This window comes from Neobacillus nitrireducens (assembly GCF_030915405.1).
In the GTDB taxonomy this organism is placed as follows: domain Bacteria; phylum Bacillota; class Bacilli; order Bacillales; family Cytobacillaceae; genus Neobacillus.
Map to the genome: position 1 here is coordinate 4706374 of NZ_CP133262.1, position 446683 is coordinate 5153056.

The 446683-nt window shown below is 37.9% G+C and carries 466 protein-coding genes, 2 tRNA genes, 1 other RNA gene, 7 pseudogenes, 2 riboswitches and 1 other annotated feature (1 of these 479 cut by a window edge); of the genes and pseudogenes, 370 read left to right on the forward strand and 106 right to left on the reverse strand.

Going from position 1 to position 446683, the window contains the following annotated elements; genetic code table 11:
- The 4 genes from recN to RCG22_RS22985 form a co-directional block, all read left to right on the forward strand.
- On the forward strand, positions 1–717 hold the final stretch of the coding sequence (gene recN, locus RCG22_RS22970) for a DNA repair protein RecN (RefSeq protein WP_308104847.1). The gene continues 993 nt to the left of window position 1, outside the view; the window shows 717 of its 1710 coding nt (coding positions 994–1710); the start codon falls outside the window, past its left edge; its stop codon occupies positions 715–717.
- A gap of 180 nt (positions 718–897) precedes the next feature.
- The gene (gene spoIVB / locus RCG22_RS22975; RefSeq protein WP_308104848.1) at positions 898–2187 is read left to right on the forward strand and encodes a SpoIVB peptidase; all 1290 of its coding nucleotides are present in this window, start codon (positions 898–900) and stop codon (positions 2185–2187) included.
- Between the two features lie 287 nt (positions 2188–2474).
- The gene (gene spo0A / locus RCG22_RS22980) at positions 2475–3266 is read left to right on the forward strand and encodes a sporulation transcription factor Spo0A (RefSeq protein ID WP_098261743.1); all 792 of its coding nucleotides are present in this window, start codon (positions 2475–2477) and stop codon (positions 3264–3266) included.
- Positions 3267–3423: 157 nt separating this feature from the next.
- Positions 3424–4404 (forward strand): tyrosine-type recombinase/integrase, encoded by a 981-nt coding sequence (locus RCG22_RS22985; RefSeq protein ID WP_308104849.1) that lies wholly within the window; start codon positions 3424–3426, stop codon positions 4402–4404.
- Positions 4405–4468: 64 nt separating this feature from the next.
- Here RCG22_RS22985 and RCG22_RS22990 read toward each other — a convergent pair whose 3' ends face one another.
- Both RCG22_RS22990 and RCG22_RS22995 read right to left on the reverse strand, forming a co-directional pair.
- Positions 4469–4855 carry a toll/interleukin-1 receptor domain-containing protein gene (locus RCG22_RS22990; protein ID WP_308104851.1) on the reverse strand — a complete coding sequence of 129 codons (387 nt, stop codon included), beginning with the start codon at positions 4853–4855 and terminating at the stop codon, positions 4469–4471.
- A gap of 7 nt (positions 4856–4862) precedes the next feature.
- A complete protein-coding gene (locus RCG22_RS22995) occupies positions 4863–5489 on the reverse strand; it encodes a hypothetical protein (protein ID WP_308104853.1) in 627 nt (208 codons plus the stop codon).
- Positions 5490–6110: 621 nt separating this feature from the next.
- On the opposite strand from RCG22_RS22995, the gene RCG22_RS23000 reads away from it, so the two are divergent.
- The 10 genes and pseudogenes from RCG22_RS23000 to RCG22_RS23045 form a co-directional block, all read left to right on the forward strand.
- Positions 6111–7307 (forward strand): hypothetical protein, encoded by a 1197-nt coding sequence (locus RCG22_RS23000; protein WP_308104854.1) that lies wholly within the window; start codon positions 6111–6113, stop codon positions 7305–7307.
- 376 nt (positions 7308–7683) lie between these two features.
- Positions 7684–8124: a hypothetical protein gene (locus RCG22_RS23005; RefSeq protein WP_308104855.1), complete on the forward strand. Its 441-nt coding sequence runs from the start codon at positions 7684–7686 to the stop codon at positions 8122–8124.
- Between the two features lie 474 nt (positions 8125–8598).
- Entirely contained in the window at positions 8599–8820 is a 222-nt protein-coding gene (locus tag RCG22_RS23010; RefSeq protein ID WP_308104856.1) for a hypothetical protein, read from the forward strand.
- A gap of 138 nt (positions 8821–8958) precedes the next feature.
- Complete coding sequence (locus tag RCG22_RS23015; protein WP_308104858.1) at positions 8959–9720, forward strand: HNH endonuclease signature motif containing protein; 762 nt, start codon at positions 8959–8961, stop codon at positions 9718–9720.
- A 278-nt stretch (positions 9721–9998) separates the two neighbouring features.
- Complete coding sequence (locus RCG22_RS23020; protein ID WP_308104859.1) at positions 9999–10625, forward strand: recombinase family protein; 627 nt, start codon at positions 9999–10001, stop codon at positions 10623–10625.
- Between the two features lie 491 nt (positions 10626–11116).
- A pseudogene (locus tag RCG22_RS23025) lies at positions 11117–11716 on the forward strand (DUF5105 domain-containing protein); the annotation flags it as partial.
- Positions 11708–12232, forward strand: a complete 525-nt coding sequence (locus RCG22_RS23030; RefSeq protein ID WP_308107228.1) for a DUF5067 domain-containing protein — start codon at positions 11708–11710, stop codon at positions 12230–12232. The pseudogene RCG22_RS23025 and the gene RCG22_RS23030, both read left to right, overlap by 9 nt.
- Before the next feature lie 1121 nt (positions 12233–13353).
- The gene (locus RCG22_RS23035) at positions 13354–13608 is read left to right on the forward strand and encodes a hypothetical protein (RefSeq protein ID WP_308104860.1); all 255 of its coding nucleotides are present in this window, start codon (positions 13354–13356) and stop codon (positions 13606–13608) included.
- Positions 13609–13947: 339 nt separating this feature from the next.
- Positions 13948–14280 carry a hypothetical protein gene (locus RCG22_RS23040; RefSeq protein WP_308104861.1) on the forward strand — a complete coding sequence of 111 codons (333 nt, stop codon included), beginning with the start codon at positions 13948–13950 and terminating at the stop codon, positions 14278–14280.
- Between the two features lie 130 nt (positions 14281–14410).
- Positions 14411–14572 (forward strand): annotated as a pseudogene (locus tag RCG22_RS23045) (sporulation initiation factor Spo0A C-terminal domain-containing protein); the annotation flags it as partial.
- A 94-nt stretch (positions 14573–14666) separates the two neighbouring features.
- Here RCG22_RS23045 and RCG22_RS23050 read toward each other — a convergent pair.
- Positions 14667–14807, reverse strand: a complete 141-nt coding sequence (locus RCG22_RS23050; protein WP_066257459.1) for a YycC family protein — start codon at positions 14805–14807, stop codon at positions 14667–14669.
- 39 nt (positions 14808–14846) lie between these two features.
- On the opposite strand from RCG22_RS23050, the gene RCG22_RS23055 reads away from it, so the two are divergent.
- Positions 14847–15575, forward strand: a complete 729-nt coding sequence (locus RCG22_RS23055) for a glycerophosphodiester phosphodiesterase (RefSeq protein WP_308104862.1) — start codon at positions 14847–14849, stop codon at positions 15573–15575.
- A gap of 10 nt (positions 15576–15585) precedes the next feature.
- Here RCG22_RS23055 and RCG22_RS23060 read toward each other — a convergent pair whose 3' ends face one another.
- On the reverse strand, positions 15586–15825 hold the full coding sequence (locus tag RCG22_RS23060; protein ID WP_098261741.1) for a DUF2627 domain-containing protein: 240 nt from the start codon (positions 15823–15825) through the stop codon (positions 15586–15588).
- 184 nt (positions 15826–16009) lie between these two features.
- Between RCG22_RS23060 and RCG22_RS23065 the strand changes: the two genes are divergently transcribed.
- The 18 genes from RCG22_RS23065 to RCG22_RS23150 all read left to right on the forward strand — a co-directional run bounded on the left by RCG22_RS23065 (position 16010) and on the right by RCG22_RS23150 (position 38059).
- Positions 16010–18085 carry a sigma 54-interacting transcriptional regulator gene (locus RCG22_RS23065; RefSeq protein WP_308104864.1) on the forward strand — a complete coding sequence of 692 codons (2076 nt, stop codon included), beginning with the start codon at positions 16010–16012 and terminating at the stop codon, positions 18083–18085.
- Positions 18086–18217: 132 nt separating this feature from the next.
- The gene (gene yqiS / locus RCG22_RS23070; RefSeq protein WP_308107229.1) at positions 18218–19120 is read left to right on the forward strand and encodes a phosphate butyryltransferase; all 903 of its coding nucleotides are present in this window, start codon (positions 18218–18220) and stop codon (positions 19118–19120) included.
- A gap of 28 nt (positions 19121–19148) precedes the next feature.
- Positions 19149–20252: a branched-chain amino acid dehydrogenase gene (gene bcd / locus RCG22_RS23075; RefSeq protein ID WP_066257451.1), complete on the forward strand. Its 1104-nt coding sequence runs from the start codon at positions 19149–19151 to the stop codon at positions 20250–20252.
- Between the two features lie 84 nt (positions 20253–20336).
- Positions 20337–21455: a butyrate kinase gene (buk, locus tag RCG22_RS23080; protein ID WP_374049403.1), complete on the forward strand. Its 1119-nt coding sequence runs from the start codon at positions 20337–20339 to the stop codon at positions 21453–21455.
- Between the two features lie 21 nt (positions 21456–21476).
- Positions 21477–22898, forward strand: coding sequence for a dihydrolipoyl dehydrogenase (lpdA, locus tag RCG22_RS23085; protein ID WP_308104866.1), 1422 nt, complete (start codon positions 21477–21479; stop codon positions 22896–22898).
- Between the two features lie 38 nt (positions 22899–22936).
- Positions 22937–23932: a thiamine pyrophosphate-dependent dehydrogenase E1 component subunit alpha gene (locus RCG22_RS23090; protein ID WP_308104867.1), complete on the forward strand. Its 996-nt coding sequence runs from the start codon at positions 22937–22939 to the stop codon at positions 23930–23932.
- 12 nt (positions 23933–23944) lie between these two features.
- Positions 23945–24928, forward strand: a complete 984-nt coding sequence (locus RCG22_RS23095; RefSeq protein ID WP_098261735.1) for an alpha-ketoacid dehydrogenase subunit beta — start codon at positions 23945–23947, stop codon at positions 24926–24928.
- Positions 24929–24946: 18 nt separating this feature from the next.
- Positions 24947–26245 carry a dihydrolipoamide acetyltransferase family protein gene (locus RCG22_RS23100; RefSeq protein WP_308104868.1) on the forward strand — a complete coding sequence of 433 codons (1299 nt, stop codon included), beginning with the start codon at positions 24947–24949 and terminating at the stop codon, positions 26243–26245.
- 127 nt (positions 26246–26372) lie between these two features.
- Positions 26373–28271 carry a methylmalonyl-CoA mutase family protein gene (locus RCG22_RS23105; protein ID WP_308104870.1) on the forward strand — a complete coding sequence of 633 codons (1899 nt, stop codon included), beginning with the start codon at positions 26373–26375 and terminating at the stop codon, positions 28269–28271.
- 37 nt (positions 28272–28308) lie between these two features.
- On the forward strand, positions 28309–30450 hold the full coding sequence (gene scpA, locus RCG22_RS23110; protein WP_308107230.1) for a methylmalonyl-CoA mutase: 2142 nt from the start codon (positions 28309–28311) through the stop codon (positions 30448–30450).
- Positions 30450–31565, forward strand: a complete 1116-nt coding sequence (meaB, locus tag RCG22_RS23115; RefSeq protein WP_308104871.1) for a methylmalonyl Co-A mutase-associated GTPase MeaB — start codon at positions 30450–30452, stop codon at positions 31563–31565. Before scpA ends, meaB begins: the two co-directional genes overlap by 1 nt.
- A 110-nt stretch (positions 31566–31675) precedes the next feature.
- Complete coding sequence (locus RCG22_RS23120) at positions 31676–32113, forward strand: BrxA/BrxB family bacilliredoxin (protein WP_098261730.1); 438 nt, start codon at positions 31676–31678, stop codon at positions 32111–32113.
- 557 nt (positions 32114–32670) lie between these two features.
- Entirely contained in the window at positions 32671–33945 is a 1275-nt protein-coding gene (gene ltrA, locus RCG22_RS23125; protein WP_308104873.1) for a group II intron reverse transcriptase/maturase, read from the forward strand.
- A gap of 280 nt (positions 33946–34225) precedes the next feature.
- Positions 34226–35008 carry a transporter substrate-binding domain-containing protein gene (locus RCG22_RS23130; RefSeq protein WP_308104874.1) on the forward strand — a complete coding sequence of 261 codons (783 nt, stop codon included), beginning with the start codon at positions 34226–34228 and terminating at the stop codon, positions 35006–35008.
- A gap of 79 nt (positions 35009–35087) precedes the next feature.
- On the forward strand, positions 35088–35747 hold the full coding sequence (locus RCG22_RS23135) for an amino acid ABC transporter permease (protein WP_066257431.1): 660 nt from the start codon (positions 35088–35090) through the stop codon (positions 35745–35747).
- On the forward strand, positions 35740–36462 hold the full coding sequence (locus RCG22_RS23140; protein ID WP_098261728.1) for an amino acid ABC transporter ATP-binding protein: 723 nt from the start codon (positions 35740–35742) through the stop codon (positions 36460–36462). The genes RCG22_RS23135 and RCG22_RS23140 overlap by 8 nt, the downstream gene beginning before the upstream one ends.
- A 65-nt stretch (positions 36463–36527) precedes the next feature.
- Positions 36528–37523: an aromatic acid exporter family protein gene (locus tag RCG22_RS23145; protein WP_308104876.1), complete on the forward strand. Its 996-nt coding sequence runs from the start codon at positions 36528–36530 to the stop codon at positions 37521–37523.
- A gap of 23 nt (positions 37524–37546) precedes the next feature.
- Positions 37547–38059: a L,D-transpeptidase gene (locus RCG22_RS23150; protein ID WP_098261726.1), complete on the forward strand. Its 513-nt coding sequence runs from the start codon at positions 37547–37549 to the stop codon at positions 38057–38059.
- 48 nt (positions 38060–38107) lie between these two features.
- On the opposite strand, the gene prli42 is transcribed toward RCG22_RS23150, so the two are convergent.
- Positions 38108–38224 (reverse strand): stressosome-associated protein Prli42, encoded by a 117-nt coding sequence (gene prli42, locus RCG22_RS23155; RefSeq protein WP_308104880.1) that lies wholly within the window; start codon positions 38222–38224, stop codon positions 38108–38110.
- Positions 38225–38365: 141 nt separating this feature from the next.
- Here prli42 and mce point away from each other — a divergent pair, with 141 nt between their 5' ends.
- The 4 genes from mce (at position 38366) to RCG22_RS23175 (ending at position 42904) form a co-directional block, all read left to right on the forward strand.
- Positions 38366–38797: a methylmalonyl-CoA epimerase gene (mce, locus tag RCG22_RS23160; protein WP_308104881.1), complete on the forward strand. Its 432-nt coding sequence runs from the start codon at positions 38366–38368 to the stop codon at positions 38795–38797.
- Entirely contained in the window at positions 38781–40331 is a 1551-nt protein-coding gene (locus RCG22_RS23165; protein WP_308104882.1) for an acyl-CoA carboxylase subunit beta, read from the forward strand. Before mce ends, RCG22_RS23165 begins: the two co-directional genes overlap by 17 nt.
- Positions 40332–40425: 94 nt before the next feature.
- The gene (locus tag RCG22_RS23170; RefSeq protein ID WP_308104883.1) at positions 40426–41547 is read left to right on the forward strand and encodes a tripeptidase T; all 1122 of its coding nucleotides are present in this window, start codon (positions 40426–40428) and stop codon (positions 41545–41547) included.
- Between the two features lie 79 nt (positions 41548–41626).
- The gene (locus RCG22_RS23175; protein WP_308104884.1) at positions 41627–42904 is read left to right on the forward strand and encodes a DNA polymerase IV; all 1278 of its coding nucleotides are present in this window, start codon (positions 41627–41629) and stop codon (positions 42902–42904) included.
- Positions 42905–42948: 44 nt separating this feature from the next.
- Here RCG22_RS23175 and zwf read toward each other — a convergent pair whose 3' ends face one another.
- Complete coding sequence (gene zwf / locus RCG22_RS23180) at positions 42949–44418, reverse strand: glucose-6-phosphate dehydrogenase (RefSeq protein WP_308107231.1); 1470 nt, start codon at positions 44416–44418, stop codon at positions 42949–42951.
- Positions 44419–44687: 269 nt separating this feature from the next.
- Here zwf and rnz point away from each other — a divergent pair, with 269 nt between their 5' ends.
- Positions 44688–45611: a ribonuclease Z gene (gene rnz / locus RCG22_RS23185; RefSeq protein ID WP_308104885.1), complete on the forward strand. Its 924-nt coding sequence runs from the start codon at positions 44688–44690 to the stop codon at positions 45609–45611.
- Positions 45612–45689: 78 nt separating this feature from the next.
- On the opposite strand, the gene RCG22_RS23190 is transcribed toward rnz, so the two are convergent.
- Together RCG22_RS23190 and proC are read right to left on the reverse strand one after the other, a co-directional pair.
- On the reverse strand, positions 45690–46829 hold the full coding sequence (locus RCG22_RS23190) for a glycosyltransferase family 2 protein (RefSeq protein WP_308104886.1): 1140 nt from the start codon (positions 46827–46829) through the stop codon (positions 45690–45692).
- A 60-nt stretch (positions 46830–46889) separates the two neighbouring features.
- Positions 46890–47734, reverse strand: a pseudogene (gene proC / locus RCG22_RS23195) (pyrroline-5-carboxylate reductase).
- A gap of 485 nt (positions 47735–48219) precedes the next feature.
- Here proC and RCG22_RS23200 point away from each other — a divergent pair.
- The 6 genes from RCG22_RS23200 to RCG22_RS23225 all read left to right on the forward strand — a co-directional run bounded on the left by RCG22_RS23200 (position 48220) and on the right by RCG22_RS23225 (position 53812).
- A complete protein-coding gene (locus RCG22_RS23200; protein ID WP_308104887.1) occupies positions 48220–49182 on the forward strand; it encodes an MBL fold metallo-hydrolase in 963 nt (320 codons plus the stop codon).
- Positions 49183–49215: 33 nt separating this feature from the next.
- Positions 49216–50013: an SDR family NAD(P)-dependent oxidoreductase gene (locus tag RCG22_RS23205; protein ID WP_308104888.1), complete on the forward strand. Its 798-nt coding sequence runs from the start codon at positions 49216–49218 to the stop codon at positions 50011–50013.
- Positions 50014–50075: 62 nt separating this feature from the next.
- Positions 50076–50318: a hypothetical protein gene (locus RCG22_RS23210; RefSeq protein ID WP_308104889.1), complete on the forward strand. Its 243-nt coding sequence runs from the start codon at positions 50076–50078 to the stop codon at positions 50316–50318.
- A gap of 562 nt (positions 50319–50880) precedes the next feature.
- Complete coding sequence (locus tag RCG22_RS23215; RefSeq protein ID WP_308104890.1) at positions 50881–51054, forward strand: aspartyl-phosphate phosphatase Spo0E family protein; 174 nt, start codon at positions 50881–50883, stop codon at positions 51052–51054.
- A 119-nt stretch (positions 51055–51173) separates the two neighbouring features.
- Positions 51174–52370 (forward strand): beta-ketoacyl-[acyl-carrier-protein] synthase family protein, encoded by a 1197-nt coding sequence (locus RCG22_RS23220; RefSeq protein WP_308104891.1) that lies wholly within the window; start codon positions 51174–51176, stop codon positions 52368–52370.
- Positions 52371–52384: 14 nt separating this feature from the next.
- A complete protein-coding gene (locus RCG22_RS23225) occupies positions 52385–53812 on the forward strand; it encodes an ATP-binding protein (protein ID WP_308104892.1) in 1428 nt (475 codons plus the stop codon).
- Positions 53813–53893: 81 nt separating this feature from the next.
- Here RCG22_RS23225 and RCG22_RS23230 read toward each other — a convergent pair whose 3' ends face one another.
- Positions 53894–54121 carry a YqzH family protein gene (locus RCG22_RS23230; RefSeq protein WP_308104893.1) on the reverse strand — a complete coding sequence of 76 codons (228 nt, stop codon included), beginning with the start codon at positions 54119–54121 and terminating at the stop codon, positions 53894–53896.
- Positions 54122–54241: 120 nt separating this feature from the next.
- Between RCG22_RS23230 and RCG22_RS23235 the strand changes: the two genes are divergently transcribed.
- The 3 genes from RCG22_RS23235 (at position 54242) to RCG22_RS23245 (ending at position 56264) form a co-directional block, all read left to right on the forward strand.
- Positions 54242–55501, forward strand: coding sequence for a Y-family DNA polymerase (locus RCG22_RS23235; protein ID WP_308104894.1), 1260 nt, complete (start codon positions 54242–54244; stop codon positions 55499–55501).
- A 14-nt stretch (positions 55502–55515) separates the two neighbouring features.
- Positions 55516–55851, forward strand: a complete 336-nt coding sequence (locus RCG22_RS23240; RefSeq protein ID WP_308104896.1) for a YolD-like family protein — start codon at positions 55516–55518, stop codon at positions 55849–55851.
- A gap of 80 nt (positions 55852–55931) precedes the next feature.
- The gene (locus RCG22_RS23245) at positions 55932–56264 is read left to right on the forward strand and encodes an iron-sulfur cluster biosynthesis family protein (RefSeq protein WP_098261710.1); all 333 of its coding nucleotides are present in this window, start codon (positions 55932–55934) and stop codon (positions 56262–56264) included.
- A 21-nt stretch (positions 56265–56285) separates the two neighbouring features.
- On the opposite strand, the gene RCG22_RS23250 is transcribed toward RCG22_RS23245, so the two are convergent.
- Together RCG22_RS23250 and RCG22_RS23255 are read right to left on the reverse strand one after the other, a co-directional pair.
- A complete protein-coding gene (locus RCG22_RS23250) occupies positions 56286–57206 on the reverse strand; it encodes an alpha/beta hydrolase (RefSeq protein WP_308107232.1) in 921 nt (306 codons plus the stop codon).
- 131 nt (positions 57207–57337) lie between these two features.
- Positions 57338–57478 (reverse strand): hypothetical protein, encoded by a 141-nt coding sequence (locus RCG22_RS23255; RefSeq protein WP_176525532.1) that lies wholly within the window; start codon positions 57476–57478, stop codon positions 57338–57340.
- A 235-nt stretch (positions 57479–57713) separates the two neighbouring features.
- Here RCG22_RS23255 and RCG22_RS23260 point away from each other — a divergent pair, with 235 nt between their 5' ends.
- From RCG22_RS23260 to RCG22_RS23270, 3 genes are all read left to right on the forward strand, one after another.
- Positions 57714–58403, forward strand: a complete 690-nt coding sequence (locus RCG22_RS23260; protein ID WP_308104897.1) for a CoA transferase subunit A — start codon at positions 57714–57716, stop codon at positions 58401–58403.
- Positions 58404–58427: 24 nt separating this feature from the next.
- Positions 58428–59099, forward strand: a complete 672-nt coding sequence (locus RCG22_RS23265; protein ID WP_308104898.1) for a 3-oxoacid CoA-transferase subunit B — start codon at positions 58428–58430, stop codon at positions 59097–59099.
- Positions 59100–59214: 115 nt separating this feature from the next.
- Entirely contained in the window at positions 59215–59469 is a 255-nt protein-coding gene (locus tag RCG22_RS23270) for a YqkE family protein (RefSeq protein ID WP_308104899.1), read from the forward strand.
- Between the two features lie 37 nt (positions 59470–59506).
- Here the strand turns inward: RCG22_RS23270 and RCG22_RS23275 are convergent, their stop codons facing one another.
- Together RCG22_RS23275 and mciZ are read right to left on the reverse strand one after the other, a co-directional pair.
- Entirely contained in the window at positions 59507–60418 is a 912-nt protein-coding gene (locus RCG22_RS23275) for an aldo/keto reductase (RefSeq protein ID WP_308104900.1), read from the reverse strand.
- A gap of 62 nt (positions 60419–60480) precedes the next feature.
- Complete coding sequence (gene mciZ, locus RCG22_RS23280) at positions 60481–60612, reverse strand: Z-ring formation inhibitor MciZ (protein ID WP_098261705.1); 132 nt, start codon at positions 60610–60612, stop codon at positions 60481–60483.
- Positions 60613–60681: 69 nt separating this feature from the next.
- Between mciZ and RCG22_RS23285 the strand changes: the two genes are divergently transcribed.
- From RCG22_RS23285 to lysA, 18 genes are all read left to right on the forward strand, one after another.
- Positions 60682–61236, forward strand: a complete 555-nt coding sequence (locus RCG22_RS23285; protein WP_098261704.1) for an NUDIX hydrolase — start codon at positions 60682–60684, stop codon at positions 61234–61236.
- Positions 61233–62396, forward strand: a complete 1164-nt coding sequence (locus tag RCG22_RS23290) for an endonuclease Q family protein (RefSeq protein ID WP_098261703.1) — start codon at positions 61233–61235, stop codon at positions 62394–62396. Before RCG22_RS23285 ends, RCG22_RS23290 begins: the two co-directional genes overlap by 4 nt.
- Before the next feature lie 127 nt (positions 62397–62523).
- Positions 62524–63171 carry a stage II sporulation protein M gene (gene spoIIM / locus RCG22_RS23295; protein WP_098261702.1) on the forward strand — a complete coding sequence of 216 codons (648 nt, stop codon included), beginning with the start codon at positions 62524–62526 and terminating at the stop codon, positions 63169–63171.
- Positions 63172–63288: 117 nt separating this feature from the next.
- Positions 63289–63753, forward strand: a complete 465-nt coding sequence (gene fur / locus RCG22_RS23300) for a ferric iron uptake transcriptional regulator (protein WP_066257383.1) — start codon at positions 63289–63291, stop codon at positions 63751–63753.
- 146 nt (positions 63754–63899) lie between these two features.
- Positions 63900–64124 (forward strand): YqzK family protein, encoded by a 225-nt coding sequence (locus tag RCG22_RS23305; RefSeq protein WP_308104901.1) that lies wholly within the window; start codon positions 63900–63902, stop codon positions 64122–64124.
- 5 nt (positions 64125–64129) lie between these two features.
- Positions 64130–65017: a site-specific tyrosine recombinase XerD gene (gene xerD / locus RCG22_RS23310; protein ID WP_308104902.1), complete on the forward strand. Its 888-nt coding sequence runs from the start codon at positions 64130–64132 to the stop codon at positions 65015–65017.
- A 223-nt stretch (positions 65018–65240) separates the two neighbouring features.
- Positions 65241–66437: a phosphopentomutase gene (gene deoB, locus RCG22_RS23315; protein WP_308104904.1), complete on the forward strand. Its 1197-nt coding sequence runs from the start codon at positions 65241–65243 to the stop codon at positions 66435–66437.
- Positions 66438–66439: 2 nt separating this feature from the next.
- A complete protein-coding gene (locus RCG22_RS23320; RefSeq protein WP_308104905.1) occupies positions 66440–67258 on the forward strand; it encodes a purine-nucleoside phosphorylase in 819 nt (272 codons plus the stop codon).
- 12 nt (positions 67259–67270) lie between these two features.
- Complete coding sequence (locus RCG22_RS23325) at positions 67271–68575, forward strand: pyrimidine-nucleoside phosphorylase (RefSeq protein WP_308107233.1); 1305 nt, start codon at positions 67271–67273, stop codon at positions 68573–68575.
- A gap of 145 nt (positions 68576–68720) precedes the next feature.
- On the forward strand, positions 68721–69911 hold the full coding sequence (locus RCG22_RS23330; protein WP_308104906.1) for a D-alanyl-D-alanine carboxypeptidase family protein: 1191 nt from the start codon (positions 68721–68723) through the stop codon (positions 69909–69911).
- A gap of 210 nt (positions 69912–70121) precedes the next feature.
- Complete coding sequence (spoIIAA, locus tag RCG22_RS23335) at positions 70122–70472, forward strand: anti-sigma F factor antagonist (RefSeq protein WP_098261695.1); 351 nt, start codon at positions 70122–70124, stop codon at positions 70470–70472.
- Positions 70473–70913: an anti-sigma F factor gene (gene spoIIAB, locus RCG22_RS23340; RefSeq protein WP_066257365.1), complete on the forward strand. Its 441-nt coding sequence runs from the start codon at positions 70473–70475 to the stop codon at positions 70911–70913.
- 12 nt (positions 70914–70925) lie between these two features.
- Entirely contained in the window at positions 70926–71684 is a 759-nt protein-coding gene (sigF, locus tag RCG22_RS23345) for an RNA polymerase sporulation sigma factor SigF (protein ID WP_098261694.1), read from the forward strand.
- A 109-nt stretch (positions 71685–71793) separates the two neighbouring features.
- On the forward strand, positions 71794–72414 hold the full coding sequence (locus RCG22_RS23350; protein WP_098261762.1) for a stage V sporulation protein AA: 621 nt from the start codon (positions 71794–71796) through the stop codon (positions 72412–72414).
- On the forward strand, positions 72404–72826 hold the full coding sequence (locus tag RCG22_RS23355) for a stage V sporulation protein AB (protein WP_098261693.1): 423 nt from the start codon (positions 72404–72406) through the stop codon (positions 72824–72826). Before RCG22_RS23350 ends, RCG22_RS23355 begins: the two co-directional genes overlap by 11 nt.
- 73 nt (positions 72827–72899) lie before the next feature.
- The gene (gene spoVAEA, locus RCG22_RS23360) at positions 72900–73475 is read left to right on the forward strand and encodes a stage V sporulation protein SpoVABEA (RefSeq protein ID WP_098261692.1); all 576 of its coding nucleotides are present in this window, start codon (positions 72900–72902) and stop codon (positions 73473–73475) included.
- The gene (locus RCG22_RS23365) at positions 73462–74952 is read left to right on the forward strand and encodes a spore germination protein (RefSeq protein ID WP_308104907.1); all 1491 of its coding nucleotides are present in this window, start codon (positions 73462–73464) and stop codon (positions 74950–74952) included. The genes spoVAEA and RCG22_RS23365 overlap by 14 nt, the downstream gene beginning before the upstream one ends.
- A 156-nt stretch (positions 74953–75108) precedes the next feature.
- Positions 75109–76413 (forward strand): diaminopimelate decarboxylase, encoded by a 1305-nt coding sequence (lysA, locus tag RCG22_RS23370; RefSeq protein ID WP_308104908.1) that lies wholly within the window; start codon positions 75109–75111, stop codon positions 76411–76413.
- 205 nt (positions 76414–76618) lie between these two features.
- On the opposite strand, the gene RCG22_RS23375 is transcribed toward lysA, so the two are convergent.
- Complete coding sequence (locus RCG22_RS23375) at positions 76619–77482, reverse strand: DUF1002 domain-containing protein (protein WP_308104909.1); 864 nt, start codon at positions 77480–77482, stop codon at positions 76619–76621.
- 494 nt (positions 77483–77976) lie between these two features.
- Between RCG22_RS23375 and RCG22_RS23380 the strand changes: the two genes are divergently transcribed.
- The gene (locus RCG22_RS23380) at positions 77977–78327 is read left to right on the forward strand and encodes a GNAT family N-acetyltransferase (protein WP_066257341.1); all 351 of its coding nucleotides are present in this window, start codon (positions 77977–77979) and stop codon (positions 78325–78327) included.
- A gap of 28 nt (positions 78328–78355) precedes the next feature.
- On the opposite strand, the gene RCG22_RS23385 is transcribed toward RCG22_RS23380, so the two are convergent.
- The gene (locus RCG22_RS23385; RefSeq protein ID WP_308104910.1) at positions 78356–78877 is read right to left on the reverse strand and encodes a DUF309 domain-containing protein; all 522 of its coding nucleotides are present in this window, start codon (positions 78875–78877) and stop codon (positions 78356–78358) included.
- Positions 78878–79052: 175 nt separating this feature from the next.
- Complete coding sequence (locus RCG22_RS23390; protein ID WP_066363308.1) at positions 79053–79142, reverse strand: YjcZ family sporulation protein; 90 nt, start codon at positions 79140–79142, stop codon at positions 79053–79055.
- Between the two features lie 208 nt (positions 79143–79350).
- On the opposite strand from RCG22_RS23390, the gene RCG22_RS23395 reads away from it, so the two are divergent.
- From RCG22_RS23395 to RCG22_RS23480, 18 genes and pseudogenes are all read left to right on the forward strand, one after another.
- Positions 79351–80121, forward strand: coding sequence for a segregation/condensation protein A (locus RCG22_RS23395; RefSeq protein ID WP_308104911.1), 771 nt, complete (start codon positions 79351–79353; stop codon positions 80119–80121).
- A complete protein-coding gene (gene scpB / locus RCG22_RS23400) occupies positions 80108–80695 on the forward strand; it encodes an SMC-Scp complex subunit ScpB (protein ID WP_098261685.1) in 588 nt (195 codons plus the stop codon). Before RCG22_RS23395 ends, scpB begins: the two co-directional genes overlap by 14 nt.
- Positions 80696–80813: 118 nt before the next feature.
- Entirely contained in the window at positions 80814–81233 is a 420-nt protein-coding gene (locus tag RCG22_RS23405) for a hypothetical protein (protein ID WP_066257326.1), read from the forward strand.
- Between the two features lie 35 nt (positions 81234–81268).
- The gene (locus RCG22_RS23410; protein WP_308104912.1) at positions 81269–81757 is read left to right on the forward strand and encodes a YpuI family protein; all 489 of its coding nucleotides are present in this window, start codon (positions 81269–81271) and stop codon (positions 81755–81757) included.
- A gap of 117 nt (positions 81758–81874) precedes the next feature.
- Positions 81875–82764, forward strand: a pseudogene (locus RCG22_RS23415) (superoxide dismutase).
- Between the two features lie 162 nt (positions 82765–82926).
- Positions 82927–84072: a D-alanyl-D-alanine carboxypeptidase family protein gene (locus tag RCG22_RS23420; protein ID WP_308104913.1), complete on the forward strand. Its 1146-nt coding sequence runs from the start codon at positions 82927–82929 to the stop codon at positions 84070–84072.
- On the forward strand, positions 84065–84652 hold the full coding sequence (locus RCG22_RS23425; RefSeq protein WP_066257319.1) for a nucleoside recognition domain-containing protein: 588 nt from the start codon (positions 84065–84067) through the stop codon (positions 84650–84652). The genes RCG22_RS23420 and RCG22_RS23425 overlap by 8 nt, the downstream gene beginning before the upstream one ends.
- A gap of 6 nt (positions 84653–84658) precedes the next feature.
- Complete coding sequence (locus RCG22_RS23430) at positions 84659–85195, forward strand: spore maturation protein (RefSeq protein WP_098261682.1); 537 nt, start codon at positions 84659–84661, stop codon at positions 85193–85195.
- A 218-nt stretch (positions 85196–85413) separates the two neighbouring features.
- On the forward strand, positions 85414–86151 hold the full coding sequence (rluB, locus tag RCG22_RS23435) for a 23S rRNA pseudouridine(2605) synthase RluB (RefSeq protein ID WP_308104914.1): 738 nt from the start codon (positions 85414–85416) through the stop codon (positions 86149–86151).
- Positions 86152–86248: 97 nt separating this feature from the next.
- Positions 86249–86773, forward strand: coding sequence for a thiol-disulfide oxidoreductase ResA (resA, locus tag RCG22_RS23440; protein ID WP_308104915.1), 525 nt, complete (start codon positions 86249–86251; stop codon positions 86771–86773).
- A 20-nt stretch (positions 86774–86793) separates the two neighbouring features.
- Positions 86794–88428, forward strand: coding sequence for a cytochrome c biogenesis protein ResB (gene resB, locus RCG22_RS23445; protein ID WP_308104916.1), 1635 nt, complete (start codon positions 86794–86796; stop codon positions 88426–88428).
- Complete coding sequence (gene ccsB / locus RCG22_RS23450; RefSeq protein WP_098261678.1) at positions 88429–89613, forward strand: c-type cytochrome biogenesis protein CcsB; 1185 nt, start codon at positions 88429–88431, stop codon at positions 89611–89613.
- Positions 89614–89801: 188 nt separating this feature from the next.
- On the forward strand, positions 89802–90518 hold the full coding sequence (locus RCG22_RS23455; RefSeq protein ID WP_098261677.1) for a response regulator transcription factor: 717 nt from the start codon (positions 89802–89804) through the stop codon (positions 90516–90518).
- Complete coding sequence (locus RCG22_RS23460; protein ID WP_098261676.1) at positions 90515–92293, forward strand: ATP-binding protein; 1779 nt, start codon at positions 90515–90517, stop codon at positions 92291–92293. Before RCG22_RS23455 ends, RCG22_RS23460 begins: the two co-directional genes overlap by 4 nt.
- 411 nt (positions 92294–92704) lie before the next feature.
- On the forward strand, positions 92705–93256 hold the full coding sequence (gene sigX / locus RCG22_RS23465; protein WP_308104917.1) for an RNA polymerase sigma factor SigX: 552 nt from the start codon (positions 92705–92707) through the stop codon (positions 93254–93256).
- Positions 93231–94400, forward strand: coding sequence for a hypothetical protein (locus RCG22_RS23470; RefSeq protein ID WP_308104918.1), 1170 nt, complete (start codon positions 93231–93233; stop codon positions 94398–94400). The genes sigX and RCG22_RS23470 overlap by 26 nt, the downstream gene beginning before the upstream one ends.
- Positions 94401–94564: 164 nt before the next feature.
- Positions 94565–95320 (forward strand): peptidoglycan DD-metalloendopeptidase family protein, encoded by a 756-nt coding sequence (locus RCG22_RS23475; protein WP_308104919.1) that lies wholly within the window; start codon positions 94565–94567, stop codon positions 95318–95320.
- A 145-nt stretch (positions 95321–95465) separates the two neighbouring features.
- A riboswitch (FMN riboswitch) is annotated at positions 95466–95599 on the forward strand.
- A 164-nt stretch (positions 95600–95763) separates the two neighbouring features.
- Positions 95764–96348, forward strand: coding sequence for an ECF transporter S component (locus RCG22_RS23480; protein ID WP_308104920.1), 585 nt, complete (start codon positions 95764–95766; stop codon positions 96346–96348).
- Between the two features lie 110 nt (positions 96349–96458).
- Here the strand turns inward: RCG22_RS23480 and RCG22_RS23485 are convergent, their stop codons facing one another.
- Positions 96459–96707, reverse strand: a complete 249-nt coding sequence (locus RCG22_RS23485) for a ferredoxin (protein ID WP_066060880.1) — start codon at positions 96705–96707, stop codon at positions 96459–96461.
- 259 nt (positions 96708–96966) lie between these two features.
- Between RCG22_RS23485 and RCG22_RS23490 the strand changes: the two genes are divergently transcribed.
- The 5 genes from RCG22_RS23490 to RCG22_RS23510 all read left to right on the forward strand — a co-directional run bounded on the left by RCG22_RS23490 (position 96967) and on the right by RCG22_RS23510 (position 101386).
- Complete coding sequence (locus RCG22_RS23490; RefSeq protein ID WP_308104921.1) at positions 96967–98004, forward strand: YpbB family protein; 1038 nt, start codon at positions 96967–96969, stop codon at positions 98002–98004.
- Positions 98004–99518, forward strand: a complete 1515-nt coding sequence (locus RCG22_RS23495; RefSeq protein WP_308104922.1) for a RecQ family ATP-dependent DNA helicase — start codon at positions 98004–98006, stop codon at positions 99516–99518. The genes RCG22_RS23490 and RCG22_RS23495 overlap by 1 nt, the downstream gene beginning before the upstream one ends.
- A complete protein-coding gene (locus tag RCG22_RS23500) occupies positions 99515–100120 on the forward strand; it encodes a CPBP family intramembrane glutamic endopeptidase (protein ID WP_308104923.1) in 606 nt (201 codons plus the stop codon). Before RCG22_RS23495 ends, RCG22_RS23500 begins: the two co-directional genes overlap by 4 nt.
- Positions 100117–100839 carry a LysM peptidoglycan-binding domain-containing protein gene (locus RCG22_RS23505; protein WP_308104924.1) on the forward strand — a complete coding sequence of 241 codons (723 nt, stop codon included), beginning with the start codon at positions 100117–100119 and terminating at the stop codon, positions 100837–100839. The genes RCG22_RS23500 and RCG22_RS23505 overlap by 4 nt, the downstream gene beginning before the upstream one ends.
- 91 nt (positions 100840–100930) lie before the next feature.
- Positions 100931–101386, forward strand: coding sequence for a YpbF family protein (locus RCG22_RS23510; RefSeq protein WP_308104925.1), 456 nt, complete (start codon positions 100931–100933; stop codon positions 101384–101386).
- A 31-nt stretch (positions 101387–101417) separates the two neighbouring features.
- Here RCG22_RS23510 and cotJC read toward each other — a convergent pair whose 3' ends face one another.
- The 3 genes from cotJC to RCG22_RS23525 are packed head-to-tail and all read right to left on the reverse strand — an operon-like array spanning position 101418 to position 102495.
- The gene (gene cotJC, locus RCG22_RS23515) at positions 101418–101987 is read right to left on the reverse strand and encodes a spore coat protein CotJC (RefSeq protein ID WP_308104926.1); all 570 of its coding nucleotides are present in this window, start codon (positions 101985–101987) and stop codon (positions 101418–101420) included.
- Between the two features lie 20 nt (positions 101988–102007).
- Positions 102008–102268, reverse strand: a complete 261-nt coding sequence (locus RCG22_RS23520; protein WP_098261666.1) for a spore coat protein CotJB — start codon at positions 102266–102268, stop codon at positions 102008–102010.
- The gene (locus tag RCG22_RS23525) at positions 102265–102495 is read right to left on the reverse strand and encodes a spore coat associated protein CotJA (protein ID WP_098261665.1); all 231 of its coding nucleotides are present in this window, start codon (positions 102493–102495) and stop codon (positions 102265–102267) included. The genes RCG22_RS23520 and RCG22_RS23525 overlap by 4 nt, the downstream gene beginning before the upstream one ends.
- 147 nt (positions 102496–102642) lie before the next feature.
- Here RCG22_RS23525 and RCG22_RS23530 point away from each other — a divergent pair, with 147 nt between their 5' ends.
- The 15 genes from RCG22_RS23530 to fni all read left to right on the forward strand — a co-directional run bounded on the left by RCG22_RS23530 (position 102643) and on the right by fni (position 115888).
- Positions 102643–103278, forward strand: a complete 636-nt coding sequence (locus RCG22_RS23530; protein WP_098261664.1) for a CBS domain-containing protein — start codon at positions 102643–102645, stop codon at positions 103276–103278.
- A 55-nt stretch (positions 103279–103333) separates the two neighbouring features.
- Positions 103334–103702 carry a hypothetical protein gene (locus RCG22_RS23535; RefSeq protein WP_308104927.1) on the forward strand — a complete coding sequence of 123 codons (369 nt, stop codon included), beginning with the start codon at positions 103334–103336 and terminating at the stop codon, positions 103700–103702.
- 24 nt (positions 103703–103726) lie between these two features.
- Positions 103727–104503, forward strand: coding sequence for a metallophosphoesterase (locus RCG22_RS23540; RefSeq protein ID WP_308104928.1), 777 nt, complete (start codon positions 103727–103729; stop codon positions 104501–104503).
- Between the two features lie 81 nt (positions 104504–104584).
- Positions 104585–105166: a genetic competence negative regulator gene (locus tag RCG22_RS23545; RefSeq protein WP_098261661.1), complete on the forward strand. Its 582-nt coding sequence runs from the start codon at positions 104585–104587 to the stop codon at positions 105164–105166.
- A 239-nt stretch (positions 105167–105405) separates the two neighbouring features.
- Positions 105406–106683 carry a Glu/Leu/Phe/Val family dehydrogenase gene (locus RCG22_RS23550; RefSeq protein ID WP_098261660.1) on the forward strand — a complete coding sequence of 426 codons (1278 nt, stop codon included), beginning with the start codon at positions 105406–105408 and terminating at the stop codon, positions 106681–106683.
- Between the two features lie 100 nt (positions 106684–106783).
- Positions 106784–107764, forward strand: a complete 981-nt coding sequence (locus RCG22_RS23555) for a YpdA family putative bacillithiol disulfide reductase (protein WP_308104929.1) — start codon at positions 106784–106786, stop codon at positions 107762–107764.
- Complete coding sequence (locus RCG22_RS23560; RefSeq protein WP_308104930.1) at positions 107764–108720, forward strand: asparaginase; 957 nt, start codon at positions 107764–107766, stop codon at positions 108718–108720. Before RCG22_RS23555 ends, RCG22_RS23560 begins: the two co-directional genes overlap by 1 nt.
- 109 nt (positions 108721–108829) lie before the next feature.
- Positions 108830–109519, forward strand: coding sequence for a glutamic-type intramembrane protease PrsW (gene prsW, locus RCG22_RS23565; protein WP_308104931.1), 690 nt, complete (start codon positions 108830–108832; stop codon positions 109517–109519).
- 102 nt (positions 109520–109621) lie between these two features.
- A complete protein-coding gene (gene sleB, locus RCG22_RS23570; RefSeq protein ID WP_308104932.1) occupies positions 109622–110479 on the forward strand; it encodes a spore cortex-lytic enzyme in 858 nt (285 codons plus the stop codon).
- A gap of 14 nt (positions 110480–110493) precedes the next feature.
- Positions 110494–111843, forward strand: a complete 1350-nt coding sequence (gene ypeB, locus RCG22_RS23575) for a germination protein YpeB (protein ID WP_308104933.1) — start codon at positions 110494–110496, stop codon at positions 111841–111843.
- A gap of 81 nt (positions 111844–111924) precedes the next feature.
- Positions 111925–112104 (forward strand): YpfB family protein, encoded by a 180-nt coding sequence (locus RCG22_RS23580; RefSeq protein WP_098261654.1) that lies wholly within the window; start codon positions 111925–111927, stop codon positions 112102–112104.
- Between the two features lie 153 nt (positions 112105–112257).
- Positions 112258–112932 (forward strand): (d)CMP kinase, encoded by a 675-nt coding sequence (gene cmk / locus RCG22_RS23585; protein ID WP_308104934.1) that lies wholly within the window; start codon positions 112258–112260, stop codon positions 112930–112932.
- A 2-nt stretch (positions 112933–112934) separates the two neighbouring features.
- Positions 112935–113516 (forward strand): lysophospholipid acyltransferase family protein, encoded by a 582-nt coding sequence (locus RCG22_RS23590; RefSeq protein ID WP_308104935.1) that lies wholly within the window; start codon positions 112935–112937, stop codon positions 113514–113516.
- 162 nt (positions 113517–113678) lie between these two features.
- A complete protein-coding gene (gene rpsA / locus RCG22_RS23595) occupies positions 113679–114818 on the forward strand; it encodes a 30S ribosomal protein S1 (RefSeq protein WP_308104936.1) in 1140 nt (379 codons plus the stop codon).
- Between the two features lie 11 nt (positions 114819–114829).
- On the forward strand, positions 114830–115888 hold the full coding sequence (gene fni / locus RCG22_RS23600) for a type 2 isopentenyl-diphosphate Delta-isomerase (protein ID WP_308104937.1): 1059 nt from the start codon (positions 114830–114832) through the stop codon (positions 115886–115888).
- Positions 115889–115920: 32 nt separating this feature from the next.
- Here the strand turns inward: fni and RCG22_RS23605 are convergent, their stop codons facing one another.
- Entirely contained in the window at positions 115921–116061 is a 141-nt protein-coding gene (locus RCG22_RS23605) for a YpzI family protein (protein ID WP_308104938.1), read from the reverse strand.
- A gap of 108 nt (positions 116062–116169) precedes the next feature.
- On the opposite strand from RCG22_RS23605, the gene RCG22_RS23610 reads away from it, so the two are divergent.
- The 28 genes from RCG22_RS23610 to ypjB all read left to right on the forward strand — a co-directional run bounded on the left by RCG22_RS23610 (position 116170) and on the right by ypjB (position 141105).
- Positions 116170–116778: a YphA family membrane protein gene (locus tag RCG22_RS23610; protein WP_308104939.1), complete on the forward strand. Its 609-nt coding sequence runs from the start codon at positions 116170–116172 to the stop codon at positions 116776–116778.
- A 220-nt stretch (positions 116779–116998) separates the two neighbouring features.
- Complete coding sequence (gene der, locus RCG22_RS23615; protein WP_098261647.1) at positions 116999–118309, forward strand: ribosome biogenesis GTPase Der; 1311 nt, start codon at positions 116999–117001, stop codon at positions 118307–118309.
- 86 nt (positions 118310–118395) lie between these two features.
- Positions 118396–119388: an NAD(P)H-dependent glycerol-3-phosphate dehydrogenase gene (locus tag RCG22_RS23620; protein WP_308107234.1), complete on the forward strand. Its 993-nt coding sequence runs from the start codon at positions 118396–118398 to the stop codon at positions 119386–119388.
- A gap of 307 nt (positions 119389–119695) precedes the next feature.
- On the forward strand, positions 119696–119881 hold the full coding sequence (locus RCG22_RS23625; protein ID WP_066257226.1) for a DUF2768 domain-containing protein: 186 nt from the start codon (positions 119696–119698) through the stop codon (positions 119879–119881).
- 34 nt (positions 119882–119915) lie between these two features.
- Positions 119916–120626: a hypothetical protein gene (locus RCG22_RS23630; RefSeq protein ID WP_308104940.1), complete on the forward strand. Its 711-nt coding sequence runs from the start codon at positions 119916–119918 to the stop codon at positions 120624–120626.
- Between the two features lie 274 nt (positions 120627–120900).
- Positions 120901–122379, forward strand: a complete 1479-nt coding sequence (gene spoIVA, locus RCG22_RS23635; protein WP_098261644.1) for a stage IV sporulation protein A — start codon at positions 120901–120903, stop codon at positions 122377–122379.
- A gap of 394 nt (positions 122380–122773) precedes the next feature.
- Positions 122774–123046: a non-specific DNA-binding protein Hbs gene (gene hbs / locus RCG22_RS23640; protein WP_024030636.1), complete on the forward strand. Its 273-nt coding sequence runs from the start codon at positions 122774–122776 to the stop codon at positions 123044–123046.
- 154 nt (positions 123047–123200) lie between these two features.
- Positions 123201–123767, forward strand: coding sequence for a GTP cyclohydrolase I FolE (gene folE, locus RCG22_RS23645; protein WP_066257211.1), 567 nt, complete (start codon positions 123201–123203; stop codon positions 123765–123767).
- 32 nt (positions 123768–123799) lie between these two features.
- Positions 123800–124036 (forward strand): trp RNA-binding attenuation protein MtrB, encoded by a 237-nt coding sequence (gene mtrB, locus RCG22_RS23650; RefSeq protein WP_066257208.1) that lies wholly within the window; start codon positions 123800–123802, stop codon positions 124034–124036.
- Positions 124037–124249: 213 nt separating this feature from the next.
- Positions 124250–125071, forward strand: a complete 822-nt coding sequence (locus RCG22_RS23655; RefSeq protein ID WP_308104941.1) for a heptaprenyl diphosphate synthase component 1 — start codon at positions 124250–124252, stop codon at positions 125069–125071.
- 7 nt (positions 125072–125078) lie between these two features.
- Positions 125079–125783, forward strand: coding sequence for a demethylmenaquinone methyltransferase (locus tag RCG22_RS23660; RefSeq protein ID WP_098261643.1), 705 nt, complete (start codon positions 125079–125081; stop codon positions 125781–125783).
- A gap of 43 nt (positions 125784–125826) precedes the next feature.
- Complete coding sequence (gene hepT, locus RCG22_RS23665; protein WP_308104942.1) at positions 125827–126789, forward strand: heptaprenyl diphosphate synthase component II; 963 nt, start codon at positions 125827–125829, stop codon at positions 126787–126789.
- A gap of 96 nt (positions 126790–126885) precedes the next feature.
- Entirely contained in the window at positions 126886–127332 is a 447-nt protein-coding gene (gene ndk, locus RCG22_RS23670; RefSeq protein WP_308104943.1) for a nucleoside-diphosphate kinase, read from the forward strand.
- Between the two features lie 166 nt (positions 127333–127498).
- Positions 127499–128671 (forward strand): chorismate synthase, encoded by a 1173-nt coding sequence (aroC, locus tag RCG22_RS23675; RefSeq protein ID WP_308107235.1) that lies wholly within the window; start codon positions 127499–127501, stop codon positions 128669–128671.
- Entirely contained in the window at positions 128671–129741 is a 1071-nt protein-coding gene (gene aroB / locus RCG22_RS23680) for a 3-dehydroquinate synthase (protein ID WP_098261640.1), read from the forward strand. Before aroC ends, aroB begins: the two co-directional genes overlap by 1 nt.
- 15 nt (positions 129742–129756) lie before the next feature.
- Entirely contained in the window at positions 129757–130128 is a 372-nt protein-coding gene (gene aroH, locus RCG22_RS23685; protein WP_308104944.1) for a chorismate mutase, read from the forward strand.
- Between the two features lie 59 nt (positions 130129–130187).
- Positions 130188–131276, forward strand: coding sequence for a histidinol-phosphate transaminase (gene hisC, locus RCG22_RS23690; protein WP_308104945.1), 1089 nt, complete (start codon positions 130188–130190; stop codon positions 131274–131276).
- 37 nt (positions 131277–131313) lie between these two features.
- On the forward strand, positions 131314–132420 hold the full coding sequence (locus tag RCG22_RS23695) for a prephenate dehydrogenase (protein ID WP_308104946.1): 1107 nt from the start codon (positions 131314–131316) through the stop codon (positions 132418–132420).
- Between the two features lie 27 nt (positions 132421–132447).
- Positions 132448–133737 carry a 3-phosphoshikimate 1-carboxyvinyltransferase gene (gene aroA, locus RCG22_RS23700; protein ID WP_308104947.1) on the forward strand — a complete coding sequence of 430 codons (1290 nt, stop codon included), beginning with the start codon at positions 132448–132450 and terminating at the stop codon, positions 133735–133737.
- Between the two features lie 133 nt (positions 133738–133870).
- Positions 133871–134773 (forward strand): hypothetical protein, encoded by a 903-nt coding sequence (locus RCG22_RS23705; protein WP_308104948.1) that lies wholly within the window; start codon positions 133871–133873, stop codon positions 134771–134773.
- A gap of 21 nt (positions 134774–134794) precedes the next feature.
- Positions 134795–136060 (forward strand): tetratricopeptide repeat protein, encoded by a 1266-nt coding sequence (locus tag RCG22_RS23710; RefSeq protein WP_098261634.1) that lies wholly within the window; start codon positions 134795–134797, stop codon positions 136058–136060.
- Positions 136061–136092: 32 nt separating this feature from the next.
- Positions 136093–136659, forward strand: a complete 567-nt coding sequence (locus RCG22_RS23715) for a ReoY family proteolytic degradation factor (RefSeq protein WP_308104949.1) — start codon at positions 136093–136095, stop codon at positions 136657–136659.
- A 281-nt stretch (positions 136660–136940) separates the two neighbouring features.
- A complete protein-coding gene (locus RCG22_RS23720; protein WP_308104950.1) occupies positions 136941–137405 on the forward strand; it encodes a YpiF family protein in 465 nt (154 codons plus the stop codon).
- Positions 137406–137545: 140 nt separating this feature from the next.
- Positions 137546–138052, forward strand: a complete 507-nt coding sequence (locus RCG22_RS23725; RefSeq protein ID WP_098261631.1) for a QcrA and Rieske domain-containing protein — start codon at positions 137546–137548, stop codon at positions 138050–138052.
- A 2-nt stretch (positions 138053–138054) separates the two neighbouring features.
- Positions 138055–138729 (forward strand): menaquinol-cytochrome c reductase cytochrome b subunit, encoded by a 675-nt coding sequence (gene qcrB, locus RCG22_RS23730; RefSeq protein WP_098261630.1) that lies wholly within the window; start codon positions 138055–138057, stop codon positions 138727–138729.
- A 64-nt stretch (positions 138730–138793) separates the two neighbouring features.
- Positions 138794–139567 (forward strand): menaquinol-cytochrome c reductase cytochrome b/c subunit, encoded by a 774-nt coding sequence (locus RCG22_RS23735; protein ID WP_308104951.1) that lies wholly within the window; start codon positions 138794–138796, stop codon positions 139565–139567.
- Positions 139568–139650: 83 nt separating this feature from the next.
- Positions 139651–140244, forward strand: coding sequence for a lipoprotein heptaprenylglyceryl N-acetyltransferase LhaT (lhaT, locus tag RCG22_RS23740; RefSeq protein ID WP_308104952.1), 594 nt, complete (start codon positions 139651–139653; stop codon positions 140242–140244).
- A 66-nt stretch (positions 140245–140310) separates the two neighbouring features.
- Positions 140311–141105, forward strand: coding sequence for a sporulation protein YpjB (gene ypjB / locus RCG22_RS23745; RefSeq protein ID WP_308104953.1), 795 nt, complete (start codon positions 140311–140313; stop codon positions 141103–141105).
- Between the two features lie 41 nt (positions 141106–141146).
- Here the strand turns inward: ypjB and RCG22_RS23750 are convergent.
- Positions 141147–142018 (reverse strand): annotated as a pseudogene (locus RCG22_RS23750) (YitT family protein).
- Positions 142019–142213: 195 nt separating this feature from the next.
- Between RCG22_RS23750 and RCG22_RS23755 the strand changes: the two are divergent.
- From RCG22_RS23755 to RCG22_RS23840, 18 genes are all read left to right on the forward strand, one after another.
- Positions 142214–142558: a nucleotide pyrophosphohydrolase gene (locus tag RCG22_RS23755; protein WP_308104954.1), complete on the forward strand. Its 345-nt coding sequence runs from the start codon at positions 142214–142216 to the stop codon at positions 142556–142558.
- Positions 142559–142563: 5 nt separating this feature from the next.
- On the forward strand, positions 142564–143367 hold the full coding sequence (gene dapB / locus RCG22_RS23760) for a 4-hydroxy-tetrahydrodipicolinate reductase (RefSeq protein ID WP_308104955.1): 804 nt from the start codon (positions 142564–142566) through the stop codon (positions 143365–143367).
- An 11-nt stretch (positions 143368–143378) separates the two neighbouring features.
- Positions 143379–143795, forward strand: a complete 417-nt coding sequence (gene mgsA, locus RCG22_RS23765; RefSeq protein WP_308104956.1) for a methylglyoxal synthase — start codon at positions 143379–143381, stop codon at positions 143793–143795.
- Positions 143788–144498, forward strand: a complete 711-nt coding sequence (gene bshB1, locus RCG22_RS23770; RefSeq protein WP_308104957.1) for a bacillithiol biosynthesis deacetylase BshB1 — start codon at positions 143788–143790, stop codon at positions 144496–144498. Before mgsA ends, bshB1 begins: the two co-directional genes overlap by 8 nt.
- Positions 144499–144500: 2 nt before the next feature.
- Positions 144501–145628 carry an N-acetyl-alpha-D-glucosaminyl L-malate synthase BshA gene (gene bshA, locus RCG22_RS23775; RefSeq protein ID WP_308104958.1) on the forward strand — a complete coding sequence of 376 codons (1128 nt, stop codon included), beginning with the start codon at positions 144501–144503 and terminating at the stop codon, positions 145626–145628.
- Positions 145629–145638: 10 nt separating this feature from the next.
- Positions 145639–146838 carry a CCA tRNA nucleotidyltransferase gene (locus tag RCG22_RS23780; RefSeq protein WP_308104959.1) on the forward strand — a complete coding sequence of 400 codons (1200 nt, stop codon included), beginning with the start codon at positions 145639–145641 and terminating at the stop codon, positions 146836–146838.
- Entirely contained in the window at positions 146823–147803 is a 981-nt protein-coding gene (locus tag RCG22_RS23785) for a biotin--[acetyl-CoA-carboxylase] ligase (RefSeq protein WP_308104960.1), read from the forward strand. The genes RCG22_RS23780 and RCG22_RS23785 overlap by 16 nt, the downstream gene beginning before the upstream one ends.
- A gap of 239 nt (positions 147804–148042) precedes the next feature.
- The gene (gene panB / locus RCG22_RS23790; RefSeq protein WP_308104961.1) at positions 148043–148879 is read left to right on the forward strand and encodes a 3-methyl-2-oxobutanoate hydroxymethyltransferase; all 837 of its coding nucleotides are present in this window, start codon (positions 148043–148045) and stop codon (positions 148877–148879) included.
- Entirely contained in the window at positions 148876–149724 is an 849-nt protein-coding gene (panC, locus tag RCG22_RS23795; RefSeq protein WP_308104962.1) for a pantoate--beta-alanine ligase, read from the forward strand. Before panB ends, panC begins: the two co-directional genes overlap by 4 nt.
- A 29-nt stretch (positions 149725–149753) precedes the next feature.
- Positions 149754–150137: an aspartate 1-decarboxylase gene (gene panD / locus RCG22_RS23800; RefSeq protein ID WP_066257130.1), complete on the forward strand. Its 384-nt coding sequence runs from the start codon at positions 149754–149756 to the stop codon at positions 150135–150137.
- Between the two features lie 166 nt (positions 150138–150303).
- Complete coding sequence (gene dinG, locus RCG22_RS23805; protein ID WP_308104963.1) at positions 150304–153111, forward strand: ATP-dependent DNA helicase DinG; 2808 nt, start codon at positions 150304–150306, stop codon at positions 153109–153111.
- A gap of 90 nt (positions 153112–153201) precedes the next feature.
- A complete protein-coding gene (locus tag RCG22_RS23810) occupies positions 153202–154050 on the forward strand; it encodes a ComEC/Rec2 family competence protein (protein ID WP_308104964.1) in 849 nt (282 codons plus the stop codon).
- A 117-nt stretch (positions 154051–154167) separates the two neighbouring features.
- Complete coding sequence (locus RCG22_RS23815) at positions 154168–154338, forward strand: YpmA family protein (RefSeq protein ID WP_066257118.1); 171 nt, start codon at positions 154168–154170, stop codon at positions 154336–154338.
- Positions 154339–154353: 15 nt separating this feature from the next.
- Positions 154354–154827 carry a cell wall elongation regulator TseB-like domain-containing protein gene (locus tag RCG22_RS23820; RefSeq protein ID WP_308104965.1) on the forward strand — a complete coding sequence of 158 codons (474 nt, stop codon included), beginning with the start codon at positions 154354–154356 and terminating at the stop codon, positions 154825–154827.
- Between the two features lie 32 nt (positions 154828–154859).
- Positions 154860–156056 (forward strand): pyridoxal phosphate-dependent aminotransferase, encoded by a 1197-nt coding sequence (locus tag RCG22_RS23825; RefSeq protein WP_308107236.1) that lies wholly within the window; start codon positions 154860–154862, stop codon positions 156054–156056.
- A gap of 117 nt (positions 156057–156173) precedes the next feature.
- Positions 156174–156875 carry a DnaD domain-containing protein gene (locus RCG22_RS23830; RefSeq protein WP_308104966.1) on the forward strand — a complete coding sequence of 234 codons (702 nt, stop codon included), beginning with the start codon at positions 156174–156176 and terminating at the stop codon, positions 156873–156875.
- Between the two features lie 60 nt (positions 156876–156935).
- Positions 156936–157598 carry an endonuclease III gene (nth, locus tag RCG22_RS23835; protein WP_308104967.1) on the forward strand — a complete coding sequence of 221 codons (663 nt, stop codon included), beginning with the start codon at positions 156936–156938 and terminating at the stop codon, positions 157596–157598.
- A complete protein-coding gene (locus tag RCG22_RS23840; RefSeq protein ID WP_308104968.1) occupies positions 157591–157947 on the forward strand; it encodes a YpoC family protein in 357 nt (118 codons plus the stop codon). Before nth ends, RCG22_RS23840 begins: the two co-directional genes overlap by 8 nt.
- A gap of 46 nt (positions 157948–157993) precedes the next feature.
- Here RCG22_RS23840 and RCG22_RS23845 read toward each other — a convergent pair whose 3' ends face one another.
- Both RCG22_RS23845 and recU read right to left on the reverse strand, forming a co-directional pair.
- Complete coding sequence (locus RCG22_RS23845; protein ID WP_308104969.1) at positions 157994–160570, reverse strand: transglycosylase domain-containing protein; 2577 nt, start codon at positions 160568–160570, stop codon at positions 157994–157996.
- A gap of 29 nt (positions 160571–160599) precedes the next feature.
- The gene (gene recU, locus RCG22_RS23850; RefSeq protein WP_308104970.1) at positions 160600–161208 is read right to left on the reverse strand and encodes a Holliday junction resolvase RecU; all 609 of its coding nucleotides are present in this window, start codon (positions 161206–161208) and stop codon (positions 160600–160602) included.
- Between the two features lie 196 nt (positions 161209–161404).
- Between recU and RCG22_RS23855 the strand changes: the two genes are divergently transcribed.
- The 3 genes from RCG22_RS23855 (at position 161405) to RCG22_RS23865 (ending at position 163653) form a co-directional block, all read left to right on the forward strand.
- A complete protein-coding gene (locus tag RCG22_RS23855; protein WP_308104971.1) occupies positions 161405–162382 on the forward strand; it encodes a DUF2515 family protein in 978 nt (325 codons plus the stop codon).
- A gap of 554 nt (positions 162383–162936) precedes the next feature.
- Entirely contained in the window at positions 162937–163212 is a 276-nt protein-coding gene (locus tag RCG22_RS23860; RefSeq protein ID WP_098261608.1) for a hypothetical protein, read from the forward strand.
- Positions 163213–163293: 81 nt separating this feature from the next.
- Entirely contained in the window at positions 163294–163653 is a 360-nt protein-coding gene (locus RCG22_RS23865; RefSeq protein WP_308104972.1) for a DUF1798 family protein, read from the forward strand.
- A 33-nt stretch (positions 163654–163686) separates the two neighbouring features.
- On the opposite strand, the gene yppF is transcribed toward RCG22_RS23865, so the two are convergent.
- A complete protein-coding gene (yppF, locus tag RCG22_RS23870) occupies positions 163687–163896 on the reverse strand; it encodes a YppF family protein (RefSeq protein ID WP_098261606.1) in 210 nt (69 codons plus the stop codon).
- A 189-nt stretch (positions 163897–164085) separates the two neighbouring features.
- Between yppF and RCG22_RS23875 the strand changes: the two genes are divergently transcribed.
- A complete protein-coding gene (locus RCG22_RS23875; RefSeq protein WP_308104973.1) occupies positions 164086–164649 on the forward strand; it encodes a YppG family protein in 564 nt (187 codons plus the stop codon).
- 54 nt (positions 164650–164703) lie between these two features.
- Here the strand turns inward: RCG22_RS23875 and RCG22_RS23880 are convergent, their stop codons facing one another.
- On the reverse strand, positions 164704–165186 hold the full coding sequence (locus RCG22_RS23880) for an Hsp20/alpha crystallin family protein (protein WP_098261605.1): 483 nt from the start codon (positions 165184–165186) through the stop codon (positions 164704–164706).
- A gap of 190 nt (positions 165187–165376) precedes the next feature.
- On the opposite strand from RCG22_RS23880, the gene hcp reads away from it, so the two are divergent.
- Positions 165377–166675 (forward strand): hydroxylamine reductase, encoded by a 1299-nt coding sequence (gene hcp / locus RCG22_RS23885; RefSeq protein ID WP_098261604.1) that lies wholly within the window; start codon positions 165377–165379, stop codon positions 166673–166675.
- A gap of 244 nt (positions 166676–166919) precedes the next feature.
- Here hcp and RCG22_RS23890 read toward each other — a convergent pair whose 3' ends face one another.
- Positions 166920–167618, reverse strand: a complete 699-nt coding sequence (locus RCG22_RS23890; protein WP_098261603.1) for a Crp/Fnr family transcriptional regulator — start codon at positions 167616–167618, stop codon at positions 166920–166922.
- Between the two features lie 210 nt (positions 167619–167828).
- On the opposite strand from RCG22_RS23890, the pseudogene RCG22_RS23895 reads away from it, so the two are divergent.
- From RCG22_RS23895 to RCG22_RS23935, 8 genes and pseudogenes are all read left to right on the forward strand, one after another.
- Positions 167829–170106 (forward strand): annotated as a pseudogene (locus RCG22_RS23895) (DEAD/DEAH box helicase).
- A 16-nt stretch (positions 170107–170122) separates the two neighbouring features.
- Positions 170123–171376 carry a ribonuclease H-like domain-containing protein gene (locus tag RCG22_RS23900; RefSeq protein WP_308104974.1) on the forward strand — a complete coding sequence of 418 codons (1254 nt, stop codon included), beginning with the start codon at positions 170123–170125 and terminating at the stop codon, positions 171374–171376.
- A 387-nt stretch (positions 171377–171763) separates the two neighbouring features.
- Positions 171764–172207: a CotD family spore coat protein gene (locus RCG22_RS23910; RefSeq protein WP_308104975.1), complete on the forward strand. Its 444-nt coding sequence runs from the start codon at positions 171764–171766 to the stop codon at positions 172205–172207.
- Between the two features lie 131 nt (positions 172208–172338).
- Complete coding sequence (locus RCG22_RS23915; protein ID WP_308104976.1) at positions 172339–172896, forward strand: SLOG family protein; 558 nt, start codon at positions 172339–172341, stop codon at positions 172894–172896.
- Between the two features lie 146 nt (positions 172897–173042).
- Positions 173043–173345, forward strand: a complete 303-nt coding sequence (gene gpsB / locus RCG22_RS23920) for a cell division regulator GpsB (RefSeq protein ID WP_066257064.1) — start codon at positions 173043–173045, stop codon at positions 173343–173345.
- Positions 173346–173424: 79 nt separating this feature from the next.
- Positions 173425–173828: RNase P RNA component class B (rnpB, locus tag RCG22_RS23925), an RNA gene on the forward strand.
- Between the two features lie 178 nt (positions 173829–174006).
- The gene (locus tag RCG22_RS23930; protein ID WP_308104977.1) at positions 174007–175164 is read left to right on the forward strand and encodes a THUMP domain-containing class I SAM-dependent RNA methyltransferase; all 1158 of its coding nucleotides are present in this window, start codon (positions 174007–174009) and stop codon (positions 175162–175164) included.
- Positions 175165–175220: 56 nt separating this feature from the next.
- Positions 175221–177143, forward strand: a complete 1923-nt coding sequence (locus tag RCG22_RS23935; RefSeq protein ID WP_308104978.1) for an ATP-dependent DNA helicase — start codon at positions 175221–175223, stop codon at positions 177141–177143.
- Positions 177144–177195: 52 nt separating this feature from the next.
- On the opposite strand, the gene RCG22_RS23940 is transcribed toward RCG22_RS23935, so the two are convergent.
- From RCG22_RS23940 to RCG22_RS23960, 5 genes are read right to left on the reverse strand one after another with little or no spacing between them, the layout of a single operon-like run.
- Positions 177196–177495, reverse strand: coding sequence for a metal-sulfur cluster assembly factor (locus RCG22_RS23940; RefSeq protein WP_308107237.1), 300 nt, complete (start codon positions 177493–177495; stop codon positions 177196–177198).
- A 13-nt stretch (positions 177496–177508) separates the two neighbouring features.
- Entirely contained in the window at positions 177509–178753 is a 1245-nt protein-coding gene (locus RCG22_RS23945) for a hypothetical protein (RefSeq protein WP_308104979.1), read from the reverse strand.
- Between the two features lie 14 nt (positions 178754–178767).
- Positions 178768–178974 (reverse strand): DUF2249 domain-containing protein, encoded by a 207-nt coding sequence (locus RCG22_RS23950; RefSeq protein WP_098263384.1) that lies wholly within the window; start codon positions 178972–178974, stop codon positions 178768–178770.
- A gap of 21 nt (positions 178975–178995) precedes the next feature.
- Positions 178996–179229, reverse strand: coding sequence for a DUF2249 domain-containing protein (locus RCG22_RS23955; protein ID WP_098263385.1), 234 nt, complete (start codon positions 179227–179229; stop codon positions 178996–178998).
- A 44-nt stretch (positions 179230–179273) separates the two neighbouring features.
- The gene (locus RCG22_RS23960; protein WP_098263386.1) at positions 179274–179966 is read right to left on the reverse strand and encodes a Crp/Fnr family transcriptional regulator; all 693 of its coding nucleotides are present in this window, start codon (positions 179964–179966) and stop codon (positions 179274–179276) included.
- Positions 179967–180189: 223 nt separating this feature from the next.
- Between RCG22_RS23960 and RCG22_RS23965 the strand changes: the two genes are divergently transcribed.
- Positions 180190–182553 carry a nitric-oxide reductase large subunit gene (locus RCG22_RS23965; RefSeq protein WP_308104980.1) on the forward strand — a complete coding sequence of 788 codons (2364 nt, stop codon included), beginning with the start codon at positions 180190–180192 and terminating at the stop codon, positions 182551–182553.
- Positions 182554–182573: 20 nt separating this feature from the next.
- On the opposite strand, the gene RCG22_RS23970 is transcribed toward RCG22_RS23965, so the two are convergent.
- Complete coding sequence (locus RCG22_RS23970; RefSeq protein ID WP_308104981.1) at positions 182574–182720, reverse strand: hypothetical protein; 147 nt, start codon at positions 182718–182720, stop codon at positions 182574–182576.
- Between the two features lie 117 nt (positions 182721–182837).
- Between RCG22_RS23970 and RCG22_RS23975 the strand changes: the two genes are divergently transcribed.
- Positions 182838–183071 (forward strand): DUF2249 domain-containing protein, encoded by a 234-nt coding sequence (locus RCG22_RS23975; protein ID WP_066257041.1) that lies wholly within the window; start codon positions 182838–182840, stop codon positions 183069–183071.
- A gap of 191 nt (positions 183072–183262) precedes the next feature.
- Complete coding sequence (locus tag RCG22_RS23980) at positions 183263–184765, forward strand: carboxypeptidase M32 (RefSeq protein ID WP_374049405.1); 1503 nt, start codon at positions 183263–183265, stop codon at positions 184763–184765.
- 80 nt (positions 184766–184845) lie between these two features.
- On the opposite strand, the gene RCG22_RS23985 is transcribed toward RCG22_RS23980, so the two are convergent.
- From RCG22_RS23985 to RCG22_RS23995, 3 genes are read right to left on the reverse strand one after another with little or no spacing between them, the layout of a single operon-like run.
- On the reverse strand, positions 184846–186513 hold the full coding sequence (locus RCG22_RS23985) for a b(o/a)3-type cytochrome-c oxidase subunit 1 (protein WP_098263389.1): 1668 nt from the start codon (positions 186511–186513) through the stop codon (positions 184846–184848).
- The gene (locus RCG22_RS23990; RefSeq protein ID WP_308104982.1) at positions 186513–186989 is read right to left on the reverse strand and encodes a cytochrome c oxidase subunit II; all 477 of its coding nucleotides are present in this window, start codon (positions 186987–186989) and stop codon (positions 186513–186515) included. The genes RCG22_RS23985 and RCG22_RS23990 overlap by 1 nt, the downstream gene beginning before the upstream one ends.
- A gap of 21 nt (positions 186990–187010) precedes the next feature.
- Positions 187011–187160: a cytochrome c oxidase subunit 2A gene (locus RCG22_RS23995; RefSeq protein ID WP_098263391.1), complete on the reverse strand. Its 150-nt coding sequence runs from the start codon at positions 187158–187160 to the stop codon at positions 187011–187013.
- Between the two features lie 708 nt (positions 187161–187868).
- Here RCG22_RS23995 and RCG22_RS24000 point away from each other — a divergent pair.
- The 9 genes from RCG22_RS24000 (at position 187869) to RCG22_RS24040 (ending at position 199246) form a co-directional block, all read left to right on the forward strand.
- Positions 187869–188957 carry a type III polyketide synthase gene (locus RCG22_RS24000; protein WP_308104983.1) on the forward strand — a complete coding sequence of 363 codons (1089 nt, stop codon included), beginning with the start codon at positions 187869–187871 and terminating at the stop codon, positions 188955–188957.
- Between the two features lie 4 nt (positions 188958–188961).
- The gene (locus RCG22_RS24005) at positions 188962–189537 is read left to right on the forward strand and encodes an isoprenylcysteine carboxyl methyltransferase family protein (RefSeq protein WP_308104984.1); all 576 of its coding nucleotides are present in this window, start codon (positions 188962–188964) and stop codon (positions 189535–189537) included.
- A gap of 56 nt (positions 189538–189593) precedes the next feature.
- A complete protein-coding gene (locus RCG22_RS24010) occupies positions 189594–189719 on the forward strand; it encodes a hypothetical protein (RefSeq protein ID WP_308104985.1) in 126 nt (41 codons plus the stop codon).
- Positions 189720–189873: 154 nt separating this feature from the next.
- Positions 189874–193530 carry a dynamin family protein gene (locus tag RCG22_RS24015; protein ID WP_308104986.1) on the forward strand — a complete coding sequence of 1219 codons (3657 nt, stop codon included), beginning with the start codon at positions 189874–189876 and terminating at the stop codon, positions 193528–193530.
- 30 nt (positions 193531–193560) lie between these two features.
- Positions 193561–194388: a sulfurtransferase gene (locus RCG22_RS24020; RefSeq protein ID WP_308104987.1), complete on the forward strand. Its 828-nt coding sequence runs from the start codon at positions 193561–193563 to the stop codon at positions 194386–194388.
- Between the two features lie 71 nt (positions 194389–194459).
- Positions 194460–195353: a 5'-3' exonuclease gene (locus RCG22_RS24025; RefSeq protein WP_308104988.1), complete on the forward strand. Its 894-nt coding sequence runs from the start codon at positions 194460–194462 to the stop codon at positions 195351–195353.
- Positions 195354–195498: 145 nt separating this feature from the next.
- Positions 195499–196209, forward strand: coding sequence for a serine/threonine-protein kinase (locus tag RCG22_RS24030; RefSeq protein WP_308107239.1), 711 nt, complete (start codon positions 195499–195501; stop codon positions 196207–196209).
- Positions 196210–196277: 68 nt separating this feature from the next.
- Complete coding sequence (locus RCG22_RS24035; protein WP_308104989.1) at positions 196278–196853, forward strand: protein kinase family protein; 576 nt, start codon at positions 196278–196280, stop codon at positions 196851–196853.
- 59 nt (positions 196854–196912) lie between these two features.
- Positions 196913–199246, forward strand: coding sequence for a YheC/YheD family endospore coat-associated protein (locus tag RCG22_RS24040; RefSeq protein ID WP_308104990.1), 2334 nt, complete (start codon positions 196913–196915; stop codon positions 199244–199246).
- Positions 199247–199286: 40 nt separating this feature from the next.
- Here the strand turns inward: RCG22_RS24040 and RCG22_RS24045 are convergent, their stop codons facing one another.
- Complete coding sequence (locus tag RCG22_RS24045) at positions 199287–200459, reverse strand: glycosyltransferase family 4 protein (RefSeq protein ID WP_308104991.1); 1173 nt, start codon at positions 200457–200459, stop codon at positions 199287–199289.
- Between the two features lie 171 nt (positions 200460–200630).
- On the opposite strand from RCG22_RS24045, the gene RCG22_RS24050 reads away from it, so the two are divergent.
- Genes RCG22_RS24050 through RCG22_RS24060 form a run of 3 tightly spaced genes read left to right on the forward strand, consistent with a single transcriptional unit; the run spans position 200631 to position 204006 of the window.
- On the forward strand, positions 200631–201716 hold the full coding sequence (locus RCG22_RS24050; RefSeq protein WP_308104992.1) for a YheC/YheD family protein: 1086 nt from the start codon (positions 200631–200633) through the stop codon (positions 201714–201716).
- A gap of 24 nt (positions 201717–201740) precedes the next feature.
- Positions 201741–202967 (forward strand): ATP-grasp domain-containing protein, encoded by a 1227-nt coding sequence (locus tag RCG22_RS24055; RefSeq protein ID WP_308104993.1) that lies wholly within the window; start codon positions 201741–201743, stop codon positions 202965–202967.
- A gap of 13 nt (positions 202968–202980) precedes the next feature.
- Positions 202981–204006 carry a YheC/YheD family endospore coat-associated protein gene (locus RCG22_RS24060; RefSeq protein ID WP_308104994.1) on the forward strand — a complete coding sequence of 342 codons (1026 nt, stop codon included), beginning with the start codon at positions 202981–202983 and terminating at the stop codon, positions 204004–204006.
- A gap of 44 nt (positions 204007–204050) precedes the next feature.
- On the opposite strand, the gene sspL is transcribed toward RCG22_RS24060, so the two are convergent.
- Positions 204051–204188 carry a small, acid-soluble spore protein L gene (gene sspL, locus RCG22_RS24065; protein ID WP_098263404.1) on the reverse strand — a complete coding sequence of 46 codons (138 nt, stop codon included), beginning with the start codon at positions 204186–204188 and terminating at the stop codon, positions 204051–204053.
- 85 nt (positions 204189–204273) lie between these two features.
- On the opposite strand from sspL, the gene RCG22_RS24070 reads away from it, so the two are divergent.
- Complete coding sequence (locus tag RCG22_RS24070) at positions 204274–204765, forward strand: divergent PAP2 family protein (RefSeq protein WP_098263405.1); 492 nt, start codon at positions 204274–204276, stop codon at positions 204763–204765.
- A gap of 41 nt (positions 204766–204806) precedes the next feature.
- Positions 204807–205076, forward strand: a complete 270-nt coding sequence (locus RCG22_RS24075) for a DUF6123 family protein (protein ID WP_066256997.1) — start codon at positions 204807–204809, stop codon at positions 205074–205076.
- A gap of 35 nt (positions 205077–205111) precedes the next feature.
- On the opposite strand, the gene RCG22_RS24080 is transcribed toward RCG22_RS24075, so the two are convergent.
- Both RCG22_RS24080 and RCG22_RS24085 read right to left on the reverse strand, forming a co-directional pair.
- Positions 205112–206041, reverse strand: coding sequence for a DMT family transporter (locus RCG22_RS24080; protein WP_098263406.1), 930 nt, complete (start codon positions 206039–206041; stop codon positions 205112–205114).
- Positions 206042–206047: 6 nt separating this feature from the next.
- Positions 206048–206455, reverse strand: coding sequence for a reverse transcriptase-like protein (locus RCG22_RS24085; protein ID WP_166252828.1), 408 nt, complete (start codon positions 206453–206455; stop codon positions 206048–206050).
- A gap of 201 nt (positions 206456–206656) precedes the next feature.
- Between RCG22_RS24085 and RCG22_RS24090 the strand changes: the two genes are divergently transcribed.
- Positions 206657–207313 carry a ribonuclease H family protein gene (locus RCG22_RS24090; RefSeq protein WP_308104995.1) on the forward strand — a complete coding sequence of 219 codons (657 nt, stop codon included), beginning with the start codon at positions 206657–206659 and terminating at the stop codon, positions 207311–207313.
- Between the two features lie 20 nt (positions 207314–207333).
- The gene (locus tag RCG22_RS24095; RefSeq protein ID WP_098263409.1) at positions 207334–207519 is read left to right on the forward strand and encodes a zinc-finger domain-containing protein; all 186 of its coding nucleotides are present in this window, start codon (positions 207334–207336) and stop codon (positions 207517–207519) included.
- 50 nt (positions 207520–207569) lie between these two features.
- Here RCG22_RS24095 and cspD read toward each other — a convergent pair whose 3' ends face one another.
- Positions 207570–207770, reverse strand: coding sequence for a cold-shock protein CspD (gene cspD, locus RCG22_RS24100; protein WP_026563856.1), 201 nt, complete (start codon positions 207768–207770; stop codon positions 207570–207572).
- A gap of 277 nt (positions 207771–208047) precedes the next feature.
- On the opposite strand from cspD, the gene RCG22_RS24105 reads away from it, so the two are divergent.
- From RCG22_RS24105 to mntR, 7 genes are all read left to right on the forward strand, one after another.
- Positions 208048–208326 (forward strand): hypothetical protein, encoded by a 279-nt coding sequence (locus tag RCG22_RS24105; protein WP_308104996.1) that lies wholly within the window; start codon positions 208048–208050, stop codon positions 208324–208326.
- Between the two features lie 257 nt (positions 208327–208583).
- Positions 208584–209990 (forward strand): cytochrome ubiquinol oxidase subunit I, encoded by a 1407-nt coding sequence (locus RCG22_RS24110; protein WP_308104997.1) that lies wholly within the window; start codon positions 208584–208586, stop codon positions 209988–209990.
- A 1-nt stretch (position 209991) separates the two neighbouring features.
- On the forward strand, positions 209992–211005 hold the full coding sequence (gene cydB / locus RCG22_RS24115) for a cytochrome d ubiquinol oxidase subunit II (protein WP_308104998.1): 1014 nt from the start codon (positions 209992–209994) through the stop codon (positions 211003–211005).
- Positions 211005–212720, forward strand: coding sequence for a thiol reductant ABC exporter subunit CydD (cydD, locus tag RCG22_RS24120; RefSeq protein WP_308104999.1), 1716 nt, complete (start codon positions 211005–211007; stop codon positions 212718–212720). Before cydB ends, cydD begins: the two co-directional genes overlap by 1 nt.
- Positions 212721–214454: a thiol reductant ABC exporter subunit CydC gene (gene cydC / locus RCG22_RS24125; RefSeq protein WP_308105000.1), complete on the forward strand. Its 1734-nt coding sequence runs from the start codon at positions 212721–212723 to the stop codon at positions 214452–214454.
- 106 nt (positions 214455–214560) lie between these two features.
- Complete coding sequence (locus tag RCG22_RS24130; protein ID WP_308105001.1) at positions 214561–216729, forward strand: DNA topoisomerase III; 2169 nt, start codon at positions 214561–214563, stop codon at positions 216727–216729.
- A gap of 89 nt (positions 216730–216818) precedes the next feature.
- Complete coding sequence (mntR, locus tag RCG22_RS24135; RefSeq protein ID WP_066256973.1) at positions 216819–217238, forward strand: transcriptional regulator MntR; 420 nt, start codon at positions 216819–216821, stop codon at positions 217236–217238.
- A gap of 37 nt (positions 217239–217275) precedes the next feature.
- On the opposite strand, the gene RCG22_RS25475 is transcribed toward mntR, so the two are convergent.
- Together RCG22_RS25475 and metA are read right to left on the reverse strand one after the other, a co-directional pair.
- Entirely contained in the window at positions 217276–217497 is a 222-nt protein-coding gene (locus RCG22_RS25475; protein ID WP_374049487.1) for a DUF3892 domain-containing protein, read from the reverse strand.
- 108 nt (positions 217498–217605) lie between these two features.
- Complete coding sequence (metA, locus tag RCG22_RS24140) at positions 217606–218514, reverse strand: homoserine O-acetyltransferase MetA (RefSeq protein ID WP_098263416.1); 909 nt, start codon at positions 218512–218514, stop codon at positions 217606–217608.
- 225 nt (positions 218515–218739) lie between these two features.
- Between metA and RCG22_RS24145 the strand changes: the two genes are divergently transcribed.
- From RCG22_RS24145 to RCG22_RS24215, 15 genes are all read left to right on the forward strand, one after another.
- Positions 218740–220443 carry a formate--tetrahydrofolate ligase gene (locus RCG22_RS24145; protein WP_374049406.1) on the forward strand — a complete coding sequence of 568 codons (1704 nt, stop codon included), beginning with the start codon at positions 218740–218742 and terminating at the stop codon, positions 220441–220443.
- A gap of 16 nt (positions 220444–220459) precedes the next feature.
- Complete coding sequence (locus RCG22_RS24150; RefSeq protein ID WP_308105003.1) at positions 220460–220978, forward strand: hypothetical protein; 519 nt, start codon at positions 220460–220462, stop codon at positions 220976–220978.
- A 128-nt stretch (positions 220979–221106) separates the two neighbouring features.
- Positions 221107–221955 carry a DegV family protein gene (locus tag RCG22_RS24155; RefSeq protein ID WP_308105004.1) on the forward strand — a complete coding sequence of 283 codons (849 nt, stop codon included), beginning with the start codon at positions 221107–221109 and terminating at the stop codon, positions 221953–221955.
- A gap of 90 nt (positions 221956–222045) precedes the next feature.
- Positions 222046–222693 carry an HD domain-containing protein gene (locus tag RCG22_RS24160; protein ID WP_308107240.1) on the forward strand — a complete coding sequence of 216 codons (648 nt, stop codon included), beginning with the start codon at positions 222046–222048 and terminating at the stop codon, positions 222691–222693.
- Entirely contained in the window at positions 222690–224579 is a 1890-nt protein-coding gene (locus tag RCG22_RS24165) for an ABC-F family ATP-binding cassette domain-containing protein (protein WP_308105005.1), read from the forward strand. The genes RCG22_RS24160 and RCG22_RS24165 overlap by 4 nt, the downstream gene beginning before the upstream one ends.
- Positions 224580–224693: 114 nt before the next feature.
- Positions 224694–226019 carry an IS3 family transposase gene (locus tag RCG22_RS24170; protein ID WP_308103844.1) on the forward strand — a complete coding sequence of 442 codons (1326 nt, stop codon included), beginning with the start codon at positions 224694–224696 and terminating at the stop codon, positions 226017–226019.
- 136 nt (positions 226020–226155) lie between these two features.
- A complete protein-coding gene (locus RCG22_RS24175) occupies positions 226156–227289 on the forward strand; it encodes a conserved virulence factor C family protein (protein WP_308105006.1) in 1134 nt (377 codons plus the stop codon).
- Between the two features lie 63 nt (positions 227290–227352).
- Entirely contained in the window at positions 227353–227787 is a 435-nt protein-coding gene (locus tag RCG22_RS24180) for a BrxA/BrxB family bacilliredoxin (RefSeq protein ID WP_098263422.1), read from the forward strand.
- Positions 227788–227931: 144 nt separating this feature from the next.
- Entirely contained in the window at positions 227932–228525 is a 594-nt protein-coding gene (locus tag RCG22_RS24185; protein WP_308105007.1) for a YpjP family protein, read from the forward strand.
- 107 nt (positions 228526–228632) lie between these two features.
- Entirely contained in the window at positions 228633–229214 is a 582-nt protein-coding gene (locus RCG22_RS24190; protein ID WP_098263424.1) for a TerD family protein, read from the forward strand.
- Between the two features lie 149 nt (positions 229215–229363).
- Positions 229364–230143 carry a TerC family protein gene (locus RCG22_RS24195; RefSeq protein WP_098263425.1) on the forward strand — a complete coding sequence of 260 codons (780 nt, stop codon included), beginning with the start codon at positions 229364–229366 and terminating at the stop codon, positions 230141–230143.
- A 76-nt stretch (positions 230144–230219) separates the two neighbouring features.
- Positions 230220–231407 (forward strand): HpcH/HpaI aldolase/citrate lyase family protein, encoded by a 1188-nt coding sequence (locus tag RCG22_RS24200; protein ID WP_308105008.1) that lies wholly within the window; start codon positions 230220–230222, stop codon positions 231405–231407.
- Positions 231358–232734: a phosphoribosyltransferase family protein gene (locus RCG22_RS24205; protein ID WP_308105009.1), complete on the forward strand. Its 1377-nt coding sequence runs from the start codon at positions 231358–231360 to the stop codon at positions 232732–232734. Before RCG22_RS24200 ends, RCG22_RS24205 begins: the two co-directional genes overlap by 50 nt.
- Positions 232727–233836: a cysteine protease StiP family protein gene (locus RCG22_RS24210; protein WP_308105010.1), complete on the forward strand. Its 1110-nt coding sequence runs from the start codon at positions 232727–232729 to the stop codon at positions 233834–233836. Before RCG22_RS24205 ends, RCG22_RS24210 begins: the two co-directional genes overlap by 8 nt.
- Positions 233833–234633 (forward strand): HAD family hydrolase, encoded by an 801-nt coding sequence (locus RCG22_RS24215; protein ID WP_308105011.1) that lies wholly within the window; start codon positions 233833–233835, stop codon positions 234631–234633. The genes RCG22_RS24210 and RCG22_RS24215 overlap by 4 nt, the downstream gene beginning before the upstream one ends.
- On the opposite strand, the gene RCG22_RS24220 is transcribed toward RCG22_RS24215, so the two are convergent.
- The gene (locus RCG22_RS24220) at positions 234623–234847 is read right to left on the reverse strand and encodes a hypothetical protein (protein ID WP_308105012.1); all 225 of its coding nucleotides are present in this window, start codon (positions 234845–234847) and stop codon (positions 234623–234625) included. The genes RCG22_RS24215 and RCG22_RS24220 overlap by 11 nt on opposite strands.
- A gap of 237 nt (positions 234848–235084) precedes the next feature.
- On the opposite strand from RCG22_RS24220, the gene RCG22_RS24225 reads away from it, so the two are divergent.
- From RCG22_RS24225 to RCG22_RS24360, 28 genes are all read left to right on the forward strand, one after another.
- Positions 235085–236722, forward strand: a complete 1638-nt coding sequence (locus tag RCG22_RS24225; protein ID WP_308105013.1) for a YceG family protein — start codon at positions 235085–235087, stop codon at positions 236720–236722.
- Between the two features lie 3 nt (positions 236723–236725).
- Positions 236726–237829 carry a toxic anion resistance protein gene (locus RCG22_RS24230; RefSeq protein ID WP_308105014.1) on the forward strand — a complete coding sequence of 368 codons (1104 nt, stop codon included), beginning with the start codon at positions 236726–236728 and terminating at the stop codon, positions 237827–237829.
- Between the two features lie 40 nt (positions 237830–237869).
- Complete coding sequence (locus tag RCG22_RS24235) at positions 237870–238481, forward strand: TerD family protein (RefSeq protein WP_098263431.1); 612 nt, start codon at positions 237870–237872, stop codon at positions 238479–238481.
- A gap of 33 nt (positions 238482–238514) precedes the next feature.
- Positions 238515–239093 (forward strand): TerD family protein, encoded by a 579-nt coding sequence (locus tag RCG22_RS24240; RefSeq protein ID WP_098263432.1) that lies wholly within the window; start codon positions 238515–238517, stop codon positions 239091–239093.
- Between the two features lie 139 nt (positions 239094–239232).
- On the forward strand, positions 239233–239934 hold the full coding sequence (locus RCG22_RS24245) for an anthrax toxin lethal factor-related metalloendopeptidase (protein WP_308105015.1): 702 nt from the start codon (positions 239233–239235) through the stop codon (positions 239932–239934).
- A 57-nt stretch (positions 239935–239991) separates the two neighbouring features.
- Entirely contained in the window at positions 239992–240786 is a 795-nt protein-coding gene (locus tag RCG22_RS24250; RefSeq protein WP_308105016.1) for a thymidylate synthase, read from the forward strand.
- Positions 240783–241268: a dihydrofolate reductase gene (locus RCG22_RS24255; protein ID WP_308105017.1), complete on the forward strand. Its 486-nt coding sequence runs from the start codon at positions 240783–240785 to the stop codon at positions 241266–241268. The genes RCG22_RS24250 and RCG22_RS24255 overlap by 4 nt, the downstream gene beginning before the upstream one ends.
- A 294-nt stretch (positions 241269–241562) precedes the next feature.
- Positions 241563–241757, forward strand: coding sequence for a twin-arginine translocase TatA/TatE family subunit (locus tag RCG22_RS24260; RefSeq protein WP_066256906.1), 195 nt, complete (start codon positions 241563–241565; stop codon positions 241755–241757).
- A 171-nt stretch (positions 241758–241928) separates the two neighbouring features.
- Complete coding sequence (gene tatC, locus RCG22_RS24265) at positions 241929–242672, forward strand: twin-arginine translocase subunit TatC (protein WP_098263436.1); 744 nt, start codon at positions 241929–241931, stop codon at positions 242670–242672.
- Between the two features lie 224 nt (positions 242673–242896).
- The gene (locus RCG22_RS24270; protein WP_308105018.1) at positions 242897–243973 is read left to right on the forward strand and encodes a hydrogenase small subunit; all 1077 of its coding nucleotides are present in this window, start codon (positions 242897–242899) and stop codon (positions 243971–243973) included.
- A complete protein-coding gene (locus RCG22_RS24275) occupies positions 243970–245691 on the forward strand; it encodes a nickel-dependent hydrogenase large subunit (protein ID WP_308105019.1) in 1722 nt (573 codons plus the stop codon). Before RCG22_RS24270 ends, RCG22_RS24275 begins: the two co-directional genes overlap by 4 nt.
- Before the next feature lie 11 nt (positions 245692–245702).
- Positions 245703–246497, forward strand: a complete 795-nt coding sequence (cybH, locus tag RCG22_RS24280; protein WP_308105020.1) for a Ni/Fe-hydrogenase, b-type cytochrome subunit — start codon at positions 245703–245705, stop codon at positions 246495–246497.
- Positions 246490–246975 carry a HyaD/HybD family hydrogenase maturation endopeptidase gene (locus RCG22_RS24285; RefSeq protein WP_098263440.1) on the forward strand — a complete coding sequence of 162 codons (486 nt, stop codon included), beginning with the start codon at positions 246490–246492 and terminating at the stop codon, positions 246973–246975. The genes cybH and RCG22_RS24285 overlap by 8 nt, the downstream gene beginning before the upstream one ends.
- Positions 246972–247415: a hypothetical protein gene (locus RCG22_RS24290; protein ID WP_098263441.1), complete on the forward strand. Its 444-nt coding sequence runs from the start codon at positions 246972–246974 to the stop codon at positions 247413–247415. Before RCG22_RS24285 ends, RCG22_RS24290 begins: the two co-directional genes overlap by 4 nt.
- A complete protein-coding gene (locus tag RCG22_RS24295; protein WP_308105021.1) occupies positions 247408–247767 on the forward strand; it encodes a hydrogenase maturation nickel metallochaperone HypA/HybF in 360 nt (119 codons plus the stop codon). Before RCG22_RS24290 ends, RCG22_RS24295 begins: the two co-directional genes overlap by 8 nt.
- Entirely contained in the window at positions 247764–248423 is a 660-nt protein-coding gene (gene hypB, locus RCG22_RS24300; RefSeq protein WP_166251625.1) for a hydrogenase nickel incorporation protein HypB, read from the forward strand. Before RCG22_RS24295 ends, hypB begins: the two co-directional genes overlap by 4 nt.
- A complete protein-coding gene (gene hypF / locus RCG22_RS24305) occupies positions 248408–250717 on the forward strand; it encodes a carbamoyltransferase HypF (RefSeq protein WP_308105022.1) in 2310 nt (769 codons plus the stop codon). Before hypB ends, hypF begins: the two co-directional genes overlap by 16 nt.
- Entirely contained in the window at positions 250690–250926 is a 237-nt protein-coding gene (locus RCG22_RS24310; RefSeq protein ID WP_098263445.1) for a HypC/HybG/HupF family hydrogenase formation chaperone, read from the forward strand. Before hypF ends, RCG22_RS24310 begins: the two co-directional genes overlap by 28 nt.
- The gene (gene hypD, locus RCG22_RS24315) at positions 250898–252010 is read left to right on the forward strand and encodes a hydrogenase formation protein HypD (RefSeq protein ID WP_308105023.1); all 1113 of its coding nucleotides are present in this window, start codon (positions 250898–250900) and stop codon (positions 252008–252010) included. The genes RCG22_RS24310 and hypD overlap by 29 nt, the downstream gene beginning before the upstream one ends.
- Positions 252010–253011, forward strand: coding sequence for a hydrogenase expression/formation protein HypE (gene hypE / locus RCG22_RS24320; RefSeq protein ID WP_308105024.1), 1002 nt, complete (start codon positions 252010–252012; stop codon positions 253009–253011). Before hypD ends, hypE begins: the two co-directional genes overlap by 1 nt.
- 124 nt (positions 253012–253135) lie before the next feature.
- The gene (locus RCG22_RS24325; protein ID WP_308105025.1) at positions 253136–253387 is read left to right on the forward strand and encodes a DUF2535 family protein; all 252 of its coding nucleotides are present in this window, start codon (positions 253136–253138) and stop codon (positions 253385–253387) included.
- 137 nt (positions 253388–253524) lie between these two features.
- Positions 253525–254367: a DegV family protein gene (locus RCG22_RS24330; protein ID WP_308105026.1), complete on the forward strand. Its 843-nt coding sequence runs from the start codon at positions 253525–253527 to the stop codon at positions 254365–254367.
- Positions 254368–254490: 123 nt separating this feature from the next.
- Positions 254491–256008 carry a spore germination protein gene (locus tag RCG22_RS24335; RefSeq protein WP_308105027.1) on the forward strand — a complete coding sequence of 506 codons (1518 nt, stop codon included), beginning with the start codon at positions 254491–254493 and terminating at the stop codon, positions 256006–256008.
- Positions 256009–256019: 11 nt separating this feature from the next.
- On the forward strand, positions 256020–257141 hold the full coding sequence (locus RCG22_RS24340; protein ID WP_308105028.1) for a GerAB/ArcD/ProY family transporter: 1122 nt from the start codon (positions 256020–256022) through the stop codon (positions 257139–257141).
- Complete coding sequence (locus tag RCG22_RS24345; RefSeq protein ID WP_308105029.1) at positions 257125–258291, forward strand: Ger(x)C family spore germination protein; 1167 nt, start codon at positions 257125–257127, stop codon at positions 258289–258291. The genes RCG22_RS24340 and RCG22_RS24345 overlap by 17 nt, the downstream gene beginning before the upstream one ends.
- 80 nt (positions 258292–258371) lie before the next feature.
- Positions 258372–258950: an SCO family protein gene (locus RCG22_RS24350; protein ID WP_308105030.1), complete on the forward strand. Its 579-nt coding sequence runs from the start codon at positions 258372–258374 to the stop codon at positions 258948–258950.
- A 107-nt stretch (positions 258951–259057) separates the two neighbouring features.
- Complete coding sequence (locus RCG22_RS24355; protein WP_308105031.1) at positions 259058–259882, forward strand: SGNH/GDSL hydrolase family protein; 825 nt, start codon at positions 259058–259060, stop codon at positions 259880–259882.
- Positions 259883–260461 (forward strand): YpmS family protein, encoded by a 579-nt coding sequence (locus RCG22_RS24360; protein WP_308105032.1) that lies wholly within the window; start codon positions 259883–259885, stop codon positions 260459–260461.
- A 26-nt stretch (positions 260462–260487) separates the two neighbouring features.
- Here the strand turns inward: RCG22_RS24360 and RCG22_RS24365 are convergent, their stop codons facing one another.
- Positions 260488–261240 (reverse strand): DUF4397 domain-containing protein, encoded by a 753-nt coding sequence (locus tag RCG22_RS24365; RefSeq protein WP_308105033.1) that lies wholly within the window; start codon positions 261238–261240, stop codon positions 260488–260490.
- A gap of 207 nt (positions 261241–261447) precedes the next feature.
- On the opposite strand from RCG22_RS24365, the gene msrA reads away from it, so the two are divergent.
- Entirely contained in the window at positions 261448–261936 is a 489-nt protein-coding gene (msrA, locus tag RCG22_RS24370) for a peptide-methionine (S)-S-oxide reductase MsrA (RefSeq protein ID WP_308107241.1), read from the forward strand.
- Positions 261929–262369 (forward strand): peptide-methionine (R)-S-oxide reductase MsrB, encoded by a 441-nt coding sequence (gene msrB, locus RCG22_RS24375; protein WP_308105034.1) that lies wholly within the window; start codon positions 261929–261931, stop codon positions 262367–262369. Before msrA ends, msrB begins: the two co-directional genes overlap by 8 nt.
- 20 nt (positions 262370–262389) lie before the next feature.
- On the opposite strand, the gene RCG22_RS24380 is transcribed toward msrB, so the two are convergent.
- Positions 262390–262980 (reverse strand): DUF502 domain-containing protein, encoded by a 591-nt coding sequence (locus RCG22_RS24380; RefSeq protein ID WP_308107242.1) that lies wholly within the window; start codon positions 262978–262980, stop codon positions 262390–262392.
- A 196-nt stretch (positions 262981–263176) separates the two neighbouring features.
- Between RCG22_RS24380 and RCG22_RS25480 the strand changes: the two genes are divergently transcribed.
- Positions 263177–263251 carry a YjcZ family sporulation protein gene (locus tag RCG22_RS25480; protein ID WP_374049488.1) on the forward strand — a complete coding sequence of 25 codons (75 nt, stop codon included), beginning with the start codon at positions 263177–263179 and terminating at the stop codon, positions 263249–263251.
- A gap of 84 nt (positions 263252–263335) precedes the next feature.
- Here the strand turns inward: RCG22_RS25480 and RCG22_RS24390 are convergent, their stop codons facing one another.
- Positions 263336–264697, reverse strand: coding sequence for a TrkH family potassium uptake protein (locus RCG22_RS24390; protein ID WP_308105036.1), 1362 nt, complete (start codon positions 264695–264697; stop codon positions 263336–263338).
- A gap of 181 nt (positions 264698–264878) precedes the next feature.
- Here RCG22_RS24390 and RCG22_RS24395 point away from each other — a divergent pair, with 181 nt between their 5' ends.
- From RCG22_RS24395 to RCG22_RS24440, 10 genes are all read left to right on the forward strand, one after another.
- Positions 264879–266225: an aspartate aminotransferase family protein gene (locus RCG22_RS24395; RefSeq protein ID WP_308105037.1), complete on the forward strand. Its 1347-nt coding sequence runs from the start codon at positions 264879–264881 to the stop codon at positions 266223–266225.
- Positions 266226–266230: 5 nt separating this feature from the next.
- On the forward strand, positions 266231–266923 hold the full coding sequence (locus RCG22_RS24400; RefSeq protein ID WP_308105038.1) for a CoA transferase subunit A: 693 nt from the start codon (positions 266231–266233) through the stop codon (positions 266921–266923).
- Positions 266908–267573 (forward strand): 3-oxoacid CoA-transferase subunit B, encoded by a 666-nt coding sequence (locus tag RCG22_RS24405; protein WP_308105039.1) that lies wholly within the window; start codon positions 266908–266910, stop codon positions 267571–267573. Before RCG22_RS24400 ends, RCG22_RS24405 begins: the two co-directional genes overlap by 16 nt.
- 45 nt (positions 267574–267618) lie before the next feature.
- Positions 267619–268872, forward strand: coding sequence for a peptidase (locus tag RCG22_RS24410; RefSeq protein ID WP_308107243.1), 1254 nt, complete (start codon positions 267619–267621; stop codon positions 268870–268872).
- Positions 268873–269022: 150 nt separating this feature from the next.
- The gene (gene ablB, locus RCG22_RS24415) at positions 269023–269877 is read left to right on the forward strand and encodes a putative beta-lysine N-acetyltransferase (protein ID WP_308105040.1); all 855 of its coding nucleotides are present in this window, start codon (positions 269023–269025) and stop codon (positions 269875–269877) included.
- Positions 269878–269942: 65 nt separating this feature from the next.
- Positions 269943–271343, forward strand: a complete 1401-nt coding sequence (locus tag RCG22_RS24420; protein WP_308105041.1) for a sigma-54 interaction domain-containing protein — start codon at positions 269943–269945, stop codon at positions 271341–271343.
- 142 nt (positions 271344–271485) lie between these two features.
- Positions 271486–272925 (forward strand): lysine 2,3-aminomutase, encoded by a 1440-nt coding sequence (kamA, locus tag RCG22_RS24425; protein WP_308105042.1) that lies wholly within the window; start codon positions 271486–271488, stop codon positions 272923–272925.
- Between the two features lie 11 nt (positions 272926–272936).
- Positions 272937–273221: a YokU family protein gene (locus tag RCG22_RS24430; RefSeq protein ID WP_098262096.1), complete on the forward strand. Its 285-nt coding sequence runs from the start codon at positions 272937–272939 to the stop codon at positions 273219–273221.
- 136 nt (positions 273222–273357) lie between these two features.
- A complete protein-coding gene (locus RCG22_RS24435) occupies positions 273358–273582 on the forward strand; it encodes a YozE family protein (RefSeq protein WP_308107244.1) in 225 nt (74 codons plus the stop codon).
- A gap of 123 nt (positions 273583–273705) precedes the next feature.
- Positions 273706–274401 carry a hypothetical protein gene (locus tag RCG22_RS24440; RefSeq protein ID WP_308105043.1) on the forward strand — a complete coding sequence of 232 codons (696 nt, stop codon included), beginning with the start codon at positions 273706–273708 and terminating at the stop codon, positions 274399–274401.
- Positions 274402–274407: 6 nt separating this feature from the next.
- Here RCG22_RS24440 and RCG22_RS24445 read toward each other — a convergent pair whose 3' ends face one another.
- Entirely contained in the window at positions 274408–274575 is a 168-nt protein-coding gene (locus RCG22_RS24445; protein ID WP_176525552.1) for a hypothetical protein, read from the reverse strand.
- 192 nt (positions 274576–274767) lie between these two features.
- Between RCG22_RS24445 and RCG22_RS24450 the strand changes: the two genes are divergently transcribed.
- The 4 genes from RCG22_RS24450 (at position 274768) to RCG22_RS24465 (ending at position 277326) form a co-directional block, all read left to right on the forward strand.
- The gene (locus RCG22_RS24450) at positions 274768–274941 is read left to right on the forward strand and encodes a YozD family protein (protein ID WP_066256754.1); all 174 of its coding nucleotides are present in this window, start codon (positions 274768–274770) and stop codon (positions 274939–274941) included.
- Positions 274942–275323: 382 nt separating this feature from the next.
- On the forward strand, positions 275324–276121 hold the full coding sequence (locus RCG22_RS24455; protein ID WP_308105044.1) for a serine/threonine protein kinase: 798 nt from the start codon (positions 275324–275326) through the stop codon (positions 276119–276121).
- An 11-nt stretch (positions 276122–276132) separates the two neighbouring features.
- Positions 276133–276903: a sporulation protein gene (locus RCG22_RS24460; RefSeq protein ID WP_308105045.1), complete on the forward strand. Its 771-nt coding sequence runs from the start codon at positions 276133–276135 to the stop codon at positions 276901–276903.
- A 111-nt stretch (positions 276904–277014) separates the two neighbouring features.
- On the forward strand, positions 277015–277326 hold the full coding sequence (locus tag RCG22_RS24465) for a YodL domain-containing protein (RefSeq protein ID WP_308105046.1): 312 nt from the start codon (positions 277015–277017) through the stop codon (positions 277324–277326).
- A 159-nt stretch (positions 277327–277485) separates the two neighbouring features.
- Here RCG22_RS24465 and RCG22_RS24470 read toward each other — a convergent pair whose 3' ends face one another.
- Entirely contained in the window at positions 277486–277614 is a 129-nt protein-coding gene (locus RCG22_RS24470) for a hypothetical protein (protein WP_098262090.1), read from the reverse strand.
- Between the two features lie 151 nt (positions 277615–277765).
- Here RCG22_RS24470 and deoD point away from each other — a divergent pair, with 151 nt between their 5' ends.
- From deoD to RCG22_RS24500, 6 genes are all read left to right on the forward strand, one after another.
- Positions 277766–278470 (forward strand): purine-nucleoside phosphorylase, encoded by a 705-nt coding sequence (gene deoD, locus RCG22_RS24475; protein ID WP_098262089.1) that lies wholly within the window; start codon positions 277766–277768, stop codon positions 278468–278470.
- A gap of 222 nt (positions 278471–278692) precedes the next feature.
- The gene (locus RCG22_RS24480) at positions 278693–280885 is read left to right on the forward strand and encodes a heavy metal translocating P-type ATPase (RefSeq protein WP_308105047.1); all 2193 of its coding nucleotides are present in this window, start codon (positions 278693–278695) and stop codon (positions 280883–280885) included.
- A gap of 25 nt (positions 280886–280910) precedes the next feature.
- On the forward strand, positions 280911–281117 hold the full coding sequence (locus RCG22_RS24485) for a copper ion binding protein (protein ID WP_098262088.1): 207 nt from the start codon (positions 280911–280913) through the stop codon (positions 281115–281117).
- Between the two features lie 138 nt (positions 281118–281255).
- Positions 281256–282749 carry a lmo1851 family serine protease gene (locus RCG22_RS24490; RefSeq protein ID WP_489685540.1) on the forward strand — a complete coding sequence of 498 codons (1494 nt, stop codon included), beginning with the start codon at positions 281256–281258 and terminating at the stop codon, positions 282747–282749.
- A gap of 79 nt (positions 282750–282828) precedes the next feature.
- Positions 282829–283743 carry a CobW family GTP-binding protein gene (locus tag RCG22_RS24495; protein ID WP_308105049.1) on the forward strand — a complete coding sequence of 305 codons (915 nt, stop codon included), beginning with the start codon at positions 282829–282831 and terminating at the stop codon, positions 283741–283743.
- Positions 283744–283828: 85 nt separating this feature from the next.
- Entirely contained in the window at positions 283829–284650 is an 822-nt protein-coding gene (locus tag RCG22_RS24500) for a hypothetical protein (protein ID WP_308105050.1), read from the forward strand.
- Positions 284651–284707: 57 nt separating this feature from the next.
- Here RCG22_RS24500 and RCG22_RS24505 read toward each other — a convergent pair whose 3' ends face one another.
- Positions 284708–284953: a DNA alkylation repair protein gene (locus tag RCG22_RS24505; RefSeq protein WP_308105051.1), complete on the reverse strand. Its 246-nt coding sequence runs from the start codon at positions 284951–284953 to the stop codon at positions 284708–284710.
- A 159-nt stretch (positions 284954–285112) separates the two neighbouring features.
- Here RCG22_RS24505 and RCG22_RS24510 point away from each other — a divergent pair, with 159 nt between their 5' ends.
- Positions 285113–285391 carry a hypothetical protein gene (locus tag RCG22_RS24510; RefSeq protein WP_308105052.1) on the forward strand — a complete coding sequence of 93 codons (279 nt, stop codon included), beginning with the start codon at positions 285113–285115 and terminating at the stop codon, positions 285389–285391.
- Positions 285392–285443: 52 nt separating this feature from the next.
- Positions 285444–285863, forward strand: a complete 420-nt coding sequence (locus tag RCG22_RS24515; protein WP_308105053.1) for a FixH family protein — start codon at positions 285444–285446, stop codon at positions 285861–285863.
- A 59-nt stretch (positions 285864–285922) separates the two neighbouring features.
- On the opposite strand, the gene RCG22_RS24520 is transcribed toward RCG22_RS24515, so the two are convergent.
- Positions 285923–286351, reverse strand: a complete 429-nt coding sequence (locus RCG22_RS24520; RefSeq protein WP_308105054.1) for an Hsp20/alpha crystallin family protein — start codon at positions 286349–286351, stop codon at positions 285923–285925.
- Between the two features lie 231 nt (positions 286352–286582).
- Here RCG22_RS24520 and RCG22_RS24525 point away from each other — a divergent pair, with 231 nt between their 5' ends.
- Complete coding sequence (locus RCG22_RS24525; RefSeq protein ID WP_308105055.1) at positions 286583–287344, forward strand: SDR family oxidoreductase; 762 nt, start codon at positions 286583–286585, stop codon at positions 287342–287344.
- A gap of 91 nt (positions 287345–287435) precedes the next feature.
- Positions 287436–287594 carry a hypothetical protein gene (locus RCG22_RS24530; RefSeq protein WP_166251735.1) on the forward strand — a complete coding sequence of 53 codons (159 nt, stop codon included), beginning with the start codon at positions 287436–287438 and terminating at the stop codon, positions 287592–287594.
- A gap of 60 nt (positions 287595–287654) precedes the next feature.
- Here RCG22_RS24530 and RCG22_RS24535 read toward each other — a convergent pair whose 3' ends face one another.
- Both RCG22_RS24535 and RCG22_RS24540 read right to left on the reverse strand, forming a co-directional pair.
- Positions 287655–288215, reverse strand: coding sequence for a GNAT family N-acetyltransferase (locus tag RCG22_RS24535; protein WP_098262081.1), 561 nt, complete (start codon positions 288213–288215; stop codon positions 287655–287657).
- Between the two features lie 305 nt (positions 288216–288520).
- The gene (locus RCG22_RS24540; RefSeq protein ID WP_308105056.1) at positions 288521–289648 is read right to left on the reverse strand and encodes an amidohydrolase; all 1128 of its coding nucleotides are present in this window, start codon (positions 289646–289648) and stop codon (positions 288521–288523) included.
- 169 nt (positions 289649–289817) lie between these two features.
- On the opposite strand from RCG22_RS24540, the gene RCG22_RS24545 reads away from it, so the two are divergent.
- The 7 genes from RCG22_RS24545 to dapF all read left to right on the forward strand — a co-directional run bounded on the left by RCG22_RS24545 (position 289818) and on the right by dapF (position 295040).
- Positions 289818–290141, forward strand: a complete 324-nt coding sequence (locus RCG22_RS24545; protein ID WP_308105057.1) for a DUF4870 domain-containing protein — start codon at positions 289818–289820, stop codon at positions 290139–290141.
- Positions 290142–290251: 110 nt separating this feature from the next.
- Complete coding sequence (locus tag RCG22_RS24550) at positions 290252–290449, forward strand: PLD nuclease N-terminal domain-containing protein (RefSeq protein ID WP_308105058.1); 198 nt, start codon at positions 290252–290254, stop codon at positions 290447–290449.
- Positions 290449–291357, forward strand: a complete 909-nt coding sequence (locus tag RCG22_RS24555; RefSeq protein WP_308105059.1) for an ABC transporter ATP-binding protein — start codon at positions 290449–290451, stop codon at positions 291355–291357. The genes RCG22_RS24550 and RCG22_RS24555 overlap by 1 nt, the downstream gene beginning before the upstream one ends.
- Positions 291354–292133, forward strand: coding sequence for an ABC transporter permease (locus RCG22_RS24560; protein WP_308105060.1), 780 nt, complete (start codon positions 291354–291356; stop codon positions 292131–292133). The genes RCG22_RS24555 and RCG22_RS24560 overlap by 4 nt, the downstream gene beginning before the upstream one ends.
- 90 nt (positions 292134–292223) lie before the next feature.
- A complete protein-coding gene (locus tag RCG22_RS24565; RefSeq protein WP_308105061.1) occupies positions 292224–293078 on the forward strand; it encodes a patatin-like phospholipase family protein in 855 nt (284 codons plus the stop codon).
- Between the two features lie 113 nt (positions 293079–293191).
- Complete coding sequence (locus RCG22_RS24570) at positions 293192–293977, forward strand: hypothetical protein (RefSeq protein WP_308105062.1); 786 nt, start codon at positions 293192–293194, stop codon at positions 293975–293977.
- A gap of 79 nt (positions 293978–294056) precedes the next feature.
- Positions 294057–295040, forward strand: coding sequence for a diaminopimelate epimerase (gene dapF / locus RCG22_RS24575; protein ID WP_308105063.1), 984 nt, complete (start codon positions 294057–294059; stop codon positions 295038–295040).
- Between the two features lie 7 nt (positions 295041–295047).
- On the opposite strand, the gene RCG22_RS24580 is transcribed toward dapF, so the two are convergent.
- A complete protein-coding gene (locus RCG22_RS24580; RefSeq protein ID WP_308107245.1) occupies positions 295048–296889 on the reverse strand; it encodes a DNA ligase D in 1842 nt (613 codons plus the stop codon).
- A 131-nt stretch (positions 296890–297020) separates the two neighbouring features.
- On the opposite strand from RCG22_RS24580, the gene ku reads away from it, so the two are divergent.
- The 4 genes from ku to RCG22_RS24600 all read left to right on the forward strand — a co-directional run bounded on the left by ku (position 297021) and on the right by RCG22_RS24600 (position 299775).
- A complete protein-coding gene (ku, locus tag RCG22_RS24585) occupies positions 297021–297851 on the forward strand; it encodes a non-homologous end joining protein Ku (RefSeq protein WP_308105064.1) in 831 nt (276 codons plus the stop codon).
- A 116-nt stretch (positions 297852–297967) separates the two neighbouring features.
- Positions 297968–298930: a nucleoside hydrolase gene (locus RCG22_RS24590; RefSeq protein ID WP_308105065.1), complete on the forward strand. Its 963-nt coding sequence runs from the start codon at positions 297968–297970 to the stop codon at positions 298928–298930.
- 251 nt (positions 298931–299181) lie between these two features.
- Positions 299182–299382 carry a cold-shock protein gene (locus RCG22_RS24595; RefSeq protein ID WP_066256683.1) on the forward strand — a complete coding sequence of 67 codons (201 nt, stop codon included), beginning with the start codon at positions 299182–299184 and terminating at the stop codon, positions 299380–299382.
- A 189-nt stretch (positions 299383–299571) separates the two neighbouring features.
- Positions 299572–299775: a cold-shock protein gene (locus RCG22_RS24600; RefSeq protein ID WP_174523423.1), complete on the forward strand. Its 204-nt coding sequence runs from the start codon at positions 299572–299574 to the stop codon at positions 299773–299775.
- Positions 299776–299876: 101 nt separating this feature from the next.
- Here RCG22_RS24600 and RCG22_RS24605 read toward each other — a convergent pair whose 3' ends face one another.
- Complete coding sequence (locus RCG22_RS24605) at positions 299877–300170, reverse strand: DUF6509 family protein (RefSeq protein WP_098262127.1); 294 nt, start codon at positions 300168–300170, stop codon at positions 299877–299879.
- A gap of 274 nt (positions 300171–300444) precedes the next feature.
- Between RCG22_RS24605 and RCG22_RS24610 the strand changes: the two genes are divergently transcribed.
- The 4 genes from RCG22_RS24610 to RCG22_RS24625 all read left to right on the forward strand — a co-directional run bounded on the left by RCG22_RS24610 (position 300445) and on the right by RCG22_RS24625 (position 305085).
- On the forward strand, positions 300445–301116 hold the full coding sequence (locus RCG22_RS24610) for a TorD/DmsD family molecular chaperone (protein ID WP_098262070.1): 672 nt from the start codon (positions 300445–300447) through the stop codon (positions 301114–301116).
- On the forward strand, positions 301106–303499 hold the full coding sequence (locus RCG22_RS24615; RefSeq protein WP_308105066.1) for a DMSO/selenate family reductase complex A subunit: 2394 nt from the start codon (positions 301106–301108) through the stop codon (positions 303497–303499). The genes RCG22_RS24610 and RCG22_RS24615 overlap by 11 nt, the downstream gene beginning before the upstream one ends.
- Before the next feature lie 12 nt (positions 303500–303511).
- Positions 303512–304099, forward strand: coding sequence for a DMSO/selenate family reductase complex B subunit (locus RCG22_RS24620; protein WP_308105067.1), 588 nt, complete (start codon positions 303512–303514; stop codon positions 304097–304099).
- Positions 304100–304179: 80 nt separating this feature from the next.
- Positions 304180–305085: a 4Fe-4S dicluster domain-containing protein gene (locus RCG22_RS24625; protein ID WP_308105068.1), complete on the forward strand. Its 906-nt coding sequence runs from the start codon at positions 304180–304182 to the stop codon at positions 305083–305085.
- An 87-nt stretch (positions 305086–305172) separates the two neighbouring features.
- Here the strand turns inward: RCG22_RS24625 and RCG22_RS24630 are convergent.
- Together RCG22_RS24630 and RCG22_RS24635 are read right to left on the reverse strand one after the other, a co-directional pair.
- Positions 305173–305261, reverse strand: a tRNA-Ser gene (locus RCG22_RS24630).
- 11 nt (positions 305262–305272) lie between these two features.
- Positions 305273–305346, reverse strand: a tRNA-Gly gene (locus RCG22_RS24635).
- 198 nt (positions 305347–305544) lie between these two features.
- On the opposite strand from RCG22_RS24635, the gene RCG22_RS24640 reads away from it, so the two are divergent.
- Genes RCG22_RS24640 through RCG22_RS24650 form a run of 3 tightly spaced genes read left to right on the forward strand, consistent with a single transcriptional unit; the run spans position 305545 to position 309088 of the window.
- Positions 305545–306297, forward strand: a complete 753-nt coding sequence (locus RCG22_RS24640; protein ID WP_308105069.1) for a DeoR/GlpR family DNA-binding transcription regulator — start codon at positions 305545–305547, stop codon at positions 306295–306297.
- On the forward strand, positions 306294–307208 hold the full coding sequence (pfkB, locus tag RCG22_RS24645; RefSeq protein WP_308105070.1) for a 1-phosphofructokinase: 915 nt from the start codon (positions 306294–306296) through the stop codon (positions 307206–307208). The genes RCG22_RS24640 and pfkB overlap by 4 nt, the downstream gene beginning before the upstream one ends.
- Positions 307209–307225: 17 nt before the next feature.
- On the forward strand, positions 307226–309088 hold the full coding sequence (locus tag RCG22_RS24650; protein WP_308105071.1) for a PTS fructose transporter subunit IIABC: 1863 nt from the start codon (positions 307226–307228) through the stop codon (positions 309086–309088).
- A 29-nt stretch (positions 309089–309117) separates the two neighbouring features.
- Here the strand turns inward: RCG22_RS24650 and bcbE are convergent, their stop codons facing one another.
- Positions 309118–310404, reverse strand: coding sequence for a bacillibactin exporter BcbE (gene bcbE / locus RCG22_RS24655; RefSeq protein WP_308105072.1), 1287 nt, complete (start codon positions 310402–310404; stop codon positions 309118–309120).
- Between the two features lie 217 nt (positions 310405–310621).
- Positions 310622–310873: a binding site (T-box leader), on the forward strand.
- Between the two features lie 60 nt (positions 310874–310933).
- Here bcbE and trpE point away from each other — a divergent pair.
- The 9 genes from trpE to mnmH all read left to right on the forward strand — a co-directional run bounded on the left by trpE (position 310934) and on the right by mnmH (position 319367).
- Positions 310934–312322, forward strand: coding sequence for an anthranilate synthase component I (gene trpE / locus RCG22_RS24660; protein WP_308105073.1), 1389 nt, complete (start codon positions 310934–310936; stop codon positions 312320–312322).
- Entirely contained in the window at positions 312319–312930 is a 612-nt protein-coding gene (locus tag RCG22_RS24665) for an anthranilate synthase component II (protein WP_098262062.1), read from the forward strand. The genes trpE and RCG22_RS24665 overlap by 4 nt, the downstream gene beginning before the upstream one ends.
- Positions 312902–313930: an anthranilate phosphoribosyltransferase gene (gene trpD, locus RCG22_RS24670; protein ID WP_098262061.1), complete on the forward strand. Its 1029-nt coding sequence runs from the start codon at positions 312902–312904 to the stop codon at positions 313928–313930. Before RCG22_RS24665 ends, trpD begins: the two co-directional genes overlap by 29 nt.
- Complete coding sequence (trpC, locus tag RCG22_RS24675) at positions 313931–314722, forward strand: indole-3-glycerol phosphate synthase TrpC (protein WP_308105074.1); 792 nt, start codon at positions 313931–313933, stop codon at positions 314720–314722. It begins immediately after the preceding gene.
- Positions 314719–315336: a phosphoribosylanthranilate isomerase gene (locus tag RCG22_RS24680; protein ID WP_308105075.1), complete on the forward strand. Its 618-nt coding sequence runs from the start codon at positions 314719–314721 to the stop codon at positions 315334–315336. The genes trpC and RCG22_RS24680 overlap by 4 nt, the downstream gene beginning before the upstream one ends.
- 5 nt (positions 315337–315341) lie before the next feature.
- A complete protein-coding gene (gene trpB / locus RCG22_RS24685) occupies positions 315342–316541 on the forward strand; it encodes a tryptophan synthase subunit beta (protein WP_308105076.1) in 1200 nt (399 codons plus the stop codon).
- Between the two features lie 3 nt (positions 316542–316544).
- The gene (trpA, locus tag RCG22_RS24690) at positions 316545–317330 is read left to right on the forward strand and encodes a tryptophan synthase subunit alpha (RefSeq protein WP_308105077.1); all 786 of its coding nucleotides are present in this window, start codon (positions 316545–316547) and stop codon (positions 317328–317330) included.
- A gap of 166 nt (positions 317331–317496) precedes the next feature.
- The gene (locus tag RCG22_RS24695; RefSeq protein ID WP_308105078.1) at positions 317497–318072 is read left to right on the forward strand and encodes a hypothetical protein; all 576 of its coding nucleotides are present in this window, start codon (positions 317497–317499) and stop codon (positions 318070–318072) included.
- Between the two features lie 203 nt (positions 318073–318275).
- The gene (gene mnmH / locus RCG22_RS24700) at positions 318276–319367 is read left to right on the forward strand and encodes a tRNA 2-selenouridine(34) synthase MnmH (protein WP_308105079.1); all 1092 of its coding nucleotides are present in this window, start codon (positions 318276–318278) and stop codon (positions 319365–319367) included.
- Between the two features lie 47 nt (positions 319368–319414).
- Here mnmH and sda read toward each other — a convergent pair whose 3' ends face one another.
- Positions 319415–319549, reverse strand: a complete 135-nt coding sequence (gene sda, locus RCG22_RS24705; RefSeq protein WP_098262054.1) for a sporulation histidine kinase inhibitor Sda — start codon at positions 319547–319549, stop codon at positions 319415–319417.
- 229 nt (positions 319550–319778) lie between these two features.
- Between sda and RCG22_RS24710 the strand changes: the two genes are divergently transcribed.
- The 4 genes from RCG22_RS24710 to RCG22_RS24725 all read left to right on the forward strand — a co-directional run bounded on the left by RCG22_RS24710 (position 319779) and on the right by RCG22_RS24725 (position 321458).
- Positions 319779–319982 (forward strand): DUF6501 family protein, encoded by a 204-nt coding sequence (locus RCG22_RS24710; protein ID WP_066256629.1) that lies wholly within the window; start codon positions 319779–319781, stop codon positions 319980–319982.
- A 61-nt stretch (positions 319983–320043) separates the two neighbouring features.
- A complete protein-coding gene (locus tag RCG22_RS24715; RefSeq protein ID WP_308105080.1) occupies positions 320044–320634 on the forward strand; it encodes a GNAT family N-acetyltransferase in 591 nt (196 codons plus the stop codon).
- A gap of 81 nt (positions 320635–320715) precedes the next feature.
- On the forward strand, positions 320716–321108 hold the full coding sequence (crcB, locus tag RCG22_RS24720) for a fluoride efflux transporter CrcB (protein ID WP_308105081.1): 393 nt from the start codon (positions 320716–320718) through the stop codon (positions 321106–321108).
- The gene (locus RCG22_RS24725; RefSeq protein WP_308105082.1) at positions 321105–321458 is read left to right on the forward strand and encodes a fluoride efflux transporter FluC; all 354 of its coding nucleotides are present in this window, start codon (positions 321105–321107) and stop codon (positions 321456–321458) included. The genes crcB and RCG22_RS24725 overlap by 4 nt, the downstream gene beginning before the upstream one ends.
- 39 nt (positions 321459–321497) lie before the next feature.
- On the opposite strand, the gene yidC is transcribed toward RCG22_RS24725, so the two are convergent.
- The 5 genes from yidC to RCG22_RS24750 all read right to left on the reverse strand — a co-directional run bounded on the left by yidC (position 321498) and on the right by RCG22_RS24750 (position 326602).
- Positions 321498–322292 carry a membrane protein insertase YidC gene (gene yidC / locus RCG22_RS24730; protein ID WP_308105083.1) on the reverse strand — a complete coding sequence of 265 codons (795 nt, stop codon included), beginning with the start codon at positions 322290–322292 and terminating at the stop codon, positions 321498–321500.
- Between the two features lie 28 nt (positions 322293–322320).
- A complete protein-coding gene (locus tag RCG22_RS24735; protein ID WP_098262048.1) occupies positions 322321–322614 on the reverse strand; it encodes a hypothetical protein in 294 nt (97 codons plus the stop codon).
- 171 nt (positions 322615–322785) lie between these two features.
- Positions 322786–323535: a pyruvate formate-lyase-activating protein gene (gene pflA, locus RCG22_RS24740; RefSeq protein WP_098262047.1), complete on the reverse strand. Its 750-nt coding sequence runs from the start codon at positions 323533–323535 to the stop codon at positions 322786–322788.
- 57 nt (positions 323536–323592) lie between these two features.
- A complete protein-coding gene (gene pflB, locus RCG22_RS24745; protein ID WP_308107246.1) occupies positions 323593–325818 on the reverse strand; it encodes a formate C-acetyltransferase in 2226 nt (741 codons plus the stop codon).
- A 334-nt stretch (positions 325819–326152) separates the two neighbouring features.
- Positions 326153–326602, reverse strand: coding sequence for a cupredoxin domain-containing protein (locus RCG22_RS24750; RefSeq protein WP_308105084.1), 450 nt, complete (start codon positions 326600–326602; stop codon positions 326153–326155).
- 314 nt (positions 326603–326916) lie between these two features.
- On the opposite strand from RCG22_RS24750, the gene mprF reads away from it, so the two are divergent.
- Together mprF and RCG22_RS24760 are read left to right on the forward strand one after the other, a co-directional pair.
- Positions 326917–329445 (forward strand): bifunctional lysylphosphatidylglycerol flippase/synthetase MprF, encoded by a 2529-nt coding sequence (mprF, locus tag RCG22_RS24755; RefSeq protein ID WP_308105085.1) that lies wholly within the window; start codon positions 326917–326919, stop codon positions 329443–329445.
- A gap of 132 nt (positions 329446–329577) precedes the next feature.
- Positions 329578–330735, forward strand: a complete 1158-nt coding sequence (locus RCG22_RS24760; protein ID WP_308105086.1) for a D-alanyl-D-alanine carboxypeptidase family protein — start codon at positions 329578–329580, stop codon at positions 330733–330735.
- Positions 330736–330878: 143 nt separating this feature from the next.
- Here the strand turns inward: RCG22_RS24760 and RCG22_RS24765 are convergent, their stop codons facing one another.
- Entirely contained in the window at positions 330879–331121 is a 243-nt protein-coding gene (locus RCG22_RS24765; RefSeq protein WP_308105087.1) for a YkuS family protein, read from the reverse strand.
- A gap of 100 nt (positions 331122–331221) precedes the next feature.
- On the opposite strand from RCG22_RS24765, the gene RCG22_RS24770 reads away from it, so the two are divergent.
- Positions 331222–331353, forward strand: a complete 132-nt coding sequence (locus RCG22_RS24770; protein WP_098262041.1) for a YuzL family protein — start codon at positions 331222–331224, stop codon at positions 331351–331353.
- A 42-nt stretch (positions 331354–331395) separates the two neighbouring features.
- On the opposite strand, the pseudogene RCG22_RS24775 reads toward RCG22_RS24770, so the two are convergent.
- Together RCG22_RS24775 and RCG22_RS24780 are read right to left on the reverse strand one after the other, a co-directional pair.
- Positions 331396–333015: pseudogene (locus RCG22_RS24775) on the reverse strand (ABC-F family ATP-binding cassette domain-containing protein).
- 378 nt (positions 333016–333393) lie between these two features.
- Positions 333394–333996, reverse strand: coding sequence for an SCO family protein (locus RCG22_RS24780; RefSeq protein WP_308105088.1), 603 nt, complete (start codon positions 333994–333996; stop codon positions 333394–333396).
- 540 nt (positions 333997–334536) lie between these two features.
- Between RCG22_RS24780 and RCG22_RS24785 the strand changes: the two genes are divergently transcribed.
- Positions 334537–336471, forward strand: a complete 1935-nt coding sequence (locus RCG22_RS24785; protein ID WP_308105089.1) for an endonuclease MutS2 — start codon at positions 334537–334539, stop codon at positions 336469–336471.
- Between the two features lie 37 nt (positions 336472–336508).
- Here RCG22_RS24785 and RCG22_RS24790 read toward each other — a convergent pair whose 3' ends face one another.
- Positions 336509–336661 (reverse strand): hypothetical protein, encoded by a 153-nt coding sequence (locus RCG22_RS24790; RefSeq protein ID WP_308107257.1) that lies wholly within the window; start codon positions 336659–336661, stop codon positions 336509–336511.
- A gap of 33 nt (positions 336662–336694) precedes the next feature.
- Between RCG22_RS24790 and RCG22_RS24795 the strand changes: the two genes are divergently transcribed.
- Positions 336695–336913, forward strand: a complete 219-nt coding sequence (locus RCG22_RS24795; RefSeq protein ID WP_286137962.1) for a cold-inducible protein YdjO-related protein — start codon at positions 336695–336697, stop codon at positions 336911–336913.
- Positions 336914–336961: 48 nt separating this feature from the next.
- Here RCG22_RS24795 and RCG22_RS24800 read toward each other — a convergent pair whose 3' ends face one another.
- The 3 genes from RCG22_RS24800 to yhfH form a co-directional block, all read right to left on the reverse strand.
- Positions 336962–337210, reverse strand: coding sequence for a transcriptional regulator SplA domain-containing protein (locus tag RCG22_RS24800; RefSeq protein ID WP_098262035.1), 249 nt, complete (start codon positions 337208–337210; stop codon positions 336962–336964).
- A 20-nt stretch (positions 337211–337230) separates the two neighbouring features.
- Positions 337231–337395, reverse strand: a complete 165-nt coding sequence (locus tag RCG22_RS24805; protein ID WP_098262034.1) for a hypothetical protein — start codon at positions 337393–337395, stop codon at positions 337231–337233.
- A 145-nt stretch (positions 337396–337540) separates the two neighbouring features.
- A complete protein-coding gene (gene yhfH, locus RCG22_RS24810; protein WP_082797285.1) occupies positions 337541–337675 on the reverse strand; it encodes a protein YhfH in 135 nt (44 codons plus the stop codon).
- A 298-nt stretch (positions 337676–337973) separates the two neighbouring features.
- Between yhfH and RCG22_RS24815 the strand changes: the two genes are divergently transcribed.
- Together RCG22_RS24815 and fdhF are read left to right on the forward strand one after the other, a co-directional pair.
- Positions 337974–340130, forward strand: coding sequence for a PAS domain S-box protein (locus RCG22_RS24815; RefSeq protein WP_308105090.1), 2157 nt, complete (start codon positions 337974–337976; stop codon positions 340128–340130).
- Positions 340131–340276: 146 nt separating this feature from the next.
- Positions 340277–342337 carry a formate dehydrogenase subunit alpha gene (gene fdhF / locus RCG22_RS24820; protein WP_374049407.1) on the forward strand — a complete coding sequence of 687 codons (2061 nt, stop codon included), beginning with the start codon at positions 340277–340279 and terminating at the stop codon, positions 342335–342337.
- Between the two features lie 126 nt (positions 342338–342463).
- Here fdhF and RCG22_RS24830 read toward each other — a convergent pair whose 3' ends face one another.
- The gene (locus RCG22_RS24830) at positions 342464–343765 is read right to left on the reverse strand and encodes a NarK family nitrate/nitrite MFS transporter (protein ID WP_308105091.1); all 1302 of its coding nucleotides are present in this window, start codon (positions 343763–343765) and stop codon (positions 342464–342466) included.
- A gap of 231 nt (positions 343766–343996) precedes the next feature.
- Complete coding sequence (locus RCG22_RS24835; RefSeq protein WP_308105092.1) at positions 343997–345493, reverse strand: nitrate/nitrite transporter; 1497 nt, start codon at positions 345491–345493, stop codon at positions 343997–343999.
- Between the two features lie 313 nt (positions 345494–345806).
- Here RCG22_RS24835 and RCG22_RS24840 point away from each other — a divergent pair, with 313 nt between their 5' ends.
- Together RCG22_RS24840 and RCG22_RS24845 are read left to right on the forward strand one after the other, a co-directional pair.
- The gene (locus RCG22_RS24840; protein WP_374049408.1) at positions 345807–347162 is read left to right on the forward strand and encodes a TrkH family potassium uptake protein; all 1356 of its coding nucleotides are present in this window, start codon (positions 345807–345809) and stop codon (positions 347160–347162) included.
- Positions 347163–347196: 34 nt separating this feature from the next.
- Positions 347197–348345 carry an acyl-CoA dehydrogenase family protein gene (locus tag RCG22_RS24845; RefSeq protein WP_308105093.1) on the forward strand — a complete coding sequence of 383 codons (1149 nt, stop codon included), beginning with the start codon at positions 347197–347199 and terminating at the stop codon, positions 348343–348345.
- A 41-nt stretch (positions 348346–348386) separates the two neighbouring features.
- Here RCG22_RS24845 and RCG22_RS24850 read toward each other — a convergent pair whose 3' ends face one another.
- Together RCG22_RS24850 and RCG22_RS24855 are read right to left on the reverse strand one after the other, a co-directional pair.
- On the reverse strand, positions 348387–348566 hold the full coding sequence (locus RCG22_RS24850) for an H-type small acid-soluble spore protein (RefSeq protein WP_098262026.1): 180 nt from the start codon (positions 348564–348566) through the stop codon (positions 348387–348389).
- Positions 348567–348666: 100 nt separating this feature from the next.
- A complete protein-coding gene (locus tag RCG22_RS24855) occupies positions 348667–348849 on the reverse strand; it encodes a hypothetical protein (RefSeq protein ID WP_098262025.1) in 183 nt (60 codons plus the stop codon).
- A 455-nt stretch (positions 348850–349304) separates the two neighbouring features.
- On the opposite strand from RCG22_RS24855, the gene ltaS reads away from it, so the two are divergent.
- From ltaS to RCG22_RS24870, 3 genes are all read left to right on the forward strand, one after another.
- On the forward strand, positions 349305–351254 hold the full coding sequence (gene ltaS / locus RCG22_RS24860) for a lipoteichoic acid synthase (protein ID WP_098262024.1): 1950 nt from the start codon (positions 349305–349307) through the stop codon (positions 351252–351254).
- A gap of 307 nt (positions 351255–351561) precedes the next feature.
- Positions 351562–352467 (forward strand): thermonuclease family protein, encoded by a 906-nt coding sequence (locus RCG22_RS24865; RefSeq protein WP_308105094.1) that lies wholly within the window; start codon positions 351562–351564, stop codon positions 352465–352467.
- A gap of 128 nt (positions 352468–352595) precedes the next feature.
- A complete protein-coding gene (locus RCG22_RS24870) occupies positions 352596–353108 on the forward strand; it encodes an HD domain-containing protein (protein WP_308105095.1) in 513 nt (170 codons plus the stop codon).
- Positions 353109–353161: 53 nt separating this feature from the next.
- On the opposite strand, the gene RCG22_RS24875 is transcribed toward RCG22_RS24870, so the two are convergent.
- On the reverse strand, positions 353162–353638 hold the full coding sequence (locus RCG22_RS24875) for a hypothetical protein (protein WP_098262021.1): 477 nt from the start codon (positions 353636–353638) through the stop codon (positions 353162–353164).
- Between the two features lie 203 nt (positions 353639–353841).
- On the opposite strand from RCG22_RS24875, the gene RCG22_RS24880 reads away from it, so the two are divergent.
- Complete coding sequence (locus tag RCG22_RS24880) at positions 353842–357249, forward strand: DUF4956 domain-containing protein (protein WP_308105096.1); 3408 nt, start codon at positions 353842–353844, stop codon at positions 357247–357249.
- A gap of 212 nt (positions 357250–357461) precedes the next feature.
- Entirely contained in the window at positions 357462–358643 is a 1182-nt protein-coding gene (locus RCG22_RS24885; RefSeq protein ID WP_308105097.1) for a cation:proton antiporter, read from the forward strand.
- Positions 358644–358684: 41 nt separating this feature from the next.
- Here RCG22_RS24885 and RCG22_RS24890 read toward each other — a convergent pair whose 3' ends face one another.
- A complete protein-coding gene (locus tag RCG22_RS24890) occupies positions 358685–360151 on the reverse strand; it encodes a cbb3-type cytochrome c oxidase subunit I (protein ID WP_308105098.1) in 1467 nt (488 codons plus the stop codon).
- 1 nt (position 360152) lies between these two features.
- The gene (locus tag RCG22_RS24895) at positions 360153–360689 is read right to left on the reverse strand and encodes a cupredoxin domain-containing protein (protein ID WP_098262017.1); all 537 of its coding nucleotides are present in this window, start codon (positions 360687–360689) and stop codon (positions 360153–360155) included.
- Positions 360690–360932: 243 nt separating this feature from the next.
- Between RCG22_RS24895 and RCG22_RS24900 the strand changes: the two genes are divergently transcribed.
- The 10 genes from RCG22_RS24900 to RCG22_RS24945 all read left to right on the forward strand — a co-directional run bounded on the left by RCG22_RS24900 (position 360933) and on the right by RCG22_RS24945 (position 370667).
- Positions 360933–361061: a hypothetical protein gene (locus tag RCG22_RS24900; RefSeq protein ID WP_278251549.1), complete on the forward strand. Its 129-nt coding sequence runs from the start codon at positions 360933–360935 to the stop codon at positions 361059–361061.
- A gap of 245 nt (positions 361062–361306) precedes the next feature.
- Entirely contained in the window at positions 361307–362302 is a 996-nt protein-coding gene (locus RCG22_RS24905) for an ABC transporter substrate-binding protein (RefSeq protein WP_308105099.1), read from the forward strand.
- Between the two features lie 122 nt (positions 362303–362424).
- On the forward strand, positions 362425–363456 hold the full coding sequence (locus RCG22_RS24910; RefSeq protein ID WP_308105100.1) for an ABC transporter permease: 1032 nt from the start codon (positions 362425–362427) through the stop codon (positions 363454–363456).
- Positions 363431–364225: an ABC transporter ATP-binding protein gene (locus RCG22_RS24915; protein ID WP_308105101.1), complete on the forward strand. Its 795-nt coding sequence runs from the start codon at positions 363431–363433 to the stop codon at positions 364223–364225. Before RCG22_RS24910 ends, RCG22_RS24915 begins: the two co-directional genes overlap by 26 nt.
- Positions 364226–364476: 251 nt before the next feature.
- Positions 364477–365592, forward strand: a complete 1116-nt coding sequence (hppD, locus tag RCG22_RS24920) for a 4-hydroxyphenylpyruvate dioxygenase (RefSeq protein WP_308105102.1) — start codon at positions 364477–364479, stop codon at positions 365590–365592.
- Between the two features lie 106 nt (positions 365593–365698).
- Complete coding sequence (locus tag RCG22_RS24925; protein ID WP_308105103.1) at positions 365699–366319, forward strand: flavin reductase family protein; 621 nt, start codon at positions 365699–365701, stop codon at positions 366317–366319.
- A 5-nt stretch (positions 366320–366324) separates the two neighbouring features.
- A complete protein-coding gene (locus RCG22_RS24930; RefSeq protein WP_308105104.1) occupies positions 366325–367254 on the forward strand; it encodes a fumarylacetoacetate hydrolase family protein in 930 nt (309 codons plus the stop codon).
- Between the two features lie 4 nt (positions 367255–367258).
- Positions 367259–368422 (forward strand): homogentisate 1,2-dioxygenase, encoded by a 1164-nt coding sequence (locus RCG22_RS24935; RefSeq protein ID WP_308107249.1) that lies wholly within the window; start codon positions 367259–367261, stop codon positions 368420–368422.
- A gap of 112 nt (positions 368423–368534) precedes the next feature.
- The gene (locus RCG22_RS24940; RefSeq protein ID WP_308107250.1) at positions 368535–369149 is read left to right on the forward strand and encodes an NUDIX hydrolase; all 615 of its coding nucleotides are present in this window, start codon (positions 368535–368537) and stop codon (positions 369147–369149) included.
- 156 nt (positions 369150–369305) lie between these two features.
- Positions 369306–370667 (forward strand): aspartate kinase, encoded by a 1362-nt coding sequence (locus RCG22_RS24945; RefSeq protein ID WP_308105105.1) that lies wholly within the window; start codon positions 369306–369308, stop codon positions 370665–370667.
- A gap of 34 nt (positions 370668–370701) precedes the next feature.
- Here the strand turns inward: RCG22_RS24945 and RCG22_RS24950 are convergent, their stop codons facing one another.
- Both RCG22_RS24950 and RCG22_RS24955 read right to left on the reverse strand, forming a co-directional pair.
- Positions 370702–371283, reverse strand: coding sequence for a DUF2238 domain-containing protein (locus RCG22_RS24950; protein WP_308105106.1), 582 nt, complete (start codon positions 371281–371283; stop codon positions 370702–370704).
- A gap of 14 nt (positions 371284–371297) precedes the next feature.
- Positions 371298–371864, reverse strand: coding sequence for a DUF2238 domain-containing protein (locus tag RCG22_RS24955; RefSeq protein ID WP_308105107.1), 567 nt, complete (start codon positions 371862–371864; stop codon positions 371298–371300).
- A 187-nt stretch (positions 371865–372051) separates the two neighbouring features.
- Between RCG22_RS24955 and RCG22_RS24960 the strand changes: the two genes are divergently transcribed.
- The gene (locus tag RCG22_RS24960) at positions 372052–372669 is read left to right on the forward strand and encodes a GntR family transcriptional regulator (RefSeq protein ID WP_308105108.1); all 618 of its coding nucleotides are present in this window, start codon (positions 372052–372054) and stop codon (positions 372667–372669) included.
- 64 nt (positions 372670–372733) lie between these two features.
- On the opposite strand, the gene RCG22_RS24965 is transcribed toward RCG22_RS24960, so the two are convergent.
- Both RCG22_RS24965 and RCG22_RS24970 read right to left on the reverse strand, forming a co-directional pair.
- Positions 372734–374290 (reverse strand): ABC transporter permease/substrate-binding protein, encoded by a 1557-nt coding sequence (locus RCG22_RS24965; RefSeq protein ID WP_308105109.1) that lies wholly within the window; start codon positions 374288–374290, stop codon positions 372734–372736.
- Positions 374290–375414: an ABC transporter ATP-binding protein gene (locus RCG22_RS24970; protein ID WP_308105110.1), complete on the reverse strand. Its 1125-nt coding sequence runs from the start codon at positions 375412–375414 to the stop codon at positions 374290–374292. Before RCG22_RS24970 ends, RCG22_RS24965 begins: the two co-directional genes overlap by 1 nt.
- A 167-nt stretch (positions 375415–375581) precedes the next feature.
- Here RCG22_RS24970 and RCG22_RS24975 point away from each other — a divergent pair, with 167 nt between their 5' ends.
- From RCG22_RS24975 to RCG22_RS24990, 4 genes are all read left to right on the forward strand, one after another.
- The gene (locus RCG22_RS24975) at positions 375582–376259 is read left to right on the forward strand and encodes a response regulator transcription factor (protein WP_308105111.1); all 678 of its coding nucleotides are present in this window, start codon (positions 375582–375584) and stop codon (positions 376257–376259) included.
- Positions 376256–377641 (forward strand): HAMP domain-containing sensor histidine kinase, encoded by a 1386-nt coding sequence (locus RCG22_RS24980; protein ID WP_308105112.1) that lies wholly within the window; start codon positions 376256–376258, stop codon positions 377639–377641. The genes RCG22_RS24975 and RCG22_RS24980 overlap by 4 nt, the downstream gene beginning before the upstream one ends.
- 151 nt (positions 377642–377792) lie before the next feature.
- On the forward strand, positions 377793–378476 hold the full coding sequence (locus RCG22_RS24985) for a M50 family metallopeptidase (RefSeq protein ID WP_308105113.1): 684 nt from the start codon (positions 377793–377795) through the stop codon (positions 378474–378476).
- A gap of 78 nt (positions 378477–378554) precedes the next feature.
- The gene (locus tag RCG22_RS24990; protein ID WP_308105114.1) at positions 378555–379040 is read left to right on the forward strand and encodes a nitroreductase family protein; all 486 of its coding nucleotides are present in this window, start codon (positions 378555–378557) and stop codon (positions 379038–379040) included.
- 56 nt (positions 379041–379096) lie between these two features.
- On the opposite strand, the gene RCG22_RS24995 is transcribed toward RCG22_RS24990, so the two are convergent.
- Positions 379097–380068, reverse strand: coding sequence for an NAD(P)H-dependent flavin oxidoreductase (locus tag RCG22_RS24995; protein WP_176525546.1), 972 nt, complete (start codon positions 380066–380068; stop codon positions 379097–379099).
- 207 nt (positions 380069–380275) lie between these two features.
- Between RCG22_RS24995 and RCG22_RS25000 the strand changes: the two genes are divergently transcribed.
- On the forward strand, positions 380276–381520 hold the full coding sequence (locus tag RCG22_RS25000; RefSeq protein ID WP_489685541.1) for a DHH family phosphoesterase: 1245 nt from the start codon (positions 380276–380278) through the stop codon (positions 381518–381520).
- 293 nt (positions 381521–381813) lie between these two features.
- Positions 381814–382803: an acyltransferase family protein gene (locus RCG22_RS25005; RefSeq protein WP_308105116.1), complete on the forward strand. Its 990-nt coding sequence runs from the start codon at positions 381814–381816 to the stop codon at positions 382801–382803.
- An 86-nt stretch (positions 382804–382889) separates the two neighbouring features.
- Here RCG22_RS25005 and RCG22_RS25010 read toward each other — a convergent pair whose 3' ends face one another.
- Together RCG22_RS25010 and RCG22_RS25015 are read right to left on the reverse strand one after the other, a co-directional pair.
- Positions 382890–383411, reverse strand: a complete 522-nt coding sequence (locus RCG22_RS25010) for a MerR family transcriptional regulator (protein WP_308105117.1) — start codon at positions 383409–383411, stop codon at positions 382890–382892.
- A gap of 101 nt (positions 383412–383512) precedes the next feature.
- Positions 383513–384475 carry a MerR family transcriptional regulator gene (locus RCG22_RS25015; protein ID WP_308105118.1) on the reverse strand — a complete coding sequence of 321 codons (963 nt, stop codon included), beginning with the start codon at positions 384473–384475 and terminating at the stop codon, positions 383513–383515.
- A gap of 243 nt (positions 384476–384718) precedes the next feature.
- Between RCG22_RS25015 and RCG22_RS25020 the strand changes: the two genes are divergently transcribed.
- Positions 384719–385555, forward strand: coding sequence for a DMT family transporter (locus tag RCG22_RS25020; RefSeq protein ID WP_098261996.1), 837 nt, complete (start codon positions 384719–384721; stop codon positions 385553–385555).
- An 84-nt stretch (positions 385556–385639) separates the two neighbouring features.
- Here RCG22_RS25020 and RCG22_RS25025 read toward each other — a convergent pair whose 3' ends face one another.
- Positions 385640–386428 (reverse strand): HAD family hydrolase, encoded by a 789-nt coding sequence (locus RCG22_RS25025; RefSeq protein ID WP_308105119.1) that lies wholly within the window; start codon positions 386426–386428, stop codon positions 385640–385642.
- A 231-nt stretch (positions 386429–386659) separates the two neighbouring features.
- Here RCG22_RS25025 and RCG22_RS25030 point away from each other — a divergent pair, with 231 nt between their 5' ends.
- The 5 genes from RCG22_RS25030 (at position 386660) to RCG22_RS25050 (ending at position 391236) form a co-directional block, all read left to right on the forward strand.
- On the forward strand, positions 386660–387388 hold the full coding sequence (locus tag RCG22_RS25030) for a polysaccharide deacetylase family protein (RefSeq protein ID WP_308105120.1): 729 nt from the start codon (positions 386660–386662) through the stop codon (positions 387386–387388).
- Positions 387389–387497: 109 nt separating this feature from the next.
- Entirely contained in the window at positions 387498–387845 is a 348-nt protein-coding gene (locus RCG22_RS25035) for a hypothetical protein (RefSeq protein WP_066256469.1), read from the forward strand.
- A gap of 141 nt (positions 387846–387986) precedes the next feature.
- A complete protein-coding gene (locus RCG22_RS25040) occupies positions 387987–389489 on the forward strand; it encodes an aminotransferase class V-fold PLP-dependent enzyme (RefSeq protein WP_308105121.1) in 1503 nt (500 codons plus the stop codon).
- Between the two features lie 100 nt (positions 389490–389589).
- The gene (locus tag RCG22_RS25045; protein ID WP_308105122.1) at positions 389590–390078 is read left to right on the forward strand and encodes a L,D-transpeptidase family protein; all 489 of its coding nucleotides are present in this window, start codon (positions 389590–389592) and stop codon (positions 390076–390078) included.
- Positions 390079–390294: 216 nt separating this feature from the next.
- The gene (locus RCG22_RS25050; RefSeq protein ID WP_308105123.1) at positions 390295–391236 is read left to right on the forward strand and encodes an ATP-grasp domain-containing protein; all 942 of its coding nucleotides are present in this window, start codon (positions 390295–390297) and stop codon (positions 391234–391236) included.
- A 77-nt stretch (positions 391237–391313) separates the two neighbouring features.
- Here RCG22_RS25050 and RCG22_RS25055 read toward each other — a convergent pair whose 3' ends face one another.
- Positions 391314–391847 (reverse strand): YceI family protein, encoded by a 534-nt coding sequence (locus RCG22_RS25055; protein ID WP_308105124.1) that lies wholly within the window; start codon positions 391845–391847, stop codon positions 391314–391316.
- A gap of 362 nt (positions 391848–392209) precedes the next feature.
- Here RCG22_RS25055 and helD point away from each other — a divergent pair, with 362 nt between their 5' ends.
- The gene (gene helD, locus RCG22_RS25060) at positions 392210–394546 is read left to right on the forward strand and encodes an RNA polymerase recycling motor HelD (protein ID WP_308105125.1); all 2337 of its coding nucleotides are present in this window, start codon (positions 392210–392212) and stop codon (positions 394544–394546) included.
- Between the two features lie 100 nt (positions 394547–394646).
- On the opposite strand, the gene RCG22_RS25065 is transcribed toward helD, so the two are convergent.
- Positions 394647–394781, reverse strand: coding sequence for a BA3454 family stress response protein (locus RCG22_RS25065; RefSeq protein WP_066256449.1), 135 nt, complete (start codon positions 394779–394781; stop codon positions 394647–394649).
- 181 nt (positions 394782–394962) lie between these two features.
- Here RCG22_RS25065 and RCG22_RS25070 point away from each other — a divergent pair, with 181 nt between their 5' ends.
- Positions 394963–395424 (forward strand): GNAT family N-acetyltransferase, encoded by a 462-nt coding sequence (locus tag RCG22_RS25070; RefSeq protein WP_098261988.1) that lies wholly within the window; start codon positions 394963–394965, stop codon positions 395422–395424.
- A gap of 19 nt (positions 395425–395443) precedes the next feature.
- On the opposite strand, the gene RCG22_RS25075 is transcribed toward RCG22_RS25070, so the two are convergent.
- The gene (locus RCG22_RS25075; protein ID WP_066256444.1) at positions 395444–395674 is read right to left on the reverse strand and encodes a hypothetical protein; all 231 of its coding nucleotides are present in this window, start codon (positions 395672–395674) and stop codon (positions 395444–395446) included.
- A gap of 202 nt (positions 395675–395876) precedes the next feature.
- Between RCG22_RS25075 and RCG22_RS25080 the strand changes: the two genes are divergently transcribed.
- A complete protein-coding gene (locus tag RCG22_RS25080) occupies positions 395877–396758 on the forward strand; it encodes an alpha/beta hydrolase (protein ID WP_308105126.1) in 882 nt (293 codons plus the stop codon).
- Between the two features lie 173 nt (positions 396759–396931).
- Positions 396932–398323, forward strand: a complete 1392-nt coding sequence (gene asnS, locus RCG22_RS25085) for an asparagine--tRNA ligase (protein ID WP_308105127.1) — start codon at positions 396932–396934, stop codon at positions 398321–398323.
- A gap of 54 nt (positions 398324–398377) precedes the next feature.
- Here the strand turns inward: asnS and RCG22_RS25090 are convergent, their stop codons facing one another.
- A complete protein-coding gene (locus RCG22_RS25090; protein ID WP_166252002.1) occupies positions 398378–398551 on the reverse strand; it encodes a hypothetical protein in 174 nt (57 codons plus the stop codon).
- 124 nt (positions 398552–398675) lie between these two features.
- Between RCG22_RS25090 and RCG22_RS25095 the strand changes: the two genes are divergently transcribed.
- A complete protein-coding gene (locus tag RCG22_RS25095; RefSeq protein WP_066256434.1) occupies positions 398676–398900 on the forward strand; it encodes a helix-turn-helix domain-containing protein in 225 nt (74 codons plus the stop codon).
- A 90-nt stretch (positions 398901–398990) separates the two neighbouring features.
- Here RCG22_RS25095 and RCG22_RS25100 read toward each other — a convergent pair whose 3' ends face one another.
- Positions 398991–400472 (reverse strand): amino acid permease, encoded by a 1482-nt coding sequence (locus RCG22_RS25100; RefSeq protein ID WP_308105128.1) that lies wholly within the window; start codon positions 400470–400472, stop codon positions 398991–398993.
- A 102-nt stretch (positions 400473–400574) separates the two neighbouring features.
- Positions 400575–400766, reverse strand: a riboswitch (Lysine riboswitch).
- 226 nt (positions 400767–400992) lie between these two features.
- On the opposite strand from RCG22_RS25100, the gene RCG22_RS25105 reads away from it, so the two are divergent.
- Positions 400993–401805: a YitT family protein gene (locus RCG22_RS25105; protein ID WP_308105129.1), complete on the forward strand. Its 813-nt coding sequence runs from the start codon at positions 400993–400995 to the stop codon at positions 401803–401805.
- Between the two features lie 61 nt (positions 401806–401866).
- Here the strand turns inward: RCG22_RS25105 and RCG22_RS25110 are convergent, their stop codons facing one another.
- Positions 401867–402226: a winged helix-turn-helix transcriptional regulator gene (locus tag RCG22_RS25110; RefSeq protein ID WP_308105130.1), complete on the reverse strand. Its 360-nt coding sequence runs from the start codon at positions 402224–402226 to the stop codon at positions 401867–401869.
- 135 nt (positions 402227–402361) lie between these two features.
- Between RCG22_RS25110 and RCG22_RS25115 the strand changes: the two genes are divergently transcribed.
- Positions 402362–402994, forward strand: coding sequence for a nitroreductase family protein (locus RCG22_RS25115; protein WP_308105131.1), 633 nt, complete (start codon positions 402362–402364; stop codon positions 402992–402994).
- Between the two features lie 44 nt (positions 402995–403038).
- On the opposite strand, the gene RCG22_RS25120 is transcribed toward RCG22_RS25115, so the two are convergent.
- Positions 403039–403653 (reverse strand): PH domain-containing protein, encoded by a 615-nt coding sequence (locus RCG22_RS25120; protein WP_308105132.1) that lies wholly within the window; start codon positions 403651–403653, stop codon positions 403039–403041.
- 236 nt (positions 403654–403889) lie between these two features.
- Between RCG22_RS25120 and RCG22_RS25125 the strand changes: the two genes are divergently transcribed.
- Positions 403890–404879: a DMT family transporter gene (locus RCG22_RS25125; protein ID WP_308105133.1), complete on the forward strand. Its 990-nt coding sequence runs from the start codon at positions 403890–403892 to the stop codon at positions 404877–404879.
- A gap of 48 nt (positions 404880–404927) precedes the next feature.
- On the opposite strand, the gene RCG22_RS25130 is transcribed toward RCG22_RS25125, so the two are convergent.
- The 4 genes from RCG22_RS25130 to RCG22_RS25145 all read right to left on the reverse strand — a co-directional run bounded on the left by RCG22_RS25130 (position 404928) and on the right by RCG22_RS25145 (position 407691).
- On the reverse strand, positions 404928–405788 hold the full coding sequence (locus RCG22_RS25130) for a DUF421 domain-containing protein (RefSeq protein WP_098261980.1): 861 nt from the start codon (positions 405786–405788) through the stop codon (positions 404928–404930).
- Positions 405789–405808: 20 nt separating this feature from the next.
- Positions 405809–406015, reverse strand: coding sequence for a DUF1657 domain-containing protein (locus RCG22_RS25135; protein ID WP_098261979.1), 207 nt, complete (start codon positions 406013–406015; stop codon positions 405809–405811).
- 75 nt (positions 406016–406090) lie between these two features.
- On the reverse strand, positions 406091–406294 hold the full coding sequence (locus RCG22_RS25140) for a DUF1657 domain-containing protein (protein ID WP_098261978.1): 204 nt from the start codon (positions 406292–406294) through the stop codon (positions 406091–406093).
- A 143-nt stretch (positions 406295–406437) separates the two neighbouring features.
- Positions 406438–407691: an erythromycin esterase family protein gene (locus RCG22_RS25145; protein WP_308105134.1), complete on the reverse strand. Its 1254-nt coding sequence runs from the start codon at positions 407689–407691 to the stop codon at positions 406438–406440.
- Positions 407692–408742: 1051 nt separating this feature from the next.
- Here RCG22_RS25145 and RCG22_RS25150 point away from each other — a divergent pair.
- Positions 408743–409612, forward strand: a complete 870-nt coding sequence (locus RCG22_RS25150) for a YitT family protein (protein WP_308107251.1) — start codon at positions 408743–408745, stop codon at positions 409610–409612.
- A gap of 281 nt (positions 409613–409893) precedes the next feature.
- Here RCG22_RS25150 and RCG22_RS25155 read toward each other — a convergent pair whose 3' ends face one another.
- Both RCG22_RS25155 and RCG22_RS25160 read right to left on the reverse strand, forming a co-directional pair.
- Positions 409894–410145 carry a sigma-G-dependent sporulation-specific acid-soluble spore protein CsgA gene (locus tag RCG22_RS25155; protein ID WP_308105135.1) on the reverse strand — a complete coding sequence of 84 codons (252 nt, stop codon included), beginning with the start codon at positions 410143–410145 and terminating at the stop codon, positions 409894–409896.
- A 94-nt stretch (positions 410146–410239) separates the two neighbouring features.
- The gene (locus RCG22_RS25160) at positions 410240–410953 is read right to left on the reverse strand and encodes a class I SAM-dependent methyltransferase (protein WP_308105136.1); all 714 of its coding nucleotides are present in this window, start codon (positions 410951–410953) and stop codon (positions 410240–410242) included.
- Positions 410954–411151: 198 nt separating this feature from the next.
- On the opposite strand from RCG22_RS25160, the gene RCG22_RS25165 reads away from it, so the two are divergent.
- Positions 411152–411418, forward strand: coding sequence for a hypothetical protein (locus RCG22_RS25165; protein WP_308105137.1), 267 nt, complete (start codon positions 411152–411154; stop codon positions 411416–411418).
- A gap of 31 nt (positions 411419–411449) precedes the next feature.
- On the opposite strand, the gene RCG22_RS25170 is transcribed toward RCG22_RS25165, so the two are convergent.
- Positions 411450–412334 (reverse strand): VanW family protein, encoded by an 885-nt coding sequence (locus RCG22_RS25170; RefSeq protein WP_308105138.1) that lies wholly within the window; start codon positions 412332–412334, stop codon positions 411450–411452.
- 180 nt (positions 412335–412514) lie between these two features.
- Between RCG22_RS25170 and RCG22_RS25175 the strand changes: the two genes are divergently transcribed.
- The 23 genes from RCG22_RS25175 to RCG22_RS25285 all read left to right on the forward strand — a co-directional run bounded on the left by RCG22_RS25175 (position 412515) and on the right by RCG22_RS25285 (position 435499).
- A complete protein-coding gene (locus tag RCG22_RS25175) occupies positions 412515–413060 on the forward strand; it encodes a helix-turn-helix domain-containing protein (protein ID WP_308105139.1) in 546 nt (181 codons plus the stop codon).
- A gap of 11 nt (positions 413061–413071) precedes the next feature.
- Entirely contained in the window at positions 413072–414049 is a 978-nt protein-coding gene (locus RCG22_RS25180; RefSeq protein WP_308105140.1) for an alpha/beta hydrolase, read from the forward strand.
- Between the two features lie 952 nt (positions 414050–415001).
- On the forward strand, positions 415002–415199 hold the full coding sequence (locus RCG22_RS25185; protein WP_066256390.1) for a hypothetical protein: 198 nt from the start codon (positions 415002–415004) through the stop codon (positions 415197–415199).
- Between the two features lie 168 nt (positions 415200–415367).
- Positions 415368–416576, forward strand: a complete 1209-nt coding sequence (locus RCG22_RS25190; protein ID WP_308105141.1) for an acyl-CoA dehydrogenase family protein — start codon at positions 415368–415370, stop codon at positions 416574–416576.
- Positions 416577–416608: 32 nt separating this feature from the next.
- The gene (locus RCG22_RS25195) at positions 416609–417361 is read left to right on the forward strand and encodes an SDR family NAD(P)-dependent oxidoreductase (RefSeq protein WP_308105142.1); all 753 of its coding nucleotides are present in this window, start codon (positions 416609–416611) and stop codon (positions 417359–417361) included.
- 60 nt (positions 417362–417421) lie between these two features.
- Positions 417422–419035 carry a long-chain-fatty-acid--CoA ligase gene (locus tag RCG22_RS25200; RefSeq protein ID WP_308105143.1) on the forward strand — a complete coding sequence of 538 codons (1614 nt, stop codon included), beginning with the start codon at positions 417422–417424 and terminating at the stop codon, positions 419033–419035.
- 131 nt (positions 419036–419166) lie between these two features.
- The gene (locus RCG22_RS25205) at positions 419167–419733 is read left to right on the forward strand and encodes a TetR/AcrR family transcriptional regulator (protein WP_308105144.1); all 567 of its coding nucleotides are present in this window, start codon (positions 419167–419169) and stop codon (positions 419731–419733) included.
- A gap of 117 nt (positions 419734–419850) precedes the next feature.
- On the forward strand, positions 419851–420915 hold the full coding sequence (locus RCG22_RS25210) for a phosphotransferase family protein (RefSeq protein WP_308105145.1): 1065 nt from the start codon (positions 419851–419853) through the stop codon (positions 420913–420915).
- 17 nt (positions 420916–420932) lie between these two features.
- Positions 420933–421670, forward strand: coding sequence for a 2-phosphosulfolactate phosphatase (locus RCG22_RS25215; RefSeq protein ID WP_308105146.1), 738 nt, complete (start codon positions 420933–420935; stop codon positions 421668–421670).
- 15 nt (positions 421671–421685) lie between these two features.
- The gene (locus tag RCG22_RS25220; RefSeq protein WP_308105147.1) at positions 421686–422456 is read left to right on the forward strand and encodes an SDR family NAD(P)-dependent oxidoreductase; all 771 of its coding nucleotides are present in this window, start codon (positions 421686–421688) and stop codon (positions 422454–422456) included.
- A gap of 48 nt (positions 422457–422504) precedes the next feature.
- Entirely contained in the window at positions 422505–423284 is a 780-nt protein-coding gene (locus RCG22_RS25225) for an enoyl-CoA hydratase/isomerase family protein (RefSeq protein ID WP_308105148.1), read from the forward strand.
- Between the two features lie 13 nt (positions 423285–423297).
- Positions 423298–424272 carry a quinone oxidoreductase family protein gene (locus RCG22_RS25230; RefSeq protein ID WP_308107252.1) on the forward strand — a complete coding sequence of 325 codons (975 nt, stop codon included), beginning with the start codon at positions 423298–423300 and terminating at the stop codon, positions 424270–424272.
- 217 nt (positions 424273–424489) lie between these two features.
- A complete protein-coding gene (locus RCG22_RS25235) occupies positions 424490–425191 on the forward strand; it encodes a response regulator transcription factor (protein ID WP_308105149.1) in 702 nt (233 codons plus the stop codon).
- The gene (locus RCG22_RS25240) at positions 425163–426581 is read left to right on the forward strand and encodes an ATP-binding protein (RefSeq protein ID WP_308107253.1); all 1419 of its coding nucleotides are present in this window, start codon (positions 425163–425165) and stop codon (positions 426579–426581) included. The genes RCG22_RS25235 and RCG22_RS25240 overlap by 29 nt, the downstream gene beginning before the upstream one ends.
- 195 nt (positions 426582–426776) lie before the next feature.
- The gene (locus RCG22_RS25245; RefSeq protein WP_308105150.1) at positions 426777–428216 is read left to right on the forward strand and encodes a S1C family serine protease; all 1440 of its coding nucleotides are present in this window, start codon (positions 426777–426779) and stop codon (positions 428214–428216) included.
- A complete protein-coding gene (locus RCG22_RS25250; RefSeq protein WP_308107254.1) occupies positions 428213–428479 on the forward strand; it encodes a peptidylprolyl isomerase in 267 nt (88 codons plus the stop codon). Before RCG22_RS25245 ends, RCG22_RS25250 begins: the two co-directional genes overlap by 4 nt.
- 15 nt (positions 428480–428494) lie before the next feature.
- Complete coding sequence (locus RCG22_RS25255) at positions 428495–428914, forward strand: hypothetical protein (protein WP_308105151.1); 420 nt, start codon at positions 428495–428497, stop codon at positions 428912–428914.
- Between the two features lie 224 nt (positions 428915–429138).
- Entirely contained in the window at positions 429139–429273 is a 135-nt protein-coding gene (locus RCG22_RS25260) for an RAxF-45 family protein (RefSeq protein WP_278251623.1), read from the forward strand.
- A 162-nt stretch (positions 429274–429435) separates the two neighbouring features.
- On the forward strand, positions 429436–431310 hold the full coding sequence (gene abc-f, locus RCG22_RS25265; protein WP_308105152.1) for a ribosomal protection-like ABC-F family protein: 1875 nt from the start codon (positions 429436–429438) through the stop codon (positions 431308–431310).
- 151 nt (positions 431311–431461) lie between these two features.
- Positions 431462–432787 (forward strand): Na+/H+ antiporter NhaC family protein, encoded by a 1326-nt coding sequence (locus RCG22_RS25270; protein ID WP_308105153.1) that lies wholly within the window; start codon positions 431462–431464, stop codon positions 432785–432787.
- A 110-nt stretch (positions 432788–432897) separates the two neighbouring features.
- Positions 432898–433482 (forward strand): YitT family protein, encoded by a 585-nt coding sequence (locus RCG22_RS25275; RefSeq protein WP_308105154.1) that lies wholly within the window; start codon positions 432898–432900, stop codon positions 433480–433482.
- A gap of 108 nt (positions 433483–433590) precedes the next feature.
- Positions 433591–434268, forward strand: a complete 678-nt coding sequence (locus RCG22_RS25280; RefSeq protein ID WP_308105155.1) for a response regulator transcription factor — start codon at positions 433591–433593, stop codon at positions 434266–434268.
- Entirely contained in the window at positions 434261–435499 is a 1239-nt protein-coding gene (locus tag RCG22_RS25285) for a sensor histidine kinase (RefSeq protein ID WP_308105156.1), read from the forward strand. The genes RCG22_RS25280 and RCG22_RS25285 overlap by 8 nt, the downstream gene beginning before the upstream one ends.
- A gap of 26 nt (positions 435500–435525) precedes the next feature.
- Here RCG22_RS25285 and RCG22_RS25290 read toward each other — a convergent pair whose 3' ends face one another.
- From RCG22_RS25290 to RCG22_RS25305, 4 genes are read right to left on the reverse strand one after another with little or no spacing between them, the layout of a single operon-like run.
- Positions 435526–436089 (reverse strand): ferric reductase-like transmembrane domain-containing protein, encoded by a 564-nt coding sequence (locus RCG22_RS25290; protein WP_308105157.1) that lies wholly within the window; start codon positions 436087–436089, stop codon positions 435526–435528.
- Complete coding sequence (locus RCG22_RS25295) at positions 436086–437033, reverse strand: FAD:protein FMN transferase (RefSeq protein ID WP_308105158.1); 948 nt, start codon at positions 437031–437033, stop codon at positions 436086–436088. Before RCG22_RS25295 ends, RCG22_RS25290 begins: the two co-directional genes overlap by 4 nt.
- On the reverse strand, positions 437008–437259 hold the full coding sequence (locus RCG22_RS25300; RefSeq protein WP_308105159.1) for a hypothetical protein: 252 nt from the start codon (positions 437257–437259) through the stop codon (positions 437008–437010). The genes RCG22_RS25295 and RCG22_RS25300 overlap by 26 nt, the downstream gene beginning before the upstream one ends.
- 15 nt (positions 437260–437274) lie before the next feature.
- The gene (locus tag RCG22_RS25305; protein WP_308105160.1) at positions 437275–437892 is read right to left on the reverse strand and encodes a copper amine oxidase N-terminal domain-containing protein; all 618 of its coding nucleotides are present in this window, start codon (positions 437890–437892) and stop codon (positions 437275–437277) included.
- A gap of 142 nt (positions 437893–438034) precedes the next feature.
- Between RCG22_RS25305 and RCG22_RS25310 the strand changes: the two genes are divergently transcribed.
- Entirely contained in the window at positions 438035–438541 is a 507-nt protein-coding gene (locus tag RCG22_RS25310; RefSeq protein WP_308105161.1) for a mismatch-specific DNA-glycosylase, read from the forward strand.
- Positions 438542–438587: 46 nt separating this feature from the next.
- Here RCG22_RS25310 and shc read toward each other — a convergent pair whose 3' ends face one another.
- The gene (shc, locus tag RCG22_RS25315; protein WP_308105162.1) at positions 438588–440453 is read right to left on the reverse strand and encodes a squalene--hopene cyclase; all 1866 of its coding nucleotides are present in this window, start codon (positions 440451–440453) and stop codon (positions 438588–438590) included.
- Between the two features lie 90 nt (positions 440454–440543).
- Here shc and RCG22_RS25320 point away from each other — a divergent pair, with 90 nt between their 5' ends.
- From RCG22_RS25320 to RCG22_RS25350, 6 genes are all read left to right on the forward strand, one after another.
- Positions 440544–441665, forward strand: a complete 1122-nt coding sequence (locus RCG22_RS25320) for a DUF2515 domain-containing protein (protein ID WP_374049489.1) — start codon at positions 440544–440546, stop codon at positions 441663–441665.
- Positions 441592–442044 (forward strand): CBO0543 family protein, encoded by a 453-nt coding sequence (locus tag RCG22_RS25325; RefSeq protein WP_308105164.1) that lies wholly within the window; start codon positions 441592–441594, stop codon positions 442042–442044. Before RCG22_RS25320 ends, RCG22_RS25325 begins: the two co-directional genes overlap by 74 nt.
- Positions 442045–442286: 242 nt before the next feature.
- The gene (locus RCG22_RS25330) at positions 442287–442727 is read left to right on the forward strand and encodes a peptidylprolyl isomerase (RefSeq protein ID WP_166260344.1); all 441 of its coding nucleotides are present in this window, start codon (positions 442287–442289) and stop codon (positions 442725–442727) included.
- 96 nt (positions 442728–442823) lie between these two features.
- Positions 442824–443432 (forward strand): divergent polysaccharide deacetylase family protein, encoded by a 609-nt coding sequence (locus tag RCG22_RS25335; protein WP_308105165.1) that lies wholly within the window; start codon positions 442824–442826, stop codon positions 443430–443432.
- 880 nt (positions 443433–444312) lie between these two features.
- Positions 444313–445065 (forward strand): exodeoxyribonuclease III, encoded by a 753-nt coding sequence (locus tag RCG22_RS25345; protein WP_308105167.1) that lies wholly within the window; start codon positions 444313–444315, stop codon positions 445063–445065.
- Positions 445066–445173: 108 nt separating this feature from the next.
- Positions 445174–445944: a class I SAM-dependent methyltransferase gene (locus RCG22_RS25350; RefSeq protein WP_308105168.1), complete on the forward strand. Its 771-nt coding sequence runs from the start codon at positions 445174–445176 to the stop codon at positions 445942–445944.
- Between the two features lie 55 nt (positions 445945–445999).
- Here the strand turns inward: RCG22_RS25350 and RCG22_RS25355 are convergent, their stop codons facing one another.
- Complete coding sequence (locus RCG22_RS25355; RefSeq protein WP_166260332.1) at positions 446000–446137, reverse strand: hypothetical protein; 138 nt, start codon at positions 446135–446137, stop codon at positions 446000–446002.
- Positions 446138–446683: the final 546 nt, after the last annotated feature.

Here is a 446683-nt window from a genome sequence, read left to right on the forward strand (position 1 = left end):
GAAGAAGAAATTGAAACATTACAAAATAAAGAAACTCATATAGGGGAATTAGAAAAAGAATTAACTTCTATAAAAAAGGACTTAGTTCTCGAAGCGAAGCAGTTAACTGAAATTCGTCTGAAATGGGCTGAAAAACTTACAAAGTTAATACATAAAGAACTTAAAGAATTGTATATGGCGAAAACTGTTTTTGAAATAAGATTTGAATCAAATTCACAGCAATTTGCAAAAAACGGTGTCGACCATGTTGCTTTCTATATTTCAACAAACCCCGGTGAACCATTGAAACCCTTATCAAAGGTTGCATCTGGAGGGGAATTATCAAGAATTATGCTGGCATTAAAAAGTATTTTTTCTAAACATCAGGGAGTTACATCCATTATTTTTGATGAGGTCGATACTGGTGTTAGCGGCAGGGTTGCTCAGTCCATTGCGGAAAAAATATATAAAGTGGCTGCCGGATCACAGGTCTTGTGTATTTCACATTTACCTCAGGTAGCAGCAATGGCTGATACGCACTTATTCATTTCAAAGATTATAAAAGGGGGAAGAACGAAAACTTCTGTTACTCCCTTACAGATGGATGAAAAGATTAACGAAATAGGCCGGATGATATCTGGGACAGAAATAACTGACCTAACTAAAAAACATGCGGAAGAATTATTATATTTAGCTGTAGAAAACAAAAAAAGTGCAAGTGCCTTGACAAGGCAATAAAGTGGGATAAATTGCTTTTAAAAAGGCTAAAATTTCTATATTTTTAATAAAAATTGTAATGCTATCCATTTTGGGTAGCTTTTTTATGTAGAACGAAGTTATAAATGATTGTCAAGGAGGCAAAATTAAAGATGTAGCCATTTTTCAATGTAATGAAAAGAAGCGAGGAGAGTGAAGAATTTGAAGTTAGAAATAATTAGAAAGATTATTGGTGGAATTCTCCTTGTTTCATTAATTAGCCTAATATTTTTTCAGCCTATACAGCAATACCTTGCAATACCTAAGACGATTACAGTTTTTGAAGGACAAGACTATAGTTTTCAAAAGGCTGCACCGGTATCAGCCGTTTTGGGTTCTCACCATTCAAATATCACACTCAATCAAGAATCACATACGGTTTCAATGAAGGCATCTGAAAATGGCAAAAGTGAAATGCTGTTAGAATTTGCAGGGATTCCGATAAAAAAGGTCGATGTGCATGTCTTAAAGGATTTTAGGGTTATTCCAGGCGGTCAGTCAATCGGTGTAAAATTAAACACTGTGGGCGTTTTGGTTGTAGGTCACCATTTAATCAATACGATATCGGGAAAAAAGTCCCCAGGTGAAATTGCAGGAATAAAAATTGGGGATATTATCACAGAAATTAACGGTAATAAAATTGAAAAAATGACAGATGTAGCACCCTTTGTGCAAGCTGCCGGACAAGAGGGTAAACCTCTTGATATGGTTATTAGCCGAGAGAGTGGAAAAATTACAACAAAATTAACCCCCTTAAAAGACAAAGGGGAAAACATTTATAAGCTTGGTTTGTATATTAGAGATTCTGCAGCAGGAATTGGGACAATGACCTTTGTCCATCCACAATCTAAAAAATATGGTGCCCTAGGGCATGTAATTTCAGACATGGATACAAAACAACCAATTGTTGTTGAAGACGGACAAATTGTTCGGTCTACCGTAACTTCGATTGAAAAGGGAAGTAATGGAGACCCTGGTGAAAAACTTGCCCGCTTTTCTTCGGATCGTGAAATTGTTGGCAATATCCAAAAGAACAGCCCTTTTGGAATTTTTGGTGAAATGGCAAAAGAATTAAAAAATGGTGTTATGGATAAACCGCTTCCTATCGCATTATCACATCAAGTAAAAGAAGGACCAGCAAAGATTTTAACGGTTGTTAATGATGACCGTGTCGAAGAATTTGATATTGAAATTGTTAGCACAATCCCGCAAAAGTTTCCAGCAACCAAAGGCATGGTAATAAAAGTAACCGACCCTAAGCTCCTGAAAAAAACAGGAGGTATTGTTCAGGGGATGAGCGGTAGCCCAATTATCCAAGATGGAAAACTAATTGGAGCTGTTACACATGTTTTTGTTAATGATCCAACCTCAGGATATGGGGTACACATTGAATGGATGTTAAATGAAGCTGGAATTAACATATATGAAATGCCAAAAAATAAAGCAAGTTAGGACCATTTGGAAGCAAAATAGGAAATTTCCCTATTTTGCTTTTTATTTAAACATTTTTCGACAAAATAATCCCTCATTTTGGAAATAACGCGGTTTACGTCGAATAGGTGAGAAAAACAAAGAAAAGTTGAGATTTTATCACTATTTTAAGAAATATTAAAAAAATGAGAGGAATTTTTGTTGCATTGTCGAATTTCTAATTTAGAATAGAATTAAGAGATTAAAACTGATAAGAAATGTAAGTTTTGAAATAGAGCTTATGATTTAAACCTGAGGAGGAACTCGAAGTGAAGAAAATTAAAGTTTGTGTAGTTGATGACAATCGGGAACTAGTTGGATTATTAGAGGACTTTATTTCGTCCCAAGATGATATGGAAGTTGTTGGTATTGCTCATAATGGACAAGAGTGTCTAGAAATGTTATCAACAACAGACCCTGACGTTTTGGTTTTGGATATAATAATGCCACATCTCGATGGTTTGGCTGTACTTGAGCGCCTCCGTGATCTAAAAAAAGGAGTACTTCCTAATGTTATTATGCTAACTGCTTTTGGCCAGGAAGATGTGACAAAGAAAGCCGTTGAACTTGGTGCATCCTACTTTATTTTGAAACCATTTGATATGGAGAATCTAGGAAGCCATATTCGACAAGTTAGCGGAAATAGCAATACATTTACACGAAAATCAACATCAACTTCATATCGTTCTCAATCAGAGCAAAAACCGAAAAATTTGGATGCAAGCATCACGAGCATCATTCATGAAATTGGTGTCCCGGCACATATTAAAGGATACCTCTATTTACGGGAAGCGATCTCCATGGTTTATAATGATATCGAACTTCTAGGGTCAATTACGAAAGTGTTGTATCCAGATATCGCTAAGAAATATAATACTACAGCGAGCCGTGTTGAACGAGCAATCCGTCATGCGATTGAGGTGGCCTGGAGTCGTGGAAACATTGATTCCATTTCAAGCCTTTTCGGATACACCGTTAGCATGTCCAAGGCAAAACCAACGAATTCAGAATTTATTGCCATGGTTGCTGATAAACTTCGTCTTGAACACAAGGCATCTTGAAAAGAATAATAATGAGGGTTTTGGTTAAATGCTAAACCAACCGATTTTTCAAAAAACAACTTTTTATTCGGATTCAAGCCAATAAACTTTTACCATCTCACCCAATAAATCATTTGATTTGTTGGGTTTTGTTTTTGTTGGATGGGGAGGTTATTAAATGAAATTAACGGAATTAGAATTTCATCTTGAGGACTTTTTATTAGCATGTCAAAGTAAAAATTTGTCATCTAAAACATTATCATCGTATGAGCAATCTTTAAAGCTGTTTCTGGTCTACTTGAAAGCTGAGCATGGGGTAGAAGATGTTCAACGTGTAAAGGCAGGTCATATACGTCAATACGTAGCTTATGTTCAAGAGAGAGGGAAATACACCGTAGTTAATCGAGAAGCATCAAAAACTATTAATCATCCCCAAAATCGTAGTGATTTCAAAAAGACAGTTTCTAATGGAACGATTAACAATTACATTCGAAATATTAAGGTTTTTTTCAATTGGTTACAGCAAGAGGGTGAACTACATAAAAATCCAGTGGAGAATATTCCTCAAATTAAAACAGAACGTAGACAAAAGGCTGGAATAAGCGAAGAAGAGTTTAATCGATTGCTTTCACAGTTCGATTACACAAAGTTTCATGGGTATCGAAATAAAGTAATTACTATGCTTCTTCAAGATACAGGCATGCGAATTTCCGAATGCTTGGCATTAGATGTTGATTCCATTGATTTTAAACATCGAATGATTTTAGTCACCAAGACAAAAGGAAGAAAAGAAAGGTACGTCTACTTTTCTCAAGTAATGGCACGAGAACTAAAACATTACTTGAAATTTAAAGACAGATACACAGAAACTACTTTGCTCTTCCCAACAACAAGAAACACGATTCTTACTATCCACTCCTTTGAAAAACAACTTAAACAAGCAGGAGAACAGATTGGACTTAATATACATCCACATCAAATACGGAATAACTTTGCAAGGCATTATTTACTGAATGGAGGAGATTTATATACGTTGAGTAGAATATTAGGTCATAGCTCTGTAACAGTCACAGAACAGTCTTATATGGATTTAACAAGAGAAGAAATAGCAAGGAAGTATCAACAACATAGTCCTTTATCAAAATGGAAATTAAAGTAATGTTTATCAATCAATACAAAAAAGAAACGGATACCCCGTTTCTTTTTTTAGGATAAAAATCATTTTAATTAATTAAGTTTTGTTGTATTTCTTTTAGTGTTTTTAAGAACTCTATGTTTTCCTTTTTATGTTGATTACCAATATCATACTGAATTATATTTTTCTCCAAGTCAAAAAAATAAATTTTGTTTTTATCCAAAGTTTTTTTAGCAGTTTGCATTTCAAATTCAACCCAATGTGAATCATGAGTTGAAGAGGAAAAAACTAGAACAAAATAATTCGATTGAGTTATCGCTTTCAATATTTGGAAATGTAAATCTCCAGTCAAATCTAAATTTTCTACATCTATCCACGGTTTATAATTGTAGGACTTTAACAAGTTAGCTAAACCTCGTGCTTCTTTTGCGTTTTTCCAAGAATAACTGATAAACACAGACTTATTATTATTCATTATCCCTTTAGCTCCTGAACGTAGAATTTGGTGTGGAATTTGGAATATTTTCAATTTCTGCATTTCTACCTGCTTCTCTAATTTTTTGTATTTCTTCAAAAAAACGAATCCTTCGTTTTTCATCTTTATCTCCAAAGGATTCTGGATAGGCTATCATTCGACGTACAAGGTCATAAACTTGTGATTCAAATAACCTGAATTTTTTATAGTTGTCTTGGATTTTAAAAGTTGAATGAATACCTAATAGTACAGCAGAAAGTAATGAAGCAACTTTAACCAATAGCATAGCATAGTTATTTTGTTGTACATACCCTAATAAAAAAGGAATTGTAAAAGGGATTATTGTAACCCATGAAATAATATAATAATGTAACCATTTATAAGTCCAAGCTTTTTTTTGCCAATTTTTTAATACTCCATTTAGACTTTTATATTCTGTTTCTAACCATTCCTTTAATTCATCTCCAATTACTGGAGTATTTTCAAATATTTTTTTTTCCTCTTTTTGTTGCCCTGCACTCCTTATGGGAAAACTGGGTTTACACTTTTTTCGGAAAATATAAGCAGATACTAGTATTAAGATTAAAAATAATAAAAATATATCTCCCCAAAAATCTCTCAACATATTCATCATTTCATACACCTACATTCCTATTTGTCACACTATTATAAACAATTTTTAATAAATGGTAAATATAACTAAAACTTTAATAGAAAACATTTAAAAATAGAATTAAAAACCGCTCTAAAGACATAATTTCAATTAGGTTTAAAGGGAAAAGACCAATTGAGTTAATGTCCTCAAATGAGCGGTTTTTCTAAATATCTATTTAACCAAAAAAGTCAATAGGTATGTAAGAGGTTTTTTGACTTTTTTTGTATTTTGTGGTATAATATAATGTATAGTCAGTTTAGTGACTATAAAACCACATAACATTAACAATTAAATAGGTTACATAAACACCAAACAAACACAAAATTTTCCCTTTTATAGTAGGGTTATTTTGTGTTTTTTTTTGTTTTGACAATGAGAATGATCGAAAGGAGATGAAAAAAACAAGTAACTTTAATCGAGCCGTTTTGGTACTTTTTCGGCTAGGCTTTGGAAAACGATAGTTTTCCAAAGGATGGTGGTAAAAAGTACAAGATAAATATTCATCTCTAAAGTAAAGGTAATCACCTACAATAATAAAAAAATCTTATTACGAGTAATTACCTTTACCTAAAGAAATACTTTAAAAGGAATGCAGAAAGAATGGACATAATTATTTTGACAAAAAAAGAAGCAGTTGAATTATATGGGTCGGAGGATTGCAAGAAGCACTTTGCAAAATATAAGAAATTCACTAACAAGGATTTAGAAATTTCATTAATAAATGAAATGAAAAGATATTATCATGCTGTAAAAGTCATCAAACCTGAAAAGGGTCGTGGATTTGTATATGAACTTAGCGGTAAAAAGGATGAAGTAACACCCAAAGAGGATGGCAGAATCAACAATGGTGCATGGCGTATTCCTTATACCAAAAACATGGATATTATGGTGGTATCAGTTTTAGAGCAGGGTTTAGAAATTGAAATAGCACAATCTCTTTCTAAGTGGGCAGTTGTTTTCGGGTCAATTACTCCTGCGGAGTATGAGTTATTACAATCAAGATACAACGAGTATATGAAGTCACAGCACCTACAAGATTTGAAAGATAACAAAATTATCCTTGAGGGCGAGGATAGAATACTAGATGACTTTACATATATTGTAAAAGAAAACATTAATCAATTAGCTGGTACTCTAAACAGGATGAAAAAATTGGAAATTATTGAATATTATCCAGTCTACAAAGGTCATTTGAAGGATACAAATGAAACAATCAACTTACATGAAGATACAGTCAAACAAATACTAACACTAAGAAGAAACTTAATGGAGCAGTATGATGTAGGTGATTGGTATTTAAACACATTTAAAAACTCACCAAGAACTAAAGCATATAATGAAGCTTGGAGTGCTGGACTTGCACAGGTAAAAGATGAAAAAGGTGACGTATTAGGATTGGATTATTACTATGTGGTTTACGCAATCATCTTAAAGGCAAGAAAGAAAAAGATTATTCGATACCTTGAGAAATACAACAAGGAAGCTATAGAAAGATTTAAACATAATAACGAATTATTTTTGACTGAAAATAAAGCTTGCTACCATAAGGAACGTCGCTATTATGTTGTTAAGGAAGCACAAGAAAAAGAAAATAAATTCTTGAGTAAGCAAACAAAGATATGTGCCTTAGATGAAAACCTCCAAGAGGTCTATGGTGCAGAAACACTAACAAAAACGTATTATAATCAAAGAGAAAATTTCACATTTGATGAAGGATATTACGCATTATACTTTGACAGAATGTATGCGGAACGTATTCAAAAGCTTCAAGAATTTTATGGTCACACCTTTAAATAAATACAAATCGAACAAGGAGCATTTATAGGGTTTTGGAATTTTTGATTAACCTTATATACAAACACAAAAACATATATAATGCTAATCAAGCATTTCAACGTAAAAACATAAGATAGACTAAAACCCCATCCTGTATGGGGTTTTCTATATAAAAGTGAAGTTTTATCCATTGGAGATGACCGTAATAATAATGTGTTCCAACCCCCCACAATAATACTAAATATTTAATACGTGTGAATTAGCAAAAAACAGGTCTATTGACATGTTTTTCACGTGTGAGAAAAAGTATGTTTATCAGTAAAATAAACCCATTTCAGCTAAATTCATGGTATATTAAATCCATAAAGAATATTCTGAAAAATAGGAGGATATATACATGAGGAAATTGGCGAGTTTGGGTTTAATGTTTTTATTATTGATTTTAGGAGCTTGCTCCAATAACACAAATAGTGATGCACTAGAAGGAGCACCAGAATACATAAAGGAAACATGGAAGTATTTTAATGCAATGAGCAAAGTGACAGATGCTGTAGGAGATGGTGAAAATGTTGAGGTTGCGTATGATAAATATTTTCCGAACGAAGATGAAGTAATTTCCTATATTGATTCTGCTACAGCTGAATCTGAGGAAGAGCAATTAGTTATTGATAACATTCACTTGATGCACCTAAGTGTATCAACAATGTATATTGCAGACTTTAACAGTTCTCTGGGAGGAGACCCTGCTGATATTGACCAATTTGTATATGAACTACAAGTCCCTAGACATGAACTTGGGAAAATATACAAAAAGTATGGTCTAGAATATAAAAAATAATTAAAAAGTTATTTGAGCCATATTCCAATATAGGAGTTGGCTTTTTGTTTGATATTTACCGATAGAGTACACTTTAACTGTAATGAACAAGTGTAAAGGAAACCTAGACGTATCAAGGGTATCGAGACTTCTATTTATTACCTTTTGAACGTTATTATATATTTTAGCTAGGCAAAATAAAATAAGGTATTAATCTATCTAAATGGTGAGTTTCTACACGAAGAAGTGTTCTGCTCCTACACCCTTGTTAAAAACTATTGACGTATGCAAGCTACCTAGAACAACCTTATTTAACATGGTTTTATCGTGTGAATGACCGTGAACGAGAGAAAATAAATCTCATCCTAAGTATTTCAAAATAAGAAATATTTATATAATTTTCTAGCATTTACCTATTCAACTAGTATAATTAAGTAGAATAGGTAATTTTATGGATACTTTCTAATTATACCCGTGGTCAGGAGGTGAAAATCGATGAGTAAGACAAATTCTGTAGAAATTAAATGTACAAATCCAAAGTGTGGCGTATGGTTTCAATCTCCTATAGGTTTTGGTGACATGGGTTCTTTTGATACTTCTATGTTGATAGGAAATACAGTCCAATGTCCGAATTGCAACACAATGACAGGATGTAATAAAGAAAACATGAGAGTTAAGTCTAATGATGGTGGTTTTCGAGGAAATGACACTTTCTAAAAGGTACTTAAAAAGGCGAAAATCCTAAAGATTTTCGCTTTTTATTTTCTTGTACAATAGACTAAAAGGTTCTTCGAAATGAAGTAACCACGTAATCCATAAAAGGTATGTAAAACAATCAATAGAGGAGGATTAATAATGAATGTTAAACAGGATGAAAGAAACATAAAAGCTGATATAAAGCGTGCAGTTAGAACAGAAGCTCATTTTGGTTGTGCTGTATGTGGTAATCCTATTATTGAATATCATCATATTCTCCCATATCACAAGGTTCTATGCCACGAAATACATAATCTAATTGCAGTATGCCCAACGCATCATTACAAGGCTGATAGAGGAATGATTTCAAAAGAGCAATTATATGGCTTAAAGAAAAAACCTTTTAATAGTGTTAAAGAGAATATCAAAGATGATTTTTTCCTTGGAAGCTATGATAAGCTTGAATTTAAGGTTGGGGCATTAAGTTTTATAAGAACTCCTAATATATTTGTAGTTGATGATTTTCCTCTTATATCGATTACAAGAGATGAATCAAACAATGCGATTATGAATGCTAAATTCTTTGATAACCGTTCGAACTTAGTGGCTGAAATTCAAAACAATGAGTGGATTACTTATTTTAACGAAGACCAAGTATGGGATATACAATATAGTGGTGGAAAATTAAAAGTTAATTCTAAAGAAAGAAAGATATTTTTAGAGTTATATGCAAATCCAGAAAAGAATTATGTAGAATTGAAATCTAATTTGTTTTATAAAGGTCATTTCTTCAATATCCAACCTTCTAAACTTACTGTTGGAATTGAACGACCTAAAGAACCTATGCAAATTATGATTATGAAAGGTGGAAAATTTACTGATTGTGGTAACGGAATAGTTTTATCTTCTTTTGCATTTTGATATTAACTAGTAGAATCAGACTAAATACAATTTTTCAAGTAATAAGGAATCATTTAACTAGGTAGGAGAGTAGCTATTGGGCTACTCTTTTTCAATTGAAACTAATTTAAGGATAATTTTGTTTATTAAGGTATACCTTTAAGGATAGAAAAAAAGATTGATATTTGTGGTTTATAAAGGTTATTGAAATATTTTAAAAACGTTTATAAATAATCATATGCTTTTACAAACACTTTGGTTATAATTGAATTATAGATAACCAAAGGGAGTGGATATTTATGAGTAATAAGACGTTTGCTTATTTGAGGGTTTCAAGCAAAGACCAGAATGAAGCAAGACAACTAAAAGAAATTTTAGATTTAGGTATCAATGAACGTGATATATTCATTGATAAGGAAAGCGGAAAAGACTTTAATAGACCGCAATACCAAGCGTTAAAGCAATGCTTACGTGAAGGTGATTTACTATATATTAAATCTATCGACCGCTTCGGTAGGAACTCAAAAGAGATAAAAAGAGAGTGGGAAGATATAACCCAAAACATTAAATCTGATATTAAAGTTTTAGATATGCCTTTACTTGATACTACGCAACACAAAGATACATTAGGAACGTTTGTGAGTGATTTGGTTTTACAAGTGCTGGCATTTGTGAGTGAGCGTGAACGTGATAACATTCTTCAACGGCAAGCTGAAGGAATAGCAGTTGCAAAAGTACAGGGAAAACATCTAGGAAGACCTAACTTAAATTTAGGTACAATAAGCAAACAACAACGTCAAATACTTGAGCAAAACTATCCGAGATGGAAAAACAAAGAGATTACTGGCGTTGAGTTTATGACCTTGTTAGAGCTAAAGAAGAACTCCTTCTATAAGATTATAGGAGAGTATGAGAATACATTGTAGGTACTTATTAAAGGGTCTGGGTTATTTCGTAATTACACGGTAGAAGGAGGATAATATATAACTTGAGCATTCACTAGATATGGTGTGGGCTTTTGATTTTAAATGGGGGGACACGGTTTCTACCAGTAACTATTAATACCAGTTCAAAACGGCTTATAGCAGAACAATCCGTCCAATATGATTCTTTTTTGCCAACATAGAATCAGATAAAAAAAGAAATTAAAGGTGTCCCAAACAGACTTTTTCCTTTATACCAATTACATAAAAACGGTTGAGATAGTTGAGTTAGAGTTGATGGTGCTTTTTCTACTTCAATTTATTATAGGAGAAGAAAGATTTGTTGTTTGTCGTCATACATTTCCATTTATTCACAAGAATATTAAAGGATTACGTAAATTTATGTCGAACCATATTATCATGAACAAAATAAAAGGAAATTTTTATTTTGCATCATAATAGAGAGAGTAAATCATAGATGGGGGAATTGTTTTATGAGTATTAGGAAAAAATTAACCTTAGGAATTATGTTAGCTGGAATATTAATAGGTATTTTAGCTGGATGTGGAGCGGAAAAGCCAACTGATGTAGTAAATGGCTACTTAACCTCAATTCAAAAAGGTGACTTTAAGAAAGCTGGAACTTACGTTAATGGTGGGACGGATAGTTTAAAAACAAATGGTGATAGCACAGTTGATGATAAGTTTACAACTTCAATGATAGAAGCAATTTCGAAAAACTATAAATATGAAAAACCAATAGAAGTTTCTGTTAGTGGTGATAAAGCTGTAGTTAAAGTAAAAATAACATCAGTGGATTTTGGTGATGCTATGACAGCAACAATGGCAGAAGTAATGCCATTAGCATTTGCTAGTGCATTTGAAGAGAAAACTCCTAAATCAGAAAAGGCATTTGAAAAATTAATGGAGAAAACAGCTTTAAAACACTTAAAAGCGGAAGATGTAACTATGGCAACACGAACAGTAAAATTTAATTTAAAAAAGAATAAAGATGGAGTTTTTAAGATTGTAAACAATGATAGTTTGACAGAATCAATTTATGCTAATTTTAGTCAGTTAAAAGACATGTTTGGTGAGAGTGAAGACGAAGTAAAGAAAACTGATTCTGAAACTTCAAATAATGAAGCAACTACAGAAAATACAAAAGAGAATGAAGAAAAGGCAACAAATAATAAAGATGTTTACTTTAAAGACAATGAAGCAAAATTAAATGATTTAAAAATTAAAATTACAGAAACTAAAGTTATTCAATCAGGAGAAACTGGAAATGAATATGGTGAAAAACCTGTATTTGCAATTTGGTATGAAACAACTAATTTAAGTGATAAAGATATTGACCCCATAACTGCATGGATGGTAGTATTTGAAGCGGTACAAGATAATAACCCTAATGCAGTAAATACACTTGAAGTTGGTGGACTCCCAGATAACCAATTTCTTGATAGCCAGTCAGAAACTATTAAAAAAGATGGTACTGTTCTAAATGCGGTAGCTTATGAATTAGATGATTTAGAAACGCCAGTAACATTAATTGCTACACAAGGTATTAGTGGAGATAAATTAGGTGAACAAAATTTTGATATAAAATAAAAGCATAAATATTGTTTAATTAACACTTACATCTTGTAAGTGTTTTTTTTATTGATTGAAAGAATAGGAAATTATAGATAAAGTAATAATTGAATGTTTAATAAGGTGACTCTATTGCAAAATCTGTCAATTGAGATATTTTCAAGTATTAGATGAAACGATAAGTACAATCAATAGATATGGCATTTGGGAAGAGGAAAATTAATCGGATTTTTCAATTATTAACGAATCCATGTCCGAGTAGTAGTTAATACATAGCTCGAACTAATAAAAAATGATATAATCTAACTAAGCAATACAATCACATATAAATAGGAAGTAATAAGCAAATAAACGTTGATTTAATCATCTTTTGGCTAAAATTCTATGTCTCGTACAGACCGTATTGCAAAAACAAGAGTATCCAAAGACCACTATTATGTGGTCTTTTTCATTGGTTTAAAAATCAACAATGAACTTTAACATAGACTTTTGTTAATGAAATATCAATGCTTTTAAATATATGAGGGGAGGGTGGTTTGCAGGAAATCACTTGGGTAGGTTTGAGTGACTGTTGGCAATACACTCTTAGCCCAAGGCTGTATCATATTTGACTGGGAAGTTACATTTACGTCCATATTGTCGTTAATTAAAAGTTAGTCAGTCTTGGTCGTTTCACTAAGTGATTGATTGAATTAGTCAGTAACAGAAACAGCACATAGACACCACTCTTGCGGTCGGTATGGCAATGTTTAAGATAGTTGGCTGAACTGCTAAAATGGAATGTGACATAATCTCAGAGCGTACCAGAGTAGGTCTGGAGAGTGCTAGAGCAAGAGGGAGAAGTGGAAAGACCTAAAAAGGACAATAAGCAAGTAGAGACAGCTTAGAAGCTATATGACACAGAACAGTACATAGTAAAAGAAATAGAAGACATGACAAGGTATCAAAGGCAACATTGTTTAGGGAGATAAAGAAACGCAATAGAAAAGAGAAGCAGTAGACACTCGCTAGGTTAGTGAGTGTCTCTTATTATGGGTGGAGGATAGTTTACAGTCTTCTCATAAACAATAGAACACAGGGATATACCTTGCCTGACACTTTGGGGAATATACGATAATAAAGATTAATTAAAGGTTTAAATGAAGGTGTTAAAGGCACTTGCTTATGCAGATGTCTTTTTATTTGCAATTGATTCTAATATGGCACTACTACCATGCCATTACACCTCAATTTGGAGGTACATATTTGAAAAAGGTGTGGCTAACACCATACAAGCAATGATTGCTTTACAAAAGGCTTCACTAATAGGATTCATGGGTCTATGCTTAACAATGGGTAGCAATATTTCACTAAATAATACCCCTATATCAAGGTTTTTCCCTGCCCAAATCTAGCAAAATGTCACTATCATGGCACTCTTGCTTCTTAAAAATAAGTTAGTATAAAAATATCAAATTAATTAATTATCTGATTGACCACAAAAATTTAAAAGAATTGCAGAGGTTGTTATATATTACTTTGTTGTTTCTATTAATTAGTGACACCTCAATAAATGGTGAAAAAATTTTTTCAGAAAATTTGCCTGTGGAACACTGTGGAACAAGAAGATGGGCTTGCACTTCTTTACAATTAAGGTATAGCCACAAATTTTTTCAAAATCCATATGACAAAATGAGAGGAAAAAAGATATTAGAATATGAAACATTATTAAATTAGGGCAGGGGTGAATGCACATGGACTTTAAATTAGACCATGCAGAGAAATTAGTAGAGAATCTAACTGAATTTATGGAGGTAATTATGAGGAATAGGGATAAAGCCTATCCCCTAGAGTATGCCTTACTTGATGGGCTATACAGCATCTTAAGAGATATGAGAGGGGAAGCAGTTGATTACCGGAATGCTTTAAAAGGTGATGTTGTCACAGATAATCCTATATGGACAGCACACTTAAGGGAATCAGTCTTATTATTGGATGCAATATTTGATAATTTAAATGATACCTCAATGGTCTTTTTCCCATATTACATTACAATTCATTCTGGTGTTAAGGCATTAGATTGGTAATCCTACAAAGATTTAACTTGAATTTTATTCCAAATATAAATATAATTAATGCAAGCCAACAAATATTTTATTAAAAACCAACAAATTCATATGAGATGATAAAGTTAATGAGGTTAAAATCCGAACATTTTCAATCCGTCATGCGATTGAAGTGGCCTGGAGCCGTGGAAACATTGATTCCATTTCAAGCCTTTTCGGTTACACTGTCAGCATGTCTAAGGCAAAACCGACCAATTCAGAATTTATTGCCATGGTTACTGATAAGCTTCGTCTTGAACATAAAGCCTCATGAAATGAATGATAAAAATTGTAAGCCTTCATCGTAAGAAATGAAGGCTTTTTCATTTCTATAAAACTAAAGGAACTTTTTTATTTTTAGGAATTTGTTAATTTTCCTTCTCTTTTTCCAATTCCATAAGTTTTTGGATGAGAATATGTTGGGGCATATGCATAAGCTGTTCTAACGGCACATTTAACTTTTTGGAAAGTTTTATTGCTGTTTCCGGTGATAACTGTAATGGTTTCATTAAAAAATTCCTCCAATTTTGTAGTTGGGAAGTGAAAATATGACTCAAATTTTTGCACACCGTGGCTACTCGGCTTCATTTGCAGAAAATACACTTGGTGCCTTTCTTGAAGCGGAAAAAGCCGGTGCAGACGGGGTAGAATTAGATGTTCAATTAACAAAAGACGGCGAATTAGTTGTCATTCATGATGAAAAAGTTGACCGAACAACAAACGGGAACGGGTTGGTAAAAGATTTTTTAGTTAAGGATCTTAGGAAATTGAATGCCAATAAAAAAAGTCCCAAAACGGAGCCAATACCTACTTTAACGGAAGTTTTTGAGTGGCTTACCTCCAATAAGTTATTATGTAATATTGAATTAAAAAACGCGCTTTTTCCCTATAAAGGTATGGAAGAAAAAGTAATACATCTTATTCGTAAATTTAATTTAATGGATCGGATTATTCTTTCCTCTTTTAATCACTATAGTGTAGTCTATTGTTATAGTCTGGCACCTGAAATTGAAACGGCCCCTCTCTTTATGGAAGGCATCTACATGCCTTGGATCTATTCCCAAGCCATTCGAGCAAAGGGGATACATCCTAGATACTCGACCATGCCCGATGATGTGATGATAAATACACTAAATAGCGGGATTGCTGTAAGGCCATATACTGTTAATAAAGAGGACGATATACATCGCCTTTTTAAGATAAATTGCACGGCAATTATTACTGATGACCCAATTAAGGCGTTAAAATTACGAAAGCAATATGAAAAGAGACCCTAGAGGCCTCTTTTTATTTTGTATTTTTAAACCTTTTTTGTACCTTGCTTCTTTTCCGATCTCGATGAAAAATAAATCCTGCCACAAAGCCTAGACCGCCAACAAAAAAGATGAATCCAGATAGAAATTGAAACAATAAGTTAGGGAATGGGGATTGCAAAATCCCGAATAACATATCACGCATTAATTTAATACCAACAGCAGCTAAAGCACCGGGAATCAATACGATGATTAGGGCAATAATTCGTTTCATACTTAATCCTTCCAATATCAAATTTTACTGTAATATCAGTCATATTTAGATTATATCTCATGAAAATATAATTACCTAGATATTATTTGTCAAGGATTGTGTTTTGGATATAAAATAGAATTGAAATAAGTTGCATATTTTTCTTAAGATAATATGAAAAAAATTTCTTAAAGGGGTAGAAAAAATGCAAAATGTCATGATTGTTGGTGCTGGAAAAGGTGGTACGGCAATCTTAAAGATCTTAAAAGAATCAGAGGTATTAAAGGTTGATGCGGTTATTGACCCGAACCTGAAAGCGCCAGGTATTTTATTAGCTCAAGAAGAAGGGATCAAAACAGGGGAAGACTGGTATCCTTTTTTAGCAGAACCAATTGATATCATCATTGAAGTAACAGGTAGTGACATTGTTTTTCAGAAGATAAGAGAAGCCAAAAATCAAAAGACTGTTCTAATTCCCGGAAGCGTGGCATTTCTAGTTTCTAAGATTATGCAAGAAAAAGAAGAACTAATCAAGAAGCATAAAAATGAATCCTACCAGCAGGAATTAATCTTTAATGCGGCTAATGATGGAATGATCGTAATTGATAAGGATGGAAAAGTCATTATATTCAATAAACGGGCACAAGAAATAATGGGTGTAAAGAGAGAGCAGGCGATTGGGAAATATGTTGTTGAAGTTATTCCAACCACAAGACTGCCTTTAATTCTAGAAACAAGAAGAATTGAAGCTAACCAAGAAATGGTTCTAGAAAATGATCGAAAAATTATAACAACCCGAATTCCAATTATAGAGGAAAATGGGACCTTGATTGGTGCTTTTGCTGTATTTAAAGATATTACTGAGGTTGTTAATCTTGCTGAAGAACTTACGGATTTAAAGGAAATTCAAACGATGCTGCAAGCGATTATCCATTCGAGTGATGATGCCATTTCTGTTGTGGATGAAACTGGTAGAGGGATTCTTATTAATCCGGCATACTCCCGTATTACCGGGCTTACCCACGATCAGATTATTGGCCAACCAGCCACAGCCGATATCTCTGAGGGTGAAAGTATGCATATGAAGGTGCTGCAAACCAGGAGAGCTGTACGTGGTGTACCGATGAGAGTGGGGCCAAACAAACGGGAAGTCATTGTAAATGTGGCTCCAATTATTGTAAAGGGGAAATTAAAAGGCAGTGTTGGTGTTATTCATGATATGTCCGAAATGAAATCACTGAACCGGGAATTGAACCGAGCCAGGGAATTGATTCGCAAGCTTGAAGCGAAATACACCTTTGAGGATATTATTGGTCAATCAGATGAAATGATGCTTGCAATCGAACAAGCTAAACTAGGAGCAAAAACACCTGCTACCGTCCTTCTTCGCGGGGAATCAGGAACAGGGAAGGAACTTTTTGCACATGCTATACATAATGCGAGTGACCGTAAATATAACAAATTTATCCGGGTCAATTGCGCAGCTATATCGGAAACATTATTGGAAAGTGAACTATTTGGATATGAGGAAGGCGCTTTTTCCGGAGCAATGAGAGGCGGAAAAAGAGGTTTTTTCGAAGAAGCTAATAATGGCAGTATCTTTCTGGACGAAATTGGTGAACTTCCAGTTAATACACAAGCAAAATTGCTTAGGGTTCTTCAGGAAAAAGAAATTGTCCGAGTCGGTGGGACAAAGCCAATTTCCATTAATGTTAGGATTATTGCGGCAACTAATGTCAATTTAGAAAAGGGTATTGCTAAAGGCTCCTTTCGGGAAGACTTATATTATCGTTTAAATCGTATGCCAATTCACATTCCACCGTTAAGGAAACGGAAAGAGGAGATTCCTCCTTTAAATGAAAGGCTTATACAAAAAATCAGCCAGGATTATGGAAGAAATGTAGAAGGAATTACCCCAGCTGCACTAAAACAAATAATGGATTATGACTGGCCAGGAAACGTACGGGAATTGGAAAATATTCTTGGCAGAGCGATCATTTTTATGAAGTATAATGAGACTCTTATTGATGTACAACACTTACCAGAATTAAAAAATAAACAAACCACAAGTGAGTCTTCCGTCAGCCAAAGTAATGTTTCCTTTGTGCTAGACCGTTCCTTATCAGATATGATGGATGAATTTGAAGGGGAAATAATCAAGCAGACACTTTTCAGATTAAAGGGAAATAAGACATTAACAGCAAAAACGCTGGGATTGTCCGTTAGGAATTTATATTATAAGCTTGAAAAATACAATATTGAAAAGAATAGCATGCAATAAATTTCATAGTGGGAAAAAAATTGCGTGTTATAAAATGGATAATAAAGCGTTTTCATAAGGATTTAGTTTGGCACGGGAATTGCATATTACATAGTGGGAGTTGCAGTAATAGGAGAAAGGGTTGATGACAACTTGTTGCTTGATTCACTAATTAACAAAGCAGCCCAAGGAAATTCAAGCACTGTGGCAGTTGCTGCTGCTGAAGATATAGAAGTTATTGAAGCTGTAATAGCTGCATTGGACCAAAATCTCGCCAAATTTATACTGTTTGGGGACGAAGAGAAAATCAATTCTATTATTGAATCAAAAAAGCAAAATATAAGCAGTGATTGTTTAAAAATTATCCACGCTCATTCGAATGCTGAAGCGGCAGAATTAGCTGTGAAGGCAGTTTTTAATAAAGAAGCGAGTGTCTTGATGAAAGGGAACATTTCAACCAATACTTTCTTAAAAGCTGTTTTGAATAAGGAGTATGGACTTAGAACTGGAAATGTTTTATCACATATTTCGGTATTTGAGATCCTTGGCTTCAATCGTTTTACGATTATAACTGACGCTGCCATGAATATTGCTCCCGATTTAGAACAAAAAGCACAAATTATAAGAAATGCGGTTTCCCTTGCGAGGTCAATCGGCATAGAAATACCTAAAGTGGCTCCCATTGCTGCAGTGGAAGTGGTTAATCCAGCTATGCAAGCTACGTTAGATGCAGCGGCATTAACTGTAATGAATAAGCGTGGACAAATCTTAGACTGTATTGTAGATGGACCGTTAGGCTTAGATAATGCCATATCAACTCTAGCTGCTGAACACAAAGGGATTCATAGTGAAGTGGCAGGAAATGCAGATATTTTATTAGTACCAACCATTGAAGTAGGCAATGCATTATATAAATCATTAATATATTTCGCAAATGCAAAAGTTGGGGCGGTAATTGCTGGGGCAAAAGCACCAATTGTGTTAACATCCAGGGCTGATACGGCTGAAAGTAAGCTTTATTCTCTTGCACTAGCGTTATGTTGTACAACAAAATAGATATTCACTATTCGAGGAGGAATTACCCATGGAAATTTTCAAGTACTTAGAACAATACGATTATGAACAAGTGGTATTTTGTCAGGATAAACAATCTGGATTAAAAGCAATTATTGCGATTCATGATACAACACTAGGCCCTGCGTTGGGTGGAACTCGTATGTGGACGTATGCCTCTGAAGAAGCAGCAATTGAGGATGCACTACGCCTTGCAAAAGGAATGACTTATAAGAATGCTGCGGCAGGATTAAATCTTGGCGGCGGTAAAACCGTAATCATCGGTGATCCGAGAAAAGATAAGAATGAAGCAATGTTCCGTGCCTTTGGCCGTTATATCCAAGGACTAAACGGTAGATATATTACAGCAGAAGATGTAGGAACAACGGTTGCAGATATGGATTTAATTCATGAAGAGACAGATTTCGTAACCGGGATTTCTCCAGCCTTTGGTTCTTCAGGAAATCCTTCCCCTGTAACTGCTTTCGGAGTTTACCGCGGAATGAAGGCGGCTGCGAAAGAAGCCTTTGGAACTGATTCACTTGAAGGAAAAGTTGTGGCAATTCAGGGTGTTGGAAATGTAGCCTATACGCTATGCGAATATTTGCATGAAGAAGGAGCTCAACTCATTGTAACTGACATTAATAAAGAGGCTGTAAACCGCGCGGTAGAAGCATTTGGTGCACTTGCGGTAGATCCTGATGAAATTTATGGTGTTGAATGTGATATCTATGCTCCATGTGCTCTTGGTGCAACAATCAATGATGAAACGATTCCGCAGCTAAAGGCAAAGGTTATTGCCGGTTCAGCTAACAATCAATTAAAAGACACTCGTCACGGTGATATCATCCACGAAATGGGAATTGTTTATGCACCAGATTATGTAATTAATGCGGGTGGAGTAATCAATGTTGCGGATGAACTCTATGGTTACAACCAAGAACGGGCAATGAAAAAAGTGGAACAACTTTATGGAACAATTGAAAAAATAATCGAAATTTCAAAACGTGATGGCATTCCAACATACGTCGCAGCAGACCGGATGGCAGAAGAAAGAATTGCAAGAATACGTAATTCACGTAGCCAATTCCTCCAAAATGGCCACCATATTCTTAGTCATAGAATATCAAGATAAGATAGGAACTTTTTTTCAAAAATAGACCTGCAGAGCGCTGAATGGGAATTCAGCGTCTTTGCTTTCATAAAGCGAATTTCCTAAATGGAGGTCAATGCGTTGCAAGATAATGAATATCGAATTCTCGTCATCAACCCTGGCTCGACATCCACTAAGATTGGAGTCTTTGATAATGATATTTCGATCTTTGAAAAGACAATCCGCCATGAGGCAGAAATAATTAATACTTTTACAAATATTATTGATCAATATGATTTTAGAAAAACCGTCATTTTGGAAATACTGGATCATGAAGGAATAAATATATCCAAACTCTCGGCTGTATGTGGACGCGGGGGGTTGCTCCGACCAATTGAAGGTGGGACCTATCCGGTTAATGGTGCGATGTTAAAGGATTTGCGGTCGGGTTTTGCCGGACAGCACGCTTCTAATTTAGGCGGAATCATTGCCTTCGAAATCGCATCTAGATTAAATATTCCCTCTTTTATCGTTGATCCAGTTGTAGTGGATGAGCTTGAACCACTTGCAAGAATTTCAGGATTTTCCTTAATTGAAAGGAAAAGTATCTTTCACGCCCTGAATCAAAAAGCAGTCGCAAGAAGGGTAGCAGAGGAATTAGGAAAGAAATACACCGACTTAAATTTAATTGTGACCCATATGGGTGGTGGGATTACTGTTGGTGTCCATCAGCATGGTAAAGTCATTGATGTTAATAACGGTCTTCATGGAGATGGGCCTTTTAGTCCTGAACGGGCTGGAACCGTCCCGGTAGGGGATTTAGTAGCACTTTGCTATTCTGGTGAATATTACCGGGAAGAAATAATGAAGATGCTAGTTGGTCAGGGTGGTCTTGTTGGTTATCTTGGAACCAATGATGCGGTAAAGGTAGAACAAAGAATAGCAGCTGGTGATGATGTGGCAAAGCTTGTGTATGAGGCAATGGCCTATCAAGTCGCAAAGGAAATCGGGGCTGCAAGTGCGGTATTATCAGGAAAAGTAGATGCAATTATTCTAACTGGCGGCCTTGCCTACGGGAAAGGATTCGTGAAATCAATCACCGAAAGAATAAATTGGATTGCAGACGTTATCGTTCAGCCGGGTGAAAACGAACTACAAGCGTTAGCTGAAGGCGCACTTCGAGTTTTACGTGGTGATGAAGAGGAGAAGGTTTATCCCGGGAAATTTAAAATAGCGAAAATTTAAGGTATATGGGGAGGAAAAAAAGTGGCAGAAGAATATGATTTAGTCATTCTTGGCGGGGGAACAGGTGGTTATGTAGCGGCTATTAGGGCCTCCCAGCTGGGATTAAAAACTGCAATTGTCGAAAAAGGAAAACTTGGCGGTACATGTCTGCATAAAGGATGTATTCCAAGTAAAGCGCTCCTTAGAAGTGCAGAGGTCTATTCTACAACCAAACATAGTAAAGATTTTGGAGTTATCACCAGTGATGTATCGGTTGATTTTCGTCTAGTACAGGATCGGAAAAATAAGATAATTGAACAGCTTCACAAAGGTGTCCAGCATTTAATGAAGCAAGGAAAAATCGATGTCTACGAAGGATTAGGCAGAATCCTGGGACCATCAATTTTTTCTCCTATGCCGGGTACAATCTCTGTTGAAATGAATAATGGGGAAGAAAACGAAATGCTCCTTCCGAAAAATGTAATTGTTGCGACAGGTTCCAGACCGAGGACACTTCCAGGGCTTGAAATTGATGGCGAATATGTAATGTCTTCTGATGAAGCCTTGCAACTTGACTCACTCCCTAGTTCCATTATTATTGTCGGCGGGGGCGTAATTGGGATTGAATGGGCATCTATGCTTTCTGACTTCGGGGTGGAAGTAACGGTTATTGAATATGCTGACCGTATAATTCCAACGGAAGATAAAGAAATCTCGAAAGAAATGCAGCGCTTGATGAAGAAAAAAGGAATTAAGCTTGTGACAAGTGCAAAAGTGCTTCCAGAAACGATTGTAAAGGACAATGGGGTTGGAATTTCTGCAGAAGTGAAGGGTGCTTTGAAGGAGTTTAAAGCAGAAAAACTTCTTGTTTCGGTTGGACGTCAAGCAAATGTAGAAGGAATTGGGCTTGAGAATACAGAAATACAAGTAGTGAAGGGGTTTATTGAAACAAATGAATTTTTCCAAACCAAAGAATCACATATTTACGCAATTGGTGATGTGATTGGTGGATTGCAACTTGCCCATGTTGCTTCACATGAAGGTATTGTAGCGGTTGAACATATCGCCGGGAAAGATCCTTCTCCGTTTGACTATCATTTGGTTTCTAGATGCATCTACAGTAACCCCGAAGTTTCAAGCGTCGGGATTACAGAAGATCAAGCACTTGAAAAAGGGCATCAAGTGAAAATTGGTAAGTTCTCTTTCCGTGCAATTGGAAAGGCGCTTGTTTTTGGAGAATCTGATGGATTTGTAAAAATTGTTGCTGATGAACAGACCAATGATATTCTAGGGGTACATATGATTGGTCCGCATGTAACAGATATGATTACAGAAGCAGGGCTTGCGATGGTATTAGATGCGACACCATGGGAAATTGCGCATACAATTCATCCGCACCCGACATTGTCAGAGGCAATTGGTGAGGCTGCACTTGCTGTGGATGGGAAAGCTATCCATTCTTAAATAATTTTTTTATGCGAACAAAAGGAGGTAAGAAATAAATGACAGAAAAGCGTCATGATGATTTAGGATTAAGCGACGGAAAAGTATTGGAAATGTATGAAACAATGCTTTTAGCCCGCCGAATTGATGAACGGATGTGGTTATTAAATCGTGCTGGTAAAATACCATTCGTTATTTCTTGTCAAGGTCAGGAAGCGGCACAAGTAGGAGCAGCATTTGCGCTTGATCGTGAGAAAGATTATGTTCTTCCATATTATCGTGATATGGGTGTCGTGTTGACTTTTGGGATGACTCCAAGGGAACTGATGCTTTCAGGATTTGCAAAAGCAGAAGACCCCAATTCAGGCAGTCGTCAAATGCCCGGGCATTTTGGTCAAAAGAAAAATCGAATTGTAACTGGTTCTTCACCAGTTACAACTCAAGTTCCCCATGCTGTCGGAATTGCCCTTGCTGGGAAGATGGAAAGAAAAGATCTTGTTACTTTTGTTACATTTGGTGAGGGGTCCTCTAACCAAGGTGATTTCCATGAAGGTGCAAACTTTGCAGGTGTCCATAAACTTCCGGTAATCTTCATGTGTGAAAATAATAAGTACGCCATTTCAGTGCCTATTGAAAAACAATTAGCGTGTGAAAAGGTATCTGACCGGGCAATCGGATATGGTATGCCAGGCTTCACTGTTAATGGGAACGACCCATTAGAAGTTTATAAAGTAGTGAAAGAGGCAGCGGAACGTGGCCGTCGAGGAGAAGGACCATCATTGATAGAAACCATTTCCTACCGTCTGACACCACACTCTTCTGACGATGACGACCGTTCCTACCGTGCTCCAGATGAGGTTGCAAAAGCAAAGACACAGGATCCGATCATAACTTTTGGTGCCTACTTAAAGGAAACGGGCGTTATGGATGACGGGTTGGAAAAGGAAATCAATGACCGTGTAATGAAGCTCGTAAACGAGGCCACTGACTATGCAGAGAACGCTCCATATTCTGCACCTGAAGACGCGCTGAAATATGTTTATGCGGACATGTAAGGGGGATGAAACATGGCGATAATTTCATATATTGATTCAATCACAATGGCTATGCGAGAAGAAATGGAACGAGATCCAAGGGTGTTTGTTCTTGGCGAAGATGTGGGCCTAAAAGGCGGTGTTTTTAAGGCGACGCAAGGATTGTACGAACAATTTGGAGAAGAGCGGGTGATTGATACTCCGCTTGCCGAATCAGCGATTGCGGGGGTAGGAATCGGTGCAGCGATGTATGGGATGCGACCGATTGCTGAAATGCAATTTGCCGACTTTATCATGCCGGCTATAAATCAAATTATCTCGGAAGCAGCAAAAATCCGCTATCGTTCCAATAACGACTGGAGTTGTCCTATGGTTATTCGCGCTCCTTACGGCGGCGGTGTCCATGGTGCACTCTACCATTCACAATCTGTTGAAGCTATATTTGCTAATCAGCCCGGATTGAAAATTGTAATGCCATCCACGCCATATGATGCGAAAGGACTGTTAAAAGCAGCCGTTCGTGACAATGACCCGGTATTATTTTTCGAACATAAACGTGCCTACCGATTAATTAAAGGTGAGGTTCCGACGGAGGATTACACTGTTCCAATCGGAAAGGCGGATGTTAAGCGAGAAGGCGATGATATTACCGTTATTACTTATGGTCTATGTATTCATTTTGCCCTTCAAGCGGCTGAAAAATTAGCGAAGGATGGAATTTCTGCGCATATTCTTGATTTGCGAACGGTCTATCCCCTTGATAAAGAAGCGATTATTGAGGCTGCTTCAAAAACTGGAAAAGTCCTACTTGTTACAGAGGATACAAAAGAAGGCAGCATTATTAGCGAAGTCGCTGCGATAATCGCTGAAAATTGCTTATTTGAGTTAGATGCACCAATTATGCGCTTAGCCGGGCCAGATGTACCAGCAATGCCATATTCTCCAACAATGGAAAAATTCTTTATGGTCAATCCGGATAAAGTTGAAAAAGCTATGCGCGAGCTGGCTGAGTACTAGGAAAAGGAGGGTGAAAAAGTGGTAATTGAACAAATCAAAATGCCTCAGTTAGGGGAAAGTGTCACCGAAGGTACGATTAGTAAATGGCTCGTATCGGTTGGTGATAAAGTAAACAAATACGACCCACTTGCAGAGGTAATGACAGATAAGGTGAATGCGGAAGTCCCATCCTCCTTTACGGGTGTAATTAAGGAGCTAATTGCAGAGGAAGGCGAAACCTTAGCAGTTGGTGAAATAGTTTGCACGATTGAAATGGAAGGTGGAACAGCCCAAGATGCACCTGCAGCAATAACAAGTGATGCCCTTTCAACAAATTGTACAGAAAATGCAGAACCGGTAGACCAAGGAAACAAGGCTCGATACTCACCTGCTGTTCTAAAAATTTCTCAAGAACATGGCATTGATTTAACAAAGGTGTCAGGCACCGGGGCTGGTGGACGGATTACCAGAAAAGATCTCTTGAAATTAATTGAATCAGGAACTATTCCGGTTGCAGGACAAATTGTAGAGGCTGCTATAGAACCAGTTGTTGTGCAGGCCCCAAAACAAGAAGCGGTCCAACCGGTTTCTACTTCAACAACCCCTGCACCTGCAGTTAATATCCCGGTTGCAGTTGGTGATATTGAAATCCCTGTGACAGGCATCCGCAAAGCGATTGCTGCGAATATGCTGCGGAGTAAACACGAAGCACCCCACGCCTGGACAATGATTGAAGTCGATGCTACTAATTTGGTGGAATATCGTAACTCTCTAAAAGACGATTTTAAGAAAAAGGAAGGCTTTAATTTAACTTTCTTTGCTTTCTTTGTTAAAGCCGTTGCACAAGCATTAAAGGAATACCCTCAAATCAATTCGATGTGGGCAGGAGATAAAATCATCCAAAAGAAGGATATCAATATTTCGATTGCGGTGGCAACAGATGATGCTCTTTATGTTCCTGTGATTAAACAAGCAGATGAAAAAACAATCAAGGGGATCGCTCGTGAAATCTCTGAACTTGCCGGGAAAGTGAGAACTGGTAAGCTAAAATCAGATGATATGCAAGGCGGAACCTTTACTGTAAACAACACAGGTTCTTTTGGATCAGTCCAATCAATGGGAATTATTAATTACCCTCAGGCAGCTATATTGCAAGTGGAGTCCATTGTTAAACGTCCAGTTGTCATGAATAATGGAATGATTGCTGTGCGAGACATCGTGAATTTATGTATGTCACTAGATCACAGAGTATTAGATGGGCTGGTTTGCGGCCGATTCCTGCAACGTGTGAAGGAAATCTTAGAAAATACTTCAAAATCAACTACTTCGATTTATTAACACATCACAACCGCTTCCAAACTTGGCAGCGGTTGTTTGTTTTTGATTGCTAGAATTGTATTTGTACCATAAAATAGTATTTAGTAGAATTATTCGAATTTTGTTTTAATTAGCACGAGAAAGGGGGATGAACAGTTTGGAAACAATTAAAAATCAGTCCTTTCCTTCATGTACCACACTTGAATGGAAAGCAAAAGCCGAACAATCATTAAAGGGAAAAACGGTTGAAACCTTACAAACTACTACATATGAAAACATTATTTTGAAACCGCTTTATACAGAGCAAGATGAGAGGCTAGTACCTGATTATCCGGGTGGTTCAGATTTTAGAAGAGGGATCTATCCGTTAGGTTACTTGACGAATGACTGGGTGGTCGCCCAACAGCTATCCTATGAAACGATGGAAGAGTTGCAGCAAAAACTCAATCAATCGTTTGATAAAGGCCAAACAGCAATCTCATTTAATGTCTCAAACAATTTGTTAATTACGGAAACAAATCTAGCAAAAGTGTTAGCTGAATCCTATCGCAAATACCCATTTTCTATTAACGCAAAAGGCCGGCAAATTTCTTTTCTAGCTGAATTAGAAAGAATAGTTGAACAAGATGGGGACTTTGACAAAGTCAATGGATATATTGGAGCTGACCCGGTTGCCGTGTTTGCTGTAGAAGGGTGTATTTCTGAGGAATTTATGAATGATTGGGTTAAGAACATTGTCCGTTCAATTGAGAAGTTTCCTAACTTGCGTACCATTCTAATTGATACTACTCCTTATCATCGTGGCGGGGCAAGCGCCGATCAAGAACTTGGTATCGCAATGGCCGAGGGATTATTTTACCTAGAGAACATTCAGGATGCGGGACTGGAACTCGATGAAATTTTTGAAAAAATGATTTTTCAATTCTCAATTGGCGGAAACTTTTTCATGGAGATCGCAAAATTACGTGCGGCACGAATCCTTTGGAATCGTATTAGCAATGTATACGGAGCTGCTGATGATAAGAGCAAGATGCATATTGCCGCTGAAACCTCATCATTCACCAAAACAATCAATGACCCGCATGTAAACCTTCTGCGTGCCGGTAATGAAGCTTTTGCGGCTGTGGTTGGGGGCATACAATACTTACATGTGAGTCCATTCGATGAGCTCACTGGGGCCACTTCAGTTTCGGAAAGAATTGCTAGAAATATTCAACTTCTTTTGAAGGAAGAAGCACATCTCAAAAAAGTCATTGACCCTGCAGGGGGTTCTTGGTATGTGGAAGAACTAACCAATAATTTGGCCGAAAAAGCATGGGCATTTTTTCAAGCAATTGAAGCCAATGGCGGCATTCTAGAAGTTTTAAAATCTAGTTGGCTGCAGCAAGAAATTGCTAAAGTTTATCAAAAAAAGAATCATGATGTTCAAACAAGAAAGAAAAGCATGGTTGGAACGAATGTCTACGCGAATCTGGATGAAATAATTACATATCAAAAAACACAAGCAAAAACTTCATATTTTACTCAAAAGAATTATTCATTTGTAAAAGTGGAGGCCATTCCGGACCTAAGATTGTCGATACCATTTGAAGAGTTGAGAAGTAAGGCTTCTTATCTCGAAGGGAAATTTGGCTCAAAGCCGACTGTAGGGATGATTTGTCTGGGTGGTTTAAAGCAGCATAAAGCAAGACTGGATTTTATGAAGGGGTTTCTTGCAGCAGGTGGTTTGAAAGCAGCCGAAAGTAAACCTATTTTGTCTATAGATCATGCCAGACAATTCGTTTTAGAACATCCAACGAAGTACTATTGCTTTTGTGGAACGGATGACCAGTACGAAATCATCGGATATGAGATTCTAACGGCGCTAAAAACTGAATTCCCTGAGCTGACTTTTTACTTAGCCGGCCTTCCAGAAAAAGAAAAACAAGAGCAATGGATAAAGGCAGGTATTAAAGAATTTATCCATATAAAAAACAATTGCTACGAAACGCTTACAGCAATCCTTAACGAGTTGGAGGTGAGTAAGGTTGAAGAAACAAACGCCTGATTTTCAAAATATCGCTTTATTTGATGAACAAAGATTTATGACCAAAGAAGAGTGGCAGCAAAAAGTACAGCAAGAAATAAATACTAACATTACAGATTTATTGTCCGAGACTAATGAACAAATCAAGTTAAAACCGCTTTATACAAAAGAAGATCGTGAAGAACTTGAGCATATCGGTAATCTTCCGGGGCTGCCTCCTTATACGAGAGGTCCTTATCCAACAATGTATGTGAACCGTCCGTGGACCGTTAGACAATATGCAGGCTTTTCGACGGCAGAGGAAAGCAATGCCTTTTATCGAAGAAATCTAGCGATGGGGCAAAAGGGATTATCGGTTGCCTTTGATTTAGCCACCCATCGTGGCTATGACTCCGATCATCCGCGTGTGGTTGGTGATGTCGGTAAAGCAGGGGTGGCCATTGATTCGATCCTTGATATGAAGACGTTGTTTGAGGGGATACCATTGGATCAAATGTCCGTTTCGATGACCATGAACGGGGCGGTTCTGCCAATTCTGGCTTTTTTCATCGTCACAGCTGAGGAACAAGGGGTAAGTAAGGAGAAACTCGCCGGTACGATTCAAAATGATATTTTAAAAGAATATATGGTCCGAAATACTTATATTTATCCTCCAGAAATGTCGATGAAAATAATAGCGGATATTTTTGAGTATACATCCAAATACATGCCAAAGTTTAATAGTATTAGTATTTCCGGTTATCACATGCAAGAGGCGGGAGCACCAGCAGATTTAGAACTGGCTTACACGCTTGCGGATGGCTTGGAATACGTACGGACGGGACTTATGGCTGGAATTGAAATCGACTCATTTGCGCCAAGATTGTCCTTTTTCTGGGCAATTGGGATGAATTACTTCATGGAAGTAGCAAAAATGCGTGCCGCTCGCTTAATCTGGGCAAAAATGATGAAATTTTTTCATCCAGCCAATGAAAAATCATTAGCGTTACGGACTCATTCGCAAACATCCGGTTGGAGTTTGACAGAGCAAGATCCGTTTAATAATGTCACCCGTACTTTGATAGAGGCACATGCTGCCGCGATGGGACATACTCAATCCCTGCATACAAACGCCTTGGATGAAGCCATTGCATTACCAACAGACTTTTCGGCACGGATTGCCCGGAACACGCAACTGTTTTTACAAGAGGAAACGGGGATTACCAATGTCATTGATCCGTGGGCAGGCTCATACTACGTTGAAAAGTTAACGGATGAATTGGTAAATAGAGCCTGGACACATATCGAAGAAATTGAAAGTCTCGGTGGGATGGCTAAGGCAATTGAAACCGGACTGCCAAAGATGAGAATTGAAGAAGCAGCTGCGAGAAGACAAGCACAAATTGATTCCGGGAAGGAAACGATTATCGGAGTGAATCGGTATCGATTAGAAAAGGAAGAAGCAATTGATATCTTAGATATTGATAATACAGCTGTACGGTTAAAACAAATTGAAAAATTAAATGCATTAAAAGCAGACCGAGATGACCAGAAAGTAAATGAAACGCTAACTGCATTAACGATAGCTGCAGAAACCGGTGAGCAGAACTTATTAGAATTGGCTGTCCAAGCAGCAAGAGCGAGAGCGACACTAGGAGAAATTTCCGATGCAATTGAACAGGTTGCGAGTCGACATAAAGCCGTGATTCGTTCGATTAGCGGCGTGTATAGTACCGCATTTAGCAACGAAGAAGAAATTGTTGAAGTGAAAAAAATGACTGATGAATTTCTGGAAAATGAAGGCAGAAGACCAAGAATACTGATTGCAAAAATGGGTCAGGATGGCCATGACCGCGGTGCCAAAGTAATTGCGACGGCTTTTGCTGACCTTGGGTTTGATGTGGATATTGGACCATTATTTCAAACACCTGAAGAAACTGCTTTGCAGGCGGTTGAAAATGATGTACATGTTATCGGCATCAGTTCGCTTGCGGCTGGACATAAAACACTTCTACCGCAATTAGTAGAGGAATTAAAAAGACTGGATCGAGAGGATATTTTAGTTGTCATTGGCGGCGTTATCCCCGCACAGGATTACCAATTTTTATTTGACCATGGTGCATCTGCCATCTTTGGACCGGGTACGATTATTCCAGTAGCGGCTCAGAAGGTAGTCAAGGAAATTTATAGCAAACTAGGCTATGAGGAAGTGGACCAATAATGGCCACTGATCACAAGCCGGAATGGAGCGACCCGAATAAACCAGATAAATGCTCCAGTGTTGTCCGAAAAGGTCTAGAGCATGATGACCAGAGCGCTTCTATTCAAAAAAATGTACGCTTTCAAAAACGTAGAACACTCGAACCAACTGTCGATGACCTCTATGATGGGGTGTTAAAGGGTGATAGGAGTCTATTAGCAAGGGCGATTACACTAGTAGAAAGTAATGCTGAACATCATTTTCAAAAAGCTCAGCAGCTTTTGCAGAAACTCTTGCCTAAGAGCGGTAATGCCATCCGAATTGGAATCACAGGTGTACCAGGTGCAGGGAAAAGTACATTTATCGAGACTTTTGGGATGTACCTATGCAGTTTAGGACATCGGGTAGCCGTATTAGCGATTGACCCAAGCTCTAGCCTTAGCGGCGGCAGTATCCTAGGTGACAAAACAAGGATGGAACAATTGTCAAGGAACCCAAGGGCCTTTATCCGCCCTTCACCTACAGCAGGAAAACTGGGCGGAGTTCATCGGAAAACGAGAGAAGCCATGTTAATTTGTGAGGCGGCTGGTTTTGATGTCATCTTAATCGAAACCGTCGGTGTGGGGCAAAGTGAAGTAATTATCAGAGATATGGTAGATTTCTTCATGCTGCTGGTCCTTACGGGTGCAGGGGATGAATTGCAGGGGATGAAAAAGGGGATTATCGAACTTGCGGATGCCATCCTTGTTCATAAGGCAGATGGAGCAAACAAACAGGCAGCAGAACAAACTAGAAAAGAGTATAACCGAATTCTTCACTTTCTCCATCCTGCAACTAAGGGCTGGGCAACAAAAGCCTATACCTGTTCATCTTTAACAAAAGAGGGGATAAGCGATGTTTGGAATGTGATTCAATCCTTTGAAGAAAACGGAAAAAAATCAGGGGTTCTAGACGAAAGAAGAAAGACTCAGGCTAAAGAATGGCTATATGCGATGATTACCGATCAGCTGCAATTTTATTTTTTTCATAACAATGGGGTAAAAAATGCGCTTCCAACCATAGAAAAAGAAGTAATTGCTGGTGAAAAAACGGTGGCTACTGCAGTAGATACTTTATTTACAATCTTTTTAGGATAGAGATAGGAACATGCCATTAAATTCTTCAATAGCAAATAAGATATTACATTTGGAAAAAACACATTTTAACTGTTATGATATAGTTATCTAGATTTTAAGGAGTGAATTTAATGAGCATGGATTTTAACTTTTTTATGAATGATGTTGTAAATCAGGCACGTCAAGAGATCGTGTCTGCCGGATATAAAGAGTTGAAAACACCTGGTGATGTTGAGGAAGCACTAGAGCAAAAAGGGACAACGTTGGTAATGATTAATTCTGTATGTGGTTGTGCCGGTGGCGTTGCACGTCCTGCAGCGGCCCATGCCCTTCATTATGATAAGCGTCCGGATCACCTTGTCACGGTTTTTGCTGGGCAGGATAAAGAGGCAACGGAAAAGGCAAGAAGTTATTTTACAGGATTTCCTCCATCTTCTCCTTCCTTTGCGTTATTGAAAGACGGAGAGATTATCACAATGGTCGAAAGACATCAAATTGAAGGCTATGACCCTGCAGCAGTGGTTGCGAAGCTCCAAAAAGAATTTGATGAATATTGTGAAGAAGTTTAAGTTAATAAGAAACCTGGCAAAAGGGCAACCTCTATAATGGAGGTTAGCCCTTTTTATTGTGTGCCAGGCATGGCAACTACCTAGGTGGTGAAAGTCCACTGTGGGGGTACACATCGACCAACCACTAAGGAAGCGCAAGGTACTTACCGTGAGGTAAGGGCTGAAGGAAGCGTGGAATAAAATCTTGGCTCGACGAACAGAAATCTGATACTAAGGCTTTATAAAGGGATGAGACTCCAATACAAGTCAAAGTCCAAAAGATGTGCGTAACTTTATAGAGTAAATCAGGCGAGTAAAAGAGGAAAGATAGTTGTCTTACCCTGGGAGGTCTTGCGGATGTACGGAAGTACAGTCGAAAAAGGTTAGCCGCAAGAAGTCAGCAGAAGCCATAGTAGTGAATTTAGTTCATGAAGGGCTGAACAATTTATAGTGTTTCAACACCACGAATGCGTAAGTGACGGACTCCGAATGTATTAATGGTGAAAGTATGAGCGTATCTCAAAGGCTAACCAAAATGGAGCTATTACTTACTACGTGAGAGGGAAGGAGAAACGAGTGTGGAACTTTTAGAACAGATTCTAAGTAATCATAATATGAACGAAGCCTACCTGCGTGTCTATAAAAATAAAGGTGCGAGCGGGGTCGATGGAGTAACAGTCGAAGAACTAAAGCAATATCTGAGAGAGAATAAGGATGAGCTACGTCAGCGCATCAGAACAAGAAAATACCAACCACAAGCTGCCTTAAGAGTGGAAATCCCAAAAGAAAATGGCAAGATGCGCAAGTTGGGAATACCAACAGTAGTGGATAGAGTAGTTCAACAAGCCATTCATCAAGTTCTCAGTCCGATATTTGAAAAGCAATTCAGCGAATTCAGTTACGGCTTTAGACCAAAAAGAAGCTGTGAGATGGCTATTATAAAAAGCTTGGAATTTCTGAACGATGGGCACGATTGGGTGGTAGACATTGACCTCGAAAGATTCTTCGATACAGTCCATCACGATAAACTCATGCGAATTATTGCCAACACAATAGATGATGGTAATGTCATCTCGTTAATCAGAAAATACTTAGTCAGTGGAGTCATGGTGAAAGGGAAATATGAAGAAACACCAGTCGGGACTCCGCAAGGAGGAAACCTTAGTCCGTTATTGAGTAACATTATGTTAAACGAACTCGATAAGGAACTAGAGAAAAGAGGACTACGATTCGTGAGATACGCTGACGACGCTCTTATCTTTGTAAAGAGTGAGACAGCAGCAAACAGAGTGATGAAATCAATCGTGAGATTTATAGAAGAAAAACTAGGATTAATAGTCAATGTGGAGAAGAGCAAAATCTCTCGCCCAAAAGAGTTAAAATTCTTAGGCTTTGGATATTATTACGATACAAAAAACAAGAGGTATCAAGTAAAACCCCATCCCATGTCAATACAGAAATTCCAAAGGAAGCTTCGAAAATTAACAAAGCGAAACTGGAGTGTTCCGCTAGACTTCCGAATTTTAAAACTGAAACAAGTCATACTTGGGTGGGTCAATTACTTTAGAATCTCAAATATGAAAAAAGCGTTGACTGAGATAGATAAGAAGCTTCGCTCCAGAATTAGAGTTATCATCTGGAAGCAATGGAAGGTATCGAAGAAACAAATCAAATCGCTTGTTCAATTAGGGATTCCTGAGGAAGAGGCGAAAGGATTAACTTTCTGTCGAAGAGGTTACCGATTCATCGGATTATCGAAAGTCGTTCAAAGAGCAATTTCGAACAAAAGACTAAAGCAGAGGGGACTTCCCTCCGCTTTAGAACATTATCTAAAAGTACACACTGTAATATAAATTGAACCGCCGTATACGGAACCGTACGTACGGTGGTGTGAGAGGGGCGAAAATAATTAATTATTTTCCCTCTACTCGATTGGAAAAAATTACTGCAAAAAAACATGAATGAATTTTTAAAAATATATTTGCATAATTATTAGTATGTGTTAAAATTCATTATGTTGAATAATTATTAGTAGAAATAACTATTAATCTTGTTAAAGGGCATGTAAATCAAGACTTTAAAGCAAATATTAATAATTATAATTTTCTGAAAGAACTATAGGAGGAAAGTAAAATGAAAAAGGGACTTATTTTATTTTTAACAATGATTTTGGCTGTAGGAGTTTTAGCGGCATGTGGTTCTAGTGATAAAGCGAACAAAAAAAGTGGAGATAAAAAGGTATTAGTGATGGCAACATCTGCCGACTACCCACCATTCGAATATGTTGATACAAAGAAAAGTGATGAAATTATCGGATTTGATGTGGATTTGGCAAAAGCAATCGCTTCAAAACTTGGATATAAGGTTCAAGTAAAGGATATGGATTTTGGCGGATTGGTACAATCGCTTAAATCAGGACAGGCAGACTTTGTATTAGCAGGAATGACACCAACTGAAAAAAGAAAGAAAAACGTTGATTTTAGTGATATTTATTATAGTGCTCAGCACATGATTGTTTCTAAAAAGGACAGCGGAATTGAAAAGGTTGAGGATTTAAAAGGGAAAACAGTTGGAGTTCAGCTAGGTTCTATTCAAGAAGGAAAAGCACAGGAAATTAATAAGCAAATTCCTATTAAAATTGAAAATCGTAACCGTATCCCAGACCTTATTCAAGAAATTAAATCAGGACGTTTTGATGCAGCTATTATTGAAGATACAGTAGCAAAGGGTTATTTTGAAAAAGAAAAGGAATTCAAAGGATTTACTCTTAGTGATAATCCAGAAGAAGCAGGTTCAGCCATCGCATTCCCTAAGAACAGTGATTTAACCGAAAAGTTCAACAATGAATTAAAGAACATGAAAGAAAACGGTGAATTACAAAAATTGATTGTTAAATGGTTTGGTGGGGAAAAGTAATGCAACATTACCTAGAGACGTTCACTCTGAACGTCTCTAAGATTTTTATTCTTATTCTTATAGAGAGGACGGATGATGAATGAACTTAGACTTTACTCAATTCATTCCCTCCATGCCATATATTTTAAAAGGTATTTTAGTTACCCTTCAGATTGTTATCTTAGCGGGGATATTGGGGTTTGTATTAGGGATTATCTTATCTTTATTTAAAATTAGTTCGATTAAAATTCTAAACTGGCTTGCTGACTTGTATACTTCGATTTTCCGGGGTACACCGCTTGTTTTACAGTTAATGCTGATTTATTATGGATCACCGCAGATTATTGGTTATCAAATCGAGCCATATACAGCTGCGATTTTATCATTTGCTCTTAATTCAGGGGCCTATATATCAGAGATTATCCGAGCAGGAATTCTTGCCGTTGATAAGGGACAGCAGGAAGCAGCAATGGCGTTAGGTGTTCCATACGGAAAAATGATGTGGGACATCATTCTTCCTCAGGCCCTGAAGAATATACTACCAGCCTTAATGAATGAATTTATCACACTGACAAAGGAATCAGCGATTGTTACAACAATCGGTGTTATGGATATTATGCGCCGTTCCTACCAGGTAGGGGCAGAAAATTACTCCTTTTTCGAACCGCTTTTAATTGCCGGATTAATTTATTACCTAATGGTTATCACGTTAACTTTCTTAGGAAAAGCGCTTGAGAGGAGAATGAGACGCAGTGATTAAGGTAGAGGATTTGCACAAAAATTATGGAAAGCTTGAAGTATTAAAAGGAATCTCGACTAACATAAAAGCAGGGGAAGTTGTCGCCATAATTGGACCTTCAGGCTCTGGAAAGTCGACCTTTCTACGCTGCATGAACGTTCTCGAGAACGCAACTAGCGGTAGAATCTGGGTAGGAGATCATGAGCTGACCGATAAAAAAACAAATATCATGAAGGTCCGCCAAAATGTAGGGATGGTCTTTCAACACTTTCATTTATTCCCTCATAAAACAGTCCTACAAAACCTTACCTATGCACCAATGAAGGTAAAAGGATTGTCTAAGGACCAGGCGGAGAAGATTGCCTATGAACTGTTAGAACAAGTGGGTCTGACGGAAAAAGCAGGTGAATATCCAACAAGGTTATCCGGAGGGCAAAAGCAACGGGTGGCGATTGCACGTGCCCTAGCGATGCAGCCCGAAGTGATGCTTTTTGATGAACCCACTTCCGCGCTAGACCCTGAAATGGTAAAAGAGGTGTTGGAGGTTATGAAATCACTTGCCCATACCGGAATGACCATGGCAATTGTAACGCATGAAATGGGGTTTGCTAGAGAGGTTGCAGACAGGGTCTTGTTCTTAGATGGTGGAGTGCTAGTAGAAGATGCCCCTCCAGAAGAATTTTTTACTAAGCCAAAGAGCCAGCGGGCACAAGATTTCTTGCAAAAAATGCTTTAATAAGGATATGCTAAAGATGGTCTTATCGATCATCTTTTTATTTTTTTCATTTTGGGGAGATTAATATGAAATTTCGCATCGGATACAGGACGATTAAAACAGCTGTTGGAACCGCCATTTCTATTTTAATTGCTCAGAAGCTTGGACTGGCTAATTTTGCTTCTGCAGGAATATTAACCATTTTATGTATTCAGGTTACGAAGCGAAGATCACTTAGAACAGCTTGGGATCGATTTTTAGCCTGTGTATTAGCGATGCCTTTTTCGGCTTTTTTTTTTGAAGGTATCTCCTACCACCCAATTGTTATCGGGGTTATGTTGTTTTTCTTTATACCAACACTCGTGATGATGAAGGCGATGGATGGAATTGTAACAAGCAGTGTTATTATTTTACATATCTACTTAGCAGAGAAAATAACTATGGCTATGTTTTATAATGAACTTGGAGTTATCACTATAGGTATAGGTGTGGCACTACTCATTAATCTTTATATGCCGAGCGTCGATAAAAAACTTAAAGACTACCAAAGTGAAATAGAGGCTAATTTTAAGATCATTTTCTGTGAAATGGTTCGTTATTTACGGACTGGAGCCAGTGATTGGGATGGAAAAGAGATTACAGTTAGTGCTCGTTTACTTGAAGAAGCGATAACACTTGCCCTTCAGGATGTCGAAAATCACCTTTTACGTGATGAGAATATTTATTTTCATTACTTTAATATGAGAGAAAAGCAGTTTGAAATTATTGAACGTGTTTTACCAATTATGACCTCAATTACTCATACAGTTAAGCAAGGGCATATGGTAGCGGAGTTTTTGGAAGAACTCTCTGAAAATATTCATCCAGGAAATACAGCTCATATTTATCTTAAAAAATTAAGAGAAATGAAAAAGGAATTTGTGGAAATGGATCTCCCGAAGACTAGAGAAGAATTTGAAACGCGGGCAGCTCTACTTCAACTAGTAAATGAAATGAACGAATATCTGATTATAAAAAGTTCATTTAAAGGTGTAAAAACTTTTTCAAAAGTGAATGAACAGAAAAAGATTGAAGCAAACTAGGGAAAAAAAGGCAGGTGGCTACTTTGATAAAAATCTTATCGCCAATCCTGATTACTTTTTTCCTTTCACCCCTTTGGCCATTAGGGCCAAATCCTATGCCGGGTGGCCCATTTGTTATTGTTAACAAAAGCAACAATGAAATGGCGTTTATTGATGAAAACAAAGTCCAAACGGTGGTAAGTGTAGGGACTGGTAAAACACAAGAATTAACCCCGGAAGGCCTTTTCACGATTACGGTAAAAGCAAAGGATCCTTATTTTCGGAAAGGGAATATTGCTGGTGGGGATCTGAAGAATCCTCTTGGGGCGAGATGGATAGGCTTTGATGCAAAAGGAACCGATGGTCGAACCTATGGCATCCATGGGACGAATCAGCCTGCATCCATAGGAAAATACGTCTCTCAAGGTTGTATTCGCACACAGAATGAGGTAGTTTCCTCACTTTATCCGTTCATTCCATTAGGAACAAAGGTATTAGTTATCTCTTCAAGTAAATCATTTGAGGCACTTGCCAAAGCTAGCGGCGCAATAAAATAGGGAAAGGGACTGTTCAATTGGAACAGTCCCTTTTTCATATATTTTTTATTATAGAAATGCACCAATTCCTATTAGGAGAGTTGAGGCAAGCATAGCGAATAACATTAACATAACTATAATTTTTCTCGTTTTCTTACTTTTCATTATGGGTACCTCCCTTAACATTTTGGAGCTTTATATCTATTGTACAAGGAAAAACAAAAATGAACAACGGAACAACAAAGTATTTTAGGAAGGATTTATGAACTTTTTCACGAATAAGTAAATTGTCGAATTAATTTTAATATTTAGAACAGAGGGGTAAGAATGATTAAAAAGGTCGACCATATTGGAATTGCTGTGAAGTCTATTGAGAAAACGCTTCCCTTTTATACGGATGTGTTAAAACTGCCATTGATAGGTATCGAAGAGGTTGGAACTCAAAAGGTAAGAGTGGCATTTTTACAGGCAGGGAGTACAAAACTTGAATTGCTAGAGCCTATCTCGGAGGAAAGTACAATTGCCAAATTTATCGAAAAACGCGGTGAGGGCATTCATCATGTGGCACTAGGTGTGGAATCGATTGAGGAAAGAATTAAAGAAATAAAAGAAAAAGGAGTTCGTATGATCGATGACCAGCCAAGAAGCGGCGCCGGTGGAGCAGATATCGCCTTCATGCATCCAAAATCGGCAGCTGGGGTTTTATTTGAGTTATGCGAGAAGAAGGGGGATGAAGGGGTAAATGATAGACATCTATGAAAAAATAAATGAATTGTATGATAAACGTCGCGAGGTTGAACTGGGTGGTGGTGATGAGCGAATTGATAAGCAGCATGAAAAGGGCAAATTGACTGCTAGAGAAAGAATCGAACTATTAGTAGACAAAGGCTCGTTTTTTGAATTGAATCCTTTCATTGAGCACCGGACCAATGATTTTGGTCTTGATGAACAAAAGGGCCCCGGGGATGGGGTTGTGACCGGTTTTGGGAAGGTAAACGGCCGTCCCGTCTATCTTTTTTCGCAGGATTTTACTGTTTTTGGCGGTGCATTAGGGGAAATGCATGCCAAGAAGATTGCTAATGTGATGGATTTAGCTGCGAAAAATGGAGCACCTTTTATTGGCCTAAATGATTCGGGCGGAGCGCGCATTCAAGAGGGCGTCGTTTCGTTAGATGGATACGGGCATATTTTTTACCGAAATGCCATTTATTCGGGTGTCATTCCGCAAATTTCGGTGATTTTAGGTCCGTGTGCAGGTGGAGCCGTCTATTCACCTGCTATTACTGATTTTGTGTTTATGGTTGAAAAAACGAGTCAAATGTTTATTACCGGACCTAAAGTCATCGAAACCGTGACAGGTGAGAAAATATCAGCTGAAGAATTGGGCGGTGCAAATGTCCATAGTTCAATCAGTGGAAATGCTCATTTTCATTCCGATTCAGAAGTTGAGGTATTACAAAACGTCCGCAGGCTATTGAGTTATCTTCCACAGAATAATGAAGAGAAGCCACCTAGAGTTGAGGTACAAGAGGACGAGGATTATCGACCAGATTTAATGGATGTGATTCCGTTCGATACGGTACGACCTTATGATGTCCGAAAGGTAATTGAGCATGTTGTTGACGAGGATTCTTTCATGGAAATTCATAGGGATTTTGCTAGAAATATAGTTGTTGGCTTTGCTCGGGTCAAAGGCGAATCAGTCGGCCTTGTCTGTAATCAGCCAAAAGTGATGGCAGGAGGATTGGATATCGATTCGTCTGATAAGGCGGCTCGATTTATCAGAACCTGTGATTCTTTTAATATCCCAATCATAACGTTTGAAGATGTTACTGGCTTCTTCCCGGGTGTTAAACAGGAACACGGGGGAATCATTCGCCACGGGGCTAAAATATTATTTGCCTATTCCGAGGCGACCGTGCCGAAGTTGACGGTTATTCTAAGAAAAGCTTATGGTGGTGCCTATGTGGCGTTAAACAGTAAGTCTATTGGTGCTGACTTGGTATTTGCCTGGCCCAATGCGGAAATAGCTGTTATGGGTCCCCAAGGGGCAGCTAATATCATTTTTGCTAAGGATATTAATAATAGCGAAAATCCTGAACTTACAAGGCAGCAAAAAATCGATGAATACCGTGAAAAGTTTGCCAATCCCTATGTGGCAGCAAGCAGAGGCATGGTTGATGATGTCATCGATCCACGAGAAACCAGAATGAAGATTGTTCAAGGATTAGAAATGCTTAGAAACAAAAAAGAGTCAAGACCATATAAAAAGCATGGAAATATCCCGCTGTAAATCAAAACCAATTAGCCAACTCCCTTTCATTTGATGATACATTTATTAAAAGGTATACTGATATAGTGAGTACATAATTGGAGGGTTCAATAGAATGGTTAATCAGGAGCGTCTTTTGAATGAATTTTTGGAACTTGTGCAAATTGACTCAGAAACGAAATTTGAAACAGAAATTGCAAAAGTATTAAAACAAAAATTTACTGAGCTTGGTCTCGAAGTTTTTGAAGATGATACGACCTCTGTGACAGGACATGGGGCAGGCAATTTAGTTTGTACATTAGCAGCAACTAAAGAGGGTGTGGACCCGATTTATTTTACTTGCCATATGGATACAGTTACACCAGCAAAGGGTGTAAAACCATCGATTAAAGATGGCTATGTGGTTACTGATGGCACGACGATTTTGGGGGCAGATGATAAAACAGGTATTTCTGTCATGCTAGAAACCATTCGTCAATTAAAAGAACAGAATCTTCCGCATGGTTTGATTCAATTTGTCATCACCGTTGGGGAAGAATCAGGTCTTGTCGGTGCAAAAGCGCTTGATCCTTCATTGATGAAAGCAAAATTTGGCTATGCCCTTGATAGCGATGGCTTAGTTGGTAACATAGTTGTAGCTGCGCCCACACAAGCAAAGGTAAAAACCGTTATTTATGGGAAAACAGCTCATGCTGGTGTAGCACCTGAAAAAGGGGTCTCTGCGATTACGACTGCAGCAAAATCGATTGCAAGGATGCCGTTAGGAAGAATTGACCACGAGACAACGGCAAACATTGGCCGCTTTGAAGGTGGTCAGGCAACCAATATCGTTTGTGACCGTGTCGATATTTTGGCGGAAGCACGTTCACTTATCCCTGAAAAGATGCAGGCTCAAGTCAGCAAAATGAAGGAAGCATTTGAAACGGTTGCAGCAGAAATGGGCGGCAGAGCCGAAGTGAATGTGGAAGTCATGTATCCTGGCTTTAAATTTGCTGAAGGAGATCATGTTGTGGAAGTCGCTCGCAAGGCTGCGGCAAAAATCGGTCGCAGCTGCGAATTGCAGCATAGCGGAGGCGGCAGTGATGCCAACGTATTTGCCGGCTTTAACATTCCAACAGTTAACCTTGCTGTCGGTTATGAAGAAATTCATACAACTAACGAACGGATGCCAGTAGAAGAATTGTACAAGCTAGCTGAAATGACACTTGCCATTATCGAAGAAGTGGCCAATCAATAATACTTTGTAAGGAGAACCTAACTGATGGTTCTCCTTTTTGATATAATTAGCGATGAAACTGTATTGAGGAAGTGCCGGCGTGAAGGAAATGTATCCTAAAAATGGAAAGGTTATTTTACATGTTGATATGAACAGCTTTTACGCATCGGTTGAAATGGCTTATGACCCTAAGCTTAAAGGTAAACCACTTGCGATTGCAGGAAATGTTGAGGAGCGAAGAGGAATCATAGTTACCTGCAGCTATGAGGCGAGAAAATTTGGTGTGAAAACCACGATGCCTCTGTGGGAAGCGAGAAAACTTTGTCCGCAGTTAGTCGTCATGAAGCCAAATTTTGAACGTTATCGTGCCGTTTCCCTTGCGATGTTTGAAATTCTTAGGCATTATACTGACCTTGTTGAGCCTGTTTCGATTGACGAAGGTTACTTAGATATAACGGAAAGCTTTGAATTCGGCAGTCCGATAGAAATTGCCGAAAGTATTCAAAAAAGGATTCATGAACAACTAGATATACCTTGCAGTATTGGGATCGCTCCAAATAAGTTTTTAGCAAAAACGGCATCAGACATGAAAAAGCCAATGGGGATTACCGTTCTTCGAAAGCGTGATATACCGAAAGTCCTTTGGCCCTTGAACACGAACGAAATGCATGGTGTTGGAAAAAAGACATCCGAAAAGTTAGCGTCTATTGGGATTCACACAATTGGTGATTTAGCAAATGGCAATGAACTTCAACTTAAAACGCTTCTTGGCATTAATGGAATTCGATTAAAAGAAAGAGCCAATGGGATGGATCATCGCCCTGTTGATCCGGAATCGATTGAAGAATTTAAAAGTATCGGCAATTCAACGACCCTGCCTAAGGACGTTAGTAATCAACTTGAACTTTTCCATGTGTTAGAATCACTAGCTGAAACGGTTTCTGTAAGGCTGAAGCGAAAGAAGGTCCTTGCGTCTACGCTCGGTATAACGATACGTTATAAAGATCGAAAGACGATTACGAGAAGTAAAAAACTTACTAACCCAATCGATCATAAAGAAGATCTTTCATCGTTTGCAAAGCAACTTTTTCTAAAATCATGGAATGGAGACCCGATACGATTGTTGGGAATCACAGGCACTGATTTAGTGGATTCTGACCATGCCTATAAACAGTTAGATTTATTTTCCTATGAAAAGGATGCGAAAAAAGAACCGTTACTAAATACGATTTCTAGTCTTCGTGAAAAGTACGGGAAGAGTATCATAGAAAATGCAGGGGCGCACCAAACGGACGGTTCTCAAAATATCGGAACAGGAACGAGCTTTAATAAAGATTTTCTCCGAACCTTTCCTAATAAAAATGAGGATCCAGATTAAAAAAGCACCACTTTGCTGTCAAAACAAAGTGGTGTTTTTGATATTTACTTACACATATCAACCTCTAAATCAGTTACAGGCCACCAGAAGTAGCCGTCTTTTTCTAACAGCTCATCCACTTTCTTAGGTCCCATCGTTCCAGATTGATAATTAGGGAAGTAGTCAGCCTTTGTGCTTTCCCAAACAGCCGAAATTTTATCTACAAAGCTCCACGAATAGGCGACTTCATCCCAATGGGTGAAATTCGTGGCATCACCGCGCATGCAATCTAAAAGGAGTTTTTCGTAACCTTCAGGTGTATTCATCGCATGGATGCCTGTATTGGCAAAGCTTAGTTTTACTTCTTGTGCATCCAAATGTCCACCCGCTTTCTTGGCGTTTAAATGTAGGGTAATTCCCTCCTCGGGTTGAATATGAATGACCAAGAGGTTCGGATTTAACATTTTTTCTGTTTGGTAATATAAATTCATCGGAATATCTTTAAATTGAATGACAATTTTAGTTGATTTTGTCGACATTCTTTTTCCAGTTCGAATGTAAAATGGCACACCAGCCCAACGGAAATTATCAATCATGATTTTACCAGCAACAAAGGTTTCAGTATTCGATTCTTTGTCCACCATTGTTTCCTCACGATAGGCGGGAACCTGGACATCCTCGATTGTGCCCTCACCGTACTGTCCGCGAACAAAATATTCATTTACCTGTTCACCCTCAACCGTTCGAAGAGCTCGAAATACACGAACCTTTTCAGAGCGGATTTCATCGGTAGTAAGGTTAATAGGCGGTTCCATCGCAAGCAATGCCACCATTTGCATCATATGGTTTTGCAGCATATCTCTAAGAGCTCCGCTTGTTTCATAATAACGGCCGCGTTCTTCCACCCCGAGGACCTCACTGGAGGTGATTTGAATGTTCGAGATATAGCGGTTATTCCAAAGCGGTTCAAAAATAGCATTGGCGAAACGGATTACCTCGATGTTTCGAACCATTTCTTTGCCCAAATAATGATCGATACGATATACTTCCTTTTCTTTAAATGCACTCCTGATTTGCTTATTTAGCTCGATTGCAGAGGCTAAGTCATGTCCAAATGGCTTCTCAATCACAAGTCGTTTATAGCCTTTTACATTTGTCAGTTTATCTGATTTTAGATGCAGAGCGATGGTTCCAAAAAATTCAGGGGCCATGGCGAGATAAAAAATGCGATTGCCTTCTAATTGATAATGTTCATCAATCTCATCTGCTAAATTTTTTAACCTGGCATATGAATTGGAATCAGAGACGTCATGTGATTGATAATAAAAATGGGAGACAAATTCATCAATCCTGTCTTTTTTTCCTAATGCAGATAAAACGGAATCTTTAACAGATTGTTGAAACTCTTCGGTAGAAAGGGATCTTCTTGCCACGCCAACAACCGCAAATTTATTTAATTTACCTTTCTCAAATAACCGGTATAAGGAAGGAAACAACTTCCGTTTTGCTAAATCACCAGTCGCACCAAAAATCATAATTAATGAAGTCACGTTTCTAGTTTGCGTCAAAGTAAAGACCCTCTTTCTAGTTATGTAATTTGTTGGTTCAATTAATATCGCATTCATTGATTTTATAGTATTCCGCTAGCCTTCGCAAAAATAAAACTCCAAATCACGATTATTTTTCATTTAATAGTCTGTGTTATTCACTTATTTCTTAAAGGTCCTCTAGGAGAAATTGATTTCTTTTTGTGCTATATTAACAATATTGGATAAAAGGAACGGATGGAGAGGAGCTATTATTAGTGGACATATTTTTCCTGGGAACAGGGGCAGGAATGCCGGCAAAACTTCGCAATGTAACGTCAATTGCACTGAAATTGTTAGAAGAGCGGGGAGCGGTTTGGTTATTTGATGCCGGGGAGGCTACCCAGCATCAAATTCTACATACATCGATAAAACCACGCCGGATTGAAAAAATCTTTATTACCCACCTTCATGGTGATCATATCTATGGCTTGCCTGGGTTATTATCAAGCCGTTCTTTTCAAGGCGGGGAATCTGAGGTAACGGTTTATGGCCCTAAGGGGATTAAAGACTATATTCATGTCAGCCTTTCATTAAGCCAGACCTATTTGAAATACCCGCTTGATGTCATTGAGATTGACGAGGGAATGATTTTTGAAGATGAGCAGTTTACGGTGGAAACCCTCAGACTTGATCATGGCATACCTTCGTATGGTTATCGAATCGTCGAAAAGAATCGACCTGGAACCTTACTTGCAGATAAGCTGAAGGAAGCGGGTGTACAACCGGGCCCTATTTTTAGAAAAATTAAAAATGGTGAAACCGTTACCCTTGAAGATGGCAGGACCATTGATCCGAATCAGTTTCTTGGTCCCGAACAAAAGGGGAGAATAGTCACGATATTAGGGGACACGCGGTACTGCGAAAATGCGATTTCATTGGCTGAAAATGCCGATCTTTTGGTTCATGAAGCGACTTTTTCAGCGGGTGAAGAAAGACTTGCCCACGACTATTTTCATTCGACCACGCATCAGGCGGCGGAAGTTGCAAAGAAGGCCGGTTGTAAGCAATTGTGTCTTACCCACATAAGTTCCCGTTATGACCGGAATGCTTGGCGAGAATTGGTAGCTGAAGCAAAGGAAGTATTTCCGAATACAGATATTGCCGAGGATTTTAAAGAAATAACCCTGCCACTAAAGTAATTTAAAAACGCACTTACCAAAAATAGGTAAGTGCGTTTGATATAAACAGGGAAACCTCAGCCCCAAAAAATCAAGCTATTACTCTTTTTCCCTTAGTTCACTTAAACGATAGGTGGTCCCCCTCCAAACAATTCCGCCGCGTTTAAAGGTAAGAAAACTTGCCCGTATGATCGAATAAATAAACAGCAAGGCAGTAATTGGAAAGACTAAAAACATCAAAGGGGAGAATAAGGTTAACTTTTTTATGACCACCACATAAAGTATTCCGCAAAGCACGATATTTCCGAAGCTTAAAAGAGCAACCATTTTGTTTCCTGAAAAAATCATTACAAAGGGCAGGACGTTGGTGATAAATACCCCTAGTACTGCAAAGATTATCATGCTGATTCGATAATGCAATCCGGCAAATGTGTTCTTCTCTAGACCGATGAAAGCTTCTTTTAAACTTCCATACCATTCCACTTCGATTAAATGCAGTGCAGTCACAATTCTTTGGTGGTAGCCGGCTTTTTTCATTTTCATCCCGAGCTGCAAATCATCGTCCGGACGCATTTTTATTTTCTCATGTGTTCCAAACGATTCATACGCCTCTTTCAATACCAGATTAAACGCACCAATCCCTGTGCCAATTTTTGATTTTGGATTATTTGCTAACCAAGGGCGTTTAAAGTAAGAAAAGCCAAACAGGAAAAAAGCAACAAATGTCTTTAACCAAAATACTTTCGCGCTTAGGTTTGGCGCCGCGGTTAGGTGGTCCAGCCGGTGTCTTTCAAAATAATGAAGTGCTTTTGCGAAGGCCTGTTGCTCATATTTTACATCGGCATCGGTAAACAACAGCCATTTACCTGATGCCTGAAGCGTGCCCCTATATAAGGCGTTATTCTTCCCAAGCCAGCCCTCTGGCAATTGTTCAATATGGATGACCCTTATTCGCGAGTCTTTTTTTGTTAATTCTTCCATGATGGTTCCAGTTGTGTCGGTTGACCGATCATTGACAAGAATCCATTCCACATTTTTGTAGGTTTGCTCCAACTGACTGAGGATACTTGCTGCTATTTGTTTTTCCTCATTACGGGCGGCAACAACTACCGATAATAGTGGTCCAAGTTCCAAGTCCTTTTCTTTTTCCAGTGGATCTATTTTTCGTAACCCAACCAATCCATCGAAAAGAAAAACAATCCAGACTAGAATTCCTAAAGAAAATAAGATGGTTAGCATGCCTGACACTTCCCTATTGCCTTTTTTACTAGTGTAATGTAATCAGGGCAAAAATCAAATTTAGGAAGGCTGTTCTGCAGTTTGAAGCTTGGAACTTAATTCAGCTCCCATTTTTTTTGATTGGGCAGTTGCTGCTTTAATGCACGAGATAAAGGCCTGCTGGACTCCGTGTTCTTCTAGAACTTTAATGCCAGCTTCGGTTGTTCCTCCCGGGCTTGTTACTTCTTTGCGCAGCTGTGTAGATGATTTGCTTGAGTTTTTCACCATCCTGCTGCCCCAAGCAGTGTTTGAACAATTAATTCACTGGCCATTTCCTTGTCCAGGCCCACTTCAACGGCACTTTTTTCCATGGCTTCGATTAGATAATAAATATAGGCGGGTCCACTCCCGGAGAGGCCCGTAACGGCATCCAACTGCTCTTCCTCCACAAATGAGGCCAAGCCAACTGTTCCAAATAGTTTTTTGATAGTTTCCAGCTGCTGCTCGGTCACGCGCTGATTTACGGCAACGGCAGTGGCCGATTTTGCAACTGCTGCCGAAGTGTTCGGCATCGACCGTACAATCGGAAGTGGAATTTTTGCCAATGTTTCAATCGTATTCATGGAGACCCCGGCTAAGACAGAGACGACGAGCATTTGTTCCGTTAAGTGTTCACGAATCGATTGGATGGCAGTCGCGACATCCTTTGGTTTCATAGCTAACATGACAATGTCAGCTTGATTAAATAGTTCATTCAGATTATAAGTCGTTTGAATTCCATACCTTGTTTCTAAGTTTGCTAATCTTTCTTGATTGGAATTGTTTGTAATCCAGATATTCTTTTTATCTATAAAACCATTTTCGAGAATTCCTGAAATGAATGCTTCAGCCATCGATCCTGCACCTATAATTGCGATTTTTTTCATGTATCTTCCTCCTCTTCTTTTTCCAGAAAAAACAAAAAGACCTCTCATCCGTAAAGGACGAAAGGTCTAGCTTCCGTGGTACCACCTTCATTTACCCTTGCTTAAATTTCAAGAAGGGTTTACTCGACTCCGATAACGCCGGACGTGCGTTAGGTTTTCCTAAGTGCTCCTAAGGTAGGTTCAATGATTAAGAGGGCGGTGAAGTCTTTCAGCCATCGAACTTCACTCTCTAGCGCCATTTCTCATTTACTGGTCTTATTCATCGCTTTAACGAATCAAATTTTACTAGTGATTATGCAAGATAAACAACCTATCTGTCAAGAGTTAAGTTTATTGAATTTTTTATTTTTTCTAAAAAGTTATGTAGAAATAATGACAATTGACTTAAAAATGAGTACACTTTAATTTATACAATAAATGTCACATATTGTTCATATCTATAAAATCGAATTCTTTATTTGAGAATAATGTAAGGGGATTTATAAATGACAGAATGGAAAGATGGAATTGCCAAGATTACGGTTCCGACTCCTTTTGCGGTCGGAGATGTCAATGTCTATTTGGTTAAAGGTGAGCGCTTAACACTCGTTGACGCGGGTGTAAAAACGGAACAGTCCTGGGAGTCGCTTAAGGAACAAATGGGGAAGTTAGGATTAAGCCCATCCGATATCGAGCAGGTGATCCTAACACATCATCACCCTGATCATGTTGGGATGCTGGACTTTTTTCCGGATTCCTTAGAAGTATATGGTCATCATTTGAATGAACGATGGATTTGTCAAACAGAAGGCTTTTTTCAAGTACAAGAAGAATTCTTCCGTGTCCACTTTCGAGAGTTTGGTCTGCCTGAGGAATATTTTCCGTTACTTTCTAAGTTAAGAAAAACATTGAAATATTCATGTAACCGCTCATTGACTGGACATCTTGTTGAGGGAATGAGACCTCTTGGGCTTAGTGAGTGGCAGGTCATTGAAACCCCAGGTCATGCCCAAAGCCAAATTGCCCTCTACCGGGAAAAGGATGGGGTTTTGATTGGCGGAGATTTAATCTTAGCTCATATTTCGCCGAATCCCTTGCTTGAGCCGCCTGCTCCCGGTGAAACTGAACGTCCGAAGCCGCAGTTGCAGCATAATGACTCCATGAAGAAGCTGCTATCGTATCCGATTCAATGTGTCTACACAGGTCATGGTGAGGAAGTCTACAAGTTAGCAGAGCTGATTGAAAAGCGGCTGACACGCCAATACGAACGAGCAATGACGGTCCATAGCTGGTTAAAAGAAGAAGAGCTGACCGTATTTGAAATTTGTAAACGACTGTTCCCGTCTGTTTATCAGCGCGAACTAATGCTGACCATTTCGGAAACAGTGGCACAACTTGACTATTTATCATCTATCGGGGAGATTAGTAGTAGGGATACTAAGCCCATGCTTTATCAAGCTAAATTATAGGCAGTGGCGGATCAACTCAGATGAGGTGTAGAAATGGTTAGGGAACAATTAAAAGGTAGGAATATCGTGATTACAGGTGCATCAGGAGGAATCGGCGCGGAAATCGCCAAGCTATGTGCATCAAGTGGTGCCCATCTTGTGCTCTTAGCACGGAGCATAGGGAAACTCGAGCAACTGCGAATGGATCTCCAGCAAAAGCATCAGGTGAAAGTGGATGTCTTTCAACTGGATGTATCTGATACAGCTCAGGTACAGGCGGTTTTTCAACAGATTTTTGATACCATCGGAGATATTGATATTCTTGTCAATAATGCCGGATTTGGAATTTTTAAGGAAGCTCATTTGGCGACAATGGATGAAATCAAGGGAATGTTTGATGTCAATGTTGTCGGGCTTATGGCCTGCACAAGCATGGTGCTGCCAAAAATGCGCGAAAGACGCTTCGGCCATATTATTAATATTGCTTCACAAGCTGGGAAAATTGCCACTCCTAAATCGAGTGTTTATTCAGCCTCGAAACATGCTGTGCTCGGATACACGAATTCACTGCGAATGGAGCTTTCCGATTATAATGTACAAGTGACTTCGGTGAACCCTGGGCCAATTGCCACTAACTTTTTCAATATTGCCGATGAAAAAGGCACCTATGTTAAAAATGTACAGAGATTTATGCTCCAGCCTGAGTATGTTGCCGAGAAGGTCGTCAACAGCATGCTGACGAAAACAAGGGAGATTAATCTTCCCCGCTGGATGAATATGGGAAGCGTTGTGTACGTCCTCTTCCCACGGCTGTTTGAGCGGATTGGCCGAAGAGCGTTTAATCAGAAATAAGCCATATGTTAAGCCTCTTTTTCAGGGGCTTTCTGTTTTAACCGCTAAAGAACGAATCTTTCTTGAAGTATGTAAAAAATAAATCAGATTTTGCATCTCGTCTTGCTTCCTTTTTTGACCATGTTACGGAGATATATACGTTTAGAGAGGGGAATGGAAGAACCCAAAGGGGATTTTTTAGAACTCTTGCTCTTCAGAATGGATTTAAATTAGACTGGACAAAAGCAGATGAGGAAGAAGTTGTTGTACATCTACAATTTTACCCTCAATTTGATATACCATTTATCTTGCAAAAATATATGTAGTCTTAATCTCCTTAGTTGAGTTACTAGTGATATATAAAATAGGCGGAGAATTTCCGGTTAAATTCAGAATGGAGCTCTTTTCGGAGGAAATAAGTGGATAATTTCCGGTTATGCAAAGAAAAATCCCTCATTTTTATGTTTTTCGAGTCAATAGGCGGAATCTCTCCGTCTATTTATGCCATCTTCAGCACTGTTTTCAAATTAAGGGGAATTTCTCCGCTTATTTGTCAAACCCTGTGCTTAACCTGCCTCTCATCTTAGTTCCGTTGCCTGTCACCACCCAGTTTATGTAGAATTTTGTCTAAATTGATAGAGTCAAAGTCGTCTAAAATAGGACGGTTTTGACTTTTTTTTTCATAAATGAAATAAACTAGACAAAGAGTGTTGGGAACATTGACGGAAACGGAAATACAACAACTTCAGATAAACCTATACAATGAGAGGTATTTTCATTTAATTACAACATCCCAAACATACTCTAATTATGTTAAAAAAAGTAAATACACTAGGTTGTTATGTTATTATAGTATAAGACTACCTACCATTTTTGGAGGATTATTAAATGGATGTATTAGCACTAGAACAGGAAATTAAGGACTTGCGTTCTGAATTATATAAAATAGGGGGAGCAACAAATAAATATTCGATGGGTGAAATATTAAAAGTTAGCCAAAAATTAGACGAGAAAATTTTTCTTTATCAAAAGGCAAAAATATCGTTTCCGTTATTTTATTAAAAAAATGAATTAGGGAACATTTTTCCAAATAAAATTACATATGACTATTTTACTGTTTTTAGTATAATAATAGAAAAATAAACAGATTAATAAATTTTTCTATTGGAAGGGTAATTTGAATGGAGAAAATAGTAGTAACTGGTTATGGGGTCAAATGTCCAAAATCAAATAATATTGAAGAATTATTATACAATTTAGAAAATGGGGTAAATTGTTTAGAAATCGTATCTAATCTGTCACCTAAAGGGGAGGAATCCCTTGTTGGAAGAATAAACGAAGCTTTACATGAATGTGAATCTGATAAACGCTTTAAACGATTTCCAAGGGTTACCCTTATGGGGATGGCGGCAGGCAAAGAGGCAATTGATCAAGCTAAATTGATTAATCTGAAAGATAAAAAAGTAGGGGTCTTCTTTGGCACTTCGTTAGGTTCTGTTGGTGAAAAAATTTATCAGGAGTCTATCATAAATGTTCATCATTCCAATTATCGAGAAATTCCTGTTACCTTTTCTCATTATGTAAATTATCATAGTATCACCTCAGCCATTGCCCATCATTTGGGAGCGAAAGGTATCACGAAAACGATTACTACCGGCTGTACGTCCAGTTTAGAAGCCATTCAGGACGCAATCGCATACTTAAAATGTGGTATGATTGATGTAGCGATAGTTGGTGGAACAGATAGCTTGATTGATAAAATGGCGACATATGGATTTGCCAAAACAAAATCAATTGCTTTGAATCAATCGTTACAAGAGGGGGCCGTTCCTTTTAGTGAAAACAGTAAGGGTTTTGCCATTTCGGAAGCCTCCGGGGTTGTCATTTTGGAAAGAGAGGAACATGCATTACAAAGATCTATTCCTATTTTGGGTGAAATTGAGAATGTGATCTCCAATAATGATGGTGTTTACTTATACTCTTTAGATGAAACTGGCGATCAAATGGTTAGTGCCTTGAAAGAAGTACTAAGGAATAGAAAACCTGACTATATTAATAGTCAGGCAGTAGGAATTCAAGTAAACGATAAAATCGAAAAGCGTTGCTCCGAGGAGCTATTCAACCATTCTGTTCCTTATACGTCCATTAAAAGCATGATTGGAAATCCTTATGGAGCTACTGGAATCCTACAAGTTATTACGTCCTTATTAAGTATTAATCATGGATTTATCCCTCCAACCATTCGAACAAACAAAAAGGGATTCGAAGAAATGAACATTGTGACGACAACCTTATTTCAAGAAATAAATGAGGTAGCGGTCACTACTCACGGTCATGGAGGGAATAATGCCTGTGCCTATATAAGGAAATATCAATAGAGTGGTGAAAAACTTTGATCATCGCATTTTTGATCGCTATTATTGGGATTATTCCCATCGTATTAGCGATTTGCGTATTAAAATTATATAAAGGTTCAGAATTAGCATTTGCTTTATTTCTTTATATGCTCTCCATCAGTTTTTGGCAATTAGACATTGCCGTTTTATATTTGAAAGATGTATTTTCAGAAGAATTAATCACTTGGCTTTTTAGGTTTTTTAGGATTGGGCCAACTTTTATGATTCCTCTTGTATTTTATTTAGCGTATGTTCTAATCAATAAACATACCACCAACATTAAAAATCAATCCTTTTATAAGTTTCAATTTTCTATTTTTAATCCTAAAGTGTTGTTTTATCTAGTCGTATGGAGCTTTTTTGTCTATCTAATAAATATGACAAGATTCGGAATCATCGGAGTGAAAGAGGTTAAAATTGATAATTCAGATCTTTATTTCTATTTTCCGGAATATGGACCGCTGCAATTATTGTACCTTTTTCATACTAGTAGTTTCTTAATTCTAATTATTTTTACTTTTATTATTTCTAGACAAATTCAAAACCTCTATTTAAAGAATTTTTTAGGAACCTTTTCTTATTGTAGCTTGTTACTATTTATTTTCGGTTTATTAAATTTTATCCCTGGGACAGGAGCATTATTTAGCAGTCTAGGGACCATCTTCTTTTCCGTTATTATTGTTTTTTCTTTTGTTAAACTGAATACGATGTTGACTGTAAACTATAATCGCTTAATGGAACGTCAGAAGAAACTAGATAATGCGGGTAGTCTTTCTGCTAGTTTAGTGCATGAAGTGAAAAATACTCTACAAATTATTACCGGCTATTCGAAATTATTAGGCGAATCACATTTGCCTTCAGAAGATAAAAAGATGACCGTAATGATTCAAAAAGCGGCTAATCAAATGGAAGATTTAATCAATAATTACACAAAATTATTAAAGTATAAATCCATTGATTATAAAATGGTGGATTTGAATGAAATCATTGAACAATCCATTGAAATATCAGTTGAGTTTTTGCGGAAAAATGCTGTAGAAGTTTTTTTTGACAAAAAATATTCAACATTAAAAACTTATGCCAACAACGTGTATTTAAAGCAAGTATTTGTTAATTTAATCAAAAATAGTTCAGAGGCTTTTCCGAAGGAAGGTTCCATAAGAATGATCGTAATTTCTACTGATATTCAAGCGGATAGAATTTTTATTAATATTATTGATACTGGAAAAGGAATACCTGCGGACCAGTGGAATAGTATTTTTGATCCTTTTATGACTTCTAAAAATGAGGGATTAGGTTTAGGATTACCATTTGTAAAAAACATCATTCTTGAACATCGAGGAGATATAAACGTCGTGGATAGCAGTTCAAAAGGTACTCATTTACAAATTATTTTACCCCAGTACTCTTTTAGTCACCTTTAACAATAGTATTAAATATAGCGTTTCTCCAGTAAATTTAGGTCCATTATATGACCGTACTGTCACTAGTGCGGTTTTTTGTTTTCATTCTGCTAAATACTCATAGACCGTATCATTCACTACCTCGTATAAATTCGTACCTGGTTCTTCTTTTTTCGTTTGGAGAATCTTCTCCACAAGTTCCTCCAAATCTCTATCACCTATAGGCGTGGAATTCCCCTTATAATACTGTTTAAAACAATTTTTTATCATCTTAACCACTAGTTTTTTATCCACAAAAATGCACCTCACCAACATTATACTATTTTTCATACGGGATCGATAAAGGAAAAGTCTCAAAAAATTTCCATTGAATACGAACGCATATTCGCTTATGATAATGAGTATAATAAAAAGGAACGAATGTTCGATATTCTGAATGTGAGGGAAACCATGGTGGATTACAGCGTACTGCCGCAAAATAAAATTTTATGTGTCGACATGAAGAGCTTCTATGCCAGTTGTTCGGCTGTTATGCGAGGCCTTGATCCAATGGAGTGTTATTTAGCGGTTGTCGGTCAAAAAGAGCGGCAGGGAAGTATTGTTCTAGCTGCTTCGCCGCGGATGAAAAAAGAATTTGGCATTAAAACGGGTTCGCGGATGTTTGAGATTCCAAAAGACCCTAGGATTCAAATTGTGGAGCCGAAAATGGCCACGTATTTGCGGATCGCCACCGAAATTTCTCGTGTCTTTAACCGCTATGTCCCCAAAGAAGCCATTCATGTCTATAGCGTCGATGAAAGCTTTATTAAAGTGGATGGTTCCATTCATTTGTGGGGGGATGCCCACACGATTGCCAAAAAAATAAGGGATGATATTGAGCGGGAGTTTCAACTGCCGTGTGCCGTTGGAATTGGTCCTAACATGTTACTGGCGAAGCTTTGTCTTGATCTTGATGCTAAGAAAATAGGAGTGGCTGAGTGGAAATATGAAGACGTTCAAACAAAGCTTTGGAATGTGTCACCGCTCAGGGAAATGTGGGGGATTGGCAGGCGTGTTGAAAAAACATTAAATGGAATGGGCATTTTTACTGTCGGGCAGCTAGCTCGCTATGATTTAGAAAAGCTCGAAAAGAAATTTGGCATCATGGGGAACCAGCTTTATCATCATGCCTGGGGGGTTGATCTTTCTGAGTTGGGTGCACCGCTTATCCAAGGGCAGATTAGCTTTGGAAAAAGTCAAATTCTTTTAAGGGACTATAAGGAGGAAGCGGAAATTAAGACGGTCATTTTAGAAATGTGTGAGGAAGTGGCAAGGCGGGCACGAACGCATCGAAAGGCAGGGAGAACAATCAGTCTCGGGGTCGGCTACAGCCAGGATGAATTTGGCGGCGGTTTTCATCGCTCAAGAACGATCGGGCAGCCAACCAATGTGACAATGGAGCTTTACCGTGTTTGTCTGGAATTATTTCATGAGCATTATACCGGAAAGACGGTCCGGCAAATTTCGATTGCCATCAGCAATATTGTTGATGACCTCGAGCTCCAGCTTGATCTTTTCGACATGGGTGCCTATAAAAGGCGCGAGCTTGGCTATGTAGTCGATACTCTGCGCAAACGCTTTGGCTCTAGTTCCTTGCTGCGTGCGGTTTCGTATACAGCTGCCGGAACGGCTAAGCACCGGGCCACGTTAGTTGGAGGACATAAAAGATAGGGGGGAAGAGCCGTATGATTCGCGACCGCGGAAGAATCAAATGGACATCGATGATGCTTCCTGAGCATGTGAAATTGCTCAGAGATTGGGTGAAGGAAGATCAGTACGAACAGAAACGAGAAATGGATGAACAGCAGTTGGAGCTCATGAACGAAACCTTATCTGAAGCGATTGAGTATGACCAGTACGTGACAATTACCCATTACCGGAATCGGAACTATGAAATCGTGATTGGTAAAATTCATTACTGGGATGAACTGACGCAAAGGCTTCATGTGATCGATCACTTTAAAGAGGTACACCGGATTCCAGTAGATGCCATTGCTGACATCCGGATGACGGAGACCTAAAGCTATGAGCAAAGTTGAATCAACCTCACGTAACATATGGTACAATCACCATATGCTAAACAGAGGGGAGCAATAAACACGTGGAGATTAATATAACTGAAGCAGCAACTGAAAAAATAAATGAAAGACTTAATAATCGAGACGGCTACTTAAAGCTAAAATACGATACAGACGACTGTGGCTGTGCCGTTAATGGGGTAGTGGCTTTGTGGTTTATACCAGAGTTAGAAACTGATGACATTGCAATCGAAACAAATGACCGGACGGTTTATGCCGAAAAATCAAAAATGGTCTTTTTCGATGAGCAAATGAAAATTGATTTTTCGCAAGCATCCAATTGCTTTCAACTAAAGAGTCCGCAGCAAATCTTAAATGGCCATATGAGTTTAATCATTAAAGAAAAAACAGACTGATCCATGACGGATAGTCTGTTTTTAGCTTGGCAATGGATGATCAACATATTTTTGTAAAAATTCATCAATCACTCGTTCATAATCGGCACGGTTTTCATTAAAGGACTGGGCATGGCGGCCGTTCGTTGCTAAAAAGAGCATTTTAGGCCCCTTTTTATGCTCAAATAAATCCTTTGTCATGGTAGGGAGAATAAAATCATCTTTTTGGCTGTGAATAAACAAAATCGGATGTTTGATATTTTCAATGACCGAAATCGGAGAAACATTTCGGATCGAATATTTGTCCCGAAGGCGTAAAAGGGCATCCCCAAGCGGTAGCAAAAGACCAGGGATAAGCTTGAAGTCTTTTTTAATCAAATAAGCAAGCTGCTCCTTAAAATCTGAAAACGGGCAATCGGCAATATAAAAATCTGCCCCATCCTCCAGGAGTCCAGCATATAACAGCATGGTAGCGGCACCCATCGATTCGCCATGAATCCCAAGTTCGAGCTCTGGTCCTTTTTCTTTTTTGAGCCAATCAACGACGGTCTTTAAATCAAATTTTTCATAATGACCAAAACTAGTTGTTTTACCGCCAGATTCCCCGTGACGACGATGGTCATAAATTAACGTATTAAACCCGCGCGCTAAAAACATATTCGCATATTTAATTGAATTAATTTTCGTTTCGGTTACTCCATGAGAAATAATAATATAGCGGTTGGTCTGGTGCGGTTCTACGAGATGGGCTTTAATCGTGTATCCAAAAGGTGAAGAAATATCAACCTCCCGTTTTGGGAGAGAATCAAATTCATCGGGATTATACCGGCCGGCTTCTTTTTCACGCCTTAAAATTAATTCCTCATCCTTCTTTTTCATATACATAAGACGGTTTGTAAAATACAAACCAAGAGATAACCAGAAAAACAACAAAACAAACAAAGTTCGAAATGTCTTCCTCACCATTGGCACCTCCCGTAAAATTTAATATAACATATGTAAAATAAGTACCAAGCGCCTATAAATTAACAGTTTTAATTGTAACACAAAGAAAACCGCTGACACCAATGAGCGGTTTCCGAGTTTTGAGAAATTTACTGCTGGGCGTTTTGTCGTTTCGTAGGGTGAATTGCTTTTTCGACTTCTTCAGCGGCAATAACCCGCTGACCTCCATCTGCTGTGTCTGCATAGTTTTTTCCCTTTTGACTGGAACCTTTATCACGTTTTTGGCTCAAAATAATTAGTCTCCTTTCAAGCTAGTCTCAAATAATAAGATGCATTAGAAGAGAACTGATTATTCACAGAAAGTAAATTTAGCATTCATTTACCAGCTGCGACAATCATACTTTCAGTGTAGTAGCGTTAATTTTTCAAAAACCAAGAATAATAGGAATTTTGGCAAAGCAAGAGGATTTTCTGCGTGATTACTAGAAATAGTAAAGGAAAAAGAGATGAAGGAGGGTAAGCAGGATGAAGAAAATTTGTACTTCCTTTCAGGATGCAGTTGCCGACATACAGGATGGAGCAACTTTAATGGTTGGTGGATTTGGATTGTGCGGCATTCCGGAAAACCTGATTCTTGCACTCGCTGAAAAAGGCGTGAAGGATTTAACGGTTATTTCGAATAACTGCGGAATTGATGAGTGGGGTTTAGGACTGCTATTAAATAATAAACAAATCAAAAAAATGATTGGCTCCTATGTCGGTGAAAATAAAGAGTTTGAAAGACAGGTTTTAACTGGTGAGCTCGAAGTAGAATTGACGCCTCAAGGTACGCTGGCAGAAAAAATTAGGGCTGGCGGCGCGGGAATTCCAGCGTTTTATACACCTGCAGGGGTAGGAACGCCGATTGCTGAGGGGAAGGAAACGAAAATTTTTAATGGGAGAGAATACCTCCTAGAAGAGGCGCTAACTGCCGACTTTAGTTTGGTTAGGGCGTGGAAAGGCGACAAAATGGGGAATCTCGTTTACCACAAAACAGCACGAAACTTCAACCCGATGATTGCAGCTGCTGGGAAAGTAACGATTGCTGAAGTGGAGACACTTTGTGAGATTGGCGAATTAGATGCTAATTTTATTCATACCCCTAGTATCTATGTACAAACAATGATCGAAGGAACACAGGAAAAACGAATTGAGAGATTAACAGTCAGAAAATAGTGTTGGGAGAAGGGAGAGAGCGCAATGGTGAATGAAATTGTCTCCGTTAGAGAGAGAATTGCGATAAGGGCTGAGAAGGAAATAGAAAACGGATTTTATGTAAATTTAGGCATAGGTATGCCAACTCTCGTAGCCAATTATATGTCAGCAAATAAACAGGTTGTCTTGCAATCTGAAAACGGTCTCCTTGGCATCGGCCCATATCCTGGTGCGGATGAGGTGGACCCAGATTTAATCAATGCAGGTAAAGAAACCGTTACGGCAATTAGTGGTGCAGCCTATTTCGATAGCGCGGAATCGTTTGCGATGATTCGCGGTGGACATGTCAATTTGGCCATCCTAGGTGGAATGGAAGTATCCGAAACAGGTGATTTAGCGAATTGGATGATCCCTGGAAAGATGATTAAAGGTATGGGTGGCGCGATGGATCTTGTCCATGGAGCCCAAAAAATAATTGTCATCATGGAACATGTCAATAAAAAAGGCGAGTCCAAAATATTGAAACAGTGCACGCTTCCTCTAACAGGCAAAGGGGTAGTCAATCGGATTATCACTGAGCGCGCAGTCATGGATGTAACGGAATCAGGGCTAAGGCTTGTGGAAGTTGCGAAAAGGTATACGGTTGAGGACGTTGTCAATTCAACCGAAGCCACATTGTCTGTGGACGACGAAAATGTAGTACTTGACGCTTATTAAATAAAACGAGTAAGAGCAGGCTGACTATGATTAAGCATAGCCTGCTTTTTTATATGGGCGATGCTTGGTGACATGGTATAATATAAGTGAAATTTTGATGATGGAGGTGTTTTGAATGAAAAGGCAATCTAAACAAAAAAATCAATCGAAACCCAAAAAAGATGAAGCAGCGGTCACGCTTGGCGATATGATTAATCCAAATTTATTCAAACAATTAAAAGAACAACAGGAGCAGCTGAAAGCAGCAGAAGAAAGAAAAAAAGAAGAAGAAGAAAAGATAAAGCGGGAAGAGCGAAGACTAAAAGAAAAAAACAAATCATTTGCAGAACTATTAAATGAGAGCGGCATGAACTGGAAGGAATTTAAATAAAACAATATAAAAAGGAGGGCGTACGAACGCTCTCCTTTTAACGATGTTCTTTATAAATGCCAGCCTTCGTTAACTCTCTAATTACTGAAACTTCTTTCTCAGACAGCGGTTGACTTCTGACAGCCTTCGCATTACTCCGAATTTGTTCAGGACTACTTGCACCAGCAACAACAGAGGCAACGGCAGGATTTACTAGATTATACTGAAGGGCTATTTCAGTAAAGGGACGTGAGGATGCTAATTTTTCCTTCAGTAATGGCAAGGCCTCATTTAACTCGTTGAAGCTGTAATCTTGAAAGCCTCTTTCAGATACCTTCTCAAGCATTTTTTCACTTAAAAGACCTTTTGCGAGAGGGCCTCGGGTCACAACGCTTACCCCATGTTCCTCTAGAAATGGTAATGCTTCTTCCTCAGGGCGGCGGTCTAAGATACTGTATTGCATCATTACTGATACGATACTAGACTTTTTAACATATTCCCTAATTACATTCGGGCGAATCGATGAAATGCCATAATAGCGAATATAACCTTCCGCTTTTAATTCTTCGAACGCTTCAATCGTTTCTTCAATAGGATCATTGATTGTCCCGCCGTGCAGCTGATAAAGATCGATATAGTCGGTACCCAGTCTGTTAAGACTCTGTTTAACTTCTTCTTTTATATAGGACTTCGAAGGGTCCCATGACCATCCCTTTTTATCTTGACTCCAGCGGTTTCCAACTTTGGTTGCAATAATGATGTGTTCACGGACTTCCTTCAATGCTGTCCCAACTATTTTTTCATTTTCACCAAAATCATATAAATCAGACGTATCAAAATAATTGATCCCTTCCTCAAGGGCGGCTTCAATTATTTTTCTGGCTGTTTTCTCCTCGGTACCAATGGACATACAACCAAGCCCTAATTCCGTTACAAACAAATCTGAATTTCCAAGTTTTCTTTTTTTCATAATATCACCCGTCCTTTTTTACAATATTAATAAAGATAAGGACAGACTACAATCGAAAGCTATTATTTTGAGTTTACCTTATTAACCCATTCGGAAACGGTGAGATGATCTTTGTTGTATTCTTTTAGTTTCTGTAGTACTTCCCAGCCTTTCCCAACAAGAATGATTCCTTTCTCATGAACGTACACCTTCATCCATACCCCTCCAAATAAAGTATGGTAAAATGTATGAGCAGATTATAGGAATAGAACAGGAGTGACCATATGAGCAATCTCGAAGAAAAAACGCTTCATAGTGAAGAAATTTTCTCAGGAAAAGTCATTAGTCTTCATTTACAGGAAGTTGAGCTTCCGAACGGGAAACAATCGCAACGGGAGATTGTAAAACATCCCGGGGCTGTTGCTATTTTAGCCATTACTGATGATAAAAAAGTCGTAATGGTCGAGCAATATCGGAAGGCACTAGAACGGACCATTGTTGAAATTCCCGCAGGAAAGCTGGAAAAAGGCGAAGAACCTGCACTTTGTGCCCGCCGTGAACTAGAGGAAGAGACAGGTTATGAGTGCGAGAGCCTTGAATGGCTCACTTCCTTCTACACATCACCGGGATTTGCTGATGAAATTGTTCATGTCTATGTTGCGACAGGACTTACAAAAAAAGAAAATGCAGCCGCACTTGATGAGGATGAGTTTGTCATTCTTAAGGAATTGACCCTTGAAGAAGCTATCCAATATGTAAAAGAACAAAGAATATATGATGCTAAGACGATATTTGCAGTTCAGTATTTACAATTACAAGAGGCGTTGAAAAATAAATGAATCGCTACTATGTAGATTTACATATACACATTGGACGGACATGGACAGGGAAGCCTGTAAAAATTACTGGTGCCAAGTCACTAACCTTTACGAATATCATTGAACATGCACGACATGAAAAGGGACTTAATATGGTTGGGATCATCGATAGCCATTCGCCTGAAGTCATCCTTGAAATGGAGAGTTTGGTTCAAAGTGGGGATCTGGTGGAACATCCGGATGGGGGCTTAGTGTTTGGAGATTTAACGGTTATTCCCGGTTCAGAGTTAGAGATTTATGATGAGCAATGCAATGGTCCTATCCATCTACTTATGTTTTTTCCAAACCTTTCTGTGATGAGGGAATTTTCCTCCTGGCTGTCCGGTCACTTGAAAAATATTCAATTAAGCTCACAAAGAATATATGTGACGGGTCTTACTTTGCAAAAGAAGGTCAAAGAGTTAGGTGGAATCTTCATTCCTGCCCATGTATTCACGCCCTTTAAAAGTTTATATGGAAAAGGAGTCAATCAATCACTAACAGAGGTATTAGACCCGGAATTGATTGATGCGATTGAACTTGGTTTAAGCTCCGATACGAATATGGCAGATCAAATAAAGGAATTACATGATTATACGTTTGTAACAAATTCTGATGCCCATTCTCTTGCGAAAATTGCGCGTGAATATCAGGTCATTGCGATGAAGGAACCAACATTTCTAGAATTGCAGAAAGCCTTAAAGAATGAGGATGGACGAAAAATTATCGCAAATTATGGTCTTGATCCATTGCTTGGTAAATATCATAAAACAGTTTGTGCCCAGTGTCATCATCCTGCCGCTGATGAGGATCAAATATGTACGCATTGCGGAAATAAGAAAATTATCAAAGGTGTAGCTGACAGAATCCTTGAACTGAAAACGGACGAACAAGGCCCTAAAGAGCGTCCGCCCTATATCCACCAAGTCCCACTTGAGTTTATCCCTGGTTTAGGGCCTCGCTTACTTGAGAAATTGGTGGATCACTTTGGCAGTGAAATGGCAATTTTGCACGATGTACCATATGAAGGGTTGAAAGAGGTTGTCCCGGAAAGAATCGCTGACCTTATCCTGAAAGCCAGGGAGGGTAAAGTAAATCTAGCAGCCGGCGGCGGTGGGAAATACGGAAAAATTTCTGATTAAAAAAATTGAATCCCGGTAGCTTATAGCTATCGGGATTTATTATGTAATCTATTAAATTTTGAGCATAGAATTACTAGACTGGCATACAATGTATTAACTGAACTGAGAAGAGTAGGGGGATACGCAAATGAAAAAACGATTGTACCAGTCCGATGCCGCTAGTTATTTCCGTGAGCATTCCTCAATTTTTTTGTTTATTGTCGTTTTATTTTTAATGGGAGTAATTTTTGGAGCAATTGTCGTAAACAGTATGAGCATTACTCAGAAGGAAGATTTATTCTATTATCTATCACAATTTTTTGGCCAAGTGTCGAGCGGCAGGGAAGGCGAAGACAATGATTTATTCTTACAAAGCTTTTTCCATAATAGTAAGTTTATTGGTCTTATGTGGATACTAGGGATTTCGATCATCGGTCTTCCCGTTATACTTATTCTATTATTTATTAAAGGAATGGTAGTTGGGTTTACCGTTGGTTTTCTAGTCAGTCAAATGGGCTGGCAGGGCTTTATGCTTGCCTTTGTTTCGATCTTGCCTCAGAATCTGATCATTATTCCTGTGTTCATCATGATGGCAGCATTATCAGTAATTTTCTCACTTCGAATGATCAAAAAGCAATTTATGAAAAAATATGCACAGCCTATACTTCCCTTTTTTAAGGGATACATTTTCACCTTGTTTGTAGCAGTAATATTTATAGTTGCTGCATCAGGAATAGAGGCATATCTCTCACCATGGTTAATGAAAACCGTCATAAGTTCAACTATTTTAAAGTAAATACCATATAATAATTATTATAAAAAATGTTTATTCTAGTTTATAATAATTTTATTTTGATTCTCAATTGTCATCTGTTATAATGAGAATTAACAGTGGCGAGGGAGGGGCTTCAGGATGGAAACTAGGATTGAAAGAATTAAGAAACAGTTGCATTCAGCAAGTTATAAATTAACACCTCAGCGTGAGGCAACCGTTCGAGTTTTATTAGAAAATGAAGAGGATCATTTAAGTGCGGAAGATGTATACCTCCTCGTAAAAGAAAAATCGCCTGAAATTGGTTTAGCAACAGTTTATCGAACGCTTGAATTATTAACAGAGTTAAAAATCGTGGATAAAATAAATTTTGGGGACGGGGTTTCCCGTTATGACCTTCGCCAGGAAGGTGCCGCCCATTTTCATCATCATCTTGTTTGTATTGAATGTGGTGCTGTTGATGAAATTCAAGAGGATTTACTTGAAGATGTTGAATCCGTTGTGGAACGCAAATGGAATTTTAAAATAAAAGATCATCGCCTCACTTTTCATGGGATTTGTTACCGATGCCAGGATAAAGACAAAGAGGTCGAAAAAGTAGATTAACCAACGAAAGCTCCTTGAAAGGGCTTTTTCTTTTTTTGATGTAAAGTTGATGAAACGGAACTTCCCTTTTAATACTAATCACTAGGTATAAAATTTGTCTATTTTGGCATACATTTTACTAGACGAAAGAAATTGGGGGAAGCGGGATGATTTCATTTATTAAAGCTGCACTAAAAACCTTAAAGGTTTTTATAATATTCACAGGATGCACGATTCTTTTCTATTATGGTATCATGTTGGTGAATGAAGAATATCAAAATTATCATCGCTATGACGAACCGGAAGGAGCTGCACTTAAAGTTTCAACGGCAGTGCATGAGGATTCTTCCTTGTTAGATCGGCTGATGTGGTTTTATTTAAATGGGGAGTAAATACGATGGACGAGCAATTAAAGGCTTTTTTGAATTATTTATTCATTGAAAAAGGTTCAGCCCAAAACACAATTATGGCGTATGAGCGAGATTTAAAAAGCTATCTTCATTATTTGAAAAATGTTGAATCCGTCCTTTCTTTAAATGATGTACAACGTGGACATATCGTACACTTTTTAAGATTTCTAAAAGAACAGGGGAAATCCTCGAAAACATTGGCACGGCATATCGCCTCTATCCGTGCATTTCATCAATTTTTATTAAGGGCCAAGGTAACAGGTCAAGACCCATCTGTTCAAATTGAGACACCCAGACTTGAAAGGTCACTTCCTAATGTTTTGAGTTTGCAAGAAGTAGAAACTCTGATGGAAACATCCAACCTAGAGGATCATTTTGGGATAAGAGACAAGGCCATGCTTGAACTGCTTTATGCTACAGGTATCCGTGTTAGTGAATTAATAGGACTTGAGATTGATAATGTCCAGTTAACGATGGGGTTTGTTCGTTGTAACGGAAATAAAGAACGAATTATACCGATCGGGCGAGCAGCAGCTGATGCTATAAAACAGTACCTGGATTATGGAAGACCTCGATTTATTTCCATGAAGCAAGAGGACAATGCTTTGTTTTTAAACCATCAAGGAAAGCGGTTGACACGCCAAGGATTTTGGAAAATATTAAAAAAACTTGCCAAAGAAGCCGGAATAGAAAAAGATCTTACACCACATACTCTTCGTCATTCATTTGCAACGCATTTGTTAGAGAATGGTGCTGATTTAAGAGCAGTCCAAGAAATGTTAGGTCATTCTGATATCTCAACAACACAAATCTATACACAAGTATCGAAAACAAAGATAAAAGACGTATATAGCAAATTCCACCCCAGAGCTTAATAGAATGTGAGTTTCGTATCTAAAAATATAATTGTCAAAAAGCTGCCTAAATATTGGCGGCTTTTTTCTTGTAATTTCTGAAACATTTAGTACAATATAGATGTCAGACTTCTGACGAATAGAATTATATTAAATTTCATAAACAAATATAATGAGGGCAACATATTTATGTGTAATTTTGTTATTTGCAAACGTTTTCTATGGATAAAGGAGGAAGAGTTAAATGGCTGCAAATATATATAAACGTATTTTTATAATCGTAATGGACTCGGTAGGCATAGGGGAAGCGCCGGATGCTGAAAAGTTTGGTGATAAAGGTGCGGATACTTTTGGACATATTGCGGAGCGAATGAACGGTCTTAACATGCCGAATATGGGCAAGTTGGGCTTAAGCAATATCCGTGAAATAAAAGGTATAGATAAAGCAGGGAAACCATTAGCATATTTTACAAAAATGATGGAGGCTTCCAACGGAAAGGATACCATGACAGGTCACTGGGAAATCATGGGTTTGAATATTCAAACCCCATTCCAAGTGTTTCCCAAAGGTTTCCCGGATGAACTTCTTTCTGAATTAGAAAAACGTACGGGCCGTAAAATTATCGGCAATAAACCAGCAAGCGGTACGGAAATCCTTGTGGAGTTAGGCGAAGAGCATATGAAGACCGGGGCATTGATTGTCTATACTTCTGCAGATTCGGTCCTTCAGATTGCTGCCCATGAAGAAATTATTCCTATTGAGGAGCAGTATAAAATCTGCAAGATTGCACGTGAATTGACGCTGGATGAGAAGTACATGGTGGGCCGTGTGATTGCGAGACCTTTCTTGGGAGAACCAGGAAATTTCAAGCGGACTTCTAACCGTCACGACTATGCATTAAAACCATTCGACCGTACCGTAATGAGTGAATTAAAAGATGCTGGGCTTGACGTAATTGCGATCGGGAAAATATCTGATATTTATGATGGAGAAGGCGTTACTCAATCACTTAGAACCGTTTCTAATATGGATGGTATGGATAAGTTAGTAGAAACATTGGATATGGATTTTACCGGCATTAGTTTTGTAAATCTAGTTGATTTTGATGCCTTATACGGCCATCGCCGTGACCCTGAAGGCTATGGAAAAGCACTCGAAGAATATGATGCACGCCTTCCGGAAGTGTTTGCAAAAATGAAAGAAGACGACCTATTAATAATTACAGCAGACCATGGGAATGACCCTATTGCACCAGGTACGGACCATACACGGGAATATGTACCATTACTTGTTTATTCAAAGAGCATGGGTGAAGGGAAAGAGCTCCCAATTAGAGAGACCTTTGCTGACCTTGGGGCAACTGTTGCTGAAAATTTCAATGTGAAACTGCCGAACTTTGGAAAAAGTTTTTTAAACGAATTAAATTCAAAAGGGGTATAAAAATGAATACTGAAAAAATTCAAAATGCAGCAGGATTCTTAAAACAAAAATATGCAACTACTCCCAAGATTGGACTTATTTTAGGATCTGGACTTGGTGTACTAGCGGATGAAATTGAGAATCCTGTTAAGATTCCATACAATGAAATACCTGACTTCCCAGTTTCTACGGTTGAAGGTCATGCAGGACAATTAGTATTTGGATTATTAAGCGGGGTAGAGGTTATTGCCATGCAGGGACGTTTCCATTTCTATGAAGGGTATAGTATGGAAAAAGTAACCTTTCCAGTTCGAGTCATGAAGGAACTAGGTGTTGACATTTTAATCGTTACGAATGCAGCTGGCGGCGTAAATGAAAGCTTTTCTGCGGGAGATTTAATGATAATATCTGATCACATTAATAATATGGGCACCAATCCATTAATCGGACCGAATGATTCCAATTTAGGTGTCCGCTTTCCAGATATGTCAGAGGCATATACGAAAGAATTACGTGCTGTTGCAAAAGAAATTGCCGATCGCTTAAATATCAGTGTCAAAGAGGGTATCTATTTCGGAAACCCTGGACCTGTTTATGAAACGCCTGCGGAAATACGAATGGTACGCACTTTGGGCGGAGATGCAGTCGGAATGTCGACTGTTCCAGAAGTAATCGTTGCCCGGCACAGTGGGATGAAGGTCCTTGGTATTTCTTGTATTTCGAACATGGCAGCAGGTATTCTTGACCAACCCCTTACCCATGATGAAGTTATTGAAACAACCGAAAGAGTGAAAGCTGACTTTCTTCAATATATAAAAGAAATCGTAAAAACAATTTCGTAAAGGGTGATTATGATGAGAATGGTTGACTTGATTGAGAAAAAAAGAGATGGGCAGGAACTATCCACCGAAGAAATTAATTTTATTATTAATGGATATACCGATGGGTCGATTCCAGATTATCAAGTTAGCGCCCTAACGATGGCAATCTTTTTTAAAGGGATGACTGAACAGGAAAGAGCCGATTTGACAATGGCGATGGTCAATTCAGGCGATCAAATTGATTTATCACAAATTGAAGGCATTAAAGTGGATAAACATTCTACTGGCGGTGTAGGTGATACAACTACACTTGTCCTTGGGCCACTTGTTGCTGCACTTGGGGTACCCGTAGCAAAAATGTCCGGACGCGGATTGGGTCACACCGGAGGAACAATTGATAAACTAGAAGCAGTAAAAGGCTTCCATGTTGAAATTGAAAATGAAGAATTTATTAAACTCGTTAATAAAAATAAGATTGCTGTTATTGGTCAGAGTGGAAATTTAACTCCTGCAGATAAGAAACTTTATGCATTACGTGATGTTACCGCAACTGTGGATAGCATTCCATTAATCGCAGGTTCTATCATGAGTAAAAAAATAGCTGCTGGTGCAGATGCCATCGTTCTTGATGTAAAAACCGGAGCAGGAGCATTCATGAAGACACTTGATGATTCTCGAGAGTTAGCAAAAGCTATGGTGAGAATCGGAAATAACGTTGGCAGAAGAACAATGGCGGTTATTTCTGACATGAGCCAGCCACTGGGGTTTGCAATCGGTAACGCCCTCGAAGTAAAAGAAGCAATTGATACATTAAAAGGGGAAGGTCCTGAAGACTTAACAGAACTTTGTTTAACCCTTGGCAGTCATATGGTTTACCTAGCAGAAAAGGCGGGCTCATTAGCAGAAGCACGCACCCTGTTAGAAGGTGTCATTAAGGACGGTTCAGCACTTGAAAAATTTAAAGTATTTTTAAGCTCGCAAGGCGGAGATGCATCCATTGTTGATGACCCTTCAAAAATGCCTCAAGCAAAATATACCTTTGAACTTGAAGCTAAAGAAGATGGCTATGTATCCGAAATTGTTGCAGATGAAGTTGGCACAGCCGCGATGATTCTTGGGGCTGGAAGAGCAACGAAGGAGTCTATTATTGATTTAGCAGTGGGACTTGTCTTAAGAAAGAAAATCGGTGACCAAGTTAAAAAAGGTGAATCGTTAGTAACGATTTACAGCAATTTCGAAAATGTAGAAGAAGTAAAAACAAAGCTTTATCATAATATTAAAATTTCACCAACAAAAATAGACGCACCGATACTCGTTCATGAAGAAATAACTGAATGATATTATTAAAAAGGGTGTCAGGCACCATGTGAATTTTTCCCATGGTGCCTGACACCCTATTTTTATTTTCTTTGGAAGGTAATTATTGTATAAAGTTATTAATTTTGGAAAAAATGGATGCTATAAAGAATGGAGGGTTATGCGAATGAAACGATTTGTCTCTTTGATAGTGACAATTTTTTTACTTACAAGTTTATGGGGTCCATCTGCTTTTGCGGCTGAAGAAAAAAAGAATGCTGACGAACAGAAGAATGCTGATATCGTCAACAATGTAAAATCCGCTATTTTAATTGAACGTGATACGGGGAAAGTACTCTATGAGAAAAACAGTAATGAAGAACTCCCCCCTGCAAGTATGACCAAAATAATGACGATGCTTTTAATTATGGAGGCAATTGATCAGGGTAAGCTTACTTGGAATGAAAAAGTCCGCGCAAGTGAGTATGCTGCCTCGATGGGCGGTTCACAAATTTTCCTTGAAGCTGGCGAAGAAATGACAACCAAGGAAATGTTAAGAGGAATTGCAATTGGTTCTGGAAATGATGCTTCTGTTGCAATGGCAGAAAGAATTGCAGGCTCAGAAGAAGCTTTTGTAGACATGATGAATGATAAGGTCAAAGAACTTGGATTAAAACATACATTTTTTAAAAATACGACAGGACTTCCGGTCAGCGGTCATTTTAGCACAGCAGGTGATATGGCTATTATGGCGAAAGAACTATTAAAATATGAAGACATTACGAAATTCACTGGTTTGTATGAAGCATACCTTCGTGAAAATACAGACAAAAAGTTCTGGCTTGTTAATACCAATAAGTTAGTGCGCTTTTACCCTGGGGTGGACGGACTTAAAACAGGCTTCACTACAGAAGCAAAGTATTGCTTAACAGCGACAGCTCAAAAGAATGGCATGCGGGTAATTGCAGTTGTATTTGGTGCGCCTACATCAAAGGAAAGAAATGCACAAGTAACAAAAATGCTCAATTATGCCTTTAATCAATATCAAACACATCCAATGTATAAACGAAACCAGACCATTGCGAAGGTGAGAATAAGCAAAGGACAGGAAAAGTCTGTGGAAGCTGTAACTAGTGAGCCAATTTCCTTACTGACAAAAAAAGGCGAAAAATCCGAGGATGTAAAACGAAAGGTAACGATCAAAAAAAATCTTAAAGCTCCCATTAAAAAAGGAGATAAGATAGGTACCATCAAGTTGATTAAGGGTGGAGAAGTTTTTCTGGAAAGTCCTATATTAGCAAATAAAAATGTAAAGGAAGCAGGCTGGTGGACCCTTTATAAGCGTTCATTCGGGATGTTTACAAAGGCCGGAAAATAAATAGAAGAGCGAAGTCCACTAGCCGTTGGGGGCTGGAGCTAGACAGTTATCGAAGTTCAAAGTAGGTAATTTATTATCTTTACCTGTGTCGAAACTACTAGATATGTCACTTCTTTTAGCGAATTACGACTAGTTTTGTAATTGGAGAAGGATATTACCACCCGTAAAGAGAATTGACTCACTATACCCAGATTAAGGAGGACGTGGATAGTGAGTCTTAATATTAATATGGAAACAAAACATGACGTTCTATGTATTCGTTTAAGCGGTGAGTTAGATCATCACACCGCGGATGAACTTCGCGAAAAAGCGATAACCGTTATTGAAAAAAATGATATTCGTCATATTGTCTTAAATCTGGAACATCTTGCGTTTATGGACAGTTCAGGCTTAGGAGTTATATTAGGCAGATACAAACAAATTAAACAGGTGCATGGTGAAATGGTCGTTTGTGCAATTTCCCCTGCAATACAAAGATTATTCGATATGTCCGGTTTATTTAAAATCATCAAAATGGAACCGACAGAAGAATTTGCATTGCAAAGATTGGGGGTGGCCTGAGTGAAGAATGAAATGAATCTTCAATTCAGTGCGTTAAGTCAAAATGAGTCCTTTGCCCGTGTAACTGTTGCAGCGTTTATTGCACAACTAGACCCTAATATGGATGAGCTGACCGAAATAAAAACTGTCGTTTCAGAAGCCGTGACTAACGCGATTATTCATGGTTATGAAAATGATCCCAATGGAATTGTCTATATTCAATTAATTATTGAAGATAGTCTAATTGATCTGACAATTAAAGATGTTGGAATTGGAATTGTAGATGTGGAAGAAGCTCGTCAGCCTTTATTTACAACAAAACCGGACCTAGAGCGTTCCGGTATGGGTTTTACTATCATGGAGAATTTCATGGATGAGGTAGAGGTTCATTCACAGCCAGGTCGAGGAACCGAGGTTAGATTACGAAAGCATTTACAAAACCGCAAAATGCTTTGCAATTAAGGAGACTTGCCAATGGATGTGGAGGTTAAGAACGATAAAGGTCAAACATACTTAAAGGACCATGAAGTAAAAGAGCTCATCAAAAAGAGCCAAGACGGGGACCAAGCATCAAGGGATTTAATCGTCGAAAAAAATATGCGTCTTGTCTGGTCTGTTGTTCAACGGTTTCTTAATCGGGGCTATGATCCGGATGACCTGTTCCAAATTGGTTGTATCGGACTATTAAAATCAGTTGATAAATTTGACCTTTCATATGATGTGAAGTTTTCGACTTATGCCGTCCCGATGATTATTGGTGAGATTCAGCGATTTATCCGTGATGATGGAACCGTTAAGGTTAGCCGCTCTTTGAAAGAAATGGGAAACAAAATCAGAAAAGCAAAGGACGATTTATCGAAAACGCTTGGAAGAATTCCAACCGTTAACGAAATATCAGCACATTTGGAGCTTACACCGGAGGATGTAATCCTTGCTCAAGAAGCAAGCAGGACACCATCTTCCATTCATGAAACCGTTTATGAAAATGACGGGGACCCGATTACATTACTTGATCAAATTGATGACGGTAATGATGGGAAATGGTTTGATAAAATCGCTTTAAAGGAAGCTATCCGTGAATTAGATGAACGTGAAAGACTCATTGTCTATTTAAGATATTATAAGGACCAAACACAATCTGAGGTTGCCCTTAGGCTTGGGATTTCCCAGGTCCAAGTATCACGACTTGAAAAAAAGATATTGCAGCAAATGAAAGGCCGTATGGATCTCTGATTCATACGGTTTTTTTTGTTGTATACTGGATTTTTTTGGATTTCATGAAAAAGTTGCTTATTACTCATACTATTTTTACGAGGAAATCTTTGTGTGGGAAGTGAATGTTTTGGAAGAAACAATATACATCCGCATGCGGAATCGTGTCCAATCTCCGCCTGAAGAAAAAGTATTGTTAAAAGATATTGCCCAAGTCATTGCCCCAGAAGAAGTTCTTTCACATTTACAAACTATGATGATTCATCAATTATTAGATGCGGAACAGAATATTGTCATCATAGATGTCATGAAAGTAATCTACTTAATAAAAAGAGAATTTGGAGAAATGGAAGTTCAGACCATTGGCCCAGCTCAAACCATTATTGAAGTTACTTATAAGAAAAAAGGAGTTTCCATTCCCTATTTTCTGTTAATATGGTTTCTCTTATTTTTTGGTTCAGCCATGGCAATAATGAATTTTCATGATGATGTAAGTATGCAAAGTGTCCAAGAAAAAATATACACCATCATAACAGGAAAAAAAGAAACAAAACCTTTACTTTTTCAAATCCCCTATTCTGTTGGACTAGGCTTGGGAATGATTCTATTTTTTAATCATTTTTTTAAGAAACGGATTAATGATGAACCCAGTCCTCTAGAGGTAGAAATGTTTAATTATCAAATGGATTTAGATAACTACGTAATTATTCATGAAAATAAAGAAAGTATGAAAAAAATCAGTGATGATTAGTATTTTAGCGATTATTTTTTTAGGTGTAGCAAGCGGACTGGCAGTAGGTTCTGGTTTTGTAGCTTTTCTTACCGTTCTCGGGGTTATCCCAAGACTAACACAGCTGAGCAAGACGATGAAAATGATTCAACAATATGAATGGGCCGTGGTTTTAGGTGCGCTAACCGGGGTAGGAGCGAGTCTTAGAGATCCTGTTTTACATATTCCTTCCTTTCCGCTAATTTTTTTAGGAATCACTGGTGGGATTTTTTATGGAATGCTGGCTGCCGCCCTTACAGAGGTATTAAATGTCTTCCCTATCCTTGCCAAAAGAATCCGATTAGATGGAGAAATTGCCATATTAATTATGGCGATTGTATTAGGGAAGATTTTCGGATCTATCTTCCAATGGGTTTACTTTGTCCATCATTAAAAACTATTGAAAACAGTCTAGCACCAGCGCTTAGCAGGGCGCTTACGCTTTTCTGATGAAAGGACATCACAGAATGAGCAATCGGAGGCGTGTTATTTTAATAACTGATGGTGATGAATATGCAAAGAGGGCTGTACAGCTTGTTGCTAAGGAAATTGGCGGCAGGTGTATTTCTAGTTCCCAAGGTAATCCGTCAACCTTAACTGGTCAGAAAATAGTCCAGTTAATAAAAAAAACTCCGCACGATCCTGTTCTAGTGATGTTTGATGATAGTGGAATAGTTGGAGAAGGTGCAGGTGAAAATGCTTTGAAATTTGTTGCCGGACATGAAGATATTGATGTCCTGGGCATCATTGCGGTTGCAGCAAAATCAAGGCATGAGGAATGGACAAGAGTGGATGTAAGCATCGATCGTGATGGGAATTTAACTCCATATGGTGTAGATAAATATGGTATACCTGAGCTTGAAATTGGAAGAATAAATGGTGACACCGTGTACTGTCTGGATGAATTGGAGGTCCCTATCATCGTAGGAATTGGCGATATTGGCAAAATGTCTAGACATGACTCCTACAAGAAGGGGTCCCCAATAACGAAAAAAGCAGTGGAGCTTATACTTGAAAGGAGTGGCTTCCATGTCAAGAAGTAATGAACATAAATGGCCAATCCCCGAATCAGTAAATGAAATTGAAAATTATATGAAACAACGGGTAGGTCTTGGGGTAAGCTTTGATTTTGGCGTTAGGAAATTAAAAATTCTCAAAAAAGACGTACATATCTACTTTGTAAACGGCTTATGTGATTCCCGCTTCGTAATTGAATTAATTGAAGAATTAGTTGAAATCAATGACCATGAAAAATTATCATCAGATTTCTTTAAGGTAATTGAAAATAGGCTAATTAATCAATCGGTTGAACAAGCAACCACACTTGATTACATTGTTGATAAGGTTTTGTCTGGATTAGTTGCTGTAGTAATGGAAGGGGAAAATACAGCTTTTGTCATTGATGTTAGAAGCTATCCAGGAAGGCAGCCTCAAGAACCCGATACAGAAAAGGTGGTTAGAGGGTCTCGTGATGGGTTTGTTGAAAATATTATTTTGAATACTGCCTTAACGAGGCGGCGAATTCGAGATGAACGTCTTCGCTTTGAAATGCTAAAGGTAGGAGAACGGTCCAAAGCAGATGTAGCTTTAGGCTATTTGGAAGATGTGGCAGATCCGGATATGATAAATATTATCCGCAAAGAAATTCAAGCTATTAAAACAGATGGAATTCCAATGGCCGATAAAACCATAGAAGAATTCATTCTAAAACAGGGCTGGAATCCCTTCCCGCTCGTAAGATATACGGAGCGTGCTGATATCGCTGCAACGCATATTCTGGAAGGGCATGTTGTAATTTATGTTGACACCTCCCCAAGTGTCATAATCACTCCTACGACATATTTCCACCATCTACAGCATGCAGAGGAATTTCGCGAATCTCCTGCAATGGGAACATTTTTGCGTTGGACGCGTTTTTTAGGCGTACTAACGTCTATTTTACTCCTCCCACTATGGATGCTATTCGTATTAGAACCATCCTTATTACCTGAAAGATTCTCCTTTATTGGACCAAATGAAACAACAAATATCCCGATTATTGTTCAGATTTTCTTGGCTGATTTTGGGATTGAGTTTTTACGGTTAGCCGCCATACATACACCTACACCACTATCGACAGCCATGGGTTTAATAGCTGCGGTATTAATTGGACAGATAGCGATTAGTGTTGGGCTGTTTGTTCCTGAGGTAATTTTGTATGTCGCGGTTGCAGGGATTGGCTCTTTTACAACTCCTAGTTATGAGTTAAGCGTTGCAAACAAAATTGGTCGATTGACATTGTTGATTTTTGTCTCGTTGTTTCATTTGCCAGGATTTGTGATTGGGACGACTGTGTTCTTCCTCTGCTTAGTAAAAATCCGTGCCCTAAATACACCATACCTATGGCCGTTTCTTCCATTTGAGCCAAAAGGATTTTTACAAATTATTGTGCGCCGAGCCATACCAGGTTCCGTACTCAGACCAAGTATTGTTCATCCAAGAAACCTTTACCGACAACCACCTAAAGCAAACGAGAAATAATTGCACTTTTCAAACAGGTATGCTAGAATATTTTAATTAAATAAAGGAATAAAGTGTAAAAATAGGCAGTTTCTTTTGGAGATTCTGTCTATTTATTATTATCATTAGGGATTGTACGCATAAACTAAAGTAAGTGATTGGGAGAGAGGGAAGGGAATGTATTTTTACGGGACAACAGGGGTAAATAAAAATGGGAATTTGGAAATTGGCGGAGTTGATTCTGTCCAGTTAACAAAAGAATTTGGAACTCCCCTTTATGTATATGACGTTGCATTAATGCGCGAGAGGGCCCGGTCCTTTAAGCAGGCATTTGAAGAACAAAATATTAAGGCTCAAGTTGCCTATGCGAGTAAAGCTTTTTCTACTATAGCGATGATTCAGCTTGCTGAGGAAGAGGGGTTGTCACTCGACGTAGTATCAGGTGGGGAATTATATACTGCATTGGTTGCAGGATTCCCGGTTGAGCGAATTCATTTTCATGGGAATAATAAAAGCAGAGAAGAATTAGAAATGGCTTTGGATCAGGAAATTGGTTGTATTGTTGTTGATAATTATTTTGAGCTTGAACTTTTGAAAACTATATCCATCGAAAAAAATGCCCATGTGAACATCTTGCTAAGGATCACTCCGGGTATTGAAGCCCATACGCATGATTACATTTTAACTGGGCAGGAAGATTCGAAGTTTGGGTTTGATCTTCAAAATGGACAAGCGGAAGAAGCGCTAAAAATGGCACTTGGAGTTGAAAACTTTGAGGTCCTTGGACTCCATTGCCATATTGGATCACAGATTTTTGAAACAACCGGATTTTTATTAGCGGCAAAAAAGATTGTTGAAAAAATGGAAGTATGGAAGCATAAGCTTTCCTTTGAAGCCAAAGTATTAAATTTAGGTGGGGGCTTTGGAATCCGCTATACAAAAGAGGATGAACCCTTACAACCCTCACAATATGTAAGTGAAATTATACGTGAGGTCAAAAAGTTAACTGAAACCAATTCATTAAAAATGCCGGAAATTTGGATAGAGCCTGGTCGCTCGCTTGTTGGTGATGCAGGAATTACCCTTTATAAAGTGGGTTCTTCCAAGGAAGTCCCTGGTGTTAGAAAGTATTTAGCAGTTGACGGTGGAATGAGTGATAATATTCGACCGGCCCTTTATCAGGCCAAGTATGAGGCTGTTCTAGCAAATAAGCCGTTAACGAAAGCAAATAAAACAGTCTCCATCGCAGGGAAATGCTGTGAATCTGGGGATATGTTAATTTGGGATTTACCGCTTCCGGAAACTGGAGAAGAAGATATACTTGCCGTTTTTTGCACGGGTGCCTACGGCTATTCTATGGCAAATAACTATAATCGAATACCGCGTCCAGCAGTTGTTTTTGTAGAAAACGGGACAGCTACTCTTGTAGTAAAAAGAGAAACTTTTGCAGATTTAATCCAGTATGACCTACCGTTGAAATAGAAAAAGATGCCGCTAAAAATAGCGGCATCTTTTTGTTAGGCTCTTTTCGTAAACTTTGTTGTTTTTGGAGCATAATACTGTTCACTTACTTAGTTCCTGGGCGATTTTCGCAAATGTTCTTACGAAAAGATGCCACGAAGTATCTAGTTATACGGGTTTATAAACTTATACGAAAAACAACAATCTATGCGAAAATAGCCTTTTGTTAAGAAAACAATGCTTTAATGGCATCAATGAGCCAGATGAAAAACTGTTTTAATTTTTCTAAAAATCCTTGCCCCTCTTCCGAGTGGAGAAATTTTGAAATACGATCTTTGGCTTTGTTTAGCTGGTCACTAACTTGGTTCCAATCAATATCTAAATCCTTAAGCTTATTAAAAAAGTCCATTAAACGTTTCATTTCTTCATCAGTAAGTGTAACATTTAATTCATTGGCGGCTTGTTCAATGATTTTTTGTAATTCTTGATCATTTTTTGGTTTATTCTTGGCAATCTCTTCTTTCACTTTAGCAATTAATGCTGCAGCATTTTTATTACCAATGGAATCACCTAGTTTAGCGGTTTCGACCATTTCCTGATTTGCGGCTTGTTTTACTTCTTCAGGAATTGTCTTATCTGCTGATATTTCATAGGCTTTTATAATGCCAGTTAGCGCAGCAGTTCCAGAAACCGTAATGGGGGCTGTAATATAAATCTTTGCATCCTTAACACCCGCTGTAATAAGGGCATTGACATACATCTCGTCCGTAACCCAGTTAATATTTTTGGTTTTGACGGAAATCCCAGATCCCTTAGGTTGAATCGTTATCGCAGAAGATGATATTGCCTTTGTACCGATAAGCGCTTTTGATACGTATTTCCCTAAATATTGATGTTCCTCCTGATTCGATACCGTTACTATTTGAACATCTTCAGGGGCACCCATTTCGGATAATAGTGTTTCCTTTTGACTAGTTGTTAAATTTTCACCAAGTGTAACAATCATATCACCTTCAGCCATGTCAGCAAAAGTGTGGACCGGATTGAAAATTAGCAAACTTAACAGTAAATAAATAAGAATTTTTTTCATAGTTTCCTCCTCGTCAACTCTAAAAGGTAGTGATGAATCGTTCATTTATATAATATAACCGATTCCACTAATAATAACGTAAATAACAACGTGGAAGTTTCATAGATAGTAAATCTTAACTGGGAAAATGCAAAATTTGTAAGCAGAATAGATTATTTTTGTAATTTAGTGTAGAATGGAGGTCGTGGACAACATCTTCAAAACTATTTTTGGAGGAAGCAATTTCATGAAGAGAAGTAACTGGATTTTGTTTAGTATTCTTATTGGTCTGTCCGCTTTATGGGGGATTATCTATTGGATTTTTATTGGACCACGACATTAAGAATAATTTTGATTGATGATTGGCCTTTTAATATGTATCATGATGATTAATGAAACATAATATCAGCCACTACATATAATGAATAATGTTTAATATTGATTTTCTTGGTAAAAATATACTATTGTTAAACCAAATAATTTCATCGGTTTATTTAATATAATGAGGGATCTAAATGTTAATTCGTTATAAAAAGACATTCGAAAAAATTGCCATGGGTTTATTGTCCTTTATGCCCAGCGAAAAAGATTTAAAAAAGCTCCAGCATACCATGAAGGAATATGAAACAGAAGAAGATTGGCACCTATTCCTCTGGAAAGAAGAAGATATCATTGGGCTTTTAGGTGTCCTAAATCACAATGATACCAATACTTTAGAAATCCTTCATATCTCCGTTAATCCTTCGCATCGTTTTCAAGGAATTGGTAAAAAAATGGTGAAGGCACTGACAGAAATGTATGCAGAAAAGGAAATTACGGCTAATGAAAATACGGCCGCTTTTATTGAAAAATGCGATCTTTGCTAGATTTACACTCAAAAGGCAGTGAATAAATTTATTCACTGCCTTTTCGCATCTTTAATGACTGGTTTCTTTCTTCAATGATGGGGGATCTGTCGCGTAATTTATGACGGTTAACTAGTAAATTATTAGTAAGATCACTCTCATTACCCCATGTAAAACCCTTTTGTTCACTTACTTTTTTTGCTGCTTCTAGTAAGGTTGAATTACTTAGCGGTAAAGAAATGCTTCTATATAATTCACCTTTTTGCAGTGCGGTAATCTGTCTATTTAATAAGTGATGGAAATCCACATGATGGATTCCGAGTTTTGTCAGGAAATCAGAATGTAATTCAAAAATCTTTATTGCTTTTATTAATGTTCGTCGAGCACCGCTAAAATTACTTCGACGATGATGGTAAGCAGATACAGATAATAAAATAAAACCGACCCAAATGGAATTTTTATTTTTGGGGTCTGTCTTTTTCCAGTAATCCTCAAGTAATTCATGACACTCGAAATAATCACGATCACCATGAAAATGGGCTAAAAAATCGATATACTCACTCGGGTACAAGCAATTCCCCCCCCTAATAAAATGTATAGTCTAGTTTATCATATTTGAAGGGGTCCCCTAAGAAAATAATCTTCAAAAAAAGCCCGTCATGATTGACGGGCAAAGTAGTTCTAAATAATATTGGCACCATATTGGACAGTTTTATGTGTATACCTGTACATATACCTAATGTTTATTAATATACCCAGGAAGCACCAACAATAATTAATAAGATAAATAGAACTACAATTAAAGCAAATCCGGATCCAAATCCGTGTTCAGACATATTCATTACCTCCTAAAAGATGTTTTGTTCTTTTCCTTGTCATCATATGTAGGATATTTGTCCATTGTTATGGGCAAACATCATGTTTTGGTAATATTCCCTCGCCAATTTGATTTTTTTATTGGATAACCTTATTTAATCCTCTATACTATTAATAGTCGAAGTAAATACTTAACGAACTTATTAATTAAAGAATTTTGGTGATATCGTGCCATATCAGGTGAAAATTGATGCATTTGAAGGACCGTTAGATTTGCTGCTCCATTTAATTAATGGGCTGGAAATTGATATATATGATATTCCTGTTGCCCAAATTACCGAGCAATACTTAATTTATATAAAGACGATGAATGAACTAAAGCTCGATGTTGCAAGCGAGTTTTTGGTTATGGCAGCCACATTGCTCGTAATCAAGAGTAAAATGCTTTTACCGAAGCATGCGGAACTTCTTGAAGAAAACGATACTGACATGATGTATGAAGAAGATCCAAGGGACGAACTTGTTGAGCGCCTCATTGAGTATCGAAAATATAAAGAAGCAGCTCATGACTTAAAAACCATGGAAGTAGAGCGCGGGCTAATGTTTACGAAGCCGCCAAGTGATCTTTCTGAGTTTGCGAAAGAGAAACAACCGGAAAAAGCGGAGCTAAATGTTTCTCTGTATGATATGCTGGCAGCTTTTCAAAAATTAATGCGACGAAAGAAACTTCAGCGCCCGATGGCGACAAGAATCACACGTCAGGAAATATCCATTGAAAAAAGAATGAATGAAATTATGGTTGAACTAAAGCAGCTTAAAGTTCAAATAAACTTTAATGATTTATTTCCTTATCCTGCTAAGGATCATATCGTGGTCACCTTTTTAGCTGTTTTGGAGCTTATAAAAAGAAAAGAGATTGACGCCCAGCAACAAGAGAATTTTGGAGACATTTATGTTAAAGCCGTACAGGAAGGGGCAGAAATGATTGGAAATCGTTAATTGGAGCAGTATTCTAGAGAGCCTGTTATTTGCTGCAGGGGATGAAGGGCTTTCACTGAAACAGGTTGCTGAGGTCCTAGAGGTAAATGAGCTAAAGGCAAGTGAAATCATTGAGGATCTAAAAAAAGAATATGAGCGAGACACCAAAAGGGGAATTATGATGGTCCAGCTTGCTGGTACCTATCAGTTAGCAACCAAGAAAGAAAATGCTGCATATCTCAAGAAACTAGTGGATTCCCCCCATACTTCCACCTTGTCACAGGCAGCATTAGAAACATTGGCAATCATTGCCTATAAGCAACCAATCACCCGTGCTGAAATCGAGGAAATCCGCGGGGTGAAAACAGAACGTCCGTTGCATACACTAATGGCAAAAGCATTAATTAAAGAGGTTGGCCGCGCCGAAGGTACTGGTAGAGCTTATTTATATGGGACAACGAAGGAGTTTCTTGACTACTTTGGTCTAAAAAGTATTGAAGAACTTCCACAGCTTCCAGACAAGGCAGATGATGAATTTATTCAAGAAGAAGCAGATCTATTTTTTGAGAAATTTTCAGAAACGATTAACTCTTAATTTTCCAATACTTGCTTGAATTTATGATAAAATAAATGTAAGTGGAATATTCAATTCTTTTTAACAAGTTTAAAATATTTACATGCAATATTGTCATTGGCCAAGGAGTGGAATTCATTTGTTAATTAAAGATTGTAAAGGCATTGAATTAGAAAAAGAAAAATCAAATACTTCTGAGGATTTTTTTAACAGGAGCGAAGTTACCTTTGTTGAAGATGGTGTAGAAAAAACACTTCATATTTTGTATGTTAGGTATTTTGATGAGATCCGTCACGAATTCACACCATACGAGCAAGATCCTATTTTTGTTCAGCAAGGACATGAGACGACTTTTAAAGACATTGTAGGACTTGTATGTCTCTTGAAAAATCCAGGCTTGCGCAGTCGAAAAAGGCTTTATATCAATTCAAAGCAGGAATTTGCTACTTATTTTCAAGATATCAATTATAATAAATTACCTGAAATCTTTCTTTCTCTTAACGAAAAGAAAGAATATGAGCTTCGTTCTCCGCTTGAGTTCATTTTACAGCCAAAATAGTAAAGTATACGAAGTAAAAATTTAGGGGGTAAACAATGGGCAATACATTGGTAAAAACACAATTAAATGATGTAAAGAATTTTTTAGGGGATTCTATCTTAAAGTTAGAGAATTTTTTAAATGAAGCAACAATTTCGCAATTGAATTTAGAAAATGAAGAGGACCTTCAGTATAATAAATTGATCTTTGCAAATTTACGGAAATTAGCGGTCTATAGTGAAGAAGGGTTGGATGCGTGCTCTGTTATTTTGCAAGGCAGCCCATTTCAAAAAGCAGCCGCAGAAAAAACTCTGTATAAAATTTATCATCAATGTATTGAAGAATTTTTCTCGCCTAAGAATGATGCTTGGTTCGAGGACAGCAGGTCCGCCTACACCGGTAGAAACTCAATAAAGTTTTATCGAAATGTAACTGATCCTATTGTACAGTTAGTCAAAAGTTTAGAAGGTGAGTTTCAAAGGATTAGAGAAGAACTTGAATTCTATGAAACAGATTACCGAACTAAAATGATTCAATCCAAATAAGAAATATTTTTGAAGACTGTCCTCATAGGGCAGTCTTTTATCGTGTTCTTAATTAACCGTATCCTTCATACCATCTAGGTAGGTTGTTATAATCTATTGTCAGGAAGAAGGGTAAGGATGGATCGTTTTAGTCAATATGTTAACGAATTGTTTGAATGGAATGAACAAATGAAACAGTTTCTTCAATCTGAAAAGGAGGGGGGAACTCTGAATTATGGGAACATCTTGATCATTTCACGGAGTTAATTGAAAGCACAGGCAGACAATTATCAAATGAAGAGCTGTTAAGCCTTCAAGCGAAGGCCGAGCATATTCATGAGCAAATGGAAAATTACTTTAAAAGAAAACAAGACAGTGGAGTTCTTGTGCCGTCAGAAAAAGTGGTTCCCCCTGGGGGCCATACACTCCCTGACCTCACTTTCCCCTATAATGCATTAGAACCATATATTTCAGAGGAAATCATGAAGCTTCATCATGATAAGCATCATCGATCATATGTGGATGGGTTAAATAAAGCAGAACTTAACCTAAAAAAAGCCAGGGAAACAAATGATTTTTCCTTAATAAAGCATTGGTCACGGGAGCTTGCCTTTCATGGTTCAGGACATTATCTTCATTCAATTTTTTGGAAAAACATGAGCCCGAATGGCGGTGGGGCCCCGCATGGTCTTTTAAAAGCTGGAATCGAGAATTACTTTGGGAGTTTTGTGGCGTTTAAAAAACAATTTTCTGAAGCCGCCAAGCAAGTCGAAGGAGTGGGATGGGCAATTTTGGTTTGGTCTCCACGGGCGCGGCATTTAGAGATACTGCAGTCTGAACGACATATGCTATTGACTCAGTGGGATACTATCCCGCTCCTGGTATTGGATGTTTGGGAGCATGCGTATTATTTACAGTATAAAAACAAAAGGCCGGAATATGTCGACAATTGGTGGAACATAGTCAATTGGCATGATGTTGAGATGCGGTATGAAAAAGCAACAGATATCAAATGGCCAGCCTATTAAAAAGTTAAGCAGACGACAAAATGTTGTCTGCTTTCGTTTTTCTATCTCAAATAGTCATAACGAGCCTTGTCCTGCATAAACTTGTACAAGAAAAACGAAAAGCAGAAGTGCCTTCCTTGGCATGGAAGCTAGATAACTATACAAGGGGACGAGGTTAATCTAATGAGAATGATATGGAAGCTAGTTATTTTTTCTCTCATAGTCTCAATATTCATTGCTAACATTCCTCAAAAGGTGGATGCTTCTGTTTCCGTAAGTGCAGCAAGTGCGGTGTTGATAGAGCAGAAATCAGGTCGAATCCTTTACGAGAAAGATGCTCATACCAAACGAAGGATTGCGAGTATAACTAAAATAATGACTGCGAAACTAGCAATTGAATCCGGGAAAATGAATCAATACGTAAAAGTAAGCGACCAAGCCACTCGTGCGGAAGGATCGTCCGTCTATTTAAAGCCCGGTGAAAAAATTAAGCTTAAGGACCTGGTTTATGGTTTGATGCTAAGGTCTGGAAATGATACGGCGGTAGCGATTGCCGAGTATGTTGGAGGCAGTGTAGAAGGGTTCGCCTACTTGATGAATTTAAAGGCAAAGGAAATCGGGATGTTAAATACCCACTTTTCCAATCCACATGGCTTAGATGACCATGAAAATCATTACTCAACTGCCTATGACATGGCAGTGTTAATGCGTTATGCCATGCAGGATAAAACCTTTAAGAAAATATCAGGCACGAAGGTATATAGAGCGCCAAACCCGACAGAAGATTGGGACCGTGTCTGGAAAAATAAAAACCGCTTACTTACAAAATATAAATATACAACCGGAGGGAAAACCGGTTTTACAAAACGAGCAAAAAGGACATTGGTAACAACTGCAACAAAAGGAGATATGAACCTTATAGCGGTAACCTTGGACGGACCAGACGATTGGAATGACCATATTTCCATGTATGAAAGTGGATTTAAAGGGTTTGATATGGCCGAAGTCCTCTCAAAAGGGAAAATTGAGGGTGTTACAAATAAGTATTATAAGAACCATTTATATGTTAAAAAAACAATTGTCTATCCCGTAACAAGCGAAGAAATGGATCTATTTTCTATTAAATATAAGTTGAACAAGCCAATCAAAAAGTTTGATAAGGATAAGAAAACTGACGAAGTTGTGGGTAAGGCAGCCGTTTACTTGGATGGAAGGGTAATCAAAGAAACCCCCATTTACTATCAGAATATGCCAGAACCTAATAAAGGGCTGCTGAATTCTGTAAGGGAAATTTTCCTTACGATTATTGGTGTAAAGTCCAATGGTTAATTATATCTGGGTGTTTATGACGGTTGTTGGATTTATCTTTGCATTAATTAATGGAACGATGGCTGAAGTGAATAAAGCCATTTTTGACGGGGCAAAAGAAGCGGTGACCCTCTGCATTGGACTCATTAGTGTCCTCGTCTTTTGGCTTGGCATGATGCGAATCGCAGAAGAGTCTGGCCTGTTAGAACGTTTGTCTAAACTATTTCGACCACTTGTCAAACGCTTATTTCCTGAAGTACCAGTAAATCATCCAGCCATGGGTTATATATTATCTAATATGATTTCAAACATGTTTGGTTTGGGAAATGCAGCCACTCCTCTTGGTATTAAAGCGATGGAGGAATTAAAAAAGTTAAATGGAGGTAAGGATTCAGCGAGCAGGTCCATGGTGACTTTTTTAGCAATTAATACGGCTAGTATTACTATAATTCCGACAACTGTCATCGCGATTAGAATGAATTATCATTCTGCTTCACCTACAGAGATTGTCGTTCCGACGATTATAGCAACCATTATCTCTGCGTTAGGTGCAATCATTATTGACCGTTATTTCTATTATCGCAGAAGCAGAAAAGGATGAAGAAACATGGAGCTGATCTCGGTTATATCGTTAACATTTATCCCTTTACTTATTGGGTTTATTCTATTATATGGCACCTTCAAGCACGTTCCGACCTATGAAAGCTTTGTTGAAGGCGGAAAAGAAGGAATTAAAATTGCATTCTCCATTATCCCCTTCCTTGTTGGAATGCTAGTGGCCATCTCTATATTTCGGGCATCCGGGGCACTAGATGCTTTAATGAATTGGATACGCCCAGTCATGAAATCTATTGGAGTACCCGCTGAAATTGTGCCATTATTGTTCATCAGACCGATATCTGGAAATGCTGCGCTGGGAATGACTAGTGATTTGATAGCTGTATATGGACCGGATTCATTTATTGGCCGCCTAGCATCTGTTTTACAAGGAAGTACTGACACGACTTTTTATGTGTTAACTGTCTATTTCGGTGCAGTAGGTATAAAAAAAATGGGGGATGCCCTAAAAGTAGGCCTCCTCGCCGATGTAGTTGGAATTATTGTGGCAATAGTAGTTGTTGCGATGATTTTTGGAACAAAATAATCTTAAAGTCATGAGCATGTTCATTTTGAACATGCTATTTTATATTCCAGTAATAATACCCGTTACTTTGAAAAGTGAAGTAATTGTGTCATAATTCATAAGGATAGGTTTCTGTGTTCGCTTCACTGGTAATAGGAAAATACTGTTACTCAGCAGGAAACAAGTAGCTAAATACAGCCATCTTATCTTTTTATACAGATAAATTCGAGGTGGAATGAATGGAAAGATTGCAAAAAGTAATCGCTCAAGCGGGCATTGCTTCAAGAAGAAAATCTGAGGAATTAATTAAAGAAGGGCGAGTAAAGGTTAATGGAAAGGTTGTTACAGAACTTGGTCTGAAGGTATCTTCATCTGATAGGGTGGAAGTGAATGGAATTCAGATTGAAAAAGAAGAACCTGTTTATTTCCTTTTATATAAACCAAGAGGAGTTATATCAAGTGTTAATGACGAGAAGGGTAGAAAAGTGGTTACTGATTACTTTCAACATTTTAAAGAAAGAATTTTTCCAGTTGGACGCCTTGATTATGATACATCAGGATTATTAGTATTAACGAATGATGGAGAATTTGCTAATTTACTCATGCATCCGAAAAGTGAAATTGACAAAGTGTATGTTGCAAAGGTTAAAGGAATACCATCAAAAGAAAATCTTAGGAAGCTAGAAAAAGGAATTCGTCTAGAAGACGGGAAAACAGCCCCGGCAAGAGTGAAATTGCTTTCTGCTGATAATAAAAAACAATCTGCGATTGTTGAAATTACCATCCATGAAGGTAGAAATCGTCAAGTTCGCAGAATGTTTGAAGCAATTGGTCATGATGTATTGAAATTAAAGCGTGAACGATATGCATTCTTAACACTGAATGGTTTAAAAACGGGCGATGCAAGAGAACTTACGCCACATGAAGTAAAGCAGCTTAGAGCATTGGGGATTGGAACTACGAAAAAAAATTCATAAAAATGTCACAATTAGTATTTTTCATTTCCACAGTACTTGTGTTGTAAAGTGCTATAATTAGACAAACTGTGTTGTGTGATCTACTGGAGGGGAATTAATGAAAAAACGGCGATTAGTTATTAGAACAATAATCCTACTTTTATTAGCGGCTGCCGTTGCTTATACGCTATATGCTAGTTTTACAAAAGATAATAAACAAAAAGTGACGGTTAATAGCATAGCACCTGATTTTGCACTGGTTGACATGCAGGGAAAAAAACATCGGCTTTCAGATTATCGAGGACAAGGGGTATTCTTGAATTTCTGGGGAACGTGGTGCCCGCCTTGTAAAAAGGAAATGCCTTATATTAATAATCAATATAATCAATACAAGGATAATGGGGTTCAAGTAGTGTCAGTTGATATACAAGAATCAGAAATTGCAGTCAATCAATTTGCAGAACGCCTCAAGCTAGACTTTCCGATTATGATTGATAAAGACAAAGAGGTCATGAATACCTATGGAATTGATTTGCTGCCAGCCACCTTTTTGATTGATAAAAATGGCAAGGTAGTAAAGTATTATACGGGTGAGTTAACAGAAGAAAAAATTAGGGAGTTTATGGAGAAAATAAAACCTTAAGGTTGTTGGGAGTTTTTTCAATGAAAGATGTTAAATGTGAATGCGGACATGTAAATCCACATGGAACCGTTTTATGTGAAGCATGCGGAAAGATTCTGGATGAGCAAAATAACCCTGCAGAGCTTCTTGACATGCGTTATGAAGGAAGTGCACGACGTTCACAAACGTACAATAAAACATTTATTGATAAAATATGGAACTTTTTTTCCTCCGTTAAAGTCGGCGTTTGGCTAATAATTATTACCTTAATTGCTTCCGCACTTGGAACAATTCTTCCGCAAGAAATGTATATTGACCTGCCGGCAGAAGTTTATTATGAGCAGGAATACGGGTGGGTTGGTAAACTCTATTACCAATTAGGCTTCAATAATTTATATAGCTCTTGGTGGTACTTATTATTAATTGCAATGATCGGTATATCCTTGGTCATTTGTAGTCTCGATCGGGTGGTGCCATTATATAAAGCCCTGAAGGCCCAACGGGTGACAAGACATGAAGGCTTTTTAAAACGTCAGCGTATTTTTGGCGTAAACGATAGTACGGATGAAAAGGATTTCATGGCAATTAAGAAGCATCTTAAGGAAAGACGCTATCAGGTTCGTGAAGAAAATGGGGATATTTTAGCTGAAAAAGGGCGTTTTTCTCGCTGGGGTCCATACGTAAACCATGTTGGCTTAATCATTTTTTTATTTGGCGGAATGCTCCGCTTTATTCCGGGGATGTATGTAAATGAAGATCTTTGGGTTCGGGAAGGTGAAACAGCTGTAGTGCCGGAAACAGATGGACAGTTCTATATTCAAAATAACAAATTCATTCTAGAGCATTACGATAAAAATAAAGATAAGACCTTTGAAAAAGCGATTAGTATGGCAGGGGAGGTTGTGAAAAACTACCAATCCAACGTTGTCTTATATAAGCGTGTTGGACAAAATCTCCCAGGTGAGAAACCCAAACTAAAGAAGATTGAAGATTATAAGGTCCGAGTTAATTTACCGCTCACATATGAAGGTTATTCCGTTTTCCAAGCTTCCTTCAGGAGTGAATTAAATAAGATGTCATTTGCATTGACAAATAAACAGACTAAAAAGTCAGTAGGCGAGCTTAAGGTTGACCTTAGAGATCCAAAGACGAAGTATGATCTAGGGAATGGATATTCTGTTGAAATTCTAAACTATTTTCCTGACTTTGAGTTTGCAGAGAATGGGGAGCCTACAACGAAATCTCGAGTCCCAAACAATCCTGCATTTGTCTTTAAAATGGTTTCTCCTGAAAAGCCAAAAGGAGAAACTAGTTTTGTTGCCATCAAGCAAACCATCGAGCCATTTGGGGATAATCAATATAAAATGGCATTTAAAGGAATTGAAACGAAAAATATATCAGGTTTTATTGTTCGTAAGGATTCAACATTATGGGCAATTATTTTGGGTGGAATCATATTTATGATTGGTGTCATCCAAGGAGCCTATTGGAACCATCGCCGAATTTGGATTCAAAATAAAAACGGACAAGTTTGGGTTGCGGCACATACAAACAAAAATTGGTATGGACTAAAAAAAGAAATTGAAACAGTATTAAAAGATACAAAACTTGTTATGCCAGATGATCAAGTTCAAACGGAAGATACAGATAAATCTAAAGAAAAGGAGAGTGTCTAGTTGGTTACAATAAGCAGTAATTTATTATTTATTTCTTTTATTCTATATTTAGTTGCAACCCTTTTTTACGGCGGGTCTATTAAATCAAAAAAGCATTCGAGTGCAAAGGAAGGAACCAATAGATGGGGAAAGATTGCTGTTCTGTTAACTATTATTGGTTTTGTTTCACAACTGGGTTACTTTATCACTAGATGGATTGCTGCTGGACACGCACCTGTTAGTAACATGTTTGAATTCACAACATTCTTCGGGATGGCCCTTGTAGGTGCATTTATCGTTATTTATTTTATATATCGTACAACCTTACTTGGACTATTTACAATGCCTGTGGCTCTATTGGTTATTGCTTATGCGAGTATGTTTCCAAAGGATATTACGCCATTAATACCGGCATTACAAAGTTATTGGTTACATATTCACGTAACTACTGCAGCTATTGGGGAGGCTATTCTATCGATAAGCTTTGCAGCAGGGCTTATTTATCTCGTAAAGGCAATTGATCAAACAAAATCCAGCAAACAAACATTTTGGCTTGAAATGGTAATGTTTGCATTAGTTGCTGTGCTAGGCTTTGTTACTGTTTCATCCATATTTTCAGGTATGGGTTACCATGAAAAATTTAATTGGATTGATAAACATGATAACGCCGCAGTTGCTGAATATACGATGCCTGCCCTTTCAGGACCGCATAAGGGAGAATTACTAACAAAGGACGGATTTAGGCCTATATTCGAGGTACCTGCCTTTATTAATGCAAAAAAATTAAATACCGTTATTTGGTCATTAATGGCGGGACTTGTTATTTATGGTTTAATTAGATTAATTTTACGAAAACGAATTGCTGCAGCACTAAAACCGATTGTTAAAAATATTAAATTAGACTTTGTTGACGAAATTAGCTATCGCTCGGTATTAATCGGTTTCCCAGTCTTTACTCTGGGTGCACTTATTTTCGCGATGATTTGGGCACAAATGGCTTGGTCACGATTTTGGGGATGGGACCCAAAAGAAGTTTGGGCATTAATCACATTTTTATTCTATGCAGCATTTTTACATCTTCGTCTTTCAAAAGGGTGGCATGGTGAAAAATCTGCTTGGTTAGCAGTAATTGGCTTTGTTATTATTATGTTTAACCTTGTGGCAGTCAATCTCGTTATTGCCGGACTCCATTCCTATGCTGGATAATCATTTGAAAATCGGATAAGGATATAATTTAATAACCTTCATTTACTAATAAGTGAAGGTTATTTATAAAATCTTCAAATGTAACAACAGTTGTCAAATTATTGACACTTTTAATAGGAGTAATTAGTACGAAAATATAGCATAAAACCAGCCCGTTTTGTAAAATAAACTCCATGGGGGGATTAATAATGGAAAAAGACGTGAAAATTTTAGTTGTGGATGATGAGGAAAGAATTCGCCGTTTATTAAAAATGTATTTAGAGCGTGAAGACTATACAATTGATGAAGCTGAAGATGGAACTGAGGCATTAGCTAAAGCATTTGCTAATGATTATGATGTTATTCTTCTTGACCTGATGATGCCAGGGAAAGATGGAATTGAGGTTTGTCGTGAATTAAGAGAAAAGAAGGCAACACCGGTCATCATGCTTACTGCTAAAGGGGAAGAAATTAATCGTGTCCAAGGCTTTGAAGTTGGCACCGATGATTATATTGTCAAACCATTTAGTCCGAGAGAGGTTGTCTTACGCGTCAAAGCCTTGTTAAGAAGGTCTTCACAAACAAGTTACCTGCAAACGGAAACGACAACCAAAGACGTCATTGTATTCCCGCACTTAACCATTGATAATGATGCACATAGGGTAACTGCTGACGGTAAAGAAGTAAGTTTAACACCAAAAGAATATGAATTGCTCTATTTCTTAGCGAAAGCACCGGATAAAGTATTTGACCGTGAACAATTACTTAAAGAAGTATGGCATTATGAATTTTTCGGCGATCTACGGACAGTTGATACACATGTAAAACGTCTTCGTGAAAAATTAAACAAGGTTTCCGAGCAAGCTGCCAGAATGATTGTTACAGTTTGGGGCGTAGGCTATAAATTTGAGGTTATTAATGAATGACGCTTTTAAGAAGTGTTGTTGGAAAGCTATGGTTAACGATCCTTTTACTAGTATCTTTTGTGCTTTTCATCTTAACCATTATGCTTCTCGAATTTTTCCAAAATCAAAATACGCTTGGGATGAAAAATGATTTAACCAATACAGCTGAGAAGATAGCAAACGTTTTAGAAGAGCATCCTAAAGAAAAATTGCCACTTGGACTAGAGATATCCTGGGAAATTATCGATAAAGTTAACAAAGTAGTTATTATTAAAAATGACAGAGAAATCTACTACTCTCCAAACACGGATATTTCAAATAGGTTATCTCTAACTGATATTCAAAAGGATCCCAAACTATCACAAGTATTTACTAAAGATTTATCCGTTGAAAAGGTTTCTACCCTTTCGTTTAATGATGGGAAAGACGGAGATAAGTATTCAATTATAGGTGTACCTTTACATCTTCCTGGGGAAGAAAAAAGTGCGGTTTTTATTTATCAATCAGTAGAAATAATGCAACAAACCACCCATGAAACAACAAAATTTATTTTACTTGTTGCAGGTGTTGCTATTATTCTTACGACTATTTTTGCCTTCTTTTTGTCCACAAGAATTGCAGCCCCTTTAAGAAAAATGAGAGAAGCAGCGTTTGAAGTGGCTAGAGGGAAATTCGATACTAAAGTCCCTATTCTTACCCATGATGAAATTGGTGAACTAGCAACGGCATTTAATCAGATGGGTAGACAGTTGAAGTTCAATATGAGTGCTCTTAGCCAAGAGAAAGAGCAATTATCGAGTATTTTAAGCAGTATGGCAGATGGAGTAATTACCTTTAATCGGGATGGGACAATTCTGATTACCAACCCTCCAGCTGACCGTTTTCTTCAGTACTGGTATTATGAAATGGGTGGAATTAGTACTGATTCCGAGGCCACACCACCAGAGGTAATGGATCTGTTTGAACAAGCTGTCGATACGGAAGCAGAACAAGTCGGTGAAATTTCATTCCAAGGCAGGCATTGGGTTATCCTGGTTAGTCCATTATATAGTAACCGGTTTATACGTGGTGCAGTTGCTGTTTTGCGGGATATGACTGAGGAACGACAGTTAGATAAAATGAGACAAGACTTTATTGCTAATGTCTCCCATGAGCTTAGAACACCTATATCGATGTTACAAGGCTATAGCGAGGCAATAGTAGACGATATCGCGGAATCACAGGAAGAGAAAAAGGAAATGGCAAAGGTCATCTATGATGAATCATTGCGAATGGGCCGGCTTGTCAATGAGTTGCTGGATTTAGCCCGTATGGAAGCAGGACATCTGCAATTAACAATGGAAGATGTTAATATTTCTTCATTTATTAATCGAATTATTCATAAGTTCCAGGGACTAGCTAAAGAAAATGAAATTCAATTGTATGCCGAAATAGAAAATGAAACCACCACTATTTCCTTCGATCCCGATCGAATCGAACAGGTACTCACCAATTTAATTGATAACGCCATCAGACATACACCAAAGGGTGGCTCTGTTAAATTAAGTGTGACTTCGGATGATAAGGGCATAATGATTAGAGTGAAGGATTCTGGTACTGGTATTCCCGATGAAGACTTACCTTTTGTCTTTGAAAGGTTTTATAAGGCGGATAAAGCTCGGACGAGAGGAAGAGCTGGAACAGGACTTGGACTAGCCATAGCTAAAAATATTATTGATGCACATCGTGGTCATATTTCTGTTCAGAGTAAACTAAATCACGGAACGACATTTTCCTTTTTACTGCCTCGAAAATAGTAATAAGAACAAGTATTTTGCCGATTGTTCTTGATTCACGAGGAACAACTTAAAGCGGAAGCGCCTTGCCCAGGGGCGACAGGCATAAGACGAGCCGGCGAGAAGGTTGTTCTTTAACCTTCTTGACGGATTGGCTTATGACCCGAGCCCCTAGGCGCTGCAGCTAGATATAACTAAAAGCGGAAGCGACCGTTTTGCGACGTATGGATTGGAACCGCTCCGCATGAGATAAAGGAAACACGAAGAGCGTAAGCGAAAACTCATCCATTAAGGATGAGTTTTTTACGTCATGATTTTGGGAAATATATTCCAATTTACACCTTCCTTTTTGTCACAAAAAAGTCTATATTTATAAGGTGAAACTTTTTATACATATAAATCGACTAATATTATGAACGGGGAGGGGAATTGATGGACTCCGTTTTCGATGAACTTTACCAAAAATATCATCATGACGTTTTTCAATTTCTATTTTATATGGTCAGAAACAAAGAACATGCGGAGGATCTTGTCCAAGAGGTCTATATTAGGGTCTATAAATCTTATCGTCGTTTCGAAGGGAAAAGCAGTGAGAAAACCTGGTTGTTTTCAATCGCAAGAAATGTAGCCATTGATTTCTTCCGAAAACAAAAAGGATGGAAAGAACGATTACTCGAAAAATTTGATTGGTCCACCGATCAGCTGAAAGATGGATATCCTATACCAGAAGAGATCACGGTCCAAAAGGAAGAAATCCGATGGGTTTATAACTGCCTTGAATATTGTACAATGGACCAACGTACGGTTATTATTCTACGATATATACAAGATTTATCGATTGCTGAAACAGCCCAAGCATTAGGATGGACAGAAAGTAAAGTGAAAACCACACAACACCGATCGTTAAAGGTCTTGAAGAAACATATGGAAATGTCATATGAAAAGGAGGGGGCGGCTAGTGAAAAAGTCAGAGTGGAGCGATAAGCAGCTCGAAGAATTATTAAGGCAAATGCCTAAGATACAAGATAATCGCAATCCTCGTGACATTTATCAAAATCTTAATATTAGAAAAAAGAAAATGAAACAATGGATGCTGCCTGGCCTCGCTACTGCATGTGCATTGCTTATTTTTTTCATCTTAGTTCCTAAATTAATGATTGGAAATCAGTATGCTGAGGAGAAGGCGAGTCAAAAAGATGCTTCAGCTGGGAAGGAAGTGCAAAACGCGGATGAAAATTCAAAGCTTGCAAAAGAAAGTGATAATTCACAAGCAAAAACATTTTCAGAAGCCGGGAATAATGAACTTTTAAAAACAGCCATCTATGATGAAGATGTGAACAGTGGAACAGTCTTAACTTATTGGATCCCGGATTCACAAGCGCAAATACTAGTTCCAGTATCCACTTTAGTTAATAATTCAACTGATAAATTATCGTTTACTTTATTTATTGAAAAAATGGTGGATTTACAGGAAGAGGCCTGGGGGTTAAGTGAATTTTATCCTCTAAATGCTACCCTGAAGCTTGATGAGAAAAACAAAAGTGTTTTGATTGATGTGCCGGCAAATCATAAGTATGGACAAGGCTCAACAACTGAAACCACTTTTATTAAAGTATTACAAAAAGATATTTCTTCAAATAGTCAAATGAAAAAGATACATTTTTCAACAAATGGTAAGCCTGGCATCGAATTAGGGAACTACGGAAGGCAAGAAGAAATCCAAGTTGTTAAAGAGAAGAATCATGCTTTCTTCTTTTATTATTCCGAAGGGAATGAAATTCCCTATTTAGTGCCATCAATTGACACGTATAAAGATATTCAAACAGCTTTGGAATCAATGAAGAATGATCAGCCTTTATTGGGATTAAAAAGTTCACTTTTACCAGCACTTCCGATTAAGGATGTTTCTACAAATGAAAAAACATTATATGTTACACTTAAGGATAATTCGACCTTGAGTGATAATCAACTAACCCTAAATGCGTATGAGTCTTTATTATTGACAGCAAAAGAATTTGGTTTAGACAAAGTAATAATTAAGAATTCATCCATTAAAAACATCGGGCCATTTGACCTATCAAAAGAAAATAAAGTCCCGTTGGCTCCAAACTTTCGAACGATTCAATAATGAATCCTAATCAACCCAATGAGGTTGATTTTTTTTTTATGAATAAAATATCCGTAATCTCCCAATTATAACAAGTATGCCTAAGCGTTCCTCCACAGGGAAAGTGTTCTAAACGTGAAACAATTTACATATGGTGTGGAGGAGGAAAAGAACAAAGGAGGTTAATGAAGAAAATGCGAGACTACATAAAAAGGGTTCTCATTGCCCTAATTATGGCGCTATGTGTCAGTTTATTATTTTTAGGTGGAAAGCATTCAGAAGCAAGTATGAAGGATGAGAAAGCGATTAAGGATGGGTGGATATGGCCTACAGACGGGATTATTTCTGATACATATGGAACAAGAATGGGGAAACATAAGGGAATTGATATCGCTGGAAAAATAAACACACCTGTTCTTGCTGTCGCTGATGGTCAAGTGGTGAAATCCTATTTTTCGAATACATACGGAAATGTAGTGTTTATTAAACATCCAAGTCATTTTGTTACTGTCTATGCTCACTTAAACAAACGAATAGTAATTGAGGGACAAATGATTAAGCAAGGAACTGTAATAGGAAATATGGGGAGAACTGGACAAGCTACCGGAACCCATCTTCATTTTGAAACGCACCAGCAAGTGTGGAGATATGATAAGAAATTTGCAATGGATCCTGAAAAGCTCCTAGGAAACGTTGATACAGGCTTTATGGTAAGGGGTGGAATTGCAGGAATCCAAAACGATGTATTAGAAGCCAGTACCCATGTAAAACAGCAGAACGAGGATCATTCAAGGACGGGCAAAAAACAATATATCGTCAAACAAGGTGATACATTGTACTCCATTTCGAGAAAAACAAATATGACGGTAACACGCATTAAAGAACTCAACGATCTGTCTTCAGACCTTATTAAACCTAAACAAATATTAACTATAAATTAAGATAATGAACTACCCGCAGATTCAGGATTCTGCGGGTTTGTTTATTGAAAAAATAATAAAAAAGTGTCAGTACTATTAAATACTAAATTCTTTGCTTAACAAATTATGCATACTGCAGTATAATTATATTTGTAATTAAATATCGATCTATCTTCGGGGCAGGGTGAAATTCCCGATCGGCGGTAATTGAGTAAAACTCATGAGCCCGCGAGCCGTAATTTGGCAGGATTTGGTGTGATTCCAAAGCCGACAGTATAGTCTGGATGGGAGAAGATGGAGGTTCTGCAGACGTTCAAAATTTCTAATGAAATGAACGTTTATTAAGCGTGCCTTTGTGAACTCCCTCAAGCTTATTTCTTGAGGGAGTTTTTATTTACATAGGTTTCGACTGTTGCTGAACCTCTCTTCCTAAACGCGATGGATCAAAAAGAGGAGAGAGGAAGATGAAGAAGATGAAGAAACAAAGAAAAATGAATGTCAGGGCTTATGTGTCAATTGGAATGCTGAGCAGTATTGCTTTTCTGCTTATGCTAATACAATTTCCATTGCCGCTATTCCCAAATTTCTTATTTGTCGATTTCAGCGACATACCGGCATTAATTGCTGCATTGATTTTTGGACCAATTGCAGGAGTATTAGTAGAACTTTTTAAAAATATCCTTAATTATATTCAGACAGGAAGCTTTACAGGAATCCCTGTTGGCCATATAGCCAATTTCGCTGCTGGAATTGTGTTTATCCTGCCCACATATTATATATATAATAGACTCAAAACTAGAAAAGGTATGACACTGGCGTTAATTTCTGGGACAGTAACGATGGCAGTTATAATGAGTATTCTAAATTACTTAATTATTTTACCTGCATATACCCTTCTAATGGGTTTTCCAGATATGCGTAATTTGGTTGTACCAGCCATCTTGCCTTTTAATATCCTAAAAGGTGTGATGATGTCTGCGATCTTTATGCTCCTGTTTATTCGGATGCAGGCATGGATTAATAAAAATACAACAATTAAAAGCGTCTAATAGAAAACAGCAGGGGGGAACCATTCCCTGCCGTTTTTTTATTGTTGAAATAAAAACCCCTCTCCTAAAATGGAGAGGGGCAGTAGCTTAAAGTTTATTTTACTTAACTATTATTCGAATTTAGTTGGATTTCCGTCAAAAGATTCGTCAGCTACCTTAATTGAATCAGTTGGGCAACCTTCAAATGCATCCATCATATCATCGATTAATACATCAGGAATTTCAACAATTCCTTCATTATCATCAAGTGTTACGAATGCGATACCTTCATCATCATAATCATAAATATCTGGTGCTGCTGCGCCGCAAGCCCCACATGCAATGCAAGTTTCCTTATCCACAATTGTGTACTTTGCCATGAAAAAAACCTCCCAGTAATATAAAAAAAATTATTCTAACACATTTTCCATTATCAAGATGAAAACGGATAACTCATATCTATTGTAAAACTGTATCGACAACTTTTCAATAGAAAAATGCCCTTATTCCTGATGTTAAATAGATGAATTTCTATTTCTTCCACATTTTCAAGCAACAATCCATTCTTATTCATGGTAGAATAAAGAAGAAAAATGGGTATTTTGTCGATAATGCGCGAAAAAGCGGTGGGGGACTCGGATGATGCAAATTGAATCCATTATTCTATATAGTATTAAACAATTAAAAAGTGAACGGACGATTTACTCTGTTTACCATTTATTGAATGGAAAAAAATCATCACAAACAATCCAAGATGCCCACCTATTCTCACTGAAAAAATTTTTTGGAATTTATGAACAGTTATCCAGAGAATCCTTTGATGAAATATATCAAGCTATGGTAGAAAAAAATTGGTTAATAAATAAAGGGGATCAACGATATAGTTTAACGACCTCTGGAATGACACTTCTAGAAAACAATCCATTACCCCAATATATAAATGGCTGGAACTTTCATCAAATAACCTCATTATTTTGGGAGAGATTGTCCCTGCTAATTCAAGTGGTATCCAATCTTGCTTTTTGTGAATCAAGATATATACCAATTCAAAAAAACATAGATGTCCATAACTGGTTAAAATCTACTTTAAAGGATATCACCGTACCTAGGCTGGAATTGGGTCCTGCTTTATATTCAGAGTTAAATGAATGTTTTAATACTGCGAAAGTTATTGACCCATCCTTATTAGTGTTTCGGTTAACTGGTTATCAGCAGATTGGATTAACCCCTTTACAAGTAGCTGCAAAGGTGAATTTAAATATTCACAATTATCAGGTTGAGTTTACGAATATTCTCCATTATTTGATACACAAAATAATGGAAGAAGAAAATCAGTTAAAGGTCTTACCTTATCTTATCGATGAATTAATACAGGATGATGAATTAACTCTTTCCTCACGGAAAACCCAGAAATTGTTACGTCAGGGACATTCCCCTGACATAATCGCGAAACTTAGACACTTAAAATTAAGTACAATAGAAGATCATCTTGTTGAATTGGCCTTAAATACTACTGATTTTTCCATTGATACCTTTGTGGATAGAGAATTACAGCATGAGATTTTGGAAGTTTCAAGGCAAAAGGCATCTAAACAGCTAAAAGTGATAAAAGAAAAAATAGGTGCTGCAACCTATTTTCAAATAAGGTTAGTACTGGCGAAACATGGTGATAAATAATGGAAATTGAAAAGGTTTTAAAAAAGCACTTTGGTTATCTTTCGTTTAAGACTGGACAAAAAGAGGTCATCACCTCCATACTTGCTGGTCACGACACATTGGCCATGCTCCCAACTGGGACAGGAAAATCATTGTGCTACCAACTTCCTGGGATTATTTTAGAAGGTCAGATATTAATAATTTCACCACTTCTGTCACTAATGCAGGATCAGGTGGAGCAATTTAAGAGATTTGGGGAAAAAAGAGTCATTGCGTTAAATTCCTTTCTTTCTGCAGAGGAAAGAAATAGGGCATTACATCATTTGAATCAATATAAATTTATATTTATATCACCCGAAATGATGAGAGTTCCCTATATTCTCCGCAAACTTCAGGAGCTTCCCATTGCGTTATTTGTGGTCGATGAAGCCCATTGTATTTCTCAGTGGGGCTTTGATTTTCGCCCTGATTATTCAAAACTTGGTGATATTCGAAAGAAACTTGGGAATCCATTAACGCTTGCTTTGACAGCAACTGCAACCAAAAAGGTCCGAGCTGATATTATTGCCTCACTGGATTTAGAGGAAATAGTAAAAATCGAATCAACCATTGACCGTCCTAATATCAGCTTTTATGTTAAAGAACTAAACGATTATCGCGATAAGCAGGAAAACATCCTTGAGTTAGTTGCCAACTTAAAAAAACCGGGAATTATTTATTTTTCTAGTAAAAAAACTGCTGAACAGATGGCAAGTCTACTAACAGAAAAAGGAATTTGTCAGGCGATGGCCTACCACGGCGGATTAGATCAAAATACAAGAATCCTGATTCAACAACAGTTTATCTATGGTCAATTAGATGTAATATGTGCTACCAGTGCGTTTGGCATGGGTATTAATAAAGAAAATATCCGTTTTATTATTCATTATCATATGCCAATGCAAATTGAATCTTATCTCCAGGAAATTGGCCGGGCAGGACGAGATGGCGACCCGAGTATTGCCATCCTTTTATATTCGCCAGGGGATGAACAGCTTCCAATCCAGCTTGCTGAGAATGAATTGCCATCAGAACAGCAAATCGACTGGTTGTTTAAGAAGATAACCGATGAACCGCTTTTCAAGAATGGAGATAGTAGTTTAGATATGAAACTAATGGAACTTGGGGGTTTTACTGAGATCCAATGGAGGATTATTGAGGACTTTGTTAAAAATTCATCGCTAGAAACTGCTAATCTTAAAGGGTTACAATGGACCATTAATCATTTTGTTAAGGAAAGATTGACTATTAAGAAAAATAATATTTATTCTATGAAAAAATGGGTTGAAACCAATTTTTGCAGACGTGAAAATATATTAAAATATTTTGATGAAGTAAAGACAATAGAGGTAAACCCTTGCTGCGATATCTGCGGTCTTCAATTAAATGATTATCAAGCGATTAATCATTTAACCGTTCCTTCAGCGAAAACAGATGAAAATAACTGGAATGATTATCTTTCGAAAATTCTAATCAATGGTGAGTTGAGGGAATGAAAAAAAAGTACTTTGAATTAATTAATAGTTTAACGGATAAAGATTTGCTTTTTCACCTTTACATGACACAGGTCATTCTCTGCGTGATTTCAATACTACTAGGGTTAATATTTTTTGACCATTTATCCTATTTAAATCATATTTCTTTGCAAGATTTCCAAATAATTACAATAGGTGTCCCTGTTGGAATAGCCGTGGTGTTAGCAGATATTCTCTTAATGAAATTGCTGCCTTCGTCTTATTATGATGATGGTGGTTTGAATGAAAGAATATTTAAAAAAAGAAATATATTTCATATTTTATTCATTGCCCTATTTGTTGCTTTTAGTGAAGAATTATTGTTTCGGGAAATCATTCAAACAAAATTAGGTCTAATTCTTGCAAGCATTATTTTTGCAATTATTCACTATCGATATCTTTTTAATTGGTTTTTGTTTGTCAATATTGTGGTTTTAAGTTTTTTTATTGGTTTAATATTCGAGTGGACTGGCAATTTAGCTGTAACAATTGCGATGCATTTTGTCATTGATTTTTTATTAGGAGTATATATAAAATTTAGACGTCCAATCAGAGAAGATGATCAGGGAGGGGTGGCGCCATGAATAATGAAGAACCATATAGAGACCAAGCAGATAGATTAAAACAGCGTATAGAAAAAATTAATGAAAAAGTCGATGACAAGGAAGATTTGCCTCCAAGGGAGCAAATTCATCGGCAAAAGAAGAAAAAAACTAAATGGAAGCTAAAGTATCCACTGATCCGCCTATTAGTTTTGTTTTTTATCCTCCTGCCTGTCATCATATTTAGTGTGATTTCATATCGTGACGGTGACAAAAAAATAAATGGGAGTGAAAAAGCATCAGAAGAATCAGTAGGGTTTGAAACAATTCATCTGGAAAAGTCGAAAGATGAGGAAAAAACCTTAGAAAACTCCACTGAAACGAACGATGCAATTCCTGAAACGAATGATTCGGAAGAACTAGTCAAAGAGTCTAGCGACGAAGTCTTGCAGACTGAAAAAACGGTGGAAGCCTCTGCTCATCCCGATAGTACAAATAGTACAAATGAAAACAAAACGAATTCTCAGGAAATTGACAGTAATAGCGAAAAAGAAAAAGCGTCTGAAACTAATGCAAAATCGGCAGAATCTGAAGAGACTAAAATTATTTCTTATAGGGTTAAACCAAATGAAAACTTATATAGGATTGCAATGACATATTTTCATTCCCCCAAGGGAATGGATATCATTATGAAGGCTAATCATCTAACAAGTAAACAAATTAATGCAGGGCAGGTTTTGAAAATACCAATAAATAATTAGCCGATTCCAAAAGGGATCGGTTTTTTTCTATGGAAAATCATATTAGCAGGGACAAGTTCATATGAATATAAGAGAAATGGAGGGTGATAAAATGGATTCTCCAATCCAATTACTTGAAAATACTGATCAAGCAACGAAACAAGCTCTTGAAAATGTTAGAAAAAGAAAAGAAAAATTTGACCGCTTTAAAAAGAGGCACATTCTCACGATTTGGGCAACCATTATTTTAGCAGCTAGTTTCCTGACCTACTTGTATATCACAGTTGCCAGCATTTATTCCTATTCCTTTGCCGCAATGTTTTCCGCGTTTGTTAATGACTCCAATAATTTAACATTGTTGGTTTTTTGTGTAGGAATGTACGGCACAATGAATTTAATGAAAGAAAAAAAGGATAAAGCTGAAAAGGAATATCATGAATTAAGACGCGAGATTGTCGACCGAAGTAAGGATTATTGGAAAAAAGAAGAGGAATGGAAAAATCGTCACCTAGTTTTTGAATTGATGAAAAAGTTGTATGATATTAACCTATACCATGAAAACAAATAAGAAGCAGACTACAACTGCTTCTTATTTGTTATTAGAAAATTGTCTGTTTGCCACGTTCGTCTTTTAATATTTCCACAGCCTCCCTGAAACGTTGAGAATGAATGATCTCCCGTTCACGTAAAAAGCGGAGACTATCATTAATATCAGGATCATCACTTAAGTTAATTAACCACTGGTAGGTTGCACGTGCCTTTTCTTCTGCGGCGATATCTTCATATAAATCTGCAATGGGGTCACCCTTTGCAGTAATATAAGTAGCTGTAAATGGAACTCCTGCAGCATTATGGTAGTATAATGCACTATCATGATCAGCATAATGTGCTGCCAGTCCAGCAGCTTTCATTTGCTCAGGAGTGGCATCTTTCGTTAATTTGTAGACCATCGTAGCAATCATTTCGAGGTGGGCGAATTCTTCTGTACCGATATCTGTAAGAAGGCCAATTACCTTATCGGGAATCGTATATCGTTGGTTTAAGTAACGGAGTGCAGCAGCAAGTTCTCCGTCGGCACCCCCATATTGCTCAATTAAATATTTTGCTAATGTTGGATTACAGGTACTGACTCGAACCGGGTACTGTAACTTTTTCTCATAAACCCACATTGAATGTTTACCTCCCTATATTAGACTTGCCACGGCCATGGGGCATCCTTCCAGTTCCATGGAAATCCAGAGTAGCTATTCCCGAATTGTTGCAAAGGACCAAATTGACTCTCAAACAACTTCTTAATGCGTTTTCTTTCTTTTACGTAATGATTAAATTGATTGATTGCCTCAAGGTCGTCTGGATGGGTATCTAAATATAAAGTGAGTTCTACTAACACAAAATCCACGGCTTGAAGCTGCTCCATAATTTGATAATATTCTTCAGGGACCTGTTTCATGTTGGCAGTCCCCCTTTTGCTTTCTCCAACGTATTGTACCAAGGATCATAAAAGTCTTTCCAGAGAGTGCCTGCTCTCAGTGCTTCCAGTGGTGTAAATTGAGGAAGATTAGGTGGTTGAAAGCCCATATATAAATGTGGCGGGGTAGAATATGTTTTTTCAAGAATTGGCGGACAAGGATCGAACGGACTGGCGTATGGATGATAGGTTTTGAAATGTGTATTCATTTTAGCCCTCCCTTTATTCAACATCATTTAATAATATGAAATTTTCAATTTTCTATGACTTATCCTTAAAATATAAAGGGTTTTATCCAAGCCATGTCGAAGTATACTAGTTAGTAAAGTAGGATTATTACTTAGAGGTGATGGGAATTGTTCGTAAAAAATATTATGATTCCAAAGCATGAATGTTTCACTGCACAGGAAAATACGACATTGAAAGAAGCATTGGAAAGTTTAGAAAAACATCAAATTGATGGACTACCAGTTTTAAATGGAGATAATTATGTTGGAGTTGCGACAAGATACTGCATTTTTGAAAGTTACTTTCAATCCGATAAACAAAAAGATGAGTATTTAACCTCAACTTTTGTAAAAGATATTGTTACACACCAAAATAAATTTTTAGAGGGTGGAGAATTATTTGAGAAAACCCTCCTTGATTTGAAGGATTTCCCATTATTAGCCGTTGTGGATTCTAACAAAAAGTTTCTTGGAGTAGTCACGCGCTCGGATGTAATTAGTTCCTTCGAAAGTGCATTCGGTGTTAACCGTCCCGGTGTTAGGATTGCCTTTACATCTGTTGAAACCGAAGGACGGATCGCCCGACTTTCTGAAATAGCCCATCAGTTCCATGAACATATTATTTCACTTGTTACTTTTGATGAAACAGATAAACTTGTCCGTAGAATTGTTATGAAGATTGAAAAGAAGAACAATATTGATAAATTTACAAAAAAGCTGGAAGAACATGGGTTCAGAATTTTAAGTATCGAAGAGGACCAATAAACTGAATAGGTAATATTTTTAAGCCCTCTCATACATTGTATGGGAGGGAATTTTTATGTATAAAAAAATATTCAAGTATTTGGCTATTTTTCTATGTGGCTATATCCTTATCAAATGGATCACGATTCCTCAACCATTTGTCCTTTCTGATTTCTTTATTGGACTTGTCATGAATCCATTAAAATTTTTTGCAGCTTCAGTGGTTTATTTTATTGGATTTCTCATTACAGGAAGAGTTATATGTGAGCTTTTCCATAGGACTAGAAAGAAGTGGCAGAAACGGGAGATATCAGGTGCAGCCCTTTTTTTTGAATATCTCTTTTTATTGATTATTTTTTTCCTGCTGTTTAATTTGGGATGGCAGCAAACCTTTGTCTTTTTTAGTTTAAGCCTTTTTTATGGTATGATTTCCATTGAACCTTAAGTTAAGAAATGGGGAAAAAGGATTATGGTTATTATTTTAATTGTCCTATTTATCGGTTGTGGATGCCTTCTTGTATATATGTTGCATGAGGCATTTTTAAATAATGTAATCGAACATGAGTTGTCTTTTTCAGACTTTCCTAAATCCCTGGGACGTGTTTCGGTCTTTTTTATTTCGGATGTTCACAGGAGGAAGATATCCGATAAAATTATTAACTCTGTTAAGGGGAAGGCAGATATAGTTGTAATTGGAGGGGATCTAACAGAAAAAGGTGTTCCTTTTGAAAGAGTTAAAAGAAACTTAATGAAACTAAAGCAAATTGGTCCTGTTTACTTTGTTTGGGGCAACAATGATTATGAAGTAGATTATCATAAATTAGATGCCATCCTGCTTGAGTTAGGTATTAAAGTGTTAGATAACACAGCAGTTACTTTTGAATCAGACCAAGGAGAAAAATTATCTTTGCTTGGTGTGGATGATTTAAATCAAGAACGAGATCGTCTAGATTTAGCCTTAATAGATGCAGAGGAGAAAAGTTTTAAAATTTTAGCAAGCCACTATCCCGATATCACAGATAAAATTCTCTCTAAACATGAAATCCGCTTAGTGTTAAGTGGTCATACACACGGAGGACAAATACATATTTTAGGATATAGTCCGAAGGAAAGAGGAGACCTAAAAAGATTAGATAATACAATTCTCCTTATTAGTAATGGCTACGGTACTACTACCATACCTTTAAGGTTAGGGGCACCTGCGGAATGTCACTTGATTACATTAGCTCCGAATTCTGAAATGTAAGGATAAATATAGACAATTCACCAACAAGACCCCAGGGCATACACTGAAAACAAGAGTTATGTCACGGCAGGGGGCAAAATCATGCGCTTAGAACGCTTAACGGCCAATAAAATAAAAATTTTTCTAACCTCTGATGATTTATTTGACAGGGGACTCTCCAAAGAAGATATTTGGAAAGACTCGATTAAATGGAATCAGCTTTTTCATGATATGCTAGAAGAGGCAAGTGAGGAATTTGATGTTGATATCCAAGGTTCTGTAGCGGTAGAGGTGTTCTCCCTCCAAGCTCAAGGGATGATATTGATCATTACCGTTGATGAAACAATTGATGATGAAGAAATTCTATATGATGGTTTTATTGAAATGCAAGTTAGGATGGAGGGCTTTGATGACCTCTTGTATGAGTTCGCTGAATTTGAGGATATAATCGGCCTTTCAAAAAGACTGTCCAATGTCAAAATTTTTGGCGGGAGCCTATATGCAATGCATAACCGCTACTACTTGTTAATGGAAAATTTAGAAGCTGAAAATAATATTAAAGCAGCTTGTGTTCTTTCTGAATTTGGTAATGCTTCTATTTTAAGTCCTTTCGTCTTAGCTGAGTATGGTAAACGAATAATCGAAACTAAAGCAGTAGAAACTATTCTACGATATTTCAAATAAAGGCCTATTTTTAAGCAAGGGAGCAAGCAAAGGGCTACCATCCCCCTTGCATACATTTATAGGTATAGAGATATACTATGTAGCCATTGCAATTTTTAGAAATCCTTTAAAAATGCAATTGGCGACGTTTACATAATGGTTCTAAGAGGTGTTTTTCTTCTTGCATAAATTGATTAAAGGTGTATACTTGTGTCTGAAAGCTGACAATAGTCGCAGCATTTTTTTAGGGAGGATTACAAATGGCAGCCGATAAAGATAATGAAAAGACTAATCAAGCGGAAAAGCATGATGTGTTGAAATCAACACAAACAGTTATACATAAGGCCCTTGAAAAGTTAGGTTATCCTGAAGAGGTTTATGAGCTTTTAAAAGAGCCATTACGTTTAATGACAGTTAAAATTCCAATTAGAATGGATGACGGTTCTATAAAAATATTTACTGGCTACCGTGCCCAGCATAATGATGCTGTGGGGCCTACAAAGGGTGGAATCCGTTTCCATCCAGGTGTGACAGAAACAGAGGTGAAAGCCCTTTCAATTTGGATGAGCTTAAAATGTGGTATCGTTGACCTTCCATATGGTGGTGGTAAAGGCGGTATTGTTTGCGACCCTCGTGATATGTCCTTTAGAGAGCTTGAGAGATTAAGCCGTGGATACGTACGAGCAATAAGTCAAATCGTTGGACCAACTAAAGACATTCCAGCCCCTGATGTGTTTACCAATTCACAAATTATGGCATGGATGATGGATGAATATAGCCGAATCGATGAATTTAATTCTCCCGGCTTTATTACAGGTAAACCACTTGTTTTAGGCGGGTCACATGGACGTGAATCTGCAACTGCAAAAGGAGTGACCATCTGTATCCAAGAGGCTGCAAAAAAGAAAGGTATTCAAATTGAGGGTGCAAGAGTCGTTATTCAAGGTTTTGGTAATGCCGGAAGCTTTTTAGCAAAATTCATGCACGATGCAGGTGCGAAAGTAATTGGAATTTCTGACGCATATGGTGCATTACATGATCCAAATGGTTTGGATATTGATTATCTCTTGGATAGACGTGATAGCTTTGGAACAGTTACAAAATTATTTAATAATACGATAACAAATAAGGAATTGCTTGAACTTGAATGTGATATTCTAGTTCCTGCTGCAATTGAAAATCAAATTACTGAAGAAAATGCTCATAACATCCGTGCGCTCATCGTTGTTGAGGCTGCAAATGGTCCAACTACATTAGAGGCGACAGAGATTTTAACAGAACGTGGAATTCTCCTTGTTCCAGATGTATTAGCATCTGCAGGCGGCGTAACGGTTTCTTATTTTGAATGGGTTCAAAATAACCAAGGTTATTACTGGTCTGAGGAAGAAGTAGAAGAAAAACTTGAAAAGGTAATGGTTAAATCGTTTAAAAATATTTATGACACGGCTCAGACACGCCGAGTCAATATGCGACTTGCTGCTTATATGGTTGGAGTTAGAAAAATGGCAGAAGCAAGCCGCTTTAGAGGCTGGATTTAATAAAATTAACCATTGAAACATAGTGAAAAAACTCCTATCATAGACGATAGGAGTTTTTTTGCATCAGGTTTAACTGATTGCTAGTTGGGAGTGTACTCATATGCAGATTGAAGATATTATTATTGTTGGCGGTGGACCATGTGGTTTAGCAGCAGCCATTGCCCTTCAGGCAAAAGGTAAAAAATCATTGATTATAGAAAAAGGAAATGTGGTGAATTCCATTTATCACTATCCAACACATCAAACATTTTTTAGTACTGCCGAAAAGTTGGAAATTGGTGAAGTTCCATTTATTACAGAAAATTATAAGCCTAAAAGAAATCAGGCCCTTGTTTATTATCGAGAAGTTGCCAAACGAAAACAATTACGAATTAATGCATTTGAAAAGGTTACTAGTGTTTCAAAAGCTGACGAATTGTTTGAGGTTTGCACCGATAAAAATACATATTATACCCGCTATGTAATCATTGCAACTGGCTATTATGATCATCCAAATTACATGAATGTGCCTGGTGAAAATCTATCAAAGGTATTCCACTATTTTAAAGAAGCCCATCCCTATTATGATAAGGATGTTTGTGTAATTGGCGGGAAGAATTCTAGTGTGGATGCGGCAATAGAACTTGTAAAAGCAGGCGCAAGGGTAACTGTGTTATATCGCGGTGATAAATATTCACCAAGCATAAAGCCGTGGATTCTTCCTGAATTTGAAGCCTTGGTCCGGACAGGAACCATTTTGATGGAATTTAATGCTACCTTAAAAGAAATAACAGAAAATCAGGTGGTATATAATAAAGACGGGATTGAAACAGAAATCAGCAATGATTTTGTTTTTGCAATGACTGGCTATCATCCAGATCATCAATTTTTAATTAACATGGGCGTGAAAATTGATGAGGAATCAGGTCGACCATACTTTAATCCGGAAACTTTGGAAACGAATGTTGAAGGGATTTATATTGCCGGTGTAATTGCGGCGGGGAATAACGCAAATGAAATATTTATTGAAAATGGAAGATTCCATGGTGAAGAAATAGCCAAATCAATCATCGAAAATGATGCAAAAAGGGTGACTAAATAATGAAAAAGGTTATTTTATTAACAACAGGTGGAACAATAGCCAGCAAGCCAAATAAAGAATCTGGAAAATTAGCCTCAGGCGCTTTAACGGGTGAAGAATTGGCTAGTATGTGTAATTTGCCGAAAGACATCGAAGTGGTCGTTGAATCTGTTTTTCAAAAAGCCAGTATTCATATTACCTTTGATGATTTACTATTATTAAAGGACAAGATTGATAATTATTTTAAGGATGAAGAAGTATCAGGAGTCGTTGTCACACATGGAACAGATACAATGGAAGAAACTTCTTATTTTCTTGACTTAACCATAAAAGACCCACGGCCGATTATCGTAACAGGTTCTCAGCGTTCTCCAGAGGAATTAGGGAGTGATGTGTTTATTAATTTACGTCATGCAATATATTGTGCTTGTTCAGGTGATTTAAGGGATGCTGGAGCTGTTGTCGTTTTTAATGAGCGGATTTTTGCAGCGAGATATGTTAAAAAAGAGCATGCTTCTAATATTCAGGGCTTTAATGCGTTTGGGTTTGGGTACCTGGGCATTATTGATAACGACCAAGTACATGTATTTCAGAAACCAATTAAAAGAGAATACTATGAATTGAAAACTTCTATACCTCAAGTCGAAATCATTAAATGCTATATTGGTGCAGATGGGAAATTTATTAAAGCTGCTCGGGAGGCAGGGATAGCAGGAATTATCCTTGAAGGTGTGGGGCGAGGTCAGGTAGCTCCTAAAATGATGTCAGAAATAGAAAAGACACTTGCCGCAGGAATTAAACTAGTTATCACGACTAGCGCAGAAGAGGGTTCTGTATACACAACCTATGATTATGAAGGAAGTGCCTTTGATCTTTTTAATAAAGGAGTTATTCTTGGTAGTGACAATGACTCTAAAAAGGCAAGAATTAAATTGGCTGTAGCTCTTGCAAGTAATTTGAAAGAAATTAAATTTTAACTGCAGGCCAATCGGTTGAAGTCCTTTGAACAAATGGAATGAATCTTTCATTTTCTTTATAGAGAATACATGTTACGATTAAGAAAATGGATTGGAAAAGAGGTTCTTCATGCTGGGAATATTATCAGCCGGTATTGCCCCCGGACTGGCTTTACTAAGCTATTTTTATTTAAAGGATGAATATGACTCAGAGCCAATATCCTTTGTACTTAGGACATTTATGTACGGTGCCCTTCTCGTGTTTCCAATCATGTTTATTCAGCATGTACTTGAAACAGAGCATATCGTTAAATCTGAACTTTTCAATGCATTCTTTAGTTCAGGTCTTTTTGAGGAGTTTTTTAAATGGTTTATTCTCTTTTATGTGGTCTATCAGCATGTAGAGTTTGATGAACCCTTTGATGGAATTGTCTACGGTGTAGCCGTTTCACTGGGCTTTGCTACAATTGAAAATATTTTTTATTTAATAGCGAATGGGATTGAACATGCGGTGACAAGGGCATTGTTACCTGTTTCAAGTCACGCCTTATTTGGTGTGATTATGGGCTTTTATATTGGAAAGGCAAAGTTTACGGAGGGAAATAAAGCTAAATGGGTTATCCTTTCCCTGCTTTTACCATTTATTCTCCATGGTTCCTACGACTTTATTTTAATTTCACAAGAAAATTGGCTCTTTATTATTTTTCCTTTTATGATTTTCCTTTGGTGGTTTGGATTAAGGCAAGTGAAGAAAGCTAAAATATTAAGCGCAAATCATATGAAAAAACAATATTCTGTCCAAAAAACTCTTCATTTATAAAGAAGGGTTTTTTTATTTATTCTCACTTACTTGGAATAAAAATACCAATAAAACAAAAAATAGGTTTACTGCAAAAAGATTTACATTGGGGGTTAATATTCCATGTTAAAGAAAAAAATCCTACTAAAACTTTTCATACTAATCTTTCTTGTGCTTGGGACATCATCTTTTTTTGAAGGCAAGGAGGTTCGAGCGTTCTCTAATCAGATTATCCAAAAAGGAGCTGTAGGCGATGACGTGATCGAATTACAATCCAGACTTCAATATATTGGCTTTTATAATGGGAAGATCGATGGGGTATTCGGATGGAGTACGTATTGGGCGCTAAGAAATTTTCAATCTGAATTTGGGCTGCCGATTGATGGATTAGCGGGATGGCCAACAAAATTAAAACTAGCTAAAGCAAGCAAGTACAATGAACAGTTTGTAAAAAAACAAATGAATGCCGGAAATGATTTTACACATTATGGCGGGGTAGATCAAAGTAAGCAAAGCACCCCAAATCCTGCAAACAAAGCACCAAAACAAAAGGCACCACAAAATAACACAGCACCCAAAAAAGCTGCACCTAAAAAGCCTACAGCTGCTAATACACCAAATGGTTTTTCACAAAATGATATCCAGTTGATGGCTAATGCTGTTTATGGAGAATCAAGAGGAGAGCCCTATACCGGTCAGGTAGCTGTTGCATCAGTTATTCTCAACAGAGTAAATAGTTCAACTTTTCCAAATACCGTTTCAGGAGTGATATTCGAGCCAGGTGCTTTCACCGCTGTAGCGGATGGGCAAATTTGGCTGACACCAAATGAAAATGCAAAAAAAGCGGTTATAGACGCTATCAATGGCTGGGATCCAACTGGTGAGGCTTTATACTATTTTAACCCGGATACTGCTACGAGCGGCTGGATATGGGGCAGACCACAAATAAAACGAATCGGGAAACATATTTTTTGCAAGTAGAGAGGTGAATAGAAATGATTAGAGGAATATTAATAGGAGTTCTCGCTATAGGTGTTGCGGGGACAGCTTATTGGGGTTACCAAGAGCATCAAGAAAAAAATGCAATTCTTTTAAATGCGGAAAATTCTTATCAACGCGCATTCCATGACCTTTCCTATCAAGTGGATTTATTACACGATAAGATTGGGACAACTCTTGCAATGAATTCAAGGCATTCCTTGTCTCCATCGTTAATAGAGGTGTGGAGAATCACTTCAGAAGCACACGGTGATGTTGGCCAACTACCATTAACATTATTGCCCTTTAACAAGACAGAAGAATTCTTAGCGAAAATTGGAAATTTCAGCTATCGAACCGCTGTTAGAGATTTGGACAAGGAACCATTGTCAAAAGACGAATATAACACATTAAAGGTACTTTATAAGCAATCTGGTGATATTCAGGATGACCTACGAAACGTACAGCATATGGTATTAAAAAATAACCTTCGCTGGATGGATGTAGAGCTTGCCTTAGCCTCTGGCAAGGAAACAACTGATAATACAATCATTGATGGTTTTAAATCAGTAGAAAAGACTGTAACAGGGTACGAAGAAACCGATATGGGTCCTACTTTTGTAAATATGCAAAAAAAGGATGAAAACTATCAAAAAATAAAAGGAAAAACCATTTCCAAACAAGAGGCAATCAACATAGCCAAAAGGTATATGAAGATTGATGGGAATTCAGAGGTTAAGGTTACTGAAAATGGAAAAGGATCCGACTATGGGTTTTATAGTGTATCGATAAAGAATAAGAAAACCAATGATGAAGCAAGTATGGACATTACCAAAAAAGTGGGCCATCCAATTTGGTTTATTCACCATCGAGATGTTAAAAAACAAGTTCTTAGTTTAAATGATGCCGATAATAAGGCAGCAACTTTCCTTAAAGAAACGGGCTTTAAAGATTTAGAGATTTTTGAAAGCACACAATATGACAATATCGGTGTTTTCAATTTTGTTTCGAAAATTAATGGTATTAGAATTTACCCAGAAGCGATTAAAGTTAAGGTTGCATTGGACAATGGGGATATTATTGGTGTATCCGCTGAGGAGTATTTAAAATCTTTTCAGACTAGAAAAATTGAGAAACCTTCCATTTCCGTAAAACAAGCTCAAGCAAAGGTTAATCCTAACTTTAAAGTAATGGAAAACCGACAGGCAATAATAATAAATGACTTGAACAAAGAAGTGCTATGCTACGAATTCCTTGGGACAATCGATAACGACACCTATCGTATTTTTATAAATGCAAAAAGTGGTGAAGAAGAAGAGGTTGAAAAATTAAAGAATGCTGAGGCTGTATATGAAGATGTGTTATAAGGAAAAGCATTTGCTTTTCCTTATATTTTTTTCAATAAACTCCAATAATAAATATATATATTGATTGATGGAGTGGATCGTATGAAAAAGGTAGAAAGAGTGTTAATTAAAGTTATTATCATACAGTTTATTTTTCTATTTTTTGCGCAATTATTTTTCCATCAACTCGATGTCTTTCCTCGAGTAAAACAATTGACAAAATATGAAGGTGTAAATGAAAATACATATACTGAAATTCTTGAGACCTTCCAGGGAAAATGAGAAAGCAGGCCTGCCTGCTTTCTTTTGATTAATAAACAAATGACTATTAATTTTCATTTTTATCCGGGTAAAAAAAGAGGCATTGATATATCTTGTGGTAAAATAAATAGTAGACAACATCTGAATCAATCATGATGGCATATAGGAGGATTTATGGAAAAAAAAATATCAATCGCAATAGACGGCCCTGCTGCAGCCGGTAAGAGTACAGTTGCAAAAATTGTGGCGGAAAAACTTTCTTATATTTATATCGATACAGGTGCGATGTACCGAGCGTTGACATATAAAGCAATTATGAATCAACTGAATTTAGAAGATGAAGGTATGTTATTAGAGACATTACTTTCAACAGTTATTCAATTGCAACCATCTGATAAAGGTCAGTTAGTATTCTTGGATGATCGAGATGTTACCAATGAAATTCGTTTTGCTGAAGTAACAAATTCGACTTCCTATGTTGCTAAACATCCGAAGGTCCGTGAAGAAATGGTCAGAAGACAACAAGCTTTTGCAACTGAAGGCGGAGTCGTAATGGATGGAAGAGATATTGGTACGCATGTACTACCAGGTGCAGAGGTAAAGGTATTTTTACTTGCTAGTGTCGAGGAAAGAGCGGAAAGACGTCATAATGAAAATATCCAAAAAGGATTTCCATCTGACTTAGAAAAGTTAAAAGAAGAAATTGCTCGTAGAGATAAAATCGACTCAGAGAGAGAAGTAGCACCATTGAAAAAAGCCGATGATGCAGTTGAAATCGATACAACCTCTTTAACCATTCAAGATGTTGTAGAAAAAATAATGGTGTTGGTGCATGAAAGGATTGGATAGGTGTGACGTTTTATGATTTTGCGAAATCAGTGGTTACGGGTGTATTTAAACCACTTTACAGGGTTGAAGCTACCGGATTAGAACATTTTCCTAAAGAAGGCGGAGTCCTTCTTTGTTCGAATCACATCCATAATTTTGATCCCATTATTGTTGGAATAATGGCACCGCGCCCTGTGCATTACATGGCAAAAGAAGAGATTTTTAGAGTACCTGTTTTGGGTAATATCGTTAGAAAATGTAATGCTTTTCCGGTGAAAAGGGGATTTAATGATCGGGAAGCACTTAGAACAGGCTTAAAGATTCTTAAGGATGGCCATGTTTTCGGTCTTTTTCCAGAGGGAACAAGGAGTAAGAACGGGGAATTAGGAAAGGGGCTTTCCGGGGCTGGTTTTTTTGCTCTAAGGTCAACCGCATCGGTCGTGCCCTGTGCAGTAATTGGCCCTTATAAAAGTTTCCGGAAATTAAAGGTGGTCTATGGACAACCAATTGATCTGGAAGAAATGAGAAAAGAGAAAGCTTCTGCAGAACAAGTGACTGAATTAATCATGTCAAAGATTGAAAAACTTATAATAGAACATCAATAGGTTCTGCTTGACAAAAAAGGCTATTTGTAAGAAGTTAGTGGAAAGAGTTTTTTTTGAAAATTCACTGCTTTTAGGTTTGTTGTATATGTTGTTGTATGCTGCGTGGCATCCACCAGTTCATATATAGAATTTTAGGAGTAAATGGATTAAGGAGGAATACATATGTCGGAAGAATTAAATCAAGTAGAAGTGAAAAGCTTTGAAATTGGGGATAAAGTAACCGGACAAGTTACGAAAGTAGAAGAAAAGCAGGTGCATGTGGCTATCCAAGGCAGCAAACTTGATGGGATTATCCCAATCAGTGAACTTTCAAGTCTGCATATTGAAAAAGCATCTGATGCCGTCCAAGATGGTGATGATCTAGAGTTAGAAGTTTTAAAAGTTGAGGAAGAAGCAATCATCCTCTCTAAGAGGAAAGTAGATGCAGAAAAAGCTTGGGAGAGTTTAGAAAAACAATTCCAAACGGGTGAAGTTTTTGAAGCAGAGGTTAAGGACGTTGTAAAAGGTGGTTTAGTGGTGGATCTCGGGGTTCGTGGTTTTGTACCGGCATCCCTTGTTGAAGCTCATTTTGTAGAAGATTTCAGTGATTATAAAGGTCGCTTCCTAACCTTTAAAATTGTTGAACTTGATAAGGAAAAGAATCGCTTAATTCTATCTCATCGAGCAGTTGTTGAACAAGAAAAAGGTAAACAAAAACAAAATCGTCTTAGTGCAGTCCAAGTTGGCCAAATCATCGATGGTACAGTACAAAGAATTACTGACTTTGGAGCTTTTGTGGATATTGGCGGCATCGACGGTCTTGTTCATATTTCCCAACTATCTTATGAGCATGTAGATAAGCCAGCAGATGTTGTTCACGAAGGACAGCAAGTACAGGTTAAAGTACTAAGTGTGGACCGTGATAATGAAAGAATTTCTTTATCAATTAAGGAAACACTTCCAGGACCATGGGCAAATATCTCCGAGAAAGCACCTAAGGGAAGCATCCTAAAAGGGAAAGTGAAAAGATTGGTTTCATATGGTGCGTTTGTTGAAGTATTTCCTGGTGTGGAAGGTCTTGTTCATATCTCTCAAATTGCACATAAGCATATTGGTACTCCACATGAAGTATTGAAAGAAGGACAGGAAGTTGATGTCAAAGTCCTTGAAGCAAATGAGTCGGACCAACGTTTATCCTTAAGCATTAAAGAACTTCTTGAAAAAGAGTATGAGGAAAACTATGATTATGAGCTCCCTGAAGAGTCAAAAGGCTTCCAGCTTGGAGAAGTTATTGGTGATAAATTAAAGAATCTAGGAAAATAATGGTGATTTAAGTGTCTAGATCTGAACGAAAATGGGACCACATTCGTTATGCCCTTGAAAATAGGCAAAATACTTCTTCGGCATTTGATGATATTAAATTTATTCACCAGGGATTACCGGATATTGGTGTATTTGATGTTGGATTAGACCATGAAATTGGCGGACTTTATTTAAGTTCGCCAATTTTTATCAATGCGATGACCGGTGGCGGCGGTGATAAAACATATCGTATCAATAAAGAATTGGCAATTGTTGCTAAAAGGACTGGCGTAGCAATGGCAGTTGGATCACAAATGTCTGCTTTAAAGGATAAAACACAAAAATATACCTACGAAATCGTCCGCAAAGAGAATCCCACCGGCGTTATTATTGCAAATTTAGGGAGCGAAGCATCATCAGAAGACGCAAAAGCTGCTATTGAGATGATTGAAGCGGATGCCCTGCAAATTCATTTAAATGTCATTCAGGAATTAACTATGCCTGAGGGAGACCGAAATTTTTCCGGTGCACTTAAAAGAATTGAATCCATTGTTAAAGAGACTGCAGTCCCGGTTATAGTGAAAGAAGTGGGTTTCGGGATGGCAAAGGAGACGGTTCATTCACTCAAATCAATTGGCGTTAAAGTTGTTGATGTGGGCGGCTCCGGGGGAACAAATTTTGCTCAAATTGAAAATAAGCGCAGGGAAAAAGCCCTATCATTTTTTAATCAATGGGGAATCCCAACAGGAATTTCAATTTTTGAAGCAGCGTCTGTTTCTAATAATCTTTCGGTCATTGGTTCGGGAGGAATTAGGTCAGCACATGACATCGCAAAAGGATTAGCGATAGGAGCAGATGCAATTGGACTGGCAGGCTATTTCTTGAAAATCCTTGTTAAAGAAGGGATCGAGGCTTTGCAAGCAGAAATCGAAACCCTTCACGAGGAATTAAAACTGATCATGACTGCTGTAGGAGCAAAAACCATTTCAGAATTAAAACATGCACCACTGGTTATATCCGGTGATACCTATCATTGGTTAAATCAAAGAGGGATAGATACGAAGAATTTTGCCCAGCGTTCCATCAAGTAAAAAAGCTCTCGCAACCGCGAGAGCTTTTTTACTTACCTTTTCCCGTCGTTTAATCCCCGTGCCTCTTCCGGGCTTGATAACTTAGTAGCACCAGGGTAGTGCAATGCTTGATCACGGTCTGACTCCACTTTTCTACTTTCACGTAACTTCTTTTCTTGTCGGTCTTTTCCCATTCTTACACACCTCCTCTTAATAAGATGAATCACAAAGGAAATATTATTCAAGGAAGTATGAAACTACATAAAGATTACCAATAATGAAAATAATAGGAGGTGTATGAAGTGGAAGGGGAAATTTTTTATTGGACCTGTTGGGCATTTTGGATTTATCTTACCTTTCTTTTAGAAAAACAAAATCCATATCGAATAAAACTGGCAGCTAGTGTGTTAATTGTATTAATTTTATCTAATATTCAAATTAAGGTCAGTGTATTTGAAATACAGGCAAGTGGATTATTTATTTTAGGCATTTCTTATTTATTCATAAGCCAGGAAAAACGGACAGCAATCATTTATTATTTTATTTGTGCAGTTATTATTTCAATCACCTATGTAACCTTCCATTTATTTGAAATTTTTGATCCTATTTGGATTATTTTTAAGAAGGAATGGATGATGGGAATAGTGTTGTGGTATTTAGCCATACTATTGCAAAAAACGTTAAAAGGGAGATTGCTGATCCTATTTGCTGGTGCGATGCAAGGAGAGATTTTATATGCCCTTATATTAAATAAATTCCAATTTCCCTATTTGATTGGGGCATACGCTTCCTTGGATGTTTGTTCGTTAACTGCACTTTTGCTTGTAGGGTGGAGTGCGTTAGAAAACGTCGGTACAGTTATGCAAAGTTATTTTCATTTCTTTGAAAAAGGAAAGCAAAAATCATCGTAAACTACAGTTCTTATTCAGCTTATCATTGCGGGAAAGGATTAACATTGATAAGATAATATAGTTAGGCCCTTCTAGATGACAGAAGGGTTTCTTTACTTAATAAGAACTTAAGGGAATTATCCCGCACGAACGGGATATAAGCTCCCATGAAGGAAGTTTCACTCTATGCTAACATACTAAATTGTATTTGATTATAGAAAAGAAAGGATGGCGATTGTAATTGGTTAAACCTGTTATTGCCATTGTAGGACGGCCCAACGTAGGAAAATCAACTATTTTTAATCGAATTGTCGGTGAACGTATTTCTATTGTTGAGGATATTCCCGGAGTTACAAGAGATCGAATTTATAGTTCAGGTGAGTGGTTAACACATGACTTTAATGTCATTGATACCGGTGGAATTGATATCGGTGATGAACCTTTTTTAGAGCAAATCCGCCAGCAAGCGGAAGTTGCGATTGATGAAGCTGATGTAATTATCTTCTTAACAAATGGTCGAGAAGGGGTAACAGCAGCTGATGAAGAAGTGGCTAAAATACTTTATAGGTCTAAAAAGCCTGTGGTATTAGCTGTTAATAAAATAGATAATCCTGAAATGCGTGATCAAATCTATGATTTCTATTCATTAGGATTCGGTGAGCCTATTCCTATTTCCGGAGCACATGGGCTAGGATTAGGTGACTTATTGGATGAAGCAGCAAGACATTTTCCTAAAACCAAACCAATTGAATATGGTGAAGATGTCGTAAAGTTTTCATTAATTGGGCGACCAAATGTTGGGAAATCCTCGTTAGTCAATGCGATATTAGGAGAAGAACGTGTAATCGTCAGTGATATTGCAGGTACAACACGAGATGCAGTCGATTCTCCCTATACATTTAATGGGGGGAAATATGTCATAATTGATACAGCAGGAATAAGGAAAAAGGGAAAAGTGTATGAGACTACGGAAAAATACAGTGTTCTCCGCGCCCTAAGAGCCATTGAACGGTCTGATGTTGTTCTTGTTGTTATTAACGCCGAAGAAGGAATCATTGAACAGGACAAAAAGATTGCCGGGTACGCACATGAAGCAGGCAGGGCGATTGTAATTGTTGTAAATAAATGGGACGCAATCGAAAAAGATGAGAAAACCATGAAGGAACTTGAACAGAAGATTAGGGAGCACTTCTTATTTCTTAGTTATGCACCCATTGTGTTTTTATCCGCAAAAACAAAAAAACGAATCCACACGCTTTTACCAATGATTAACACGGCTAGTGAAAACCACTCGTTGAGAGTTGAAACAAGCGTGCTTAATGATGTGATTATGGATGCGGTAGCAATGAACCCAACACCAACTGACAATGGTAGACGCTTAAAAATTTATTACACGACACAAGTGGCTGTTAAACCACCGACCTTTGTTGTGTTTGTTAATGAACCTGAATTATTGCACTTTTCTTATGAACGCTTCTTAGAGAACAGAATTAGAGATGCTTTTGGATTTGAAGGAACCCCTATCAAAATTTATGCAAGAGAAAGAAAATAAATATAAAGTAGGTGTGATTTAAATTGAACCAAACTAAAACAGCAATAGCCGTAATTGGAGCAGGTAGCTGGGGAACGGCATTGGCAATGGTGCTTGCAGACAATGGACATGAGGTCCGTCTGTGGAGCCACAATGAAGAGCAAGTGAAAGAAATTAATGAAAAGCACACAAATAAGAAATATTTACCTGAAATTATTCTTTCAGAGTTAATTGTTGGGTATGCTTCTTTAAGTGATACATTGACTGGTGTAGATACAATTATATTGGCAGTTCCAACCAAGGCAATACGTGAGGTAATTGGAAAAATTCGAGCCGTACAAATAGCTCCGATTACGATAGCACATGTAAGTAAAGGAATTGAACCTGATTCTTTAATGCGTATCTCTGAAATTATCAAAGAAGAAATGCCGAATGAATTGTTAAAGGATGTCGTGGTTCTTTCTGGCCCGAGTCATGCTGAAGAAGTAAGCCTTCGCCACCCAACGACGGTAACTGTTACTTCAGAAAATATGGATGCTGCCGGAAAAATTCAAGATTTATTTATTAATAACAATTTTCGAGTTTATACGAATTCCGATATCATCGGTGTTGAAATTGGCGGTGCATTAAAAAATATTATTGCGCTTGCAGCTGGAATAACAGATGGGCTTGGCTACGGGGATAATGCAAAAGCAGCCTTAATGACGCGAGGTTTAGCTGAAATAGCCCGTCTAGGTACGAAAATGGGGGCTAACCCATTAACGTTTTCTGGCCTAGCTGGAATCGGTGATTTAATCGTTACATGTACAAGCGTCCATTCAAGGAACTGGCGAGCAGGAAACCTATTAGGTAAAGGTAATACCCTTGAAGAGGTTTTGGATAACATGGGGATGGTTGTAGAGGGTGTGAGAACCACCAAAGCAGCTTATCAATTAGCTAAAAAGTATGATGTAAAGATGCCGATAACCTTTGCGCTTTATGATGTTTTATTTAATGGGAAGAGCGCAATAGATGCCGTCGATGTTTTAATGGCTCGTGGAAAAACGCATGAAATGGAAGATTTAGTTAATGTTCTAGATGAACGAAATATTGACGACTAAAAAATATTCAAAATAAAATCAAAACCAGCGATGGAGCCGTGTCTTGCGGAGGAATATTTTTATTAATAAATAGACATTCGGTGAGACCTATTGTGTGTAGATTGCATACAATGCAACGAAGCAACCTGGTAGTATGACACTGGAGTATGGGGTAATTAGTCTTTAAAGCTGAAGTAAAGAATTCGCCCCTCTTTACTTCAGTTTTTTTTTGGTGTATATAGGATGATGAACGTTTTTTAGTTTAAAATTTTTCTAGAAAAGTAATAGCTTGTGATATAATTAATTTTCGAAAAAGGGGGAGTTTAGTGTGTCGCCAGCTATGTTTAAAATGTGGGTATCGATTGCCGGCATGGGATTTATGTTCCTTGCCATCATGACAATTTATTTTAGCAGATATAAGTTAAAAGGAATCTTCCGTATTATTACCGCAATTATCGCTTACTTATTAATGATTGTTTCAGGACTAACGCTACTAATTGTTTTCTTAACATAATGGGGTTAAATACATAAATAAAAAAGGTGATTGAATGAAGTGGAATGTACTTGGTAGTTTTCTGGCATTAACTGCTATTTTACTTGCAGGATGCATGTATCCCGAAAAGGAATTAACAAAGAATCAAGTCCCTTATCAGGATCAAATCCAAGCTGTTCAAACAGCTGTAGATTCTTTTAGAGAGGATAATGGCGGGATCCTTCCGATAAAAACAAAAGAAGCTGAAACGCCCATTTATCAGAAGTATCCGATTGAATTTAAAAAAATTACGCCAAAATATATGGCTGAACCCCCCGGAAATGCATTTGAAAATGGGGGTATCTTTCAATATGTGCTCGTCGATGTTGAGACCAGACCTACTGTAAAATTGTTTGATTTAAGAATAACTGATACGATTCGTGATATTAAATTACGAATAAAGACAAAAGGGTATCCCCCTTATAAAAAACAACTAGCTAAAAATGTTTTTTCACTTGATTTTAAACAACTGGGGTTTGAAAAAGCCCCATATATTGTCAGTCCTTTTTCAAATCAAAATTTATCCTTTGTTATAACAGGCAGTGCAGAGGTATATGTTGATTATCGTCCCGACTTATATCAGAAACTTAAGGAGAAAAAGATTAAAATTAAGCCCGGCGAAGATATTCGTACCTATTTGGTTAATGAATCTATGTTTGTACCAGCCTACTCATTGCCATATACCTGGGATCCTAAGACCAATGAACCAGTTTTTTTAGAAGAATAAATAGTCATAACCCTTATCCTAAGAAATATATTGTAGGAGAAGGGTTTTTTTTTGCTATATCTATAAACGTTAAACATATATTGAAACCCTCCATAATACAAAATGTTCAGACACTACAGATACAAGCGAACCTATTGAATTTTTTAATAAGGGGGTAAAAAACTTTTAGAAAAGTGTCATAACATTATAGGACAACGTCATAAACATATACTGTCCAAAAATACCTAAAATGGATGTTTAATCCCACTTTACTCTATGATCGGGAGGGGATCACTTGGAAAAGGTTGATATTTTTAAAGATATTGCCGAAAGAACAGGCGGTGATATTTATTTAGGCGTAGTAGGAGCAGTTAGGACTGGGAAATCTACATTTATTAAAAAATTTATGGAGCTTGTGGTTTTACCGAATATAAACAGTGAAGCAGAGAGATCGCGGGCACTAGATGAACTTCCGCAAAGCGCAGCTGGAAAAACGATAATGACCACAGAACCGAAATTCGTGCCTAATCAAGCGGCAACGGTTCATGTCGATGACGGATTAAATGTCAATATCCGGCTAGTTGATTGTGTGGGTTACACTGTCCCTGGTGCTAAAGGATATGAAGATGAAAATGGGCCAAGAATGATTACGACCCCTTGGTATGAGGAGCCGATTCCTTTCCATGAAGCTGCGGAAATTGGCACAAGGAAAGTCATTCAGGAACATTCTACAATTGGTGTGGTAGTTACAACAGATGGAACAATCGGAGAGATTCCAAGAAGTAATTATATTGAGGCAGAAGAACGAGTGATTAACGAACTAAAGGAAGTTGGCAAACCGTTTATCATGGTTGTAAACAGTGCCCAGCCTTACCATCCAAGCACTGAAACGCTAAGGTCTAGTTTAGCAGAGAAATATGATATCCCGGTAATTGCGATGAGTGTTGAAAGTATGCGCGACAGTGATGTTTTGAATGTCCTGCGTGAAGCGCTTTATGAATTCCCGGTGCTTGAAGTTAATGTGAATTTGCCAAGCTGGGTAATGGTTCTTAGAGAAAACCATTGGCTGCGTGAAAGCTACCAAGAAGCTGTCAAGGAAACTGTAAAAGATATCAAGAGATTAAGAGATGTTGATCGAGTTGTCCAACATTTTAGTGAGTTTGAATTCATTGAAAGAGCAGGATTAGCAGGAATTGAAATGGGTTCAGGCGTTGCTGAGATTGATTTAATTGCCCCGGATGAATTGTATGATGATATTTTAAAAGAAATTGTTGGGGTAGAAATTCGTGGGAAAGATCATTTGCTCGAATTAATGCAAGATTTTGCCCATGCCAAAGCAGAGTATGATCACATTGCGGATGCCTTAAAAATGGTGAAACAAACAGGTTATGGAATTGCCTCTCCAACACTTTCTGATATGAGCCTAGAAGAGCCGGAAATTATTCGTCAAGGTGCCCGGTTTGGTGTAAGGCTGCGGGCCGTAGCTCCATCGATTCATATGATTAAAGTGGATGTTGAATCAGAATTCGCTCCAATTATTGGTACGGAAAAGCAAAGTGAGGAGCTAGTAAGATACTTAATGCAGGATTTTGAGGATGATCCGTTATCCATTTGGAACTCTGATATCTTCGGGCGTTCATTAAGCTCTATCGTCCGTGAAGGAATCCAAGCAAAGCTTTCCTTAATGCCGGAAAATGCAAGATATAAACTGAAAGAAACGTTAGAGAGAATTATCAACGAAGGCTCAGGCGGTTTAATTGCCATTATCCTATAGGCTATGGACTCCTTATCGGGGTCTTTTTTTTGTTGTTAATAGGAGTCATACCAATGGTTACTAAGCCCTTAGATGTGAGAAAGTACCAAAAAGGGTCAAATTAAGTAGAATTATGATGAACAAAAGAAAAGATTACCATTATTTCATGAAATCTTCTTGATATGCTGAATTGATTATGATAATCTTTTAACGTGATTACATTATAGCGTTTGAACCCTTATTTCATAAGGTTTTTTTCTAAAAAAATAGATTCTAGTTACCAATTTAGGTATTTATAGTTACTTTGGTAATAAAACCGCGCTATGACGTATAGAAATTAGAAAAATTGTTTAGAAATGTAGATAAGTAATCTTATTTGCGAATCTTGATAATTCTTTGGGAGGAGGTGAATGGCATGAACAAGACAGAACTTATTAATGCAGTTGCTGAAGCAAGCGAACTTTCAAAAAAGGACGCTACTAAAGCAGTTGATGCTGTTTTTGATGCGATTTTAGATGCTTTGAAAAATGGTGATAAAGTACAACTAATCGGTTTTGGAAACTTTGAAGTACGTGAGCGCGCAGCTCGTAAAGGTCGTAATCCTCAAACAGGTGAGGAAATCGAAATCGCTGCTAGCAAAGTTCCAGCTTTTAAACCAGGTAAAGCACTTAAAGATGCAGTAAAATAATTACATAAATTTATTGCTATAAGCGAGTGCTTAAGCAAAAAGGTCATGGCTTTAGTCCATGGCCTTTTTTCTACTTTTTTTGCTTGAACTAAAAAGATTGTGCTAATATGTATTTGTCATCTATTCTTGACAGAACATTAGGGGGAATCTAACTATGTCACAAGTGAATCGTGCCCAAATTGAAGAAGCGGTACGTTTAATATTAGAAGCAATCGGAGAAAACCCAAACCGTGAAGGCTTGCTTGATACACCTAAACGGGTAGCAAAAATGTATGAGGAAGTTTTTAGCGGATTAAACGAGGATCCGAAGAAGCATTTTGAAACAATATTTAGTGAAGATCACGAAGAATTAGTATTGGTTAAAGATATCCCGTTCTATTCCATGTGTGAACACCATCTCGTGCCTTTCTTTGGTAAAGCACATGTAGCGTATATTCCCAAAAATGGCCGGGTTACAGGTTTAAGCAAATTAGCACGAGCTGTAGAAGCAGTTGCAAAGAGACCACAACTCCAGGAACGGATTACATCAACGATTGCTGACAGTATGATGGAAAAGTTAGAGCCACACGGAGTGATGGTGGTGGTCGAGGCAGAACATATGTGTATGACCATGCGCGGTGTAAAAAAACCTGGCTCTAAAACCGTAACAACTGCAGTCCGCGGCGTTCTTGCTGATGATGCTATTTCTCGATCAGAGGTACTTTCTTTAATAAAATATTAGCCAATTTTTCTTAAAGCAACTGAGGTGATTAAATGGAAAAACGTAATACTGCAAATAGTGAATATATCGTAATAAAAGCAAATGATGATGGTGTCAGCGTGATCGGCTTAACTAGAGGATCAGATACAAAATTTCACCATTCAGAGAAGTTGGATAAAGGAGAAGTGCTAATTGCTCAATTTACTGAGCATACTTCTGCAATAAAAATCAGGGGAAACGCAAAAATTCTTACTCAACTTGGTGAAGTAGAAAGTGAATTGAAAAAATAAGTTTATCAGTTCCAACCACATTGTTTTCATCTTATTTCATATGAGCATTAGTGATTATTTTGTGAATTTCTGCCTAAAGAAAACCTTTTATGATATAATGGTGACTGCCTTGTTTTTAAAGAATGATTAGGATTTTCTTTATTAAAAGGTATGAATTTTACTATGCAAATAGGAAATAAGAATACATAAAGACATTACTTCGGGGAAGCAAGGGTGATTAAATTGCTGGACATTCGACAAAAATTCACAAATATTAGAGAGCAGGTCGAAAAAAGAGTTTGTGACCCATACTTGCTTAAATATATTGAAATTCCGATTATTGATGAAGATAAACTGCTTATTCTTGTCTCAATAATGGACCGCCTCGAATTGTCATACAGTGATATGCAGAACTACGCCTTATCAACGATGCTAATTCAAATCGCCCTTGATACTCATGAACATATATCAAATGCATCGGTAGAGGAAAAAAATCGACAATTAACTGTTCTAGCTGGTGATTATTTTAGTGGATTATATTATAAGCTTCTAGCAGATTCGGAAGAAATAAAGATGATCAAGGTACTTTCTAGAGGAATTAAAGAGGTTAATGAAAACAAAATTTCTGTCTATCAAAAAGAGATTCAAGAGATTGAAGAACTTATGACAAGGATTGGGCTCATTGAAAGTTCCTTACTTGCCCATCTCTCCGAATATTTCAAAGTAGATTTATGGAATGATTTTATAGGAAACCTGCTTTTATTTAAACGTTTACTCCATGAAAAGAGTCAATTTATACAAACAGGCAGTTCGGTTTTATTCGAGGCCCTGAAATCAATTATTTTCCCAATCAATAATAATAAAGTGATTGAGTTGTCAAAGGAACAGCAAAGTCACTTATTTCTGTGTTGCGACCAATATCTCGAAAGGTCAAAAAAGGTTATCGAAAAGGGGATAGTGCAGTTGCCCTATTTGAATGAATTACTTGAAAGTAGGATTCTTTCAATCTTAAGCCAATACCAGCCAAATGCAAAAACTTTTGTGGAAGAAGGGTAATAACAACATGCAGGAATCGAAAGAACAGCGAGTTCACCATGTGTTTGAAAAGATATCTGATAACTACGATAAAATGAATTCTGTTATCAGCTTTCAACAGCATATCAAGTGGCGAAAAGACACGATGAAAAAAATGAATGTACAGCCAGGTTCAAAAGCTCTCGATGTTTGCTGTGGTACTGCTGATTGGACAATCGCCTTAGCTGAGGCAGTCGGTCCAACAGGTGAAGTTACTGGGTTGGACTTTAGCCAAAATATGCTCAATGTTGGCATTGAAAAGGTTAAAGACCTAGGCTTAAACCAGGTTAAATTAATACATGGTAACGCCATGGAACTCCCTTTTCCAGATAATAGTTTTGATTATGTCACAATTGGCTTTGGTTTAAGGAATGTCCCGGATTATCTTCAAGTATTAAAAGAAATGCACCGTGTAGTAAAGCCGGGTGGAATCGCAGTATGTTTAGAAACATCACAACCTACACTTATTGGCTATAAACAGCTCTATTATTTTTATTTTCGTTTTATTATGCCGATGTTTGGTAAATTGCTTGCAAAGAGCTATCGTGAATATGCTTGGCTCCATGAGTCCGCTCGTGACTTTCCGGGAATGAGGGAGTTAGCTAAGATGTTTGAGCAAGCCGGCTTCAAAGATGTGAAATACAGGCCATACAGCGGCGGTGCTGCAGCTGTTCATATTGGTAAAAAGAACTAATTAATGGAACTTGAAGACAGGATGAAAAGCTGGGTGAATTCAAATGAAATTAAAAATGATGTATTCATTTTTAAATTCGGATATTAACTTGATAGAAAAAAAGTTAGAAGAGACAATAGAGGCAGATTCCCTTCTCCTAAGGAAAGCGTCTATGCATACATTACAAGCCGGCGGAAAAAGAATTCGTCCTGTATTTGTTTTGCTTGCAGGTAAATTTGGTAATTATGATATACATGTGATGAAGAATGTAGCCGTGGCACTTGAATTAATTCATATGGCCTCACTTGTCCATGATGATGTGATAGACGATGCTGATCTTCGCCGTGGTCAACCGACAGTGAAATCGAAATGGGATAACAAGATTGCTATGTACACCGGTGATTTTGTTTTTGCTCTTGCGATTGAATTGATGACTAATATCGGAAACCCGCTTGCCCATAAAATTTTAGCAAATACAATTGTTGAAGTTTCAGTAGGCGAAATCCAACAAATTAAAGATAAATACCGCTTTAATCAAAATCTTCGGGACTATCTGCGGAGAATTAAAAGAAAAACCGCCCTATTAATTGCCGTTAGCTGCCAATTAGGAGCGATAGCTGCAGATGTTGAAGAGTCCATTCATAAAAAACTTTATCGATTCGGTTATTACGTCGGCATGTCTTATCAAATAATTGATGATATTTTAGATTTTACTTCAACTGAGAAGGAACTAGGGAAGCCTGCGGGTGGAGATTTATTGCAGGGAAATGTAACCGCCCCAGCCCTTTATGCGATGGAAAATAATGTTATCCGGAAAGAAATTGAAAAGGTCCATGAGAAAATGGAACCTGCTGAAGTAACAAAGATTATTTCGTTAATTAAACAATCAGGAGCAATAGAAAAGTCATTCACACTGAGCGATCTTTATCTGCAAAAAGCTTTAGCGGAATTAAATGGGTTACCAGGGAATAAAGCAAAAAAGACACTCAATGATATTGCAAAAGTAATTGGAAGAAGAAAATTCTAAACAACTTGTTAAATATTCAAAAAAATGATAATATTTTTCATGAATTGATTCTAAACAATCAATATACATAATTATTAATTTTTAGGAGTGGAATTCATGGAAAAAACATTTTTAATGGTAAAGCCAGATGGAGTACAGCGTAACCTTATTGGTGAAATCGTTTCACGTTTTGAAAGAAAGGGCTTTCAATTGGTCGGGGCAAAATTAATGAACATTCAAAGCGAACTTGCTGAAGAACATTATGGTGAGCACAAGGAACGTCCATTCTTCGGTGAATTAGTCGATTTCATCACTTCTGGTCCAGTTTTTGCAATGGTCTGGCAAGGTGAGAATGTCATCGCTACTGCCCGTCAAATGATGGGTGCTACCAATCCAAAGGATGCAGCTTCAGGTACAATTCGCGGTGATTTCGGATTAACTGTTGGTAAAAATGTTATTCACGGCTCCGATTCACCTGCAAGTGCAGAACGTGAAATTGGCTTATTTTTTAAAGATTCTGGTGTGGTAGAGTACAACAAATTAGTTAACGAATGGATTTATTAATCCTACTAAAGCGAGGCACTTGTATAGCAATTATACAAGTGCCTTTTTATATTGTTATCAAAAATATAACTCTATTTTCTGAATAGTTATACTATGTTTATTTTGTTCAATATGGTATATTGATAAAAAAATTCTTTAATGAGTTGAAGGGGGAAAGAGTATGGGAATGAGATACCTAACAGCAGGAGAATCCCATGGACCGCAATTAACAACAATAGTAGAAGGTCTCCCTGCTGGAATGCCATTATTATTAGAAGATATAAATAATGAATTATCCAGAAGACAAAAAGGGTATGGACGCGGAAGAAGAATGCAAATTGAAAAGGATACAGCCCAAATCGTTTCGGGAGTCCGGCACGGTTACACACTTGGCTCTCCCATTGCGTTAGTCGTACATAACAATGACTGGAAGCACTGGACCAATATTATGGGAGCAGAGCCCCTAGAGGAAGGCCAGGAGGATGAGGTTAAACGTAAGGTAACTCGTGCTCGTCCAGGTCATGCTGATCTAAATGGAGCAATTAAATATGGGCACAGGGATATGAGAAACGTCCTTGAGCGCTCTTCTGCCCGCGAAACAACTGTAAGAGTCGCTGCAGGTGCTATTGCCAAGCAGCTTTTATCATTAGTAGGCGTTGAACTAGTTGCCCATGTCGTTGAAATAGGCGGAATTAAAGCGAATGTCGATCCCTCCATTTCTTTTGAAGCATTAAAAGACATGACAGAGAATTCGCCTGTTCGATGTGCTGACCCAACTGTGGAAGAGGATATGAAGGCTGCCATTGATGAAGCGAAGAAAAATGGGGATTCGATTGGCGGTGTTGTGGAAGTGATTGCCATGGGTATGCCTGTTGGTGTTGGTAGTTACGTTCACTATGATCGTAAATTGGATGGAAAATTAGCAGCCGCTATAATGAGCATAAATGCGTTTAAAGGGGTAGAAATCGGCATTGGATTTGAAGCTGCAAGGAAGCCGGGGAGCGAAGTTCATGATGAGATAGCCTGGGATCAGGAAAAAGGTTACTATCGCAAGAGCAATCGACTTGGTGGCTTTGAAGGTGGTATGACGACAGGTATGCCGATTGTTATCAGAGGTGTGATGAAACCAATTCCAACCTTATATAAACCTTTAATGAGCGTAGATATTGAGTCTAAAGAGCCTTTTGCTGCGAGCGTTGAACGCTCAGACAGTTGTGCTGTCCCTGCTGCTGCGGTGGTTGCCGAGCATGCGGTTGCTTGGGAACTAGCAAATGCTTTGATTGAACAATTTTACAGCGACCGTTTTGAGGCTTTTGCTGATGAAATAAAAAGGCAGAGAGAATATGCGAGGGAGTTTTAATGGAAACCATTCATATCCAAACAGAGTCAAAAAACTATAATGTCTTTGTGGGGGAGGGGGTACGTAAAGAACTGGGCACTTTTTTGGTCAATCATTTTTCGGGTCTAACCAGAATATTAATTATTACAGATGAAACAGTTGCTAAACTACATTTGGAAAAATTGTTGATAGAACTTAAATCATTTGACCCCGTAATCTTTACTGCTCCTAGTGGCGAAAAAGCAAAAACCTTTGAGGTTTATTATGCTGCTCTTTCAACTGCGCTTGAAAACCGACTGGATCGGAAATCTGTCATTCTCTCTTTTGGAGGTGGTGCGGTTGGGGATTTGTCAGGATTTGTCGCAGCCTCCTTCATGAGAGGGATACCATTTATACAAGTCCCAACAACCATTTTAGCTCATGATAGTGCCGTTGGCGGAAAGGTAGCAATTAATCATCCGCTTGGGAAAAATATGATCGGAGCTTTCCATCAACCTGAAGCAGTCTTTTATGATTTAGAATTCTTAAAAACACTTCCCGCACATGAAATTCGTTCGGGATTTGCTGAGGTTATTAAACATGCACTTATTGATGATTCCGATTTTTTTGATTGGCTGAAAAACAATGTGGAAGACCTTCAAACCTTACCAATGGAGCTGTTATCTGAGTCCTTAATAAGAGGGATAAAGGTCAAGGGGAAAATTGTTGGTCAGGATGAAAAAGAAACAGGAATTCGAGCATACTTGAACTTAGGACATACGTTAGGTCATGCCATTGAATCAGAAATGGGTTATGGTAACTTTACTCATGGTGAAGCAGTTATGATAGGTATGATATTTGCTTTAAAAGTTAGTAAACAATTACTTGGGCTTTCTTTCAATATAGAAGAATTTATCGATTGGATCGAAGGACTTGGGTATGAATCGAAAATACCTGACAATCTAGTTTATGAAAAGTTAATCAATAAAATGAAGCAGGATAAAAAATCTGTTCAACACTCGATTCGATTCGTATTACTAGAACAATTAGGGCTACCAATCCTAAAGGAAGTATCGGAACCAGTTTTATTAGACCAGTTAAATAGTTTTTAAAAGGGGGGCTTATTCTTGATTAGAGGGATGAGGGGAGCAATCACAGTTAATCAGAACACCGAGGAAGAAATTGTCACTGCCACAGAAGAACTGCTGAAAAAAATAATCGAAGAAAATCAGATTCAACCAGATTTAGTTGCCTCCGTTTTCATTTCGACAACCGAGGACATTAATGCGGTATTCCCAGCGAGAGCATTGCGTAAATTTGAGGGCTGGACCTACGTTCCCGTCATGTGTATGCAGGAAATACCTGTCCCTAATTCTTTAACCATGTGTGTTAGAATCATGATGCATGTAAATACTGCAAAGTCTCAAGATGAAATTAACCATGTATATTTAAAAGGGGCTCAGGTCCTTAGACCTGACCTCCGCAATAGTTTAACGTAATGTGAGATTCATTTTTGAATGAATGTTAGTCCAAGATTACAAGAATGGAGAGAATGAGCATGAGATGGAAAGAGCAGTTATTAACGCTGACTCCTTATCAACCAGGGAAATCAATAGAGGCAGTAAAGAAGCAATATAAACTTGACCAAATTGTTAAGCTGGCATCAAATGAAAATCCTTTTGGATGTTCAGAACAGGTGATGACGGCACTTCAATTGAATCAAACAAGTTTGGCTATTTATCCAGATGGATATGCCACTACTTTAAGAGAGACACTTGCCTCATTTTTACAGGTTGACGAGGAAGAATTAATTTTTGGAAATGGTTCAGATAATCTGATCCAAATTATTTCAAGGGCACTCTTACATCCAAATGCTAGTACAGTTATGGCAACGCCTTCCTTTTCACAGTATAAGCATAATGCTGTGATCGAAGGGGCAATTATAAAGGAAGTCCCGCTAATAAATGGAGATCATGATTTAGAAGCAATGTTTGCAGCTATTGATGAACAGACCAATGTTATTTGGCTCTGCAGCCCTAATAACCCTACAGGTACATATATATCAGAAAGTAAATTAATAGCATTTCTAGATAAAGTCCCATCAGATATTCTCGTTGTTTTGGATGAAGCCTACTATGAATATGTTGTCGCTGATGATTACTATGATTCGGTTAAAATAGCTTCAAAATATGAAAATTTAATTGTCTTAAGAACCTTTTCTAAAATATATGGTTTGGCTGCCTTAAGAATCGGATATGGGGTTGCCCATCGTACTATTATTAAAGCGCTGGAGCCTGCGAGGGAACCGTTTAATGTTAACTCATTAGGTCAATTAGCAGCGTCAGCGGCAATAAAGGATCAGAATTTTATCAATATCTGCAAAGAAAAAAATAGGCAGGGTCTTGAACAATTTTATGAATTTTGTCGCCAATATCAACTCGAGTTTTATCCATCTCAAACAAATTTTATATTAATTGATTGTAAAATTGATGGGGATCAGGTTTTCCAATCTTTATTGGAGAAAGGATATATCGTTCGCTCCGGAAAAGCGCTTGGTTTTCCTACAGCTGTAAGAATTACCGTAGGCTCCTTTGAACAAAATGAAGGTGTCCTAAAAGCATTAGGAGAATTTTTAGCACAAAAGTAAAACAGAGTGGTGCTTTGTTGTTTAGGGGGAGTTTTCAATGAAAGGCCGAGTTTTTGTAATTGGCTTAGGATTAATCGGCGGTTCTCTTGCCCTTTGTATTAAAAAGGAACATGAGGATGCTACTATTATTGGATTTGATATTAATAGTGAACAAGCAAGGCTTGCAAAGATGCTTGGAGTCATAGATGAAATAGCAGAAAATATCTACAGTGGTGCAATGGATGCTGATTTAATCATTATTTCTGCACCGGTGAATGAAACAGAGGAAATTATTCAGTTCCTTGCCACACTCCCTCTCAATCCAGAGGTAATCGTGACAGATACAGGCAGCACAAAAAGCAAAATTGTTGGAACTGCACATATCTTAAAGAATCGGGGAATTACCTTTATTGGCGGGCACCCAATGGCAGGTTCGCATAAAAGCGGTGTATCTGCAGCCAAGGAAATACTATTTGAAAATGCATTTTACCTGTTAACACCACAAGAACATATAGAAAATACAAAGGTAGAATTATTAATAACATGGTTAAAAGGGACCCATGCCAAGTTTTTAACGATTACTCCAAAAAATCATGACTATCTCACAGGGATTGTCAGCCACTTTCCTCATATCATCGCGGCTTCTATAGTACGCCAAACTGAAAAACTTGCAGAAGAAGAAAGCCTTATTCCACGTTTAGCAGCAGGCGGGTTTAGGGATATTACTAGGATTGCATCAAGCAGTCCTGTGATGTGGAAGGATATCCTCTTGCATAATCGTGAAATATTAATTGAATTACTAGATCAATGGCAAGAAGAAATGAATAAAGTTAAAACGATGCTTGAAAATGAAAATAGTTCTGCGATTTACAACTATTTTCAGCAGGCAAAACAATACCGTGATGGCTTACCGATGAAAGAAAAAGGTGCGATTCCGGCATTTTATGATTTATTTGTCGATATACCAGATTACCCAGGTGTGATTTCGGAAATTACCGGCTATTTAGCGAAGGAAGCTATTAGTATCACAAATATTCGAATTCTAGAAACACGTGAAGATATTATTGGAGTTTTAGTTATTAGTTTTCAAACAGAAGAGGATCGACAAAAAGCTGAACGATGTATTAGCACTTATTCCAATTATGCAACATCTATTGGTTCCTAAAATGATATGAATAAAAGGTGATTTTTAATGACGTCTTTAAATCTTAAAACTAACATAAAAGGTCTAAATGGTAAGATAACAATACCAGGGGATAAATCGATTTCGCATCGATCGGTTATGTTTGGTTCAATCGCACACGGTGAAACCAAGGTAACTAATTTCTTGCCTGGAGAGGATTGCTTAAGTACGATTTCATGCTTTCGAAAACTAGGTGTTACGATTGACGAAACTGATAATCAACTTCGCATTATCGGAAAAGGATTTGATGGATTAACAGAACCAACTGAAGTATTAGATGTTGGTAATTCAGGAACAACTATCCGTTTATTAATGGGGATACTTGCCGGAAGACCTTTTTTCTCATCACTTGTCGGCGATGAGTCCATCGGAAAAAGGCCAATGACAAGGGTAACGAACCCTTTAACTGAAATGGGTGCGCGAATAGATGGACGGAAAAATGGTTCCTTCACGCCTATTTCCCTCCGTGGTGGTGGCTTACAACCGATTAACTACCGTCTGCCAGTTGCTAGTGCGCAAGTAAAATCCGCTATTATCTTAGCGGGACTACAAGCAGAAGGACAAAGTACGATTATCGAGCCAGAAGAAACCCGTGACCATACAGAAAGAATGATTAGAAGATTTGGTGGGGAAATCCATAAGGATAACCAAAAGATAATTGTTAAGGGCGGTCAAAAACTAACGGGCACAACGATTCAGGTTCCCGGGGACATTTCATCTGCTGCGTTCTTCCTCGTAGCCGGAGCAATTATCCCAGAAAGTGAAATTGTCCTGAAGGATGTCGGGTTAAATCCTACAAGAACGGGAATTATCGATGTCATGAAAAAGATGGGTGCAAACTTAGAAATTATCCAAAACGATAAAGAATCATTTGAACCATCTGGTGAGCTCATCATCAAAACTTCAAAACTTAAAGGAACAGTTATTGAAGGAGATTTAATTCCAAAATTAATTGATGAAATTCCGATTATTGCCCTATTAGCAACCCAAGCTGAAGGTACAACCATAATTAAAGATGCTGAAGAATTAAAAGTAAAGGAAACCAATCGGATCGATACAGTTGTTCATGAGCTAAAAGAATTAGGTGCAAAAATCGAAGCAACTGAAGATGGAATGATCATATATGGAAAATCTGATTTAAGCGGGGGAACTGTTTCGAGTCATGGCGATCACCGAATAGGAATGATGCTGGCCATCGCGGCACTCCTATGTCAAAATGAAGCCAAACTAGAGAATCACGAAGCGATTTCAGTTTCCTACCCTAACTTCTTCGAACATTTAAACAGCCTCATTAAGTAAAGCTGCGTTTTAATGCAGCTTTTTTTATTTATTAACGATATAGATTTTGCCTAAATGTCATAATTTTTAGGGTTTATTCATAGCTTGTACAAAGGAAATAAAGTTTAACACGAAAGAAAAAAGGTGGTGGACGATGTATATCATTGAAAATGCCAATCTCCTTAAAGACAAGCAATTGAAAACATGTTCCCTATTAATTTCTAAGAACCGCATTGCTAAAATTGATTCTCATTTTAGTCATTATCAGCTGATAAAAATGAATGCAGGTCCATATATAATGACCCCGACATATGTCCTTTTTAACTCAACAATTCCACAAATGAAATCCTTTCAAGAACTAAAAAAATGTCTAATCAAGGAATTTTTGATGAAAGGATGTACCACCTTATTTACCTATGTAAATGTTTCCTACGAAAATGAATTAACTACAAAAATTACCGCATTAAAAACAGCTCTCTTTAGCAGTCCGATTGACTATTTGATTGGGGTAAGAATACCCATTCACTTGATAACCCAGTCGTTTATTAGGAAATGTAAGAAAGAAAAAATACCAGCTATTTTTGTGGATCTGCAAAACGTCCATGAATTGGAAAAAATACCATGGGGCTGGATAAGAGAAGCTATGTTTCCATTTAATAGTCCGTTAATTCCAATAAATTCTTCCGTTCAGAAGAAGGAAGTGAAGAGTGTTTTGTCGAAATGGAATAGTATCATGAAAAGAGAAAACATCCCGGCTCTTTATGAGGAAATTGAAGAAAACCTCCCATTGACTATTCCTGTATTAAATAAAATCGGCTTATACCCACAAAAAGCAAGTTTAATGAGTGGAACTGAGGTAAGTTATAATCTATACTCAAAAACAAATGAGATCATGAATATTGATGAATTGAATTTATTTCATTATCATAGTAATAGACTCATGGTGACCGTCCACAAGGGGACGGTGGTACGTGCAGGGGAAAACGTGATATTTAAACCTGGAAATGGAGAATTTGTTCGGGTGAGAACCCCCTCATTTTTTTCTCTGTCTATCTAGGAGAACGAGAGGTAAGTGTCAATGGAAAGAGTTAATAAAATTATTAACATGTTAGAAAATGGCCAACATAAGGAAGCCTTAAATGAATATAATGAGGTATTACAAAGCGGAAAGCCAGATGAAAAATTCCTGCTGGGCGAAGAACTGTATCAATACGGTTTTCTGGATGAGGCTAAAGCATTAATTGAAAATTTACTTGTGATATTTCCTGAGGAAGGTGAGCTCCTTGTTCTGCTAGGTGAAATATTAGTTGAGGCCGGGGAGGATGAAGAAGCGATACTTGTTCTTGAAAGGATCTCAGAACATGACGCAAACTTTGGCCAATCATTACTATTGTTAGCAGATTTATATCAGGTTCAGGGATTATATGAGGTTTGTGAACGGAAGCTTCTAAAGGCAAAGGAGTTATTGCCGGATGAAGTAATCATAGATTTTGCATTAGGTGAACTTTACAGTGAACAAGGTGAAATAACCAAGGCGTTAGATGCATATGAAAAGGTTTTAAAAGAAGTAAATGAAATAGCAGGAGTAAATATTGACCAACGGATTGCAGATCTCTTAAGTGCATCTGGAATGTTTGAGGAAGCCCTGGTCTATTACGATAAGGCAATAAATGAAAAACTAGAAATTAACACATTATTCGGATACGCATTTACAGCATTGCAGGCCGGGTATAATCGAACTGCCATAGAAAAGTTTATTGAATTAAAAGAGCTTGACCCTGAATATCATTCACTTTATTTACATCTTGCGCTAGCTTATGAACGGGAGGAAGAGCTTGAGAATAGTTTACTCACCATTCAAGAAGGCATAAAACAAGATGAATTTAATAAAGACTTATTTTACTTTGGCGGGAAAATTGCCATTAAATTAGGGAAAGTGGAGGAAGGAGAAAAGTATTTTCGTGAGGCACTTGCCCTTGATCCGGGATTTGCAGAAGCGGCACTAACATTAAATAAGCTCTTTTTTCTCCAAGAAAGATATGAGGATATCATTGAGTTAATTTCCGAGCTTGATATTAAGGAAGATGAAGAACCGCAGCTTTTATGGGATTCTGCACGTAGCTTTCAAAAGTTAGAGGAATTTTCTTACGCATTAGACAAATATGAAAGTGCATATACTTTTTTTAAGAAAAATGAAACTTTTTTAAATGATTACGGTTATTTTTTGATTGAAGAAGGAAAAACCGACCAAGCCGCCGAAATTTTTAAACAACTACTTATTGAAGATCCAACAAACGTCGAGTATTTGGATTTACTTGAACGTCTTACAGGGTTGAAAAATTAAAAAAGCTGATTCTGCAGAGGAGGGAAACTACCATGGCAACCCCTGTTTCTGTCAACGAGAAGAAGGACTTTATTCGCTGGTTTCTAAATCATTACCAATTAAAGAGAAGAGAATGTGTCTGGATCCTCAACTATCTAATGAGCCACGATCAACTAATGGAAAAGGTTCATTTTGTTGAGCAAGCACAGTATTGTCCGAGAGGTTTAATTATGTCTACACATTGCGTTGATAAAGTGCCATTTCGTTTTTATAAAGAAAATGTGATGACCACGGACGCAGAAAAGTCCTTTCATGATATTCGGTTAAATCGAGACGAGGATATTTTTATCCAATTAAACTTTCATGCTGCCAATCAAGCACACCAGTATGCTGCGGTTCTAGAAGAAAATTTATACGTTCCAAAACATTTGCAAGTGAATGAAAAAGATGGCATCGTTGCAGAACAATTGTTGCAGCACAGCATTGATCACTTTCAACGTGAAAAAATTCTTCAGTTGATTGATGAGGCATTAGATAAACAGGATCGAACAGAATTCCTAGCATTAACACAAAAATTAAATACACTGAAAACCTTTGAAGAAAAAGGAAGTTTGCGATAAGCAGCTTCCTTTTGTTTTTTTTAATAAATTTCGACTTTGAAAATTGTCCAGCTCCAGCCCCCTAGCGGCTAGTGTCCTTCGCTCTCCGCCCTACGATAAGTCAACATCGAATCGCTACGCTCTTCGTGTTTCCTTTATCTCAGTTGGAGCGCTCCAGGCCATACGCCGCTGAACAGGGCGCTTGCGCTTTTCTTTTTTTTTAAATATTCCTCTTTATCTTTTATTGTTTACGGAGAAAATGATATTATATTAGTAGTGAAATTAAAGGTTGGTGCAATGATATGAAGTGGACACCTCAAGATATTGAGACGTATTTAAATGCCAAAGAGTATGTAGACACTGCTGTGATTCCGTTATTTTCAGTTTCTATTGGGGAGGAAATGAAGCAGTCAGCGGCAGCAGCTGAGTTTATTAATTTGTTAACAGGGTATTTAGAGAGGCAATTTACGGGAAGATTATTACTATTCCCGCCATTTACATATCTAAATTCCAAAAATGGCGATAGAACCTTAAGTGATTTGAAAGATTGGGAAGCTAGCCTAGTAAAGGGGGAGATTCATCACATTTTTTACATAACTTCAGACATTGATTGGAGAGATCGTGAAAAAGAACTAAAAGGAACGTTAATTTGGCTTCCGGCTATTCCGCTTGAGCATATGAACGATTCTCAAAAAGTGGCGATTATTGATAGTCAAGTAAAGCAACTCCTTGGTCTGTTTACGCAAAAATGGCATGAAAATGTGTAAAACCGTCTAGAAATCATGTTTTTAAAATAGTATGATATTGACCTAACTTGAAGATTGATATATCATTGTTATGTCCTAGTTTTATATGTGTTTAATTTATGTCCGTTGGACTTAACTTCGTGAATAGAGGGGGGATAAGCATGAGTAAGCAACGCGTTTCAAGACGTCAATTTTTAAGCTATACATTAACAGGGGTAGGCGGATTCATGGCAGCCGGAATGTTAATGCCAATGGTACGTTTTGCAGTTGATCCTGTTTTAAAGGCTGAAGAAGGCGGTGATTTTGTTGCTACAAAGCAAAAGGTTGCTGATTTAACAAAAGATCCGGTTAAAGTTGATTTTACCTTTAAACAAAAGGATGCCTGGTATGAGTCAGAAGTAACGAATATTGCCTGGGTTTATAAGGATGATGCGGGTAAAATTGTAGCCCTTTCGCCTACTTGTAAACATTTAGGCTGTACGGTTAACTGGAATACTGACAAGGAACATCCGGGTCAATTCTTCTGTCCGTGCCATTATGGTCGCTACGAGAAAAATGGGCAGAACATTGCAGGAACACCACCATTAGCACCACTTGATGTATATCCATTCAAGGAAAAAGATGGTTATCTTTATCTTGGTAAAGCTAAACCACGGAAGGAGGCGTAACTATGTTAAACAAAATTTACGACTGGGTAGATGAACGTTTAGATATTACGCCTTTGTGGCGCGATATCGCAGACCATGAAGTACCTGAGCATGTTAATCCGGCGCATCACTTTTCAGCGTTTGTGTATTGCTTTGGAGGTCTTACATTCTTCGTAACTGTAATTCAAATTCTCTCAGGTATGTTTCTAACCATGTACTATGTACCTGATATTAAGAATGCTTGGGAATCTGTGTATTATCTTCAAAATGAAGTTGCATTTGGACAAATTGTACGTGGAATGCATCACTGGGGTGCAAGTTTAGTACTTGTTATGATGTTCTTACATACACTACGCGTCTTTTTCCAAGGTGCCTACAAAAAACCTCGTGAATTGAATTGGGTCGTCGGAGTTCTTATTTTCTTCGTTATGCTAGGTTTAGGTTTTACGGGATACTTATTACCATGGGATATGAAAGCGTTATTTGCAACAAAAGTAGGTCTACAGATTGCCGAAGCAACGCCATTTATTGGTACTCAGGTTAAAGTATTGCTAGCAGGACATGAACATATTGTTGGTGCACAAACATTAACCCGTTTCTTCGCAATCCATGTGTTCTTCCTACCAGGTGCATTGCTTGGTTTAATGGGAGCTCACTTCATAATGATCCGTAAACAAGGTATTTCCGGACCACTATAAAAAACGGCTTTATATAATAATCGAAGTTTTCTGCTAACTACGGAAAAAGGAGGGGGATTGTTCGATGCATCGCGGTAAAGGATTAAAGTTCGTTGGTGATTCACGTGTTTTAGCGCCTTCTGAACGAAAAAAAATGATTCCGAAAGATTACTCTGAATACCCTGGTAAAACAGAGGCGTTCTGGCCTAACTTCCTTTTGAAAGAATGGATGATAGGAGCTGTATTTCTTGTCGGCTTTTTATGTTTAACAGTTGCCCATCCGGCCCCGCTTGAAAGGATAGCGGACCCAACCGATACTGGGTACATTCCATTACCAGACTGGTATTTCTTATTTTTGTATCAATTATTGAAATACACTTACGCATCTGGTCCTTACACTGTAATCGGAGCAATGATCATACCAGGACTTGCTTTTGGAGGGTTATTATTAGCTCCGTTCCTGGATAATGGTCCGGAACGCCGTGCAATGAAGCGCCCGGTTGCAACTGGAGCTATGCTTTTGGCATTAGCAGCCACCGTATATTTAACTTATCAATCTGTTGCGACACATGACTGGGCAGCTGCTGAACGCCAAGGTAAAATTGTTGCGAAGGTAGATATTGATAAATCAAGTCCAGGCTATAAAATAGCTAGTGCCAATACATGTCTTACCTGTCATGGTGAAAACCTTTCAGGCGGTGCCGGTGCACCCGCACTAGTTGGTACAGGCCTAAAACCAGAGGAAATTGCTAAGATTGCCAAAGAGGGTAAAGGCGGTAAAATGCCAGCCGGAATCTTCAAAGGGACAGACGAAGAACTTAAAACACTATCTGAATTTATCTCAGGCCTTGGTAAGTAATAAACGAAATATTGAAAAGCTGACGGGGATCGTCAGCTTTTTTCTTCATGGAAAACTATTATGTTTATGAAAGGGGAGTATACGTGCGTTGGATTTATCCTCTCTTGGCTCATCGGTCAATTTTGATGCTGTTATTAGTTGTTAATATATTCGGAACCATCTATGGATACTATTGGTATGGTTGGCAGCTAAAGGAGACACCAGCTATTTTCCTTCCGTTTGTCCCTGACAGCCCAACAGCTAGTTTATTTTTTGTATTTGTGCTGATTGCCTTCCTATTGCGGAAAAATTGGCCTTTAATTGAGGCACTTGCTGTGGTAACACTTTTTAAATATGGAATTTGGGCAGTGGTAATGAACTTACTTGTCTATTTTGTCCAAGGAGAGCTAGATTCGGCTGGTTATATGTTAATCTTGTCCCATTTTGCCATGGCTGTTCAAGGTATTCTTTTTGCACCATTTTATCGATTTAAATGGTGGCACTTAATTGTAACAGCTATTTGGACATTACATAATGACGTAATTGATTATGTGTTTTTCATGTTGCCGAGCTATTCCATGCTAGATCGCTACACACCACAAATCGGCTATTTCACATTCTGGCTTTCGATTCTTTCCATTGGTATTGCCTATTATTTTTCAATTCGGCCTAATCGTTTCAAACTTGAAATAAAATAATCTTAGATGGTCTAACCTTGTCCATCCCTACATACATTTTATTAGTAATGAAAGGGGGGACAAGGATTGAAAAACAAATGGATATTTTTCTTTGCAATGATCATAATGCTAACTCCCATATCTGTTAATGCTGAACAACAATCGCCAATGGAGAAGCTTGATGATATCTCAGATGAAGCTCTCCAAATGGTAAAGTTTCATAGATATGATGATGCAAAAAGACTGCTGGATTATTTTACTGACCAGTTCACGAGCATTACCGGTAATGAACAGCCCTTAACAATGGATGAGGTGAGAATAATAAATACCTCCCATGATGAAGCAATGGAAGCAGCGGTTAGTTCCAACATGAAATATGAGGAACGAATAAATAAATTAGTCAAATTTCGCCTTGTCATTGATGCCATTGCAACAAATCATCAACCATTGTGGGTTGAAATGGAAGATCAAATTATGACGGCATTTCATCAAGCAAAAGATGCTGCCATTAAGGGTGATTCCGGTCATTTTCATTCAAATTTTAATTCCTTTTTATCCTTATATAATGTAATCTATCCTAGTATGAAAATTGATGTGTCCGTAGAAAATGTTCAAAAATTAGACGCACGGATTGATTTTATTAATGAATATCGTTCCCAAGTGGTAAATGATTCAAAAAGTCAACAGGAATTGGATAAACTTGATTCTGATTTAGCTAATCTATTCTCTAACATGGAGGAGGATGAGGCGGATCCAAACATTTGGTGGGTTATTATCTCGACGGGAAGTATAATCATTATGACCTTGTCCTACGTTGGCTGGAGAAAATATCAAGGTGATAAGAACTTGGAAAAAGACCGTTCAAGAGACAAAAAAGATTGAATAGAACAAAAAGAGCAATGTCCAATGCGGACATTGCTTCATTAGTCTATTAACGGCATTTTATTCTCATCCAATGTGAAACCTTCTCCATGGACGTCATGGACAATCGTGATAGAAACAAATGCATGGGGGTCTACTGAAGTTATGACATTTTTTAAACGGACAATTTCATTTTTAGCGACAACACAATATAAGACATCACGCTCACTTTTAGTGTATGAGCCATATCCTCTTAAGGCCGTTACTCCTCGGTCCATTTCTTCCATGATCTTAGTGGCAATTTGTTCGTTCCTTTCCGAAATGATCATCGCTCCACGTGCTGAATAAGCACCCTCTAAAATGAAGTCAATGACTCTCGCACCAATAAACACAGCTACTAGTGTATACATGGCCTGTTTATAATTTAAGTATGTAACCAAAGATAAGGCAATTACACACGCATCAAACATGAACATTGTTTTCCCCATATTCCAGCCTGCATATTTTTGAACAAGTCTGGCGATAATATCGACTCCTCCAGTTGTTCCTCCAAAGCGGAAGATCACTCCCAAACCAATCCCTGTAAGAACTCCGGCAAATAATGCGGCCAATGTTAAATCACTTTGTAGTGGCATATCAATTGAATAGCGTTGAAATATCCATAAAAAAATCGATACACCGACTGTTCCTATTATTGTATATAAAAAAGTATTTCGTCCTAATAATTTCCATCCAATAAAAAAAGAGGAATATTTAAAAATAAATTCGTATAGGATGGATCCCATTTGAACAAGAAATAAAATAGGAGTGCGATACCTGTAAATCCGCCTTCTGCCAGTTTGTTTTGCATATTAAAATTGACTAGGCCAAACGACATAATTGCGGCTCCTATTAGGATAAATAATATGTTTTTAACCTTAAGACCATGTAACATTAATAATCCCCCTCTACCATAAATTCTCTTATATGGCGGCTTTTATTATATCGAATTAAAAATGATAGAGCAATCAGTAGTTAAAAAGAGCAGGTTATTTGTGAAAATATTTGTAAATCATCGTTAATTTAGCTAACATAAACATTGGATAAAGATATGAATATAATGATCAGTCTGATTAATGAGGTGAAATCCATGTCCAAAGAAAAGACGATGAATGACCTTCAACATGAAGTGGATTTGTACATTAGTCAATTTAAAGAGGGTTATTTCAGTCCGCTGGCAATGCTTGCAAGACTTACAGAGGAACTAGGGGAATTTGCTCGAGAAATAAACCATTATTATGGAGAGAAACCCAAAAAAACTAGTGAAACTGAAAAAGCAATTGAGGAAGAACTTGGTGATCTTTTATTTGTTTTAATTTGTTTTGCAAACTCTTTAAATATCAGCTTAGAAGATGCACATGATTATGTAATGGAAAAATTTAAGACTAGGGACAAAAATCGTTGGACAAGAATTAATGATGAAAAAATGGAGTGAGGATTGTGGAACAAATTAAAATTATCATCGCTGGACCCCGTGGCCGAATGGGTAGTGAAGCTGTAAAATTGGTAACCAATCAGGATCATTTTGAACTTTCAGCTGTAGTCGATCATAAATATGATGGAATGATGCTTAGCGATTTGGAAGGCTTTCATTCAATACATAATGTACCTGTTTATTCAAATATCGAAACATGTCTGCAAAATGTTCATGCGGATGTACTAATTGACCTTACTACACCAGAAGTAGGCATGCACCATGCAAAAACTGCACTTGCCTACAATGTGCGTCCAGTAGTTGGAACCACTGGTTTTACCACAAGCGATTTAGAAGAATTAGAACGGATTTGTCAGGAAAAAAAACTAGGATGTATTATTGCACCTAATTTTGCTATTGGTGCGGTGTTAATGATGAAATTTTCACAAATGGCTGCGAAGTATTTTAACGATATCGAAATTATTGAATTGCATCACGATCAAAAACTGGATGCTCCTTCGGGGACAGCTGTAAAAACAGCTGAAATGATTTCAGCTGTTCGAGAGGAAAAAAACCAAGGACACCCAAATGAAAAAGAAACAATCCAAGGGGCGCGAGGGGCAAGGTTCAACGGCATGCATATTCACTCGGTTCGCTTACCCGGACTAGTCGCACATCAACAAGTGTTATTTGGTTCTGATGGTCAAACACTCACAATCAGGCATGATTCATATCATCGTGGCTCTTTTATGTCAGGTGTAAAAGTGGCAGTGGAGACTGTAATGACACAAAATACATTTGTTTATGGACTTGAAAATATCTTAGAATAGGGAGTAATTATATGAATATCGCTCTAATCGCTCATGATCAAAAGAAGAATGATTTGGTTCAGTTTGCGACTGCATATCAAAATATCTTTGCAAAGCACACATTATTCGCAACAGGAACAACCGGACAGAGAATAAGTGAAGCAACTGAACTCAGTATTACTCGTTTTCAATCTGGACCACTTGGCGGTGATCAGCAAATCGGTGCATTGATTGCCCAAAATCAAATGGATGCTGTTTTCTTCTTCCGTGACCCATTAACCTCACAGCCGCATGAACCAGATGTAACGGCATTGGTTAGATTATGTGATGTGTATTCCATTCCACTTGCTACAAATATGGGAACGGCAGAATTATTAATTAGAGGCTTAGAACTTGGACTTATTGAATGGAGAAATATAGTTAAAGAGAATGGTGGAATAAATGAATAATCAAAGCCTTCATGCCCTTGCATTCGGTGCCCATCCAGACGATGTCGAGATTGGCATGGCAGGAACGATAGCAAGGTTGACTTCAGAAGGGAAGCTGGTCGGTATCTGTGACCTAACAGATGCCGAGCTTTCTTCCAATGGAAATACTACCTTAAGAAAAGAGGAGGCCTTACAGGCTGCAGCAATACTTAAGGTCTCGATGAGAACATCACTGTCTTTACCAGATAGGGGATTATATCTTAAAGACCAATACATAAGAGAAATTGTTAAGGTTATTAGAACATACAAGCCTCGGATTGTGTTTGCGCCTTATTTTGAAGACCGCCATCCGGACCATGGGAATTGTGCTGTTTTAGTGGAGGAGGCAGTATTTTCTTCTGCGATAAGAAAATATGTCACAGAAGGAAATGAACCTGCCCACCGGGTTGAAAGAGTTTATTTTTATATGATTAATGGCTTTCATAAACCAGATTTCACCATTGATACCACTGGATATATGGAAAAAAAACTCCAAGCATTAAGGGCGTACAAGAGTCAATTTGAGCAAACGGAAGTCAGCATTAGCACCCCGCTTGTTAATGGGTATATTGAAACCGTTGAATCAAGGGAAAGAATGTTTGGCAAGCAAGTTGGTGTTACATTTGCTGAAGGGTTCAAAACGAAAGTTCCAATCCTTTTGGATCGTGATTTGATAGGAGAATAAACATGAGGAAACTTAAAATTGGAATTACCTGCTATCCGACAGTAGGTGGTTCAGGTGTGGTTGCGACGGAATTAGGGAAAATGCTGGCTGAAAAGGGACATGAAATACATTTCATCTCTTCAAGTATCCCTTTTCGATTAAATAAAATGTATCATAATATCTATTATCATCAGGTTGAAGTGAATCAATATTCCGTATTTCAGTACCCACCTTACGATATTGCTTTAGCAAGTAAAATGGCGGAAGTAGCGAATCGTGAAAAGTTAGATTTGCTTCATGTCCATTATGCGATTCCTCACGCTGTATGTGCAATATTAGCAAAGCAAATGTGCGAACGAGATATAAAAATCGTCACAACCTTACATGGTACAGACATAACCGTTTTAGGTTATGATCCATCTTTGACAGATGCAATTAAATTTGGGATTGAAAAATCAGATGCTGTTACAGCTGTATCCAAAGCACTAGTGGACCAGACATATGAATTGATCAATCCTGATAAACAAATCGAAACTGTTTATAACTTTATTGATGACCGAATTTATCAAAAAAGTGATGCACATGCATTAAGGGCAGAATTTGAAATCAAAGAAGATGAAAAAGTAATAATTCATGTTTCCAATTTCCGTCCGGTAAAACGGGTACAAGATGTAGTTAAATCTTTTGCAAAGATTGCATCTGTTATGCGGGCTAAATTACTATTGGTCGGTGATGGTCCAGAAATGACTATCATCTGCAAACTTGTAAGAAAGTTGGGGTTGGATAGTCAGGTTATTTTCCTTGGGAAACAAGAGAGTCTAGAGGAATTGTATTCTATCAGTGATTTAATGCTTCTATTATCGGAAAAAGAAAGCTTTGGTCTTGTTGCGTTAGAGGCGATGGCATGTGGAGTTCCATGTGTCGGTACGAATGTTGGCGGTTTGCCAGAGGTTATTAATCATGGAGTGAATGGATTTATTTGCGAAGTTGGAAATATTGAGGAAATTTCCAGTAAAGCCCTAGCTGTATTAAATGATAAGAATATTCATAAACAATTTTCCAATCATTCGATAGAGACAGCAAAAACAAAATTTAATGCTGAACAAATCGTTGAACAATATGAACAAATATATTTTAATTTACTGAATTAAGGTGAAGTAAATGATCGACCCATTTGTAGCTGCAAGTCCGGTATTAAAAAAGCTGGAGGATGCAGGTTTTGAAGCCTATTTTGTTGGTGGCTCCGTTAGAGATTTTCTGTTAAACAGAGAGATTAATGACGTTGATATTGCAACAAGTGCCACACCTGATGAGGTGAAACGGATTTTTCCAAAAACAGTTGATATTGGAATTGAACATGGAACTGTTCTGGTCCTTGTTAATAATGGAGAATATGAAATTACCACGTTTAGAACTGAATCAGAATATCAAGATTATCGAAGACCCAAAGAGGTTTCCTTTATCCGCAGCTTAAAAGAAGACTTACAACGTAGAGATTTTACGATGAATGCCATCGCTATGGATAGAAATAGAAAATTAATTGACCCATTTAATGGACATCAAGCGATACAAGAAAGAATCATTCAGACCGTGGGAAGTCCGAATGACCGGTTCCAAGAGGACGCCTTAAGAATGATGCGAGCAGTTAGGTTTGTAAGTCAACTCTCATTTCAAATTGAAAATGAAACAATTCAAGCATTAGCAAAGCTTGTCCATTTGCTTGATAACATTGCAGTAGAGAGAAAAAGAGCGGAGTTTGAAAAACTTCTCATTGGAAAAAATAAGAATAATGCGTTGAAGATTCTTCTTGATGCAAACATTCATTCTTTTTTACCCGACTTGAAGGAGCAAAGGCAGCAATTAGAGAAATTAATTAGCTTTAATAGTACGAATCTTAATAAAAATGAAATGTGGTCCCTATTAATTTATTGTCTAAATTTACAGCCAAAAGAGATCGAGTTATTTCTAAAAGAATGGCGGCTTGCACTGAAGGACATCCGGGAAATTCAACTAGTTGTCCATTTTCTTTCCAAAAGGCTTGAACAAGATTGGTCCATTTATGACCTATACAGTGCTGGTCGTGATCATATTCTTTCAACAGAAAAGCTTTACCAAATTATTAATGGAAACAACGAAGTAGAATCAATTGAACATTGGCTAAAGTTGTATGAAAACCTGCCGATAAAAGAACGTTCCGAAATGAATGTGACTGGAAATGATGTAATGGCCTGGTTCAATAAAAGAGGTGGTCCATGGCTTAAGGAGACGCTTTTAACCATTGAAGAAAATATCTTAGCCGGAAAACTAGAGAACGACATAGAAAAAATCAAGGAGTGGCTAATGAAGTGCAATCAGAAATAAGAAAAGAATTACTTGATGCCTTTACAACTGCGGGTGACGCCTTTTTGTCTGGGCAGCATTTAGCAGAAATCATTGGCTGCTCAAGGACAGCAGTCTGGAAGCATATAGAGGAATTGAGAAAGGAAGGCTTTGAATTAGAAGCAGTAAGAAACAAGGGTTATCGGATTTTAAAAACTCCTGAAAAGGTTACAGCTGATGAGGTAAGGCTTGGCTTAACAACTAACTTTATAGGGAGAAATATTCATTATGTAGAAAGTGTGGAGTCTACCCAAAAGATTGCCCATCACCATGCCTCAGAAAATGCCCCTGAAGGCACAGTTGTCATTGCCGAAGAGCAATTGTCAGGAAGGGGGAGAATGGCCCGTAAATGGCATTCACCTAAATATACCGGTATTTGGATGAGCATGATTTTACGACCGAACATCCCCCTAAGTAATGCCCCACAATTGACCTTGCTCGCAGCAGTTGCAATTGTACAGGCGATTGAAGAAATGACAGACCTTATCCCGGAAATAAAATGGCCCAATGATATTCTTATTAACGGAAGGAAAGTAACGGGAATATTAACGGAATTACAAGCTGAAGCGGACCGAATTCATTCAATTATTATTGGAATTGGTATAAATGTGAATCAGAAGAAAGAAGATTTCCCGCTTGAACTTCAAGAGATAGCCACTTCCCTTTTTATAGAAGAGGAGGGAAAACCACTTTCTAGAGCAGAGTTAATTAGGACTATTTTCAAAGAGTTTGAAAAATTATATACGCTGTATCTAGACCAAGGTTTTCTTCCGATAAAACTATTATGGGAAGGATACGCCAGCAGTATCGGCAAATACATAAAGGCTAGAACACTGAACAATACGATTGAAGGAAAAGCACTAGGAATAACCAATGATGGAGTCTTGCAGTTAGAGGATAGGACTGGAAGGATTCACCATATCTATTCTGCGGATATTGAAATTTAAAAGCTTGAACTTTTCGTGAAATTTGTTATAATTCATTCCAATGGGCAGTATCCACTGAGAACTGCACCTTTATGAAACTACAATTAAAAAGGTTTCTGCCTAGATCCGTAATGCGGACCGGGACAGAGGGATGAAGCATGTTAAAGAGTAACCGGGATCCTCTGCCTTCAGAAGGATCTTTTTTATTTGCTCTTCGATATATCTTTTTCCCCTCTCCCATATAAAAGGAGGGAAAGTTGATGATGCAAACAACAGATTTCTTGAAAATGAAGGAGAATAATGAAAAAATCGTCATGTTAACTGCGTATGATTACCCGTCAGCTAAACAGGCTGAAGAGGGGGGAGTTGACGTTATATTGGTGGGAGACTCACTTGGGATGGTAGTCCTAGGCTATGATTCAACGATACCCGTAACGCTTGACGATATGATCCATCATACAAAAGCTGTAAAACGTGGAGCAAAAGATACATTTATTCTCGCTGATATGCCATTTCTAACTTATCATTTGTCCGTTCGGGATACCTTATTAAACGCCGCAAGACTCATTCAAGAAACAGGAGCACATGCGGTTAAATTAGAAGGGGCAGATGATGTTATTGAAAAAGTTACCGCGCTTACTAGAGCCGGTATTCCTGTTTGTTCCCATTTAGGGTTAACCCCTCAATCAGTGGGTGTTTTGGGTGGGTATAAAGTACAGGGGAAAGATGTCCAGGCTGCAAGGAAATTGATTGAAGATGCTAAGAAATGTGAAGAGGCCGGTGCATTTGCACTTGTTCTTGAATGTGTCCCAAAACAACTGGCAGAGGAAGTAGCACAAACCATTTCCATTCCAGTTATCGGAATTGGGGCAGGGGTTGCGGTCGATGGGCAAGTTCTCGTCTATCATGATATTCTAGGCTATGGCGTTAATCGAGTACCAAAGTTCGTTAAACAATACCATGCTGTCAACCCATTTATGATTGAATCAATTCAAGCCTATGCAGCTGACGTTAAAAATAAACGGTTTCCTGAAGATAAACATTCATTCACAATGAAGGAACAGGAACTGAAAGAGCTTTATGGAGGTACGAAATGAAGGTTATCACAACCATTAAAGAAATGCAGACGATAATGAATAAACTGAAGTTACAAGAAAAGTCGATTGGTTTTGTACCAACGATGGGATTTCTGCATGAAGGTCATCTAACGCTATTAAATAAAGCACGCAAAGATAATGATATCGTTGTCCTAAGTATTTTCGTGAACCCATTACAGTTTGGGCCAAAAGAGGATTATGCGGAATATCCACGTGATTTTGAACGTGATTGTGCCTTGGCCGAAAGTGAAAGGGTTGATTTTCTTTTTCATCCATCGGTTGGGGAAATGTATCCAAACGAACCTTCAGTCAAAGTTACCGTCCAGGATCGAACAGATGTTTTATGCGGGAAATCCCGCCCTGGACATTTCGATGGTGTAGCAACAGTCATTACCAAACTCTTTAATATCATCATACCAACAAGAGCTTATTTCGGAAAAAAAGATGCCCAGCAGGTGGCGGTACTTGAGGGGTTAGTATCAGATTTTAATATTCCTGTAGAACTTATTTCAGTCGATATCGTTCGTGAAAACGACGGACTTGCTAAGAGTTCTCGGAATGTTAATCTTCTGCCTAAGGAAAGACATGAAGCATCTGTATTGTATCGTAGCCTTCAATCAGCAGAGACAGCTATTAAGCAAGGTGAACGAAATCCTGCCAATTTAATTGGCTTGATTAGTAACATGATTACCAATGAATCAACGGGGACAATTGATTATGTCCAAATTTACTCCTATCCACAATTAAAGCCATTGGAAAAATTAGAGGGTACATTTATTATTGCATTGGCTGTAAAATTTACGAAGGTACGATTAATAGACAATTACATTACGAATATAGATTGATAGAAAAAAGAGAACGGAGGAGAAATATAATGTTTCGCAACATGATGAACGGAAAAATCCATCGTGCAACTGTTACAGAGGCTAATCTAAACTATGTAGGCAGTATCACTATTGATGAAGACTTATTAGATGCAGTTGGAATGATTGCAAATGAAAAGGTGCAAATTGTGAACAATAACAATGGTGCACGGCTAGAGACTTACATTATTCCCGGCGAAAGAGGCAGTGGTGTCATCTGTTTAAATGGTGCAGCTGCCCGCCTGGTGCAAAAGGGTGATATCGTTATTATCATTTCCTATGCGCTTGTTGCTGAAGAAAAAGCAGCAACACATACACCCAAAGTAGCAATAATGGATGAAGACAATCGTATAAAAGAACTGATCAATAAAGAACCGGCCCTCACGATTATGTAATCCCCATTTCCGGGGATTTTTCTTTTTTAACGGGAGTTCTATATAATATACATAATAATAAGCGTAAACTTAATAGTAGAGTTGGCAGCTCTTATAAGTATATACTTTTTCTTTTAAAGATAATGTGATACCGTTTTAATGAACGAAGGTTTGGGGTGTTAATGAAATGATAAATAAATTCGTCGTAATTGATTTGGAAACAACGGGAAACCTTCCAAAAAAGGGTGACAAAATCATCCAATTTGGTGCTGTGGTCATTGAAGATGGAAAAATCACAGAAAAATTTTCGTCATTAATCAATCCAAATAAATCCATTCCTATATTTATTGAAGAATTGACCGGTTTAAATGATGACATGGTGAAGGAAGCGCCGCTATTTTCGGAAATAGCGGAAAAAGTTATGAATTTGCTGGATGGAGCTTATTTTGTTGCACATAATGTTTTATTTGACTTGTCGTTTCTTCAAGATGAATTAATCCAATCGGGTCATGAAGGTTTCTTTGGCCCTGTCCTTGATACGGTTGAAATGGCTAGAATACTTTATCCAACAGCAGATGGGTATAAATTATCCGATTTAGCAGAGAAAGAAAATCTTAATCATGATCGCCCGCACCAAGCGGATAGTGATGCACAGGTGACTGCTGAACTTTTTTTGATTCTACTAGATCGTTTGACATCATTACCATTAGTAACGCTAAAGCAGCTTTCTTATTTATCAGGTGGTCTTAAAAGTGACCTGCAACAATTCATTGATGACATACTGGTAAACAAAGAGGACACACTTGAACAATTAACGGAGTCCATCGAGATTTTTAAAGGAATTGCCCTAAAAAGGCCAGCTGAGCAGACAGGAACGACTAATTCGGGTAAAGAATACCAATTTCCAGCAAGTGAAGTTGAAAAAACCGGGTTGGTTAACCATGCTTTTGAAGCCTTTGAAATGAGGTCAGGTCAATTTACGATGATGGATACGGTGTATCAATCCTTTCAAACGGAAAGGCATACATTGATTGAAGCGGGAACAGGTGTCGGAAAATCACTTGGATACTTGCTTCCGATTGCCTATTTTTCAAAACAAAAGGGACTTCCCATTGTTGTAAGTACGCATACCATCCAATTACAAGAACAAATTCTAAAAAATGAAATCCCGCTCTTGGCTAAAATTCTTCCCTTTAATCTGACCACTGTTCTCTTAAAGGGAAGGAACCATTATATTAGTTTAGAAAAGTTCAGCCGAACGCTGTCAGATGATAATGATAATTACGATACAGGTTTAACCAAAATGCAAATTCTTATTTGGCTGATTGAAACTGAGACAGGTGATCGGGATGAATTGAACCTATCAAGTGGCGGGCAATTATTCTGGAATAAGATTAAGAACGAACCTGCTTTATTTTTGCAGAATCAAGTATGGCAGGAAAAAGATTTTTATTTGAATGCCAAAAGAAAAGCACAATCCGCCGATATAATTATTACCAATCATTCTTTGCTTTTAAGTGATATTAAAGGCGAAGGGACAATTTTGCCTGATTATTCTTTTGCGATTATTGACGAGGGGCATCAATTTGAAAAAGTGGCAAGTCAGTTTTTTGGCCATACATTAGATTATTTGTCTACCAGGCTCTTATTAAGTCAGTTTGGTGTTTATGAACAAAAACTGCTCTTTTATGACTTGGAGCGGCTTATCGCTTCAATACCAAAGAAAACGGAGATGGTACCACCACCACCAGTCACTAAGTTAAATCAACTGAATGTTGACCTTGCTTTTGAAACAGATGAATTTTTTCAATTGATTGCTCTATTTGCGAAATCTAAGCTTATTAATAAAAAAGGAATGAACCGTGCCAAAGTTCGCTTTTCTCTTCAAGATGAGGCAAAGGAAAAAAAGGCACTTGTCCATAGTGCAGAAAGGTTCGCCTTTTTACTAAAGGATTTTCATTCAGTCATTATTGAACGACTCGAATGGATTAAAAAAGAAAGTGATACGTTAACGCGTTCCCAAGAAAATAAAATGGAAGAGATTCAATCTTTTTTAAATGAACTGATAGAATTAAGAAACACAGTTATTTATTCCTTTATCAAACAAACAAGTGATGTAAAATGGATTGAAATAGATATTCGTTCAACGCAGAATGTGACTACCTTTATAGCTCAGCCAGCGTCAGTGGCCGACCAATTAAAGGAGCAATTTTTTCAACTCAAAAAAGCGGTAGTCCTTACGTCTGCTACTCTAACCGTGAATAAATCATTTGACTATATTATGAAGGAAATTGGGCTCGATCCTGTTTCAACGATACAACTAACCATTCCTTCTCCATTTCAATATAATCAGCAGGTTCAATTGTTAATCCCTGAAGATATACCGGAAATAAACACAGTTTCGTTAGAGGATTATGTTATTTCTATAACCGAACATATCATCACCATTGCAGAGGCAACCAAAGGAAGAATGCTTATCCTCTTTACTGCCTATGAGATGTTAAAGAAAACCTATGAACTAATTAAAGAAAGTGGTTTTTTGCATGACTATGCAATGATTGCTCAAGGGATAACCAGTGGGAGTCGAACAAGACTAACTAGGAATTTCCAAAGGTATGATAAGGCTTTATTGCTAGGGACAGGTAGTTTCTGGGAAGGGGTAGATATCCCTGGTGAGGATTTATCTTGCCTAGTTATTGTTAGGCTTCCATTTAGTCCGCCAGATGAACCGCTGACAGAGGCAAAGTGCCAATTAATCGAAAAACGCGGGGGTAATTCCTTTTCAGAATACTCACTCCCTGAAGCAGTCCTTAGATTTAAACAAGGATTTGGACGCCTCATTCGTACGGAAAATGACCGTGGGATTATTGTTGTCTTTGATAAAAGGATTGTAACGACCAAGTATGGCAAGGCCTTTTTGAAATCCATCCCTAATGTTCCTATAAAAAAAGGTAGAATGGATGATTTAGTTGAGATTATTGACTCTTGGTTATGATTCATGGTCATTAATTAATGGGAGCCGATGATTATTATACAGGATAATATTTGGTAAATTGCACATCCTATATATTATGGGAGGTGTGTCATGAGAACCTTACTATTATTATTGTCCATATTCATCCAATCCACTTTGTTGGTAGAGGCAGCAAAGCCAACTTCAAATATAGAAAACATTGACTTAAATATTCGGGATCATGAATTAGCTGTTACATTTTTAGGACTTACTGAAGGCGAAGCCACCCTTATTCAAGGTTCAAGTGGGGAGAATATCTTGGTAAATACCGGGGGTAAGGAAACAGATGCGGAATTGGAAGGCTGGCTAAACCTTTATGATGTAAAGGAAATATCAAAGCTAATTCTGACTAGTAACGAGCATGAGCTTTCTGAAAAGCTAATCAATAGGTTAATAACAAAGTTTAGCATTAAAGAAATTATTACTACTCGGGAGATATCTGCTCAATTATCTAAAAAACTAAACGTAACCAATAAACCTGCAGTTATCTCCTGGGAGCAGGGAACAAAGGAAAAGATTCTTCCTGAAGTCACTGTAGTGGTTCAATTTGTAGGAAATGAACCCAACGAAGGTATGGATTTTACATTGAATTTTTTTAATCACCGAATTTTCCTGATGACTTCATTCACGCAGCGTGCAGAGGAAACTCTTTTGAAGAAGAATTTGGAAAACATAAATGTATTTAAGATTCCTAATTATGCAGCGGAGGACTCTTTATCAGAGAAACTAATCCAGTATTTAAATCCGCAAATTTCGATTCTCTTTCCACCTGAAGCAGAGCAGCATGACCCAGATATACTCATTGACCTCCATGAAACATGGTCTGAAATCTATTCAACAAAAAAACATGGTACCGTAACTATTAAATTCACAGATTCTAACTATGAAGTCATAACAATCCCGATCGAAGAAGTGGAATAAGAAAAAATTAGAAAAATTAATATCATCACAGGCCCTCTTTTTACTTCTACCTGTTATAATAATGGATAAGATTTATCAAAAGTTATAAAGGAATAGGTAAACATTGGAGGAAATAGGATGGAAAGTAAAATTGAAGTTTTATCAACCGTAAAAATCCAGCATAGTCCGGATTTGTATAAAATTGTTGATTCCCTTAACCGGACACTGAAGCAAAAAGATCTTATGTTCGGACTTGCTCTGGATCAAGAAAATAAAAATACAGCGATTTTTACCATTTATCGTACATAAAGAAGTGATTGTTTAATGAAAAAGTGGATTATATTTTGCGTTTTATTTGTATTAGTGGTTATTGGTTTATTAACTAATGTATATTTCAAATCTATGAATCCAATTAACACGGCAGAGAAAAAAGCTGTCGCACTAGCCAACAAGGAAATATCTTTGAAGGAAATTGAGGATTTTCATATTTATAATGGCATAGAAACGGTTAATGTCATTGAGGGGAAAAGTACGAATGATGAAAAAATCATCGTATGGATTCCAGAAAAAAGTAAGCAAGTTTTCGTAAAAAAAGCAAAGGATGGCCTTTCAAAAGAAGAAGCTATTCAAAAACTTTTACAAGAAAAAAACCCTAAAAAGATTATTTCAGTGCGACTTGGCATGGAAAAAAATATCCCCTTGTGGGAAATTTATTATCGTTCTGACAATAATTTAATAAATTATTACTATGTTCACTTTGACACAGGTGAATGGCTAAAGAAAATTGAAAACCTATAAAAGAGAAGGAAATTGGAGGAATTGGCATGGTAGTGGAACTAGCAAATCGAGTGAAGGCACTTACACCTTCGACAACATTAGCAATTACTGCAAAAGCAAAGGAATTAAAGGAACAAGGGGAAGATGTGATTGGCTTAGGCGCTGGTGAACCTGACTTTAATACCCCGCAGCATATTTTAGATGCCGCGTTGCAATCAATGAATGAGGGGCATACGAAATATACACCTTCAGCGGGCTTACCTGCATTAAAAAAGGCGATTATTAAGAAATTTGAAACGGATCAAGAGTTATCCTATAAACTAAATGAGATCATTGTCGGAAATGGAGCTAAACACGTTCTTTATACATTATTTCAGGTTCTATTAAATGATGGCGATGAGGTTATCATTCCTACGCCTTATTGGGTCAGCTACCCAGAACAAGTCAAATTAGCAGGTGGCGTACCTGTTTATATCGAAGGATTAGAGCAGAATCAATTCAAAGTCACTCCGGATCAATTAAAAAGGGCCATCACAAAAAATACGAAGGCCGTCATCATTAATTCACCAAGTAATCCAACCGGTGTGTTATATACGGCAGATGAACTTTTTGCCATCGGAAAAGTTTGTCTTGAAGAGAATATCCTCATTGTTTCAGATGAAATATACGAAAAGCTTGTTTATGGAGAAAATAAACATATCTCGATTGCACAACTTTCTCCTGAACTTAAAGAGCAAACTATTGTGATCAATGGTGTCTCTAAATCACATTCAATGACAGGTTGGAGAATTGGGTATGCGGCTGGGAATAAAGTAATCATTGAGGCGATGACAAACCTCGCTAGCCATAGTACTTCTAATCCGACAACTACTGCCCAGTATGCAGCAATTGCTGCTTACAATGGCTCACAACAGCCTGTAGAAGATATGCGTCAGGCGTTTGAAGAAAGATTATCGATTATCTTTGATAAACTAGTTGCGATTCCAGGTATCACATGTGTGAAACCGCAAGGAGCCTTCTACCTTTATCCAAATGTAAAGAAAGCAGCAGAATTGACAGGGTATCATGATGTGGATGCTTTTGTTGAAGCTTTACTAGTAGATGCTAAAGTTGCTGTTATCCCTGGTTCGGGCTTTGGAACACCTGACAATATTCGGCTTTCCTATGCAACGTCTCTAGAATTATTGGAGAAAGCAGTAGAGAGAATCCATCAATTTGTTACATCCAAATCAAGCATAGTCAATAATTAAAGCGAAAAAAAGTCTGCCAATAACTTGCAGACTTTTTGCTTTTAGTTACCAAAGATGGATGCCTAAAACTCTTACTCCGGTTATTTGTTCGTGGTATACTAAACAGGAGGTGTCCGAATGATGAAAACAAACCTATTAGCATGGATTCAAGAAGGGAATATTACAATCCCAACATTATTATTTTCTGAATACCGCAATCTAAATTTAAATGAATATGAACTTGTTCTTTTATTAAATATACTGACCTTTTTAGAAAAGGGGCATGAATTCCCTACTCCAGATGAGTTATCGGCACGAATGACAATTACGATTTCGGAATGTAATGATATGCTTAGAAGGTTGATTCAAAGAGGGTTTATCGAAATTACCGATGAATATACAAACGAAGGCATTCGTTATGAAAAGTATACTGTCATTCCTTTATGGGAAAGACTTGTAGAACATTTCCTTAAAAATAATATAAATACTAAAGAAACTGATAAACAAGATGATGAAACAGACCTATATACTTGTTTTGAAAAGGAATTTGGCCGTCCGTTATCGCCATTTGAATGTGAGTCTCTGGCCATGTGGATGGATGATGATCATCACGATCCTATCATTATTAAAGCTGCTTTACGTGAAGCCGTAATGTCCGGAAAATTAAATTTCCGTTATATTGATAGAATTCTTTTTGATTGGAAGAAAAGCGGGATAAAAACGATAGAGCAAGCGAAAACTCACGGACTTAAATTCCGACAAAAGCAAACACCTAAAGGGAATGTGAAGGGTGAGACACACCAACCGACTGTTCCCTTTTACAATTGGTTGGAACAATAGTTTTAATAAACGAGAGTGTTATCTCTCGTTTTATTCATTTAATCGTAGTAGGTGAGAATTATGTTAAATAATACCCAAATCCGTTATTGCCTTGATCAGATGGGTAGGATGTTTCCAGAGGCCCACTGTGAATTAAATCATTCAAATCCATTTGAACTAATCATTGCTGTGGCCTTGTCTGCACAATGTACCGATGTGCTCGTAAATAAAGTAACCAAAACATTATTTGAAAAATACAAAACACCTAAGGATTATCTAGAGGTGACGCTTGAAGAATTACAAAGCGATATCCGTTCGATTGGTCTTTACCGAAATAAAGCTAAAAATATTCAAAGCCTTTGTCGGATGATTTTAGAAGAGTATAATGGGGAAATTCCAATGGATCGGGATGAGTTAACCAAACTGGCTGGTGTGGGCAGGAAAACTGCAAATGTCGTTGTGTCTGTTGCTTTTAATGTGCCAGCGATAGCAGTAGATACACATGTTGAAAGAGTAAGTAAGCGTCTAGGCATATGTCGATGGAAGGATTCCGTACTTGAAGTAGAAAAAACCTTAATGAGGAAGATTCCAAAAGACGAATGGTCAGTCACACATCATCGCTTAATTTTCTTTGGCCGTTATCATTGTAAAGCCCAAAATCCACAATGTCCAAGTTGCCCACTCTTAGAGATATGCAGGGAGGGCAAAAAGCGGATGAAAGGTCAGGTTTCCTCGAATGGATAATAAGGCAGACCAGATATCCAACCTTCTTAAGGAATGGGAAAATAGTAGAGACCAACTCGAAACATTATTCCGTGAACGTAAATATAAAAACGCAAAAGTGTTAATGGAAAAGGGTATTACATTGTTTATTCAGTTTTTGTCTTGGTCCAATGAAGTGCCGGTAGGACAGGGTGAACCTTTAACTTTTACCCAATATGAGTTTAAACCTGTAAATGTGGAAGAAAGGTTAGGTTTTGTCATCTCTAGACCCAATCTCTATCATTCCTATCGCCAACTATCTGAGTTAATGATTGAGCAAGAAAAGTTGTTTATGAAAAGGAATATATTAAAAAAAGCGTCGAAACCATAATGGTTCGACGCTTTTTTATATAGATTGGGCACTTTCGCTTTTCTTACTATGTCCCTGGGGTTACTGGAACTGCTCCTTCACCTGTCCCATTGTTGATGGGAGTCTCTGGAGTTGTAGTACCATCTCCAGTACCTGGATCGCTGCCAGTATTACCGCCATTTCCATTGTTGCCATTCCCGTTTCCGTTTCCGTTTCCATTGTTTCCATTTCCATTCCCATTCCCGTTACCAGGAGTAGTTTCATTACCAGGGGGAGTAGTGCCAGGGTTTTCTTCCTGGATTGGCAGTGGTATATCAATCGATCTTGTTGCGGGGGCACTTGTTCGATTGCCACTGATTGCAACAATAGTGAAGGTATACTTAGAACCCGGTACTGCAGGGATTGTTAATGATGTTCCAGATTGAGTATATTGCTTTTGACCAGAAGTGCTATCCACCGTTATTGTGAAAGTAACATTTGTTTTGTAATCCCATGTTAAGGTAATATTTTGATTTACTTCATCATATTTGGCATTCAGCTTTTTCGGTGTATTCAGTTTATCATACCTTTTTGAGACTCTATTAGGTGCATGACCTTTCACAGCATACTCGGTAACAATTTGGCTTCCCGGAGTGTATTGACTAGCTAATACCGGCGGCATCGAGCCTCTTTCAATCCGGACTCTTTGAACACTGTTTGGCATCTTAAAGTCAGGTGTATCGATATCCTTCGATACATAGGCCATTATGTTTTTAAATAACAATTGGGCTAAACGTTGATTATCTCCTACTGCGTTAATAGGGGTACTTCGATCTTTATAACCGGTCCAAATAGATGCGGTGTAATTGGTGGTATATCCGGTGAACCATGCATCAGGAACCGACCTGCTGCTTGGTATACCCCATTTTTGAATTTCTTCATCTGTATAATTTGTTGTTCCTGTCTTTCCGGCCATCGGAAGTCCGGGAACTTTCGCCCTTGTACCTGTACCGGGATATTCGAGGACACTCGTCATCATATCAGTAATCATAAAAGCGGTAGAGTCCTTCATTACTACCTTCGGTTCTGGTGCAGTGCTAATAAAGGTACCATCTCGCAACTTGATTTTCCTAATCGCATGTGGTTTGGTGTAAATACCCTTATTCCCAAAAGCACTATAGGCGCCTGCCATTTCAAGTGGGGAAACACCTGTTCTAAATCCGCCAATGGCGTAGGATTCAAAAATTTCTTTTAAAGGAATACCTAAATCCACAGCAAAGTTTTTGGCTTTATCCAGACCAACTTGCTGAAGAGTTTGAACGGCTGGTGAGTTTCGAGATAGTTGCAGAGCTGTTCTAATTGTCATAGCTCCCTTGTAGCTTTGGTCCCAGTTTCCAAATTTCTTCCCGGATGAATAGGTGATGGGTTTATCCTCTATCATTTCATAGGTTCCCCAATTTAAATATTCAATTGCAGGGGCATAATCGAGAACAGGTTTAATCGTTGATCCTGGTTGACGCTGTGTATCGATAGCATAATTAAACCCACGTTTAACTTTTTGGTTTCTTCCGCCTCCGATTGCACGGATTTCTCCTGTTTGTGTATCAAGGAGGGCAACCCCGGCTTGAAATTCATCATCCGGATAATCAATAATGTCTGATTTATTGAGAATGTCCTCTACATAGGTTTGTGCATCTGGATCTAAGGTTGTATGGATGGTTAATCCATCAGTAAAAATATCAAAATCAGATGTTTCCTTCACTTCATCTATAACAGCATCTACAAATGAATCAAAAGGTTTTTCATTTACAATCCGTTGTTTTTCATTCAAAACAGTTGATTTAACCGATACCTTTTTTGCTTTTTCCATCTCTTGTTTCGAAATAAAGCCGTGCTGCTCCATTAACGTTAAGACAATATTTCGTCTCTTTTCAGCTAAATCCGGATGATCGAAAGGATTATAATTATTTGGACTTTGCGGCATTCCGGCAATTTGGGCTGCTTCTGATAAAGTTAAATCTTTTAATTCTTTACCATAATAAATTTTTGCAGCGGTAGCAATCCCATGACTATTTTCAGAAACATACACCTTATTGACATACATTTCGAAAATTTGGTGCTTTGTATATTGCTGTTCAAGTTGATAGGAAAGCCATGCTTCTTCGACTTTTCGCTTTAACGTTTTTTCAGGAGTTAAAAATGAGTTTTTTACTACCTGTTGTGTGATGGTACTGGCACCTTCTGTACCAAGTCCGTGTTGGATGTTGGCTAACACAGCACCTCCCAATCGAATGGGGTCAATTCCATGATGCTTATAAAAACGATAATCTTCTGTTGCTAAAATCGCATTTTCAACAACCTGCGGTATATCTTTATAATTTACATATTCCCGATTAACGGCACCTACTTCAGTAATTAACTTGTCATCTTTATCTAAAATCTTCGATGGGATCGGATCTTTTAATAATTTCGGGTCAAGCACGGGAGCATCCTTTACTAAGTAGGCGAAAGTACCCACCCCGGCAAGAATTCCAATTATACCAAGGGCCATTAAAGCAAGAAAAATTTTCTTAACTAAACCACCGGATTTCTTCTTGGGTTTTGGGTTACCTTTGGATTGGAGTTTCTTCCGGCGCTCCTCTCTTGATTGGTACTGATCTGACATTGTAACATTCCTTCCTTTCGATCCTGCACTCAATAATGAAGCTTATCTATTATTTTAATATAGTCAATTCGCGGTTGAAAACCAAGTGGAATCAGATGCCCTTGTTGTTCCACTTCCTCTTTGGTAATTGATTTTCTGCCTCCATTAGTCATCCTTTCCCAAAATGTTAACAGGTGTTTTGCTTCAAGTAAAAAAACCTGCTCATATCTCGTAAAACGAAGGATGACAAAACAAATCCCTCCTTGATTCAACACTTCTTCCATATGCTGTATCTGGTGTTGATGGAAATTCTTTAATGGAAATGAGGTAGGGTTCTGTGTTTCTTTTGCCTCGAAATCAATATACTTTCCTTTATAGACTCCGTTATAATCCGTGGTGGAGGCTAGTTTAAAATACGCCTCTTTGATTACTGCAGCACTACGGTTTGGATAATCAACCTGGACGATTTGAACGGGCGTCGGTTTCTTATGAATAACCGCTACATTTCTCACACGGTAATATTCATTTGTTTCATTTAAATCTTCCTCAAGTGTCATCCCTCTATTACTATAAGAACCATTTTTTTTCTTTTTCATTTTATTTTCTGAATCAGGTTCTCTTGGTATGTACCTTTTTCCGTTTGGATAGTTAAAATTCATGCCTTACACCTCTCAAGCTCTTCCTTATCATATCAAATCTTTGTGAGAAAGGGGTGTATAAAATAGATTTGCATACACACTCTAATAACAATTGTACCTGGAATGCCTAATTTTAACATGATGCATTTGCCATAATTGAATACAACCTCTTTCATAGAATTAATAATCTATTAAAAAAATTTAAGGGAAGATGAACATGAATCATCTTACAATACAGGAACGAACAATCATTCGTCAAATTGCAGCTGAAACGAATAAAAAAAATGTTGATAACATCTCGAGGACAGAAGCGTACTTTTCTTTTTTTAAAAAAAATCCAGATATCATTTGGTCTTTCCTAGCAAGTATGGTTTCTAGAAATGGCGGATGGAATATGTGTGACCTCCAAGGGTCAATCTTCCCACAATTACTTTCAGATATGACGAGAAAGCAGCTTTTTCTTACCTATGAGCGGGCAAATTGGTTGATTTTTCATGATATCTTTCCCCAATTATTGGTCTATCAATATTCGACGAAATTAAATCGACAAATGTTTCATTTACTTCCTCATTTTCATGTGTCAACTTTTATTCAAAAAGAATGGGTTCGATATTGGAAAGAAAATGATAAGGATAGACTAACCACTTCTTTAATTATAAATGAACAAAACGTCATTCAAACTCCTATCATTGATCACCCTGTTTATAAGAAGAAAGTGTTCCAATCAAAGATTTTTTCTTTTCAAGATTGGCTTCACTTCAGTTGTGTGCTATTTCCGACCTGCGGAGGCGAAGTATATGGTGCCAGTGCAAATGGTTTCAAGTCACTTTCAAAAAGAATTAACTTAGGAAAAAGGCTTGCTAGCATCCTTTTTCATCCACGACTCTTTCCCTATTTTTATGAATTTGCTGAAAAAACACCGCATACAGGCTCAAGAAATGATTATGAACAATATTTTAGGACAAAAACAGGACAGAAAACACCGATTTTACGAGCAAGTTTTCCCGTAATAAAGCATAACCAACATGTTTATGAGGATTGGAGTAAGCATCGCAGGGTATCCCCTGTTTGGCTGCATTTACCCGCAAAACATCGTCAGCCTATTCACATTACTGATTGGTATTTTGCTAAATCAAATCAGCTTCAATTAATGCTCGCCCTGCAAAGGACCTTACAGTTAAAAAAGTGGAAATAAAAAAGCAAGGGAGTGTTACCCTTGCTTTTTGTGTGATAGTGTCTAGCTCCAGCGCCCAGCGGCTAGTGTACTTCGCTCTTCTTCCTACGATAAGTCAACATCGGATCGCTTCGCTCTCCGTGTTTCCTTTATCTCAGTCGAAGCGCTCCACAAGGAACGCTTCGTCAGCATATGCACCGCACGAAGAAAAAGCGTTAGCTTTTTCGAGGAGTCCATACGCCGCTAAACGGGCGCTTCCGCTTTTCTTATTCTGCAGGTCGGTTTTCACCGACAAGCTTTTTATCACCAAAGCCTGTCTTTTTTTCCGTATTTGATTGAACTGTTTGCTGCTTTTTGTTTTGTTTATTATTTTTTGTCATTAAAAAACACCTCCAATCATAGCTTGTGCGCATTTTTATTTTTTCATTCAGGCTATATTGATGTCGAAAACATAAGGGAAAAATGCCATTTTACCACTACCTTTGACGAATAGCTTCTAGTTTTGTCATGGTGGAAGGAAGCTAGTAAAAGAAAGAGAATTATACTTAGTAGAAAACGCTGGGAGGGGTCAATAGATGAATAAGCCATTGTCCGATAAGGAAACGTTGATTTCGATGCTGACTGAAATATATGTTCAGTTAGAGGATTTGGAAGTGGTGCTTGAAGCATCCTTCTCAGACCTGCGCAAAAATTTAGACAAGGATGAGCAGGCTAAATTAATTGTATCTAAACAAAAATTAAAGGGACTAGAAGAAAGTATCGATCTAGTTAACTCCATTTCTAATTTAGAAGTCGCCGGCTCCAATCCAAATCATCTGCCCAGAGCCTTACAGCTTGAAATGGGCTTTTAATTACCGTTAAAATAGAATAACGATTAAAGCAGCATGATAGTTTCATGCTGCTATTTATTTTTTTTCAGAAAGGGTTTTAAAATGATGTCTGATGAAATCGTCCAATTAACTGAAAAACTGTTAGCTTATAATGGCTTATTCATGAAGTACTTTCAAGAGGGTAGAGAGACGGGGGTCAAGCCTGACTTTCATGAAGTGATTAAACCTTTTGCCAATGAAGTAAAGGAAATCACTGAACAATGGAATCGGGCCATGAAGAAATGGCTTTCAGAAACAAATCATAAACATCTTCATCTGAAGCAAATCGAAACGACATCTGAACACATAAACCAGTTATCCATCCAATCCTTTTTCCCGGAAACTAGCAAAACAAGATTTTTAAATACGAATCGCACGGTAGATTATTTTCTCTTAGAAATTTTAAAAGAAGTAAAAAAATAGAAAAGAGATGCATTTGCATCTCTTTAATGTTTATTAAGAATGTTCGATGAGGGAGTTTTCATTTTCCATATCTGGAATTACCGCGCCCTGTTTTTCAAGTTCACGGACAAGAAGACGATATTCTTTAATAGTAATATCGTTATGAATATACGCTTTCTTAGCAAAATCCATTAATGCATTAACATCATCAGTAGTATATTCCCTGCTTTGAATAAATTTGCCTTTTAATTCGCGAATGTCCATCTCTATTTTCTCCTCCTTCATCCTTTTTTCTATCGTATCATGAAAAGAAAGGATTTCTAGTTTTTAAAATATTTAAACTTTAGACAAAATTCTTGTCTTTATGACATTGGGTATCTTCCCAATGGAATCACCTTTCCTTCATTCACTACATAAAGTGTAGTAGATAAATTGCGGAGGAGATGTTTGCCCATGTTTGGAAAGAAAAGACCGACGAATTACTTCAATAATGGATACCCGGGGCAAATGGTGCACCAAGGTCCAGTTGGTCAGTACAGGAATCAGCATCCTTATAATAGTAATCAACCAGTCCATTACCAAGGTCCACCTCAAAACTATGATTGGACCGCTTACCAACAACCAAATCAACAAATTCCTTATTATCCGCCAATGTACCAGCCATATGGGCAAAACTATCAACCTGGCTATGTTTCACAAAATACGCAATACACTAGCCAGCCATTTACGCAAAAGGATTCGCAATTCTTATTCCAGAATCCATTGCAGCCTCAAGATGAAATCGTTCAAAAACCACAATATATGCCAATGAATGGTTATCCGGTAATGAACCCTTACCCTAAGCAAAGTGCAATTCCTAAACAGCCAGGCGGAGTTCAAACATTTATGAATTCCTTCAAGTCCCAAGATGGGTCGGTGGATATTAATAAAATGGTGAACACAGCAGGCCAAATGATGAATGCCGTAAGTCAAGTTTCATCACTTGTAAAAGGCTTTGGTGGAATATTTAAAGTGTAATAAAAAAGACGGCTTATATACGAGCCGTCTTTTCATATGATGATGAAATGTAATTTAGTCTTCGATTTCAATCATGTTCCCCTTTTCCTGAGGAATTCGAACTTTTAATAAGCCATCCCGATAGGAAGCTTTCACATTCTTTTCAATAATTGTATGAGGCAGTGAAATGGTTCTGGATGATTTCTGTTGTAAATACTTTCTTCGGAAGATCTGATTTTGCTCATCTTCAGATGTTTCAAGTTCTCTATTTTCCACGGAAATTGTAAGATAATTACCCGAAATATTTAAATGGATTTGCTCCCTTTTAACCCCAGGCAGTTCAGCAGAGATAATATATTCGTTATCTGCCTCTATTGTGTCAACGTGGAAGTTTGCCCCCGGTGGAAAGGGACTTTTAAAAAAATCATCGATAGACTGCAGAAAGCCTTTAATTGGTCTTTCATTGAAAAAGTCGTTCATTATTCTTATTAATTCTCCAAAGGATTCTGATTTTTGCTTTTTAGAGTCATTCTTATCACTTGGTACCTTAGATGACATTAGGTTCCCCTCACTTTCCAATATTTCACTTGCTAGTATATGCTGACAAAATTAGGTAGGTGCCGCCATATTATTGCAACAAATTTTTGAACGAATTATTACAGTTTGTTTATAAGTGATATATATCACATTAAAAAATAGGAAGGATTTGTATACTCTAGCAGTAATTAATGGAAAGTGAGGAATATATATGTTTTGTTATCAATGTGAACAAACCCCTTCAGGCGGATGTAATGTTATTGGTGTATGCGGAAAGGATGAAACGATTGCCAGCTTACAAGATACGATTATTTTTGGGTTAAAAGGAATTGCAGCTTACCGGACACATGCCAATCAACTTGGTTACACTGATCCATTTGTTGATGCAACCACACATGAAGCTCTATACATGACATTAACCAATTCCAATTTTAATGTTCAGGAACATATTGATATGGCAATGAAAGTAGGTCAATCAGCGGTTAGGGTCATGGAAATTCTTGATGAAGCTCATACCAAGCGTTTAGGTATTCCAGAGCCAATCCGTGTCAGCCAAAACAAAATTGAAGGTAAATGTATTGTTGTTACAGGACACAACTTATTTGCTTTAGAGGAATTATTAAAGCAAACAGAAGGTAAAGGTATCAACATCTATACCCATTCTGAAATGCTTCCTGCGCACGGTTATCCAGCACTGAAGAAATATTCTCACCTAAAAGGGAATATTGGAAAAGCTTGGTACGACCAACGGCGTTTGTTTGAAGCATTCCCTGGGGCCATTCTTGCAACGACTAACTGTGTGATGCCGATTAAAGGAACCTACGCAGATAGAATGTTTACATATGAAGTAGCAGGACTTGAAAATGTTGAGAAAATTACCAATGATGATTTTACTCCACTGATTGAGAGAGCATTAGAGCTTCCTGAAGCAGCAATTGAATCTGAAGAAACGTTACTTACAGGGTTCCATCATGAGACGGTTCTAGGCTTAGCTCCTGAAGTAATTGATGCTGTCAAAGCTGGTAAAATCAAACGCTTCTTCGTGATTGCCGGCTGTGATGCACCTGGTCCTGGCGGGAATTATTACCGTGAACTGGCTACATCATTGCCACCAGAGACGGTTATCTTAACGACTTCATGTGGGAAATTCCGCTTTAATGATGTAGACTATGGTGTTGTGCCAGGAACGGATATTCCTAGGTATATTGATTTGGGTCAATGCAATAACTCAGGTTCAACTGTTAAAATTGCTCTAGCTCTGGCAGATGCATTTGGCTGTGAGGTAAATGAACTTCCTGTCAGCATAGTTTTATCTTGGTTTGAACAAAAAGCAGTGGCCATTTTGCTTGGACTGTTTAGCTTAGGAATCCAGGATATCCGCATTGGTCCAAAGCCGCCTGAATTTATTTCTGAAGGAGTATTACAGGTCCTTCAAGACACCTTTAATCTAAAATTGATAGGTACAGCAAAAGAAGATATGGAAGACATGCTTCAGCTTTCATTAAAATAAATAACAAAAGGCGAAAGCGCCCGTTTAGCTGCGTATGGGCTGGAGCGCTCCAACTGAGATAAAGGAAACACGGAGAGCGTTAGCGATTCGATGTTGACTTATCGTAGGGCGGAGAGCGAAGCCCACTAGCAGTTGGGTGCTGGAGCTGGATTCAGAAAACTATTTCAAGTTATCCACAATAAGTAATTTTCTAATTTCCTAATCAAACAAAAAAGCCGCAGCATCAATGTGCTGTGGCTTCTGTTTAGAATAAATTAATTTCTTCCATGAGAATTTCAACATCGACGATCATGTTTCCTTCATCATCTACTTCTATTAACTCATCTTTTTTCATTTTTGTCAGGGTTCTGCTAATTGTTTCTCTTGTTGTGCCGATCATATTAGCAAGGTCCTTGTTGGTGAATTCGGACTTCAATAGAATGGTCCCATCTTCTTGTTCTTTACCGTGCTTCTGAGCAAGCCGAATCAAAAGTTTGATGATTTGTTCATAGGTATTATTAAGAATTTGCTCTTCTAATCTGTTTTGTAAATCGACAATTTTTTCACCTAATACTTTAAACACCTTAATACATAGCTCAGGGTTTTCAATCAAAACGGTTTCAAATTTTGAAATTGGAATCGCAATGAGTGTTGAGGGCTCAAGTACTTCTGCATAGGCTGGGTAATCACCTTTTCTGAAAAAACCTACATGGGGAAACATTTCACCTTTTTTAGCAATCGCAACAATTTGTTCTTTGCCATTAATATCACTTTTGTAGATTTTAATTTTTCCATCATAAATAAAATAGACATTTTCAAGTGGGTCGCCTTGGAGAAACACATGACTCTGTTTTTTCCATTCCCTTGTAATCGCTATATCAGAAATCTTCGTTATTTCAAAATCATTTAATTCTCGAAAAAGGGTAAAAACAGAAAGTACCTTTTTTATCTCTTCAATTTTCATTCCATCACCTTCACAAATATATTCCGTTATTACCTATTGTAACAAAAATTTAAGCAATAGTTTATTGTTATTCATATGAATTGTATAAGTAACGGTTAAAATTATTTCACTTCAGGAGAAAAGTACCAGGTATTTCAAAAATAAAAATGTCATTTTTACTTTTGTTACGAACGTTCATTCGTTAAAATAGATGTAATGAGGTGATGAAGTATGAAGTTGAAAAAAAACTTGCAAGAAGTTTTGTCAGACTTAAAAATAAATGATCAATTTAAGGAAAATATCGTCACATGGCACACCATCGAAGAAAAACCGGCTGAAACCGTTCCGCTTCCTATGAACCTCCATCAGGTTTTAAGGAGCGCACTAGAAAGTAGGGGGATTGAACAACTATATACACATCAAAAATCGGCCTATGAAAAAATTATGGACGGGAAAAGTATCGTCGCCGTTACTCCGACAGCTTCAGGTAAAACCCTTTGCTACAATCTTCCGGTTTTGCAATCGATTTTAGCAAATTCAAGTACACGTGCTCTTTATATGTTTCCTACGAAAGCCCTCGCGCAAGACCAAAAGAGTGAAATCAACGAGATTATCCAAGCAGCAGGCGTGGATATTAACAGCTATACGTATGACGGGGACACACCGGCAAATATTCGACAAAGAGTGAGACAAGCGGGCCATGTGGTTATTACTAACCCCGATATGCTCCACTCAGCAATCCTGCCCCATCATACGAAATGGGTTTCTTTATTTGAAAACCTTAAATTTGTTGTCATCGATGAACTTCACACCTATCGGGGGGTGTTTGGCAGTCACGTGGCCAATGTGATCAGAAGGCTTAAACGTATTTGCAGGTATTATGGGAGTAACCCTGTATTTATTTGTACATCCGCTACGATTGCGAATCCACTTGAGCTGGCAGAAAATCTAACCGAAGAAAAAATGCATCTGATCGATAACAATGGGGCCCCTAGCGGGACAAAGCACTTTCTATTCTATAATCCACCTATTGTAAACAAACCATTAAATATTAGAAGAAGTGCGACACTAGAGGTTCGGAAAATCGCTGGGGAACTATTAAAAAATAAAATTCAAACCATCGTTTTTGCTAGAAGCAGAGTGAGGGTCGAAATCATTCTGACTTATTTACAAGAATTAGTGAAAAACCAATTGGGGGCAAAGTCGATAATGGGTTATCGGGGCGGGTATCTTCCAACCGAACGAAGGAAGATTGAAAAAGGGCTCCGTTCAGGTGAGATTTACGGTGTAGTCAGTACCAATGCTCTCGAACTAGGTGTTGATATTGGGCAACTTCAAGTATGTATCATGACAGGCTATCCTGGGACGATATCCAGCGCTTGGCAGCAGGCAGGAAGAGCTGGAAGAAGGCATGGAGAAGCCTTAGTCATTATGGTGGCAAGCTCCAGTCCTCTTGACCAATATATCATCCAGAATCCAGATTACTTTTTTAATAAAAGCCCGGAAACAGCAAGGATTAATCCTGATAATTTAATTATTTTAATCGACCATATGAAATGTGCTGCCTATGAACTCCCTTTTACAGCAGGCGAGCAATTTGGAAGTGTAGAAACAGAGGAACTGCTAGAATATTTAACCGAAGAACAAGTCCTTTACCGTAATGGTGAAAAGTGGTATTGGATGAATGATTCCTTTCCAGCTCATAACATTAGCTTACGGTCGGCATCACAGGAAAATGTAATCATCGTGGACCAAACAGATGTTGCGAATGTAAAAGTTATAGGGGAAATGGACCGCTTTTCTGCGATGACGCTCCTCCACGACGAAGCGATTTATTTACACCAAGGTACTCAATTCCAGGTAGAAAAGCTTGATTGGGATGAAAAGAAGGCGTTCGTTAGAGAAGTGGATGTAGACTACTTCACCGATGCAAATTTAGCGGTTCAATTAAAAGTCCTCGAAGTCGACAAGCTTCTATCGAAAGTGGATGCTGAGTTTGGTTATGGGGATGTTAGCGTAAGGGCGATGGCAACGATTTTTAAAAAAATTAAATTTGAGACACACGAAAATATTGGATCCGGCCCCATCCATTTGCCCGAAGAAGAGCTTCACACAAACGCTGGCCTGGATTTCTTTAAACCAGTCCATGTCAGAAATGGGCCATGAGCGACTCGAACAGGGGCTTGTCGGAACTGCGCATGCCCTAAACCATATCGCACCATTATTCGTAATGGCCGACCCTCAGGATATTCATGTTATTCCGCAAGTAAAGGCAGACCATAACGAAAAGCCAACCATTTTCTTTTATGATCGCTACCCAGGCGGGATTGGATTAAGCGAAAAAATATACAGCGGTATGTCAGAAGTATTTGATGAAACAAAGAAAATGATTACTCGCTGTCAATGTGAATCGGGATGCCCGTCATGTATTGGTACAGATACCATTAGTGAAACAGCAAAAAGGGACGCCTTAAAAATTATTGAAGCCTTTATAAAATCTTCAATGTAGAAAAGGAAGATAAAAGATGTCGTTAAAAAGTAAACTAAATCGTTTAAAACCACATCTTTCTGTTGGCAATCCATCTGAAAAAAATAGTACATTGCCTCCTCAGGAAGCGAGCATTGAGATTCCATTCAGGGAAAGATGGGAGCAAGAGAACGTTTTTCCATATTTTATCGACAAAGATTACTGTTTGATCAGAGAAGTGAAATATCCACTCTCCTATCAGCATGGACACTACTGTTTTCGTGACTTTTTAACCGCAGTCGATATTTGGAATCAACAGCCCGTTAACCATCCTTTATCAGCAGAAGGGCATCAAGCTGAAGAATTATTCTTTTTTGATACGGAAACAACTGGTCTTGGCGGTGGGGTGGGAAATACTATTTTTTTACTTGGCTATGCCAGCATTTCTGGTGATTCCCTTATTTTAAGACAACATATTTTACCGCACCCGGGAGCCGAGGTTCCGTTATACCAAAGCTTTCTAGAAAAGGTGAATTATAAAACGCTGGTTACCTACAACGGAAAATCGTTTGATTGGCCCCAGGTAAAAACTAGGCACACCTTAGTTCGAGAACATGTCCCAAAGCTGCCGCAATTTGGACATTTTGACTTATTTCATGCAGCAAGGAGGCTTTGGAAGCATAAATTAGAACGGTTAAAGTTGGCAATAGTTGAAAAAGAGGTCCTTGGGGTCGAAAGGGTTGATGATATCCCTGGCTTTTTGGCACCGATCATTTATTTTGAGTTTATTGATAGTAAACAGCCTGATGGTATGCTTGGTATTCTCAAACATAATGAAATTGATATTTTATCACTTATAACCTTGTATACTCATATAACCTTTCAACTATGTGGAACAGACAAAACTCAAACAAGACCCGAGTCCTATGAGGTAGGGCGCTGGTTTGCTGCTCTTGGAGAAAAAAATGAAGCAAAAAAATTTTTGACCAAGCTGGCCACGGGTAAGGATTTTACTTCCTATCAAGCAAAATATGCTCTGGCATTGCAGAATAAAAAGGATCTCAACTGGGAATGTGCACGGAATTTGTTTTCTGATGTGGTTGATTCTGGTGATAACCGGCTGATGTTAGAAGCATGCGTAGAACTTGCAAAAATACATGAACATAGGCTAAAGGATTATCCACTTGCGAAAGATTATTGTCAAAAGGCGATGATCATTGTATCCGAGATGGAAAACCCGCCTATTATGACAAATCAAAGCAGCTTAGAGCAACTTAAGTTACGTCTTAAAAGGTTAGATCGAAAATTATAAAAAGTGGGTCTGAAGTTTGTTTTTTGTAAAGTTCACTTTTTTGCCACAAATTGAGTGAAATTTAATTTAAAAAACCAGTATTTCCATATTGTTTATCATAGTTGAAAGAGGTAAAATTTGAATTTGGATTGAGGAAAAAAAACGACTATTTAAACATTTGGAGCTGGTAGTAATATGTATAAAGCGATTTTATTCTTATTTTTTATTGTCGTTTGTTTGACTGCAGTTATTTTTACGAGTTTAAAAGATAGCTTTTATTCTTTTTTATAAATGAAGAAGCATGGCATAAACGTGTAAAACTAAAAAAATAGGTGTTTTCATTAGTACAAGAGTAATCCCTTCAACATAGGCTGTAATGTAAACCAATAACTGAAGGGAGATTAATATATGTATCTTGGAACTAATTTTATGCCGCCAGTCATTCATCCGACTAAACAAATTGTGAATCATACGTTTTCAACAACGGTGGTTCCGCATATTCACCCTGTCCACACTACAACGGTGAATCACCATATGTATCAACATAAACATTACTGTCCACAAACAGCATCGTGTACTGAGGAGTGCTGCAACCAGCATATTGATTGTTGTAACACATGTGCACCAAACGTAATGCCAGTAGCAGCACCTGCTGCAAATGCACTACCAAATGCATTGCCAAATGCTATGCCTGGAATGGGTGGTCCAGGTTTCGGCCCAGGAGGCCCTGGTTTCGGCCCAGGAGGTCCAGGTTTCGGCCCAGGAGGTCCAGGTTTCGGTCCAGGAGGCCCAGGTTTCGGCCCAGGGGGTCCAGGGTTTGCACCGGGACCATTCATGGGTCCTAGACGTTAATTGAAATAATGTCTATTGCAGGGGCTTTTAGCCCTTGTTTTTTAATTGTTTTCTTTACTTATATGATATGCTTGTACTATTCAAATGTTTATCCATTTTAAAAAAAATTCTTGGCGAGGAGAACATTCTTTATGAAAGTTCTGACCATTTCAGGTTATAAACCTTTTGAATTAGGAATTTTTAAAAATGATCATCCCTCTGTATTATTTCTCAAAGCTGCTATAAAAAAATCACTGATTCCAATGTTAGACGAGGGTCTAGAGTGGGTGCTCATCAGCGGTCAATTAGGTGTAGAGCTCTGGGCTGCCGAAGTTGTATTTGAATTACAAACAGAATATCCAGATTTAAAACTTGCTGTTATCACGCCGTTTTTAGACCAGCAAGCTTCATGGAAGGAAAATAATCAGGAATGGTATGAGTCAGTCTTAGCACAAGCAGACTTCATTGATTCTGTTTCGAAAAAGGGCTATGAAAAACCTTGGCAATTTAGGCTAAAAAATCAATTTTTTATTGAAAAAAGTGAGGCACTCCTCCTTCTTTACGATCAGGAAAGGGATGGGAGCCCAAAATACCTATATGAAATGGCTCTTGAATACCAAAAAAAACATCCATTTCCCATTGAACTTATCACATTTTATGATTTACAAATGATTGTTGAGGAAGAACATATGAAACAGCAAGACTTTTAAACTTATTGGTCATTTTTTTAGATGGAAATCCATATATTGAAATGATTTATAAATTCTTACATTTAACGACACAAATGAAAATTGACAAAACTACATATTTTTGAAAAAATAATAGGTAGTGATTGGCGAATACCGAGGTGAATAGAATGCTATCAGATAAAGTGAAATTAACAGCTAAGGATATTTTAGAAAAAGAGTTTAAGACAGGTGTACGGGGTTATAAACAAGAAGATGTGGATAAGTTCTTGGATTTAATCATTAAAGATTATGGTACATTTCATCAAGAGGTTGAAGATCTTCAACAGGAAAATCTTCGTCTTCGAAAACAGCTTGAAGAAACATCAAAAAGACAACCAGCAGCACAACCTGCAGGGACAACAAATTTTGATATCTTGAAGCGGTTATCCAATCTTGAAAAACATGTTTTTGGCAACAAGCTCTACGATTAACAAGAAATAGGAAAATTTCCTGATAATAACCATTGAATTACCAGCGGTAAATACATATAATAGATTGTATTCATTAATAACGTTCGGGTAATCGCTGTAAGATGCATTTGTAATCTTGCAGAGGAAAGTCCATGCTCGCACGAGCTGAGATGCTCGTAGTGTTCGTGCCTAGTGAATTCATAAGCTAGGGCAGTTGGGGCTAGCATCCAACTGACGGCCGGGAAAATACCTAAGTCCTTTGGGATATGGTATGAATACCTATAAAAGTGCCACAGTGACGTAGCCTTTCCAGAAATGGAAAGGGTGGAACGGGTAAACCCCACGAGCGAGAAACCCAAATAATGGTAGGGGCACTTTCTCTGAGGAATTGAACAAGGAGAAGGACAGGTTCAAATTTGAACCTGTAGATAGATGATTACCACCTAAGTACGAGACACACCCGTGTCGTTTGTAGTACACTGGTACAGAACATGGCTTACAGGGCGTTATTAATGGGAATGTATGCTGGATTAAACGGCTCTCCTAATAAGGAGGGCTTTTTATTATTATAAATGTATATATTGCATTCGTTTCCAACTTTTTGTCAATAATGAAATCGAATGAAAGATTATTATATTAGTGAAAAACTTACATACAAATGAAATGAATTAAGGGTGGAAAAATGGGAAATTATCAATTAATAGCTACCGCGGCAATGGGGCTTGAAGCTTTAGTTGCCAAAGAAGTACGGTCATTAGGATATGACTGTGAAGTGGAAAATGGAAAGGTCATCTACACAGGGGATGAATATGCGATCGCTCGCAGTAATTTATGGCTTCGAACAGCAGACAGAATTAAAATCAAGGTCGGAGAATTTAAGGCATATACCTTTGATGAATTATTCGAAAAAACTAAGGCCCTCCCATGGGAAAAATTCTTACCTGAAGACGCAGAATTCCCTGTGGTTGGTAAATCTGTAAAGTCTACGCTCTTCAGTGTTTCTGATTGCCAGGCAATCGTAAAAAAAGCAGTTGTTGAAAGAATGAAACAACATTATAAGCGTAGTACCTGGTTTGAGGAAACTGGTGCTTTCTTTCGCATCGAAGTGGCACTTCTTAAAGACGTTGCTACGATAACCCTTGACACAAGTGGTCAGGGGCTGCATAAACGCGGTTATCGAGTCGATCAGGGGGAGGCACCCCTAAAAGAAACTCTTGCTGCTGCTCTTGTTCTGCTCACAAACTGGAAGGCAGACAGACCATTCATGGACCCTTTTTGCGGTTCGGGGACGATTCCTATTGAAGCAGCGATGATTGGGCAAAATATTGCTCCAGGCTTTAACCGGGAATTTGTATCTGAGCGATGGAATTGGATCCCATCAAAAGTATGGCAAGAGGCTAGAAATGAAGCAGAGGACTTAGCAAATTATGATCAACCATTAGATATTTTAGGAACAGATATCGACCATAGAATGGTGAAAATTGCCCAAGATAATGCTTTTGAGGCTGGCTTTGCGGACTTAATCCATTTCAAGCAAATGCAGGTTAGAGATATTTCTACAAACAAACAATACGGTGTCATTGTCGGGAACCCTCCATATGGAGAAAGACTCGGGGAGAAAAAAGAGATCGAAAATATGTATAAAGAAATGGGCCAAGCCTTCAATGCTCTTGATACATGGTCAAAATATATTCTGACTTCCCATGAGCAGTTTGAACAATTTTATGGACGGCCAGCTACCAAGAAGAGAAAGCTATTTAATGGTTTTATTCGTACAGACCTTTATCAATATTGGGGAAAGAGACCTCCTCGGCAAAATGAACAGATTCAAGAAAAATAAAAGGTTTAACAAATTTATTTTTGTGTAATACATGAAAGTTTTTTGGGGAGGCTACCATGCAAAAACGCATGCCATTTGAGATTGCAAAAACTGAATCCTTTTATGATAAATTAGGTGAATGGATTGGTGACTTATTTTATGATATTTTGCCAGATGCCGGATTTGAATTGAGGGATGAACAGATTTACATGGCTTTTCAACTTGAAAATGCCTATAAGGATAAAAAAGTAATGTTTGCTGAAGCCGGGGTTGGAACGGGGAAGACTATCGTTTATTTGCTTTATGCAATTATGTATGCACGCTATACAAATCGTCCAGCAGTTATTGCGTGTGCGGATGAGACCTTGATTGAGCAGTTGGTTAAAAAAGAGGGAGATATCGCAAAGTTAGAGAAAATTCTTGACCTGAATATCGATGTCCGTTTGGCAAAGTCGCGCGATCAATACCTGTGTCTAAAAAAGTTGGATACGACTAGGAACAATGATTTTTCTGATGAAATTTCAGATATTTATGAAAGCCTTCCTGATTTTGTTCATGCAGTTGGCTCTATGCAAACCTTTGAAAGGTATGGTGATAGAAGAGATTATCCATCTCTATCTGATGAAAAATGGAGCGAGGTTAATTGGGATGCAGTCCAGGATTGTTTTTCTTGTGAAAAGCGTCATCGCTGTGGTCTAACATTGCATCGTGATTATTATCGACATTCTGAGGATTTAATTATCTGTTCCCATGATTTCTATATGGAGCATATCTGGACAAAGGAATCCAGAAAGCGGGAAGGGCAGCTGCCGCTTTTACCTGAGCATTCTTCGGTTGTTTTTGATGAAGGACATCTCCTTGAATATGCAGCTCAAAAAGCGTTAAGCTATCGGTTTACTGATTATACATTGGAATCACTGCTCACGAGGTTAATGGAAAATGAAGTACGTGAAAAGACTTTGTATACGATTGATGAGGCATTATTAGATAATGAAGCATTTTTTGATGCAATATCCCAATTCTCCTCTCTTTCACTTGGTTCAGATAAACAAATGATTACGAAGCATCCTTTAGTATTAAAAACATGCAGAAAGTTACATTCAACCCTTCAACAACTAGAGGAAGAATTAGTGTTTGAAAGTGAACTATATGTTATTAATGAATACGACCTGAAAATTGTCGAAGAGTACTTGGAACAAATCACCTATTCCTTATCACTTTTTCTTCAGGAATTAAACGGAATTACCTGGTTCGAAGAAAAAGGGGGAGAACGCACATTAGTTATTATGCCTAGAATGGTCGAAGAAGTAATGAGGGAAGAAGTTTTTACGCAGAAAAAGCCGTTTATCTTCTCATCCGCAACGCTGGCTAATCAAAAGTCGTTCGACTATATTGCTACTAGTATTGGTGTAGATGACTACTTATCCTTTTCAGTGACGTCTCCATTTGATTATGATGATAAAATGGAGCTTTATATTCCAAAATTCAACAAAGAAGATATTGAAGGGAAATTGGACTATATCTTAGCGGAACTTCACAAATCAGAGGGACGTGCCTTAATTCTTTTAAATAATAAAGACGAACTTGCGCGACTAAAGAAAAAGCTTTCTGGAGTAATCCCATATCCGATTTATTTTGAAGGGGATGAAGAGATAAGTACGCTTGTTTCTAAATTCCAGAATGAAGAACATGCCATTCTTTGTTCACTTCATCTCTGGGAAGGACTTGATATACCGGGCAGATCACTTGAAAATGTCTTGATATTTTCACTTCCTTATCCACCGAATGATCCGGTCTTTACGGCCAAACGTGCCGGTGTTGATAACCCATTTACGGAGGTTGACCTGCCATATATGCTGCTCCGCTTACGTCAAGGAGTTGGCCGCTTAATCAGGAGTGAGAAGGATCAAGGAACGGTTCATATTTTAGTAGAAGAAGATATCGACGCAGATGTGTTACACATGATTAATGAGGTTTTGCCAACAAAAGCGAAAGAATAAAAATAAAGTATAAAAAAAGCGGAAGCACTAATTAAAGTGCCTCCGCTTTTTTCTATCTACCTAATAATCTTAATCCTTCGGGTGTCATTTTATCTGGTGACCATGCTGGTTCCCAGACGAGATTTACTTCAACCTTTCCGGTTTCCTCAATCCCTTCGACGCTATAACGAACCCCGCTGGTAATGCTGTCATGGAGTGGACAGCCTGGCGTTGTTAACGTCATGGTGATGGTAACATCATTTGATTCGGTTATCTCAATATTATAAATCAAGCCTAGGTCAACTACATTTATGTTTAATTCGGGATCATAAACACTTTTTAACGCAGATAGAATTTTTTCTTTAGTATTCATCATAAACACCTCACTATTTTTTTAAAACCTTTAGGATACTGATTGCAATAATAATAAAAACAATTGAAAGTACAAACTGACCGATATTAAAGAGAATAGCTACATGAAAAGTTAGAGCGCAATAGACGATCAGTACAGCGACGATAAATAAAGAAAATAACGTCGGAACAATTTTTTCATTCATCATTTCTTTCAATGAAGGAACCTTATTTTTCCCGATTTCCTTACTATATTTATAAGTCCACCAAAGGAATGGAACAATTTTATATAAATAACTAACAATGCTTAAGACAATCCAGAGTAATAAATAGACATAGATGAGTGGGCCGGCAAAATGGCCTACATCTTGATTCCATAACATGATAAAGGCAGCTAAATGAATTACATTTCCAAACCCAATCGCAACTAAAGCAAACCTAAATGGTTTATCAAGTGTCTTCTTCAATCTTTTTTTGATGATTATTTTAATATGCCAACTGAAAATAGAAAATCCAATCAAAAGTAATAAGAAACCAATTTTCAGAAGGATACTGTTATTCGTAAAAAAGGAAACAAGTGAGACGACAAGTCCGGAAAAATAAAACCCATAAACATATTTAGCTTGAACCATTGGAAAACCATGGGAAAGAGAAAACATCGGTACCATTTTATAGGAAAATCCAAAAATCAACAGTGTAAACCAGCCAGTAACTCCCATTAATAAATGTGCTTTAAAGATTGATTGATAATATTCACTGGCAAATCCTGTTTTTAAGCTATAAATTAATGTAATTCCCAAAGAAATCGTTACAAATAAACAAACAAGGGACGAACCGACAAAGGCTGTCATAATCGTTGGTTTAGCTTGCTTACTAAGCGTCATAAACATTTGTACTAAAAACATTAAGATTCCAAGTAAAGTTAGCACACCAGGGATGATTGCATTTTGCGGTGACCAATATAACATCACTGCAAATGAAGTAATTCCGACAGCAGTAACGAAAAACTGGATGAAGCCAAATCTCTCGTTCCAAATATTGGTTAGGAATGCAACGGGTACCAGCTGATACATGGCTCCCATTGCTGCCATCAATGCCCAGCCTAGGACTAATAAATGAGCTGAAGACCAGATAACAGGGATTCTAAAGGTCCCATCCGTCATCAATTGTCCATTAACTAAAAGTTGAATTTGCGAAAGTACCAAGGCAAATAGACTAAAAAATATAAAAGAAATCGGAAGCTTAATATTTGTTTCACTTCCCATAGTTTGAGGAAGCATGATTGTTCACCCTCTTACCGGAAGATTTCAATTTTAAAGCTTCCGTCATTTTGTTCTTCTGTACGCTGTTGATAGCCTAATTCCTCTAATTGCTCATAAAGGAACATGGGCCTTCGATCATTTATGATTGTTAATATCTCATTTTCACCCAGGGTTTCCAAAGCGGCTAAGGTTCGCATCATTGGCTGGGGCGGTTCTAAACCACGATTATCTAAGATCATGAATATTTCACCCTACTTTCTTTAGGCTTTCTTTGTAAATGTGACTTTCCAATGCTTGCTATCAATTTCTTCTTCTTCATGCGTGAAACCTTTTGCTTTTAATACCGCGAAAAGTGGTACTGGTTTAAAAGGGGCATGGAGGATAAATATATCATTATCCTTTACTTCCTTAATTGCCTCCATAATTTTTTGAAAAGGTTCAATTTTATTTTTTAAATCCTCGCGAACATCAAGTTCAATAATACGTTGTTCCATCGATGTTTCATCTCCTCTTATATTATTAGTTCAAGACCGATAAATTAATAAAATAATTCCTGTTGAAGCGCTTCTCGGTCTATTAAGTAAAAACCATTTTCATCCAATGTAACATAATCTTTCTTCTTTACATGATTGATCGTCCTGCTGACAGTTTCTCTCGAAGTACCAATCATATTCGCTAGTTCACGATTCGTGAACTGAGTGGTTAGCTTATAGCGCCTCCCAACTACTTCACCGTTAGATTTACAGAGCCTAATAAGCAGCAAAATTATTTGTTCAAAAGTATTATGGAGAACTTGTGCTTCTAATCTTCCTTGCAAATCTACTATTTTTTCTCCTAATACTTTAAATAACTTAATGCAAAGCTCTGGATAGGAAATAAGTATTTCTTCAAATTTATCTATGGGAATGACGATGATATGTGAATCTTCCATCACTTCCGCATGAGCGGGGAAATTCCCCTTTCGGAAAAATCCGGCGTGAGGAAACATTTCACCGGGTTCAAGCACGGATATGAGTTGCTCTTTCCCTGATTGGTCAGTTCTGCAAATCTTTATTTTTCCACTATGAATAAAGAAAACCCGGTCAAGTGGATCATCCTGCATAAAAATATACATCTTATGTTTATAAAAACGAGTTTGTGCAATCTTCACGATGGGCTCTAGTTCTTCTGCCGACAGTTCTTTGAAGATTGGGACAACAGATAATCTTTTTACAATGTCCTCTTGCTTCATTAACATCACCTTCGTATTAGTAATTCTGTTTGACTAAATTGTAGCAGTGTTTTCAATGTAATTATGTGACCTCCGTCATAGTTAATTAGTTTTTATGAAAATAATTCTCAGTCTGTGTAGGAGTGAGAAATATCACAGGAGTTTGATGAGTTGCTTCACTGTGTGAAGGTCTTATCAAAGTTACAATACGATTTGTGACAAAATATGAAAGGGTGAATTTGGCATGGAGATACAACGAGGGACACCAACAACAAAAGTGGTGAAGACAAATAAAAATGCAATGCTAAAATCTATATTAGTTATAACCATTTTACTTAGCTTCACCGTGTTACTAGTAGGCGGTTATTGGATCTTTAAGGAGCAGGCACCAAGACCTGTTGAGGTTACCAATGAAAAAGGTGACGTTTTATTTACAAAAGATACGATTATGGGCGGACAGGCAGTATTCCAAAAATACGGTTTAATGGATTACGGTACCGTTTTAGGTCACGGTTCTTATATGGGTCCCGATTATACAGCAGAATCTTTAAAGCTGTATACTGAAGGAATGCAGGATTATAAAGCGAATGATAAATTCGGAAAAGACTACGCTTCATTAAATGAAGATGAAAAATCAGTCATAAAAAATAAAGTAATCAAAGAAATGCGGAAGAACCGCTATGATTCAAATAGCGACACCATGAAGTTAACAAATGCCCAGGCGTTTGGACTTGAAAGAGTAAGAGAGTACTATAAAGAAATATTTACTAAAGGTGACGGTTGGGGATTAAAGGCAAACCTTATTAAAGAAAGTGACTTGCCTAAAACGGATCGAGCTTATGTTGCAACAGGCGACCAAATCACTCAAATATCCGATTTCTTTTTCTGGACTGCATGGCTTTCAAGTACAGTCCGTGAAGGTGATAAAATTACTTATACGAATAATTGGCCTTACTACGAAGACGCAGGGAATCATTTATCCTTTTCTGCTATTTGGTGGAGCGGTGCCAGCGTAACTCTATTTGTGTTAATGGTTGGAATTATCCTGTTTATTTTCTACCGCTACAACTTTGGAATGCAGGAAGCGTATAAAGAGGGTAAATTCCCACAAATTGATTTGCGGAAAATGCCAGTGACAAGTTCACAAGTGAAAACAGGGAAATACTTTGTGATTGTTGCTGCTTTATTCTTTGTACAGTGTATGTTTGGGGCTTTACTTGCTCACTATTATATCGAACCTGATAGTTTCTTCGGTATCAAATGGATTCATGATATTCTTCCATTCAATATTTCTAAAGGTTACCACCTACAGCTGGCTATCTTCTGGATCGCAACAGCATGGCTAGGAATGGGTATTTATGTAGCACCACTTGTTGGCGGTTATGAGCCTAAGAAACAAGGTTTATTAGTAGATATTTTATTCTGGGCTTTGGTTGTTCTTGTTGTTGGCAGTATGGTCGGTGAATGGCTTGGTGCGAACGGCTACTTAGGAAACAATTGGTTCTTATTTGGACATACAGGCTGGGAATATATTGAGCTTGGACGAATTTGGCAGCTTATTTTGATTGTAGGGATGCTCATCTGGCTGTTCATCGTTTATCGAGGAATTAAGGCAGGGCTTAAGCGAGAAACGGACAAGGGTGGATTGATCCATCTCTTATTCTACGCGGCCATTGCTGTACCTGCATTCTATATTTTTGCATTGTTTATTAACCCGGGTACTAGCTTTACCTTCGCTGATTACTGGCGTTGGTGGATTATCCATTTATGGGTAGAAGGTATTTTTGAAGTATTTGCAGTTGTTGTTATTGGTTTCTTATTGGTTCAACTCGGACTAGTAACGAAAAAATCAACAGTTAGACAACTTTACTTCCAATTGATCCTGCTCCTGGGCAGTGGCGTAATTGGAATCGGTCACCATTACTACTATAATGGTTCTGCTGAAGTTTGGTTAGCACTTGGAGCAGTGTTCTCAGCATTAGAAGTTATTCCATTAACTTTGTTAATCCTAGAAGCATATGAGCAATACAAAATGATGCGCGAGGGCGGAGTAAACTTCCCTTATAAAGGAACGTTCTGGTTCTTAATCTCGGTTGCTATCTGGAACTTGGTTGGCGCAGGTGTACTTGGTTTCTTAATCAACTTACCGGCAGTCAGCTATTTCGAACACGGACAATTCTTAACACCAGCACATGGTCATGGTTCAATGATGGGTGTATACGGAATGTTTGCAATTGCTGTTCTCCTATATACATTAAGAAATATTGTCAAACCAGAGGCATGGAATGATAAATGGCTTAAAGTTAGTTGTATCTTGTTAAACATTGGCCTTGCAGGAATGGTCTTCTTATCCTTACTTCCTGTCGGCATCATCCAAATTAAGGAAGCCTTCAATCATGGCTATGCCGCTTCTCGTTCAGCATCATTCTTGCAAAAGGATATTGTTGCAACATTATTAACATGGCGTGCGGTGCCTGACACCATTTTCTTAATTGGTGTAGTGATATTGTTGGTATTTTGTATTAAAGCAATCTTTAATTTACGGAAGCCAACACACCAAGAAGGTGAAAAACTTCCTGTAAAAGATTTATCGCTTGACGAAGATTAAAATGGATTAATCCGCAAAGGTCAACTTTGCGGATTTTCTTTATCCATTTTCTCATAGCATTCAAAACAATATATCTCCTTATCCTCAGTGTGAATTCCGTTAAAAAAGCCATCTAAGCAATAGATTTCTTTACCGCAGCATTTACAAGTTCCAATACGTTCCTTCATTTGTCATACCTCCTGTATTAATAAAATCATCTGATCGGTGTGATACTACTCACTAAGTTTTTGTCTATGTTTTCTTATAATAAAATAGAAGTTAACAAACTAATAGGAGTGATAATAATGCAAACTTACGCAAAAGTTATCAATGTACCAGATTTTCCACCACGTGAAAAACACCCTACAATATTTAACGGCTTTGATGGTTTAGCATCAGGTGAGACAATGATGATTGTAAATGACCATGATCCAAAACCACTTTTATATCAATTCATGATGGAAAGACCTGAACAATTTTCTTGGGAGTACCTTGAAGAAGGCCCGGAGACTTGGAAAGTAGCAATTAATAAAAAGTAAAATTTTATAGGTCATTTAACCGTCATCAACATTTTGTGTGTTTATTTTCCAATTAACTATCTCTTATCCCATTAAATACATTTTACAACAGAAATTCTTTCTGTTGTTTTTTTTATACACTAAAAAGGGGCATTACCTTCTTTTTAGAATAATATGTTAAAATTTAATTGGAATCGAGAGGGGGGATTGCATTGAAGTATGCACAATTAGAAAAAGAGTTTCTAGATTATGTAAAAAAGATGGCAGCCTACAATGAAGCACTTGGATTAGTATATTGGGATCTAAGAACAGGGGCACCGAAGCAGGGAGTTGAACAACGGTCAGAAGTAATTGGGTTGTTATCATCTGAAGTTTTTAAAATGTCTACTTCGGAGGAGATGGCCGCATACATAGCTTATTTATCAAAACAGTCACTCTCCGAAAAGACGAGGAAAATCCTTGAAGAATGTAAAAAAGAATATGAAAGAAATAAAAAAATCCCAGCAGAAGAATACAAGGAATTTGTCATTCTTCAGTCAAAGGCAGAGAGTGTTTGGGAGGAAGCAAAGGCAAGTTCGGATTTCGCCTTGTTTAGTCCATATCTAGAAAAACTTGTCGAGATGACAAAGAAGTTTGTTAGTTATTGGGGTCATAATGATAATAAATATGATGTGTTATTAGACATGTACGAACCCGGAATGACTATGAAGGTTTTAGATCAAGTATTTAGTGAATTAAGAGAAAAAATAGTTCCATTGGTTAAGCAAATTTCTGCCTCTCCACATAAACCAAAGACGGATTTTCTATTTGAAAAATTCCCAAAGGAAAATCAACGTGAATTTAGTTTGAAAATCCTCGGCAAAATGGGTTATAACTTCCAAGCTGGGAGGTTGGATGAAACTGTTCACCCTTTTGCAATCGGGTTAAACCCCGGCGATGTGCGCGTTACCACAAAGTATGATGAAAATGATTTCCGAACAGCAGTTTTTGGAACCATTCATGAAGGCGGTCATGCTTTATATGAACAAAATATTTCTAAAAGCCTGATTGGTACTCCGCTATGTTCAGGAACTTCTACAGGAATTCATGAATCTCAGTCGCTTTTTTATGAAAATATCCTTGGACGAAGTTTACCATTTTGGAAAAATAACTACGATCTTCTAAAGACATATGCAAATGGTCAATTTGAACAAGTTGACATTGAGGATTTCTATCAAGCGATTAATGAATCTAAACCATCATTTATTAGAATTGAAGCAGATGAGCTAACGTACCCGCTCCATGTTATTATCCGTTATGAAATTGAAAAAGGCTTATTTAATGATGAAATTGATGTGATGGAGTTACCGAAGATATGGAATGATAAGTACGAAGAGTACTTAGGCATTCGACCTGAAAATGATGCACAAGGAGTTCTTCAAGATGTCCATTGGGCAGGAGGAAGCTTTGGTTATTTCCCGTCTTATGCTTTAGGCTATATGTATGCAGCTCAATTTAAGCATAAAATGCTTGAAGCACTTCCGAATTTTGATCAATTAGTCGAGGAAGGGGACCTTTTACCGATAAAAGAATGGCTGACCGAAAATATTCACCAATTTGGAAAAATAAAAAAGCCGCTTGAAATCTTACACGATGTCACTGGTGAAGGCCTCAATCCGAAATATTTAATTGATTATCTATATGAGAAATATGGCAAGGTGTATAGGTTGAATTAAAGAGAAAAGATAAAAAAAGGGCTCCAATCTCAAAGATTGGAGCCTTTTAGCCTCTGAACAGGGCGCTTCCGCTTTTCCTATTACCATTTACTCCATGTCTGAAATCCTTTTGAGCCTGGAGGTGCATTTTGAATGATATCGATAAACGGTATGGTGTACGCAAAAAGAATGAGGGCTGCTGCAATTCCAAGCCATAATTTCCAGTTTTCAAATACCATTGGTGCCTTTTCCTCAAGATTCTCAGCTACCGCAACAGGGAATTCCTCTTCCCCCTTAGGTGCAAAGAAAGCAAGATTGATGAAGATGATAATAACAAGGATAATGCCTATGAATAGTATCGTCCCGCCCACCGCTTGAGCAATTTGATATGGAATCCATTCTGCTGCTTGCTTGGCTCCGCCATAGGTGGAGAAAGCAGAACGTCTTGGTCCGCCAAGCAGACCTTCGAAGTGCATTGCACCAGACATGAAGACCATCCCAATAAACCAAACCCAAGCTTGGATAATTCCTAATTTATTCATTGCTTTTGTTAATTTACGTCCGGTTAAATGTGGAACTAACCAATAAGAAATCCCAAAGAACGTTAACACTACTGATGTTGCGGCTGTTAAATGGAAGTGACCTGTTACCCAAATAGTATTATGAATTACTTGGTCCATTTGGTTAGATGCATTGATAATTCCGCCCGCACCGGCAGGGATAAATGATGCCATACCGATAAATGGAACGGTAAAACGAGCATCACCCCAAGGGAGAACTTTAAACCAGCCAAACAAACCAGTTGCTCCTTTTGAGCGTCCATATCTTTCAAATGTAGCAAACAAAGAGAAAGCCGTCATTAACGAAGGAATTATAACCATGAAGGTTAAAATAACCTGTAAGAACTTCCATGCAGGGTCAATCCCCGGTTCTGTTAATTGGTGGTGAAAACCTACCGGAATCGAGAAGAGAAGGAACAAAATAAAAGATAAACGTGCTAATGAATCAGAGAAAATTTTCCCACCGATAATTTTCGGGATAATCGCATACCAGCACATATATGCAGGTAATAACCAGAAATAAACTAATGGGTGCCCAAAATACCAGAATAGAGTACGGCTGACTAAAACATCAACTGTATCAACTAATCCAAGTGACCAAGGAAGTAATTGGAATAAAACGGTTGCAGCAACCCCAAGTGTCGCAATTATCCACATAACTGTATTAATAACAGCCATAAAGCTTAATAACGGACTTGGCTGACCAGGATTATTCTTCCTCCATTTTGCATAGGTCATAATTTGTGCGGCACCATCAATCCAACTGCCTACAATTACGAACGTTAGACCTAAGTAAAAAATCCAATGTGCCTTAAGTGGTGCATAAAAAGTGTAAAGAACCGATGCTTCTTTAAGTAAGACCATGGTTGCAGCCATTAAGGTACCGACTAACATGATCCAAAAGCCAATCCAGCCAGTGCGTCGGGCTGCGTTTGAATGACCGCCGGTTGTTCTGCTTACGGCAGCATACTGAAAACCCATAATAAAAAATGTGGTTAAAACTAATCCCATTAATACACCATGGACGGTTAAGATTTGGTAATAATCAATGCCCCATGGAAGCTCCCATTTTCCAGAACGGACAAGGGTTTGTAACAGCCCCATTAAACCGCCAAGTGCAAGAGCAGAGAAGGCCACAAAAAAGTGCGCCATTGATAGCTTAGCATCACGAGGGTCAACTTTTACTTTTGCTGCTGTAGAGTTAGCCATTATTTTACCACCTCAATCATCGAACTCATTAAATGGTGACCTGCACCACAATATTCATTACAAACAATTAAATATTCGCCTGTCTTATCAAATGTTGTCGTATATTCGCTGACATATCCAGGCTCAAGCATCATGTTTATATTTGTTCCAGCTACTTCAAAGCCGTGGACGACGTCTTTTGTTGTGGCAATAACTTTGACCTTCGCACCAACTGGTACTTCAACTTTTATTGGATTATACGAGAACGCTTGAGCTACATATACTAATTCATAGTCCCAATCTTTACCTTCAACCTTATGTAATCCTGGTTTATCAAATGGTTTTGTTTGATCGACTTTATCCACATTAATCGTAGTTAAACAACTTGGCGGCTTGTTACCAAGATAGAATGCGCTTACTCCTACAACCGTTAAAAATACGACCAAAGCACTAATTCCAAAAGTTAACCAAATCTTCTCGAACTTATGCATATGCATATTTCTTTCCCCCTTCAATCATTAAAAACGTTCAACAAACAGGTAATAGACACTTACCCAAGTGACAACAATAAAAGCTCCCAATAAGAAAACAGATGCTAATGTCCCTTTAAGAGAAGAGCTGTCTTCAATTTCTGTTTTTTGATTTGTTTTAAGTTCCGCTTTCGCCATCCCCCTGCACTCCCTTCAGAGTATTGTTAAATTAATTATTAGTTCTCTTTCATAATACAAAACAATTGTTAAGAAAAAATAACAAATTTAGTAGTTCACAAAATGTTCATTCCTCGGATATCTACTATGTTAATATTATAAAACTGATGCAACAGTGATTTATATCACAATCACCAGGGGATATTTGTGACTAAAATGTGAACTATCACACTTTACCTGTGATAAAAGTAATTGAATATTGCCTTACTCAAGAAAATGAACAACTTTTTAGAATTGTGTCACACTTTGAGAACCTCTAAATATGATAGTAATAAATTTATATTTTCCTTCAGAAAAGAGTGTGTTTTTGTGGAAAAATATTATTGTGATCGTTGCCGCCTTCTGTATAATGATGTAGAAATCTGTAAAATCTGTGGGGCATTAGTGAAGAATAAAATTAAAATTGAGGTTCAAAAACAACCAGATAAAAAATAAGACGAAAGAAGCATGTGATTGCTTCTGCTATGCTTTTTACTTCGAATTTTAAAAATGGAAATCATTAGCTAGTGAATGAAATTATTATCCATTATATAATTTAAGAGCACAGCAACAACCTTCAAAACGTTTGCTTCCCCTCAAGGGAAGCTTTTTTTTATGCCTTTTAACACTAACGAATAATTACCATTAATTTGGAAAAAGTAACCTTACATAGATTGAAGGAGCAAATACATGCCTACGATTATTTCTGTTGCTGAGGTTATACCGCCTTTTGAAGTGAACCAAAATCAAGCATCTGAATTTGCAAGAGAGCTTTTCGCTGATTCCTTTAAGGATATTGAAAGGCTTTTACGGGCTTTTCAAAATGGTCAAATTGAAAAAAGGCATTTCGTTAAAAATCTTGATTGGTTTAAAGAAGATCACACTTTTGAAGAAAAAAATTCAGCCTACATTGAAGCTGCGTGCACTTTAGGAAAAGAAGCTGTCGAGAAATGTTTACATAATACAGACTTTTTAAAAAGGAATATTCCCTATCAAGAAATAGATATGATTTTTTATATTTCAACCACCGGAATCGCCACTCCTAGTATAGAAGCAAGAATTATGAACCTCCTGCCGTTTAATTCGCACACAAAGAGGGTACCGATTTGGGGACTTGGCTGTGCAGGTGGTGCTGTTGGAATGTCGAGAGCCTATGAATATTGCCTGGCCTTTCCAAAAGCAAAGGTACTTGTCCTCTCAGTTGAACTCTGCAGCTTAACCTTTCAGCGCAATGATCTTTCCAAAAGTAATTTAATTGGTACTTCTTTGTTTGCCGATGGTGTAGCTTGTGCATTGGTTTGCGGTGATGAATCAAATATTGAAGATTTTAGGAATAAGGCGACGTCACCGTCCATCATAGCAACACAGTCCACGCTGATGCCGAACTCTTTAGATGTGATGGGCTGGGATATTAGGAGTACAGGTTTGTTTGTCGTATTTTCACGGGATATCCCCAAAATCATAGAGGATTGGTTAAAGCCGAATGTAAGTGAATTTTTAGAAGAACATCAAATCAATCTTGAAAAAATTGACTATTTTATTGCCCATCCGGGTGGGAAAAAAGTGATCGATGCCTATGTGAAATCATTAGAGATACCGGGTTCAATGACTGATGTTTCGCTTGAAGTGTTAAGACAGTTTGGCAATATGTCTTCCACAACGATATTTTATGTGCTGAAGCGTTACCTGGAGATGGATATTCCTCAGGATGCGATAGGACTTGGTACCGCGCTTGGACCAGGTTTTAGTTCAGAACTGCTTTTGTTTAGGTGGGTATAAAAAAATGACCAATATTTTCTCATTTCTGCTGTTAGTTGGATTCATTGTTATTCAGCGGTTATTTGAACTTAGAATTGCAAAAAGTAATGAAAAATGGATGAAGCAGCGAGGGGCCGTTGAATTTGGAGAAAAGCATTACCGCTATATGGTGATGATGCATTTGTTCTTCTTTCTCTTCTTAAGTTGTGAAAAGGTTTTTAGGAATCAGGGGCTTTCTCCTTTTTGGGGCATCCTAATTATTCTTTTTCTAGTTGCCCAGTTATTCAGGATTTGGGCAATTACCTCGCTTGGAAGGTTCTGGAATACAAAGATCATTGTGTTAAGAAATGCAAGTGTGATCAGAAAGGGACCTTACTGTTTTATCAAGCATCCTAATTATTTTGTTGTAGCGGTTGAACTGGCAGTTGTACCATTAATGTTCAACGCCTTTTTAACAGCAGGTTTATTTACACTATTAAATATCATAATGCTGATGATTCGGATCCCTGAGGAGGAAAAGGCGTTAAAGGAACTGACGGAATATGAAGGATCATTTAAAGATTGTAATCGGTTTCTTCCCAATATTGTTAAAAAAGTGTGACAATTTTTAGAGGTCTATTGAAAATGATTATCACCTATGTTAAACTTTGATTATCGATGAAAATCATTCTCAACGAGAGTCTGATAAGGAAGGTGTTACAATTGACTTTTGCTTTAGTTGGCGGAACGGTTATTATTTATGCATTTGTCATGAAGCACGTCTTAAAAAACGTTACACATTAAATGAATACTTTTTCGTGAGCCAGGGTCCTTCATCTTGGCTCTTTGTCGTTTTTGGGAGAAATTTGTTTATAGTAATAGCCGTGTCAAGATAGGAAAAGTTTGAATTATCGTATAAAATAAAAAATATTACAAAGTTGTTAAGGGGAATAAGTAAATGGTGAAAACAGCCGATCAGAAAGCAGACATCCAAACACTAAAAACAAAAATCGTTTCAATATATGAATTTCTATCCAAACAAGCGGATTATGATCATGCAGAAAAGGTTAAACAACTGGCAATAAAGCTGAAGGACAGAGAGTTTATGATTGCATTCTGCGGCCATTTCTCCGCAGGGAAATCGACAATGATTAATCAGCTCGTTGGAGAGAATTTACTTCCAGCTAGCCCAATTCCAACAAGTGCAAATTTAGTAAAGGTGAAGGCAGGAGAGGAATATGCAAAGGTCTTTTTCAAAAATGAGAAGCCGCGTATCTATTTAGCACCTTATAATTATGAAATTGTTAAGAATTATTGCAAAGATGGCGACCAAATTGAAGAAATTGAGATTAGTCATAGTGACACAGGGCTACCCGCCAATACGGTAATAATGGATACACCCGGAATTGATTCTGCTGATGACGCCCACCGAATAGCTACCGAATCGGCCCTTCATCTTGCCGATATCATTCTTTATGTCATGGATTATAATCATGTCCAAGCAGAGTTGAATTTTTTATTTACAAAGGAACTAACCCAAGCTGGAAAAGAAGTTTACTTAGTAATTAACCAAATTGATAAACATAATGAGGAAGAGTTAAGCTTCTTTGAGTTTCAAAGTAGTGTGGTGGATTCGTTTGCATCATGGGGAGTGAAACCGGCTCGGATTTTTTATACATCATTGAAGAATGAGGATCAACCTTTTAATGAATTCAAAGATCTTAAACAATTTATTGCCGAAAAATTGGAGTCAAAGGACCAATTATTAGTTCCATCCATTTTTCATTCCTTAAAAAAAATTACCCAAGATCATCTCGCTCATAGCAATAAGCAGGATGAGATTGAGCTAAGTCCCGTTCTTGAGATATTGAATGAGTTATCTGAGGAAGAAAGAAGAGAATTGTCCAATGCTTCTCGCGAACTGGAAGGGAACCTTACGACTTTAAAAGAGGGGCCAGCCGTAACTGAGAAGGAATTTGATCACCAAATTACCCAAATACTGAAAAATGCGTACCTAATGCCTTTTCAAACCAGAGAGTTAGCTGAGCGCTATTTGGAATCCTGCCAGCTGGAATACAAAGTGGGAATCTTATTTTCTAAGCAAAAGACGTTGGATGAGAAAAAGCTAAGGCTCGAAAGCTTCCATCAAGATATTCTTGATAAAACAAAATCTCAGCTGGAGTGGCATATACGCGAATTTTTGCTGCGCATTTTAAAGGAAACGGGTCTAAACGCGAGGGAATTACAAAGCTTGGCACAATCTTATTCCATCGATGTTCAGGCAAACCTTTTATCAGAAACAGTAAAGTCCGGTGCACGAGTATCGGGAGAATATGTTCTACATTACACAGAAGATGTGGCCAATGAAATTAAAAAAATTGCGCGACAAAACCTGGCGCTTTTTAAAGAAGAGTTCTTAGAAGCCTTAAGACAACAAACAGCACAATTAATAGAACAGTATGAACAGGATAAGACCAAAAACGGGAGATATATTGATGCCCTAACAGTGCTGACAAATTATCAAAATAAAGCTAAATTGAAAGAAACCAAGATTGAAGAGTTATTAGCAAAAGATGAAATCTTCCAAGAAGATCTTCATCATCTATTTAGCCAAGACGAAAAAGAGTATGAAGTGGTCAGGACACAGGAGAAAATGTCAGAGAACGGAAGAAGCATGAATAGGAACAGTTTAAAAATTGATGATGTCAATATGCCTTCGTTCAATGAACTTAAGCTTCCATCCTCAGGTGATCATTTAGAGCAAACCGTGGAACGGCTTCAAAAAACGTCATCTTTAATCCAAGACCTTCCGGGTTTTCGGAAGCTGTCTAAAGATCTAGTCGATAAAGCAGAAAGACTCGAAAATAAGGGCTTTACGGTGGCATTATTTGGTGCATTCAGTGCCGGTAAATCTTCATTTGCGAATGCGCTTATGGGTGCTAAGATTCTGCCTGTTTCACCAAATCCAACTACCGCTGCCATTAATAAAATTAAACCTGTTACGGAGACCCATCCGCATGGCACCGTGCTTGTTAAATTTAAGGAAGCAGCTGCGATGCTTGAGGATATTAATCGCTCATTGAGAGTGTTTGAACTTCAGGCAGAGGATTTTGAGGGGGCTGCCAAAAAAATAAACGAGCTAATCCTTCAAGATGGGCAGGATGGCGGTGTCTTGGAGAAGACACATTTTACATTCTTACAGGCATTCACTAGAGGATATCAAGCGTTTGGAAATTTATTAGGAACAATACTTGAAACTGACGTAAGTGAATTTACCGAATTCGTGGCAAATGAAGAAAAATCCTGTTACGTCGAATGGATTGAGCTCTACTATGATTGTGAGTTAACCAAAAAAGGGATCACACTTGTTGATACACCCGGAGCTGATTCAATCAATGCCCGCCATACAGGTGTTGCATTTGATTACATTAAAAATTCAGATGCATGTTTTTTTGTTACCTATTACAATCATGCCTTCTCGAAAGCCGACCGTGAATTTTTAATTCAGCTTGGACGGGTAAAGGAATCCTTTCAAATGGATAAATTGTTCTTTATTATTAACGCAATTGACCTTGCAGAGAATGAAGAGGAAAAGGATACAGTTCTTAATTATGTCGAGGAACAACTCGGCAAATATGGAATAAGAAATCCCCATCTATATCCTGTATCAAGTTTGCAAGCATTAAAAGAAAAGGTGACGCAAAATCCACATTCAGAATCGGGAATGGCTAACTTTGAGCAGGCCTTTTATCATTTTATTACCAATGAATTAACGGAAATGGCTATTTCTTCAGCTGAAAAGGAAATAACCCGTGTCTATGATTTAATTGATAAACTTATCAAAAGTTCACAGGAAGACCAATCGGTAAAAGAGAAAAAACGCGGTACGATTGAAAAACAAAAAGCAAGAATCTTAGTATTATTGCAAAGCCAAATGATGGACAGCATGCAAAACCTCCTGAATCAAGAGGCAGATGAATTGGTTTATTACATTAAACAAAGAGTTTTCCTGCGCTTTGGGGATTTCTTTAGGGAGTCATTTAATCCCGCCACACTAAAGGATGACGGGCGGAATTTGAAAAAAGTACTATTAGCGGCACTGGATGAATTTCTTGAAAGCCTGGGATTCGATTTTGCTCAGGAAATGAGAGCAACAACTGTCCGGCTCGAGCGATTTGCTGAAAAGCAATTGGCAGATTACCAATCAGTTCTGATCCGGAATTTACAAGAAATCAATCAAGACCTATCCTTTTCAGTCTTTGAAGTAAACCATCAACAATCAATCGAATTTCCTATTGCCTTTAAAGATATGAATAAACAGCTATTTACGAAAGCCCTATCATACTTTAAAAATCCAAAATCATTTTTTGAGAAAAATGAAAAGAAATTCATGAGTGATGAACTGTATCAAGTGCTTAATATACCCGTGGATGAATATTTAACGCATGAAGCTCAGCGTTTAAAAACACATTATTCAGATGAAATCGCAAAGGAATTCAACCGCTTACTAGAAGAAATGAATGAACAAGTGGATAATTTTTATTTAAGCCACCTCTCAGCCTTAGATGGAGGAATTTCCATTGAATATTTAAGAAATATACAAAAAAACTTGTAAGGTATTATTCAAGGACAAGGAGGAAGCTTCGTGAAGTTTGTTAAAGACAAGGAATGGCTAGTTAAATGCTTAAACGAGAGCAAGGTCAGGGTTGTCGATTGCCGATTTTCATTAGCTGAGCTGGAAAAAGGCAGTCAAGATTACATTAAGGGCCATCTTCCAGGCGCAGTTTTCTTTGATTTAGCAAGAGATTTGTCAAGTCCGATTCAAGTCCACGGCGGTCGGCATCCATTGCCATTGGTAGAGGACTTAATAAAAAAAATAGAAGCTGCAGGTATTGATGAAAACACTGTAGTTGTCGCCTATGACAACGGGGAAGGTGCGTATGCAGCCCGTTTATGGTGGCTGCTTCAGTACCTTGGTCATGACAATGTTTATGTACTTGATGGGGGATTTAATGGGTGGGCAGCAGCAAATTATCCAATAACCCAAGTTATTCCTTCATTTGATAAAACAGAATTCCACTACATCATTAAGCCAGAATTACTGGCAACCACAATAGAAGTAAAAGATATAGTTGAAAAAAAGTCAGAAGAGAAGATCTTAATCGATTCCAGAGAACCAAAAAGGTACCTGGGTTTAGAAGAACCGATTGATAAAAAAGCTGGGCATATTCCCGGTGCCATAAATAAACCCTGGATGGAAGGGTTTATTGAGAGTCGATATAAAAATGCAGAAAAACAGAAGCAAAGGTTTTCAGACATCGATCCGAATAAAGAGATTATTGTTTACTGTGGTTCAGGGGTTACCGCAACTCCTAATTACCTTGCATTAAAAGAAGCTGGTTATGAAAAAGTAAAACTCTATGTCGGGAGCTTCAGTGATTGGATATCCTATGAGGATCATAAAATAGAATAATCTTTCAGGCCAACTTATGTTATAATAGAAATCGTGTTGTTTTAAAACGACACAAAATAAGGAGGTCAAAAATGACGAATCAAAAGCCTTCACTTATGCTTGTTGATGGAATGGCCTTGCTATTTCGTGCATTCTACGCTACTGCAGTTACAGGACAATTTATGATAAATTCAAATGGAACACCGACAAATGGAATACATGGCTTTGTTAAGCATTTATTCACGGCGGTTTCTTCATTTAAACCCTCACACCTCGCCGTTTGTTGGGATATGGGCAGTAAGACCTTTCGTACGGAATTATTTTCGGATTATAAAGGCAATCGCGGTGAAGCACCGATCGAGCTGATCCCGCAATTTGATCTAGTCAAAGAAGTGGTCGCATCTTTTGATATTCCCAATATTGGATTAGCAGGCTATGAAGCAGATGATTGCATTGGAACGATTGCCAATCAATCGAAAGACTTTGCCCATGTGTCGATCCTGACGGGTGATCAGGATATGTTGCAACTGCTTGATGAAAGTATTTCTGTTATTTTATTAAAAAAGGGATATGGTAACTACTTGGTGCATACACCTGAGACCTTTTTTGAAGATAAAGGAATTACACCTAAACAAATGATTGATTTAAAAGCCCTCATGGGGGACACAAGCGATAATTATCCCGGCGTTAAAGGGATTGGGGAAAAGACAGCACTTAAGCTCCTACAGGAGTTTGAACATGTTGAAGGGATTATCTCTAATTTAGATCGATTGTCCAAGTCAAATAAGACTAAGATCGAGCAAGATTTAGAAATGCTCCATTTGTCGAGGCTGCTTGCTGAAATAAAATGCGATGTTCCCGTAAGTTGTACATTGGATGATGCTAGCCTGCGAATTGAAAAAGAAAAAGCAGTAAATAAGTTAATGGAATTAGAGCTCCGTGGATTGCAGAGGCTCCTGCCAATAGACGAAATGTTTGTTTCATAAAAAATGAGGTTGTCCACTTGAGACAACCTCATTTTTTATGGTTATACATACAAGAATTCTTGTCTCACTAATAATATGATATAAAAAAGCCAAGTTCACAAAGGGGGGAACTACATTCGAAAAGTATACACTGGATCACCAACCTATAGGGAAGGGTGCGACAAGCCTGGTCTTTTTTGGTCTGAATGAACAAAAAGAGCAGGTAGTAATAAAAAAGGTTGAAAGCAAAAAAGAAGCAGAACAAGAGAGCAATCTACTAAAAAGCATACCCATTCATAAACATATCATTACCTTTTTAGATTTTTTCGAGGAAGAACAAACAGGGTATATTGTATTAGAATATCACCCTGGTGGAAGACTTGGTTATTTTAAAAGAGGAATCATCCATGATCAACAATGTGCAGTTCAAATAACAATGAGTATCCTTCGAGGATTAAAGGTAATCCACCAACATGGCATTCTCCATTGTGATATTACTCCACATAACATTTTAATTTGTAATAATGACCCGAAAACAGTCAAAATCATTGATTTCGGTTCTTCCGTCCGTACAAATGACTCGGGTGAATATATAGGAAATCATCGAGGAGCAACAAGATGGTATCGACCACCGGAGCTTAAGAAACAAAATCAAATCTTTTCTGCCAACTTAACCTATTGTTCAGATTTATATAGTGCTGCATGTGTATGTTTGTACCTGTTAACAGGTTTTGCACCCATTCGAAAAATACAAGCGTGCAAACAGATTCCCAATCAGAAATTACAAAAAGTTATGAGGAAAGCAACAAGAAAGAATAAACTCAAACGTTTTCAATCGGCACAAGAGTTTATTGATGCACTCCTTCCATTTGTCTAATATGTAGATCTCCGGAAATGTTTTAACAAGGTACAAAATAAAAAATTCCAAAAAGGAGATAATGCCAGATGAATGATTTTACCCAAATTGTCGTTATGCCGGGGAAACCAGTTCAGGTTCAAATCAATCCAACCGACTATCCCCTGATTGGAAAAGGATTGCAAGGAGCGGTGTTTAAACTATCCGATGACCGCTGTGTGAAAATTTATTCAAAACAAATTTATTGCCTTCGAGAGAAGCGGGTATTACAACAAATTGGTGAAAAAACAGCCATTTTACCAGAGGTTTATGAAGTGGGAGAAAATTATATTCTTATGGAATACCTTACCGGGCCATCCTTGCAAGAATATCTTGAAAAATCAACGGGAATTTCCGCAGAGTTAACAATTGAAATTATTAATTTAATTAAAGAAATTAGAAGTTTACAGTTTATGAGAATTGATTTCTCCTTAAGACATGCGATCTATGATAAGAATGGAAAGTTGAAAATCATCGATCATGTTAATTCTTTTAAAATTCACAGGTCGTTTCCAAAACGACTTTTCAAAGACTTAAAACAATTAGGTCTATTAGCAACCTTTTTAGAGCATGTAAAAATTCAAGAACCAGACATCTATGAACAATGGAAAAAATCGTTGAAATAAAAGACTAACATCAACAAAAAAATAATAAATGACCTGAAATGATTGAGGGTGACAGAGAAATGGATGAAAAGTCTATTGGTATTATTTTACCAAAACGGCAATGGAATAGGCTTGCCCAAGAGGAATTAACCGAGGATGATGCCTTTGTTTTCCAATATGCTATAGCGGGCGAAGAGTTGAATTTGGATATACTATTTTTTAATATAGAAGAATTACAGGTAAACGAACGTAAGGGAAATGCAATGATGATTATAGATGAGGAGATAGTTTTACTGGGTTTCATCGAAATTCCTTCAGTAATCTATAATCCCTCAAATTATCATCAAAAGAAAAACAATCGGACAATCTTTGAACTTGCACAGCAAACAGGTATTACGCTTATTAATGAAAAGACTAATATTAAGAATAAGCATTTCCTGGATTTGATGGCAACACATCCTGCCTTAAAGGATGTAAATTTAGTTACTAGGAATCAACATCCGACATCCTTCAGTTTTTACATTTTAGGACAAAAACATTGTAACCATCAATGGGATACGCCGATCATTTATGCAAAGAAGGATGATGAAGTATTACCTTTTAAGGAAGCCTATTTGCTACTAACTAATCATCTTTTAATGCTAGAGGAAACGCAAGAATACCTTTTTGAAGTAAGTCACCAAATTTTAGAGATTCTCCATTATTATTATCCAAGAATCTATGAAATTGGTCTTCAGTTTGTGTGGATGGAAAATGGTGAAATTAGAATTAAGTCCACATGCCCTATCCTCACCCTAGTGAAAGACATAAGTTATAGCAATCAGAAAGTAGCTGGTACGATTCTTAAGTGGCCGATTGTGCTTGCCAAAGAAATCATGGACTTGAACAATGATGATCAAACCATGCATACGAATAGTTGGGAAACTGAAGCGAACGTTCAGGAAAGCAATCAAGAATTACTCCATGATAATATTACCCCGTTTGTCAAAAAATCAAGTCCCCATTTTGAGAATGTTTGGGTGAAATTTAAGGTTTTTCATGATAATGAAATGAAAATGAAATTACCTGACCGACTTACCGAGAATTGGAGGGAACAACCTGAAATTATAAAATTTGGGGTGAAAGAAGAGATCTGTCACTTTGACATTTACGAAGATGCAATCCCGCTAAGACATAATTCCTATCAAAATCCAGTGGAACTGTTTGTTTCTGACGCTTTGGTAAAACTTATGCATCTCCCTGTGGACCTAGTATATCAAATCCAATTTTTAGAGAGAAAGGCAATTATTGGTCCAACCATCGGCTTTCTGCTAGGTGAAAAAAATCATGTCTATAATTTAGATTATATGGAGAAATTCAATGACCGTTTTGCGGAATACCATCGTTATGGCGGAGTAACAATCGCCTTTTCAGCAAGTTCAGTCGATTGGGAAAAGAGAATTGCCTATGGGATGATCTATGACCCGGTAAAAAAACATTGGCGCTATGATTCTACCCCCATCCCCTCTACCATCTACCGCCGAAATTTCCATCAAAAGAAAGCTGATATTCGACAACTTGTGGAATTAACCGATAATCATTTATTTAATTCCTACCACTTTAAAAAGTCAGATCTTTATTTACTAAAAAACAACCCGGAACTTAAGCAGCACTTACCGGCAACTATCCTTTTAGATACCATGGAAGAATTAATCAACTTTGTAAAAGAAAATGGGAAGGTTATTTTAAAGCCAGTTAGCTTATCTAGAGGACGCGGAATTTTTATAGTAGAATTAGATTCTGAAACAGAAGGTTTTAGCTTATTTGATTATCGAAATATGACAAAGGTAGAGCACAGACTGAAGGATAAAGAAGATTTACAAGCACTGTTAGAGGAAATGGGGATTTTTGATCAAGAGTATTTATTTCAAACCTATATCCCGCTCCTAAAGATAAATAATCGATCCCTTGATGTCAGGGTTGTGATGCAGAAATATAACAAAAGGAAGTGGCAATGCTCCGGAATTGAATGCAGGGTTGCTCGAGAAGATGAAGAGTTAACCAATATTGCTCGGGGCGGAGAGGCGATGACATTGGAAACGGTCATCAAGAGTTCAACCCAAGGGCTAAACTTCTCGCTTGTTCACCGGAACATTTTAAACCTTTGCCAAAGGTTTTGCCGGATTATGGATCAAAAAAATGAACATTTCGCTGAATTTGGTATTGATATTGCTTTAGATGAACACGGCTTCCCGTGGATTTTAGAAGCAAATATATATCCCAGCTTCAAAGGCTTTAAGGCAATGGATTATGACACGTATTTAAAAATCCGGACCCAGCCGATGTTTTATGCGGTTCAAATCCAAGGGTTCCAAATTCTTGATGAAGATGCGTATGGGAATAAAATTCGGTTTCATGAAAGAGCATTTTTATAGTTAGGAATGTCCCTTTAGGAACTATTCTTAAAGGGACATTCTATTTTTTATCGATTACCATTTGGATATACAATTGAAGAATACGGTTAGAACTCTTCTCCCAAGTGAAATGCTCCATTACTCGTTCAACACTGTTAAGCCCTAACAATTTCACTTTTTTAGGATTGTTTAAGAGCTGAATGACACAATTGGATAGTTCCACTTCAATATTTTGTGAATTTATCAAATACCCCGTTCTCCCATGTTCAATAACTTCTGGCATTCCCCCCATTTTAGTTGCGATAACCGGAACACCACATGCCATTGCTTCTACATTCACTAATCCGAATGCTTCCTGTCCGATTGAAGGGACTAACACAATCTCTGCAGCCTCAAACCAATGGTGGATTTCCTCATGTGGGATAAACGATACAAACCGGACGTGTTCCGGAAAATTCTTTGCTAATTCAAATAATTTGTCAACATAGATGGTTCTTCTTCCAGAACCATAAAACGCACTACCGGCAATAACTAATAAGGTGTCAGGTACCGCTTGGATAATTGAAGGCATAGCCTGAAGTATCTTATGAATTCCCTTTATTTTTCTTAAACGTCCGACAAATAGAATGATTTTCCTACCTGCAAGGTTCATTTGTTTAATAAACTTTTCTTTATTATTTATCTGATTTAATGACCATTTCGATTGGAATTGAGTAGTATCCACTCCTAAATAATTGACAATGACTTTATTTGCATCACAATCTGTTAGTTTTATTAAATAATCTTTAAGAAAATGGCTGTTGACTATAATTTTATCAGCTTGATGGAGATTACTAATTAACGCTTCCTTTTCAATATGTGATTTAGAAATAAACATGGTCGAGTGCAGTGATAAGATAATCAGTGCATTTTGAAACTTGTGCCGAATGAGGGGAATATATTTTGGGCGATTTTCTATTTGGATGATATCGGGATTGAGTTTTGACAGTTTTGTTATGACTTTTGAGAGGTACCTTGTCCAATGTCGATAAATAATCCTGACATAAGAAATATTTCCTTGTTTATCAACGGAAGGGAGATCTTTTGTCTTTTTCCCAAAGACTGTGAATTGAATATCGTTTTGAAGAACGTTGGTTTGCATCTCTACAACTGTTTCAACGGAACTTGAACGAGATGATGGAATGGGGAAGGAACCAGGGGTTATGATGGCCACTTTTGGTTTTATTTTCAACATACAAAGCACCTCTTAAAGTAATGTAACTTAGTGTATTCGAATATTTTATGAATGTTTCAAAAAAATTGGAGTATTTATCTCCCCAAATCTATAACCCTTGCATTTAATAGTAAGAAGCGGTTTGTTGAGGTCACCTGAACGTAAACCCTATTTATAAGGCGGGGAAATAGCTTGAAACAGGAGTATATTGGAATTATCATCAGTTCGCAATTATATCAAGAAATTGTGAACGGTAAACAGTCACAAGTCTTGGCTTTCTATGAGGAAGCGGGTAAGATAAATAATCTCATTCCGGTTTATCTTCGGTTGGAGGATTTGCAGCCCGGTTTATCTGAGACAACGGGTTATGTGATGAATAGCAACGGTAAGTATCAGAAAAATACTATTCCTAAACCCTTCGTTATTCATAACAGAGGCTATCAATGTAGCTCAGCAGCCAAGAAACAGCTTAAAAGTTTACAAGCAGAAGGCATAATAATTTATAATGAATGGAATCAGTATGGGAAATACAAAATTCATAAGCTATTAGCGGAAAGTGAAGACTTAAGAACCCATCTCCCTGATACGGTTCAATTTAATCAAAGTAATATGTTCGAAATGATGGGGAAACACAGAGAATTAATAATCAAACCGAGCAGTGGTACATTTGGAAGACGTAACATGAAAGCAACACGCCTAAGCGACACAGAGTGGTTGTTAACCTATCCGCAAAAAGAAAGATGGCTGGAAGAAATCATCCTTGCAGACCGGTTACCATTGAAAATAGATTCTTTAGTAACAAGCGGGATTTATATTATCCAAGCGAGAATTCGACTTGCAGAATTTAATAATAATCCATTTGACCTTCGGGTATCCGTCCAACGAAATGGGAATGGAGCATGGCAAGTGACTGGGATGGTGGGGAAAGTAGCCAAAACAGGCAGTTTTGTTACAAATGTTGCTCGAGGTGGTATCTGTTTTGCCTTTGAAGATATTCTTAGAAACCTTCCCGACTTGGATGATAAACAAGTAGTGGCTGATGTGGAGGAATTATCCTTGAAGGTTGCCGGGCAACTGAGTAATCAAATTGAAAACTTAGCAGATATTGGACTTGATGTCGGGATTACAGGAGATGGTTTTCCCATGTTTATTGAATGTAATGCTCGAGATTTAAGGTTAACCTTTCGTCATGCATTAATGTTCGAAACATGGCGAGATACTTACATTACTCCAATAAGCTATGGGAAGTACTTATTAACTAAAATAATCAGCCAATAAAAAACACAGGGGAAGTAGGTAGATATGCAAACAATTATCTTTGTTGGAAGTAACAAATCAGGAACAAGCAGAGAAGCCCTCGGTACGTCAAAAACTATGGGTTATTATACAGTTCTATTAACCAACAGAAGAGAATTTGTCAAACAAATAGATGAATTTCCTGAAGTGGACCGGATGGTGTTTGTAGATAATTTATTTGAAAAGGAGATTGTCTTTTCAATCATCAAAAATCTCAAAGATGATCGAAAACAAATCTGTGCGGTTATTAGTTTCATAGATCCTTATGTTTCCTTTGCGGCACGAATCTCTGAAGAATTAGGACTTTTTCGTGTGTCCAAGGATGCTTTGGTAATCATGGAGGAGAAAACACGTTTTCGTGAACATCTTAAGACGCTGCCGGTATCACCGAAATTTACTATATTTCACGAAGAACAGATGTCTATTCAGCAATTTATTGAGGAAAATCAGCAGCATTTACCACTGATATTAAAGTATCCAGTATCCAACGGGTCAAAGGATGTCTTACTAGTTGAAACCATCTCGGAGCTAAAAGCAGGATTGGAATATTTAAATAAAAAATTCCCTTCCAGCCCCGTTTTAATTGAAGAATATTTGTTTGGAACACAATACTTAATTGAAGTCGTTGTTAAGGATGGGCAGATTTCGATGGTGGCAGTAATTGAACAGGAGGTATCAAATGGTGATCGGTTTATCATTACTGGGTATTGTTATCCAGCCCAACTAGATCAAAAGACTTTTGAGGACTTACAAAGCGCAGTTGAAAGTATTATTCAAGCGCTGAAATTGGAAAATGGAACATGTCATTTAGAAATGAGGCTCATTGATGGAAAGTGGAAGTTAATCGAAATTAATCCTCGTATGTCAGGGGGGGCAATGAATAAAATTATTCAAGAGGGAACCGGAATCAATTTAGTGAAAGAAACACTTAAACTCTACCTAGGGCAAGACCCGATCCTAGAAGCAACAAAAAAAACAAATGTTTATGCAAAATATCTTACTATTAATTCACGCGGCAGACTCATAAAAGTGACCGGCAAAAATAAAGCTTCAAATTATGATGGTGTTAAAGAGGTTTATGTAAAACCAAGAAAAGGTGCGATTTTAACAAAACCATATTCACTGGGTGATCGCTATGCCTATGTAATTGCAACTGCTGATACCCCTGACAAAGCGAAGGAGATTGCCCTGTCAGCATCAAAAGAAATCAAGTTTTATTTAGAGCCACTTTAAGGATGTGATGATTTTGAAGTCAATCGGCATGCTTCACAATCGAAAAAATCCGCAAGAAGTTAAAAAAGCATACCCTTTTGCTGCAGTTGCAAAAATGGAGGGAATTCCTTTTTTTTATTTTTCATTCAACAATGTTGATTTTAATCTTATGAAAATTAATGGCTGGGTCTATCAACAGGGGGAATGGGTACAAACAGTAATGGACTTTCCAACAGTCATCATTAACAGCTGCAACCCTAAGACGGAAAGGCAATCGGCTATTTTGAAAAAATTAAAGGAATATTCAATATTCACAAGTTATCCAGTTGGAAATAAGTTTAAAGTTTATAAAAAGCTACTGAAAGCGAACGAATTCTCTAGTTATTTGATTCCTTCCGTAAGATTAAGTAATCCAAAGGTGTTTAATTCTTTTCTTCAGCTGCATTCTTGTGTTGTTATAAAACCAGTATCTGGAAACCAAGGTAAAAAAATATTGTTTATCGAAAAACTTAATGACATGCAAACGTTCAAATTAACGGACGGTCCCAATGTTCAACTGTATAACACAAAGGAAATGGAAGTACTAATTGAACAGTTAGTCCTAGAGCAGAAATATTTGCTTCAGCCGTTTATTGAATGTAAAACAAAAGCCGGATTAACCTATGACTTTCGCTTACATGTTCAAAAAAATAGACAGGGTTTATGGGAAATCACATTGATTTATCCACGAATAAGCGGTAACGGTAAATTGATAAGCAATATTAGCAGCGGAGGGTACCGCGGCGACTTAGAACCTTTTCTTTTTGATGAATTTGGGGAAGATTCCGAACGAATAAAAACAGACTTGGAGAAATTTGCACTGACAATTTCAGCCCATTTAGACACATTATATGAACATTCCTTCGATGAACTTGGGATTGACGTTGGAATCGATTCGCAGCAAAGTTTCCGGCTATTTGAAGTGAACTGGAGACCGGGTTGTAAACACAGGGAATTTGAAGTGGCTAGGCGGCTAATTCCTTATTGTACCTACCTGGCTGATACTGCTCATAAAACATGAAACCGACTGTCACAATAGGGGCAGTCAGATTCATGTTTACGGGATTATTTTGTATTCTTTTTCTTAGCCGCATTTTCTAGTTTACTCTTTGGTTCTTCAGCGAACTCGGCATCTTGACCATATCCTTGAGGATTAACTCCAGGGGCTTTTACGCCTCGATTTGCTTGCCCTTTTTTACCCATCTACGTTCACCTCCCACTTTTTATAGTATTTCCATACAGAATAATAAAACTCGGACTTTCGAACAATAATGGCAGGGGTGATTTAATGAATAAAGGGATTTATTTAGCACTTCTCAGCATGGGACTAGCCCAAGGAATGAAAATTCCAATTCACTTTTATAAAAAAAAGGAATGGCGCCCAGAGCTGTTTTTTGGTACCGGAGGAATGCCCAGCTCGCATTCTGCCGGCGTTTCTACCTTAACAACATACATTGCGATGCAGAGAGGACTGCCAACCTTTGATTTTGCCCTTTCCCTCATCTATGGATTAATTGTCATGTATGATGCGCAAGGGGTTAGAAGGCAAACAGGCGAACTCACCTTAAAGGTAAATTCAATGAATGAATTAATTGAAAAAATTCATAAAGAGGAAAGTGTTGAATTTAAACAAGACTCACCAAAAAAGCTAAAAGAAATGTTAGGCCATCAGCCTGAAGAAGTTGTTGGAGGAGCCATTCTGGGTGTTTTAGTGGGGGTCATCGGTCACTTATGTACAAAAAAGAATAGAAAATTATCAAAATTTAAGATAAGATTCTAAAGGGATATTCACAGTTTTTTTGGGAGAGGGATGGCAAGTAAGTGGGTACAGTCGAAAATTATTTGCAACACTTGGAAGGAAAAGGATTTCAATTCCAAGAGGATGCAATTGGCTTTATTTTCTTTGGGAAACACTATACCAATGCTTCCGATGAAATGATTAATACTGCCATTGAGCTAACATTAAAAGCACAAAAAAGTTTTGATGGCAGTTTTTACGTCTCATTGCTGGAAACATTAATTTCGAATAAGATTAACACAAGGAAAGATGCGATTAGATTCGTGAAAGAAAAGGAACTATTAGTGATATAACCATGAAAAACTCCCTTTTGAGTAAGGGAGTTTTTTTAAGAGACCTTATCCTCTATGGATTTGTTTTTCCTTAGTAATGGGATTTTGGTTGCTGGCATCTCGGCAAAGATCATTCCCGCAAAAATGAGGCAGCAGCCAATTAGCGCACTATATGAAAGTCGTTCATTTGCCCAGTAATAACCTGTAATTGCTGCAAATACCGGCTCCATTGCAAAAATTAACGCCACACGTGTGGCTGATGTATATTTTTGGAAATTGGTTTGAATCATAAATGCCAGCGCTGTTGCAAATATACTTGTGATGATCAGGGCAATCAGAACATCTTGCTTAAGCAGAATCGCAGGATTAAAAGACTTTTCCCAATCTTCAAACAGGAACGAACAAAAAATTGATAAGACAGCAACAGTCGAAATTTGAATGACAGTTAATAGCAGAGTTGGATATTTATTACTAAACTTACCAGTGTAGATAATCTGCAGGGCGAAACTAATTGCACAAATGAAAACAAAGCCATCTCCTTGGTTTAATGAAGTGACATCTGTCATTGTAAGCAGGAATAAGCCGATGGTTGCCGTTAATACCCCCACCACTGCATTCTTGTTCGGAAACTGTTTTAATAACATCATTGAAAATATCGGAACAAGGACTACGTTTAAACCTGTAATAAAGCCAGCTTTGGAAGAAGTGGTATATAAAAGACCGATTGTTTGGGTGGCATAACCAAGAAAAAGCCAAAATCCGATAAATACTCCTGATAAAAGTAGCTTTATATCCAATTGTTTTAGCTGTTTTTTCTCAAATATCACAAGACAGAAAATTAATAATATCGCTGCAGCAAGAAAGCGAATGCTGTTAAACGAAAACGGTTCAAGAAAGTCTATCGCATTTTGAACTAATACAAAAGTAGTACCCCAGATGATTGTCACTAGGAGCAAACTTACATCAGCAACTAAAGGTTTTTTCATAAAGTATCATTGCTCCTCGGGGATATTTTTTCGAATACCTTGTCTAGCTAATTCATCGGCGGCTTTATTTTCAGCGCTTGGTATCCATTTCATAAAAAACAAAGTGAACTGTTTTGATAAGTGTAAGGCCTGTTCAAGTAATGGCGCGTATAACCTGTTTTTTACAAATTCTTTTTCGACCGCCCTGTTTACTAATTCGGAGTCTGTTCGGAAAGATAAGACACTATCCCGATATCCTTTTTCTAAACAAATCTCCAAAGCCTTAATAAATGCATGATATTCTGCTTCGTGATTTGACATGATTCCTAAGGGAATGGAATATTTTTCTGTAATGCCATTTCCTTTGATAAATATCCCTGCCCCGCTTGGCCCGGGATTACCGGCACTAGCCCCGTCAATATATACCTCAATCAATTCTTTATCCTCCATAAGCGTATTATTGAAAGTTTATCATATTTCTTTTAAGGCAGAAAATATTTATTCTTATAACTACTATGAAGAAGTGGGTATGATAAGAATATGGATTAGAATAGGGTAGAATGATGTGGGCATTTCTGCCGGATGGATTTTGTTTTGAAAAAGCCACCTGAATACTTTTACGAGAGGTTGAGGACATTGAAATATCGGTTAGAATGGATGTATAAATTAAAAAGTAATGAAAAGGTACAGTTTTCCTCTGAATGGGTCTCAGGTGAAACGGCTATACAAATTGGAGAAGAGCTTGAAATGACTGGGAAAGTATCAGATTTGTTTTTTTATGATGAAAAGGAAACATCCTGGGTCTTAAAAGAATTGAAAAAATTGCTGACCGAAATTGAAGAAGACCCACATGAAATAACCGTTTACTTTGATGGAGGATTTCAAAAGGAAACCAATCAGGCTGGTCTTGGAACGGTCATCTTTTTTAAACAAGGAAAGAAGAAATATCGGATCCGAGCCAATGAACGGATTGATGAATTGGAGACAAACAATGAAGCAGAATATGCTGCTTTTTATTATGCGTTAAATATTTTAGAAGATTTGGGAGTCCATCATTTATCATGTGAATTTAAGGGCGACTCACAAGTGGTGTTAAAACAACTAGAAGGGGAATGGCCATGCTATGAGGATACACTTAATAGCTGGCTTGACAGAATTGAAGGGAAAATAAAAACCCTTGGGCTAGTTCCCAAATATACGCCCATATCTAGAAAAGACAATAAAGAAGCAGATAAATTAGCGACACAAGCATTAGCGGGAAAAGAAATATTTGCAAAAACATTGATTCTCTAAGAAATGGGTGTGAGACCTTAGTGAAGGAATTAAACAGGAAGGAATTGCTGGGTCATGTCGAATCTTTAATGGTTCAATATTGTGAAGGCTGCTTTTTACACCAGCATTTGAAAAAAGAAGGCGGACGGAGGGCTGCACACCGGTTTTGCATTTCCAATTGTACAGTAGGAGAACAGCTTCAGGAGTACGGGAAAAGATTAAGTTGAACATATAAAAAGGCTGACGAAAACGTCAGCCCTAGATTGGCTATTTTAGATTAAAGTTTTACAACGTTAGCTGCTTGTGGCCCACGGTTTCCTTCAACGATTTCAAAAGAAACTTCTTGACCTTCTTCTAAAGATTTGAAACCTTCGCCAGTGATAGCACTGAAGTGTACGAATACATCGTCGCCGCCTTCTACTTCAATAAAACCAAAACCTTTTTCATTGTTAAACCATTTTACTTTACCGTTTTGCATGTACTTCTTCCTCCTAAGCCTTTTAAAGCTACCCTTAATGGTGCCAAAGAAAAATATTATCATGCAGCCATTTGCTATGCATATATAGTTACATGATTCTTTAAATATACAATATTGAAAATTTACAGTCAAGGAATGACATGCGCCTTTCGGTGAATAAATAATAGTTTCTATGAGAATATATTTTTGTCTGAATTTGTCAGGACAAATATCATGAAAAATACTTCTGCTTCATATCTTAAATTAAGCTAATTAATTTGCAGAAGGCGGGGATTGAATGTACCGATTTTCCATTGAAGGTGATGAATGGATACTGAGATTTTCACCGCAAGTTTATATGGATTCGGATGAAAAGCAGACGATATTATTCGCAATGCTCAAAATAGGAGAGAAACTTGATAATTATTCTCATGGAAGTGCCTTCATCATTTTTATAAAGGACATTGGTGCGATTGTATTCGATGTGGAGAGAATCCCATCCTTGATTTTAACAGTTTCGAATATTATCCCTGAGGATCATTGGTATTGTCAGGATTTTCCTTCCTTGAAGACTTAGATTAACCATTGTTATATTGGGGTGGTCATTAATTGACCATCCTTTTTTTGTTCAGTGGTATTTGTCACAAAACAGACAAAAAAATAAGGAGAATTCGTGACATTGTCTGCTATTATAAAAGTGAGTTCTATAAGAGTCATTCTAAAAAAATAATAATTATTAATATTACCACTGTGTTAAGGAATACTATGAAAGTTTTTTTCTTTAAGTTTGTGAAAAACTGAACATGTTAATAAAAATTTAGGAGGTAGTCAACTATGGATCCAGTGTTTTTAGCAAGATTTCAATTTGCTGCAACAACGATATTCCACTTTTTCTTCGTACCGCTTTCGATTGGTTTAGTGTTTATGGTGGCATTAATGGAAACATTGTACGTTGTTAAAAAGAAAGAGATTTACAAAAAGATGGCAAAGTTTTGGGGACATTTGTTTTTGATTAACTTTGCGGTTGGCGTCGTAACAGGGATTATACAGGAATTCCAATTTGGGATGAACTGGTCTGATTATTCGAGATTTGTCGGGGATGTTTTTGGTGCTCCGCTCGCGATTGAAGCATTACTAGCATTTTTCATGGAGTCAACCTTTATCGGGTTATGGATTTTTGGCTGGGATCGTTTACCGAAGAAAGTTCATTTAGCATGTATATGGCTTGTTTCTTTCGGAACGCTCTTGTCAGGTTTTTGGATTTTAATGGCCAACTCTTTTATGCAAGTACCAGTCGGGTTTGAGATCAATAATGGCCGGGCAGAAATGAATGACTTCCTAGCCCTAATTACCAACGGGCAATTATGGGTGGAATTCCCGCATGTCATTACAGGAGCGTTATGTACGGGGGCATTTTTCATTGCGGGTGTAAGTGCTGTGAATCTCCTTAAGAAAAGACACGTTGAGTTTTATCTAAAATCTATGAAAATTGCAATCATTATTGGCTTGATTGGAAGTATCGGAACTGCCTTAAGCGGACATACACAAGCACAATATCTGGTGAAAACACAGCCGATGAAAATGGCTGCTGCTGAGGGAATCTGGAAAGATACAGCGGATCCCGCCCCGTGGTCTGCCTTTGCAATAATAGATTCAAATAAACAAGAGAATAAGTTTGAAATAAACATTCCCTATGCTATGAGCTTCTTAGCCTATTCTAAATTTGAAGGCGGACTTAAAGGGATGGAGACACTGCAGAAAGAATATACCGTTAAATACGATTCGGTAGTAGGTGAAGGTACCAACTATATCCCGCCAGTTAAAACCACGTATTGGAGCTTTAGACTGATGATTGGCTTTGGTATGGGAATGATTTTATTATCATTAATGGGTGCTTACCTATGGAGAAAAGGCAGATTAGAGCGAAGTTCGCTATTCTTAAAGTTCCTTTTACCAGCTATTGCCTTTCCATTCTTAGCCAATACATTTGGCTGGGTGATGACAGAGGTTGGGCGTCAGCCATGGACTGTTTTCGGTCTAATGACAACTGCTGATTCCATTTCTCCCAATGTTTCAGGTGGAACGATTCTTTTTTCAATCATCATGTACCTGCTGTTATTTACAATCCTTGCCAGCGTCATGATTTACTTAATGGTTCATGAAATTAAAAAAGGTCCTGAAAACCTCCATGGAATTGATTCCAAGGTCACAACGGATCCATTTAATAAGGTAGGTGCTTAAGATGGAACTAAGCGAATTATGGTTTTTACTCATCGCAATCCTTTTTATTGGTTTCTTTTTCCTTGAAGGCTTTGATTTTGGAGTAGGTATGTCAACAAGATTGCTTGCCCGTAACCATATAGAACGGACCGTAATGGTCAATACAATTGGTCCGTTCTGGGATGCCAACGAAGTATGGCTGCTAACGGGCGGCGGTGCTATCTTTGCGGCTTTTCCAAATTGGTATGCCACCATGTTTAGCGGATATTACTTGCCGTTATTAGCTGTTTTGCTATGCTTAATTGGGCGGGGAGTTTCATTTGAATTCCGCCGAAAAGTCGATAATCCACGTTGGACGAATACTTGGGATTGGGTGATTTTCTTTGGCAGTTTATTACCTCCTTTCCTGCTTGGGGTCCTTTTTACAAGTATGTTAAGGGGAATGCCGATTCAAGCTGATATGAATATGAATGCTGGTTTTACAGATTTTATTAATATCTACTCACTTTGGGGCGGTTTAACCGTCACATTGTTATGCTTCTTACATGGCCTTAATTTTCTTGCTTTAAAAACGGTGGGTGACATTAGACAACGTGCTGCTGCATTGGCCAAAAAGGTAGTCTTATCGGTGCTAGGTGCTTTGGTGATTTTTGTGGTCCTATCTTGGGGAATGACAGACATATTTAAAGTTCGTCCGGTAATGGAGTCAGTACTTGTTGTATTAATTGTTCTCGCTTATGTATTGTCCTATTTCTTTATTAACAAAAAACGCGAAGGCTTAGCCTTTACCATGTCAGGACTTGGTTTGGCTTTTACGGTTTCAGCCATTTTCGCTGGGTTGTTCCCAAGAGTGATGATCAGTTCTATCAATAAAGCATTTGATTTAACCGTTTATAATGCTTCTAGCGGTCCATACTCTTTAAAAATTATGACGATTGTCGCGTTAACTATTCTACCATTTGTATTGGGTTATACTATTTGGAGTTACTATATTTTCCGGAAACGTGTAACGGATAAGGAGCAATTAACCTACTAATGGAAAAAGTTTTGTTCTCTTACAAGGGAGTCAAACCACTTCTCGTAAAACTAGCTATTTTAACTGCTATACAAGGAGTTATGATCATTACCCAGGCTTACTATTTGGCAGATGCAATCTCCTCGCTTTTTGCGGGGGGGTTGTTTCATACAGTCAAAAAAAAGTTGGTGATCTTTTTATTGGCGCTCATCATTCGCAAGATGGTAACGGTTTGGAAGAAAAAGCTAAGTTTCCATTTTTCGGCGCAAACAAGTGCTCAGTTTCGCAGGGAGCTGCTGAAAAAACTTTTTCAACTGGGTCCCCGTTTTGTTAGAGAAGAGGGATCAGGTCAGACGGTTACGCTTGTGATGGAAGGCGTGCAGAGATTTCGACGGTACCTTGAAATCATTTTTATAAAAATGGTCGATATGGCGATCATCCCTGCTGTTGTATGTTTGTTTATCTTTACAGAAAATATACGGTCCGCTGTTATTTTAGTGATAGCCCTTCCAATTCTGATTGTCTTTATGATTCTACTCGGCCTTGCAGCAAAAGGAAAAGCTAATCATCAGTATAAATCCTATCAATTACTTTCGAACCATTTTGTAGACTCCTTAAGAGGAATAGAAACTCTTAAATACCTAGGGTTAAGCAAGCAGCACATCGACAAAATTGCCTTAGTTAGCGAAAAATATCGCCGTGCTACGATGGGGACATTAAGGGTTGCTTTTTTATCCTCATTTGCCCTTGATTTTATTACGATGCTTTCAATCGCAACAGTTGCTGTTTTTCTTGGGATGGGATTAATAAATGGAGCAATGGAATTACACCCAGCTTTGACCATACTGATTTTGGCACCGGAATATTTTTTACCGATCAGAGAATTAGGTGCAGATTACCATGCAACCCTTGATGGAAAAAACGCAGGTAAAAACATTGAGGACATCCTTGCTCATGAATCACAGCCGCGAGCAAAAGAGACTATTCCAGTCTGGAATTCCAGCGCTCTCTTTGCTGTTAAAGGTGTAAATATCCAATATGACGTCAATGACCAAGCTGGCTTACAGGATATTAATCTATCAGTTTTCGGTGCAAAAAAAATTGGTATTATCGGGGCAAGTGGTGCAGGGAAATCAACTCTGATCGATATTTTAAGTGGATTTTTAGCACCTTCTTTAGGAGAGTTTCAAATTAGTAACATAACGGTTACCTCATTATCCCATTCCGGCTGGCAGAACCAAGTAACCTATATTCCACAGCATCCATATATTTTTAACGATACAATCCTTAATAATATTCGCTTTTATGGACCTGAAGCAACCGAGGAAGAAGTCCTGGTTGCTGCCAAGCAGGCAGGGTTACTTGAAGTGATTCAAGCGCTGCCGCAAGGAGTAGGGACGATAATAGGTGACGGAGGCAGGGCCTTAAGTGGAGGCCAAGAACAGCGAATTGCACTTGCTCGTGCTTTTTTAGTTAAACGATCTGTCTTAATGTTAGATGAGCCAACAGCCCATTTGGATATCGAAACAGAAGCTGAATTGAAGCGGACCATGCTGCGATTATTTGATGGAAAACTTGTCTTCTTTGCAACCCATCGCTTACATTGGATGTTGGAAATGGATGAAATTCTTGTGATTGACCAAGGAAGGATTGTCGAATCAGGTACACACGAACAATTAATGAAACAAAAGTCATCCTATTATCATCTTGTAAACGTTCAGAAAGGGGGAATCTAAGTGGGGAAGGAGAAATGGATTTATCCATATTTACTAAGGCTTCGTTGGCAGTTTTTACTTGCCGGCTTTCTAGGCACCATGACGATTCTCTTTGGGGCGGGCTTAATGTTTACCTCAGGTTATTTAATATCTAAAGCAGCGACCCAGCCGGAATCGATCTTAATGGTCTATGTGCCAATTGTTGGGGTTCGCACCTTTGGGATTGGCCGTGCAGCATTAAGTTATGTCGAAAGGCTGACAGGACACTCTATCATATTGAAAGTTCTTTCAGAAATGCGTGTAAGATTATATAAAATAATCGAACCTCAAGCTTTTTTCCTCCGTTCCCGGTTTCGAACAGGAGACGTTCTCGGTGTCCTTGCAGATGATATCGAGCATTTACAGGACTTTTACTTAAAAACTCTGTTTCCCTCCCTTGTTTCTATTATCATTTACGTGCTGATTATTATTTGTGCCGGTATGTTTTCTCTTCCATTCGCCCTGACACTCGCAGGTCTGATAGGATTGATTTTGTTTATTGGCCCTCTTTTTTCATTCCTATATACGAGAGCACTAAATGAGAAATTGAAGATAGGAAGACATCAGCTTTATTACCAATTCACGGATGCAGTTTTTGGAATTAGCGATTGGATTTTTAGTGGGAATCATTCCAGTTTCATCCGTCGGAATGAAAAACATGAACAGCAATTGATTTTGATGGAAGCACGGAAGCTTTCTTTTGTGAATTGGAGAGATGTTGCAAATCAAGTCGTACTTGGTACGATTGTTGTCGTGACAATTGCTTGGGCGAATGGACTAACAATGAGAGGGGAAATCCCGTCAACCCTAATCGCTGCATTTGGTCTTGTATTGTTGTCCTTGGTGGAATCGTTCTTGCCCATCGCAGGTGCCGTCAGTGAAACGCAGACATATCAGGATTCAATAAAACGTCTTGATAGCATCGAAAGCGATAGACTGCTAGGTATGAGTTCTGCTGTGGTTATCCCGGATACCCTCTCTACAGGACAGGTTACGCTAGAAATCAACAAGTTATCATTTGAATTTCATCCTAACGAGTCGCTTTTAAAAGATATTACGCTTAATGTAGAACAAGGTGAAAAAATTGCGATTATTGGGCGAAGCGGTTCAGGTAAATCGACCCTTTTAAATTTGATTCAGGGCGCACTTGCACCAACTAGTGGTGTAGTCCAAATAAATGGCTTAAATGCTAAGAACCTTGAACCCGTTATTCCAACCCTCATGTCAGTACTGAATCAAAAGGCTTATCTATTTAATACTTCAGTTCTAAATAATATCCGCTTGGGCCGTCCGGAGGCGAGTGATGAGGAGGTTTATCGAGTCGCTCGAATGGTCCAATTAGATGGATTAATAGAAAAATTACCTGAAGGTTATCAAACAAATATGCAGGAAACCGGACAGCGTTTCTCAGGAGGGGAACGGCAAAGAATTGCTCTGGCTAGGATACTCCTTCAAAATACTCCAGTTGTTATCCTTGATGAACCAACAGTTGGCCTAGATCCGATAACAGAAATAGCCCTGTTGAATACAATATTTACAACGTTAGAGGATAAAACAATAATTTGGGTGACACACCATTTGATGGGTGTTGAGAATATGGGTCGCATCATTTTTCTGGATCGAGGAAAAATTGCCATGGAAGGAAGTCATCAACAATTATTGGAAAGTGAAGAAAGATACAGGCGATTATATCGTCTCGATTGTCCATTGTTATAATATGTCCAGGGAATAACTGGATATTGATATTTATTTGTCTTTACGAACACTGGACTTAATGGGTAAAATGGATTTCGGGATGCTTTGTAAAAAGGGAGCAATCATAATGAAATTAATTATTGCCGAAAAGCCGGATCAAGGATCAACCTTAGCATCAATCTTTAAGCATAAAAAACAAAATGGTTTTATTGAAATTTTTGCAAATGATGTTTTTCCTCAGGGAGCCTATGTGACCTGGGCAATTGGTCATGTATGCCAACTAGTCTCGCCCGAAAAATACCAGCAGGGCTGGAAAAAATGGTCGTTAGATAATTTACCAATTATCCCTGAACAGTTTGAATACGAGGTAACGAAAGATAAGGCAAAACAATTTGCAGTCATAAAAAAGTTAGTTTCTGATCCTAATGTGAATGAAATAATTCATGCAGGTGATGCGGGACGCGAAGGTGAACTGATTATCCGCAATATTCTCAGGCTAACAAAATGTCACAAACCAATGAAAAGACTATGGATTTCATCGTTAACAGCAAACAGCATTCGAGAGGGTTTTAAGAAGCTGTTAGATGAGCAGGAAACGAGGAGCTTATTTTTCGAGGCATATACAAGGGCTTGTGCTGACTGGGTGGTTGGTATGAATGCTTCACGTTTGTATAGCTTACTTTTACAAAAACAAGGATTTTCCGATGTATTTTCAGTTGGAAGAGTACAAACTCCAACCTTAGCTCTTATTGTGAAAAGAGAACTAGAAATAGAGAATTTTAAATCCGAGCCCTTTTGGGAGGTTCTTGCACATTTTCTGATAAATGGGAAAAAATATACCGGGAAATGGCAGAATAATGGTGAAACAAGAGTAAATAAAAAAGAGCTAGCTGAAAAGGTTGCGGCTTTTTGTAAGGATAAACCTGCGGAAGTTAGTGAGGTTCTTTCAGAAAGAAAAGAATTCTATCCCCCACTTTTATATAATTTGTCTGCCCTCCAAGCGGAGGCAAATAAACGCTTTAAATTCTCTCCGAAGAAAACTCTGGATGTTATGCAAAAGCTCTATCAAAAGGGAAATGTCTCGTACCCACGTTCTGATTCACGGTACGTAACAAAAGAAGAAGCGAATACGTTCCCGGAAATCTTAAACAAGTTAAGCCATATCAAGGATTACGAAAGCTTTTTTCCATTACCTCTGTCTTCGATTTCAGAAAATAAACGCTACGTGAATGAAAAAAAGGTCACGGACCACTATGCGATTATTCCGACGGAACAAATCCCAAATGTAGAGCGACTCAGCCCTGATGAGAAAAGGATCTACGATTTAGTCGTAACAAGTTTGATTGCCGCACACTATAATAAGGCCATTGCTGAATATACAACTGTGACAACTATGGTCGATGGGAGGGCAGCATTTATCTCGAAAGGGAAGGTGCAAATTGAAGAAGGCTGGCGAAAAGTACTGAATCCAAAAGATAATGATGATGAGCCAGCCTTGCCAAAGTTATCAGAAGGTGAGCAGGGCCAAACAGATAAAGTGGAAGTCAAAGAAAGCAAAACACAACCGCCAAAACGCTATACCGAAGGACAATTGATTACGTTAATGAAAACGGCCGGTAAGCATATAGATGATAAGGAACTGGAAAAAATTCTGACAAAGACCGAGGGCCTTGGAACTGAAGCTACCAGAGCAGGCATCATTACAATGCTAAAGGACCGCCTATACATTGAGGTTAATAAGAATTTAGTTTATGCTACAGCCAAAGCCAAAATCCTGATTGAGGCCATCGGCAAAGAAATTTTAGCTTCACCGGAAATGACTGCAAAATGGGAGCAGAAACTAAAGGAAATATCAGACGGGTCCGCTGCACCAAAGCAGTTTATGGAGCAAACAAAGAAAATGGTTATTCACTTAATTTCTTCAAGTATGGGTCAAGCTACAACCTGGACTTTCTCAGAGGATATTCGCGAAAATTTTGCACCTAGGAAGCAAAAAGGAAGGAAGCAGACCGTTACAAAGCTTGGTCCTTGTAAAAAATGTGATGGGTCAGTAGTAGATAAGGGGAGTTTTTACGGTTGTTCAAATTACCAAAAGAATCACTGCAATTTCACCATTTCAAAGAAAATATTTGGTAAAAACATTACCCAAAAGAACATTAAGCTCCTTTTATCAGAAGGAAAAACAGAGCTGATTGAAGGATTCGTTAATAAAGAAAAAACCTTTAATGCACGGCTTTTTTTAGACGAAGCTGAAAAAAGGGTCAAATTTTTATGGGAAGAAAAAGCCGAAAAATAAAATTGTAATTTAGAAGTGATAAAGTACCTTGTTTACTATTTTTTTATATAGTAAACTTTTAGGTGAGTAATTTTTTTGGAGGGTATGGGATGCCAACACCAAGTATGGAAGATTATATTGAACAAATATATATTTTGATAGAAGAAAAAGGATACGCGCGGGTCTCAGATATTGCCGAAGCGCTGTCTGTACATCCCTCCTCAGTTACGAAAATGGTGCAGAAGCTTGATAAAGATGAATATTTAGTTTACGAAAAATATAGAGGGCTCGTGTTAACAGCCAAGGGTAAAAAGATTGGCAAGCGACTGGTCTTCAGACATGATTTACTTGAACAATTCCTAAAAATCATCGGTGTTAAAAATGAAAATATTTATAACGATGTCGAAGGGATTGAACACCATTTAAGTTGGGATTCAATTGATCGAATTGGTGACCTGGTTCAGTTTTTTGAAGAAGATCAAAAACGGATTGAGGCTCTAACCGAAATTCAAAAACAGAATGAAAATTAACCAAAAGGAAGCACCTGGCAGAAATTGCCGGGTGCTTTTAATATAAATCCGGGTATTGATCAAAAGATTGGTTACTTTCTGGAATTAATGATAATCTTCCATGTTCTTCCTCTACGGCTATTATCCCTTGAATTAGACCGTTTTCGGCTTCTTGGATTGCTTTTCGATAAGAGATGACTCTTCCATTAGAAGTGACAAAATTAATTATTTCCCCAAAATAATTACGGTGAAGTGCAACAATGGATTCGATGATAATTATCCCCCTCTAGAATATAAATTAAAATTTTTACCATGCTTTTACCTATATTCTTTCTTATTTTTTCAAATAATAAACAAAAAAGCATCGGAATTTACCCGATGCTTGGTATTAACCCCAAAAAAAAGGAGTTTCCTGGTAAACATAATAATTAAGCCAGTTTGAAAAGAATAAATGTCCATGAGAACGCCATCGATTTATTGGCGGTTGAGTCGGATCATTATTAGGGAAGTAGTTCTCCGGAATATGGATTTCAAGACCCCTATTCAAATCCCGTTCGTATTCCTGTGCAAGCGAATCTGATTCATATTCCAAATGTCCGGTAATCATGACATGCTTTCTGTCTCGTGAGGCAATTAATAATGCTCCTGCATCCTCAGAAGCAGCAAGCAATGTTAATTTAGGATTCTTTTTAATTGCTTCAATTGATACATCGGTATAGCGAGAATGAGGAGCATAAAATTGGTCATCAAACCCTCGCAGCAAAGTATCATTTGGTTCGAAAATACGATGAGCATAAATTCCGGAGCATTTTCGCTGTAATTCAAATTTACCAATCCCGTAATGATAGTTAAGTGCCGCCTGTGCCCCCCAGCAAATATGCAGGGTCGAGGTGACATTTTGATTAGCCCAGTCCATTATCTCGGTTAATTCCGACCAATATTTCACTTGATCAAATTCTAATAATTCGACAGGAGCACCAGTTATGATCATCCCATCAAATTTTAGGCTTTTCACTTGAGAAAAGGTGGTGTAAAACTGTTCAAGATGCTGTTTGCTCGTATGGGTTGATTCATACGAGTTCGTTTTTAGAAAATTAACATTTACTTGCAAAGGTGAGTTTCCCAGTAATCGTAAAATCTGTGTTTCAGCTTTCTCTTTTTCGGGCATCAAATTCAGAATGAGAATATTTAATGGTCTGATGTCTTGTGCAATGGCACGCTCATCGTCCATGATGAAAATATTCTCTGTTTCGAGTATTTCCCTTGCTGGAAGGAGTTTTGGAATGTTTATTGGCAAGTGACCATCCCCTTTTTAAGTTTAATTAGGTATTTTTCAAAATCCTTCATCCATTAAATATAACTACCTACAGCTGGAAGTCAATGAATATTTAAAATATTTGATAATTATATATTATAAACAGTATTATAAATTCAGAAAAGTTATTAATTTATTCATAATTATATATCGGAATGAAAGCGCTTGTTTGATACAATGAATCCGTAAGCCAATACTTAATGAGGAATGCGGGGGATAAAGGTGGTATTGAAAACAGCAGTGAAATCAGACATTGAAATTGCACAAGAATCAAAAATGAAACCAATTGTTGAGATCGCCGAAAAAATTGGTTTGGAAGAAGATGATCTAGAGCTCTTTGGTAAATATAAAGCGAAACTTTCAAATGAGGCTTTAGCTAAACTCAAAACAAAGGAAAGTGGGAAAATTATCCTTGTTACTTCAATTAATCCAACACCTGCAGGTGAAGGTAAATCAACTGTAACTGTTGGACTAGCCGATGCTTTTAACCGGATTGGTAAAAAAACAATGATCGCCCTAAGAGAGCCTTCACTTGGGCCAACTATGGGTATAAAGGGTGGGGCAACTGGCGGTGGATACTCGCAAGTCCTGCCAATGGAAGACATCAATTTACATTTTACCGGAGATCTGCATGCGATAACGACTGCAAATAATGCCCTGGCAGCATTAATCGATAATCATCTCCAACAAGGAAATGAACTTAACATCGATCAACGGAGAATTGTCTGGAAACGGGCTGTAGATTTAAATGATCGCGCATTAAGAAAAGTAATTATTGGACTTGGTGGTCCACTTCAAGGGGTTCCTAGGGAAGACGGCTTTGATATAACTGTTGCATCTGAGATTATGGCAGTTTTATGTTTAGCCACAGACCTAAAAGATTTAAAATTACGTTTATCACGGATGGTAGTCGCTTATAATTATCATAAGGAACCAGTTACCGTTGGTGATTTAGGGGTGGAAGGCGCATTAACGTTATTGTTAAAGGATGCGGTTAAACCAAACCTCGTGCAAACGATTGAACATACTCCTGCTCTAATTCATGGCGGGCCATTTGCAAATATTGCCCATGGATGTAATAGCGTCATCGCCACACAAGCTGCAGCTAAGTTAGCAGATTATGTGATCACTGAAGCCGGCTTTGGAGCGGACTTGGGAGCGGAAAAGTTTTTACATATTAAATCAAGAAGTGCGGGTATTAAACCGGAGGCAGTTGTTATCGTTGCGACGATTCGTGCGTTGAAAATGCATGGTGGAGTTCCGAAAAATGAATTAGCTAAAGAGAATATTTCGTCACTAATACTTGGTTTTGCTAATCTAAAAAAACACATTGAGACGATCAATAGCTTTGGATTACCAGTAGTTGTTGCAATTAACAAATTCATCACTGATTCAGAACTCGAAGTAAAAACATTACTCGATCTGTGTGAAAGAGAGAACGTTCCGGTGGCATTAACCGAAGTCTGGGAAAAAGGCGGAGCGGGTGGTATCGAGCTTGCTGAAACACTTTTAGCAGTCATTGACTCACGTGAAAATAATTTTAAATGCTTATACGACCTATCTGACACGATTGAACAGAAAGTTAGAACCATTGTTCAAAAGGTTTACGGCGGTAGGGATGTTGAATTTTCTTCGAAAGCTAAAAAACAATTAATTGATTTTGAAAAGTTTGGCTGGTCTCATTTGGCTGTATGCATGGCGAAATCCCAGTATTCTTTGTCTGATGATCCGGTCAAGCTTGGTAGACCTTCTGATTTCGTCGTGACGGTTAGGGAGTTTAAACCATCGATTGGGGCTGGATTTATTGTCGCATTAACTGGTGATGTAATGACCATGCCAGGTCTGCCGAAAAAACCTTCCGCCTTAAATATGGATGTGGATGAAGACGGGAATGCAATAGGGCTTTTCTAAAGAGGGAGTATCGTACATGTTTGATCCAACAGCCTTCGATAACATGAAAGTGGTGATTGAAGGGGCTCTTTACGATTTAGATATTATCGGGGAGATTATTATTACCGATCGAAACGATCTAATCAACATAGCGAAGATGTCTCGAAATTTTGATGTGTCGTTTCAATTACCTAATCGCAATGTTTCAGCTAAGTTAGAAATGAAAGCAAATCTAGTTAATCTGGCAGCCGAGCTTTTGCCGCCACTCCTATCAGAGCAGGAAGCAGGATGTCAACTGAGACTCCAGTTTTTATCTGAACCAAAGGTTCAAGAGATTGATTTTCAAAAGATTGAAACCATTCTCCTTGGTGTTTGGGGTTCGACCAGAAAAATTACTCAAACGGTTCAATATCATCCGCTTGAAATCGAAAGTAGACTTAATCATCAAATTACAATTGAATTTGACCGATTGATTCGCGAAGACCAAATGGATGATTTGATTGAAATGACTGAGTTTATCATGATAACACTAAAAAAACTTAACCTCGAATATTAGAGTCAAAAGAAAAACCAGCTTTTTATCAAGAGCTGGTTTTTCTTACGTCTTTTAAATATTTACAATATTCAAACTTTTAGGTACGATTGATTTATATGTTTAATTTTTAATAAGAAGGGGAGATGACGTTGGTCAAAACAGCTTGGGTCACGGATAGTACTGCCTATTTAGACGAAGAATTAAAAAATCATCCGGATTTATATACAATACCACTAACTATATTACTTGATGGTGAGGAATTTTCTGATGGAATCGACTTAACCTCTGCCCAATTATTTGAAAGATTAAAGCAGCTTAAAAATCCCCCAAAGACGTCCCAACCTTCGATTGGAGCTTTTCAGACCCTATACGAACAACTGTCTAAGGAGTACGACCAAGTGGTTGCAGTGCTTTTATCAGGAAAATTAAGCGGGACAGTTTCCTCGAGTGAACAAGCAGCGAAGTTGGTTGAGATTCCAGTTACCACCTTTGATTCGAATATCTTAACCTATCCAATGACGGCTTTGCTAAAAGAAGGAATTAGGCTGGTTGAAGAAGGAGCTGGTATTGAATCGGTAATTAATCGGCTTGATATCATTAAAAAAACGAATGAGACCTATGTTCTTGTCGGCAGTTTAGAACAGCTCCACCGCAGTGGCCGAATGTCAGGTCTAAAATTCTTTCTTGGCAGTATGCTGAACGTAAAACCAATTATTTCGATTGTTGATGGTGCGCTAAGTGTGAAAGAAAAAGCACGAAGTGAGAAAAAGGCAAAGGAAAAAATATTGGATTATTTACGATCCTCCTACGAGCAGTACCATTTTAAAGAAGTATATTTATTATATGGGTTGCACGAGGAACATGCAGCGAATTGGAAGGACGAATTAAGAAAGGAATTTCCTCAGCTAGAGATTATTTGTTGTCCATTAGGGGCGGTCATTGGTGTACATGCCGGTGAAAATACACTGGGCATCAGCTGGCATAATGGGTTGAAATAATAACAAAAAATAATCCCGAACATTCGGGGTTATTTTTTGTTTGTTATTCATGTTAAAATGACAAAGATGAAAGTAGGTGTGCTCAAAAAAATGAAGAATACGATAATTGAACAAACGGAAGTATTTGTCCAGAATGAATTAGGGGAGGATGCGACAGGTCATGATTGGTTCCATGTCGACCGCGTCCGACGGAATGCTTTACATATTTGCAAGGAAGAAAATGCAGGAGAGGCGTTCATTATTGAAATGGCTGCATTACTCCATGACATACCTGATGAAAAGCTGAATGAAAGTATCGAAAAAGGTGAAGAAAAACTTGAAACCTATTTACAAACTATTCCGCTAACAGATAATGATAAAAAACATATAAAACAAATTATCGCAACGATTTCCTATAAAGGTGGACAACACACAGAGCTATCGACTATTGAAGCTAAAATCGTCCAAGACGCAGATCGTTTAGATGCGATTGGAGCCATCGGAATTGCCCGGGTCTTTGCCTATGGCGGCAAAAAAGGCCACCCCATTTATGACCCCGGCATTCAGGTGCGAGATGCAATGAGCTTAGAGGAGTATCGAAACGGTAAATCCACAAGCATTCATCATTTTTATGAAAAGCTGCTTAAATTACAAGATTTACTAAATACAAAAGCTGCCCGAGAAATGGCAGTAAGCCGTCACCAAATGATGGAAACATTTTTAGAACAATTTTACCAAGAATGGGATGGACAAGAATGAAAATGCTCACAGGAGAAAATGTTTCGAAAACGTATGGGGAGAAACAGCTTTTTAACAATATCTCCTTTACAATTAAAGAAAAAGAACGTGTGGGATTAATCGGGATAAATGGGACGGGAAAATCATCCTTATTAAAAATTATTGCAAGTCTTGATACACCGGATGATGGGAAAATCATCACGAGCAAGGACTATTCGATTACCTTTTTAGATCAGCAGCCGGAATTAGACGTAGAAAAAACAGTGCTTGAACAAGTCTTCCACGGGGATGCTCCAATCTTAAAGCTCATGCGTGCCTATGAAAAAACGTTATTAGAGTTGAATCTTTCTCCTAATGACACCTTGGTACAAGAAGCTCTTTTCCAATTGCAAAAGCAAATGGATGCATTAAATGGTTGGGATGCCAGCACAAATGCAAAATCAATATTAATGAAATTAGGGATTGAGGATTTTTCAAAAAAAATCGGCGAATTATCCGGCGGGCAGAAAAAGCGTGTAGCCTTAGCGCAAGTTTTAATCGCCGAACCGGATTTACTTATTTTAGACGAGCCCACGAACCATCTCGATTTCGACTCAGTTAAATGGTTGGAAGAGTACCTAAGTAGATATAGTGGCTCTATTTTACTTGTCACACATGATCGGTATTTTTTAGACCGTGTCGCCAATCGAATGTTCGAACTCGATGGTGGGCTGCTATACAGTTATAAAGGCAATTATGCGGCCTTTTTAGAAGCAAAAGCCATTCGTGAAGAGAATGAAGCAGCGACCTTTGAAAAAAGAAAAAATCTTTTCCGTAGAGAGCTCGAGTGGATTAGACGTGGTGCAAAAGCTAGGTCAACCAAACAAAAGGCCAGGATTCAGCGATTTGATGAACTGGATGAAAAGGTTTCTAATGGGAAGTTGTCTTCTGAAAAGCTGGATATTTCGTTAAATGGCAGCCGGCTTGGAAAGCAAGTGTTTGAGTTAAAGGATGCTTCTAAGCGTTACGGGGCAAAAACGATCTTAAATCATTTTGATTTGCTCGTGAAGCCGGGGGACCGGATCGGCATTATCGGGAAAAATGGAACAGGAAAATCCACCTTGTTAAATATCCTCGCAAAACAAATCCCCCTTGATGAAGGTGAGTTTATCATGGGGCAAACCGTGAAAATTGCTTATTATACACAGGAAAGCGAAGATATGGATGAAAGTAAACGGATGATTGAATACATTAAAGAGACAGCCGAAATCGTCGAAACTTCAGATGGAAAGACAATCTCTGCGGCACAAATGCTTGAACGGTTTCTATTTCCTCCATTTACGCACGGTACGCCGATTCGAAAGCTCTCAGGCGGAGAAAAACGACGTTTATATTTGTTGAAAATATTGATGACCGCTCCAAATGTATTATTACTAGATGAGCCAACCAACGATCTCGATACCCAGACACTAACGGTTCTAGAAGATTATTTAGAAGATTTTCCGGGTGTGGTCATTACTGTTTCCCATGATCGCTATTTCTTAGATAAAGTGGCAGAGCAGCTTCTCGTGCTACAAGGAGAAGGTTACATAGATTCGTTCTTTGGGAATTACACGGAGTTTCTTGAAAAGGAATCAATCCTTGAAGCACAAAAAACAGCCACAGTTTCGGTTAAGCCAACGAAAGCCATTGAGAAAGAAAAAAAGAAAAAGATGACCTATCAAGAGAAAAAAGAGTGGGAATCAATTGACGAAGACATCGCGAAAACGGAGAACCGTCTTGAAGAAATAGGTGTCGAAATGGCGAAAACAGGCAGTGATTTTACGAAGGCCCAGGAATTAATGAAGCAGGAAACAGAATTAAACGAAAAGCTGGAATACTTAATTGAGCGCTGGTCGTATCTGGCAGAGCAGGCTGAAAAGGAATAAGAGTGCGTCCACTAATATGGTACCTAGAGATAGGACACTTGAAAAAGAGTGTTTCATCTCTAGGTATTTTTTTATATACTAAAATCTTAAGACATGGGGATTAGGGGAACGACTATGAGCAAAATTACATTTTCAACTAAAGAAATAAAAATACTTCAAAAGAACCCAAATGTACAACGGGTCAGCAGCTTATCAATTACATATACAGATGAATTTAAAAATAAATTTATAGATGAATACGGGGTAGGTAAACTCCCTAGACAAATCTTTGAGGAAAACGGCTTTGATATGAGCATTTTAGGTATGAAGCGGATCGAACAATCTGCATTTAGGTGGAAAAAAGCTTATGAAAAAAATGGGTTAATTGGACTCTCAGACGGACGGAAAACAACCCCAGGTAGGCCTTTAAAACGAGAACTGACTCAAGAAGAGATTATAGAGAGGCAGGAAGCACGAATTAAGTTGCTGGAAGGACAGGTGGAGCTGTTAAAAAAGCTAGAAATGACAGAAAGGAGGCTGCTAAAGAAAAGTCAAAACCTAGAGACGAGTAAGATATTCCAGCTGATTTATGAGACTATAGATCAAAATCAGTTTAAACAGATGACAAAGTATTTTTGTAAGCTTTTAGGGGTGTCTCGTTCTGGATATTACAGCTATCAAAAAGCAGCCGAAAGCCGATTTGAAAGAGAGCAAAAGGACTTAGAAGCGAAGGAAATAATAATGAAAGCGTTTAATCGACGCGGATATAAGAAGGGTTCACGTTCCATCAAAATGATATTGAATAATGAATACGACCATAAAATTAGCAGAAAAAAGATCCAAAGAATTATGAACAAGTATGAAATCATTTGCCCCCATAGAAAGGCAAATCCTTATAAAAAAATAGCAAAGGCAACTAAAGAACATCAGGTCGTTCCAAATAAATTAAACAGAGAATTTAAGCAAGGAATTCCAGGAAAGGTATTACTAACCGATATTACCTACTTACCATATAACGGGGATATGGCTTATTTGTCGGCCATAAAAGATGCCTCCACCAATGAACTTTTAGCATATCATGTTTCGGATCGCATCACGTTAGATATCGCAACAAAAACCATTGATAAATTAATGAAGAATAAGAAAATTAGTTTACATTCAGAGGCATTTATCCATTCGGATCAAGGAAGCCATTATACCAGCCCAAAATATCAGAATCTGTTGAAGAAAAATGGTTTAGGTCAATCTATGTCTAGGCGAGGCAATTGTTGGGATAATGCCCCAATGGAATCTTTCTTTGGTCATTTAAAGGATGAGGTAGACTATCAATCATGTAAAACATTAGACGAACTAAAGGCAAAAATAAATCATTACATGGTTTACTATAACAATTATCGTTATCAATGGAATTTAGAAAAGATGACCCCTATTCAATATAGGAATCATCTTTTAGTATCATAACTCTTTTTTTTCATGTGTCCTTGACACGGGTACCAGATTACACGGCGTACTCTTTTTTCTACAAGCAGATCCGGTGATTGAAATGTATCTAATATGATAAACTTGATAAAGAAATCATAAGAATTAGGTGATCTTGTTGAAAATTAAGGCAATTGAACCAACGCCAAGTCCAAATACCATGAAAATTAATTTAGATGAAGAACTTCCGATGGGGAAAAGCCATAATTATAAAAAAGAAACAGCTGCTGATGCACCTGCTGTTATTCAATCCATCCTTCAAATCGAAGGAATCAAAGGCGTTTACCATGTTGCAGATTTTCTTGCGGTTGAGCGGAATGCAAAATATGATTGGAAGGAATTATTACCTCGAGTTCGTGGGGCCTTTGGAGAAAAGGCGAATGAAGCTGTGAACATAGCAAAAATGGATGAGCATTTTGGGGAAATTAAAGTTGAAATCCAAATGTTTAAGAATATACCCCTTCAAGTCAAGCTTACCGATGGCACAAGCGAAAGACGATTTGGAATGCCGGAATACTTTTTAACGGCAAGAGAAATGGCTCAGCTTCCTGAAGATAACTATATCTTATTGCGAAAATGGAAAAATCAAGGCGTCCGCTATGGTGACTTTGACCAAATTGGCCAAGAAGTGGTCGATGAAATCATTGCTGCGTATTCACCGAAGCGATTAGAAGACTTAGTTTCAATCGCTCAATCGAGGGAGCCTAATCAAGAACTAAAACCACTTCGTCCCCGGAAAAGGGTAACAATAGATGCTTTTCAGAATCCTGATTGGCAGGTTCGCTATCAACTCCTCGAGCAAATGGATGATCCGGAACTAAACGATTTACCACTCCTTGAAAAAGCATTATCAGACGAAAAGGCATCGATTCGAAGACTTGCCACCGTATACCTCGGCATGGTCAAAGAGAAAAAGGTATTACCGCTTCTTTATAAGGCACTGAACGATAAAACGGTGACCGTTCGAAGAACCGCAGGAGATTGTTTATCTGATTTAGGATTTCCAGAAGCAGAAAATGAAATGATGAAAGCATTGCAGGATAAAAGCAAGCTTGTTCGCTGGCGGGCAGCAATGTATTTATATGAAGTTGGAGATGAAAAGGCACTACCCGCATTAAAGGCTGCTGAAAATGATGCGGAATTTGAAGTTCGATTGCAAATTAAAATGGCGATTGAAAGAATTGAGGGCGGCGAAGAAGCTAAAGGATCTGTCTGGAAGCAGATGACTGAAGCAAGAAAAGCGGGCGAATAAAATTGCAAAAAGCAAATAGATTAGTTATTCTAAAATGGATGAACCGAAACGGAGTGATTTAGATTGTCAAATGCGTATGATGAATATATGAAAAAAATGGTTTTACCGATGCGAGAAGAATTAGCAAGGGCTGGCTTCGAAGAGCTCTCGAATGCACAAGAGGTTGAACATTTTATTGAAAATGTGAGCGGAACAACACTGGTTGTCGTTAATTCCGTTTGCGGATGTGCTGCTGGTCTGGCTCGTCCTGCGGCAACTCAAGCTGTGCTAAATAGCGAGAAAAAGCCTAACCACCTCGTAACAGTTTTTGCGGGACAGGATAAAGAAGCCACAGCGAAAATGCGCGAATATTTTGAGGGGATTGAACCATCATCACCATCAATGGCATTATTAAAGGATAAAAAAGTCGTTCATTTCATTCCGAGACATGATATTGAAGGCATGCCAATGGAAGCAGTTATGCAAAATTTACTCGGGGCATTTGAAGCCCATTGCTAATTAGGATGTCAGCCGACATCCTTTTTTTAATTGGTAAGAGGACAGAAAATTTTCCATTTATACAAAAAAAGAAGTATAATATTTTTTATAATACCTATTTTTTGAACATATGAGAATAAAGAAAAGAATAAGGTGATCTAAAAAATGAACAATTGGCTTCGGAAAATACTATTTGTACTAGTATCTGTTTTAACCTTTGGTCTCGTAACCCCTACACAATTAATTAACACAGTTAACGCTGAGAATCTCGCTGATCGAGATGCCTTCGAAGCGCCTTCCACCGAAAGTACTTTCGGACAAACCAACACGTTTATTGAAGATTCGAAATTTGATAAAGAAAAATTTATTGGAGAATTAATAAAACAAGCTGAATTGCAATCCTATCAGAAATTTGGTACAAGAATTAAACCCGTCATCGAAAATGAATTCCGAGAGATTATTTTGCCAAATATTGAAAAGGCACTGGAGGAAGTGGCTGTCCAATTTCCTGAAGAAGATTTGAAGAATCTCACCATTTCAGAACAGCCTGGTGCGGGGCTTTCTGAAAAAATCTTTAATGTTAACAATCGCGTTTTCGGAAAGGATATCCTTCGTTTTCATGTTAGACGAGATAATCCACCGCAGGCAGGATATTGGTTTAATTTTCATTACCATACCTACCATGACCAATTCCAGAGCCATCATGAGTTAGGTTCGATTTATTGGGCAAAAAATACACCACCCAAGTGGATGAGTTAGTGTTGATTTGCTTATAGGCAGGAAAAATAATTATTATAATAAATAAATGAAACCTTTTTATCACAAACTCGTAAATAGACTATCACCTAAATTGGAGGAATGAAGAAATGGCAGTAAGTTTATCAAAAGGACAAAAAGTTGATTTAACAAAAACAAATCCCGGTTTGACAAATGTTGTGGTTGGACTTGGATGGGATACAAACAAATATGATGGTGGGAATGACTTTGATTTAGATTCTTCTGTATTCCTGCTGGGAGAGAATGGGAAAGTTACAAATGAAAGTGACTTTATTTTCTATAATAATCCACAAGGAGCAAATGGAGCCGTCGTACATACTGGAGACAATCGCACTGGTGCTGGTGATGGTGATGATGAAGGTGTAAAAGTAAGTCTTACCACTATACCTGCTAATATTCAGCGGATTGCATTTACTATTACAATTCATGAGGCAGACAGCAGAAGTCAAAACTTTGGTCAGGTTTCCAATGCTTATGCGCGAATTTACAATGAGGCAAATGGTGAGGAACTGATCCGTTATGATTTAGGTGAGGACTTCTCAATTGAAACGGCAATCGTTGTCGGTGAATTATATCGTCACAATGGTGAATGGAAATTTAGTGCCATCGGCAGTGGTTATCAAGGTGGATTAGCTGCACTTGCAACTGACTTTGGACTATCGATCGGTTAATATTTAATAATTAAGAGACCCAATCCATAATGGGTCTTTTTCAAAAATTTTGTTTTGTCAATCTGTCTAGCTGCAGCGCCTAGGGGCTCGAGGATATAAGCCCCTGAGAAAGGCACTTCCGCTTTTATATTCTAGGAGGAATTTTTTTAATGTCAGTTTTGAATCATATCTTGGACACATATGCACAATTTTTTGATTTGAATATGTGGGGTAAAATATTATCCGACCCAGTCAGCTGGGGACTTATTGGGACACTTATTATTTTGGAAGGATTACTTTCTGCTGATAATGCGCTTGTTTTAGCCGTTATGGTTAAACATTTGGAACCTAAAAAGCGTAAGAAAGCCTTGTTCTACGGTCTATTAGGCGCATATATATTCCGATTTATTGCGATTGGAATCGGTGTATACCTAATCAAGTTTTGGGTCATTAAAGCACTTGGGGCCGCGTATCTTGCCTGGTTAGCGATTAAGTATTTCATCGATAAGCGTAAAGGGGATACTGGTCACGATGAGGAAGAAACAGAAGGAATTAACCAAGGTGGTTTGCTTATACGTTTATTCGGTACCTTCTGGGGAACGGTAGCTGCAGTTGAATTAATGGATATTGCATTCTCGGTTGACAGTGTTCTTGCAGCATTTGGTGTCAGCAATCAGGTATGGATTTTATTTGTAGGCGGGATTCTTGGGGTATTAATGATGCGTGGTGTTGCCGGAGTATTTCTAACACTCATTGATAGGATTCCTGAGCTTGAAACCACTGCTTATATCTTAATCCTAATCATTGCTATTAAAATGGCACTTACGTTACCGTTATTCAATATCCATATTGAATCGTTGCATTTCTTTATTATTCTAGCTGTAACATTTGGGGCTACTTTTATTGTTCACTTCATGAATAAGAAAAAGGAAACCAGCAAAGAAAACTAAAAACTGTAGACGAAAATGGGGAGCTGACGAGAGTCCGTCTCCCCTATTTTTTACCTTTTAAGAGGAGAAATTGGTTATGGAATTTTTTACATACTTTTACGAAAATGATATTAAACGTTTCTTCTTTCAGAAACCACAGGCGTTTACTAAATATTCAAAGCGTGAGCTTCTATCTTATGGTTTAGGCGCCACACTTTATATGCCTGCTACACGCCCGAATATCCATCAGGAGATTCTCTCCAAGAAACATGAAGGGTTAACCTCCCTTGTTATCGACTTAGAAGATGCCGTAGGTGATAACGAGGTAACAGATGCGGAGGCATTGCTTATCAATGAATTATTAAAGTTGTATAGTGAATTAAATAGGGGCTTTTTGAGCTATATGGATCTACCGCTCATGTTTATTAGAATCCGGAACCTCGAGCAGTTTAAACGGGTAAGCGAACAATTAGGGGATGCTATCAGCCTGCTTACAGGGGTCGTACTTCCTAAATTCAACGTTGAAAATGGTGAAGAACTGTTAGTTGAGGTTCTCCGATTTCATACGGTTGAACATCCTTTTTATGCGATGCCGATTCTGGAGACAGCCAAGGTCATTCAAAAAGAAACCAGAATGGAAGAATTAATGGGTATAAAGAATCTTCTCGATCGCTATGAGGACATTATTTTAAATGTTCGAATTGGGGCCACGGATTTTTGTGGATTATATGGAATTCGTCGGAGTGCGGATACAACCGTTTATGATATCGCTGTTTTAAGAGATTGTATTTCTGATATAATCAATGTCTTTCAACGATTTGAAAGTGCCTATGTTGTCTCAGGCCCTGTTTGGGAGTATTTTTCAGCGAAAAAGAGAATGTTAAAGCCGCAACTTAGGCAAACACCATTCCGTGAACGGTACGGGGATGAAGGGTTGAAATGGAGAGCTAAATTAATTGATGAACATATGGATGGGTTAATTCAAGAAATCCTAATGGATATCGCAAACGGTTTAACAGGAAAAACGATTATTCACCCATCTCACATCAAAGTAGTTCAAGCTCTTAATGTTGTATCCTACGAGGAATTCATCGATGCTACCAATATCATAAAAGCTTCAACCGGAGAAATTGGTGTTATGAAAAGCAATTTTTCTAATAAAATGAACGAGATAAAACCTCACTTTTATTGGGCAAAGAAGACTATCTTAAAATCACAGCTGTACGGGGTGTTACATGAAGAATTTACAACCATTGACCTTATCAAAAAAGAAGTATACGTATAATATCCTTGACTCGATCGAAACGGAGATTGAAGTGTCTGAAAATCCGTATGACCTGCCGCTGGAAGATTTTTTTACAATGGCAGCAAGGATTAATAAGAAACGCTCGTTCCTGTTCGTAAGTAAGGTGCTTGGTAAACACCTTCCTATTAATCCTAATAAAGGGCTGCTGACTGGTGCCCTTCTTGGTGCGAGATATATTGAAACAGTTAAGGGGACTGAGTGTTTTGAAACTAAGAATCTATTAGCCATGTTTAGAAAAGGAGAATCATACCGGTCTAAGGCCTTTATCCCGGAAAATATTCGTCCTGTCGTGATAGGATTCGCTGAAACAGCAACTGCCCTTGGGCATGCTTTCTTTAACTGTTTTCAATCTGCAGAATACTTTCATACTACCAGGGAAGAACTCAAACAGGAAAAACCGGAGATTACTTTTGAAGAAGAGCATTCCCATGCGACATCCCATCGCTGTTATATTCCATTAGAAATGATCCAAAATGAACGAGAATTCATTCTCGTTGACGATGAAATGACAACGGGTAAAACTGCTTTAAATATTATCGAATCGATTCATGCTAAATTCCCGAGAGATGTTTATACCGTTATTTCCATTCTAGATTGGCGTTCAGAAGAAAATCTTCATCGTTTTAACTGTCTTGAACAGAAACTTGGGATTAAAATTAATGTGGTCAGTCTATTGGCGGGTACAGTACAGGTGAAGGAGCATGGTGAAATTGTTAATCGGCCAAACAACGTTGTATTCAACAAAAGAGTTGAGGCAGCAGTAGAACAAATCGATCTATCCTCTTTTTTTACCACTACTCCCTATTCAGTAAATAACCCGTTGAATAGCTATGCATTTATTAAAGAGACTGGCCGATTTGGACTGACTAGTTCAGAAAATATTAGTCTTCACCAAAAGGTTGAGGCAGCTGCGAATGTATTGATCCAAAAAAGGAACGGAAAAAGGACACTTTGCCTAGGCACGGGTGAGTTTATGTATCTACCTATGAAACTCACTGCCGAAATGGGTAGAGATGTTTTTTATCAATCAACTACTCGAAGTCCCATCTTTATCGAAGACGAAGTTGGTTACGGTGCAAGATATGGTGCGTCTTTCCCAAATCCAGAAGACCAAGACATAACACACTATTTTTATAATATCCCGCAAGGATACTACGATGAAATATTTATTTTTTTTGAGAGAAAAGTATTGTTAGAGAATATGCAGCCATTATTGGAAGAACTGGAAAAATTACAAATTAAGATGATTAGGCTCGTCTTTTTTTCTGAACACCGAGGTGATCAAATTGAAAACCACAATGAATAAGCCAGCAAATATCGGAAGCTATAAAGCGGAGGATGTTGAATTCCTTTTAAAGGATTTAAGCGCTATTAAGCTAGAAGATTCCACAGAAAATCGGGAATTAAAGGTTCAATCAGGGATTCATTACAGCGAATCTCTTCCCATAGAATACCAGCCTCCAAAGGCATATGTAGATTTATTTTGGGAAACTTTACAGGAACACAAACAAAAAGTAGCTTTATGTATTGGCATTGTCGCAGAACAAATCTATCAATTGAAGGGTGATAAGACCGTACTGGTCTCCCTGGCACGTGCTGGTACACCTGTGGGGATATTAATCAAAAGATATATCCATATGCACTACCATGTTTATTTGCCGCATTACAGTGTTTCAATCATTCGCGACAGAGGGATTGACGAAAATGCACTTCAATATATATTGAACCAGCATCCAGAGGCGGATATTCAATTTGTGGATGGCTGGACTGGAAAAGGGGCAATTTCACTTGAATTGACAAAAGCCTGCGATGATTATCACAAAAAATATGGGATTAAGCTTGATGATACATTAGCAGTCATCGCTGATCCTGGATATTGTACCACTCTGTTCGGAACCCGAGAGGATTTCTTAATCCCTAGTGCTTGCCTTAATTCAACCGTCTCAGGTCTGGTAAGCAGGACGGTTTTAAATCAACAATATATCGGTAAAGATGATTTCCATGGAGCAAAGTATTACCATGAGTTGATTCCGGTTGATGTTTCCAATGAATATATTAATTTGATTAGTAAGGAATTTGTACACATTGCCCGGGAATCAGCGAAGCTTGCGACAAAAAAGAACAACGAAAAAATAGAAACTGGATTCTTAGGGATGGAGGATGTCAAACGCATTCAAGCTGAATTTGCAATTGAAAGCACCCATTATATTAAACCGGGAGTCGGAGAAACAACAAGAGTTCTCCTTCGCAGGGTTCCGTGGAAGATTCTGATGCGCGACCCATCTAGTCCTTTTGTCAAACATATTCTTATGCTTGCAGAAGAAAAGGGTGTAGAGATTGTACCCTATCCAAATTTAAAGTATTTATGCTGCGGTTTAATCAAATCGGTTAAGGGGATTAACCAATGATTTTTGCATCCGACCTTGATCGTACCTTGGTTTATTCGAAACGGGCCATCGAAGAAATGGGAGAATTCGATAAAACAGCCCTTAGACCCGTAGAAAAAAAAGATAATGACTGGGTTGCTTTTATGACTGATCAATCTTTTCTTGCTTTAAAAGAGCTGTCTCAAGCATGTCTATTTGTGCCGGTTACTACGAGGACAACGGAGCAATTTAACCGTTTCTTCATCTTTAAGAAAGACATTCCGCTAAAATATGCGATTACTTCAAATGGGGCCAATATTATTTATGAAGGTGAAATGATGGAAGAGTGGTCATCACATATTTTTAATCGAATGAACGCGGAATCAGCTTCCCAAACAGAGCTGCTTGCTAATCTAAAAAGAGAAGGCTTTCAATTTGATGGGCAAATAAAGCAGGCAGAGAACTTATTTTTCTATTATATATTAAACAGTCTCCCACCTGCTCTAGACCGAAAAGCAATTAATGATGTGGCCGTTTCTTTTGGATGGAGAATCTCTTTACAAGGAAGGAAGCTATACTTTATCCCACGGGCAATTAGCAAAGGGGATGCACTTGAATTTATCTCTAAGCGAGAAGGAATCGAAGTCATTGCAGGTGCGGGGGACTCCGTTCTAGATTGGGACTTTCTAAAAAACTGTCAAAATCGATTTGTACCGGCCCATGGTGAGCTCGCTAGGGTGTCAGGCACCAGTAATTATACTCTTACAAATAATTACGGTGTGGGTGCAGGGGAAGAGATTATCCAACAGTTTTTACAGCTAATCCAGCTTAGGGTTTAATCTTCTTTTCTTTTCGGTTAAATATATAAAAATATACACAAGCAAATAAACTATAGCAGCCAAAAAAGAATAGAATTGATAGGGCTAGTGAAGGCAATGCTGAAGAAAGCAGCATGGTAAAGATGAAACTGAACACAAATAAGTCTAGATAAATAAATACATCGGAGACCATTACTTCCATCACCGTATTTAATTCATCCTGTATGTGTTCCATCCTTGGCCGCTTATATAAAAACCTCATTCGAGTCACCTACTTTAGTGTCAGTACTCAAATAGTATGTTAGGACAAGGGAAAAGGTGAAAAATGAGGAAATGGTGAAAATGGCGAAACATTTTTTAATGACATTCGTATAAACAAATGAACCAATTAATTAACTGTGATATGATGATATGGAAACCTTACATAATTTGCTAAAGAATTAAGCTTTCTTTTTTAAGGAAGGGATTATGAATGCATCTACCATTAAATCAGTTAATCGCCCATCCTGTATCCCTTACGTATGAAACCTGGTCCACGTTGCTGAAAAAAACGCTGCCAGAACGGCCCAATTATTCATTAGAAAATGGAGCAATCCATATTGGGCAAGTACTTGGGAAGTTCCTCGGGATCCCAATCGATACGGATAACTATTATAACCAGCTGTTTGATTATGTTAATAACTCTGAATGGAACCTTCAGTTGTTAAGTGAGGAATCACTTGATAAAACCATTAATAATACTCACTTTCAATCCATTCAAAAAGTCATCAATATTAATCGGGAACAAAAGTTGTCCATCAACCGCTTTACAGCTTTTTTAGATGGGGAACAGCTTTTGTTGAAATCAAAGGTGCCAGTTATCCATCGAAAGCTAAGAGAGGCGATGATCGCAACCCTAGAGTTGTACGCAAAACTTGAAAAAGACGGGCTAAATAACCATGAACTTAGAAGGGTTCTTGTTGATATTGTTAAATGGTCAATCAATCATTTACAACCCGTTTTGGAAAAGGCTGATCCACAAAAGGAAATGCCTAAATTTTTGTGGTACGGCGACTTTAAGAAAAGTCACCAATATTTCTTATTTTATTTAAGCAAACTCGCCTGTGATATTGTTATTTTCCATCCAGAAGGTAAGGATATTTTAGAGGGTATGGTTCATGAGCCAATCTTCTCTCATCAATTTCAAAATAAGCTGCCAGCAGAACCATTTCCAAAAGAAAAGCGCAGTCGAAAGGCTACCGTTGCCTATCGGGCCTCCAAGGAAATTGAAACGATTTTAAACCAAGAAGGTTCAGGTCTTTATAAGCCTTGGCAATTAAGGGATTATACGCCTTCCTCCATTACTTTAAAAACAACCTATGATGAACTATTTATTCTTGGGAAAGAAATAGCCATGGTTAGGCCAGATTTTGAAGTAGGGAACGGAGGAGTCAAAATCCCATCGATTTTTGCGAAGGTGCAGGGTGTTAGTAAGAATCGAAAAGAGTACTGGGACCGCTTGCAATCGCTCAGTGAATCAGAAAACAGTCTATTGATTCGCCGCTTGCCGATTACAATGACAAGCACAAGTGATTTTCGCTTTCATTATCGAAATGCTCTGGGGAAGGATGGCTTTATTAATCCAGCGATCATGATGCAAGCACATTACTGGCCCTATTCCTTTTTATCTTCAGGCTTACAAAAAGGAATCGCGAATGCAATTCGGAGAATGTGCGAAAAACCAGGTTTAAAGCTCCAACCGAGGGAAAGTATAGAAGATGTTAAAATGTATTTATTTACACAGGGATTATTTATGCCAAAGCCCATCATTCAATTGCTAGAGCGATTTGACTACTCACAATATGTACCGAAGTTAATCATTTTTAATAATGAATTATCGGGTATACTGTCACGGTCGGATGCAGCGTTAATCCTACTATTAAATCAATTTGGTATTGATATCATCTTGTATAATCCACCCGGCCATAATGATATTGAAAGTTACTTAGACGAACGCTTATTTGATACACATTGGCTTGAAGACGTTGTTTTTAATTTAGAATTTAAAGAGCCGTCTATTTTTAAAAAAGGGCTTTTTCAAGGAATCTTAAAAAATTTAAGGGGAGATTAACTAGTGAATCTTACGCCAAGTTCATCAAGCGGATTAACGCCAGCAGGTGCGGATGACATCCTGACAGATACAAAAGTCTCTGATATTAAACTTGCACTTCGCAAAGAACCAGAAATTCAGAATTTGGCACGAACCATTGATGAACGTGATCAAATTCAAGTTTTAGAGTTTGGAAAGGAACCAGCCGTTCAAATTTCTCGTTTTTCTGACCAAATATTAAATAACATGCGGACAACAAAAGTTGAGGATTCAGGTGAACTTCTAAAACAATTGGGTCGTATCATGGATAAATTTGATGCTAAGGACTTCCAAAAGACCTCAGGTGGATTTTTTGGAAAGCTTTTTAAAAAGGGTGAAAAGGTAGTCGAAAAGCTGTTTGGAAAGTATCAAACGATGGGCTCCGAAATTGATAAAGTATACATAGAAATATCGAAATATCAGCATGAAATGGTTGATTCAACAAATATGCTCGAGCAAATGTATGAGCAAAACTACCAATACTATTTAACGCTTGAAAAATATATTGTTGCCGGTGAAATAAAAGTAGAGGAACTAAAAAACAATCAACTTCCACAGCTTGAAGCCCGTTCCGCATCTGGTGACCAACTTGCCTCCATGCAATTAGATTCGCTGAAAAACGTCCTGGAGTTATTGGAACAGCGTATTTATGATTTAGAAATGGCCAAAATGGTCTCACTGCAAACAGCGCCTCAAATTCGGCTATTGCAAAGAGGGAATACAAAACTGATAGGAAAAATCAATTCAGCATTTGTGACCACCATCCCGATTTTTAAAAATGGTTTGATCCAAGCGATGGCGGCGAAAAGACAGAAGCTGGTTGCTGATTCAATGAGTGAGCTTGACCGCAGGACCAATGAAATGCTTCTTAAAAATGCGCAAAACATTTCGCAGCAAAGCACGGACATTGCTAGGCTCGCGGGTGGTCCAAGTATTAAAATCGAGACCATTGAAGAATCTTGGAACATTATTATCAAGGGCATGCAGGAAACAAGGGCTATTGAAGAAGAAAATAAACGGATGCGGATTGAAGGTACCAAACGTTTAGAGCAACTGCAGGATAACTTTAAAAAGTTGAAACAATCTTAATAATATTTTGATTTACTAAATTCTTATAGGGGTGATTGAATTGGCTATTAATTTACAAAAAGGTCAACGTGTTGATTTAACGAAGAGTAATCCGGGATTATCTAAAATCATGGTAGGTTTAGGCTGGGACCCAGTCCAAAGCGGAGGTGGCGGCGGCTTATTTGGTGGTTTATTCAGCGGCGGCGGTGCTGCCAATATCGACTGTGATGCATCTGTTATCATGCTTGGTGCAAATGATAAGCTTCAAAACAATAAGGACGTCGTTTACTTTGGAAACCTAAAAAGCTTGGATGGCAGTGTTCAACATTCAGGTGATAATTTAACAGGCGATGGAGACGGCGATGACGAGCAGGTAATCATCGATTTAAGCAGAGTACCTTCCCATATTCAAAAACTTGTTTTCGTAGTTAATATCTATGACTGCGTGAAGAGAAAGCAGCACTTTGGCATGATCAAGAATGCCTTTATCAGAGTCGTGAATCCAGGAAACAATCAAGAGCTGCTTCACTACAATTTAACGGATAATTACAGCGGGTTAACCTGTCTTGTGACAGGAGAAATTTATCGCCATGGTAATGAGTGGAAGTTTGCGGCAATTGGCAGCGGTACAAATGCAGCCAGCTTAAGTGAAGTTGTTCGGAGCTTTAGTTAAGTAAGAAATAAAGTTTAGATAGAGGTGATACGTTTGGGTATTAACTTAGCAAAGGGACAAAGAATCGATTTAACAAAAACGAACCCTGGGTTAACCAAGGCTATAATTGGCCTCGGCTGGGATACGAATCGTTATCATGGAGGAAATGACTTTGACCTGGATGCATCAGCGTTTTTAGCAGATGCAAATGGCAGAGTAACACAGGATTCTGACTTTATCTTTTATAATAATTTAGTCCACCCTTCAGGCTCCGTCGAACATACAGGTGATAACCGTACCGGCGAAGGTGACGGCGACGACGAGCAAATCAAGATTGACTTTAGTAAAGTGCCTTCTCACGTGCATCGGATTGCGATAACTGTGACCATTCATGATGCGGAAGCAAGGTTCCAGAATTTTGGTCAGGTTTCCAATGCCTTTGTTCGTTTAGTTGACGAGGACACGAATAATGAGGTTTTACGATTTGACCTGGGTGAAGATTTTTCTGTCGAGACTGCCGTGGTCATTTGTGAACTATACCGCCATAACGGTGATTGGAAATTCAACGCGATTGGCAGTGGGTTTGCTGGTGGATTAGCCGCGCTTTGCCGAAACTATGGTTTAGAAGTTTAAATAATTAAAATTGTGAAGCTGCCATATTTGGTAGCTTTTTTCCTTTATTCCCCACCTTTGGCTTAGGAATTCAAATTAAGCTGCCAAATTCCTATGCTATAATTCAATTAAGCTATTGAATGAATAGGGGGATGATGTGATGCGTAAATCGTTTATAGTGATAATATTCGCTGGTTTATTTCTATCATCCATAACGACCTCACAAGCTTCCAATGCGGAAATTTTGCTAGGAGATTATTCGAAAAACTCAATACTCTATCAATCTCTTCAAGTTGAGCATTCGTTCCCACTTTTAGAGCAAATCATTGTCTTGCCACGGCAGTTTTTTGATGAACATGAAGCGGCCGTGATGATTTCGAGAATTAATTCCTTACCGTATTCCCTTTTGGAAAAAATAAACAATCAAGGAATAAACCTGAAACTTTTTACAGGAAAACTCACTGATAATCCCACTGCTCGGAAATATGCAGGGCAGGTCCCAAGGGGGTATACCTCTAATGTAACATGGGATGATATTCCAGGGATGGGAGGGTCGAAGGTCGTCCTTGTTAAGATTGGTGCCAGTGAAAAAGGGGTAGGGCATGGTTCCGTCAATTTAGAATTGCATGAAATGGCGCATTCGATTGATCGCTATGTGTATGACGAAATCAGTGGTTCAAAGGATTTTTTACGTGCGTGGAAAAAGGAACATGAACAATTGTTTCCGGGAAACAGTTATTTCTTATTCCCGGAAGAATATTTTGCCGAGAGTTTCGCGATGTACTATTTGAATAATGGTACAAAAGAAATATTACGTAAGAAAGCTCCGGAGACATTCGATTTGATTAAACAGCTTCACTAATTCGTCCTTGATTGTTAAAATAGAGAAATATGAAATGCAGTTAGGAGAGTGTCCAAGTTGAAACAATATCTGGAGCTATGTAAGCATGTACTAGAAAATGGAACTGTGAAGGGTGACAGGACGGGGACTGGAACAATCAGCACCTTCGGTTATCAAATGAGATTTGATTTGGCGGAAGGATTTCCGCTGGTAACAACCAAAAAGTTGCACTTAAAATCAATTATTTATGAATTGCTCTGGTTTTTAAATGGAGATACGAATGTTCGGTATTTACAGGAGAACGGGGTCCGTATTTGGAATGAATGGGCAGATGAAAATGGGGAATTAGGACCTGTTTATGGTCATCAATGGCGCTCCTGGACAGGTGCAGACGGTAAAACTGTTGACCAAATCACGGAGTTAATTAGCCAGATAAAAACGAATCCAAACTCAAGAAGATTGCTTGTTAATGCTTGGAATGTCGCAGAGATTGATCACATGGCGTTGCCGCCCTGTCACTGTATGTTCCAATTCAATGTGGCAGACGGAAAGCTGTCATGCCAGCTTTACCAACGCTCAGCCGATGTGTTTCTTGGCGTCCCGTTTAACATCGCTTCTTATGCGCTTCTAACCATGATGATTGCACAAGTATGTGACCTTGAGCCAGGCGAATTTATCCACACTTTTGGTGATGTTCATATTTATCAGAACCATCTCGAACAAGTGAAACTGCAAATGAGTCGCGAAATACGGTCCTTACCAATCGTAAAAATTAACCCGCTTGTCAAAGATATCTACTCTTTTGAATATGAAGACTTTGCTCTGGAAGGGTATGACCCTCATCCGCATATTAAAGGAGTGGTTAGTGTATGATATCCTTTATTGTTGCGATGGACAAAAATAGAGTCATCGGGAAAAATAATCAATTGCCTTGGCGGTTGCCAGAAGATTTAAAATTTTTCAAGAGGGTTACGATGGGCCACCCTATCGCGATGGGAAGAAAAACTCATGAATCGATCGGGCGTGTCCTTCCCGGCAGAGAAAATATTGTCATCACTCGGCAAAAAGAATACCGAAGGGAGGATTGTACGGTAGTATACTCCGTTGAGGATTTTGTTCAGTACAGCGAAAAGCAAAGCGACGAAATCTTCGTTATTGGTGGGGCGGAAATATTTAATGAGACATTTGATTATGCGGACCGGCTTTATATCACGCTTATTCATGAGGAATTTGCAGGGGATACGTATTTTCCTGAATTTGATGTCAGCAATTGGGAATTGATATCTTGTGAAAAGGGAGTAAAGGATAATAAGAATCCGTACGATTATGAATTCAGAATTTATAATCGAAAATAGTAATACAAATTGATTTGGGTATTATAAAGTTCTAATTAAATTCAATAAAAGCATGTTGTTAAAATATTTTATAAATTATTTAAACTAAAATAATCATTGACTTCATTAGTGGTAATTGATAAATTGTCATTAGTAATGAATAATGTGGTAAGAAAATGCTAAATATCACTTTAAGGGTATTTTAAATAGATATTGTGAATTTACTATGAATTATCGCATATAACTAACTCAAAATGGATTTTCGGTACTATAATCATAGTAGAAATATACAACAATTGAAGGGGATGTAAATCCATGTTTTCTAATATCGGTGTACCCGGATTAATTTTAATCTTAACATTAGCTTTGATTATTTTTGGACCTAAGAAACTTCCGGAAATTGGTCGTGCTTTCGGACAAACATTAAAGGAATTTAAAAAATCTACACGTGAACTCACTGATGATGTTATGAAGGATATTGACGAAGAAAAGAAAAACTTGACTAAATAAGGTGTGAGATTTTGTATCTTACACCTTTTTCTTCTCTAATTTAACCTATAAGAACATGTAAAAAGATATTCATAATAATAACATGGCACAAATAATTTATAGTTATATTTATCTCTGAAAGCTATATACACGTGCACATCTTTAACCTTTTGAAATTGGCAGGGGAAGTACATGGATGATAAAGAATTAAATTTAGTTGATCATTTAGAGGAATTACGAAAACGAATTATTGTGACCGCACTTGCATTTGTAGCCTTTTTTATCGCCGGCTTTATATATGTAGATGATATCTATAAATGGTTTGTCGGGACTACGAAACTGATGGTGCTTGGACCAAGTGATATTATGTGGATTTATTTCATGCTGGCAACTGTTGTAGCCGTGGCGGGAACAATTCCTGTTCTAGCGTTACAAATTTGGTTGTTTGTCAGACCCGCACTGAGACCGATTGAAAGAAAAATAACGATTTCTTATGTTCCTGCATTATTTTTCTTGTTTATCATTGGGCTTGCCTTCGGATATTTTATTATCTTTCCAATGGTTCTAGACTTTTTGGTTAACATGGGTAAAGATATGTTTGTTACAAACTTCACTGCCGAACGATATTTTAGTTTTATCATGAATATGACCTTGCCATTCGGTGTCTTATTTGAACTTCCGGTGGTTGTTATGTTTTTAACTTCACTTGGGATTATCAATCCGTTTGTCCTTTCAAAAATTCGTAAATATGCGTACTTCGTTCTGATAATTATCGCAATCGTTATTACACCACCGGACTTTATGTCTGATTTTGTCGTAACCGTACCACTCTTGCTCCTTTATGAGATTAGTATTAATTTATCGAAGTTTGTCTATCGTAAGCGTTTGAAAAATCAGCAAGAAGATGAATTGGATGAGGAAGTAGCAGAGGCTTAATTAATAATGCATAGACCCTAAGGGATTAAATTCTCTTCGGGTCTTTTTTTATGCTCCTTTTTCGGGCATTTACAACTTAATTACTGATAAAAATGTATTAATACAGTTAAGGATAGTTTGTGTACATTCTTGAATAATCATGACTAAAGACCTGCCATTATAATACAATTTCCTTGTAATTAAATATATTTACTTATTTTCATGATAGGTGGAGGGGTTAGCGGATGAAGAAAAAGAAAACAGTATATGAAGCCGCAATCGATCACGGATTTAGCCGGCGTGACTTCCTGAAAATGTGTACAGCATTAGCTGCGACATTGGGGCTAGAGTTTACCCAGTCAGATCAAGTTGTTAAAGCCATGGAAACTAAAACGAGAGTTCCTGTTGTCTGGCTGCAATTTCAAGATTGCACGGGCTGCTCAGAATCGTTTATTCGATCATCACAACCAAAGACTGAAAGCGTTTTACTAGAAATGATTTCTCTGGAGTATTCTGAAGTATTATCTGCTGCTTCTGGTCATCAGGTAGAAGCTTCCATGAAACAAGTATTAAAGGATTATAAAGGGGAATATGTTCTTGCAGTGGAAGGCAGCATTCCTGAGGATGATTCCTTCCTAACCGTTGCTGGTCAATCAGCAAAAGAAACATTCCTAGAAATGGCTGCAGGCGCAAAAGCAATTATTGCATATGGTTCATGTTCGTCCTGGGGAGGAATTGCCGCAGCACATCCTAACCCAACGGGAGCGAAGCCAGTAACTAGCTTTGTAAAAGATACTCCAACCATCCTTGTGCCGGGCTGTCCGCCAATTTCTGAAGTAATGACAGGAGTGATAGCTCATATTATTACCTTTGGCAAATTACCGGAACTTGATCAATTTGGACGTCCGAAAGCTTTTTATCGCCATCGTATTCATGACAAATGTAACCGACGTGCTTATTTTGATGCTGGCCTGTTCGTAGAATCCTTTGATGATGAAGGAGCCAAACAAGGCTACTGTTTATATAAAGTCGGCTGTAAAGGCCCGACAACTTACAACTCTTGTGCAGAAATGCGCTGGAATGGAGGGGTTAGCTACCCGATTCAATCCGGTAATCCATGCTTCGGCTGTTCCGAAAAGGACTTCTGGGATAATGGTCCATTCTACACGAGAAGAGCCAAAATACCCGGCACGCAAACGACCATTAATCCTGACGCAGTTGGCTTAACGGCTATTGGCTTGACTACTGCAGGTATTGCCGTTCATGCAGCAGGGACGGTAATCAAGAGAAAGAGAGACGACAAACGGGGTGATGAGGAATGAGTGAACGTATAGTTGTTGACCCAATAACGAGAATCGAAGGTCACCTTCGAGTCGAAGTAGATGTGGATGAAAAAGGCGTTATTAAAGACGCATTTAGCTCAGGTACCGCAGTTCGCGGACTAGAATTGATTGTAAAAGACCGTGACCCGCGTGATGTTTGGGCGTATGTGCAAAGGATTTGCGGCGTTTGTACAACCGTACATGCCCTAGCATCGATTCGTTCTGTTGAAGATGCATTAAAAATAAAAATCCCTAGAAATGCCCATTTGATCCGAGACATTATGAATGAAGCTTTGTTTGTTCACGACCATGTGGTCCATTTTTATCACTTGCATGCATTAGACTGGGTTGATGTCGTTAGTGCGATTAGTGCCAATCCTGCCGAAACTTCAAGAATTGCACAGTCGATTTCAAGCTGGCCAAAATCATCTCCCGGTTACTTCACTGATGTACAAAACAAAGTAAAGAAATTAGTGCAAAGTGGTCAACTCGGCATTTTCGCAAATGGTTATTGGGGCCATAAAGCATATAAGCTTCCTCCAGAGGTGAACTTGTTAGCTGTGGCTCATTATCTGGAAGCACTGGATTGGCAAAAGGAAATTGTCAAAATTCATACCATTTTTGGCGGTAAAAACCCGCATCCGCATTATGTGGTCGGGGGAATGGCAACTCCACTTGATATTGACAGTGATAACGGCGTACATGCAGAACGGTTAATGCATGTATCACAACTGATCGACCAAGCGAAGGAATTTGTAAATCAAGTCTATATCCCGGATTTACTTGCGATTGGTTCATATTATAAGGATTGGACCTATGGAGGCGGCTTAAATAATTACCTCTGCTATGGAGATTTCTCTACAGGGGATATTTATGACACGAAGCTCTATCGGATGCCAAGAGGAATTATCTTAAATGGTAACTTGAAAGAAGTTTTAGACGTTGACCTTAAAGATCCTGAGCATGTTCAGGAGTTTATTGATCATTCTTGGTATACCTATGATGGTGATTCAGGCGGCAAAGGAAAACATCCATTTGATGGTGAAACTACTTTTAACTATACGGGTCCTAAAGCACCATTTAAACAATTGGATACCGATAAGGAGTATAGCTGGCTCAAAGCACCACGCTGGAAAGAGCATCCGATGGAAACAGGACCACTCGCCAGGATGATTGTCGGCTATGCAGCGGGAAAAGAAGAAATCGTAAATATCGTCGACGAAACATTGAAAAAGCTGGATTTACCTATTTCGGCCTTACAATCAGCTTTAGGAAGAACCGTCGCCCGCGGACTTGAAACGGTGTTAATTTCAGGATGGTTACGCAATGACATGGATGAATTATTAAAGAATGTGAAGAGCGGCGACCAAACCACTTTTGATCGTACAAAATGGGAACCAAATACATGGCCAGAACGTGCCAAAGGTGTCGGTTGGATGGAAGCACCGCGCGGAGCACTCGGACATTGGATTGATATTAAAGATGGTAAAACGCATAACTATCAAGCTGTGGTTCCATCAACATGGAATGCATCACCACGGGACCACAAAAATACGATTGGTGCTTATGAAGCTGCGCTTAAAGGGACTCCAATGTTAAATAAGGAGCAGCCGCTTGAAATTATGAGGATTATCCACTCGTTTGACCCATGTCTTGCATGTGCCGTACACTTAACAGATTTGGAAACGAATACGACGACTGAAATTCGTTTAGGTTAGGAGGGAGACATATGGCTGCGCCAAAATTACCGACTCAACCACCGGGTCCATTCCCTAATCTTCCGGGAATTAACAGCGAGAATTCTTTTCACACCGAGAGGCCGATTCAGTATAAACCAGTTAAAAATGAAGTAAGAATTTATGTTTGGGAGTTGCCTGTAAGGATTTTTCATTGGTTGAACATGTTCGCTATCATCCTGTTAATGGGGACAGGTGTGTATATTGGGAAACCATTTTCGGCTGCAATAATTCCAGAAGAAGCCTATTATTCCAATCTTATGGGCTGGATGAGATACATTCACTTTTTTGCCGCATTTCTTTTTACGATCAATCTCATCTTTCGTTTGTATTGGGTTTTTAAAGGAAACAAATTTGCGACCTCAAACCCATTAAGATGGCTTTTCTGGAAAGAAGTCTTTGAAACCGTCAAATTCTATTTATTTTTGAAAAACAAAAAACCTCATTATGTCGGCCATAACCCATTAGCACAGTTAAGTTATTGGATTTTTATCGGACTCGGCTCTTGGATTGTTATGTTGACAGGCTTCTATATGTATTTTGAGCCGCAACAAGAATCCTTCTGGGCAAAACTGTTTGTCTGGGTGCCATACCTGTTCGGGGGAGAAAGCTATACACTTCGCTCCTGGCATCATTTGGCTGCATGGGGTTTTATGCTATTCACACTTATTCATGTCTACATGGCTTTTCGTGATGATTATCTTGAACGGAATGGTTCTATCTCTTCCATGTTTTCAGGTTATAAAACAACAACGAGAAAATCTGTAGGTGAAAAAAACAATGAATAGACAAATAGACCAAAAGATTACCATTTTAGGAATTGGCAACACCCTCTTTTCAGATGAGGGTGTTGGCATTCACCTTTTGCCATTGTTGGAAGAGGCATTAAAAAACTATGATAATATCGAAATTATTGAAGGTTTGACTGATGGCATGAAATTATTGGGTCCTGTAGAGGATGCGGAAAACTTAATTATCATTGATGCCATCAATGCTGGGAAAGAACCGGGTACAATCATCACTTTAGTAGGCGACGAAATACCTGCCTATTTTGGGATTAAAATGTCTATTCATCAGCTTGGATTTCAAGAGGTTTTACTTGCTGCAAAGTTAAGAGAACGATATCCAAAACAAATTGTAATGTTCGGGATGCAGCCTACTTCCCTTCAAATGGGGATAGAGTTAACCGAAACAAATCAGAACAAACTTGGGGAGCTTGCCGAAACAGTCATCAATCAAGTAAAACGTTGGAGAGATGCATCATGAGACGGGGCGATTTTCTAAGGGAAATGGCCGGCAGTTTATTTCAAACGGTTAAGTCTGTCTATGAACCTTTTTTAAGTGAGGATTTGGAGAAGGTCGAAGTGGCAGCAGACCGTGCCCTTGGCATTACTTGGTTTCCTTTAGTGAAAGACAATGACGGGGCATCCGAACTAGAAATGAAATTTATCGGTGGAAAACCAGTTATAGTAACACGAAATGGTACGAACATGCAGGCAATGGACGGGGTGTGTCCTGTATGTTCGAATATTATTATTGTTACAACACTATATTCAACGGGGAAATGTTTGAATTGTCAAAAAGAATACAATTTTAAAACACATACAGGTGATTTACAGCTTGAATCTTACCCGATAAAAATTAAAGATGATACATGTTTAATCGGTTTTCAGAAGCACAGGAAACAGGGTGAAAAGCATGCATGAAATGGCGTTAATGGGAGATATCCTCCAGCTAGTCCATGAAGACGCAGCCGAAAAAGGATTGAACAAAATTGAAAAAGTAGAATTAATCGTTGGGGAAATCGCGAATGCCATGCCTGATGCGCTTCGCATGGCGTTTGCAATTTTTCGTGAGCAAAATCCGCATCTGTTCACAAACCAAGCGGAATTAGTCATTCATTTGGAAGCAGCAGAAGCAGAATGTATTCTATGTGGTGAAAAATACAGACCAGATCAAAAAATCGCCCTATGTCCAAATTGTAACGTCCCATCCGGGAAAGTGTTAACAGGAGAAACATTTCAAGTTTTGTCATACGAAGGGAGTCTTGAAAAATGAAGGTAACATTAAGAACTGATGTATTAACCAATAACAACAAGGCCGCTGATTTCAATCGGGAGCTCTTTGAAAGTACGAATACTTTGGTCGTTAATATAATGAGTTCTCCTGGTGCAGGCAAGACAACTTTGCTGGAAGAAACAGTTAGGGCATTAGCAAGAAAATATCGTATTGCTGTTATCGAGGGCGATTTGGCGACGGAAAGAGATGCAGACAGGATTCGGGCAATGGGGGCAAGGGCCGTACAAATAAATACCCATGGCGGCTGCCACCTTGATGCCAGAATGATTGCTGCTACTCTAGGAGAATTGGATCTAGATGAAATCGATTTATTGTTTATTGAAAATGTCGGCAATCTTGTCTGTCCATCGGGCTATGACCTAGGTCAGCATCATAAAGTGGCTGTTCTCAGTGTTCCAGAAGGAAATGATAAAATCCCTAAATATCCGCAAATGTTCATGCGGACGGAACTCGTCCTATTAAATAAAATCGATTTACTACCATACCTTGATTTTAGTGTGGAAGAAGCACGGAAGGACTTATCGGAAATCAATCCAGAATCCATGCTAATCCCGCTTTCCGCAAGAACACAGGAAGGGTTGCATGAGTGGTTCTCTTGGATTGAAGGGGCCTATGCAAAATGCGTACGGCAGTAAAGGTTGCTGTTCAGGGCAGGGTGCAAGGCGTTGGCTTCCGGCCGTTTGTCTTTCAACTAGCTGATAAATATCATCTCAACGGTACCGTGCAGAATAATATGGATGGTGTCAAAATTCATATTGAAGGAGAGTCTGCGGCTATTCAGTTATTTCTAGCAGACTTGAAAAACAAGGCACCGAGATTATCAAAAATCAATGAAATAGTTGTTAATGGAACCCAACCGGAGAACGCAGAAGACTTTACGATTATTGCAAGTGAGCGGAGCGGGACATCCATGCTTGTTATCCCCATCGACTCGGGGGTTTGTGAGGATTGTTTAAATGAAATGAATGATCCTAAGGATTTTCGCTATCAATACCCGTTTATCAATTGTACTCAGTGTGGTCCGCGCTACACGATTATCGAGGAATTACCATACGACCGGCCCTACACATCAATGAAGGAATTTCCGATGTGTGAGGATTGCCGGAAGGAATATGAGGATCCAACGAACAGGCGCCACCATGCTCAGCCAATCGCCTGCCCGAAATGTGGACCAAAACTACGATTGTTAGGGAATCATGGAGAAGAGATAGATACTGAGAATCCGCTAGTCGATACAATCAAGCTTATAAAAGAAGGATCCATTATCGCCATTAAGGGGCTAGGCGGCTACCACTTGTGCTGCGATGCTCGAAATGAGCGGGCTGTAGTCGAATTGAGGAGACGAAAAAAACGGCCGTTGCGGCCGCTTGCAATCATGGCTGCTTCGATTTCAGCGGTGGAGCAGCTTGCGGAAGTAGATAATGCAGAGTCTGAACTGTTGCGGAGTCCTGAAGCACCGATAGTCGTGCTGAAAAAGAGCTGCAAGTATGAGTTGGCACCAAGTGTGGCACCTAATATGGGGACAATTGGTGTCATGCTTCCTTATACACCGCATCATCATTTACTATTGGCTGACCCGGAGTTATCGTGCCTTGTGATGACTAGTGCGAATCCTTCCGGCTTGCCAATTGTATTCAAAGACGATGAGGCCATTCTCTACCTAGAGGGCATTGCTGATTATTTTTTGATTAATAACCGCGAGATTCTTCATCCAGTTGATGATTCGGTGGTTCAAATAAATGATGGGAAAGTTGATTTCTTCAGAAGGTCAAGGGGCTATGTCCCCGACCCGTTTACAACAACTAGTGATGTGACAGGAATAGTTGCCTTTGGTGGTCAGCAAAAAACAACGTTTACGATTGGACGAAATGAGCAAATTTTTGTCGGCCCCCATATTGGTGATTTGGAGAATATCGAAACGATTGGCCATTATCAGCATGAATTCGAACACCTATTGAGATGGATTGATACACCGAAGAAGATAGCAGTGATTGATGCCCATCCGGGCTATCAAGTTCACAAACTAGCCAATGAATATAAGTTTACGGATGTCATCGAGGTTCAACATCACCATGCCCATATGGCTGCATGCATCGCTGAACATCAACTTCCTGGTCAGGCATTTGGGATCATTTTAGATGGAACGGGGTATGGGCTTGACGGAAAAATCTGGGGATTTGAAATCCTCTATGGAGATGCTGTTGGGTTTGAACGCCTGGCCCATTTACACTATACTCCCCTTCCAGGAAGTGAAAAATGTATTCGTGAGCCTTGGCGAAATGCAGCTGCCATGCTGATTTCACTTCATGGTAGTAAAGGGGTAGAGCTTGCAAAAGCAGTTTTTACAGATAAAACCTCAGAGATTAATATTCTAGAAAAGATGATTGAAAGAAATATAAATACTGTTTACGCCGGGACATGCGGCCGACTGTTTGATGCGGTGAGTGCAATCTGTGGTGTGACAAAAATGTCCAGCTATGACGGGGAAGCGGCCATTCAGTTAGCTGAACTTGCTAATGAACAGATAATCTATCAACCATATCCCTTTGACTTAGAGGATAGCAATGTTTTAATAATTGTTTTTTCCAAAATGATAAAAGAAATATGCATGGATGTTCTTGCCGGTATCGACATCCGAACAATCAGCGGGCGCTTCCATGAAACCGTTGTGCAGGCAATTGTTGGCGTAATGGTGAGATTAGAAAAGAAAAACCTTGCGGTAAACAGTAATGTGGTTTTATCTGGTGGCAGCCTTCACAACAGGTATTTACGGAAGAGAATCCGGGCGGAATTATCGCAAAGAAATTTTCATGTCTATGTACCTGAAAAAGTCCCCTGTAATGATGGGGGATTATCATACGGCCAATTAGTTGTAGCCGCAGCAAAAAGGAGTGCTAACCAATGTGTGTTGGAGTACCAGCAAAAGTAGTCAAAAAAATGGAATACAGTGCAGTCGTTGATGTGATGGGTTCACAAACCACGGTAGGGATCATTTTTGTTCCTGAGGTCGAGCTTGGTGATTACGTGATTGTTCATGCCGGTCAGGCGATGAGTATTGTCGATGAAACCTATGCAAAACAAAGTGTGGAAGAATGGAGGAAGCTGGTCCATGCTCGAAATTCTGAAACAGTCCAATAACCCCGAAATTTGTAAACCACTAGTGGCGGCCGTGATTGAAAAAGCAAGAGAATTTCAAGGGAAATTTGGCCGGAGGCCGGCACTCATGGAGGTGTGCGGCTCACATACGATGTCGCTAGCACGCACCGGCGTGAAGCAATGCTTAAAGGACGATGTCCATTTGATTTCGGGACCGGGCTGCCCTGTCTGCGTGACCGACCAACGTTCGATTGACGCCATGATTGCTCTTGCTGAAGAAGAAAACCGGATTATCTGTACGTTTGGCGATATGATGAAGGTTCCAGGATCGAACAAAACCTTACTGGATTCTAAGATTGCCGGGAAAGATATCCGTGTCTTGTACGCACCGGTTGATGCGGTAAAGGTTGCCGAGGAGAATCCCGATAAGGAAGTAATCTTTCTTGGGATTGGTTTTGAAACAACGATTCCAATCTTGACACTGATGGTTGGGGAAGCGGAAAAACGCGGAATTCACAACTTTTCGATTTGGATGACGACCAAACTAGTGGAACCTGTACTTCGTTATTTATTAGATGCCGGTGAAGTGAATTTGGACGGCTTCTTACTTCCCGGACATGTATCGATTGTTTTAGGGGAGGATTCTTATCAGTATTTAGTCAATGAATATCATATTTCCGGTGTGATTACAGGCTTTGAAACAGCGGAATTACTAATGGGCATATATAAATCAATTGAGTTAGCACTAACAGGGCAGGCTGCAATTGTTAATAACCATCCTGCGATTGTCAGTAAAACCGGGAATCAAGTGATTCGCCAATGGATGGATAGATATTTAACCAAATGTGATGAGGCTTGGCGCGGCATTGGTGTGATTCCAAAGAGTGGACTAGACCTTAAACCGGAATTCGATCAGTATAATGCGAAAAAACGGTTTACCGTGGAAGTCGGGGAGCCAAGAAAAACGAAGTGCCGCTGTGGTGAGGTCATCCGTGGTTTGATTTCTCCGGATGAATGTCCGCTGTTTGGAAAAGCCTGTCACCCAATGAATCCTGTGGGACCTTGTATGGTATCGGCAGAAGGCAGCTGTGCAGCCTATTATCAATACATGAGGGAGAGTTTCTAATGGAGAAATTTATCAGCTTGGCACATGGTGATGGCGGGGAACTAAGCCACCGCTTAATCAAGGATGTGTTTATAGAAGCATTTGGAGACGGAGATTCCGCCTTGTTTGATGCGGCCTCTGTCGATATTCCTGTTGGTCGGATTGCTGTTACTACGGATTCCTTTGTAATTAAACCGATTTTTTTTCCAGGTGGATCGATTGGTAAATTAGCTGTCGCAGGCACCATCAATGACCTTGCAGTAAGCGGCGCCAAACCTTTGTATTTAACTTGCGGTTTTGTCATCGAAGAAGGCTTTCCTATCTCAGATTTACGAAAGATTGTCTACGATATGGCGAACGAAGCAAAGAAAACCGGTGTTTCCATCGTCGCCGGTGACACAAAAGTAGTCGAACGAGGCAGTGCCGATGGAGTCTATATTAACACAACCGGAATTGGCATCTATGAACCGAACAAGGGTTGCAGCCTTGCGTTTGAAGAAGGGGACACTATCTTGGTGTCAGGCACCATTGGGGATCATGGGATTGCGGTTCTTGCAGCCAGAGGTGAGTTAGGCATTACCGTTCCGATTAATAGTGATTGTGCTTCTCTGAATCGAATGCTTGCTGAAGTGTTGGATCATACAACAGGTGTCCGAATTATGCGTGACCCGACACGAGGCGGGTTAGCGACGACACTTGTTGAAATCGCTGAGGACTTTCAAGTTACAATGAAAATTAACGAACTCGACCTGCCTGTTAGGGAAGAGGTACATGGGGTTTGTGATCTATTAGGATTTGACCCACTGTATTTAGCTAACGAGGGTAAAGCAATCATTATCGTGGCCAATCAGGAAAAGGAAAAGGTGTTAGATATATTGCGTGAATACCCTGAAGGCAAGGATGCTGTGGTAATCGGTTCAGTTATTGGAAAAGAAAAAGGCCAGTTGCTGTTAGAAACACCTCTTGGTTCAAAACGGTTATTAACTAGATTATCAGGAACGATGTTTCCAAGAATATGTTAATAAATGCCGCCATTCTATTAAGAATGGCGGTTAAATGCTTTAGTAATCTAAGCAAAATTGGACACTTTTCGATGTCAAAAAGGTGTATAATATATTAAAACGGGTGAAAAAGAGGATTGATATTTTGTTATTCAAAAGCCTAGAGTTCAAAAATGTTGTTGGACAGAAGGTTAAAGTCGTAGAAATTCCTGTATTGTTGGAAGATAACACTTATAAATTTTTGATCCAATTCCGTTTACAGAAGTATGTTACGTCTCTTTACAACGAAAAAAACTTGAAAAAAAGCTACTCCTTTAAAGAGTACTTGAAAAAGGTCATGAAATGGCCGGATTATGAACAATTGTTTTTAGTTGGAGAATTAAAGAATAACGCTTAATTTAATTCGAGCATCGTTGGGGGAGGTCCCTAGTGATGCTTTTTATTATTATAAAAATTAAAAGTGATGGATGTTATTCCCTTCAATAGTAGTTAACTGTATAATACTAAGCAGTACTGGTAGGGAAGTGATTTGTTATGAGCAAAATTAAAATTGTAACCGATTCAACAATGGACATGCCGATAGAAATGGCTGAAAAGCTTGGGATTGTAGTTGTGCCGTTGTCCGTAATGATAAATGGAGAAACCTATTTAGATAGAGTAGAAATTCAGCCTGCAGAATTCATTGAAACAATGAAAAACTTAGAAGAATTGCCAAAAAGCTCCCAACCTTCTACAGGGACCTTCCTTGAAATTTATGACCGGCTTGGGGAAGAAGGCTATGAGGTTTTATCCATTCATATGACAGGAAAAATGAGCGGGACGGTCCGTTCTGCTGAGAGTGCTGCCCAAATGACGAATACGAAAGTGACTGTTATTGACTCGCTGTTTATCTCGTTGGCACTCCAGTTCCAGGTTAGGGAAGCAGTTAAAATGGCGAAACAGGGTAAAAGTATGGAGGAAATCATCTCCCGCCTTGAAAAGGTACGGGAACATACTAAGCTCTATATTATGATAGATACGCTGGAGAACATGGTGAAGGGTGGACGGATTGGTAAGGGAAAGGCCTTTATTGGCTCGTTATTAAATATCAAACCGATTGCTTCACTTGAAGGGGCAGAATACAATCCCGTCACCAAGGTCCGCAGTCATTCACAAGTGGTTAAATTTTTGGCCAAGCAATTTGCGGAAGATGTTAAAGGGAAAACCATCTTAGGAGCCGGCATTGTTCATGCGGAAGCATACGAACTATCCGCAAAACTAAAAGCGGCAATTACTGACTTAACCGGGTATAAAGATATTTCGATTGACTATACGGGGCCAACGATTAGCACACATACAGGGCCTGGTACAATCGCCTTAATGTATTATTTTGAATAGAAAGAAGGGTGTCAGACACCATGTGAATTTTTCACATGGTGCCTGACACCCTTTTGTTATCTCTTGGTTAAAATTAGTTTTATTGGTAATGATAAAAAAAATTAAACAATTAAGGTGTTGCCAATGTTCAAGTGGAAGTCTGAAAATAAACAGTCAAAGGATAAGAAGCCGCATAGTTTAAATGTGGATGATCTTAAATCAGAATTACAAGCAGAGATAGGTGATTGTTCAGACCTGAATTTTCGAACCTTAAAAAAGAATGGGAAGAAGATCGTTTTTTGCTTTTTAAGCAGTCTGATTGATAAAACAAGCTTTGATGAATTTTTATTGTTACCCGTTCAGCAAAATACACAAGATGAATGGACTACGGAGAGTCTTGCGCAAATTTTGCCAATTGCTGAAATTTCTGCAGCCAATCAATTAAAAGAAGTTGTTTCTTCCTTAATAGAAGGAAAAGCATACATTTATATCGATGGTGAACCGTACGGAATTCTTGCTAATGTTGGTTCAACCGTGGAGAGATCGCTTGAAAAGGCAGAAACCGAGTCGCTTGTGTATGGTCCAAAGATCTCTTTTACAGAATCATTGATAGGCAATTTAAATATTATTAGAAGTAATTTAAAAGATCCACAACTGTGTATGGAAGATATCACCATAGGAAAAAGAGTTAAAACACCAGGGAAGCTTGTTTATGTTAAAGATATCGCGGATGAAGATAATGTAAATACGTTTCGGCAACGAATAACGGAGCTAGAGTATGATTATATCCCGGATACAACGGTACTTGGTCAGTTAATAGAAGATAATAGTTGGACGATTTTCCCGCAGATTATGTCAACGGAACTACCTGATCGAGTCACTCTTTCTTTAATGCGAGGGCGGGTTGCGGTGATGATGGATCGCTCTCCTTCTGCAATTTATGGCCCCACACCATTCTTAAGTTTTTTTGAATCAACAGAAGATGTCTATATGCGATGGAATATGGGTTTATTCTTAAGGATGCTTCGAATTATTTCAATTTTTCTATCAGTTCTTTTGACACCGGCCTATGTGGCTGTATTGACCTACCATTATGAAGTCATTCCATCTGCACTGCTCATGTCGCTTGGTCAATCTAGGGCAAATGTTCCGTTCCCGCCGATGCTCGAAGCTCTTCTCTTAGAATTTGTGATCGAGCTCTTAAGAGAAGCAGGCGCGCGACTGCCAACCAAAGTGGGTCAAACAATGGGTATTGTTGGTGGTATTGTCATAGGTCAGGCGGCAGTTCAAGCGGGATTTACCAGTAATATCTTAATTATCATTATCGCGTTAAGTGCCCTCGGTTCATTTACATCACCTAGTTATTTAATGGGTACCGCCGTTCGGATGATTCGTTTTCCAATTATCATTTTAGCAGGTATATGGGGGGGGATTGGAATTATGTTATCTTTCTGTTTTGTCCTCATTCACCTTTTACGATTAACTACAATTGGGAGGCCCTACCTTATGCCGGTTTATCCCTTTAGGTGGAAGGACTTAGGTTACAGTATCTTTAAATTTCCTGCTCAATATTTGTCTTTTAGGCCAGTAACGAACCGGCCGGTTGATAAAAACCTTTTTCCAAAACAAAAGGGTGTTGAAAAAAAGGATGTAGATGAATAGGAGCGGTCAAGATGAAAGTGGATTTGCATCCAAAGGAAGGATTAATGGTAAATGCATTCCTGGTCCTGTTTTTTATACATGCTTCCCAAACAGGCGTAGGAGTTGTTGGATTACCAAGGATTGTATTCCTAGCGGCAAAACATGATGCATGGATATCTGTTTTTCTCGGAGGAATCTTATCAGGCATTGTCTTAGTGATGATGGTTATCATGCTAAAAAAATATGATAGTGCTGATTTATATGGAATCCAAGTTGATGTTTTTGGAAAATGGCTCGGAAATGCGATGAACATTTTTTATATGATCTATATGATCTTAAGTTTTTTTGTCATCCTTATGAATTATATTGAAATCGTCCAAGTATGGATATTTCCCGACTTACCAACATGGCAAATCTCTCTTGCACTTATCCTCTTAACCATTTATGCCGTAAATGGTGGCATTCGGATCATTGTCGGGGTGGCTTTTATTTCAGTAATAGGGACGATTTGGTTGATTTTTGTTCTAATCGTACCCATGCAGTATTCTGACCCTAAAAATCTGTTTCCAATATTAAATACAGATTTGAAGCACATTATTAATGGTGTCTATAAAACATCCCTTTCCCTAATGGGCTTTGAACTACTAATGTTCTTATATCCCTATGTGAAAGATAAAAAAAAGGTTTTTATCTACTCACAGATGGGGAATTTACTGACTACCATTATTTTCACAGCGATTACTATGGTCTGTATAACTTTTTTTGCTGAGAATGGACTGGCACGGACCATTTGGCCTGTTTTATCGATGTTTAAAATCGTTCGATTACCCAACTTAGAACGGTTTGAATTTATTGCCGTTTCATTTTGGATGTTAATCATCTTACCAAATATGTGCTGTTATTTATGGGCAGCATCGAAGGGGTTTAGTCGAATTATCAACTGGAAGCAAAAGAAGGGGATTTGGATCATTGGCATCCTGGTTTGGACGGGATCATTTTTTATTAAAGCAAGGTATCAAATGAATGAACTAACTGATTTTGTAGCACATCTTGGCTTTTTAACTGCATTCTGTTATCCTATCCTCCTTTCTATTCTTGTCATTGCGAAAAAATGGTACCAAGGGAGGAAGAAAAAGAGTGCAGAGGTTTCGTAGCAATTTCATCCTTTTGTCAATTTTTTTGATGTCATTTGTCATCATCGCGGGTTGTGTTCAGCAAAAGCCACTTGAAAAATTAGGTCTAATTACAACAACTGGATTAGATATGGAAGGGAAAAATAAACTAAAAGGAACAATAGTTGTTCAAAAGTTTGATCCAATGACCACCCAATCGTCGACGAAAGTAATTACTTCTGTGGCAAAAACAAGCAAAGGATTAAGGCAACAAGAAAATCTTCAATCTAATCAGAGACTTGTGTCAGGTCAGCTTCGATCAGTTATCTACAGTAGAGAGCTAGCAGAAAAAGGAATCATCCAGCTTGTAGACACATTAAATAGAGATGCAGCGATTGGAAATATGGTTTATTTAACAGTTGCCGATGGATCCGCTTCTGAGATCCTGCAAATTGAAAAAGCTAAAAATGAAAATGTAAATCTTGGGACCTATATGTATAACTTAATTAAGCAAAATGTAGAGGGCGAACAAATCCTCTCCCCGACTTTACATGAGTTTAACCATAATTACTATGATATAGGGAAAGACCCTGTTCTCCCCATTTTGAAAGTTCAAGATCAGGATGTGGTAATTACTGGGGTTGGTCTTTTTAGTGATGACCGATTGGTTGATGAATTAGAGAAAAAAGATTTTTTTTATTTAAAGATTTTAATCGATAAATATAAAGCTGGTTCACAGGAAATAGGATTTAAAACCGAAGAATTAAAAAAACTCATCGTGAAAGATGCAAATTACACGAAGAAACCAATCTATAGTAAAATATTTATCACCATTGATAACATCCGGAGTAAAACAAAAATTAAATTGGTGGATAAAAAAAATCTCCGTTATAAAGTGGAAGTTAATTTGGATTCAAGATTATTAGAAATGACCGAAGCCTTAGATTTAGGTAAACCCTCTTCTGTTAAGTTGCTTCAAGTAAGAATGAATAATCTAATGGAAAAGAGGATTAAAAAATTACTGCAACGTTTTAAGAAATTAGGAATTGACCCCATCGGATTTGGGAATGAATACGAGGCTCATTTAAGAGGAAGAGTGATTTCGAAGGAGGAGTGGGACAAGCAATACAAGAGGGTTATCTTTGATGTTCATGTAAATAATACAATTGAACGAACGGGTGTCATCGATTAACAAGCCATTTCCTTTCATCTTTTTCAAATCTTTGTTAAACTATTCTCGGGTTGAATAGTGAAAAGGTAGCAGGTGATGGTATGAAAGCTCGGTTTTTAGTAGTGGTCTTAGTTCTTACAACACTTATCTTGTCGGCGTGTGGACAAAAGGAAATAGAAAATGCCGTAGACTGGCCAATTAAAGACTTTACAGCTACAAATCAAGACAATAAGTCCTTTGGATTAAAGGATTTAAAGGGTAAGATGTGGATTTCTGACTTTATTTTTACAAGCTGTGCAGATGTTTGTCCGCCGATGACTTCTAATTTAACGAAATTACAGAAGATGATTAAGGATGAAGGCCTGAAGAATGTTGAATTGGTTTCCTTCAGTGTCGACCCAGGCGTCGATACTCCAGAAGTTTTAACCCATTACGCAGAGCAATTCGGGGTTGATTTTAAAAATTGGACCTTTGTGACTGGTTATTCCCAGGAGTTTATTGAAAACTTTGCATTGAAAAATTACAAAGCTCTAGTTAAAAAGCCGCAAGAGGGTAATCAAGTGATTCACGGGACCTCTCTATATTTAGTAGACCAAGAAGGTCATATTAAAAAGTCCTATAATGGGTACAAGGATGTTCCCTTTGAGGAAATAATTCAAGATATGAAAACATTACAATAGACCTATGAACAGGTCTATTTTTTTTGCAGGAATAGGATATCGTACAGATTGTTTTGAATGATTCAAGCCGTGTTATAATAATAATTTAGAAGGCAGGTGAATTTAATATGAAAAAGCTTTTCCCCCTTCTACTTCTCTCGGTATTATTCCTATGTTCATGTAATCAAGACGATCAATGGGCGTTCCATCCTGAAAAGAAAACAGCAGCACAGGCATTTGCACAGGTTCCCGCTGACTTCATCCCCCGCAAATTAACAGTTTTATCAGCAGGAGATTCACTTACCCAAGGGATAGGTGATAGTACAAACCAAGGTGGGTATTTGCCATATTTAGAAACCATGCTTGAAAAAGAAAAAGGTATAAAAGAAGTGGATTTCTATAATTATGGCGTAAAAGGTAATCGGACAACTCAACTTTTAAAACGATTGAAAACACCGGAAATGAAAGCTGTGATACAAACGGCGGATATAGTTATTCTTACGATAGGTGGAAACGACATTATGAAAGTAGTCAAGGACAATATCGAAAACCTTCAACTTTCCACGTTTACCACTGAAAAAGAATCTTACCAGAATCATTTAACGCAAATTATCGAGGCTATCATACAGGGAAATCCCCAAACAAAGGTTGTATTAGTGGGGTTATATAATCCTTTTTCTAAATGGTTTTCAGAAATAAAAGAGTTGGATGAGATTGTTGCGGATTGGAATAAGACAGGTCGAGCGGTAATTGCAAATTACCCCAATGCCTATTTTGTGCCGATAGAAGATTTGTTTTTAAATACGAACGAAAATTTATTATTCACAGATAATTTCCATCCGAATGACAAAGGCTATGAGATGATTGCAGAAAGATTGAACAAAACCTTGAAACAACAAGTATTGCCTGATTTGAACAAAACGCCCTACATGGTCAATTCAGAGGAGAATTAGATGAAAAATAAATGGAAAATAGGTTTCCTGCTATTGTTTGGCATTAACCTTTTGTTCGCAATAGTTATGTTATCACTGGTCATGCTCCCTTCAAAGGGTCCGCAAACGAGTAAATTAAATGTGCCTATGGGTGAACATGTTTCCTTCCATGTTAAATCAAATAAGAATGATTTAAATAAACTCATCAATCATTATTTAAAAGAAGAGGCCGCTGACTCACCGATTGATTATCAAATTATTCTAGGGAGAGAGGTTGAACTTTATGGTACCTTACCGTTCTTCAGCGAGGAATTAAATATGAAGTTAACTTTCGAGCCGAAGGCACTTGAAAATGGTGATTTGGTTTTACAACAGAAATCAATGACGATCGGCAGTTTACACCTTCCGATTTCATACGTTCTAAATTTTATTAGTGAAAATTATAAGATTCCTAAGGGAGTCGATATAAGACCCAAAGATAAACTTATCTATGTCAATATGAAGCAATTGAAATTAAAAAGTGATATCAAAATAAAGGCAGACAAATTTGATTTGAAGAAGGATGACATTAGGTTTACGATCCTAGTTCCAGTGAAATAGGTGCCTCGTTTTTAGAGGCACCTTTATTAATCTCTAATTTGGATGAATTGGAGTTCTGGTTCATTACTTGTCATGCCTAAAATGACAATGGTATAGCTTTCATTTGGCAAAAATTGAACCCTCGGCATCGCCAGTAATACGGTCTTCGTGTCAGCCTCTCTAGCTTCCAAATTTACTGTCATCGGTGTTAACCCCAAATATTCGGTTGCCTGCTTGTAGGAAACCTTTGGAAAAACGACATCACGATCTTTGACTGCAATATCAAATGGAGGGGTATCAGGTGATAAATGAATAAAGCGCAACTTCGATTCGTTAACTGGTACCCTTGGTTGATTCTCAAATACTAACAGGCGCATTTTCTTAACAGAGTCGATTGCTGTGAGTGTATAGGACTTTCCAGATTCAATGGTAATCTTCTTATTTAGGACACTGTCCACCATGTTTCCCGTGGGGTAAATGTCTATATGATGTTTTCCTGCTGTTAAAGGCAAAACAGCACTTACATTTTTAAAGGGTAAGTCCTTTATCGTGCGTTTCCCGTCAATATAGACATCAATGTTCGGGGAATCCGGGGAGGTGTGAAGGAAACGGACCTTCGCTTCTAATTGTACTGGTTGGGGGGGAGTTCTCATGAAGTATAGCGCTTTATTCATGTATTTTATATGTTTTAAATAATACTGCATGTGTAAGTTTGGAGATGAGTATTTATAAAATTGAGCTAACATTTCATACATCGCCGCTTTTTGAAGATAATCGGAATGTGTTCTTTTCTCGGACATTTTATCAACTCCTATCAAATGGATTACATAATAATTTATTCAAGCTTAAATAGGTAGGTGTCTAACTTCTAATGAACTAATTTGGAAATTTTATTTTTGCAAGAAGTTTCTGTATACTCATAGTCAGAGTAAATAACTTAAAAAAGGGGTGGGAACTTGGAAAAAACAAATCATGCTGCAACCTTTGCCGGCGGCTGTTTTTGGTGTATGGTAAAACCATTTGATGAACAGCCCGGCATTAAAAGTGTGATTTCCGGCTACACGGGGGGGATGGTAGAAAACCCGACCTATCAACAAGTATGTACAGATACCACCGGCCACTTTGAAGCAGTGCAAATCACCTATGATCCAGAGATATTCCCTTATGAAAAACTTTTGGAGCTATTTTGGCATCAAATTGACCCAACCGACCCAGGGGGACAATTTCATGATCGGGGACAGTCGTATCAAACGGCTATATTCTACCACGATGATACACAAAAAAAGCTTGCTGAACAGTCAAAACAAGCATTACAGAAAAGCGGTCGTTTTACTAGACCGATTGTGACACCAATCTTGCCCGCACAGACCTTCTATCCGGCAGAAGACTATCATCAGCATTACTATAAGAAAAATCGGAGCCATTATGAATCCTATCATGTAGGATCGGGTCGAGCGGGCTTTATTCAAAGTCATTGGGGGGAGAATAATGAATAATAAGAATGTTGAACAGCTGAAAAAGGATTTAACACCGATACAGTATGAAGTCACACAAAACAGTGGAACAGAACCTCCGTTTCGAAATGAATATTGGAATGAAACAAGAGAGGGGATTTATGTGGATTTAGTCTCTGGGAAGCCGTTGTTTAGCTCTTTAGATAAGTTCGACGCCGGCTGCGGCTGGCCGAGCTTTACGAAACCGATTCAAGCGGAAGAAGTGATTGAAAAAGCTGATTTCAGTCATTTTATGACTCGGACAGAGGTAAGAAGTAAATCAGCCGATTCCCATTTAGGTCATGTCTTTCCTGACGGACCGGACCCAACTGGCTTGCGTTATTGTATCAACTCTGCTGCCTTACGGTTTATCCCAAAAGATGAACTTGAAAAGGAAGGCTACGGGGAATTCACAAGGTTATTCGAGTCAAAATAAAAAAGCCGCTTTGGGCTTTTTTATTTTGCCTTTTGTTTGGAGCTTGAAGTCATCCCTCCGGAGAGGATAAATTTCATCGCTTCCTCAGGTTTAACGTCGATAATTTCTACTTGTTCTTTTGGGATCAAGAAGGTAAATCCGGCTACTTGGAATGTTTGCGGGATATAGACCGCCATATGGTCTTTTAAAGGAGAATAAAAGTCCTCTAATTGTTCCGAAGTAATAAACCCCATACTGCGCATCTCAGTTCCTGGAATTACCACTAATGCAACCTTGGAAAAAGATTTTTTCTCGCCAAGAAAGGATTGAACCGTATCTTTAATAACGGAATAGATCGTTTTGACAACGGGAATCTTATCTAGAAGAATATCAATCAATCTGATGATTTTTCCCGAGATATATTTCGTAGATAACCAGCCTAAAACAGTAATCAAAAGGATGGTTGTTAGTAAGCCAATCCCGGGAATGTAGTCATCCTTTAAATATGGCTTAAGTGTGTTACCGAGTAACCCGTCCAAGAATAGAAAAGTTTTGTAAATCACATAAATCATGAGAATGATCGGGACGATTGTTAAAATACCGTTAATAAAGTTTTTCAAAATAGATTTCATCGTTTCACCTACAATTTTTATCATTGTATTTCATAATATAGGCGAATGCACATACGGGTCAAGTACCTACTTCATAAAGTAACAGTGTTAAGAAACAATTTCGTGAGGAGTGAAGCGTATGTATTACGGACATGGTGGTTGTGGTTACCCTGTAGGAGGTTGCGGTTACCCTGCATATCCAGTAGGAGGTTGCGGAATCGGCGGTGGATTTGCGTTAATTGTCGTCCTATTTATCTTATTGATCATTATCGGGGCGAGCTGGTGCTATTAAATTGATGAAATAGAGGCTGACTCAATTGAGTCAGCCATTTCTTTTTATTCTAGTATAACCCGCAAATTTTTGCGGGTTATTTATTTACCCAATCGTTACCTTCTCTTTCGGATAGTTATACTTTTCCTTGCTGCCTTTGCCTCTTAAAATCAGTAAACAGGTTACAATACCCACTCTCCCAATAAACATCAGGATAATGATGAGAATTTGTCCAAAGGTGGTAAGTCTTGGGGTTAAGCCGAGCGACAATCCATTGGTACCAAAAGCTGAAGAAACTTCGAAAATAACCTCAAGGACTGTGCCATGTTCGGTTATTGATAAAATTAAAATGGAAAATAAACATAAAAATGTGCCAGTCATGATGACAATAAATGATTTCAGTACATCCTCACTTAGCAGTTCACGTCTAAAGATTTTGATCGAGCTTTTTCCCTGTGCATAAAATATGATGGCTAGAATAACGATGGCAAACGTGGTAGTTCGTATCCCTCCACTCGCACTGCTCGGTGAGCCGCCAATGAACATTAATATCGACAGGAACAGTTGGTTGCTCGGTGTAAAATCATTGATATCCATGGTTGCCAATCCCGCACTTTTAGTGGTGACGGAATTAAATAAAGAGTAAAAAAACGATTCATGCCAATTTTTATCAGAAAAAAAGTTTTGGCTGTCAAAAATGTAAATCAATAAAGCACCGACAAGGGTAAGAAGGACAAACGTTATCGTGGTTAACTTCGTATATAGGGTAAAATGAAACTTCTTCCTTTTATTCAGGTTTAATAAGAATTCCAAAACCTCAACCATCACTGGAAATCCAATGGCACCAACAATCATCAACAAAATTATCACTGTTTGGACAAAATAGTCCGCACTGTATGGACTGAGTGATGCATCTGTAAGATCGAATCCTGCATTGGTCGTGGCGCTGATGGATGCAAAAAATCCATGTTTAAAAGCAGAAAATGGACCTTCGAAATAGTTTAAAAAGCGAATTCCTAAGATAATTCCGCCCACAAATTCAAACGAAATAAAAATAATGAGAATTCGTTTTGCCAACTGAACCAATCCAGCTAAGTTTGATTGATTTTGATCAATCATAATCAATTGTCTTTCTTTTAACCCTACTTTTTTCCCGAGCATAATCCACAGGAATGTACTTAAGGACATAACCCCTAACCCGCCCAATTGCAGAATTAAGCATAAGAGAAATATACCGAAGTTGCTAAAGGTATCCTTAATTGAAATGACACTTAAACCAGTTACGCTTATCGCGCTGGCCGAGGTAAACAAAGCATCGATAAAGCTTAGTGAAACATTCTCGCGGTGGGCCATAGGTATTTTTAATAAAAGCGTAGACATGACTAAAGCAGATAAATAAAAAATAACAATTAATTGGATCGTTGAAAGCTCTTTTGTTTTTAACTTTATTTTGTTGATCGCGCTCATCAGGTTCATTCCTTCTGTATTCTACAGGTAATTTTATATGAAACATCAGGAAATGTAAAAGACTGCATTAACGTAACGGATTTGGTTTCCGCTTTTTCTTATAAATAACATGAAAGAAACAAATAAACCATTCATACAATTTCTATAAGGCCTGCCTAATTTAATAAGGAAGTGATTCCCAATGGATCATTCTTTTCTAATAAAACCAATGCTCGATGACATCTACCCTGTCATTGATTATGGCAAAGGAATTTATTTGTTTGATATGGATGGAAAAAAGTATTTAGATGGGGCTTCCGGTGCCGTAACTGCCAATATTGGTCATGGTGTAACTGAGATCATTGAAGCAATGTATGAACAAGCCAAAAAGGTTTCATTTGTGTATCGCTCACAATTTACGAGTGATGCCGCGGAAAGTTTAGCTAAAAAAATGGCTACTATGCTACCCGGAGATCTCAATTGGTGTTTTTTCGTTAACAGTGGTTCTGAAGCAACGGAAACAGCCATGAAAATGGCGATTCAATATTGGCAGGAAAAGGGTGTTCAAACCAAAACCAAGGTGTTATCAAGATGGGTAAGCTACCATGGAATTACCCTTGGAGCGCTTTCGATGTCAGGTCATACGGGCAGGAGAGCAAGATTTGTACCACTTTTAGAGGATTTCCCGGTCATTAACCCCCCGTATTGCTACCGTTGCCCGTATAACCTCAAGGAAGCTAACTGTGGCTATTTATGTGCCCATGAGTTAGAAACAGCGATTAAGCGGATTGGAGCGGAGCAAATCGCTGCTTTTATCGCTGAACCAGTCATTGGCGCTGCTGGCGGAGCAATTGCCCCTCCAAAAGATTACTACAAGGTTATTAAGAAAATATGTGAGGAAAATGACATCCTTTTTATTGCTGACGAAGTCATGACTGGCTGTGGCCGGACGGGCACAATGCTTGCTTGTGAACAGTGGGGAATCAGTCCTGATATTGTTGCCTTAGGAAAAGGAATGGGTGCAGGTTATGCGCCGATTGCAGCTGCAATTGCAACGGAAAAAGTCATCGAGCCGATCTTGGCAGGAACGAAGGTGGTTATGAGCGGACATACCTTGAGTGCCAATCCCCAAGCCTGTGCAACGGCCTTAGCCGTTCTCGAGTATGTTGAACAAAACAATATTATTCAAGAGGTAGAAGGGAAAGGCGCCTATTTACGAACACAGCTTGAAAAATTAAAATCTCTCTTTACGTTTATTGGTGATGTCCGCGGCAAGGGGCTGTTACTTGGAATAGAATTTGTTCAAGATGCTGTTTCAAAAACCCCATTTCCTAGAAAGGCGCTGATTACCCAAAGAATTGTAGCACTTGCGAAGGAAAAAGGGCTGCTTGTGTACCCGGCTGGTGCCGGGATTGATGGAATAAACGGCGACTCAATTATTATTTCTCCTCCACTAACTATCAATAAAAAAGAAATAGAGGAACTAGTTCATTTCCTAAAAGAGACATTTAATGATTTTTCAAATCAACTGAATCAAGGGAAGGGGTGAGGTAAATGGAAAATCCATTCGGCAAAATTACCACCTTAGCAGCGGTTATGGAATTCTTTCATGACGGGATGACATTGATGTTTGGCGGTTTTGGCGGGGTCGGTTCACCGCCGGCATTAATTGATGGCATTCTTGAAAAAGGAGTACGTGATCTCACTTTAATTGGAAACGACACAGGATTCCCGCATATTGGCATTGGGAAATTAGTGAGTCAGCAAAGGGCAGTGAAAGTGATTGCTTCACATATCGGCTCCAACCCTTTCGCAGGGCAGTTCATGCATGAGGGAAAACTGGAGGTTGAGTTTTCTCCGCAGGGTATATTAGCTGAAAGAATCCGTGCGGGCGGTGTCGGACTGCCAGCCATTTTGTCAGATATCGGCATGGACAATGAACTGGTGGTGAAAGATAAATCCTATTATTCTCTAGCAGATAAGAAGTATCTTGTTGAAACCGCATTAACGGCTGAAGTTTCGATAGTGTATGCGAAAAAAGCCGATGCGTATGGGAATTTAATTTATGACAAAAGTGCCCGTAATACAAATCCGCTGGTTGCGATGGCAGGGGATATCACAATTGCGGAAGTTGAGGAAATTGTTCCGCTTGGCAGTCTAGCCCCCGATTCAATTATTACGCAAGGAGTGTTCGTGGATTATATCATTCCATCTAAGGGGGTGAACTGGAAATGGGCATGGCAGTAGACACTCGGAATCAAATGGCTAAAAGGGCGGCAGAGGAAATTCAAACGGGAATGGTTGTCAACCTGGGGATTGGAATTCCCTCGCTCGTTCCCAATCATTTGCCAGCAGAGACGATGGTAATGTTTCATGCGGAGAACGGCATTACTGGCATGGGACCAAGCCCAAGTATAGGAGAAGAAGATGAAAATTTATGTAATGCCGGAGGATTTCCAGTTACCCTGAACAAGGGTGGATCTTACTGTGATAGTGCGATTTCGTTTGGAATGATTCGCCGGGGCAGAGTGGATATTACGATTTTAGGGTCACTGCAGGTAAGCAAAAATGGGGATCTTGCTAACTGGATCGTCCCCGGAAAAAAGGTTCCGGGTATGGGCGGAGCGATGGAACTCGCACAAAAAGCTAAAAAAGTCATTGTTGTCATGAATCATTGCGATAAACAAGGGAAGCCCAAAATTGTCAAATCATGTACATTACCATTAACTTCAGCAGCCTGTGTCGATATAATTATCACCGATTTAGCTGTTTTCACGGTTAACGAAGAAGGGTTACTATTAACCGAATTGTTTGCCCCTTATAGTTTAGAAAATGTTGTTAGCAAAACTGGGTGTGAATTCAAAATAAGGGAAACTGTTCGGATGATTCCGTACTAAGCTGAATCATTTTTAAAAGGAGTGAATCGTTTGGACACTTATGAAATGCGCATAAAACGATGGATAAAGGAGAATCGAGCGCGGGGGGCAAGATTGTTACAAATACTTGTCCGGGAAAATAGTACACGGGGAAACGAAAGCAGTACACAAGCAATAATTATTGAAAAATGTCGGCAGTTAGGCCTAACTCTCGATATTTGGGAAATCGGTGGTGACGAATTAAAATCCCATCATGCCTATTGTTGTGATCGTCAAAGCTTCGGCGGGAATCCTAACCTTGTAGCCATTTTAAAGGGTACAGGAGGAGGCAAATCGATGATTTTAAATGGTCATATCGATGTGGTCCCAGTTGGGGATGAATTAAGCTGGAAACATGACCCATTTAGTGGGACCATAGAATGCGGCAAGCTTTATGGAAGAGGAGCCACCGATATGAAGGGTGGGAACGCAGCGCTTCTAATGGCGATTGAGTCATTAATAGCCAATGGTATTCAACTGAAAGGGGATGTGATTTTTCAAAGTGTGATAGAAGAAGAAAGCGGCGGGGCTGGCACCCTTGCAGCCGTCCTAAGAGGTTACCATGCAGATGGGGCCATTATTCCAGAACCAACCAATCTGAAAATATTCCCAAAGCAGCAGGGCTCAATGTGGTTCAGAATTATAGTAAAAGGCAAGGCGGCACACGGTGGAACAAGGTACAAAGGTGTAAGCGCCATTGAAAAAGCCCTAATAGTCATTCAAAATTTACAACAATTAGAGAAAAATAGAAATGCCAGAATTACAGATCCTCTCTTTGACAAAATCCCCATCCCTATACCAATTAATATTGGAAAGCTTACGAGCGGCGAATGGCCTTCTTCGGTGCCTGACACCGCCATTATTGAAGGGAGAATGGGAGTTTCTCCGGACGAAACGATTCAATCAGCACAGCTGGAGATGGAAAAGTGTTTAAGTGAAATGGGTGAACAGGATGTTTGGCTTAAAGAAAATCCGCTTAAACTAGAATGGTTTGGCGGCAAATGGCTGCCAGGCAGTCTTGAAAATGACCATCCTTTAATGAATGAATTAACGAAGAGTTTTATAGAAGTAAAGAGTGATCGTCCCATCATTGAGGCGAGCCCTTGGGGAACAGATGGCGGTATCCTTTCTGCGATTGGTAATACACCCGTTGTTATTTTCGGACCCGGGATTACCGAAACCGCACATGATGCCAATGAGCATATAGTTCTTGAAGACATGTTTAATGCAAGTGAAATCATTGCACTAACCTTATTAAAATGGTGTGAGGTAGTAGAATAAATATTGGAATTTTTCGATTAATTATCAAAAGATTGTTATAATTATATTATAAGGTGTTAGGTTGGTGTAATGGAAATGTCTGGCTAATCTAGGCCAGACATTTTTATAGTAGAATGCTAGCAATTATCCATTTTCGTTGGGGTGAATTGAATGAACCAAACCGCATCCATAATTGTTGAAGAAGAAAGCAACTATTTTCTCGAAATATATCTTGATCCATTTAATAAACGTATTCGTATAGATGATTATCGTGGGAATACAAAATTGCTTATGGAGCGAGCTGAAGAGTTCGCGGCAAAACATAAGGCTGAAAAGTTAATTATTAAGGTGCGTAGTGAAAATTTTCTTGATTTCTTAGAAAGGGGCTTTCAGCCGGAAGCAGTAGTCGACCGCTATTTTCTGGGTTCAGATGCTCACTTTTTTTCAAAGTATTACACGGCAGAACGTAAGCAAAATGATCATTGGGTGACCGAAGACGGAATGATTCATAGTATCTACCAATTAGATACGTTGGTTCAGAAGGCTTATCCACCCAAGGAATATGAATTAAAAAAGGTTGACGAAAATTGTGCTGTGGAACTTGGGGCACTGTACCGACAAGTGTTTCAAATTTATCCAACCCCTTTGCATGATCCAGAGTATATAAAAAAAACAATCAAGGATGGGACCGTTTATTACGCTTTTTTCCATCAAGGAAAAATTGTTAGTGCTGCTTCAGCCGAAGTTCATTCTTTATATAAAAATGCAGAATTAACGGATTGTGCGACATTAACGGAACATCGGAAATATGGGTTAATGAAAATAATTCTTCAGGAACTTGAAGTTGAGTTGAAAAGCAAGGGCATCTTTTGTGCCTATTCCATTGCCAGGTCGTTATCCTTTGGGATGAATGCTGTCTTATTTCAACTAGGCTATTCGTATCGGGGCAGACTGATGAACAATTGCTACATTTATGACAAGCTTGAAAATATGAATATGTGGGTAAAGAATCTGGCAAACTGCTAAAATTTCGGCTTACCGTGCCAGTTTTTCGGCACCTTGAAAGATGTCAATGAAGGGTAGGTGAAGAAATGGTTCAGTTAACCGCTTTAACGCAAGAAGTTCTGACAGCTATTCTAAAAGGCATTGATGAAGGAATACATGTAGTTAACACGGCAGGAAAAACAATTTTTTATAATGAAGTAGCAGCAAAGCACGATGGGATGGATGTGAAGGAAGTGCAGGGAAAGTATTTAATTGACGCATTTCCCTCCCTAACAGAAAACTCAAGTACCTTGCTGAAAGTAATCAAAACAGGAAAGCCCATTTACAATCAAACACAGGTTTATATGAATTTGCATGGGACAAGAATTGATACAATAAATACAACCCTGCCAATCTTTCTAGGGGAAGAAATCATTGGTGCTGTTGAAATTGCCAAAGATTACTCCCGAATGAAACTGCTGGCAGAACGACTATTAGACCTACAAAAGGGTTTGAATAAAAGCAGTAAAAAGAAGGCATTGAAGCAAGTTAACTATACGTTAAATGATTTGCTTACGAGGAGTAATGCCTTTCAAAGCATGAAAGACGAAGCTAAGAAGCTGGCAAAATCGGATTCCCCTATTCTCGTATACGGCGAGTCTGGGACAGGGAAAGAACTATTTGTTCAGGGAGTTCATCATGAATCCCACCGCTCATCTGAACCTTTTATTGCACAAAATTGTGCTGCCATCCCTGAAACACTGTTAGAAAGTATCCTGTTTGGCACGGCCAAAGGCAGCTATACAGGGGCAGTGGACCGCAAAGGATTATTTGAATTGGCAGATGGAGGAACACTATTCCTTGATGAATTACATACAATGCCAATTGAATTACAAGCGAAGCTGTTGCGTGTATTGGAGGATGGAATGGTTAGGAGGGTCGGAAGTTCACAGAGTATTTCTGTGAATGTGCGCATCATTGCGGCAATGAATGTCATGCCAAACAAGGCTCTTCAAGAGCAAACGCTTCGTGCAGACCTTTACTATCGTTTAAATGTTTTTACCTTTTCACTCATCCCCTTAAGAGACCGAAAAGAAGATATTCTTTTTTTAACAGATCATTTTATGAAGGATTTTAATCAAAAACTGTTTAAAAATATTAGCAGATATGAGAAGAAGCTTGAGCTTTTTCTTATCAATTATCAATGGCCGGGTAATGTAAGGGAACTTAAACATACGATTGAATATATGATGAATGTTAGTGAAAGAGAGCAACTGCTGTATGAAGATTTACCAAGTATTTTACGACGTCTTCCAGTTACATCACCAGCCATAAGTAATAGTGATCCAATAAAGAGTTTATCGTTAAGAAAAAATATCGAAGATTTAGAGAAAAAGCTTATTAGCAATGCCCTTGATTTATCGGAAGGGAACATTAATCAAGCAGCGAAGCTCTTAGAGATTCCTAGGCAAACACTTCAATATAAAATAAAAAAAATAGTGGACTAAGCAGCCGAGATTTCGGCGCTTTTTTTTTGAAAGAAGATTAAAAAAACAAAAGTTTCAGCAAAAAGTAGCTTCTAAGCCTTTTGATGACATTGGCACACATCTTGCATATTATTTTAGTGAAGCAAGATGGGAGGAATTTACAATGAGGCAATTTTTATATAAACCAAAAAGGCATTGGAAGGATATAGAGCTTTGGAAAGATGTTACTTCAGAGCAGTGGAATGATTGGCTTTGGCAGCTAACCAATACAATCCGGACATTAGAAGATTTAAAAAAGGTGATTCATTTAACACCCGATGAAGAGGAGGGGGTAAGAATATCAACGAAAACGATCCCCTTAAATATCACACCTTATTATGCTTCGTTAATGAACCCTGACGATCCTCGTTGTCCAATCAGAATGCAGTCGGTGCCAATATCGAAGGAGATTTATAAAACAAAATATGACCTTGAGGACCCATTATATGAGGATGAGGATTCACCCGTCCCCGGGTTAACGCACCGCTATCCGGACCGAGTTCTCTTCCTTGTTACCAATCAATGTTCGATGTATTGCCGCTATTGTACAAGGCGGCGTTTTTCTGGGCAAATTGGCATGGGGGTTCCCAAAAAACAGCTTGATGCTGCTATTTCCTATATTAGGCAAACGCCTCAGGTAAGAGATGTTTTAATCTCAGGCGGTGACGGTCTGCTGATTAATGATAATATTTTGGAATATATCCTTAAAAACCTGCGGGAAATTGACCATGTGGAAATTATTCGGATAGGGACAAGGGCACCGGTTGTATTCCCACAGCGAATTACTGAAAACCTTTGTAATATCTTGAAAAAATATCATCCAATTTGGCTGAATACTCATTTTAATACTTCAATCGAAATAACCGAGAACTCAAAACGAGCCTGCGAAATGCTTGCCAATGCTGGTGTGCCGGTGGGGAACCAGTCGGTTATCCTTGCAGGAATCAATGACAGTGTGCCAATTATGAAAAAACTCATGCATGATCTTGTCAAAATCCGTGTCCGGCCATATTACATTTATCAATGTGATTTATCCGAAGGAATTGGACATTTTAGGGCCCCTGTTTCAAAAGGATTGGAAATTATCGAGGGACTGCGCGGACATACCTCAGGTTATGCAGTACCGACCTTTGTCGTCGATGCACCTGGTGGCGGCGGTAAAATTGCTCTACAGCCGAATTATCTGATTTCCCAAAGTCCTGAGAAAGTGGTCCTTCGGAACTTTGAAGGGGTCATTACTTCTTATCCAGAACCAGAGAACTATGTGCCGGGAAGAGCAGAGAAGTACTTTCAAGAGGTTTATCCTGAAATGGATGAGAAGTGTTCGCTTACAGGAATCGCGGGAATTATGAATGACCAGCACTTTAATCTGGTTCCTGAGGGGTTAACTCGGCTAAATCGTCGCAAAGATTACAACCAAGACCCTGAACATACTACATTAAAGGATAAGCGCAGCAAACGCGATGAGTTAAAGGATAAGAAATTTAAAGCACTTACACAGAAGGAAATAGAAGGTCAGAAACCTGCAAACGAAGGCACATCAGCCGAAACGATGAAGGATTAGGAGGAGTGTCAATGAAAATTATATGTGAGTGGTGTGAAAGCAAAAATGTTGAAAGAATAACAAGCTCAGTTTTTTGGGAACTCCCAGATGGGACGCGAGCGATTGAAATCAGTGAAACTCCCACCTTTTCCTGCCCGGATTGTGGGATGATTTATCAAAGCGAACCAATTGTAAAAGAAATAGAGAATCAGTTATATTTAATTGATTGTAAACCAGTTGGAAAAGTGGTCAGCTTTGAAGAATTAATGGCAATTCCAAGGTTATTAAAGAAAAATTATTTTGATTTTTCTTCATAATAAAGGCAGCCTACGATGTTAGGCTGCTTTTGGCTATGGTGGAATTGATAAACTCTGGACTCATTCTTTCGTATCCTTTATAGTATTCCATATAAAACTATCCGAGATATTTGGATGAGAAAGGCGTTTATCTATGATTAAATCTTTTTATCATTTTTTAATGAAATATAGGCATCCTGCCCCAAAGGATGCTATAAGTGTCTTTGCTAATCATGCCTTTTTAGATCATAGTTTCCCTAAAGTCTCCGAGGACTATCATGAGTTAAGTACATATCTGGAATTGAATGGTCAGTATTTAGAATCAATGTCAGTTTTTGATGAAGCATGGCAGCAATATATTCTAACTGAAAGCAAAATATAAAACGTAATCGTCTCAGTAATGAGGCGATTTTTTCATTTTATAATTCTCATGCGCTTTTATTTAAACGGCGCATATACTATTGTAATCAAAATTCACGACTTATTATTGAGAGGATGGGAGGAAATGGGAAATAGAAAAAAACCGAAGTATAAGATCGGTGATACGGTCGTGATTACTATTTATGGAACTGTTGGCAAGATAACAGATGTGAAATGGCTCGATGGAAAGTATGTTTATGAAGTAAATAAGAGTGACGGATTATTTATTGAATCCGCCTTACAGTTACTTTCCGAATATGAAGGCGTTGTGATGGAACAAGAACAAATTGATATCGAATATAGTTTTTTCTTCGGCGATTTAGTTCAAGTGAGCGGTTATGGTGCAGACTTGTTTAAGGTAGTAGGTTTCCGTACAGAAATTTGGAGATATAAAGAAGATGCTTGGGAAGATGTCATTTATGAGTTATCAAGGGTAAGTGATGGCGAATGGCTTGAAGCAGGTGAAGAAGAGTTAACACTTGTCGCCGATGCTGAAAATGCCGATACATTCATTCAAAAACTGGGTCTCTTATACTTAGTAAATAAGAAGGAAAAGGTAGTTGATAATCCAAAGGTCCAGAACATGATTAGAAAAGCTGAATTTGAGGAAATTGAACGAAAAAAGGAAAAAAAGGAACTAATTGACAACTTATTAGACATATTTAATGATTACCGGATTTTATACGAAATGTTTCAGGACCAGGAATATTATCAAGTCATGCGTGTAATTCTCCGGAAATTAGAAAGTCTTGTCAGTAACGATGGTAAGAGCCACGTCTAGGTAAACCTACCACTTTGAAATTTCGAATAGTAAATAAATAACAAACGGGATACCAGCCCACTTAATAAGAAAAAACATCACATCTAAAAACTTCTCAAATGCTTGGAGGGTGAGTCCATCCTCCTGATTAACATCATCTATCCATGCCTCTAGTTTTAATTGTAAATTCAACATGATATCACCTCAGAAAAGTTCTTTTGATTCATCCTATGCTTGTCCATTTAAAAAAAGACATCTTCTCCTCTATAAATCTTGAGGTTTAATAAATCGTTGTTTCTGTACAAATAGGTACTCAGGAAGCACATCAAAGTAAATAGCATGAAAAAGCCATGTACATCATACATTCTCTAAAAAGGGGGCGATGCTATGAGAGAAATTGAAGTATTTATTGATACCGAAGAGATTGCCGAATTTTTCTTTCATGAGCTTGTGAAAAGGGGATACGTTCCTAGTGAAGAAGAATTAGAAGAAATTGCAGACATAACCTTCGAATATTTGATTGAGAAAAGTATTATCGATGAAGAAGAAGAGGATGAATAGGAAGATAATTAATCAAATTGAGGAAAGCTAAGCTGTATTTTCCTTTTATAATAGATTAATACGAAAGACGAGCCTTTGTGCTCGCTTTTTGTTGTGTTCATGTAGAAAAATTTATTAATACTTCATCGATAATAAATTCTCAAATCCTGAAACCTTTACTTTTTCAATCCGTATAGTTATTTACAAAGCTAAGGAGGGGAAAGAATTGTTAAAAAAAATCCTTAAGTTGATTTTTAAAAGTAAATCTCATGATAAATATAGTTCCTCAAGTGATGCCTGGAAGCGAAGGGATCATTATAAACACAATAACTTAGGCCATCATCATTATAAAAAGAAGTATAAAAGTGGAAGTTTTTTTAGCAGCTAGCCTGGTGTCCTTTTTATGATAAAAAGAATTTCTTTCCTATTTTCAAATTTATTTGAAAGACCGCTCTCAAATGATAAGCTCATTGCTGAACGCTACCAAGTGATTTCACATCTCGGAGCAGGTGGTTATGGTCATAGTTACTTGGTTTATGACTTAGTGTGCGGGCAGAAAAAGGTCTTAAAAGCCTTGCGACTCCATAAAAGATTGACTCAATCGGGACGAAGTGACTTCGAATCAGAGAAAAATCTGCTAAAATCAATTGATCATCCTGGTTTTCCAAGGTATTTTGAAGGGGGATATTTTAATAACATTCCCTTTTACACAATGGAATTTATCGAGGGGCTGAATTTTGAACAGCTTATTTTTATTGAAGGAAAGAAGATCCTTGAGAAAGAAGCATTTCAAATCATATATGAACTACTAAATCCGATTGAATATCTGCATGATCATCATATAATCCATAGAGATATTCGCATTCCGAATGTTATTTCCGATGGTACTAAAATAAGGCTTATTGATGTAGGATTAGGAAAACATCTCGAACTTGAATCAGCCGTTCAAACAACAAGAAAATCGAATCTCCGTAAAGAGGTTATTTATCAAGCCGATTTTTATGGACTGGGACATTTTCTCTTGTTTCTGCTCTATTCCAATTTTACATTTCCAAAACATAAACAGGAAAAGAGCTGGGAAGAGGAACTGGAAATTTCGAATCAGACCAAACACATAATTAGAAGGCTCTTGCAGATTGAACCACCATATGAAAACTGTGCCCAAATAAGAGCTGATATAATAAATCTATACTTAGTCTAGGAGGAGAAAAAATGTCTTTTTTTAACAAAGTATTTGCCAGTGTAGGAATCGGGTCTGCGGCAGTGGACACAAAGCTTCAAAAGGATACTTATATGCCGGGAGAGACAGTTAATGGCGTAGTTGAAATTAAAGGTGGCAAAGTGGAGCAGCAGGTGGACGAGATTTATCTTACCTTAAATACCACCTATTTAAGAGAGTCGGACGACAAAAAGTATACGGTTACTGCTTCTATCGACCGGTTTCAATTGACTACTCCGTTCACCGTGAGGCCGAATGAACAAAAGGATATTCCATTTTCCTTTCAGCTCCCTTTTGATACACCACTTTCAATTGGCAGGTCAAAGATTTGGGTAACAACAGGTCTGGATATTAAAGGCGGGGTTGATCCAAGCGATAAAGATTCTCTTAAAGTTGTACCAAACCAACTAATGTCTGCTGTGTTTAAGGCAATCGATAACTTAGGCTTTAGAATTCGGGAAGCCGACTGCGAAGAAGCACCGCGCCGATTACGGGGACGTTTACCATTTGTTCAAGAATTTGAGTTTGTCCCTACTTCAGGATTATTTCGTGGTAAATTAGATGAACTAGAAGTAGTTTTCTTCCCGTCTGGAAATGGCTCGCTTGATATCATGTTCCAAGTAGACCGGCGGGCAAGAGGGTTAGCTGGATTATTCTCTGAGGCAATGGGAGCAGATGAAACCAACGTACGTTTGTCAGTTTCAAATGCAGATATCCCTAATTTACAACAAAAAATCCAAAGTGTAATTCAAAGATATGCTTAATTGATTAAAAAAAGTGCGTTTCGACAAAAAAAGTGGAATTTCCATGGAGGATTCGACATTGTTCATAGCCAATTATTAGAATAAGCGATCAATTCTAAAAATTGGAGGTATATGATGATCAAAGTATTAACAAAAAGAGCAAGTATACAATATGATGTGACGATCTTTCAAACTCCAAAGTACCGTGAAAATAAAGGACATACAGAGGTTTATCGAACGACTATTCCCGCAAATAATCGAGAGCAATGCTTAGCAGAGACTTTTAGCCGCTTTAATGTTACTGACAGAATACCTGCAAATTATCAAGGGAGATTTCTTTCAACAGGGGATATCGTGTTAATTGACGAAGGTCGTGGTGGCCAACACTATTATCAATTAAAGCCTGGCGGCTGGTTCCCTATTAACAGAATAGTTCTCCTGTAATTCAAAAACCTAAGGAGCGTTCCTTAGGTTTATTTTTTAAAAATAACTTAGATGAGTGTCCAGCTCCGGCGCCCAGCGGCTTGTGAACTTCGCCCTTTTCCCTACGATAAGTCAAAGTGCTCCAGTCCATACGCCGCGAAACGGGCGCTTCCGCATTTCTTAATGCTTTCGTCCGCCGTTTGCACTGTTTTCTTTTGCATGTGCATTGTGTTCTGCCTCAATGGCCTCGGCAGGGATATGATTATTTTTCTTCGGTGAGTTAGTACGGCTTCGATGTTTTTTACCCATGAATATCTCCCTCCAATCTAAAAATAGCTTCCCACAAAATAATAAATTCATGTCTGTTTCATTGAAGAGTTTCTCATTAGAAAATGTTTATGTTATATTGTCCATGATACAGTTTTTATGACTGTTGTAGTGAATGATTGGAGGAATATAGATGAGTGTACATATTGGTGCGAAGGAAAATGAAATTGCTGAAACAGTATTATTACCTGGGGATCCACTTCGGGCAAAATATATCGCAGAGACTTTTTTAGAAGATGCAAAATGTTACAATGAAGTACGAAATATGTTTGGTTTTACGGGGACATATAAAGGACAACGAATTTCGGTTCAAGGGACTGGAATGGGGGTTCCTTCCATTTCTATTTATATAAATGAACTCATGCAAAGTTATAACGTCCAAAATCTGATTCGAGTTGGCACATGTGGAGCGATTCAAAAAGATGTAAAGGTTCGTGATGTCATTCTGGCAATGACAAGCTCCACCGACTCTAATATGAATCGTCTTACCTTCGGTCATGTTGATTTTGCCCCTACTGCAAACTTTGATTTACTACGTAAGGCATATGATGCAGGTGTAGCAAAAGGACTTAACTTGAAAGTAGGAAATATTTTTACGGCAGATTCATTTTATAATGATAATGCAGATCTTGAAAAATGGGCGAAGTATCAAATTCTTGCGATTGAAATGGAAACCACTGCCCTCTATACATTAGCGGCTAAATTTGACCGCAGAGCACTTTCGGTTTTAACCGTAAGCGATCATATTTTAACAGGTGAAGAAACAACAGCAGAAGAAAGACAATTAACCTTTAACGATATGATTGAAGTAGCATTAGAAGCTGCGATAAAAGAATAACCAATAATGAGCCTCTTCCAATTGGATGGGGCTTTTTAATTTTTCTACTTAACAGGAAAACACTGCCAATGTGGAGAATAACTAAGAACAACTCCTCTGTGACAAAAATCATCGAAAGACCTCATAATAAGGCATAAATTAAATATAGAAATAAAGTTGATAAAAATCATTAGACCAATATACGCTGCAGGGGTATAGTATATATTATATGAGGTGATCAAAATGAAGGAGCAGCTCAAATTAGATATTACCGGAATGACCTGTGCAGCCTGTTCAACGAGAATTGAAAAAGTACTTAATAAGATGGACAGCGTTGAGGCAAACGTCAATTTGGCAATGGAAAGTGCAGCTATTTCTTTCGATAAAGAACTTGTTTCCAGTCATGATATTATTACCAAAATAGAAAAACTTGGTTATGAAGCAAAAGAAAAAGTTAACAGGAACACCAAACAACAGTATAAAGAAGAGGAGATAAAACAGAAAAAACGAACGTTTCTTCTTTCGGTCATTCTGTCAATCCCCCTTTTATATACCATGCTAGCACATTTGCCTGTGGATTTTGGTTTACCCATGCCACATATACTAATGAATCCTTGGTTCCAGTTGCTATTAGCAACGCCGGTTCAGTTTTATATCGGCGGCCCTTTTTATTTAGGTGCCTATAAAGCTCTGAAAAATAAAAGTGCTAATATGGATGTTCTAGTTTCGTTAGGTACTTCGGCCGCTTATTTTTATAGCCTAGCTGAAGGACTGAAAACCATTGGAAACCCTGCTTATATGCCACATCTTTATTTTGAAACAAGTGCTGTACTGATTACTTTAATTCTATTGGGAAAATTATTTGAAACGTTGGCAAAGGGGAAAACAACGATTGCCATTTCGAAGTTGTTAAGTCTCCAGGCAAAAGAAGCTACGGTCCTAAGGGAAGGTAAGGAAATTCGAATTCCACTTGAAGAAGTGAACGTTTCTGATTACCTGTTAGTTAAACCAGGGGAAAAAATTCCTGTTGATGGATTGATCAGCTTAGGGCAATCTTCTATTGATGAATCCATGATTACTGGTGAGTCCATCCCCGTTGAAAAATCCGTTGGCGACAGAGTTATTGGTTCGACAATAAATAAGAATGGTACTCTTACTATTAAAGCAATAAGGGTTGGCAAGGACACAGCGCTTGCTTCAATTATTAAGATTGTCGAGGAAGCTCAAGGCAGCAAAGCACCAATCCAACGAGTTGCGGATACAATATCAGGTTATTTTGTCCCTGTGGTAGTTGCTATCTCATTATTAACATTCTTGATTTGGTACTTCTTCGTGAGTTCAGGAGATTTCCCTTCTGCATTAGAAACTTCCATTGCTGTTCTCGTTATTGCTTGTCCCTGTGCGCTTGGATTAGCAACTCCCACATCTATCATGGTTGGTACAGGTAAGGGGGCGGAAATGGGTATCCTTTTTAAAGGTGGGGAGCATTTAGAAACAGCCCATAAAATCAATACAATCGTCCTTGATAAAACAGGCACGATTACAAAAGGACAACCTATTGTAACCGATTTTATAGCTTATCAAGACGAGAAAAAAGTACTCCAATACCTCGTATCAGCAGAGAAGTCTTCAGAGCATCCACTTGCGGAAGCGATTGTGAAATATGGAGTTGAAAAAAGATCAAGCACCCTGCCGGTGAAAAGGTTTAAGGCTGTCCCTGGATATGGTATCGAAGCAAAAATAGGTGAGGATGAAATATTTGTCGGTACCCGTAAACTGATGACTCTTAAAAATATTCCCAGCATGGTCGGTGAACAAGACCTAGCCCGATTGGAAAACGAAGGAAAAACTGCGATGTTCATTGCCATAAATTCCAATATAATGGGGGTTGTGGCTGTTGCTGATACGGTTAAAGAAACAGCGAAACTGGCGGTTCAGCAATTAAACCAATTAGGAATTAAGGTGTTTATGTTAACGGGGGATAATGAACGCACAGCCAAAGCCATTGCAAATCAAGTCGGAATAACGAATGTTATTGCAGAAGTCCTTCCTGAGGAAAAAGCTAATCATGTCAAAGAACTACAGCTAAAAGGGCTGAAAGTGGCCATGGTTGGTGATGGAATAAATGATGCACCTGCCCTTGTCGTTGCGGATATTGGGATTGCAATCGGTACGGGTACAGATGTGGCGATTGAGGCGGCTGATATCACCATTTTAGGTGGAGAATTAACCTTGATTCCGAAGGCGATGGCGTTAAGTAAACTAACGATGCAAAATATTCGCCAAAATCTTTTTTGGGCCCTTGTTTATAATTCAGGTGGAATTCCCATTGCAGCCCTAGGTTTATTAGCCCCATGGGTGGCTGGCGCAGCAATGGCATTTAGTTCCGTATCCGTTGTGTCTAACTCACTTCGATTGAAGCGAGTTAAAATATAAATAAAAATAAAGTGAGGTAATCAATATGGAGAAAACAACATTACAGGTATCAGGAATGACTTGCGGACATTGTGAAAAGGCAGTGAAAACAGCACTTCTTAATGTAGAAGGTGTAAGTGAAGTAAGTGTTTCTTTAAAAGATGGCAAGGTAGAGGTCGGACATGATGTAAGCAAAGCACCTCTTGGGAAGTTAAAAGAAGCCGTCGAAGATCAAGGATATGATGTGGTATAAAAAAACGGTACTTATCATTTGGTAAGTACCGTTTTTTAAATTAATAATTTCACTAACTTTTCTTTGTTAATTTTATGTAAAAGATGTTATTCTAATCATTAAGGGTAATTTTTATGGTTAATGAAAGTGGTGAAGACTTTGATAGACGAGAAGAATGAACATGCAAAAGTGGAAGAATCAAACATTGAACAAAGGCAAGGCTTAGAAATTAGATCAGGATACATACGATTAAAGAAATTTCATTTTATCATGCTGTTGTTTTTGGTTGTGTTTCTATCTGCGGGAATAACAACATTTGCACTTGCATTTGGAGATGAAAAGGTAGTTACAGTTGGAACAGAAAGACCAGAATTTGATAAACTCTATGAAGCATTTGATACTTTGAAAAGTGGTTATTATAAGAATATTGACCAAAAAAAGGCCATCAATGGGGCAATTAATGGAATGGTGGAGTCACTTGATGACCCCTATTCAGATTATATGAGTAATGAAGAAGCCGAAAGTTTTCATGGCAGCATTTCTTCATCTTTTCAAGGGATTGGTGCCGAAATTCAGGAAAAGGACGGCCATATCGTTATTGTTTCTCCAATCAAAGGTTCTCCTGCTGAAAAAGCAGGGTTAAAACCAAACGACATGATTATGTCCGTGAATGGAAAAAGCCTTCAAGGGATGAATTCTACTCAAGCAGTAACGCTCATTCGTGGAAAAAAGGGGACAAAGGTGGAGTTGTCTATCCAACGTCCCGGAACAGATGCGCCAATGACTGTGCCAATTATCCGTGATGACATACCGATTGAAACCGTTTATGGTGAAATGGTGGGTGACGGTATTGCCAAGGTTCAAATTACAAGCTTTTCCAGCAATACATCAAAGGAGCTAGTTGAGACTTTGAATGAGCTAAATGGGAAAGGAATGAAGGGTCTGGTTTTAGACCTGCGCCAAAATCCAGGCGGTTTATTGGACCAAGCCATTTCGATTTCGAGCATGTTCGTTCCAAAAGGGAAATTAGTTTTAAAAGTAGAAGATCGAAATGGAAAGATTAAAGAATATCCTTCACAAAATGAAGGAAACCCAAAACTTCCGTTAGTCGTTTTAATTGATAAAGGAAGTGCCAGTGCATCAGAAATACTTGCTGCAGCAGTAAAAGAATCCGCAGGTGTGAAATTAATCGGAGAAAAGTCTTTTGGGAAAGGAACAGTCCAGACCGCTTCAGATTTCAAGGATGGCTCAAACCTAAAATTCACTACAGCGAAATGGTTGACACCGAACGGAAATTGGATTCATAAAAAGGGGATCAATCCTGATGTAGCAGTAGCCTTACCTGAATTTGCAACCTTAACAATTATTAATCCTGATAAGGAACTCAAACTAACTACATCATCGACTGAAGTTCAAACGGCTCAAAAAATGCTCAAAGCAATTGGGTATAATCCAGGACGGACAGATGGATTTTTTGATAAAAAGACAAAAGCTGCCGTTACTGCCTTCCAAAAAGCTAATAAGCTCCCAGTTAATGGAGTTTTAAAAGGTGATTCCACCATGAAACTAATGGAGTTACTAAGAGATAAAATCAAAACAAGTGATACACAAATGCAAGAGGCAGTCAAAGTATTAAAGGGAACGATGAAATAAACAAGAAGTGACCCGACTCTCTAGAGTTGGGTTCATTTTTTTAGCTTGCAATTTTTGATTGGTAGAAAGGAAATAGAGAATGAAAAAAGCTGAGGTTTATATATTATCCGGATTTTTAGGCAGCGGGAAAACAACCCTATTAAAACGTTTGTTAGAGGATGAACAGACATCAGGAAGAAAAACAGCCGTTATGATGAATGAACTAGGGAATGTCTCGATCGACTCTGATGCAGTTACGGGGGAGGATGTTTCCTTAAAAGAGCTGCTAGGCGGCTGTATATGCTGTTCCATTCAAGACAAGCTTGAAGCCCAGCTGCAAGGCTTGCTGCTAGATGAAAAACCCGACGTCATTTATATTGAGACAACTGGTGCTGCACACCCTGTGGAGGTTATAGATGCAATCCTTTCTCCATTGTTTGCAGATAAATTATTGATAAAAGGCATACTAACAACAGTAGATGGTACGAGATGGATGGATAGAAAATTATTAAGTCCACAGCTTCAGCAATTGATTCTCGAGCAAGTTAGGCATGCGAATTTTATTGTTATTAACAAAATGAATGAACTAGAAGCGAAAGAACAAGCAAAGATAACCTTCGAAATTCAATCGATCAATCCATATGCTAGATGTCTCCTCACTAATTATTCACAGGTGCCACTTGATCAGTTGCGAAAGCTTTCTGTTTCTTTCGAAAAGGTTGAGCAAAAATCACAGCAAATAAAATTAAATTTATCGACCTTTGTTTATCAATTTAAAACAGTCATCAGCCATACCGAATTTGAGGATTTTTTAAAAAGGTTACCTGATAGCATTTACCGAATAAAGGGGTATGTTAAATTTGATTATTCGGATTTTCCTTTCTTATTTCAATATTCATATGGGATGCCGATTTATTTAAAAGAAGACATGAATATGCCATTAAACCTTGTGTTTATTGGTGAAGATATAAGTTGGGGAGAGATTGAAACGCAACTAGGGAATCTTGAACTGTAAGAAAAATACCATGATTTTATGAATGATAAATTCCTCTTCAGGTAACTCTTTTAATGTAGCAAAGTTTTTGTACAAGGAGGATACAATGAAGAGGGTAGTGACTTGTTTTCTGTTTATTTATATCCTCCTATCTGGTCAAGGGGTTCAAGCAGAATCGACAATCAGTTATAAAATCGAGATGTTAAACTGGAAAGAAGTAAATCAACTTCTCCCAAAGTACACGAAATTTACCGTTATGGACTTAGAAACGGGAAAAAGGTTTAAGGTGCAACGACGTGCGGGCAGCCACCATGCGGATGTCCAACCATTAACCTCTAAAGATACAAAGGTAATGAAACGTATTTATGGTGGAAAATGGAGCTGGAAACGGCGTGCAATTATTGTTATCCATAAGGATCAATGGATAGCGGGCTCCATGCATGGAATGCCTCATGGTGCTGGAGCCTTAGCGAATAACTTTCCGGGTCACTTTTGTATTCATTTCTATGGTAGTACGACCCATCGTACTAACTCAATGGACCTATCACATATGCTGATGGTTTTAAAAGCATCCGGAAAGTTAAATCAGTATTTAGGAAAGGCAAATCCCTATGAGGTGATCAATGCCTATGTTGCAGGATTAAAGCAGCAGGATGCCCGGATTACCTCACAAGCCTCATTACAAGAAATCAAATGGAAGCCTATTTTAGCGGTTATAGAAAATATTAGAATTTCTCGAATGGAATTCTTACCCGCAGAGGATTTAACAAATGAAATTAGTTTGGATGTACCGATTGATGTGGACTGGTACATTAAAGATAGGGGCCGGCAATCCTTTAGAGGCGACATACATCTGATAAGATTTTCACCAATGGATGCGTGGAAAGTGGATTCACAGGACTTTTTAAAGGAAAATAACCTTAAATAAAAAAACATCCTTTTTGTTGGACTCCCCCAATAAAAAGGATGTTTTTTTTGAAATCGGCTAAATCGGTTGTTCGCCAAATTTAATAAAGGTACGTTCAACTTCTATTAGTCCGCAGGCACCGCATTGAACACGGAACTCTGGACCTTTATAAGGAAGATGGAATGGTTCTAAATCATTTTCACCATATTCTTGAATGACCGCTCCCGATTGAGGGTCAAGCTTAACAGAATGGGATACTTGTTGAATCACATTAAAGCGGCTCCGATTCGTTTTGCAATTTGGACATTTATAAGGTGTTGACATATAAGCTTTCTCCTTCCATGGTGTCTAGTTCCATCGCCCTGCGACAAATGGACGCGGCTAAACAGGCGATTCCACTTTTCAAGACTTGTTAATATCTATGTTTTGCAATGCTGATGGTAAATATGTAACAATGCAAGTGAAGACAAAGGAGGGGATTATTTGTCGATAGAAAAAATGTCCTTTGATGATCTTTTAAATGAATATCGGAAGATTTGGAATAATCGTTTACTAGATACCGAGGGCAGTGATAGTAAGGGGACTTTGCTCGACGCTATTAAAGGGGAGCTTCAGGATGCAAACTCACATCCTCGAACTAGGAAGGACAAGTATGAGAAATACTATTCTGCCATCAAAAGAGTAATCGATTCAACGGTTTCGGAAGAAGCCAAGTTAATGATAATTAAAATTCATAATCAAGTGATGGAAGAATTAAGTTAGGAGAGAGGGAACCATGAAAAAGCTTTTCGTCTTTTTGATGACTATTTTATGTTTGAGCATTATTATTTCTTGCAGTAATAAAAAGGAACAAGCTGATGATTTACCGCAGATGGTAGATGTAGCCTTATCCGTTAAACCAGATCCAGGTAAAATAAATGAGCCAATAACATTTGAAGCAAAAGTTACACAAGGGAAAGATAAAGTAGCGGATGCAGAGGTTATTTTTGAGATTTGGCGGTCAAAAGATGACAAGCATGAAAAGGTAGAAATTAAACATACCGAAAATGGAATCTATCGCCTTGAAAAATCCTTCTCTCAAGAAGGAACGTATTATATCATTTCTCACGTTACAGCAAGAGATATGCATAATATGCCTAAAAAGGAATTTACGATCGGAACACCGAGTGAACCAGAGGATGCTGCCAAGAAGGACACTATGGATGGCATGGAAATGAATGAAGATAGTCATTAAAACAAAAGGAAAGGACAGTCGATTTTGGCTGTCCTTTTAATCCCCATCACAATGGGCTTTTAATAGATTTCGGTAACGTCAATTTGTGAAAACTGCAGATCAACATTTTTAGGGATTTTTACTTCAAGCATGCTTTCTTTGAAAGTAGCTGTTGCTCCTTTCTTTTTTACAATTGCAGGGAGGGTTATCGTGTGTTTATCTTCATGAAGAGGGATATGTTCGACGATTAGTTGATTAGTTGTATAATAAATACGGAGTTGTTTCACCCATTCATCTTTTTTTAGTGGAATTCTAACATACACATAATCGTGGGTCTCAAAGACAGATGAATTCAAAATACCCTTAGTCGAGTCTAGCGATGGTCCCGATGGTTGTAATTTTTGAAATATGTCTTGAGGGTTCATAACTCCCTTCATGTTTGCAGGCATGAATTTCCCCATTAGTTCTTGCACATAATTATTTATTTCTTCAGGCTTCATTTTTGTCATCTTATCCTTCATATCTTTATCAAAAGGGAATATATTCCAAGGTAACACGGGTCTCATCCTTTCCGTCTTTCCAGATATCTTATCCTATGCTAATAATTGCCCATCCGTTATAAAAACTTAGTCTTTGTGCCAAGTAAGTTATCACTAATGGTTACTATAATTTGCATTAATAATTGTTTCTTTTTAACATATAGTTAAGAGAGAAATTCTAAAATAGAGAGGTAATGATTTGTGAGAAAGAAAACGGCTTTGATAACGGGAGGAGCTTCTGGTATTGGCAAAAAAACCGCTTTTTATCTTGCGGAAAATGGGTATCAGTTAGCCATTAACTATCGTAAAAGTAAATCCGAAGCAATTTCTTTAGCAAACCAACTGACTACTCGTTATGGAACAAAGAACATCGCATGCCAAGGCGATGTATCGAACAAAGAGGAGTGCATCCGCCTTGTCAATGAGGTCCTGTCCTCTTTTCCTACGGTAGATGTTTTAGTTCATAATGCCGGTCCATACATACATGAAAGAAAAAAGCTGACAGATTATTCCTTTGATGATTGGAATTATATAATCCAAGGAAATTTAAGTGCAGTATTTTATTTGTCAAAATTAATTATTCCTTCCATGCGAATCCAAAAATGGGGAAGAATTATTACCATCGGATATGACCGCGTAGAAACCGCACCAGGTTGGATCTATCGTTCGGCCTTTGCCGCAGCCAAGACAGGTGCTGCCTCTCTAACAAGGACAATTGCGATCGAAGAAGCGGAGCACGGAATAACGGCAAATATGGTCTGTCCAGGTGATATAATCAGCGAATGGAAAGAACGTGATATCGAGGATGCGAGAGGAAATGGTTCGATTGGACGTCAGGGAACAGGAGAAGATATAGCTAGAGTAATTGCCTTCCTAACGGATGAAAAATCGGACTTAATTACAGGGAGTATTATTCCTGTGACTGGTGGACTGGACGTATTAGGAAAAGTACTTAAGAATTAGTATAATTTTTTGAACTATTTGATTTTCAAGAATGAAAACTGCTGCCTTTGTAGACAATAGATAGTAATCATCTATGAAAGGAGCAAAGAAAATGAGTTTTAATATGAATAGAATCAATCCTAATCAAACCCAAGTATTTTTTCATGATGGCCGCTTTGAAACATTGACGAATGAGGAACTAGATGAATTTTTGCTCCAAATGGGTCTTAGTGACGTGAACGAAAGCATTGAGCAAAATATAACGGAATAATAAGAGATATTATTCATTAAACTGCAAAAAAAAAGCAAACGGCCGTGGCCATTTGCTTTTTTATGCTTCCAGCAATTGTGAATCGTCTGATTGAACCGCACCATTTCGCATAAGGTAAAAGGTGTACTGATCTTTTGGAATCTCATATAAATCATATACTTCATTATTTGCATTTAATTGCTCATAAATTGCTTTTCTGGTTTCATTTGCTTTGATAACATAAGGAAGTTTTTCCGCAGCTTTGATGGAGCGAATATTCACCTTGCGGATGCGCATAAAAACTGTCTCAATCCCTATTTCATAAAAAAGTTCTTGGAAAAAGGCATCCTTAGCCGGGTAATTATAACCCTTGCCATGATAGGGCTTGCCAAGCCATGTTCCTAAAAAACCAGCATTGTCTTCAATATCAAATAGATTAATTGTACCGATTGGTGCACCCCATTCGTCGAGGATCGTTCGTGAAATTAATTCACCGCGTTCTTCGGCTTCAATGGTTTGTTTGGTCATAAATAAGAATTCTTCATAGGAATCAGCTTTCTGGCGTACAAAAGGGAAGACATCAGGGTGCGTCATTAATTCGTACAATGTGTGGCTGTCATGAAGATCACGTTTTTTAAGCATGAATATCCCTCCATTAGGGCATTCCGATCCCATGTCAAAAGAAGCGGTCCACCCTCGAAATTTTTTATAAAGTTACTAAAAAATTCCGGGGTGGGAATCGAACCCACTAGAACCAGTAAAACTGGTGGCGCACCATTTGCCTTCCCTATATCATTTTTTGGTTAACAGAATGTGTTCGTAAACCCCCATCGTATTCAGGTCTCTAAAACATTTCACTTAGAGTATAATACAAGAAAAAAGCTAAAAAATAAATAGGTTTTTTGTGTATTTTTCGATAATATTTATTACCAATTTTCTACAGATTTTTAGGTTCCTAGATAGATCATTTCACCGCCAATCATCGTCCACTTAGGCTTTGCCAAGTAATGGAATGGATGATGGCTCCAAAGCACTAAATCTGCCTCTTTACCCTCTTCGATACTTCCGAGTTTATGGCCTAATTTCAAATTCTTTGCTGGTAGAATTGTAATTCCTTCTAATGCTTTTTGCTCGGATAATCCTTCACGAACCGCTAAACTCGCGCAAATATTTAAGTATTGAATGGGTGTATATGGATGGTCCGTAATAATTGATACTTCGACACCGTGATTCGTTAGTTCTTGATAGGTTTTCCACGTTTTATTTTTTAACTCGACTTTGGATCTACGCGTCAATGTAGGCCCAACAGAAACCTTTAACCCTAATCCAGACAACTCACTAGCGATTAAGTGTCCTTCCGTGCAGTGTTCAATTCGTAAATCAAGATTAAATTCTTCTGCAAAACGAAGTGCAGAAATAATATCATCCGCACGATGGGCATGGATTCTAACCGGAATTTCTCTTTTTAAGGCCATGACGATAGGCGCGACTCTGGGTAAATCCGGATTATCTGTATGGATTGCTTGGTAGAAGGCTTCCCTAAGCATTCCCATAATCCCCATTCTTGTAATGGAATCATTGTTGCCGTGGCTATGAATTCTTTTTGGATTTTCCCCCAGAGCAATTTTTAAACCTGAAATACCTTGAATAATCATTTTTTTTATATTTTTACCAGTTGTTTTGATAACGGAGGTTGTTCCGCCAATAACGTTGGCACTTCCCGGCATGACATGGACCGTCGTAATGCCGCTTTTGACTGCATCCGTGAACGCGGGGTCCAATGGGTATACCCCATCGATTGCCCGAATGTGGGGTGTGAGGGCTTCAACCGTTTCATTTGCGTCATTCCCGGCCCAGCCCGTGCCTTCATCATATAGACCTAAGTGAGTATGAACATCGATAAAGCCTGGAAAAAGGAATAATTCCCCACAATCAATTATTTTTACATCTAAATTTGTGGTTATATTTTTTCCGATTTTTTCAATTCTTCCTTCTTCAATAAGGACATCGCATTGATGGATAGGTCCTGAAGTAATTGGATATACCGTTGCGTTTTTTAAAAGAATTTTTTTCATAATAAAACCTTTCTGTACGTTGTTTATAGTTATTTTATCGATTTTAACAAGTTGCGTGCCATAGGGGAAGTTGATCCGATAAATTTTTTCACGGATTATGAAACCTTTTAAATAAAGCGGCGTAAATAGTAATGAATATTAAAAATATATTCCAATGGGGGAATAGAAAATGGTAAATAATGATGAAAGGTTAATGGCTGCCGGTATTTATGTGTTAAGTATATTTTTCCCAGTTATCGCACCGTTAGTAATCTGGATAATAAAAAAGGATGAGTCATCATTTATTGATTATCATGGCAGGGAATATTTCAACTTTTTGATTTCCTATACCGTTTACTTTTTTGTCAGCGGAATCTTAACCATCATCTTAATAGGATTTGTTGCCTTAGCGGTATTAGGGGTCATGCTCTTTGTGTTTACTATTATTGCCGCAATTAAAGCATATGAAGGAAATGAATATCGATTCCCGTTGATTTTTAGACTGATTAAATAAACCTGCAACTAGAACCCGAACCCGACAAAGAATTTTGTCGGGTTTTAAAGGATTTTTCGGTTCAAATGTAAAATAAAGTAATAAGAAAGAAATTACGGGGGTGGAAATAAATGGATGTCTTGGTAAATAATTTACCAATTATAGCACCAATCCTTATCATTCAACTGATATTAATAATCGTTGCCATTATTGATTTAATCCGTATAGAGACAACAAATGGCCCAAAGTGGCTGTGGGCACTCCTCATTTTATTCATTAACATAATCGGACCGATTCTCTATTTCGTGATTGGAAGGAAGCGGGACTAATGCCTCTCATTCAAATAAGTCATTTAAAAAAAAGCTTCAAAGGGACAGAAGTGATTAAAGGTATTGATTTCCAATTAGATAAAGGGAAATGTATTGCTCTTTTAGGACCGAATGGGGCGGGGAAAACAACCACGTTACGGATGCTTTCTGGGCTAATGGAACCGACGGATGGAACGATCATTTTTACTGATGCCAAAAAAGGAGAAGATATTCGTGAACTAATTGGGTACCTGCCGCAATTTCCAGTCTTTTACGAATGGATGTCAGGTCTAGAATTTTTGTCCTATGCAGGCAGACTTGCTGGCTTAGATCGTAGGGAGGCCAAGGCCCGATCCTTAGAGCTATTAAAATTGGTAGGGATATTGGAGGCGAAAAATCGTAGAGTAGCTAAATATTCAGGCGGGATGAAACAGCGGTTAGGAATTGCCCAAGCCCTTATTCATCGCCCTCAGCTTATAATGCTCGATGAACCAGTCTCTGCATTAGATCCAATCGGAAGAAGAGAAGTATTGGATTTGCTTGAAGGTCTTAAAAAGGAAACTACGATTCTTTTCTCCACACATATTCTAAATGACGCGGAAGAAATATGTGATGAGATTTTATTTCTGCATAATGGAAAAATTGTCGAGTCCGGATCCATGGTGGAGCTTCGGGAACGACATCAACAACCAAAAATTGATTTGTTCTTTACTGGAAAGTCTTTAGAATATGCTGACATATTTTCAAATCATAAACTTACTCACTCCATCAGTGTAGAAGGGAATAAGGTTAGTGTTTTTGTAACGAATATCGTTTTAGCAAGACAGGCATTCCTGAGATTGATTTCGGAACAAAACATGCCCCTTGAAAAATTTGAAGTAAGCAGTATGACCCTTGAAGATGTATTCATGAAGGTGGTGGGGAAATGAACCAATGGTTGACTTTATTCCAAAAAGAGTTAATAGAAATGTGGCGGAATTTCAAATGGATTTGGGTACCGATTACCTTTATTTTATTAGGTGTTTCAGAGCCATTATCTAGTTATTATATGCCGCAAATTATAGATTCACTGGGCGGATTGCCTGAAGGAACGGTAATCGAAATCCCGCCACCCACTGCATCTGAGGTTTTAATCCAAGGGTTGAGCCAATATACGACCATCGGTGTATTAATTATCGTCCTTTCAACAATGGCTATCCTTGCGGGTGAAAGAAAAAGCGGTGTGGCTGCGATGATATTAGTAAAGAATGTTTCTTACTTTTCCTTTGTTACAGCAAAGTGGGCTGGTGGCCTCTTATTGTTATGGCTTTCGCTTTTAATTGGCTCAATTGCGACATGGTATTATACCGGTATCTTATTTGATTGGATACCAATGGATGTTTTTTTTCAGTCGTATTTCCTATATGGCTTATGGCTTACGGTTGTTTTAACATTGACGGTCTTTTTTAGTGCCTCCCTATTGACACCCGGAATAGCAGGATTTAACTCTTTAGCAGTGGTGTTTATTTTCACAATAGTAACTGGTGCTCTATCCAATTGGCTTGAATGGAGCCCGTCACAACTAACAAACTATGCAAATGAGATGCTATTGTCAAGTGGTACTCCGGATGATACGCTGCCTGCTAGTCTATTAACATTAGCCTGTATCATCATCCTGCTTTGGCTTAGTGTGTTTATTTTTAGAAAAAAAGAACTAGCCTCTTAACGGAGTCATTTCATTTTGTATATTTATGTGGAAGGGCTATAATGGCAATTAACTATTAAGTTTAATGTTAACAGGAAAGGGCGTCGCAACATGGAAAACCAAGTCGGTTTGGTACTTGAAGGTGGTGGGATGCGCGGAGTTTACACTGCTGGGATCCTTGAATTCTTTTTAGAATCACAGTTGTTTTTTCCTTATGTTATTGGGGTTTCTGCGGGTGCTTGCAATGCCGCCTCGTATTTGTCAAAGCAAAAAGGGAGAAATAAAACCGTTACAATTGAATATGCTTCTGACCCAAGATACATTTCATGGAAAAATTACTTTCGAAATCGGCAATTTTTTGGCATGGATTTTATTTTTGACGATATTCCCAATAAACATGTACCCTACCATTATGATGTATTTTATAATAGTCCTTCTGAATTTGTAGTCGGGACAACCGATTGTCACACGGGAGAGCCTGTTTATTTTAATAAACAAGAATATGGGAACGACCTTTTAACGGTGTTGCGTGCATCAAGCTCGTTGCCATTTATTGCACCAGAAGTTCATTTTAAAGACAAACTTTTACTTGATGGTGGAATCAGTGATCCCATTCCAATTAAAAGAGCACAGTTGGATGGGTTTTCAAAAAATATTGTCATCTTAACTAGAAACCAAGGCTATCTGAAAAAGCCCTCAAAATTTCACTTTCTTGTAGATCGGAAGTACCCTGATTACAAAGGCTTGCAACAGTCACTTCGAAACCGATACCAAATCTATAATGAAACCGTTGAATACCTTGAACAGGAAGAAAAAGAGGGGAATGTATTGATCATCCGCCCCACAAAGCCGTTAAAGGTCGGTAGAATGGAACGGAATCCACAAAGATTAGAAGATCTATACAATCAAGGTTACGCGGATGCCAAAGCATCAATGACCTCGATTATTAGTTATATTAATGCTTAAGAGAAGGGACCCAACTAGTCTCTTCTTTTTTAATGTGAATTCAAATCTCCTATCATTTTTTTAGCTTTCATTAAATAAACTAGGACTAGAGGAATTGATAAGGAGTTTTCTAGATGAAAATAAATGAATATTACCGGGATACAGCTAATTTGAACCTAAATGGTAGTATTGCTGCGCTAATTCCAGCCATCGTCTTTGTTGCTGGCAATCTTTTTTTTATTAAAAACAAAGAAATAATGATATTAATAATCCCATTCCTGATTTATAGTTTAATTTGTTTTCAAATCTACCTTTTTAGGATGAGGCAGTCATTGTCAATAGACAGGAATTTAATGAATTCCGAGCGCAACCTTCAGTCTTTATTTGAGGCACGACATTTACTTGTGTTATTTCTGAATACCAATTCCTCACGCCTGCTCCTCTATTTTCCGGATGGGCATCTGGCAGGAATGATTGAGAGATTCGATGGCAAAGGATTAAAGAAATTTAGCCATTCGAAAATTTTTGCACTCTATCATTTGGATAATGAAGCCATCGGATATTTTAAGGTGAGTGGCCGAAAGGTTATTAAAATAGATGTATTTGATCAAAATAGACAATATTTAGGTCGCTTTGAAAAAAGGAAACTCGATTGGAGGACTAATAAGAAGAAATTACTAGATCCGAAAGGGAGGTATATTGGTGCTATCGAAGGCTCTTCTACTTTTATGGATGAACAAATTATAACAAGCAATCCGCTTCCGGACGGCCGGCTTCGCCGGGGATGGATGCCCATCGAATGGAGTCCGCTATTTCCAGAGCCCAATACACCAGTCCTCTCATTAAGAGAGACATTATCTGAACAGGACAAGCTCCTTCGAATGTCTTTTATCATTAACGAATATTTTATCGAAAGATAGAAGCTTCGACAGTTTCCCTCACGAACATTGTTTGATATGATGAATTAAACACTTTTATCAATTTTGTGGGGGTTTTACGATGCAAATCAAGTTAATAAAAGGTCATGGATCGGGTAATGACTTTCTAATCATCGACGAAATATCAAATGGATATGCTTTTACAGAAAAAGAACGTGCAGACCTCGCGAAGTTGTTATGTAATCGTCAATCTGATTTAGGTGCGGATGGCATTCTTTTCATTATGCAAAGCGAAAACGCAGATGGTAGAATGCGCGTATTTAATGCTGACGGGTCGGAGGCTTCGATGTGCGGAAATGGACTTCGACTTGTGGCTAGATACGTTTGCGAACATTTGGGGCGGAGTAAAGCTGTGATTGAAACGATGAAAGCGAATCTAAAAGTCAGCAAGCAAATAGAGCTTGAAAAGGATATCCACACCTACCAAGTGGAAATTTCGCCGGTCTTGTTTGAATTAAAAGCTCTTCCATTAAATTTAAATAAGCCAACATTATACAATGAAAGAATCGAAGAACTTTCTGAGGATTTAAGGTTTACAGCACTAGCTGTTCCGAATCCACATCTAATTGCCATTGTGGATGATGAACAGCTCCAAGGTGACCTACAGAAACAACTTAGTGAAAAAGTGAATGGTCCCAATGAGTTATTTCCAGATGGTGTTAATGTAAGCTTTGTTAAACACTTACAGCCTGGTTCCATTTATGTAAGGACATTTGAGCGCGGTGTTGGGTTTACGAATGCTTGTGGTACAGCCATGTCTGCCTCAACACTCGTCACTTGTTTACACGGATTAAATACCTTCGAAGAAGTAGTCAATGTTTTTAATAATGGTGGCAGAGTACAGTGTGTCGTCCATCAAAACGAAGGGAAATACACCATCGACTTGATTGGAAATGCAACCTATCTTTATAATGCAACAGTCAATGTTGACCTCGAGCAGGGGGCGTTTACTATCTCTTCGAAAATGGAATGGATGGAACAATCATCATATGAGAAGCTCCAATCAGAAGCACAAAGGTATCTCAAAACTGAAATCAAAGGATAGGTATTCCCTATCCTTTTTTGGTGCCCTTTTTTAGGATCTCTAATACAGGTGCAAATGGCTGAATTGATTTTGTTTGATAGTAATTCGAAAAAGGATCCCCTTGCCGGCGAATACGCTTGATTACATTTTCCATAGTAAACGAAACAGAAACGAGCTTTTCATTCACTTCCTCCCAATAAAGCGGGGTGGCAACACCACCATGTTCATTTCCTCGCATAGAATAAGGTGCGACAATTGTTTTTCCTTCGCTATGTTGCACATAGTCAACATAAAGCCTGCTCCCGCGCTTTTTTTTCATCCTTTCAATCGTAAAAGAGTCAGGATCCTTGGAAATTAAATATTCCGCAATAAAGCTTGTAAATAACCTGGTATCATCATATGTAAATTTATTTTCGGGCAGTGGGAGATAAATTTGCAGCCCTTTGTTCCCGGAGGTTTTAATGAACCCAATTAAATTTAATTGATCGAAGACTTCTTTAATGTGCAGTGCCGCCTTTATTGCCAATTGAAAGTGGTCCCTGGAAGGGGGGTCTAAATCAAAGACAATTTCACTGGGTCCGCTGCTATGAATGGTTTGAAAAGGTATATGAAACTCTATTGCTATTTGGTTGCCCAGCCAAACGAGAGTTTTAAGATTATTGCATAAAATATAGTCAATCCCTTCTGAAGAATGTGTTTGCACGAATTCAGGGGCATAATCCGGGCAGTTCTTTTGATAAAACGCTTCACCGAACATTCCGTGTGGAAAACGGATGACAGTTAACAAGCGGTCTTTTAATAATGGCAGCATAAACGGTGAAATTTCTCTTAGGTAAAGGATATAATCAGCTTTTCGGATCGAAAGTTTATCCCATAGTGGTTTATCCGGATGGGTAATATCTAAGTCTTCCGGCAAGTTTTTTTGAGCGAAAATAAAACGATCATAGGTACATAAAGATGGTTCTAGATCAAAGCGAAACCGATCAAAATGCGGCTCCCGAAGCTGATTTTCATAAAGTTCTAAATATTTTACTTCAATGCAAATGGCCGGTTCAACAATAATCATTTGTTCATCTTCTCGGATCATGTTTTGTTTTATCGTTTGCTGCAAAGCTTGTTTTTCCTCAGGTCTAAAGCCGAAAAGAACTTGACCGATTGGGTAGCTTTTATTTTCCTTATAGACACTGACATAAAAATAACCATTTGTTTTATCATATGAGCTAATAAAACAGCTGACAAATTTCCAATTTTTATATTTCAGCCATTGTAAGGATCGCTTTCCTTCCTCCCATAGACTGTTCTTGTGTTTGGCAATAATTCCTTCCCCATCATTTAAAACCACCTTCTCCCATAGCAAATCAAAATTATCATTGGCCTGGACAAGCTGAAGTAATTGTTCATTATAGGGGTCCGCTTCTAGTTCTAACCCGATTTTTTGAAACAGTTTGATGAGTTCCTTCTTTCTTTTTTGAAAAACAAGGGAACGTAATTCTTTTCCGGCAATCATCAGAACATCAAACACCATCAGGCGGCAGGGGGATTTGTGGGCTTGTTCGTTAATTTTTCGTTCCGATTTTAAGCGTCCCCGGACTTGAATCATCGAGAAATTAGCTTTATGTGTATTTTCTAATGAGACGAGTTCCCCATCTAACTGAAGAGGCAAGAAGGGCTTAAATTGTTCTTCATAGTCTAACAAAAAATCCTTTATTTCTGGAAATTGTGCGAGAAGTGACTTTCCGTTTCTGCTGGTCAGTACTATTCCTCGTGAATTCCATTCCAAAATAGCCCGAAATCCATCATATTTGACCTCGTAGAGCCAATCAGGATGTTCCGGTAAATCAAATGTAAGGCTTGGCAGCATCGGCTTCATCGTAAAATTGTCCCTTCTTTTTAATTTATTTTGTTTAATTATTATCAAATTCATCCTTTTTCCAATTGTTTTTAGGAATGTGATTGTTTTAAAGTCGCACAATAGAAACAAAAAGAATGGAGAATTACAAGATGCATACCATGTGGAAGGGTAGTATTAGTTTTGGGCTTGTTAACATTCCCATCAAGCTCCATACGGCGACAGAGGATAAAGATATCAAGCTGCGGACTTTGCATAACAAATGTCATGCCCCAATTAAATATGAAAAAATTTGTTCTGTTTGTGAGGAAGAAGTAAAACCTGAGGATATCGTTAAGGCTTATGAATATACAAAAGGTAAATTTGTTGTCCTCGATCATGACGAACTCGAAAAGTTAAGAAAAGAAAACGAAGAGAAAGCAGTTGAAATTATTGATTTTGTCAAAATGGAACAAATTGATCCAATCTATTACGATCGAAGCTATTATATGTCTCCGAGTGAGGGAGGCGGAAAAGCCTATTCCTTGCTTCGAAAAGCATTGCTGGAGTCGCAAAAAGTGGGTCTTGCCAAAATCATTATTCGCTCTAAAGAGCAATTAGCAGTCATTCGGGTATATGAAAATATATTAGTCATGGAAACGATACATTATCCCGATGAAGTTCGTAAAGCAGGGGATGTACCAAGTGTTCCTTCAGAAGATAAAGTGACGAAAAGAGAGTTGGACACAGCCATTTTATTGATCGATCAATTAACAACAGAGTTTGAACCAGAAAAATACACAGATGACTATCGAACTGTACTGCTTGAATTGATTGAATCGAAACGAAACGGCCAAGAAACAGTATCAGCGGCAACGAAGGAAGTAGCATCCAACGTCACTGACTTAATGGCGGCATTACAGGCATCCATTGATCGGACAAAATCTAAAAAGGCTGTAGCACCCAGAAAGAAAGCGGCACCAAGAGTCAAAAAGGAAGCATAGGGAAAGTGTTAACGACCGATTCGAATTTTCGAATCGGTTTTTTGCAGTTCTTGTATCCATTAATACTGCATATTTTTAATAAATGTATTTATTGTAAATATTGGGGGAGATATACTTTGGCTGTTAATGTACTCATGTTTACTGATCCGGGTATCGATGATTCATTTGCGATCATGTATGCCTTACTAAATCCAAAAATAAACTTGGTTGGCATTGTCAGTGGTTATGGAAATACACCAAAAGAAAAATCGGTTAAGAATACTGCCTACCTGTTAACTTTAGGAGGTAGAGAGGATATTCCAATCATAGCTGGTGCCGCAGGACCTCTATCAGGTGAAACAATCGTATATTATCCTGAGATACATGGCAAAGATGGATTAGGACCAATCAAGCCTCCCGATACTATTCAGAATGTAAAGGTTTATGATATTAACAAAATTCTTGAAATTGTAAATCAGTATACTGGCGACCTTGTGATTGTCTCTGTTGGAAGACAGACTGAGTTAGCATTAATGTTTATCCTCTATGGGAATGATGCTTTAAAGGAAGTAAACACATTTTATATTATGGGCGGGGCTTTTTTGGTCCCCGGGAATATTTCTGCTGAAGCAGAGGCAAATTTTTTTGTTGATCCGATTGCTGCAGACACGGTCATGGAAAAGGCTCATAATATTCATTTATTTCCGTTAAATATTACAAATAAAGCACTCATAACTCCAGATATTATTGACTATCTAAGTAAAAACAGCCCGACACCTTTTAAGCCGCTATTAAAGCCAGCCTTTGATTATTACTATAAAGCCTATCAAAAGAATGTACCCGGTATTAAAGGAGCACCTCTTCATGATGTGGTCCCGTTAATGGCATTAACAGAACCGGATTTGGTAAAGTATATCCCGAGAAGAGTAAGAGTAGAGCAATTTGGTAATGCCAAAGGCAAAAGCATCGCTGATTTTCGACCAAAACCAGATAAAGAACCGATTAATTCGCTTGATTACATTGGCATGGAAGCTGATATACAAAAATTTATCGTCAATTTCATGGAAATATTTTTACAGGGAGATTTTAATAAACAATAATGAAACTCAGAATAGGTTTCATTATTGTATAAAAATTATATAAATTTCCTACTTTTTGAAATTTGATTGACTGTAAAGCTAAATTAGGGTAAAATAAAATTACGCTTTTAAGTTAGTTAAATATTTATAGTTTAGTAGTCGTAACTGCACGAAAAATGTGGGTAATGTCTATGCCCAAACGTGTCAGTACGTCTTTTTTATTTTTTTATATGTAATAAATTAAAAGTGAACTATATTTTGGGGGTTTTTTCATGAACAACGGTAAAGTTAAATGGTTTAATGCAGAAAAAGGATTCGGATTTATTGAAGCTGATGGCGGTCAAGACGTATTCGTTCACTTTTCAGCAATTCAATCTGAAGGCTTCAAAACATTAGAAGAGGGCCAATCAGTTTCTTTTGAAATCGTTGAAGGCGCTCGTGGACCACAAGCTTCTAACGTTAAAACAGTTTAATTCTTTTATAATAAAGGTGATGCACCATTTTTTAGCATCACCTTTTATCTATATGATATTTTTACTGCGAGAAAAGTAGACTCACAGTCAATAAGCTGCTGCTAAATGATGTTTGATATTTTCCATATTGTTTAGCTAACAAACAAAGTATTTAAAACAGTCATGCACTAATTACAAGGGGTGATCGTTTTGGCGTTTGGTAGAAAAAATGATGAGGAAATCAAATTAGAAGAAACTAAAATCTGGGTATGTAGTTCAGACACGTGTAAATGCTGGATTCGCGACAATTTTAAAAGCACTGAAGTGCCTTTATGTCCAATCTGCAAAAGTGAAATGACTGAAAGTACTAAAGAATTACAAGTTATTCACAATCATAGTAAGAACTTTATGTGATCAATAGGTAGCAGGGAGGTGTAATCACTCCCTGCTATTTTTATTATCCAGCGCAAGCGCCCTAGGCCTGTCGTGAGCTGGACAGGGCGCTTGTGCTTTTCTTATTCCTTGGCATTTTCTCTACAATAGGCAAGAACCAATGCTTCTTCATCTTCTTCGAGTTCAAAGTCAAGTACCTTTTCGCTCACGATTTCATAAAGATAGAAGTTAGTAATTTTGTCACCATTTTCGTCGCTAACGAAAATGGTTCTAAGACCTACTCCTTGATCCGAATAAAGCTCATCCTCTTCATCCACAGCAAGTTCTAAAAAAAACTCATAACGGTCACCTGATAATAAACCGAATGGATCTTCTAATTTTTCAACTGAGTGTCCAGTAATGTTCAAAAATATCATCCTCTGCAAAGTATTCATCCTTACTATTATACACATTTTTAATTCAACAAGAAAAACTGTATAGCATTGTTATAAATATTTTTCTCGTATTGTAGAAATTTTCCATAATTATTTCATACCATTTTGAAATAAATGTGAATAATTCCATATATGGGATTCCTATATTGAAGGAATAAGGTAAGATAAATTTGTATAGAAGTAATCATTAAAATAGAAAGTGGTGACAGTTATTAACTATACTTGTGAATTATTTCACAAATAGGGAGAGGAAAGAATGAATACAACGACAGAAACATTACATATTCAATTACAGCCGTTTTTTTTATCTAGAAAAAAATATTATCAGCTCCTTCATTTGCTATTTTCGGTACCCGCTACAGGTGAGTTATTAGTAGAAATTCAACATAATGGTAATTTGCGGGGATTAGAAGAAATTCATGATGGCGGAAAAATACTTCGCAATTTTTTTGAACATATGACAGTTGAACAAATTGAGAGGGAGAATGAAGAATATCAACGTCTTTTTATTGGGCCGGGCCCGCTAGTAGCACCACCTTGGGAGTCTTATTATCGGAGCAGAGAACACTTGCTATTTGAGGAATGGACTTATCAAATCAGGGAGCAATACCATCTTTTTGGTCTTCAATACAAAAATGAAAATAATGAACCTGATGATCACTTAATACCCGAATTAGAATTTATGCTTTATCTTGTAGATTTATGTTTACAAGAAACAGAGACTGATAGACTAGTAGAATTAATATCAAGCCAAATTCACTTTCTTGAAAACCATTTAACGATGTGGATTCCATATTTTTGTAAACGAATAATTGAACAGACAAATAGTCAGTTGTACCTCGGAGCATCCATGCTTCTTGAGGACTTATTAACTTTTGATTTGACCACTTTACTTGAAGTAAGGGAGGCATTACCTGATGTCAGATAAGAATACCTTGAAGGATCTATTATCAAATAAAATGCAACGGCGTACATTTTTGAAATGGTCAGGCGCAATTGGAATTCCTGTTATTGCCGGCGGCATTGGTACAAAGATGCTCGTCGATCATAAAGAAGAGCCAAAGACAGCCAATGCCAAGGATACGGAGAAAATTATTTCAACATGCAGTATTAATAATTGTGGTGGCCGCTGTGTTATCAAAGCACATGTTAAAGATGGGATGGTCGTTCGAGTAAGTACTGATACACAAGAAAGCGGCGATCTATCTACCCCACCACTTAGGGCATGTGTAAGGGGTAGAAATTACCGGAACATGCTATATGATCCAGATCGCTTAAAGTATCCTATGAAAAGGGTTGGGAAACGAGGCGAAGGGAAATTTAAAAGGATATCTTGGGAGGAAGCCATTGAAACGATTGCTTCTGAAGTAAAACGAATTGGGGATAAATATGGGCCAGAATCAAGATATGTAAACTATGCATCTGGTCAAAGTTGGGGATTACATGGCGGGAAAAATGCAGCAAGAAAATTATTGTCTCTAACAGGCGGTTTTTTAAACTATCGAAATGACTATAGTTCCGGAGCAGGAAATGTAGCCACACCCTATACATATGGCACGAATAATACAGGCAGCAGCTTTGACTCTCTTTTACACTCAAAATACATTATTTTATGGGGACAAAATCCATCGGAAATGATTTTTTCTACACCATATCGAGAATATTTAATGCAAGCTAAGAGAAACGGCGCTAAAATCATTGTCATTGACCCGCGTTATACCGATACAGCCATTGCCTTTGCTGATGAATGGATTCCGATTCTCCCGACGACTGACAATGCGATGATGGATGCAATGGGTTACGTTATCGTTAAAGAAAAATTACATGACCAAGCATTTCTAGATAAATATTGTATTGGATTTGACGGAGACCATATGCCGGATGGGATAGCAAAGAGTGAATCCTTAAAAAGCTATTTATTGGGTGAAAAAGATGGGATTGAGAAAACACCTGAATGGGCCGAGGGAATTTGCGGCGTCCCTGCGGGGAAAATTCGAGAAATTGCACGGGAATATGCTAAATCTAAGCCTGCTGCCCTAATTCAAGGTTGGGCAGCACAGCGACAAGCGTATGGTGAACAATTCATGCGTGGCGGGGCACAGCTTGCCTGCCTAACAGGAAATGTCGGCAAGTTAGGCGGTTGGGCCGCCGGGACCGGATATTGGAGCCGTTCGGACATTGTATATCCATTTTCATATGAAAACCCTGTTAAAGCTTCGATTCCATGCTTCCTTTGGACGAAGGCTGTTGAAAAAGGAACAGAAATGACAGCAGCGGATGGATTAGAAGGTACTGATAAATTAACAACAAACATCAAATTAATTTTCAATATGGCAGGAAATATGCTAATTAATCAGCATGCTGATATCAATAAAACAACTAAGCTTCTTGAAGATGAAAGTAAAGTAGAGTTCATTGTAGTCAGTGATATTTTTATGACACCAAGTGCAAGGTTTGCGGATATTTTGCTGCCGGGAACTACTTTCTTTGAGCGCTATGATATTGGCGTCCCTTGGTGTTTTGGTGATTACGTTGTATTTGGTGATAAAACGATTGAACCGCTGTTTGAATGTCGCGATGAATACGATGTGTTTGCAGAAGTGGCAGATAAATTGGGACTAAAGGAAAAATTTACTGAAGGTAAAACGACACTTGACCTTGTTAAAGAAAGTGTGGAGAGGACAAAGAAAGAGTTGACTCCTGACTTCCCTTCGTTTGAAGAATTCCGAAGAAACGGGGTTCATCATTTTAAATATGATTCACCACTTATCGGTTTTAAAGAGCAAATTGACGACCTTAAGAAACATCCGTTCGAAACTCCTTCAGGTAAAATTGAGCTATTCTCGAAGGCATTATGGGATATGAATCAGCAGGATGAAATTCCAGCGATTGCGAAATACATTTCTTCATGGGAAGGACCACAAGACCCAATTATTAACAAGTTTCCGTTGCAGTTGATTAGCTGGCATTATAAACGGAGATGTCACTCTACCTATGATAACCAAGCGTGGCTCGAAGAAGCTGCCAAGCAAGAGATGTGGATGAATCCAAAAGATGCTGAGAAACGTGGGATAAAAGCTGGTGATCGAGTTCAGGTATATAATGAGCGGGGCTCAATCTATATCGATGTAAAGGTGACACCGAGAATCACTCCGGGCGTGGCGGGTATCCCCCAGGGAGCATGGTTTACGCCTGATAAAGATGGACTTGACCAAAGGGGTTCTGTTAATGTGCTGACTTCACAACGGCCAACAGCCCTCGCTAAATCAAATCCACAACTAACGAACTTAGTTGAAGTGAAAAAAGCGTAGGGAGTGAATAAGTTGGAACAGCTAGGATTTTATATTAACCAAGGCCTCTGTTCAGGGTGTAAAGCCTGTAGTGTGGCTTGTAAGGATAAAAATAATCTCGATGTCGGAATTAATTTTCGAAGGGTATATACTTATGAAGAAGGAGCGTATATTCAGCAACCGACCAATGGAATCGTCCATAATATCAAAGCCTTTTATTTTTCGATTTCTTGCAATCATTGCACCAATCCGAAATGCTTGCCAATCTGCCCCACTGGAGCGATTGTGAAGAATAAAGAAACAGGGGTTGTTAGGATTGATCAAGATATTTGTCAAGGGGTTCAACTATGTGTAAAAGCATGTCCTTACGGTGCCCCACAATATAATCAGAAGGTCTTTAAATCAAATAAATGTGATTTTTGTATGGATCTGCAGAAAAAGGGTGAGGAACCTGTTTGTGTAGCCACCTGTCCAATGAGGGCGATTGAATTTGGCCCTGTTGAAGAGTTAAGAAAGAAGTATGGCAATGTTAGTCAAATTAAAGGAATGCCAAGTAATGCAATTACCCATCCTAACATCGTGATAACTCCGCACAAAGATGCGAAATTGTCTAGTTCATGAGGCGTGTAGGAAACAAGAAATATACCAGCTGCAGGACTTAGGATGATTCGGTCCTGCAGCTTTTTATTGAAGGTGGTCAGATGTCTCTTTTGGTAAAATGGCTTGAAAGTATGCATGTAGATTTGAAGATTACCAATAAATGTTCACGAAACAAAAATGTTCGATCCACCTGCACCTTTTGCTTGGAATTGTGTAAGTACGGGGCATTAGAGATCAATCAGCAATCCATAGAAATCAATCAGTCACAATGCACATCATGTGGTGATTGTGTCATCTCCTGTCCGATGTCAGCAATCGAAGGAATTGCCGTAACGAGGGAATTCGAAGAAAATAGCCTTATATATAAGGAAGATTACACCCCAACTGAAAAAGAATTGTTGATTTATAAAAAAAGAGGTCTACATGCGATTACACTTAACGGAGCTCCACTCAATGATAAATGGAAATTTGTACTAACTGAGACCAATAGGATGTTAGGTCAACTCGATCAAAGATCCATTGAGGTGGTTCAGAGAAAAAATGTTGAAAAACTTTCGCGGAGAGATTTATTCACTTCAATGCAGTCAGGTGGGAAAAAGCTAGCTAAAAGTTTGACTCCGGCTTCATGGAAACTGGAAGCAAATGAGTGGACCCTAGCAAACTATTACCCGGAATATCAATTTTACACAGTAGAGCTGGATAAAGACAAATGTACATTTTGTAAAGCTTGTTTTACCTTTTGCAACCAAAAGGTGTTTCAATTAAAGGACACTAGTTTACAAATCGAAAGTAATAATTGTGTAAACTGCACCGATTGTGTAGATATTTGTCTAGAGGATGCCATTCAAATAACTCCACAAATAAAGAAAAAAGTTAATTATCAGGAACCTATTCATGCTAAGAAATGCTTAGATTGTGGCCAATCATTTCACTCGTTACAAGCAGAAACGGTGAAATGTCCGGTCTGTGTGAATAGGGATCCTGAATGGTTAAGCCCCTATCAATAAGACAACGAAAAAACGCCGGAAATCTCCGGCGTTTTTTAAATAAATAAAAACACGATAATTCGGCGTGTTTTGAAAGAATACGTATGAAGGAGAAGATGAGATTCGAACTCACGCAACGGTTAGCCGTCCTAGCGCATTTCGAGTGCGCCCCCTTATAACCACTTGGGTACTTCTCCATTATATATTATGGAGCGGGTGAGGGGAATCGAACCCCCGCCGTCAGCTTGGGAAGCTGAAATTCTACCATTAAACCACACCCGCATCATCTCCTAAATAACCATATACATTATATCATAATAATAAAATTTAGTGTAGAAAAAATTTTGCAATCCAAGAAAATTTCAAATAACATTCAAAGACGTTCAAATTTTGATTGTTTTTGAAAGAAAATGATTGATTTGTGCAATCGTTTTCAGTATTATGTAATTATGAAGAATAAAAAATCCAGGTGGTGATGCCTTGTTAACGCCAGAACGTCATCGAATCATAATGCAATTATTAAAAGCTAAAAATGTAGTTAAAATAAATGAAATTATGGAGTTAACCGATTCTTCGGAGTCAACAATTCGCCGAGATCTTTCACAATTAGAGGACCAAAAGTTCTTAAAGAGAATCCATGGAGGTGCCTCAAGATTACAAGGGAAGCTTCAAGAGCCTAGTATGATTGAGAAATCCTCCAAAAACCTTCAAGAGAAACGGTTGATTGCCCAATATGCAGCCAGTTTAGTAGAAGAGGGTGACTGCATTTATCTTGATGCTGGGTCAACTGTGATTGAAATGATTGAATTCCTTCCGTCAAAGGAAATCGTTGTTGTCACAAATGGGTTAATGCATTTAAAACCATTATTGGATAAAGGCATCTCAACCTATTTAATTGGCGGCTTGGTAAAGCAGAATACAAATGCTTTCATCGGAAGGGGAGCTTTAGCGGGCCTAGAACTATACCGTTTTGATAAATGCTTTATGGGTGTAAATGGTATCCATCCACAATTTGGCTTTACAACTCCAGACCAGGAGGAAGCAATGGTGAAGCAAAAGGCAATTGCTCTTTCAAGAGAAACCTATGTATTAGCGGATCATACAAAATTTGCTGAAATCTCGTTTGCCAAAATTGCCGATATCCAAGAGGCGGCCATTATTACCGATGAAGCAGATGATGAAACGCAGAAGCAATACGTAAATAGAACAACAATAAAGGTAGTGACATCATGATATATACATTAACTTTGAATCCTTCAGTGGACTATATAGTCAAACTCGAGAGCTTTCAGCTAGGAGAGCTAAATCGTACAGTAAATGAGGCAAAGTTTCCAGGTGGAAAAGGCATCAATGTCTCAACTGTATTAAAACAATTTGGAAGCAAAAGTAAGGCACTTGGGTTTATTGGCGGCTTTACTGGAGCTTATATTGAACAATATCTCCAAAATGAAGAAATTGATACGAATTTTGTTCAGGTTGATGAAGATACACGCATCAATGTAAAGATTAAAACGGGTCAAGAGTCAGAAATTAATGCCTTGGGTCCAAACATTTCAGAACAAAACTTCGCACTTCTAAAACAAAAAATTCAACACTTAGGAGCAGAAGATTTATTAGTACTAGCTGGAAGTATCCCTGCTAGCTTACCTAAAACAACCTATGAGGAACTTGTAAAAATTTGCAAAGAAAACGGAGCACAATTTGTTGTGGATGCAGAAGGAGATTTATTAAAAAAGGTCCTTCCCTATCACCCATTTTTAATCAAGCCGAATCATCACGAGCTAGGTGAATTATTTGATACAAGCATTACTACCGCAGAAGAAGTGATCCCTTATGGCAAAAAGCTCGTAGAAATGGGTGCGGAAAATGTCATTGTTTCATTAGCTGGCAGAGGGGCGGTGCTGATCAATAGCGAAAAAGTACTTTTTGCAAAAGTTCCAAGTGGTGAAGTGAAAAATTCAGTTGGTGCAGGGGATTCTATGGTTGCTGGTTTCTTGGCGGCATATGAGCGAACTAGAGAGATTGAAGAAGCTTTTCGGTATAGTGTTGCATCAGGTAGTGCAACTGCCTTTTCACTAGGCTTATGCTCGAAGGAAAAAGTAGAAGAACTTCTTCCGCAAGTTCATATTAAAGAGATTCGTTAAGGGAGAGAAAAACAATCATGAAAATTACTGAATTATTATCAATAAATACGATTCTATTAAATATTGAAGGTAACCAAAAAGAAGACACGATTGATCAGCTTGTTGAGGTCCTGTTTAAGGCGGGGAAAATATCGGACCGTACTGAATTTAAAGCTTCAATCTTAAAACGTGAAGAACAAAGTACAACAGGTATTGGGGATGGAATTGCCATTCCGCATGCGAAAACAAAGGTAGTAAATGAAGCAGCGATTGTCTTTGGGAAATCTGCCGCAGGTGTTAATTATGAGTCATTAGACGGGAAACCTGCACATTTATTCTTTATGATTGCTGCCCCGGAAGGTGCGAATAATACACATTTAGAAGCATTAGCAAGACTATCTGGTTTGCTAATGAAAGCGGAAGTAAGGTATGAGCTTTTAAAGGCAACAACTCCTGAAGAAATCATTGACACGATTAACCGATATGACAAAGAGGAAAAGCAAGAAACGGTATTAACGAATAAAAAGAATTTTATTGTGGCAGTTACAGGTTGTCCCACAGGTATTGCCCATACCTATATGGCAGCCGATTCCTTAAAAGCTAAGGCAGTTGAAATGGGTGTAGATATAAAGGTAGAGACAAATGGTTCGGGCGGTGCCAAAAATGTCCTGACAACAGATGAAATTGATAACGCCACAGCTGTCATTATTGCAGCAGATATCAATGTTGAAATGGAACGTTTCAACGGCAAACACGTCATTCAAGCAGCGGTAGCTGAAGGAATTCGCCGCCCTGAGCAACTATTAGATAAAGCCCTAAAACAGGATGCACCTATTTATCGAGGGAATGGCGGGAAAAGTGAAAAAGGATCCGACCAAAAAGGGTCACGTACTGGCTTTTATAAGCACTTAATGAATGGTGTTTCAAATATGCTGCCATTTGTTGTCGGTGGTGGAATTCTAATTGCCATTTGCTTTATGTTTGGTTATAACTCATTTAAGCCTGACGATCCCTCGTATAACCAGATTTCAGAAGCATTAATGACGATTGGCGGCGGTAACGCATTTGGACTTATTGTACCTGTACTTGCAGGGTTTATCGCCCTTAGTATTGCAGATCGGCCAGGTTTTGCTCCAGGTATGGTTGGTGGAATGATGGCTGCAAGTGGTGGAGCTGGATTCCTTGGCGGATTGGTTGCAGGTTTTCTAGCAGGTTATGTTGTCCTTCTTCTTAAGAAAGTATTTGCTGGACTTCCAAGATCTTTAGAAGGTATTAAAAGTATCCTAATTTACCCTCTTTTTGGTATAGCAATCACAGGTTTCATCATGCTTTATGTAGTAAACAAACCAGTTGCTTGGTTAAATGGAACAATTGCGGATTGGTTGACAGGTCTTGGTACCGGTAATGCAGTACTATTAGGTATCGTTCTTGGTCTTATGATGTCCTTTGATATGGGTGGTCCAGTTAACAAAGCTGCCTATGTATTTGGAACAGGTTTATTAGCAAGCGGCGTATATGAGCCAATGGCTGCCATTATGGCCGCTGGTATGGTACCACCGCTCGCAATTGCGCTCGCAACTACATTTTTCAAAAATAAATTTAATGACCTGGACAGAGATGCGGGAAAAGCATGTTATGTTATGGGCTTATCCTTTATTACTGAAGGGGCAATTCCATTTGCCGCAGCCGACCCATTGCGTGTCATTCCTTCGGTTATGGCAGGTTCAGCAATCGCAGGTGCGTTGTCAATGGCCTTTGGAATTGGGCTCCGTGCTCCGCATGGCGGAATATTCGTAGTTCCATTGGTTGAAAATGGTGCTCTTCTTTACGCACTGGCTATTTTAGTGGGTTCAGTTGTATCCGCACTATTAATTGGTTTTCTAAAAAAACCAGTGAAATAAGACGAAATGAAAGGGCTGAGGAAATTTCCTCAGCCCTTTTGTTCCTGTCCTTGAGGCTTGATAGCTAGCAATGCAACAAGTGCTGCAATGATACTGAAACTACCCAAAAGAATAAAAATCCAATGAGTCGCATTTTTTAATAACAAAGCAATAATCGGAGGTCCAGCAGCTACTCCGATGAATCTCATCGAACTGTAAATAGAAGAAATCGTTCCTCTTTCTTCTTTTTCAACGCCTTCGGTAATTAATGCATCTAAGCATGGAAGACCTGCACCGATACCAACTCCGCTGATAAGAAACATGGTGATCATGTACCAAAGCTTGATTGAAAACCATAATGCACCTATGGATAAGGCTGTAGCGAGAATTCCAGCAAAGGTTATCCATTTCATCAATATCTTGTTTTTCTTGATCACCTTGCCACTTATAAAGGATGAAAGACAAAGTGCACCGAGTGGTAATGCCAGAAAAAACCCTTTTTTAATATCTTTAATGCCATATTCCTTTTCAAAAATCTCCGAAAGGTAAAACAAAATCCCAAACAGGACTAGCATCAGGATGCCGCCAATAAAAAATATTGCATAAAGCCAGCGACCCTTTTCTGTAAAGGTTTTTTTCACATTGCTGAAAAATTCTTTAAAGGGAATTGGTTTATTAGTTGATTTTGGACTTTTAACCAGAAACATGATCATCAAGACGGAAATAGCACAAAAAACAGGGAAAGAAAAAAAAGGTATAAACCAAATAAATCCCGCTAGAAAAGCCCCTAAAATAGGGCTTAATACCTTACCAAATGTATTGGATGTTTCTATTAGACCCAAACAACAACTAACATCATCCTCATTCTTAAACATATCACCAACCAAGGGCAGGACAATAGGGGCAGCTCCTGCAGCACCGACCCCTTGGAGGGCGCGGCCTGCTAAAATAATCCAATACGCATCATCGAGTTTCCATGCGGCAAATCCTGAGATGAGTCCGCCAATTCCTGCTATGATGAGACTGGGGATAATAACCTTTTTTCGACCGATATGATCTGATAAGTATCCTGCAACAGGTATTAAAAAAATAGCAACAATCGAATAAACCGTAATAATCATACTTGTTTGGAAAGAAGATATGGATAATTTACTTTCCATTGAAGGTAGAACTGGTATTAACATTGAATTCCCCAATGTCATGACTAAAGGAATGGAAGACAGTGATAGGATCGCCCACTTTTGATTAGATATCTCATCGGACCGCTTTTGTCCAGCTGCAGATTGTTTCTTTTTTGCAGCTTTTGGATTTTGGCTTAAATGTTCAATATGTTCCATTAATCTTCTATCCCGCCTTCATGTTTAAGCTATTATTACTATTAGCTTATTGATAAAAAAAAAACCCGGAATAGGGTTCCTTTAATTGGAATAAGCTAAATGACAACTGTTTTGGAAAATCATAAGTTTTTGTCCATTTAGAATGTTCTAAAATTTACTCTTGACATTAATGGTATTTTTGCGTAGGATAAATATCAATCAATAGTAATTGTTAATACTTAACTCGTTGAGCAAGAGGAGTACACTAATTTTATTCTTTCAAGAGAGTCGGGGTAGGTGGGAGCCTGATAAGAATGGATTTGTGGAATGGACTTGTGAGAGGCATCTTGAAATCATCAGTAGGGATGCACGGAGCTCCACCGTTAAAAGGATAGGATATCGAACAAAAATGTTCCGTATCTGAAGAGGAAGCAGGTTTTCTATCTGCTTCAAATGGAGGTGGCACCACGACCATAGAATCGTCCTCTATATGCGTAAATTTTTGCGCATATAGAGGACGATTTTTTTTATTTTCGAAGGGAGTCAGAAAATGGAAATTAAAACTGGTTATTTCATAAAGGAGATCAAAGGAGACACGCTTACGCCAATCTCCATTTTACAAAAAATGAGTGGGAATAAGAAGTTTTTATTGGAAAGTTCCCATAAGTACAATGATTCTGGAAGATATTCCTTCATCGGTGCTGATCCCGCCTTTGAGCTCATTTCGAGCGGTGATAGCAACGAAATTATTTCGAGGAATGGGGACAAGGAAGTATTAAAGGGTAACCCTCTCGAAGTGTTAAAAAACCTTATCCCTCCCATAGATTATGAAGAATCTCCCTTTCCGTTTATTGGAGGGGCTGTAGGATATGTGGGATATGACATTATCAGGCAATATGAAGTGATTGGAGAGGAACATCCAAACGGAATGGAGATGCCAGATGTCCATTTAATGTTTTATGAAGAAGTCATTGTCTTTGATCACCTTGAAGATAAGGTTTTGATTTGTGGTTGTCCTTTAACTAAGGAGAGCGATAACGCTTTAATTGAGAAGAGAATTGAAGAAAGAATAGAGGAGCTAAAAAAGCCAACTTTCTATGCAACTGACGAGCCGTTTTATTTTTCTGGATTTGTCTCAGAAACAACAAAAGAAACCTTTATCAAGAATGTAGAAATTGCCAAAGAACATATTTTAGCTGGTGATATTTTTCAAGTGGTTCTTTCAAGACGAATGAAATCAACCTTTAACGGAGAACCTTTATCACTTTATCGTAAGCATCGTGCGAATAATCCCACTCCTTATATGTTTTATATTGATTTTGATGCATATACCGTTATTGGTTCATCTCCCGAAAGCTTACTTAAAACAAGGGAAAGAACAGTCATTTCGAATCCCATCGCAGGAACAAAAAGACGAGGGAGAACGACTGAAGAAGATTTGCTGATAGAAAAGGAATTGAAAAATGATGAAAAGGAACTTGCAGAGCATAAGATGCTTGTCGACCTTGGCAGGAATGATCTCGGGAAAATCAGCGAGTTCGGTACGGTCCAGGTGGATAAGTATATGACAGTAGAGAAATACCGCCATGTAATGCATCTTGTGTCAGAAGTAAGCGGCCAATTAACGACAGATAAAACTGCAATCGATGCTCTTGCGGCCTGTCTTCCTGCCGGGACCGTTTCAGGGGCTCCAAAGGTTCGGGCCATGGAGATTATTAACTCGTTGGAAAAATCAAAACGAGGCTTATATTCAGGGGCGGTAGGATACTTATCAGCGGATGGAAATATGGATTTTGCCCTTGCCATTCGAACCATGGTTTTAAAAGAGGGTTTGGCCTATATTCAAGCGGGTGCGGGAATCGTGTATGACTCGAATCCAGAGTCGGAATATCTAGAGACGATAAATAAACTTAATTCTTTCTTGGAGGGTGAGAAATGATTTTATTGATTGATAATTTTGATTCGTTTACATTCAACCTCTATCAATATCTTGGAGAATTAGGGGAACAAATTACCGTGTTTAGAAATAATCAACTAACAATGGAACAAATCAGAGAATTAAATCCAAAAGCAATTATTCTTTCCCCTGGGCCTGGGAAACCGGAGAAAGCCGGGATTTGTATTGAATTGATTCAAACATTCTATGATAAAATCCCGATTTTAGGGATTTGTCTTGGGCATCAGGCCATTGGAGCTTCCTTCGGTGGAAAGATTCAAAGAGCAACACTCATCAAACATGGTAAAACATCGATGATTTCGCATCATCGCTTAGGGCTTTTCAAAGGGCTTCCCACCCCTGTAGATGTGATGAGGTATCATTCATTAATTATTGAAAAAAGTAGTATTCCTGATGTATTAGAGTGTATCGCATATTCTGAAGAGGATCAGGAAATTATGGCCATAAAACATCGTCAATTTCCTGTTTACGGTCTCCAGTTTCATCCTGAGTCAATTGGTACTCCTTCGGGAAAGGAAATCATCAAGAACTTTTTAAATGAGATAGAAAGGATGAAGAAAAATGAAGAATTACTTACTCCAATTAGCTGAACATGAATCATTCTCTGAAAACCAGATGAAAGAAGCCGTTAATTTTATTTTGGGTGAGGAAGTTTCAGAATCTGAAATTGCTGCCTTTTTAATGGGTTTGAAATCAAAAGGAGAAACAGTCGAAGAAATTACCGGGATTGTAAAAGCCATGAAAGCAAATACATTGAAATTTAAAGAGGAATTTTCAGGTGTTCTTGATAATTGTGGGACCGGAGGAGACGGGTCTTCGAGTTTTAATGTGAGTACCACTTCAGCGTTTGTTATTGCTAGTGCCGGAATCCCTGTAGCCAAACATGGAAACAGGAGTGTCTCAAGCAAAACAGGCAGTGCCGATGTCCTTGAATATTTAGGAGTAAATTTAAATCTATCTGCGCAAAGAACGGAAGAAATTCTACAGGAAATCGGAATATCCTTCTTATTCGCACCTAATGTTCATCCCAAATTGAAGAAAGTAATGATGGTTCGCAAACAACTTAAGATTCCAACTATATTTAATTTTATCGGTCCGCTAACTAATCCGATTGAGTTGGACTATCAATTGCTAGGTGTGTATCGTAGAGATCTTTTAAATGTGTTTGCTGAAGTTCTTCAAAAGTTGGGCCGCAAGCGCGCCATTGTCGTTAATGGAGCTGGCTTTATGGATGAAGCATCACTCCAGGGTGAAAATCATTTAACTATTTTAGAGGATGGGAAGATCACCAACCTGTCATTTAATCCTGAAGAAGTGAATCTCCCTCAATACGATAACAGCAATATTAAAGGTGGGGACTCCAAGGAGAATGCTGAAATATTAATCAAAGTCTTAAAAGGAGAAAAAGGTGCGTACCGAGATACAGTACTACTTAATTCGGGACTTGGTATATACACAGCGGGGAGAGCAAACTCCATTAAGGAAGGTATCCAAATAGCGAGTGAAATTATTGATTCTGGAGCCGCATATGAAAAATTAAACAAGGTGATTGAGAAATCAAATGCAGCAGGTCAGAAAGAGGCGATATAAGTGGCAACAATCTTAGATAAAATCATTGATGAAAAGAGAAAAGAGGTCCTTCTCCTTCGAGAAGGAAACCAACCAATACTAGATACTGTTCTCCCTAAAAGGTCTTTTATACAAAAGCTGCATACAGCCGGTGAAATATCGATTATATCTGAATTTAAGCGCGCATCTCCATCAAAAGGAATTATTAACAACACAATTGAGCCATCCTATCAGGCTTCGATATACGAAGAGTATGGTGCTTCAGCCATTTCTGTCCTTACAGACCAAACCTTTTTTAAAGGGTCCTTCTCCGATTTAAAAGCAGTTCGGAGTAAAGTAAACCTGCCAATTCTATGTAAGGATTTTATCATTGATCGGCTCCAAATTAATTTTGCTGCGTTTCATGGGGCAGATATTATTTTATTAATAGTAGCAGCTTTAGATAATGATAGCTTGCGAGACCTTTTTGAATATGCTAAAAGCTTAGGCTTGGAGGTATTAGTTGAGGTCCATAATGAGCAGGAACTCGATAGGGCCCTGAAAATGGGCGCAAAGCTGATTGGCGTGAATAATCGGGACTTAAAAACGTTTCAAGTTTCGCTGGAAGTAACAGAAAATTTAGCTTCTACCGTAATAAACTCTGGGGCTTATCTTATTAGTGAGAGCGGAATTCAACATCCAGAGGATGTAAAGCGAGTCAGGAATGCAGGAGCAAACGGGATATTAGTTGGAGAGGCTTTGATGAAAAGTTCAGATGTAAAGCAATCCTTTTCGGACTTTCGCATCCCTCTTAAAGAAGGTGTAAAAAGATGAAAGTGAAAATTTGTGGAATAACCGATGTTGAGACGGGGATTGCGGCCGCTGAATACGGGGCAGATGCGCTAGGGTTTGTGTTTGCTGAAAGTAAACGCAGGATTTCCATTGAGAAAGCAAAAGAAATTATTGCACATTTGCCTAAAGAGGTCTTTAAGGTCGGTGTGTTTGTCAATGAAACAAGAGAGAGCATAGAAACAATCGCTTCTGCTGTTGGGCTTACACATATTCAATTACACGGAGACGAAAGTGCGTCATTCAGTGAATCTCTTTCACTGCCAGTCATAAAAGCCATTAGTTTTCAAGGGAATGAAAGTTTAGCGGCTTTGGCTGATTTATCAAATGACTTCATCCTGCTAGACAGCCCCAAAGGGAAATACAGAGGTGGAAATGGGAAGGTATTTAATTGGAATGAGGTAAATCCTCATTTGCTTTCTAGCAAAAAAATTATCCTTGCCGGCGGGTTGCATGCAGACAATGTTGAAGAGGCAATAAAAATTATTAGGCCCTTCATGGTAGATGTAAGCTCAGGCGTAGAAACTGAGGGGAAGAAGGATTTAAAAAAGATTCAAGCATTTATTAATATAGCAAAAAGCACATTTGTGGGGAGGTAAAGGGAATGAACACATATACATTACCAAATGAAAGTGGACACTTCGGTATTTTTGGAGGAAGATTTGTCCCGGAAACATTAATGAAGGCAGTAATCGAACTTAGTGAGGCCTATGAAAGTGCCAAAAAGGATCCTTCCTTTCAAGCCGAGATAGGGCAGTTGTTAAAAAACTATGTGGGTAGAGAAACGCCATTGTACTATGCAGAAAACTTAACCCGCCATGCGGGAGGAGCTAAAATTTTTCTGAAAAGAGAAGATTTAAACCATACTGGAGCTCATAAAATTAACAATGCCATTGGGCAGGCACTCCTTGCGGTACGAATGGGAAAGAAGAAAATTGTTGCTGAAACAGGCGCAGGTCAGCATGGTGTCGCAACTGCCACCGTTTGCGCTTTATTAAATCTTGATTGTATCGTTTTTATGGGGGAAGAAGATATCAAAAGGCAGGCACTAAATGTATTTCGAATGGAACTGCTGGGTGCAAGGGTCGTCAGTGTTACTTCTGGAAGTGCAACATTAAAAGATGCAGTAAACGAAGCCTTAAGATACTGGGTAGAAAATGTAGATGATACCCACTATTTATTGGGTTCTGTTATGGGACCACACCCTTTTCCACAAATGGTAAGAGATTTTCAAAGTGTGATTGGAAAGGAAACAAAACAACAATTCCAATTATGTGAAGGAATGCTTCCAGATGCCTTGGTCGCCTGTATTGGCGGTGGAAGCAATGCAATGGGGATGTTCTACCCGTTTATTGAGGATGAGAGCGTCAGTCTATATGGAGTGGAAGCTGCAGGTCAGGGAGTTGATACAGAATATCATGCCGCATCGTTAACAAAAGGAAGTCCGGGTGTATTACATGGTGCACTGATGTATCTCTTACAGAATCAAGATGGTCAAATTCAAGAAGCGCACTCCATTTCAGCTGGCCTTGATTATCCTGGCGTTGGACCAGAACATAGCTATTTACATGACATTGGTCGAGCAGCCTATCACTCGATTACTGATAAAGAAGCGTTAGAAGCATTTCAGCTTTTATCGAAACTTGAAGGGATCATTCCTGCATTAGAGAGTGCACATGCAATTGCTTTTGCTGTAAAACTTGCTGCAGAAATGGATAAGTCAAAAAACATCGTCGTGTGTCTATCAGGTCGCGGAGATAAAGATGTTGATACTGTGAAAACTAGGCTAAGAGAGGAGAGATAAATAATGAACCGTTTCGAACAAGCATTTTCAGCATTGAAAAAAAACAATAAAAAAGCTTTTGTACCCTACATAATGGCAGGGGATGGCGGGTTGGATTGTTTGGTTGACCGCCTAATAATATTGGAGAGAAATGGTGCAACTGCTATTGAAGTTGGAGTCCCTTTTTCAGACCCTGTTGCCGATGGGCCAACCATTCAACGGGCTGGCATTCGGGCACTTGAGAACGGAACCACTTTAAAGGGGATTATTGCAGAAATAAGAAAAGCGAGACAAGAGGTTTCTGTTCCAATCCTATTGATGACCTACTTGAATCCCATTTATTCCTATGGCATCAATGAATTTGTCAAAGATATTCGCCTAGCCGGTGTGGACGGGTGTATTATTCCCGATTTGCCAATCGAAGAGGAGGAAATTATTACTCCTCAGCTTGAAGAGGCGGAAATAGAATTGATTCGACTTGTTACGCTCACAACACCGATGGAGAGAATTAAGACCATTTCAAGCAAGGGAAAAGGCTTTTTATATACAGTTACCATAAAGGGGATTACGGGGGCAAGAAATGAATATGATTCAGAATTGAATCAATTTTTATTGGCAATAAAAGAAGTGAGTCCCATTCCTGTACTGGCCGGCTTCGGTATTTCAAGTCAAGATCAAATACTAGACTTAACAAAATACTGTGATGGAGTTATTGTCGGTAGTAAAATTGTCGATTTATTTAACAGTCAAAACCTGCTAGAGCTAGAAAAGTTGATGTCAGTGTTTAAATCAAAATCAGAAATCGTATAGGAAAAAGGTCTACTCTCTTCCAAGTGAGTAGACCTTTTTAGTACAACGTGTCATTTGTTACTGCGAGAATCCCCTATTATTACTATAATATAGTTTACGGAATTGTTTTTTAAACGGCTGTTGCTTAACGGCTAAACTAACCAGCATTTAGTAAGGATGAGGGATTATGAAGGTTTATGAAACGATACTTTCTATTCTAGAAGAAAAAGGACCATTACCTATTCCGGCAATTTGCCAAGAGGTCAATCACGTCCTTAGTTCAAATCGCGAAAAACCAATCCTTCCAGCACAGATTATATCGATTGTCACAAGAAAAAAGGATTTATTTCGCGTGAACGGCGGAAGAATTTCAATTCACCCAGATAAATATCCATTTTCATTAATTGCTTCTCTTGAAAGTTTTGGTGACATTTCTTACCAAGTTCGCGTTAATTTCGTGAAGAATCGTTTTGCAGCTTTGGTCTGGCGAAATAAAGAAAATCTTCAGCCCTTTTCGGATTTCCAAGCGATTGCTCCTGGCGACCTGGAAGAATTTAAAAGAGAACTTTATAGTATGAATATCTGGGAGTGGAAACCAACCTATCGAAGTGAAGACGGAATAATTATCGAAGGGAAATACTGGTCTGTAAAGTTAATTACAAAAGGTAAAGTTTATGTAAGTGAAGGAACTAAAAGCTTTCCGGAAAACTGGGATCAGTTTTGTAATGCAGTTGAAAAATTAACAGGTACACCATTTCATTAGTAGATGAATATCGAACCCAACCAGTAATTCCCAGCTTCTTGAAAGCTAAAGATATATCCTGTATAATGAGTTTATACCATATTAAGAAAATATCTTGATGATTATATTTATTTTTCTGAAACTTCCCGTTGTGGAAGTTTTGTTTGTTTTTATTAAATATTTCATTTTTATGAAAATTTACTTGTACAAGGAGCGTAAATTAGATGAAAGAAATGTCGGTTGAAGATCTTTTTACAATAAAGAACCAAGTGATCATTGATATACGCTCACCGATTGAGTTTAAAGATGGGGCAATTCCAGGGGCAATCAATGTTCCCTTATTTACAGATGAGGAACGGCAAATAATCGGAACTATTTACAAACAAGAAGGAGCAGCAATTGCTAAATGGAGAGCAATGGAGATTGTCTCTCCGAAAATTCCCGAACTCCTTCAAACGATAAAGAAATGCGTGTCAAATGATACAGAGCTTATAATCCATTGCTGGCGCGGTGGAATGCGAAGTAAGGCTGTGGTTACATTTTTAGAGTTTGCCGGAATTTATTCATGGCGTTTAGTAGGTGGTTATAAAGCATACCGCCAATATATTCTTGGACAACTGCCGACCATGCTTCCTAACAAAGCAATCGTCCTCCATGGATTAACAGGTGTTGGAAAAACAGAGGTCTTAAAGATATTGAACAAGAAGGGATATCCTATCCTAGACCTTGAAGAGATGGCGGGGCACCGTGGGTCGATATTCGGAACGATTGGTCTTAGTGACGGCCATAACCAAAAGACCTTTGATTCCCTTTTATTTAAGGGACTTCTAGACATAAAAGATGCCGAGTATTTTCTAGTTGAAGCAGAAAGCAAAAGAATTGGAAAAGCTGTTCAATCTGAAGAATTAATGGATAAAAAAATGGAAGGTATTAACATCAATCTGAGCACCCCTATTGATCAACGGGTAAAACATCTTGTTTCCGAGTATGTAGAGCCATACCAGGAGGAAACATGGTATTTCGATAAGATTTCTAATGGGATTGAAAAGGTATTAAGACGGGTTAAGGATGCTGACATTAAAAAATCACTCATAGATACGTTAACTGCTCGAAATTATCCTGAAATGATTCGAATTTTGCTTGAACATTATTATGATCCACGCTACGACCATGCAAAACAAGAGTATGAAGGGGAATTCTTTGAAATATATGCCGAACACCCAAGTGATGCAGCAGAAAAAATTGCTGCAAGGCTTAATCAATTATCCTTTTATCCTATACAGGAATTAAATGTTTATAATCGTATGATAAAATGATTGAAAAACCGCTGAATCCTGTCAGCGGTTTTTTCATTGGGTTTATGCTATCGATTTTTAAATGGTTTTAAGCCACGTCGTTTGATTTCATCCTTTAAGATTTTAAGCCATTCTTTTTCCTTGTCAGACTTTAATGCATCCCGATACGAAAAAACTAACTGCTCATTACTCATAATTTTCATTTTTATGAATGCCTCCTCGGAAAAGTGGATTGAATATTCAGTTTTTATAATTGTAATGGTTTTTACTCGTTTTGAGAACCAAAAGTTAATAAAATTTTAAAATAGTTCACATTTAAAAACTAAAAACCGATTTTATTTTAAAAAATTTTAATTATTCCCTGGTTGCACAACTGTGGTGGTATTGATTATACTAGAAATTGGACAATGACCGAAAGGAACGGTGGCAACAATGATTCATCTATCATGGCGTGATCGTGAAACAGTTAAGAAAATAAAATGCGTTCATACGGATGCGAAAAAATTTCTAGTCAATAATGCCTTAACGGCTGGAAAAATTTATGATGTAAAAAATGAGACGGAAGAATTTTATTACATTATTGATAATACTGGAAAAGTAGGCGGTTTTTACAAGGAGTATTTCCAGGATGCATAAATAAACAGGACTGTGGAGTATAGGCCGCAGTCTTTTCTTATGGAAAAAAGGGGATAGAAAAATGACTAAATTGTGGGACGAACTATTTTCGTTACAAGGGGAAATAGTAAAATTAATTCCAATTAGCATGGACCATTTAGAGGCCTTGTGGGATGCGGCCAAACCAGATGAAATCTGGACGTATATGGCCACAAAGGTTCGCTCGAAAAAAGAAATGGAAGATATGATAATAGCTTCATTAAAAGCCAGAGAAAATGGAACAGAATACACTTTCACCGTTGTAAACAATGAAAATCGAGTGATTGGCAGTACCCGATTTCTAGATATACTCCCACAACATAACAGTGCGGAAATTGGCTCGACGTGGTATCACCCCGATGTGTGGCGGACAAAAGTAAATACAGAATGTAAATTTCTTTTATTAAATCATGCATTTGAGGTATGGAAACTTACTCGTGTTCAATTAAAAACGGATTCCCGAAATATACGATCTCAATATGCAATAGCTAGAATTGGTGCCGTAAAAGAAGGCGTATTACGGAAGGATCGAATCATATCAGATGGCCACGTAAGGGATACAGTCTTTTTTAGTATCCTTTGTGATGAATGGAAGGAAGTAAGCACACAATTAAATATAAAATTGCAAAGATGAGAAGATGCACGACTATCTTAACCAATCAATATGGTTAATAATAATAGGAACATTTATTGAATTTGTACTAGGGGTGAAACCGTGATTTATTTCTGGGTTGGACTGGGTGGGATTGCCGGCAGTTTGTTCCGATATTTATTATCAGTAATGGCAGTGGCAATCGGGGGAAAGGAATTTCCAATCGGAACCCTTTTTATTAATGTAACTGGTGCCTTTTTGCTTGGTTTTATGACAAATTATTTTGTGGGTTCCAATAAGATTCATCCTTATCTGAAGACTGCACTTACCACTGGTGTCATTGGTTCATTTACAACCTTTTCAACATTTTGCTTTGAAACGGTTCATTTATTTGAAACAGGAAAAATCATATTTGGTGTCCTTTATTTATTTGCTAGTTTATTAGGGGGACTCTTTTTTGTTAAGGCAGGAATGAAACTTGGTGAGCAAGTAAATAAAACTAGGAGCGTTCTATGAAAGAGATATTATTTATTTCAATTGGGGGGTTTATAGGGGCAATTGCCCGTTTTAAAATTAACCAATCAATGTACAATAACAAAGGTTTTCCTATTGGTACGCTAACAGTCAATTTAATTGGTGCTTTTCTTTTAGGTCTCTTATTCGGTTTACATGTACAGGGGTCTTTATATTCTTTGTTGGGAATTGGATTTATGGGCTCGTTTACGACGTTTTCAACCTTAATGCTTGATGCCATAAAACTTAATATAGAAAATAAGAAAAAGTTGTATTACGGTTATTTGCTAAGCAGTTACACGATAGGGATCATACTGGCTTTTTGTGGGCTTTGGTTAGGAAGGAAGATATAAAAAAGAAGCATTCGATGATGCTTCTTTTTTACAAAAAATTTATTTTTGTTTAACTTGAACTTTCGGTGTCTTATTCGTTTGATAAAGGGATTTGCTGATCATTGTTTGAACAATTAAGAATGTACCGCCAACTACCCAATAAAGAGGCAGGGCTGCAGGAGCATTAAAAGAAAACATGACAATCATTAAGGGTGACATTAATCCCATGTATTTCATTTGGGCTTGCTGAGCAGAAGGCATATTGGACTGGGAAACTTTAAACTGAAAATAGTATATAACCCCAGCAATAATTGTAATAATGATATCCGGATTTCCCAGACTAAACCATAAAAACTCGTGGGTTTTTATCTCTTGTGAACCGCGAATCGCATAATAGAAGCCAGTCAAAATAGGCATTTGAATGATCAATGGCAAACAGCCCATATTTAATGGATTAACATTATGCTTTTTATAAAGGCCCATCATTTCAGCTTGAAGTTCTTGTTTCTTCTTAGGATCCTTTTCCGTTTTCATCCTTGTTTGAATAACGTCCATTTCAGGCTTTAAGACATCCATCTTTTCTTTCATACCCATTTGATTTTTATACTGCCTAAGCATAAACGGCATTAACGCAAGTCTGATAATTATAGTAACAAGAATGATCGCCAAACCGTAGTTTCCATTAAAGAATTCCGCAACGGAATGGATAGATATTGAAAAAGGATTGACAACGTAATGTTGGAAAAATCCATTATTGTTCGTTCCTTTTTGTGCTTGAGATGAACAAGCTGATAATAATAATGTGGTTAAGCCGAGCAGTGAGAATAGTAATAGTGAAGAGCGTTTTGTTTTCATATTTCCTCCTAAAATGTTGTGAATATATTTAATAAGCGAATAGGGAGGAAATAGGTTCTTCGGTATCATCCTGAGAATATTCTTTTCTACGAAAATATATAACAATTCTTTTCAGAATAAAGCTTCCATTTAAACAACTTTTCTTTCGGTAAAGAACTAATGGGTGAGTGATATTTGTCCTTGCCGGATCAGATAAGGAACCAACAAAAGAATACTCCACACTCCATGCCCATAATAATTTTAATGCGATTCCTAAAAAGATACTTACGTATAGAGCGTTTAGGGCATTGATATCTGAACTATCAATAAGCAATTGAAACAAATATTATCACCTCACTTAAATGTCAATGATATGAGTATATCTGAGATAGGAAAAAGAATCAATTTAATAATTGCTTTAATGCCATATTTTGAAGACATTACTAATTACTAAAAAAGAAAAATTGACTACTGAAACCTTCTTACTTTAAAAAAACACTGATTCAGTAGTGAATCAGTGTTCGATCGGTGCCTTCCAGTGTGCTGTAATCAATTTATAAGCAAACTCGACTTTTTCTTCGCTAGGGGGTTCAACAGAATTAAGTTGATATTCATGTCCAAGTGCTTCCCACTTATACACTCCGAGTTTGTGATACGGCAAGATTTCAATCTTTTGGACGTTTTTAAGTGTACCAATGAACTCGCCAAGTTTTTCTAGATCTTCCGGTTCATCGGTAACGGTAGGGACAAGTACATGACGCACCCATATTGGAACTTGATGGTCTGATAAAAACGTTGCAAATTCTAGAATATGATCATTAGCCATTCCAGTTAACTGGATATGCTTTTTACGATTAATATGCTTTAAATCAAGAAGAACTAAATCGGTATACTGCAAGAGTTCTTCAAGCTGTTCGATAAAAAGCTTGGAATGGGAAAAGCAGCCGCCGGATGAATCAATGGTCGTATGAATTCCTTTCTTTTTGCATTCCTTGAACAATTCCGTTAAGAAAGGAATTTGCAACAATGGTTCCCCACCACTTACGGTAATTCCTCCGCCCGAAGATTGAATAAAAGGGAGGTAGGACATAAGATCATCCATGATATCGGAAACAGCCATTTCTTTGCCAGTGCCGATTTCCCAAGTATCAGCATTATGGCAAAACTGGCACCTTAATAGGCAGCCTTGTGTGAAAATTACATAACGGATTCCTGGTCCGTCGACTGTCCCTAATGTTTCAATTGAATGAATATTTCCGTTCATGATGATGATCCCCCTTAGTATAACCGGAGCCCTACTTAAAGGGCCCCGGTTTTGTTCTTATAGTGACTCGTGGAATGTACGATTAATTACATCTAATTGTTGTTCTTTTGTTAATTTAATAAAGTTAACTGCATAACCAGAGACACGGATAGTTAATTGTGGATAAAGCTCTGGGTGTTCCATTGCATCAATTAGTGTTTCGCGATTAAAGACGTTAACATTTAAATGATGACCTGCTTTGATGGCATAACCATCTAGGATTGATACTAGGTTGCGTACTTGGCTTTCTTCTTCTTTACCTAATGCTTTAGGAACGATAGAGAAGGTATTTGAAATTCCATCCATTGCATAGTTGTAAGGAAGCTTTGCAACGGAAGATAGGGAAGCTAATGTTCCTTTTGTGTCACGTCCATGCATTGGGTTAGCACCCGGTGCAAACGGTTCTCCCATACGACGGCCATCAGGAGTGTTACCAGTTTTCTTACCATATACCACATTTGATGTAATCGTCAAGATAGAAAGGGTATGAACTGAGTCACGGTACGTTTGATGCTTGCGAAGTTTTTTCATGAATGTCTTAAGAACTTCAACAGCAATCTCATCGACACGGTCATCATTGTTTCCGTATTTAGGGAAGTCACCAGTTGTTTCAAAATCAACTGCAAGCCCATTTTCATCACGGATTACTTTAACTTCACCATATTTAATGGCACTAAGTGAGTCAGCAACAACGGATAGGCCAGCAATACCTGTTGCCATCGTACGAAGGATCTTCGTATCATGAAGAGCCATTTCAATTCTTTCATAGCTGTATTTATCATGCATATAGTGAATAACATTTAATGTATTAATATATAGACCAGCAAGCCATTCCATCATTAGATCAAACTTCTGCATTACTTCCTCATAATTTAATACTTCAGAAGTAATTGGCTGATATTGTGGTCCAACTTGGATTTTTAATTTTTCATCCACGCCGCCATTAATCGAGTAAAGAAGGGCTTTAGCAAGGTTTGCACGAGCACCGAAGAACTGCATTTGCTTACCAATTTCCATTGCTGATACACAGCAGGCAATTCCATAATCATCGCCATATTCAGGACGCATAATGTCGTCGTTTTCATATTGAATCGAGCTAGTTTTAATCGACATATTGGCACAATACTTTTTAAAGTTTTCAGGTAACTGTGGGGACCATAATACTGTTAAATTCGGTTCTGGTGCAGCACCTAAGTTTTCTAATGTATGAAGGAAACGGAATGAGTTTTTCGTTACAAGTGAACGACCATCATTTGCCATACCGCCAATGGATTCTGTTACCCATGTAGGGTCTCCACTGAATAATTCATTATAATCTGGTGTACGAGCAAATTTAACAAGACGAAGCTTCATAATAAAGTGGTCAACAATTTCTTGAACCGCTTCTTCAGTTAATGTTCCGTTTTGTAAGTCTCTTTCTACATAAATATCTAAGAATGTTGATACACGACCAAGGCTCATCGCAGCACCGTTTTGTTCTTTAATTGCAGCTAAGTAACCAAAGTAGACAAACTGGAATGCTTCAACCGCATTTTTTGCAGGCTGGCTGATATCAAAACCATAGCTGTTAGCCATTTCCTTTAGTTCTTTTAAAGCGCGGATTTGTTCAGCAAGTTCCTCGCGTAAACGCATATTATCTTCAGTCATTACCTTACTAGTATTCTTTTGATCTTTTTGCTTTTCTTGAATTAAGAAGTTTACACCATATAATGCAACTCGACGATAATCGCCAATAATACGGCCACGGCCATATGCATCAGGAAGTCCTGTAATAATGGCTGCTTTACGAGCAAGCATCATTTCATCTGTATAAGCATCGAAAACACCTTGATTATGAGTTTTACGTAAGTCAGTAAAGAATTTTTCAATTTCAGGGTTTAATTGATATCCGTAAGCTTCACAAGCTGCTTTCGCCATGCGGATTCCACCAAACGGCTGCATTGAACGATTAAAAGGCTTATCGGTTTGTACACCAACTATTTTTTCAAGATCTTCATTAAGGTAACCAGGACCATGGGAAGTAATAGTAGAAACGGTTTCGGTGTCCATATCTAACACGCCGCCATTTTCACGCTCTTGCTTAGTTAATTCCATTACTTGTTCCCAAAGCTTCGTAGTTGCTTCAGTAGGACCTGATAAGAAAGAATCATCTCCTTCAAAAGGAGTAAAGTTTTTAAGGATAAAATCTCGAACGTTAACTTCTGTTGACCAAACACCTTTAGTAAATCCATTCCAATGTTCCATCATTTTTCACCTCATATTTTTTATGAAAACTATATAACAGTTTTGGTATTTCCTTTATGAATAGAGTATAACAGATAATTTGTGAAAAAAGGTACGTATATTAGTAACTAATTGTTAAGGTTTTGTGAAGTCCTATTTAAAAGGATTTCTTTGGAATTTCAGAGTTTGTTATTAGAGAGTTCAGAAAAACTATCAAAAACTGTACTATAATTATTTAACCTAATTTGGAATCTGTTATATAAGAAGAAAGCTTTGTTTACAAGTTGTTAATAGCATTAACTATCCAAGCAGAACTAACTACCCAAATGAAAAAAGCAGGAGAAGATCTCCTGCCTTAATCCACTACTATATAAGCAATCATTGGACCATTTTTAGCGCGGTCGGAATGAACCTTACAAATCAATCGATAAGTACCTTCTTTTTCAAACTGAAGCGGTACAACCGTTTCTTCACCTTTTTTCACCAGCCCTTTTATTTTAGTACCTTCTATATAAAAGGGATGCTCCTCGCCGTTTATCCCACTAATTAATAACCGCACCTTTTCCCCTTTTTCCATGAAGACTGTACCGGGATCCCAGCGATAAGCCTCCATTTCTTTCCCATTTTCCATTTTTGTACTAAATTCAGCAGTAACCATGTGAATTTCGCGGATACCTTTTCCTTCCTGGTTAAAGACAGTTGCATCTCCGGCTTTTAACATAAACCATGCGGATAGGGAAAAAAGTACAACACCAATAGCTAAAAAAAATAGGAGTGTTTCCTTTTTAAAGACTACAAATTTCATTTCATACCTCCTCGGATATTTGTCCTACTTTATTCTTATGCTTAGTAGGTTAGGAAACTTGTCTCTTTTTTGTAAGTTTGTGCTCTATTTGAAAAATATATCTCGTTGAACTTGGCCTTTTTTCATGGTTGAACAGTAAAAAAAATGTCTACAATGGGGATAAATACTTAGAACTTTGAAAATGTATTTCTTTGTTTTTACTGTTGAAAAGTTTATAGTAAAATGAGGAATAAAATGAATAATTTGAAGGTGGACTTCTGAGTCAAAACATAAGACTTAGTTGTATAAGCTTAAAAAAATAGGTGGTTAGCTTGTTGGGGATTAGAAGAGAAAAGATTTTAAAAATCGTAAAATTTATTTTCCCGTTGTTACTGTTAATCTTTGCAATGATAGAAATGAAAAAATTTACCCAAAATTTAAATATGGAATTACTGAAAGATGAACTAAGCCAGCTTAATGTAGGTCTTCTTCTATTAATAATAGCAATCACCTTCGTCGCTGTATTACCAATGTTGCTTTATGATGTGGTATTAATAAGGATTTTAAAATTAAAAGTCTCCTTAAGGATCCTTTTAGAACAATCGTTCATTGCGAATTCTTTTTCTAATTTAATCGGCTTTGGTGGAATAATAGGGGCAATGCTGCGGACGTACTTCTTTCATAAACTCGAACAGGATAAGCGAAAGCTTTTAGGGGTTATTGCTTCTGTATCCTTATTTTATTTAACGGGGATATCAGTGCTCTCATGGCTTGTTATCATTAAATATCGGAACTTTCCACTATTTGTTGATACCAAATGGCTTTATTTTGCAGTTTTAGGTGTCGGTTTATATTTACCGCTTTTTATTATTATACATATGATTAAGTCACGAAAGGGCAGTCAGTCACTGTTAAGTCCAAGTATTACTTTAAAACTTATTTTGGTATCAATTTTCGAATGGCTGTCAGTATTTTTTGCGATTGTGATTTTGTGCAGGATATTGGGGATAGAAATCACTATTGAGCGTCTATTTCCTGTCTATATTGTAGCTGCTTGCGCTGGGATAATTAGCATGATTCCAGGCGGGCTGGGATCTTTTGATTTAGTGTTTATTTGGGGGATGCAAGAGTTACTTGTTCCCGAAGAAAAAGTGCTTGTTTTACTGTTATTTTATCGGATTGGCTATTATTTTTTACCTTTCCTATTAAGTCTGGTTTTCTTTGTAAAACTGTATTGGGTGAAATGGAATCAAACCTGGAATGACCTTCCGAAAGCAATTGTCCAAGGTTTTAGTCACGTCTTGTTAACGATGTTGGTTTTTTTGTCAGGACTAATCCTGCTTTTATCTGCAAGTGTTCCAGGAATTACGTCCAGACTAAAGGTAGCCCAGGAGCTATTAGCGTTTCCAATCATTAACATTTCACATCAATTATCTGTTGCGGCAGGATTTTTGTTATTAGGGTTATCTAGAGGTATTGAATATAGTGTTAAGAGAGCGTATGAGTTGACGATGTTCGCACTAATCCTTGCGGCCTTATTTTCTATTTTTAAAGGGATTGATTATGAAGAAGCTATATTTCTAATTGTCGTCGCTTTATTACTTAGAATGTCTAAGGGGCAATTTTATCGCGAAAGTTATGTTCTTACTTGGGGGAAAACGGGTTTTGATATTACCCTTATTTTAATGATTACTACAATGTATCTCTTAATAGGGTATGCCAATTTACCAATTTCAAAAATAGAAATCCCTACTAGGCTTTTGCCATATGTAATTATTGATTATCGCGATTTATTTATGAGTGCAGTAATAGGACTCGTGATTGCCTTATTAATTCTATTGTTTGGCTATTTGATTAGTTTGCCTAAAAAGTGGACATTAGAGCGGTCGATTGGTCAGGAAGAAGAAATAAATGCACACTTTTCCAAGTATCATGGAAAGGTATTATCCCACTTAATTTTTTTACATGACAAATTCATTTTCTGGAACAGTAAAAAGAATGTTTTAATCTCTTATCAACTATATGCAGACAAGTTAGTTATTCTTGGTGATCCGATTGGAGAGAAAGATGAATTATCTAATGCCATTGAGGAATTTCAGGAAGTAGCCGATTTACATGGTTATACTCCTGTTTTTTATCAAGTCAGTGATGACATTCTTCCATATCTCCACGGGCACGGCTTTGCTTTTTTTAAATTAGGTGAAGAAGCGTTTGTAGATTTGAAAAGTTTCTCTTTATCAGGAAACAAAATGAAGGGTTTACGGGCATTAAGAAATAAATTTGCTCGAGCAAACTATTCTTTTGAAGTAATTGATCCTCCATTTACAGAGGGGCTTATGGAAGAACTGAGCGGAATCTCTAATGAGTGGCTCCTCGGGAGAACGGAGAAGGGGTTTTCATTAGGGTTCTTTGATGAAGACTATTTAAAGAAGGCTCCAATTGCAATTGTAAAGGATGAAAAAAAGCAAATACTGGGCTTTATGAGCATTATGTATGTTTACGATGACTATCAAACCATTTCTGTCGATTTGATGAGATTTAGACCAGAAGTATCATCAGGTACGGTTGATTACCTCTTCCTATGTTTATTTGATTGGGCAAAGGAACAGGGGTATAGCCGCTTTAATATGGGGATGGCCCCACTTGCGAATGTAGGATTATCAAGGTTTTCTTTTCTTAGCGAGAAAATTGCTGCGCAAATATTTTTAAATGGACACTTTATTTACCATTTCCAAGGGCTTCGCAAATTCAAACAAAAATATACTGACAATTGGGAGCCTAAATACTTGGCCTATCGCAGAAAATCGTCCTTACCATTAATAATGGCGCAAATAACTTTATTGATATCGAAAAAAAGAAACTAATTTCTTGACCAGTGGGGCATACCCGCTGGTTTTTTACTTTCTACAATAATAATATTCACTTTAAAACTATTATTTAGCATGACAATCTGGTAGTATGGAATAGGAAATAATGTAAAAGTTGGGTGTTATCTATTGAAAAAGTTTGTTTCCGTAATTTTACTATTGCTACTCATTTGTACTAATCATTTAACCATCTATGCGGCTAATAAGGGACCGCTAGAATTGAAAAGTAAAGGAGCTGTTTTGTTAGATTCGGATACAGGGGCGGTTCTCTTTGCGAAAAATGCGGATAAGAGAATGTACCCCGCAAGTCTAACGAAAATAGCGACTGCAATTTACGCGATTGACAAGGGGAAATTAGACAGCATCGTCACTGTTAGCAGTAATGCAGTAAGACAAGATGGGACAAGGGTTTATTTAAATGAAGGGGAGAAAGTCCCTTTAAAGCAATTGATACAAGGTATGCTCGTTAATTCCGGAAATGATGCAGCTGTTGCAATTGCAGAACATTTAGATGGAAGTGTCGAACAATTTGCTGTTAATTTGAATGGATATTTAAAATCAACAATTGGTGTCCATAACACCCATTTTATTAATCCTAACGGTTTGTTTGATAAAAACCACTATACTACAGCAATGGATTTAGCTATTATAACTAATTATGCTATTAAAAATCCTGTTTTTGCAGAAATCTTCGGGACGAAGATCCTCAAATGGACAGGGCAATCTTGGAAAACGAATATCCTTACCCACCACAAAATGCTAAAAGGTGAATTTGCTTACCCAGGGGTAACGGGCGGTAAGACCGGGTATACAGTCAAAGCAAAGCAAACGCTTGCTACTACTGCGAGAAATGCGAATATAAAGTTGACCGCAGTCGTTTTGAATTCTGAACAACAAAGAGATAAATATGATGATACTGCCCTTTTGTTCAATTACGGTTTTAAGAACTTTCAGCATGAAATATTAAAGCAGGGTGAGATTTATATAAAGGATAATAAAGAATTTTATCCTGAAATGGATACGCTTATCACAGAGTCAATTAGCGGGACGACCAAAGAGTTAAGTAATGACGGGAATTTATCGATAAAAAATCATAACGGGCAGGTTGTCCAGTTAGTAACACTGAAATATAAAGAACCAGTACCTAAGAACATTCCAGTAAAAAGTGAAAATATTACTGTAAAGAAAGAGCAGGTTTCCCATCTTAATGCCATTTATGGTTTGGTGATTATTGCCTTTGCTGTAATTTTTATTGGTGTTAGGAAGAAGATTATTAAAAAAATCTAGTTGAACGATGAAAGCCATGAAAAGGAGGATGAAACCCTTTCATGGCTTATATTCCTTTTACTTACAAATAGAGTTTATCAATTGAAGATTGAAATAAAAAAAGACTAAAGTTAATCCTTTAGTCTCCTAAGAAAATTACCTCATTATTGCAGTCTACTTTCCACTTGTTGACATACTTCGTCAGCAGACAGGCCTCTTGCATCTATAACTGAGCCCTTTGTAAAGGTATCCTGCATTCCCATTACATTTGAATCCAATCCTGTCACTACACAACAATCGCAATTCTGAGCGTCTGACTCCTGCTTTAATTCAACCACATCATGACCCTTTTCACGTAATGCTGCCTGAACTTGTCCAAGAGATTCTTCTACACCAATTTTTGCCATACAAAACACCTCCTCCTCTAGATTATTTTGCTTAACTTTATCTGAATTATTCGGAATAAGTAGCTATTATCATCCAAAAGCTAATAGGGGAGGTGTAAAAATGGGAAAACGTAAAAAGGATCCATCAACCATCGGATTGGCTTCCTCGCAAGTAGAAGGCCAGGGAACAACAACAACTGAAACGGGTTCACGAACGGAACCGTCATCGAGAAGAAAACAGAAGAAGGATTAAAAAAATAGCACCCACATTATCGTATGTGGGTGCTGTTTTCTTTTAAAGATACATTTCTGCAATTTGCTTTTGTATATCAGCATTTTCAAGGTATTCATCATAATTCATTTGCTTATCTATTAAGCCTTTAGGTGTTAATTCGAAAATTCGGGTTGCAATGGTTTGGATAAATTGATGATCATGTGATGCGAAAAGCAATGAACCCTTAAAGTTAATTAGACCATTATTAAGTGCGGTGATAGATTCTAAATCTAAATGGTTAGTTGGCTCATCAAGAAGGAGAACATTCGCTCCATTTAACATCATTTTTGAAAGCATACAGCGAACTTTTTCTCCCCGGAAAGGACACTTGCCTTTTTTAAGACTTCTTCACCGGAGAAAAGCATTCTTCCTAAAAAGCCTCGTAAAAAGCTTTCACTATCATCTTTAGGAGAGAACTGACGAAGCCAATCGACAAGGTTTAAGTCACTATTCTCAAAGTACTCAGAGTTATCCTTAGGGAAATAAGCTTGAGAAGTAGTAATACCCCATTTATAGGTGCCGCTATCTGCTTCCATTTCACCCATTAGGATCTTGAAAAGTGTCGTTTTGGCAATTTCATTTGTTCCGACAAGAGCAATTTTATCACCCTTATTGACAATAAAGCTGATGTTATCGAGGACTTTCACCCCATCAATCGTTTTTGTTAATCCTTCGACACGTAACAAATCATTCCCAATTTCACGGTCTGGGGTAAACCCGACAAATGGATAACGTCTTGATGACGGTCGAATGTCATCCAATGTAATTTTATCAAGTAACTTCTTCCGAGAAGTAGCTTGTTTTGATTTTGAGGCATTGGCACTAAACCGTGCAATAAAGGCTTGTAATTCCTTGATTTTTTCTTCTTTCTTTTTGTTAGCGTCTGAAGTTAATCTAGTAGCTAATTGGCTTGATTCATACCAAAAGTCATAGTTTCCAACATAGACTTGAATTTTTCCAAAATCTAAATCGGCAATATGTGTACAAACTTTATTGAGGAAGTGACGGTCATGGGATACAACAATAACGGTATTTTCAAAGTTAATCAAGAAATCCTCAAGCCATTGAATCGCTTTGATATCCAAGTGGTTTGTAGGCTCATCAAGAAGTAATACGTCAGGTTTGCCAAACAATGCTTGTGCAAGAAGCACTTTTACTTTTTCTGAACCGGTGATTTCGGCCATCTTCTTATCATGAAGATCCTCGCCAATCCCAAGTCCTTTGAGAAGAATAGCAGCTTCTGGTTCCGCTTCCCAAACCATTCAATTCCGCAAATTCACCCTCAAGTTCAGCAGCTTTCATACCGTCTTCATCTGTGAAGTTTTCTTTCATATAGATTGCGTCTTTTTCTTGCATTACCTGATAAAGTCGCGTATGCCCCATAATAACAGTCTTTAATACTTCATATTCTTCATATTCAAAATGGTTTTGTTTTAACACAGCCATCCGTTCATTTGGACCAAGCTGGACTGTTCCTGACTGCGCTTCTATTTCACCAGATAGAATTTTTAAAAAGGTTGATTTTCCGGCACCATTTGCTCCGATTAATCCGTAGCAGTTTCCAGGATTAAATTTAATATTTACATCTTCGAATAACTTCCGGTCTCCATACCTTAAACCTACGTTACTTACAGTAATCATATTTAAAACATCCTCCAAGAACAAAATATCTACTGATTATACCATTAAAATAGAAGAAGAGCGAATTCTTTAAGTTAGTGTTCATTTTTAAAGAAAAATTTTCTAAAAAAATTTCTCGGATTTCACACTTTATTCATATTTTTGTTGTAGAATTGGGGTATATAGCAAGTAAAAGAAGGTGTGAGAAAGATGACAAAAAATCAACTGACTGAACTCGTAAACAAGTTAAAAAAGGCCGGTATAAAAGCGAGTTTAACCAAACCAAAGTCAAATTACCTTATTTCTTTACAGCAATTAAAAAAATACCCTTCATCTGTTAATTAAATAGGAAGTAAATTAGTAAAAAGCGATTAATCCCAAGTGGATTAATCGCTTTTTTTATTCTAACTTATCCATAACCTTGTCGTAAACTTCTTTTTTATCAAAGCCTTTTCCCATCGGAAATTTGGCAATAAATTTATTATTCTCATCAACCAAAAAAGTAAAGGTTGAATGGACGAATTGACCATTACCTGGGTCTTTAAATTGAAATTGCATCGCATCCGTCACTTTTTTAAGTTGTTGCCTATCCCGTTTAATGTTTGCCTTTTCTCCTGTTAAGAACAACCATTGTTTGTTGTTATCTATCTCAAACCCCTTCATATAATCAGTTAAGACCTCGGGTGTGTCTCGGTAAGGATCGATGGTAATTGTTAAAAATTCAATCTCCTTACCAAAAACACCGACCTTTTCAAAGTCACTTTTCAAGTCAATCATTTTTTGTGTAGTGGTTGGACATATATCAGGACAATGAGTGTAGATGAATTCAACTAGTTTTAATTTAGTCCGGTCCTTACCAAAATTATATGAATCACCGTTTTGGTCAATCAAGGTAACTTCTGCAGGTATTTTCGCATTTGCATCGCGAACGAGAAAGAAAGAAATTCCTGCTGCAATCCCGATTAATACGGTAAGACTGCATATTAAGTAGATCTTTTTCATATGTATCCCTCCTACCTTTAAGATAAAGAAGTTATCAGAAAAAAGATATGGATATTTTGTGAACAAAAGTTAGTGCAAATAAGTGTTTCCTATATACTGTATTATTATTGATTGTATTATTAAATTGCTGCTTAATTAGTGTCGTTAAACTATGTAAGACTCAATTGTAAATTGACAAGAGTTGTCATTTATGTTATTCTTTGAAATAATTGAATTTTTCCAATTAAGCGCTACGCTTTTATAAAGGAGTATGTTTTATGTTAGGTGTCGTTCTTAACTAATCCAATCAATTGGATATTTTTCATTCCTATTCTTGTTCATTTTTTTATGTGAATAAAGGCTTATTTAAGTATGGGGATGGAGTTAAGAACAATGGGCCACATAAACATGCATCTTTTACCAAGATTGCTGTGTACATCCGTGTAGACAGTTTTTATTTTGGGTAAATAGTTGTATGGATAAATAAGTGAAATTATTATTTCATTTAGCCGCAATGACATTGTTCATTGCGGCTATTTTTAATTTAAGGAGGAAAAAACCGTGAACCAACATACCTTTAACACTTTAGAATTCCAGCAGATAAAAGAAGCCATCGCAAGTTATGCATTAACAATAGAAGGAAAAGAAAAAATTGAGTGCCTGTCACCATCAACAAATTTGAAGCAAATAGAGGCTTGGCTTGATGAGGTTTTTGAGGCAGTTGAGATTTTGAATAAAAGTGCTAGTGTTCCTGTTCATGGTCTTGAGGGGATGAATGCAATATTAAATAGCATGAATAAAGGAGTAGCACTTAGAGCTGATCAGTTGGCTAAACTTTATGATTTTTTGGATTCCTGTGGAAAAATGCGAAGGTATATGAAAGATAAAGAATATTACGCACCAAGGGTATCTTCCTATGTAAATGCAATTGATGATTTACCGGAGCTTGCCAACGAAATTATCCGCTGCATCCGAAATGGTCGTGTCGATGACTATGCAAGCAAAGAGTTATTAAAGATAAGGAAACAATTGGCGATTCAAGAGGAACGGCTGAAGGAAAAAACCTTGCAGCTGATCAGATCCAATAAATATAAGGCTTATTTGCAAGAAAATATAGTGAGTCAGAGAAATGGCCGATATGTGATTCCCATAAAAAAGGAATATCGGAACAAAATTAAGGGGACGGTGTTAGATACTTCTGCTTCTGGATCCACCCTTTTTATGGAGCCGGAAGAAATAGCTGTTTTTCATGATCAATTAAATTGGCTATTTGCAGATGAAGAAGTAGAAGTACAAAAAGTTTTAAACTATTTAACAGGATTAGCAGAAGAGAAGGAACAGAAAATTCGTACAGCGATTGAAACCATGATTCATTATGATTTCTTATTTGCAAAAGCTAAGTATAGCCGCTCAATTCATGGGTCTAGGGTGAGAATTAATGAATCAGGAGAGATAGACTTAATTTCAGCAAAACACCCACTATTAGGTGAAAAGGCAGTCCCATTATCATTAAAACTCGATAAACACACGCAGGCATTAGTAATTACGGGCCCAAATACGGGCGGGAAAACTGTAGCCATCAAAACAGTTGGTCTATTAACCTTATTGGTTCAATGCGGCCTTCATATTCCTGCTGAGCCAAAAAGTAATCTAAACATCTTTGAGCGGATCTTAGTGGATATTGGGGATGGGCAAAGTATCACTGAAAATTTAAGTACATTTAGTTCGAGAATTGTGAATATCATTGGAATCTTGAAGGAAACCCATTATCGAACATTGGTTTTATTAGATGAACTAGGATCAGGGACTGACCCAGGAGAAGGTATGGGGCTCGCTACCGCCATATTAGAAACTTTATTTGAAAAAGGGGCCACCATCCTAGCAACAACTCACTACAGTGAGATTAAAGAATTTGCTGAAAATTATCCGGGTTTTATTAATGGATCGATGGAATTTGATATCACTACTTTAAGCCCGACCTATCGCTTGATAGTTGGTCGAGGAGGGGAGAGTCAGGCATTTGCCATTGCATTAAAGCTTGGGATTCATCCGAAAATCATTGAACGGGCTCATAATATTACTTATAAGGAAGAAAAGAACTATACCACTGAAATCACTGATACTTGGAAACTGAAGGAGTTGGAAAAACAGGTAATAATAAATAAATATAAGGACTTAAGGAAAAAATCTAAAATAGAGATGAAAGTTCCACTCTTTCATCAGGGGGATAATGTTAAAATATCTCCAACAAATGAGTTTGGGATTATCTATACGGGGCCAGATCAACTTGGAAATTACGTGGTCCAAATAAAAGAGAAAAAGCATACGATAAATCATAAACGAATCAATTTGTATATTCCTGCAAGGGAGCTCTATCCAGACGATTATGATTTTGATATAATTTTTCATTCAAAAGAAAACCGTAAGAAAGATAAACTGCTCTCAAAAGGACATCAAGAAAATATGACAATAGAATATAAAGAAAAGAAAAATTAATCTTTCAAGCCTTCCTAATTAAGGAAGGCTTGAATTTTTAGTTACTCTTTTTAGGATCAAGATACCTTTGCGCCAGTAAATTCTTGACTTCATTGTAACTCAAGCCGGATTGTCTGTTTAACTTCTTCACTTCTTCGATATTCGTTCCCACATTCGTATATCTTTTTTGAATCATCATTCTTTTTATCACTCCTAAGGTTTCTGGAAATGAAAAGTCACTTTTTTGTACATACTAATAAAAAAGGAGGCGGTTCCCATTTTTTATGGTAAAAGAGCGAAAGAAGAAGAAATTGAAACAATCTTGGTTGATACTGAAATTTATTCATGTGTTGATGAAGCGTGTATTGGTTGGATGAGGAAGGACTTTGTTGCAGATGACTTACTCTGCCCAATGTGTGGCAATGAAATGCTACAGGAAATGAGAGAGCTTCCACAAATTTAATAAATTATCTATTTATAAAGACTGTCATGAAGAATTGACAGTCTTTTCTTATTCGCAAAAATCGAAGAAATGAGCTTCAAATGCTTTTTTTGCTGATTCAGAACTACTAAATAGAGCATCGTCCTCTTCGAGTTCAAGAAATTTCTCATTAAGATATAAGGCTAACGTATTTGGGTTTTTGGGATGTTGGACAATTTCGGCAGTCTTAATGTTTACGGCAGTTAGTATAGCAGGATTCCGATAAAGAACAAATACTTCATCACCCGGTTTAGCATTAGCGATATCAATCATCCCCATATTATTTAACCGCCCTTCTTCTATAAATTTTCATTTTGTTGTTGAATTTCGTCCCCGCTAATCAAGGTATTGGCTTCTTCAAGATTTCTAAGCTCATCTACAGAATCCCCGGAAACTGTTTTTGTATTATCGGCAAACGTTTCTTTTAAAGAGTCTCTAGATCGGTCCTTACGAAAATTAAACATTCATTTCAACTCCTTATCTTAAGGTTTTGCTTCGTGGATGGGGTTTATGCTTGGCTAATTCTCTCCTAAACGGAAATAAATTGAATATAAACCATGATCTTCGCCTGACAACAAAAAACTCTCCATAAAGGAGAGCTTTGAAGTGCTATTCTTCTTTTTTAGCTAAGCAGCGGTCGCATTCCATAAAGTAACTTTCTGCTTGCTCCTCCATATGCTGACCACATTCACAACATTCCTTTTTTTGCAAAGTACGAAAAAACTCAACTGGATTCATTAACATAATAAAACTCCTCCTTTATTAATACAGTTTATTTATAACGCTCTTGTTATAGTACAGTATAGCCGAAATAAATAAAAATGTGTAGGCTTTTTTTAAAAAAATTTGCCCCTTTTTAATAAATAAGTCTTTTATCACAAATTCGAATTTATTCCATTTTTAAAAAGTTTAATGAAAAAATAATTTATCGGATAAAATATAGAGAAAATGACAATCTTCGATATTTAATGCTTCCATAACATTGCGATTTCCATTACAATCATAGTAGAAAAGCAATGTGGAAATAGGAGGAGGCTGGTAAATGAATGCAATGATTGGGACTTTTCAGCCTTATTTCATTATAATTGCCATTGGTTTAACCATCATGGCAGCTTATACTGCATTAGATATGTTTACTTTAATAAAGTCATCTGAACAGAATAAAAATAAGAGGCTTCTCTTTTTGGGCGGAACGCTATCGATGGGAGTCGGGATATGGATTATGAACTTTATTGGTCTCATTTCCGCAGATACCAATCGGTTTGCGAGCTATCATATTCCACTAACATTTCTTTCGATGGTCATAGGAATTGCATTTACAGGAATGGCTTTCCTCTCATTTTATGGAAAACAAATTAAATTTAATCATTTAATTCTCGGCAGTGTATTCCTAACCTTGGCTGTAATTTCTATACATGTCATCGGTTTATATGCTATGAATGGAAATACCAAATATAATTTCTTATTGCTTCTTATTTCAGGACTCTTAATCTTTGGATCCTTTTTATTTTCTCTCTGGATTCTTTTTTCATCAAAAAGTTTTACCCAAAGCAATCAGGTTTGGTTAAAACCTATTAGTGCGATAATTATGTCATTAGCCATTATCGAAGGACATTTTCTTTTAACAAGAGCCACGATTACCACTACAATTCTTGAAAGTTCAAATGTGGATAGTCCGCTTTTCCTATATCTAGTACTATTCGTTTCTATTTTGATAATCGGTGGGTTAATCTTATCGAGTACATTGATTAGTAAACAATTAGTGACAACGGATACAAACTTAAAGGACATCAAAGCTGCGCTTGATGCTTCAACCATTGTTGCCATTACAGACCCGTTTGGAAATATTATTTATGTAAATGATAAATTCGAGGAAATTTCTAAGTATAATCAGGAAGAGATTATCGGAAAGAATCATAGAATTTTAAATTCGGGCTACCATTCTAAAGAGTTCTTCAAAGACTTATGGGGCACGATTCAATCGGGAAAAATCTGGCGTGGAGAAATTCGAAATAAAGCGAAGGATGGGAACTTTTATTGGGTCGATACCACCATTGTTCCTTTTTTGAATAATAAAGGTAAACCTGTTCAATATATTGCAATACGGTCAGATATTTCTAATCGAAAACGTGCCGAAGAGCATCTTAAAGAAACGATCAAAGAGAATATTGATATAAAATTTGCTCTTGATCAATCATCGATAGTCGCTTTTACTGATGCAAAAGGAATGATCACCAGTGTTAATGACAAATTCTGTGAGATTTCTAAATACAGTCGAGAAGAAATACTCGGCAAGGACCACAATATTCTAAATTCTGGGTACCACCCAAAGGACTTTTTCAAAAATCTTTGGAAAACGATTGGGTCAGGAAATGTCTGGAAGGGCGAAATCAGAAATAAAGCCAAGGATGGTACTTATTATTGGGTGGATACAACGCTTGTTCCATTTATTGATGGTCAAGGAAAGCCATACCAATACCTTGCTATTCGAAATGATATTACTGAACGGAAGCGAACAGAAGAGGTAATAAATCGACAGGATAAACTAGCAGCGGTTGGTCAATTAGCTGCGGGTGTGGCACATGAAATTCGCAATCCACTTACTTCAATGAAAGGCTACGCGGAATTCTTACAATTAGATGAAAAAGATCCTGAGCGAATGGAGTTTTTAAATATCATTCTCGATGAAATTGATCGGGTTAATACCATTGTTGAAGACTTTATGGTATTAGCAAAACCTAAAGCCGTTGAATTAGAAGAAAAGAATGTTGTTCCTGTTATTCAGAATGTAGTCTCGTTGCTGGAATTTGAAGCAAGGAAGAAAAATGTTCGTTTGACTTTTGATTGTTGCCAGGAAATTATCCAAATTGAATGTGATGAAAATCGTTTAAAGCAGGTATTTTTAAATTTCATCAAAAATGGTATTGAAGCTATGCCAAATGGTGGAGAACTTCATGTGAAAACAATGATCCAAGATAACAATGTTCAAATATCCATTCAAGACACCGGTGTCGGAATTTCCAAAGAAAAATTAAAAAAACTTGGGGAACCCTTTTACACAACCAAGAAAAATGGAAATGGCTTAGGTTTAATGGTTAGCTTTAAGATTATTGAGAGCCATAACGGTAAGGTCTTTGTTGAAAGTGAACCAAATAAAGGAACAACCTTTAATATCCTATTACCAGCAAAAACAGCCTAAGGCGGGGGAGCAAATCTCTCGTCTTTTTAATTTCCAAATTTTTCATTCAAGAAATAGACAAAAAATTCTTCGAAAAGGAATCAATAAACTTCTAAAATAGATTAATATGTTTATATAGGTAAATATGTTTTTTTGAGGGAGTGAACATGGTGGGAGAAGCAAATTTTGTTAAAACAATCTGCGGATACTGTGGTACTGGTTGCGGCTTAGTCCTTGAAGTCAAAGACAACCGAATTATGAAAATCCGTGGCGACAAGGAAGCACCAGTGAACAAGGGGCAAACATGTGTAAAAGGTGCATTTGCCTATGAATACGTACATGCGAAAAATAGATTAACATCTCCACTCATTAGGAAAGCAGGGAAGCTAGTCGAAACGACTTGGGATGAAGCCTATCAATTCATTGCTAGTCAATTATCCAATATAAAAACTACTTGGGGTTCAGACTCGATTTCCATGTTTGCTTGCGCGAGAAACACAAACGAGTCCAACTTTGTCACTCAAAAATTTATGAGGGCGGTTATTAATAGTAACAATATTGATGGCTGTAACCGTACTTGACACGCCTCTAGCGTTGCCGGTCTGGCAACTGTTTTTGGAAGCGGTTCACCAACTAATACACTAGATGATATTGATCGAGCAGAAGTATTACTTTTGATGGGATCAAATACAACCGAAGCACATCCTATCATTGCAAATCGAATGAAAAAAGCTGCAAAAGCCGGGTTGAAAATAATTGTGGTAGATCCAAGGAAAATTGATATGGTAAAATCCTCCCATCGTCATTTGCAATTAAACGTTGGCTCAGATATTGCACTTATCAATGCCATTATTCGAGTGATCCTAAAAGAAGGATTATACAATCAAGAGTTTGTTCAACAAGTTACGCTTGATTTTGAGAAGTTAGAAAAACAAGTTGAGCCTTTTACTTTGGAATACGCTGCTTCAATTACCGGTTTAAATGAGGAAGATATTGCTGCAACGGCAAGAGAGTATGCTACTTCAAACGGTTCCATGATTGCGTACACTCTTGGAATTACAGAACATCACTGTGGTGTTAATAATGTCTTGGATATTGCCAATTTAGCCTTGTTGACTGGGAATATCGGTAAACCAGGCGCTGGTGTCATGCCGCTTAGAGGTCAGAATAATGTTCAAGGTGCAGGAGATATGGGATGTTTGCCAAACCAACTAACAGGTGGAATGAGCATAGCAAATAGTGATTCCAGGGCCAGGTTTGAAAGGGAATGGAATGTTGAACTAAACACTAGAATTGGTGACACACAAACAAGAACTTTTGATCGAATTGAGACAGGTGAATTAAAGGCGCTTTATGTGATTGGTGAAAATCCGCTCCTTGCTGATGTACACATGAATCATACACAAACATTGTTTGAAAAGCTTGACCTATTAATTGTTCAAGATATTTTCCTAACGGAAACAGCAAAAATGGCTGATGTTGTATTGCCAGCACGTTCATGGGGTGAAGTGGATGGAACATATACCAACACTGATCGTAGAGTTCAACGGGTTCGTAAAGCAGTAGAACCCCACCCTAATGTGAAAGAAGACTGGGAAATACTTTGTGAATTATCAACATTAATGGGTTATCCGATGCACTATAATAACAGTGAAGAAATCTGGGATGAGGTCAGAAAACTAGCTGGTGAGATGTACGGTGGCATTACGTATGAAAGACTTGATAAGGAGTATGGAATTCATTATCCTTGCCCTGATGAAAATCACCCAGGAACACTTATCTTGCATGAGAGGTTCCACCAACCAGAGTCGTTACCAACAAAGTCCACTTTTATACCAGTAGATTATACGGCACCATTAGAACTACCTGATGCTGATTATCCGTTTACTCTAACAACTGGAAGGCGTTATGAATCATACAATACTCATTCTCAGACACGCCATTATGCTGCTGGAGTTAAGTTAAAACAAACGGAAGAAACTGTGGATATTCATCCCAATGATGCAACAGATTTAGGGATAACAGATGGTGAAGTGGTTCAGGTTCGCTCAAGAAGAGGCGAACTGCAAGTCAAGGCTAAGATCACAGAACAAGTAGTGCCAGGGCTCGTTTTTATGAGCTTCCACTGGAGCGAGACACCGACCAATGTCTTAACCTTAAATGAGTTTGATCCTATCTCAGGAACTGCCGAATTTAAGGCATGTGCGGTTGCGATATCGAGGATATAAAAAATTTTTAAACAACGCAGTTTAATCACTGCGTTATTTTTTTTGTTGATACCATGCTTATCGGTGCGAAGCACAAGAATCAAAAAGCACCAGGCAATATTATCGGCCTAAAAAAACAAGCCGGATTTATCCGACTTGTTGTGTAAGTGACTTTGCTGCAGTGGCTTTTCTTTGATAGAAATACCAGTTGAGTCCAAATGCTACTACATAAAAACCGATAAAGAAGTAAAAAGCAGTAACTGGAGTGCCAGTTGCTTTAACAGACCATCCGAAAAGCTTTGGAATAAAGAATGATCCGTAGGCTGCAAATGCAGCTGAAAATCCGATTACGGGTGCTGCTTCTTTAGGAATAAAAAGGTTCGGAATCATTTGGAATGTCGAGCCAGATCCAATACCAGATGCAATGAATAGGATTAAAAAGGATAATAAGAATCCTGCAAATTGTTTTCCATTTAGGAAGTAAATAACTCCTGTTGCGCCAATTCCCATAATGACTAAGACATACGCAGTCACCTTTGCGCCACCCAGTTTGTCTGCCATCCAGCCGCCTAAAGGTCTAGCTGCTGCAGCTACTAATGCACCAAGGAAGGCAAGTGAAATATGCTCAGGAAATTGTGATCTTAATAAAAGTGGAAATGCCGCAGAATAACCGATGAATGAACCAAAAGTTGCGACATAAAGTGCTGTCATAATCCATGTGTGCTTTCGTTTTACAATCACAAACTGGTCCGCAACGGATTGCTTTGCACCTGGTACATTATCCATTTTGAACATGGCTAAAACCGTTAGAATGACGATTGGAATGACCCAAATAAATGCTGCGTTCTGTAACCAAACTTCTTGACCATTTGCTAAAACTTGCTTATTGCCAACTAATGCAAAAGTTCCTGAAGTAATAATTAATGGTGTAACGAATTGCACCACAGATACACCCATGTTTCCTAAACCGCCATTAATACCTAGTGCTGTTCCTTTTTCCTTTTTTGGAAAGAAGAAGCTAATATTTGCTGAAGAGGATGAGAAATTACCACCGCCAAGACCACAAAGGGCTGCAAGCAATAACATAATTGAAAATGGTGTTTCCGGGTTTTGGACCGCAAATCCAATCCCAATCGCTGGGATCGCCAAGACTGCTGTTGAAATAACTGTCCAGTTTTTTCCGCCAATCGAGCCGACTGCGAATGTATATACAAAGCGAAGAGTAGCACCAACGAGACCTGGAATAGCGGCAAGTGTAAAGAGCTGTTCTTCAGTAAAATGGAAGCCGATGTCGTTAAGTCTAACAGCTACCACTGACCATATCTGCCAAACGATAAATGCCATCATTAAAGAAGGGACAGATATCCATAGATTTCGTCGAGCATGCTTTTTTCCTTCTGCGTTCCAAAACTTTTCGTCTTCTGGATTCCAATAATTAATTCGCGCCATTTTGTTTTTCCTCCTAAAATTACTCTCAAAGTTTATTTAAAAAAGTTAGTGTTCTTGTTTGTGTTTTTACTATAAACCAGAGCGTAACAAGAATTTTGTGACGTACGTCACAAAAATGGTGAACGAAATGTGAACACACAGAAGATGACAAAAAGTTGTAATAATTTGATTTTCCTTTAGAAAAAATAAAAACCTTCCACTGGGGAAGGTCTCGATTGGTATTGCCTTTTTCTAGGACTTTTCGTTATCTTCATAAAACATTCCAACATAGTTTTTAATTTCGCCTGCATCATCTTTGATGGCTGTGATTGTTAGCCATTCTCTATATATATCATTGTTTTTCCGCTTATTCCAAATATACCCTTCCCAAACTCCCTTTGCCTTTAAACTATCCCACATTTTGTTGTAAAATTCATTGTTATGTTCACCGGATTGAAGAACACTTGGGGTTTTACCAATTACCTCAGTTGGACTATAGCCAGTAATTTTTGTGAAAGCGGGATTGATACTTTGAATTATACCGTGAACATCTGTTACACAAATGCCATCTAACGCATGGTTAACAATCTTTGCTGAAATATCCAGCTTATCTTGATAATATAACCATACTACAATAACCAGACTTGCTAAGGAAAATTCAGATAAGGACATAAACCCGATTGCATAATGACCGGTCCAATTAAAGAGAATGGTGAGAATGATTGGCGGAAAAAAACCACCAAGCCCACCCATCGCTGAAACAATTCCATTCACAATACCCGCTTGTTTTGAAAAATATAATGGAACAAGTTTAAAGATTGCCCCATTTCCTAATCCCGCGAAGAACGCAACTAATAAGCAGCCAAAGGAATAAATCGGCAGAGAAGGAGTAAAGGACAAAAGAAATCCTGCAAAAGTTAGGCTAAAGAAGACTGCCATTAAAATAAGAAAAGGATTAATTTTATCGCCCAACCATCCACCTATCGGTCGAAAAAAGGTTGCCAAAGCAATAAAACCAGCAGTCCTTAGTCCTGCATCCACTTTGTCTAATTCAAAGTGATTAACTAAAAATGAAGGTAGATAAATAGTGAAGGCGACAAAGGAACCGAAAGTGATAAAATAAAATAAACTTAGAAACCATAGTTTTGGATTTTTATATACCTCTTTGATTTGGTCTGTTAAGGAAATGTTAACTTTTCGTTCTTTTCTGTCCCCCAAAATAAAGTTTAAAAGAGCAAAAATTAATACGACGATTAGGAATATTTTAATCGTGGTTCTCCACCCGTAGGCAGTAGCAAGTACGGGTGCGGAAAAGGATGTTATCGCTGTTCCGATATTACCAGCACCGTAAATTCCGTTAATAAAGCCATGCTTTGATTTTTCATAATATTTGGGTAGTGAAGTAACACCGACGGAAAAAACAGCGCCGCCAATCCCAAGTAAAAATCCACCAAGAATTAATGTTAGCAGTGAATTGGCATAACTTAACAAGGCAATTGGAATAATCAGAACAATAAAGCTGATGGTAAATAATGTTCGAGCACCATAGCGATTGGTCCAGTAACCTATCGGAACACGAAGCAGGGATCCGAGGATTACCGGGACGGCCGTTGCCCAAGCAATTTGAGTAGAAGTAAGATTTATATCCGCTTTAATAAAGGGCATAAGTGATGATATTAATACCCAAACCATAAAACCTGCTACAAGGCTTCCAGTTTGTACAATTAGTTGTTTAGTTCCTTGCTTCATAAAAATCCCCCTTTAATTCCCATGTTCTTGTATTATTCCTCAAACTGCCGCTTAATATCTTAAGAAAGTGTGTTCATTAACATGGAAAAATTTACTTCTTGTATTATAGAACAATATGTAGACGTTGAACAGTGAGTTATGACACACATTTGACACACTTAATTAATAAATTTTGTAAGTAGTTTATTATTCGAAATTGTAAAGTTTTCCTGTATTATTGATTTACGATTATTTAAAATAGTGAACCTAGGAATAAAATAAAAAAGTCATAGGTTCACATGATTATTAATTGTTTGCTTAAAATAACTATACTATGAAAAGGGAGAAAATTATGCTGCGTAAAAAGGTATATCTTGATCCGCCGAAGATTCTAGTTCTGGGTTTTGGTTTAATTATTGTCATAGGGGCTTTTTTACTGACCTTGCCGGCTTCGACTGCAAATGGGCAGGGGTTGCCATTTTTAAATGCCTTGTTTACTGCCACCTCAGCGACTTGCGTAACTGGTTTGGTTGTCGTCGATACTGGCACCACTTTTACGATATTCGGGCAAATAACGATATTATGCATGATTCAAATCGGTGGCCTTGGATTTATGACGTTTGCTACTTTCTTTGCCTTCTTAGTTGGGAAAAGAATTTCTTTAAAAGAAAGGATTTTACTTCAAGAATCATTAAATAATCTATCAATGGAGGGGATTGTTCGCTTAGCAAGACGAATTTTGATTTTTACAGCCGTCATTGAGTTAGTCGGTGCCATGCTTTTATCTATTCGTTTTTCATTTGATATGCCAATCGGGAAGGCCCTTTATTATGGAATATTTCATTCGATTTCTAATTTTAACAATGCCGGGTTTGACTTAATGGGTGAGTTTCATAGTTTAACAAGTTATGTTGACGATCCAACTGTTACTCTAACGGTTAGTGCATTAATTATATTAGGTGGGATTGGCTTTATCGTTATGAACGAACTGTTTGAATATCGTGTTTCAAAACGGTTATCACTACATACAAAGATTGTCTTAATGACGAGCACTGTGTTAGTTGTAGTTGGGGCGGCAGGTATTTTTTTGCTAGAATATTCCAACGGTTTAACGCTAAAACCCTTATCGTTATTAGGGAAAATACTTGGGTCATTATTTCAATCTGTAACAGCTAGAACAGCAGGTGCTAACACGTTAAATATTGGCGATCTGACTCAATCATCATTATTATTAATTGTCCTTCTAATGTTTGTTGGAGCATCTCCCGGATCGACGGGGGGCGGAATAAAGACAACTACATTTACAACACTCATCGGTGCCGTTTGGTCGCAAATTCGCGGGAAAGAAGATGTTATTTTTTACCGTCAGAGAATTGAATATGAAACCATTTATAAAGCGTTAACGGTTACATTAAGTGGATTATTTTTAGTGATGCTGATGACACTAATTTTAACTATTTCTGAACATGGGCAAGATTTTTTAGCAATCGTATTTGAAGTAACTTCTGCATTTGCCACAGTGGGGCTCTCGATGGGATTGACACCTGAATTATCACCAGTGGGCAAGGCATTAATTATTTTTACCATGTTTGCCGGCAGGGTAGGGCCATTAACGATTGCTTATGCAGTGACTATACGCAAAAAGCCTGATGCATTCCGATATCCAAAGGGTAAAATCACAATTGGGTAGTATACACACAAGTTATGAGATTGGAGAGATGAGAATGAACTTTCAAGAACTAGATACATTGGATGAACGAATAGATCTTATGAGAAAGCTTGCAAAAGATTTCCTCATACGAGCACATCAGGTTGATATAGAAGGCAGTTTTCCGTTTGCAAATATCCAGGACCTAAAAGATACGGGATACACGACTTTGACTGTTCCATCTATGTATGGGGGGAAGGAGATTTCACTCTATGAGCTAATTCGACTTCAAGAAACGATGGCGGAAGGTGACGGAGCAACCGCTCTTTCCGTTGGCTGGCATATGGGGATAATCATGAATTTACATGAAAAAAACTCATGGAAGGAGTCAATCTTTAGATATCTTTGTGAACAAGTGAAAAATGGTGCACTAATCAATAGTGCCCAAAGTGAACCAAAGACAGGTAGTCCTACGCGAGGTGGCAGACCAGAAACCACAGCCGAGAAAGTAAAGAATGGCTGGGTTATTAATGGAAGGAAAACATTTACGACAATGTCGCCTGTCCTAGATTTCTTCATTGTTAGTGCAACAATCAAAGAGACAAATGATGTCGCCAATTTTCTTATTCCACGGTCAACAATTGGATTGAATATAGAGGAAACTTGGGATAGTATCGCATTAAAAGGAACTGGAAGTCATGACTTAATTTTGGATAATTGTTTAGTAGAAAGTGAATACCTAGTTGAGGAGTTTAGCTCTAATGCAAAAAGGGCAAATGGCTGGCTCCTCCATATACCAGCATGTTATCTTGGTATAGCAAAAGCCGCGCAAAGATATGCGATTCAATTCGCTAAGGACTATTCCCCAAATAGTATTCTTGGACCAATCATCGATTTACCAAATGTTCAGCAAAAACTTGGTGAAGTTGAGTTAAAATTAATGCAGTCCGAATACATCGTATACGGAGTTGCAAGACAATGGGACCTCGCAAACGATGATGGCCGGGAAAAGCTGGGAGCAGCTTTAGGAGCTGCCAAATTATCTGTTACGAATATGGCAATCGAAGTTGTTGATTTGGCAATGAGAATCGTGGGTGCAAAAAGTCTTTCAATGAAAAATCCGTTACAACGATATTATCGAGACGTTAGAGCGGGTCTGCATAATCCACCGATGGATGATATGACAATCCAATTATTAGCTAAGAATAGTATTTTAAACCATTAAGATAATAGACCATCTTTTCTTTGAAAAGATGGTCTGAAAAATTATTCTTCGATAAGTTCTCCAATATCTACTACGGAGCGTTCTTCCAAAGGGCCGCGTAAATGTACTGTTGCTGTATGTCCCTCTTCATTTAATTGATCAATCCATACAGATGCACCATTATATTTGACTTCAATATCTGCAGATGATGAAAGAATTTGTTTTACTCGGTTAATATTCATTACATTCACTCCTATGCAATAGTCATTTATTTAACATCTTTTCATTTCATTCAAATCCAATTGCAAGTGCTTCCTTCTATTATATAGCAGTCTTTATCCTTCAATAAGGATAGTCGATATGTACACCATTGATAGTTCCTGGCTCATCAATATCTCCTAAGCTGTTCAGATAATTATCTAGCTCAACTTGGAGTTCGTTCGGAGCGCCAGGCTTTAAGTGCCAATTTCCCGGTTCATCAACAAAATACGGACTTTTTGTGAATTCAGGCCTAATTCTGGGCATAATGTTCTCCTTTTTAATTTTTTCTACTTTCCTTTTGTTTATGCTATCCAATGTATAATGAGTTCATTCACGTATATCTTTAAGCTTACATCTGCTAAATATAAGTCTATCTTCATATTGCTCCCTAATCTATTCAGGTTTATGATAGGTTGCAATGAAGTCTTATAAAAAATTGAAACTAAATAGCATTTATTTCGTCTTATATTATTGAAGATTGAAATCAGTCATGTCCAACTGATAACTGACATAAAAATATAATATGATTAATAAGAAATGACCAATCAATTGGTAGTGATGAAGATATTTGTCGAAAAAGTAAAACTGTGTAGATTTTTGTTGGAAAGAGGAGATAAAAACAGCCTGATATATGTTTTTATTTTTATTAGAAATGTGATATAGTAATTGAGGTTCGTTTACCGAAGCTTAATTGGTAAGTGAGGGGAGATTTTTTTAAAATGAATAAAATTAGACTACCTAAAATATTAAAAAATAGTCATATTACATTCCTTGCAGCGGCTGTATTATTATTTTGGATCAAGACCTATGCAGCATATCAAATTGAATTTAACTTAGGTATTGAAAATAACCTTCAAAAGTTTTTGCTTTTGATTAATCCATTAAGTTCAGCGCTCTTCTTCTTTGGTATAGCATTGCTTTTTAAGAAACGCTCGAAGATGATCATGATTATTATTAATTTCTTTTTATCATTCTTGTTGTACGCGAATATTGCCTATTATCGTTTCTTTAATGATTTCATTACAGTCCCAGTTCTAATGCAAACCAAAACGAATGCCGGACAACTTGGGGACAGTGCGCTGTCATTAATGTCACCATTGGATATTTTTTATTTTACCGACATGTTCATCTTAATTGCGTTAGCACTAACAGTTTTCAAGAAAGTTACGGTAACGAGCAGAAAAACCTATAAAATCGTCCTATTATTTTCAATTACTACTTTTCTATTTAATTTAGGTTTAGCTGAGAAAGACCGTCCACAGTTGCTGTCACGTTCTTTTGACCGAAATTATTTAGTAAAGTACCTTGGTGCATACAACTTTACCATTTATGATGTTATCCAAAATATTAAATCATCAAGTCAGCGTGCGTTGGCTGATAGCAGCGATATTACAGATGTTGAGAACTATCGAAAAGCAAACTATGCTGCACCAAATCCGAAGTATTTCGGGAAAGCTAAGGGTATGAATGTCGTCTATATTTCAATGGAATCTTTTCAAAGCTTTATGATTGATTATAAAATGCCTAACGGACAAGAAGTAACGCCATTTTTGAATTCTTTGGCACATGATAATAATACCTTCTATTTTGATAATTTTTATCATCAAACAGGTCAGGGGAAAACATCAGATGCTGAATTCCTGATGGAAAATTCTTTATATCCGATGGCACAAGGTGCTGTATTTGTTAACAAAGCCCAAAACACCTATCAAGCGATGCCTTCTATTCTAAAAGGACAGGGGTATAGTTCGGCAGTGTTACATGGAAACTACAAAACATTTTGGAACCGAAACGTAATTTATAAAGCATTTGGATACGATCAATTCTTTGATGCAGAATACTATAGCATGTCAGATGAAAATACAAAAAACTATGGAATGAAAGATAAACCTTTCTTTAAAGAATCTATTCCATTGCTTGAAAGCTTAAAGCAGCCGTTCTATACAAAGTTCATTTCATTATCTAATCATTTCCCATTTGAAATGGATCCGGAAGATACTAACTTTCCTGCCGGGGATTATGGTGATACGGTTGTAAACCAATATTTCCAATCCGCAAACTATATGGATCAGGCATTTGAGCAATTCTTTAATGACTTAAAAGCAAACGGTATGTATGATAATACAATCATTGTTATGTATGGTGACCACTACGGTATCTCTGAAAACCATAATGATGCAATGGCAAAGGTTATGGGGGTCGACGAAATCACTCCTGCAATCAATGCGAAATTACAACGAGTTCCATTATTTATTCATGTCCCTGGTGTAAAGGGCGGTGTTCAACACCAGGTGGGCGGGGAAGTCGATGTCCGTCCAACCGTTCTTCATTTATTAGGCATTGATACGAAGGATTATATGGAATTTGGTTCTGATTTACTTTCTAAACAACACCGTAATTGGGCATTATTTAGGAACGGTGACTTTGTAAGCTCTGATGTTATCCAGATTAATGAAAAATGTTATGCATCTGAAACTGGACTATTATTAGAAGATAATACTACTTGTAAAGACGTTGATACGAAGGTTAATACTGAATTAAACATGTCCGATGAAATTGTTTACAAAGACCTGCTACGGTTTTATAAGCCAAAAGGATATACACCAATTAATCCAAATGATTATGAGTATTTAGGGCCTAAAGGTGTTAAAGTGATAGAAGAAAAGTAACTTTATCAAAAGAGAGAGAAGAATCGCCAGCTTCTCTCTTTTTATTTTTGTATAGGAAATTATAAAATATTAATTGTGGAAAAATTAATTTAGTCTCTTTGAATCCAGCTCCAGCGCCCAACGGCTAGTGTCCTTCGCTCTCCGCCCTACGATAAGTCAACATCGAATCGCTAACGCTCTTCGTGTTTCCTTTATCTCAGTTGGAGCGCTCCAGGCCATACGCCGCTGAACGGGCGCTTGCGCCTTTTGTTTTTGACTAAAAAAGTATTGAAATAGATAGTATAAATCATTTTAAGGGGCATTTTTTATGAACAATAGATTTCTCCAATTAATATTTTCTCTAATTGTAATTATCCCTATTCTGCTCGCAGGTTGCTCTGGAACCGAACCAACTAATATAAAAAGTGAAGATAAAACTTCCTCCGTTGTAAAAAACAATGAAGATCTCACGAATGAAACGAATGAACCAAAGCTTCAATCACAATCTCAAACAGAAGCACCTGCTAAATCGAAAATCACTAATAAGAATTTACTCCCTGCGACCATCGTTAAAAATGTGGATGGAGATACCATTAATATTCGTCTTAATGGGAAAATCGAAAAGGTACGAATGCTTTGTGTTGATACTCCTGAAACACATCACCCTCGGCTAGGGGTACAGCCATTTGGACCGGAAGCAGCCGGGTATACCAAAAAAATTCTCCCCGTAGGGACCAAAGTTGAAATTGAACCTGGTATAGGGGATGGCCGTGATAAATATGGGCGCTTACTTGCCTATATTTATGTCAATGGAAAAATGTTTAATGAAATGCTGCTTGAACAAGGACTAGCTCGTGTGGCTTATATTTATGCGCCAAATACCCAATATGTAGATGAATTTTATGCAATCCAAAAGAAAGCACAAAAAAAAGGTGTGGGCATCTGGTCGATTGAAAATTATGCTCAAGAGGATGGGTATAATACAGATAATGCTGACAAACCGGAAGATAAAAGTACAAATTCAAAAGCTCCTTCAGAGAACAACTATCAAAATAACCCAAGCGATGATCAAGAAACAAACTTAGATTGTAAAGGCAAGATTAAAGGGAACGCGAATTCCCATATCTACCATGTACCGGGTGGGAGTTTTTATGACTCCACCACCGACAATATCGTCTGGTTTTGTTCAGAAAAAGAAGCACAGGATAAGGGATACAGAAAGTCTATGAGATGAGATATTTTCTTCAATTGAACAGAGGGCATTTAGATGCCTTCTGTTTTTTTTTATAAAAAATAGCCATGTACCAATTCTTATCATATAATAGATAAAATAATTATTTTGAAAAAGTTAGGAGAGATCGCATGAGAGACGTTACCCTATTAAATATATTTGAACATCACATTGCCCAAAAATATTTGAACCGCTCAGGTCTTGCCCATGCGATTGCTGTCGCTTATCACGCCTTCCAGTTAGGAAAAGAGCATCGTTTAGATGTGGATATTGCCGCAAAAGCAGGCCTGCTCCATGATATGGGCCATTATACATGGTATAAAAATGGTAAATGGGATTATGACTTATACAAACAAAATGATATTCATCCAATAAAAGGGGCAGAGCGGGCACATAAACTCCTAATTCGACTAGGTGAAAACCCAATCAAAGCAAAAACAATTGCCCTCGCTATTCTATTTCATACTGACTCTTTTCTCCCATCAAACGATATCGTTCGGACCCCGTTACAACAAATTGTTAAATGGGCAGATGAAAAAGATGAAGAAGAAGGCGGCATGCACCATTACCGAACCATTGAATATGAACGTGCAAAACAAAGCATCATCCGCTTGGACGAATGGATTGACAAAAATATAGAATAAAAAAAGGCGGTGCAGTTATTGCACCGTCTTTGTTTATATATTTAGATATAGATTTACTTTCTAGTAAATCCTTCTTCCTGAAGAAACGTCTCTGCTTCTTCATATGTATCAAAACTTGCATCAAGGTTCAGGCCAAAATATATATTCCAAGAATCATTTTCATTAATTAAAACAAGGAGATTTTTTTCACTATCGACCCAGCGCTCCTCCTTTGAATCACCGATAATTGCTTCCTCTGTCGTTGTTTTCTCGACTGGAGATAGGGCTTGAATCGATTGTTTTAGCACTTTACGGAGCTGTTCTTCGGAGAAATCACGGATATTGACCATCCCCTTTTCATCCGTATCATAATTCTCCAACATTCCTGCATAAACAAATCCATTCCCATTAGGGTGTAAATGATAAATAATGTTTTTCTTATCTGAGATACTGCCTTCGAATTGAAAATTGATGCGTCCAAGAGACACATTTTTGCGCTCCAATTCAGGAAATGATTCGATTATAGCTAATTTTTCATTAAATGTAAGCATAGTTTCCTCCAATATTTAAGTCAATCTCCTTCATCATACAGATATTTTACCCAAAGGTAAAACCTTTAAAAAAAAGAGTCGCAGGGGAGATGTTTTTTAGAGAATATATTGAAAATTTTTATAGATAGTGTAAAATTACACCATAGAGGAAAAATAAGGATACTGACTTTTAAAGGAATCCAATATGAAGGTGGGAAGATTTTATGGATTCGAATCAAAATGAAGAGCGGAGAAAAAACTTTAGAAAAGAGTTATATTCATTACGAGAGGAGGGCTATCTTTCAGAGGCAATTGTCGATACGGTGGCAGAAGCACATCATCAGTATTATTTGGATTTGTTAAAAATGGAGACAGAACCTCCATCCAATGAAATAAATGTGCCTAGTACGGCAGCTGCCCCGCAGAAACTGCAAAAGGTGAAAAAGAAGTTAAACCCGGAAGAAATTCGTGAACGGTATATTACTTGGTTATTAAATATTGGTGTTATTTTCTTATTAATCGGTGGTTTGTTTGTTGCTACAAGTAATTGGGAATCGATGACTAGCTTCATGAAAAGTGGATCTATTGCAGTTGTTGCCTTATTATTTTATGGTACTGCTTTTTTAACAAGAAAGGTATTGAAAATTGAAAAGACTGCCTTTGCCTTTACTGTCCTTGGAAGTTTGTTTTTGCCTATTTTTATCCTATCACTCGGATGGTTTGGACTCTTAGGTCCTTATTTATCAATAGATGGGGAGGGGCGGTATCTTCTCGGAATGCTGGGGACTTTGTTGCCAATCATGGTTTACTATCTATTCGCAAAAAACTTGGGTTCGAGATTATTTGTTTGGTTTACTTATGTCTCAATATCACTAGGAACCGCCTTTTTGTTAGCGAACTTTCATCTGAAGATTGATCTCTTTTACCTGGGAATGATGGTTTTTAATGCGATTTTTATTATTGTATATCATCAGGTTAAGCATAAAGAATCGTTTAAATTATTTACGACTGAATTTATTCCGTACGTCCAAGTTAATCTTGTTCTTTGTACACTTATGATGCTGTTTTTATACGATAACCAGGTCTTATATAGTTTCAATCTGCTATTAACAGCGATTATTTATTTATCGATGATGTATGTGAGCGGGCGAAAAGAATACCATTTCATTTTTAGTATCATGATTGTGTATGGAGCCTACCAATTGATTGAACATAGCTTCCTCGATTATTTTGGGGCGATTGTTTATGCTTTAATCGGATTTGGGATGGTTTTTGTTCCAAAGGCTTTGAATGATCAGTTTACATTAAATAAGGCCTTCCAATATACAAGTGCGGTAATTTCAGGTTTGGCATTTATTTATATTAGTCTTGAAGGAATCCTTCTGCGTGCAGGTAATCCTTCGATTGTGCTCATGCTTGCCTATTTTATCATTGCAGGTAACTTTATTTATTTGTCCCATAACGGCTCAAGAATGTTATTTCCTTATTTAAGCGCGTTTTTTGCAGCGTCTGGAATTTATGAAACGGTTGCCTTATTGAGTCAGCCATTCGATACAGTCAATTTTTCGCTTCAGTTGTCAATCACAGGTTTTATCCTATTTAGTGTGTTAGGCATCTTACGCCTTTCAACGTATGTAAGGATCCTACAGATCCCTTCCAGAGATGTGGGCATGTCCATTATCGTGCTTGCGATGATGACTGCCTTGCCGTTGCTATTATGGTGGGAACTAGGAGTCATATTATTTCTTTTTGTCGTTGCTGCTTTTCTGCTGTATAAGAATGAAACAAGAATGATCTTAAAGGAAGCGGCTTTATGGGTAATTCCTAGTTTTCTTGGTTTTTCTATCGTAGCTTTTGGAGAAGAAGTTAACACTAATTTCCCCGTGTACCTTAATTTATATGGATATACTATTAATTTTGCTTTTGCTGCAATCTTGGTTTTATTATCGAGTTTTGTTTGGAAAAAAGCTGGGGAAAAGGAATTGGCTAAGAATTCTTTATATACCTCACAGGCTTTTTATTCATTTGCTATTTTCTATGCATTGTTAAGTCCGATTCATGTATTATGGGTTCAACCGCTTGTTTTGCTCGTTGGAATCTGTATGTATTATTACTTGTATAAAAAAATTGGTACGAAGTGGGTCCCATTTTTAGTAAGTATTTCAGCTTTGCTTTCGTATTTTTCAATTATCCATGCGGTTATGATGAAAATTTCTTTTGATCAAACAGTTCATTCATTTATCGCTTCTACGAGTGCAGTCATAATACTAATTGTCGCATTCCTTATTCGGAAAAATGACTTGAGTTTATCACTTGCGTTTGGTTGGGTAGGGCACTGTATTTATCCATTAGCACTCTTGTATACATGGTTTGCATTTCATTCAGACTCAGGTTACAGCTTTATTGTAGCGGTGTTTGTTTATGCATTTAGCACAAAGTTGACTATGTTAGAATGGAAAATCAAAGTTTTCCTTTTTGGCAGTTTTACTTCCATATTCTTTATTGTTTCTACTGGATTAGAACAGTTAATTAATCAATACTTTGGAAATTATGAGTTTCCAATCACAAGTAGTTTTATTCTTCTTTTTGCGCTCATCGCAAAGGATGAATTTAAGAAACGGACAGCCTATTATTTAGTCCCATTTTCAATGATTGGCATTTTGTTTACTGCTATGACCTATCCATTTGATTTGCTACCTTATCTGGTAACACTTGCCTATATTATGGGTTTACTAATTTATTTACATAAGATTAAATGGGGGATTCTGGGGGTCGTTCCCTTATTCTTAGCATTTATCGCAACGGTTGAATACACATATTTTAGTGAATTAAATGAACTTGATAAAATGCTCATGTCTGGAGGATTTGGAGTAGTTCTAGCAATGATCGGACCATTCATTTACAAAAAGCTCGTGGTATATGGACCGAAAATTCACCAGTCAAAAATAGACGGCTATACGTTTGTTTCATTCTTATTTTTCGTCCTTATGTACAGTTTCGATATTCAATCCATCTGGAATCATGCACTGCCAGGTGTTTTGATTGCCGTTTTACTTTTGATACAAAGAAAAAGAGTACCTGAAAAGTTCTCTGTCCTATTGACAATACTTGGCGGAGCCTATTTATTACAACCATACTATTCTATAATAGCAAAGCTTAGTATCCCGTCCCTATGGGAACGGGAAGTGATTGTTCTTCCGTTTATTATTCTAATCATTTTTATCCGACGTTGTTTAAAGGGGCGATATTCGGCTATCACGAATGCTGTTCAATGGGGAATCCTAATCATTGTATCGCTATTATTAATCCAGGATGGTTTAGCGAGCCATACGATTTATGATGCGCTTATTTTAGGAACACTCTCCTTGTTGTCGCTGCTTTCAGGCATGTTCCTGCAAATAAAGTCCTACTTCTTTGTTGGTGCAGGGGTATTATTATTAAATGTGTTCCTGCAAACTAGACCCTACTGGGGGAATATGCCGTGGTGGTTCTATTTATTAATTGCAGGTCTTATCTTGATAACAGTGGCAAGCTTTAATGAATGGAATAAGCAAAAAATGAATAAAGGTGAATCGACATTTATCACCCGTTTGAAGGTAATGGTAATAGATAAGATAAAAAAGTGGGATTAAGGAGAAAAGGCTGATTGCGATAATATTGTTGAATATTACCATAAGGTTTGTTATAATAGAATTAATTAAATAACTTACTGAATTTGGAGGAGCCTGTCACCAAGGGATATCTATGTCCCGTGGTCGACAGGCTCTTTTTGTTTTCTCTCAAAAAGGGTCTGTTTATAAAAAAAGCAGACCCTTTTAATTTTTGACTAAGGAAAGGTGATTGGATGGAATTAATTTTTGAATTAGGCATTATTTTATTTGCCTCTAAGATAGCAGGGGATCTTTGTGTTAAATTGGGTCAGCCCTCGGTTCTAGGGAAGTTGTTAATAGGGGTTATTATCGGACCAGCCGTGTTAGGGCTCGTTTCAGATACGAGAACCTTAGCTGATTTAAGCCATATTGGCGTTATCTTGTTGATGTTTATTGCCGGTATGGAAACTGATTTGAATGAATTTAGACGGAGCTGGAAAGCGTCCACCTTGGTCGGAATCAGTGGAATCATTGTACCTTTAGGGTTGGGCTACGTAGCTGGAATTTTGATAAATATGACAACTATCCAAGCATTATTTTTAGGGTTATTACTTTCGGCAACAAGTGTTAGTATTTCCGTTCAAGCACTAAAAGAGTTAGATAAGCTGCAATCGAAAGAAGGGACCACAATTTTAGGTGCAGCGGTTATTGATGATGTCCTTGTCATCGTCGCATTGGCCTTTTTAATGAGTATGGCCGGCGGAGAAGTAAATTTAAGCATGATGATTGTGAAAAAGGGACTCTTTTTCACGGGTGCTATTTTAGTAGCTTGGAAGGTAGTTCCTTGGGTATTAAAGAAATTTGCACCGTTAAAGGTCACTGAGTCACTTGTCACGGGTGCATTAATCATTTGCTTCCTGTTTGCCTATGTTGCTGAAATAACGGGTGTAGCGGCTATTATTGGGTCGTACATTGCCGGGGTAGCTATTAATCAAACAATTTATAAGGGGAAAATATTTACGAAAGTGGAAACGATTAGCTATTCCTTTTTTGTACCAGTTTTTTTTACCTCGATTGGTGTAGCAGTAAGCTTCGACGGAATCTCAAAAAATTTCGGGTTAATTATTGGTTTTAGTATCCTAGCCATTTTAACAAAGTTAATCGGAGCTGCACTAGGAGCAAAAATTGCTCATTTTTCATGGAAGAATTCACTTGGAATTGGTGCTGCAATGGTTTCGCGCGGAGAGGTGGCCTTAATTATTGCGACGATTGGTTTGGAGACAAACTTAATTAGTCAGGAATTATTTGCTGTTTTGGTAGTAGTCGTACTAATTACAACCATCGTTACACCGCCAATGATGAAGTTTTTTTTCAACGAAGGAGATAAACGAACAGAACTGAAAACCCAGTATTCAGTAAAATTGGAATCTAGATAAACAAAAATCCAGCCAAACCAACGGCTGGATTTTTTTAAGGATCATGAAACGGATTTTAATGTTTTCGCTTCATTTTGCTTACCAACATTTTTTAAGCCAATTATAAATCTTGTTGTAAAAATAATCGCTGAAATGATGATAAAAACTCCACAAACAGCACCTACTTGGTCAGAACCAGTCCACTCTGGTAAATGTTCAGCCCAGCGACGTGGCGTGCTGATCTTACCGGCATAGAGGAACGAACCTGCTAAACCAGAGAAGAAAACAAAATAGGTGAAAATTGCCCCGTTATCCAGTCCGGATTGCTTTTGAGTTCCTTCAGTTTTATTAAAATAGTACATAAAACCAAAAATCATTGCAACAACGCCCATGCCCATATACGTGTGGAAGTGACCCGGCACCCATTTGGTATTATGCATCACATGGTTCACCACGATTGTGGCATCAATAATGGCCGGTACCGCACCTGCAACCCAACCGAACATGGCTAGAAACATCATACTTGATGCGAAATCCCATTTGACTGCTGAGCGGAAAACAATCATTAAAGCGCCATAAGCTGTTACAACCATTACTGGTAAACCATTAGCATAAGAAAATATTTGTCCAATAATTAACATCCATCTCGGCACAGCAAAGTCCATCAATAAGTGGTGTGTGTAAATCATTAATGTAAACAAGGTGGAAAAATTCCAGGCAATCAAAAACGCTTTATTCGATTTCCATGGACGCCCGGTATATTCAGAGAGAACCTCATAGACAGCGATGACTGCCATATAAATGGTGCAATTGGCAAAAATATGACCAAATGCATAGGTTAAATGCTTCGCAACCATTGGATCGAAGGTGAAACTAGGATTTAATATATTAATAATTGATTCCACTATGGCTGTAGCACCAGCTAAGATTCCAGTGGAATTAGCGATGATAACCATCGTTGTTGCAACGACTGCAGCGGGTGGTCCATAGCCTTTTTTGCCTCTAAAAATATAATCCCAGCCTAGTGATTTACCTAGACCCCCATATTCCTTGATCAGTCTTGCAGCTAAATAAAAATACATGACCAAATAGCCTACACCTAATAATAACAGCCCAAATAAAAATAATAAGGCACCTGTTGAGCCATTTATTTTTGCGGAAGCAGACGGAAGTGGATAAAGGAAGGTCCAGCCATCTGAAAAATTAAAGCCAAATATAGCGGTGAGAATCATCACCACTCCTATCAAGGATAGAATTAGATTGGTAAAGAAAACCTTTGGATTCAAATGTATATATTTTGATAGATAATACCACATGATAGCACTACCGCCCAAAGCAGCAATTCCAATCATACCTGTTCCATGGATCGTCATAACCTTATAAAACAATTGCGCAGAAATTTGGATAACGTTTCCTTGATTTAATAACATGATTACTCCGAAAATCATCATTAACACAAGAACAACGGAGGTTACAACTAAAGATAGAGCAACACCTTTTTTTATCGAGTTTCGAGCATTACTTTCCATATTATTTACCCCCTTTCGGCTTTACGATGATGTCTTTAATCATGACATGGTGACCTGTGCTGCAATATTCTAAACACATAATTTTATAAGTTCCTGGTTTGTTAAATGTTATTGAAAGCTTATTGGTATAGTTTGGCATAGCCTGTGTTTGTGCGATAAGATGAAGTTTTTCATCATACAGACCAAATCCATGTGTTACATCCTTACTCGTGACACGAAATTGGATAGGTTCCCCCGCGATAAAGTTTTCATCACTTAATTCCCATGCAAATTGTATCCCGGTAACATCAACCACTTTTACATTTCCTTTTGCTTGTGCATGCTGGTCATGGTATGGAAGTTTGCTTAATGAGATAGCTGATGCGAATCCCATAATGGCAAGTAAACCTAGAAAATAAAACTTACGAATTTTGTAGCCTTTTTCTTGAATAGGTCCATACTCTTTTAGTTTTCTCGATTCTCCGTACACAAACGAAAATGCTAGTGCGATCAGGAAAACGAAAAATAATGTAGCGTACCACGCAATAGATTGGTACATAATAAACCCTCCCATAGTAAATATAATCAAACCAGAAGTCCCCCAACCGCTAGTTTGATTTCCTATACCATTGTAAACACCTTTTTATGAAAAAATAGTGAATAATATCATACCTTTACTATGTAATTAAGTACTAGTCATTTTCATATTTTTTTGGTATTCGAAAAAGTACCCCCATTAATAGGACGGATTAGTCGAATAATCTTTCAAAGCAATAAAAAGACTAAATTCAGGAGGTTAGAAATGGGAACCATGATCATTGATATCGACAAATTACTGGAAGCAACGTCAAATCTAACATCTGAGAAAAACAACAATAAAGTGAAGAAAGTTGAAATAGACATCTTACTTGAAAATACACGTGATTGGTAAAAATAATATTGAACTAATAGTTTCAAAAAATGCCTTCTATATAAAAGAAGGCATTTTTTGTTGTTTTTAGAACAATAAAAGGCAACTGAATAATGTAAATAAAGTTGATAGGATTATGCCGCTTTAAAGCAAAAAAATATTTTCAGCAAATCTATTGCTTTTCCTTCAAAAAAATACTAGAATAATTTCTAATATATTAAATTTTTAGAAAATTGGTATTTTGATATTAAGGGGGATTAAGCAAGATGAAGAACAAGGGTAAAGTATTGTCAGTTGCCTTAGCAGGAATGATGCTGCTTGCAGGCTGCGGAAGTAAAGAAAAAGCAGGTGGCTCTGAACAAGCGGGAGCTGATAAGGAGTTTAAAGTTGGAATTACTCAATTTGCACCACACCCATCGCTAGATGCTGCAACAGAGGGCTTTAAAAAAGCCTTAAAGGATAAAGGAATTAAGGTCAGCTACGATGAACAAAATGCACAGGCAGATATGAACAACACACAAACCATTGCCAATAATTTTGTCGGTGATAAAGTGGACCTAATCTTTGCTAATGCTACTCCAAGTGCGACTGCTGCATTAAATGCTACCAAGGATATTCCGATTATCTTCACATCGGTAACAGACCCTGTGGGAGCCGGATTAGTAGAATCATTTGATAAACCGGGTAAAAACATTACGGGTACAACCGATAATCATCCGGAAGCAACGAAAAAAACAATTAGCTTTATCACGGACGAAGTGAAAGCAAAAAAAATTGGGGTTATCTATAACTCCGGTGAACAAAATTCTGTTGTACAGGTAAAAGAAGTGAAAAAAATAGCAGAAGAGAAGGGTGCTAAGCTTGTCGAAGTATCTGTTTCTACTACAGCTGAAGTGAAGCAGGCTGCAGAATCATTAGTTGGACGTGTTGATGCGATTTACATTCCAACTGACAATACTGTTGTTACAGCTCTTGATTCAGTAATTGCTGTTGCCAACAGCAAGAAGATTCCACTTTTCGTTGGTGAACTTGATTCCTTGAAAAAAGGTGCAGTTGCAGCCAGCGGATTTAACTATTTCGATCTTGGCTATCAATCTGGTGTAATGGCGGCTGACATTTTAAGCGGGAAGAAGAAAGCATCCGAAATTCCGGTAGAGCTGCCTAACAGCCTCAAACTTGTGATTAATAAAAAGGCTGCTGAAGCTCAAGGCTTAACAGTTAATGATGCTTGGAAAAGCTTAGGTGAATTTTTAGCAGAATAAAATATTATTATTCATAGAGTGAGCCTTCAAGTGAAGGCTCACTCTATGAACCATACATAAGCTTGATATAGGTTTTTGCATCTTAGACGCAGGCTTAATGATTTAAAGAAAGGATGATCTCAATGTTTACAGCTATATTTGGATCATTTGAAGCAGGTATTATCTATGCGATTATGGCTTTGGGCGTCTATCTATCCTTCCGTATTCTGGATTTTCCAGATTTAACGGTAGATGGGAGTTTCGTCACGGGTGCTGCGATTTCAGCAGTGTTGATAGCAGGAGGAACGAATCCATTTTTGGCAACAATTATTGCTTTATTTGCCGGTTTTGCTGCAGGATGTATGACAGGGCTTCTTCACACCTTTGGAAAGATTAATAATCTACTTTCCGGTATTTTAATGATGATTGCATTATATTCAATCAATCTTCGTATCATGGGGCGCTCAAATATCCCCTTATTGAATACAGATACAGCTTTTACGAAGATTAGTGGTTTTTTTGAAAAAACAGGGATTGATTCATTTTTCAATAATATTCTCACCAAGGCCGGTCTCGGTGACAGCCTGCCGGAAACATGGGGAATTCTTATTTTTATGATTGTGGTAACTTTCGTCATTAAATTCCTTACCGATTTGTTTTTAAAGACTGAAATAGGTCTTGCAGTCAGGGCTACGGGAGATAATAAACGGATGATTCGCAGCCTTTCTGCTAATACCAACCTTCTGGTTGTGCTTGGCTTAGGTCTTTCCAATGCGCTTGTAGCTTTCTCTGGTGCCCTAATTGCCCAACAAGGTGGATTTGCAGATGTGGGTATGGGGATTGGAATGATTGTGATTGGGCTAGCCTCCGTTATTATCGGTGAAGCCTTATTTGGTACAAAAACAATCGCCAGAACCACGTTTGCGGTTATAGGCGGTTCGATTATTTATCGAATTGTTGTTACGTTAGCTTTACGTGTTGATTTCTTGGACCCAGGTGATATGAAGCTGATTACTGCTCTTATTGTTATTCTTGCTCTTACAACGCCAAAAATCATTGAAGGTTCCAAAGAGAGAAAGCGGAAAGCCCGCAGACGGTTAGAAAGAACAACCGTGATGCAAACATCTGGCCAAGGGAAGGGGGACCAACATGTTACAATTAAATCAAATTCATAAGATCTTTAATGAAGGGACACCTGATGAAAAAATTGCGATTGATCATGTGAACCTAACCCTTCAGCCAGGGGATTTTGTAACGGTTATCGGCAGTAATGGAGCAGGGAAATCAACATTGATGAATATTATATCGGGTGTTCTAATCCCTGATGTAGGGGAAGTATTAATTGGTGGAAAAAATGTCACCAATAGGTCAGAGTTTAACCGTTCAAAAATGATTGGACGAGTATTTCAGGATCCAATGGCAGGTACGGCACCTAGTATGACAATTGAAGAAAATCTTGCGATGGCCTATTCCCGGAACAAAATGAGGACGCTTCGGCAAGGAGTAACAAAAAAGCGCCGTGAATATTTTCGTGAGGTATTAGAATCGCTGCATCTTGGCCTCGAAAACCGCCTAAGTGCAAAGGTAGGTTTGTTATCTGGCGGAGAGCGTCAGGCTTTATCCCTACTAATGGCTACCTTTACAGAGCCTTCCATCCTCCTCCTTGATGAACATACAGCAGCGCTTGATCCATCAAGAGCGGAATTAATAACGAACTTAACGAGAGAAATTGTTGACAAATACAAACTAACTACCTTAATGGTTACACATAACATGCAGCAAGCAATTGATTTAGGTAACCGATTAATCATGATGGATAAGGGTCAAATTATATTAGAGGTCAATGAAGAAAATAAGAATCAGCTAACCATTGAAGGGTTATTAATGGAGTTTAAAAGGATTCGTGGTGTCCAAATGGCAAGTGATCGTGCCATTCTTTCCTAATGTAAAAAAATTTTTTTAATTGGTCTTTTTAGAATTACGTTAATAAAAAAGTATTTCCAATATCATTACAGTAGAAACTTCCTGCTATGGGTAAGTTTCTTTTTGCTTTTTAGGGAAATAATTCACATGTTTGCAAGATTCCTTTAGTACAAAAATGCGTTATTGCTTTACATCCCATCCTTGAAAGGACAAGATTCATTCATTTAGAATTAATTCAGAATATTATTTCTTTAAATAATGGGGGGTTCTAGATGAAAGAAGATCGAGTAAGGAAGGACCAACTAGCTGATGATTTTTTTCCTGTCCGAGATGTGGATTATATTGAGATTTATACAGGCAATGCCAAGCAGGCCTGTCACTTTTTTTGTACTGCCTTTGGATTTCAGCCTGTCGCCTATTCAGGTCTTGAAACTGGTAATCGTGAAACCGCCTCCTATTGCTTGAAGCAACGGAATATTCGTCTCGTCCTTACAGGTTCTTATGGTGAAGAAAGTGCTGTAGCCCAATTTGTAAAGAAACACGGAGACGGGGTGAAGGATATAGCCCTGTTAGTCGATGATGTCGAGAAAGCGTTTGAAGAGGCAGTGAAAAGAGGGGCTATTGCCATTGACGCCCCGTTTGAAATGAAGGACGAAACAGGTTTGGTTAAAAAAGCCGTTCTTGGTACATATGGTGACACCATCCATACGTTAATAGAACGGAAAAATTATAATGGTGTATTTTTGCCGGGGTTTATTCCATATTCCGCATCACTTCCTGTTAAAGATGCCGGCTTAATTGGGATAGACCATATAGTTGGAAACGTGGAGAGGATGGAGGAGTGGGTCGAATATTACGCTAAGGTAATGGGCTTTAAAGAGATGAAACATTTCTCTGACAAGGACATCACGACGGAATATTCAGCTCTTATGTCAAAAGTTATGCACAATGGAGGACGGATTAAATTTCCGATTAATGAACCGGCAGTGGGGAAACGAAAATCACAAATTCAGGAATATCTAGAATTCTATAATGGTCCTGGTGTCCAGCATCTGGCGATATTAACGGAAGATATTGTAGCTACTGTCGCAATTTTAAAACAAAATGGGGTAGAATTTCTGAATACTCCAGCAGCATATTATGATTCCTTAGGAGAACGCATCGGCAAAATTGATGAAGAAATTGAAAAGCTTCGCGAACTTAATATTTTAGTAGACCGCGATGATGAAGGCTATTTATTGCAAATTTTCACCAAACCAATTGTAGACCGACCCACATTATTTGTGGAAATTATTCAACGAAAAGGGGCACGTGGTTTTGGTGAAGGAAACTTTAAGGCTTTATTTGAGTCAATAGAACGGGAACAGGAGAGACGTGGGAATCTATAAATATAGCAAGATTTAAAAGAGCGAAAGTATTGATCGTTTTCGGAAAAAGGGAGAGATATAGTTCTCCCTTTTTTTGAAAATGTAACGAAACGGAGGTGAAAAGGTTATGGAAATCTCACCGGAAACACTGGAATGGAGAGAGGCCTATAAATTATTAGTCGGTTCCATCCTTCCACGTCCCATTGCCTTTGTCTCAAGCATCGACGCAAAAGGGACTGCGAATGCTGCACCGTTTAGTTTTTTTACGGCCATATGTGCAGACCCGATGCTGATCTGTTTTTCACCGATGAGAAGAGGAACCGATGGAGCCAAAAAAGATACACTTGTAAATATAGAAAGCATAGGTCAATTTGTTATTAATATTGTAAGTAACAGCATGGCCGAGCAAATGAATGACTGTGCGATTGAATTCAGTGCGGAAATTGATGAAATAGCAGAAGTGGGTTTAACGAAAGAACCAAGTATAAAGGTGAGTGTGCCACGTATCAAGGAGTCGCTTGTCCATTTAGAATGTGTACTGGAGCAAGTATTACATTTTGGTGATACCCCTGGTGCCGGGAGCCTGGTAATCGGAAAAGTAGTACATGTCCATGTAAATGATGAACTTTTTGATAAAGGGCGAATCGATTCAGCCAAGCTTAATCCTATCGGTCGAATGGCAGGTAATATCTTTACGGACCCATTAGCAAAAATGTTTGAAATGAATCGTCAAACGAAGAAAGAGTGAATGCCGTGAAATTTGTAACGTTTGAAAAAAAGGATGGGACAATCAGAGGAGGTTGGTTACTTGACCAACACCATGCCGTAGATATGTATGAAGCATCAGGTGGGATGCTGCCAAAAAATCTATTAGCTTTTTTAGAAAATGGTGATGCTTATTTAGGAAAAATAGCTAATTTTCCCCCATTCACAAAGGAACATAGCGGGGTTTACCCATTGAATGAACTTCGATTGCTGGCACCACTCCCTTTGCCCAAGAGCTTCCGTGATTTCTATGCATTTGAGCAGCATGTGAGGACCGCAAGAGAAAATAGGGGTCTTGAAATGATAGCTGAATGGTACGAATTCCCTGTCTTTTATTTTTCCAATCATCTTTCCATTAAGGGACCTGGAGAAGAAATTACCAAGCCTGCAACGTGTAATTGGCTTGATTATGAACTGGAGATGGCTTGCATCATTGGCAAAGAAGGTAGAGATATCTCTGCTGATAAAGCGGATGAGTATATTTTTGGCTATTGTATATTGAATGATTGGAGCGCACGAGATCTGCAAAGGAAGGAAATGAAGGTTGGACTGGGACCCGCTAAGGGGAAGGATTTCTCGACATCCATTGGACCGTGGATCGTCACAAAAGATGAGATAGAACCATTTAAATTGGGGAAGGGTTTTGATCTTTCGATGAAAGCTCGCGTCAATGGGGTTCTTCTTTCTGAGGGGAATATGAAAGATCTCTATTATTCTTTTGCTGAGATGATTGAGAGGGCTTCAGAAGGAGTTACTTTGTATCCGGGAGAGATGATTGGTTCCGGAACAGTTGGAACAGGATGTATCCTTGAACTTGGGGAAAAGGTACACCGCTGGCTGATGCCAGGTGATCAAGTAGAATTAGAGATTAATCAATTGGGTGTGTTGGTGAATGTGATAAGCGCTGAAGAGAGGTGAAATGATGTTCTACCGTCAAATGGGGAAGATACCGCATAAACGGCATACAATGTTCAAAAAGGCTGAAGGAAGCCTTTACAGAGAACAGGTGATGGGGACACGCGGATTCTCGGGAACCCAGTCGATCTTATACCACCAATTTATGCCGACAGAAGTGGTGAAGACAGAAATAGTAGGCAATTATATGCCTTTATATGAAGAGCAGCAGCCGCTCAAGCATCGCCACTTTTTTACAAGTAATATTCCCGCTAAAGGAGATGCCCTGGAGGCCAGGGAGTATATATTGGGGAATCAGGATTTATTAATTGGAACAGCCAGTGTAACGATACCGATGAATAGCTTTTATCGGAATGGTGACGGCGATGAAATGCTCTATATCCACTACGGCTCCGGAAAATTAGAAACAATGTTCGGGACACTTTCCTACAGGCCTGGTGATTACTTGATCATTCCGATAGGAACCATTTATCGGCTAATTCCAAACGAAAATGAAGAGACGAAAATGCTGTTTGTGGAGTCGTTCAGCCAAATTACGACACCGAGGCAGTACCGCAATGAATATGGTCAGCTTTTGGAGCATAGTCCGTTTTGTGAAAGAGACCTACGTGGACCTGAAGCTTTGGTAACTTTTGATGAAATAGGTGAATACGAGGTGTTAACCAAATCACGAGGTATGGTTACCTCGCATATCTTGGGTCATCATCCATTAGATGTCGTCGGCTGGGATGGGTATTTATATCCTTGGGCCTTTAACATAGAAGATTTCGAACCAATTACAGGAAGAGTCCACCAGCCGCCACCGGTTCATCAAACTTTTGAGGGTAATAATTTTGTCGTGTGTTCATTTGTCCCAAGGCTGTATGACTATCATCCCGAATCAATTCCTGCACCATATTATCATAGCAATGTGAATAGCGACGAGCTCCTCTATTATGTGAAAGGCAATTTCATGAGTCGGAAAGGGGTGCGGGAGGGTTCCATCACACTTCATCCAAGTGGAATTCCGCATGGCCCGCATCCAGGTAAAACGGAAGCAAGTATTGGAAAAAAGGAAACGCTTGAACTGGCCGTTATGATTGACACCTTTCATCCTCTAAAAATTGTAAAATCCGCACAAGCAATAGAAGATGTTAATTATATGTATTCTTGGTATGAAAAAAAGGAATAATGATTTTTTGGGGACAATCCAACAGATAACTTGTTGGATTGTTTTTTCAATCAAAGGTAAAAAGTGGTATGGTAGTAATAAGGAAAATTTGTAAATGAATCGAGGTGAAATCATGGAGCTAGAAACAATAGTTACTAAATTAAAAAGTCATACTCCTAAAATTCTTGGGAGTGAGAAATTTTCAAAATACGCTGTGATGTTGCCACTCCTAAAAAAAGAGGATGGTATTCACGTCTTGTTTGAGGTTCGTTCGCTTGAATTAAGGAGACAGCCAGGAGAGATTTGTTTTCCTGGTGGGAGAATTGATGAACAGGATATGGATGAAAAAGATGCAGCGATCCGAGAAACGGTGGAGGAACTAGGAATTAACAAAGAGCAAATTTCAAATGTCAACCCGCTGGATTATATGATTTCACCCTTTGGAATGATTATCTATCCTTTTGTTGGCTACATTAATAGCCCCCAAAAGATTGTTCCCAATCCATCTGAAGTCGGGGAGATTTTTACTGTACCATTATCTTTTTTTATTCATAATAAACCTGAGATTTATAACATTGAATTTAGGGCAGAACCGGATGAGAATTTTCCCTTTGACTTAATTGTCGGTGGAGAAAATTATAACTGGCGGACACGGGGAATTGAAGAATATTTCTACCACTATCAGGGAAAAGTGATTTGGGGATTAACAGCTAAGATACTTTCCCATTTTATTGAAGTGATTCGTTAGTGTTAATCAGAGACAATAGAAAACGAACTCCATTGTTTTTTGAAGGTATGTCCACACCGTGCACACAAATGTATTCCCTGGGAAGAAAAAACTTGATTATTTTCTGAATACAGTTAAAATTAAAATTATATTTTTAGATATTAGGGAGATGTAGGGATGAAGGTCGTAAAGTTTGGCGGGTCCTCGTTAGCATCCGGAAAACAACTGGAGAAAGTATTTAAGATTGTTGTCTCAGATTCTGAGCGGAAGGTAGTTGTGGTATCAGCTCCCGGAAAAAGGTTTGCTGATGATAACAAAGTAACAGATTTATTAATTGAATGTGGAGTGCTCTGCCTGCAAAACAAAGATCCAAAAGAAAAATTTGAGGCCGTCATCGAGAGATATTCCTATATCGCAGACGAACTAGCATTGCCTCGAGAGATTATAAACGAAATTCATGACGATTTAACAAAGAGATTGAGCAGCGATAAATCTGAGCCTGAACGCTTTCTTGATTTGTTAAAAGCAAGTGGAGAGGACAATAATGCCAAATTGGTAGCAGCCTATTTCCAGGTGCAGGGTGTTGAAGCTTATTATGTGGATCCAAAAGAAGCGGGTCTTCTTGTCAGTGATGAGCCGGGCAATGCCCAGGTTTTACCGGAAGCGTATGATCAGTTATATACGCTTCACGAGCGATCCGGGATTTTAATTTTCCCTGGATTTTTCGGCTATAGTAAACAAGGAGAGGTATTCACTTTTTCACGAAGCGGGTCCGATATTACTGGTTCAATCCTTGCAAATGCTTTAAAAGCTGACCTTTATGAAAACTTTACCGATGTAGATGCTGTTTATTCCGTGAACCCTTCGATCGTAAAGAAGCCTAAGGAAATAAAGGAACTGACCTACAGGGAAATGCGCGAGCTTTCCTATGCAGGATTTACTGTGTTGCATGACGAAGCACTCGTTCCGGCATTTCGAGCAGGCATACCTGTTCACATTAAAAATACAAATAATCCAACTGCACCTGGCACAAGGATTGTTTATGAGCGGGATAATACGAATGGTCCAGTGATCGGTATTGCCAGTGATCAAGGTTTTTGCAGTATCTATGTAAGCAAATACTTAATGAATAGAGAGATAGGTTTTGGACGGAAGCTTTTAAGTATCTTAGAAGACTTCGGACTATCCTATGAACATACACCATCCGGAATTGATGATGTTTCTGTGATCCTCCGTGAAAATCAAATGAGTGCTGAAACGGAGAAGGCAATAAAAGAACGAATTGAATCTGAATTACATGCGGATCTAGTGAAATTTGAACATAGTCTAGCGCTCATCATGGTTGTAGGCGAGGGTATGCGTCATAATGTGGGCACAATGGCAAAAGCCTCCAAAGCCTTGGCACAAGCTCGTATTAATATTGAGATGATAAACCAAGGTTCGTCGGAAGTGAGCATGATGTTTGGGGTTAAAGAAGTGGATGAAAAAAGAGCGGTTCAAGCTCTTTATGAGGAATTTTTTGTGGCTGTAACAGTTTAAACTGGAGTGCTAAGAAAAGGGTGCGTCAATTTAATTATGACGCACTCTTTTTTAACTTAATCTTTGTTCTAATTCCTGCCCTGATTGCAATAATTAGCCCGCCAATCGTATCAGCAATCAAATCGGTCATCGTATCTTTGTTTCCGCCGCCTTGCAAGGTCATATTGAAAAATTGGTCTGAGCTAAATTCGTAAATTTCCCATAAGACACCGCCGAGTGCTGCAAAGGATAGAGTAAATAAAAACACAAACCACGGCGATATCTTATCCCCTGCATTTCGGTGGATTAAACGTTCATATAAAGCAATTCCAGAAAAAGCGAGAATGGCTCCACTGACCAAATGCATGAAAGTGTCCCACCAACCAAGACCATACCAGCCCAGGATAGATCCTAAATATTGCGAGCCAACTAAAAATATTAAATAAGAAATCACAATAGGTAAATTAAATTGCATTTTGGTGAATAGTGCCAATAATAATGGGATAGCACCGCAAACAATTCCGCCAATCGCAACGGAACCTTCAAAAGTTGCATCCTTCGAATAGTAGTAGACACATAAAACAGCCATGAAAAGGACATAAATGAAACTTAAAATGATGACCAGCTTTCGATTCATCCATTTTCACCTCTTTAAACTTTTTCTTTTCTAAAATAGGCGTAAATAGCAATTATCAGTCCACCTGAAACGCCGCACAATAAGTCATACATCGTATCTTTATTTCCCCCTAGCTGCATGATATGTGTGAAAGTTTTATCACCTACAAACTCATAGATTTCCCAAAGCACACTTGCAAGGACGGACAGTGAAAGAACAAATAGTGAAAGGAACCATCTAGAGGTACCGAATCTCACTTGTTCAGGAATTATTAATTTATATACCGTTATTCCAAAACAAGCCATATAGATGCCTTTATAAAAATGAATGGTCGAATCCCACCATTTATATTTAAGATAAAAATCCCCAATTGAACCTAAATAGGTGGAACAAAAGATAAATAGATAATAACCAATAATGGTCGGAAGGTTAAATGGAATATTTTTCTTAAAAATTAACAAAACGGGTAAGCCACATACAAAAAAGCCGCCAAGGGCTACTTGCCATTTGGAGGATTCCCCTTTAACAAGGAAAAAAATAAATAATATCATCATAAATAAAACAAAGATACTACCTAGGATGATAAGGATTTTCCGTCTCAATTACTCACCTCATTAATCATGGTTCTTTACAATTATGTCCAATAAAAATAAATGGAATCACATACGTTATTTTGTATTGAAAGAAATATTTATGCTCGCATAGACACATACAAAAGAGTATATTGAAAAGGTAAAACTAATAATTATGAAGGAATAGTCTGATATAAAGATTGCGGTGGAGGAAGTTATGCAAAAAGCACAAATACCGACTTACGAGCGGATTGCAATCGATTTAGCAAATCGAATATACGATGGGAAATTTAAGGTAGGAGAGAAGATTCACGGCCGATCGACGTTAGCAAGTGAATATAAGGTTTCTCCTGAAACAGTTCGGAGAGCCATAAAGATTTTGGAGGATGTGGAGATTGTTGAATCTACTAAAGGTAGTGGAATCGTTATTGCATCCCGTGAAAATGCGTATAAATATATTCAACGGTTTTCGAATCTTGCGAGCATCAAAGATCTTGAGAAGCAAATGAACTCACTAATTACCGAAAGGGACAAGCTGGATGAACAGCTCTTTGAAACCCTGAGAAAAATCATGGACTACTCGGGCAAGCTTCGGCACACGAATCCACTTGCTCCCATTGAAATAGAAGTGTTTTCGGGCTGTAATCATATTGGAAAAACCATTTCAGATTTGAAGTTTTGGCAAAATACAGGCGGAACTGTTATTGGCATGAAACGCAACGGTGAATTAATTATCTCTCCGGGACCCTATGCGTTAATACTTGAGGGGGATATTCTCCTTATTATTGGTGCAGAGGAAACATATGACAGAGTGATTCACTTTTTGGAAGAGTAAATTTAGTAAGAATAATATATGAAAAAGCCGGTTTAATTGCAAACCGGCCATTTCCTTTACAACATTATTTTAATAATCCTTCTGTTTCTAAAAATTCTTTTGCCACTTTTGCAGGTGACTGTTTAAGACTGTCGACCTGATAGTTGAGCTTTCTCATTTTTTCATCCGTTAACTTACCTGATAAAGAGTTAATAACTTTTTTTAATTCCGGATGTTCCTTTAATGTTTCCTCTTTTATCATCGGCACGGCATAGTATGGAGGGAAGAAGTTTTTATCATCCTCTAATACCTTTAAGTGGAATGCTTCGAGTAACCCGTCAGTAGAAAAGGCATCGATGACATCACTCTTATGGTTGTCTAATGCGGTATAGCGCAACCCGCCGTCAATAGCTTTCACTTCTTTAAAACTCATATTATACGTTTTTGAAAGTCCAATTAATCCATCCTCACGATTTGGAAATTCAATCGTTGGCCCCATGGTCAATCCGCTGCTGATCTTAGCTAAATCAGAAATCGTCTTTAGACCATATTTTTTTGCGGTATCTTGACGAACGGCTAAGGCATACGTGTTATTAAATCCAAGTGGTTTTAATAAATCAAAACCATATTTTTGCTTGAACTCCTTTTGGACTATATCGTAGACCGCGTCTGGATCACTTTGTGGAGGCTGATTTAAAATATTAACTAATCCTGTCCCCGTATATTCAACATACATATCAATGTCCCCATTTTTAAGGGCACCGAAGGCAACCTGACTGCCGCCAAGATTTAGTTTTCTTTCTACTTGAATATCAGTCTTATTTTCTATTAAATCTGCAAGCATATTTCCTAATATCAATTGTTCACTAAAGTTTTTTGAACCAATTACAATTTTATCCTCTGCTTTAACTTTTGAATATACAGTAAAAGCACTGGCTATGATGATCACAATAGAAGCAAAACTAATCATAAGCTTTTTAGTAGTTTTACCAGTCTTTTTTGCTGAAGTTTTTTTGCTTGTATAAGAAAGTGTGGATTCGAGTTTCCCAACAATAAAATCAATCAGCAGTGCAAGAATACAAGCTGGAATCGCTCCGGCCAAAATCATATAATTATCTACCGTCTGCACACCTGAGAATACAAGGTACCCAAGTCCGCCTGCACCGATAAAGGCGGCAATTGTCATTAGTCCAACAGCGGTTACCGCTGAAATTCTGATACCCGCCATAATCATCGGGAAGGCTAGTGGTAACTGAACCTTTCTCATCGTTTGACTCTTGGTCAGACCGATTCCTCTGGCGGCTTCCAGAATATCTCCATCAATATTCGTTAGACCTGTGTAAGTGTTTTTAACGATGGGAAGGAGCGAATAAAGAACGACCATAATAATCGCAGGGGTACTGCCGATTCCAACGAATGGTATGAGAAAGCCAAGTAGTGCCAAACTAGGTATTGCTTGAATCACATTTGTGGTTCCAATGATTGGTTTTGCGAGTTTTTGCTCTCTCGAGATTAAGATTCCGAGTGGAATCCCAATAATAATCGCTACAAAGACAGAAATTACGCTTAAGTACAGATGCTGGCCAAGTAAACTAAAAATCTGCTCATAATTTGTGGTTAAATAGTTCCAAAATCCATTCATTAAAAGGCCACCTCCAAATCGATTAGTTGGCTGCTTAATGCTGATAGAATACTACTCCTCGTAATGAGACCGATTAATTGATTATGACTATTCACAACAGGTACATAACCGATTTTATGTTCATTCATGGTAGCCAACACTGAAATTAAATTTGCTTCCTGTGAAACGGAGAGAACATTGTGTTCCATAATCATTTCAATCGAGGTCGTTCGATTTAATAATTGAATACTTTTTAATGTCACCAAACCTTTAAGGACATTATTTTTATCTGTGACCATCAGGCTGTCAACCTTAGTATCTTTCATGATTTCAATCGCTTGAAGAACGGTACGTCTGGATGTAATCTTAACTGGATTCGGAATCATAATATCCTCTGACATTAATAATTCTGGATTATTCCAAACCCTTCTTTTCCCAATAAATTCTTCAACAAAGTCATTGGCAGGATTTTTAAGAATGTTTTCAGGTGTATCATATTGGAGAATATCCCCGTCTTTTAAAATACAAATCTTATCAGCTATTTTAATAGCTTCATCCATATCATGAGTGACGAATATAATCGTCTTGTTTAATTCCTTTTGCATTTGGAAGAGTTCATCTTGAAGGGAGCTTCTTGTGACAGGATCTAATGCGCTAAATGGTTCATCCATTAAAATGATATCGGAGTTGGTTGAGAAAGCCCTTGCGACGCCTATTCTTTGCTGCTGCCCGCCACTTAATTCCCTAGGATATCGATGTAAAAATTCCTTTGGATCTAATCCGACTAACTCTAACAATTCGCCCGTTTTTTGGGCAATTGAAGCAGGATCTTCACCCTTAAGCTTTGGAATCAATTCTAAATTTTCCTTGATGGACATATGTGGAAATAATCCTGTGTTTTGAATGACATACCCAATATTTCTCCGCAATTCAATTGGATTCATCGTCGAGATATCTGTCCCATTAACAAAAATTTTTCCTGATGATGGCTGAATCAATTTATTAATCATTTTCAGTAAAGTAGTTTTCCCACAGCCGCTGGGTCCGATAAAAACGACCAACTGACCAGCCTCGATTTCAAGTGAAAAGGGCTTAATAATGGTTTTTGTTCGGTATTTCTTTACAATGTCTTTAAACTCTATCAAATCCATTCCTCCTTAAAAAAATTATCTAATGCACCAATGCAACAACTTAATGGTAACACATAAGTTGTTAGTTTGTCGAATCCTCTTGATTTTATGTTCATTCTTTTCATATCACTGGGCTTTGAGTAGAATATAGTGAGACAAAAGTAAAAAAAGCAGGTGTTGGGATGAAAACTATTTTAGTTGTTGATGATGATGAGTATATTCGTCATATCGTAAAAGGCTTATTGATGAAGGAAGGTTACATAGTCATCGCTGCAGGAAATGGGGCGGTGGCACTTGAGATTTTAACGAAGGAGTTTTGCGATTTAGCGATTGTGGATATCATGATGCCTGTCATGGATGGGTACCGCTTAACCACTGAAATTCGTAAATCGTATGATATTCCGATTATCCTTTTAACAGCAAAAAGCCAGATTGAGGATAAAGAAAAAGGATATGAATCAGGAACGGATGATTATCTAATTAAACCTTTCGAACCAAAAGAATTAATTTTCAGAGTCAATGCCTTATTAAGAAGATACGTAAAAACAAGCGAAGCTAATGTTAATTTAGGCTCTTTATATATAAATAAAAAAAGCTATGAGGTGAAAATCGCCAACAAGACCTTCATGCTTCCTTTAAAAGAATTTGAATTGTTATCCTTTTTGGCAACACATCCAAACCAAGTATTTAGCCGTGGTCACCTCATCGAAAAAATCTGGGGACTGGATTTTGAAGGAGATGAACGAACGGTGGATGTTCATGTGAAACGATTACGGGAACGGTTCACGAACATTGCCGAGGATTTTGCCATCAAAACCATCAGAGGGGTAGGCTATTCCCTGGAGGTATTACAAAAATGAAAATGAAATCTTTATATAGTAAATTTGCTTTCATAACCATAATGATTATGATTTTCAGCGGAATTATTTCATTTTTGCTCTCCAATGCCTTCTACCAAATGAAATTGAAACAGCAAAATGACGAAAAGATTAGTTATTTCGCATCTGAGGTAGCGGATTTCGCAAGTAAACACCCCTTGATCAGCCTGCAGGATTACTTTAAACACATTGGTGCGATTGGTTACCAAATTCTTGTGGTCAGCGAAGAAGGTGACAAGCAATATTTTGGCTCACCTTTCAGAAAGAAGGCATTGCCTGAAGCAATTCCCGAAAAAGTATTGCGGGGTGAAGTCTATCATGGTGTGCGCCGGTTTCCGCACAAAACGTTTGTAACAGGATTTTTTGCAAATGAATTAACAAATTCGATTGGCGTTCCCTTTGAATACAAAAACAAAAAATATGCTTTGTTTATCCGGCCCGATATTAAGCTCATGTTTAATGAAATGCATATTCTTTTCGGCTGGCTGCTAGTCATTTCAATTTTGTTAAGCATTCTATTGGTATTAATTAGTACAAAGTATTTAGTTAAACCGATTAAAAAGCTTAATAATGCAACGAAAGAAATCGCAGAAGGCAATTTTTCAATCAAGCTTGATATTGATAGAAAAGACGAACTCGGTCATTTAGCTGTCAGCTTTTCGACAATGGCCAAAAAATTAGCAAAAGTAGATATCCTGCGGAAAGATTTAATTTCAAATATTACTCATGATATTCAATCACCGTTAACCAATATAAAAGGATACCTGAATCTATTGGAAAATAATAGCAGCAGCCAGCAAAAAAAACAACAGTATATTCAAGTGGTACAATCTGAAGTAAACCGACTATCCAATATGACCAAACAGCTCTTACTTCTTTCCACCATTGAAAGCAAAAAGGATTTAATGGAAATTAGTATGGTAGATATCACTGGGCAGTTGAAAAGTGTCATTCATCAATACCAATGGAGTATCCTTGATAAAGGAATCATGATGAGTTATTCCCTACCGGATGCTTCGGTTAAAGGGGATCCGGCTTTACTATATTCGGTTTGGGAAAACCTCTTGACGAATGCAATTAAATATAATCGTGAAAATGGGGAAATTGATATTGAATTATTTGATTCTGATTTGCAAATCAAAGTGGTGATGAAAGATAATGGCGTTGGTTTGGACCAAGAAGAAAGGGACCGAATATTTGACCGTTTTTACCGGGCTGATGCCTCAAGAGCACGATCAGTTGAGGGGACGGGTTTGGGCTTATCGATCGTTCAATCAATTGTTGATATGCACCGGGGGGAAATTGAGGTAACAAGTCAAAAAGGACAAGGAACAACTTTTAAAGTGGTCCTTCCTAAAATATAAAGGAATGTTCAATCCGCTTAAAAAAGCTGACAATCTGTATGATTGCCAGCTTTTTTGAACTGACTTGCAGCCTAGATATTTGCAATTGTACTAACAAAAAATGTTAAAATGATGGTAGGTACTAAATTTTTATTAAAGAGGGGAATCTATTTTGAGCTTTGTTCGAGACAAATTCAGTGCGAAATTTTTCCTTTTCCTCATCCTTGCTTTTTTGTTGATACATGTACCTTTGCTTGGGAACTATGTCAAAGTTATTAATACCCTTATCCATGAATCCGGACATGCGTTGATTGCTCTTTTTGGCGGGAATGTAGAAAGAATATCTTTATTTATGAATTCCGAAGGGGCTACGTATAGTAATCAGTCCACTTGGATTGGTAGTTTTTTAACTAGCTTAGGAGGATACACGTTTGCTTCCTTTATGGCCTTTTTGTCATTTTTGTTAATTGGTAAGAAAAAGCAGAATCTGTTAATTGATATATTGCTAGGTTTTATTGCTTTGAATCTTATTTTTTGGGTAAGGAATCCTTACGGGTTGTTTTGGCTGTGCTCATTTGCTGTTGTATTTCTTTTATTACTGATTAAAGGGAGTCAGGAGTTTAGAGATAACTTATTACTTTTAATCGCCTCTATTTTATTGGTGGATTCCGTTCAAAGTGCTTATGAAATATTGTTTATTAGTTTATTTCAGCCCCAATCAGCAGGGGACGCAGCGAATCTTGCACAACTTACAGGGATTATTCCAGCTCCGATTTGGGGGATTTTCTTTTTTGTTCAAGCACTATGGTTCTGCTATAACGGCTTAAAAAGAGGGTATTATAAACTTGGAAGTTAACTCTGCTGTTATACAAAGTTAATGTTTTTTGCATATGATATTACAATAAACAGCTAATACAGATGGGGGCATATGTAAATGAATACATTAGATGCGATTAAAACGCGAAGAAACATAAAGAAATTTAAGCCGGAAGAAATTGACCAAAATTCACTTCTTTCATGGTTAGAGGCCGCGGCAATGGCACCCAATCACCGCATGACCGAACCATGGGAGATTTATTTTATTGGTGCCGAAACAAGAGAAAAGCTCAACCATAAAACAAATTTCGGAAACGCACCCATTGTTTTGATGATTTTATCAAAACATGGGGCAACATCTGTAGAAACAGAGGAAAATGCAATGGCTACTGCCTGCTTTATCCAAAATTTCAATTTAGCTGCATGGGCAGAGGGAGTGGGAACCTTTTGGTCATCGATTGGCATTACACCCAAAAACAGAGGGATCCTTCAAGTTCCAGATGACTATAATATAATTGGCGTATTGGGAGTAGGCTACCCTGATGTAATCCCGGAGCCAAAACCACGAACACCGATTAAGAATAAAATCAGTAATTTGCCATAATTAAATCAGAGAAGAGCCAACCGAATGAGGATAAACGGTTGGCTCTTTTAATTGTGCTAGATGGCTTGAGTGTATTCTAATGTAAGCTTATCGATGATTGTTTGAACGGGTAGAATATCTTTAATTTCGCCCACTCTTGCTCCAGCAAAAACAAGCCCATTCTCGACATCACCATTCATGGATACGAGCAGAGAATCCATTGTACAAAAGCGGTAAGAACAATTCTTCAAGCAATCAATGCATTTGGCGATTTTCAACTTATCTGGTCCACTTATTAATTTTGCAAAGTTATTATTAATGGCTCTTCCGTGAAGTCCAACGGTTGTTTTTACCAAAACTAGATCTTCTTTACCTGCATCCACATATTTTTGCTTAAATGCCAATGGCGCATCACATTCCTCACTAGCTACAAAACGCGTTCCCATTTGTACACCGGAAGCACCCATGGCCAGGGCTTTTGCAATATCGCTGCCCGTCATGATACCGCCTGCAGCGATAACTGGGATGGAAACTGCTTCAACAATTTCCGGAAGGATATCGAACATTGGGCGATCTGTTCCAAGGTGGCCTCCTGCTTCAAAACCCTCCACAACAACCGCAGCTGCTCCAAGTCGTTCGGAAATTTTTGCTAATTTAGCAGATGAGACAATGGAGATAACGGGAATTCCTGCTTGTCTTCCCCATGAGTACATATCTCGTGAGATTCCAGCACCAGAGATAATAAAGTCAACCTTTTCTTCAAGAGCAGCTTTCATTTTTTCAGCAAAGTCATTCATCGCGAAAAGAACATTGACACCAATGTAACCAGCATCGTTGATAAGGCTTTTCGCCTTTCTTATATGTGATCTCATTTCGTCAGTTGAAATCCCCGTTCCGGAGATAATCCCAATCCCACCAGCATTTGCGACCGCTGAAGCTAATTTGCTTAGTGATATTCCGACACCCATTCCACCTTGCATAATCGGAACTTTGGGCATCATATGACCTATTTTAAGTTGTGGAAAGTTCAATTTATAACCCCGTTTCATTAATAATATTAGAAACTTCTAATGCATCATAGCATGCCATTTTTGGGATGTCTGTGATTACTATCACCAGGTCATAAAAGCAGGTGGTATAATTTACTAATATGTTAAAATAAATGTTAGTGTTAAAACATAACTTAGTTACTGCATAAAAAATTTGCAGAAACCAAACGATACGTTATGAAGCAAAAATGGATGGTGGTAGATAGGATGATTATTTTTACGGATATCGATCTTGATGGTCTTGGATGCGGGCTTATTGCGAAACTAGCCTTTGCTGACAAAGCGAATGTATTTTACAGTTCTTATCGAAATTTAAATCAAAGAGTGGAAGCTGTGATTAAAAACCCTGAGAATAATAATGTCGAAATCTACATTACGGATTTGGCTGTAAATGAGCAAGTCGAGAAAAAACTCGAGGAGCGGTTTCGCCAGGGAAAACATGTTCAAATGATTGATCATCATGTGACGGCGATGCATTTCAATCAGTACAAATGGGGGAGTGTAATTCCGGAGTATGAGACGGGGAAAAAGACATGTGCAACCTCCTTATTTTATGATTACCTGATTGAACACAATATAATGGAACGAAATAGAGCACTGGAGGAATTTATTGAATTAGTCCGTCAATATGACACTTGGGAATGGGATGAAAATAATAATTTAACCGCAAAACGTCTAAATGATTTGTTCTATATCATGAGTCGTGAACTATTTGAAGAAGAAATGTTAAAAAGGTTGACGGAAAATGCTGATTCGTTTGAGCTAACAGATACAGAAACTATGCTGCTCGATATTGAGGAACAAAAAATTCATCGGTATATCCATTCAAAAAGTAGACAACTGGTGCAAACCTTTGTTGATGATTATTGTGTTGGGATTGTCCATGCCGAACAATATTTATCAGAACTTGGAAATGAGTTAAATAATTTATATCCACATTTAGATATGATTATCCTTTTGAATATAGGTGGGAAGAAGATGGGATTTCGAACCATTCATGATGAGGTAAATGTTGCCGAATTTGCAAAAGGATACGGCGGAGGAGGGCATCCAAAAGCTTCCGGGTCGGAATTGACTAGAGAAGCGTTTGAAAAGTTTGTTCAAAATGTTTTTGAGATTATCCCAGTTAAACCTGATGCCAATCGTAATGAATTTAATCTTAAAGATTCTCCGGTTGGAACATCTTATCAGAACCCGCTGGGAGAAAATTCATTTATCATACCTGATGGAGATGGCAACTATTCTATTGTACATAATAAGGAGAAAACTGAGCAGAAATTCTCAACCTTCGCGGATGCAGAACGGTATCTAAAAAGAAATTATTCTTCGTCGCTTCGAAGTGACCACGAATACATTTATCAGGTTTCTAAAGCACTTAGGATCTCACAAGATGAATTAAGAGGGAATTTTCAGGAACTCATCAGGAACTATCTTATAGATATTACTTTATGAATAGGAAAAGCCATTCCTTATTGAAAGGGAGTGGCTTTCCCTATTTTTTCTTAGTTGCGGGTTTAAGGTCTTATTAAGAATGGAGTGGTAAATTTATCGTGGGTATATTAGATTACTATTTTAAAATTGTAATCACCATGCAATAGACAGAAAATATAAATACATATTCCTGTAATATTTTTATGATATGATTTGCTTAAATGATAAGACGATTGATTATAGGAAATATTTGGTGAGAGGTAAAGAAAAGAATAGTAATATACCTTTTTGATTGAATTTAACTATGGGGTGATATGATGGCTTCAATTTCAAAAAGGAGTAAGTATTTTGATAATGCAAAATTTATTTTGATTTTTCTTGTCGTTTTTGGGCATTTGATAAGTCCATTAAAGGAACAAGATGGAATTCTATTTACTTTATATACAGTTATTTTTCTATTCCATATGCCGGCTTTTATCTTGATTTCCGGATATTTTGCAAAAGGTTATAAAAAGAAAGGCTACTTTATCAAGTCGATAAAGAAGATTTTACTGCCTTATTTTATTTTTCAAATCATCTATTCCATTTATTATTTTTTGAATGGTCAGGAAGAAAAGCTTGATTTCGATTTTTTACATCCTCATTGGTCTCTCTGGTTTTTGATGAGTTTGTTTTTTTGGAATGTATTGCTCTATCTTTTTGCAAAGTTAAAATGGTGGGGTTTTATTATTTCCATTGTTTTGGGGATTGCGATTGGTTTTGTTGATCAAGCGGGGAGTTTTTTAAGCTTATCAAGAACTTTTGTATTCTTCCCTTATTTTCTCATGGGGTTTTTACTAAATGGTGATCAGTTAAAAAAAATTATTCGGGCCAGATATTCACTTCCGGTAGGAATTGCAATTATTATTGGGACGTGTGTTTTCTTTAGCTTAAGTTTCCCGCAGGATGCGGTGTCTTGGCTTTTAGGTGATACCTCTTATGCAAATATGGGAGGAGAGGAATTGACCGATGGCCTTACTCGAGGACTTCAATATGGGTTGACCTTACTTGTTGTCTTTGGTTTTTTAGCCTTAATTCCTTCAAACCAGTTTAAAGTGACTCAAATAGGTGAAAGAACGTTATATGTGTATTTGCTTCATGGATTTATTATTAAATCACTTCAAGTGGTTCTTCCTAACGAAAGTATCATCTCATTTTCAGGAAATTACCTTTTACTTTTGGTTCTTTCCTTAATGATTTGTATCATTCTTGGAAGTTATTTAATAAAAAAATATACCCAGCCACTAGTTGAATTGAAAGTTTAATTGGAATGAATTTACTAAAATAGCCGAACTGGTTGTAACCAGTTCGGCTATTTTGTGTATCAAAGTTATGAATAAATTGAAATGACCTAAAAACCGAATAAAGAGCTAACTATATTTTTCTTTTTCCTTTTGACTTTTTTGTGATCAAAAACAAGTGGTTCATCAATTTTTGAGGCCATTTGCAAATCATTCATCTGTTTTTGTAGTTGTTCCACTTGCTGTGTTAAATCTTTTACAAGATGTTGCAAATCCTCAAGTTCACGACGATGTTGAAGGAGTTGATAGGAAACAACCGAATCTGCTTTTGAGTTTAGATTATTTTCTAACTCACTGACTTTTGTCAGTAACTTTTCTAAAACTTGATTGTCTTCTACCGCCTTAGCAATTCCTTTTCGTGGAATTTTTTCCTTCTTTAATGGCACTATTTCCTGAATTAATGTCCCGTTTTGGAGCTTTTCATGTATTTCTTTTAATAATTCAATATCCTCGCTGCTAAAATAGTAATGTCCACGCTCGTTTCTTTCCATGGGCAGATCGAGCTGTTTTACCCAGCGCTGAATAGTACTTGTAGATACACCGATTAATTTTGCTACTTCACTTGTATTCATTTCGAATCCCTCCATTGATAAAATAAACCCCAATCCACGAGTGATGAAATATTGTTTTATTTTTTAAACAGGGAGTCGTTCTATCGATGGCCTCTTTCGTTTTAAGTCCAGAATTTCCACCATTTCTTTTCTTTTGTTGCAGCCACATCTCGATAACTATTTAACATTTGTTGAAAAGCAATCTCTCTTTGAGTAATTTCTTGTCGGTATAGATTCCGCTCTTCAATAAAAAATTCACGTTCTTTTGACATTGCTTCAGTTAGACTTGAGATTTCGTTATTCGTAACATCCACATAGTGGGATAATTCCTCGGTAGTTTCTGATAACTGCTTGGAAAGGGTATAAATTTCTTGAGAAGTCTCTATCGAAACGTTAGCAATGTTGTTGGAAAGGTGCTGTAACGAGTCAGCAGATAGTTCAGAGGCTTTCTCAAGTGTCTCTGATAACTCATGAATTTCAGCTTTTGTGTTAGCGGACGATTTATAAATAGAGTCAGATAAGGACTTAACAGTTGTATATGTTCCATTCCTTATTTCCTTTTTTACCTCTTCAAGTACTTCTTTTCGAACTACAGTTCTGATTTCGTCTTTAACTTCGCTCAGGAAATTTTGCTTTAATGTGGCTATTGCCTCGAATAACTGATGTGCCTCGATAGCATCTTGGATGGTGATCGGTTTGACCGTGTCGGTTAGAACCTCTAATGAGACGATTGGTGATTCGGACACATCTTCATTTTCAAAGATTTCTAGTGAACCTTCAGACGAATCTGGTATTTCCTCACTTCCAAAGACCTCTTGTGAAAAGTGGGGTAGTTCATAAACATCCTGACTTTCAGGATGAAGTTTTTTCTGCATCGATTCCCTAATGGATACCTTAGTTAATTTTTTATCGTATAGTTGTTTAATTTCTTTAAGTTGTTCAATTTCCAAATCTGTATATATCCTCGCCCCTTGTTTTGAACGAGGAATTTCTAGTAAATCAACTAAATCTTTCTCCCAGTGACGAAGGGTGCCTGGTGTTGTATTTAATATTTTAGCTACCTCTTTTAAGGTATAAGTTTTCATGTTAAAAACATTCCTTTCTATTTATCTAGGAAATAAATCATCGTTAGGTTAGTTATTCACCATTCACTATTACTTTTTCCTGCTAGATGACAAAAGCTATCAAAACAAGACGGAAAGCCAGAAATAACAACATTTTTTTGCAAATTGAGCACTTAATAAGAAAAATCACGAAAAAACGATTGAGCAAAGTAGAATGGAGGTTTATCATAGGGAGTGAAATGATGAAGAAAGAAGGATCTCAACATGTGGATTGCGGCAGCCTTTGTTACTATGGTTTGCTTCGGGACTAATAATACGATTTTCAAGTGGAGTACGCAGAGGAAAGTGTCGAAAGTACATATTCAGTTCTACTTCTACTTTGTCGCATTCCTTTTAACATTCGGATTTGCAATAGTAGCAGGAACGGTTCACCTCAATCTAATCACCATTTTGCTCGGAGCTTTTATTGGCATATTAAATGCAAACGGTAATATCCAAATGTCAATGGCCTTTGAAAAGGGACCAGCTAGCTTGACATCGCCATTAGTGGGAACAAATACAATATTTCCTATCCTTTGTGCCGGCGTTGTTTTCCATGAACATATCTCACTGATTCAGTGGGTTGGAATCTTAATTATGCTTGGCTCAGCCATGGCCATTCAGTATTCATCTGATAATAAAGGAAGAATCAATTATTATCCTTGGATGATGCGTGTGGGTCTTGCAATATTTTCATTTGGTTTATTAGGGATCTTAATGAAAACTTCATCCTATTTACAAATTAATTCATTAGATATCCTTATTGCCATGTATGGCGGGGGGAGTATCTATTTAGCCATTTGCAGTATGTATAAAAAGGAAAAGTGGCAGCGGTCAGAGGCCAATGTTGGTTCCATTGTTGGGTTAATTAGCATTTTGGGATATAGCAGCTATTTCTATGCCCTTAAGACTGGAACAGCAAGTATCGTGTTTCCAATTGTTAGTTTGAATTGTCTTGTCGTTGTTCTGGCGGGGGTTCTTCTTTATAAAGAAAAACTAAAAAGATATCAACTGATTGGTGTCCTTACTGCTCTGCTTGGAATTATTTTCACGAAGATTTAAAGCGCAAAGAAGTGCAGAATGTTTCAATTTGATTGAAATACTCTGCACTTTTATTTTACTTGTATTTATTTTATTCCCAGCTCGTTATTTCACCAACCCTAGCATTTTTAACCCATTATAAATCCCGGAATCAGTGACTTCGGTAGTTTTATGCTTTGCGTATTGAAATAGGTCGGAATGACCGTTTCCCATCGCAAAGCTCTCGCCAACCTGTTGAAGCATTTCCTTATCATTCATTCCATCTCCAAAGGCAATGGAGCTTTCTTTGTTGATGCCAAGCCTCTTCAAAACTACTTGAATTCCATAGCCTTTATTCACACTATCTCTAATAACATCATAGCAATGACGCATTCCCTCTACATTGATTTGGGATAAATGGATACCATCTTCCTTATTGTAAAGGGCAGGGTCTTCTTTTTTTAAATTAACAAGCGTCATCCCTAAAACAGTGTGTTTAATTGAAGGAGAATATGCTTCATTTTTATGTAAGTGGAACTTTTGCATGAATTCAGTAATGATCTCAGACGTTAAATTGGTAAAGACGTTCTTACTATTCGTATATAGTACCACTTCATGTTTGTTATCCTTTGCAATTTCCAAGAAACTCTGAACAGTTGAGCTTTTCATCGGTTCCTGGAATAAATCTTCACCTTTATATATGGCATAGGCACCGTTATAACCTATGAATGAGTGAATATTCAATTCTTTTGCAAGTTCCTTTAATTCATGAAGCGGCCTGCCTGTTGCTAAGAAAACCTCGATGCCCCTTGCCTGTACCTGTGAAATGGCCTCTTTTGTGGAATCCTCAATCGTATCATCGGGCCTCACTAAGGTCCCATCAATATCTAAAAATAAAACTTTGTAATTGGTCATGAATGATGCTCCTTCTCCGCAAATATTACTTTTAGTCTACCACGATTTGGAAAGCAAAGTCACATCAAAGAGAACCGATTAAATTTACTGAAAGGTAAAAAAAGTAAATACGCCCATTGACAAACCGACCATCGGTACAGCTGCAGACATGCAGTTTTTTTTTAATTGAATCGATATTTGGAGGAATAATAGAGTGTGCAATATACAAAAACTCAAAAAGTGAGGAATCTTATGAAAAAGATTTTAATACTATTCTTATTTTTTCACATTTTAGGACATCCAAAAAGCGCTAATGCGCAGCAAAAGATTCCTATTTTAATTTATCATTCCATTGATAAATTTAATGGTATTGGTTCCAAAGAGTTATTTGTAACTCCGGAGAATTTCGAGAAACAAATGATCTATTTAAGAGACCATGGGTATACTTTATTAACCTTTGATCGTTGGCAGGAAAGTAATTCTGTAAAGAAGCCGATTTTTATCACATTTGATGATGGTTACAAAAACAATCTTAGTGTCTATTCGATTTTTCAAAAGCTCGCAACAGGAAATTTTCGTCCAGCCGGTACCTTTTTTGTGATATCTGATTTCATAGGAAGAGCAAACCGCCTATCTAAATCAGATCTAAAAATGCTAGCAGATTCAGGATTCATCTCGATTCAGTCTCATACAGCTACACATCCTGATTTAACCAAATCGGAAAATCTAAATTATGAGCTAAAAGAATCAAAAGAAAAAATTCAGCAAATAACCGGGAAACCAGTGATTGCTCTCGCTTATCCCTATGGAAATACCAATGAACATGTGGTGGGAGAAACGAAAAAGTATTATCGGTATGGTCTGACGACAACGCCAGGTCCATTCTCGATGACAGGCTTAAAAAACGAACTCTACTATTTACCTCGAATTTATATCAAATATTCAATGACACTTGATGAGTTTGAAAAAGCGTTGAGGTAGACGAATTAGAAAATGAAAAGACAATGTAAACTGCCCGAAACTTCTATGTAATCAAACAACGTTATAATAGTGTAAATATAATCGAGACTCTATTAGGGCGGGTGTTTTTATGGAAGAAACAATGGCAAAATCTTACTTACAAAAATCACTAGATGAGTGGAAGGATGATATATCACTAGTTTTAACAGAAATTGCAAATGAATATGATGAAGTAGCACAGGAACTAAAAGTTTATTCCTATAAATATGGAATAACAAAGCAAGTGATTCAATCGACGGTAAACGAAGAAATTATCGAAAAAATTCGTGACTTGTACCATAAACCATTTGAAGAAAGCTATAACCAACTGAAAGAATACATAAAGGATCTCGAGGAAAAAAGGCGTGTTTTCCAGATGTTTATCCAAAAGATTGATGAAGTCACAAGAAAAGAATCGGCGAAAATTACTACTTATTAGGAAGTAATCTCATCCCCCTATAACTAAAAAGCAGCCTGATCAATTGATTGGGTTGCTTTTTATTTGACAATTGTTAAAGAACCAGTGCTTAAGTGTCCTGCATATATTAATAACAGATATAAATTGTGAGGTGTGAAACCAATGATCACCGCTAGTATTGGCAGTAAAACCTACCGAATCCCGGATAACCTTGAAGAATATTTTCAACCGTTTCGCTCACAAGTGATTGGGATGAACCAAGAATTTGCTTCCCCCTATGGAAGAAAGACAATAATCTATGCGGACTGGACAGCAAGCGGGCGCCTTTATCGACCCATCGAACAGAAGATTTCTGAGGTATTTGGTCCTTTTATGGCAAATACTCATACTGAATCGAATATAACCAGTTTGATGATGACTGGAATCTATAATCAATCCAGAAAAATTATTAAGGACCATGTCAATGCTGACGAGCATGATGCTTTGATTCTGGATGGGTTTGGAATGACCTCTGTCATGAATAAGTTTCAGCGGATGATTGGAATCAGGGTCCATGAACAGTGGAAAGGTCGTCTGCAGCTTTCCGAAATTGAGCGCCCGGTTATTTTTTTAACACATATGGAACATCATTCTAACCAAACATCCTGGCTCGAGACTCTGGGGGAAGTAGTTGTATTAAGTCCTGATGAAAATGGCGGCGTCGACATTAACCAGCTTGAACAACTGCTTCATCGTTATAAAAACAGACGCATGAAGATTGGCTCATTTACTGCATGCTCCAATGTAACAGGGATTCAAACCCCATATCATCAATTAGCGAAAATCATGCACCAGCATGGCGGTATCTGTTTAGTGGATTTTGCGGCTGCAGCTCCATATGTAACCATCAACATGCACCCTGAGGATCCCTTGGAAAAACTTGATGCCATCTTTTTCTCCCCTCATAAGTTTTTAGGGGGACCGGGAACTAGCGGTGTCATGGTTTTTGATCGTAGATTATATGCCAATCATGTACCCGACCATCCAGGGGGCGGGACTGTGACCTGGACGAATCCATGGGGCGAGCACCAATATCATCTGAACATCGAACTGCGTGAAGATGGTGGGACACCAGGAATATTACAAGCCATTCGAACAGCTCTTTGTTTGAATTTGAAAGACCAAATGGGTGCGGAAAATATCTTAAAAAGAGAGAAGGAACAGTTAGGTATTTTGTTACCTGGCTTAGTAGAGATTCCAGGTCTTCATTTATTAGATGGTCATAAAACAGATCGTTTGGGTATCGTCTCTTTTTATATTGAGAATATCCATTATAATCTTATCGTCCGCTTGCTTAATGACCGGTTTGGGATTCAGGTTAGAGGGGGATGTTCCTGTGCAGGTACCTATGGACACTATCTTCTCCATATTAATAAACAATCCTCTATGGAAATTTCCGAAAAAATTAATCAGGGAGATCTTTCGAAGAAACCGGGGTGGGTGCGTTTCTCGTTGCATCCGATTATGACTAACGAAGAAATCCTGTTGTTTGTAAATGCCATAAGAGATATCGCCTTTAATATAAATGAATGGAAAATTGATTATCGATATGATAAAGCAAGTAATGATTACTTTTTCGTGAACCACGTAAGAGAGGATATGGCTCCACTATTTCGGTTTGAATAAACGGTTGATGCAACAAAGGAAGGTAGCTATCTGTACCTTTTTAAATAAAGCAACCACAAACTAGTATAGGCATAAGATATCAGATGAAAGGTGGGATCGCATGATTCATATTGTTAAACGTGGTGAAACGCTGAATATAATTTCTGCTAATTATCGCGTAAGCCTTCAACATCTTTATGCAGCAAATCCCGGGGTCGGGCATTTACAAGTCGGCCAAAGAATCCAGATTCCTGGTTTACCAGAGCCCAATACCATTCCTTATTCCATTCAAATATCTGTTGGAAAACGAAAACTTACATTATATAACAATGGCAGGCTAGTGAAAATTTTTCCGATTGCTGTGGGAAAGATGCTGACCAATACACCGACGGGGGATTTCGTGATTGTCAATCGACAGTATCATCCTGGGGGGCCATTCGGAGTATTGTGGCTTTCCTTATCAAAACAGGGCTATGGGATTCACGGCACCAACGATCCTAGTTCGATAGGAAAAGCGGTCTCCCATGGTTGTGTAAGAATGTATAATCGGGATGTTCTTCAACTGGCTGATATGGTTCCCAATGGAACGAGAGTTACTATCCGTCCCTAAAAAGTCCCACCTTCTAAAGGTAGAAGGTGGGACTCATTTTACTTATTTATAGATTACAATTGAACCAACCGATTTGTCTTTGGATTGCCCATTTACACGAACTTTAAGTCCGAAGTTACCGATATTCCGACGGAAAATAATAATTTAATATTTACAAAAAAATATATAAAAGTGATAGAATTTAAATTGTGAACAGCATAAAGGGGGACTAATCATTTGAAAAAAGTTTATATCATCCATGAAAATAACGACTGGACCATTCATCTAACTAAACGTTTAGACGAACTAGAAGTGCCCTATGAAGAATGGCATCTGGACAACGGACGTCTTGATCTATCAAAAGAACCTCCAGAAGGAGTTTTTTATAACCGGATGAGTGCCTCCTCACATACGAGAGGGCACCGTTTTGCACCAGAATTTGCTGGACAAGTACTTGCTTGGCTTGAAACCCATGGTCGAAGGGTATTCAATGGTTCACGGGCGCTTCAGCTGGAAGTTAGTAAAGTTATCCAATACTTAGAATTAAATAAATTTGGGATTCAAACACCTCGGACCATTGCAGCTGTCGGGAAGGGCCAAATCCTTGAGGCAGCAGCGGAATTTATCGATAAACCCTTTATTACAAAACACAACCGGGCCGGGAAAGGGCTAGGGGTGCAGCTTTTTCAATCGTTAAATGGATTAAAAAACTATGTAGACGGGCCAGCATTTGAGGAACCGGTGGATGGGGTTACCCTAATTCAAGATTACATACAAGCACCGGAGAGTTTTATAACTCGCTGCGAATTTATCGGTGGGAAATTCGTGTATGCAGTCAAAGTAGATACAACGGAAGGATTTCAATTATGTCCGGCTGATGCCTGCCAGATTGGTGATTTATTCTGTCCAGTGGGTGAAGAGAAGGAATCGAAACCAAAGTTTGAAATCATTGATGGTTTTTCAGACCCGATAATTAAAAAGTATGAACAGGTACTCACAGCAAACCACATTCAAGTGGCTGGAATCGAATTTATTCGTGATACAGCAGGTGATATTTATACCTATGATATCAATACGAATACGAATTATAATTCTGAGGCAGAAGAAATAGCTGGAAAATTTGGTATGTTAGAGCTTGCTAAGTATTTGAAAGTGGAACTTGACCGATTGATTGGGTAATAAAAACAACATAAAAAGCCAGTCGCTACAATTGGACTGGCTTTTTGCTGTTGTTATGTTAATGTGCTTTGCCTTAATTATTCTGCTTTAGCTGCTTGAATTTGTAAGCTGATTTTCACTTTGTCAGCTACAAGGACACCGCCAGTTTCGAGGGCTGCATTCCATACTAGACCATATTGGGAACGACTTATTGTGCCTTCTGCGCTGAAGCCAACTTTTTCATTACCCCATGGATCTTTTCCTTGGCCTTCAAATGTAACTGCGAAAGTTTCTGGTTTAGTTACGCTGCGAAGTGTTAAATCACCAGTTACATTATATTCTCCATCATCTGTTTTTTCGATAGCAGTTGCTTTAAAAGTCATGGCTGGGTGATTTTCAACATCAAAGAAATCTGCTGAAACCAAGTGTGCATCGCGATCTTGATTACGAGTGTCTACACTTGCCGTATCAATTGAAAATTCAATGCTTGCAGTTGTTAAATCGGTTGGATCTGCTTCAATTGTGGCATTAAACTTGTTGAAAGTACCTTTTACATTTGCAATCATCATGTGACGTACGGAAAAATCTACACTGCTGTGTGATGCATCTAAAGCCCATTTAGTATTTGTCATTTTAATTTTCCTCCAATATGCTTGTTTTTAATTTGTTTATCTTGAAACTGAAATAACTTAATTCGAGATAAATTATATGTTGTTGACCAACTAATTGTCAATTAGATTATATAAATTTTTTTTGAATTTTCACGAATACTATCTCTAGAGGACTAAATGAATTTAGATGAAAAAAAAAACGCCCATAAGGCGTTTGTTAATTACATGCAAAAAACTCCTTGATAATGTAGAAGGAGCATGATAAAATGACTATTGGCATAAATATTTAAAGATGATTAACTGATAAAATACCTATTATAACATTATCACAAAATGATTCGATTGTCAACAAATGACCAAAACTTTATCTGGAGAGTGGTTGGATGAGCGATTTACAGAGCAAAGACTGGCAAATGGAACAAAGAAGAGTGACCACGGTTGTAAATGAAATCGATAAAAAAATAAATAAGTTAAAGATAAATGCCGGGAAAGTAGGCTCTGATGTTCTCGAAATTAGAAAAGATTTTTGGGAAGACGTAACGGTCAATATGGATGAACCAGATGATATGATAGAAACGGCAGCAAGTATCAAACAACAGGCCGAGTTGCTCTCTGAACGGGAGAGGACCCATAAACATTTAGATAAACATCTCAAAACCTTATCAAGGTTAAAGTATTCCCCTTACTTCGGGCGGATAGATTTTTTAGAAAAAGGTGAAGAATCTGGCGATCAAGTATACCTAGGAATTGCATCGTTAATGGATGAGCATGATGAAAACTTCTTGATTTATGACTGGCGTGCACCTATATCAAGCATTTATTATGACTACTCTCCTGGACCTGCCCAATATAAAACCCCTGAAGGAACGATTGAAGGGGAAATGAACTTAAAACGTCAATTTATTATTAGAGCTTCAGAAATTAAAGGAATGTTTGATACCGGCGTAACTATTGGCGATGAAATGCTGCAGGAGGTACTTGGAAATAATGCGAGTACTCAAATGAAGAGTATTGTTGCCACCATTCAACGAGAACAAAATGAAATTATTCGTAATGAACGCGCGAAAATACTGATCGTCCAAGGGGTAGCTGGAAGTGGTAAAACATCAGCTGCGCTGCAACGTGTTGCCTACTTGCTCTATCGTTATCGCGGAACATTAAATTCGGAAAACATTATGCTATTTTCGCCGAACCCGTTGTTTAATAGCTATGTAGCAACAGTATTACCTGAGTTGGGTGAAGAAAATATGCAGCAATCCACTTTCCAGGAATATTTAAATTCCCGATTAGGAAGAGAATTTCATATTGAAGATCCCTTTACGCAAATGGAATATTTGTTAAGTGGGGATGATCAAGAAAAGGAATATCATATAAGAGTTGAAGGAATTCGTTTTAAAGCAAGCCTTGATTTTAAAAGTATCATTGATCGATATACACAAGGTTTAGTGAAAAAAGGACTAATTTTTAGGGATTTATCATTTAGGGGAGATGTATTAATTTCTAAAAAGGAAATTCATGACTATTTTTATTCACTGGAAGAAGGCATTAGCATCCCAAACCGGATGCAGCTTGTTAAGGAATGGCTTTTAAGAGATTTAAAGCGAAAGGTTAGACAAGAACGGTCGAGAAGTTGGGTGGAGGAAGAAGTCCAATATCTTGATAAAGAGGATTTTATGGAGGTATTTAAAAAGCTGCAGGAAAAAAATCAGTTTTCTGAAAATACCTTTGATGATTTTGAACAGGAGCAGAAACTCCTTGCAGAAATGATCGTGAAAGAAAAATTCAAACCATTATTTGTAAGAGTAAAAAGTTTGCGGTTTATTGATACACCTAAGATTTATCGTCAGCTTTTTAAATATGCTGAATATATGGATGAACGCTTGCCTATAGATTGGGAACAAATTAGCAATCAGACAGTTGGAAAACTTAAGGAGATGGAAATTCCTTATGAAGATGCCACACCATATGTGTATCTCCAGGATTTGATTGAAGGTCGGAAGAACAAGTCTGCCATTCGTCATATTTTTATTGATGAAGCGCAGGATTACTCTCCATTACAGTTTGCTTTCATCCAAAAGTTATTTCCATTTAGCAAAATGACATTACTTGGTGATTTTAATCAAGCGATATTTTCTGGTGCCACTGGTGCGGAAACCGTATTATCAGACCTAAATATCTCAGGAGAGACAATCGAATCGTTTGTCCTTACCAAAACCTATCGATCAACAAAAGAGATTGTAAACTTTACCAGTTCGTTGATTGAGGGTGGGGAAAATATTGTCCCCTTTAACCGTCCAGGCAGAAAGCCATTAGTAACCATTGTTAGACCTAATGAAATAATTGAACAAGTAATTAAGAAAATTAAAGATTTTCAAAATGAAGGCCATCGAACCATAGCCATAATCTGCAGGACAGCAGATGAAAGCAAAAGGGCTTTTGAAGCACTCAAAACGGATATTCCGCTTCATCTAATTGAGAAGGGGACAATTTCCTATGAAAAAGGTATTCTCGTCATCCCATCCTATCTTGCTAAAGGAATTGAATTCGATGCGGTTGTTTTGTATGATTGTTCTCAATATAAAAAAGAAAGTGAACGGAAATTATTTTATACTGTCTGCACAAGGGCGATGCATGAACTACACATGATTTCGACAGCCGGGATAAGTCCGCTAATGGAGGTTGCACCTAAAGATACTTACTCACTAGATAGTAAAAATTAATCTCCAATATCAATCTATGCACCATCCATTCGCACGAAATGGATAACCTTTATCGAAAATCAAAAACCAGCAGAATCGACTTCTGCTGGTTTTTGATATGTTATTTTTTCCATTGTTTTTGAACTTGTTCCAAGGCAAGTTGGAATATTTCGTCCTCGGATGTTTCCCGATTGGCAATGACGTTCGTTAAATAGCTTTTTCCTTCGAAAGTTACTGTTACTTCTACTTGTACCATAATAAAATCTCCTTTTTAATTTAAATTGTAGGTTGAAAAGTGTAATCAAAAAATTACACAACGATTAAGTGTAGTAGGTTAATTAAATAATTATGACGATAATTGTTCGACAAAGGTTACTAAAATATACAGGTTTGATATAATTGTTTTAGAAAAAACAATAGGGAGGCAAACATTCTCCATGTATTTTGAAGTGGTAAAAAAAGAAACGTTGTATATTGCACTCGAAATGATAAACTCAAATCCAGAATATAATATTTTTGAAAATGGCAAAGAGGAGAGAACACTAGCTGACATGGAAGAAGAATTCTTAAATCCGAATTCAATCAGCGCATTTATAAAGCTTGATGACACCTATATTGGATTAATTGATTACTTATTAGAGAATCCAAAGGACCATTACCCTTGGCTTGGTCTATTACTGCTACATGGTGATTATCAAGGTTATGGTTTCGGTGCACAGGCATTTGCAATATACGAAAGTGAGATGCTCAAACGAGGTGAGAAGAGTATTAGGATTGGTGTGTTAAAAGAGAATGTAAAGGCTAAACGCTTCTGGGAATCGTTAGGATTCATCTATTATAATACTGCAACAACCCAAAAAGGTAGTGGTATTTTTTGTTATCAAAAACAAATTGGATAAAGGTTCCAAAATCCATCCATTAGATTTCTTGATACATAAATTGCTCGGCGAACAGCTGGACTTGATCTTTATCGATTTTATTTTTTTTCAGCAACGATTCTGCAATCATTACATTAGCTTGAATAGATACATTTCTTTTTAAATCGCGAATGGACACATCGCCATTCAATAATTGAATCGCTTTTTCCCTAATGCCTTGATTCTTAGATGACTTGTATAAAAGGTAGGCAATACATGTAATCTTGTCCACATCAAACACTCCTCTTACATCAAGTATTAACGATATTTTATTATTTCGACGATTAGCTATGTTTTTCCTGCTAATATTCTGAAAATTTTAAAAAACTTTAGAGAAATTGACGCAAGGAATTGAGATTTATAGATTATTATGTTCTGCCATTCAGAAAATTCAAATAAATTATAAAAAAGAATCTTCGCGGGGGCGGTAAGGAATGTTTGATTACGAAGAAGAAACACAAGCAGAATTTGAGGTGATTGGTACTAGTACAGAAGAAGGTTATTCTATTACCGATGTCAAATTTGAAAGCCCTTTCAGTGGACAAGTGTCTGCTTTTCTGTTAACTCCAGATAATGGAGGGCCGTTTCCTGCTGTAATTTTTATGCACCCAAGTCAAGGAAATAGAAAGACATTTCTTCGCGAAGCTCAAATGCTTGTAAAAAAGGGCTATATTTCACTCTTAATCGAAACACCGTACTTTGAAGGGGATGGGGGGCAGGTGTTTGAAGAAAGGAAAGAGTTCATAAAAAGTGTTGAATTCTTAGCGGATATCCAAAAATATATTCAAACAGTAATGGATATAAGGAGGGGAATTACTCTACTTTGTAAGCTGTCGATCGTGGATGAAGCACGGATTGCATTTATTGGACATGGTTTTGGAGCGGCCATGGGCGGCGTCATAGCAGGAATTGATTCGCGAATTAATACTTTTGTCTTGATATCCGGATATGGGCAAACTTCGGAATGGCAATTGACAAGTGAACATCCAATGGCAGCAATCATTCGTAGTTTTTTACCAACTGAACGATTTGAATATTATGTTTCAAGCCTAAGAAAATTAGATGCAATTAACTTTGTAAAAAATGCCGCACCGGCATCGATACTCTTCCAATTCGCCACTAATGACGAGTTTATTGAACGAGACCATTCTGTTACTTTTTATGCTGCTGCAAGTTCTCCCAAAAAAATCATATGGTATGATACCGATCACCTTTTTACCAATTGTAAATCAGCTATACTGGATCGCCAAAAATGGCTTTCTGAGCATTTTTGGTTACAAGATGACATTTTATCAAAAGAATCGACAAAAAACTAAAATAAATCGTTTCCAAACGGTAATATTTGTTGAATATTGCTTACTTGATATGGTATTTTATATAATGTTGAAGGGATAAAAGAAAAACGATGATAGTGCTGTGGAATTTTACCTTTCGTCCCAAAAGGATGGAAGGTTTTTGCTTTTTTACATAAGATCTAGGAGGAAAACCAATGAAACAAACCTTAATCAAGGATTTGTACAGAAATACGGAAAGCTATATTGAACAAAAAATACAGTTATCCGGATGGATCCGTACCATTCGTGATTCCAAAACTTTTGGTTTCATTGAACTAAATGATGGCAGCTTTTTTAAAGGGGTGCAGATTGTATTTGATGAGCAATTAGAGAACTTTAAGGAAATTGCGAAGCTTCCAATTAGCTCATCCATTAGGGTTGTAGGAGATTTTATTCATACTCCTCAAGCGAAACAGCCTTTTGAAATTAAAGCAACTGACATTGTGATTGAAGGTTCGTCAAATGTCGATTATCCTTTACAAAAGAAGAAGCATTCGTTTGAATATTTAAGAACGATAGCCCATTTACGCCCGAGGACCAATACGTTTTCAGCTGTTTTCCGTGTGAGATCTCTTGCTTCTTATGCACTTCATAAATTTTTCCAAGATAAAGGGTTTGTGTATGTTCACTCACCAATTATCACTGGCAGTGATACAGAAGGTGCAGGTGAAATGTTCCGAGTAACAACGCTGGATATGGACAATCTTCCAAAAAATGAAGAGGGTAAAACGGATTTAACCAAGGATTTCTTTAATAAAGAAACAAATCTAACTGTGAGCGGACAGCTTTCGGCTGAGGCGTTTGCATTGGCATTCCGGAATGTCTATACCTTCGGCCCAACGTTTAGAGCAGAGAATTCCAATACAGCCCGACATGCAGCTGAATTTTGGATGGTAGAACCGGAACTTGCCTTTGCTGAACTTCCAGATGTTATGGACTTAGCTGAAGAAATGGTGAAATATGTGATCGGTTATGTACTTGAACAAGCGCCTGAAGAAATGAACTTCTTTAACAGTTTTATTGAGAAAGGCCTATTAGATCGTCTAAATAATGCCTATACAGCAGACTTTGGCCGTGTGACGTATACGGAAGCGATTGAGATTTTAAAGGAATCTGGAGAATCCTTTGGTTATCCGGTCGAATGGGGTCTTGATCTGCAAACTGAACATGAACGTTATTTAAGTGAAAAAGTTTTCAAGCGTCCAGTATTTGTTACGGACTATCCAAAAGAAATCAAAGCCTTCTATATGAGATTAAATGAGGACAACAAAACAGTAGCAGCAACAGATTTACTTGTACCTGGTATTGGTGAATTGATTGGCGGCAGTCAGCGTGAAGAACGTGAAGAGATTTTGGCTGGGAAAATTAATGAACTTGGAATGAATGAAGAAGATTATTGGTGGTACCTAGAATTAAGAAAATATGGTGGAACAAAACATTCCGGCTATGGTATTGGGTTTGAACGTTTAATTATGTACTTAACTGGAATGACTAATATTAGAGACGTTATTCCATTCCCAAGAACAACAGGAAATGCTGAATTTTAATTAAAAAAAGGAGAAGGCCGATTCAGGGAATCGACCTTCTCTTTTTTTCATTTATTATAGAACCTTTAATTCCTCTTCGAAAAAGAAAGTTTCTGGATGTTCCTTAACGATATAAGAATATCTTTTCATGTTTTTAACATATTGTGATTTTAAAATGGTGACGACCTCGCCAGTTTCTTTAATGTTAACTGACTGTCCGTTTTTAAATTGATTGTTTGAGCTTTTCATGATTAACAACTCCTTTGCCTATTCAATATTAAGTATAACATAAGCCAAGGAGGAAAGGGTAAACCGTTCTTCCTTTCAATTACGAACTAATTGTGTTATACTTTTAAAAAAGTGAGGTGTCATTTTGACAAATTATAAAGCAAAAAAGAGTAACCTCAAAGCGCTATTATCAAAAAAGGGCATGGACTTGGAAAGTTTAGAAAGGAATACAAGTATTCCTCAAACTCAACTCAACGACTACTTGTCCAAAAAAGTGATGAATTTAAATACGGCAATGACAATTTCAAGAGAATTAAATTGCTCTATTGAAGACTTATACATTTGGTCATCAGAGGAAAAGAAAGCGTAATACGTAATAACAGACTCTTCAATGGAGTCTGTTTTTTTATTTAGGTGAGAAAGTAGCACGCGAAATTTTTCGCGTGCTATTTTCTATCAATTAATTTCTTAGATCACATTTATCTAAAGGAATAACTTTCGTTTTCTTAGTGAATTTATATCCTAACCATACAATAAGGAATAATGGCAGTCCGACATATGAAACTAGTACACCATTCCAATCGATGTGGTCACCCATGAAAGCAGAATAATTTTGTCCTAAAACAACAAATCCACAGACTAGAAAGGCGAAAATCGGACCGAATGGGAAGAATTTCGATTTATAAGGTAACGAGCTAAGGTCTTTGCCCTGAGCAATAAATGCCTTGCGAAAACGATAATGGCAAATAGCAATACCTAGCCATGCAATAAAACCAGACATCCCTGAAGCATTTAACAACCAAATATAAACGGTTCCATCTCCAAAGAAGGAAGCTAGGAAAGCGAGTGTTCCAACTAAGGTAGTTGCAATTAATGCATTAACCGGAACACCTTTTTTGTTTAATTTACCAAGGAATTTCGGGGCTTTACCTTGACGGGCCAAATCCCAAAGCATCCGGGTGGACGCATACATTCCTGAATTTCCGGCTGATAATACGGCCGTAAGAATAACAGCATTCATAATGGAAGCCGCGAAAGCGATCCCTGCTTTTTGAAACACTAACGTAAATGGACTAACGGTTATATCACCATTGGCTAAATTCCCGTTGGTATATGGAATAAGTAATCCGATTACAAATATAGCTAAAACATAGAACAACAGAATACGCCAGAAAACCTGTTTCACTGCATGTGGAATGGCTTTCTTCGGATCTTCCGTTTCCCCAGCAGCAACCCCTAATAGTTCGGTTCCTTGGAAGGAGAAGCCTGCAGCCATAAAGATACCTAACATCGATAAAAAGCCGCCGTGGAAGGGAGCATCACCAATCGTAAAGTTTTTAAAGCCAACCGCTTCATTACCCATAATTCCAAAAATCATTAACGTACCAGTAATGACAAAAATAATGACAGTGACTACTTTAATTAAGGAAAACCAATATTCTGCTTCCCCAAAGCCTTTAACAGAAAGATAATTTAAGAGAAACATGATCACTAAAAAGATACCGCTCCAAATGAATGAAGGTGTATTTGGAAACCAAAATTTCATTATCATCGTAACCGCAGCTAATTCTGCTGCAATTGTAATGGCCCAGTTATACCAATAGTTCCAACCTAGGGCAAAACCAAGGGAAGGATCAACAAATTTCGTTGCATACGTACTAAAGCTGCCGGCAACAGGCATATAAGCACCCATTTCTGCTAAACCTTGCATCAAAAAGTATACCATGATACCAATAACGAGGTAGGAAAGGATTGCACCGCCTGGTCCCGCAGAATGGATTGCGCCGCCACTTGCTAGAAAAAGCCCTGTTCCAATCGTTCCACCGAGGGAAATCATCGTTAGGTGACGAGATTTTAAGCTGCGTTTTAATTCCGTTGGTTCCTGTTGTATTGTTAAATCACTAGTGTATTCACTCTCTTTTAAAACTTTTGCAGTTTGCATAGTCTTGACTCCTCTTTTTTAATTTTTTCGAGAAGGAGTTTGGAATAAAAAATGCCATCGAGGAATAATCGATGGCATTATTAATACCCCGCATCATACCTTCCGAAAGATAGCTCAACACGCTTAGCTGGTAGGACTAAACATGACAGTTCTGTTCCTATTCGGATACAGCCCCAGCATGCTTTTTATAGAGATAAAAGCACACTTCGGCAGTTTTTCCTTTCAAACGGAGTCAAAGATGTCTCTTACATCTCGTCCGGTTTACTAATAAAATCTGCGACCTCTACCTCATCGGTTTGATGAGGATTTAACATATGAAGTTAATATATTACTAAAGTATAAATATTATTTTCAAATTGTCAATAATATATTTTTCCAAAAATGAGATGTTTAACTTATCAGTTTAGAATTGAAAGATAATTAAGTTTCTTTTTAATTCATTATTTAATTTACTTTAAATGAGAGAATCGGTTATTATTTTTAAATAGAATTAACTACCTGTATTAGGAGGAATTGTACCATGCAAATTGTTGGAATGTTACTGGGGTCTCTAATTATTGTGGTTGCCTTTAACCTTTTCTTAATACCACATGAAGTGTTAAGCAGCGGGTTGAGCGGAATTTCAATGATATTAGGGATGATTTCACCGGTTAATACAGGGGTGGCGAATTTCCTGCTGAATTTTCCCTTATTAATTATAGGTTATAAAATGTTAGGGAAAAAATTTATCGTGAATTCGATTTTTTCGGTCATTGTTATCTCGATAGGCCTTTACATCGTTCCCCAATACGCAATCGCCGATGATAGGATTCTTTCTGCTATTTTTGGTGGTGCCTTAACCGGTTTAGGGGTAGGTATTGTTTTTCGTTGTTCTGGATCAACCGGGGGCTTTGATATTATTGGCATGATTGTAGCAAGAAAAAGAGATTTTCCGATTGGCCTTTTACTTTCGGGTATGAATGCTGTAGTTATATTGATTAGTGGTTTTATGTTTGATTGGGATTCTGCACTATATACCTTAGTGTCCATATTTGTGACAGGGAAAGTAGTCGATGCAATCTATACTGATCATGCTAAATTAACGTTAATGATCATTACAGAAAAGGGCGAAGAGATGAGAAATCATTTACTGAAGAATTTGTATCGTGGCCTAACTGTAATGGATGGTGTGGGTGGGTACTCAAATAACCAGAGGAACGTTTTGATTTCAGTAATTTCTAGATATGAATTAAATGAAGTTAAAAACTTGATTTCAGAAGTTGATTCAAGTGCCTTCGTGAATATCACAGAAACAATTGAGGTTATGGGGCTGTTTCATCGACCAAGTCCATAAAAAAAGGCTTGCATCTATCTAAATAGTGCAAGCCTTTTTTGTGGGAGATCGTTATCCAATGTCACAGGGATTCCCCGCGATTTTTTACCCATTTCATTAGGACATGTATAACCTCATCTAGTTCTTTACCAGTTGGAGTCAATTCATATTCCACTTTTTTGGGGGTGGTAGTAATGATGTTTTTGACAATTAATCCCTCATTTTCTAAATCACGTAAGCGTTCGGTTAAGAGCCGATCAGATATTCCTGGAATGGATGATATAATTTCATGGTACCGCTTCGGTCCTTCCATAAGCGTATATATCACAGTACCCATCCAGCGTTTACCGATAAATTCGATTGCCTTATGAAAGTTAGTACATATATGTTTTATTTCCTCTGCAGAATGAGTCATACAATCTTTATGGTTAGGTTCACTCATATAAAATCCCTCTTTTTTACTATTCTAACTATATCATACCATATTTTAATTTCTTGACGATAGGTACTTACTAATAGTAAGATGTTTTAGAACTTATTTTTAGTAAGTTAAAAAATTCACAGGGGGAAATCTCTCATGGAAACCACATTAATAAAAAGTTTATCTGAAATAATAAAAGAACGTCATTCAGTCAGAAAATATGATTCAACATACATTATTTCTCAGGAAGAAATTAAAGATATACTAAAAGAAGCTACACAAGCACCATCCTCTAGTAATCTGCAACCTTGGCGTTTTATTGTGATTCAAGATCAGGAGGCAAAAAAGGAACTAAGAGCAATCGCCAACAATCAAGAGCAAGTAGAAACAGCGTCTGCCGTTATTGCAGTATTAGGCGATAAGGAAATGTATAAAAGTGTAGAAAATGTCTATCGAAGTGCATATGAGGCTGGTTTTATGGACGAAGCTAATATGAATCGATTAATAGAAGGTACAAATAAAACATACCCATTTGCTCCAGAAGAGGTCTTGAAAAATATTGCCTCATTTGATGCTGGTTTAGTATCGATGCAGTTGATGTTAATTGCAAAAGACAAAGGCTATGACACGGTTCCAATGGGTGGCTTTGATAAAGAAAAATTCGTGAAAATGTTCAATGTCTCCGATCGTCTTTTCCCAATTGTGTTGATTTCTGTAGGGAAGGCGGCAGCACCTGCTTTCAATACAACACGTTTACCATTGGAGGATGTGTTAATAGAATATAGATAAAAAAGCAGGTGCATGAAAATTTTTCATGCGCCTGCTTCATTATTTTAGTTATTAATATATTTCTCAAATACATAGCCAAAATCTTTTACAATGTATTGCTTTTTGCTATCTTCTAACCACTGAAAGGCTGCTTGATTAAGCATTTTAAATTGGACAACCAAGTTGCTGTCCGGACTAGTTACACGGCCTAATGTGGTGGATGCCACATCAAGGCTTTGTTTAGCAAACTGAAGGGAAATTTCATTTTCATGAGAGATTTCTGAGATTTTTATTAAAGCTTTATACAAATCCTTAACTTCTTCAATATGTTTCTTATGAACGTCAATGGAGAAGGGTTCTGAGCCGATTTTAAACTTAATTTCTACATCAAGGTCAACTGTTCCTGCGGTTTCAAGTTTTACGTCAGAGATTCGATTTGTTGCATAACTATAACGGTGCAGCATCCGTTTTTTGCTAGTTGCGCTTGTTCCATCTAAATGGATAAGGGCGTTGTTTGTAAAACAGTATTCATCAGACTTTGATTTAATTAGAAAATATATTTTTTCGTTATCTTCATGCATGACATAATCATCAGCATCGACCTTATCATAATTCTCCGGCTTAATAACTGATCCCACATCACTTAATCCTAAAATATCCGCAGCTACCTTACCAAACATAGTATCAACCTCACTTTGAAAAAATTCATTCCAACAGTGTTTACGATTGGAAAATGAGAAAGTTTCACTCGTATCTAAAAAAATTTATGTTTTAAAAAATGGTGTAGGCTTTTTTTCTAAAAATCATAAACAAACTACTAATTAAAAGAGGGAAACTACTTGCCGGTTTCCCTCTTTTAATGGAAAATACACTATATACATATTAAAAAATATTGAAACAGAGGGGATAGAGAACAATGAGGCCAATCATTTTGGGCATCCTAGCGGCATTCTTTTTTGCATTTACATTTATCCTTAACAGATCCATGGATCAGGCAGGGGGAAGCTGGATTTGGAGTGCATCCTTAAGATATTTCTTTATGGTTCCATTTCTTTTCGTGATTGTGTTGGGAAGAAAAAGTCTAAAACCCTTGCTTGCTGAAATGAGAAAGCCTGGTGCCTGGTTATTATGGAGTACCGTTGGCTTTGGCCTATTTTATGGACCGATCTGTTTTTCGGCTGCCTATGCACCAGGCTGGCTCATCGCGGCTACATGGCAGGTAACGATCATCTCAGGATCCTTGCTCGCACCATTTTTTTATGAAAGGGTTATAACTGAAAAGGGAGCCATCCAACAGAAGGGGAAAATTCCTTTTAAAGGATTAGGCATGTCATTAATCATCTTACTAGGAATTATATTGATGCAAGCGGACCAGGCCAATCGTATTTCGATTGTGTCCATATCCTTAGGCGTTCTTCCAGTATTAATTGCCTCTTTTGCTTACCCGCTTGGAAATAGAAAAATGATGGATATTTGCGGGGGGCGTCTCGATGTTTTCCAACGTGTATTAGGGATGACCTTAGCAAGTCTGCCGGTGTGGGTGGTTTTATCTATTTTTGGGCTTTTTACTGTGGGTACACCAAGCAAAGGACAAATAATCCAATCAGGTCTTGTTGCTGTTACCTCTGGAGTAATTGCCACCATTTTGTTTTTTAAAGCAACGGATCTTGTAAGAGGAAATATGCAAAAGCTTGCTGCAGTGGAGGCAACACAATCTGTGGAAGTCTTATTTGCGGTAATAGGAGAATTGTTACTTCTAAACAGTCTCATGCCATCCGCACTTTCCTGGAGTGGGATGGTATTGGTCATGGTCGGAATGATCCTGCACAGCTTCTTTTCGCATAAAAGTAACCTTAAAAAGCATCGGAAACAAAGCCATGGAAAAACTTTTCCTAGAAATGTTTAATCCTTATCAATTCAGATTGATAAGGATTGTTTTTTTCATTTTGCTCATTTAACCGTTTAAATAAGGACTAAGCTTGTCGATTGTTTCTTGTAGCTTTATTGAATTTTTCTTATACATCGCTTTTGATTTCTCACATTCGGTTTCAAGCGAAAAAATTTCTAAATCAGCCTGAACCTTTTTTAGCGTTGCCAAGAGTAATGGACGTTGAGCGGGTGCTGGCACTTGTATTTTATCATCATAAAGATCTACAGTCATTTCACCGTATGAATCTACTTGGCCGAGAAAGACATTATCAAGCGTGACACCTAGTTTTTCTAATTCTGTATAAAGCCAGCCTCTGCCTTTCCCTGCACATCTTAATGACTCATCAATGATATTCCCATCCATGATAACGGTTTGGGGTTCTTTCTCATTCGGCATTTTCATTTGTAAATCTTTTGGGGTTAGCGGCTGATTTTCTCTTTTTAATAAAGCACTTAAAGTTCCTCGCGGTTCCAAAACGGCAAATTCCACATCAGCGAACTTGAATATATTCTTCTGTCTAAGAAGAGCAGATAATTCATCAATTGTATATTTTTCTTTTTTCAAGTTTTCTTCTAGTATTTTCCCGTCCTTAATAACGACGGTACTTTTCCCTTCTGCGAAATCACTAAACTTTTTACTTTTTATGGCTATGTAGTTCACCAGAAAAGTAACAAATCCAAATACAACGAGAGCTAAGATTCCATGTGACAAGTTACCTTCAAGTCCAGTGACTACTTCACCCGCAATACTTCCGATGGTAATTCCAGCCACGTATTCAAAGAAAGAAAGCTCTGAGATTTGCTTCTTTCCTAGTACTTTTGTGGTAATAAATAAGAGTCCCAAAAAAATTAATGAACGACTTATGATAAAAATCCAATCTGGCATTAATTTCTCACCTCAAAAATTTATGAACCCATATATTGGGGTTCATGTCGTTCAAGCTCCAAGACGCGGTATTGAAGATCCTTTTTAATTTCTCCGACCGCTAACATGGCTTCATTAAAAGTAACTTGTGCATCCTTATCCAGTGAATTAAGGGCGAAGGAAGACAATTGTGCTTCGATTCCTTTCATGGTTGAGAGGCATTGCTTAACATTTGAAGCGATTGTCACAAATTAAACTTCCTTTCATCAGGGATTCAAAAAAATCAAAAAGGGGTTGGCTTAATCGCCAACCTAAACCGGTCATTATTGCTTATATTGTGGTTCTTCACTCATAATTTCTTGAAGACGTGGTTCAAGGCTATCAAGAACAGATTGGGTTTGTTGGGCCGCTTGTTGATATAACTGCTTTGCATTTTGGTTATCAGTTGCTAATGCGAACCCTTCAAAACTTGCCTGAGCGCTTTTTAGTCCTGCTAATGCCTGTTTTACCTGTGTTCCAACTGTCATAACTAAATCCTTCTTTCTTGGTACAAAATGAAATTACAAAAATAGTATGTGGAATATCTATTTGGTTATGTATTATGAACAGAACTATTTTTACGGAATAAAAAGAAAGTCTTCCCTTTTTAGGTAACAGGGAAGACTTTCTTTTAGACAAGAATATTTTCAAGAACAAGTGGATGTAGGGCATTTGTTTTATCAATAAAAATAAATCCATCATACCGATGCCCCATAATAGATGGGACATAATTACCGAAATGTTCGTATTCCGGCCGGTAAACAACACCAATTGCTCGATGTCCAATCGTAGTAGAAAATTCATGGCGATTCCCGTCAGTAAAGATTATATATTTATTGACCGCCCCTGATTTATGCATGAGTGATTCCCAACTGCCGGATCCAGCAGGAGGTACCTCCATGATTTGGAAGTTTGCTCCCCATTCAGTGGCGGCAATCACGGTCCCGCTATAAGTACCAAATCCAACAATAAATACATTTTCAGCGCCGTTTTCCTCTCTGATGAGTTGGCCGACATTCACCATTCCTTCAGACTTCATGTCTGTTGCCCGGGCATCCCCAACATGGGTATTATGCTCCCATATGATTACCTTTGTATCCTCTCCATAAAATCTTTGAACGGCATTAAGTGCTTCAACCATGTGTTGGTCACGGACATTCCATGATTTTGAATCACTAGTGACCATGGTCCGATAATATTCTTCTGCATTTGCAGTAACAATCGCATTTACTTCCATGTTTAAGCTGCTTTCTTGGTCGTCATCAAATTTCCATCTATTTTTCCGAATCGATGCAAGTAGTTCAAGTGCTTCTTTGGTACAGTCTTCAGAAAGATATCCTGCAGAAACAGCATAAGATTCATGATTGCGGTGAAATGGCTCAAAACAAGAAAACGCCTTTATTGCCTCCTTAAGACTTGGAGAATTGGTCTTTTTTAAATAACGAATGATTTCATCCATACTTTCCCAAAGACTATATACATCTAATCCATAAAATCCAACCTTTTGAGCGGATTGATTTTGCTGATTATAATTTTTTAACCATTCGACAAGGTCAATGATTTCCTGGTTAGCCCACATCCAGGTGGGCCATCTGTTAAAATCCTCGAGTACCGTTCTGACATCTTGTTTTGAGTGGTAATATCCTTTAATGTATCGATTGATACTTTGACAGGAAGGCCAATCACCTTCAACTGCGATAAATGAAAAACCTTTTTCTTTAATTAATCTTTTAGATAACTCTGCACGCAGTGAATAGTATTCTGAGGTTCCGTGCGATGATTCACCAAGCATCACTATTTTTGAATCACCTATAGCTGCTATTAAGGGGTCAAGATCATCAACGGTTTCAAAGGGCTTAGCATATTTATGAATGGCTTTAATCATAGGTAGAGCATCCTTTCCATACGGACTAAGTTTGAGATAATATCCCATTTATCTGTAATCTAAATATCCAATAATTCACATTTTTGACACATGTATTTCGTAAATTCTAAAAATTCCGTGTTATAATTTAATTGTAAATAAGAGAAATAAAGTTAACATCTTAGGAGGCTCAACCATACGTGTTCGTTCCGTTTGTGAACGAGTAGTAAGGATATTCCTCCATAATCATTTGGTAGGTGGAGCGATGATAATGATTGGAAAGAGTGTAACTCTTAACTGATTCCTTTCATGATTTATTCTATGTATTCTATAGAAAAATTAAAAAAGGAAAACATTAAACTTATTAGGAGAAGAGAAAGTTTCCAAAAATCAATTCAATGATCAGATGTTATGGTTTTGTTGGGATTGAAAAATATTTTTCTACCTATTACTCAATACGTAAAAAAATTGATCATAACCCAAATGATTCTTCTGAAAAAAGGGTCATAAAAAATTAATAACATTAAATCAAGTAGTATAAAAAAACTATTTGAGATCAAATTGATAATGGCGCTCACAACCTAATAAGGAAAATGTAAAAGAAAAGATTTACAGGATATTATCTTCTCCAAAAATTACATTGCCAAGAAGCTGAAGTTCCAAATGATGGAATAAAAAAGAGTCTCAATCGGTGTCAAACCGAGGTTTTGTTTCTTAAAGGAATTTGAATTCCAATAACATGCGAATTAATTCCTTCAACGGAACAAACACTCATTGGCAGATGGATTAAAGTTTCCATTTAGATTGATAAGACAGCTAAAAGGAAATGTTATTAGAACATCTATCAGCTGATGTCATGGTTGGGTCTCCTAAGGTGTTAATAAAATTAAGGAGTTACTTCATATTATTTGAGGTAGCTTCTTTTTCATTTAATGGAGTAAATAATTAAGAAGCATTTTATTATAAAATGAACAAATAATTCGTTATAATAAAGTTAAGGAATTTTTTTGAAAGGGGCAAGATAATGTCAGGAATACAAGAATTGAACTTAATCGAACAGCAAGAAGCCATTATGGCGAAATTTCAACATCGAAAATTAACAAAGAGAAAGATTTTTCAACGCATTTTATTAATAACACTTGGTGCTGCCTTGATGGCTGTCGGATTAGAGATATTCCTCGTCCCCAATAACGTTATTGATGGCGGGATAACTGGTATATCCATTATGCTCTCGTATATTACGGGTTGGAAATTAGGAATGTTCCTCTTTATTCTTAATATACCTTTTTTCTTTATTGGTTATAAACAAATAGGGAAAACCTTCGCATTATCCACTCTTTATGGAATCATAATTCTTTCAATTGGAACCACGCTTTTACATCCCGTACCGGCTTTTACCCAGGATATTCTGCTTGCAACTGTATTCGGGGGAGTAGTGCTTGGTATAGGAGTGGGTTTAGTCATTCGTTATGGCGGGTCATTAGATGGGACTGAAATTTTAGCGATTCTATTTAATAACAAACTTCCTTTTTCCGTCGGTGAAATTATTATGTTCTTTAATCTTTTCATTCTTGGGTGTGCCGGCTTTGTATTCTCTTGGGATCGCGCCATGTATTCGCTTATTGCATATTTTGTTGCTTATAAAACAATTGATATTACGATAACCGGCCTGGATGAATCTAAATCCGTTTGGATCATTAGTGACAATGCTAAGCAGATTGGGGATGCTATTATGAATCGTCTGGGTCGGGGTGTCACATATATCAATGGGGAGGGCGCCTATTCAGGTGATGATAAAAAAGTCATCTTTTGTGTTATCAATCGTCTTGAAGAAGCGAAATTGAAGGAAATTGTCACTGAAAGTGATGATAGTGCCTTTTTGGCAGTTGCGGATATCGCAGAAGTTCGTGGTGGGAGATTTAAGAAAAGGGACATTCATTAGAAGCCTGGAAAGAGAAGGCTTCTTTTTTGCGGGATATGTCATAATAGAAGAAATAAGTGAGAAATTGACAAAATGTCGTTATAGGGCTATTCGTAGGATAATTGATAAGAATAAGCACGGGATTCTTGTATGTAATTGTCGGTTATTGCTGAAATTCCCGATTTGATTGAAGTTGTTTTTGTCGTACCTTGCGCTTGCCTCGGAAATATTTTTGCGAAAAATGGATTATTTCCAAAAAAGATGGCAGGATTACTCTGCCACCCTTAGATATTATAGATTATTCAGAACAAAAGTTCAAACACTTCATTCAGTTCGTGAGCCCTTTTTTCATCTTTTTCTTCTTTTGCGTACTTTATTTCCTCCGGAAGCATTTTATTCAAAAAATTAATTTCTTTTTGGTCCAACTGACGGACAAACTCTCCTTCGGAAGAATACTGACCTTCCATTAATTTTCGATAAATATTCCTTCCATCGGAATGGTCGTCTGTGTAATTTGATAAAGTTTCTCTCAGGTAACCCAATGTTTGATCCATGTTTTTCACCCTTCCTTTCATCTCATATTTTTCATCGAGATGATATTTATATACGTGCGGAAGGATTAGAAATAATTAAACCTTTTTCATGAGTTTAAACTTTTGAACAAGTAATAATTCGATGACTTAAAATTCCTTGATACTTTAAGACCATATTCCCATGTTCATTTAGAATTTGGAAAAGTTCAGGTTCAAAGTTTTTTGAAAAGTTGAATTCAGTCGTGTTATTCTCTTGACTAGTTGCTATGTTTTCCACTTTTATCACAATTTCTTGGAATCCTGTCTGTTCTAATAAACTTCTCCAATCCTTCTCCATTAATAAAGAATCCAATGCGTAAAATTTCATTATTTCCATTTCTTCAGATGGACTGAGTTTTGTATTTATGGTCATCTCATTCGCGATCAAACGTCCACCTTTTTTTAGTACTCTAAAGAATTCTCTTAGTGCAATTGGTTTATTAACAAAAGCTAATACGGATTCAGATAATATTAAATCAAAGCTATTGTCTGGAAAGGGAAGTTTTTCAACGGATCCTTGGATTAATTGAATGGGTAAATATAAAGATTGAAAACGTTCTCTCGCTTTTTTGATCATGATTGGATTGATTTCAAGTCCTACAACTTTGGCCTTATATTGTTGATATAAAAATGCGGCTGTTTGTCCAGTCCCGCAGCCAGCATCTAAAATTTGGGTTTTGTTAGTAATGTTTTCACCAGAAAGAATGTTTTTTGTTAAAGGGATACCACCTGGATGGGCGCCACCCACGCCAAATTTGGCCAAAAAGTCAAAATAAGTTAACCCCCCCATAAATAAAGACACCACCTCATTTTATCTTTTTTCATACTATGATAAATAGTGGTGAGAGGTTCTTTATAAAATGAAAACTACCAGCAAATAACAAATTTGTTTAGTTTCTATCTAATACTTTTATGTCATTTCGCACAAATTAAATAAATGGAAGGTTAGTTATATTCCTTTCCATTTCAATTTGAAGGAGTGCTTCGGATGAAAAAAATAAAAGTTCAACCGTTTCTCAATGCGTTTGCGAGAAAACGAAAAAGTAGGGGAGCTATGTGGGCATCTCTCTTAGGCATAGGTATAAGTGCTGCCGTTTTTGGAGTGACAAAGGGAAAACGAAAGGACCTTGCACTTCCTTTTCAAAACGTGGTAAAGAACTTTGCACCTAAAACAAATCTAAATCTGATGGATAATGCTGCAATCACAGAGTTTTCAGAGGAACTTTTAATGAGTGCGCTGAATAAAAAACGGTAAGAAGAAAGTCCGCACTTTGATGCGGACTTTTTTAATATGGGAGATATGGAACCTTTCGTGGCAGGTAATTTATATTTTCAGACGAATAAATTTTGATGATTAACAGATGTCCTAACGTTCTTGATCTGATTAATATTGGCTGATTGTAGTTATTTTTAAATTCAAAATCAGGACCATACCAACTGACTGTTGCGTCTCTGCCTGGAGGAATATAGGGAACCTTTCTTGAATGAGAAAAACGCTCAGTAACCTTGAGCCCGGCATTGTCGATAGCATTGTAAAGCGTAGATGATACTTGGCAAATTCCACCGCCAATATCTTCAGAAAACTCCCCCCTTACAATCACTGGGGCACGCAGATAACCTTTTGCAACCGTTCGTTTACCAACAACTTTATTAAAAGAAAATGTTTCTCCAGGGAAAACTACATGATTGTTAATTGCCTTTGTTGCTAACTGAATATTGTTAGATCTTTTTTTGTTTTGTGGATTAAAAGAAGTAACATAGCGCCCGATTCTCATGCTGCGGATATCACTCAGCAATTCACTATCAACCGGCGGATAGACTTTAAGGATGGGTATTTCCATTTTTGCCTTTTGGAGGCTAAAAAAGTATGAATAGAATTGTTCCGTAAAAGCCTGACGATGGATCCGAGAGCCTGTTCGTTCTGGAATGATCATCCCATTCGTGTCCAAACTTGCATTTTCCGGGGCTATAGAAATTTGATTATCTAGTTTGTCCAAAAAACTACGGTACTTACTTGTATTAATGAGCGGCAAGCCCGTTTGAGGGAAAGTAAATTCCTCTCGATTAATAATTGTCACGGTCTGACCATCCTTTGTAATAATTAAATGATCTGTAGTTGTTGTACTCGGCTGGGTTAATAGGAAATACCCCAATATTAATGAAAAAATCATAATCAGAAAACCCCCTGCCTATAATATTGGTAAAAGTTTGCTAATTCATGTAACTACAATACAAATTCAAATGAATGAGGAAAAAGTATAAGTATTTTCCAATCCGGGCTTTACAAAACTTGAAAATCATATTATTATCATTATTGATAATGATAATAAAAATTTAGGAGCAAATTTGATATGACAAAGGAATCAGCAGTAGACGTTATTTTACACCCGGTTCGCATGAGGATTATCCAGTTTTTAATTAATCAGAGGCTTACTGCTCAACAAATAAAAGAATTGCTGCCCGATATCCCGCAAGCCTCTTTGTATCGTAACTTAAAAAAATTGGTTGAAACGGGGGTTATTCATATTGTTGATGAAATTCCTAATCGAGGAACAATTGAAAAAGTTTATTCAATAGAAAATCCGAGTAAAGCATCCATCGGTCCTGAAGACCTTAACAAGCTTTCAAAGGATGACCACTTAGGTCTTTTTATCAAATTTATGGCCAACTTAATGGGGGAATATGAACGATATTTAAATCAGGATCACATTGACTTAGTTGCAGATGGAGTTTCCTTCCGTCAGGCATCCATGTACCTTTCTGAAGTCGAGTATGTAAATTTAATAAACGAGCTTACAGTTGTTTATTCAAAAGTAATAAACAATAAGCTCCAAAAGGGCAGACGAAGAAGGACAATAGCTACGATTATTATTCCTGAACAATTGGAAGAACAATAGGGGGAATAGAGATGACATTTAGGGAGAAAGAAGTTACGATTCAAAGTAAAGGAGCATTAAAGGGGACATTAAGCATACCGGAAAATTGTGAAGAAAAAGCACCGGCCATACTGATCATTTCGGGGTCCGGCAAATTAGACCGGAACGGAAAAGTAAATAAAAAGATTGATTTAAAGCTTTACGGTCAAATTGCTGAATATTTAACCACGTTAGGATTTATTAATCTTAGATATGATAAGCGTGGGGTAGCGGCAAGTGAAGGAGATTTTTTATCAACAGGGCTATGGGACTTAGTAGATGACGCCCAAGCTGCTGTCCAATTTTTAAAAGGCCTTCCTGAAGTGGATCCGGAAAAAGTCATTGTCCTTGGACATAGTGAAGGCTGCACGATTGGAACAGCAGTTGCTGTCAGAGAAGAACTAGGAGGATTAGTTTTGCTCTCTGGTGCAGTTGAAAGATTAAGTGAAGCTACAAAGCGGCAAAGAGATATTGCAAAAGAGGACATTATCCACGCCAAGGGTTTTCAAGGTCAGTTACTGCGTTTATTAGGTGTCCAAAACAAAGTGGAAAAGCAGGCACAAAAATATATTGATAAAGTTATGAAATCGTCTAAAGATGTGATAAAAGTTAGTCTAATCAAAACCAATGCAAAGTGGATGAGAGAGCATTTCAGCTATGATGTAAGGGAAGATTTAGCCAAAGTTATCTGCCCAGTTCTTGCAATTACAGGAGAGCGAGATATACAAGCCAATCCTGATGTTCTAAAAGATCTCCCTTTATATGTAAATGGTGATGCCGAGTTTCATGTAGTGGAAAATATGGGTCATTCCTGTAAGTATATTTCACACACTTCGACAATGTTAACGGCAAAAAAGGATATTATTGCTGAATCAAAATTACCTATTCATCCGGAATTAGAAAAGTTACTCGAAAATTGGCTGCAAGGACACTTTGTAAGCAATTCTCAAAAAGAGTCTGTTATCAGCTAAAAAGTTTGATTCTATCGGAGCTATACTAAAATTGGTCCTCCAAATGATGACCATTCAGGCTGTCGTTAATCTTTCGATAGCCTTTTTACTAATTCTACTTCTTCAACAATTTTATCACGTTAATTTGTTATAAAATTAAATAAAATTTATTGGTTCTCCTATATGTCTGTTGATTGGCGCTCCAGGCACTTCGCTTTCCGCGGGCGAGCCGGCGAGCCTCCTCGTCGCTTCGCTCCTGCGGGGTCTCTCCTGCCCCGTACTCCCGCAGGAGTCTTCGTGCCTTCCGCGCCAATCAACAGAGTGTTATCAATAAAAATCTTCAACTCAACTTATAAATATTATGAATATGTGGTGAATTCAATAATTAAGCCAAAAGAGTCTAGTCAAAGTGAATATAATTTGTATTTGTATTTGTATTTATTGAAGAATTAGTTCCAGATGACCACCTTCTTCGTTTGATTGATAAATAAATTGATTTTTTGTTTCTTCTTGAAAAAAGCCGTCCTTATTATAGGAATGATAATAGTCGTCCTACGATCCCCTTATTCTATTAAAAATAATATGTTGCGATGCTTTAGATTGATTTACCTCTCTGTTGATTGGAGAGGAGGGCACTCGACTCCTGCGGGATAGAGAGGTCACGGGAGACCCCGCAGGCGCGAAGCGCTGAGGAGGCTCTCGGACCTCCCCGCGGAAAGCGAGTGCCCGAAGCGGAAATCAACAGACCGTTTCAGTGACAATCAACTAATAAAAAACCAGTAATATAGAAAATACAAAATAAAAGTTGCCAAGAAAAATCCTTTTTCTCGACAATCTGGTTGGCCAACCAACTGATGGTCAATTTTTTTTGATTTTACTGAAAAAAATGTAGAAATATAGTATATTAATAGATGATAACAATAGAATAGAAAAGTGCTAGCTGTTTGATAGCGGACAAATAGGAGTGTTTATCTTGGCTGAAAATGAAAGAATTCAATTAAATGTGAGAATTACGAAGGAAACATCCCTGCTTCTAGATGAAATCGTTGAGTATTACCAACAAGGATTGAAACTAGGAAGAATTTATAAAGGAGATGTACTTACAGATATTATCGAAAAATCGCATGAAGTAATGAATAAACAAAAGCGATCATTTACGAAAAGGTTTTAAGGAACTAAGGTCAGGAAATGTCTTTAGAGAATGATGAAATGGGTATGCCCTTTCTTGACCTGCTTATTTTAATAGAATATTTAGAATTTAATTTGAATATTTAATAATTAGAGGTATAATTATATTCATAACATACCAACTGGTTAGTATGAGAAGGGAGTGGAAAAGTTGGATTTTTCATATTCTCAAAAAGTGAAAGAGTTGCAGGAAAAATTAACAGCCTTTATGGAAGCAAATGTTTATCCGAATGAGCAAATTTACGAGCAGCAATTAAACGAACAAGAAAGCCGTTGGAGTGCCGTTCCACCGATTATGGAGGAACTAAAACAAAAAGCAAAAGTAGAAGGGCTTTGGAACTTATTTCTGCCGGAAAGTGAATTTGGTGCCGGATTAACCAATCAAGAATATGCTCCTTTATGTGAAATTATGGGACGGTCTTTAATCGGACCAGAGGTATTTAATTGCAATGCTCCTGACACAGGTAATATGGAAGTCATCGTACGTTATGGAACAGACAGGCATAAAGAGCAATGGTTAAGGCCGTTGTTAGCAGGAGAAATTCGTTCGTGTTTTTCGATGACAGAGCCGGCTGTGGCTTCTGCTGACGCGACGAATATTGAGGCCAGAATTGAGAAAGATGGCGACGAGTATGTCATAAATGGCCGGAAGTGGTGGTCATCAGGTGCTGGTGATCCACGCTGTAAGATTGCGATTGTTATGGGAAAAACAGATCCATCGGCCAACCGTCATGAGCAACAATCAATGATTCTTGTCCCATTAGATTCACCAGGTGTGAAAATTGAACGGATGCTTCCTGTCTTCGGCTATGATCATGCCCCGCATGGACACGGAGAAATCACCTATGAAAATGTCCGCGTACCAGTTGGTAATATCCTCTGGGGAGAAGGAAAAGGGTTCGCCATCGCTCAAGGCAGACTAGGGCCGGGAAGAATACATCATTGTATGAGATTAATTGGTGCAGCCGAACGGGCGCTTGAAGAACTATGTAAGCGCGTTCAGAGTCGGACCGCTTTCGGGAAACCGTTAGCAAGGCAAGGGGTTATTGGTGAATGGATTGCAGATTCAAGAATTGAAATAGAACAAGCAAGACTGCTTACGTTAAAAGCTGCCTATATGATGGACACTGTTGGCAATAAAGAAGCAAAGGCAGAGATTGCGATGATTAAAGTGGTCGCTCCGTCAATGGCCTTACGTGTCCTAGACCGCGCCATTCAAGCCCTTGGTGCTGCAGGAGTCTCAAATGATTTTACCCTCGCAGCTCAATGGGCGAATGCAAGAACATTAAGATTAGCGGATGGTCCCGATGAAGTCCATCGAGCTCAGGTGGCCAAACTTGAATTGAGAAAATATCAATAGATTTTTAGACATGAAGAAGGGTTGGAAGGTTTATGAGATTACTAGGAAAAACAGCGATCATTACAGGTGGCGGAGGTGGGATTGGCCGCTCAACTGCGATCCGATTTGCCCGAGAAGGAGCAAAGCTCGCTGTAGCAGATATCGATTCCTCTATTGGTGAAGAAACCGTTTCTTTAATAAAAGAAGAGGGCGGAGAAGCAATTTTTGTCAAAACCGATGTAACTGATTCTGAACAAATTAAAGCATTAATTCACACCACCACCAGCACTTACGGCGCTTTACATATTTTGTTCAACAACGCAGGTGTCGGGAATTCCGAAGTATGCAGTATTGATTTATCTGAAGAAGAATGGGATCGGGTTATTGACATTAATTTGAAGGGAGTCTTCCTTGGAATAAAATACGCGGTCCCTGAATTAATTAAAGCAGGGGGCGGAGCAATCATAAACACATCTAGCCTGCTCGGCTTAAAAGGACAGAAATATGTGTCTGCTTATAATGCTTCTAAAGCTGGAGTTGTCATGCTGACACAAAATGCATCCCTTGAATATGGGAAATACAATATAAGAGTCAATGCCATTGCACCTGGTGTCATTGACACTCCGATCATTGATCAATGGAAGCAGGATGAGCGGAAATGGCCGATTATATCACGTGCAAACGCGCTAAGAAGAATTGGAACTCCAGATGAAGTTGCTAATGCTGTGTTATTTTTAGCTTCTGATGAAGCTTCGTTTATAACTGGTACCACACTATCAGTTGATGGCGGCGGACTAGCTTTTTAGTCGCTTGAATAATCTTTTCTTTTAATCAAATCAGTGAAAATACCTTGTGGAGGGGAACACATGAGTGAAAAGAAAGCCTGGTTAACTCGCTACCCAGAATCAATTTCCAAAGAACTTGATATTCCAAATAAACCCTTAGGACATATTCTGAAAGAAACGGTCGAGAAATATCCGACTCATAATGCTTTGTCTTTTTTTGGAAGAAAGATTAGTTATCAGGAATTAAATGGACTTGCCCTTGCTTTTACTTCAGCCCTTCAGCAAAATCAAGTTCAAAAAGGGGACAGAGTAGCAATTATGCTGCCGAACTGTCCACAGTATGTCATTTCTTATTATGGAATTCTCACGGCCGGAGCCATCGTTACTCAGGTGAATCCAATGTTGGTTGAACGGGAAATTGAATATATTCTCAAAGACTCAGGAGCAGAAACAATGGTTGTCTTAGATGCTTTTTATCCACGAGTTAAAAGTGTTCAAGCACAATCGAATTTAAAAAATATCATAGTTGTCAGCTTGCAGCCATCCGGAAATGACTTTTCTCCTGACAGAAGCTTTGAGACCTTCCTTACTGAAGGGAATGGGAATGTCCTTCCTATAGCTATGGACCCTGAGAACGATCTTGCTGTCCTTCAATACACGGGAGGAACGACAGGGCGGTCCAAGGGTGCGATGTTAACACACCGCAATGTTTTGGCAAATGTCCTTCAGTCTCACGAATTTTTCAAACATGAATTGGAGGTTGGAAAGGAGCGTTGTTTAACGGTCATTCCCCTTTTTCATGTGTTTGGGATGACTTCTTGCATGAATCTATCGATATATATTGCAGCGGAATCAATCCTGTTGCCAAGGTTTGAATTAGAAGAAGTTTTAACCACCATTAAAACGGAACAGCCGACCTTCTTCCCGGGTGTACCCACCATGTATGTAGCGATTACGAATCATCCACATGCGGAAGATTATGGAATTAATAGTATTAAGTCCTGCAATAGCGGAAGTGCACCAATGCCAGTTGAGTTGCTGCGTGAGTTCGAAGGGAAAACGGGTGCGAAAATTTTAGAGGGGTATGGATTATCAGAGGCATCACCAACCACACATTGTAACCCGCCATTTGCCGACAGGAAAACAGGCAGTGTTGGGATAGGTATGCCTTCAACTGAGTATAAAATTGTGGATTTGGCAACCGGTACAGTGGAGGTGCCGGCAGGTGAGTTGGGAGAAGTGATTATTAAGGGTCCGCAAGTAATGAAAGGGTACTGGAACATGCCTGAAGAAACGGCTAATACCCTCCGTGACGGCTGGCTTTACACAGGTGATATCGCAAAGGTTGACGAGGATGGTTATTTATACATTGTTGACCGGAAGAAGGATTTGATTATTGCCAGTGGATTTAATATCTATCCTCGAGATATTGAAGAAGTACTTTACGAACACCCAGCTGTTCAAGAGGCGGTATGTATTGGTGTTCCAGATCCCTACAGGGGAGAAGATGTGAAAGCCGTCATTGTATTAAAAGCCGGAAAGTCGGCAACAGAGGAAGAAATGATTCGGTATTGCAAAGAAAATATGGCAGCATATAAAGTTCCACGTCATATTGAATTCCGCGAACAACTTCCGAAAACAAATGTTGGAAAAATACTTCGCCGTGCCCTGAGGGACGAAGTGAAAAATAAATAAAGGCCTTTAGAAATTTGTACGAATTCTGAACAATAATTAAGTTAGAATATATCCTCGTTTGTGCTTAAAGGGGCATTATAGATTATGATATAATTCTCAATAGAGATTTTTACAGAATGCGAGGACATAATGTGAAGGAAAAAATTACTGCGCAAAGCATCCGTCTATTTGAAAAAAAGGGATTTACCGAAACTTCCATTCAAGATGTTGTGGATTCGCTAGGTGTTACCAAGGGTACATTCTACTATTACTTTTCAAGTAAGGAAGAATTGCTAATGGATATCCACCTTGGTTATATAGATGGTTTACTTTTATATCAGGAGCAAATATTAAAAGATGATACAAAGTCTTGTAAAGAAAAATTATTTGAAATTGTTACGATGTTAATCACAAGTATATCCAGTCAAGGAGCGGCTGCAAAAATTTTCTTTAGAGAAATTAATAATTTGAGTTCTGAGCATGTTGAACTAATTGTGCAAAAAAGAGACCAGTTCCGTCTCAATATAGAAGAATTGATTCGGACCGGGGTAGAAAATGGTGAGTTCCGTCCTGAGTTAGATGTTTTAATCATAACAATGGCGATTCTAGGAATTACCAACTGGAGCTATCAATGGTTTAATCCGAGCGGAAGGGTAACGGACCGGGAGGTAGCAGAAATTTTTGTCGAAATGATTTTAAAGGGAATCCAAGTCAATTGAAGAAAAGTTGAGAGAGGGTTTTGTGGAAATTACTCTCTTTTTTTTAATGAAAATACCAACCGGTTAGTATTGGTTTTGGGAGTATGAAAATTCCAAATTGCAAGGAGGAATCTCCAGATGAGTAATGATACAATCCCTGTCCGAAAAGGAGAGGAATTGAACCTTCCTGCCCTTGAAAAGTTTTTACAAGATCACTTTGAAAACCTGCCGGGTGGTCCACTTGAAATCTTACAATTTTTTGCGGGGCATTCGAATTTAACTTATCAAATCAAAAAGGGAAGTTGGGAAGCTGTACTTAGACGTCCTCCCCTTGGTCCTGTCGCACCGAAAGCTCACGATATGGAAAGAGAATATAAAATTCTATCCGATCTACATCCTATTTTTCATGTTGCCCCGAAGCCTCTCCTATTTTCTAATAATGAGACGATCGTTGGCAGTCCTTTTTTCCTGATGGAAAGAAAAAAGGGCCTTGTAATCGACACATCCTTCCCTGATGGAATGACAGTAACTGATGATGTCTGTCTGAACCTATCGGAGGTTATGGTTAATCGACTTGTTGAATTACATGCTATTGACTATAGAGAGACGGGTCTTGCTGAAATAAGCAAGCCAGATGGTTTTATGGAGAGGCAGGTCCATGGATGGATTGGGAGGTATGAAAGGGTAAAAACCGATGAAATCGATGGTCTTGAACAGTTAAAGCGTTGGCTGGCAGACCATACGCCGAAAAGACACGAAGCAACTATCATTCATTATGACTATAAGTTTAATAACGCCATGTTTAATGGGGATTTAACGGATATGGTAGGACTGTTTGATTGGGAAATGACCACTGTTGGCGACCCACTTGCAGACCTTGGTGTCGCCATGAGTTATTGGAATCAAAGCGATGATTCGGAGCTTTTGATTAATGGTTTAGGTAAGGCCCCGATTACAGCTGTCCATGAAGGATTTTTATCAAGGAATGAATTTATTGAGCTTTATGCGAAAAAAAGCGGCCGCGATGTTTCTAATTTAAACTTTTATTTAACATTTGCCTATTTTAAACTGGCGGTTATTGGTCAACAAATTTATTACCGCTATAAAAAAGGGCAAACCACGGACACACGTTTTGCTAATTTTAATTACTTCGTAAAAAATTTAATTCTGCATGCTGCGAATGTTGCAGATGAACGGGTCTAAAGGGGAGATGGGTGGGAATGACAAAGATTCACCTTCTCATGAAGAAAGAAGACATCCGAGAAGAGAAACTAACGAATGGAAATAAACTCGCAGTTGTTTTAGACATCCTGCTAGCCACGACCACGATTGTATCGGCATTAACGGATGGCGCAAAAGAAGTGGTTCCGGTTTTGCACAGGAAGGATGCGATCGAACAAACGAAAAAATACCCACAGGGTGAATATATCCTGGCTGGGGAACTAGATGCTAAACCTATTGATGGGTTTGTTTATCCTAGTCCAACGTTAATCAGAGAATCTATCAACGGAAAAATATTAATACTGTCAACAACAAATGGTACGGTTGCATTGAGGAAATCGTCCTCAGCAAAAAAGGTCTATATTGCATCAATGCTCAATAACCCGGCCATCGCCGCTGCCATTCAAAAAACAGCAAAGGACGACACTGTTCTAATCATTTGTTCAGGAAATTCGGGTGAAACTAGTTTAGAAGATTTTTATGGAGCAGGTCATTTAATTGATTGTCTGATGAATAATAGTGAATATGAATTAACGGATGCAGCGAAAACGGCCCTATATTTCTACAGGAGTCGAGAGGATGCCTACGAAGTTTTACTAGATTCCTATGTTGGAAAACTGCTTGATAAATATGATCAACAGCCAGACTTAAGGTTAGCTGCATCCAAAGGTATAACATCGATTGTCCCTATTTTAAAGGACGGAAGAGTTGTGGTCGAAACAATCTACTCTCTATAGAAGGTGGTGGCATTGATGAGGTTTGTACAAACAATTGCATTAATAACTGGAGCAGGCAGTGGAATAGGCAGGGCGACAGCTCTTCGCCTTTCTAGTGAGGGTGCAAAGGTAATCTTAGTAGGCAGAACGAAACAAAAGCTCGAAGAAACGGCAGACCAGATAAATAAAAAAAGTAAAATTCCATTAGCAGAAATCTTCGCTGCAGATTGTACTGATGCAGAGGATGTTGCTGAATTAGCAGAATATGTAGAGCGTTATTACGGCGATTTACATGTTTTAATCAATAATGCCGGGGGATCTAGGAACTCAAGACTATTGGAAATGTCCGAACAAGAATGGGACGATGTGCAAGCTGTTAATTTGAAGAGTGTGTTTTTGGTTTCAAAAGCGCTTGGAAAAATCATGGTTAATGGTGCCCAGCGACAGGTGCATAACAGGGCAATTGTCAATATTGCCTCCTTATCAGGTCATCAGGCGGGTGCGGAAATACCACATTATAGTGCAGCGAAAGCAGGAGTGATTAATTTGACGAGGTCACTTGCCCTAGAATTAGCACCCTATGAGATTCGTGTCAACTCCGTATCCCCCGGATTTGTCGAGACCCCTTTAACCGAGCAAGGCTTAAAAAGTGATCGTTTTGTGAGAGCCATCCAAAAAAACACAGCATTACAAAGAGTAGGAAATCCTGAGGAAATTGCTAGTGTCATTGCATTTGCTGCTTCGAGTGATTCCTCTTATATGACTGGTTCGGATTTACTTGTTGATGGGGGCTGGCTTATAAAATAAATCTTTTTAAATGAAAGTTTCCTAACTTAAACCGAAAGGAAGATGAAAATGAGCCAAGGAGATTTAATAGTTGAAAAATTAGGTCCGGTCTTGTCATTAACTTTAAACCGTCCGGAAAGTCTAAATGCTTTTAGCCCCGAGATGATTTTAGGGTTAAAGGATGCACTTACAAATGCCCAAAATGATGAAGACATCCAGGTAATTGTGTTATCAGGAGCTGGGCGCTCCTTTAGTGCAGGTGGTGACGTGAAAACAATGGGGCAGGCAGATTCTGTTCAAGTTTACGACCATATCGGGAAACTTAATGAACTCATTTTATTAATGAAAGAAACAGAAAAGCCCATCATTGCAGCTGTCCATGGGTTTGCAGCCGGGGCAGGGTTCAATTTAGCTCTTGCCTGTGATTTAATTGTAGCAGCAGAAGGAAGTAAGTTTGCCCTTAGTTTCTCACAGGTGGGCTTAATATCCGATGGCGGCGGCTCTTATTTGCTTCCAAGACTGATTGGCCCTCATTTAGCAAAACAATTCTTCTTTACGGCAGAGCCGGTCCCTGCTGAGCGTCTCTATCAACTGGGGGTAATTAATTATCTAGTACCATTGGAAAAACTCCAGGAAGAAACAACAAAGTTTGCTTTAAAATTGGCTCATGGTCCCGGAAAAGCTTTTGGAAAACAAAAGAAATTAATTGATCAGTCATATACTTCAACACTTGAGGATATCCTTGAGCAGGAACGGCTGATTCAGACATTAATGGTGCAAACGGCGGATCACAAAGAAGGTATTACCGCTTTTAAGGAAAAGAGAAAACCAGCATTTAAAGGAAAATAGGAGATGACAAATGATGAAAGCAGTTCGATTAACAGAGTATGGCGGACCAGAAGTATTAAATTTAGTGGAACTTGACAAGCCTGCCCCAACTGGCCATGAAGTATTAATTGAAATCAAAGCAATTGGTGTAAACTATGCAGATACCGCAAGGAGAGAAGGGCAGTATGTTGTCAAGACACCGCTGCCTTTTATTCCCGGTGCTGAAATAGCTGGAGTCGTCGCTGCCGTTGGCGAACAGGTGACGAAAGTTAAGCCGGGAACAAGAATTGTCACTTTAATCGAATCAGGAGGCTATGCGGAATATGCGTTAGCCGATGAGCGTGCACTGATTCCAATTCCGGAGCATTTAGATTTCCATACGGCTGTGGCACTACCGCTTCAAGGCTTAAGTGCGTACCATATTTTAAAAACAATGGGACGGTTAGAAAAAGGAGAAAGTGTCCTTGTGCATGCTGCTGCAGGCGGTGTGGGAACTATTGCGGTTCAGCTTGCCAAATTATTTGGGGCTGGCAAAGTAATCGCAACCGCAAGCTCGGATGAAAAGTTGGCGTTAGCAAGTGAAATGGGTGCAGATGTGCTCATCAACTATACGGAGCCGGACTGGGAACAACAGGTTCTTGAGGCAACTGGCGGCAAAGGGGTAAACGTGGCGCTTGAAATGGTGGGCGGTGAGGTTTTTAATAAAACAGTCAAATGTCTTGCCACGTTTGGACGCCTTGTTGTGTTTGGCGCTGCAAGCGGTGAACAAGCCCGCTTCTATCCGTCATCACTAATGGCCAGAAACCAATCAGTAATTGGCTTTTTCCTGCCACAGATTATGAGAAAACCTGAATTGCTTCAACCGAGTTTGGTTGAGTTACTTACATACCTCGGTGAAGGAAAATTAAAGCTCACCATTGGAGGGGTATTCCCATTAGAGGATGCAGCAAAGGTCCACATCTTGCTGCAATCGCGAAAAACACATGGTAAATTAATTCTAGAACTATAATAATAAATAATGTATGAAAGAGGTCTTGAAGTGATTCAAGCCTCTTTTCTATTGGAAAAGTGGCATTTGGCTCTGCTCACACCGTCTTTTTTATTAATAAACTATGAACAAACTATTAAATAGTAGGGAAGAATTGCATTTATTGTTGATATGCTTAAAATTTGAGATAAACTTAATAAAAAAGAACACTTTAGGTTTTAATAGGAGCTGATTGGTTTTGAGAATTTTAGTGATTGAAGACAATAAAAGTGTTTGCTCAATGATCGAAATGTTTTTTGCCAAAGAAGGCATTGATGGGGAATTTGTCAATGATGGCCTCCAAGGATATAACCGTATAAAAGAAGCAACATGGGATGCGCTTATTATTGACTGGATGCTGCCTGGAATGGACGGAGTGACGATTTGCCGAAAAATTAGGCAAGAAGGTCATACAGTTCCCGTCATTATGTTAACAGCGAAAGACAGTGAGTCGGACCAAGTGCTTGGTCTTGAAATGGGTGCGGATGATTATGTAACCAAGCCATTTAGTCCACTGACATTGATGGCGAGAATTAAGGCGGTTACGCGCAGGTTCCAAACCCAAGTGCCTAAGGAGGCCGACGATTTCCTCCAAACAGACCATTTTAAAATAAGTAAAAATACGCGCGAAGTGATTGTCGATGGAACACCGGTCACAAACTTAACACCTAAGGAGTTCGATTTACTTTATTATATGGTGGAACATCCCCGCCAGGTGTTTTCAAGAGAACAGTTGCTTGAACGTGTTTGGGGCTATCAGTTTTATGGGGATGAACGAACTGTCGATGTTCATATCAAACGACTGCGTAAGAAAGTGGAAACAAGTTCACAACCATTCTTCCATACGGTATGGGGGGTAGGGTATAAGTTTGATGAATCCATCAAAGCGGATGAAGTTTAGGTATATTTACCAACAATTCTTTAGTCACATCAGTATTATCATTGTTGCCTTTTTAGTATTAAGCCTATTATTCGCCCATTATGTAGAAAATCTGGTCTATGAGAACAAAGCAAACGAACTCATCTCTTACGGAAAATCTATACTATCTGAGATTGATGAAACTCCGCAAGCGGCGGGCCAAGTTATTAATCGTTATAGTTCTGTGTTATCAACAAGAAAAATGAGCTTTAGTTTGTTTGACCAAGACGGAAAACTATACGCTGTTGGAAAACAGGGTCCAGCCCCTGGGAGGTTATCTGACAAAGATTGGGATCGGATTTCAAATGGTCAAACTCTTGTGGTGAATAGTGATTATAAAAGGTTTGGCCAAGAAGGGGTTACTTTTGTTGTTTTACCGTATCTTAATAACGGAACCTTTATTGGTGGGATTTTATTAACCTCACCGATTAGCGGCTCAAGTGCCATGATTCATCGCGTTAATCAGTTTATCTTGTATGCCATTATTATTGCACTTGTTGTGTCCTTTCTGCTTAGTTGGTTTCTATCAAGGATTCATGTGAACAGGATTAAACGTCTTCGTGAAGCAACCTCCCTCGTCTCTGCTGGGAATTATCATGTCCATGTAACATCTGCTAATTTTGATGAAATTGGTGAGTTAGCAAACGATTTTAATCACATGGTCGACAAAATTAATACCTCGATGGAGGAAATTGAAAGTTTAGAAAACAGGCGCAGACAATTTTTATCAGATGTTTCCCATGAAATGCGGACGCCACTGACGACCATTAGCGGCGTTATTGAGGGATTGAAAAACGACATGATTCCAGAAGAAGATAAAGAACGTGGCATTAATCTAGTCAGTCAAGAAGCCAAAAGACTGATTCGTCTAGTCAATGAAAATTTGGATTTTGACAAAATTCGCTCCAATCAAATCAAATTATACAGAGAAGATTTTCAGCTCTTCGAGTTACTTGAAATTATTCAGGAACAACTACAGCCTCAAGCAGAGGATAAAAATAATCAAATTGTGATTGAAGCTAATCCAGATGTCATGGTTAATGCGGATTACGATCGTTTGATTCAAATATTAATAAACATCACCAAAAATAGCATACAGTTTACCTCGGACGGAACGATTTGGCTGCGCGGGAGAACGGACGGCCAGTCGACTATTATTGAAGTAGAAGATACAGGGATTGGCATCGATCCGAGTGACATCGAAAATATTTGGCGTCGTTTCTATAAGGCTGATATTTCCAGGACCAGTAATCCATATGGTGAATTTGGGTTAGGTCTGTCGATTGTAAAGCAATTGGTTCTCCTTCATAATGGCGAAATCAATGTTTTCAGTGAAGCGGGAAAAGGGACAAAATTCGTGATTAAAATATAGATATTACTAACAATAAAGAAGCTGCGGGTCGATGCCTGCAGCTTTTTTGGGCTGATAATTCGTATCGCTGATATCTAATAAACGATAAAACTTCTTAGTTTTTTCCAAAAGTCGTTATAGTTTGTTAATAATTTCTTAAGATTTGTTAGTTAAAGTAAAGACAAGATAGAAAATCTTTGAAGGAGATTGAGTAAGATGGAATTTAAAAATGAAAATGAATTTGAAGAGAGTCAACAAAATTCATCTGAGAAAACTGGAAATACAATTAGAGAAGAACCAATTACAGATATAATCAATGTCAATCATTCCGAAGAAAATAAATATGCAGTCGATGCAACTTACAAAGTTGAGGTGAACGATTTTATGGAGCGTGAGGAGCAAGAAGAAACTACAGATTTTAAACCCACGGAGGAAGTATTATTACCACCGGAAAAGGAGCAATCGCGTACTTTTAGTCAGGATGATCAAAAGAATAAGAAAAAACGGAGAGCAAAAGGATTTGCTTCTACACTTGCAGCAGGAGTAATTGGGTCTGTTTTGACATTAGCCATTCTTCCTTATACAAACTATATCAATGATCATTTCCCGAAAGTGGAGAATCAGGAGGCAAGTAGTTCTCAACAAGGTACACAGGTAACACCAGTTGTGGCCCAGCCAACAGCGGTATCATCTAATTCAATTGCAGATACGGTCGAAAAGGTATCAAAAGCCATTGTTGGGATCGTCAATTATCAACAACAACAGAATAATTTTTATGGAGATCCTAACTCTTCACAAAGTGTGGAAAGTGGATCAGGCTCTGGGGTTATTTTTCAAAAAAATAACGGCAAAGCCTATATTGTTACCAACAACCACGTGGTCGAAGGGGCCTCAAAACTTGAAGTATCTTTGTTTGACGGCGAAAAGGCATCCGCAGAAGTGGTTGGTACGGATGCCTTAACGGATCTCGCTGTATTAAAAATTGATGCCAAATACGTGACGGCAACAGCCGATTTTGGTGATTCGTCTACACTTCGCCCGGGCGACCAGGTCTATGCAATTGGAAACCCGCTCGGCCTTGATCTATCAAGAACAGTAACACAAGGGATTGTAAGTGCGACGAATCGAAGCATTGCAGTAACTACTTCAGCGGGAAATTGGGATACCAATGTTATTCAGACGGACGCTGCAATCAATCCAGGGAACAGCGGCGGTGCCCTAATTAACCCACAAGGGCAAGTGATTGGTATTAATAGTTTAAAAATCTCTGAGAGTGGTGTCGAAGGGTTAGGCTTTGCGATTCCAAGTAATGACCTCATTCCAATTGTGAATCAATTAATAAAAAGCGGAAAAATTGACCGTCCTTATCTTGGGGTAGGGCTTTCTGACCTTGATCAAGTTCCACAAATGTACTGGCAAAACCTCCCTAACATAACTAAGGGTGTCATGCTTACAACCATTGAGCCTAATTCTGCAGCTGCAAGCGCTGGACTGCAAGTAAAGGATATTATTATCTCCATGAATGGAAAAGAAATTACTAGTTCTTCAGAACTTAGGAAATATTTATACACAAAAGTAAACAAGGGTGATGAAATAAAATTTGGAGTTTACCGTAACGGAAAACAAATGACGGTCAATGTGAAACTTTCAGAATAACAAAAGGGAGAACGGTTACAGAATTTGACGATGCGGCCTTTGGACTAGCCGTAAACCAAGTAAGTAAACCAGTAAAGACAAAGTATGGATACCATATTATTAAAGTTGAGGCTAAAAAGGAAGCACAAGAAGCAAATTATAATGACAGTAAAGATAAAATTAAAGCGACTTTACTTGATCAGAAAATTGAATCAGAGTATACAACCTGGCTAGAGGCTAAGAAAAAGAACTATAAAATCGAGAATACCCTAGAAGAGGCTTAACCCTACAATCAAGAGGTGAACAACAAGATGAATCGGGTCGGGAAATATGCAGCAATGGATACAGTCGATGATCTTGAGTTGATGAATATGGTCTTTGAACTCCCTGAAAAGGACAAAATGTGGTCAGAAGGCTATATTGATCTTGTGATTGAGAAATTACCTGCCTATGCCAGAGATGTTTTGGTGAATCGCAAGGAAAAGTGGGAAGATACGAAGGCCTATTATGAGAAGAAAATTGAAGAAATCATTGGACAGGAAGAGTTTAAAATGAAACAAAAGGGCGAACGAAAGGATTTCGCCCTTTTTGTCAAGGGGAGGTATCCAGAATACCAATCCTTACTCTTCTTAAGCTACGATGGGAATTTAAAGGAAGATGATTTTCGAAAGTTTGTCTTCCGAAGAAGGCAGGGTTCTCGTAAAAAGTACCTTCATTGAAGCGTGTTGGCGGAATAAATGGTTAAGTTGGCGGAATAACTTGGAAGTTTGGCGGAATAATCTTTCGGGTTAGCGGAATTCTCCCAAGTGTTGGCGGAATAGCCAACCTATTCTGCGGAATCAAATTCCCAACCTTTAGATTTATCAGAAAAAACGGGCTTGCAATCGTTATCAGAAAAATTTACAATAAAAATAACTTGATTAGAAACGGAGGTGGAGAAGAGATGAAACGTTCTATTTTTGCACGGTTATTATGGTTGGAAGCTCTTAATATTTATCGTGCAATTTTTCATGGTGTAGTTTTCAAAGGGGGGAGTCTGCCCTTTTTTCAAAACAACAAAATGAATATAGAACGATAACACATCTCTTTACCCACCCAAAATAGGTAGGAAAAGAGTGCTTCTTGACGCACTCTTTTTTCATGCCCTCTTTTAAAAGCTGCGGGTCGAAAAGATGCCGCGGCTTTTTTTTATTTAAAAAGAGAGTGTTCATCTTTAATTTACATGAATAGGAGAATGAACATGATAATTTGCAGCGTTAATCATATAGCCAAATCATTTGGAGGAAATATAATTTTTAAAGACTTATCCCTTGAAGTTCAGGAAGGAAGCCGGATTGGTCTTGTTGGACGCAACGGCGGCGGCAAAACAACATTATTAAAATTACTCGCCAATCAGGAAACGGTCGATGAAGGGGTTATTCATTGGAAAAAGGGTCTCAAAATCGGTTATCTAGCTCAGATTCCTGATTTTAAAGAACTGACAAGTAAGGAAGTGTTAAAAACTGCTTTTGAGAAATTAACAGCAACAGAAACCAAGCTGCAGCAATTAGAGGTTGAAATGGGGCAGGAAATTGCTCCTGGTGATCTCCAAAGATTAATGGATCAATACGGGAAACTACAAGATGCGTTTATTTTAAATGGCGGATACGAAATGGATGCCCAATTGGAACGGATTGCAAACGGGTTAAATATTACCAACCTGCTTGAAAAAACCTTCTCATCATTAAGCGGAGGGGAGAAAACAAAAGTTGGACTGGGTTTAAGTTTATTGAAAAGTCCAGAACTTTTGTTGCTTGATGAGCCGACAAATCATTTAGATATGAAGGCGATTGAATGGCTAGGGGCCTTCCTTAAGGAATACACGGGAACAATTATCCTTATCTCCCATGACCGTTACTTTTTAGATGAGGTTGTCACAAAGGTGCTGGAAATGGAAGATGGAGAAATTGAACTCTACCATACGAATTTCAGCGGCTATGTGAAAGAGAAAGAAGAGCGATTGTTAAGAGAATTTCAGGAGTATCAAGAACAACAGAAGAAAATAAAAAAGATGAAAGAGGCGATTAAGCGTCTCCGTGAGTGGGCAAACCGTTCCAACCCACCAAGTGCAGCCCTTCATAAACGAGCGACAAATATGCAAAGGGCATTGGAACGGATTGAAAAACTGGAGCGTCCCAAGATAGACGTCAAAAAAATGGCGATTGATTTCGAAGCCGCTGACCGTAGCGGCAAAGATGTGATCGTAATGGAAGACGTTACGAAGAGTTTTGGAAGCAGGACCCTGTTTGATCATGTGAACCTGCTTGTTCAATATAAGGATCGTACCGCCATTGTCGGGGAGAATGGCACTGGTAAATCTACGCTGTTAAAAATGATTCTAAACAAAATGGAACCGGATAAAGGCGTGGTCAAGGTTGGAAGTAATGTGAAAATAGGTTATCTGTCACAACATGTCTTTACGGAAATCGGCGATCAGCAGCTGATTGATGTATTTCGGTCTGAAGTGGTCGTCAATGAAGGAGAAGCGCGTCATATTTTAGCCCGGTTTTTATTCTACGGCCCTGCCGTATTCCGCAAGGTAAGTCAACTGAGCGGTGGAGAAAGAATGAGACTTAGACTTGCACAGTTAATGTACCAGGATATTAATCTTTTGGTCCTGGATGAACCGACGAATCATCTCGATATTGATTCCTGTGAGGTGTTAGAGGAAGCACTGGACCAGTTTAACGGAACGATTTTAGCTGTGTCCCACGACCGCTATTTCCTCAATAAATTATTTAAGAAAATCTACTGGCTTCAGGATGGGACTGTTCGCTTTTTCGACGGAAACTATGATTGGGCGAAGCGTAAACTGGAAGAAACAATCACGATCAAACTACCACCGGAAAAGCCGGAGCTAAGCAAAACTTCTTTGCCAAAAGTATTAAAGGTGGAAAAGGATGAGGCGGGCGTACTTGAAGAAAAAATTGAGGAAATTGAGGCAGAAATTCAAAATTTAAAACAAAAACTTGGAGTAGAAAGCGAGCTTGAGTTACTGCAAAAAATATATCATGAGTTGGAGTTGCGGGAAAACAGCCGTGACCGTCTCTATCAACAACTAGAGGAAATTATCTAAAGAGGAAATAATATCCAATTGTTTTTATGCTTTTTAAGGAATAATGGAGCCGACAGTTTTGCGGCTCTTTTTGTTTGGATTTTTCCTATTCGGAAGGCAAACTTTTCCTTATAATGAAAAGATGTTGGGTAAATAAAGGGTGGGTTTATTTATGATTGATAAGTTTTCATTAAGACAAGTTTTGCTGCTTTTGCTCATCACCTTAACAGGGGTAGTTTGGTCAGTTATCTTTCATCACCCCCTCGTGGTTGGTTTTTTTCCAGGCTATCTCCTCCTTATTTGGTTAGCAAAAAGGAAAAATCTATCAATAAAAAAGATCCTGCATATTAGTATAGTGGGTGTTAACAAGACAAGAATCGTGATTCTAATTCTATTCCTAGTTAGTTTTTTACTGCCGTCATGGTACTTATCAGGTACTATTCAACAAATGGTGAAAATTGCTCTGCATTTTATTACACCACATCATTTTCTTCTCTTATCGTTTCTAAGTGCAATGGTATTTTCGATGCTGCTTGGCACCACGGTCGGCACATTAAGTGCGATTGGCATCCCAATTATCGGTACAGCGATCGTCCTTAAGCTTCCTGTTGAAATAGTGGCTGGAGCCCTGGTATCAGGAGCGTTTGTTGGGGACAGGACTTCACCGTTTTCAAGTGCGCATCAACTTTTGTCCCATACGGTGGAATTACCGGTAAAAAGACAATGGAAGGCGATGTTTTTTACTACCATGACGGCTATTATTCTATGCTTTTGCTTTTATGGAGTTGCGGACTATCTGGTCTCACAAACAGCTGCTGCTAATCAGCAACAAGTAAGTTGGAATGAACTATCAGTTGTACGATTTATCCCGCCGCTCATCTTAATAACGTTTGTTCTATTAAGAATTAGCATTGTTTATGCCTTTTTAACTAGCATAATATCAGCTGCAGTCATTGCACTTTTCAGCGGAATATCTTTACCAAAATTCGTCTTCTCTTTATGGCATGGCATCGAGGGTCTGGGCGGCGGGTTCCTTCATATGTATGAATTGCTCCTGTTTTTAGGATTGGCAGGTGCGTATAATGGCCTGTTGGAAGAAATGAATGTCATTCAGCCTTATTTAGATAAGTGGTTACAATCATCTCGTTCACTAACTGGCGATACCTTTAAAACACTTCTGGCCACCTTTTTGATTACGTTAATAGCGGCTAATCAAACCCTGCCAATTATTCTTACCGGAAGGTCCTTCCTGCCACATTGGTCTAGGAACTATGGAAAAGAGGAGTTAGCAAGAGTCATGGGGGATACGACGATGCTATTTCCGGGAATAGTGCCGTGGAGTGTCCTTGCCATCATGTGCAGTACAATCGTTGGTATCCCAATCATCGAATATCTGCCCTTTGCCATTTTTTTATGGATTTTACCCATTTTAACGATGTTGGTATCCTTGGTTAAACAGACTCGAAAGTCCAAAGAAAAACAAACAGCAATTGTTTAAAAGGAGTCCTTTGTGACTCCTTTTTGCGGTCTAAAATGAATCCTTTCGAATGAAGTTCCTTTTTCAATCATATATGTGGTAATAAAGAATTGGGACAAGGGATGAATCAAATGATAAAAAAATTGCTGATAATTGGGTTTGGGAGCACCATGATTGGGATTGGTATAAATGGGTTTATTCTTCCTTTGAATATTATTAATGGAGGGTTTTTAGGCATCAGCTTATTGCTAAACTATATATTTGGTTTTAAAACTGGAATTACTTTTATTTTTCTTAATATCCCTGTGTATATGTTCGCATTTAAATCAGATCCTGGTTATTTTTTCAACGGTGTAATTGGAGCAATCTGTACAGGACTCATGATAGAATTGTTGGTTCCATTAAATGGAATGTTCCATTTGCCGATTTTAAGCAGTGTGATTATTGGGGCGATGATTATTGGCAGTGGGGTTGGGGTTATGCTCCGACATCATATTAGTCCTGGAGGTATGGACTTGCTTGCATTAATCATTGCCAAATGGTCAAAAGTGAATGTTGGTGTCATTATGTTTGCGATGGACGCCGTCATCATTATTACTGGCCTCTATCTGCTTCAATATGTGAAGCTTTTTTATTCATTGATCATCGTAGCGATTGTGGGACTATTAGCGAGTCTGATTACCTCTTTTCGTAAAGAGCAAATTTTCATAGATTAGGTTAATTATTCTTTCCTCCCAATACGTTCATGGATTTTTCACTCTTTTTTCAGAAAAGCTTGCTATGATAATAGCAAAAGGAATTTTTTTGAAAAAGGGGTGGAGCGTGTGAATATATTACTGGCTGAGGATGATGTCCGACTTGGGAAATTAGTGGCCCACTTACTTCAAAAGGAATTTCACCGCGTTGATTGGGTAAAGAGTGGGAAGGAAGCCTATGACAATGCCTGCCTTCTTACTTACGATGTCATTATTTTGGATTGGATGATGCCCGGACAAGATGGTTTAACCGTTTGTAAAAGGCTGCGTCAAAAAGGAATCCAGAGTGGAATATTATTTGTAACCGCGAAGGATGCCAATCAAGATATCATCGCAGGTCTTGATTCAGGTGCCGATGATTATATTGTTAAACCGTTTGAATTGAATGAGTTATTAGCACGGATAAGAGCGATTAGCCGCAGAAAAGAAAAACCACTAGAAGAAGTAATCACTCTCGCTGATTTAACTCTTAACCTAAATACGCATGTCTTAAAAAGAAACGATTCTATTATTGAATTAACAAAAAAAGAATACCATCTTTTAGAACTATTATTTCGAAACCATAATCAAGTACTGACAAGAGAGCTATTGTTTGAAAAACTGTGGGGCTATGATACAGAAGTCTCTGATAATGCCTTGGATGCATTGGTAAAATTAGTTCGAAAAAAGATAGATTTGCCGGGGGGACCATCGTTAATTCGAAATATTCGCGGAATCGGTTATAAAGTGAGACATTCCGATGTTTAGCCAAGTGAAAGCAAAGTTAACCATACTCTATTCCTTATCGCTCCTTTGTGTACTTGTATCATTTATTGGCTTACTTTATTTATTAATCTCAGATGAAATAAATGAAAAAGAATTAGATGAAATAAATGTTTATTTTAATAGAGAAAAATCGGACTTTATCGAGGAGCTTTATGAAAAAAAACATCATGGGTTAGAGAAAGATCCAAACCGAGCGATATTTTATTACGTATACAATCGACAGGCTGAACTGATTTATGGAGAGGAATCACTTCCATCCCTCTCTAGTTGGATAGAAGAAAATATGCTGACAAAAGGAAAGTCATTTACAGAAAGAGTGGAGTGGAAACAGGAACATCTTCTCTTAGTTAAACAACCTCTGTTACTCGATGATAACCGGTACGGTTTTGTTATTCTTGGGATGAATATTTCAAGCGAAAAGCACCTGATTCAAAATATCACATGGACTCTCATTGGCTTAACCTTACTTTTTAGCTTGTTATTTGCAGGCTTAGGCTATTATTTTGCAGGGCAAGCAATGAAACCAATCACAAATGCCTTTCATAAACAAGAAAAATTTGTTTCAGACGCTTCTCATGAAATAAGAACTCCGCTAAGTATTTTTTATAGCTCCGTTGATGTATTGATGAGGGAAGAAAAAGAAAATTTAAGTTCTTACGGACAAGAGGTTCTGGAAGATGTCAAAACAGAAGCATATCTTATGAGCAGTCTAATCAATAATCTTTTATTTTTAGCAAGAAGTGATAATGACCAATTAAGCTTGGAGATGAAAGAGGTAAACCTATCCGGCTTATTAATGATCGTTTTTAAAAAGTTCTCAAGGATTGCACCGGAAAGTATTCAATTTGAACAAAATATCAAAACGGATATCACTTTTATCTGTGATGAAGTAAGAGTTCAACAATTACTATATATTTTGCTAGATAATGCCATAAGGTATACAACGGAAGGTAAGGTTATCCTATCTTTACATTCAGAGAATGGGGTGAAAATATTAACTGTTAGTGATACAGGCTGCGGGATCTCATCCAAAGACCTGCCTTTTATTTTCGACCGGTTTTATCGTGCCGATTTGTCAAGGGAAAAAGGTGGGTCAGGTTTGGGTCTTTCGATTGCTCAATCCATTGTTAAGGCCCATGGCGGTGAAATATATGCTGCCAGTAATGAAGGAGAGGGGACCGTGTTTACGGTGATTTTTAAGGATAAAAGATAAACGCCAGCTTACAGAGCTGACGTTTATTAACATTTAAGATTTTTGCGGTTGGAGCTTTGATGTTTCTCAGCATTATCGGTGATCCTAATAAACAATAGGACGATCATTAGAAGGCTCGAAAAAGAGTAAATAAATAACGCCCACGGTTCACTTGAATCCGTCCCAATCGCAAGTCCATGGATAAGCATTAAAATCCAAGCAGGGAACACGGCAAAATGAATATACTTCCACTTCTTAAACCCCAATTTCTTCATGAAAAAATCGGAGGATAGTGCGACAAGGAAAAACAGATAAAATGAGAGTGTTCCCAATGCGGAAAATAACGATTCGTTTTCGGCATGAAAAGGGATGAATAGCTCATCTAGTGAGTAGGGAACAAATTGATCCTGCCAAATTAAGATGATATGAAAGATGATCGTAAGCAATCCATACCAGCTGCTTTTCTGGTGTAACGAAAGGAGCATTGCTTTCTTTTTCTTCAGTTTTGACAATGATTGAACTAATCCAAGAGAAAGGGATAGGGTTAGGAAGTAGTACCCCAAGAATCCTGACGTACGGATTAATGTCCAAGAAGAAAATAATTCGGTCACATCAATTCCTCCAATCTACCTGAGATAACCTTCCCCTGATCATTTACAAGAAGATAAGTAAACGCTGAACTTATTTTTTTTAATTGGCTTTTTATATTTTTCACTTCTTCGATGAGACAAAGTTTTGCTCCGACTTCTGCATCCAGGCAATTTTCTGAAATGACTGTCGCTTGGATGATATGATTCTCAGCAGGAAAACCAGTCTTTCCATTTAAGATATGATGCTTCACTTCATTTCCTTTGGTCCAACTCCGATAAATTACATTTGAAGTTGCGATACTGCCATTTTTAAGGCGAAATTGGGCGATTTCTCTATTTTTTTGCAGTGGATGGGCGACACCAATTTTCCATTCCTTTAATCCATCAGACCAAACCGTCATGTCACCACCTCCATCAACCATCCCTGCTGAAGCCCCACCAATATGCTTCAACCATTTTGCAGCTGCTTGAACGGTATATCCTTTCCCGATTCCTCCTAAATCAACCTTTCCTTCAGACGTCCGGGTGACGGTAATCTGTTTTGGATCAAACAAAAATGGAGAGGTTTTGCTGTCAATCAACGGAGGAATAACCTCCTCCTTAACGAATCCATTCATTGGGAAGGGAAAAGATAGTTGATATCCATGATATTGGATTTGTGATAGTAAATAGGGCGAAAACGAACTGTTTGTTTTCTGGCGATAATCGTCTGCTCTTTGTAGGACATCGTAAAGCGGCAGTGATAAATTCATTTTTTGCCCTATTTCTAAATTATTTAATTGCCCTAACTCATTGTCTCCTCCTTGAAATCGAGACCACTCCATTTCAACATACCTGACCCATCCTTCGATAACATCTTTCCAATTCGAAATCTTACATTGAGAAATAACAAAATAAAAGGTGGTATTCATAGCGTCAAAGGTTAATGTTTCAAATGTATCAGGATCTACTTGTTTGTCGATCACTTTGTTCAACACCTTTCGTTACAACATTATCCCCATTAATTGAATAATTTGACCAATCTAGTTGAACAAAATCCTTTTCCTCCTTGCTCATTGAATTTGTAATGATGGATTGATCGGATGTCAGGTTCTGACCCTGTTGATTCGTGCCAACCTGACTAATTACAAATGCGGAAAGCGCAGTACCTGTCACCCCGATAAGCCACTTTGATTTTTTAGATTTTGCCATAATGTTTACACTCCTTTAAATTGATTGAAAGACCAGTGCCCTTTTTGTGTTATCGAAAGAAATTCGGTAGCCAAGTGCATTTGCAGCCACTGAAATAGGAAGATAGATGGAATTCTCATAGGCGGTTGCTTGAGTTGGCATCGGTGTTTTAATCTTATTTTCAAACGCTGCGTTTGATCCTGCTCTAATGGCTAATTCTAGATCTCCTTTTTGTAAGACTGCTATCTTACTTTGCTGATAGAACTTGACTCGAGCACCTAAGAGTTCGGAAATACGATCAACAGAAACAAGTAACTGTCCTTCTCCTGGGATAAAGAAGACACTTGTTTCGTTACCTTCCACCAGAACAGTTAACTCAGCAGGTTCATTAATTGGCAAAGGATTGTCTGGGTTGTTCCTTGCCTCGCGAGACCAGACATTCCAATATTCTGATGGTTGTAGATTAGTGACTTGATTTTGTAGCGCGTCCCAGTTTTCATCATCATCCTCATTTGATTCTTGATAAAATTCAGATCTTTCATCATCATCGTCATCATGGTCGTGTCCATCATCTGCTATCACGCGGGTTCCAATTGAAATTACCGTGATGAGGATAGCCAACATCGAAATTAACTTTTTCCATTTTTTGTTCACCTTTTTGTCCTCCTTGTACCTTTTTTAAGCATTTTAGTCCACTAATCTGAAAAAAAACTGAAAACAGTAGGGTATAATAAAAAAACATAATAAATGTTATATTGGGTAAAGGTATTAAGGCTTACAGAAAAGGGGAATAGTTATGAATCCCATCAATGACCATCTAAAGGAAAACTTAAAAATCTTATTTGTTGGTTTTAATCCCAGCATCCGTTCGAGTGAGGTAGGTCATCATTATGCCAATCCTAATAACCGCTTTTGGAAAATAGTACACGAAGCAGGGTTAACGCCACGGAAGTTTGAAGCAAGTGAGGATGAAAAGCTGTTAGATTTAGGATATGGCTTTACAAATATCGTTGCACGGCCGACGAAGGCAGCAGATGAGATCACGAAAGAAGAGTACAAAGAGGGGAGAGAAACTTTAAGGAAAAAGATCGAATGGTTAAAGCCTAATGTCGTTTGTTTTGTTGGAAAAGGAGTTTACCAGCAATACAGTGGTGTAAAAGTCATTTCGTGGGGGAAGCAAATAAATGGCTTGGTTCCAGGGGTGATTGATTTCGTGGTACCATCTTCTAGTGGTTTGGTTCGTATGAAGATGGAGGAGATTATTGATATCTATAGAGGACTTGTCCCGATACTTGCAGAATAAAAACATCGACGGTACGTACACAGTTGCCGTCGATGTTTTTCATTTTTTACGATTCGAATTTTTTCTGATAGTGTGACAAAGCGATGAGCGGGAAAATGTAGCGATAACTGTGATAGTGAATGTAAAAAGCACCAGCCATTCCTTGACCCTTTGGATAAGCAGTGGTCCAATCTTCTTTTTCAAGTGAATCTAATAAATAGGTTATTCCTTTTCGAATGTGAGAAGTGGGCTCCTCTGAAATGGATATCAGGGTATCAAGTGCCCAGCCTGAATGGGTTAAGGTGCTTGCTTGTAAGGGCACGTATGTTTTTTTCCTATCGCTATGGCATGACTCTCCCCAACCGCCATCGCCATTTTGAATACTAAGTAACCAATTAACAGCCCTTTGAATCGAAGAGTGACCAGTAGGTATTCCCGCTGCCACTAAACCGGTTACGGCTCCCCACGTTCCATATAGATAACAAACACCCCATCTTCCATACCAGGAACCGTTCATTAATTGATTTTTCAACAGCCAATTGACTCCTTTTTGGATGGCCTTGTGGTCTCTTGATAGATTCGTATAATTACCCAAAAATTCCAGGGTCCGTCCTGTAATATCTGCACAGGAGGGATCAGTTAGCAAAAATTCCCCTTTTTCAAGTGGAAGGAATTCAAACAGCTTTGTATCGGTGTTTTTTTCAAACGCCGCCCAGCCGCCATCGTCATTTTGCATCGACAATAGCCACTCCAGACCCCGATCCCAGGCATGTCTATCGTGTGGAACGAGTCTAGAGAGCGAGCGAAGTGAGGCAGTTGTATCATCGACATCGGGATTCATTGTATTGACCTCGGAAAAGCCCCACCCTCCAGGTAAAGTCTTTGGATTATGGATGACCCAATCACCGAATTTATGCTGCTGCTTCTCTAGCAGATAACGATTGGCTTCTACGACCATTGAATCGTCTGATGAAACCCCAGCGGCTTGAAGGGAATAACCAATCAAGGAAGTGTTCCAGATATTAGCCGTTGTATACTGCATATGAGGGGTTCCGTTAATTTCACATTTCATCGCAAACAATCCATTCAGGGCTTTTGTAATGATAGGTTCCGTTTTCTTATATCCTAATGAGAGTAGCGCAAAGATCAGTAAAAAGGTACTGCTGAAATAACTATAAAAGGTGCCATCCGGTTCTAGGTGGTCGAGCATATACTTTTTGGCTCGTTCTATCGCTAGCTGATGAAGCTGCTCGGGTAAGCCCATTAATCTTTTCACTCCATCCTCGATAAACGAAAATAAGGAGCGATATTCAGAAGAACGAAACCAAGAATTATCCTGATTACGGTGTATATGCAGTTCGGAAAGATTAGGGCTATTCTTTGTCTTAATAAAAAATTTATTGTCAGCAAGTAGAATAATTGGAGTAAGATTGGCTCGGCCAAATACGGATAAAGAGTAGAAATTAATCGGAAAGTAGTGTGGTAAGAGTATGAATTCAATCGGGAGAGGGGAGAAATCCGGCCAAATATATTGCCCTGTTAAAGAAAGCATCACTTTTGTAAATATACTAACTTCTTCTAAGCCCCCTTTGGATAAAATAAACCTTTTTGCTGCACGCAAGCGTTTGTCATCTTTCTTTGTATATCCCGAATACAATAAAGCGTAATAAGCTTCTACGGTCGCACTCAAGTTTCCATCGCCTTCATCATAATAAAGTTTCCATGCCCCGTTTTTTTCTTGCTTACTTAAGATCCTTGAAACTAAGCCTTGAATTAATTCTTCATCATTTAATTCCAATGTCCGCAATAAAATGATCATATAAGCATCAGTTGACAGCCCTGTTTCAAAGGGGTAGTTCCAAGATCCGTCGGGAGATTGGTCTTTCCTTAGCCTTTCAATAATCCAATCGATGCCCTTTTTTGTATTAATCATAGTTAAGTACTCCTTCCTCTCCCGGAAAATTATTCTCTTTCATACATATTCCGATAGTGGAAGGAGAATTACGAAAGGAGGCCATGTGCCATATTTTTTACGAGAAATCGCGAGAAGTCACCACTTGAATTGATTAGAGACGAATTAAAGAAGAAAAGCAAACAAACATATTTGCCGCCATTGATTACAAAAAGCGAAGGGACACTTTTAGAACAAATAAAAAAGGAGACACAGGAACATAACATAAATAATGTCACAAGAACAAAGGCCTACCTTGAATTTTACCTTCACCATCCGGAAATCCATTGGGCTTTTCTCGGGCATATGGTCTCACGGAATGGCGGTTGGAATATGACGGACCTTAAAGGCGAATTCCTTACCCGTTTACTTTCAAAAATAGAGAGAGAGACCTTCTTTGCCTTTTTGGAGCGTGGAAATTGGTTGATCTTTCAAGATGTTTACCCGCAATTCTTGTTGTATAGGGAAGGCCTAAAGCAAAATAAACCGCTTTTTCATTTATGTTCGTATCTAAACATTTCAACCTTTATGGAAACGATATGGAATCACTTTTGGAGCAATCAAGAAACCTACATCCTCGCCATCGCGCTGATTATTAATGAACAAAGTTATTTGGAAAAGCGAGTGGTCCAAAATCCTATTTACCAAAAAGGGGTGATAAATAAACTCGAATTTCTCCTCCAGGATTTGTTTTCTTTTAACCATATCCTCTTTCCTTTTGGAAAAAGAAACCTTGTCGGACAAACACTTCATCAGTTTGAATCATTGAATGAACGGATTTTACTTGGAAAAAGATTATATGATGTCCTTTTTAAAAACAAGGAGCGTCTAAAACAAGTGTTGGAGTGGGCAAAAACACAGCCGCATACGGGCTCAAGGAAGGATTACTGGCCGCATATTTTTAATAACGTCAACGAAGGAATTCCCGGCTTTGCCTACCAAACGCGTTTAAAAGCCTGTCAGTTGAGGCCGCAAGCAAGAAGAATATATAGTCCGGTCCTTGAAAATGCTTGGAAGAATAGGAGTCAGTCGGAAGCCGAAAAAGGGGATTGGTTTGAAGATCCTTTTGTTGTTGAATATTTACTAGATGACAATGAAAAAATTGACGGGGAGATTAGAAATGAATACTGTAAAACACTGGAAAGACTCGAACTCGCAGCGATCGCTAAAAAAGCGATATCGATTTTGGATTAACCCTTCACTTACCGCCGTTTTTTTAGCTACTTTGCTTGCTACATATTTAGACCTATTTTTTGTAGGAAAAGATATTTATCGATTTCCAATGAGGCCAATGAAGGATACTTTCTCAATCAATATTGCGTTTACACTTGGGGTACTGCCTGTGCTGGTTTTTATCTTTCTTGAGGCGATGAACCAGGTTAATCGCCGGGGGAAAGTGGGCCTTATCTTATTTATTAGCCTGTTGATGCCTATTTTTGAAAAGTTTGCTGAAGTGATGGGGTGGTTTGAGCATACCGCGAACTGGAAACACCTCTATACGTTTATTGGATACCTTTTATTTTTAACGTTAATTTATTTATTTTACACATGGATGAAAAAACGAAAAGGTTAACATACAAAAAGCCGAGACTCACATCTCGGCTTTTGCGATGTAACCTAAGTTACACCTTGCCCCTTCCGTCCGTACAGTGGTTAAGTGTCCCGCAACAAGCGAATGTTCGGAAGGGGTACTATTATAGTACCACAACCATAGGAGAAATATAACCAATAGAAGAAAAATGGGTTCCTAAACTTTCTTTTCTTCAATGAAAAGTGTATGATAAAAATGATTTTTACATAAAGGAGTGTTTTCTAATGGCTAAAAAAGGATACATAGTAATGGAAAATGGAGAGAAAATGGAGCTTGAATTCTACCCGAATGAAGCGCCTAATACAGTAGCTAACTTTGAGAAATTGGCTAATGAAGGCTTTTATGATGGAGTTATTTTTCACAGAGTAATCCCAGGCTTTGTATCACAAGGGGGAGATCCTACTGGCACAGGAATGGGTGGTAGTGGAACAACTATTAAATGTGAAACTCAAGGAAATCCGCATAAGCATGTAGCAGGTTCTTTATCAATGGCTCATGCAGGTAAAGATACAGGCTCATCTCAGTTCTTTATTGTTCATGAGCCACAGCCTCATTTAAATGGTGTTCATACTGTTTTTGGACAAGTTACTTCAGGTTTAGAAACTGCGCTTAATATGAGAAATGGTGACAAAATGAAAGAAGTAAAAGTATTTGATGCTGAATAGGTAACTCAAGGAGGGCTATTTTAGCTCTCTTTTTTTTGTCTAATTTATGATCGGATGGGGCAAATTAACCTCAAAAATCTATATTGGGGGTCATTTATGAAAAAATTTGTGTTTATCCTGGTTCCGTTAATAATATTTACTTTTCAACAACCGACTTCAGCTGAAAAAATGGAACCCAAAGAATTAAAGGCAGCGGTTATCATTGATGATTTCGGTGGTGGTACGGGTGGAGTACGGGACTTTCTCGAAGGGGACATACCGATTACTGCCGCAGTTATGCCGTTTACAGATCACTCAAAAGAACATGCAAAATGGGCACATAAATACGGGATCGAAGTGATGATTCATTTATCAATGGAACCGAAAAGAGGAAAGAGATCATGGCTCGGGCCAAGACCCATCACGAATGATCTTTCACCTGCAGAAGTAAGGCAAATTGTCGAGGATGCGATTAAAGATGTTCCTTATGCGGTAGGCATAAATAACCATATGGGCTCCCTGGCTGTTGAAAATGAACAAATAGTTCGTGCAATCGTTGAGGTTGCAAAGGAAAGAAGATTATTTATAATCGACAGTGCAACAAGTCCAAATACAAAATTTCCGAAAATAGCTGAAGAACTGGGCGTCCCCATATTAAAAAGAGATATGTTTTTACGATATATCCTCGTCAGCGCATGTTCGAAACCAAATGATAAGACTAGCTAAGATAACAGAAATTAAAGGCACGGGAATTGCAATAGGGCATGTCGGAATAACTGGGAAGGTTTGTTCGATTGGGGTCTTTCAAGCAATAGACGAATTCAATAAACGAAATATAAAAATAGTCCCAGCTTCTAAGCTGTTTTCCGACAAGGTAGCAAAAAAGTATTTTATCCCCTTCAAAAAAGGCAGCAAATAACTTAAAGGGTTATTCCGTTTCCTATCGCAAAACGTCAATTTGCATAGGGAAGTGAACCAATTCCTCATTCTTGTATCGATTTTTCGTAGGTATGAGAATTCTTAGGCGGAAAATTTCCGTCTAATGTTTATAAAGGAAGCTAAAGCAGCAGATATAGGCGGAGATATTCCGCTTAACTGCTCTAAATAAGAAAAAATCTAAAGATTTTGATTATATAAGCGGAAAAAATCCCCTTATTTTTAAGGAAATATAGGTATTTCCCAATTTAGCCGGAATTTCTCCGTTTATTTTTCAAACACAGTGAAATCAACATTCAATTATAACAGAACCTAACCAATATTTTCTGTATATCAATTTGTAAGTGAAAATGTAGTGTATTTTGCTGACGACACTGGCAATTGTCCCCCCCCCATTTTAATATACTAATTGCACTACAAATTCTTCCTAAATAATTATTGAAATCCCATTATATCAACAAAAGGGACCTCCAAATTACCATACAATTTGAAGGTCTTTTTGCATTACATTTTTAATTTTTGCGATAGATAACGGAACCCGTTACAAATAACTGCCTTTTTTTCTTTGATAAATCTTCATATTTCTTTTACTCATCCGCTTTAACTGATAAAATGTCACCTATCAATCGCAAATAATTTCACTTTCAGCAAGGGAGAAGGATTAGTTAAAATGAAATTAGTTTCTTGGAATGTCAATGGCCTTAGGGCATGCGTTAAAAAAGGTTTTTTGGAATACTTTCAAGAAGTGGAAGCAGATATTTTCTGTGTGCAGGAAACAAAGCTGCAAGAAGGGCAAATTAGTCTTGAGTTAGAAGGTTATCAACAATACTGGAATTATGCGATAAAGAAAGGATATTCCGGTACCGCTGTGTTTACTAAGGAAAAACCACTTTCTGTTCGATATGGTGTAGGAACAGATGAGAGTGAAGAGGAAGGTCGAATTCTAACCTTAGAGTTTGATAATTTTTTCCTAGTCAATGTCTATACCCCTAATTCACAAAGAGATTTAGCAAGAATCAATTACCGTTTGGATTGGGAGGACCGTATCCTTCAGTATTTGAAAGAATTAGATGACCTGAAACCAGTTATCCTATGCGGAGATTTGAATGTCGCCCATCAGGAAATTGACCTTCGGAATCCAAAGTCTAATGTAGGAAATTCCGGGTTTACGGACGAAGAACGAGGGAAAATGACCTCATTACTTGCAGCGGGCTTCGTTGACAGCTATCGTCATTTTTATCCGGAACAGGTTGGTGCTTACAGTTGGTGGTCGTACATGGCTAAAGTTCGAGAAAGGAATATAGGTTGGCGAATCGATTACTTTATTGTCTCCGAAAAATTGCGGGATCGCCTTATAAATGCTGATATTCATTGCCATGTGATGGGGAGTGATCATTGTCCGGTTATACTTGAAATTCATTAATTTCATGCCATTAGTTTTTCTTATGACAAATTATAAAATCTGTGTCATTTTCTTTATAAAGAATTTCTATTATAGTAAATATAAAGAGGTATTCGGGGAGGAAATGATATGGATATCAAGAAGGATGTTCAAAAGCAGTTTGGAAAAAGTGCAGATTCCTATGTTAGTAGTCCAATCCACAAAAAAGGGAATGACTTATTAAAGCTTTTGGAAATGGCAACGATGACCGGTGACGAGGAACTACTGGACGTTGCAACTGGGGGCGGACATACGGCAAATGCGTTTGCTAACTCTGTAAAAATTGTCACAGCTATGGATTTAACGCCTGAAATGTTAAAAGCAGCAGAAAGATTCATCTTAGGTAATGGGCACCAAAATGTAGTGTTTAAATTAGGGGATGCCGAAAATATGCCTTTTTCTGATTGGAGTTTTGATATAGTTACCTGTCGGATAGCTCCTCACCATTTCCCTGATGTGGATAAATTTGTGAAAGAAGTCCACCGCGTCTTGAAGCCATCCGGTCAGTTTTTACTTGATGATAATGTCGTTCCTGAAGAAGATGACTATGATGTTTTTTATAATACGATCGAAAAACAGCGGGATTACAGTCATTTCCGAGCTTGGAAGAAGAGTGAATGGCTCAAGATGCTTGAAATGAATGGATTTGAAATTTCTGAAATGCATCGTTTTGATAAATCATTTCAGTTTGAGCCATGGTGTAACCGAATGAATTTACCTGAACGTGAAAAAGATAAATTAACTGAATACATCCTCAAGGCACCCCAAAAAGTAAAAGAAAAATTTAAGGTTTCCATTGTTGATGATCATGTGAACTCCTTCCAAGGGGAAGCAGTCCTTTTAAAGGCGGTAAAAAGGTAAAAAAGCCCTTTGCATAAAGAGAGGATTGCTCTTTTTGCAAAGGGTCTTTTGTGAATTAAACATCGTTTAAGGCCGTTCCGATTACATCAAATTCAGGTGATTTTTCCTCAAAAACTGATGGATTCAATTGCTCTTGTTCTACAGGAGTAACTAAACTACTTTCATCCTCTTTTTTCTGGAAGTACATACTCATATCTGGTCATCTCCTTTTTACTAACACAATTACAGAGATAGTTTTTCCCTTAAAAAGGAATCTAAACCTATTTTCTTATCTTTACCTATAGGTATGTAATTATATATGATTATTGCAAGTCCAAATGACTTCATTATAGTACTATTCAATTTATAAAAAAATGAAAAGAAGGGGTTGACGAATGGTTGTCAGGGTAGTATGATATTCCTTGTCGCTAAAACGAAATAACGTAGTTAAAAAATTATTTCTGGTGAAGTTGACATCGAAAAAACGTTATGTTAAAATAATAAAAGTCGCTAATTACTTGATTGGCTGACGAAGTAGAATGATAGAATTGTTCTTTGAAAACTAAACAAACAAAATCGTGCAAACAAACAAAAATTATTAGTTTCAGAAATGAAGCTAAGCCAACGTAACAAATGAGCTAATCAACTTTTCCGCGTATTAACGAGCAGTAATATCCTATCGGATAACTGCTCGTAAATACCCGATTGATTCGACTAACCATCACGGGGTAAAGCATCCCGTGATGGAAGTCTCATCTTA

Excerpts from the sequence above, each read along its gene's own strand:
- RCG22_RS22985 (WP_308104849.1), top strand. The coding sequence starts at position 3,424 with ATGAAATTAACGGAATTAGAATTTCATCTTGAGGACTTTTTATTAGCA.
- RCG22_RS22990 (WP_308104851.1), bottom strand. The coding sequence starts at position 4,855 with ATGAATAATAATAAGTCTGTGTTTATCAGTTATTCTTGGAAAAACGCA.
- RCG22_RS22995 (WP_308104853.1), bottom strand. The coding sequence starts at position 5,489 with ATGATGAATATGTTGAGAGATTTTTGGGGAGATATATTTTTATTATTT.
- RCG22_RS23000 (WP_308104854.1), top strand. The coding sequence starts at position 6,111 with ATGGACATAATTATTTTGACAAAAAAAGAAGCAGTTGAATTATATGGG.
- RCG22_RS23005 (WP_308104855.1), top strand. The coding sequence starts at position 7,684 with ATGAGGAAATTGGCGAGTTTGGGTTTAATGTTTTTATTATTGATTTTA.
- RCG22_RS23010 (WP_308104856.1), top strand. The coding sequence starts at position 8,599 with ATGAGTAAGACAAATTCTGTAGAAATTAAATGTACAAATCCAAAGTGT.
- RCG22_RS23015 (WP_308104858.1), top strand. The coding sequence starts at position 8,959 with ATGAATGTTAAACAGGATGAAAGAAACATAAAAGCTGATATAAAGCGT.
- RCG22_RS23020 (WP_308104859.1), top strand. The coding sequence starts at position 9,999 with ATGAGTAATAAGACGTTTGCTTATTTGAGGGTTTCAAGCAAAGACCAG.
- RCG22_RS23030 (WP_308107228.1), top strand. The coding sequence starts at position 11,708 with ATGTTTGGTGAGAGTGAAGACGAAGTAAAGAAAACTGATTCTGAAACT.
- RCG22_RS23035 (WP_308104860.1), top strand. The coding sequence starts at position 13,354 with ATGAAGGTGTTAAAGGCACTTGCTTATGCAGATGTCTTTTTATTTGCA.
- RCG22_RS23040 (WP_308104861.1), top strand. The coding sequence starts at position 13,948 with ATGGACTTTAAATTAGACCATGCAGAGAAATTAGTAGAGAATCTAACT.
- RCG22_RS23050 (WP_066257459.1), bottom strand. The coding sequence starts at position 14,807 with ATGAAACCATTACAGTTATCACCGGAAACAGCAATAAAACTTTCCAAA.
- RCG22_RS23055 (WP_308104862.1), top strand. The coding sequence starts at position 14,847 with ATGACTCAAATTTTTGCACACCGTGGCTACTCGGCTTCATTTGCAGAA.
- RCG22_RS23060 (WP_098261741.1), bottom strand. The coding sequence starts at position 15,825 with ATGAAACGAATTATTGCCCTAATCATCGTATTGATTCCCGGTGCTTTA.
- RCG22_RS23065 (WP_308104864.1), top strand. The coding sequence starts at position 16,010 with ATGCAAAATGTCATGATTGTTGGTGCTGGAAAAGGTGGTACGGCAATC.
- bcd (WP_066257451.1), top strand. The coding sequence starts at position 19,149 with ATGGAAATTTTCAAGTACTTAGAACAATACGATTATGAACAAGTGGTA.
- buk (WP_374049403.1), top strand. The coding sequence starts at position 20,337 with ATGGAGGTCAATGCGTTGCAAGATAATGAATATCGAATTCTCGTCATC.
- RCG22_RS23090 (WP_308104867.1), top strand. The coding sequence starts at position 22,937 with ATGACAGAAAAGCGTCATGATGATTTAGGATTAAGCGACGGAAAAGTA.
- RCG22_RS23095 (WP_098261735.1), top strand. The coding sequence starts at position 23,945 with ATGGCGATAATTTCATATATTGATTCAATCACAATGGCTATGCGAGAA.
- RCG22_RS23105 (WP_308104870.1), top strand. The coding sequence starts at position 26,373 with ATGAACAGTTTGGAAACAATTAAAAATCAGTCCTTTCCTTCATGTACC.
- scpA (WP_308107230.1), top strand. The coding sequence starts at position 28,309 with ATGACCAAAGAAGAGTGGCAGCAAAAAGTACAGCAAGAAATAAATACT.
- meaB (WP_308104871.1), top strand. The coding sequence starts at position 30,450 with ATGGCCACTGATCACAAGCCGGAATGGAGCGACCCGAATAAACCAGAT.
- RCG22_RS23120 (WP_098261730.1), top strand. The coding sequence starts at position 31,676 with ATGAGCATGGATTTTAACTTTTTTATGAATGATGTTGTAAATCAGGCA.
- RCG22_RS23130 (WP_308104874.1), top strand. The coding sequence starts at position 34,226 with ATGAAAAAGGGACTTATTTTATTTTTAACAATGATTTTGGCTGTAGGA.
- RCG22_RS23135 (WP_066257431.1), top strand. The coding sequence starts at position 35,088 with ATGAACTTAGACTTTACTCAATTCATTCCCTCCATGCCATATATTTTA.
- RCG22_RS23145 (WP_308104876.1), top strand. The coding sequence starts at position 36,528 with ATGAAATTTCGCATCGGATACAGGACGATTAAAACAGCTGTTGGAACC.
- prli42 (WP_308104880.1), bottom strand. The coding sequence starts at position 38,224 with ATGTTAAGGGAGGTACCCATAATGAAAAGTAAGAAAACGAGAAAAATT.
- mce (WP_308104881.1), top strand. The coding sequence starts at position 38,366 with ATGATTAAAAAGGTCGACCATATTGGAATTGCTGTGAAGTCTATTGAG.
- RCG22_RS23165 (WP_308104882.1), top strand. The coding sequence starts at position 38,781 with ATGATAGACATCTATGAAAAAATAAATGAATTGTATGATAAACGTCGC.
- RCG22_RS23170 (WP_308104883.1), top strand. The coding sequence starts at position 40,426 with ATGGTTAATCAGGAGCGTCTTTTGAATGAATTTTTGGAACTTGTGCAA.
- zwf (WP_308107231.1), bottom strand. The coding sequence starts at position 44,418 with ATGATTTTTGGTGCGACTGGTGATTTAGCAAAACGGAAGTTGTTTCCT.
- RCG22_RS23190 (WP_308104886.1), bottom strand. The coding sequence starts at position 46,829 with ATGCTAACCATCTTATTTTCTTTAGGAATTCTAGTCTGGATTGTTTTT.
- RCG22_RS23200 (WP_308104887.1), top strand. The coding sequence starts at position 48,220 with ATGACAGAATGGAAAGATGGAATTGCCAAGATTACGGTTCCGACTCCT.
- RCG22_RS23205 (WP_308104888.1), top strand. The coding sequence starts at position 49,216 with ATGGTTAGGGAACAATTAAAAGGTAGGAATATCGTGATTACAGGTGCA.
- RCG22_RS23215 (WP_308104890.1), top strand. The coding sequence starts at position 50,881 with ATGGATGTATTAGCACTAGAACAGGAAATTAAGGACTTGCGTTCTGAA.
- RCG22_RS23220 (WP_308104891.1), top strand. The coding sequence starts at position 51,174 with ATGGAGAAAATAGTAGTAACTGGTTATGGGGTCAAATGTCCAAAATCA.
- RCG22_RS23230 (WP_308104893.1), bottom strand. The coding sequence starts at position 54,121 with ATGAAAAATAGTATAATGTTGGTGAGGTGCATTTTTGTGGATAAAAAA.
- RCG22_RS23235 (WP_308104894.1), top strand. The coding sequence starts at position 54,242 with ATGGTGGATTACAGCGTACTGCCGCAAAATAAAATTTTATGTGTCGAC.
- RCG22_RS23240 (WP_308104896.1), top strand. The coding sequence starts at position 55,516 with ATGATTCGCGACCGCGGAAGAATCAAATGGACATCGATGATGCTTCCT.
- RCG22_RS23260 (WP_308104897.1), top strand. The coding sequence starts at position 57,714 with ATGAAGAAAATTTGTACTTCCTTTCAGGATGCAGTTGCCGACATACAG.
- RCG22_RS23265 (WP_308104898.1), top strand. The coding sequence starts at position 58,428 with ATGGTGAATGAAATTGTCTCCGTTAGAGAGAGAATTGCGATAAGGGCT.
- RCG22_RS23270 (WP_308104899.1), top strand. The coding sequence starts at position 59,215 with ATGAAAAGGCAATCTAAACAAAAAAATCAATCGAAACCCAAAAAAGAT.
- RCG22_RS23275 (WP_308104900.1), bottom strand. The coding sequence starts at position 60,418 with ATGAAAAAAAGAAAACTTGGAAATTCAGATTTGTTTGTAACGGAATTA.
- mciZ (WP_098261705.1), bottom strand. The coding sequence starts at position 60,612 with ATGAAGGTGTACGTTCATGAGAAAGGAATCATTCTTGTTGGGAAAGGC.
- RCG22_RS23285 (WP_098261704.1), top strand. The coding sequence starts at position 60,682 with ATGAGCAATCTCGAAGAAAAAACGCTTCATAGTGAAGAAATTTTCTCA.
- RCG22_RS23290 (WP_098261703.1), top strand. The coding sequence starts at position 61,233 with ATGAATCGCTACTATGTAGATTTACATATACACATTGGACGGACATGG.
- spoIIM (WP_098261702.1), top strand. The coding sequence starts at position 62,524 with ATGAAAAAACGATTGTACCAGTCCGATGCCGCTAGTTATTTCCGTGAG.
- fur (WP_066257383.1), top strand. The coding sequence starts at position 63,289 with ATGGAAACTAGGATTGAAAGAATTAAGAAACAGTTGCATTCAGCAAGT.
- RCG22_RS23305 (WP_308104901.1), top strand. The coding sequence starts at position 63,900 with ATGATTTCATTTATTAAAGCTGCACTAAAAACCTTAAAGGTTTTTATA.
- xerD (WP_308104902.1), top strand. The coding sequence starts at position 64,130 with ATGGACGAGCAATTAAAGGCTTTTTTGAATTATTTATTCATTGAAAAA.
- deoB (WP_308104904.1), top strand. The coding sequence starts at position 65,241 with ATGGCTGCAAATATATATAAACGTATTTTTATAATCGTAATGGACTCG.
- RCG22_RS23320 (WP_308104905.1), top strand. The coding sequence starts at position 66,440 with ATGAATACTGAAAAAATTCAAAATGCAGCAGGATTCTTAAAACAAAAA.
- RCG22_RS23325 (WP_308107233.1), top strand. The coding sequence starts at position 67,271 with ATGAGAATGGTTGACTTGATTGAGAAAAAAAGAGATGGGCAGGAACTA.
- RCG22_RS23330 (WP_308104906.1), top strand. The coding sequence starts at position 68,721 with ATGAAACGATTTGTCTCTTTGATAGTGACAATTTTTTTACTTACAAGT.
- sigF (WP_098261694.1), top strand. The coding sequence starts at position 70,926 with ATGGATGTGGAGGTTAAGAACGATAAAGGTCAAACATACTTAAAGGAC.
- spoVAEA (WP_098261692.1), top strand. The coding sequence starts at position 72,900 with ATGAGCAATCGGAGGCGTGTTATTTTAATAACTGATGGTGATGAATAT.
- RCG22_RS23365 (WP_308104907.1), top strand. The coding sequence starts at position 73,462 with ATGTCAAGAAGTAATGAACATAAATGGCCAATCCCCGAATCAGTAAAT.
- lysA (WP_308104908.1), top strand. The coding sequence starts at position 75,109 with ATGTATTTTTACGGGACAACAGGGGTAAATAAAAATGGGAATTTGGAA.
- RCG22_RS23375 (WP_308104909.1), bottom strand. The coding sequence starts at position 77,482 with ATGAAAAAAATTCTTATTTATTTACTGTTAAGTTTGCTAATTTTCAAT.
- RCG22_RS23380 (WP_066257341.1), top strand. The coding sequence starts at position 77,977 with ATGTTAATTCGTTATAAAAAGACATTCGAAAAAATTGCCATGGGTTTA.
- RCG22_RS23390 (WP_066363308.1), bottom strand. The coding sequence starts at position 79,142 with ATGTCTGAACACGGATTTGGATCCGGATTTGCTTTAATTGTAGTTCTA.
- RCG22_RS23410 (WP_308104912.1), top strand. The coding sequence starts at position 81,269 with ATGGGCAATACATTGGTAAAAACACAATTAAATGATGTAAAGAATTTT.
- RCG22_RS23420 (WP_308104913.1), top strand. The coding sequence starts at position 82,927 with ATGAGAATGATATGGAAGCTAGTTATTTTTTCTCTCATAGTCTCAATA.
- RCG22_RS23425 (WP_066257319.1), top strand. The coding sequence starts at position 84,065 with ATGGTTAATTATATCTGGGTGTTTATGACGGTTGTTGGATTTATCTTT.
- RCG22_RS23430 (WP_098261682.1), top strand. The coding sequence starts at position 84,659 with ATGGAGCTGATCTCGGTTATATCGTTAACATTTATCCCTTTACTTATT.
- rluB (WP_308104914.1), top strand. The coding sequence starts at position 85,414 with ATGGAAAGATTGCAAAAAGTAATCGCTCAAGCGGGCATTGCTTCAAGA.
- resA (WP_308104915.1), top strand. The coding sequence starts at position 86,249 with ATGAAAAAACGGCGATTAGTTATTAGAACAATAATCCTACTTTTATTA.
- resB (WP_308104916.1), top strand. The coding sequence starts at position 86,794 with ATGAAAGATGTTAAATGTGAATGCGGACATGTAAATCCACATGGAACC.
- RCG22_RS23455 (WP_098261677.1), top strand. The coding sequence starts at position 89,802 with ATGGAAAAAGACGTGAAAATTTTAGTTGTGGATGATGAGGAAAGAATT.
- RCG22_RS23460 (WP_098261676.1), top strand. The coding sequence starts at position 90,515 with ATGACGCTTTTAAGAAGTGTTGTTGGAAAGCTATGGTTAACGATCCTT.
- sigX (WP_308104917.1), top strand. The coding sequence starts at position 92,705 with ATGGACTCCGTTTTCGATGAACTTTACCAAAAATATCATCATGACGTT.
- RCG22_RS23475 (WP_308104919.1), top strand. The coding sequence starts at position 94,565 with ATGAAGAAAATGCGAGACTACATAAAAAGGGTTCTCATTGCCCTAATT.
- RCG22_RS23480 (WP_308104920.1), top strand. The coding sequence starts at position 95,764 with ATGAAGAAGATGAAGAAACAAAGAAAAATGAATGTCAGGGCTTATGTG.
- RCG22_RS23485 (WP_066060880.1), bottom strand. The coding sequence starts at position 96,707 with ATGGCAAAGTACACAATTGTGGATAAGGAAACTTGCATTGCATGTGGG.
- RCG22_RS23490 (WP_308104921.1), top strand. The coding sequence starts at position 96,967 with ATGATGCAAATTGAATCCATTATTCTATATAGTATTAAACAATTAAAA.
- RCG22_RS23495 (WP_308104922.1), top strand. The coding sequence starts at position 98,004 with ATGGAAATTGAAAAGGTTTTAAAAAAGCACTTTGGTTATCTTTCGTTT.
- RCG22_RS23500 (WP_308104923.1), top strand. The coding sequence starts at position 99,515 with ATGAAAAAAAAGTACTTTGAATTAATTAATAGTTTAACGGATAAAGAT.
- RCG22_RS23505 (WP_308104924.1), top strand. The coding sequence starts at position 100,117 with ATGAATAATGAAGAACCATATAGAGACCAAGCAGATAGATTAAAACAG.
- RCG22_RS23510 (WP_308104925.1), top strand. The coding sequence starts at position 100,931 with ATGGATTCTCCAATCCAATTACTTGAAAATACTGATCAAGCAACGAAA.
- cotJC (WP_308104926.1), bottom strand. The coding sequence starts at position 101,987 with ATGTGGGTTTATGAGAAAAAGTTACAGTACCCGGTTCGAGTCAGTACC.
- RCG22_RS23520 (WP_098261666.1), bottom strand. The coding sequence starts at position 102,268 with ATGAAACAGGTCCCTGAAGAATATTATCAAATTATGGAGCAGCTTCAA.
- RCG22_RS23525 (WP_098261665.1), bottom strand. The coding sequence starts at position 102,495 with ATGAATACACATTTCAAAACCTATCATCCATACGCCAGTCCGTTCGAT.
- RCG22_RS23535 (WP_308104927.1), top strand. The coding sequence starts at position 103,334 with ATGTATAAAAAAATATTCAAGTATTTGGCTATTTTTCTATGTGGCTAT.
- RCG22_RS23540 (WP_308104928.1), top strand. The coding sequence starts at position 103,727 with ATGGTTATTATTTTAATTGTCCTATTTATCGGTTGTGGATGCCTTCTT.
- RCG22_RS23545 (WP_098261661.1), top strand. The coding sequence starts at position 104,585 with ATGCGCTTAGAACGCTTAACGGCCAATAAAATAAAAATTTTTCTAACC.
- RCG22_RS23550 (WP_098261660.1), top strand. The coding sequence starts at position 105,406 with ATGGCAGCCGATAAAGATAATGAAAAGACTAATCAAGCGGAAAAGCAT.
- RCG22_RS23555 (WP_308104929.1), top strand. The coding sequence starts at position 106,784 with ATGCAGATTGAAGATATTATTATTGTTGGCGGTGGACCATGTGGTTTA.
- RCG22_RS23560 (WP_308104930.1), top strand. The coding sequence starts at position 107,764 with ATGAAAAAGGTTATTTTATTAACAACAGGTGGAACAATAGCCAGCAAG.
- prsW (WP_308104931.1), top strand. The coding sequence starts at position 108,830 with ATGCTGGGAATATTATCAGCCGGTATTGCCCCCGGACTGGCTTTACTA.
- sleB (WP_308104932.1), top strand. The coding sequence starts at position 109,622 with ATGTTAAAGAAAAAAATCCTACTAAAACTTTTCATACTAATCTTTCTT.
- ypeB (WP_308104933.1), top strand. The coding sequence starts at position 110,494 with ATGATTAGAGGAATATTAATAGGAGTTCTCGCTATAGGTGTTGCGGGG.
- RCG22_RS23580 (WP_098261654.1), top strand. The coding sequence starts at position 111,925 with ATGAAAAAGGTAGAAAGAGTGTTAATTAAAGTTATTATCATACAGTTT.
- cmk (WP_308104934.1), top strand. The coding sequence starts at position 112,258 with ATGGAAAAAAAAATATCAATCGCAATAGACGGCCCTGCTGCAGCCGGT.
- rpsA (WP_308104936.1), top strand. The coding sequence starts at position 113,679 with ATGTCGGAAGAATTAAATCAAGTAGAAGTGAAAAGCTTTGAAATTGGG.
- RCG22_RS23605 (WP_308104938.1), bottom strand. The coding sequence starts at position 116,061 with ATGGGAAAAGACCGACAAGAAAAGAAGTTACGTGAAAGTAGAAAAGTG.
- RCG22_RS23620 (WP_308107234.1), top strand. The coding sequence starts at position 118,396 with ATGGTGCTTGCAGACAATGGACATGAGGTCCGTCTGTGGAGCCACAAT.
- RCG22_RS23630 (WP_308104940.1), top strand. The coding sequence starts at position 119,916 with ATGAAGTGGAATGTACTTGGTAGTTTTCTGGCATTAACTGCTATTTTA.
- hbs (WP_024030636.1), top strand. The coding sequence starts at position 122,774 with ATGAACAAGACAGAACTTATTAATGCAGTTGCTGAAGCAAGCGAACTT.
- folE (WP_066257211.1), top strand. The coding sequence starts at position 123,201 with ATGTCACAAGTGAATCGTGCCCAAATTGAAGAAGCGGTACGTTTAATA.
- mtrB (WP_066257208.1), top strand. The coding sequence starts at position 123,800 with ATGGAAAAACGTAATACTGCAAATAGTGAATATATCGTAATAAAAGCA.
- RCG22_RS23660 (WP_098261643.1), top strand. The coding sequence starts at position 125,079 with ATGCAGGAATCGAAAGAACAGCGAGTTCACCATGTGTTTGAAAAGATA.
- hepT (WP_308104942.1), top strand. The coding sequence starts at position 125,827 with ATGAAATTAAAAATGATGTATTCATTTTTAAATTCGGATATTAACTTG.
- ndk (WP_308104943.1), top strand. The coding sequence starts at position 126,886 with ATGGAAAAAACATTTTTAATGGTAAAGCCAGATGGAGTACAGCGTAAC.
- aroC (WP_308107235.1), top strand. The coding sequence starts at position 127,499 with ATGAGATACCTAACAGCAGGAGAATCCCATGGACCGCAATTAACAACA.
- aroB (WP_098261640.1), top strand. The coding sequence starts at position 128,671 with ATGGAAACCATTCATATCCAAACAGAGTCAAAAAACTATAATGTCTTT.
- hisC (WP_308104945.1), top strand. The coding sequence starts at position 130,188 with ATGAGATGGAAAGAGCAGTTATTAACGCTGACTCCTTATCAACCAGGG.
- RCG22_RS23695 (WP_308104946.1), top strand. The coding sequence starts at position 131,314 with ATGAAAGGCCGAGTTTTTGTAATTGGCTTAGGATTAATCGGCGGTTCT.
- aroA (WP_308104947.1), top strand. The coding sequence starts at position 132,448 with ATGACGTCTTTAAATCTTAAAACTAACATAAAAGGTCTAAATGGTAAG.
- RCG22_RS23705 (WP_308104948.1), top strand. The coding sequence starts at position 133,871 with ATGTATATCATTGAAAATGCCAATCTCCTTAAAGACAAGCAATTGAAA.
- RCG22_RS23710 (WP_098261634.1), top strand. The coding sequence starts at position 134,795 with ATGGAAAGAGTTAATAAAATTATTAACATGTTAGAAAATGGCCAACAT.
- RCG22_RS23715 (WP_308104949.1), top strand. The coding sequence starts at position 136,093 with ATGGCAACCCCTGTTTCTGTCAACGAGAAGAAGGACTTTATTCGCTGG.
- RCG22_RS23720 (WP_308104950.1), top strand. The coding sequence starts at position 136,941 with ATGAAGTGGACACCTCAAGATATTGAGACGTATTTAAATGCCAAAGAG.
- RCG22_RS23725 (WP_098261631.1), top strand. The coding sequence starts at position 137,546 with ATGAGTAAGCAACGCGTTTCAAGACGTCAATTTTTAAGCTATACATTA.
- qcrB (WP_098261630.1), top strand. The coding sequence starts at position 138,055 with ATGTTAAACAAAATTTACGACTGGGTAGATGAACGTTTAGATATTACG.
- RCG22_RS23735 (WP_308104951.1), top strand. The coding sequence starts at position 138,794 with ATGCATCGCGGTAAAGGATTAAAGTTCGTTGGTGATTCACGTGTTTTA.
- RCG22_RS23755 (WP_308104954.1), top strand. The coding sequence starts at position 142,214 with ATGTCCAAAGAAAAGACGATGAATGACCTTCAACATGAAGTGGATTTG.
- mgsA (WP_308104956.1), top strand. The coding sequence starts at position 143,379 with ATGAATATCGCTCTAATCGCTCATGATCAAAAGAAGAATGATTTGGTT.
- bshB1 (WP_308104957.1), top strand. The coding sequence starts at position 143,788 with ATGAATAATCAAAGCCTTCATGCCCTTGCATTCGGTGCCCATCCAGAC.
- bshA (WP_308104958.1), top strand. The coding sequence starts at position 144,501 with ATGAGGAAACTTAAAATTGGAATTACCTGCTATCCGACAGTAGGTGGT.
- RCG22_RS23780 (WP_308104959.1), top strand. The coding sequence starts at position 145,639 with ATGATCGACCCATTTGTAGCTGCAAGTCCGGTATTAAAAAAGCTGGAG.
- panB (WP_308104961.1), top strand. The coding sequence starts at position 148,043 with ATGATGCAAACAACAGATTTCTTGAAAATGAAGGAGAATAATGAAAAA.
- panC (WP_308104962.1), top strand. The coding sequence starts at position 148,876 with ATGAAGGTTATCACAACCATTAAAGAAATGCAGACGATAATGAATAAA.
- panD (WP_066257130.1), top strand. The coding sequence starts at position 149,754 with ATGTTTCGCAACATGATGAACGGAAAAATCCATCGTGCAACTGTTACA.
- dinG (WP_308104963.1), top strand. The coding sequence starts at position 150,304 with ATGATAAATAAATTCGTCGTAATTGATTTGGAAACAACGGGAAACCTT.
- RCG22_RS23810 (WP_308104964.1), top strand. The coding sequence starts at position 153,202 with ATGAGAACCTTACTATTATTATTGTCCATATTCATCCAATCCACTTTG.
- RCG22_RS23815 (WP_066257118.1), top strand. The coding sequence starts at position 154,168 with ATGGAAAGTAAAATTGAAGTTTTATCAACCGTAAAAATCCAGCATAGT.
- RCG22_RS23820 (WP_308104965.1), top strand. The coding sequence starts at position 154,354 with ATGAAAAAGTGGATTATATTTTGCGTTTTATTTGTATTAGTGGTTATT.
- RCG22_RS23830 (WP_308104966.1), top strand. The coding sequence starts at position 156,174 with ATGATGAAAACAAACCTATTAGCATGGATTCAAGAAGGGAATATTACA.
- nth (WP_308104967.1), top strand. The coding sequence starts at position 156,936 with ATGTTAAATAATACCCAAATCCGTTATTGCCTTGATCAGATGGGTAGG.
- RCG22_RS23840 (WP_308104968.1), top strand. The coding sequence starts at position 157,591 with ATGGATAATAAGGCAGACCAGATATCCAACCTTCTTAAGGAATGGGAA.
- RCG22_RS23845 (WP_308104969.1), bottom strand. The coding sequence starts at position 160,570 with ATGTCAGATCAGTACCAATCAAGAGAGGAGCGCCGGAAGAAACTCCAA.
- recU (WP_308104970.1), bottom strand. The coding sequence starts at position 161,208 with ATGAATTTTAACTATCCAAACGGAAAAAGGTACATACCAAGAGAACCT.
- RCG22_RS23855 (WP_308104971.1), top strand. The coding sequence starts at position 161,405 with ATGAATCATCTTACAATACAGGAACGAACAATCATTCGTCAAATTGCA.
- RCG22_RS23860 (WP_098261608.1), top strand. The coding sequence starts at position 162,937 with ATGAATAAGCCATTGTCCGATAAGGAAACGTTGATTTCGATGCTGACT.
- RCG22_RS23865 (WP_308104972.1), top strand. The coding sequence starts at position 163,294 with ATGATGTCTGATGAAATCGTCCAATTAACTGAAAAACTGTTAGCTTAT.
- yppF (WP_098261606.1), bottom strand. The coding sequence starts at position 163,896 with ATGGACATTCGCGAATTAAAAGGCAAATTTATTCAAAGCAGGGAATAT.
- RCG22_RS23875 (WP_308104973.1), top strand. The coding sequence starts at position 164,086 with ATGTTTGGAAAGAAAAGACCGACGAATTACTTCAATAATGGATACCCG.
- RCG22_RS23880 (WP_098261605.1), bottom strand. The coding sequence starts at position 165,186 with ATGTCATCTAAGGTACCAAGTGATAAGAATGACTCTAAAAAGCAAAAA.
- hcp (WP_098261604.1), top strand. The coding sequence starts at position 165,377 with ATGTTTTGTTATCAATGTGAACAAACCCCTTCAGGCGGATGTAATGTT.
- RCG22_RS23890 (WP_098261603.1), bottom strand. The coding sequence starts at position 167,618 with ATGAAAATTGAAGAGATAAAAAAGGTACTTTCTGTTTTTACCCTTTTT.
- RCG22_RS23900 (WP_308104974.1), top strand. The coding sequence starts at position 170,123 with ATGTCGTTAAAAAGTAAACTAAATCGTTTAAAACCACATCTTTCTGTT.
- RCG22_RS23910 (WP_308104975.1), top strand. The coding sequence starts at position 171,764 with ATGTATCTTGGAACTAATTTTATGCCGCCAGTCATTCATCCGACTAAA.
- RCG22_RS23915 (WP_308104976.1), top strand. The coding sequence starts at position 172,339 with ATGAAAGTTCTGACCATTTCAGGTTATAAACCTTTTGAATTAGGAATT.
- gpsB (WP_066257064.1), top strand. The coding sequence starts at position 173,043 with ATGCTATCAGATAAAGTGAAATTAACAGCTAAGGATATTTTAGAAAAA.
- RCG22_RS23930 (WP_308104977.1), top strand. The coding sequence starts at position 174,007 with ATGGGAAATTATCAATTAATAGCTACCGCGGCAATGGGGCTTGAAGCT.
- RCG22_RS23935 (WP_308104978.1), top strand. The coding sequence starts at position 175,221 with ATGCAAAAACGCATGCCATTTGAGATTGCAAAAACTGAATCCTTTTAT.
- RCG22_RS23940 (WP_308107237.1), bottom strand. The coding sequence starts at position 177,495 with ATGAATACTAAAGAAAAAATTCTATCTGCGTTAAAAAGTGTTTATGAT.
- RCG22_RS23945 (WP_308104979.1), bottom strand. The coding sequence starts at position 178,753 with ATGCTTCCTCAAACTATGGGAAGTGAAACAAATATTAAGCTTCCGATT.
- RCG22_RS23950 (WP_098263384.1), bottom strand. The coding sequence starts at position 178,974 with ATGATCTTAGATAATCGTGGTTTAGAACCGCCCCAGCCAATGATGCGA.
- RCG22_RS23955 (WP_098263385.1), bottom strand. The coding sequence starts at position 179,229 with ATGGAACAACGTATTATTGAACTTGATGTTCGCGAGGATTTAAAAAAT.
- RCG22_RS23960 (WP_098263386.1), bottom strand. The coding sequence starts at position 179,966 with ATGAAGCAAGAGGACATTGTAAAAAGATTATCTGTTGTCCCAATCTTC.
- RCG22_RS23965 (WP_308104980.1), top strand. The coding sequence starts at position 180,190 with ATGGAGATACAACGAGGGACACCAACAACAAAAGTGGTGAAGACAAAT.
- RCG22_RS23970 (WP_308104981.1), bottom strand. The coding sequence starts at position 182,720 with ATGAAGGAACGTATTGGAACTTGTAAATGCTGCGGTAAAGAAATCTAT.
- RCG22_RS23975 (WP_066257041.1), top strand. The coding sequence starts at position 182,838 with ATGCAAACTTACGCAAAAGTTATCAATGTACCAGATTTTCCACCACGT.
- RCG22_RS23985 (WP_098263389.1), bottom strand. The coding sequence starts at position 186,513 with ATGGCTAACTCTACAGCAGCAAAAGTAAAAGTTGACCCTCGTGATGCT.
- RCG22_RS23990 (WP_308104982.1), bottom strand. The coding sequence starts at position 186,989 with ATGCATATGCATAAGTTCGAGAAGATTTGGTTAACTTTTGGAATTAGT.
- RCG22_RS23995 (WP_098263391.1), bottom strand. The coding sequence starts at position 187,160 with ATGGCGAAAGCGGAACTTAAAACAAATCAAAAAACAGAAATTGAAGAC.
- RCG22_RS24000 (WP_308104983.1), top strand. The coding sequence starts at position 187,869 with ATGCCTACGATTATTTCTGTTGCTGAGGTTATACCGCCTTTTGAAGTG.
- RCG22_RS24005 (WP_308104984.1), top strand. The coding sequence starts at position 188,962 with ATGACCAATATTTTCTCATTTCTGCTGTTAGTTGGATTCATTGTTATT.
- RCG22_RS24010 (WP_308104985.1), top strand. The coding sequence starts at position 189,594 with ATGAAAATCATTCTCAACGAGAGTCTGATAAGGAAGGTGTTACAATTG.
- RCG22_RS24015 (WP_308104986.1), top strand. The coding sequence starts at position 189,874 with ATGGTGAAAACAGCCGATCAGAAAGCAGACATCCAAACACTAAAAACA.
- RCG22_RS24025 (WP_308104988.1), top strand. The coding sequence starts at position 194,460 with ATGACGAATCAAAAGCCTTCACTTATGCTTGTTGATGGAATGGCCTTG.
- RCG22_RS24035 (WP_308104989.1), top strand. The coding sequence starts at position 196,278 with ATGAATGATTTTACCCAAATTGTCGTTATGCCGGGGAAACCAGTTCAG.
- RCG22_RS24040 (WP_308104990.1), top strand. The coding sequence starts at position 196,913 with ATGGATGAAAAGTCTATTGGTATTATTTTACCAAAACGGCAATGGAAT.
- RCG22_RS24045 (WP_308104991.1), bottom strand. The coding sequence starts at position 200,459 with ATGTTGAAAATAAAACCAAAAGTGGCCATCATAACCCCTGGTTCCTTC.
- RCG22_RS24055 (WP_308104993.1), top strand. The coding sequence starts at position 201,741 with ATGCAAACAATTATCTTTGTTGGAAGTAACAAATCAGGAACAAGCAGA.
- sspL (WP_098263404.1), bottom strand. The coding sequence starts at position 204,188 with ATGGGTAAAAAAGGGCAAGCAAATCGAGGCGTAAAAGCCCCTGGAGTT.
- RCG22_RS24070 (WP_098263405.1), top strand. The coding sequence starts at position 204,274 with ATGAATAAAGGGATTTATTTAGCACTTCTCAGCATGGGACTAGCCCAA.
- RCG22_RS24080 (WP_098263406.1), bottom strand. The coding sequence starts at position 206,041 with ATGAAAAAACCTTTAGTTGCTGATGTAAGTTTGCTCCTAGTGACAATC.
- cspD (WP_026563856.1), bottom strand. The coding sequence starts at position 207,770 with ATGCAAAACGGTAAAGTAAAATGGTTTAACAATGAAAAAGGTTTTGGT.
- RCG22_RS24105 (WP_308104996.1), top strand. The coding sequence starts at position 208,048 with ATGTACCGATTTTCCATTGAAGGTGATGAATGGATACTGAGATTTTCA.
- RCG22_RS24110 (WP_308104997.1), top strand. The coding sequence starts at position 208,584 with ATGGATCCAGTGTTTTTAGCAAGATTTCAATTTGCTGCAACAACGATA.
- cydB (WP_308104998.1), top strand. The coding sequence starts at position 209,992 with ATGGAACTAAGCGAATTATGGTTTTTACTCATCGCAATCCTTTTTATT.
- cydD (WP_308104999.1), top strand. The coding sequence starts at position 211,005 with ATGGAAAAAGTTTTGTTCTCTTACAAGGGAGTCAAACCACTTCTCGTA.
- RCG22_RS24130 (WP_308105001.1), top strand. The coding sequence starts at position 214,561 with ATGAAATTAATTATTGCCGAAAAGCCGGATCAAGGATCAACCTTAGCA.
- mntR (WP_066256973.1), top strand. The coding sequence starts at position 216,819 with ATGCCAACACCAAGTATGGAAGATTATATTGAACAAATATATATTTTG.
- RCG22_RS24145 (WP_374049406.1), top strand. The coding sequence starts at position 218,740 with ATGCGGGGGATAAAGGTGGTATTGAAAACAGCAGTGAAATCAGACATT.
- RCG22_RS24150 (WP_308105003.1), top strand. The coding sequence starts at position 220,460 with ATGTTTGATCCAACAGCCTTCGATAACATGAAAGTGGTGATTGAAGGG.
- RCG22_RS24160 (WP_308107240.1), top strand. The coding sequence starts at position 222,046 with ATGAAGAATACGATAATTGAACAAACGGAAGTATTTGTCCAGAATGAA.
- RCG22_RS24165 (WP_308105005.1), top strand. The coding sequence starts at position 222,690 with ATGAAAATGCTCACAGGAGAAAATGTTTCGAAAACGTATGGGGAGAAA.
- RCG22_RS24170 (WP_308103844.1), top strand. The coding sequence starts at position 224,694 with ATGAGCAAAATTACATTTTCAACTAAAGAAATAAAAATACTTCAAAAG.
- RCG22_RS24185 (WP_308105007.1), top strand. The coding sequence starts at position 227,932 with ATGAACAATTGGCTTCGGAAAATACTATTTGTACTAGTATCTGTTTTA.
- RCG22_RS24190 (WP_098263424.1), top strand. The coding sequence starts at position 228,633 with ATGGCAGTAAGTTTATCAAAAGGACAAAAAGTTGATTTAACAAAAACA.
- RCG22_RS24195 (WP_098263425.1), top strand. The coding sequence starts at position 229,364 with ATGTCAGTTTTGAATCATATCTTGGACACATATGCACAATTTTTTGAT.
- RCG22_RS24200 (WP_308105008.1), top strand. The coding sequence starts at position 230,220 with ATGGAATTTTTTACATACTTTTACGAAAATGATATTAAACGTTTCTTC.
- RCG22_RS24205 (WP_308105009.1), top strand. The coding sequence starts at position 231,358 with ATGAAGAATTTACAACCATTGACCTTATCAAAAAAGAAGTATACGTAT.
- RCG22_RS24210 (WP_308105010.1), top strand. The coding sequence starts at position 232,727 with ATGAATAAGCCAGCAAATATCGGAAGCTATAAAGCGGAGGATGTTGAA.
- RCG22_RS24215 (WP_308105011.1), top strand. The coding sequence starts at position 233,833 with ATGATTTTTGCATCCGACCTTGATCGTACCTTGGTTTATTCGAAACGG.
- RCG22_RS24220 (WP_308105012.1), bottom strand. The coding sequence starts at position 234,847 with ATGGAACACATACAGGATGAATTAAATACGGTGATGGAAGTAATGGTC.
- RCG22_RS24225 (WP_308105013.1), top strand. The coding sequence starts at position 235,085 with ATGCATCTACCATTAAATCAGTTAATCGCCCATCCTGTATCCCTTACG.
- RCG22_RS24245 (WP_308105015.1), top strand. The coding sequence starts at position 239,233 with ATGCGTAAATCGTTTATAGTGATAATATTCGCTGGTTTATTTCTATCA.
- RCG22_RS24255 (WP_308105017.1), top strand. The coding sequence starts at position 240,783 with ATGATATCCTTTATTGTTGCGATGGACAAAAATAGAGTCATCGGGAAA.
- RCG22_RS24260 (WP_066256906.1), top strand. The coding sequence starts at position 241,563 with ATGTTTTCTAATATCGGTGTACCCGGATTAATTTTAATCTTAACATTA.
- tatC (WP_098263436.1), top strand. The coding sequence starts at position 241,929 with ATGGATGATAAAGAATTAAATTTAGTTGATCATTTAGAGGAATTACGA.
- RCG22_RS24270 (WP_308105018.1), top strand. The coding sequence starts at position 242,897 with ATGAAGAAAAAGAAAACAGTATATGAAGCCGCAATCGATCACGGATTT.
- RCG22_RS24275 (WP_308105019.1), top strand. The coding sequence starts at position 243,970 with ATGAGTGAACGTATAGTTGTTGACCCAATAACGAGAATCGAAGGTCAC.
- cybH (WP_308105020.1), top strand. The coding sequence starts at position 245,703 with ATGGCTGCGCCAAAATTACCGACTCAACCACCGGGTCCATTCCCTAAT.
- RCG22_RS24285 (WP_098263440.1), top strand. The coding sequence starts at position 246,490 with ATGAATAGACAAATAGACCAAAAGATTACCATTTTAGGAATTGGCAAC.
- RCG22_RS24290 (WP_098263441.1), top strand. The coding sequence starts at position 246,972 with ATGAGACGGGGCGATTTTCTAAGGGAAATGGCCGGCAGTTTATTTCAA.
- RCG22_RS24295 (WP_308105021.1), top strand. The coding sequence starts at position 247,408 with ATGCATGAAATGGCGTTAATGGGAGATATCCTCCAGCTAGTCCATGAA.
- hypB (WP_166251625.1), top strand. The coding sequence starts at position 247,764 with ATGAAGGTAACATTAAGAACTGATGTATTAACCAATAACAACAAGGCC.
- hypF (WP_308105022.1), top strand. The coding sequence starts at position 248,408 with ATGCGTACGGCAGTAAAGGTTGCTGTTCAGGGCAGGGTGCAAGGCGTT.
- RCG22_RS24310 (WP_098263445.1), top strand. The coding sequence starts at position 250,690 with ATGTGTGTTGGAGTACCAGCAAAAGTAGTCAAAAAAATGGAATACAGT.
- hypD (WP_308105023.1), top strand. The coding sequence starts at position 250,898 with ATGCTCGAAATTCTGAAACAGTCCAATAACCCCGAAATTTGTAAACCA.
- hypE (WP_308105024.1), top strand. The coding sequence starts at position 252,010 with ATGGAGAAATTTATCAGCTTGGCACATGGTGATGGCGGGGAACTAAGC.
- RCG22_RS24330 (WP_308105026.1), top strand. The coding sequence starts at position 253,525 with ATGAGCAAAATTAAAATTGTAACCGATTCAACAATGGACATGCCGATA.
- RCG22_RS24335 (WP_308105027.1), top strand. The coding sequence starts at position 254,491 with ATGTTCAAGTGGAAGTCTGAAAATAAACAGTCAAAGGATAAGAAGCCG.
- RCG22_RS24340 (WP_308105028.1), top strand. The coding sequence starts at position 256,020 with ATGAAAGTGGATTTGCATCCAAAGGAAGGATTAATGGTAAATGCATTC.
- RCG22_RS24350 (WP_308105030.1), top strand. The coding sequence starts at position 258,372 with ATGAAAGCTCGGTTTTTAGTAGTGGTCTTAGTTCTTACAACACTTATC.
- RCG22_RS24355 (WP_308105031.1), top strand. The coding sequence starts at position 259,058 with ATGAAAAAGCTTTTCCCCCTTCTACTTCTCTCGGTATTATTCCTATGT.
- RCG22_RS24360 (WP_308105032.1), top strand. The coding sequence starts at position 259,883 with ATGAAAAATAAATGGAAAATAGGTTTCCTGCTATTGTTTGGCATTAAC.
- RCG22_RS24365 (WP_308105033.1), bottom strand. The coding sequence starts at position 261,240 with ATGTCCGAGAAAAGAACACATTCCGATTATCTTCAAAAAGCGGCGATG.
- msrA (WP_308107241.1), top strand. The coding sequence starts at position 261,448 with ATGGTAAAACCATTTGATGAACAGCCCGGCATTAAAAGTGTGATTTCC.
- msrB (WP_308105034.1), top strand. The coding sequence starts at position 261,929 with ATGAATAATAAGAATGTTGAACAGCTGAAAAAGGATTTAACACCGATA.
- RCG22_RS24380 (WP_308107242.1), bottom strand. The coding sequence starts at position 262,980 with ATGAAATCTATTTTGAAAAACTTTATTAACGGTATTTTAACAATCGTC.
- RCG22_RS24390 (WP_308105036.1), bottom strand. The coding sequence starts at position 264,697 with ATGAGCGCGATCAACAAAATAAAGTTAAAAACAAAAGAGCTTTCAACG.
- RCG22_RS24395 (WP_308105037.1), top strand. The coding sequence starts at position 264,879 with ATGGATCATTCTTTTCTAATAAAACCAATGCTCGATGACATCTACCCT.
- RCG22_RS24400 (WP_308105038.1), top strand. The coding sequence starts at position 266,231 with ATGGAAAATCCATTCGGCAAAATTACCACCTTAGCAGCGGTTATGGAA.
- RCG22_RS24405 (WP_308105039.1), top strand. The coding sequence starts at position 266,908 with ATGGGCATGGCAGTAGACACTCGGAATCAAATGGCTAAAAGGGCGGCA.
- RCG22_RS24410 (WP_308107243.1), top strand. The coding sequence starts at position 267,619 with ATGCGCATAAAACGATGGATAAAGGAGAATCGAGCGCGGGGGGCAAGA.
- ablB (WP_308105040.1), top strand. The coding sequence starts at position 269,023 with ATGAACCAAACCGCATCCATAATTGTTGAAGAAGAAAGCAACTATTTT.
- RCG22_RS24420 (WP_308105041.1), top strand. The coding sequence starts at position 269,943 with ATGGTTCAGTTAACCGCTTTAACGCAAGAAGTTCTGACAGCTATTCTA.
- kamA (WP_308105042.1), top strand. The coding sequence starts at position 271,486 with ATGAGGCAATTTTTATATAAACCAAAAAGGCATTGGAAGGATATAGAG.
- RCG22_RS24430 (WP_098262096.1), top strand. The coding sequence starts at position 272,937 with ATGAAAATTATATGTGAGTGGTGTGAAAGCAAAAATGTTGAAAGAATA.
- RCG22_RS24440 (WP_308105043.1), top strand. The coding sequence starts at position 273,706 with ATGGGAAATAGAAAAAAACCGAAGTATAAGATCGGTGATACGGTCGTG.
- RCG22_RS24445 (WP_176525552.1), bottom strand. The coding sequence starts at position 274,575 with ATGTTGAATTTACAATTAAAACTAGAGGCATGGATAGATGATGTTAAT.
- RCG22_RS24450 (WP_066256754.1), top strand. The coding sequence starts at position 274,768 with ATGAGAGAAATTGAAGTATTTATTGATACCGAAGAGATTGCCGAATTT.
- RCG22_RS24455 (WP_308105044.1), top strand. The coding sequence starts at position 275,324 with ATGATAAAAAGAATTTCTTTCCTATTTTCAAATTTATTTGAAAGACCG.
- RCG22_RS24460 (WP_308105045.1), top strand. The coding sequence starts at position 276,133 with ATGTCTTTTTTTAACAAAGTATTTGCCAGTGTAGGAATCGGGTCTGCG.
- RCG22_RS24465 (WP_308105046.1), top strand. The coding sequence starts at position 277,015 with ATGATGATCAAAGTATTAACAAAAAGAGCAAGTATACAATATGATGTG.
- RCG22_RS24470 (WP_098262090.1), bottom strand. The coding sequence starts at position 277,614 with ATGGGTAAAAAACATCGAAGCCGTACTAACTCACCGAAGAAAAATAAT.
- deoD (WP_098262089.1), top strand. The coding sequence starts at position 277,766 with ATGAGTGTACATATTGGTGCGAAGGAAAATGAAATTGCTGAAACAGTA.
- RCG22_RS24480 (WP_308105047.1), top strand. The coding sequence starts at position 278,693 with ATGAAGGAGCAGCTCAAATTAGATATTACCGGAATGACCTGTGCAGCC.
- RCG22_RS24485 (WP_098262088.1), top strand. The coding sequence starts at position 280,911 with ATGGAGAAAACAACATTACAGGTATCAGGAATGACTTGCGGACATTGT.
- RCG22_RS24495 (WP_308105049.1), top strand. The coding sequence starts at position 282,829 with ATGAAAAAAGCTGAGGTTTATATATTATCCGGATTTTTAGGCAGCGGG.
- RCG22_RS24500 (WP_308105050.1), top strand. The coding sequence starts at position 283,829 with ATGAAGAGGGTAGTGACTTGTTTTCTGTTTATTTATATCCTCCTATCT.
- RCG22_RS24505 (WP_308105051.1), bottom strand. The coding sequence starts at position 284,953 with ATGTCAACACCTTATAAATGTCCAAATTGCAAAACGAATCGGAGCCGC.
- RCG22_RS24520 (WP_308105054.1), bottom strand. The coding sequence starts at position 286,351 with ATGACAAAAATGAAGCCTGAAGAAATAAATAATTATGTGCAAGAACTA.
- RCG22_RS24530 (WP_166251735.1), top strand. The coding sequence starts at position 287,436 with ATGAGTTTTAATATGAATAGAATCAATCCTAATCAAACCCAAGTATTT.
- RCG22_RS24535 (WP_098262081.1), bottom strand. The coding sequence starts at position 288,215 with ATGCTTAAAAAACGTGATCTTCATGACAGCCACACATTGTACGAATTA.
- RCG22_RS24540 (WP_308105056.1), bottom strand. The coding sequence starts at position 289,648 with ATGAAAAAAATTCTTTTAAAAAACGCAACGGTATATCCAATTACTTCA.
- RCG22_RS24545 (WP_308105057.1), top strand. The coding sequence starts at position 289,818 with ATGGTAAATAATGATGAAAGGTTAATGGCTGCCGGTATTTATGTGTTA.
- RCG22_RS24550 (WP_308105058.1), top strand. The coding sequence starts at position 290,252 with ATGGATGTCTTGGTAAATAATTTACCAATTATAGCACCAATCCTTATC.
- RCG22_RS24555 (WP_308105059.1), top strand. The coding sequence starts at position 290,449 with ATGCCTCTCATTCAAATAAGTCATTTAAAAAAAAGCTTCAAAGGGACA.
- RCG22_RS24560 (WP_308105060.1), top strand. The coding sequence starts at position 291,354 with ATGAACCAATGGTTGACTTTATTCCAAAAAGAGTTAATAGAAATGTGG.
- RCG22_RS24565 (WP_308105061.1), top strand. The coding sequence starts at position 292,224 with ATGGAAAACCAAGTCGGTTTGGTACTTGAAGGTGGTGGGATGCGCGGA.
- RCG22_RS24570 (WP_308105062.1), top strand. The coding sequence starts at position 293,192 with ATGAAAATAAATGAATATTACCGGGATACAGCTAATTTGAACCTAAAT.
- dapF (WP_308105063.1), top strand. The coding sequence starts at position 294,057 with ATGCAAATCAAGTTAATAAAAGGTCATGGATCGGGTAATGACTTTCTA.
- RCG22_RS24580 (WP_308107245.1), bottom strand. The coding sequence starts at position 296,889 with ATGAAGCCGATGCTGCCAAGCCTTACATTTGATTTACCGGAACATCCT.
- ku (WP_308105064.1), top strand. The coding sequence starts at position 297,021 with ATGCATACCATGTGGAAGGGTAGTATTAGTTTTGGGCTTGTTAACATT.
- RCG22_RS24595 (WP_066256683.1), top strand. The coding sequence starts at position 299,182 with ATGAACAACGGTAAAGTTAAATGGTTTAATGCAGAAAAAGGATTCGGA.
- RCG22_RS24605 (WP_098262127.1), bottom strand. The coding sequence starts at position 300,170 with ATGATATTTTTGAACATTACTGGACACTCAGTTGAAAAATTAGAAGAT.
- RCG22_RS24610 (WP_098262070.1), top strand. The coding sequence starts at position 300,445 with ATGAATACAACGACAGAAACATTACATATTCAATTACAGCCGTTTTTT.
- RCG22_RS24615 (WP_308105066.1), top strand. The coding sequence starts at position 301,106 with ATGTCAGATAAGAATACCTTGAAGGATCTATTATCAAATAAAATGCAA.
- RCG22_RS24625 (WP_308105068.1), top strand. The coding sequence starts at position 304,180 with ATGTCTCTTTTGGTAAAATGGCTTGAAAGTATGCATGTAGATTTGAAG.
- pfkB (WP_308105070.1), top strand. The coding sequence starts at position 306,294 with ATGATATATACATTAACTTTGAATCCTTCAGTGGACTATATAGTCAAA.
- RCG22_RS24650 (WP_308105071.1), top strand. The coding sequence starts at position 307,226 with ATGAAAATTACTGAATTATTATCAATAAATACGATTCTATTAAATATT.
- bcbE (WP_308105072.1), bottom strand. The coding sequence starts at position 310,404 with ATGGAACATATTGAACATTTAAGCCAAAATCCAAAAGCTGCAAAAAAG.
- trpE (WP_308105073.1), top strand. The coding sequence starts at position 310,934 with ATGGAAATTAAAACTGGTTATTTCATAAAGGAGATCAAAGGAGACACG.
- RCG22_RS24665 (WP_098262062.1), top strand. The coding sequence starts at position 312,319 with ATGATTTTATTGATTGATAATTTTGATTCGTTTACATTCAACCTCTAT.
- trpD (WP_098262061.1), top strand. The coding sequence starts at position 312,902 with ATGAAGAATTACTTACTCCAATTAGCTGAACATGAATCATTCTCTGAA.
- RCG22_RS24680 (WP_308105075.1), top strand. The coding sequence starts at position 314,719 with ATGAAAGTGAAAATTTGTGGAATAACCGATGTTGAGACGGGGATTGCG.
- trpB (WP_308105076.1), top strand. The coding sequence starts at position 315,342 with ATGAACACATATACATTACCAAATGAAAGTGGACACTTCGGTATTTTT.
- trpA (WP_308105077.1), top strand. The coding sequence starts at position 316,545 with ATGAACCGTTTCGAACAAGCATTTTCAGCATTGAAAAAAAACAATAAA.
- RCG22_RS24695 (WP_308105078.1), top strand. The coding sequence starts at position 317,497 with ATGAAGGTTTATGAAACGATACTTTCTATTCTAGAAGAAAAAGGACCA.
- mnmH (WP_308105079.1), top strand. The coding sequence starts at position 318,276 with ATGAAAGAAATGTCGGTTGAAGATCTTTTTACAATAAAGAACCAAGTG.
- sda (WP_098262054.1), bottom strand. The coding sequence starts at position 319,549 with ATGAAAATTATGAGTAATGAGCAGTTAGTTTTTTCGTATCGGGATGCA.
- RCG22_RS24710 (WP_066256629.1), top strand. The coding sequence starts at position 319,779 with ATGATTCATCTATCATGGCGTGATCGTGAAACAGTTAAGAAAATAAAA.
- RCG22_RS24715 (WP_308105080.1), top strand. The coding sequence starts at position 320,044 with ATGACTAAATTGTGGGACGAACTATTTTCGTTACAAGGGGAAATAGTA.
- RCG22_RS24725 (WP_308105082.1), top strand. The coding sequence starts at position 321,105 with ATGAAAGAGATATTATTTATTTCAATTGGGGGGTTTATAGGGGCAATT.
- yidC (WP_308105083.1), bottom strand. The coding sequence starts at position 322,292 with ATGAAAACAAAACGCTCTTCACTATTACTATTCTCACTGCTCGGCTTA.
- pflA (WP_098262047.1), bottom strand. The coding sequence starts at position 323,535 with ATGAACGGAAATATTCATTCAATTGAAACATTAGGGACAGTCGACGGA.
- pflB (WP_308107246.1), bottom strand. The coding sequence starts at position 325,818 with ATGGAACATTGGAATGGATTTACTAAAGGTGTTTGGTCAACAGAAGTT.
- RCG22_RS24750 (WP_308105084.1), bottom strand. The coding sequence starts at position 326,602 with ATGAAATTTGTAGTCTTTAAAAAGGAAACACTCCTATTTTTTTTAGCT.
- RCG22_RS24765 (WP_308105087.1), bottom strand. The coding sequence starts at position 331,121 with ATGGCAAAAATTGGTGTAGAAGAATCTCTTGGACAAGTTCAGGCAGCA.
- RCG22_RS24770 (WP_098262041.1), top strand. The coding sequence starts at position 331,222 with ATGGGAAAACGTAAAAAGGATCCATCAACCATCGGATTGGCTTCCTCG.
- RCG22_RS24780 (WP_308105088.1), bottom strand. The coding sequence starts at position 333,996 with ATGAAAAAGATCTACTTAATATGCAGTCTTACCGTATTAATCGGGATT.
- RCG22_RS24800 (WP_098262035.1), bottom strand. The coding sequence starts at position 337,210 with ATGGGGATGATTGATATCGCTAATGCTAAACCGGGTGATGAAGTATTT.
- RCG22_RS24805 (WP_098262034.1), bottom strand. The coding sequence starts at position 337,395 with ATGTTTAATTTTCGTAAGGACCGATCTAGAGACTCTTTAAAAGAAACG.
- yhfH (WP_082797285.1), bottom strand. The coding sequence starts at position 337,675 with ATGTTAATGAATCCAGTTGAGTTTTTTCGTACTTTGCAAAAAAAGGAA.
- RCG22_RS24815 (WP_308105090.1), top strand. The coding sequence starts at position 337,974 with ATGAATGCAATGATTGGGACTTTTCAGCCTTATTTCATTATAATTGCC.
- RCG22_RS24830 (WP_308105091.1), bottom strand. The coding sequence starts at position 343,765 with ATGGCGCGAATTAATTATTGGAATCCAGAAGACGAAAAGTTTTGGAAC.
- RCG22_RS24835 (WP_308105092.1), bottom strand. The coding sequence starts at position 345,493 with ATGAAGCAAGGAACTAAACAACTAATTGTACAAACTGGAAGCCTTGTA.
- RCG22_RS24840 (WP_374049408.1), top strand. The coding sequence starts at position 345,807 with ATGAAAAGGGAGAAAATTATGCTGCGTAAAAAGGTATATCTTGATCCG.
- RCG22_RS24845 (WP_308105093.1), top strand. The coding sequence starts at position 347,197 with ATGAACTTTCAAGAACTAGATACATTGGATGAACGAATAGATCTTATG.
- RCG22_RS24850 (WP_098262026.1), bottom strand. The coding sequence starts at position 348,566 with ATGAATATTAACCGAGTAAAACAAATTCTTTCATCATCTGCAGATATT.
- RCG22_RS24855 (WP_098262025.1), bottom strand. The coding sequence starts at position 348,849 with ATGCCCAGAATTAGGCCTGAATTCACAAAAAGTCCGTATTTTGTTGAT.
- ltaS (WP_098262024.1), top strand. The coding sequence starts at position 349,305 with ATGAATAAAATTAGACTACCTAAAATATTAAAAAATAGTCATATTACA.
- RCG22_RS24865 (WP_308105094.1), top strand. The coding sequence starts at position 351,562 with ATGAACAATAGATTTCTCCAATTAATATTTTCTCTAATTGTAATTATC.
- RCG22_RS24870 (WP_308105095.1), top strand. The coding sequence starts at position 352,596 with ATGAGAGACGTTACCCTATTAAATATATTTGAACATCACATTGCCCAA.
- RCG22_RS24875 (WP_098262021.1), bottom strand. The coding sequence starts at position 353,638 with ATGCTTACATTTAATGAAAAATTAGCTATAATCGAATCATTTCCTGAA.
- RCG22_RS24880 (WP_308105096.1), top strand. The coding sequence starts at position 353,842 with ATGGATTCGAATCAAAATGAAGAGCGGAGAAAAAACTTTAGAAAAGAG.
- RCG22_RS24885 (WP_308105097.1), top strand. The coding sequence starts at position 357,462 with ATGGAATTAATTTTTGAATTAGGCATTATTTTATTTGCCTCTAAGATA.
- RCG22_RS24890 (WP_308105098.1), bottom strand. The coding sequence starts at position 360,151 with ATGGAAAGTAATGCTCGAAACTCGATAAAAAAAGGTGTTGCTCTATCT.
- RCG22_RS24895 (WP_098262017.1), bottom strand. The coding sequence starts at position 360,689 with ATGTACCAATCTATTGCGTGGTACGCTACATTATTTTTCGTTTTCCTG.
- RCG22_RS24900 (WP_278251549.1), top strand. The coding sequence starts at position 360,933 with ATGGGAACCATGATCATTGATATCGACAAATTACTGGAAGCAACGTCA.
- RCG22_RS24905 (WP_308105099.1), top strand. The coding sequence starts at position 361,307 with ATGAAGAACAAGGGTAAAGTATTGTCAGTTGCCTTAGCAGGAATGATG.
- RCG22_RS24910 (WP_308105100.1), top strand. The coding sequence starts at position 362,425 with ATGTTTACAGCTATATTTGGATCATTTGAAGCAGGTATTATCTATGCG.
- RCG22_RS24915 (WP_308105101.1), top strand. The coding sequence starts at position 363,431 with ATGTTACAATTAAATCAAATTCATAAGATCTTTAATGAAGGGACACCT.
- hppD (WP_308105102.1), top strand. The coding sequence starts at position 364,477 with ATGAAAGAAGATCGAGTAAGGAAGGACCAACTAGCTGATGATTTTTTT.
- RCG22_RS24925 (WP_308105103.1), top strand. The coding sequence starts at position 365,699 with ATGGAAATCTCACCGGAAACACTGGAATGGAGAGAGGCCTATAAATTA.
- RCG22_RS24935 (WP_308107249.1), top strand. The coding sequence starts at position 367,259 with ATGTTCTACCGTCAAATGGGGAAGATACCGCATAAACGGCATACAATG.
- RCG22_RS24940 (WP_308107250.1), top strand. The coding sequence starts at position 368,535 with ATGGAGCTAGAAACAATAGTTACTAAATTAAAAAGTCATACTCCTAAA.
- RCG22_RS24945 (WP_308105105.1), top strand. The coding sequence starts at position 369,306 with ATGAAGGTCGTAAAGTTTGGCGGGTCCTCGTTAGCATCCGGAAAACAA.
- RCG22_RS24950 (WP_308105106.1), bottom strand. The coding sequence starts at position 371,283 with ATGAATCGAAAGCTGGTCATCATTTTAAGTTTCATTTATGTCCTTTTC.
- RCG22_RS24960 (WP_308105108.1), top strand. The coding sequence starts at position 372,052 with ATGCAAAAAGCACAAATACCGACTTACGAGCGGATTGCAATCGATTTA.
- RCG22_RS24965 (WP_308105109.1), bottom strand. The coding sequence starts at position 374,290 with ATGAATGGATTTTGGAACTATTTAACCACAAATTATGAGCAGATTTTT.
- RCG22_RS24975 (WP_308105111.1), top strand. The coding sequence starts at position 375,582 with ATGAAAACTATTTTAGTTGTTGATGATGATGAGTATATTCGTCATATC.
- RCG22_RS24980 (WP_308105112.1), top strand. The coding sequence starts at position 376,256 with ATGAAAATGAAATCTTTATATAGTAAATTTGCTTTCATAACCATAATG.
- RCG22_RS24990 (WP_308105114.1), top strand. The coding sequence starts at position 378,555 with ATGAATACATTAGATGCGATTAAAACGCGAAGAAACATAAAGAAATTT.
- RCG22_RS24995 (WP_176525546.1), bottom strand. The coding sequence starts at position 380,068 with ATGAAACGGGGTTATAAATTGAACTTTCCACAACTTAAAATAGGTCAT.
- RCG22_RS25000 (WP_489685541.1), top strand. The coding sequence starts at position 380,276 with ATGATTATTTTTACGGATATCGATCTTGATGGTCTTGGATGCGGGCTT.
- RCG22_RS25005 (WP_308105116.1), top strand. The coding sequence starts at position 381,814 with ATGATGGCTTCAATTTCAAAAAGGAGTAAGTATTTTGATAATGCAAAA.
- RCG22_RS25010 (WP_308105117.1), bottom strand. The coding sequence starts at position 383,411 with ATGAATACAAGTGAAGTAGCAAAATTAATCGGTGTATCTACAAGTACT.
- RCG22_RS25015 (WP_308105118.1), bottom strand. The coding sequence starts at position 384,475 with ATGAAAACTTATACCTTAAAAGAGGTAGCTAAAATATTAAATACAACA.
- RCG22_RS25020 (WP_098261996.1), top strand. The coding sequence starts at position 384,719 with ATGTGGATTGCGGCAGCCTTTGTTACTATGGTTTGCTTCGGGACTAAT.
- RCG22_RS25025 (WP_308105119.1), bottom strand. The coding sequence starts at position 386,428 with ATGACCAATTACAAAGTTTTATTTTTAGATATTGATGGGACCTTAGTG.
- RCG22_RS25030 (WP_308105120.1), top strand. The coding sequence starts at position 386,660 with ATGAAAAAGATTTTAATACTATTCTTATTTTTTCACATTTTAGGACAT.
- RCG22_RS25035 (WP_066256469.1), top strand. The coding sequence starts at position 387,498 with ATGGAAGAAACAATGGCAAAATCTTACTTACAAAAATCACTAGATGAG.
- RCG22_RS25040 (WP_308105121.1), top strand. The coding sequence starts at position 387,987 with ATGATCACCGCTAGTATTGGCAGTAAAACCTACCGAATCCCGGATAAC.
- RCG22_RS25045 (WP_308105122.1), top strand. The coding sequence starts at position 389,590 with ATGATTCATATTGTTAAACGTGGTGAAACGCTGAATATAATTTCTGCT.
- RCG22_RS25055 (WP_308105124.1), bottom strand. The coding sequence starts at position 391,847 with ATGACAAATACTAAATGGGCTTTAGATGCATCACACAGCAGTGTAGAT.
- helD (WP_308105125.1), top strand. The coding sequence starts at position 392,210 with ATGAGCGATTTACAGAGCAAAGACTGGCAAATGGAACAAAGAAGAGTG.
- RCG22_RS25065 (WP_066256449.1), bottom strand. The coding sequence starts at position 394,781 with ATGGTACAAGTAGAAGTAACAGTAACTTTCGAAGGAAAAAGCTATTTA.
- RCG22_RS25070 (WP_098261988.1), top strand. The coding sequence starts at position 394,963 with ATGTATTTTGAAGTGGTAAAAAAAGAAACGTTGTATATTGCACTCGAA.
- RCG22_RS25080 (WP_308105126.1), top strand. The coding sequence starts at position 395,877 with ATGTTTGATTACGAAGAAGAAACACAAGCAGAATTTGAGGTGATTGGT.
- asnS (WP_308105127.1), top strand. The coding sequence starts at position 396,932 with ATGAAACAAACCTTAATCAAGGATTTGTACAGAAATACGGAAAGCTAT.
- RCG22_RS25090 (WP_166252002.1), bottom strand. The coding sequence starts at position 398,551 with ATGAAAAGCTCAAACAATCAATTTAAAAACGGACAGTCAGTTAACATT.
- RCG22_RS25100 (WP_308105128.1), bottom strand. The coding sequence starts at position 400,472 with ATGCAAACTGCAAAAGTTTTAAAAGAGAGTGAATACACTAGTGATTTA.
- RCG22_RS25105 (WP_308105129.1), top strand. The coding sequence starts at position 400,993 with ATGCAAATTGTTGGAATGTTACTGGGGTCTCTAATTATTGTGGTTGCC.
- RCG22_RS25110 (WP_308105130.1), bottom strand. The coding sequence starts at position 402,226 with ATGAGTGAACCTAACCATAAAGATTGTATGACTCATTCTGCAGAGGAA.
- RCG22_RS25115 (WP_308105131.1), top strand. The coding sequence starts at position 402,362 with ATGGAAACCACATTAATAAAAAGTTTATCTGAAATAATAAAAGAACGT.
- RCG22_RS25120 (WP_308105132.1), bottom strand. The coding sequence starts at position 403,653 with ATGTTTGGTAAGGTAGCTGCGGATATTTTAGGATTAAGTGATGTGGGA.
- RCG22_RS25125 (WP_308105133.1), top strand. The coding sequence starts at position 403,890 with ATGAGGCCAATCATTTTGGGCATCCTAGCGGCATTCTTTTTTGCATTT.
- RCG22_RS25130 (WP_098261980.1), bottom strand. The coding sequence starts at position 405,788 with ATGCCAGATTGGATTTTTATCATAAGTCGTTCATTAATTTTTTTGGGA.
- RCG22_RS25140 (WP_098261978.1), bottom strand. The coding sequence starts at position 406,294 with ATGACAGTTGGAACACAGGTAAAACAGGCATTAGCAGGACTAAAAAGC.
- RCG22_RS25145 (WP_308105134.1), bottom strand. The coding sequence starts at position 407,691 with ATGATTAAAGCCATTCATAAATATGCTAAGCCCTTTGAAACCGTTGAT.
- RCG22_RS25150 (WP_308107251.1), top strand. The coding sequence starts at position 408,743 with ATGGCGAAATTTCAACATCGAAAATTAACAAAGAGAAAGATTTTTCAA.
- RCG22_RS25155 (WP_308105135.1), bottom strand. The coding sequence starts at position 410,145 with ATGGATCAAACATTGGGTTACCTGAGAGAAACTTTATCAAATTACACA.
- RCG22_RS25160 (WP_308105136.1), bottom strand. The coding sequence starts at position 410,953 with ATGGGGGGGTTAACTTATTTTGACTTTTTGGCCAAATTTGGCGTGGGT.
- RCG22_RS25165 (WP_308105137.1), top strand. The coding sequence starts at position 411,152 with ATGAAAAAAATAAAAGTTCAACCGTTTCTCAATGCGTTTGCGAGAAAA.
- RCG22_RS25170 (WP_308105138.1), bottom strand. The coding sequence starts at position 412,334 with ATGATTTTTTCATTAATATTGGGGTATTTCCTATTAACCCAGCCGAGT.
- RCG22_RS25175 (WP_308105139.1), top strand. The coding sequence starts at position 412,515 with ATGACAAAGGAATCAGCAGTAGACGTTATTTTACACCCGGTTCGCATG.
- RCG22_RS25180 (WP_308105140.1), top strand. The coding sequence starts at position 413,072 with ATGACATTTAGGGAGAAAGAAGTTACGATTCAAAGTAAAGGAGCATTA.
- RCG22_RS25195 (WP_308105142.1), top strand. The coding sequence starts at position 416,609 with ATGAGATTACTAGGAAAAACAGCGATCATTACAGGTGGCGGAGGTGGG.
- RCG22_RS25200 (WP_308105143.1), top strand. The coding sequence starts at position 417,422 with ATGAGTGAAAAGAAAGCCTGGTTAACTCGCTACCCAGAATCAATTTCC.
- RCG22_RS25210 (WP_308105145.1), top strand. The coding sequence starts at position 419,851 with ATGAGTAATGATACAATCCCTGTCCGAAAAGGAGAGGAATTGAACCTT.
- RCG22_RS25215 (WP_308105146.1), top strand. The coding sequence starts at position 420,933 with ATGACAAAGATTCACCTTCTCATGAAGAAAGAAGACATCCGAGAAGAG.
- RCG22_RS25220 (WP_308105147.1), top strand. The coding sequence starts at position 421,686 with ATGAGGTTTGTACAAACAATTGCATTAATAACTGGAGCAGGCAGTGGA.
- RCG22_RS25225 (WP_308105148.1), top strand. The coding sequence starts at position 422,505 with ATGAGCCAAGGAGATTTAATAGTTGAAAAATTAGGTCCGGTCTTGTCA.
- RCG22_RS25230 (WP_308107252.1), top strand. The coding sequence starts at position 423,298 with ATGAAAGCAGTTCGATTAACAGAGTATGGCGGACCAGAAGTATTAAAT.
- RCG22_RS25240 (WP_308107253.1), top strand. The coding sequence starts at position 425,163 with ATGAATCCATCAAAGCGGATGAAGTTTAGGTATATTTACCAACAATTC.
- RCG22_RS25245 (WP_308105150.1), top strand. The coding sequence starts at position 426,777 with ATGGAATTTAAAAATGAAAATGAATTTGAAGAGAGTCAACAAAATTCA.
- RCG22_RS25260 (WP_278251623.1), top strand. The coding sequence starts at position 429,139 with ATGAAACGTTCTATTTTTGCACGGTTATTATGGTTGGAAGCTCTTAAT.
- abc-f (WP_308105152.1), top strand. The coding sequence starts at position 429,436 with ATGATAATTTGCAGCGTTAATCATATAGCCAAATCATTTGGAGGAAAT.
- RCG22_RS25270 (WP_308105153.1), top strand. The coding sequence starts at position 431,462 with ATGATTGATAAGTTTTCATTAAGACAAGTTTTGCTGCTTTTGCTCATC.
- RCG22_RS25275 (WP_308105154.1), top strand. The coding sequence starts at position 432,898 with ATGATAAAAAAATTGCTGATAATTGGGTTTGGGAGCACCATGATTGGG.
- RCG22_RS25285 (WP_308105156.1), top strand. The coding sequence starts at position 434,261 with ATGTTTAGCCAAGTGAAAGCAAAGTTAACCATACTCTATTCCTTATCG.
- RCG22_RS25300 (WP_308105159.1), bottom strand. The coding sequence starts at position 437,259 with ATGGCAAAATCTAAAAAATCAAAGTGGCTTATCGGGGTGACAGGTACT.
- RCG22_RS25310 (WP_308105161.1), top strand. The coding sequence starts at position 438,035 with ATGAATCCCATCAATGACCATCTAAAGGAAAACTTAAAAATCTTATTT.
- shc (WP_308105162.1), bottom strand. The coding sequence starts at position 440,453 with ATGATTAATACAAAAAAGGGCATCGATTGGATTATTGAAAGGCTAAGG.
- RCG22_RS25325 (WP_308105164.1), top strand. The coding sequence starts at position 441,592 with ATGAATACTGTAAAACACTGGAAAGACTCGAACTCGCAGCGATCGCTA.
- RCG22_RS25330 (WP_166260344.1), top strand. The coding sequence starts at position 442,287 with ATGGCTAAAAAAGGATACATAGTAATGGAAAATGGAGAGAAAATGGAG.
- RCG22_RS25335 (WP_308105165.1), top strand. The coding sequence starts at position 442,824 with ATGAAAAAATTTGTGTTTATCCTGGTTCCGTTAATAATATTTACTTTT.
- RCG22_RS25345 (WP_308105167.1), top strand. The coding sequence starts at position 444,313 with ATGAAATTAGTTTCTTGGAATGTCAATGGCCTTAGGGCATGCGTTAAA.
- RCG22_RS25350 (WP_308105168.1), top strand. The coding sequence starts at position 445,174 with ATGGATATCAAGAAGGATGTTCAAAAGCAGTTTGGAAAAAGTGCAGAT.
- RCG22_RS25355 (WP_166260332.1), bottom strand. The coding sequence starts at position 446,137 with ATGAGTATGTACTTCCAGAAAAAAGAGGATGAAAGTAGTTTAGTTACT.